A 461373-nucleotide genomic window follows, 5' to 3' on the forward strand; every position below is an offset into this window, starting at 1 on the left:
AGCTGCCCGACGAGCTCTACGAGGGCATGACGGACCACGGCGTCATCAGGGACCGCACCGCCGAGTTCAACTGGACCATCTGGGACCACCTCAAATGGCTGTGCCGCTTTGTCCAGCACGTGGACCAGCAGCCCACGGCGGCCATCGCCGCCGCCCTGCAGGACCCGCTGGAGTTCCACCGCCTGGCTTCCGCCACACCGGACGACCAGCCCGCCATCCGCCGCAGCATCGAGTTCCTCACCTGCCCCAGCTACTTCGAGCCCGTGGTGGCGGACGTGGAGCGGCAGGAGATCCGGGACGCCTTCGCCTCGCTGGTGGGCGGCGCGAAGGGGGATGCCGAAGAGGACGTCACCGCTGACATCCACCGCATCCGCCTGCACCTGGACGAGCAGGCCGGCCAGCGCATCGACTGGTACTCCCGCCAGCTTGTCAGCCAGTGGCGCAAGGTGGGCGACCCCGGCCGGCGGGCGTGGCTGCTGCGCACGCACAGCGACAACACCGAGCTGCTCACCGCCTGGCAGGGCGAGGAGAAGGTGACCCTCGACGTCGAACATCTCCGCCTGCTGGACCCGGGCGTTACCGCAGGGCTGGTCCAGCACGCCGTGGACGAGGACTACAAACACCTCGGCTATGTGGAGCGCGAGGACACCAAGACGGCGGTCTTTGCCTTCCTGACGGTGATGAAGCCGGGGGACCTGGTGCTGTACCAGCACGCGGGCGCGGTGCGGCTGGGTGTGGTGCTGGGAGAGCCCGAACACAACGATGACAACCGGCGGCTGCGCCGCAAGGTCCGCTGGTTCGACGAAGGGCACGCCACCACCAGCCTGCCCCGGCACGTCCAGCGTCAGCTGGCCACGCCCGGAATCGTTGTGGACGTGACCAAAGTGGTGCAGGCGCTGCAGGCCCTGCTGCCCGCAGAAGCGGAAACGGAGCCCGACGGCGACGCTGAAGCGGCCGCCGTCGTACCTCCCGTCCAGGAGGGCTTCCGCCCGCTGACCCGCGAGTTCGCCGACTCGCTGCACATGGAGCTTGAGCCGCTCCAGGAGATCGCCGAACTGCTGGAGGAGAACCGGCAGCTGGTCCTGTATGGGCCGCCGGGCACCGGCAAGACCTACTTGGCCAAGCACCTGGCCGCCGAGCTGGCGGACGACACCACGGATGAGCGCGTCAAACTGGTCCAGTTCCATCCCTCGTACGCGTATGAGGACTTCTTCGAGGGATACCGGCCGGACAAGACGGACGAAGGCCAGGTGTCCTTCAAGCTGGTGGCGGGGCCGCTGCGCCGGCTCGCGGAGGAAGCGGCGAAGCCCGGCAACGAGAAGAAGCCGTACTTCCTGATCATCGATGAGATGAACCGCGCCAACCTGGCCAAGGTGTTCGGTGAACTGTACTTCCTGCTGGAATACCGGGACGACCGGATCTACCTGCAGTACAGCCCGAACGAGCCGTTCACGCTGCCGGACAACCTGTACATCATCGGCACCATGAACACCGCGGACCGCTCCATCGCCATGATGGATGCAGCCATCCGGCGCCGGTTCTCCTTCATCGAGCTGCACCCGCAGACCGAACCCGTGAAGGGATCGCTGCTGCGGTTCCTCCAGGCGCGCCAGCTGGACCTCACGCCCGCGCTGCTGCTGGACGCCCTGAACAGTGCGATTGACGAGTGGGACCGGGACCTGATGATCGGCCCGTCCTACTTCATGAAGCCCGCTGCCCAGACGCCGGCCGGCCTGCGCCGGATCTGGAAGTACGAGCTCATGCCGCTGCTGGAGGAGCACTACCACGGCCAGTTGACCCGCGCGCAGCTTGAGGAGCGTTTCGGGCTGGACCAGCTGCTGGGACGCCTTGCGGGCCGCTGACCCCGGCGCGTCCGTCCGGCACCTGGTGCTGGACGAACTGTCCCGCGGCATCGTGGAGCGGCTGGACCCGGCCAGCGCTTCCTTCCTGAATTCCAGCGGCCTGGCCAAGGCATCACCCATGGGCCTTGGGCTGTACCGGATCGAGCCGGTAGGCAAGGTGGGTTCGGTGCGCACACCCACGGTGCAGCTGGACGTGCGTCCCAAGGACAGGCTGGGGCTGAGCAGGCTCCTGTTCCTGCTCAGCTACGCCGGAGAGCAGGGCTTCCGCCCTGACTCGGTCTCCGCCTTGGAGGACCGGGAGCTGTGGAGCGCGCTGGCGGAGTCGCTGGCGCAGCTGGCCGAGCGGGCCCTGGGCCGCGGCGTGCTGCAGGGCTATCTCACGGTGGACGAATCGCTCCGGACGGTCAAGGGCCGGATCCGGATTTCGGACCAGATCTCCCGGCGTCCCGGCATGCTGGTGCCCCTTGAGGTGTCCTATGACGAGTTCACCGAGGACATTGCCGAGAACCGGATCCTGCGCGCCGCGCTGGAGCGGATGGGCCAGGTGCCGCGCGTCCGCCCCGAGGTGCTGAGCAGGCTGCGCCAGCTCAAGGGAAAGCTCGACGCCGTCACGCGCCTCCCGGCCGGAGCGCCGCTGCCCCGGTGGAAAGCCACCAGGATGAACGTCCGCTACCACGCCGTGCTGCGCCTGGCGGAGCTGATCCTGCGCAACGCCTCCGCGGAAGCGGGCGAAGGCATGCAGCAGACCGCCTCCTTCGTGGTGGACATGTCCCAGGTGTTCGAGGATTTCGTGGGCACGGCGCTGCGGGAGGCAATGGCCGCCTACCCGGGCGAGCTCCGGCTCCGGTTCAACGCACTCCTGAGCGAGGCGGTGCATGACGCCGACAGGCTGTCGGTGCGCCCGGACGCCGTACACCTGCTCGGGGGGCGGCCGGTAGTGGTGTACAACGCCAAGTACACCGCTGCTTCAGATTCCGGCGCTTCCCTGACGGCGGACCACTACCAGATGCTGGCCCACTGCACCGCACTGGCAGTGCCCACCGCCTGGTTGGTCTACGCCGGGGCGGGGGAGATGAAGCTCCGCCGCATCCTCAACACGGATATCGACATCGTGGAATTTCCGCTGGACCTGTCCAGGCCGCCGTCGGAAATCCTCGCGTCCGTCCGGGAACTGGCCCGCCAGTCCTGGGGCGAGGTTGTCCGGCAGGCTGGGCCCACGCCCGCAGGGTTCCCGGGCTGAGCTTGCGAGGTTAGGGTGCGGGTGGGGACGCTCATGGCGCTTCGGTGTGGGGCAAGGAAGGCCATGCCTATCCGGCACGAGGGGCACGTCCAAAAGGACGTGCCCCTCGTGTGTCCCGACGACGTGACGCCGCCGGAGCAGGAATCGGGTGTTGGTCAGGCTGCGTCGCGCAGAACTTCGCGCAGCGCCTCGTACTGTGGCTTCGGGTTGTTGTGCATGTCGTACAGCAGGCCTGCGCCCTGGCCGGTGAACCAGCCCGGGATCCAGGAATTCGCGTCGGACACGCCCCATACCGTGTATGAGTTGCACGCCTCAACGGCGAGACAGTCCTCAAGGGTCTGTGCCCACCAGTCAACCTGCTGGTCGGCCTCGGCAGGGTCCACCGGGGTGTTGGTGTAGGTGCCGTTCGGCTTCTGGGCGACGTAGGTCCGAATATCGACCTCAGTCAACGCGACCTCCAGACCCAGGTCGGCGAATCGCTGCAGGTTGTTGCGCAGGTCAGGGTAGCCGTACTGCGTGTCCAGGTGCCCCTGGAAACCGACACCGTGAATCGGCACACCGTCCGCGAGCAGTTCCTGCACGAAGGCATACGCAGCGTTGCTCTTGGGGCCAGTGAACTCCAGGTTGTAATCGTTGTAGAAGAGCAGCGCATTCGGGTCGGCCTCGTGCGCCCAGCGGAATACGTCGGCGACGTACTGCTCGCCCGGCAGGCCGAGTTCCTCGTATGCCTGGTACCAAACGGTCTCGCGGAAGCTACCCTCGGCGTCGTCGTTGAAGATCTCGTTGACGACGTCCCACTGCTGGATGTCGCCCGCGAAGTGCCCGGCGACTGTCCGGACGTGGTTCTCCAAGATCACGCGCAGCTCTTCGGCGCTGTAATCCCCCGTTGTGAGCCAGGTGGGCAGCTGGTTGTGCCACACGAGCGTGTGCCCCCGTACCACCTGGCCGTTCGCCTCGGCGTTGGCGATCAGCGCCTCCGCCGCGGCCCAGTCGTAAACGCCGGGAGCCGGGTTCAGCGCCTCCCACTTCATCACATTTTCGGCGGTGACGCTGGAGTACTGGGTGTTGACGATGTTGCGGTACTTGCCGTTTTGTTCCAGCAGATCGGCATTCACGGCAACACCGATCTTGATGCCGGCTTCGTCCGCGAGGGCGCGCAGGCTGTTCTCACTGATGACGGACGAGTGCTCTGACGCCTTTGGGTCTGACGGCGGAGCCGGAGCAGCGAAGGCCGTGCTCGGGACGATCACCACAGAGGCCAGCGCCAGGACGCTCGCGAGTAGGGGACGAGTTGTGCGCATAAATACTCCTTTGTACGAGGGGCGTGGCGGGCGGATTAGCTTTCTCCTCCCACCGACCCATAGTTAGCCAGAATAAGTTGCGCCTGTCAACAAATAGTTCCTGAATGTCACGCCCTTCCTCGATTCCTCCGACCGACGGCGGACCGACGCCGCGCGGTGTGGCACCGTTCGACTGGGGAGTTGCTCACGATCGGACGTCCACCCGCTGCGGGGCGCTGGGTCACTACTTGCCAGCCCGTGCTTATCCGTACCAGCGCAAAGGCTGTAATAATGGGAACCGCGAAAATCCGCAGGATTCTGGGCGGCACTGGCAGGTGTTGTCAGCGCGGCCCGGGCGGGCGGTGCTGTCGCCTTTGCCGGGCAGAACGATGAGCTGGATGCCATCGCAGCGGTATTCATCGGCGGTGCGGCGGTCCAGGTCGGAAGAGGAACCGTCACCGGTTTCAACAAGCGCCGTTCCGGGGAGATGAGCGACTACAACGGATTTCGAGAGGCATAGTGTTGACGGCTTCACAGCTGAGGAAGCTGGACGGTACGCGAAGAACCAAGGCGGCGCCGCTCCATAGCACGGACACGATCCGGCGCACCAACTTGTCGTTGATTTTGGGCCTGCTCCACAGGGGAGGACCGCTGTCGCGTGCCGACCTGACGAAGCGGACGGGGTTGAACCGCTCAACTATAGGCGCCCTTGCGGCCGAGCTCGGGGACCTCGGACTTGCCTACGAAACAGAACCGCCTGCCATAGGGCGTGTCGGACGGCCAAGCCCCCTCGTTCATCCCAACGAAAAGGTCGCGGCCTTAGCCATTAATCCAGATGTAGATGCCGTGACCGTCGGGCTTGTGGGCCTCGGCGGTCACGTTCATCGCAGGATTCGGTATGAGGCAGCCACACAGCCTTCCGTAACGGAAACAGTGAACATTAGCCGGGCGATTGTAGAAGGAATGCAGGCCGACCTGGACGCCATGGATCGGATTACAGGCGTTGGGCTTGCTGTTCCCGGACTCGTCAGATCGTCCGACGGCCAGATACTACTGGCACCGCACCTCCAGTGGGCCGATGAGCCCTTGGCGGCCTTTCTTGAGCAAGCCCTGGCCCGTCCGGTGCGTGCCGGGAACGATGCCACTCTGGGTTCGCTCGCCGAAAGTATTTACGGGGCGGCCGTAGGGATCTCGGACGTTGTGTATCTGAACGGAAGCGCCAGCGGCATCGGCGGTGGCGTCATGTCCGGAGCCAGGACTTTGCGGGGTTCTGCAGGTTTTGCCGGCGAGCTTGGACACACTCTGGTGCGAACCAACGGGGAAAAGTGCCATTGCGGAAGGTCCGGGTGTTTGGATGCCGAAGTCCGCCTCGAACGGCTGCTCGCCCCGCTCGGCCTTGCCCGGGCGGATCAGGACGAGCTGGAGCGGGCCATTGCCGAGCCTCCGTCCCGGGAGCTGCAAAAGGAAGTTGAACGGCAGATCGACCTCCTTGCGGTGGCACTGACGAATTTTGTCAACATTTTCAACCCCGAAATGATCGTGCTCGGCGGGTTTCTGGGCGCGATCTTCTCCCTGGACCCGGAGCGCCTTACCTCGGCCGTGGCCCGGGAGACGATCGGGGGACTCGGAGCGGACGTCAAGATTAAAAGGGCGGTTCTCGGGTCCGAATTGCTATTGGTTGGCGCCGCCGAGCTGGCATTTGCCCAGCTTCTCGCTGACCCTGCCGGGACGGCCTAGACCTTCCCTCGAGATACCCGGGGCATCAGGTCAACCGTTGCCGGTCCTTTTTGTCGAAGGCCGGAGGCCTGCGCCCTAGACCGGAACCCGGAATGTGAAGGTGGTCCCCTCGCCGAGGGTGCTGTCCACCCCGATGGTTCCGCCGTGGGCTTCGACGATCGCCTTGCTGATCGGCAGGCCCAGGCCGACGCCGGGGATGCCCGTCCGGCGGACACTGCTGGAGCGGAAGAACTTGGCGAAAACCTCGGACGCGTCCTCGGGGCTCATGCCCATGCCGGTGTCGGTGATCCGGCAGGCCAGGTGCCCGTTCTCCTGCGCCAGGGAGACCAGCACGCTGCCGCCGTCCGGGGAGTACTTGATGGCGTTGGACACCAGGTTGTCCAGGACCTGGGAGATCCTTGCACCGTCAACGTGCGCTTCCAGCCTGTCCGGGGTCCGCGCTTCGAGTTCCACGCCGGCCGCTGCCGCCCGGGGTATGGCCGAGGAAACGCTGGACCGCACCAGCTCGGCGACGTCCACGGCCTCCGGCGTGACGATCAGCTGCCCGTTGCGGCTGGACAGCAGGTCCGAGACAAGGGTCAGGAGCCGCTCGGAGTTCCGCCGGATAATCTCGAGCATCTGCCGCTGCTGCTGCTCCAGCCCGTCGTCGAGCAGGATTTCCACGTAGCCCAGGATGGAGGTCAGCGGCGTCCGGAACTCATGGGACACGCTGGAGACAAAGTCGTCCTTGGCCGCCAGGGCGTTCACCAGGTCCGTCACGTCGCTGAACGCGATCACCGAGCCCACGAACACGCCGTCGTTGTCCTTCATGGCCCGGGCGGTGGTCACGAACGCGCGCTGGCCGCTGCCGGAACCCAGCCACACCAGGTAGTCCGTGAAAGTTTCACCCAGGACGGCGCGGCGTACAGGCCGCTCCTCCACCGGGACCGGCGTCTTCCGGTCCGGCCCGAATACCAGCAGCTGGGACTCATTCGGATCTGCGATGTCCCGGGGCCGGGCCAGCTCGTGGTTGCCGCGCTGCTTGCGGTTCATCAGGATGTCGTGCCCTCCAGCGTCCACCGCAAGGACGCCAAGGTGGACCGTGTCCAGGACGGTGTTCAACAGTGCTTCCTGCCGCTGGCTGGTCCGGAGGTTGGCCTGCAGCTGGGCGTCTTTTTCCTCAAGTTCGCGCTGCTGCCGCATCATGCTGAGGGTCAGGACGCTCACGGACACCCCGATTCCGAGCACAATCACCGGAAGAAGCAAGGAACGCGCCAGGTCCTGCGGCGTAAAGTTTCCCTTCAGCAGCAGCGGAACCCAGATGATGGCCAGCGGCCCCAGGAAGGACAGCCACAACGCCGCCCTGGGGTAGTATCCGGACGCGCACAGCCAGATCACGGGGAATACTGCCAGCAGGCTGATGCCCGCGAGTCCTTCCTGCCCGCCCTGCCGGCCGACGCCGATGGAGACGAAGTCCAGCAGCGGAATGACCAGGAAGCTCGTGTAGGGCAGCCGCTCCCAGGGAACCACGTAGCAAAGGCCCATGATGGCGAGCTGGGAGATCACGAAGGCAACAAAGAGCGGATTGTCCATGGTGCCGGGGAAGAAGGCCCACACCAGGAACACCGTCAACAGCGTGGTGACAAACAGCGGCATCTGGCTCAGCCCCACCCGCTGGGTCAGGCTGTACTCGTGGAAGGGCCGCCGGAAAAACCTCAACTTACCCGAGGCCCACGCCACTGGGTGGCTCATGGCGCGCATACGTACGGGAGCGGGGTGTGTGGAGCCATACCAGCAGGATATCGGCAGCCAGCTATACTTCTGACGTTGGCTGCTGAGGGGGCGCTATGAGTGATGCACGAGTGGGACTGGTCATCGAGGATGACCACGACATCCGGGAACTGGTACGCACCGTCCTGTCACAGGCCGGTTTCGAGGTGAGCGTTGCCAGCAGCGGGGCGGAAGGCGTCCTGATCGCCAAGACCCTCAGCCCGGACGTGATCACCCTGGATCTTGGGTTGCCGGACATTGACGGATTCGAGGTTTCCCGCCAGATCCGCGAGTTCTCCGATGCCTACATCGTGATGCTCACGGCCCGCACCGAGGAACTGGACACCCTGATCGGGCTGGAGTCCGGGGCGGACGACTACCTCACCAAACCCTTCCGGCCCCGGGAATTGCGCGCCCGCATCGCCGCGATGATGCGCCGTCCCCGTTCCGTCGCGGATCCTGCCGACGCCCTGTCCACGGACAGCACAACGGACGGGGGAGCCCACCCCGAGCGCGGGAACTTCAGCCACAACGGGCTGGAGCTGAGCTACGCGTCCAGGACCGTGGTTGTTGACGGCAAGGAAATGAACCTGACCCGCACGGAGTTTGAACTCCTGCACGCGTTGCTGGAAGCGGGACGGACAGTGCGGACCAAATCGGACCTGGTGCGGCGGCTGCGGGACGAGGATTACGACGTCGGCAGTTACATCAGCGAGGCGGACGAACGGTCCGTCGAGGTGCACATGGGCAACCTGCGCAAGAAGCTGGGCGACTCGCCCCAGAAGCCACGCTGGCTGCAGACAGTCCGGGGAGTGGGCTACCGGCTGGCGCCGGAAGCGAACTGAGCCTGCAGGCGGTGCGTCGTTTGCCCGCTGCAGTGGTTGATAGGCCTGAGGAAGGCCACGGCCAACTGGGGCAGGAGGACGGCCACGTCAGCCTTGCGGGCCTCGGTGCGTATTTCCACTTCCAGTTCCGTGGCCAGGCCGGCCAGCCGCTCCGCACCCACCATCTGGCTGGAGGTCTTCAGGCTCAGGACCGCGTCCACTGAACCTTCCAGGTCTCCGGTGGTCAGCGCGAGGCGGAGCCGCCCGATCCGTTGCGGCAAGTACTCGATGAAGTTCCCCACGAAGACCCTGCAGTACCCCTCGTCCTCCTCGAGTTCTTCCCGGAGCCGGTCCAGGACGGATTGGTCCACCAGGGGCCGGGGGGCATCATCGGCGGCGCTCATGGCGGTCCTTTCGGTGGGTGCGGTCCATTCCTGGAGGGGGCATTTATGTGGGGCATGGATGTCACTTCAGGTTAGGTCTGTTGCTTTGGTGGAGAAGGTTTCCCGGCGAGAATTGTGGGTTTCTTGATGGGACTGGATGCCTGCGCCGGGGGAACCATTCCAGTCCGCCGGGGCGGCCTCCGGGGGGGGGGCCAAAGCCCAAAGCGGCGCTGAACACCCTGTGGGGTCAGCGGCGGGTTTCCAGGAACTGCACCAGCTCGGCTTCCAGGGCCGAGCTGTCCTTGAGCTCGCACTCCCACACCGTCAGGACGTCCCAGCCGGCATCCTCCAGCAGCCGGCGCTGGCTGGCGTCCCGGTCTCGGGTCCGTGTGCGTTTGGCAGCCCAGAATTCGGCGTTGGCCTTCGGCGCATGCTGCCCCACCCGGCAGTCATGGAAGTGCCAGAAGCAGCCGTTGATGAAGATGACTTTGCGGCGTCCGGCGAAGACCAGGTCCGGGTTGCCGGGCAGGCGGGTGCTGCCGGAGCGGCCGTGCAGCCGGTACCGGTAGCCCTTGGCATGGAGAAGCCTGCGCACCAGCAGCTCGGGCTTGGTGTTCTTGCCCCGGATCCGGGACATGTTCCAGCTGCGCTGTTCAGGGGTGAGCCTGTCCGCCATGCCCTCAGTCCGCCAGTGCCCTCAGTCCGCCACGCACTCCGTCCAGGAGCTCCTAGATTTCCCGCTCGGGCTGTTCGCCGAACTGGAAGTGCCGGCCGCTGACGGACGTAGGTTCGATTTCCACGTAGAAGTCCTTCAGGGTGGGGACCCAGGTTTTCAGGCCCAGTTCCTCCACGGCCGCCAGTTCCGCGGAGTTGCTGATCACGCGTGCCTTCCCGCGCAGCACCACGGACCAGGCCTCCTCGGAGAGGATGCCGTCCGTTTCGAAGAGGACAGCGGAGTTGATGGTGAGCTGGGCAAGCTTGTTGCCCGGCGCCGTCCTCAGATAGAGCTTCCGGGCGGACGTGACGTAGTTGACCGGGAAGATGTCAGGTTCACCGGCGACCGACACCACGAGCCGTCCGTGCTTGGTGCCCTCCAACAGGCGCCAGGACTGCTCGTCATTGAGTTCCAGTACGGGTTGTCCATCTGCATGTTCAAACATCATGCAGCCATTCTTCTACGTTATGTAGAAATATTCCAGAGGTTTGATGAATTTGCTTCCTGTGACGGGGTGGCCGTTCCGTGCCGGGAACAGGTTGCCCGCCAGGCAAGGGGTGAGACCTGCACTTTCAGGCGGCGCCCGCATTCCGGGCAGTAGCGCGGTGGTTCCAGTTGCAGCCGCACGGTGCACCCCTGGTGGCGGGCGCCGCCTTGGTGAACGTACGACGGCGCGGTGCTGCCGCCGTCGGACGTTTCCTTTCTCAGGGCCTCGCCGCAGAGGGCGCAGAACAGGGCGGCGGCTGGACCCTGTGCGGGGCTGCTCATAGGGTCTTCTGGAGTTCCTTGATGGGCATGTTGAGGTCCACCAGGAGGTTGAGGTCGGCGGTTGCGGGGCGGCCGAGGGTTGTCAGGTAGTTGCCGACGATGACGGCGTTGATGCCGCCCAGGAGTCCCTCGCGGGTGCCCAGGTCGCCCAGGGTGAGCTCCCGGCCGCCGGCGTAGCGCAGGACCGTGCGGGGCATGGCCAGCCGGAAGGCTGCGATGGCTCGGAGGGCGTCCTTGCCGTCCATAATCTGCTGGTTCTCCAGCGGTGTACCCGGGCGGGGGTTGAGGAAGTTCAGCGGGACCTCGTGGGGTTCCAGCGCCGCCAGCTGGGCTGCGAGTTCGGCCCGCTGCTCCAGGGATTCGCCCATGCCGATCAGGGCGCCGCAGCACAGCTCCATTCCGGCCTCCTTGACCATGTTGCAGGTGTCCAGCCGTTCCTCGTAGGTGTGGGTGGTGACCACCTGGGGGAAGTAACTGCGGGCAGTCTCGAGGTTGTGGTTGTAACGGTGGACGCCCCAGCCGGCCAGCTGGTCCACCTGGTGCCGGGTGAGCATGCCCAGGGAGCAGGCGATGTTGATGTCCACCTCCTCGTTGATGCGGCTGATGGCGAACTTGATCTGGTTCATGAGCTTGATGTCCGGCCCGCGGACTGCGGCTACGATGCAGAACTCGGTGGCCCCGGTCGCCGCGGTTTCCTTGGCTGCCTTGACCAGTTCCGGGATGTCCAGCCAGACGCCACGGACCGGGCTGTCAAAGAGCCCGGACTGGCTGCAGAAGTGGCAGTCTTCCGGGCAGCCGCCGGTCTTGATGGAGATGATGCCTTCCACCTCCACGGCCTCTCCGCAGTGCTTGAGGCGGACCTGGTGGGCAAGCTCCAGGGCGGCCGGAACTGCGTCGTCGGGAAGCCGGAGGACCTCCACCAGCTGCAGCTCCGAGAGGCCAACTCCGCCCTCCAGGACCTGCTGCCGGGCGGTCTCGAGGATGGGGTGTTCCACATGAAGCGGGTGCGTCATCATTTCAGTCCTTCGGGTTGGATTAGGTCTCCTTCTGACCGTAATTCTGTCCTTGCCCGCCGTTTTTGTGGCCCGGCAACAATGCAGGGCTTCCGGGTTTGTTTACAGGGGCAGTCAAATGCTTAACGCCGCGGAAACAACCTGGTGACCGGCCCGTCGATCTTGCTGGATAGCGTCGCGTTAGACCCCTTCAGCAAGGAAAGCGACGCACATCATGAGCAACGACAAAGAGACAACGCAACTGCTGGAACCGCCGGCACCGTCAGGCGCCGCCGTCGTCGGAAGCGCTCCGGCAGCGACGGCGGGCAACGCTGCGGCGCTGAGCGCCACCAAGGAAAGCCTCGAGGACTACACCCTGCGGTTCGCGCCGCGCTCCTACCGCAAGTGGAGCGCCGGCGTAGTGGCCACCAGTGCCCTGGGCGGCATTGCCTACCTGGCGGACTTCTCCATCGGCGCGAACATCGGCATCGCGTACGGCACCGTCAACGCCATTTTCGGCATCCTGGTGGCGGCGGTGATCATCTTCGCCACAGGCTTCCCGTTGGCCTATTACGCAGCCCGGTACAACATCGACCTGGACCTCATCACCCGCGGCTCCGGCTTCGGCTACTACGGGTCCGTGGTCACCAACGTCATCTTCGCGACATTCACGTTCATCTTCTTCGCCCTTGAAGGCTCCATCATGGCCCAGGGCCTGGAAGTGGGCCTGGGGATTCCGCAGTGGCTGGGGTACGCCGCATCCACCGTGATCATCATTCCGCTGGTGATCTACGGGATGAACACCCTGGCCAAGCTGCAGGTGTGGACCACCCCGCTGTGGCTGCTCCTGATGGTGGTTCCGGTGGGCTACCTGCTGGTTTCGCACCCGGAGAGCATCAACACCTTCTTCGCCTACACCGGGCAATCTGGCGAGGGCGGGCCCAACCTTGCCTCCGTGATGCTGGCTGCCGGCGTGTGCCTGTCCCTAATGGCCCAGATTGCCGAACAGATCGACTACCTGCGCTTCATGCCGCCCCGCACCGAGGCCAACAAGGGTGCGTGGTGGCGGGCAGTGATCCTTGCCGGGCCGGGCTGGGTGATCTTCGGCGCCATCAAGCAGATCGTCGGGCTGTTCATTGCCATCTACCTGATCGCTACTTTGGATCCGGCTGCCTCCGCCACCGCCAACGAGCCGGTGCACCAGTTCCTGGGCGTCTACCGGGAGATGATGCCGGCCTGGCTGGCCATGACGCTGGCGGTGGTGCTGGTGGTCATCTCGCAGATCAAGATCAATGTCACCAACGCCTACTCCGGCTCGCTGGCATGGACCAACTCCTTCACCCGCATCACCAAGACCTACCCCGGCCGCATGGTCTTCGTGGTGGTCAACCTGGTCATTGCCCTGGTCCTGATGGAAGCCAACATGTTCGACTTCCTCAACACCATCCTCGGGTTCTACGCCAACTGCGCCATGGCGTGGGTGGTAACCGTGGCATCCGACATCGCCATCAACAAGTACCTGCTGAAGATCTCGCCCAAGGTTCCGGAGTTTCGCCGCGGCATGCTGTATGCGGTGAACCCGGTGGGGTTCGTCTCGATGCTCGTTTCCGCGGGGATCTCGATTGCCGTGTTCTTTGGAGCCTTTGGGGCCGCGATCCAGCCGTTCTCGCCCATCTTCGCGGTGGGCCTGGCGCTGGTTCTTCCGCCGGTGCTGGCCCTGGCCACCCGCGGGCGGTACTACCTCCGCCGCACGGACGACGGCATTGACCTGCCCATGTTCGACGCCGATGGGAACCCGAGCGACGCCAAGCTCCTGTGCCACGTGACCGGCATTGAGTTCGAGCGGCCGGACATGGTCCGTTCCGCGAAGGACGCTCCCGACGGCGGCCCGCAGTATGTTTCGTCGCTCGCCTTGTCCACGGACAAGACAGGGGAGTTGGTGCTGCCGCCGCAGAAGTAGCCACTCGACATATCTGTCATAAGGAAAGCCGGTGCTTTTGTGCCGGCTTCCCTTATGACTTTTTCCGTGACCCTTGGTGATGGTAAAACCTTGCCGGGGTAGCTGTGGATAAGTTTGATCGCTGAATTGTGACCTGGGCTACCCTTAAGTCATTGTCCGGAGCAAGCCGTCTTGAAACTACTGGGGGATTAGCGGCCCATGACATCACAGAACCTCCCTACGTCTTGGCGGGCCCGGCCCAGTGCCGCCGCCTTCCTTGTTGCAGCGGCGCTATTGCTTGCCGGTTGTGCTGGTGGCGCTCCCGCAGATCCCGGCACGGCAACTCCTGCGGGTACAGAGTCGGCCAGCCCCAGCCCCAGCCCTTCCTCGACTCCAACGCCGACCGCCGTCTACAAGCCAGCCGACGCATCCGGCCCTGCCCAGAACGTTCCGGTCCCCGTGCTGCCTGAGGTTGCAAAGACGGAGACGAAGGAGGGGCTTGAGGCGTTCGCAAAGTACTGGTTCAGTGTGCTCAGTTACTCCTACGAGACTGGCAAGATTGATGCCTTTGAAAGCGTGGAGCCAGAGTCCTGCGCAGCCTGCCAAAAAGTCAAAGAAGTCATAGTGAACTGGCACTCAGATGGACGATGGCTTGTAGGCGGAAAGCTTACGACTCCAGTCGCAGACACCAATTTCGTAAAGGATCAAGGGGGGAAGTACAAGGTAGCCGTTCAGGTTCACCAAGAGCCGTTGTCCTATATGCGAGCTGATGGGACTACCGCACGAACAGACCCACAGGCGCCCGACCAGGGCAATCTGCTCGTTGTGGCCTATGAGAACGGCGCCTGGTCAGTGGCTGAGCTCGGAAGCATAGTTGGCTAGCCATGTCGGGTTATCGACTGCTCCGTATCATCCTTGCAGCGGCAGTCTTCCTTCTCTTTCTTTCGCATCCCGTTCGTGCGGAGGAAGCTAGCGATCCGGAGTTCGGTGGGGAGTGGAATCCCGGACTGCAATTCAATGGCTTCAAATGGGACTCTGAGGCAAAGGATTTTGTTCGAGCAGATCCAAACGTCCCTAATACAGACCCCAACGAGTACAAGTACGAACTCCAGTGCCACTTGGGCGGTGGTGACTTTGACACGCCTTGCCTCGCGAGGCAGCTTGAGTGCAAAAACGGGCCCGACGGAAAGGAAGGAATTCCTGTCACTTGGCTTTCCAAGCCACGGGGAGTTCCGGGGGCAGTCTGGGCATTCCATTCCGGCCCTACTTGCCTCTACGACGCCCGACCAGAAGACCTGCTGCCTCGGATCGCCGCTGACATCCAGCGGCAATTCCAGAGCCTTCCGGTCGACGCCGGGACAGTGGTGGCCCAACCAAGTCCGCACACGTTGAGGGGTGCCGAGACCAACTTCTACGCGGAGGCGGCTGAACAGCAGTTCGACGTCACCATGTTCGGGCAGCAGGTGCACATCATTGCCACGCCGGTCCAGTACACCTGGAACTACGGGGATGGGACCGTCTTCGGTCCCCAGCCGTCAATGGGCGGACCGCTGCCGCAGGACCGCTGGGGCGAGAAGACCCGGACGAGCCATGCCTACGGAGCCACGGGCGACTTCCAGGTGGTGCTGACCACGTCCTTCCAGGGAACGTACTCTGTCAACGCCGGTCCGGCCCTGCCGATACCGGGCCAGGGCCAGTTCAGCGCTCCACCCCAGACCATCAGCGTGTGGCGCTCGCTCACCAGGAACTACGCCGATGACTGCAACGCCAATCCCCAGGGCCAGGGCTGTCCGGGCGGCCAGCGGTAGGGGCTCAATAAGAGCCACGGCGCCCGGCGAACCTGCTGTGATTCGCATCGCAGCCGGAATAGCCGCCGGTGCTTCCAAGTTGGCAAGGACAGTAGTCTTCAGCCTTCGAAAGGAACTGCGCATGCTGTTTTCCCCCCTCACCCTCGGCGAACTTGAACTCCCCAACCGCCTGGTCATGGCGCCTCTGACGCGGCTCCGCGCAGGTGAGGAAGGCGTCCCCGGTCCGCTCGTCGTCGAGCATTACCGCCAGCGGGCGTCCCTCGGGCTCATTGTCAGCGAAGGAACCTATCCCGCCCCTGCCGGCCGGTCCTACGCCGGCCAGCCCGGCATCGTCACCGAGGAACAGGTGGCCGGCTGGAAGAACGTCACCGACGCCGTCCACGCTGAAGGCGGCCGCATGTTCGCCCAGGTCATGCACGGCGGACGCGTCTCGCACCCGGACATCACCGGCGGCCTTGTACCGGTGGCTCCCAGCGCCGTCGCCATCGAGGGCGAGGTCCGCACCCCGCTCGGCAAGCAGCCCTACCCGGTGCCGCATGCGCTGACCACGGATGAGCTGCCCATGGTGATCCAGGAATTCGTGAATGCTTCGCTCAACGCCATCGAGGCCGGTTTCGACGGCGTGGAACTGCACTCGGCCAACGGATACCTGCTGCACGAATTCCTTGCCCCCAACTCCAACGTCCGCACCGACAGCTACGGCGGCTCGCCGGAGAACCGTGCCAGGTTCGTCATCGAAACCGTGAACGCAGTGGTGGCCGCCATTGGCGCCAACCGCGTCGGCATCCGCATCTCCCCGGAGCACAACGTGCAGGGAATCGCTGAAACTGATGCCGCCGACGTCCGTGCGACGTACGAGGTGCTCGTGGACAGCATCGCCCCGCTCAACCTTGCATACCTGAGCATCCTGCACCACGAGCCGGCAGGGGAACTGGTCCAGGATCTCCGTGCCCGCTTCGGCGGAACCTTCCTGGTGAACACCGGATTCGGCGTGGTCACCACCCGTGATGAGGCCGCGTCCCTGGTGGCGGACGGCCATGCCGACGCTGTGGTGGTGGGCCGTCCTGCCATTGCCAACCCGGACCTTGCCCGCCGCTGGAAGGAAAGCCTCCCGCTGAACGAGCCGGACCCGTCTACGTTCTACGCCGCCGGCGCGGAGGGTTACACGGACTACCCCGCCTACCAGAACTAGGACGGGGTTTAACGACGACGGCGGCACCCGGCTCTGGGTGCCGCCGTCGCTGGCTGCGCGGTGTGCTGTCCCGGCAGCTGGCGCCAGGGGCCATCCGACGACCTCCGGCTCACACTGTTAATCTGGCCCGCCGGACTCCTCAGGGATGCCGGCGGTGATCAGATGCTACTCCAGCGAATGGACTTTCGCTAGGGCCGATTTCCCGGCAAGCGCGTGCCGTTAAAGCACGGCCTCCCGGCCGGTTCCTTCCTTCATCACCAGCTTGCCGTCCTCGATCCAAACCAGCACGCTTTTAGGCTTGCCGCTCACCTTCGTGATCGCCTTCAGCCCCCGATTGGTCACCTCCACGCCCACCTGCGCTCCCTTTGCAGGTAGCTCCACGGACACCTCGTTGGCAATGCCCAGGAGCGGGTTGGTGGACACCCCTAGGTCCCGCCGCGCCTGTTTGCCGTTGACCGTCACAGTGATGTTGGCTTCGTCGAACCCCTCCTGAAAAACGATAAGCAGTTCCCGCATGGTGGCCTCTTCCTCGAGCGTTGGGCGCCTGTGACGGCATTTCCACTACAGCACTTTGCGGGCGGGAGCGGAATACCTCTGCCCGGGGGTGCCGGTGGCCGGCTGCCGCACGGGCAGTGGAGCCGGGGAAGCCGGTAGGGCAAGATGTTCTGGTGACTCAACTGCCGCAAGCCCCGTCCGCCCCGTCCCAGTCCACGACACCGGACGATGCCATCTACTCGCAGATAGCCGCAGAGCTCGGCGTCAAGGCCTGGCAGGTGAAGGCAGCTGTTGAACTGCTCGACGGCGGATCCACCGTGCCGTTCATCGCCCGGTACCGCAAGGAGGCCACCGGGACGCTGGACGACACCCAGCTCCGCGAACTCGACGAACGGCTCCGCTACCTCCGCGAGCTTGCCGACCGCCGTCGTTCGGTGCTCGACGCGATCGAAGCGCAGGGCCAGTTGACTCCTGAGCTGGCCAAGGCCATCCTCGCCGCGGACACGAAATCCCGGCTCGAGGACATCTACCTGCCGTTCAAGTCCAGGCGGCGGACCAAGGCGCAGATCGCGCGGGAAGCCGGCCTTGAGCCCCTTGCCGATGCCCTGCTGAAGCGGCCTGACCTTGACCCGGAACGCGAGGCCGCCAAGTACCTCAACGCGGAGCATGCCATCGCCGACGCCGTTGCGGCGCTGGCCGGGGCACGCGCCATCCTGGTTGAGCGGGTAGCGCAGGACCCCGACCTGGCCGCCACCCTGCGTGAGCGGCTGTGGACGCAGGGCCGCATGGTGTCGCGCGTAAAGAAGGGGAAGGAAAGCGACGGGCAGAAATTTGCCGACTACTTCAAGTTCGCCCAGGCGCCCGCCGGGATGCCTTCCCACCGCGTCCTGGCATTGCTGCGCGGCGAGAAGGACGGCGTCCTCGAGCTGGACCTTGCCGAGGCAGATCCAGCGGACGACGACGCTTTGGCGGCCGCGCGCTCGCGGTACGAATCGGCAGTGGGCAGGTGCCTCGGGGTCGCCGACCGCGGCCGTCCCGCCGACGCGTGGCTGGTCCAGACCGCGCAGGTGGCCTGGCGGTCCCGCCTGCTGTCGCGGCTGACTGCGGATCTCCGCGGCAAGATGTTCGTTGCCGCGGAGGACGAGGCCGTCCGGGTGTTCGCGGCCAACCTGCGCGACGTACTGCTGGCCGCCCCGGCCGGGAACCGGGCCACCCTCGGGCTGGACCCGGGGCTCCGCACCGGCGTCAAAGTGGCCGTGGTGGACGGCACCGGCAAGGTGGTGGCCACCGACACCGTCTACCCGCATGCACCCGCCCGGAAGTGGGACGAAGCACTGGCAACCCTGGTGCGGCTGGCGCGGCAGCACGCCGTCGAACTCATCGCCATTGGAAACGGCACGGCGTCGCGGGAGACGGACAAACTCGCGGCCGAGCTGATCAAGCTGCTGCCGGAGGTGGACCGGAAGCCGCAGAAGCTGGTGGTGTCCGAAGCCGGTGCGTCCGTCTATTCTGCGTCGGCCCTTGCTGCCGCTGAGCTGCCCGGGATGGACGTCTCCCTCCGCGGTGCGGTGTCCATTGCCCGCCGTCTCCAGGACCCGCTTGCGGAGCTGGTGAAAATCGATCCGAAGTCCATCGGTGTGGGCCAGTACCAGCATGACGTGACGGCCTCGAAGCTGGACCGCAGCCTGGACGCCGTGGTGGAGGACTGCGTGAACGCCGTGGGCGTGGACGTGAACACGGCCTCGCCCGCACTGCTCAGCCGCGTGGCCGGCGTCGGGCCCCTGCTGAGCGAAAACATTGTGGCCTACCGGAACGAGCACGGCCCCTTCGCCAAGCGCACCGACCTGAAAAAGGTGCCGCGGCTGGGCGCCAAGGCCTTTGAGCAGTGCGCAGGCTTCCTCCGGATCACCGGGGGAGCGGAGCCGCTGGACGCCTCCAGTGTGCACCCGGAATCCTATGCGGTGGCCCGGAAGATCCTGGTTGCTGCCGGTTCGGCGCCGGCCTCCTCCCTGGACCCGCGCGACTTCGTGGACGATACGTTCGGCCTGCCCACAGTGCAGGACATTCTCTCCGAGCTGGACAAGCCGGGACGGGACCCGCGCCCTGCGTTTGCGGCCGCGACATTCTCGGAGGGAATCGAGAAGATCTCCGACCTCAGGCCCGGGATGGTGCTGGAGGGAACGGTGACGAACGTCGCTGCCTTCGGCGCCTTTGTTGACGTTGGCGTCCACCAGGACGGCCTGGTCCACGTCTCGGCGATGGCGAACCGCTTTGTTTCCGATCCCCGCGAAGTGGTGAAGTCCGGCCAGGTGGTCCGTGTGAAGGTGCTGGAGGCGGATCCTGAGCGGAAGAGGATTTCCCTGACGTTGAGGCTCGACGACGAACCCTCCGTTGGCGGGGCCGGTTCCGGCAGGCCGGGGGCCGGCAGGTCCGGGGGAGGTCAGTCCGGCTCGCCAAAGGCCGGCCCGCAGAAGCCCGGTTCGCAGAAGCCTGGTTCGCAGAAGCCTGGCGCCCAGCAGCCCGGCGCCCGGCCGGAGCCGAAGCGCTCGGGAGCGCAGCCCGCCGTCGGCCGTGCTTCTTCGCCGAAGCCTGCCCCCGTCAACACAGCCATGGCCGAGGCCCTGCGGAAAGCTGGCCTTGGCAAGTAGTCCTGTTGCGGTTGTTCAGGCCAGCGACAGCACGAACGCAAGGACAAACCCGGCCGCGGTGCTCAGCGCGACGGCCGGTCCGCCGTGCTCATAGGCTTCCGGCATTAGGGTGTCTGCGAGGGACGCGATCACCGCGCCTGCTGCGAATGCGAGCGGTACGGAGATGGCCTCGGGGTCGGTGCCGGATAGCGGCCCAGCCCCGACGACGACGGCGATGACCAGCAGGACGGCACAGGCAACCCACAATCCGATGATGCTGCTGGTGGACCGCCCCTGGCTCCGCATGGAGGCTGAACCAACCAGCGCTTCGGGGAAGTTGGAGACAAAGATTGCTGCCAGCAAAGCCAGACCTCCTGTTCCCTCGCCCAAGGAGATTCCCAAGGCAACGTTTTCCGGGACGCCGTCCAGAGTGACCGCGGCCAGCAAGGCCAAACCGGCGGCTCCGCTCGTGGATGCCTTGGTGGCGCGTTTGTCGCTCGCCGCGGCATCGGTGTCCAGCTTCGCACTTCCCTGGAACTCATCCGCGGCCTTGGCATGCTTCTGGTCTCCCGCCTGTGCCCAGCGGTCCAGTACAGCGCTCAAAACCGTGAAGACCACTGCACCCAGCAGCAGCCCGATCGCCGCGCGTACTATGCCCCCGCGTTGGTAAGCGTCCTCGAAGAGTTCAAAAGCCAAAGCTGTGATGAGCGAACCGGCGGCGAAAGCCAGGAGCATGGCCAGAAGCCGTTTGGGAAGTTCGAACCGGACACCGATGAATGCACCCAGTACCAGGGCGCTGGATGCTATGGCGCCAAACCACAGCGACATCATCATCCGGCAAGTATAGGAGCCTGCTGGTTGACGTGGGAATACGTGCTTTGGCTCCGCAGCGCGGGCCGACTTTCGGCAGTGCGGTGTTTCTGCAAAGGTGGGCTTATGACCTATTTTCTGGAGTACACGATTCCTGCCGCGACCGGCGATGCCGAGTTTGAGTTCCCCTACGATGAGATCAACACCGGCACCACCATTCCGCTCTCCGAAACCAACGCGGAGGTGGTGCACACCCCGGAACTTCCGGCCAGGACAGGGATCGTCGGGGCAACCGTGCCGGAGGCAAAGCTTGAAGCGGAGCAGCTCATAACCCACAGCCGTGCCTCCGAAGCTTCCCTTTACTTTGACCCGTCCAACTCGCTGCAGGCTGGCGTGGGCACGCTTGTGGCCACGTTCAGCGAAGGCCGGGGCTGGCAGGACGCCTAAGCCACCGGCGGTTGGCCGAGGCTACCCACCAGCCTCGGCCGCCCGAACTGGGTCCGCACCCCTGGTGAAAACAGGACCGATTCGGGCGGACCGCCCACGCTGATCCCCGCAGACCCAATCAGTTCGTCCTGTAGATGGTCCAGCCTGGCAGAGTACAGCGGCCATGGTTGATGGGTGTTGGGAATGTAGATGCTCCGTCCCCGGAATGCGCCGTGCATGCCAAACCTCGCCGTGAGGAAGACCGATAACGGGTCCTCGACGGCGGGCCCGGACTGGGGTACCACGGCAAAGCTGCTCCGGGCTCCTTGCCTGAAACGCCTGACGGAATAGCCGAGCGTTTCATTGCCCGGCGCCGGCCAGGGCTGGGAAGAGCGGATTCGCGACCACACGTAGGGATGCCGGCCGCCCGCGCCGCCAGGACCACCGGCAGCCGGTCAGCGTCCAGGCTCAGGAAGACCACGCCCCGGGTGCCATCGGGTTCCCTCGAATAGAGGCGCACGTTGACCTCATTGAAGCTCCCCAAGTACGGGATTCCGGGACCGCGTCCGATTCCGGCGTTCGTCATCCGTAAAGCGATAAGACCAACCCACGTACTGCCGTCGAAGAGGTCCGGCTGCACTCCGGGCGGCATGAAACGGGCAGCCTCGTTTTCAGGGATGCGCCAGTGCAGGAATATGGCGTCTCTCCACTGCTGGTCCATGATGCAGGGCGGCGGCAGTTCGGGCGGGGAGGGCCAGAGGTCCGCGGCGTTCGAACGGTGATCCACGTGCGAAGCCTACCGGAGGCCACTGGACGCGACTCTGCCTTTCTAGCTTGCGGGGGCCCCGGCAGGATCGGCGGACTCCCGGGACTCTTTCTGCCACGGCCAGCGCCCGGTGATTTCCAGCTCCAGCGAGAAACTGAGGAATGTCCGGATCAGCACAATGACGGCCAGGACCCCGACGCTTTCGAAGGTCGGGGTGACAGCGACGGTGCGGATGATGTCGGCGGCCACCAGCAGCTCGAGGCCCAGAAGGATGGACCTCCCCAGCAGCTGCCGGTAGGAACGGTACAAGGTCAGCTTCTCCGCGCCGGCGGGCAGTTTGCGGGGCTGGTGGCCGCGCAACGCGAGGGGGATGGAAACAAGCGCCCCGATCACCATCACGGCCACCCCGGCAAAGTCGACAAACTCGCCAACCGTTTCAATGATGTGCCGAAAATCCATGGTCCACGCCTTCCTCTTCGTCCTGGGCCCAAGCAGCCAGCCTAAGCGCAGACGTCGGTGCGCGGCCCCAGGCTAGGGGTGGCGTACCCCCTTGCCGGCGAGGATGTCCCGGTAGCCCTCACGGAACGAGGGAAACGCGAATTCAAATCCCGTGCTGCGCAGCAGTTTGTTCCGGCAGCGCTTATTGCCGCCCCGTGCGGGCCCGGCATCGCCCACTGGCGGCTCCGCCAGCCCCAGCTCCGCGGCCAGGAAGCGCAGCACTGTGCCCAGATCGGCGGGGTCGTTGTCCACGCCCACGTATACGGGGGCCGGTTCGGGAGGCATGGTGGCCAGGTGCACGATGGCGGCAGCAGCGTCGTCGCGGTGGATGCGGTTGGTGTACCTGGCATCGTCCGGTACCACCGCGGTACCGCCGCGGACCTGGTCGATCAGGCGCGTGCGGCCGGGTCCGTAGATGCCGCCCAGCCGGAGGGACGTGGCAGTGGTTGCCGTTCCGCTGAACCTGGACTCCAGCAGCTGCTCCGCCTCCAGCAGGATGCGCCCCGAGAATCCAGCGGGGCGGGGAGGCGTGCTTTCATCCACCCAACCGCCGCCGGCATCGCCGTACACCGCCGTCGAGGAAACGAAAAGCACCCGCTGGGGCCTCACGCCGTCGCGCTCCAAGGCGTCCAGCACGTGGCTGAGGCCGCCAACATAGGCGGACCGGTAGGCCTCTTCCGTCGTCGAGTCGGCAGCCACGGCAATGACGACGGCGGTGGTGTCCGCCGGGACGCGCGGCAGGTCGGGTGCGCCCAGGTCCGCCGCTGCACCTTCGATCGCGGCCGGCAGTTTGGCGGGGGAACGCCGCCAGCCCACCACGTGGTGGCCAAGGGCATGGAACCGCAGCCCGGCCTCGGTCCCCAAATCACCGCAGCCGGCTAACAGGATGGTCATGGGTTACGGCGCCTCCACCGGGAAGAACACCCTGGGGTCTTGGAGCAGGGCGGGGTAGGCAAAAGCGGAGCGGTCGATGATCTCGGTGACAGTGAAATTCCTGCCGAACCTGCCGTCCTCCAGCGTGATGGGCCGGCCCACCACCTGTCCCACCGCAAACTTGTGGCCGTGCTCGAACGGAACGGCCACCGGCGTTTTGCCCGGCAGTGTGGAGAATGCTTCCTCCTGCGCCAGGCGCTTGCGGGTCGGTTTCTTGACCAGCTGCTTGGGCGGTGCCTTCCGGGACTGCCGGGAAGGGCGGCGGGACCCGTCGTCGAGGAAGACAGGGGAGTAGTCGTCGTCGCCAGGAACCGCCTCCGCAGCGGAGCTCCGGTTCACCGGCGGAAGCGCCACTGTGGTCAGTGTCTGGGGATCGACGTCGTGGTGCGGGGAACGGAGGATCCACAGAATGTCGCCTTCCGGCTCCTGCGGGAGGAACTCATGCCTGGGCTCCGGCCAGATGTAGTCCATTTCGGGGATCGCATCCGTGAATACCGGGCTGTAGAACTTCGGCTCCTTGCGCACGAGCTTGGAGCGGTGGCTGAGGTGGAAATCTGCATCCCCAAGCCAAGGCGGAAGCGGAATCTTCGCCGCATAGTCCGGGTGGGCGGCTTGTGGTGCAAATTCGGTGATGTTCGCCCGGGTGTTGTCCGGGTGGCCGCGCTTGGTCCACTCGTCCACCATTGCCAGGCCGTACATGGTCAGGGCCGGCACATAGCCCATCCACATCCGGATCGCCGGGTGGGTCTGCCAGCCGTATCCCGGCAGCACCAGGGAACGGAGTGCCTGCAGCGCCTCGACGCGCTGCTTGCCCAGCCTGGCGGTGTCCAAGGCGGCGGCGCTCTGCTGGAAATCGGGGTACGGGAGGAAGGTTTGCATCCCTTCAGTCTGACGGCACCTGGCGGATGTGCCAATTGCAGTGCCCCGGACCACACACGCAGGCCGGTGGTGTTCACATCGTGGACGCATGCATACGCCGGGGGCCTCCACGCACTAAGATCACCGCAACCACCCCAGCCTTTTGGAAGCCCTCTCATGACATCAACTGTTGAAAAAACCACCGGAAACACCCCAGCCTCCATGCCCCGCTACGGGCAGATGCTCAGCCCGGAAGCAAAGGGCATCCTGGTCCTTGACGAGTTCACCATCGATCCTGCAGCAGCGCGCAAAGAGCAGCACCGCTTCCGCGACGGCGTGGCTGCAGTCGCCCGGACGATGCGCCGGATCGCCGCTCTCCGCATTGTGATCGCGATCGTAGCCATCGGAAACCTGCCGCTGTTCCTGCTCTCCAGCGGCTGGTGGATCTACGCCGTATCGCTCACCCTCGTGGTGGCCGTGCACGCGGCTGTTTCGTGGCTGAACCGCCACGAGCCGCGGCTGAAGCAGCGCTCGGCCCTGGAGTTGCACATGCACCGGGAACGCAGCGTCAACTACCGCAAGGTGCGCGACGCCGTGAAGTACATGATCGACACCCCCGCACGCATGAACGAGCACCTGTACCTGGAACTGCTCGCCGCGAAGCGCGTCGCCCTCAACCTGGCCCATGGCACCGTCGCCCTGCTGGACACCAGCGATGACAAGGCGTGGAAGGTACGGATCGTGCGGGAAATTCCCGCCGCCGGCTGACCGCGCGGCAGTCCCTCCAAGGATTAAGGAACGACGCCGGCACGCCCCTTTTGGGGGCGTGCCGGCGTCGTTTTTGGTCAACGGAATTTGTCTATCGCCGACCTGTCTGTGGTGCCCTTCGGCTGCCGCCTCGCGGTGGCTGGCCCGGCGGCGACAACAGCCGCCAGGCCTGCGCAATCACTATGCGGGGAGCTGGATGACCTGTCCCTCGAATACGAGGTTGGGATCGGCGATGGTGTCCAGGTTGGCATCGGCAAGGTGCTGCCAGCCGCCCTGGACGCCAAGCTTCTCGGCAACAATGCTCAGGGTGTCCCCTGCCTGCAGCGTGTAGGTTTCGCCGCTCAGGGCCACTGCGGTCACGTGCTTGGCTGCCGGCGCCTGGGCAACCGGCGCGCTTTGCGCGGCCTGGACGGGAGCGGCCTGGACAGGCGCCGCCTGCCCGGGAGCGCTCTGGACGGGCGCCGCCTGGACTGCGCCGGTTGCGCCGCCGCTGAGGCCCAGCTGCGCAGCGCAGGACGGCCAGGCACCCCAGCCCTGCGAGGCCTGGACCTGCTCCGCCACGGCGATCTGCTGCTCGCGGCTGGCATCGGCCGCTGAACCCGTGCCCCCATAGGCGGCCCAGGTGGTGGGGCTGAACTGCAGGCCGCCGGAGTAGCCGTTTCCGGTGTTGATGGCCCAGTTGCCGCCGCTCTCACACTGCGCCAGGGCATCCCAGGTGGAGGTGCTGGTGGTGGCATTAGCCGCCGTGGCTGAGAGTGCCAGGCCTGCCGCGGAGATGGCGGCTACAGTGGCTCCGCGGCGCGCGGCAGTACGGAATTTGGTGTTTTTCATGATGGTGATGCTCCCGAAGGCCACCTGCGCTGGTTCCGTCCCCGGAGATCATCGCGCCACTGCCCGCCCCTGACGAATAGAGGTCAATTTCGGTGGCTGCCTGCTGGGCAGTTGTGGTGGAGGCAGCACCGGGCATTCCTGGCCCGCCGGCAGCGGGCATGCTTTTCACGCTAGGACATCACCGGGGCGTTATCAAATCGAGATTTTTCTGGGTGTTAGCTGGTGGTTGCCTGACCGAGCGCAGCGGCCAGGTAGGGAGCGGTGCGGCTGCGGGTGGAGCGGGCGACGGCGGCAGGCGTCCCGGCCGCCATGATCTGCCCGCCCTTGTCCCCTCCTGACGGCCCGAGGTCGATGACCCAGTCGGCTCCGGCAACCACGGCCATGTCGTGCTCAACCACCACCACCGAATTTCCGGCGTCCACCAGGCCGTGGAGCTGGGCCATCAGGAGTTGCACGTCGGCGGGGTGCAGTCCGGTGGTCGGCTCATCCAGGAGGTAGACGCTGTGGCCGCGCTGTGCCCGTTGCAGCTCAGTAGCCAGTTTGATGCGCTGCGCCTCGCCGCCGGAGAGTTCGGTGGCCGGCTGCCCCAGCCGCAAGTAGCCAAGACCCACGTCCTTCAGGCTTGTGAGGCTCCGCGCCGCAGCGGGGATGCCGGCCAGGAATTCGGAGGCGGCGTCCACCGTCAGCGCCAGGACCTCGGCCACATTCAGGCCCCGGTACAGCACCTCAAGCGTTTCCGGGTTGTACCGGGATCCTGCGCACTCAGGGCACGGGCCGTAGCTGCCGGGAAGGAAGAGGAGTTCGACGGCCACAAATCCCTCTCCCTGGCACGTTTCGCAGCGCCCGCCAGCCACGTTGAAGGAGAACCTTCCGGCACCGAAGCCGCGGTCCCTGGCGTGGTCCGTTGCGGCGAACTCCTTTCGGACGGCGTCGAAAAGCCCGGTGTAGGTGGCCAGGTTGGACCGCGGGGTCCGGCCGATGGGCTTCTGGTCCACGGTGACCAGCCGGTCGATGCCGTGGTTGCCCATGACGCTTCCCAGCTCCAGTGGTTCCGCAGGTTCGTCCTGCTCCACCGGGGTTTTGAGACCGGCGGCCACCACCTCGCCCAGGACTTTGCCCACCAGAGTGGACTTGCCGGAGCCGGAAACACCTGTGACTGCCGTGAGCACGCCCAACGGGAACTCTGCGTCCAGTCCCCGCAGGTTGTGCCGGCGGATGTCCGTCAGTTCCAGCCACTCCTTCGGCTCCCTGGCCCGGCTGGTACCGGCACCGCCCGCGGGGACGTGCCCGCCGTCGTCGAACAGGAAAGGCCTGGTGACTGACGCCTCAATCCCGGCGAGGCCGCCGACGGGTCCGCTGTACAGCACTTCGCCGCCGCCCTCGCCGGCGCGCGGGCCCACGTCCACCAACCAGTCGGCCCTGCGCACCACGTCCATGTTGTGTTCCACCACAAATACGGAGTTGCCGGACGATTTCAGCTGCTCCAGCACCTCCAGCAGCGGCTCTGCGTCGGCGGGATGAAGCCCCGCGGAGGGCTCATCAAGCACGTAGATCACGCCGAACAGGCCGGACCGCAGCTGCGTGGCGATCCTGAGCCGCTGCATCTCGCCCGGCGACAGGGTGGGGGTGGCGCGGCCGAGCGCCAGGTAGCCGAGTCCGAGGTCCAGCAGGACAGTGATCCGCTGGAGCAGGTCCCGGGTGATGGCCACCGCTACCTCGTTGGACTCCCCGGAAAGCTGCCTCCGGGAGGCCGTGCCGGCGTCGTCCAATCCAGCGGTGGGACGGACGGCCTCCGCAAGCTCCACCATGGGAAGCCGGTTGAGTTCGGCGATGGTCCTGCCCCCGAAGGTCACAGCCAGGGCCTCCGGCACCAGCCCCGTCCCCGAACAGCGCGGGCACGGCCCGGACTCCATGTAGGCCAGCACTCGCTCGCGCATTGAGGCACTCTGCGAATCGGCCAGCGTGTGGAGGACATAGCTCCTGGCGCTCCAGAACCGCCCCTTGTACGGTTTGGCCACGCGGTCACGCTGCGGAGTCACCTCCACCACCGGCTGCTCCTCCGTGAACAGGATCCAGTCGCGGTGTTTCCTGGGCAGCTTGCGCCAGGGGACGTCGACGTCGTAGCCCAGGTGGGTGAGGATGTCCCGGAGGTTCTTACCCTGCCAGGCGCCGGGCCAGGCCGCGATGGCGCCGTTGCGGATGCTGAGGGACGGGTCCGGGACCATTGAGGATTCGCTGACGGTGTGCGCAATGCCCAGCCCATGGCATTCCCGGCAGGCGCCGGCAGCCGTATTGGGGGAGAAGGCGTCTGAATCCAGCTGGGTGGAGCCTGCCGGGTATGTTCCGGCTCTTGAGAACAGCATGCGCAACGAGTTGGAGAGCGTGGTGACAGTGCCTACGGTTGACCTGCTGCTGGGCGCGCTGCGGCGCTGTTGAAGCGCGACGGCGGGTGGCAGCCCGCTGATCAGTTCCACCTTCGGATTGTGCCCCTGCTGGATGAGGCGGCGCGCGTACGGGGCCACGGATTCGAAGTACCGCCGCTGCGCCTCGGCATAGATGGTGCCGAACGCCAGTGAGGACTTGCCGGAGCCGGAGACGCCGGTGAACGCCACGATTGCGCCGCGCGGCACATCCACATCCACGTTTCTTAGGTTGTTTTCGCGGGCCCCCCGGACCCGGACGAAACCGTCGGCGGAAGCGGCAGGAGCCGGGTACTGCAGGTCATCAGCGTGCTGGGCGTTCTGCATTGGTCCGACTCTAGTGTCGATTCGGGTCCCGGGCATTATCCTGACCCGATGGATAACTTTGCGGGCGGCACCGCCGTGCCTGAAACAGAACCGGACGCAGCTGGCCTGGAGGTTCCGGCCCGGATCCTTCCGGTGGCCGAGCTGCACCTTCACATCGAGGGGACCCTCCAGCCCGAACTGATCTTTGAGCTGGCCGGGCGGAACGGCATCGCCCTCCCGTATTCAGGCCTGGACGAGCTCCGGGAAAAGTACGAATTCACCGACCTGCAGTCATTCCTGGACCTGTACTACGCGAACATGGCCGTCCTGCAGACCGAACAGGACTTCGCCGACATGACCCGGGCCTACCTAGAGCGCGCGGCCGCTGCCGGGGTCCGGCACGCCGAGATCATGATGGACCCGCAGGCCCACCTCTCCCGCGGGATTTCCCTGCAGACCTGCGTCAACGGGGTCGCGTCCGTACTGGCGACATCGCAGGAGGAGTTTGGGGTTTCCACCCTGCTGATTGCCGCCTTCCTGCGGGATCTTTCCGAGGAGTCCGCCCTTGAGGTGCTGGACGGCCTGCTGGCCATGAACGCACCCATCGCCGCCGTCGGCCTGGACTCCGCCGAGGTGGGCAATCCGCCGTCGAAGTTCGAGCGGCTCTATGACAAGGCGCGCGAGGCAGGCCTGCGGCTGACGGCGCACGCGGGCGAGGAGGGACCGCCGTCGTACATCATCGAGGCCCTGGACATCCTGGGCGTGGAGCGCATCGACCACGGCATCCGCTGCATGGAGGATCCGGATCTGGTGGAGCGCCTGGTGGATGCGCGGATCCCGCTTACCGTCTGCCCGCTGTCCAACGTCCGGTTGCGGGCCGTGGACACCCTCGCGGACCATCCGTTGCCGGCCATGCTCGCGGCGGGGCTGAACGTGTCCGTCAACTCGGACGATCCTGCATATTTTGGCGGCTATGTGGACGACAACTTCGCCCAGTTGGCGGCGGTGTTCGAGCTCTCGGATTTCGACAAGGCGCGGCTTGCAGCGAACTCGATCCATTCGTCCTTCGCCTCCGAGGAACGGAAGGCGGAACTGCTGGAGGAGCTGAACAGCGGGGAAGTGGCGGGTCCTTAACGTGTCCCAGCCAACAGCAGCTGATTAATCCCGCTAATATGGAGGCCGCAGGCGTGTCTGGGAAGTGCAATGTCGCACCCATGTCAGCGCTCAAGGGTTGTGCAGTCAGCCCGTTTCCCGAGACCTCAGCCTCACTTGTTGGGACGTCCGCTTAATAGTCGGTCACGACACGCAGTGTTAACCATTTCAAGTCGCGCGATTTAACCGGCAGTTGGCAAGATGCCTAAGACCGATCGCTTTTATAAAGGGGAATCATGGCCAAGTCCACCGCAGAAAACACCTTCCTTCGCCTCAAGACCGTGCTGGATGTCCTGACCGAAGGCGTGTGGTCAGGCGATGCACTGAACGCGGGGCAGGTCCTCGCGGAGGCTACGGCACGCGTGCCGTTCAACGAGCACGAAGCCGAACTGCTCAGCGGCGGGATTCCCCGCGGGCACAAGACGCTCACCTCAGCTACGGCGAAGCTGGTCAAGGCCGGCTGGCTGGTCAAGGGCCGCTCCGGCTGGACCATCACTGACGAAGGCATGCGCGCCACGGTTGCCTTCCCGGACGCCGTTTCCTTCGCCACCGCGCTCGACGCCGGCACTCCGGTGCCTGCCGACGTCCAGGTGCCCACCGCTCCCGAGGGCTTTGTCCGCAGGACCACGGCGGTCCCCGAGGCGGCAGCGCCTGCAGCCGCGGCCGCCGCAGCTGGCGAAACCAAGAAGCCCGCCAAGAAGACCCCCGCGAAGAAGGCCGCTGCCGCCGTGGGCAAGGCAGCCAAGGTGCTCGAGGACGCCGTCGAGCCCGTTGTGAAGGCAGTGCGCAAGGGCAAGGCCCCTGCCAAGGCCACGGACACCGCTGCTCCCGCGGCAGCCGGGCTGTTCGAGGACGCGGATGTCGAGACCCACCCGCAGCCCGAAGCTGTGGCTGTTGCGGGCGACTTCAACACCATCCTGGGCGCTCCGGAGAACTGGGCTCCGCAGTACGACGAAGCGCAGATGGAGTTCGACTTCCTGGACCAGCTCTGGAAGAAGAGTGCGGAACTGCCGGCCGGTTTCTACACCTTCAAGATCGCCCTCAACCGGTCCTGGGACGAGAACTACGGTGCGTTCGGCGCCTTCGACGGCCCCAACCACGAGCTGCACCACGCCGGCGGTCCGGTCACCATCCGGTACAACCACAGTACCCGCGATATCACCATCAACTAACGGGTCGCCCTCCTGCCCAACTAGGTAGCGCCAAGTGTCGTTCTGAACGCTCAAAACGACACTTACTGCTACCTAGTTGGGCGGGGACGGCGCTGACGGAGGGGAGGCACGTTGGCCAGGCACGCAGGTCCGTCATCCGGGGCGCCCGATCCTTCCCGCGGCGCGGCTTCTCCTGGTGGTGCGGCTTCTCCTGGCGGGGCGGCTTCTTCCGGCGCGACGGGTCCAGCTGACGCGGAGGCGGTGCGGCTGACCGCCCGGGTCTTTGGCGTGGTGCAGGGCGTGGGGTTCCGCTACTGGACCATGGGCAAAGCGGAGGAGCTTGGCCTGACCGGCGAGGTGAAGAACCTCGCTGACGGCTCGGTCGCCTTGGTTGCCGAGGGGCCCCAGTGGAAGATCAACGAGCTCCGGACCTGGCTTAACTCAGAGCGCACCCCGGGGCGGGTGGAGCGTGTGGAGGACTCCATTTCCGCCGCTGAGGGCAACTTCCGCGGCTTCCGGGCGCGCTGACCTGTTCCCGGCTTACTCCCGCGGGCTGAGGCCGATAAAGGCACCCAGCTCTTCCAGTGCTGCGGGCTTGTGCGGCATGTAGCTGGTGAGCTCGGGGGAGCGGATAATCACTGCCCTCCATTGCCCGCGTGATACGGCCACATTGATCCGGTTCCTGTTGAGCAGGAATTCTGCTCCCCGCGGTGCCTCGGCCACGGCTGAGCAGGCCATGGACACGAGAACAACGGGTGCTTCCTGGCCCTGGAACTTATCCACGGTTCCCACCCGGACGTCCGGCAGCCCGGCTTCTTCCAGGGATTTCCGGATGAGGTGGACCTGGGCGTTGTAGGCGGCCACCACCAGCAGGTCTTGCTGGTCCAGCGGCCGTGCCTCGCTCTCAGCCCCCGGCTTCCATTTCAGGCCAAGGTGCCGCCGTGCCTGCCGGACCACCTCCGCCGCCTCTTCCTGGGACGCCGTGGTGTTGCCGTTGTGTTCCACAAAAACAGTTTCGACGCCGGGCGGCAGCTCCTCCAGCTTCCGTTGCGATGCCGCTGGGGCGGACTGCAGCTTTCCTTCGTAGCTGAGTGTGGAGACTGCGCGGCACAGGTCCGGATGCATGCGCCAGGTGTCGGCAAGGAAGTAGCCGAGTGCGGCGGGCAGGGTGGCGTGACCGGCGGCCAGCCATCCCAGCGCCGACTCGTAAACGGGTTCCGGGTGCGCACCCTGGGTCACCTGCGGAAGCTGCTGCGGATCGCCGAGCAGGAGCAGCCGCTTGGCTGCCCGGGAAACAGCCAGGGTGTTAGCCAGCGAGAACTGGCCGGCTTCATCGATTACCAGCAGATCCAGGGAACCGGCGGGGACTTCCTTCCCGGTCATGGTCCACGCCGTGCCGCCCACCAGGCAGCCGCCGGAGGCCGCGAGGAGCCGGGCGACGTCGCCTTCCCCGCACGACTTCCAGGGAACGTCGTGCGGGGATGCCAGCTTCTTGGCCACCACCGCGGGGTTGACGCCGCCGGTGGCGATGGCGCAGCAGAGCAGGTTCTCCACCACGTTGTGCGACTGGCCCACCACGCCGATCTTCCAGCCCTCCTTCACCAGCCGGCCGATGACGTGGGCACCGACATAGGTCTTTCCCGTGCCCGGCGGGCCCTGCACGGCGAGGTAGGAATGGTCGAGGTCCCGGAGTGAGGCGGTGATGGCCACGGCGTAGTCCGCGGCGCCCTCGGCGTCATGGGGTACGTCCACCGGCCCTTCCAGGGTGCGGAAGCGCGGCGCCCGCTTGCGCAGGATGTCCAGCCCGGATTGGGCGGGCATGGACGGCAGGGACGCTCCCACGGCAGTGGCGATCTCGGCGATTGCAGCCTCGATGCTCGCGGTGGCCAGCGGCTGGTCCTCTGTCAGTGCCACAGGCAGGTGCGGGTAGGCGGCAACCTTCCCCGACTCGCGCTCAGCGATGGTGATGATGGTGTGTTCCGGGTTGTCAGGGGCCGGGGCAAGCTCGCTGATCCTGGTCCCGAAGGAGTAGGCCCGTGCGCCGGGGGCGGCATCCGGGGCGGCCATGCCGTCCGGCGGCGGTGCATCGTAGAGCCGGCACCAGGTGGAGTCCGCGCGGAAATCGGATCCCTCGGTCATGGTGCCCCGGAGTCGGAGTACCCGGGTGCGCATACGTTCACGGGGTTTGGCCAGGGCCCAGTCGGAGGTGACCTCGGCGGAGGACACCACGAACACGTTCCGTTGGTCAGCCCAGTTCTCGAGCGGAGCTTCCACCCGGTCGAAGTGCTGCCACCAGAACTGCTTGCGTTCCCGGCGGTGGTATCCGGTGGCGGCCGCCACCATCGCGATGGCGCGTTCGTCGTCGGTCCAGGGGCGGTTGTCCGGGAGGCTGGCCAGGTACTCGCGCAGCCTGGCCTCCGCTGGAGTTTCCTCGGGGGCTGCCCGCTGTTCCGGCGCCGGCTGGCCTCCGGTTTCACTCTGGCGCACCGGGGATGCCGCGGGCGCAGCGGCCTGCCCGCCGGGTGTTTCCTGGGCGTCCGCGGCGGCGGCCTGGGCACCGACCTCCAGCAGCCAGTCCCGGAGCCGCAGCGTGGACAGGCAGTCGTACCGGTTGTAGTCCGAAATGGAGGCCAGGACCTTGTCCGCCTCGTCCAGACGGCCCGAATCCCGGGCCGCGCAGTAGGCGGCGTAGGCCACCACGGAGGCCCCGGCGTCTTTCACGTCCCCCGAGCGCAGGTTGCCGCCCATGTAGAGCGGTTCGAGTTTCTTGATGGAGTAGGAGGGCTCGGAAATGCGCAGCGAATGCCGGACGGTGGCGTAAAGGTCCACCAGCAGGCCTTCCCGGAGCCAGCTGTCCACTGTCTCTTCCCCGGCCTGGTGCGCCAGGGAAAGGTTGCGGAGCGCCGTCTTTTCATAGGCCGCGTAGTGGTACACGTGCATGTCCGGATGGCGTGCCCGGCGTTCTTCCACATACGCGAGGAAATCCAGGAAGGCGCGGCGCTCCCCGGACCGGGAGTGCGCCCAGAACGGACGGAACACAGGTTCCCCGTGATGGTCCGGAGCAGGTGCCTCGACCACGCCGAACAGGTACTCGATGCCCCAGGCTCCGGTTGCAGGATCCTGCCAGAGGGGGTCTCCCTCGAAGTCGAAGAAGATGTCCCCGGGGCTGGGCGGCGGGAGTGCGCCGATGGTGTTCCCGGGCAGGACAGTGAACGAGACGGTGTGTGGCTGGCCGTCCTTGGTGAACGTCCGGGAGCCCGCGGCAGCGTCCAGCCCCAGCTGCATGCGCGCCTGCGAGCGGAGCCGTGCGACGGAATTCCGGGCGTCTCCGGCAGGCATGGAGGCTAGTTCCTCGATGGTGGTGACGCCGGCGGCGTGCAGTTTCTTCCGCTGCACCACGGACATCCCCGCCACCATCAGCAGGTCCCGGTGCAGCTGCACCTGCTCGGCGCAGTAATCACACCGGCCGCAGTGGACAATCCCTGGCTGCTGCCACTGGACCGCGCCGTCTGCTTCCCGGTGCTGCCCTGTCAGCTGGCGGAAGCGCCGCCGTCGTTCCCGGAACACCGGCAACAGGTCCGGAAGGGAATGGCTGCTGCGGAGCCAGTCCTCACCTATGCGCGTGCCCAGCACCAGGGTGACCACCGGCGAGGGCTCGAGGCCCATCCCCAGCAGCTGGTCCCCATACGCCGCCAGCTGCAGCAGGGCGCCCACCTTGGCGTGCCGGGCGAGCTTGGTGTCCCAGACCTCGTAGCGGCCGGGAGTTCCGGTGCCTGCGGCCTCGTTGACCAGGAAATCCGCGTAGCCCAGGAACTCACCGTCAAAGAAGGTGGCCTGGAAGACCACGTCCGCCCCGGACCGCAGGGCGAGCTCCGTTTCGGCATGCTTGGCCTGCAGTTCCCCGCGCACGTTCTGGCCGCGGTCAAGGGAGTACACGCCGGCACCCCTGCTGGCATCCCATTCGCCGTACTTGGCAACCAGGCTGGCCAGGACGGTCTGCTCGTGCCGGTCGCCCAGCCTGCCGGCGCGGACCTGCATCTCGTCTGCAGGGAACACCGCCTTCGGGGAACGGCCCAGCTTTTCGTCGAGGATCCGGAGCGTGCGGTATTCACACTCGCTGGCAGCCACAAGGTCACTGGCGGAAAAGACCAGGTCCGGCCGCGCGCCAGCCTCAGCAGCTTCGAGCAAGAACACGGGGCCTCCCCATCGACAGCCGGCCAGGAGGACGGTTCCTCCAGCCTTGGTTTTCACTGCCTCAAACGTAGCAAGGGGCACCGACAATCAAGCTTCATGGGCTGGCTGGCTGCCTTTCCGGGAGGAGAAAATTCAGCGTGGACGCCGGCAGGGCGTAGCAGTACCCTGTCAGTGCGGGCGGCCGCGACGGCTCAAACCCGCAGCGACGGCACCCGTGCAGTCTGCGGGCGTCGGGTCTGGGTCGGCGGGCTGGGGCAACGAGGCGGCCCTTAGGGCTGCCGCAGGATCGTGCCGACGGCAGCTGACAGAACTCGGTTTGTCCCGGAAGAGGTTCCAGCATGACCGTCCACCTTCGCCGTACCGCCATCACCAGCCTTGCCGGCCTGTCCCTCCTTGCGGTGGGCGCCGCCCCGGCGCAGGCAGCCAATGACGCCGCCAGTTGCGTCGGCATCATCGTGTCCACCCAGGCGTCCGCGGGCGTCCTCGACGTGAACTACTTCAAGGACATCGCACGCGAGGATGGGACGCGCAATTTCGGGCAGTTCGTCCAGTTCGGAGCACGGCTGCACAACGGCACCATGGAAGCCTGCCTTCCGTAGTAGCCCTGACGCCCAGTAGCTCCAAGCCAAGGCGGGCGGACGACGGCGGGACCTCCCGGCGTCGCCCGCCTCCTTTGTTGTGGGCTGCTGATTCAGCAATGTAGGTAGCGCCAAGTGTCGTTCTGAGCCCCCAAAACGACACTTGGCGCTACCCAGTTGGGTCAGCCCTCCGCGGCCGCCCGCACCTGGGCTTTGTCATGCTCGGCGTGCGCGGAGCGCAGCAGGTCCATGAACTCGGTTTCGTTACGGATGAGCCGCTTGTACTTCTCCGGCAGCTTGCGGATCTGGTCCTCCTCACGGCACATCGCGGCGAAAATCTTGTCCCGCTCGTTCATGTCCGTCTCGTAGTTGAGGTCCAGGTACTCAACAGCATGCCGCCGGGCCCCGGAAACGGCGTTCTTGGCCTTGCCCTTGGGGCTGAAGATGGACGCCAGGACCGTGACCACCAGGACGCCCAGGATCACGCTCAGGGACACCCCCGTGCTGACCTCCACCACGTTCACGTGCTCGCCGTCGTTGATGAACGGCAGGGTGTTCTCATGCAGCGCGTGCAGGATGAGCTTCACGCCGATGAACCCCAGGATGACGGCCAGGCCGTAGGAGAGGAAGATCAGTCGGTCCAGCAGGCCGTCGATCAGGAAGAACAGCTGCCGCAGGCCCATCAGGGAGAACGCCGTGGCCGTGAACACGATGAACACGTTCTGGGTCAGGCCGAAGATCGCCGGGATGGAGTCCAGCGCAAACAGGATGTCCGTGCCGCCGATCGCCACCATCACCAGGAGCATCGGGGTGAGGACGCGCTTGCCGTCCTGCATGGTGAAGAGCTTGTCGCCGTCGTAGTGTTCCGACGCCGGCAGGAACTTCTTGGCGAGCCGGACCACCAGGCCCTCGGTGTCGTCGTCGTGGCTGTCCGGCTTGAGGAGGTTGCCGGCGGTTATGAGCAGGATCAGCCCGAAGATGTAGAACACCCACGCGAAGCTGTTGATCAGGGCCGCACCCAGGAAAATGAACGCGGTACGGGCGATCAGCGAAAAGACGATGCCGAACAGCAGCACCTTCTGCTGGTCCGCGCGGGGCACCCGGAAGCTCGCCATGATGATGAGGAAGACGAAGAGGTTGTCCACGGACAGTGCCTTCTCCGTGATGTATCCGGCAAAGTATTCGGTGCCCATGGTGGGCCCGCCGAACAGCAGCACGCCGAGCCCAAACAGCAGTGCGATCCCCACATACAGGGCAGACCACACAGCCGCTTCCTTAAGCGAGGGCGTGTGCGCCTTGCGGACGTGGAAAAAGAAATCGAAGACCAGCAGGCCCACGATCCCAATGACGGTCAGCGTCCAGACATAAGAAGGTACTTCCACGCGGCGGGCCTTTCGTTGGAGTCTCTTCCCAGCCTACCCACCTATGCCGGCTTGAGGAGTTCGTGTTCCACCACAGCGGTCCGCGAGAGGGTCTTGTAGCCCTCCTGTTCAAACAGCACGGTCATCACGTCATCCTCGTGCCGCATCACCAGCCCCGGCCCCCACTCCTTGTGGACCACGGCGGACTGGAGCGGGAACCGTTCCTCCGCCTGGCCGCCGGAAGCCGTGCCGCCGTCGTCGTCGTCCCTTGAGTGGAGCGCCGGCCCCTTCGCGGCAGCGTCCGCGCACGCGTCGCAGTTTCCGCACGGTTCAGGCAGGTCCTCGCCGAAGTAGCCCAGCAGGAACTGCCGCCGGCAGCCGTCCGTCTCGGCGTAGCCGCGCATCATGGTGAGCCTGGACTGGTCCACGCGCTGCCGGGCCTCGGCGAGTTCGACGGCGTCCTCCACCAGCGCGGACGGCTTCGCCTTCGAAACCAGGCGGACACCGCGCCTGCCGGAGGTGACGGCGCCGGTCTCCTCCAGCTGGTTCACCAGCGAGGTGATGCGCCGGGCGGGAAAGCCGGTGAGCTCCGCCAAGGACGATTTCGGCGCCGGCGCTCCCGCGGCCTTCAGTACCTTCAATACGGCCAGGAGCGATTCAGGATCCGGGGAGTGCGTTGCGAAGAACTTCCGCAGGCCCAGATCCTCCGACCGGTAGTGCAGCACGGCCGCAGCCGGCTCACCGTCACGCCCGGCCCGGCCGATCTCCTGGTAGTAGGAATCCAGCGACTCGGGAATGTCCGCGTGGACCACGAAGCGCACATTGGGCTTGTCGATTCCCATGCCGAACGCGGTGGTGGCCACCACGACGTCGAGCTGGTCGTCCAGGAACTGCTCGTGGATGCGCTCGCGGTCCCCGGCGGAGCGGCCGGCGTGGTAAGCCTCTGCGCGCAGCCCAGCCTTGGCCAGCTTGGCGGCGTACTTTTCGGTGTCCTTCCGGGTGGCGGCGTAGAGGAGCCCTTGCCCGTCCCGGGCCATCGCCGCCACCTGTTCCACCACGGCCTGGCGCTTACCCTTGTCCTCATGGTGGCGGACCACGTCCAGGCTGATGTTGGGCCGGTCGAAGCCGTGCACCAGGACCAGCGGGTCCTTCATGCCCAGCCGCTCCACGATCTCGTCCCGGACCGGGGGCGAGGCCGTGGCGGTCAGGGCCGCAACGGGAGGATTGCCCAGCCGTTCGCGGACGTTTCCCAGGCTGAGGTAGTCGGGGCGGAAATCGTGGCCCCAGGAGGAGACGCAGTGGGCCTCGTCCACCACGAACAGGGAAATGCCCATGGTGGCAATGCGGTCCACCGTCTTCTGCTTGGCCAGCTGCTCCGGGGCGAGGAACAGGAACGTGGCCTCGCCGGTTTCTACCGCATGCCAGGCGGACTCCACCTCCGCGTCGCTGCGGGAGGAGTTGACGGCGACGGCGGCACCCGCCCCCAAGTCCGAGGCCAGTCCGTCGAGCTGGTCCTCCTGCAGGGCGATGAGCGGGGAAACCACGACGGCGGGGCGCCCGGTCTTGTTGTGGAGGAACTGTGCCGCGACCTGGTAGATCGCAGATTTTCCATAGCCGGTGGGCATCACCGCCAGGACGTCCCGGCCGCCGGCGAGCGCGGCCATGCCGGCCAGCTGGCCGTCCCGCAGCTGGGGGAGGGAAAAGGAGGACGCCGCGAGGGCGGCGAGGGCAAGGTCGTCGGACATCAAAGGCGCTCCGCAGAGTGGTTCCCGCGGCCGCTTGCTTCAGCCGAGGTGACCAGCCTATCGCGGTCGGGACCCGGCGTCGTCCGTTGCCCGCGGCGGCCGCCCGGTCAGCGAGTGGTCGGGGAGCCGTTTTCCTTGACTTCCCGGTTTCCCTGAACAAGTGTGGAAAGTGCCCGGACCTCCCGAACATCCGGAGGGTTGCCGGTACCGGCTGAACGCGAGGAGAACCAGCAGTGACGCGCAAAAACCCCGAAGTCGAAGAGGCTGACGAGTCCGAGATCGAAGTCAGCGGCCATCCGAAGACATGGGCCGCCGGCGTGCCTGGCGTCTACCATTCCATGCAGCCGGCTCTCAAGCACATGGGCCTGGACCGGTCGCGGAAGACCCTGCTGGCGCTGAACCAGAAGGACGGCTTCGACTGCATGAGCTGCGCCTGGCCTGACCCGGGGCACCGCAAGACGTTCGAATTCTGCGAGAACGGTGCCAAGGCAGTGACCTGGGAGGCCACGCCGGTGGTCATAGGGTCCGAGTTCTGGGCCGAACACCCGGTCAGCGAGCTGCGGGAGCGGTCCGAGTACTGGCTTGGCATGCAGGGGCGCCTGACGGAACCCGTGTACAAGCCCGCCGGCGAGGACCACTACCGGCCCGTGGGCTGGGACGAAGCCTTCGGGATCATCGCGGACAAGCTGAAGTCCCTGCCCAGCCCGGACCAGGCAGCCTTTTACACCAGCGGCCGGACCTCCAACGAGGCCGCCTTCCTGTACCAGCTGTTCATCCGCGGCTACGGCACCAACAACCTGCCGGACTGCTCCAATATGTGCCACGAGTCCTCCGGCTGGGCCATGGGCCAGACCATCGGCGTCGGCAAGGCCACGGTCTCCTACGACGACTTCGCCAAGGCCGACCTGATCATCATCATGGGACAGAACCCGGGCACCAACCACCCCCGCATGCTCACCGCCCTCGAGGAGGCAAAGGAGGCCGGCGCCCGGATCGTGGCGATCAACCCGCTGCCTGAGGCCGGGTTGATGCGCTACAAGAACCCGCAAAAGGTGAAGGGGATCATCGGCCACGGCACGGATCTGGCGGACCAGTTCCTGCAGGTGCGGATCGGCGGCGACATGGCGCTGCTGCAGGCCGTGTCCAAGCGCGTCCTGGATGCCGAGGCCGCCCACCCGGGGACGGTGCTGGACCACCAGTTCCTTGAGGAACACTGCGAGGGGCTTGAGGAGCTCCGGGCGCACCTTGCCGAACTGGACGAGGCCGCAGTCCTAGAGGCCACGGGCCTGCGGACCGAGGAAATCGACGAGCTCGCCGCCCGTTACCTCGCCGCGGAGAAAGTGATCATCACCTGGGCCATGGGCATCACGCAGCACAAGAAGGCCGTGGCCACCATCAAGGAGATCATCAACCTCCTGCTGCTGCGCGGCAACATCGGCAAGCCCGGCGCCGGAGCTTCGCCCATCCGCGGGCACAGCAATGTCCAGGGCGACCGGACCATGGGCATCTGGGAACAGATGCCGCCGGCCTTCCTGGACGCCCTGGGCAAGGAATTCAGCTTCGAACCGCCGCGGACGCATGGCGCGGACGCGGTGGAGACCATCCGGCAGATGCGCGACGGCGGGATCAAGGTTTTTATCGCCATGGGCGGCAACTTCGTGGGCGCCATGTCCGACACCAGGGCTGCCGAGGCTGCTATGGAAGGCACCGAGCTGTCCGTGCAGATCTCCACCAAGCTCAACCACTCCCACGCGGTCACAGGCACTGAAGCGTTGATCCTGCCCACGCTCGGACGGACCGAGATCGACCGGCAGGAGTCCGGCCCGCAGTTCGTGTCCGTGGAGGACACTGTCTGCGCCGTCCACGCCTCCCACGGCACGGTTGAACCCGTGGCTCCCGGCCTGCTCTCGGAGGTGGCCATCGTCTGCCAGCTGGCGGAGCGGGTGCTGGGGGACCGGATCGCAGCGGACTGGGCGGGCTTCCAGAAGGACTACGACCTGATCCGCGAGCATATCTCCCACGTGGTGGTGGGCTGCGAGGACTACAACCGGAAGATCAGGCAGGAGGGCGGCTTTGTCCTGCCGAACGGTCCGCGCGACTCCCGCACGTTCCACACGCCCACTGGCAAGGCAATTCTGACCGTTAACGAGCTCGAGCATGTGGAGCGCCCGGCGGGCACCCTGATCCTGCAGAGCATGCGCTCGCACGACCAGTTCAACACGACCATCTACGGCCACAACGACCGCTACCGCGGCATCAAGAAGGGCCGCGAGGTGGTGTTCGTGAATCCGGCGGACCTGGCCGAACTGGGGATAGAAGACGGGCAGCACGTGGACGTGCGGGGTGTCTACGAGGACAACGCGGAGCGGGTCCTACGCAACTACCGGGTGGTGTCCTACCCCTCGGCCCGCGGATGCGCTGCCGCCTACTATCCGGAAGCCAACGTGCTGGTGCCGCTGGAAAGTGTGGCGGAGGGCAGCCAGACGCCCGTCTCCAAGGCCGTGATCGTCAGGCTTGAGCCCGTGGCCGCATTCCGTGAGGAGCCCACGGCCGCGGGATAAGAAGCGGCGCGGCTATTGCGCGGTGTCCGCCCAGCCCTTGCTGGCGGGCCCGCCGTCGTGCCCGTCCTCGCACAGCTGGAAGGCCGTGTCCGCGGCTTTGGCCACCGCGGCAGCTGCGTTATCGCGGTTGCCGGCGCTGCCGGTCCCGGCTTCCAGCCCTGCCGCGTAACCCACCATGAAGGTGGTCACCGGGGCGGCGGCGTGGATGACAGAGTCGGCCGATTTCCGGGCCAGGTCCAGGAGCAGCTCGTGGTCCACCTTCAGGTCCAGAATCTGCAGTGCCTGGGCGAGCCGGTTGCTCCACTGGTCCAGAATCTGGATTTCGTCCTCGTTGGCCGGCATGTCCACTCCTTGGTTTCGCTCGGTGTTGGGTCGCTGGAACGTTCTCCGTGCCGAGACTACAAGGGTTCGGCGCGGAAGTCACCGGGTGTCCGGAACCCCTAATTCCGGTGAGTGGAGATATTAGGAGCCGAACCTCTGGATATGCGGCCATGCCGTGCTTAGACTGGGCGGACCCCCGTCCATTTGGACCCTTTCCGACCCGATATCCCCTGATGTTGAGGCGCCAGGAATGTCGGCCACCGGACGGTGCCCCTGCCCGGGGGAGCATCAACGACCCAAAATCACGGCCGCCCCACCGGGCAGGCCTGACTTCAGGAGAGATAGATGACAGGGAACAAAGCCGTTGCCTACAAAGAGCCGGGCAAGGTTGAACTGATTGACATTGACTACCCCAGTTTTGAACTCAAGGACGGGCCGGGCGTCAACCCAGCGAATGTGGGCCGTCCGGTCAATCACGGAGTGATCCTCAAGACCGTGGCCACCAACATCTGCGGCTCGGACCAGCACATGGTCCGCGGACGCACCACCGCCCCGCCCAACCTGGTGCTGGGGCATGAGATCACCGGTGAAGTGGTGGAGGTGGGCCGCGATGTGGAGTTTATTAAAGTCGGCGACCTCTGTTCGGTGCCGTTCAACATCGCCTGCGGCCGCTGCCGGAACTGCAAGGAGCGCAAGACCGGCATCTGCCTGAACGTGAACCCGGACCGCCCGGGCAGCGCTTATGGGTACGTGGACATGGGCGGCTGGGTGGGCGGCCAGGCGAACTACGTACTGGTGCCGTATGCCGACTGGAACCTGCTGAAGTTCCCGGACAAGGACCAGGCCATGGAGAAGATCATGGACCTGGCCATGCTCTCGGACATCTTCCCCACCGGGTTCCACGGCGCCGTCAGCGCCGGAGTGGGCGTTGGCTCCACGGTCTACGTGGCCGGAGCCGGTCCTGTTGGCCTCGCCGCGGCGACCAGCGCGCATTTGCTGGGTGCCGCCGTCGTGATTGTTGGAGACCTCAACGAGGACAGGCTGGCACGGGCGCGCAGCTTTGGCTGCGAGACGGTGGACCTCACCAAGGGAGGCCCGGCGGAGCAGATCGAACAGATCCTCGGGGTGCCCGAAGTGGACTGCGGCGTGGATGCAGTGGGCTTCGAGGCGCGGGGGCACGGGCACGGAAAGGACGCAGAGGAAGCGCCCGCCACCGTGCTGAACTCGTTGATGGAGATCACCGCAGCCGGCGGTGCGCTGGGCATTCCGGGACTGTACGTGACCGGTGACCCGGGCGGCATCGACGAGGCCGCCAAGAAGGGCGCGCTGAGCCTGAGCCTGGGCACCGGTTGGGCCAAGTCACTGAGCTTCACCACCGGCCAGTGCCCGGTGATGAAGTACAACCGTCAGCTGATGATGGCCATCCTGAACGACAAGGTGAACATCGCCAAGAACGTGAACGCAAAGGCGATCACGCTTGAAGAAGCGCCGCAGGGCTACGCGGAGTTCGACGCGGGTGCAGCAACCAAGTATGTCCTCAACCCGAACGGCTACCTGAGCTGACCCCGGACTGGCGGACGGTGGGGTCACGGCAAGGGATGGGTGCGGGAACAAGCGTCCTTCGGCTGAGGTTAAGCTGAAGTGCACACCGCACAGAAGGAGATCCCCCTTGAGTGACATCACCGTCCGCCACAACCCCGGCCGCGGGCGCTTCGAAATCCTCGACGCCGGCAACGTGATCGGCAAGGCCGTGTACAAGGACTACGACGGCGGCGCCTCGCCGCAGCGGATTTTCTACCATACGGTGATCAACGAGGAGTACGGCGGCCAAGGGCTGGCGGGCCAGCTCGCCACCGCAGCCCTGGATGAGACGGTCAGCGCCGGCGTGGGAATCGTCCCGGTGTGCCCCTACATCAAGAAATTCCTCACCAAGCATCCCGAATACGCGGATCACACGGTGCGCGTTACTCCCGCACACCTGGAGTTCCTGGACGCCGCGCTGGCTGCCCGCACCCGCTGACAAACACCGCACCTGCGCGGTGCAAGTCCACACAGGACTGTCCGGCCGGGACATGGCGCGCCTGCGTGCTTTCAGGGGGCTCCCAACCTTCAATGGTCTAATCAACATCGCATCGCGTGCACTGGGGCCGCATGATGCAGGCCCGGTTGTTGAAGCAGACAGGAGCCCCTATGCCGGTGGACAAGAAGAAGCCTTCCTCCGGGCCGGGCCCCCGTCGGGACCCCCGTCCGGCCCGTCCGGCCCGTCGCGCGGGACGGCGCAGGCTTGCGGTGCTGTTTTGTGCCGTGGCACTGGTGATAGCTGCCACCTTCGTCCTGGCCGTCCAGCGCTCGGTTCCGCCTGAAGGGACGGCGGCCGAACCGGTCCCCGTCGCCGCGCCCGCGGACCCTGTTGCCACGGCCCCGGATTCCCTGCAGGACCGCATCGATTCCCTGCTCGCGGACAAGGCCGGCTACCGGATCGGGGTGGCGTTGGCGGACGTGTCCGGTGATGCGGCGCTGACGTTTGGAGACCAGGCAGCCTTCAACGCGGCCAGCACTGCGAAGATCCTCACGGCAGCGGCCTATTACAGCCTGGTGGAAAAGGGGGAGGCGCGCCTCGACGAACCCCTGGGCGACTATGACGCGGCGTTCCAGCTTCAAGCGATGGTGAACCAGAGCAACAACGATTCCTGGCTTCTCCTGATGGATGCCGTGGGCTATCCCCAGCTGATCGCCTACGCCTCCTCCATCGGGGTCACTTATGATCCCGAGGAAAACCTCCTGACTCCTGCCGACATGGCCCGTGTCCTCAAACAGCTCTACGCCGGGGACCTGCTGAATGCGGAGAACACCGCGGAACTGCTCAGCTTCATGCAGGACACGAACAACGAGGACCTGATCCCTGCGGGCTCCCAGGCCGGGATCGAGGTGTTCCACAAGTACGGGGAGCTCGACGGGCACCTTCACGACGCCGCCGTCCTGGATTACCGAGGCTCATCCTTTGCCCTGGTGATCTACACCGAGAACGCGGAGGGGATGGAAGCCTCAGGGCAGGCCGACACCATCCGCCAACTTACCGGACTGGTTGAGGAAGCGCTGTTCCCGCCGGTGCAGCCCGGGAACCGGGCCGGATAGTTCATCAACTCGCGCAGCCTGCGCCGCGTGCGCGAGACTGTTTCCGTGAGCAACAAACCCCGGACTGCCCTGGCCGTCGCCGGCCTCAGCCTGGGCACGGCGCTGAACCCCCTGAACTCCTCGATGATCGCCGTTGCCCTGGTGGTGCTCCGCGCGGACTTCGGGCTGGACGTCGCCGCCGTCACCTGGGTGGTCACCTCCTTTTACCTCGCGTCTGCCGCGGGCCAGCCCGTGATGGGCAGGCTGGCAGACAGGTTCGGGCCGCGGCGAATGTTCATGCTTGGCATGGCTTTGGTCGCGGTGACATGTGCGCTGGCTCCGTTTGCCCCGAACTTCGCCCTTCTCTGCCTTGCCCGTGCGGTGATGGCGCTCGGAACGGCCACCGCCTATTCCAGCGCAGTGGTGATGGTGGGGGCCATCGCGCATCGGGCAAATGTGGAGCCGGCGCGTCCGCTGGGCAGGCTCCAGATGGCGAACACCTCCGCCGCTGCGGTAGGCCCGGTGATCGGAGGCCTGCTGGTCAGCCTGGTGGGCTGGGAGGCCCTGTTCCTGGTCAACGTCCCGCTGGCGCTGGCCGCGCTGCTGGTCGTCCGGCAGGCGGCACCCAGGGACGAGGCCCGGGAGCGCGGCAGCCTCGCCCAGCTGCTGCGTGACTCGGACATTCCCGGGATTCTCGGGTTCGTGGCCGCCCTGCTGCTGGTGATGATGGCCGCACTGAACGTCCTTCCCGCCTACCGCTGGTGGATGCTGGCCGCCGGAACGGTGCTCGCCGGTCTTTTCGCCTGGCGCGAGCTGCGCTTCAACCGCCCTTTCCTGGACCTGAGGCTGCTGGGGCGCAACAAGCCCCTGATGCTCATCTACCTGGCTTTTGCGGTGTTCAGCAGCGTCTATTACTTTGTCTTTTTCGGCCTTCCCCAGCTCCTGCAGGAAGCCGGCGGCTACGATCCCGGCGTCGTGGGGCTCCTGATGCTGCCGCTCGCGGGCATGTCCGTCCTGGCTACGCCTTGGGCCGTCAGGGCGATGGGAAAGTTCGGTGTGCGGCGGGTGCTGATTGCCGGCGTCGTCCTCCTTACCGTGGCGGCCGCCCTGATGTGGCTGCTGACCGGCACGCTGGTGATCCCGCTGGTGGTGGTGCTGACCGCACTGATGGGCATCCCCTACGGAACGGTGGGCATCGCCACCAACCAGGGCATGTTCGTTTCCATCCGGCCGCAGGAGCGCGGCGTTGCGGCTGGCATCTACCAGACCTGCCGGTACGTCGGCGCCATCACCGCCACCGTGATGATCGGCGTTTTCGCGGGCGGCGGCGTGGACCAGGGAAGCTGGGCCCGGATGGTCCTCGCGATGCTGGTCCTGTGCGCGGTGACGTTCGGCGTGAGCCTGCTGTGGCGGCAGCGGGCGGACTGAGAGTCCGGACCGCCGGGCTTATCGTGGAGATATGGCTTCTCCAAAGGCACAGCTGTACTTGGACATCACGGCGAAAGGCCTGTGCATCCTGGGTGCCGCGCTGATGATCTTCACCCGCGGCGCATGGTTCTACGTGGGCGTGGCCACCGTGGTCCTGGGCGTGCTGTTCATCGGTGCCTCCCTGGTGGCCACCCGCAACCTGCGCGGCCGCAGATGGGACGGAACGCGCCGTACCTGATTCCGGGGGCGAATAGTTCATCGGTTGCTCCGTACCTGCCGTTATGGGGTGCCAAAAGGACAGGTACGGAGCAATCGATTGGGGTTTTCGGCTAGTTCCTCGAAGCCAGCGTCTGGTCCCGGTCCTGGAATACCTCGTCGCCGGGCCCGGTAAAGGCGCGTGAGCGCTGCACCGCCTCCATCGAGCCCGTAAACAGCTGCGACTCCTGGGGGTCGGCCGACGCCCGCGAGCCGTCGCGGCCGGCCGTACCCAGCCCCCGCAGCGGTTGATGGCGGCGGGAGGAGGTGCCGCCGTCGGACGCTGCCTCGGTCCAGCGCTGCTGGGGGAGAGCCTCGGGATGGCCCTGCTGCAGGAAGGTCACCATTGCCTCGCGGATAAGGCACCGCAGGTCGAACAAGGCCGCGCTGTCCGCGGCGCTCACCAGGATCCGGACCCGGACAAATCCGCCGGTGGCGTCGGTGATCTGCAGGATGCCCACGCGCTGGTCCCACAGCTCCGTCCCGGCCAGGACCGTGCGCAGCTCCGCGCGCATGTCCTCCACGGGCGCGCGCCAGTCGAGGTCGAACTCCACCGTGCCCATCACCTCGGACTGCCGGCGGGTCCAGTTCTCGAATGGCGTGGTGGTGAAGTACGTGGAGGGAAGGATGAGGCGGCGGTCGTCCCAGATGTGCACCACCACGTAGGTGAGCGTGATCTCCTCGATCCGGCCCCATTCCTTCTGAACCACCACCACGTCATCCACGCGGATGGCGTCCGTGAAGGCCAGCTGCATCCCGGCGAAGACGTTAACCAGGGAGGTCTGCGCGGCGAGTCCGGCCACGATCGAGATCACGCCGGCGGAGGCCAGCAGCCCGGCGCCGAGGGCCTGGATGGCCGGGAAGGTGAGCATCACCGAGCCGGCGGCGAGCACCACCACCAGCGCAACGCCGATCCGCCGGGCCAGGATCATCTGGGTGCGGAGCCGCCGGGCACGCCGGTTGTCCGCGACGTCCACGCTGTACCTGCCAAGCACCACAGCTTCGATGATCAGCAGCACCGCCACGGCCAGCCAGGCCACGGAACCGATGAGGGCAATCAGCAGCAGATGGTCGACGCCGCCGTGCCAGCTTTCGCCGGCGGCCGTGAGTCCCAGCGCGGCCCGGACGCCGATCAGGCACAGTGCCAGGCGCAGCGGCTGGCGGGCAATCCGGGACGTGGCCTGTAGCTCGGGGCGCTTGCGGTTGAGGCGCAGGACGAGCTTGCGCAGCAGCCAGGACAGGACCAGGCCTGCGGCCACTGCCAGGGTGACGGCAATAAAGGGCATGGCGGGATTGAGTAGGTCTTGCATCCTTTAACCTCTACCAATGTTCGCGTCCGGGGCAGAAATCCGCCGCCAGCCCCGGGCGTGGTGCACAGCACGACGGCGGCTGCCGGACTCCTGCGCGGAAGTGCGGCAGCCGCCGTCGGCCATTATCCGGAAATTAGGCCTGAAGCGAGTAGGCCTTGGGCAGCTTCAGGCCGCGTTCCTCCATGATGGTGCGCAGACGGGTGGGGTAGTCGGTGATGATGCCATCCACGCCCAGGTCCATGAGGCGCTCCATGTCCGCGGTGGTGTTCACGGTCCACGGGATGACGGGCAGGCCCAGCTCGTGGGCTTCGGCGATCATCTGAGGGGTGACGGAGCGGAACGTGGGGGAGATGACGTCATACCCCTGGGCCGCTGCGGCCTTGGCGAGCGAGCCGCCGTAGTTGTCGATGTCGACGCCGCCCAGGTTGGGGCTGGCACCGGGCTGGCCCACGCCCATCCAGGTGTCGCCGCTGGAGAGGGCCACCAGAGTCAGTTCGGGCGCGATGTCCTTGGTGAGGTTCAGGGAGGACCAGTCGAAAGACTGCAGGGTGGTGCGGTCTGCCATGCCGGAAGCCTGGATCTCGGCCACCACGGCGCGGGTGAGGGATTCCATCCCGGGGCCGCCGACCTGGCTTGCCTCCACCTTGGTCTCCACGTTGAAGCGGACCTTCTCGGCGCCTGCGTCGCGGACCAGCTGGTACACGTCCTTGAGCTCGGCGATCCGGTTGCCCTCGATCACGTCCTGCTCCGGGTAGCCGGCCAGCTGCGCGTAGCCGCAGTTGAGCGTCTTGACCTGGGCCAGGGACAGCTCGGCCACGCGGTCGCCCGCGTAGGGGAATTCGGGGTCGCCGGCGGCGGCGGGTGCGGTGTCGATGCACTTGGCGGCCTGGATGGTGTCGTCGTGCCAGACGATCACCTTTCCGTCCTGGGTCAGGTGGGTGTCCAGTTCCAGGGTGGTCACGCCGAGCGCCAGGGAGTTCGTGAACGCTGCGAGGGACTCCTCGGTCCATTCGCCGCGGCCGCCGCGGTGGGACTGCAGGTCGAAAGAGCCGTTGCGCTCGTTCACCTTCAGGGCTGAGGTGGCGGTTCCGGCAGCGTTCGACGACGGCATGCCGGCATCGGTGTCCGGGGCGGCGACGGCGGGGCCCGCCGAGGCGCACGCGGCGGCGATGAGGGCGGCGGCTGCCGCGGACGTCAGGACTTTGCGCATGTGATGGTTCCTCCTGGATGACGGGGCCGGCGGTTCCGCCGGTGACCCGTCAACGCTAGGAGGGGCAGGTTGCGCGCTGGGTGCAGGGAGTTGGAGGGGAGGTTAACAGGGAAAGCTTGGCCCTAGGCGGGGTCCTCCACCTTTTCCGGCACGGGCAGCTCCGCCTGCCGCCCCACCGGACGCGGTTCCAGCCACACCCGTTCGCGCGGTCCGGGCGGGTATGCGTGCTTCTTCCCGGCAAGCGTGATGATCCAGGCTGCCACCACCGGCAGCGCCGCGGCCACGGGCACCAGCAGCGGGCCGCCCACCACCAGCGCCGCGGAACCGTAGAGGGCGCCCACGGTAATGCCCAGCTGGATGGTCAGCACCGTCAGTCCGTTCGCGGCTTCCTGGAACTCGCCTCCTGCCCGCAGGATGGCGGACTGGTTGTAGATGCCGATTGCGCCGAGCCCCGCACCCCAGACCGTCATCAGGACCAGGGCCACGGCGAAGTTGCCCGCGGCGAGGGGGAGGAAGAACATGGAAAGGGCGATCGCCGTCGTCGTCATCAGCAGTGAACGCCGGGGCTTGGAGTCCACGGTGAGGCCCGCGATCCAGATGCCCAGCAGCCCGGAGCCGCCCAGGACGGTGAGTGAGAGGCTGATGGCGTAGTCCGGGAAACCGGCCTCGCGGATGAACGGCGCGATGTAGGTGAACAGCGCGAAGTGGGCCAGGACCAGCAGCGGCCAGGCGACGGCCACCGACTTCACCCCGGGCTGGGCGATGGCCTTGCGCAGTGAGGGGCGGACGGCGTCGGAAATGCGCTGCACCCGCGGCAGCAGGAAGAACGCCAGCACCGTCAGGACCAGCCCGAACCCCGCCAGCACCAGGAACGCCGAACGCCAGCCGAGGAACCCGCCCAACGCCGTGCCCACGGGTGCGCCGATGGCCAGGCCCAGGCTGTTGCCGCTGAAGACAATGGCCAGGGCTTTGCCCACCTTGTCCGCCGGAACCACCCTGGTGACGAACGGGGCCATGGTGGTCCAGAGCAGGCCGTGCGCCAGGCCGCCCACCAGCCGGGCGATCATGGCGGCGGTGAAGTCCGGCGCGAGTCCCACCATGGCGTTGCTGGCGGCGAACGTCAGGACGAGCCCCACCAGCAGCGCGTGCCGGGGAATCTTCCCCAGGAGCCGGGCGGCCGGGACCACCGTCACCACAATGACGGCGGCATAGGCCGCGGCCAGGTAGCCGGCCACCGGCTCGGACACGTTCAGGGCGGTGCTGATCTGAGGCAGCAGCCCGGACGGCAGGAGCTCGGTGGTGATGGCCGTGAAGGCGATGGTGGCCAGGACCACCATCGCGGCATACGGGAAGCGGGCAGGTTCCGGCGCGGGAATGGCGGAAGACATGGGGGAAGGATCCATTCAAGGGGGAGGGGTGGAACGCGGCTCGCTGGCCGGACAATTCCTCCCTTAAATTTACAGGATCGAAGGGTCTGTCACAGATGTGACACGTCGTCCCGCCCCTCCCTCCCCGGCGACTCCCGCTGCCGGCAGTGCGGGGCCGGTTATCGCTTACCGAAGTCGGTGTCCGTGTAGGAGCCCGGCCGAACGGACGCGCCGCCCCGGCAGGTGCAGGTGCCCTGCACGTCGATCCGCACCGCCACAGGCGCGCCGGCGTCGAGGCGCAGGTTCAGTGGTTCGGCATCGTTGGCGGAGATGCGCAGGACTGTTTCTTCGGAGGTGATGGCAGGCATGGCTGTCCTTTCGTGAGGGGTTTGGGCGGGAGTTCGGCCGACGGCGTGGAGCAGGCAGCGCGGGTGGGGAACCTGATGCGGAATCAGCGGGTCACAGGCTCGTGCCTTGCGTGGTGCCGAGAAGGCGTGCGTCGAGCAGGCCTGCAGCGACGGCTGGCGCCAGGCCGGGGGCCAGCGGAAGGCGCGGCACCACCAGGCAGTGCCACAGGTGGTAGATGTCCGCCTTGCCGGACCACACGGTGGAGGTGACATTGCCGTTTTCGTCGAGTTCCTGCTTCCAGGATCCGTGCTCGTAGTCGATGAACCAGTCACGGGCGTGGTCCCAGATCCGCTCATACCAGTCCGCGTACTTCTTTTCGCCGGTGGCAATGTAGAGGGCTGCTGCGCCCCCGATTGCCTCGGCGGGAACCCAGCGGATTCGGGTGGTCACAACCGGCTTCCCTTCCCAGTCCACCGTGTAGACAAATCCCGGATGGCCGTCCGGCTCCCACGCATCGCGGATGGCGGCGTCGAACAGTCCCCGCGCGTCTTCCAGCAGCCAGGCAGGAACGTCCAGTCCGCGGGCCTCCAGCCCTGCGCGGAGGTGGAGGAGCAGGCGGGCCCACTCAACCCAGTGTCCGGGGGTTCCGCCGTAGGCACGGAACTGGCTGGCCCGGTCATCGGTGTTGTACTCCGGCATGGGGTTCCACTCCGGGTCGAAGTGCTCGAACACCCGGTAGTTGTTGTTCCGGGCGAAGTTGTGGATCAGCACCTCGGCGATGTGCAGGGCGCGTTCCAGCCAGCGGTTCTCCCCGGTCACGTCGGCGACGATGAGGTAGGCCTCCACCGAGTGCATGCTGGCGTTGCCGCCCCGGTATGGCTCGGTTTCGGTGAACTCCCGGTTCCATGAGTCGAAGCACATGTTGGCCTCGTGGTCCCAGAATTTCGTGTCGGCTATCCGCAGGGCCTCGTCCAGCAGTTCCCGGGCTCCGGGACGCCCGGCCGCAACGGCACTCGCGGCTGCGAGGAGCACGAACGAGTGCTGGTAGCCGGACTTGGTGTCATTCACCGGCCCGTTTTCGTTGACTTCGGCGTACCAGCCGCCGAACTCCTTATCGTGGAGGACCCCGTTGAGTGCCGCGATGCCGTGGTCCACGAGTGTTGCGGCACCCGGCCGTCCCATGAGGGCGGCGACGGAAAAGCTGTGGACCATCCGGGCGGTGATCCAGAGATGGGTGGGCTTGTCGGCGAACACCTTGCCGTAGTTGTCGAGCCAGCCGAATCCGGTAGGGACCTTGGCTGCCGCGGCGAAGTTGACCAGCCGGTCGGTTTCCGCCTCGAGCCAACGGGCATGTGCGGCACTGTTCAGCCACGTCATTTTGTTTCCTCTCTCTGTTACAAGCGCAAGCGAAGTTGTTGGGGTTACCCGGCGGCGTCGATGACGCCGCGGATGATGGTGGCGGCCGACCCCAGGTAGGCCAGGATGATCAGCAGTATCTGGGCGGCGCGGGCGGGGACGTACTTCGAGGCGACGTCGCCCAGCACCAGCCCGCCCAGGCAGGCCACGCCCACGGCCAGCCACATTCCCCACGGAAGCGCGGGAAATGTGGCGGGCGCGGTCAAGGCTTTGGAGATCAGCGAGAACGCCCCGATGGTGAAAAAGTAGGGCTGCATGGTGGCCGCGAAGGACTTGTGCTGCCACCGGGTGGCGATGGAGTACATGCTGACCGCCGGGCCACCCACTCCGGCCGCCGTGTTCATGAACCCGCTCAGGCCGCCGGCCGTGAAGAGATAGCGCCGGCGAGGTGGGAGGGTGGCGGACTTGAGGACCAGCAGGACCGTCAGCCCGACGGCGAGGATCACCCCGATGCCGATCTCCAGGACCGCCGCCGGGATGAGGCGGATCAGGAACGCCGCGGGGATGATGCCAAGCAGGGCCGACGCCGAGAGCAGCAGGTACCGCTTCCAGTCGATGTCCCGGACCACCCGGAAGATGATGGCCCCCGCCGTCACGGCGCCGCACACGTTCACCAGCACCACGCCTTCCACCGGGCCCAGGAGCAGGACCAGGAAGGGGGCGGCCACCAGGGCGAAGCCCATTCCGGTGATGCGCTGCATCCCGGCTCCCATCACCACGGCGCCCAGCACAAGCCCGGTGGTCAGCACCTAGGGCCTCCAGGCCACGTACTGGACCTCCTCGAACTCTTCGAGGCCCAGGCTTGATCCCTCCCGGCCCAGCCCTGACTGCTTGGCGCCGCCCATGGGCGCGAAGGCCACGGAGGGCAGTGGATCGTTGACGCCCACGATGCCGGCCTCGAGCTGCTCGGGAATGTCCCAGCCACGCTTCGGGCTGCTGCTCCACACGTAGGCGGCAAGGCCCATCTCCGTGGCGTTGGCTTTCCGGATGGCTTCCTCCTCCGAGGAGAAGGTCACGACGCCGGCCGCAGGGCCGAAGACCTCCTCCGTCACCAGGGGTGCGTCATCGGGGACGTCCGCCAGCAGGGTGGGTGCCAGGAAGGAGCCCTGGCCGGGGACGTCGGTGCGCTGGGTGACGCGGCGGGCGCCCCGGTCAAGCGCGTCGTCGATCAGGGCCTGGACCGCTGACACCCGTTCCGCGTCGATGACGGGACCGAGGTCCGGAACCGGTGCCCCGCCGTCGGGAACGCCGTGCCCGATGCTTAGCGCGTCGAAGCGCGCGCCCAGCCTCTGCGCGAACTCCTCCGCGATGCTGTCCTGGACCAGGAAGCGGTTGGCTGCCACGCAGGACTGTCCGGCGTTGCGGAGCCGGCCGAGGACGGCGCCCTCCACGGCGGCATCCAGGTCCGCGTCCTCGAAGACGATGAAGGGCGCGTTTCCGCCCAGCTCCAGCAGCGGCCGGACCACCCGTTCGGAAGCGGAGGCCATGATCTGCCGGCCAACGCCCGTGGAGCCGGTGAAGCTGACGGCCCTGACCGCCGGGTGGGACATCAGGGCTGCGGTGATTTCCCGGGAGGGACCATGGACCAGGTTCACCACGCCGGCGGGGAACCCGGCATCGTGCAGGACCTCGAACAGTCCGGTGGCAGCAAGCGGGGCCTTCTCGGACACCCGGCCCACCACGGTGCAGCCGGCGGCCAGCATCGCGGCGAGCTTCCGGGCCTGGATGGAAACCGGGAAGTTCCAGGGCGTGAGGCTGAGGGCCACGCCGATGGGCTTGCGCGTGCTGATGTGGCGGCGGCCGTGGAGTTCGGGCGGGCTGACGGTGCCCGTGGCGCGGCGCGCTTCCTCCGCGAACCAGCGGAAGTACTCGGCCGAGAAGTCCACTTCCCCCTGTGCTTCGGGGAGCCGTTTGCCTGCCTCGAGCGCCAGGGTGTGGGCGAGCTCCTCGCGGCGTTCTGCCAGGAGGTCGGCGGCGTTGCGGAGCAAATCGGCCCGGTTGCGGACCGTGCTGCGCGACCAGGAACCGAAGGCCTGTGCCGCGGCGTCGGCGGCCTTGGTGGCATCGTCGCCGGTGCCCCAGGCCACCTCGCCCACGGTGCTGCCGTTGCCGGGATCAGTCACGTCCTTGGCGGTTCCGGCGGCGTGCCAGGTGCCGTTGACAAGGTGGCGGGCTGATTTGAGGTTCATGAAGGGTGCCTTTCGTTGGGCTGGGAGGGGGTGGGCACGGCCGGGCGGGGGAGGGCCGCCGTCGTGATCATCCTCATCCCTTGCTGGCGCCTGCGGTGATGCCGGCCACGAAGTAGCGCTGCAGGAAGACGTAGGCAACCACCACGGGCAGGGAGGCCATGATGACGCCGGCGAAGAGCAGCGGGTAGTCGGTCTGGAACTCGCCCTGGAAGCTGAGCAGTGCCAGCGGCAGGGTGCGGTTGCCGGGAGACTGGATGAACAACAGCGGGTACAGCAGTTCGTTCCAGTGGATGACGAAGAGGAAGATGGCGGCCGCGGCGATGGACGGCGCGGACAGCGGCAGGGCGATGGAAACGTAGGTCCGCCAGGGCCCCGTCCCGTCAATCGAGGACGCCTCGTAGAGTTCCTTGGGCAGGGTCCGCATGAACCCGCCCAGGATGAACACGGCGATGGGCAGCGTGGACACGAGGTTCGCCACCACCAGGCCGGCCAGGCTGTCCAGCAGCCCCAGCCGTCCGAAGAGGACATACAGCGGCACCATGTTGGCCTGCGCCGGGATGGCCATGCCCAGCACCAGGAAGCCGAAGATGGCCCAGGACATGAAGCCACGGAGCCGGGAGACGGCGTAACCGGCAAGGCTGGCCAGGAACAGGGTGAGCGGCACCGAGATGGCGGTGACAATCACGCTGTTCATGAAGGACGAGCCAAGGTCCTGGCCGCCGATTACCTCGGCGTAGTTGGCGGGGGAGAGGGACTGCGGCAGGCTGAACGGCCCGGCAAACAGTTCCTGCGTGGACTTGAAGCTGCCGAACCCCACCACGGTCAGCGGAACGATGATGATGACCGCGTAGATCGCGAGGATTCCGCGGCGGGTTATTGACGCGAGCATGCTGTCATTCCCCCTTCGGGGTGAGGCGGAGCAGCCGGCGCTGCAGCCAGGTGACCAGGGCGATCATCGCCATGAAGATGATCGACTGGGCGGCGGCGTAGCCGAACTCCGAGTTGGCAAAGGTGCTGTAGATGCGGGTGGAGAGGATGTCCAGGGACTGCTTGGGCGGGTTGCCCGCGATGCCCAGGATCAGGTCGAAGGCCTTGAACGACTGCACCGTGGTGTACGCCACCACAATGGACGTTGCCGGCGCGACGAACGGCCAGGTGATGGACTTGAACTGCTGCCACCTGTTGGCGCCGTCCATCTCCGCTGCCTCGTACAGTTCCTTGGGGATGGCCTGCAGGCCGGCGATGTACACCACCATCATCTGTCCGGCGTGGAACCACACCTGCGTCACGGCCACCCAGTACAGGGCCTGGGCGTTGTTTCCGAGATACGAGCCCTGGAGGGCATCCAGGCCGACGGTGTCCAGGACGGTGTTCGCCAGCCCGAAGTTGGGATCGTAGATGAACTTCCAGATGAAGGCCACGGACACCGAGGACAGGATGGTGGGGAAAAAGAACAGGGCCCGGAGCAGGACGCTGCCCCGGGAGTTCTTGGTCAGCAGCAGCGCCAGGATCAGCGAGAACAGCGTCTGCGCGATAACCACCAGCAGCACGAACTTCAGGTTGTTGGTCAGGGCGTTGGTGAAGAGCGAGTCGCTGGTGAAGGCCCGGATGAAGTTGTCCAGGCCAACGTAGTTGAACGCCGCCGAGAACCCGTTCCAGTCCGTCACGGCGTACTGGAATGCCTGCAGGGTGGGCATCACCAGGAAGAAGGCGATGACGGCAACCGCGGGGAGCGGGAAGAGGTACAGTGCCGGATTCACCCGGGTGGGCGAGCGGCGGCGCTTTTTCACGGAGTCAGTTTCCGTCCGGCTGTCCGGCGCCTTCCGCGTGGGCGCCGTCCCCGGATGGATGCTCATAGCCGTTCGTCAACAATCTTCTGGGCGGCCTCTGCTGCCTGCTCCGGGCTGGTGCCGGAGATGACGGCGGTGGCGCTGGCTTCCACGGCGTTGCGGACGTCCAGGTTCATGAACTGGAACCGTGCCGCGAGGGCCGTCTTCTTATCCAGCCACGGGCTCAACCGCTTGAGATCCGGGTTGGTGTAGTCCACGTCCTTTACGGCCACGTGCTGCGCTGTCTGGTTGGCGTAGTAGGCGGCGTTCTCCGGCTCGGAGAGGAAGTCGATCCACGCGGCTGCGGCGGCCTGGTTCTTGCTGGCGGAGTTAACGCCCAGGATGAACGTGGCGTTGTAGACACCCTCGTACTTTCCGTTGCCGTCCGAGGTGTTCGGGAACACCAGCTCGATGGGGAACTGGGCGCCCAGGCCCCGCACTGCGGCGATGTGGTACGAACCGGTGGCCAGCATGGCCGCCTTCCCCTGCGAGAACAGGTTCTGCGCAGGTTCCACGGCCGTGCCGGTGGCGTTGGGCTGCAGGTACGGGACCAGGTCCTTGTACTGGTTGAGCATCTTGATGAACCAGTCGTCGGTGACCTTCAGCTTGCCCTGTTCAATCTGGGCGCACATGTCGTCCACGGGCGCGTTGTTGGAGATCATGCAGTTGAACAGCTGCCCGCCGTTGCCAACGTCGCCGCCGGGCCAGGAGAGGGGGATTACTCCCGAGGAGGCGAGCTTTTCGCACATGGCCAGGAAGGAGTCCCAGTCCTTGGGTGCAAGCTCGGCGCCGGCCTTGTCGAAGAGGTCCACGTTGGCCATGGGCATGGGGAACACCACCTGGTACGGCAGGCCCAGCTGGCTCTCCCCGGACTTGCCGGCCGAGAGCAGGCCGTCCTGGTAGTTGCCAACAGCCTTGCTGTCCTTGAGTTCGGTGTAGATGCCGGCGTCGGTGAAGTTCTTGAACTGGGCGCCGCGGAAGGTGGCAAACGCGTCGCCGATGGAGCCGCCGCGCAGTTTCTGCAGGGCCTGGGCGTTGTAGTCGTTGGACGTGGAAATGTCCTGGGCAACCTCCACGCCGCTGTGCATCGCGGCGAAGCGCTTGATCAGTTCATCGAACACCGCCTTGTCCTCGCCGCGCCAGTGGGCAAAGGACACCTTCCCGGTGACGGCTCCGCTGGAGGGTGCAGCAGGGCCGGTGGCGCCGCCGGGCGCGGTGGAACCGCCGGGGCCGGCACATGCTGCCGCGGTGGCTCCGAAGCCCAGGGCGCCCAGGATTGCGATGGCCTGCCTGCGTGAAATCTGACTCACAATAATCTCCTCGTTGAGTGTTTGCTATGCCTTGGTTTTGACTGCGGAAAGGGGATGCCACGGTCACGGCGGTGTGGCTCCCAGGAATGCTTATGCGTTGGTCCGTTGGGCGGAGACGACGTCGTCCACAACGGCGCAGAGGCGCTGCAGCCGCCGGACGGCGTCAGAGGACAGGGATTCGACGACGTCGGGCGTACCGATGCAGGAGGCCCAGACGGCGCGGCCGGAGAGGAAGCCGCTGGCGCCTTCCAGGCAGGCCCACCGCACGGCATCCGGGAAAACGTCCTCGGGGACGCCGGAGGAGAGGACAACCCAGGGCCCGTCAATGGCGTTGGTGAGCTCGGCGCAGGCCGCGCGGACCTCCGCTTCCGGCGCCTGGCCGTGGAAGGGGACTTCGGCCTTGTAGAGGTCGGCACCGAGGCTGCCGAGTTCCTTGGCGGCTGCCAGGATACCGGCGTTCCAGTCAAAGTCGCCGCCGGCCAGGGGCTTGCGGGAGACGGGTTCGATGATGCTGATCAGCCCGGCGGACCGGCAGCTTTCCACGAATTCGCGGACCATCTCCACCCGGCCTTCGGCTGGCTCGTCCGGGCGGTACAGGACCAGGAGCTTCAGGGCCTTCACGCCCAGTGCCTTGTATTTGTGCGGGTCCACCAGGCGGTCGATGGTCACCTCACCCACCAGTTCGCCGTGTGCCGGTTCGAAGTGGTCGGCCGAAGCGATGAGCCCGCAGTTCGAGTCCACCACGCCGGCTTCGATGGCCTGGTCCAGGGCGAACTGCCGGTCGATGAGGATGCCGGAGGCGTACGGGGTAAGGATCCGGGCGGCCTCAAGCTTGAAGTTGCGCAGGTCCTGGTCCGTGACGGGCTGGTCCGTGTGCTCGGCGAACATGTTGCGCATGGCTTCGCGCTGGTCCACGGCGAGCATCGCGAAGGCGCCGGAGGGGCGCTGGAGGGGTGAGAGATCGGTGGGGCTCATGGGCTGCTTCTTTCAGCTGGGAGGTTTGGTGTGCAGGTTCGTTAGGTAAGGGCAGGCGTGATGGCCTGGTGCGGGATGGCGGAGCGGCCGTCCAGGCCTTCGCAGGAGGCGGAGGCGGTACGGCCGGCGAAGACGGCAGCTTCCACGAGGGGGAGGCCGGCTGCGACGGCGGCGAGGATGGCGCCGTGGTACACGTCGCCGGCGCCGAGGGTGGAGACGATGGTGGCGGGTGTTGCCGGGACGTGCACGGCATCGGCGGTGCCGTCCTTGACCCAGGCACCGTCGGAGCCGGCGGTGGCGACGACGGCGGAGGCGCCGTCGTCGACTGCTTTCTGCAGCAGCGCCGCGGGGGAGAGGTCCCCGCCGTACTCTGCGCGGAGCCGCTCGATGGTGGGCACGTAGAGGGCGATTCCCCGGGGGGTGAAGGCGGGGATGGGATTGCCGGCGTCCACGCTGATGTTCATCGTGCGGGGGTTGAAGTCCGGGAGGGACGCGACGGCGTTCCAGCCCAGATGGTCCACATGGACCCAGGCTGCAGATTCCACCAGCTCATGGAAGCGGCTGCCGGCGGGAAAGCTGACCGGCGGGACAGGGCGGGTGACAATGGCCCGGCTTTCCGATGCCTTGCTGACCACGATCACGCTGGCGCCGGTTTTCACGCCGGCGTCCCGGACCACCGCGGACGTATCCACGCCCTCGGCCTGCAGGCCGCTGATGATGCGGTCGCCTTCCTCGTCGGTGCCAAGGACACCTGCGAAGGCGGTGCTGGCTCCTGCCCGCGCTGCTGCCACGGCCGCCGTGGCTGCAGGGCCGCCGCCCGCCGTCGCGAAGTCCGAAGCGACGGTGCGGCTGTCCGCGGCGGGGTAATCCTCCACCAGGGCGATGGAGTCAAGCGTGGCGCATCCTACGAAGAGCAGGGTTCCGGTTGACGGTTGGGGCACGTTCACCTCGTTGTAGTTCCGGCTGGTACTGAAGAAATATACACACGCTATGTTGGAATAACAACACTTTCGGTATAGTTCTGTTTGGGATGCAACGCCACGATCCCCCCAAATACTCAACGTAGAGAAACGGAGCAGCACATGTCATTGCCTTCTGCGGAAACCGTCCGGACTATCCGATACGGCCTCATCGGGGCAGGCCACATGGCCCGCGAACACGTCCGGAACCTCGCCCTGATCCCGGGCAGCCGGATCACCGCAGTGTCCGATCCCACGCCGTCATCCCTTGAGGAGACCGCGGCGGAGATCGGCTACGAAGTGCAGGCTTTCCCTTCCCACCAGGAGCTGCTGGCCGCCGGCCTGGTGGACGCACTGGTGATCGCCAGCCCCAACGACACGCACCTGGGCATCCTGAAGGACATTTTCGCCAGCGGCGCCAACCTCCCTGTGCTGGTGGAGAAGCCGGTGTGCACCACCGCAGAGCAGGCGGATGAACTCGAGGCGCTGGCGGCGGACTACCCGGCACCTGTCTGGGTTGCCATGGAATACCGCTACATGCCGCCGGTCCAGGAAGTCATCCAGGCTGCGCACAACGGCAAGCTCGGGAACGTCTACATGCTGTCCATCGTGGAACACCGGTTCCCGTTCCTCCACAAGGTGGACTCCTGGAACCGCTTTGCGGAGCGGACCGGCGGAACCCTGGTGGAGAAGTGCTGCCACTTCTTCGACCTGATGCGGCTGATCCTGCAGGACGAGCCGGTCCGCGTCTACGCCAGCGGCGGCCATGACGTGAACCACATGGACGAGGTCTACAACGGCCGGGTGTCGGACATGATCGACAACGCCTACGTGATCGTGGACTTCAAGGGCGGCCGCCGCGCCATGCTGGAGCTGTCCATGTTCGCGGAAGGGTCCAAGTTCCAGGAGCGGATTTCCATTGTGGGTGACGCCGCCAAGATCGAGACGCTGATCCCGGTGGCAGCCAACCACTGGATCCCCGGGGACGAGGCCGAGGCCACCGTGGAATTCAGCCCGCGCTCGCCGCTGGGCCCGGAGAAGCACGAGGTTCCGGTGGATGAGGCAGTGCTTGCCGCGGGCGCCCACCACGGTTCCACTTACTACGAGCACCTTGGCTTCCGGAAGGCCATCCTTGGCGAGGGGCCGGTGGAAGTGACGGTTGCGGACGGTTTGCAGTCGGTGCGGATGGGCCTCGCGGCCGAGCGTTCCATCGTTGAAGGACGCCCCGTGGAGCTTACGAATGCCGGTGCCGGGGTACGTCACTAGGTAAGTTGGTGTTGGAATTGCAACACTGCGCCGGGCGGGGGTGCGGCGGGTGGGGCAGAAAGAAGGGGATATGAGCACCGCACGTGAAGAGGCGCCGCTGACGCCACGCCAGCGCACCATCCTGGACGAGCTGGGCCGGCGCGGGTTCATTTCCACCACCGATCTGGCGGAAACCTTCGCCGTCTCGGACATGACAGTGCGCCGGGACACCAGGGTGCTGTCCAAGCTGGGGCTGGTCCGGGTGGTCCATGGCGGGGTCAGCGCCGTTCAGGGGCACGGGCAGAATGCGGACTTCGCGGCCCGTGTCCGGGAGGATGCAGACGGCAAGCTGAGGGTGGCCCGGGCCTGCGTGTCCATGGTGGGCGAGCGGGATGCCATCATCCTGGACGCCGGCACCACCACTTACCAGATCGCGCAGGAACTGCCCTCCACCTTTACGGGCACCATCATCACCCATTCGGCTCCGGCCATCCAGCGCTGCCTGCAGCTGACCTCGGCGCGGACCATCTGCCTTGGCGGTGAACTGCTGCTGGACAGCCAGGCGTTCAACGGTCCCATGACGGTCAGCGCTGCGGCCGGACTGCGCGCCAAGACCGCGTTCATTGGCGTGAGCGGAATCCATGACGAGGCGTTTTACATTGAGCGCGACGTTGAACGCGCTACTAAGATCGCACTCATGAACTCTGCGGAACAGGTGGTAGTGGTGGCAACACACCAGAAGATGCTGCGGTACGCGCTGGCCCGGCTGGCGGCCTTCGACGCTGCTGACGTATTGGTCACGGACGCGCCCCCGCCGCGGGAAATCCAATCGGCCCTGCGTGCGGCGGACGTCAAGCTTGTGGTGGCGGCATGACCGCGCCGCTGCGGGTTTCACTGCCCGACCAGAAACTGGTGGATGCACTCGAGCCGGCTGCCGGCGTCGAATTCTTTGTGTGGGACTTTTCCGGTCCTGCCCCCGCCGGCCGGCTGGACATCGTGGTGCCGCCGTACATGCGCGGGCCTGAGGTGCTGGCGGCGCTGGAGTCCGTGGAGATCGGACTCGTCCAGAGCCAGTCCATCGGGTACGACGGCGTGGCGGAGGTTTTGCCCGCCGGTTGCGTTTTCGCCAACGCGGCAGGGGTGCATGAAACGTCGACGGCGGAACTCGCCCTGGGAATGATGATCGCCAGCCAGCGCGGCATGGCTGACTTCGCCAGGAACCAGGCCACCGGGACCTGGGACAACAGCCAGCGGCCCAGCCTCGCTGACCGCCGGGTGCTGCTGGTGGGCTACGGGGGAGTGGGCAAGGCCATCGAGGCCCGGCTCCTGCCGTTCGAAACGCAGGTGACCCGGATGGCGAGCCGCGAACGGGAGGACGCGGGCGGGAAAATCTTCGGAATCGATTCGCTGTATGAGCAGCTGCCCCTGCACGAGATCGTGGTGGTCAGCGTGCCACTCAGCGAGCAGACGAAGCAGCTGGTGGACGCAAAGTTCCTTGCCGCGATGCCTGACGGGGCGCTGCTGGTGAACGTGGCCCGCGGGCCGGTGGCGGACACGGATGCGCTGCTGGCGGAGACGTCGTCGGGCCGTCTGCGCGCCGCGCTGGACGTGACGGACCCCGAGCCGCTTCCCGCGGACCATCCGCTGTGGACCTCGCCCGGGGTCCTCATTACCCCGCATGTTGGCGGAGCAAGCTCGGCGATGTTCCCGCGGATGGTCCGGCTGGTGAAGCAGCAGATCGGGCTGATGCTCGAGGGTCAAGAGCCGGTCAACGTGGTGCTGGGCGGGGCTTCGCACTAGGGCACGCTATCTCCGGAATTCGATGCGGACGGAGTTGTCGTCCGGGAGGACGATGACCGTCCCGTCCCGCGGCGTCCAGCCGTCGTGCAGGAAGAAGAAGCGTCCGCCGCTCAGCACCAGCAGGCGCAGACCGTCGTACCGGTAGAGCGGGGCGTCCCCGTTGCCCACCTTCACTTCGGTGACAGCGCCGGAGCCGATGCCCAGCGGCTTGGGCGAGTACACCTCCGCCCGGGGCATGAACTGGACACCCCGTTCGTAGTCCACTGCCAGCCGCCGGCCCAGCGCCTGGGCATAGTCGGCGGTGCCCCAGAACAGCAGCAGCGTCACGATGCTCAGGATCAGCGTGGTTTCCACCGCCCGCTGTTCGGCGCTGAGGGATGGCAGCTTGCCGTCCCGGCCCAGGCGGCGTAGGTGGACGCACCAGGTAGCCGCCAGTACGCCCAAGGCCATCAAGTACGGCGAGAAGAGTGCCGTCCGGGTGCGGTCCACCACTGCCAGCACCAGGCTGACGCCGACCACAAGCCCACTGACCAGTGCACCGATTCCGGCGGCCCGGAGGATGACAGCGCGGCCCCGGCCCTCCTCGATCCGTCGGCGCAGCAAGCGGTCCAGCGCCAGCCAGGCAACGCTGGCAGCAAGGATGCAGACCAGCGGCAGGAAGAGGGCGTTGATGCTGATGAGCAGGTAGTCCTGCACCGTGTACCCGAAGAGGCTGACATTGAGGCCCATGTAAGCCGCCTGCGCGTCGGCGCGTGCCCAGCCGAAGTAGAACAGCAGCGCCGTGGCAACCGTGACCGGCGGCCCAATGGCGGAAATGACTCCGACGGCGCGGGACCACGAGGAACGCCCGTCCCCGCCAGCCTCCGCCTCCGTCACGGTACGGCGCCGGTCATGGTGCGGCGCCCGGCGCCTGCGGGCACGTACCCTGGTCCGCGGCGTACTCGAAGGAAGCGGACCCTTGCACTTGCCAGTCTGAATCGGCAATGCTGACCTCGGCCGTAGTGGATTGCACTTCATCCAGTGGCGGTGCCAGGAAGTAGAACTCAAACGGGAAGTTGGTGTCCGTGAAGCTCTGGCGCTGGCTGACCAGTGCCGTGGTGGAGCCAACGTTAACCGAACGGACAGTACCGGCGGGGAGGCCGGTCACGTTCCCGTCCAGGATGATCACATCTCCGACGCAGACCTGGAAGGGCTGGCTGTCGCCCGCCTCGTCCTGCACGGCTTTGAGTTCCGGCACGCAGGCGGTTCCGGGCCTGGGGGCAAGTTCCACGATTGCGTTCGGCTTTTGAATCCGGACGGCGGCGATATTGCTGAGGATCTGCTGCGCGGCTTCAGACCAGCAGTCAGGCGGGGATATCGACAGGGCAGAAATGCCCGCATCCCAGGCAGCCTGGTCACCCTTCAAGCCCAGGCAGAGGGCCCTCGCTGCTTCTTCCACGGTATTGAAGGGCTGGTCGAAGCCAGGAATCGACGCGCAGTTCAAGTCCTTCAAGCGCACGTACCAAATTGGATCTCCCCGTCCTACCGGTCCTATCGGCAGCCAGTCGAGCACCACGGTCTCGGGTGCGGGCGGCTGGGCAGGGGCGGGCGGTCCGGGTGGCTGCGCGGGCGGTTGGCCTGGGGCCGGAGGGGCGGCCGGCGGGGCAGGCGGCTGGTTGGGGGCGGGCGGTCCGGGTGGCTGCGCCGGACCAGGCCCTTGCGGCTGGCGTGGCGCGGGCAGCGGCTGTGGGGCGGGTGCCGGGCCCGGGCCTTGCGGCCGGCTTCGCCCGCTGTCAGAGCCGCTGCCGGAACCGGAGCCTGTACCCTCTGCGTCTGAACCGGCAGAGCCGCGGGATCCGTCCGATCCTTGGCTGGCCTCGGCCGCCGCTTCTTCGGCCGGGCGGTCCGATGGCGATGCGTCCTGCCCGCTCCGGCCAGACGCGGCGGGGCTGCTGGCAGGAGGGTCACTGCGGTCGTCCGTTGCCATGCAGGCAGAGAGAAGCAGCGACAGGATCAGCGACCAGACAAGGGCGATCGGGTGGCGGCGGCTGTAGGAGTGCATCTCGCACCATCACTATCTCTGTTTGCCGAACTTCCAGCCTTGGCTTGGGTGCGGGGATCTCCGCCGGGGAGAGCCCAACTTCCGCAGGGTAGGTGCATACACGGGCATTAAACACGCCCGGCGTTACTGCGCCGTTACTGCCGGGCTTCAGTCCCATATTTCACAGGGCGGGCTGGCGCTTCCTGCGGAAGACAGTCCGCAGATGGTCGCGGAAACCCAGGCTGCTCCTCCTGCTGACCACGACCACGCCGGAGACAGCGGCCAGCAGCACGATGGCACCGCCGGAGGCCACGGCCCAGCGGGCACCGAACTCCGATCCGATCCAGCCCATCAGCGGCGCACCGACGGCGGTGCCGCCCTGGAGGACCGCCAGGTACAGCGCCAGCACGCGCCCGCGGAATTGCGGCTCCACGGAGAGCTGGATGCTGGTGTTGCAGCTGTTCAGGAACGTGATGGACGCCAGTCCGATCGGGACCAGGACGGCAGCGTACAGCCAGAACGACGGCGACACGCTCCCCAGGAGGGTAAAGGCACCGAGTCCCAGCGCACCGCCCAGCAGGAACCGCAGCCGCGGCCCGGCCCTGCGTGCCGCAAGCAGGGCCCCGGCCAGGGTGCCCACCGCCATGATCGAACCAAGAAGCCCGAACTCGCCCGGGCCGGCGCCGAACTCAGTGGTGGCCATCAGCGCGTTGATGATGGGAAAGTTCATTCCGAACGCCCCCAGGATGCCCACCAGGACCATGATCAGCACCAGGTCCGGACGGTTGCGCACATAGCGGACACCTTCCGCCACCTGGTGTTTGCTCCGTGTTGGCCGTGCCGCGGGGGTGAGCTCAGAGGTCCGGATCCGGAAGAGGGAGATGATGACGGCGGCGAAGCTGGCGGCGTTCAGAAGGAAGACCGGTCCCGTGCCCACCCAGGCGATCAGTACTCCGGCGATGGCAGGGCCGGTGAGCCGGGCCGTGTTGAAGGACGCGGAGTTCAGCGCAACGGCGTTGGAGATGTTGTCCTGCCCCACGAGTTCGGACACAAAGGCCTGGCGGGACGGTGCATCGATGGCGCTGGCTATCCCAAGGCAGAGCGCGGCCACATAGGCGTGCCAGAGTTGTGCGGTGCCGGTGACCACCAGGAGCCCGAGCGCCAGCCCGGTCGCACCCATGGCCACCTGCGTCCACAGCAGGATCACCCGTTTGCGGTAGCGGTCCGCCAGCACTCCGCCGTACGGGCCGAGCAACAGCATGGGCAGGAACTGCAGGCCGGTGGTGATGCCGACTGCGGCGCCGGAGTAGTTGGTGAGGACGGTCAGGACCAGCCAGTCCTGGGCCACCCGCTGCATCCAGGTGCCGATGTTGGACACCAGCGCGCCGCTGGCCCAGATCCGGTAGTTGCGGTTTTCCAGCGCGCGGAACATGGCGCTCATCTGCCGCTCATCTCCTGCATGATGTGTGCCGCCCGGCTCAGGACCAGCCGGTCTTCCTCGCTCAGCCCCGCCACTCTCTGGGCAAGCCATGCGGTCCGCTGGTTCCGGGCCTCTTCAAGGACGACCCGGCCGGCGTCGGTGATGTTGATGTGGACCTGGCGGCCGTCGTCGGGGTTTGCCGCCCTGGAGACGAAGCCCATCTCGGCGAGGGCGTTGACGATCCGGGTCATGGACGGGGCCTGAACGTGCTCGCTTTTGGCCAGTTCGCGGAGGGTACTGGGTCCGCTGCCGTTGAGCAACGCCAGGACCGTGTACTGCCCCGGCGTAATGGCATCGCCGGTTGCCTCGACCCGGAGCCGCCGCGAGGTGCGCATCACGGCGGTACGGAGGTCGATGGCAAGGGTGTCGGGGGCGATTTGTTCGGCTGTGGTGCTCTCGTTCTTGGTGGTGGTCACGCTCGCGTTGCGCCTCCTGAAAATGCTTAGCAGTGCTAATTAGTCCTGCTAATAAGTATGCTGCGGTGGGTGGCGCACCGCAAGGCTGTGGGTGGTTGACGTCGGTCACCACGGCGAGGAGCATCTAACCTGCAGGTTTGGCCTGGGGGTTCAGGTTGGTGGCAGGCATGAAGCGGATAGAACGTTTTTCTTGGTGCATCACGGCGCTTGGCGCTGCAGTCCTCCTGGGTGTCGGTGGCTGTTCCGCCGCTCCCGAGCCGCCGCCCGCGCCCGCGTCCCGTCTGAGCCAGCTGAAAAGCGATGTGGAGCAATACCTTCAGGACCGGCTTGCCACCGGCGCCTCCGCCGTCCTGGTTCAAGCCCGTGCCGGCGGGGAAACCTGGTCCGAGGCACATGGGGTGAAGGACCAGGAAACCAGGCAACCGGCGGAGCCAGACGGCGCATTCCACATTGCCAGCGTCACCAAGCCGATGGTGGCGGCGGCAGTGCTGACGCTGGTGGAAGAGGAACGGCTGCAGCTTGACGGGCTGGTGGATGATTACCTTCCCGGGTTCCAGGAGGTGATGAAGCCGCCGCAGCCGGTCTCAGTGCGGATGCTGCTGAACCATACTTCCGGCATGCCGGAGTTCGAAGGGCCGTTGAGCCGTTCAGGTCCCTTGAAGCAGGTTTTTGCTGCCCCCATCACCGGTGAGCAAAGGCTGGCGCTGGCGGGCACGGAGCAGTGGGAAAAACCTCCAGGTTCCGGGTTTGAATACTCCAGCTCGAACTATGTGGCACTGGGTCTGATCATCGAACGGCTGACCGGGCGGAGCCTGTCAGAAGTGCTGAGGAGCCACGTTACGGAACCGCTGGGAATGGATGACACCGTGCTGGCCGGTTCCGCCGCCGCGCCTTCCGGCATGGTCCACGGGTATGCGGTGGTCGACGGCGAAACGATGGACGGTGCCAACGCGGGCTTCCATGCCGGCTCGGCATCCGGCGGCATGATCTCCACCGTCCACGACGTGAACACGTTCTTCTCGGCCCTCATGCAGGGCAGGCTGGTGAACCCCGCGTCGGTGGAAGAGATGCGCGGCTCCGATGCTGAGCCTTTTGGGCTCGGGCTCTTCAAGTGGCAGGACAGCTGTACGGGCGACTTTTACTATGGCCATCTTGGCGGGACGCCGGGCTATGAATCGCTCGCGATGACCAGCGCCGACGGCACCCGGCAGCTTGCCCTGGGGGTGGCGCACTCCGCGGAGCCCCTGGTTCCCGGGAAAACACGGGACAGCACCGCGTTTGAGGACATGGCCACCAAGGCCTTGGACAGCACCTGCTGACGGCACGCCTGGTTAGGCTGTGGCATGGACTATGTTCTTCGCCGGGCCACTCCGGAAGATGCCGAAGCTGTGGTGCTGATGCACACGCTCGCCCACGAGGAGTGCTACCCGCACCTGCTGTCCCCGGCCTTTTTCGCCGCCCGCCGGAAGGCAATCCCGGAACGGGTGGACCGTCGTCGTACATACCTGGACGTCGCTGACCCGCGGATCATCGCCGTGGACGCCAACAACGAGGTTGTGGGACTCGCCGACGCCGGCCCCGGCCGCGACGAGGACAGCCCAGTACCCCTGGAGCTGTACTCGATCTACGTCCTCGGCCGCGCGCAAGGCACGGGGCTGGGGACGGCCCTGCTGCGTGCCGCGGTCGGGGAGTCCCCGGCGTACCTATGGGTGCTGGAGGACAATGTGCGGGCACAGGCCTTCTACCGCCGGCATGGCTTCCTGCCTGACGGCAAGCGCGGCCTGCTTCCACCCGACTGGGAGGAAGTGCCCGAAATCCGGATGGTCCGGCCCGCCCAGGCCGCCGCACGGCCGGCATGACCGCCACGCAAGCTCTTGATGCGGAAGCGGCCTACTGGCTCCCCTTGATCTTCCGCCAGCCACCCGCGCGGTTGGTTTCGATGATGGCCCGGAACATCTCCACCAGGGCCTCCTCATTGATGGGGTCGCCCTCATAGTAGGAAATCATCCTGCCCGTCTTGTTGCCGTGGCCGCCCGTGATGATGTTGTGCGGGTCCGGGGCCAGGCCGCCATCGTACAGGAACACATTGACATGGTCCTTCGCGGCGAGCAGCGCGCAGATGTTGCCCTGCAGCACGAAGTACGGCTGGACTGTGCGCTTGATGGTCTCCTCCACGGCAGGATCGGCAGCATGGGCCAGGTCCCGCACCTTCAGGCAGATCTGCTGCTGCCAAGGCGGGAGTGCGCCGATGTAGTGGTCAACGCGGGGATCCTTCTGGTAGCTCATCCTTGAACTCCTGACGGGTCTGTTACTGGCCGGGCAACGCTCCTATCGTTGGAGCCATGGCTGATACTTTTGCGTCCCTGGTGGAAACATTCAAGAACATCGGCGTCTCCAGGGCCTACGGTTCCCCAATCCAGCTGGGCGGGGAAGAGGTCATTCCCGTCGCACTGGTGTCCTTCGGGTTCGGTGGCGGCTGGGAAGCCGGGCAGGAGGGTGCGTCCGGCGGCGGGGGAGGCGGGATGGTGCTGCCGCTCGGCGTCTACCGGAACGTGGGCGGGCAGGTGGCGTTCCGGCCCAACACCGTAGTGGCGCTGGTGTGCCTGGTGCCCCTGGTCAGCGCGGCGGGTGCCGCCGTCCGGAAGGCGATCCGCGCCGCTAAGTCCTGAGGCGTGCTGCCGCCCCGTCCGGAAGGTACGACGGCGATGCCCGCCGGGCCCCGTCGTCGTGCGTGCTGCGGGTCTACACTGGCCGCATGGGTGACGTTGACGATTCCCTTGCCGCCATGGGTGAACCGGAGCGCGGCTGCCTGCAGCGCGTCATCGCGACGGCGTGGCGCGTGGTCCCGGAGGCCGACCAAGGCCGCAGCTACGGGATGCCCGCGCTGAAGGTGGACGGCAAGCCGCTCATCGGAGTGGTGGCGGCTGCCAAGCACCTGTCCATCTTTCCGTTCTCGCCCGAGGTGGTGGACGCCGTCGCGCCCAAACTGGCGGGCTTCTCGCTGTCCAAGGGGACTGTCCGGTTCACGCCGGACCATCCCGTCCCCGAGGAAGTGGTGGAGGAGATGGTCCGGCTGCGGCTGGCGGAGATCCGGAGGTAGCGCCTAGAGTTGCGCGGGATCCAGGGGCAGGGGAGTGATCGGCTGGTCGTTTGCGGTCAGGTCGATGCCCAGGTCCTTGGCGAACACCAGGCGGGTCTCCTTGTAGATCCCCGCGTGGTTCTCATCCAGCTCGAAGACGCGTGCGCCGCGGAGCCGGTTCCTGTCGGCGCCCGGCAGCCCGTAGGCGCCGAAGCCCGTCCCGGGCGCGTAGCCGAGCTCCACGCCGTAGTAGTTGCCCACGTAGGTGTTGACATGGTCGTGGCCCACAAAGTAGCCGCGGACGTCCCCGCGTTCCAGGAAGGCGTTGAACAGCCCTGAGTTGAAGGGGCCGGGGCACTCGTCCTCGTTCCGTTCGCCCACGATGCCGTGCTTTGCCACCGCACGCTGGTGGTCCGCGTCCGTCCGCGAATCGATGCTGGCGAACCACATGCTGCGGTGCTCGTGCAGGGCGATGTGTCCCCACATCAGGGACGGGATCTTCTTGCCGTACTTCTGCTCGGTGGCGATGGAGAGATTGCGGTACCAGGCCACCTGGTCCATGCGTACCCAGTCCCAGTCCGGGTAGCCCTCGAAGTCCTGCCCGTTGATGGTGTCCGGGGCGTAGCGGCCGGTGTCGATGAGCCAGAGGCCGAAGGCGGGGTCCTTGGATTTTGAGGACTGCACCAGCAGCAGCGAGTTGGATGTGCCGGTGAGGCCGTCTGTCGAGTCGCCGTTGACGTTGAACGGGTAGCTCTGCAGGAACTGCAGCATCTTGGCCTCGGTCATGCCGGTCCGGGCCACCGAGTCCTCATCGTGGTTGCCGAACGTGACGGCCCACGGGATCTGCCGGGTTTCCATCGGCCGGACCACGTGGTTCAGGGCCTGCTTGACCTCCAGCTCCGTGTCGCAGCCGCCGTTGATCACGTCCCCGTTGATCACCACGAAGTCCGGCTTCTCGGCATCCAGGGTGCGGTCCATGAGCTCGATGGTGCGGCGGTCGGTCTGCTCGTCGTCCTGCGTGTCGTTGAACTGGATTACCTTGAACCGGCCGTCCGGGCGGAACGCGAGCGTGGGCTTGGGGGCCTTCGTTCCCGGCACCGCGGTGGCTCCGGTTCCGGCCGCCACCGTCATGCCGAGAGCGCCCAGGGTTCCTGCTGCCGCCAGGGCCGCCCGCCTGCTGAAGTTGGGCTGGTTGATTTTGATGGTCATCGCTGCCTCTCTGCAATTTTGCGGCCGGGTTCCGGCCGTTCGTCACTGTGAGGGTAGGAAGCCCGGGCATCGGGGCGCCTAACGCATGGTGAACGGCACATGGTGGTGGAGGAAACCGGCGCACGGAAGGCAGGCTCCGCCCCTCGCCGGGCAACCCGCCGCACGATATATTCGAGGAGGAATCCCGATCTCAGCTAGAAGACCTTGCCCCGGACTGGCCGGGCTTTGCTTGGTTTACGCATTTCCCAAACATCGCTCTTCCCGGCCAGCCCACGCTGCACCAAGGAGCGTCCCCATGACTAACGCCAAGCCTGTCCTCGTCGTTGGCGGCACGGGCCACCTCGGCGGCAAGGTGGTTGATGAACTGCTGGCCAGGAGCAAAAGTGTCCGCGCCCTGGTCCGCCCCGGATCGGACGCGAGCAAGCTCAAGGCCAAAGGTGCCGAAATTGCCCGCGGCGATATGCTCGACTTTGACTCCCTCATCGCAGCAATGACAGGGGTGGATGCAGTCATCACCACGGCGGCCGGATATACCCGCCGCGACAAACGTGCCCTGGAAATCGACACGGTCGGAAACACCAACCTCGCCATCGCTGCGAGCCGGACCGAGGTCCGGCGTTTCGTCCTTACCAGCATCCTCACATCGGACCAGACGCCAAACGTCCCGCACTTCTGGCACAAGAAGCAGGCGGAGGACAGGCTGGAGCAACTGGGCGTCCCGTTTGTCTCTCTCCGCCCCGGAGCTTTTTTTGACCAGGTCACCCAGTTTGGCGGTGACCCGTTCGAAAAGAAGCGACTCACCTGGTTGGGTACCGCGACCGTCCCCCTGACTTTCGTCCTCACCTCCGACCTCGCCGGTTACCTCGGGGAGGCCGTCGACGCGGACGTCGCCGACGGTGAACGCATCGACATCGGGTGGGACCGGCCAGTCAGCATGCAGGACGTCGCGGGCATCGTTTCGACCATTGCCGGAGAACCGGTCCGTGTGCGCTCAGTGCCGTCACTGCTTATCAACGCCGCGGGCAAAGTGTTGGGGCCCTTCGTTCCGCTGGTCAAGGACATGACGTCCATGCTGGCTTGGTTCGAGACGGGCAAATACGTCGCGGACACGTCGCGCCAGGCTGAAGTGTTCGGACCCGCCCCGACGCCGGAGGATGCGATCGGCCGGTTCGCCAGGAGCCTGGGGCACTAGGACAGCCGGTTCAGCACCGCTGCGCGGCGTGCAGGGGGTCAAAAAAGTACAGGGTGTATCGTGGCTGCTCATCGTCGTCAGGGAGGGACCTGTGAAGACCAACGAACTGCTGCTGGACGCCTTCGGCCGGATCCGCGAGAACGTGGAGTCCACCCTTGAAGGGCTCGACGGCGGGGCGCTGGCCTGGCGGCCCGGCGGCACCGGAAACTCGATTGCCTGGCTGATCTGGCACCTGGGCCGCGTGGAGGATGCGCAGGTGGCCGACGTCGCCGGCGGCGAACAGGTTTGGAAGGCCCAGGACTTCGTGGGCCGCTTCGGGCTTCCGCTGCACCCCCGCGACACCGGCTACGGCCACTCCACCGAACAGGTGGACGCCGTGCAGGCCGGGCCGGAGCTGCTGCTGGAGTACTACGACGCCGTCCACCGGCGGACCGTGGAATTCCTGCAGGGCGTCGCGGACCGGGACCTGGACCGCGTCGTGGATACCCGGTGGGATCCGCCCGTCACACTCGGAGTGCGGCTGGTGAGCACCCTCGCGGACTGCCTCCAGCACGTGGGGCAGGCCGCCTACGCCAAGGGCCTTAAGCCTGCGCCGGGACACTCCAAGACGCGGTAGCAATCCCCTATTTCCGTGGGAACAGTTCGGTTCCATAATGGCCACATAGGCTTCGGGGACCCTCGCGCCAATGACGGCTGGCGGGGCGTTCGAGAGTCCTGGGTGGCTGCGCAGGGCAGGCGGAACCGGCGGCCACGCGGCCCGGACACGGACGTTCCGGGCGGCACCAAGGGGGAGAGCAGCGCCATCAAAGCGAAACACTGCCTAAAGGAATCATCATGCTCAAGGATTTAGCAGCTATGGCCGTCCTTCCTGCAAAGGACATCGCGAGGGCGAAGGAGTTCTACAGCGACAAACTCGGGCTCGAACCGGCGGAGTCGATCGAGAATGACAGCCTGGTGTACCGCTGTGGCAACGGAACGTCCTTCCTGCTGTATCAGACAGAAAATGCGGGGACGGCCAAGAACACCCAGATTGGCTGGGAGACGGACAACCTCGAACGCGAGATGGAGGATCTGAAAGCCCGTGGCGTCAAATTCGAAGACTACGACTTCCCCGGCCTGAAGACGGAGAACGGAATCGCGACCGACTCGTGGGGGAAGGCCGCTTGGTTCCTGGACAGCGAGGGAAACATCCTCAACCTTTCCCAGCGCGCATAACCACGGGTATAAGCCCGCGCGCGCACGGTGCCCGCGCGGGTTTTGCCCAACAGGAGGTGGACTGCATGGGCACCCTGGAATGCTCGGTGTCGATTAAGGCCACGCCTGTGGACGTCTGGAAGACCTATGTTGACCCGTCCCGGCTGCCGGAGTGGCAGACGGGCTCGCCTGTCACCCCGGAAGTCCATGGCAAAGGGGACCAGCCGGGGTCCACATACTCGTCAGGCCGTGGTCCGGGCACTGCCCGGACCACGGTGCTTGCCGCCGTTCCGCCGCGCCGGATCGTCACCAGGACCGTTGCGCGCAAGGAGCTCGCCAACCTGAAGGCCCTCATTGAGCGGGAGGTCCAGGAGCCCCCGGATCAGCCGGTGCCCTGATAACAGTGTGGCCACACGCCGCAGCGATTGTTAAGCGCCGAATCCACCGTGCGACAAGAACCATCAAGCCTTGATCAAAGTTGGCGCAGGTTCTCCCCAGTTTCGGCCGCCTCTGTGGCCCGGGGAATTACGTTTTTGCCATACCAGTTTTGGCTTAGCAAAGGGCCCGGCTTAGTGCCGGGCCTTTTTACGTGGGGGGAAAATGTCGGATTTCGGGGGCTTCATCAGGCCAGCACCATCAACTCCGGTGCGAAAACAACAGCGCAGGCGGCGCGCTTCCATCCTCGCCGCAGCAGGGGTCAGCGCGCTTCTGGTTTTTCCGGCCCTCGCCGGCTGCGGGAGCCCTGCCGGCCTGAAGGCTGCCTCATCGGAAGCCACCACGTCGCCCACCGCCACGGCGGTGAGCGCAACTGCCAAAGCCGCGCCTTCGCCGTCGTCCGCTCCCGCGGGCCAGGAAACGGGCGCACCGCTGGATCCCGAGACCCCGGGCACGCTGGCGCAGGCCGCGGCGGTGGCGGCCCCGAAGACACAGCCCGCTTTCGCTACCAAGGCGATCGACCTTCTGGCCACCCTTCCCATCAAGGGCCGGGCGCCCAAGACGGGCTACGACCGGGCGCTCTTCGGGCAGGCATGGCTGGATGTGGACCGCAATGGCTGTGACACCCGCAATGACATGCTAAAGCGGGACCTCACGCGCATCAGCTACACCAACAGCGTGCCCTGCAAGGTACAGTCGGGGACGCTGGCGGACCCCTACACGGGCACCACCATCAGCTTCCTGCGGGGGAGCGGGACCAGCAGCAAGGTGCAGATCGACCACGTTGTTGCCCTCAGCGACGCGTGGCAGAAGGGCGCCCAGCAGCTCACCACTGAACAGCGGACCGCTTTTGCCAATGATCCGCTGAACCTTCAGTCCACGGACGGCCCCACCAACATGAAAAAGGGCGACGGCGACGCCGCAACCTGGCTGCCGCCGAACAAGGGCTTCCGCTGCGAGTACGTTGCCCGGCAGATTTCCGTGAAGGCGACGTACAGCCTGTGGGTCACCCAGGCGGAGCACGACACGATGGCCAGGATCCTGGCCGACTGTTCGGGCCAGCTGGCGCCCACGAACCAGGAGGCACCTGTCGCCCCAGCGCCGGCTCCCGCGCCGGCCGCCGAACCCGCACCGGTAGTGGCGGCGCCGGCCCCGGTTGCTCCTGCTCCCGTTGCGCCAGCGCCTGCCCCGGCTGTGGTGCCGGCGCCAGCTCCTGTTGCGCCTGCACCTGCGGCCGCCTACTACGCCAACTGTGCCGCGGCCCGGGCCGCCGGTGCCGCGCCGCTCTTTGCCGGGCAGGCAGGCTACCGGGCCGGGCTGGACCGCGATTCCGACGGCGTTGCCTGCGAGTAGCCGCCCAAAATCCCGGGGCCCAGCGCCCCGTCAGCATCACCATCACGAATATTCCTAGGGGGAAAAAATGAAAAAGACACTGACACTAGTTGTGCTGGCAGGGCTAATGCTGACCGGGTGCGGCAGCAAGCAGGCAGCTGTGCAGGCTACAGAGACGGCAACTGCTGTTGCTGCGGTTGCAGAAGCCGTCACGGTTCCGGTGGTTACGGGCCTGACCCTGGATAAGGCAGCGGATCAGTTGGAAGATCTCGGGCTCAAGGTCGAGGCTGTGGACACCATCGACGGCAAGTCGATCATCCTCAAGAAGAACTGGCAGGTGACCTCCCAAGACCCCGCAAACAGTGCAAGCGTGCCGAAGGGCTCCACCGTGCACCTCGGCGCCGCGTCCCTTGAAAAGATTGCGGCGGAGAAGGCTGCAGCAGAGAAAGCCGCAGCAGAGAAGGCTGCCGCTGAACAGGCTGCTGCCGAGAAAGCCGCGGCCGATAAGGCGGCAGCGGACCAGGCCGCCGCGCAACTGGCGGCCGAACAGGCTGCAGCACAGAAGGCGGCGGAGGCAGCAGCTGCGCAGGCTGCACAGCAGGCCGCAAAGCCCGCTCCCGCTCCGGCACCTGCTGCGCCGGCGCCGTCGTCGGTCTACTACGCCAACTGCACTGCTGCCCGGGCGGCAGGAGCAGCACCGGTGTATGCCGGCACGCCGGGTTATGGAAAGCACCTCGACAGGGATGGCGACGGCATCGGGTGTGACAAGTAGGGTCCGAGGGCGACTGGTCGCTAAACAGACCACGGGCTGAACGTGAAGCCGTGGATACCTTCCCATTCGAAGGTATCCACGGCTTTCGTTTGTCAGCGTGTCCGTTGACAGGCCTCTAGCAGCCTTGACGACAGGAGTCTCTAACAAGCGTTTTTGGTCTTATAAATGATGAACCTGAAAGAAACCTGAATATTCCCTAGACATTGGAATAATTCCAGGCTTAGGCTGGGCGCCATTGGGGGGCCAAAGAAAAAATTCAGCTGGAGGCAAAGCATGCCACAACGCAGTAGATCGGTTGTTTTTGCAGCACTAAGTACCCTGGCACTATCCGCAATGGGACTCTCGGGCGCCACCGCCCACCCGGACGGCCAGCACGGCATGGACGAGGGGCATCTCACCGGGACCGGGGAGTTCGGGAAGATTAATCTGGTGGATACTGTCCGCCTGACAAACACCCCTGACCTGATCGCAGATGTGAGTGTCTCGCCGGACGGAAACACCGCCTTCCTTGCCAACTGGGGGGAGCCTGACTGTGCCGGACCGGAAACGGGGGGACAGACCAGCCCGGATGCCGGCGTCTACATCGTGGACATCACGGGCGTGGACCAGGGCTCGGCCGGAGCGGAACCCAAACAGGTGGGATTCATCCCCTCGCACCAGGACTCGCGCCCGGGCGAGGGCCTGCAGGTAGTCAACATCAGCACCGCAAGCTTCACCGGTGAAGTCCTTGTGGTGAACAACGAGGCGTGCGGGAAGAACGGCAAGGGCGGCGTATCCCTCTTCGACGTCACGGACCCGCTCAACCCGAAGAAGCTGTCCGAGAACTTCGGCGACCGCGCCCCGGGCAGCCGGGATTCCAACGAAATCCACAGCGTCTTCGCCTGGGACGCAGGTGACAAGGCCTACGTGGTGATGACCGACAACGAGGAGGCCACCGACGTGGACATCCTCGACATCACCAACCCGCACCGTCCCCGGCTGGTCGCGGAGTATGACCTGAATACGTTCAACGTAGACCAGCCGGAGCTGGGGCTTACCGATTCTTTCCTTCATGACATGGTGGTCAAGGAAATCAACGGCCATTTCATAATGCTGCTTTCCTACTGGGACGGCGGCTACGTGCTCCTGAATGTCGATGATCCTGCCAATGCGGTGTTCCTCGGGGACTCGGAGTTCGCAGCTGTGGACCCCCAGCTGCTTGAATCCCTGGGAGTGTCCCTCACGCCCGAGGGCAACGGGCACCAGGCGGAGTTCACGGCGGACAACCGGTTCATCATCAGCACGGATGAGGACTTCGCCCCGTACCGCACTGACGATTTCAAGATCACCAGCGGGGCCCACCAGGGCACCTACCCCTCGGTGATGGTTTCCGGCGGCCAGGCACCCGCCATCCTGGAGGACCTGACCCTGAATGGGCCCGTGGTGTACGGCGGCTATGCGTGCCCCGACTCCGCAGCTGTCCCCACCCCGGAGAGCATTCCGGGGTACGTGGAATCGCTGACTCCCGGGGAGGAAACCACCCTGGTGCTGCAACGGGGGCCGGTCGGTGACCCCAGTGCCCCGGAAGGGGCGTGTTTCCCGGGGGAGAAGGCGCACGCGGCAGCCCTTGCCGGCTGGGACGCGGTGCTCTTCGTCAACCACCACACGGGTGAGGCTGCTCCGGGTGAGCCATTCTGTGGTTCAGGCGGGTTCGAGGACGAGATCGTTGCGGTCTGCACCACCCACGCTGCATTCCACCGGCTGTTCGACCTGGCACCGCTGGATGCGCCGTGGACCTACCCCGAGAACCTTTCCATCGGCACAGTGGGAGCGGACATTGAAGTGGGGTCGGTCTTCGACGGCTGGGGCTACGTCCACCTCCTGGACGCGGCCACCCTGCAGGAGCTGGACACGTTCGCCATCCCTGAAGCGCACGATCCTGCCCACGCGCTCACTTCCGGGGACCTCAGCGTTCACGAGGTGGCCGTTGACCCGCAGGATCCTTCGCTGGCCTACCTCTCGTACTACTCCGGTGGCCTTCGGGCGGTCCAGATCCAGTGCACGGACCCTGCCGACAACACCACCTGCGAACTGGTGGAAGTCGGCGGCTACCTGGATCCGGCAGGAAACGACTTCTGGGGAGTGGAAACCTTTGTTGGCGAGGACGGCGTGACCTACGTCCTGGGCAGCGACAGGGATAGCGGCCTGTGGATCTTCACGGATCCGTAGACCGGTAGGCAGGTAACAATCGCGGAGGGGGCGTCTGGGCGCCCCCTCCGTCATTTAAGGACAGATCAGTGCGATGACAACTCGCGCATCAGTCCGAGCTGTGCCAGGAACTCCACCTGGTCGAAGTAGAAGTGGTGGGAAGTGATCTCCCCGTCCTCAACCGTGGCGACGTCGCAGCTGTGGACCCTGAGTTCCTTGCCAGTGGGCTGAAGGGTTTCGCCGGACGGCATGCGCAATGGACCGGTGTTGGTTCCGATGACGATGCCTTCATCGATGGCCACGTTGCCGGCCTCGTATCGTCCCGTCTGGTCGTACCGGACGTCGGGCATGGCTTCCCAGAATTCCATCAGGTATCCGGTGATGGCGTCGCGCCCGCGGAGCTCTCCCTTATCGGGGGTGTGGGCCACGGCGTCGGTGGCGTAGCTGCGTGCCAGTGCCTCTTTGTCTTTTGTTTCCATGGCCTTGTTCAGGCGATCCATGACTTCACGTGCCTGTCCCATTGTGGACCTCCAATTTTTGGGCGGCCTCACGGAAGCGGAGGCCGCTTCGTGGGTTTGGCTTCGGCTGCTTGCTGGAGCCAATTTAATTGCACGTCGGCGGCAAGTGGGCTGTCAATGAGCTGGGCTACCCTTCAGAACGGCAGCGCAACCAGGGCTATCAGCGCCGGCACCGTGGCGCCGACGGTGCCGGGGATGCTGTCGCCCTTCCTTGGGTAGTGGCCCTGCATGTCCGCCAGGAACATGGCCGGAGCGGTCAGCACCATGTTCGCGCAGCAGTAGATCACCAGGGTGTAGCCCACCACCACGTAGCCGGTGTTCACGGCCACCACCCCGGCGAGGACTCCCAGGCCGATCACCAGGTTGCGGAACCCGGTGGGGATGGCCCACATCATCACGGCCGGAACGTTCTGCGGCGGGGTGCTCAGGAACTTTTGTGCCCCCGGCCGGTGCATCAGGAAGCTTTCCAGCGGGAACACCGCGATGTAGATGACCGCGGCGAGTACCGCGAAGACCTGGGATACGGCGTTCATAAGGAAAAAAGTACGACGCCGGGACCAGCGGCGGCGATCCCCTCGCCGAGGGTTGCGGGGTGCTGGAGGAACCCCCACTTTAGGGGATTGCGCCGGCACCTGGCGGGCGGATACTGGAGCTATGTGGGAGGAGCGCGCTGAGCGTGCCCGGCGGGAAATCGCCGCCCTGGCCGTCAACGGAATGAGCTTGGCGGACCTCTACGCGTCGGCGCTCGCTGTCGTGCAGCGCACGGTGCCGTTCGAGCAGGGCTGCTGGGCCGGCGTCGACCCCGACTCCCTGGCGATGACGTCCGTGACCAACTGGAAGCCGTGGCCGGTGGGCGAGCGGGGGTACGGGGAGTACTCGGCCCGCTTCGCCGAATGTGAATACACGGGCACGGAACCGAACAACTTCGCCGAGCTGCTGCGCCGCCCGCGGCCCATCGCCCGGATGTCCGACGCCCCGCACCGCGAGGTGGTCCGCAGCGTCCGGATCAACGACCTGCTCAAGCCCCAGGGCCTGGAACACGAACTGCGGGCCGCCTTCCGGGTGGACGAGGCGTGCTGGGGAGTCGGCAGCATTTTCAGGGATGGCGGGCAGGACTTCACGGACAGAGAGGTGGACTTCCTGGGCGCCGTGACCGCCACTCTTGCGGCGGCCACCAGGATCGCTGTCCGCGCCGCGCACCCGCCGGGGCCCGCCGCCGTCGGGCCCGTCATTGTCCTGGCCGGGCTGCACGGCGAGCTGCGCGCGGCCACCTCCGCCGCCGCGGCCTGGCTGGCCGAGGTGGAGGACGCAGCGCCCGGCCGCTTCACCATGACGCTGCACTCGGTGGTGGCGCAGGCCCACGCCTCGAGGTCCGGGACGGCCCGGGCCAGGATGCGCGACGCCGGGAACAGTTGGGTGGTGCTGCAGGCCAGCCGGCTGATCACCGGGGACGACCCCCAGCAGATGGTGGTCACCGTGGAACCCGCCACCACCCACGATGTCGCCACCCTGCTGCTCGCGGCCTACGGGGTCACGGCGCGCGAGCGCGAGGTCTGCCTGGAGGTGCTGTCCGGAAGCCCGACGGCCGTCATCGCCCGGCACCTGTTTATCTCGCCTCATACGGTGCATGACCACCTGAAGTCGCTGTACGAGAAGGTGGGCGTGGGCAGCCGCGGAGAACTGGTGGCCAGGCTTGTGGCATAGAAGGCGGGCAGATGGCGCCTGAGTACACTGGTTGCTGTTAGGGGGAGACCATGCGCACAGGATCTCGACGGGACACGACGTTTCTGCCGCGCTGGGCCCGGACTGCGGTGGCCACCTACTTGTTGGTGACGGTGCTGGCCGTTGGTGCTGCCGCGCTCACCCGTGCCGTGGGCATGGAACCAGGGTTCCACCAGGCGCTCATGCTCGCAGTGATCGTTCTGACGCTGCCGGTCTCGGCGGCCTACTTCGTCATCGGCCTCTTTGATTCCGGGTCCACCGGACCGGGCGGGTTCCGGCTGGGTGCGCTGGGCCTTTTGGAGCTCATCCGCTACCTGGGGTACCTCGGTTTTGCGGCAGTCAACGCAGCTGCATTTCGGTGGCTGGTCCTGGGTCTCCGGAACGGCAGGTCACGGACTCCTTCAGCCCATGCCCGCGGGCCGTCCCGGGAGGTGGTGCTGCCTGCCCACGGGGTCAATTCCAAGATCCGCAACCTCCTGTGGGTGGTGCCCGCGGCGGTCCTGCTGAGTTTGCCGCAGTGGTTCGTGGCAAGCTTTGCCTGGTGCGGAGTCAGCGGCTGCAGCGGCGGCGGCTTCGGAGTGGCGCGCGGCGGCGAGTGGATTGCCGCGAGCCTGAGCGCAGTCAATGGGCTTATCCTCGCTGTGGCCGTTTTCGTAGTCCCCTGGTTTTACCCCACGGGCAGGCGGGTCCTTGTGGCGCTGATCGCCGGGACGCTGTTCGCGCTCTTGGGCGCTGCCGTGACCCACGGATAGTCGCCCGGAGGATCGAAGGAAGTTTCCTGTGGATGCACCGCCCGCAAGCGCGTAGAATTTAGCCGGCTCGGGTGGCTCCGGCCCGGTTCCCACCGAGCCTTTTGAGATGGATTTCATCATGCTGACGTCACTGCTTTGCAAGCTGAATCTGGGGCATCACTGGTTGCTTGAAGAGGAACCGAAGGGGACCTTCCGCCGGCGGTGTACGCGGTGCGGGAAATACGATCGGGATACCCAAACGTGGTCCGGGCACCTGGAGTCAGGGGACCGCCCACCCCAGCATGACAGCAGGAAATACTACTGACGAGGGGCAGCCGGAAGGTGCCGGGCGGGGTCGAACCGGTCGAAGGATGACTCGCCGATCAGGAAAATGCCGCGCTGCGGGATGAAGAAATCGCCCAGGCGGGCCTGGACGCGCAGGGGGTGCGGGGCGCCAAGGTCTTCCCCCTCCAGTGACGCGGTACTCCTGGAGACAAACCACATCCGGCGCGGGTTGGCGCGGAATCCCTGCCGGTTGGGAACGGCGCCCGTCAGTCCCAGCCGTCCCGCCCGCAGGACGGGGCCTGAGGCGGCGCCCATGACCTTGAGGACTGACGTGTTCTCCAGGACGGGGCCCGGCAGGGAGGTCAGGGCCGCCGTCATGGCCCGGGTAACTGGAGTGGACCCCAGTTCCACGTCCCATGCCAGGCCCACATCCCCGCCGACGCGCACGCTGAGGGCGGCGTCGCCCGTCCAGGCGACCTCGATGGGGCACTCAACCGCCGATTCGAGGGCGGCGCCGAAGTAGCGGGCGCAGGAGACCTGGGGCGGGGCGTCGGCGTAGATGGTCCACGAACCGGACGGCCGGCGCAGCCAGACTGACCTGTAGCCGGGCCCAACGCTGGTGACGGGGAAACGGCGCATGGCCAGCACGTGGCCTGAACTGAAGGGCAGTCCCATCACGCCGTACCCGGAAAACCGCTCGTCACCGCCCTGGCCAAGAGTGGCGTTCTGTTCGACGTCGGAGGCCTGCGCCCGGATGCTCTTCATAGCCTCATGCCTCCGCCTCGAATGGTGGCGCCAGTCTACGCCCGGAAGCGGGAACCGGGCGGTCTTCCTCGGCGGTCAGGACGCTTGTATGCTGTGGAACGGAGAGCCGGGAAGCCTGGTCGGCCCGTAGGCAATGCCTGCGGAACGCCCCCGGCGCCGCCTCGGGCGTTCGCGTGACGGACCCGAGGAGCAGACCGCTCATGAAAACAACACAACCTGCCATCGAAACCCGCGGCCTTGCGAAGGACTTTGGCAGGACAAAGGCACTGGACGGCCTCAACCTGAGCGTGGCAGCGGGCGAGGTCCACGGTTTCCTCGGCCCGAACGGCGCAGGCAAATCCACCACGCTGCGGATCCTGCTGGGGCTTATCCGTCCCACGGCGGGCACAGTCCGTGTCTTCGGGCTCGATCCATGGGCCGATCCGGTGGCGGTGCACCGGGACGTTGCCTACGTTCCGGGCGACGTGAGCCTGTGGCCGAACCTCTCGGGCGGCGAGGTCATAGACCTGCTCACCGGTCTACGGGGCGGGGCCGACGAAAGCCTGCGCCGGGACCTGATCGAGGAATTCGAGTTCGACCCGCGGAAGAAGGCCCGGACCTACTCGAGGGGCAACCGGCAGAAGGTTGCCCTGATTGCGGCCTTTGCCCGTCCGGCGCGGTTGTATCTGCTGGACGAGCCGAGCGCCGGCCTGGACCCGGTGATGGATGCCGTGTTTCGCCGCCAGATCGCGCGGGTAACAGGGGATGGTGCCACGGTTTTGCTGTCCAGCCATATCCTCAGTGAGGTGGAGCAGCTGTGTGACCGGTTGACCATCATCCGGTCCGGGGTGGCCGTGGAAACGGGTACCCTGGGTGAACTCCGGCACCTGCAGCGCACGCACTTCCGCGTCATGGGACTGTCCGACGACGCGCGGCTGGCGGCGGTGCCGGGCGCCCACGGGGTGAGGATCGCCGGCGGTACAGCGGAATTCGACGCCGATCCCGCGTACCTGGGTGCCGTGTTGGCGGCCATTGCGGAACCGGGGGTCAGCGGCCTCTCGGTGGCCCCGCCATCATTGGAGTCCCTGTTCCTCCGCCACTACAGCGAAGGCGGCAGCGGGGGAAACAGCACCGGCAGGGGCGGCAGCCAGTCCAGCAGTAACAGCAGCAGCGAGGTGCGGTGATGCGCGGCGTGCTGCGACTGGCCCTGTTCCAGGCCAGGCGGGACAGGTTTGCGTTGCCAGTCTGGATCCTGGGCATCTCGCTGCTTGGCCTTGCCACCTCGGCTGCCGTGGCGACGCAGTTCGGCGACGAGCCATCGCAGGCGGCCATCCTCGCCGTGGCGGCATCAAATCCAGCGTTCCTGTTCCTCCGCGGCCTGCCAGACGGTACCGGCACCGGTGCGGTGGTTTTCTTCTCGGCATACGCCTTCACCGCCGTCCTGGCCGGCCTGATGAGCACATTCCTGGTGGTGCGCCACACCCGCTCCGACGAGGAGCTCGGACGGGCTGAACTCCTGGGTTCCGTCCCGGCACCGCGGGCAGCGTCCCTGGCGGCAACGCTCCTCCTGGGCGCCGCCGCGAACCTGGTGCTGGCCGTGTTCGTTGCCGGCGGATTCATTGCTGCCGGAATTCCTGGTGACGGCGCCATGGGGGCCGGGGCCGCCGTCGGAGCAGTCGGCGCCTTTTTCGTGGGCCTCGCCGCCGTTGCCGCCCAGGTGCTGCCCTCGGGCAGGAGCGCGAACGGGGCCGCGGCAGGCCTCGTGGGCGGGGCGTACCTGCTTCGGGGTGTGGGCGACGCACTGGGAACGCCGGCCGCGGACCTGCTCCATGTGGCAAGTGCCTGGCCGTCGCTCCTGTCGCCCATCGGCTGGGGCCAGCGCTCGCGGCCGTTCACGAGCCCGGATCCGTCCGCATTGTTGGTGCCGCTCGCTGCCGCGGTGGCCCTGGGAGCCGTTTCCTTGGTGATCCGGCGACGGCGGGACGTGGGCGCCAGCGTGCTGCCCCAGCGCAACGGCAGGGAGCGTGCCGGGGTGGGAGGCACATCGTTCGTGGGCCTGGCATGGCGGCTGCAGCGTTCCACGCTGGCCGGCTGGTGCGTTGGGGCGGCGGTACTGGGTGCGGTCGCAGGGGCCCTTGGCCCCCTGGTCTCCGAGGCTGTGTCCGGCGTGGCTCCCATCAGGGAGCTCATTGACCGGCTTGTCCCCGGCGGCCAGGCTGGGCTCATCGACGTGTTCGTAACTGCCCTGCTCGGCATTGCGGGAGTGTTTGCTGCGGCTGCAGGCATTCAGGCGGTGCTCAGGATGCGGGCAGAAGAGGCGGAGGGCAGGGCCGAACTACTGCTTGCCACGCCGGCATCCCGGACCCGCTGGCTCGGCGCGAACGTGTTCATCGCTGCTGTCTCCGCCGTCGGCGTCTCCGCCACGGCAGGCGCCGTTGCCGCCGTCGGCCTTGGCATCTCCAGTACGGCCGGCGGTCCGGCCTGGTCCCTGGTTCCTTCGGCCCTGGCCCACGTTCCCGCAGCGCTCGTGTTCCTGGCAACTGCCGCGGCGGCCGTCGCGCTGGCACCCCGGCTCAGCATCCTCCTGGCATGGGGAATGCTCGCGGCCGGCCTGGTGCTGGGCGAGTTCGGAGAGCTGTTTGGCTTGCCGGTGTGGCTGCAGGACGCGAGTCCGTTCCGGCACTCCTCTGCCATGCCGGTGGAGCCCTTCGACCAGGCCGGGGCGCTGGGCCTGGCCGCCGTTGCCGCGCTGGGGACAGCAGTGGCGGCGTTCTCCCTCCGACGCAGGGACCTCACCTCATGAAACCGGGACTACGCCAGAGGAACAGAAGCACCACATGAAGATCATGCTGCTCACGGCCGGGACACGCGGTGACGTGGAACCCTTCCTTGCCCTCGCCCGTGCCGGCGGTGCGAAGGGACACCAGATCCGGACCGCCATCCCGGACAACTCCGGCGCTGACACCACAGGCCTGGACACAGTCAGCCTGAGGATGGACTTCGCCCAGCTCATCAGTGACCAAGGCGTTTCGCCTGTGGCCGCGGCCAAAGCCTTCCGCGCCGTGATCCGACCGGCAGTCGGCCGGCTTCTGTCCGCTGCCGTGGACCACATCGTTGCCTTCGGCCCTGACGTGGTGGTCTACCACCCGAAGGTCCTCAGTGCACCGGTGGCGGCGCAAAGGCTGGGCGTGCCGTCGGTGCTGGTGGAAACCATTCCCTCGCTGACCGCCACACGTGAGTTCCCTGCCCCGTTCATCACAAGGGCGAGCCTGGGCCCGCTGAACCGGGCCAGCTACCGCCTGGCGAACGCGGCGACGCTGATGTTCAGGCGCGAGATGGCCCAAGCGGTGGAAGGCCTTCCGGCCGGTTCCGCGCCGGCGCCGGTCCGCCGCGCCACCATGATCCCGGTCAGCCCCGAACTGCTGCCCCGGCCTGCAGACTGGCCAGCCACGGTCCACCTCACCGGCCACTGGGCCGGTAATTCCGGACTGGCTCCAGTTGATCCGGAAATGTCGGATTTCATCAACGGCGGCAGCTTTGTTTATGCGGGGTTTGGCTCCATGAAAGCGGGCGACCCGAGGGCACGCGGCCTGGCAATCGTCGAAGCCGCCCGCAGGAACGGCCTGAAGGCACTGGTGGCCGGAGGCTGGGGAGGCATCGAGCTTCCGCCCGCGCTCCGGGCCGGCGATGTCCTGGTCCGGGAGTCGGTAGACCACCAGCTGGTGCTGCCACTGGCCGCTGCAGCGATCCACCATGGCGGGGCGGGTACAGCGCACGCCGCGGTGCGGGCGGGCATTCCCTCCGTGGTGGTGCCGTTCATCGCGGACCAACCATTCTGGGGACACCTCCTGCACCGCCGGGACCTCGGCCCCGAACCGATCCCGTACTGGAAAGTCACTGCCGACCGCCTGACTGATGCCTTGGCCCAGACGGCAAAATACCGGGACCGGGCGGCGCAGGCAGGGGAGCGCGTCCGGCAGGAGGACGGAACCGCCGTAGCGCTAGATGTCCTGGAAGCCTTGCAGCGTAACAGGTGACTGGACCGCGCCTAGGCCGGCCTACCCTTTCGCGGGGGTGACGCGGATGCGGGCAATGCGGAGCCGGTCCATGGCCGTCACGGTCAGCACGTGGCCGGCCACCTCCACCTGGTCGCCCACGCGGGGGAGGCGGCCCAGCCGGTCGATGACGAACCCCGCCACCGTCTCATAGTGCCCTTCCGGCAGTTCAATGCCGGCGGCCGATCCGAACTCCTGCAGGATCAGCCCGCCGTCCACATCCAGCGCCCCGTTGCTCCTGGTGACGCGGTCCTCGGGTTCGGTTCCGGTGTCGTACTCGTCGTAGATCTCGCCCACCAGCTCCTCCACCAGGTCCTCCAGGGTGACGATGCCGTCCGTGCCGCCGTATTCGTCCACCACCAGCGCAATGTGCTGGCCCAGCCTGCGCATCCGGGACAGCGAGGGGAGCACTTTGTTGGTGCCGGGCAGCGGAAGGATCTCCCGCGCGATGTCCCGCACCAGCCCGTCGTCGTACGTCCCCTCGCGGGGCATAAGGTCACGGACGTGGATGAAGCCCAGGACGTCGTCGGGCGTCTTGTCGATGACCGGATACCGTGAAAACGGGCCGTCCCTGACCATGCTGCGGACGGCCGCGATGGTCAGGTTGCCGTCGATGAAGGTCACCTCCGTGCGCGGCCGCATGACTTCCTGCAGCGACCGGTCCCCGGCGCCGAAGACGTCGCTGAGGATGCTCCGGCTGTGTTCCTCCAGCTCCTCGCTCTCGGCCACCATGTCCCACAGTTCCTCGGAGCTGACGCTCTCCTGCCTGGCGTGCGGGTCGCCGCCGAAGAGCCGCACCACGGCGTCCGTGGAGACGGACAGGAGCCAGACGGCGGGCCGCATGATCTGGGAGAGGACGCCCAGCGGCGGGGCCAGGACCTTGGTGAAGCCGACGGCGCTCTGCATGGCCAGGCGTTTGGGCACCAGCTCGCCGAGCACCAGGGACAGGTAGGCCACCAGCAGCGTCATGCCGATGAAGGAGGCGGGCTGGGCCGCGGCGCCGAAGCCGATGCCTTCGAGGAGGGGCTCGACGTCGGGCGCGATGGTGGAGGCGCCGTAGGCGGCAGAGAAGAAGCCGGACAGGGTGACGCCGATCTGGACTGTGGACAGGAAGCGGTTGGGGTTGCCGGCCAGGGCAGCGATCCGGGCACCACGCTTTCCCGACTTTTCCATCCGGCGCACCTGGCTTTCGCGGAGGGACACCAGCGCCATTTCCGTCCCCGCGAACACCCCGCCCAGCAGCACAAAGAAGAGGACCAGCAGGAAATTGAGCAGGGTATCCACGTCCATGTTCCGACACTATCGAATGGGGCGGCGGGGACGGGCGGACTGTGCCAAGGGCAGCTCCTGTAGGATCGAAACACCGCCGGAGGGGCGGCCACAGTTTTGGGGGAAACACGTGAGATCCAAGCCGTTCCGCCGTGCTCTCGGCACGTTCAGCGCTGCCGACGTCGGCGGGGGTGCTTCTGGCGGATGCGTTCGCCTGGCTCGTGCAGCCCGTCCGGGCCGTGGTCCTGCGCGTGGTCAGGGCCAAGAGGTGACGCGGCGCCGTTCCGCCGCACGGACCCTTCTTGCAGGACTGCCCGCTGTAGCCGCGCTCCTGCTGGCTCCCGCCGCCGTCGTTCCTTCGTTTGCCGATGATGCCGCCGTGATTGAGGTGACCGGCCAGCCGCTTGGAGTGGCCGCGGGCGCGGACGGGGCGGTGTATGTCAGTGACTACAACTGGGTGGGCGGCGTCAGCGTCTTCCAGCCGGGGGAGCTGCAGGCTTCCCGCCAGATTAAGGTGGGCCACTTTTCAACGTCTGTTGCGGTGACCCCGGACGGGACGCTGTACGTAGTCCAGACGACAGAGGCCATGCAAACCGAGATCGGCGTGGTGGCGCCCGGGGCCGGCGAAGTTTCCAAGACCATTCCGCTCACCCAGGGCACGCACTGGCTGACGGTAGCGCCGGACGGCTCGCTGTATGTGGCCAGCCCTTCCGAAGGCACGGTGTCCGTGGTTTTGCCTGGCGAGGCCCGGGTTGAGCGCGTGATCGAGGCCGGAAACTATCCGGTGGAAGCTGCCGTAACGGCTGACGGCACTGTCTACGCCACCAACCAGCACGCGGGCACCGTCACTGTTGTTCCGAAGGGCGCTGCTGCCCCCTCGCACACCATCGCGGTGGGGAGGACGTCAGGTCCGCACGGGATTGCGGCGGGTCCCGACGGAACCGTTTACGTGGCAAACGTGCTGTCCAACGACGTGGCCGTCATCGAGCCCGGCGGCACCGCGGTGGCCCGGAAGATCAGGGTGGGCCGCGAGCCGCAGGAAGTGGTGGCCGCGCCGGACGGGACCCTTTATGTGACCAACAGCGCGGACAACACCGTATCGGTGATCCCGCCCGGGGCCGAAGCCGTGGCGGAGACGGTGCCCACCGGGGATGACCCCGGACGCCTGGCGGTCCGGGCCGACGGTTCCGTGGTGGTGGTCAACAGGGGCGGCAGGTCCCTTACCGTGTTCGACGGCGGCTTGACCGGTCCCGCTGGCACGGCACCTGCGCCTGGGGCGAAGGCAGCGGATCCCGGGCCCGGCGCCGAGCCAGGGGAGGTTGCTTCCGGAGGCCTTTCCGCTGGATCGCTTCCTGCGCTTCCTGTGGTTGCCGCAGGGGCCGCCGCCCTGCTGCTTGCAGGCGCGGCCGCGCTCGTCGCCCTGCTGCGGAGGCGCCGGAAGGCTGTGGGGGAGGACCCTGCGCCGGCCTGGCTGTTCGACCAGACCCCCACCGGCTCATGACTCTTCACTATTCATGACCCTGAACTATTCATGAACCTGAACTATTCATGACTCTTGGCTGAGGCCTCCGCATCGCGGGTAACCGCGGGTACCGTGTCCTCATGCAGAAGATATCGATCGATGCCCTGGCCCGTCAGCAGCTCGCAGCGGCCGTGGCTGCCCCCAGCGGGCGGGCGGCGGACACGGCGTTCGGCGGCCACGAGAAGAAACTCCGCCAGACCGTCATGGCCTTCCGCGCCGGCACCCAGCTCAGCGAACACCAGAACCCCGGCGAGGCCACCGTTTACGTCATCAAGGGCTCGGTGTGGCTCAAGTCCGGCGGGGAGGCCTGGCAGGGCAAAGCCGGAGACCTGCTCATTGTTCCGGACGGGCTGCACAGCCTGGAAGCGGACGAGGACTCGGCCGTGCTGTTCACGGTGGTCAAGACCGACCGGTAGCGCCAGGACTTCCCCGGGCCCTAAGGGGCTGATGGACGATGTTCGGATGCAAGGGCCGCGAGGTCGCGGATCAGCTGCCGCACCTCATGCTCCCGGCCACTGGAAGGCGGAGTTTGTACTGCCCGGGGCCCTGCCAAGGGCTTCCTGGGTGGAGCGGGAACGGGAGTCGCCGCTGGCCCGGCCAGGGTGCGTGGTTCCTCTGCCCTGGGCGGAATGCCTGTGCTCATACGCCCCCCTGACGCGATTGGTTCTGCTGCTAGGGACACTCTAGGAACCCGGGCGGCCATCCGGAAGCGCGTTCGCCGGTCGTCGGAACTTATTGTGTCGATCTTGAGCTTTGTTCCATGGTGGCGTATCTGCCCCGTCATGACACACGCCGCGTTCGGACCTTACGGCGGCAGGGGTCGGCGTTATAACGTGATGGCGTGATCGTCCCCGATATTTCCCAGAACGCCGTGGCGGTCGCGGACCACTACGACGAGCTCGATCCGATCTATCGCCGGGTGTGGGGCGAGCATGTCCATCACGGCCTGTGGGAAACGGGTCGCGAGACGGCGGCCGAAGCCGTTGAGGCCCTCGTCCATACGGTCGGAGAACGGCTGCGCCTTAGGCCCGGCGAGTCGTGCGTCGACATTGGCTGCGGCTATGGCTCCACCGCACGGCAGCTCGCGGGGACGCACAGGGTCCGCGTTACCGGCTTCACGATTTCCGCTGGGCAGGCCCGCTACGCTGCCGAGCACCCCGAACCCGACGTGGACATCCAACTCCGCGACTGGCTCTCCAACGGGCTCGCCGATTCCTCAGCCAATGCCGCATGGGCCATCGAGTCGAGTGAGCACATGGTGGACAAGCCCAGGTTCTTCGCCGAGGCGCAGCGCGTGTTGTCGCCCGGCGGACGCTTCGTCATCTGTGCCTGGCTCGCCGAGACCGGTGCCAGCGGTTGGAAGGTTCGCCACCTGCTCGAGCCGATCTGCCGCGAAGGGCGCCTGCCCTCGATGGGCACGCGCGAGGAGTATGAGGCGATGGCAAGGGCTGCGGGCTTTACGGTCACAGGGTATGAGGATGCCAGCCGCAGCGTCGCACGCACATGGACGATCTGCGCCTTTCGACTTGTGAAGGCCTTGCTCGTCGATCCCGAGGCCCGCCGCCTCGCCTTAGGCGCACGTAATCGCAGTTCGTTTCTGGGCATCCCCCGCCTGATCCTGGCCTACCGCACCGGTGCAATGCGCTACGGAATCATCACTTTGTCGAAGCCGGAGGAGCCATGACAGAACAGCAGCCGTACCGGCTCGTCACCCGCTACCCGCACTTCGAGCTGCGACGCTATCCGGAGCACGCGGTGGCAGAAGTGCAGGTCACCGCCACCTTCGACCGCGCCGGCAACGCTGCCTTCCGCCACTTGTTCAACTACATCAGTGGCAGCAACACCGCGCAGCAGAAGCTGGCCATGACGGCCCCGGTCCTCCAGGAACCGGGACCCTCACAGAAGCTGGCCATGACCGCCCCCGTGCTCCAGGGCGGCCCGCTGCCGGGGAGCGACGCACCCGCTGACTTCGTGATCGCCTTTGTGCTTCCGGCAGGCGTGACGGCCGAAACGGCCCCCGTCCCGTCGAATCCCGACGTCAGGATCAGGTCGATGCCAGGATCGCTAACTGGGGTTGTCCGGTTCTCGGGCAGCGGCACGGCGGCAGCCTTTGCCCGGCGCAATGACGGGCTGCAGGCGGCACTCAAGCTTGCGGGGCTGACCCCTGTGGGACCGCCCAGGTTCGCCCGCTTCGACCCACCGTTCAAGCCGTGGTTCCTGCGCCACAACGAGGTGCTCCAGGACGTGGCCGAGAGCTGACAAGGCGATGACAACGGCGGCACCCTCCCGCCGCCGTCGCACGCGTGCACAAACGTACCGCAGATATTGCTAGGCTCTCTAGTAATTAGAGAAACTTGCTATCGAGCAGGTCGGAGCGCCGGGAAGGAAACTTTGGCATGGAGGGCAAAACCCGCAAGGCTCTCGTCAGCCTCCCCATCGTCGTGGTGGTGGGAGCGCTGACCGCCGTCGCCGGAAGCCAGGGCGGGTCCACGCTGGCCGGGGTGCCGGTGTTCGCGCTGGGCGTCGCGGCCGCGTTCGTGATCCAGTGGCTGGTGTTCATTCCCTCCTACCGGGCGCAGACGGAGAAGTTCTACGACCTCACCGGAGCTTTGACCTACATCTCCATCACCGTGCTGCTGGTTCTCCTCAGCCCGGGAGTAGATGCCCGGGGCCTGCTGCTGGCGGCCATGGTGGTGGCGTGGGCGGTGCGCCTGGGCACCTTCCTGTTCCGCCGCGTGACCATGCACGGCAAGGACGACCGCTTCGATGACATCAAGCGCGACTCCATCCGCTTCCTGAACGCATGGACCATCCAGGGCCTGTGGGTGGTGCTGACTGCGGCGCTGGCTTGGGTGGCCATCACCTCGGACCGGAAGGTGGGGCTGGACGGGTTCTTCTGGGCGGGCCTGCTGGTCTGGGCCGCGGGCTTCGGCATTGAGATCGTGGCGGACAGCCAGAAGCGCGCATTCAAGGCGGACCCGGCCAACAGGGGCCGGTTCATCTCCACCGGGCTGTGGTCCAGGTCCCGCCACCCCAACTACTTCGGCGAGATCACCCTCTGGGTGGGCGTGGCCATCATTGCGCTGCCGGTGCTGCAGGGCTGGCAGTGGGCCGCCCTGGTCTCCCCGGTGTTCGTGGCGCTGTTGCTCATCAAGGGCAGCGGCGTGCCGCTCCTGGAGGCCAAGGCGGACGAAAAGTGGGGCGGCCAGCCGGATTACGAAGCGTACAAGCAGAACACGCCCGTGCTCATTCCCAGGGTCCGGTAGCCGCGGGCAAGCAGGACACGGGACGGCGGCACTCCACCAGGATTTCGCCGCTCACCGCGGATTCCCCACCGCTCGGCGCAAGATTCGTACGCTTGCTGATGATTTGCCCCATGATTGCCGGAGGCAAAGGCGCAGGTGGAGCCTTTCGCCTCTGGATCGAACAGAGACCGACGCTGTCGGACAAGCAAGCGTCGGACAAGCGTCGAACAAGCAAGCGTCGAACAAGCAAAGGGAAAATCTATGGGCTGGCTGGACCGAGAACGAACTGTTGCCCCGCCGGGATTCAACCGCTGGCTGGTGCCGCCCGCGGCGCTCGCCGTTCACCTCTGCATCGGGCAGGCCTACGCCACGAGCGTCTACAAAACGGCCCTGGTCAAGCATTTTGGTGCCAGCCTGACCGAGATCGGCGTGATCTTCTCCATCGCGATCGTGATGCTGGGACTGTCCGCCGCGGTCATGGGCACCTGGGTGGACAGGAACGGCCCGCGCAAGGCGATGTTCACCTCGGCCATGTTCTGGGCCGGCGGCTTCCTGGTCGGCTCGCTCGGCATCTTCAGCCACCAGCTGTGGCTGGTCTACCTCGGTTACGGCGTGATCGGCGGCATCGGCCTGGGCATCGGCTACATCTCGCCCGTGTCCACCCTGATCAAGTGGTTCCCGGACCGGCCCGGCCTCGCAACCGGCATGGCCATCATGGGCTTCGGCGGCGGCGCGCTGATCGCCAGCCCCGTCTCCACGGCGCTGCTCAAGATGTACGATCCCAACTCCGGCGCCAAGGACTGGGTGGCCAGCGGTGATGCGGTAGGGAAGCTCTTCCTGACCCTCGCCGTCGTCTACCTCGCGTACATGCTTTTCGGCGCCCTCACCATCAAGGTCCCGGCCGCAGGCTGGAAGCCGGCCGGGTTCGACCCCGCCAAGGTCAAAGCCGCCAAGCTGGTCACCACGGAGAACGTCTCGGCCCGGAACGCCGTGAAGACGCGCCAGTTCTGGCTTCTCTGGATCGCGCTGTTCTGCAACGTCACCGCGGGCATCGGCATCCTGGAGCAGGCCGCCCCCATGATCCAGGACTTCTTCCGCCAGTCCGACGGCGTCTCCCTGGTGAGTGCCGCCGTCGCCGCCGGCTTCGTGGGGCTGCTGTCCATCGGCAACATGGCCGGGCGCTTCGCCTGGTCCGCCACCTCCGACGTCACGGGCCGCAAGCGCATCTACATGGTGTACCTCGGTGTGGGTGCCGTCCTGTACACGGTGCTGGCGCTGGCCGGGTCCAGCACCACGTTCCTCTACGTGGCGCTCGCGTTCGTCATCATTTCCTTCTACGGCGGCGGCTTCGCCACCGTTCCGGCCTACCTGCGGGACCTCTTCGGGACCTACCAGGTGGGGGCCATCCACGGCCGGCTGCTGACCGCCTGGTCCGCCGCCGGGGTGGCCGGTCCGCTGATCGTCAACGCGTTCCTGGACGCACAGGGTAAGCCCGGCCAGCTCGACGCAGCCTCCTACCAGCCGGCCCTGCTGACCATGGTGGCGCTGCTGGTGGTCGGCTTCCTGGCCAACCTGATGGTCAAGCCGGTGGACGCACGATTCCACGAACCCCGCCCCGAGCGCGGACGGGCACACGAACCTGCCATGGAGGCCTGAGATGAGCACTGCACACACCCCCGGCGCGCAGGCGCCCGCCAAAGCATCCCTCGGCAAACTCGCCATCGCCTGGGCGCTGGTGGGCGTGCCGCTGGCCTACGGGATCTACCAGACCTTAACCCGGGTAGCCGCGCTGTTCGGATGAGCGCAGGCGCCAGCCCTGCCCGCACAAGACGCAGCGCAGGGTTGGCGCAGGAGTGCTCAAGAATTTCCCCAGTTCCACCAAAACGGCCCTTTCCAGTACGCGGCGGGCAATAGGCTCTTCCCTGGCGCAAACGCGGCCACGACGCCTTGGCGCCTGAACCTACCATGCACACAAACCCGGGGAACTGCATGTCCGTCTACACGTCCTTGCCTGAAACGATGCCTAAGCGCAGCACCCGCTGGACGGCCGCCGTCGTACTGGCTGCTGTCCTGGCCCTGCTCGCCGGGGGTGCCCCGGCCGCTGCCGACACGCTTGGCAGCTCCACAACTCCGGCGGCCGAGCCTGCCGCCGTTGAAGCGGCCGACCTGCTGGCCACCCTCCCCGTGAAGGGCCGCGCGCCCAAGACGGGGTATGAGCGGGCGCTGTTCGGCCCCACCTGGGCGGACGTGGACCGGAACGGGTGCGACACCCGGAACGACATCCTCCGGCGCGACCTCACTGACATCACCCACACCAGCAGCGTGCCCTGCACGGTCAAGACGGGCATCCTCGCTGACCCGTATACGGGCACCACCATCAGCTTCATCCGCGGCACAACCACCAGCAGCGCCGTGCAGATCGACCATGTGGTGGCACTCAGCGACGCGTGGCAGAAGGGTGCCCAGCAGCTGACCACCGAGCAGCGGACGGCGTTCGCCAATGATCCGCTGAACCTGCAGGCAACGGACGGCCCCACCAACCAGCAAAAGGGCGACGGCGACGCCGCCACCTGGCTGCCGCCGAGCAAGGGCTTCCGGTGCGAGTACGTCGCCCGGCAGGTTTCCGTGAAGGCGCGGTACAGCCTGTGGGTGACGCAGGCCGAGCACGACGCGATCGCGGTCATCCTGGCCGGGTGCCCGGGCCAGCCGGCGCCCGGCGCCGTCGAGTCTTCCGCCCCTGCCGCCGTCTACTACGCCAACTGCGCGGAGGCGGTAGCCGCCGGAGCGGCGCCCCTGTATGCCGGTTCCGCCGGGTACCGTTCAGGCCTGGACGGGGACGGAGACGGGGTGGCCTGCGAGGGGTAGCTGCTGCCCGGACGCTGTCCGGCATCGGCGATTTCCCGGTGGGGGCCGGCGCCTGTCGGTTCAGTCGGCAGCCGCCGGCCTGAAGGTCATGCCGCCGTCGGTGGACACCACAACACCGCCGGCTGCGGCTGCCCAGATCCACGGGCTGCCGTCGGCGCCGTTGGTGGCGGCGACGGCGGAAACTCTTCCGTCAATCCGGCCCTTCCTGGCCCACGTTGCGCCGGCGTCTGACGAGTAGTGGACCGTGCCATCAGGTTCCACCCCAACAGCTTCCTCGGGGTCCGCGAACGCCGCAAATTGGATCACTGGGCCGGTGCCCAGGGGTTTCCACGTTTGGCCGCCGTCCGTGGAGCGCTGGATCCCGTCTTGGGTGGTTGCAAGGACTGTGGTGCCGGAAGGGTGGGAGGCCAGGGCGGCGGGGGCGAAACTTACGGCGGCGGTGTTCCAGGTCTTGCCATCGGGGCTGGTCCTCAGCGTTCCGTCGAATGCCACGATCCCTGCCTGCGTGACGGCCAGGGTATGGAAGTCGGACTGGCCCTGCCTGGAGAGCGGTTCCCAGGTTTTCCCGCCGTCGTCAGACTTGATCAGACCCAGTGGGTTGGGCAGCGGGGAGCCTGGGCCAGGGTGCCCGGAGGCGTAGAAGACGCCGTCGGCGGGGCCCGCGGTGAAGCCCATCAGGTCATTGGTCTCGCCGATTTTGGTGGCGGGGGTGCTGGTCGCGTCGAAGAGGCCGTCGTGGGTGGCCAGGAGTATCTGGCCGCTTTGGCTGCTGACGGCGAGCCCGTGGACGTGGGAGCCCGGCACCGGGCCCTGGGTGGTTGACGATGCAGCCGGCTGGGCCGGACCGGTGGCGGGCGCACAGGCAGCCAGGGCGAAAAGGACGGCCGCGGTGCCAGCCAATAGGGCGTGGCCCCTGGCGGGCCGCGGCGCGGGGGCAGGTGCCGCTGCAGTCATCATGGTGCTCCCTTGCGTTGCGGGCGTTATCCAAAGGCCGGCGAGGCCTTCTGGTTCAAGGCTAGGGAACTTCGCCCTTGCTGTGAAAACCGCGTGGGTAAAGACTGGGGGCAAGAGAGCAGGAGAATAGGGCGGAAGGCGGTGCTGTGGCAGCTGACCATTCCTCCCACCATCCGCCCGTGGCCACCGGCCGCGGGCGCTCGGTTCCGGCAGGGCCTGCTCTGAGGGGCAGGCTGCACGCGCTGTGGCACGCCCTGATGGGGGCGGTGGGCCTGGTCATGGGGCTGTTGCCGCACGTCCTGCACCACATCGGGCTGCTGGCCGGGACGGCGCTGGTCGCGGGGTCGGGCGGTACCGCACTGTTCGGGGTGCTGGGCTTCGTTGCCTCCATTCCCATGCTGGTCCGGCTCCACCGGCGCTTCGGCAGTTGGGTTGCGCCGGCGCTGGGACTCGTGGTGTTTGCCGCCATGTTCTCCCTGTCCGCGTTCGTCATCGGCCCGGCAGTCAGTGGAACCGCGGAGGACGTAAACCCGGGCCCGCTACCCACGGTGGACCATACTGACCACCCAGGCGACGGCCACTGACAACCCATGTTCTGGTGGAAAGCGGGTAGGGTGCCCTTCCCGCCATTGGCGGATCGACGGGCTGGTCTTAGGAGTGTGCCGGACCGCCGAATGACGGACGCCGGCCGGACCGGTAGGCCGATTCGATAACGGCTTCGAGTTCGTCCAGCACCGTGTTGTTTCCCGGGAGAACCACGTGGGCCAGAAATTCGGACTCAAGGGTGGCGATGCCTGCCGCCACAGCACCCAGTTTTGCGTCGATGGCCAGTGCCAGGGCATGCCACGACTTGCGGTTGGCCCGTTCGAGGACTTTTGCGTTTGCCTCGTGAAGCGGGCCGTCGGCAACGTCCCCGCGGATGGTCAGGGCGCCCTCGGACTGCAACAACGGAAGGACAATCCGGAATTGCCGCCCGCCGCCCTTGAAGGCGACGGCGCTCTGGTCACCGCGTTGGGTGAAAAGGATGTCCGTTGCCCCATAATCTCCGAGCGACCGGCTGATGTGTTTCCGGGACGCCTCGCTGGTAAACGAATCGCCCCGGGTATATGGACCCGTCATTCTTCAACTATGCGCCTCCCAGCCTCCCTTTCCTGCATGACAGGTATCTGAGCGGAGCGAATCTGCGCCAGACTGGAGGTCGCACCCCTTACGAAAGCAGATTCCCGTGATTACTCTCCAGCAGGACGCAGACGGCTTCATCCGGATGAACAGGCACTACCCCAACAGCGTCCGGATCAGGATCGCCTTCACCGACGGCAGCACCGGGGAGTTCTCCGGCCTTACCCTCAACAACGCCTACGATGCTGCCCTCGCGGAGTTCCGCGCGAAGAACAACCTGGACGCGCGGGGGTTCTCCAGGACGCCGGCGGGCCGAACGAACTCCGGCAACAAGGTTGATTTCGTTCCGGTGCATCCGGGCATGGGGGAGTAACCAGCTCAATCCTGGGGGACCCTGGACGCGGCATGATTCTCGATTGTGACGGTCCCGGCGTCCCCGTCCACGCTGACCTGCTGCCCGCTGCTGAGCCGCTGCGTGGCAACCCCGGTTCCCAGGACGGCCGGGATGCCGTACTCGCGGGCCACGATGGAGCTGTGGCTGAGCGGGCCGCCGACGTCCGTCACCACGCCGGACGCCATCGCAAACAGGGACGTCCAGGCAGGCGTGGTGATGCGGGCAACCAGCACCTCGCCGGGCTGCATCTGGCCGAAATCCTGGGGGCCCCGCAGGACCCGGGCTGGTGCGGTCACCTTGCCGGAGCTCGCCCCGGCGCCCTTGATCACGTCCCCGGGCTGGTGCTGTGAGCCTGCCGGCATCATGGAGCCGAATGCCTTGTCCATCCAGCGGCGCTCCGGCAGCATCTGCGGGGCGGCGGCCTTCGCCTGGCCCCGCCACAGCATCCTGCGCTCCTCCACGGCAGCGGCGCGGACGGGCCTGCCGGCCCCGGCAATTGCGGCGCCGCCGCGGGACTCCCTATCGGCAAGCCCGAAGTCGACGGCGCTCCCCAGCTCCTGGAACCGTAGCCAGAACACGTCCTCCGGCGCGGCGAGGACACCCGAGTCCACCAGCCGCCGCCCGAGCTCCAGCAGGATCCGCCGCAGCAGCGGCCATGCAAGCCCGACGTCCGCCAGGGCGTCCTCGCGGATCGGCGCGGTCTCCTGCGCCCACCCCAGCAGCCGCCGGAACACGGCCCGGCGGCGCGGCCCCAGCCGGCTGGCCATCTGTTCAGTGAGGGACTCCCGTCGCTCGGTCAGCAGCCGCTGCCGTTCATGCGGGTCTGTGCCCTGCCCGCGCAGGTAAAACTTAACGGTCTCCAGCTGGGCGGAGGGATCGTCAGCGGGCACCGGGCTTGCGAAGTCCAGGTTGTAGACGGCGTGGCCAAAGCGGTCCAGGTGCTCCCTGAATGTGAAGCGCCACTCCTGCCACAGGACGTCGTCCACCCCTGCGGGCGCGGAACCGGTGCGCTGGCACTCGGCGAGTTCCGCCGTCTGCCGTTCCAGCAAAGCCGCTGCCAGGGCGGGATCGCTGCGCGCCCAGCCGGCGAGGTCATACAGCGACTTCTCCGCCCGGATGGGTTCGCTGTCGAATCCCAGGAGGAAGGTCTGGGCGGGCGGATCGCCGTGGCGCCGGAGGACCTTGTCATAGAAAGCCCGGAAGGAGATTTCGCTCACGGTGGCGAGCGGAATGATGGACTGCACGGCGGTGTAATACACGGTGCCGGCGTCCAGGAGGGCCTGAGCCCCCGCCAGCAGTTCCTCCCCGGAGAGCTCCGCCGGCGCCTTCACGGACCAGTCCTTGATCACCCGCTCGTAGCGCGGATGCGAATATTCGCGCCAACCCGCGATGCCCATGTGCCCCTTGCCGCGGGCCAGCGCACCGAGTGCCGTGAACAGCCTGCCCGTCAGCCGCCACATCCCCGAGGTCCGGTAGTAGTAATAGGCGTAGCCGTTGATGGTGGGAAAGTGGAGATCCTCCTCGCGGAGGACGTTCTTGCCCGTCGCTTCCGCCATCAGCGCCCGCAGCGAGCGCGACACAGAACCGTCGATCATGTCGGCAAAGAGCGGGGAAAGCGGGTCCGGCAGCTGTTCCACGATGCTCGCGCGGAAATAGAGGCCCTTCGGATAGGGAAGTGGCCAGGTCTCCGGGGTGTCAGCCGCGGGTTCGGGCAACGCCGTGATGGGCCGGGACTGCAGCAGGAAGAACTTGCCGCCGGCCCGGGCCCACTCGATGTCCTGTGGCGCGCCGAAGTGGTCCGCGATCCGCTTGCCGTAGCTGGCCAGTTCGGCCGCTGCCTGGTCGTCCAGGACGGGCGCACGACGGCGGGCTGCCGCCACCGGCTCCTCCCGGGTTCCGTTCTCCGCGGCGACGGTCATGACGTCCTTGTCGGCTGTCTGCCGCGACACCACGGCGCCCGTTCCGGCCTCGACCACGATGTCATCCGTGGTGACCGTCCCACTGACCACGGCCTCGCCCAGCCCCCACGCGGCGCTGATGACCGCCTGGTCCCGACGCCCGTTCGCGGGGTTGGCGGTGAACATCACCCCCGCGGCCTCGGCCTCCACCATCTGCTGGATCACGACGGCGAGGCGCACCTCCTGCGGCGGCACGCCTTCGCGGGCGCGGTACTTCATGGCGCGTGCCGTCCAGAGGGAGGCCCAGCAGTCGATCACGGCTTTGGCCAGTGCCTCCTCGCCGCGGACGTTCAGGTAGCTTTCCTGCTGCCCGGCGAAACTGGCCGATTCCAGGTCCTCGGCGGTGGCGGAGGAACGGACCGAAACGGCTGTGTCCCCGCCGCCCAGGCGCGTGTAGGCGGCCTTGAGTTCGGCGGCGATTCCGGCCGGCATGGCGCCGTTCCGGAACAGGTCACGGATCCGCTCCGAGGCGGCCTCGTAGTCCTGCGGCGGCGCGTTTGCTGGAAGCGAGGCATGTTCCTGGATCCGCGCGGCGAGGTTGTTCTCGCTGACGAACTCCGAGTACGCGGCGGTGGTCAGGACAAACCCCGGCGGGACTGGCAGCCCGGCCTGGATGAGGCCGCCGAGGCCCACCGCCTTGCCGCCGGCCACGGCCACATCCCCGCGTCCCACAGCTGACAGATCGCTGACGTACGTCATGGCCTGGGCTCCTTGCTGCCCGGCGCCGGCACCTCTGAAGGCCGTTTCCACAGCACGACGGCGAGGACTGCCACCCACAGCAGGAACACCCCGATGCTGATTCTTTCGCCGATACCCAGCACCAGGTTCGGTCCCGGGGCGGCCATGAACGCCACCATGCCCATCACCGCGGACGCGGCCAGCGAGGCGATCGAGTATATCCGCATCCCGCCGCGGAACCCCACCGCCACAAAGCACATCGCGGCGACCATCAGTGCGAGCTGGACGTTGGTGACGAGGATGTGCATCGGTATGGAGGTATCGTCGCCCACCCGCAACGGGTAGAGGGCTCCCATGATGTTCCACAACCCGTACGCGGTGAGCAGCCCGGCGCCGATCCGCAGGGCCCGGTTGCCGGACACGGACAGCCAGGCGCCCACGCCGAAGGCGGTGAACAGCACCGTGTAGAGCCACGTGAACGGGGCAAGGACGTCGCGGCCGGGGGAGCCGACGGCGAACAGTTCGCTCACCATCTGTTCTGTGCGGCGGTAACCCTCCCAGCGGGACGCTGCCACGAAGTCAGTGAAGACCACGTAGAGCAGTGACGACGCCGGCCCGGCAAGCAGGAGGCCTTTGCGCAGCGCGTCACGGCGTGCGCCTTCAAAAGGGACGGCCCGCCTGCGCTGGGGGAGCCGTCGTCTTGCAATGGACATTGTTGGAAAATCCTCAGAGCCCGCGGCCCGGCAAAGGTTCGGTGCGGGGCCCGCGGGCGCCTGCCCCGGCACCTACCTGTTTCAGGGTGCGGCCGTGCAGGGGGAACCGGTAGGGCCGAACGGCCTTGGCCGCACGCCATTAGGTAACAGGGCATATTGACGGCCCGCAGGCGGAGGAATAGTTTCTGCGTTAACGGGGCAGTTCACCCCGTTCCACGGAATCAGGCGCCCGGGCTGGGCCGCTTCTGCGCGGGGCACCCTCCAATCGCCGTGGACTGACGGATGGAATGAAAAGCAGGAGGGAAACGGCCATGCCGAAGTATCTGTTTGAAGCAACGTACGTTGGACAGGGCATCAAGGGGCTGATGCAGGAGGGCGGCACCAAGCGCCGCGATGCTCTGACGGAGGCACTGAAATCCGTAGGAGGCTCGCTGGAGAGCTTCTACTACGCCTTTGGCTACTACGACGTCCTTGGCGTTTTTGAGGCGCCGGATGATGCAAGCGCTGCAGCACTGTCGCTGCTGATCAATTCGACGGGGAACGTCAACGTCCGCCTGAAGCCGCTCCTGACGGTGGAGGACATCGACGAGGCCGCCAAGAAGACGCCGTCCTACCGGGCCCCGGGACAGTAAGGAGGGGCTGGCACGTTGGCGGGCGGCCGCCGTCGTGCATAACGACGGCGGCCGCTGGCTGCGTACGGCAGGGGGTGCCGTGAAAAGCGGTAACGGTTGCGCCATGTGGCGATGCGGGTTGTTAGCATGGTGAGGAGAGACACTGGGGGCTGTCACACATACCGGATCCAGGGCGATGCAGCCCGCCGTGGATGACGTGCTCAATTATTGGGGTGTTTTTCACATGTGGCGTGAGCCAATCAGGCGGCGGACCCGGGAACTCCTGCGGGAGTTCGTAGACCGGGCGGATGAACTCGTACGCACCCAGGAACATGTGGAGGGGCTGCTCGGCGCCGTCGTTTCCCTGACCGAGGACCTGAGCCTGGAAGCTGTGCTGGACCGGGTGGTGCAGTCAGCCTGCGAACTTGTCGGCGCGAGGTACGGAGCCCTGGGTGTCATCGGCGATGACCAGCAGCTCAGCCATTTCATCACGGTGGGCATAGACGACGAAGGCGCCCGGCTCATCGGTGACCTTCCCACCGGGCATGGCGTGCTGGGGCAACTGATCCGCGAACCCAAACCGCTCCGCCTTCATGACCTGGGCGAACACCCCATAACATCCGGTTTCCCGGCCAACCACCCGCCGATGAAGACGTTCCTGGGCGTTCCGGTCCGGGTACGGGATGAAGTCTTCGGGAACCTGTACCTGACGGAAAAGATCGACGGCGTCGATTTCACGGCCGAAGACGAGGACCTCGCCGTTGCGTTGGCCGCTGCCGCCGGCGTGGCCATCCAGAACGCCAGGTTGTTTGAGGACAGCACCAGCCGCCAGCGGTGGCTGGAAGCGGGCATGGAAGTCAGCGACAGCCTGAAGGCCCGCCCACGGTCGGACACCGAGAACCTGGACATGATCGCGGAGCGGGCCCTTCACGCCTCACGGTCGGCGCTGGCGCTCATCGCTTCGGTGGCCGGGGACGGGAGCATACGGTGCCGGACATCGGTGGGGGTCCAGTCGGTGCCCGGCGGGCAGGAGATGCCGCCAGGGTCGGTGCTGGCTGAAGTGCTGGCGACGGGGGAAACCAAGGCATTGGCCGATCCGCTCAAGGTGTTTGACGCGGAGATGGCTGAAAAGCTTGGTCCCGTCCTGGTATCCGCCCTTGGCAACAACAGTGACGGCCACCTCGACAGTGTGTTGATCCTGGCCAGGGCCGCCGGCGGGACACGCTATACGGAGGTGGACGTCGAATCGAGTACGGTGTTCGCCTCCCGGATCGGCCTGACGCTGGACCTGTTGAAGGCGAACCAGCTGCGCGAAGAGCACGCACTGTTCATCGACCGGGAGCGGATCGCGAGGGACCTGCATGACCTGGTCATCCAGCGGCTGTTCGCGGCCGGATTGAACATCCAGGGCCTGCGCCGGTACACCTCGGATCCCTTCTGCAATGAGCGCATCGCGGAAGTTACGGAGGAACTGGACGGCTGCATCCGCCAGCTTCGCGACACCATCTACTCGCTGCAGGCCCGGGGATCAGACCAGGAGCTGCTCAGCGGCCGCGTCCTGCGCGCCGTCCAGGAGGCAGCCAGCGCTGCCGGCTTCCTTCCACGCATCCAGCTCTCCGGCCCCGTTGATGACGCTGTGGGACCGGAGGTGGCTGAAGAGCTGCTGCCGGTGCTGCACGAGAGCGTCAGTAACGCGGTCAGGCACTCGGGGTCGGAAGACATCTATGTCCTGCTCGCCGCGCAGGAGGACGAAGTGGTGCTCACCGTCCGGGACAACGGGCGCGGCTTCAAGGACCCGCAGCGGGTCAGCGGCCTGGACAATATGAGGAAGCGCGCCTCCCGCCTGGGCGGGACCTGCGTCATCGAGAGCGCTCCGGGTGAGGGGACGAGCGTGACCTGGACGGTGCCGACGGCGTAGCCAGCTCGCGGAGCCGCCGGAAGCCCAGTTTCTCCAGCACGGAGGAAACGGAGGCGGCCACCGTCGCCTCGGGCAGCGCCAGCTCCTGTCCGATCTGCTGGTTGGTCAGGCCCCGGGCCATGAACCCGAGCACGTTCCGCTCCTGCATTGTCATGGCCGCCAGCCAGGATGCCGAAGCAGTTGCATAGAGGCTCTCGGCCACCCGTTCCCGGACACCCGGTCCCATCAGTGAACCGCCCGATGCGGCGCTGCGGATGCCGTTGAACAGCTCGCTGTTGTCTCCAATCTGCTTGAGCACGTACCCGGAGGCGCCGGCGAGAACCGCTGCCCGCACAGCGTGCTGCCTGTCCCAGCTGGTGAGCATCAGGCATTTCACCGCGGGTGCAGCCAGGCGGAGGTACCGGCATACCTCTATGCCCGTGCCGTCCGGCAACTGGTCATTCAACAGCACGATGTCCGGCTTCAGGCTGGGAACGAGGCGGGCGGCTTCCGCGGCTGACCCGCTTTCGCCCGCAATCTCGAATCCTTCCTGCTCAAGCAGGTCCCTCAGCCCCTGCCGGACCAGGCCGTGGTCGTTGAGGATGAAGACCCGGACAGGCTGGGCCGGAGACCAATCCATGCCCGTGGGTGTTGCTGGTGTTTCCATGAAAGACGCTTCCATCGGCTCGATGCCCTCCCCGGCCGCCTCTCTTTCCCTGCGGCCGCCCCTTCGAAAGGAACCTCACTACATCGTCCAGCGCGCCGGCGCCTGCCATCAGGGCCAAAAGTCCGGACCTGCCCGTTACCCGCGTGATGAGGAGTACACCACGGCAGAATGCGGTCCGTTCATGCTGCTTTTCGGCTCCGGTCAGGCGGCGTTCGGCTCCGGTCAGGCCGAGTTCGGCTCCGGTGAGGACGCGTTCGGCTCTGCTCAGGCCGAGTTCGGCTCCGGTCAGGCGGCCTTCGGCCGGGACTGTGCGAGGAAGGCCTCCAGTGCTTCGAGGGCCGCGTCCGCGTCGTTGAAGGCCGGGTTGTTATGCGGGTGGAGGCGGTGCAGAAGGCCGCCGTTGTACTGGAGGCGGCGGCGGGCCGTGCCCACGGCGCGGCTGGCATAGGCCACGTTGCCGGAGTGCCGGAGCAGGGGGAGGGTCAGGCCCTGGAGCGAGCCCAGGGCGACGGCGAGGACACTGGCATCCATCTGGTGTCCTGCGGCACGGTGATGCCGCAGCTGTACGGCGAATGCGTCCCAGACTTCCCTTGCTGCAATCCGCGCCACTTCCGTGCGCGCTTCGGCGTCCGGAAGGCCTTTGTCCGTGAGCTGCCCATACAAGCACTCGAGCCGGTCTTCCGGGCGCGAGGTCACGGCGGCATGGAGCGTGAAAATGTCAGCCGGCATGCCGCTCCTTTCAAAGGACCGCCACACCGGTGTCCACGCTGACACCGGGGTGGCGTGCTTTCAGTTCCTCCAGCACGGAACGTATGCGTTCCGCATGGAAAAGCCGCTCCGGCCTCGCAACCTAAGGACCCGGACGGCGCCTTTCCAAGGATGGCAAGCGCTTCCAGCCCAGCCATAGGGCAGAAAGTCCCGGACTTGATCCACCCCGGTTGGCAAACAGTTTGGCAGCACCCTGGCAAGCGGCCGCCGTCGTACATCTTGCCCGGTGGCCGTCGTACATCTTGTCCGGTGCCGCCGTCGTACTTTTACGACGGCGGCACCTGGCTGGGTGCCGTGACCCCTGCCCAGATTTCCGTTCGCCCGCCGTACTCCTTGTGGTTACCTCGGCGGCATAGGTTGAACGCGCCGTCGTTCGTACCGCCATTCACTGCCAAGGAGACCCATGTCCACGAGACGCCCCGCCACCGCTGCCTTCACCGCTGCCGTTCTGGGCAGCCTCGCCGTTGGTTTCGGCGGGACTCCGGCAGCCGCCGAGCCCGCAAAGGACCACGCCGTGGACCTGCGGGTGGCCACCTACAACCTGTCGCTGAACCGGGCAAGCGCGGGCGAGCTCGAGGCTGATCTCAGTACTCCGGACGACCCGCAGGCGCGCACCGTGGCCGAGGTCATCCAGCGGGCCAACCCGGACGTCATCCTGCTCAATGAGTTCGACTACGTGCCCAATACGCGCGCCGCCGATTTGTTCCGCGACAATTACCTGGCGGTGGGGCAGGGCGGGGCCGATCCCGTGGACTACCCGTATGCCTACGTGGCGCCGTCCAACACCGGGATCGCCAGCGGGTTCGACCTCAACAACAACGGCCAGGTGGCGGGCGGCGACGACGCCTTCGGCTTTGGTGTGTTCGAGGGCCAGTACGGTATGGCCATCCTGTCGAAGTATCCCATCGCCACGGAGAATGTGCGGACATTCCAGAACTTCCTGTGGAAGGACATGCCGGGGGCGCTCTTGCCGGACAACCCGGCGACGCCCGAACCGGCGGACTGGTACTCCCCGGAGGAGCTCGGGGTGGTGCGACTGTCCAGCAAGTCGCACTGGGATGTTCCGGTGAAGGTGGGCAGTGAAACGCTGCATGTGCTCGCCTCGCACCCCACGCCGCCCACCTTCGACGGCCCCGAGGACCGGAACGGCCGCCGCAACCACGATGAGATCCGGTTCTGGGCCGACTACGTCACCCCGGGCAAGTCGGCGTACATCGTGGACGATGAGGGCGGGAAACGCGGGCTCCTGCCGAGCGAGCAGTTTGTTATCCTCGGCGACCAGAACGCGGACCCGCTCGACGGGGACTCCGTGGATGCCGCGATCAACCAGCTGCTGGATTCCAAGCAGGTCATCGACCCGCTGCCGGCTTCCGCCGGTGCGGCGGAGGCCGCAGCCTTGCAGGGCGGAGCAAACACCACCCACAAGGGCGACCCCCGCTATGACACGGCAGACTTTTCCGACAAGGCACCCGGAAACCTGCGGGCCGACTACGTGCTGCCTTCACGCAAGATCCGGGTGCTCGATTCCGGCGTGTTCTGGCCCGCTCAGGCCGACCCTCTGTCCCGGCTGACCGGCGCCTACCCGTTCCCGGGTAGCGACCACCGCCTCGTGTGGGCGGACCTGCAGGTGCGCGGCTAACTAACCCGCTACGCGTCCCGCTCCTCCCGCTGGAACGCCCGCACGGCCTCGCTCACGGTTGGGTAGAAGTGTTCGGGGGAGAAGCGGGCGCCCATGCCGTACTGCAGCAGTCTGTCCTTGACCGGACCTTTGAGCTCGGCGAATACCAGGTCCACGCCATGCCGCTCCAGCCATTCGTCCAGCTGCACCAGCTCGTCCAGTGCCGTGGTGTCGATTCCCGTGACGGGCTCTGCCGCCAGCACCACGCGTTCGGTGCCCGGCGGCGTCTGGTCCAGCTTGTTGCGGACGAAGGATCCCAGCAGTGACCCGTTGCCGAAGAACAGCGGCGCGTCGAAGCGCAGGATCAGCAGGCCGGGGACGCGTTCGCCGTCCGGATGGCGGCTTACGTCGTGGTATCCCGGCACCCCGGGGACGTCCACCAGCTCGGCACGGTAGGGGTCCCAGGCCCGCCGCAGGAAGTCCAGGATTGCCAGGCCCACGGCGACGGCGATGCCCGGGAGGACCCCCAGGATGGCGACCCCCAGGAACGCCGCGAGCATCACCAGGGATTCACTGCGGCTCATGCCGATCAGCCGCCGCACGCCGGCGGGGTCGGCCAGTGCCGCGGCCGCCGCGATGACGATTGCGGCGAGGGTGGTGGCCGGCAGGAACTCGGTCACGCCCGGCGCTAAGAGCATGAAACCGAGCACCAGGACCGCGCCGGCAACCCCTGTGAGCTGGGACTTTGCGCCGGCCTGCACGGCCACCGGAGTGCGGGACATGCTGGCAGAGATGGGGAACCCGCCCAGCAGCCCGCTGGCCGCGTTCGCCGCACCCAGGGCTGCCATTTCATGGTTGCCGGACACCCGGCGGTCGCCTGCCGCGGCCAGAGACTGGGACAGCGTTCCGGTATCAACGAAGACGATGAGGGCGATGGCCGCGGCGGCGGGCAGCAGGGCCAGGACGTCGGCCCAGCCGATGCCGCCGAGGGCCGGCGCGGGGAGCCCCTGGGGGAGTGCGCCGGTGACCTTCACGCGCTCCTGCAGTCCCAGCAGGGCCACGGCGATGCAGGACACCACCACCGCGATCAGCACGCCCGGAACCTTCCATTTCAGCCAGCGGGGAACCCAGATGAGCGCCAGTGAGGCCAGGCCCAGCAGCAGCGCCGTCACGTTGGCCTCGCCGGCCAGCACTTTCGGGGTGGCGGCGAGGAGCCTTTCCCAGGGCGTGCCGTCCTCCACGGAGATCCCCAGGAGCGTGGGGAGCTGGGACACGGCCACCAGCAGGGCGATGCCGTTGAGGTAGCCCAGCCGGATGGGCTTGGACAACAGTCCGGTGATGATCCCCAGCCGCAGGGCCGAACCGCACAGCAGGATGGCGCCGATCAGGATGGCCAGGAGGCCCGCCAGAGCCACCGATTTCTGGTCATTGTCAGCGGCCAGCGGAACCAGGGCCGCAACGATCATCGGGGCGAGCGCCGAGTCCGGCCCCAGCACCAGCACCCGCGATGGGCCCACTGCCGCGTAGACAATCAGCGGCACCACCGTCGCGTAGAGGCCGGTCACCGGCGGAAGGCCGGCGGCCTGGGCGTACGCCATGCCCGCGGGGACCAGGATCGCGAAGAGCGCGGCGCCGGCCACCAGATCGTGCCGCAGCCACTCGACCTTGTAGCCGCGCAGGGCCGGCGGGAGCCACCAGGAGGGGGTCTTTCCGGAGCGGCTCATCTTCAGATCATGGCCCACCAGTGCCCCTGCCCGCCATCCAAAGTCGGGCCTCGTGTTCAAGCGTACGACGCCGGCGCGGGGTTCCAGCCGAGGGCGCCTATGGGCGGAGGAGCCTGAGGAAGCGTGGCACCTTTTCCGCGTAGGCCGGGTACGACTGCGGAAACAGTTCGGCGAGGGTGGCCTCTTCCTCCAGGACAAACCGGTGCTCCACCAGCAGCTCGGGCGGCAGCAGCACAAGGGCCCAGGCTGAACCGGCCATGGTTCCCGCGCCGAGTTGAATGAGCCACCAGCCCAGATACATGGGGTGGCGGGTGATGGAGTAGGGCCCTGTGACCACCAGCTCGTCCGGCCGCTCCAGCTCGAAGGGGCCGGATGATCGCCGACGGCGTTCAGCCAGGGCCCACGCATTGAGGCCGACACCGGCGGCCACCACTCCCGCCCCCGCCAGCCTGTGTGCGGACCGCGGGCCGGGCAGCGGCAGGGGACGGAGCCTGGCAAGGAGGAAATCAACGGCCATCGCCACCACCACCGCTGGCGGCAGCGGGAGGTTGTCATAGACCGTCTTCACGCGTCCCGCCAGGGTGCGCAGGGAGCTGACCTCGGCTGCCATGCTTTCAGGGTACGCCGCGCGGGCTGCGGGAGAGTGCTGTGACAACCAACCAAGCCGTCCGCGGAACGGCCCAGAGTATGGCCAGTCCGAGCACCGGCACCAGCGAAACGCCGACGTCCGGGAACTGCCGGATGATCACCGGCAGGTCGGTGTCGAACCGGGCGGGTGCGTAGGCGAGGCACAGCCAAAGGACGAAGGCGTCCAGGGCCAAGGCAGCGGCCGCCCACGCCAGGGGACCCAGGCGCCCAAGGCGCGCAAACCGCCGTCGTACAAGGACTGAAAGTGACACCCACAGGCTCAGCAGCTCCGCCACCAGCAGGCCCAGCGCGACCGCCCAGCTGGACTGCTGAAGCCAGTCCTCGGACACCACGGCGGGGACGGGGGAGTGCCCGTGCAGGATCCGCAGGATGTTCGTGTCGATGGCCTTGAGCCGGGACGTGGCTGCTGTGTCATTGCCGTTGATCACCAGGGCAACACCGAGGCCGGACGCCGGGACCATGGCCAGGTAGGTGTGGCTGTTGCCCCATTCCCCCTGGTGCTCCAGCAGCAGCGGCACGTCCTGGGCAGCAGGGGCCGGGGCAGCGGGACCAGCGGAGTCCACGGCCTCCACCAGCGGCCGTGTGTACCAGCCCATGCCGTAACCCTTCGCCCCGTCCACGGAGGTCCGGGGCTGGAACATCTCCGCCACGCTGCCTGGTTCCAGGATCCGCGCGCCCCCGTACCGGCCGCCGTCGAGCAGTGCCGCCAACTCGCGGCCCAAGTCCTCCGCCGAGGCGTACATGGTGCTGGAGGGCATCCCCGCGGCGGGCGCCGGGACGTCGGTCCGGACCCAGAACGCGCTGAACCAGCGGGAGTAGCCCTCGGCGGCATCGTCCTCCTTGGCGGACGCCGCCGTCGTATGGCTGTGCACCATGCCCAAGGGCCCGAAGACGTGGCGGCGCACGTACTCCCCGAAAGGCTGCTTGCTGACGGCCTGCACCAGCAGGCCCAGCACGTTGTAGTTGGCGCTGGCGTAGTGGAAGCGCTGCCCCGGCTCCGCGGCAAGCGGCGAGCTGGCCAGTGCACGGACCGACTCTTCGAGGGCTTCCGGCTCCTGGTCCAGGGATGCTTCGAAGGCCGTCTCCCTGGAGGACATGCCGCTGGTCTGATGGAGCAGGTGCCGGACTGTGATGTTCGAAGACCGGGGATCGTCCATTGTGAACCAGGGCAGGTAGGTCCGCACCGGTTCATCCAGCCGCAGCCGCCCGGACTCCACCTGCTGCATCACCGCGATGGCCGTCAGCGATTTGCTGGTGGACGCCAGCAGCACCGGCGTCTGCGGAGTCATCGGCCGCCCGGACGGGTCCGCCTTACCGAAAGCTGCGGAGTGCACCTGCCTGCCGTCACGTACGACGGCGATGGCGGCACCGGGAATGCCGAGGGTTTGGAGCTGGTCCCGGAGGAAGGAGTCCACCGCGGTGTAGGCCTGTTTGGGATCGGGGATTTCCGTGGCTGCCTTCGCGGGACTGTTTGCGGCTGTTGCGTGCGCGGCGCCTGGTGCAGGCGGGGCGCCTGGTGCGGGCGGGGCCGCGCGAGCGGCGCCAACGAGGGCCAGCTGGAAGCACACCAGCAGGCAGCACGCCAGCAGGCAGCGCGATGACCAGGACATTGTCCGCATGGCTGCACCTGCTTCGGCTGACAGTCCCTTCACGGTAGGGCCTGGCCAGGCGGAAGACAACGCTGTCCGGCAGCGTGGAACGGATCTACGTCTTCAGCTCGGCGGCGGCGAATGAGACGGTGAAACGGGCGCACCAGATGCTGACCGAGCTGTAGTCGTCCAGCACTGCCCCGGCCGGGATGTCGTAGTTCTGGTCGCCCTTGTTGGCCTTGAGCGCGCCCAGGTCGAGGTATGCGCCGTCATCGAACACATGCCAGCCCGCCAGGCCCTCGATCACCGGGGCATCGGTGAGCCATATCCGGAGGTCGGGACCGTCGGACGTATCAAGGCCTTCGAACCGAAGAATCCGGCTCCCGCCGGGCAGTTCCAGGATCCGCACCGTTCCCGAGCTGGCGTGTTCATGGCTGATAAGTTGGCCTGTTGCCAGTTCACGCGGGAGGGCGGGGGCGGAGGGCGCTGCTGAGGGCGTTGCCGCGGGCCACGCCGGTGCTGGGGCTGGCGGGGCGGCGGCCGGAACATCCTCGATCACGGTCGAACTGGTGAAGATCCGCCAGGGCTGGAACAGGTACAGTCCCACGGCAACCACGATGGCACCAACGAGCAGCACAGCCGGTATGACAACGCGCCTTCTCATACCCCGTCAACGACCGGATCAGGGGCGTCGTTCCGGCCGCGAGGGCCATTCCCATGCATCATCGGAGGGGCCGTCCGGGGTCCGAACGGTTACGTGCCCGATCCCTTCCCGTAAAGCCGGCGCCCCGGCCGTAATTGCCGAGTCGTGGACGGGTAGAGCCTGCGAGCGTAGGATTCCCAGCTACTTGGAATCGTGGTAGGTAGGGTCAGCCGAGGCCGCGCTGCCATGGGCAGTCGATCAACCAAAGCGGGGCCACGGACACAACCTTGGAGGCGCCCAATGTCAGCAGTACCGATCCGCAGAGCATCGCTGTTCGCAACTATTTGGGCTTTCGGTACGACTGCCACTTTCACCGTTTCCGGTTTTGCCTTTCATTTCCCCGGCGCCTTCCCACCCAATAACGGTGACTCCTTCAACGCGGATGGGTTTCTTGGGGCTCTAATCAACGGGATACTGACGGGCGCTGTGATCGGGCTCAGTCAAATGTTCCTGCTGCGGATGGTTGGCATTAGGAGTTGGCGCTGGGCGGCAGGCACCGTCGTCGGGCTGTGGCTCGTTCACACTGTCGGAGACGTTTTCCCTGATGGTACGGCGTTGACACTTATGGCTCTTGTGGGCGGATTCCTGCTTGGTGCCCTGCAGTGGTGGGCCCTCGAGTGGCCGGCAGGACGCGGCCTCCTTTGGCTCGTGGCCACAGCCGTCCCCTGGTCGCTCGGACTGTGGTTAAGCAGCCTATTGGCGGGGACCGACTGGAGAATGGAGCATATCCTGGCTGGTCTGATTTCGGGTGCCCTCACGGGGACAACCACCGCTGTGGCATGGCTCTGGATCCTGAATACCTCGAGATCGAAGGAAACCGGGACTAACGTCGCCGTATCAGGCTGAACCGAGTCCGGCCGTGACGAGTCGTCGGCCCAACCGAACGTGGGAGTGAACGTGGGCGCCGTCCTTCACCATGGCGACGGCGGCGGGAGACACCGGGATGTTCGCACCAAAGAGAACCACGGCCAGAGGGCACGCAAGGACGCAGCACGACGACCAACACCTGGCACATCAACCTGACAAGAACTGGAGCAGCAGCCCTTCCAGCGGGCTGGTTTGTGGTGGACTGGTTTCGGATGGGCTGATCTTCGACCCCCTAGATTTCGAACCCCTAGATTTCGCCGGACTGATTTCCGGGGCACTGATTTTGGGAGCACTGATCTCCGCGGCACTGTTTTCCAGTGGCAGGATGCCCGGCGGCCATTGTGGAGGCTCGCGGTCTGGTTGTTCGGCTTGGTACTGCCGCCCTGTGGGTGAGGTCCAGCCGGGTGGTTCGTCCTTGGTGGCCGAGGTCGGTTCCCAGCCGCTGTTGTGCTTGAGCCGGTGATGTTTTGGGCAGAGCTGTGCCAGGTTGCTGATCCCGGTGGTTCCGCCGTGTTGCCAGGCCTTGAGGTGGTCGGTTTCGTTGTCGAGGGCATTGTTGCTGCAGCCGGGGAAAGCGCATTTGCCATCCCGAAGATGCAGCGCTTTCCTCATGGCTTTGGTGAGTCGGTAACTGGTGCGACCGATCTCCAGTGGTGTTCCGTCGTTGGGATCAAGCAGGACGCGGCGGAACGACCCGGCGCCGTCGGCGAGGAGTTGGCGGGCCATCGAGGCGGGGATGGGGCCGTAGCCGTCGAGCACGGCGGGTTCGCTGGTGAGGCCAAGCAGTGCGAAGAACGGAACGGTCACAAGTACGTCGGCGCGGGGCGTGGGGACCTTAGCGGCATCCATGTCATGGGTGAGGTTGGGCGTGCTTTCGAAGGTGCCGGGCGCGGCGGGGTCCGGTTCTGCCGGTGCCCGGTTGCCCCGGCTGCCGGGATCGTCGCTAAAGCCCAGGTCTGTAGCGGGTTGGTCGGAGCCGACGAGCGTGGCCACGCCGATCATGTCCTCCGGCGCATCGCCCGGGGCGCAACCGGTTCCCGTGGGATCCGTGGCTATTGTGCTGCGGTTGGTGAGGAGCCGGTTGGTGAGGATGTCGGGCCGGAGTTGGGTGAGGGTGCGGGGTTCGCTGGGGCCTTGGAGGCTTCGGGCGGTTGCGGTGAGGTCGTTAAAGATCGCCAGCGCCTGGTTGGCGGGCAGGTACGCAGCGATCCAGGCCATCCCGTCACGGTCCGGCGTGAATTCCACCCGCCGATCGGCCACGCCCTTGCGGTGGCGCTGCTCGATCGACTCCGGGTGATGGCGTTCCCGCCAGCCCCGCACCTTTGCCCGTAACCGGGCCGGCACCATTTCCGAGGCGGGACAACCCCGGGCCGGGTTGGGCGCGTGGGGGTCGAGGAAGTGCGCCACCAGCGCGGCTGCGGCGGCGTGGTCCAAAACTTCCGTTTCGTCGGTAAAAATCCGGGCCTGCTGCCAGGAGAGGCTGCCGGCGGAAAGGGCGTCCATGAGCGGCGGCATTGCACACACCTGCCGGGACTGGGTGACGAACGCGCACGCCGTACCGGAGCTGATGGTGAGGATCCCGGCGATCTCCTCAACGGTGGAGATCTCGGTGTAGGTCCGGTCGTGCAGGGGCGCGTCCGGCGGGGTCATCGCGTGCTGGAGGTCCATCGCCTCGGTGGCGGATCGGGCCTTCCGCGCCGCGGCCTGGGACTCCAGCTTCTTCTCCAACCCCATCCGCTCGAGCCGGATTTCGTACGCCCTTTGCATTACATCGATTCCGTCCCCCGCGGTTCCTGAGGCTCCGGCAGAAGCGAGGGCGGCGTCCTCGGCATCAAGCGCGGCGAGAGCAGCAACGGTGGCGTAGATCGCCTCCACTCCCGTTCCGATTCCCGCGCCGTTTTCCATAGGAATATCGTCTAACGGGGGTACGACATTTTGGCCGGTCGGCACTGGGCGGGGCCAAAGCGGCACACTTGGCAGGACTCGCCTAAGCGGAACACACGCCCGCTCTCTCAAAGTGCGTGCCGCCGTCGTACTTCTTCCAAACAGCAACCGTTGTTGCGCTGGTCCGGCAGTGGCAAGATGGGCGGAGGCGCTGGGCTGCTGCCGGTCAAGGGGTAAGAAGGACGACGGCGAGTGCCCGGCTTGGTGAGCAAGGCGGCGGTGAGCGGGCCATGACACAGCACAGCGGGCGGAAGCGGCGGTTGCAGGTATCCGACGTCAATGTCGTCAATCGCCGCACGCTGCGGAAGGCGCTCGGCGGGACCATCGTGGGCAACACGATGGAGTGGTACGACGTGGGCGTGTTCGGCTATCTCATCACTACCATGGGGCCGGTGTTCCTGCCCGAGGCGGACAGGGCCGTGCAGAACCTGTTCCTGCTGGGGACCTTCGGCGCCACGTTCGTCGCCCGGCCGCTGGGCGGCATCTTCTTCGGCTGGCTGGGCGACAAGATCGGCCGCCAGAAGGTCCTGGCGATGACACTGATGCTGATGGCCGTGGCGACGTTCGCCGTCGGCCTGCTGCCGGGGTACTCCGTGCTGGGCATCTGGGCGGCGGTGCTGCTGGTGGTCCTCAAGCTGGTGCAGGGCTTTTCCACCGGCGGCGAATACTCGGGCGCCACCACGTTCGTCTGCGAGCATTCACCGGACCGCCGCCGGGGCTTCTATGTCAGCTTCCTGGACATGGGCAGCTACCTCGGTTTCGCGGCGGGCGGGCTGGTGGTGTCCCTCCTCCAGTTGGCGCTGGGGCAGGAGCAGATGGAGGCGTGGGGCTGGCGCATTCCGTTCCTGGTGGCCGGTCCGCTGGGTGCCGTGGCCGTGTACTTCCGCATGAAAATCGAGGAGTCAGCCGCCTTCAAGGCCACGCTGGAAGCCGAAGCCGTGGCGGCCAAGCACCCTGAGACAGGGGAGGACCTCCGTCCCGTGGGACCGGTCGGGATCGTGAAGGCGCACTGGCGGCCGATCCTGCTGGCCATGATCCTGGCCGCCGCTGCGAACACTGTGGCCTATGCCCTCACGTCCTACATGCCCACCTACCTCACCACGAACAAGGGGTACAGCGAGGTGGAGGGGACGCTGCTGACCATCCCGGTCCTGGTGGCGATGGCGTTGTGCATCCCGTTCACCGGGCTGCTTTCGGACCGGATCGGCCGCCGTCCCGTGCTGTGGATTGGGGCCTTCAGCACCGTGGTGTTGGCGGTTCCGGCGTTCCTGGCGATCGCCGCGGGGAGCCTCCCTATGACTTTGCTGGGCCTGGCCCTGATCGCCTTCCCGGTGGCGTTTTCGGTGCCGAACCTCGCCTCGGCGCTGCCGGCGCTGTTTCCCACCGAGCACCGCTATTCCGCGATGGGCATCGCCTACAACCTGGCAGTCGCCATCTTCGGCGGAACGGCACCGTTCATCATTGCAGCTCTCATCGGCCTGACCGGCGAGGATATGGCGATCGCGTACTACCTCATGGCCGTGGCCGCCGTCGCCGCGGTGGCCATCTACTTCCTGCCCGAGTCGGCCGGGCGGCACCTGCCCGGGTCCATGCCCAGCGTTGATTCTGTTGAGGCGGCGCGGCACTTGGTGGACACGCAGGACCACAACCCGCTGCTGGATGTGGACACCCTGCCCTTCGAGGAAAGCTTCGAGATCGCGCGGGCGTCGCATAAGAGCGGGCCCGGGAAGCCGACGGTCATATGAGCCCGCCACGTCCCGTCAGGAGCAGCGCCGGGCCCTTCTGTTGACGATCAAAATAGGGGGACCAGCGGCCTATCGACCCTTACCGCCGGAGCGTAAAGTCTTACCACGTCGAAGTAGGGACACGCACGACGGGAGTATTAGGCATGGCTGGTTACGGGATGAAGATGGCAGGTGCTTTCCTGGTCTTTCTTGGCCTCTTGGTTACAGGAATGGCTCCGGGGGCAGCAGCTCCGCCACCAGGAGACAAAGACCCGGTGGGCAATGATGTCTCCTGGCCCCAGTGCGGCAAGACGCTGCCGACCGGACAGGCATTCGCGATCGTAGGCGTGACCGGAGGACTAGCCAACAACACGAACCCTTGCCTCGCCGAGCAACTCTCCTGGGCAAAATCCTCCACGGGGGGAACTTCCCAGCCCAGAGTTGCTTTGTATGTAAACACTGCCAACCCGGGACATGAGGGCTCCTGGTGGCCTTCGTCCAACATCTACGCTAACGCAAACGTCCCGAACCCTTACGGGACGTGCGACTCGAAAGGAGAAGTCGAAGGGCCCGTCGACCTCCCCTGTTCCTACATGTACGGGTATGCCAAGGCGTATGACGACGCCAATATCCGAGGCGTGACGAATCCCGGTACATATTTCTGGTGGCTGGATGTGGAGACGGGCAATAGCTGGCAGACCGACAAGGCCCTGAACCGGGCAACCCTGGAAGGCATGGTGAACCACTTCAAAAGCATCACTGCCGGCAAGAAGGACTCGGACGGCAAGGCAGCCGGTGTCGGGATTTACTCGACGGGAAGTCAATGGGGAACCATTGCCGGGACTGTGCCCTCGAGCAGCCCACTGACTGGATTGCCCAGCTGGCTTGCGGGTGCCAAGACCCTGCGGGGTGCGAAATCGAACTGTTCCCTGCCTGGCTTGACCCCTGGCAGCCCGGTCACCGTGACCCAATATGTATCGGCGGGACTTGATTACGACTACTCCTGCCCGACTCGATGACCGGACGAACCACTGCGTGGTGAACATCGGCGGGGCCAAACGCGTGTTCGATACTCAAACCATGCTGAATTACTTCCGTGAAACACAAGAAGCGCGAATAGCTACTCCCGGGCGGCGTTTCTACAACTACGTTTCTGCAGCGGTGATCCTTATCGTCATGGCACTGGTTTTTGCGGGCCTCGTACCTCTGTGGATTTTTTGGATCGCCTTCCCCATGTCGCTCGTTCTGGACGCCCTTTTGACCCGGAAGTGGGTCAGGGAAGATGCACTCGGAGATTACTGAGCCGCCCAGCGGCAGTAGGCGTGCCGCTGCCTGCCCCGTTGACGTACAGAATCAGCGATTAGACATGCTGGCTCTCGGAATCGGTGCAGGTAATGACGCCGCCATGTCGCTCCGGGACAACACCGGCTGTTGGGTGGGACAGGCGCCCGCCGTGAGGCGGGTACCGTTAGCGAAGGCTGCGGAGGAACGCCGCTGTGTCCGCTGCCACCTGCTCGGGGCATTCCCACAGGACCACGTGCGCCACGCGGGGGTAGACCGTCAGGATCGCCCCGGGTATCCGGGCCGCAAGGATTTCCTGGCCGCTGCGGGGCAGCAGATTGTCCTCGGCGCCGTACAGGATGAGCGTGGACGCGTGGATGGTCCCGGATTCGGTGGGCGGGACGGCTTCGCAGAGCCCGTTCAGGATGCCCTTCCAGGCGTGGGCGGGCATCGTGACTCCGTCGCGGACACGGTCCTCCATGTACCAGCCCGGGACGTCGTGCAGCAGGGGAAACCAGGACAGGGAGTCCCGTACCCAGGCCTCATCCACGGGGTCGGTGAGCGCATCCACCTCGTCGGCGAAGGCGGGCCGTTTCTGCAGGCTGAACGGAGAACCCACCAGCACCAGCGCCGCCACCTTTTCCGGGTGGTCGACGGCGAGCTGCTGGGCCACATAGCCGCCGCTGGAGGAACCAACGACGGCGGCCCGCGGGACGTCCAGTGCGTCCAGGATGGCGGCGGCGTCCTCAGCCTGTTCGGCCAGGGAGTAGCCGCCCACGGGTTTGTCCGCCTCACCCTGCCCCCGGAGGTCCGGTGCGTAGATGCGGAAGCCGGTGAGCAGCGGGATCAGCCGGTCGAAGCTTTTGCGGGATTCACCCCAGGCGTGGAGGAGCAGAACGGGCGGGGCTCCGGCGTCGTCCTGGCCGTTGTCTTTTCTGTTGTCCTGGACGAGGCACGGCACCGTGATGCCGGTGCGGAGGCGGAGGTGCCGGATATCGGCTTCCATGGTTTCAGAGTACGCCGGGCTGCCCGGCGAGTCAGCCTTCGCGTCCGGCCGCCTTATCAACGGCCGCCAGCATGCTCGTGAATGTCGCCGTCAGCATCCTGTCTATCGCCGGTCCTGTCACTTTGCCGAGGGGCCCGCCCCTTGGCACGTAACGGTAATGGAAGGTCATCGCTGTTCCGGCACCTTCCGGCTCGAGGACGAGCCGGGATTCGGCGTGCTTGAACGGCACCAGTGCCGACGGCTCATTCATTGTTGCGATGGCGTGCCGCTCTTCCCACGCCGTCACGGTCTCGACCATGGTGCCCACGGGCGATAGACGGACCCGACGGCGGGCACCCACCCCAGTGGTCTTGCCACCGATGGCCTCCGATGCCTTGAGGCCGTCCCACACCTTTGCCAGGTGCGGGAAGTCCGCCAGCACTGCCCAGATCGAGGCCACGGAGGCCGGGGACTTTCGATGTACGATGAGGTTTCGCTCGGTCATGGCTATGGCTTTCCACCTTCGGTAACGGCTGCGCGCGGTGCGCGGCGCAGCTGCAACAGGTTCCTCGAGTACTCCTCCTGCAAAAAGGATCAGCCATCGCTGCTGTGCCGGGACAGGGTCCAAGGTCCCAACGGCCCGCGCATGGGCCGTACCTACTTGCGAGCGGGGGGTCTTGGTGGAAAGGAATGTCCTAGTTCTCCGGTAGCGGGCCTCGCGGGGCGCTGCTGACGATCCCGCGGTCCAGGGCAAGCGTCGCAGCCTGTGTCCGGGAACTCACGCCGAGCTTGTTGAAAATGTTGCTCACGTGCCGCTGGACAGTTCGCTCGCTGAGGAACAACTCTGCACCAATTGCCCGGTTGGGCATGCCCTGCACGATTAATCTGAGCACCCCGACCTCGCGCGGAGAGAGGCCGTGCTGGCCCGGAATGTCGGAATGCTGGAGCATGCCCTGGACCACCAGCAGGTCGTGACGGGCGCCGAGACTTCTGAAGGCCTGGCGCGCCGCTTCGAGTTCCAGGTCCGCCGCCTCGTCGTCCCCCACACCCCGGTACGCGCTGGCCAGGAGCACGGAGCACTGCGCCGTTTCATAGGGGACGTCCAGGTCCCGCCACAGACCGGCGGCCTCCCGGAGCTGGGGGAGTGCCTTCCGCCACTCATTGCTGGCAAGAGCCAGTTCCCCGAGGGCACGCGCATGGGTGGCCCGCACGCTGTCGGACGCGAAATGCTCCGCGTGGCTGCCCAACTCGGCTGTAGCGGCCTCGGCTTCACCCGCAGCGTCAGCCGCCAGGAGGACGGTCACCGCCGCAGGCAGCAGTTCCACGCGGGCAGCCGGTCCCACGGCCTCGCCAAGCGCACGCCGGATCCCCGCTGCCGCCGCGGGCACGTCTCCGAGGGAGAGCCGGAGCTGGGCGAGCCCCGGCTGGGTGGGGCCTCCGGTGAATGCCGCCGTCCGGTAGGCTGCCTCCGCCTCGGGAAAGTCACCGAAAAGCCGATGCGATTCACCGAGCTCATAGCGCGCATGCCCCATGAAGCGGGATCCTGCGCCCTCGGCCAAGCTCCGGCATGCGTCTTCCAGTTGGGCAAGGGCTGCCGTCCACTTGCCGGCGAGCCGGAGGTGGACCGCGTGGTAGGTCAGGCAGTGACCGTAGAAGGGCCCGCCGAACGGAGGCACCTTCTCGAGCCACGATCCGAGGGCGGCGCTCCATTCCCGAACCCGCGCGACGTCGTGCACCTCCATTTCGCAGGTGCCGATCGCCGCGCAGTAGAGCAGGCTTGTGGTCCGTGGCGTCGTCTCGCCCGCCAGGACGCGGAGCATGCCATCGTCTAGCCAGTCCAGCCCGTCCGTGAACCGGCCGGACAGGACCAGGGCGCGGCCGGTGAGGAGCGCGGAGAAGGCGAGCTGATCGGCGTCGTGCATCCTTGCGGCCCCGTCACGGGCGCGGGCGAGGAGCGTGACGGCGTCGTCATAGGCACCGGCGCCCATCCGGTAGTAAGCCGCGGTGATGAGCAGCCAGCCAGGCTCTTCACCGGCGTCGTCGGGGCCAAGTTCCCGGGCCCGTGCCAGCCAGCCGTTGGCCTGCGCGTCTTCGCCGTTGAGGCGGTAGGCCTGCCACAGCCAGAAAGCGGCGGCGACGGCGGGACGCACCTGGCCGTTCGCGGCCCGCTCCTCGAACGCATGCACCAACGCGGCTATCGCGTCGTCGCGGAGCCCCACGATTTGTGCGCACTCGGCGAAGTACTCGAGATCCTCCACCCCGAGGCCGGCGGGCCCGCCGGCGGCGCGGAATTCGTCGCAGGCCTGCCGCCACGCGTACGACGCGTGGTAGTCCCGGGCGCGCGTGAGGTGATCTCCGTCGTCGGCCATTTCAACCTCCCGATCACTACTATGCATCGCTGGACTGGGCATAACTACCCAGTGCCGGATGCCGAAGCTGGCGCGGTCTGCCGATGCCGGCGTGGTGCGCCGGCGGGATCCTGAAAGTGATCCGCAGGGTGCGGACCACATGGTTCAGGAGGCCATCATGTACGAGCCGTTTGTCTGCTTAAGCACCTACACCGTGCGCGCGGGGTACCTCGATGAAGCCCTCAAGTCCTGCCGCGAGGTGGCCAGCCTGGTGGAGAGCCGTGAGCCCAGGATGCTCGTGTTCCAGTTCTTCGCCGATGAACAGGGCCGGCAGATCACCGTCCTTCAGGTCCATGCCGACGCCGAATCCATGGCCAACCACATGGCCGTGGTCAGCGACCACCTGGCACGGTCCGGGTCGTGGCTGGAGTCGTTCGGCAACACGACCGTCCTGGGCCAGGCGCCGGCGGTCCTCTCGCAGTGGTACCGGGAGGCGGGTGAGGACCTTACAGAGTTCCCGCGGCACATTGCCGGCGTTATCCGGGTCGGGTCGCCGGTTAGCTGAGCGCGTCCAGCCGGGCGCCCTGCCGGGCCTACGACGGCGGCGGGCTGGCAGGGAATTGCCGAGTCCCGTCCGGGGCGCCTGAGTCCACTACAAAGGCTGCGGCCAACGCCATGAAGCCGGTGGCCGTTCTCACGGCCGGTTGGGAACCGGCGTTGACGATGCCCATCTCGTCTTGGGCGTAGCTGGGAAGCGTGCCGTCCACCGTGCGGGTCAGGGAGCGCTTTTCTCCCCGCGCGAGGACCCGCTCGTGCTCGGTCCGGACCTGGTGGTCACGGTCGCGGTTCGTGCCGGACATCAGTCCCCTGTGGGATCCCTTGACAGCAGTCATCAATCCGGCTCCCGTTCCGCCCTAGCCCGCCACCGCCGCCTTCGCAGCCCGGGACGCCTTCATCCACTCGGTCAGCCACGGCGCCCGGACTGCGGAGGTGATCCGGCAGTCGGCCACGAAGGTTCCCTTGGCGCCGGCATCGATCCAGTGTCGAAGCGCGGAGAGGTCCTCCAGCGAACGGATGACCGCAGACTCCGCCCCCAAAGCCCGCGCTATCCCGCTGAAGTCCACCTCCGGGATCAGCATCGGCTTCTCGGTCAGGCCCTGGGTGCCGTACTGGTGGATCTCCGCACCGTAGGCGGCGTCGTTGTAGATCACCACGACGGCGCTGCGGGCGGCGGCAATCAACGATTCGAGGTCGGCCAGGCCCATCAGGAAACCGCCGTCGCCGGAGGCCAGCACCAGGGTGCGGTCGTCCTCCACCGCCCGGGCTGCCCCGACGGCGCTGGCCAGCCCCAGCCCGATGGTCTGGTAGGCGGTCCCCACCATCACCAGGTCCTGCGGCCGCGGGATGTTCCAGTACATGGGCGCCCAGCCGATGAAGTGCCCGCCGTCCTGGACCACCGTGCGGCGCTCGGGCAGCACGGCGTCGAGCGCGCTGGCAAGGGCTCGCGGGTCCAAGCGGCCGTCCGGGGATTCAGTGGAGCCGGGATCGTGCCCCGGCCCGGAGGCCAGGCGCCGGGAAGCTTCAGGACGCCATGCTCCAGCAGCAACGTCACCATCAAGCAAAGACAACAGATGCGAAGCAGCGGCCTTCGCGTCCGCGCTGACGAACAGGTCCACCCTCGGATTCGTCGGCTGCAGCCCGGTGTCGATCTGGATGACCGTGCTGTCCGGGCCCAGCAGGTGCCCGAACCGCATGGTGAACGGGCTCAGGCTCGCCCCGGCCACCAGGACCACGTCGGCCTCGCCCATGAGCCCGGCCGCGGTGTCGGTGCCGAAACCGCCCGCGACGCCCAGGTACCCCTCGCCTTTGAGGAGGTTGAGCGCCAAGGCGGTTCCGGCGGTCAGTGCGCCGAGGCGGTCGGCGAGCTCGCGGAGCTGCGGGCCGGCTCCGGCGAGGTGCGCACCCCGGCCGGCCAGGATCAGCGGCCGTCTTGCCCCCGCCAGGAGGCGGGCAACCTGCCCAAGGCCGCCGTCGACGTCGTCCCTCACCTTTGGCGCCGCCGGCTCCGGAAGCTCCTCGTCCGCAGCCCCGAGCGCCGCGAGGTCGTAGGGGATGGCAAGCACGACGGCGGTGCGCTGGGTCAGTGCGTAGTCCACCGCCTGCCGGGTGATGGCGCCCGCTGCGTCGCGGGTGACGGTGAAGGTGGCCGCGCCGAGGCCGGCGGCGATGGCCGCCTGGTCCACGTCCCAGGGCCGGGGGCCGCTGGTGGGGGCGTCGCCGGTGACCAGTACGACCGGGATCTGCGCCTGGACCGCCTCGGCGACGGCGGTGAGCGCGTTGGTGTAGCCGGGGCCGTAGGTGGTGGTGCCCGCGGCGAGGCGTCCCGACGTGCGGTAGTAGGCGTCGGCCGCGGCGATGGCGGCGCCCTCGTGCCGGACGGGGGTGAAGCGGAGACCCTGCTTTTCCGCGGCGTCCAGGAAGTAGACATTGCCGTTACCCATGACGCCGAAGACGTCACTGACATAGCTGCTGAGAACCTGCGCCACGCGGCCGGACACCGTAAGAGAAGTCATGCAGGCATCGTGTGGCCTGCATCTCACATTCGCAATACCGCTGGATCCTGCTGGGACTTTTGTCAGCCGGAAGCGCGTGAAGTGACAATCTGCCCATTCATGGGCACGCCCTGCGGTCAGTCCGGAGTGCGGGATTCCTGCTCGGACAGCCGGCTGATGAGGCCGTCGTAGCGGGGCGGCATGAGTTCCAGGATGGAGATGGCCGTGCTGGTGCGCTGGACCCCTTCGATTTCCAGGATCTGGTTGGTGATGCGGTAGAGGTCGCCGGTGCCGCGGGCCACCACCTTGGCTACGAGGTCCGCGTCGCCGGTGGTGGCGTGCACCTCGATGACCTCCGGGATCGCCTCGAGCCCGTTCTCCACCGAGCCGGTGCGGGTCTGGCTGATCGAGAGTGAAAGGAAGGCCATCAGGTCGTAGCCCAGCGCGGCGGGGTCCAGCCTGCGGCTGAAGGAGCGGAGCGCGCCGCTGCGCTCCAGGCGCGCAAGGCGGGCGTGGACGGTGTTGCGGGCGACGCCGAGTGTCCGGGAGAGTGCCAGGGCGCTGGCTTCGGGGTCCTTGTCCAGGGCCAGGATGATCCTGCCGTCGAGGGAATCCAAGGTGCGAGAGTTCGCGATGGTCATATTTTCAGCATAGTTGCTAGAAGTTGAGCAGAAGTCCCAATGGCTAGAGCGTATCTTGCAATGTGGTCCGGGTCACTTCCATGATCGGAACCCATGACCAGTAATCAGCTCTTGGCCGGTCCCGAAACGGCGCTGCCCACCCTCCGTGGCGCCGTCGCCGGCCTTCCGTCGTACGTGCCGGGCCGGCGGGGCGCCGGTGCGGACGTCGCCGCCCTCGCCAGCAATGAAAGCCACTATGACCCGCTGCCCGCAGCCGTCACTGCGGTGGCCGAGGCGGCCGGCAGGATGAACCGCTACCCGGACATGGCCGCCGTCGAACTCCGCGAAAGGATCGCCCGGCACCTGGGCGTCTCCTTGGAGGAGGTGGCGGTGGGTCCCGGCAGCGTCGGCGTCCTCCAGCAGATCATCACCGGCCTGTGCGACGCCGGGGATGAAGTGGTCTTCGCGTGGCGCTCCTTCGAGGCCTACCCCATCCTGGTGGAGCTGGCGGGCGCCCGTCCGGTCCGCGTCCCGCTGGACGACGCCGAGGGCCACGACCTGGACGCGATGGCCGCCGCCGTCACCGACCGCACCAAGGTCATCCTGCTCTGCACGCCCAGCAATCCCACCGGCGTGCCGATCAGCCACGACCACGTCGAGGCCTTCCTGGACGCCGTCCGTTCCGACGTCCTGGTGGTGATCGACGAGGCCTACGTGGAGTACGCCGACGCCGGCAGCGGCCCCGACTCCCTGGCGCTCTACCGCCGGTACCCGAACGTGTGCGTCCTGCGGACCTTCTCCAAGGCTTACGGGCTTGCGGGCCTGCGGGTGGGCTACGCAATTACGACGGCGGCCATCGCCGAAGGTTTGCGCCGCACCGCCCTGCCCTTTGCCGTGAGCGCGCTGGCCCAGCAGGCGGCCATCGCGTCGCTGGACGCGGGGGAGGAGATGGCAGCGCGCGTTGCTTTGGTGAAGCAGGAGCGCGCCCGGATGGCCGCGGAGCTGGAGACGCAGGGCTGGAAGCTGCAGCCGAGCCAGGGCAACTTCGTGTGGATCCGCGCGGACGGCGACAGCCTGGCGATGCTGGTGGACGCGTTCGACCGCGCGGACATCCTGGTCCGCGCATACCCGGGCGACGGCGTGCGGATCACCGTGGCCCACCACGCCTCCAATAACCGCGTGCTCCGGGTCCTCGCAGCCCATGCGGCCTCGACAACTTTCTAACCCCAACCCCCAACCCCGTTCCACCTAACAGAGGAATCCCCATGGAACAACAGACAAAGACGTCTGCCCGCGCCCTCGGCGCCGCCCTCAAACCCCGCCAGCTCACCATGATGGGGCTTGGCAGCGCCATCGGCGCGGGCCTCTTCATCGGCTCCGGCGCGGGCATCCAGGCCGCCGGCCCGGCCGTGCTGATCTCCTACCTCGTGGCCGGGACGCTCATCATCCTGGTGATGTGGGCGCTCGGCGAGATGGCCGCCGCCAACCCGGACAGCGGCGCCTTCTCCGTCTATACCGCGAAGGCCTACGGGCCGGTGGCCGGCGCCACGGTGGGCTGGCTCTGGTGGCTGCAGCTGGTGGTGGTCATCGCCGCGGAGGCGCTTGGTGCGGCCGGGCTGCTTGCCACCATATTCCCCGCGCTGCCGGTGTGGCTGATGGCGTTCGTGTTCATCGTGGTGCTGACCGCCGTGAACCTGACCAGCGTGAAGAACTTCGGCGAGTTCGAGTTCTGGTTCGCCCTGCTCAAGGTGGCGGCGATCGTCGGGTTCCTCCTGGTGGGCGCTGCGCTGCTCTTCGGCTGGCTGCCGGGTGTGCAGTCGCCGGGCCTGGCGAACTTCATGGGCGACGGCTTCGCCCCGGGCGGTTTCGGCGGGATCGCAACGGCCCTGTTTGTGGTGGCGTTCGCCTTCGGCGGCACCGAGATCGTGTCCGTCGCGGCAGCCGAGACGGCGGAGCCTGCCCGCAGCGTGAAGAAGGCTGTCCGGACCGTGCTGTGGCGCATCCTGGTGTTCTACATCGGTGCCATCTTCATCATCGCTGCCGTGGTTCCCGTGGGTTCGGCCGGGCTGAAGAGCCCGTTCGCCGCTGTCCTGGAAGCCGCCGGCATGCCCGGTGCCGCAACCGCCATCACCCTGGTTGCTGTCGCCGCACTGCTCTCCGCCCTCAACGCCAACCTCTACGGCGCCTCCCGGATGGCCTTCTCCCTGGCGGAGCGCGGTGAAGCGCCGCGTTGGCTCGCTTCCGTGTCCAACGCGCGGGTTCCCGTGGTCGCTGTCCTGGCCAGCGTTGCCTTCGGTGTTGTCACGGTTGTGCTGGAACTGGTGTTCCCCGAGATGGTCCTTGGCGTCCTGCTCAACATCGTGGGCTCCACCTGCCTGCTGGTGTGGACGTCCGCGCTCCTGGCCCAGCTCGCGCTGCGCCTCCGTGCCGACCGTGATGGGACGGAGCTTCCCCTGCGGATGCCCGGCTTCCCCTGGCTCACGGTGGTTGGCCTGGTCATCCTCGCGGCGATCTTCACGGTGGGCTTCATCGGCGAGGATTCGCGTCCCCAGCTGTTGAGCACCTTTGGACTCGTGGCGCTGCTGGCGGTGGCGAACTGGCTGAACCACCGTGGCGGCCGGAAGGTTGCGGGCCGGATTGAGTCTTCTGACCGTGAAAAGGAGCCGGTCCTCGTCGACTGAACCAGGAGCTGAACCCCGCTGCGGGGTCAGTGTGCGGGAAGGGCGCGTCCGGCTTTGGCCGGGCGCGTCCTTTCGCATGGCAAACACGGCCTTCACCTGCTGCCTGGACCCCGGGCCGCGGCTCCGGGGACTTTGGACTCTACCCCCGAAGCCGTCGCGGACGTCCGATGGAAGCATGACAGCTGGCACCGAACCCCGCACCGCCAGCACCACCGAAGGAGCCTCACATGGAACGGGTCATCGACAAAGTAGCACTGGTCACCGGTGGCGCGCGCGGGATTGGAGCCGCCGTGGCGGCGCGGCTTCATGGCGAAGGGGCGAAGGTGGTCATTGGGGACGTCCTGGACGAGGAGGGTAAGGAGACCGCGCAGCGCATGGGCTCCGGGGCGCTCTACGTCCACCTTGATGTAACCAGTCCGCAGGACTGGGAGGCAGCGGTGGGTGCCGCCGTCGAAACGTTCGGGGGCCTCAATATTCTGGTGAACAATGCGGGCATCGTGAACTTCGCCTCCATCGAGGACTACACCTTGGATCAGTGGAATGCCGTCATCGCCGTCAACCTGACCGGCACCTTCAACGGGATCAAGGCCGCGATCCCGGCCCTGAAGCAGTCCAAGGGCGGGTCAATCATCAACATTTCCTCAATAGCCGGCATTCGCGGCTACGAGCAGATCCCCGGATACACGGCCTCGAAGTTCGGCGTGCGGGGACTGACCAAGAGCGCGGCGCTGGACTTGGGACCCCATGGCATCAGGGTCAACTCGGTCCATCCCGGAGTCATCTCAACCCCGATGACGGCCGACATCGAGTTCGACATGAGCCATGTGGCACTGGGCCGCATAGGTCATCCGGGGGAGGTCGCGGACCTGGTTTTGTACCTGGCTTCCAACGAATCGTCGTTCGTGACCGGAGCCGAATTCGTCATCGATGGTGGTGACACCGCGGGGACGGTCACCCGGCAGGAGCAGCCGTACCCTCCACGCGATACGGCTCGGTAATCGAGGCGAGGCAGTGAAAGGAAAGGACAAATGACCAGCACCGGTCCGTTCGTGATTGTTGTGGGTTTTGACGGTTCCGGACATTCCCAGGCAGCACTGGACTGGGCCATCGATGAGGCACGGCAGCGTAACGGCCAACTCCGCCTCGTCACCGCCTGGAACAAGCCGCCGCTGGCGTGGTATCCGGCTGTTCTGGAAACGGCTGCAGGTGAAATTGCCGCCGAAGAGTCTCCGGAGCAGATCGCGCGGATGGTCCAGGGCGAGGCGCTGAAGGCCGCCGCAGACGGCGGCGTGACCGCTGAAGGTCAGCTCGTTGACACCCATTCACCGGCGTCGGCGATTCTCGACGCTGCCAAAGACGCTGATCTTGTTGTCGTTGGCTCCCGGGGCCACGGGGGATTTCCCGGGCTGCACCTGGGCTCCGTCTCGACTCAGGTGGTCAACCACGCACAATGTCCTGTCCTGGTGGTCCATTCCCAGGCGTGATCCCCTGGTACATGCCTGGCTGAGGCCGTCCCGGAAGCCCTAAATCCACTGGAAATTCGGCTCTTGCGCCACCGGAAAACCAGGCGTAACACTGTTAATACGTTCTTCGAAAGAAGGGCGGGAACGAACAACAGGGGAACCTTGGAACACACCGTGGACCTGGTCCAGGTGGCCTGCCGGTGACGAGGCAGGAAGCACCGGGATTCCCGCAAGTTCGGGAGATGATGTTCGTCATAACGGAATCAAAACAGTCGAAGCCCCTTCAGCATTGCTGGTGGGGCTTCCCCTATGTACTGCCAAACCACGCGGCTACCGGGAGCCTCCGGCGACGGGCTGGTCAGCCCGTTGTCGATCATTTTCCGGGGATCTTCTGCTTTTTCGCGTGCCGAGGGAGAGCGGCATTCGAGTTCTGACCATCGTCACGGGGGACTGGCCAGCGGGCAGCCGTTCTTCAACGACATCAACCCGCGCCGGACCGTGCCGCGCGCCATCATGCTCGTGGCCCTGATCGGCGGCGGCATCTTCGTGGCGGTGTCCTACGTGACCCAGCTGGTGCACCCGGGCGGCGTGTTCGAGGACTCGGCCGCCGCGGCCAGTTCCATCGCGCTGCAGATCGGCGGGCAGCTGTTCGGTGCCGTGTTCCTGGCCGGCCTGGTGGTGGCGCAGTTCGCCTCCGGCCTCGCCGCGCAGGCCAGCGCCTCCCGCCTGCTGTACGCGATGGGCCGCGACTCCGTCCTGCCCAAGGCCGTCTTCGGCCGGCTCAGCGAGAAGTTCCACACCCCGGTCGCGAACCTGGTGATCACCGGCATCGTGGGCCTGATCGCGCTCTTCCTGGACGTGGCCACGTCGACATCGTTCATCAACTTCGGTGCCTTCACCGCCTTCACGCTGGTGAACGCCTCAGTGGTGTTCCACTACGTGCGTCAGCGCCGGGCCGGGCAGCAGCTGAACCCGGTGTCCTACGTGGTGGTCCCGATGATCGGCGCGATCATCTGCGCCTACCTGCTCTCCCAGCTGGACAGCAACGCCATTACGCTGGGGGTGTCCTGGTTGGCGCTAGGAATCGTGGTCCTGGCCCTGATCACACGCGGCTTCAAGGCGGCGCCGCCGGAGATGACGGCCACGGAGAAGGCAACGGTCGAGGCTGCCGCCTGAGCCTGTTTTGTTTGTAGCGTGGTTCTTGTGGCAAGGGAAGGAACACTCGTGAAGATAGCGCTGGGGCAGCTGGAGTCGGGCGCCGACATCCAGGCCAACCTAGCCGCGATCGACCGGTTTGCCGCCGATGCAGCGCGCGACGGCGCCGCGCTGGTCGCCTTCCCGGAGTACGCCACCTACGAGAAGAAGAAGGTGGACGCGACGTTCCCGGCGGTGGCCGAGCCGCTGGACGGCCCCGTTTGTCAGGCACTCGCCGCCACTGCCCGCCGCCACCGCATCGCGCTGGTGGCGGGCGTCGTGGAGACGTCGGACGAGCCGGGCCGGGCGTACAACACTTTGGTCGCGTTCGGGCCCGACGGCGGCCGGCTGGCTTTCTATCGGAAGATCCACCTTTTCGACGCGCAAGGGTTCGGGGAGTCCGAGTTCATCAAGCCGGGCCCGTCCACTGACCCGGTGGTGTTCGAGCACGGGGGAGTGCGGTTTGGGCTGATGACCTGCTACGACCTGCGGTTCCCGGAGCTGGCAAGGTCACTGGCCGACGCCGGCGCGCAGGTCCTGCTGGTCTGCTCGTCCTGGGTGCCGGGCGAGCACAAGACCGAGCAGTGGCTGGCGCTGAACGCGGCGCGCGCCATCGAGAACAGCGTGTACGTGGCGGGCGTGTGCCAGGCGCCGCCGGTATCTGTGGGCCGGAGCGTGCTTGTGGATCCCATGGGTGTTGTCGAGGCTGACCTTGGGCTGGAGCCGGGGGTGCGTTCTGTGGAGGTTTCGATGGAAACGGTGGACCGGGTGCGGGCATCGTTTCCGATGTTCCGGCAGCGACGGTTGTAGGGCCGAGATAACTTGCTGACTGCCGTAAGCGCCGGGGGACGTGGGCCGTACGGTGGCTTCGGAAGTGGTAACTGGACCTCTAGGTCGGGACGTTTTCACATCGCCGCCGTACCACTGATTTCAATTCTTGGGCGTCAGAGCCGGTTCAGCAACTTTTCCTTTTTGCGTTGAACTCATCGTCCGTGAGAATGCCCGCGCCTTGCCGGGAGGCGAGCTTGGAATTTTCCTCTGTGACATCGGGTGTGATGATCGGCGCTTGGTCCGCCGGCGGAGGCTTGGCTGGGGCAGGAACGCAGGCGTAACGCCCGTCCACTAATGGCGGCCTGTTTACCGGGGCTTGAGGTCAACTCCGTCGGTATCGCCTGCGAGTAGCTGCTTCCAGCAGAGGGTGCCTAGGGCTTGGAGCCAGCACGAGAGTCACCCGCATCCTTCCCGCAGCGGCAGTGTTCGATGACGGGTAACGAGAGTACGGGCCGACGCGAACCATGCTGCGTGCCTGGACGATGGTGAGACCTGTCCATGAAGGTGACCTGGGCGTCGGAGCGCAAACCTCCTGCCCAGTGCGGCTTTCGGATCCGAAGACTTGGGTGAGGTTGCTGCGGTTGTGCTTCGACAGGGGGCAACGATGTGTGGTTCTGGAACCTTCACGGGTAGTCTCTCTCGGTGAGGCGAATCAGGCACTGGCTGGAAGGGACGGGGTTTACTTTCGGCCGCGAGCATCTGGCCCTCAACATACTCGCCGGTATTGCCATCATTGGTGTGGCTGTCACCGTCTTCATCAGCAATATTCCGCAGCCAGTCCCAGCCGCAGGGGAACAAGAACCAGATCCTCTTCCATGGCTTTTTGACTTGTGCATTGCCTACCTGAGTGCTTTCCTGTTTCATCTCCTTGTCGTGGCACAGCCGGCACGGCGGAAGGAGAAGGCCCGCTTCCTCACCCTGGCGATGCCTCTGGAAGCAATCGCTTACTCGGGCATGGATATGGTCCGGGACCTTGAACGGGTTGCATCATGCCCTCCGCGCCGGGTCACAGAGGAGCACCTAACCAAAGTGCTGAGGGCTATCAACCACAATGACGACATCACAGCCCACATCGCTTTCAGACTTTCGTTGGCAGCGTCCGCCTACAAGGAGATCGTTCCTTACGCCGCCGACCTGCCTCTGGACCTACAGACAGCCCTTCAAAGGGAGAATCGCACTTCCCTTACGCTCTGGTTCCCACTGGATAAGGCCAGCGTTGATGTGCACACCAGCCTCCAGGACCTGCGGACAGTAGTAACTCAGGACCTCTGGACCGGCGGGAAGTGGGTACACAAGCGAGTAACCCTGGTTGGTTACGCACGGGTTTTCATGGAGTACTACAAGGCTAGCGAGGCAGTACGCACGGCACTAGCGAAATACCAGTCCCAAATTCCCAGGCCGTTAGAGGATGACGGAACCGCGCCCGGACGACTTACGTTCCTTTACGGCAACGAACAGGCGAGTTACTGGACGTACCCGCCAGAGGCGCATAGTGAACTTCTTCCCGGGAAGAACCTAAGCAGGGGGTTGGCACGTGAAGCCCCGTGAAATCGCTGCCCGCATAGCCGAAATGAAGGCTGGGCTGGTCTACTCAGGGATGGGCGGCTTGATCCTATCGATGCGTCCAGATAGGGCTCGAATTCTTGAGCTCTTCGATCTTCCCCCTGACGGCTTCATTCAACACGGGCGCAAGACTGGTCCGATGCATAAGCTCGCCATAGCGCCCTACTTTCACGGTGGCGAGGTTGACGGTTCTACTAACCTCGGAATGATAAAAGTTTGGCCCAATCTGATGATTTTGGAACTGGGTCACCTTCTGGCTGAGGAGGATTACTTTGACAAGCGTCCACTGTTTGAATTTGTCCGCCACGTTCGCAATGCAATAGCTCACGGGGGACGTTTCCACATCAAGGGAAAGTGGTGGAGGGATGCGATATTCGATGGCATTCAACTCTCGAAGGACTACGATGGCAGACTTTTGAAGGACGCTGTGCTTCCCGGAGACATGCTTGCACTGATTGATGCAGTTGAGCTGCAGCTGATGGAGTTGTCTTGAGGGCATCGCGGGAGCAGGCTTATCGTCGCAACTGCCGAACGGATAGATGGGGGGAAGCAACAATGCATAGCTCCGCTACGCATTGTCTGGGATGTGCGCTGTGCATGAGGAACGAGCCCACTGTTAGTGTCATCGACATGACGGTCGCCCACAGTAGAACTACGACAGCCCGAAGTACCGTGGCCAGCGCCTTCACCAGCGTCACGTTCGGCCTCCGGTAACCGCCCTCAAGCAAACTCCCAAGTAATCACCTGGATGCCAGCGCCCAAGCATTTCGGTTGTCTTCGAATGCAGCAGCAGGCGATCCACCTTTTCGACGCGCAGGACTTTGAGGAGTCCACGTTCATCAAGCCGGGGCCGTCCACGGCGCCGTGGTTTTCGATCACGGGGAGTGCGGTTCGGGCTGATGATCTGTTACGACCTTCGGTTTCCGGAACTGGCGAGGTCGCTGGCCGACGCCGGCGCAGGTTCTGCTGGTCTGCTCGTCCTGAGTGCCGGGGGAGCACAAGACGGAGCAGTGGCTGGCACTGAACGCGGCGCGGGCCATTGAAAACAATGTTTACGTAGCGTAGCCGCGGTGTGCCAAGCTCCGCCGGTATCGGTGTGCCGGAGCATGCTGGTGGATCCGATGGGGGTGGTTGAGGCTGACCTCGGATTGTTGCCTGGCGTCCGGGCGGTGGATGTCTTGCTGGAGACGGTGGGCCGGGGTGCGGGAATCGTTCCCGATGTTCCGGCAGCGGCGGCTTTACGGCTGAAGCGGACAGTGTCTCCCCGATGCCTTGACTTCATATCACCAGGAGCCTGTCACCCGACCCTCGGATTCAGCTCCTCGCGCATACACGACAGAGTGGGACCCGGGTAGACACGCTTGTTTTGGTTGAGGCCAGCCATAAGTGCGGAAGTAATATGGATCTCTGTGGGCGTCGGGCGGTGTTGTAAAACGTAGACTTGACATATTTTCGGCTAGGAGAGTAGTCCCACTATCTGGGCGCTGTGGCCGATGGTCAGGATGGGTGGCAATGAGGCAATGTTTTACAGTTGATCTTGTAAAGACGGATCGAAACGGCAACTTGTCCCGTCTGTATAGCGAGGATCTTGTGCCGGTCGCGCACATGCTTCGTTGCTTGCGATTGTTGGATGGTCTTGACAATGATTTCCTCGGAAAAATAATCTGGCTGCCGTTTCCTAAGGATTCCGAGGGGTCCTGGATTTTTTTCCCTCTTGACTTCGCTGTCCTTTCGATATTTCGTCGAGAACCTGAGGTTTTTGTTTTTGGCCAATGGAACCCAGGTATGCCCGAGATGTGGGACAGTCAGTTAGGCTACGGTGCGCTAAAGGTGGTGCGGGTAGTGAGTAGGGAGAAGAGCAGATCCCTCATAGAAGCTTCAAGAGCTTCCAACGAAGGTGTTCTGGAGTTGCCGAAGGAGTTAAGTGATTAGTATCCGTAAAAGACATGCAACCGAGCTTTTTTGGATATTTTTGCTCCCGATCGCCGGGGGAATTTGTGCATTCCTCATGGTTACTCAAGGGGCGTTAAGGCCTTCAAGGGAGGATCTCTCTGCCTTCTTTGGAGTGGCGTTACAGGTCTTGGCAACCGGTCTCGTCGCTTTCGCTTTGATTTCTATGTTCCCAGCGAAAGTAGGCCACATGCTGCTTCGTCCCCTCAGCTTGGGTGCCCTGAGTTGGCTGACGCTCGGTGTAATCGCCTCTATTGCTGGTGCCCTAGATTTGGAACTTGGCCCATTCGGTCCGGTTCTCTTAGCTGCGACCCTCAGTTCCCTGCTCGTGTTTCTTACTATTGTTTTGCGAGTGGCTGTAAAAAACATCAGAAGCCAGAGCCGGGAGGCCGAGATTCAACTCGCTAAAGGACCCTCAACTAAATCTCTTGGCTCTTGAAACAAAGGGGAGCTTAGAGTGAGGTCACTCCTTCTGTAGGGCAAGTGAAGCAGCATCTCGGCCCTTTTGAACCTCTTCGAGTTCTCCGGCTGCGGAAATTACCGCTCCGTGGAGACCTGCCGTGAAGAGTTTCCTAAACTCCTCGGGGTCATCTCGGCTAAAGTGCACCACGAAGTTGCGGTTTATCTTCTCAACCAATGTCTGCGTATTAAACACTGCACACCGAACTTGTTGACGCTCAAAGGGCCAGTCCTGTAGGTCTCTTGAACTAATTAGAGCCGATGCAAAAGGAACTCGAACATGAGCGAATTCCAGCAACTCTTTATATAAATTAAGACGAACTAACTCGTTATTCATGGTAGCGATTGTCTGCTGCCAACTTTCGGTGGCCACGCTCCTTGGACTTCGATTAGTAGCTGCTTCAACGGCCTGCCGTGTGACAGTGTCACTGATTCGATCGACTTCTGTGTAAGCGTAATTCTTCACCCACGCCTGGAGCGCTGTCAGAGAAATATCATGGAGCGGTTCGATGTCCTCGTCTCGACTTTGGGAGGATGCCAGGGCATCGCGGAGCGCATCCTTCAAGTCCAAGGTCCGGCCTTCTGCACGAGCGTCTTGTGCCTCGTGCCGGCTCTTGACGAACTCCTCGCTGGTAGAAACGAGAATGGCCTCCGCCTGCCTCTGATCCACTGGCATAAGGGTTGCGATTGGACGTCCATGCCTAGTAATCACCATAGGCTCACCACCGAGCTCTATCTTGTCGAAGATGTCCCGAGCGTTTCGCTGAAGATCGCGAATGCTAAGCATAGCCATGATAGCCTCCTGTCTGACAAGTGTCTGACATCATAGCAGCATTATCAACTGATCGGCAGTGATGGGGTTTGCGAAGCTGTCTCTCTCGACAGCAAGTGGGCCTGCTTCGGCTCACAAGCTCGAACGCGGTGGTCGGCATCCCCCGTGAAAGGACTCAATGGTTAGGCAATAAAAAGAACCTGCTGCTCGCTCCTATGATATCGCCGCCAGTCATATTGTGGCCTTTGGTGACGGGAACGCATAGCCTGGCCCAGTGCCGAACTTTTATGGGGAAGAGTCAGAAGAGCGGCTGCACGAAGGATTGTACGAAGTTCTCAACACAGATCGGCTCAAGCGCCTACTAGACAGCAAGCCGAACCTGCAGCCGTTTTTTGCAGAAATTGAGGATGAAGACGCTCCAGAAGTCCTCTCCCGTTATGTATCAGATGCTGTTCGGAAAGCCCTCACCGCGGCCAAGCCAACCGACAGGGTCGCCCTAGCAAACCGACTTCTCCACGAGTTGAATGGCGCCGATCCCATTATTTCAGGCCCCACCCAGCTTCAGTCTCTCTATCGACCTGACGCTCTGAAACGCCGGCAGCTGCGCCGACCTACCACCAAGCTCAGCGATTCAGCGCTTCTAACGAACAGCAATGACGAGCCGAATCTGGCCGCGGAGCTCCGGGCAGAAGTGGAGTCGGCAGACAGCGTTGATCTCCTCTGCGCCTTTGTCCGCTGGACCGGGCTGAGGCTTCTGCAGCCGGCCCTTGAACAACTGAAAGAACGCGGAGCGAGGCTCCGGGTTATCACCACCACCTACATGGGGGCCACGGAACGCCGCGCTATCGATGAGCTCGTCACGAGGTATGGGGCCGAGGTGAAGATCAGCTACGAAACCCAGGCCACAAGGCTGCACGCCAAAGCCTGGCTATTCCGTCGCAACACGGGTTTCGACACCGCCTACGTCGGCAGCTCTAATCTGAGCCAGGCTGCACTCCTGGACGGGCTGGAGTGGAACGTCCGGCTCAGTTCGGTCGCAACCCCGGCCCTCCTGCAGAAGTTTGAGGTCACCCTTGACAGCTACTGGGAGCAGCGAGCTTTCCAAAGTTATGACCCGGAGCGTGACGGTGAAAAGCTGGACGCTGCGCTGGAACGCAACGGCGGCCGCCGTACCGCGGCGCCGGACGCCGCCACCGGGCTTGAGGTTCAGCCGTTCCTCCACCAGGAGGAGATGCTGGAGGACCTGGAAGCGGAGCGGCTCAAGGGTTTCAACCACAACCTCCTGGTCGCCGCCACGGGCACCGGCAAAACAGTCATCGCCGCTCTGGACTACAAACGGCTAAGCGAAACTGCCGGCCGCGACCTCAAACTACTCTTCGTCGCCCATCGCCAGGAGATTCTCAAGCAGGCGATGCGCACCTACCGTGACGTCATGCAGGACGGCGCCTTCGGTGAGCTTTACGTGGGGGAGCACAAGCCGCGGGAGTGGAAGCACATCTTCGCGTCCGTCCAGTCGCTGTCTTCCCTCGGCATCGAGCAGCTGGAGCCTGACTTCTTCGACGTCGTCGTCATCGATGAGTTCCACCACGCGATGGCGCCCACGTACCGCCGCCTGGTGGACCATCTGAAACCGCAGCAGCTCCTCGGGCTGACGGCGACCCCGGAACGCGGCGACGGCGTCGACGTCGCCAGGCAGTTCTTCGACGGCCGGACGGCCAGTGAACTGAGGCTCTGGGACGCCCTGGACGCTGACCTGCTGGTGCCCTTCCACTACTTCGGCGTCTCGGACGACGTCGACCTGAGCCAGTTGGAATGGAAGCGCGGCAACTATGACACCACCCAGCTGAGCGCCCTCTACACGGGCAATGACGCCCGCGCCGCCAAGGTGATCCGCGAACTCAGGGACAAGGTCACCAGCACCGACGAGATGCGGGCTATCGGCTTCTGCGTCTCCGTCCAGCATGCCCACTATATGGCCGAGGTGTTCAACCGGGCCGGCATTGCCTCCGTCGCCGTCGACGGGACCACTGACAATGCTGATCGCGAGGAAGCACTCCGGAGCCTGGGGCAGCGGGAGATCAACTGCATCTTCGCCGTCGACCTCTTCAATGAAGGCCTGGACCTTCCGCAGGTGGATACCATCCTGCTGCTCCGGCCCACGCAGAGTGCCACGGTCTTTCTCCAGCAGCTGGGACGCGGGCTGCGCCGGGCCGAGGGCAAGGCGGTGCTGACGGTGCTGGACTTCATCGGCCAGCAGCGCCGTGAGTTCCGTTTTGATCTGCGCTACCGGGCGCTGACCGGCTACGGGCGCAAGGAGCTGGAGAAGGCTGTAGAGGACGAGTTCCCATACCTGCCGTCCGGTTCGCAGATCGTGCTGGACCGGGTGGCGCAGAAGGTGGTGCTGGACAACATCAAGGCGCAGATCCGGTTTAACCGGGCGCAGCTGGTCCGGGACATTGCCTCGTACGCCGAGACCGAGCTGGAGGCCTATCTGGAGCGGTCGGGGAATGACGTTAAGACGATCTACCGTTCCACCAGGGACTCGTGGACCGGTTACCTCCGGCAGGCTGGGCTGATCGAAGGGCTCTCACCCCTGGAGACCGTGTTGCGCGGGAAGATCGAGGAGTTGTCGGACGCGGAGGAAAAGAAGCTGCTGGGCCGTATGGCCGCATTGATTCACGTGGACGACCCGGAACGGGCCGCTGCCTATTCGATGCTGGTTGCTGCCGACGCGCCGCGCTACGCGGAACTGGGCATGCGCGAGCAGGCTTTTGCGCGCATGCTGTTCTACACGATGTGGGATGACGGCGGAGGATTCAAGACCTACGACGACGGCCTGGACCACCTGCGCGGCTACCAGTTTGTGTGCCGCGAGATCCGCCAGGTGATGAAACTGGGAGTGGCGGCATCGAAACATGCGGCGAAGAGCCTCGGCGCAGGGCTGCAGCACATCCCGCTGCTGTCCCATGCCACCTACAGGCGCGAGGAGGTGCTGGCGGCGTTGCAGTACGGGTCACTGGAACAGGGCAAGAACGTCCAGCACCGCGAGGGCGTGGCGTGGTGTCCGGCAACCTCCACGGACGCATTCTTTGTGACGCTGAACAAGGACGACAAGAAGCACTCGGCGACCACGATGTACAAGGACTACGCCATTAGTCCGGAGCTGTTCCACTGGGAATCTCAGAACGCAACGTCAACTACCAGCCCGACGGGACGGCGCTACCTTGACCAAGTTTCCCACGGCTCCAGAATTGTGATTTTCACGAGGGACACCGCGGACGACGAGACCGGGCTGACAGTGCCCTACACGTGCCTTGGACAGGTGGACTACGTACAGCACTCGGGGGAGAAACCGATCGCCATTACCTGGAAGCTGCATCGGGCGATGCCGGCTGACGTTTACGCGACGGCTGCCGCCGTTGCCCTGTGAATGGACCCGCTCATTTGTACCCGAAAGGCTGAGCGGGGCCCAACTGCTGTCACAACTAGCCCACATGGGCCGTAGGCCCGCGACGCGTGGCCACTTTACGGCTTCGCGTTGGATCAATCCATTACGCTGAACTGAGCGAGGTGCGACCGGAACTCGAATGCCCGTCTCCGGTGGCCGCCCAATGCGGCCGAACGCACTTTATCGATGGCAGTAGAAGAGAATGTGATGGTGAGCTCAACCGACATGGTTGACCCGACGACTCCGGACAACGCAGCCCAACCCAACAGGGAAGCTGACGAGCAGGTCCACCACCTTGACGAGGGCTACCTCATCGACTTCCTTTCGGACAAACCGATTAAGGACACTCAGAAGGAGCAGGTCCGGCAGCGGATTGTGCGGGTGCTCTTCCACGAGTATCAAATTGCCCCGGAGGACATGGAGCTCGACTTCGTTATCCAGGTCGAAACCGAGAAAGGCAAGCGCCGTAAAAAGGTCGACATCGCGGTCTTCGCCCCGGGCAGTCAGCACGATGCCGCCAACTTGCGTCGCGTCGTGGTTACCAACAAGGAGCCTAACCGCGGCAAGAACGTTGTTAAGCTGCGTACTTACGACCAGATGAAGTCTGAGATGTCCTTACTCCAGGACCTGCTGGGGGCCGAAGACTACCCCGAGCGTTCCTGGGGCCTGTGGACCGACAACGTGGACTTCTTCTTCATCGAGAAGGAGACCACGCGTTGGGGTGCGGAATTTCACGAGCGTGCTGACTGGCCACTGTCTGACGGCACCGTAGGCAGTGGCCAAGTGGTGTCCGCCCAACAGCTTCGTCGTGCCGAACCGGAGATGCTTAAGACTACCTTCCGGCGTTGCCATAACTATGTTCATGGCAACGAAGGCATGCCGAAGGACGCCGCCTTCTGGCAATTCCTTTTTCTGCTCTTTGCGAAGATGTACGACGAACGCGCTGTCCGGAAATGGAACCCGCGTCGCTTCTACGCCTCCATGACTGAGCCGTACGACGACCAGGGCCGCGCCGCGATCCGGGAGCGAATCACTGACCTTTTTGACGACGTCAAGAAGGAGTACGCCGATTCTGGTCTCTTCAAGGCAAGCGACGAAATCACTCTCTCGGACCGGGCACTCGCCTTTATCGTCTCTGAGTTGTCGCCCTACGATCTCGGCCTGACGGACATTGACGCCAAGGGGCTGGCCTACCAGGAGTTGGTCGGCACCAACCTCCGTGGCGACCGCGGTCAATACTTCACCCCGCGTGGCGCGGTGAAGCTAATGATTGAAATCCTCGACCCGCAGGAGGGCGAAACCGTTCTCGATCCGACGTGCGGCACCGGCGGCTTCCTGCACGCTACCCTCACCCACCTGCACCACAAAATGCAGGATGAAGATGGCACCCGCGGCATCCCCGACTCCCCAGAGCAGGGCGAGCGGTACCGCGACCGACTGCGAAAGTACGCCGACGAACACCTCTTCGGCGCCGACTTCGACCCGTTCCTCGTACGCGCCACCGCAATGAACATCATGACCCTGGCTGATACGCCCGGCAACGTCTTCCACATGGATTCCCTCTCCTTCCCGAGGGGTCACCTCAGCGGCGTTGCGGAGGCGACCAAACGCATCCCCCTGGCTAAGGAAGGCCGGGGCGGGATCGTAGATGTGCTGCTTACCAACCCGCCCTTTGGCGCCGACATCCCAATCAGCGACGAGTCGGTGCTCGGGGACTTCCGCGATGGGGTCGCGAAGTCCTGGTCGCGCAACCGGAACACCGGCGAGCTGCTGGTCAGCGCGAACTTGCCCGGTTCCATGGCACCAGAGCAGCTCTTCGTGCAGCGGGCCATTGAGTGGATCAAACCCGGCGGCCGGCTCGGAATCGTCCTGCCCAACGGGATTTTGTCGAACCCTGGCCCGGCGGATGAGGGCATCAGGCGGTTCATTCTGCAGCAGTGTTGGGTGCTCGCGAGTGTCGAGCTGCCGGTCGAGACCTTCATCGTGGACGCCAACGTCAACATCCTCACAACCTTGCTCTTCCTCAAACGCAAGACGCTTGACGAGAAGATTAGCGAGAGGCTCAACGGGCCCGTCTCCTACCCGGTCTTCATGGCGGTCGCGGAAAAGGTGGGCTTTGACCGGCGAGGAAACGACCTGTATAAACGGTCCCCGAACGGCGATCTCATTATGGAGACCTATGAAGAAACCGAGTACCTCACAATCAAGGATGTACGCCGTACGCGTACCGTCAAGCGCAGCAGGCCCGTCCTCGACAACGATCTGCCTGTAATTGCTCAGAAATACTGGGAGTTTCGCGACCGCCATCCAATTCCGGGCTTCGACCCGCATGAGTCTGTAAGTGCAGACGAGTGAAAATCGCCAGCATCGATAACCCTGTCAGGGCCGATTGGTTTCATGAGCAGGGCCTTCGCCTCGACGCTACTCCTTATCTTTCGGGTGCGCTCGAGGCGCGCAAACGGCTCGAGGCTTTGCCTAACACAGTTCGTCTCGACAGAGTTACCACGGGCATTTTCCATGCAGGGCGGTTTAGCCGCCGCTGGGTCAACAATCCTGAGCATGGAGTACCGTTCTTCTCCAGCACCGACGTCCTGGAAGCGGACTATTCGTACCTCCCGTACATTGCGAGGAGCGCGGCTGAGAAGTTCCCGCGACTGTTGATAGAGCCTGGATGGACACTAGTCACCCGTTCGGGCACTGTCGGCCGCATTGCCTATGCACGCCCCGACGTGGATGGCTTCGCTTGTAGCGAGCACGTCATGCGCGTGGTGCCAGACGAGTCGGAGATCCGTCCCGGCTACCTGAACACCTTCCTCCGAAGCCGCTTCGGCGTGCCGATGATCGTTGCCTCGGCATACGGAGCGATTATTCAGCACATTGAGCCGAATCACCTGATCGATTTGCCGGTGCCGCGGTTTAGCTCTTCCCTGGAGCAGAGAATCCATAATCTGGTCGAGGAGAGCGCGCAACTCCGGGCAGCGTCCCAGGCTGGCCTCGTCGCCGCCACCGAGGATTTTTTCCGGGCCGTCGGACTCCCCGAACTAGTCGATTATCGCTGGCACGACGAAGGGCGGGACCTGGGATTCGACGTCAACCCGTCGCCTTCATCCTTGCGCGCCATGAACTACGCAGGACGCGCGCTGCGCCTAAAGCAAGCGATGGCATCAGTCCCGCACCTAACCCTCGGGGAGATTTGCAGAAATGGCCGGTTGGGAAACGGCCCAATGTTTAAGCGCATTGACAGCGACCTTGGCCACGGCGGAGTTCTTCTAGTGGGCCAGCGGCAGGGTTGGTGGAACCGCCCAGAGGACGGTCGTGTAATCAGCCGCGCCCAGACGCCGGCCGACTGTTTCGTTGCTGATGAGACAGTGATGGTGGGTGCGCAAGGGCTACCAAGCGAAGGTGGTCTCCTCGGCCGGGGAATGATGGTTACCGGACGTTGGCTACCGCACGCGTACAGCCAACACTTCCTCCGTATTGGTTCCGGCCTAGCAGATATTCCCGGTGCCTACCTCTTCGCGCTTTTCCGCAGCGAGGTCTCAATGCGGATTTTTAGGAGCATGCTCGCAGGCTCGGGACCGCAAAGCCTGCACACGACACTCGTTGCTTCGTATCCGATCCCGATCGCTGCCGAATCCGATCGGCAGCGAATCGCCGGTTCTGTTCGGCAAGCGTATCGTGATCGTGACCGAGCCGATGTGATAGAGGATGAAGCGCTGGCTTTGCTGACGCAGGCGATTGAGGGGGCCGAACGCTGATGGCGAGGATCGTTCCGATTGGACCGCCCGTGAACGATGCGGAACGGGCGGTCATCGCTCACCTGCGTGACCACGGGCCGGATGAGTGGACGGTCCTGCATTCGCTGGAGATTCCCGACTCCCGAGGCCGGCTTTTTGAAGTTGATCTGGTAGTCGTGACCCGACACATGGTTTACGTTATCGATGTGAAGGGCACCTTCGGCCGGATCGACGTGCAGGGTTCGCGATGGATGCCAGCGGGACGGTCTCCCTTCCATACGCCGTTGCCAAAGCTGAGAGAGAACGCTAAGCGGCTGAAGAGCCTCCTCGAAGACGCACATCCGCAGCTCTCTCGGGTCTACGTCGATGCAGTTGTTGTGCTCCCGGCGCCCGATGCTCGGCTGGTCGACCGAAATACGCCGCAGCGGGACGCCGCTTCGACGGTCAACCTGCCGCACTTGGTAACGCTGTTGTCCGACGACTCCCGGGTGCCCAGCGGTTCGTTCTCGGTCGACGCGGACATCGAACGTCATCACGAGAAGATTGTGGAGGAGATCAAGCGGATAGGTCAGGTGCCGACCGGACCGCTGCATTTTGGAAATTGGCTGGTGCTGGACACGCTGAGCGAGACCATCCACGCCGACGGCATCGACGTGGTGGGGGAGTACCGTGCGAAGAACGCCAACGCCGTTCAGGGCTCGGGCACGGTGCGGCTCGTGGTGCGGCAGGCCGACTTGTACGCCCCATCATGGGAACGCGAGAAGAAGCAGAAACAGATCGGGATCGCCTATGAGGCGCTCGGCAAGCTGCCGCCGCATCCGGCGATCGTCGGAGTGAAGGACTTTTTTCCCGACCATGAGGACCGTGGGTTCGTCACGGTCTACGACGACATCCCCGGTCATGCCTTGCGGTTGCACTTGGGAGATAATCCGGTCGAGCCACTGACCCGGGATCGGAAGCTGTTGATCCTGCGGCAGGTGCTTGCCGGGCTGTCGCACGCCCAATCCCGCAAGATCGTGCACCGGGCACTCAGCCCGGCGACGATCTTGCTCACCCAAGACGGCAGGGCGATGATCACCGGCTTCGACTACGCCAAGACCGCACAGATGCGCGCCCACACGGTAGCAGTAGATGCCCACGCGGCCGCGGACAATGCCTATCTCGCTCCCGAGGCACTCGAGAACCCGACCAAGATGACAGATAAGGCCGACATCTATGCCCTCGGCGTCATCGGGTTCGAGATGCTCACTGGCCACTTGCCCTTCGGGTCAGTCACTGCGCAGGTCAAAGCCGCAGGTGTGCTTCCGGAGAAGGACTTGGAGCAGGCCGACGTGCCCGCTCCGCTGCGTCACTGGTTCTCCCTGCTATGCGCGGCCAAACCCGAGGACAGGCCGGATGCGCGTGAGGCGATCCGCCGCTTCGACCTCGCCATCGGCGAGGTTAACCGGCCCAAGCGCCGGGTCGTCGCAGGAAGCGGGGAGGAATCATCGACGCCCCCTGCGGCGTCGGAGGCCGGTGACGACGGCAAGCACCGCGAACTGCTGGACTGGCGGAACCTGCCGCGGGACTTCGCGCTTGGCACGAAGTACATCGTGCAGCAGCGACTCGGTAAGCCTGGAGCGAGCGGCGTGGCCTACAAGGTCTTCGACACCATGCGAAACGTCGACCGAGTGATCAAGTTGATCCTGCGCGACGAAGAGGGCACCCGGGAGCGGGCCCGACGTGAGGGCATGGTGTTATCTCGGCTCCAGGATGCGGAGGCGCATCCGAACGTGGTTCGAATGCTCGACGTCGACGTCCTGCCACAGCCGTACTCGTATCCCTTCCTCGTGTTCGAGTTCGTCACCGGGGAGGACCTGGGTGAAGTCATCCGAGGCGGTACGCTCACGCCGAGTGACGTCTTGCGAATCGGCTCGGACGTAGCCGAGGGGCTGAACTACCTGCACAGCCTGGATGTCTGGCACTGTGACATCAAGCCCGGCAACCTGCTGTGGACCGAGGACGGGGTGAAGATCCTCGACTTCGGCATCGCCAAGACGCCCGAGACAACTCAGGGCCACACCGCCAGCACCCCTCGCTACACCCCGCCCGACCTCGACCAACTGCCTGCCGGTGCGTCAGGCTACATCGACCGAGACCTGTACGCGCTCGGGATCACGCTGTACGAGGCGCTCACCAATGCCTACCCGTGGGCCGGTGCCAACACGCCGCGGCCGGCGTTGGCGCCCGCCGATCCGCGCGGGCGCTTCAACATTTCCGGGGTACCGCCTAAATTGGTCGAGACGATCCTCAAGGCTATCGCTCCTGAACGTGGTAGTCGGTTCACTAGCGCCCAGGAGTTCCTTACCTCGCTGATGGCCGCGATCGAGCAAACGAAGGCGAAAATCGCGGAGCCAATGAAGCCCGCTCCAGCCCTGGCGACTGATGACGTCGAAGCCTCGTCAGAGCGCAACCCGTTCGTCGCTTACCTTCAGACGCTTTATAGCCAGAGTAAACGCAGTAATCGCGGTACTCGCGGAATAGATGCTGCCAAAGGACGCGTATATGTGCCCACCGGGTTAGATTTAGCTCTGATGCCGGAAGTCCTCGAAGGTAGGCACTCATTGGTGGTCGTCACTGGTAACGCCGGTGACGGCAAGACCGCATTTCTTGAAAGTCTCGCCGCGACGGCGCGTGAGCGGGGTGCTACCTTCACCTCGGTGCGGGCCAACGGGGCCGACTTTGAGCTTGACGGACGCCGCTTCCACACCAACTACGATGGCAGTCAAGACGAGGACGGGGTCGTAAGCGACGAGGTTCTTTCAGCGTTCTTCGCTCCCTTCGCTGGCGCTGATCAGGTTGGTGAGCTGATCGGGGAGACGCGGCTAATCGCGGTCAACGAGGGCCGCTTGGTCGATTTCCTCAGCCATCACGCCGAGCAGTTCGCAGCTCTCACCCACATCGTCGAGGTGGGGCTTCGTGGTGAGGACGACAATCCGGGGCCAGTGGCGGTGGTTAACCTCAACCTCCGCGATGTAACTGTGCGCTCAGTCGACACGCTTACGGGTGGAGGTCTCAGCGACTCAATCCTCGAACGGATGCTCGACTCGATGGTCCGCCCGGAATTTTGGGCCGACTGTGATGGCTGTGCCCTCGTCGAGGGTTGCTACGCTCGGCAGAACGCGGCCACCATAGCCCATCCCGTCGTGGGGCCGCAGGTCAAGGAGCGCATGCGGCGGGTTTACGAGGTCGCCCAGCTCCGTGGCCGACTGCACATCACCCTACGCGACCTCCGCTCTGCTCTCGCCTACACCCTGACCTCAGGGCGCGACTGTACCGAGATACATGAGCTCTACGAGGCACAGCAGTCCAGCCCGATCCTGGCCAGTCACTACTTCAACGCATACCGAGGGGGTGATGCTGCGACCGAGCGCGACAGGTTACTCATTCAGCTTCGTCACGTCGATGTCGCCCGACCCCCTCAACCGGTGCTCGACAGACGGCTGGCCAACGAAGGCCTACTGGAGCACTACCTGGTAAGTCCCGACGACAGGGTCACTCCAGAGCGAGACCTGCTCCGTGAACTGCACGCCGAAGTTAGTGGCGCCGACAGCAGCCCTGATGACGTCGTCAGATTCGTGTCGGCAGCCCGCCGGTTGTCGTACTTTGAAATGCGTGACCCCGGTGAGGCAATCAAAATGCTGCCCTACGCCTCCGTGCAGGCCTTCCGCGAACTGCTCGACGGAAAGCGGCCAGTGCCGACCGAACTTTTCCTCAGAGCACTAAACCGGAGCGAGGGTGTCGTCTCGACGGAACTTTCAGCCGATGGGCTCGTCATCGGGGTCCGCAATGTCGTACGCGGCACTATTCGCAGCCTGCGCCGGTTTCCGGGTAAGGGGTTCCAAGCCGGACGGATCGGCACCGACACCCACCCGTACCTCGAGACACGACCGACGGCGCTTCGGCTGACCTACACTGATCCAGACCATGCAGGGATCCCATCGGCCGAGCTGCGCATCGGGCTGGATCTCTTCGAGCTGATCGAACGGTTTAGCCGCGGCTATCAGGCCAGCATTGACGATGATCAGGGCTATGCGCTTGCCCTGACGGTCTTCAAAAACCAGCTTGCCGTCGTGCCCTACCAGGCGGTGCTGCTGACCGTTGACGGATCGGCGGTGCACACCGTGCGGCGCGACGACGGCGGCGTGCTCCACCTGATCACCCAAGAGAAGACCGTGCCCGAGACCCAGGAGGCGGAATGGCGCTAGACGGTAAGGACCGCGCCTTTCGATGCGACGCGATCAGCCGTATCGATTACAAGACGCTTACCATGGACCGTGTCCTCACGGCGTTCCTTGCGAGGCTGTGGCACGGTGGCGTCAGCAGCCGGGTCCGACGCGCAACCGACCTGGATGTCGACGCCTACCTGGAGCTGCTGGTAGACGACAAGTTCGGCCGCTTTAACGGGTTCGCTGATAATGAGGACGTCAGCCGCCGTTGGGTTGAGACCCACCTGCTCGATATGGTTAACCGCGGCCGGACAACCGAGGCGGTGGCCGGGCCGCGTCCGCTCCATGGCTTCGCCTACCGGCTGCGAAACTCCGCCCGCTCACGTCCCTACGGTGCAGACGAGCAGCTCTACGAGTTACTCTCGGTCAACGACCTCGCCCTAAACGGCTTGCGGGAGTTCTTTTTCTCTGAAGTAGACCCTGTCACCGGCGAGGCGGCGCCCGGCCCGGACATTGACGTGGAGTCGCAGGCATTGCTCAGTATGGTCGAGGCTGTCCAGGGCAAAGCACAGGATCGCCCGGACAGTTCAGCCCGTCGTGAGCAAAAGCAACTGTGTCGCCAGTCGGGCGAGCTGCTCGGTGAGGACGTGCTGCGACTGCTGCTGCACCGGGAGTTCATGCCGCGGACCGTTCTCGTGGAGCACCTCAAGATTCTATTCTCGTTCCACCTGGCTCTTTACCACCTGCGAATGCTTAAGCTCGTTCCGGCTGCCATACGTAGTGGTGCTGTTGACCACGCCTGCACCAGCGGTCACAAGCGCGGTGAGCAGTGTCGCTTCCAGCCGCATCTCTTCGTGGACGTCGCAGGCTCGGAGCCTGGGCTGCCAGCGGAGTACGCGGCCAAGAGCGCCTCGACCTGGTATGGCCGGCTACCGCAGTTTGTCCGCGGCACATTCGCAGTGCTAAAGCTGGCCGACTTCGCTAAGGATATGCACCGGCAGGGCAAGTTCGCGAGCCCCGGCAGGGAGGACCTGCCGGCCTCCGAAACGATCGCTTTGTTAGATACGAAGTACGAGGCCGACCGCGAAGTCTTCTTTGACATGCGAGTGCGTAGGATACTCGACGACGAGGAGGAGCCGCTTGCTCCCGAGCTGCAGACCATCATGGACCTCGACTTGAGCCGCCTAGACACGTATCTCGAACTGATCATGCACTACCGTGGTGCCTTTCAACGGAAGTATCTGGTCGAGTGCCTGGATTCAATGTTCCTTAAGGGCCGCCCCGGGGAGCTGTTGACCCAGCCCCGGGGCAAGTCCGGTGCACGTCGCTTCGTGCTTGATTCACGACTGTTGGAGGTCCTGTTGCAGGTGTGCCTGGTACAGCCCGACGAATCAGGACGGATGCGAACTCGACCGATGAGGGTGGATGAGATCCTCGAAACACTGCGGACCCGATATGGGCTATACATCGATACCCTCCCTACGGAGGACGGGTTCCATGGCCCGGACGTGCCTGATCAGGCTGCGCTACGAGCTAACACTGCCGCCTTCGTTGACCGGCTCCGCGAGATCGGCTATTACCGGGATATTTCCGACGCCTACCTGACCCAGACCGTCACCCCCCGCTTCACCATTGGAGCTCACCAGGAGAGGAGTCCGCGTTGACGGCTACAGCCTCCGGGCTCGTTGAGCCCACCATCGTTGATGTCCGCAGCGCTCTGGAGGACGTGCTCGTTCCCCACCTGCTCGGGATACTCTCAAGCCGGCAGGCCGGCCACTGCATGCGTGTTACCGAACTCGACGGCGGGCTGAGCGCCCGCCTTGTACACCGGCTCCGTACTGCTACTGTGCCAGGCACTGTGGTGTGCCTGCTGGCCTCCGACGAGAAGGTCGCCATGGGGGACGATACCCTGGTGACAAGCACCCAACTCGTGGAACTTCGCAACCGACCGATCGACGAGACCTCCGGACCGCTGCTTGTCTTCGTGCCCCCGGGATTGCGCGCCAGCGCGGAGGACTCTTTCGGGGTAGCTACCTTCGAGGAGATCGAGGTCGGCAATGCCTACGCTATCCTTCGTAAGGAGCTGATCAGCCGGGTGCCGGCTTCGCTCCGGGATGGGATCAGCCGCCTGGAGCAGGTCCTCGCAAGCAAGAAGGATAATCGCTCCAGCGACCAGGCTTGGGTGCGTTACCTGCTTACCCTCGCCGCCAATGACTACGAGCCCGACGCGGCCGGGGCGGCGATTTACTGCTTCGGCCTGGTGCCCGACCTGGCGCTTTTCACGAAAGTCGCAGATGTACCGGAACGAGTTGGTCGTAACCGTGTCCACGTCGACGACCTCAGCCGCAGCGAGCTCGACGAGCGGCAACGGGTACTCTCCCTCGGACTGTCCGACCCCGACTTCACCTCTCGCCTTGCCCGCTTCGTCGGTAAGATCGGCCTCGAGGACCGCGTTGTTTGGACGCGTCGGATCATCACCGATCGCGACAACCGCATCTTGACTTTCGACAACTGGCCTGCGCCCAGCGAACGCGAACTGCAACTCAAAATCGAGGTCCACGTCATCGGTCTCTCGTTTGTCGGTGACGATCCCGAGCACCTCAGGACGTACCCGGTTTTGGAGACTCTAGCTGGACAGCCGTATCTAGTTGCCGGTCCAACCGGCGCGAAAGACATCGCCGCGACTTTTACCATCGACCCGGTGTTGACCACTGCCGACGGCTTGCTCAAGCTCCGCGTCGAGTTGGTCTCGGAGGACGGTGAACCGACAGGCAAAGCCGTTAACGTAGCGACGGGGGCGCGTCCTAAAAGCAGCTATAAGGGAACCATCCGTAACCTGCGCAAGGCCCAGCTTGACGAGGGCTGGCACCGCCTTATTGTCACACCAATTGCGGAGATGGACCGCCGTATCATCACCGCTCCCACGTCGGGCATGAGTGAGCTCTTTTACGTCGTCAACGCCGATGAGAGCGAGGATCCTCCCGAGACCCGAGCCCAACGGTACGAAAGTCTGACGCACGCCATCCAGAGGCTCGGCTTCGGCCGCCTGGCGGACGGACGCCCTGACAGGGACCTCACTCCTGGGGACGTCTCGTGGGTCAACGGATCACGCAACTCGGCTTTTGCCAGCGCCAACATACACGTAGCCGGTGGCGGCGGGGTCGAGATCAGGCTCTCACGACTGCTGACCCAAATTGAACGCGACACGCTAATCAGCCCGCGGGAGCTCGGCATGTGGCAGCTTGCCCTTGGCCAGGAGGGATCGCCCTCGGCTCCGGTTCGCGACGAGACCCCATGGGTCGATTCTCTCGGGCCGGTGGCAGAACAAGCTTTCGCCGAATTCATTGACGTCCGCGACACCCTGTTCCAGGCGATTGCGGACGCCAGCGCGCCGTATGACGACGAGCCCATCGGTGTCGTCGAGACAACCAACCTCATGCCACTCTCGGCTGAAATCGTTGCTTATGCGGCCAGCTATCAGAGGATGGTCTCAGCTCAGACTGCCCATGCAGCTGAGGTCACGCGGAATGAGCGGGGAGCGGCGCTGCGGGCGCTTGGCGGTCTGCAGCAGATCGATGCCGTCGCAACGCGCTATGTCGACGCGCTCGGTGACTTCCACCAGGTCCTGCTGGTCGGGCCGACGCACCCGTTGCGGTTGCTGTGGTTCTGTGGGTGGAGCGCTCTAGGTGCAGCTTGGCGCGGGGAGCTTGGCGGCCACAACAAGGAGGCCGCCGCCGATGCGGCGGCCAGTTACTTCCACAAGCTTGATTCCCTTGGCTTCCCCTTCGCCGTGCCGCGACAGGACAACCACCACCTGCTTGCCGCGGTCGGCAACCTGACGCCCTTCTGGACAGCAATGGTTCATTCACGGACCGACGACGCGATCGGACTCCTCGGCAAACTGTCCAACGCGCTCGGTATACCGGACACGCTGCGAGCCCCTGGCCGCGTCCAGGCCGCCGTAGTTCTGGCCGACAGAGTGGAACGGTACGTCCGGCAGCATGCCTACATTCGTACCCTGGTTGTCAACGTGATCAACCCAGGCGAGGCGGGACTTATCGTCGAGATGCTCTTGGAGCTCCAACGGCGTTTGACAACCAAGGAACTGACCTACGATCTACGACTATGCACGCCTAACACCGCCATGCCCGGGATCGGCGAGGCCGTCGCCGACCTTACCCGCTCAGATAGCCGGTTCAATAGGGAAGAGGCCGACGCATTTGGCTCCCGCCACGATAGCAACGTGCCCAAGCTGGCCTACTCTATCCGCTCTATAGACGAGTTCGAACAGTGCCCGACCGAGTTCGAAGCTCACCTTACGATCTTTGTGGATGCCTTCTCGGGCGAGGAACACGAGACCGGACCGGTCCAGCACATAGCTCACGCCCCTGCATACGGGCTGATCCAGCAAGCGTTCACAGCCTTCGACGTTGGAGATGACGGGGCCAGCGTCACCTGGCGAAAGAGCCCGGTTTTCGCCCGACCCGCTGCCACGGAAAGCGCTCTGAGCGACCTGCTCGCTGACCTGCCGCACACGCTCGCCCGTGCCGCAGCCAGCGTCGCCACTGATGGCACTGGGACCGGGCACGTGCCCACTGCCACCCTCAACCTCGACGGTCAACAGCGGTCCCTGTTGCATCAGGCTCACGACGTCAGTGACTGGGTGGTCATCATAGACCGGACGCTCGGATTGGAGTACTTCGACCGCACGGCGCAGGGCGGAGGCCGCAACGACTTTGTTATTGATTACGTCGCCGGCAGCGTCGGTCTCGGCCGCCAGGTTTTGGTCAGCTCGCGCAAAGTCGAGGAACTTCGTGGTCTATTGGCACCTGTTATTGTCGATCATGGTATCGCCGTCGACGACCGGCACCTGCAGACTTTCTTCGAGCAACTTCGGCTGCTATCGGGCAGTCTCGCCTTCAAGCTCTCCTCAGCTGCCCGCAACCAGCGAGCCGAGGTGCTGGGACTTGCTCTCGCGAGGCTCTACCTCGACGGCCAGCAGGCCCTGGGTGACCAAATTGTTATTCCCCTCGATGCCCACCAAGACCTTTACGCGGAGACCCGACGTCGAACGGGGGCAGAGAAATCGCTACGACGCACGGACTTAGCGCTATTCTCCTTCGACGCCGTTGCGAGAACCATCACCTGCCGTCTGGTCGAGGTCAAAGCCTATTCAAGGATCCGCAACGTCACCGACCACGAGGGGTTGCAGCGATCAATTATCGAACAGGTTGAGACCTCACAGAGCGTCCTGGCTAGCCAATTCGACCCAAACGCTGCCGACCCCGATCGAGTCGACCGAGCGGTGAAAAACGTTGAGCTCGCTGCGCTGTTGCGGTTCTACCTCGAGCGCTCCGAGCGATACAAGATGGTTCGGCGTTCCGTGAGCACGCATGCTCGTCGATTACTTGAGACACTTGACGACGGATTTAGACTACGCTTTGACCGGATCGGCCTCATATTCGAGCTGTCAGGGGAGAGTAGTGCTCCGGTGATCGTCGACGGTGTGGAGTTCCACCACATTGGGCGGAGCGAGATCGACGAGCTCCTCTCCGCCGTGCCGACCGAGCTCGACCTGCCCCGCGACGTTACCGAACCCTACTCTGTTGTGCTCCCGGATCTTACGCGTTCTCTTCGTGAAGACGCTGCCTTCCGTGCCCCAACGCTGGATGTACTCGAAGACGAGCCGCAGGAAGCTGAATCCGTCTGGGACTCTACAGTGGTTGCGTCTCCTGGTGAGTTAGATCCAAAAGCAGCTGCCCCTGCCGTTCCCGGGGACGTTTACTCACCGCCACCCAGTGGCCTGTCCGGTGAGGCAGTCGAAGGCTCGACACATGTCCCTGTCGATCGTGAGGGCCTTTCTGCTCTCGAAAACCTGTTGGCTGCTTCCTCGTCGCCCGTCAACCCGCCGGTGCTGCTGGGCGTTACGGATAAGACTCCGCAATGGGCAATGCTTGGTGAGGCAGCGGGCGGCCGAAAGACAGGCATCGATCTAGATGAGACCCACACCATCAGCCTTTTCGGTGTTCAAGGCGGGGGCAAGAGTTATACTCTCGGATCCCTTATCGAAGCTGCAATCCTGCCTGCTCCCGGTGTGAATGAACTGCCGCACCCACTGGCTTCTGTCGTTTTCCACTACAGCCGAACACAGGATTACGCGCCCGAGTTTACCTCGATGAAGTACGCGAACGATGTCGAAGGCCAGATCGCGTTACTTCGTGATCGTTACGGCGCTGAGCCCGCTGCACTGGAGGACGTGCTGGTACTGGTCCCGCGGGACCAGCTCGAGGATCGTCGTGAGGAGTTCCCGGATCTGGACGTTCAGCCGCTTTTGTTCGCATCCTCTGAACTGCAAGCCTCGCACTGGCGCTTTCTGCTGGGTGCTGTGGGCAATCAGGCGATGTACATTCGTCAGCTCATGCAGGTACTCAAGGCCAACCGCAACACCCTGAGCTTGACGACCGTGAGGCAGGGTGTTGAGTCCTCCAATATGGCGGATAACCTTAAAGACCTTGCCCGGCAGCGGCTGGACCTTGCAGCAGATTATATCGACGACTCCGTGCGGATTTCAGACTATTTGCGACCAGGACGGCTGATCGTCGTGGATCTCCGTGATGAATTTATAGAGAAAGATGAAAGTCTTGGCCTCTTCGTCGTCCTCATGCAGCTCTTCTCGGAGGCCAAGGCTGACGGCAAGCACTTCAATAAACTAGTGGTGTTTGACGAGGCGCATAAATACATTGATAGCCCCGAGCTGGTCGATGTGCTCGTGGAGTCCGTTCGCGAGATGCGCCATAAGGGTATGAGTATCCTGGTTGCCAGCCAAGACCCGCCTTCTGTGCCCGTATCGCTCATCGAGCTTTCGGACGTGGTCGTGCTTCACAAGATGACGTCACCGGCGTGGCTCAAGCACATCCAGAAGGCCAATGCAGCACTCAACAGCCTTCGACCCGAAAGCCTAGCCCACCTCCAGCCAGGGGAAGCGTATGTCTGGGCAGGTAAGGCCGTGGACCTCGCCTTTACCCGTAATGCGGTGAGGGTTACTTTGCGTCCAAGGGTGACGCGGCACGGCGGCGGTACCAAGACGGCCTCACAGTAGTGATTGCAGTTGTGACCAACTTGATCCTTGCTGAGGAGAAGGACATATCCAGCGCAGGGGTGACGTAGGTGCCCGAATAGTGGTTTCCCCGTACGCATCTTGTGCCCTACCTCCGTTACCAACGGCAAGGCAAATTACCTGGCTGTGGGGAGGGCCCTGGCCTCCACGAGTTGTAGGGTGAACACCCACAGCGGGATGTCCTCGCCAGGCACGTACCAGTCCCGTTCCGGCGTGCGGCGGAAGCCCAGCGACTGATAAAGCCGGTGAACCATTTCCATGAAGGTTTGCACTCGTAATGCGAACGTCAGCGTCACCGCCGCCATCACTGCTCCGGTGGTCTCCGCCGCCCAGACCTGTGCGTGCTCCGCGCCGTGCTCCACGTCATCCCGGACGCTCACGTATGGATGGTCGGCGGCGAAGTAGCCTGCCCGGAGGTAGGCGTCGCGGGTAAAGCGCCGGGCTTAGGGAAGTTCGCCGGCACTGCCCGCCGGAAGATAACAGTCATGATGAAGCGTCCGAGCAGCAGCGGTCCGCTCCACATAATGGCCAGCTGAGCCAGATCCGGGTGAGAGGACGGATCGCCCACAGCATCGGTGCCCACGGCCTTCGCCACGGCAATGCCCGGGTATAGTCCAGCCCGCTCCGCAGTGCCAGGTCCAGGGCGGCGCCGAACGCGTCGCCGGCACCCACGGTGTTCGCCTCTGCCACCTCTACGGAGGGTGCCTTGGCCACCTGCCGACCGTACTTGGACATCGCCGAGCCGTCCCCGCCGTACGTCACGACCACCCGTTTGGCTGACGCCAGTGCCCTAATCAGGGCATACTCGTTCTCGTTGACGAACACCAGGCCGCAGGGAATCCTACTGTTCTCCCGCCGGTGGGTGTCCCAGGATCGGCACAGTACTTGGACAACTTTCGCCTTCCGCGGCTGGCTGAAACGAGGCATCCTCATGGTGGCGGGAAGCGAGTTCGGACGGGCTTAGGTGTGGCCGCTCCGTTCCCGGCACTGTTGTCTACGGCCCCTGAGAACGGCCTCCACTCTTCTGCCTTGGCAGCGATCTAGGGCTGTTCCCTAATCGCCTTGTTGACAGGAGGGCTCCGGCGCCCGTTCTCATTCGATGACGCCCGCTTCAATATGTTGATCTCTTGCTCACTGAGTACGCCTCCGTCCCTTGACGACGCAAGTTTGGCCCGTTCATCCGATAGTCCACGAGTCGTTGGAATGGAGCCACCATTCGCTGCTCAACGCCCTAGCTGAACAAGAGCCAAGCACTTGATATACCGATGAATATCCTCGTCACTACCTTCCCTTGCGCTACCATGTCCTGTGACCGAAAATAAAGATGCTTCCTCGCAACTTCCGCTGACGCAAGTAAGTGAGACTCTCACCGCATCTGCAAGTAGGGGCACGCATGTCATGCCAGTGAGTTTGTTGCCGGAGGGCTTTGTTCCGCCCTCTGCGGCACTTAAGCCTGCAGAGCAAGTGGCAAATCAAACCACTAAGCCAAAGAACTAGGGTTGTTGCCAGGTAGCCTGTGGGCTTCTCTTGCACTGCTTGCCCTAGTTCCTGGTTGGATATTTTTGATCCGACGCGAAAAGTATCTTCGCGGAGCTTCGCGCAGTGGCTTAGGGGAGCTTCTGCAGGTTTCCGCCGTAGGGGTCGGCCTCACGGGAGCGGCGCTGTTACTGTGGGCGTTGTTTGCCGAGCTTCTGGCCCCTTTCGGCTTCGTAAGCTTGGATGAATTGGCTCGGTTAGGTGGCGCTTATATGGCTTCACACCCCCGGCACGTCATATCTACATTTGCTCTTGTTCTGGGCGGAGCGTGCGGCCTGGCCTGGGGGCTCACCAGGCTTGCTTACCGGTCACTTCACGATGCCTATAAGCCAGGTTCGCCATGGGAACAGGCTTTCACCGGCGTAGCAAAAGATGCTACCCTCTGGCTGGGAATCGCCATGAAAGAGGGACCCTTGGTGGAAGGAGTTCTCCACAGCTTCGATATAGGAGAAGCCAGTGAGGGAAATCGCGATATCGTACTTTCGCGGCCCATATACGTCACTGAGAAGGAAAACCGCAGTCTTACAAGTCTTGACCGTTTAGTGGTCTCGTCCGATGAAATTCAATATCTGAGTGTGGTCCACGTTGCAGCGAGCGAGGCGACGAAAGGGACAGCAGGAAAAGCCTGAAATCTCTAAGCCGGTGCTTGTTATCATGGTCTCGCGCGAGTTCGCGCGCTGCCAAGGTATGAGGCTATTTTTCGCCCTGCCTGCGGCAAGTCCCCGAAGGGACTTTTCGTGGCCGGCGGGTCTCACTTCGTAAAGGCCCATTAGATTTATCGGCAGACGGAGAGCGGTGCAGAGATACTGCTGTGAGCAGGCAGGTGGGTATCTTAGTGCCCAACTATTCACGCCCAATGACGTCCAGACAGTCGAAAGAGCCGCCAGTCTTCTGGCGCGACCTTCATAGCTTGGCCTAAGTCTTCCTGCCAACGCGGCCAGTCAACTCGTAGTTCCTCTTCGTATGCGTGCCAGGACTCGTCGAAGCAGCCCTGGCTTACCGCAGCCCTAGCTGTTAGAAAGGCTTCCCAGACGCTTTGCTCATTCCGCAGTGCGGCATGAAAGACGAATGCAAACAGGCCAGCGATCACGTCGTTAATGGGGGCAGAGGTTGAGACTACCGTCTGAGCGCCAGCTTCGATGAAAGCCACGTCCATGGGCACGTTATCGACCAGTTGGCTTGGTCCATAATCTGCCCTACCCGTCGAACAAGCAGAAAGAAAAACTACCGTCGTCCTGGTGCAGTCCGCCTCAAGGAGCACTTCTGATGCCGACAGATAGTCATTGGGATGTGGACCCAAATCCATTCCTACCTGAAAAGATGATGAGCCGGAGTACCCATGACCCGCAAAGTGGACGATAGCGGGCAGCGGCGCGTTCAAGATAACTTCCCTAGGTTTAGATGAGTAGAGTTTGGCCACGATGGATAGCTCGAGCTCTACTTTAGGAAGATATCTATCACCCTTATCTGCGTAGCCGGCGACTAGTACATCTTGATTGTCCTTTTTATCGCTCTTCGGCGAAAGGCTTGAGAGGCTGTGTGTGTAGCTTACTTCCGAAAAACCCATCGCCAACATCGCATCGTGCAGGGGTATGTTATATGCATCCGGTCCGGGATTAATCACGAGTTTATCTATTCCGCTGCTCGCAAGTCCGCTTAGGGAACTCAGCCCGTCACGGTAATAGTTGCTGCATTGGGCGATATCATCGAAATGAACATCTGTATCAATGTCACCAGAGAAATCCAAGGGGTAACAATGAGTCTGGCTGTCGTTGTCCACGTAGGCAACTAAGGCGTTGAGAAATCCGTTCATTTGGAAGAACTGCACATAAGCCCTCCCGTCTCCTAGATTGCTCAGGTCGAGCTCCCGAGAAGATCCTCGCTCAAGTCGGGTGAGTGAGACCCGCAGAAGTTCATAGGCCTCAGTCAGAGTAGACAACCCGAGGGCAACTCCGTGTCGGACATCAAGTGATAGTTCGTGCATCACACGAAGGAACTTAAGATAGCCGCTTGTGATGGGCGAGTTTGGCGCTTCTGCTCTTTCTCGTTGCAGGAACTTCAAATTTTCAAAAAGGTTCTTCTCGATCAAGCTCATTTCGTCTAAATAGTGCAATGTAGTTTTCGGAACAAGGGCCTTGACTGTTGACTGGTTGGATTCGAGGTATCCTTGAATTACGGCTCTGGCCTTGTTTATCAACTCGAAAGGGAGGCGGCTTCCGAAAGCAAAGCAGTACTCAATACCAAATAGGAGATTTAATCGATAGACGTCAATACGTACAATGCCGATTGCAAGTAAAGCCTGCAGCCAATAGAGGCTAACGGTGTCTGACATGTCGTATCTATAACTAATGTGGGCCTTCTCGCCCCGATCGCCGAGTTGGAAAGCAAAGCCGATGGTGAGAATATTCTCATTTTCCTCTCTTAGGAAAAACGCGAGAGACGAAGACTCCTCATAGATTCCATTCAACTCCTCGTTTGACTCGACGGTGATAAACCATCCAGGCACAAATCCACTTGTTGAATGACTGAAGCGTGCACCTCTGTTGCGCACAGAGTCGATAACCCAGTCCGGAACACCTCCAGGCCCGGGGCGCGGCCACCCGCCGGGCTGGCTCAAATAAACGTGATGGTACTGACTTGCAAGCGCAAGCGCTTCATCTTTCCACAGGTCTATATCGTTGTCGGGATAGCAACCTAGTAGCTCCAAAGGCGAAAAAATCGCATAGGCTGCTTCAGGATTGGTCTGAGCGAGGCTAAGCACTGCGTTGAGATGGCTCTCGGCGTAGTCCAGTCCAAAATCTAGATTCTGCGGCAAGGACAAGGAGTTTTCTAAAGCGTCGGGGTGTTCACTGAAGTATGTGAGCACGCCGTGGTCTATGTGTTCTGGATCCAAATTGGCGGTTGTTTGCTTCCTCATCCATATACCAAGCGGAGATGCATAGAACTCTAAGAGGAGCTCGGTTCTAGCCTGCTCAAGATCACGACCAAGGCGGAGCAAAGTCAACCAGGAAGACTCTAAAAGGCTGCTGATACGAGGGTCGAAACCTGAATCGCGCCATTGTGAAATCACGCTTGTGCAAAGTTCAGGCTCTAGGTAGCCTCGGATTTGGATGTCCCCGTCATCGACGCCGTGGATATGACTCAGTCCTATGTGGATCACCGATAATGCTTTTTCGACGGCGGTGAAATCTGACAGTCCCGAGATACTATACGTTTCCACGTCATCGAGGCGGGTTGAGAATAGCTTTTTGGCGACCCATACAAGCCACTGCGTTCGTGCGGCGCTTAGTTGCTCGATGTTAGTGAACGACAATAGTCCTCGCGAAGAAAGGAGTTAGGGGTTACGCAATTGGTGCCGTGGTTCAACAGGGTCTTCCTCACAGCTTAGCTCTCCATTCTGCGGAGGGCTTTCGCTCCTCATAGAAGTAAGCTTACCCACCGTGACTTAGCCGGAAACCGCTGCCACCCTAACCTGTACCGCGTCCCTGAACTTTTGTACCTGCTCCAGCGCCGCCTCGGCCAGCGGCTCCACAAAACTCTGCGAAACCCCGCGGAGCCGGCCGCCCAGGCAGTCCACTTCGATGCCCTCCGAATCGCCCAACTCCTGCAGCGTATTGACCCCGGCGTTGTCACGGACAACGGACCGAACCCGCGCGGTTCGTGGGCCAGGGCAGCCGCGGTGGAGCCGGCGTCGAGCAGGATGTTCTCCCCGGGCTGGACCAGGGACGCCGCCAAGCGGCGATCGCGCGCTTCTGCTCGAACGCCTCGCCGGTACGCTGCCGCAGCGAACGCCTCAGGGTGAGCGCGCAGCCCCATGGCCCCGCCGTAGGTGCGGGCAAGCCGGCCCTGGCCGTTCAGCAGCACCAGGTCGCGGCGGATGGTGGACGAGGTCACCTCGAACCGGGCCGAAAGCTCCTCCACGGAGGCCAGACCGGTGGTCACTGCAAGGTTATAGATCTCCACGCGCCGCGCGTTTGCGCTGAGCATTCCCGGTCTCCTTCCCACAGGGGTGGTAACCCGCTGGTTCGAATGGGGTTCAAAATGCTAAGCCAGCCAGCTCCAGTCGGAACACCCAGAGCAGCACGTCCTCGCCGGGCACGTACCAGTCCCGCTCCGGCACCCTACGGAAGCCCAGCGACTCATAGAGGCGATGCGCCCGTTCCATGAACGTGGCGCTGGTGATGCTGATTGCCTCGATGCCTGGCAGCTGCCGGGCGTGCTCCACGATCTCCCGCACCACGGCCCGGCCCACCCCGCCGCCCTGGTGTGCCGGGTCCACGGCCAGCATCCGGAACTCCAGCTCCCCGTCTTTGGCGATCTCGCTGTACGGCTGGTCGGGGAACGACAGGGTCACTGCCGCGACCACCTTCCCGGCAGTTTCCGCCACCCATACCTGGGCATGCTCGGCGCGGTGCTCCACATCCTCCAGCACGCTCATGTAGGGGTGGTCGGCGGCGAAGTGGCCCGCCCGGAGGTAGGCGTCGCGGGTGATGCGCCGGACCTCCGAAAAGTCCGCAGCCACCGCGCGCCGGAAGGTAACAGTCACTGGCGAGGCGACACTCACGAGGAAGCGCCCCAGGCAGCGGCAACCCGCTCAACATAGTGACCCAGTTGTGCCAAATCCGGCTGCGACGACGGATCGCCCACGGCGTCGGCCCCCACGGCATTGGCAACGGCCAGCGCCCGCGTGTAGTCCAGTCCACTCTGCAGCGCCAGAACCAGGGCCGCGCAGAACGCGTCACCCGCGCCTACGGTGTTCGCCACCGTCACCGCAACGGATGGTGCCTCCGCCACCTTCTTCCCATACTCAAACATCGCCGAGCCGTCCTTGCCGTACGTCACCGCCACCAGCTTCGCCTCAGCGAGGGCCGGGATCAGGGCGTACTCGCTCTCGTTGACGATCACCAGGTCGCACCGCTCCAGCAGCTCGGCCGGCAGGTCCATGGCCGGCGCCGCGTTCAGCACAAAGAAGCCCTGCGCCTTCCGGGCCGCCTCCAGCACCACATTCAGCCCGACCTCGAGCTGGCACAGCACCGTCCCCTCCGGACCGAACTCCACCCCGTCCAGCGAAAGGTGCGAGTTGGCGCCCGGGCACACAACGATCTGGTTCTCGCCGTCGCGGTCCACCACGATCAGCGCCGTCCCGGTCGGCTGGCGGAGAACGGCCACGTCGGAGGTATCAACGCCGGCAGCAGCCAGGGCGTCCAGCATCCGCTGCCCGGACGCGTCCTGGCCCACGGCACCGACCATCCGGGCACCGCCGCCCAAACGCGCCGCAGCCGCCGCCTGGTTGGCGCCCTTGCCGCCGGGCTGCTCGGACAGGACGGCGCCGCCGATGGTTTCGCCCGCGGTCGGAAGCCGCTCTGCGGTGGCGATCAGGTCCAGGTTGATGCTGCCGACCACGGTGACGGCAGGACGTGTTGTGTTCATGGGAAAACTCTCTCAGGGGGGAGGGCCGGAAGCGGCCGGGCTTTCGAAAAAGTGTAGCGCATGGTTGTACTTGTGAGTCATACATGGTTGTATAACAACTCGAATCGCCACGACAGGCGATCCCTTCTGCTCGAACAAAGGAGTTTGATGTGAACACCCCGACCCCCGCCGCAGCCGCACCGCCCGCGGAAGGAGGCGCCGCCGTCGTCATCTCGGACGACGACGCGGCCAAACTCTCGGGCCGCCGCGCCGCCCTGCTGATCTCCACCCTGCTGCTGGGCGTGCTGTCCTTCCAGCTCAACGCCAGCATGGTGACCCCCGCGCTGCCGCAGATCGCCGCGAGCTTCGGCGAAAGCGCGGACAGCGCCGCCCCCGTCCAGTCCATGTTCTTCCTGGCCGGCGCCATCGCCGGGCCCGTGATCGGCCGGTGGAGCGACTTCATCGGCCGCCGCGCCGCGCTGCTGCTGGTCCTGGGCATCATGGGCGCCGGCACCATCCTCTGCATCGCCGCGCCCACCCTGCCGCTGCTGGTCACCGGCCGGTTCCTGCAGGGCGTCTCCAGCGCCGTGTTCGCGCTCGCCTACATCGTGCTCAGCGAGAACCTGCAGGCCAAGGTCTTCGGCACCTCCGTGGGCATCATCGCCGCCATCAACGGGGGAGTGGGCGGCGTGGACGGCTACGTGGGTGGGCTCATGGCCGAGACCCTCGGCTTCCGGTCCATCTTTGTCGTCGTGCTCGTCCTCACCGCTATCGCTGCCGTCTGCATCTTCCGACTGGTGCCCGCCGGACGTCCTGTTGGCGTGCGCGGCGCCATGGACTGGTGGGGCGCCGGCTCCCTCTCGCTGTTCCTGGTGTTCCTGACGTACTTCGTGTCCGACGGGTCGGCCGCCGGCTGGACCTCGCCCACCGCCCTGGCCCTGCTGGCCGGCACCGTTTTGTCTTTTGCGGGATTCTGGTTCATCGAGAAGCGCCGCAGCCACCCGCTCATCGCCGTGCATCATCTGCGCTCCCGCCAGGTGTGGCCGGTCATCGCCACCACCGTCCTCACCCTGGCCGGCATCTTCGCGGTCATCAACTTCACCGTGGTGCTGCTGAGCCAGGATTCCGACGGCGGCTTCGGGTTTTCCGCCTCCATCTCGGCGTTGCTGTTCCTCACCCCGGCCGCGCTGATCGGCGTCTTCGCCGCACCTTTGGCGGGGTGGCTGGCGGACCGGCGCGGGTGGGTGCGTACGTTGCGGCTGGGGACGTCCCTGAGCCTGGTGTGCGCCGTGGTGGCCGCCGTGTTTTCTTCCAGTCCGGTGGCGGTGTTTATTGCCATTGCCTGCCTGGGGATCTTCTACAACGGCTTCTTCCTGACCGCCATCAACGGGCTCTCGGTGCTGCTCTCGCCCAAGGAGGCCCCGGCGGCGCTGCCCGGCATCAACGGCGCGTCGTTCGGGATCGGGGCGAGCCTCGGCGTCGTGCTGGTGGCACCGTTCGCCGCGCAGGCCACGGCCGCCGGGTACGCCACCGCCCTCTGGATCTCGGTGGGCATCACCGCCGCCGCGTTCATTGTCAGCCTCTTCGTCGCCGCCCCCAAGGGCGAGACGGTCTAACCCCTCCATCTGTTGCGAAGGAATCTATTGTGACTGCCCCCGTTTACCTCGACTGCGACACCGGCATCGACGACGCCCTCGCCCTGGCCTACCTGCTCGCCTCACCTCTTGCTTCCGTGGTGGGGATCGGGACGGTGAGCGGGAACGTCAGTGCCGCGGTTGGGGCCCGGAATACTTTGGATCTGCTGTCGTTGGCCGGGGCTGCTTCCGTGCCGGTGGCTGTTGGCGCGCACGATCCCCTGGCTGGCTCCTTTGGCGGCGGGTCGCCGTGGGTGCACGGGGAAAACGGTGTGGGGGAAGTTGTGCTGGCGCCTTCTGCTGCTTCTGTTGCTGCCGAGTCCGCGGCGGAGTTGCTGGTGCGGCTGGCGCGTACCTATCCGGGCACGTTGCGGGTGGTGGCAATCGGGCCGCTGACCAACATTGCCGAGGCATTGCGGCTGGAGCCTGCGCTGCCGTCCCTGGTGGAGTCGGTGACCGTGATGGGCGGGGCCGCGCTGGCGCCGGGGAACATCACTCCGGTGGCCGAGGCGAACATCTGGCACGACCCCGAGGCCGCCGCCCTGGTGCTGGCCGCCGACTGGGACGCGACCCTGGTGCCGCTGGACGTGACCATGGCATCTGTTTTGGAGGAGTCACACCGGCAGGCGCTGTTGGCTTCGCCGGCGCCGATGCCGCGGGCCTTGGGGGAGATGCTGGGCTACTACTTCCGGTTCTACGAGGGCATCTACGGCCGGCCCTGCTCCGCCATGCACGATCCGCTGGCGGCGGCGCTCGCTGTTGGTGCTGTGAAACCTGCCCTGGCACCGATGGTGCGGGCCGCCGTCGACACCTCTGACGGGCCCGGCCGCGGGCAGACCGTGTGCGACATGCGGGGGCTGTACGCGGGGTACCCGGAGGTGAAGGGCGCGCGTTACCGCGTGGTGCTCTCACTGGAGGAGGACTTCGCCCCCCACCTGGTGGAGACGCTGCTGACCCCGTCCCCGGCGGTTGAGCCCATGCCTACACCTGTTGGATAAGTCCAAAACTGCCAGTTCCGCCGGGACCGCGCCAGGGCCATGATTGGAAGTACAGAGCGCTGCGATTTGGATCGGAGGCTGCCATGATCCAGGCCCTGCTGTGCAAGCTGAATGTCCGGCACGAGTGGCATCTCGAACATGCCGAGGACGGGGGCGTGTATCGGCGCTGCCGTCGGTGCGGCAAGGATGACGATCAACGCAGCGAAAGGGGGAAGGGCGACTTCAGCACTTGGATCGGGCTTTCGGGCGGGTGAGCTAATCAGGGCACGGAAAGGGCGGGACGACTGCGCCAGCGTGCTGTCGTCCCGCCGGCTCACCCGCAGAGCGCCGAGGAAGCGCGGAACGCCGAATACCGGGGATCATCGCGTCCCACCAGCTGTCCCAGCGCTTTCACACCCTCCGCGTCCGCGGACCCCATGTCCGTGGACAGCCACCGCACCAGCAGCCCGGCATCCCCACTGGCCCGCACCGCCGAACCGACGGCCAGGTCCAGCTGGTCCCGCAGCAGCTGCACGGCCAGAACGCCGGACCGGCTGAGCAGGGGAGCCGTGTACGCCGCCAGCGCCTCAGCAACGAGGCCCTCCCGCAGTAACCGCAGCACCCGCCCCGAGTCAGAACAGCCTGCCAAGCCTGCAGCAAGCCGGTACGGGTTCGACTCCACCGCATCGCCCAGCATGGACCGGACCCGGAACATCTCCGTCCGGATGGCCTGCGGCGTGCCCGCGTCCCCGTGCAGCTCGTACGCCAATTCGTCGGCGCTCCATCCCTGCGACCGGGAATCCAGCAGCGCCAGGATCTCTGCCCGGCGCAGCGTCACAGGTACCCGGCTGCCGTCGGCAAACACGGCGGCAGGCCGGTCGCCGAGCAACTCCAGCGAAGAAACAGCGGCAACAGTCCGCCGCGCACCCTGCCGGGAGGCACCCAGGGAAGAAGACGCACCCAAGGAGGCGCCGCCGTCGGACGTTCCCAGCAGCGACTCCGCCACCCGGACCGCACACCGCACCATCCGCAGCGTGTCCGCGCTGATGGTGTCCAACGGCCCGGAAACGTCCAGCACGCCAAGCAGCACACCCGTCAAAGGGTCCGTGATGGGCGCCGCCGTGCACGCCCAGTCGTGGTGGGTGCGGACCAGGTGCTCGGCGGAGAACAGCTGCACCGGCCCGCCGGTCACCAGCACCTCGCTGATGGCGTTGGTGCCGATCCCCGCCTCGGACCAGTCCGCCCCTTCGGAGAACTCCAGCCGGTCCGCCCGCCGCAGCGCCTCCCGGCTGCCCACCCGCCACAGGATCTCGCCCCCGGCGTCGGTGAGCACCAGCAGGTGCCGGCCGGAACTGGAATCGTCGGCCAGCAGGTCCTGCAGCGCCGGCATCACCTGCTGCAGCCGGTGCTCCCGCCGCAGCTGGACCACCTCGGACGGATCGTGCACGTGCCGCGGGCTGTGCTGGTCAGGGCTGATGCCCAGCGCCATGGACCGGCGCCACGACTCCGCCAGCGGTGTGGGGATCTCCGGGCGCGGGACACCGGAGATGACCAGCTCGTGCGCCCGGCGCAGGGCACGCGCGTACTTCGCCGGGTCCGAGAACCTCAGGCCGTAGTCCACCGTCTCCTCCTCACCGCCGGCGTCCTTGCCGGCAGTGCCCGTGTAACGCGCTTGTTACCCCCGCCGCGTTCCAATAGTGATGCAGCTCACGCCCGCCCCAGCATACCGCAGGGACACCGGCGGGAGGGGGCCGCCCGGACCACCTGAGGGACCGCACACAAAGGAGTGGAGATGACCGAAACACCCACCGCCGCCGCCCAGGCCTGGCTTGCCAGCCTTGACGGCGCGCTGCAGCGCCGCGACGTGGACGCCGCGCTGGACCTGTTCGAGGACGAAAGCTACTGGCGCGACTTCGTGGCGTTCACGTGGAACCTGAAAACACTGGAAGGCAAGGCGGACATCCGGCACATGCTCGAGGCCACGCTGGACCACGTGCAGCCGGCCAACTGGGCGCTCGCCGAGGACGCCACCGGCAGCGCCGCCGCTGACGGGACCGTGGAGGCCTGGATCACGTTCGAGACCGGCGACGCCCGCGGCTACGGCCACCTCCGGCTGCGGAACGGCAGATGCTGGACGCTGCTCACCACCATGCAGGAGCTGAAGGGCTTCGAGGAGAAGAAGGGCCCGCGCCGCGAGCAGGGCGTGGCACACGAAATCGTCCGCGGCCGCCGCTCCTGGAAGGAACTCAAGGAGGAGCAGGAGGCGCGGCTGGGGTACGAGGAGCAGCCCTACTGCGTGATCATCGGCGGCGGGCAGGGCGGCATCGGCCTCGCGGCGCGGCTGCGGCGGCTGGGCGTGCCCACCATCGTGATCGAGAAGAACCAGAACCCGGGCGACTCCTGGCGCAACCGCTACAGGTCCCTGCACCTGCACGACCCCGTCTGGTACGACCACCTGCCCTACCTGAAGTTCCCGGACGACTGGCCCGTCTTCGCCGCCAAGGACAAGATCGGCGACTGGCTGGAGCACTACACGCGCATCATGGAGCTGAACTACTGGTCCGGCACCGAGTGCGTGGGCGCAGAGTACGACGACGGCACGCAGGAATGGACGGTCAGCGTCCTCCGCAACGGGTCACCAGTGACGTTGCGGCCCAAGCAGCTGGTCTTCGCCCTGGGGGTCTCCGGCTACCCGAACATCCCCACGTTCGACGGTGCCGAGAGCTTCCTGGGGGAGCAGCGGCACTCCTCCCAGCACCCCGGCGGCGGGGACTGGACCGGGAAGAAGGCGGTGGTGATCGGCTCCAACAACTCCGCGCACGATATCTGCGCGGACCTGTGGGAGCACGGCGCCGACGTCACCATGGTGCAGCGCTCCTCCACCCACATTGCCCGCAGCGAATCGCTGATGGACCTGGCCCTGGGGGACCTGTACTCGGAGAAGGCGCTGGCCAACGGCGTCACCACGGAAAAGGCGGACCTGCTGTTCGCGTCCCTTCCGTACCGGATCCTGCCCGAGGCGCAGGTGCCCGTCTACCAGGAGATGGCCCGGCGGGACGCCGAGTTCTACTCGCAGCTGGAGGCTGCCGGGTTTGACCTGGACTTCGGCGTGGACGGGTCCGGCCTGTTCCTGAAGTACCTGCGGCGCGGCTCCGGCTACTACATCGACGTCGGCGCCTCCCAGCTGATCATCGACGGCCGGGTGAAGCTGAAGTCCGGGCAGGTTTCCAAGATCACCGGCAACGCCGTGGTGATGGCGGACGGCACCGAGCTGGAGGCCGACCTGATTGTCTACGCCACCGGGTACGGGTCCATGAACGGCTGGCTGGCGGACCTGGTCTCGCCGGAAATCGCGGACCGGGTGGGCAAATGCTGGGGATACGGCTCAGACACGCCAAAAGACCCTGGCCCTTGGGAGGGGGAGCTGCGCAATATGTGGAAACCAACCAACGTCCCCAACCTCTGGATCCACGGCGGCAACCTGCACCAGAGCCGGCACTACTCCTCCTACCTGGCCCTGCAGCTCAAGGCCCGGATGGAAGGACTCGAGACGCCGGTGTACGAACTGCAGCCCAGCCACCACACCCGCTAAGGAGAGCCCATCATGAAGGCAGCACGCTTCCACGCCCGCAAGGACATCCGCATCGAGGACATCCCGGAGCCGGACCTCCTCGCCGAGACCGTCAAGATCGACGTCGCCTGGTGCGGCATCTGTGGCACCGACCTGCACGAGTACCTGGAGGGCCCCATCTTCGTCCCGGCGCCGGGCCATCCGCACCCGCTGTCCCACGAGGAAGCTCCGGTGACCCTGGGGCACGAATTCTCCGGGACCGTCTCCGAGGTCGGCGAAGGGGTGACGGGCCTCGCGAAGGGGGACAACGTCGTCGTCGAACCCTATTTTGTCTGCGACGAATGCGATTCCTGCAAGGCCGGCAACTACCACCTGTGCCGGCAGATGGGCTTCATCGGGCTGTCCGGCGGCGGGGGAGGGCTGAGCGAGAAGATCGTGGTGGACCAGCGGTGGGTGCACCCCATCGGGGACATTCCGCTGGACGAGGCGGCACTGATCGAGCCGCTGTCCGTGGCCCACCACGCGGTGGCGCGCAGTGGCGTGAAGGCCGGCGACACGGCGCTGGTGGGCGGCTCCGGGCCGATCGGACTGCTTACCGCCGCCGTCCTGAAGGGCATGGGGGTGACCACGATCATCAGCGAGCTCACCCAGGCACGCAAGGAGAAGGCCACCTCCAGCGGCGTGGCCGACCATGTCCTGGACCCGAGCAAGGAGGACGTCCCGGAGCGGGTGCGCGAGTTGACCGGCGGGACGGGGGCCGACGTGGCGTTCGAATGCGCCGGCGTGAACGCGGTGCTGGACACCATGCTCGACGCCGTCCGGCCCGGCGCCGTGGTGGTCAACGTGTCCATCTGGGGCGCGCCAGCCACCGTGGACATGCAGAAACTGGTGCTCAAGGAGATCGACCTGCGCGGCACCATCGCCTACGTCCGCGACCACCCCGCCGTGATCAAGATGGTGCAGGAGGGCAAGGTGGACCTCAAGCCGTTCATCACCGGCCGGATCGCGCTGGAGGACCTGGTGGAACAGGGCTTCGACACCCTGATCAACCACAAGGACACCGCCGTGAAGGTGCTGGTCCACCCGTAGGGGCTGTGGGCAGCCGCGCGTCAGGGGAGCGGGTGCCGTTCGCCCACGCTGACGGAGGACGACGGCGGCAGGTACTCCCGCCGTCGTCGTTCCATCCGTTGCTGCTGGCCCGGTGACGGGATGTTGGCACGCTTGGCGCGGTTGCACCTGGCGCAGGCCGCAACAAAGTTCTGCAGGCTGGTGGAACCGCCCTTGGACCACGGATAGAAGTGGTCCCCGTGCTCGGCCGGGCGCCCGCAGCGGCGGCCGAAGCCGGCTTCCAGCTCGCACAGGCCGGCGGCCCGGACCATCCCTTCACGGCGCTGCTGCCGCGTGAAGCGGCGCACCGGATCCCGGCGGCGGACGTCCCGGCCGGTGATGACGGCGGCCGCAATACCCAGAACGACGGCGGCCACGCCCGGGAGCGCAACCGCGGCGACGACGTTCTCCACCATGCCGCTTAGGACCCCTGCCGCGGCGGACTGGCCCGTTCCGGCAGCCGGTGCCGGCTTCGAGCTGAGCGCGGTCATCACCGCGACAGCGATCCAGATCATCACCGCCGAGTACGCCAGGCGAAGCCCCTGCCGGGTCCAGTAGATACGGCCGAGTTCCGGCATTGATTCCCCCAATTTTCAGTTCGCCGGAAGCCCGCGGTCCCGGATGACTAGGGAATCCTATAGCCCGGACGCCGGGCGGTGTCCCAGGTTTAGCTCAGTTTTTGCCGAGCTTCCGGGTCTCGCGAGGAGCGCAATGCAGTTCCACGGGGAGCAGCATCGAGGCCAGCAGACGGTCACGCTGCTTGTCCACCTTCCGTGGCGAATAGACGCAGGTCACGAACAGGTGCAAGGGTGGACGGGTGGATGCCGATATCAACTTCTATTTCGATCCGGTCTGCCCTTTTGCCTGGATGACCAGCAAGTGGGTGCGCATGGTGCAGGCGCAGCGCGGGTACACCGTGGACTGGCGGTTCATTTCGCTGCGCCAGATCAACGCGGCAGTCGACTATGACGCGCATTTTCCGCCTGAGTACGAGGCCGGACACATGGCCGGCCTCCGGCTTCTGCGCGTGGCGGCCAGGGCCCGTGCTGAGCATGGCCGCGAGTCGATCGCCCGGCTGTATGAGGCATTCGGGACGCACATCTTCGAAACCGCCCCGGACACGGGTAACCTGCCTGACGAGCGCGCGGTGCGTGAGCGGCGCGGGACGCGGGAGTTTGTGGAGCCGATTCTCGCCGAGGCCGGCCTGCCCCTGGCGCTGGCGGAGGCCCTGGATGACGAGTCCTGGGACCGGGAGATCCGGCAGGAGACGGATGAGGCACTGGGGCTGACGGGCAAGGATGTGGGCACGCCCATCATCCACTTTGAGCCGCCAACCGGCGTGGCCTTCTTCGGGCCGGTGATCAGCCGGCTGCCGGACGAAGAGTCCGCCGCCGAGCTGTGGGACCACGTGGTGGGGCTGGCACGCTTCCCCGGTTTCGCGGAGCTCAAGCGCAGCCTGCGCGAGCAGCCGCAGCTACCCGCCTTTGGAGTCACCGCCGGAGCAGTTGGCACGCAGGAGGACTGGCACGGCGGCAGCCGGCGGCAGAAGAAGTGACCCTCAATAAGAAGTGACTCTTAGTAAGGATGGACCCATGAACCAGATCAGCACCCGCCAGTACCAGGAGTCCGTTACCGTGCAGGCGTCTGCCGAGACGGTCTACGACCTGGTCGCCGACATCACCCGGACCGGCGAGTGGAGCCCGGTCTGTACTTCGTGCTGGTGGGACGACGAGGACAGTGCCGGCCAGGTTGGTGCCTGGTTCACGGGGCGCAACGAACTGCCCCACAGGACGTGGGAGACGCGCTCGCAGGTGGTGGCCGCCGAGCGCGGCCGCGAGTTCGCCTGGCTGGTGGGCGGCAAGTTTGTCCGCTGGGGCTTCACCATGGCTCCGGCTGATACCGGGACGATGCTGACCGAGTCGTGGGAATTCCTGCCGGACGGGATAGCCATGTTCAAGGAGAAGTTCGGCGACGACGCCCCCGCCCAGATCGCCGACCGCACTGAGCAGGCGCTGGACGGCATCCCGAAAACGCTCGCGGCAATCAAGCGGATCGCCGAGTCAATCCCTGCATAGCAGGCTGGGGTTCTTTCAAGGCACGACGATGGCACTCGCCCCAATGAGGTCGGCTGCCTGACGCTGTGCCGGCTGCTGGTCAACCCCTCTGGTTCCGTCCGAAGGGGCAGCGCCGGTGGTCAGGAGAATTGGCGTACCCGGGTCCAACCGGGGTCGGGAACGTGTTGGGTGGCTGCGCCGGCGGAACGTGCAGCGGTCTCGATGGCGTGGCGTCCATTCTGGTCATCCGAGTCGGAGTAGTAGTGCAGCAGCCTCTCCCCGGCTGCTGTTTCATGGGCTACCAAAATCCCTCGTCTTCCCAGGGCTGCAGTGACGGCATCCTCAATCGTGCGAAGTCTGTCGAGGGCCTTCGGTGTAGGCAGCCCGTCCTCCCGCTGGTTTTCATACGTAAGGCGTACTTGGGTATGAAGGTCCAGGAGAGGGTGGTCGATCCAGCGCAGCGGCCTACGGGAATTGACTAGCATTCTTTCGCCGGCCGGGGTTGTCCCTTGCAGCAGAACCCATCTATCGGTCCGTGCCTGGGAGGCCATGTGGTTGATGGCCTCCCTAAGATCCGAGGCGGTCGCGGTGGCGGCCTGCCCGCTGGGGATCGCATTGATGGTGCCCACCCACCGTTCCACCCCGTCCTCGCCGAGAATCCAATCGAGGACCAGGAAGGACACCTGCAGGGGCTCGTCGTCCAGCATGTCCACAAAGGCTGGATGAAAAACCTTGATGTCCAGGCACTCCCTGTCCGGGTCCGGGTTTAGCTCGAAACGGATTTCTCCGAGGTGAAGCTGGCGGCCGTTGATGTCGAGGACGTTGTCGAGGACACCGGCCTGCGGCTGCCGGGCCGCGGCGTACTCCCAAGTTTCATCCGAAGCCGGTGCCGCCCGTAGCCACTGTTCTGCAATCCGGCGCAAGCCCGCATCGCCTTCGGAACTGACAACGAGGAGATGGCGGGACACCTGCCCCTGTGCGGTGTCCCAGGCAAGGTCCGGGTGAATGGTTGCGAGCTGCTTGCTCATGGCGTGGGGCAGATTCCCCCACTCGCCGGTTGCCGCAGCAGTACTGAATGCCGTTCTGCCTTCCGCTGCCCACCACTGCCAAAAGCCTGTGATGGGATGCGAGGTAACCGGACTTGCCTTGCGCTTGAAAAACCCCATGTTCTCCCCCCTGCTCGCCGTCGTTATGCCGCCGTGCATGCATTTGCTCCCGGGGCATTTGGTCCTCAGCCTAGATCGCAAGGCTGTGGGGTGCCTACCCTAGACGCGGCGTCTGGCAGGAATGCATCGACTGCATTACGGAAAGGTGGCCCGCCCGGGCTGCGATGAGGCACTTGGCCACGTAGATGGGCCCGTTGCCCGGACCTGGCGAGTGCCGGAGCTTGCGTTTGTTGGACAAGTGGCCTCCGACCCCATTGACGCTGCAAGTGGGGAGGCGTAGAACGGCAACTACGGGCATCCCAAGGGCGGTCATTTGGCAATGAATAATGTCATCGCTTACCTCGACACGTCGACTGTGCATGCCGGTCGGATTGGGGAACTTAGACCCGCAATGGCAGAACTCGCCGCCTTTGTCGAGGCCAACGAGCCGCGAATCATCTTGTACTCCGTGTATTTCACCCCGGACGAATCGACTATGAGCGTCCTCCACGTGCATCCGGACATCGCGTCGCTGGAGCTCCACCTGAAAGTGGCAGGGCCAAAATTTCCGCCGATTGCGCCGTTCATCACCATGGAAACGATCGAGATTTTCGGGCACCCAACTCCGGACGTCACTGCCCAACTGGTGGCCAAAGCGAAGCTACTTGGACACGGAACGGTGATCGTCCGGGAGCTGCACGCCGGTTTTGCGCGGACGCTCCAGAATCTTGCGGGAACCTAAACAGACCCTGGGGGCTTTAGGAACAAGGTATTTTTCGCGGGTTTCGAGGTAGTTGTCCTCATACGTGTAATCGAGCTCCACTAGCGCCGGTGCGGCACCTTGCGGGCGGGTGAGCCGGCGCGGGTGGCGCTGTTGCGCACAACGAGGGTGGGTGCGATTGGCGTACGGTCCACGTCCCGTCCTTCCATCGCACCAAGAAGCACTTCCACGCTCATAAGCGCCAGGGCGTTGAAGTCCTGGCGCACGGTGGTCAGGGGCGGCAGGAAGTAGTCGGACCCTTCGATGTCGTCGAAGCCAACGATGCTGACATCCTCCGGGACGCGGACGCCGCTTTCGGCGAAGGCGCGGATGACCCCCAGGGCGGTGTGGTCGCTGGCGGCGAAGATGGCCTGGGGGACCTTTTTCTCCCGGACGAGCCGGAGGCCGGTTTCGTAGGCCCACTTGGGGCTCCAGTCACCCTTCAGGCACAGCCCGGGCTTGAGCCCGGCGTCACGGAGCGTAGCCTCCCAGCCGCGCTTGCGCACCCGCCCGTCGAACCAGTCCATGGAGCCGGCGAGGTGGGCGATATCCGTGTGGCCAAGGTCGATGAGGTGCTGGGTGGCCAGCCGGGCCCCGAGTTCCTGGTTTTCGGAGTAGGTGAAGACGTTTGGGGTGGATGATGCTCCGGCGGCGATCATCTCCACTGGCACGCGGAAAGAGGCATTCCAGACGGCGGCTGCCATCTCCACCAGAGGGGCAATGACAATGATTCCCCCCACGCCGGTATCGTCCAGGGTGTCCAGGGCTGCCTGCACGGACTCTTCGTCGGGTTTCTCGACACTGATGACGGTTGTGGCGTAGCCCTTCTTGCGGGCGACGTTCTCGAGGGCCATAAGTGTCCCCACCGGGCCGAACCGGGGGGATCCGTCAGACAGGATGCCGATGGACGTCGGCCGGCTGGTGACCAGCGCGGTGGCTGCCCGGTTCCGGCGGTACCCGATGTCCTTGATGACCTGCAGAACCCGCTGGCGCGTTGCAGCGCTCACGTCCGGTGCGTCGTTGAGTACCCGGGAAACTGTGCCGAAAGAGACCCCGGCCACCTGGGCCACATCGTTGATAGTGGGCTTCCGGCGCACCGGGGCGTCCCGTAGCTTCTCGTTCGCCTCGCGGGGAACCGCCATGCCTGCCACGTTCTCTCCTGTCTTGCACCTCCCGGACCGAACCCATGGGTTCCGTGCGTTTTCAATCTTACGACGACCCGATGCCCCAACGGGGCCGGAAGAACCGCTTCCTGTGACCCTTGACACCCTTCTCCGTAAACGTTTACGATGGTGTCCGTAAACGTTCACGGTAATCTCGTAAACGCTTACGGAGGCAGCGCATTCAATGAGGAAAGGAGCGGGATGGCTGACAGCATCGCCTACGCACTCGCGCTCGATCCCAGCACTGGGCTTCGACATGTGGACCAAGCACAGTGGGCACATTTGGAAGAGCTCCTGAGGGATACGGCGCCCAACGATCTTGCAGCCGCTGTCCGCACCTTCGTCTCCGCCGGTTCCTCGGCCGTCGTCGGAATCTTCGATGGCGATCTCCTCTGGGCCAGCCTGGTTGTTTCTGTGGACAACTCCGGCGCACCCCAGTCCGTGTCCACCATTGACGGCCCGATGGCCCAATCGGGCGGGGAAATGGCCAAAGCCGCAGGCGAAGCCGTGCGGTGGGTCCAGGCCCATCAGGGGCCCTGTTCGCTGGGCCTCTTCGTCGACAAGGTGCACGCAGAGGCGCTCCTCAGGGCTTCAGACAAAGCCGCCGCCCTACGCACAGCCTCGGCAGCTGGCGGACTCGTCCTCTCGCCGGTTCCCCCAGCCCTGGCAATAGCGCTCGCCTGATCCACCACAGGCATCCACCCCATCCATCCACCCAAAAGCACTGGAGAACAATGATGATCCGCAGGCTTCCCATCGTGGCCCTGGCCGCAGCCCTGTCACTTTCTGTCGCTTCCTGCAGCAGTTCAACAACGGCCACATCAAACGCCCCCGACGCCGGCGTTTCCGAGAAGGCCCAGCAGGCCCTTGACAAGATCAAGGGGCAGGTCCTGAGCAAGGGCCCCAACGGCGAGACGCCCTCCCCGGCGTCCGTCGCGGACCTGACTCCCGAAGAGATCGCGAAGGTCAAGGGACTCAACGCCAAAGCCGCAATCGTGATGCACTACGGCGGCAACGACTGGGCCAACGCCCAGGTGAACGGGCTCAAGAGCGAATTCGAACAGCTCGGGATCAAGGTCATCGCCACCACCGACGCGAACTTCAAGCCGGACAAGCAGGTCTCGGACATCGAGACCGTCATGACGCAGGATCCGGACATCATCGTTTCCATCCCCACGGACCCCGTGGCCACCGCCTCCGCATACAAGAAGGCCGCCGAAGCGGGAACGAAGCTCGTCTTCATGGACAACATCCCCCAGGGACTGACCGCCGGCAAGGACTACGTCTCCGTTGTTTCCGCTGACAACTATGGCAACGGCGTCGTCTCTGCGCACCAGATGGCCAAGGCGCTTGGTGGCAAGGGCAAGATCGGTCTTGTCTTCCACCAGGCCGACTTCTTCGTCACCAAGCAGCGCTACGACGGCTTCAAGGAAACCATCACCAAGGAATACCCGGACATCAAGATCGTCGAGGAAAAGGGGATCGCCGGTCCGGACTTCGCTGGAGACGCCCAGGCAGCCGCCAACGCCATGCTGAGCAAGTACCCCGACCTGGGCGGCATCTGGGCCGTTTGGGACGTTCCCGCAGAGGGTGTCATGGCTGCCGCCCGTGCCGCCGGCCGCCCGGACCTGAAGATCGCCACGGAGGACCTCGGCAAGAATGTCGCCATCGCACTGGCCAAGGACGAACTCGTCGTCGGCCTCGGAGCGCAGGTTCCGTTCGACCAGGGTGTGACAGAGGCGCGGCTGGCTGCCGGCGCGCTCATCGGCAAGGAAGCACCCGCCTACGTGGCGCTGAGCGCCCTCCCGGTGGACCACTCCAACGTCCTGGAAGCCTGGAAGCAGGTCTACCACGAGGACGCCCCGAAGGACATCCAGGACTCCTACAAGCAGTAGCCAAGACCCGACGGCGCGGGGGCCCCGCCCCCGCGCCACTCCGAAAGGGCAACCATGAACACCGCAGACAATGTCGTCGAAATGCGCTCGATCTCCAAGGGCTTCAACGGCGTTTCCGTGCTGAAGGACGTCAGCTTCGACGTCCGGAAGGGCGAGGTCCACGCACTCGCCGGCGGCAATGGCGCCGGGAAGTCCACGCTCATGAAGATCCTCCAGGGCGTCTACCAGGCAGACGCTGGAGAGATCCTCATAGGCGGGAAGCCGGCCGCCATCAACTCGATCCAGGACGCCAAGGCCGCCGGGATCGGGATGGTCTTCCAGGAATTCAGCCTGGTACCGAGCCTGACCGTTGCACAGAACATCTTCCTCGCTGCCGAACCGCTCGGCAGGGGCGGGCTTATCGACGACCGCACCGCGGTGAAACGGGCCAGGGAGGTCTTCTCCGAGATGGAGGTCGACGTCGACCCCCGCGCGGAGGTCTCCCGGCTCGGCACTGCCTACTGGCAGCTGACCGAGATCGCCAAGGCCCTGGCCCAGAACGCCCAGGTCCTGATCATGGACGAACCCACTGCCAGCCTGGCCCGGCACGAGTCCGAAGCGCTCTTCGAACTGATCGACCGCCTCAAGCAGCGCGGCATCTCGATCATCTACATCTCGCACCGCATGGACGAGGTGTACCGGCTGGCGGACCGGATCACCATCCTCCGCGATGGCCGCCACCTCCTCACCGCGCCTCTGACGGACGTCACTCCCGAGCAGATCGTTGAAGGCATTGTTGGCAAGAAGATCGAAGGCCAGCTTTCCTACCGGGAGCGGGACCACGTGGCCCACGATGGCGCGCCGCTGCTGGAAGTCCGCGGGCTTAACGCCGGGAACCGGGTGCGGGACGTTTCCTTCACGCTCCGCCCCGGCGAAATCCTCGGCCTGGCAGGGCTGATGGGAAGCGGACGCACCGAGCTGGCCCGTGCCCTCTTCGGCATAGACAAAGTGGACAGCGGTGACGTCCTCCTGCGGGGCAAGAAGGTCAACCTTGCCTCTCCACAGCAGGCCATCAACGCCGGCGTCGCCCTCATCCCGGAGGACCGCAGGGCCCAAGGCCTCGTCCTGGAGCACTCCGTCCAAGACAACCTGCTCCTGCCGCTGCTCGGACAGATCCAGCGGGGACCACTCCTTGACGGCGGCAAAGGCAAGGAATTGTCCTCGTCACTGATCAAGAGGTTCGCAGTCAAGGTGGCTCACCCCAACCGTCCGGTGCGGCTCCTCTCGGGCGGCAACCAGCAGAAGGTGGTTATCGCCAAGTGGCTGGGCACCGATCCGGACATCCTGATCCTGGATGAGCCCACGGCCGGCGTCGACATCGGCACCAAAAGCGAAATCCTGGACATGATCCGCGAGCTGGCAAGTGCCGGCAAGGCCGTCATCGTCATCTCCTCCGAGTACCCCGAACTACTCGCGGTCAGCGACCGCGTCCTCGTCCTCAAGGACGGCTCCATCATCCGCGACATTCCCCGCAGCGATATCGCTGACGAGGAATATCTCCAACTTGCAGTCCAGGGAGTCTGAACAGTGAGCAAGGCAAACACCATCGCGCCCCGGGACACCGCGGCCCGCAATTTCGGCACCGTCCTGAAAGAACTCGACTGGCGGCGCTACGTCATCTACATCGGCTTCGTCGTCGTCTTCATCTTCTTCGCCATCCTCCTGCGCGACCAGGGCTTCCTGTCGCCCAACAACCTGCTGAACATCTTCCGGCAGACGGCCACCATCACCGTCATCGCCGTCGGCATGACCTACGTGATCGCATGCGCGGAGATCGACCTGAGCGTCGGATCCGTGGCCGGTCTCTCCAGCGTCTGCACCGCGATGGCGCTGTCCCAGTTTGGCCTGGTCCCCGGGATCCTGGCGGGCCTCGCCGTCGGACTGGTGGTCGGATCCATCAATGGCGCGCTCGTCAGCCTCCTCGGCATCCCGTCCTTCCTGGTGACGCTCGGCATGCTGGGGATAGCGGTCGGCGTCGCCCAATGGATCACCGCCTCGGCACCCCAGCCGATCCTGAACGATACCTTCAACATGCTGTTCGGATCCGGCAACTTCGGCCCCGTTCCGGGGCTGGTGGTCTGGAGCGCCATCTTTGTTGCCATCGGCGCCGTAGTCCTGAACCGCACCCGGTTCGGCCGCCAGGTCCTGGCCACGGGAGGCAACCGCAACGCAGCGGACTTCACCGGCATCAACACCAAGCGCATCAAATTCCAGGTCCTCCTGATCTCGGCCATGGCGGCAAGCGTCGCCGGCATGCTCTACGCCGGCCGCCTCCAGTCCGGCCGGTTCCAGTGGGGATCGGGAGACGAACTCTCCGCAATCGCCGCCGTCATCCTGGGCGGAACCAGCCTCTTCGGCGGGTTCGGCTCCATCATCGGCACCCTCTTCGGCGCCCTGCTGATCGGCCTGATCAACAACGGGCTGATCCTCGCCGGACTCGACAGCAGCCAGCAGCAGGTTGTCCGCGGCGCCATCATCATCCTGGCCGTCGCCATGGCCCGGAAGAAATAGCACACATGATCTTCAACCCTTCTTCGGCTCCTGAAAGGCAGAAGCAATGAAACTCGGTTACTGTTCCATCACCTGGGGCGGCGTGGTGGGCCACGCCCAAGGCGTGACGAGCGTCAAGGACCTCTTTTACCTCACCCACGGTTCCATGAAGGACGCCGTCCAGGACATCGCCTCCGTCGGCTACGAGGGTGTTGAGATGTTCGACGGCAACCTCGCGGAATACGCGGAGAAGCCAGAGGAGCTCAAAGAAATCCTGAGCAGCTCCGGAGTCTCCCTGACAAGCGTGTACACGGGGGCGAACTTCATCTACGCCGACATCCTTCCCGACGAGCTGCACCGGATCCACCGGGCTGCCGAGCTGGCCGCGAACTTCGGAGCTGAACGGCTCGTGGTTGGCGGGGGAGCACGGCGCGCGGCCGGAACCACTGAAGAGGACTACCGCCGCCTCGGCAGCGCCCTGGACAGCGTCACGGACATCGCCGAAAGCTTCGGGCTCTCGGCAAGCTACCATCCACACCTGACCACCATCGTGGAGAGCCCGGAAGAGCTGGACAAGCTCATGCCGCTCACGCGGATCGGGTTCTGCCCCGATACCGCCCATCTTGCGGCTGGCGGAGCAGATCCGGCCGCGGTCATCCGGAAGTACCCCGACAGGATCCGGCACGTCCACCTCAAGGACCTCCGGAAAGACCCATTTTCCTTCCTGCCCCTGGGCCAGGGGGAACTCGACTTCCCGGACATCCTCGCGGCCATCCGGGAGAGCGGCTACGACAGCTGGCTCATGGTCGAACTGGACGGCTACGACGGGGATCCCCGGGAAGCGGCCGAGATCAGCAAGAAGTACCTCGAGCAACTCCTCTGACCATCCAACCCACCAGGGACAGCCAATGCAGGCATGTCCCGCCTTTTCCGAAAGGAACCTGATCCACATGCAGAACCTCAACGTCGGCCTCATCGGAGGCGGCTTCATGGGCAAAGCCCACTCCCTGGCTTATGCCGCCATGCCCATGTTCTTCTGGCCCGCCCCGGCCCTGCCGGTCCGCAAGGTCATCGCTGAAGCCAACCCGGAACTGGCTGCCGAAGCCGCCCGCCGCTTTGGCTTCGAGAACTCCACCTCTGACTGGCGCAGCATTATTGACGACCCGGACATCCACGTCGTAGACATTGCCACGCCCAACCACCTCCACGCCGAAATCGCGATCGCCGCGGCCGAAGCGGGCAAGCACATCATCTGCGAGAAACCGCTGGCGCGTACGGGCGAGGAATCAAAGGCCATGTACGACGCAGTCAAGGACAAGAACATCGTCCACATGGTTGCCTTCAACTACCGCCGGACTCCCGCCGTCGCGCTGGCCAAGAAGTACATTGAGGAAGGCGCCATCGGCCGCATCCTCAGCTTCCGAGGCACCTACCTGCAGGACTGGAGTGCAGACCCCAACTCCCCGCTGTCCTGGCGTTTCCAGAAGTCGATCGCGGGGTCCGGGGCCTTGGGCGACATCGCCACACACGTCATCGACATGGCCCGCTACCTCGTGGGCGAGTTCAGTGCCGTCAATGCCGTCCTCTCCACCTGGATTCCGGAGCGGCCGCTGCAGACCGGCGGAGCCGACGCGCTCGGCACCGTACGGGGCGGGGAGGGCCCCAAGGGTCAGGTCGACGTCGATGACGAGGTCATGACCATGATCCGCTTCGCCAACGGCGCCGTAGGATCCGTGGAAGCGACCCGCAACGCCCACGGCAGGAACAACTACATCACCTTCGAAATCCACGGAACCGAAGGCAGCATCGTCTTCAACTACGAACGACGCGATGAACTGCAGGTGGCTTTCGCCTCCGACCAGGCCGACCGCCGCGGGTTCCGCACCGTCTACACCGGGCCCGCGCACCCCTACGGGGAAGGTCTCTGGCCCATCCCGGCGCTCGGCATCGGCTACGGCGAAACGAAGATCATCGAAGCGCATGACTTCTTCAAGGCCATCGCGGAAGGCGGCAGCGTAAGCCCCAGCTTCGCGGACGGCTACCAGGTCGCCCTGATCGACGACGCGATTGTCGAATCGGCGGCCAAAGAATCTTGGGTTGACGTTCCGCAGATCAGCGCGTGATCTGAGGGGAGGGACGGTGAAGAGCCTTCCCTCCCTTTGCCTGTGGAGGCAGAAGCGCCGGGGGCCGTTCCGGACGTAATGGAGCAGGATCAGCGCACGGGGGCAATCAGGCAGGCGCCGCCGTCGCCCTTCATCTCAAGCCGGTGGTCGCTCCCTCACCTGGTGCAGGGGTGACTGGCCTCTCTTTGAAGGTACGACGGCGGCGCTCGCCTCGGCAGGGTCCGCCGCCTGGCGCCTACCGCACCACGACATGCGGCTAGCCGCCAATTCGCTATTGCGGAGGCTATTCCGCGAGGGGAAAATGGCCTCACTGGCGGGGCTCTATATCCTCGCCGCCGTGGAAATAGGGCTTCGTCGAAGCCCTATTTCCAGGAGGTATCCATGAACGTTAAACGTGCGGCCGCTTCTTCCGCGGCTGCCATATTAGTTGTGCTTTTCGCAGGTGCCGTCCCGGCCTCGGCCGAGATCGCCAATGCACACGCTGCCTGCACCGGACTTGGCATCTCGGACCACGCCGTCGCAGACGGTCCCGGCGCCGTTGCCGCCATCGTCACTGAGATCAAGGCTGCTGCTGACGCCTTTGGTTTCGATAATTCGGGCCAGGTTGTGAGCCGGTTCGCTCACGTCCACGCCGGCACGCACGTCCCAGGTTGCGAGGACGCCATAGGGGAAATTTTGGTGGCAGGGCCATAACCGCTGATTCAGGGATCCTTTTATTCCGGAGGCCTCGCAGGGCAGGGGTGCGTCGGCCGCAGTCGTCCTGCCAGGGGGCCCAGTAATGTCCTTCATGGTGCCGCAGAACAACAAGGCGGTGGTTGCGGGATTACGAGTCGGGCGCGAGCAGCCCAGCCACGACCAGCAAGCTCAGCAGGAGGACGATGATTCCAATTGCGGCTACAACCCAGATCCAACCGGACCTTCCCCTCGGCGCCCGCCAGATCGCAATAACCGCTGCCAAGAGCAGGCCGATGGCCACCGGAATAAATGCCAGCTGACGGGGCTGGGTGTTAAGGGGAAGAAGCCGGTCAGCTCCGTACAAGGCCAAAACGAGGGCAGGAATTCCGAGCCCGAGTGAGACCACCGCGGCAAGGGTATTGAACGCTGATTGGCCGTCAGCCTCCCTCGAGTTTGAGACGCTGGCCGCGGCAGCCATGAGATTCCTGGCCGAACCCGACTCGGCATCCAACTGCTTGCGCATTTCCACGCATTGCCGGACGCCGGCGTCGTGAAGCCGCATCCAGCTGCGGGTGGCAGGCGTGGCAGGCTCGGCCTCGTTGATGATGGAAGGATCCTGCAGGCGCCGATAAGAGTGGTACGCGGTGGAATCCGAGAGGTGCAACCAAAGACCTTCGCGTACCGCTTCCCGGGCTTCATCCGCGGCCCGTCCACAGATAATGCTCAATTCGAGCAGGGACGCGACAATCGGCGTACTGCTCGAGGTGGGGAGGCCCTTGCTGCTGAATTGAGCTAAGCGGTGTTCCAGGTCGTAGCGGATCTCCCTCATGCCAGCCACCGAGTTGCGGGACAGCTCGGCAAGCGCCTTGGCGTGCTTTGCGGCGTGCATCTCTGGGTCAAAAGGGCTTGTCGCTTCAGGCCAGCGCGGCAGGCGTTGTTCAAACGAACGCATTGCATTCTTGGCTGCTTCGCTCTCACGGGACGTTTCCATGTCCAACCGCCGGAATTCGCCTTCTGCCGAGCCTTCCTCCCAGCAGTTGGTAACGAAGGACTGGACTGCGACGTCTTCCCCGCTGCGGACGGCCACAAGGCTGTGGCCGACTATAACCACGCGCCGTCCTTTTTGTCCCGCCACGTGAAGAAGGGGCACCACGCGCAGGATGCAGGGCCCGCCACTTCCGCCGCGCATACCTGCCCTGGCGAATGCCACCATATCTGCATGGAGAAGGACATGGGGCCCGAGCTGCGTCGTAATGGTTGCGGAAGGGGTGGGCGCTACATCAGGGGCGAAGGAAGCCGGCATGGCCCCATCCTAAGGACACCAGCCACGAAACCGGCGCACCGACGTCGCGACCCAAACTCCATCAGGTCTCCATCAAGCCCAAAAACTCGGCGGCGGGTGGGGTCAGGACTGGAACTGCTGCATCACCGAGAGGTGTCCGGCGCGGGCCGAGACCAGGCATTTGGCCAGGTAGAAGGGCCGGTTGCCGTTCCGCACGTACTGCGTCAGGACCAGCACCGGGTCCGAGGGGCGGAGGTCCAGCAGCTTCGCGCGGCTGGGCCCCACCTGGCTGAGGCTGATCTGGCACTCGCCCGGCCCCGCTATCCTGCCCAGCTGTTTGTTGAGCGCGGCAAGCAAGGTGGTGCCGCCGTCGTCCTCTATCTCCAGGGGCTCGGCGGCGCCCTTGCCGAAGCTGACCGGCTGGGCTGTGACGTTCTCCTGGAGGTGGGCGATCGCCTCGCCGTCGCGGATCAGGACCGATTCCCAGAGCCAGCAGTCGGTGCCGGGCTCGACGCCGATGCCGGGGGCGACGAATTCTGAGGCCGCCTGGCGGACCACCTGGGTGCGTTTGACCTCCACCTGCTGGCCGGGGCTGCCGAGGACGTCCTCGAACGGCTGGATGCGCTCGATGCCAATGCGGGGGAGCGTGTCCGAGACGAAGCGCCCGACGCCGCGCCTCGCCCTGATGAGCCCGTCCTCCTCAAGCAGCATGAGGGCTTCGCGGACCACCGTGCGGCTGACCTTCATGTCCGCGCCGAGTTCCGTTTCGGTGGGGATCATGGAGCCGGGCGTGAGGAGGCCGTTGCGGATGGCTTCGGCGATCCGCGAGTACACCGCGACCCGCAGGGGAGCGCCGGGATGGGCGGCCACCGGCTGGGACAGGAACCGGGCGGCGTCCTGGAGCACGTTATGCCTCGCTTGTTTGTAGTTGGTCCGGAAACTCCAGCCTAATCCACGTGTGATGCGTTTGTTGGACAAGCACGTGTTGCTGACGGTGCGGGAGGGCTTCCGTACACTGGGGCCATGGTCTCCCGTATCAGCGAACTGGTCCTCAACTGTGCCGATCCTGAACTCCTGGCGGGGTTCTGGAGCGGGGTCCTCGGCTATGTCGAGCTGGACCGGGAGGACGGCGCCATCGAAATCGGCCCGCCGGACGCCGGGTTCGGCGGCCTGCAGCCGACCATCATCCTGAGCCCGAGCAGCAACCCGCGGAACGGACGCCTCCCGCTGCACATCGACGTCAACCCCGTGGACCGGGACCAGGACGCCGAGCTGGAGCGCCTGCTGGCCCTGGGGGCCCGCCCGGCCGACGTTGGGCAGACCGGCGACGAGCAATGGCACGTCCTGGCCGATCCCGAGGGCAACGAGTTCTGCCTCCTGCGCAGGCGGCTTGGCCCCTGACCTGGGGGCCGTGCTGCACGGGCGGCATGCATCTTGAAGGGAGGAGGAAGCATGAAAGCCTTGGTTTCGGTCTCGCTGGCGGAGTTGCTTGTGCAACTCCTGGCAGCGCGCAGGGCCATCCGTGACCGGATCCCTTACGACACACCCTTCATGAACGGAAAGCCGGAGAACGTCGCGCGCGATATGTGGACTGTTGGCAGCGGGCTCTCGGCACCCTGGCCAGTACTGGCTGCCCACGCGGCAGGCACCGTTCTACTCATGGTTAGGCCCCGGCAGGGGCTCAAACGGGCCATGGGCTGGCTGGGTTCGGTCTACATCCTGGGCATCCTCTGGGAACATGCCAGCCGCGAGTCATTCCAGCACCCGGACCGGGAAACAACCCCACTGATAACCGGGGGTCTCTTCCTGTCTGCCGTGATGGCAACGCTGGGGCTGCGTGGTTCCGCGAAGCTTAGAGACCGCCGGGTCACGACGGCGGGAAGATAGTCCCGCCGTCGTCGTTCCAGCGGCGCCGCCCAGCAGAAGGTCGCCCCGTTCGACTGCTTCTCACGCCGCCCTGAGGCACTTTTGGCCCTACAGATTGTCGGAGGCAAGTGGGATCCTGCAGCATGGCAACTAATCGTCGTCGCTCACGGAGCGCGGGTGCCGGTGGGCTCGGCCCCTTCGGCTTCTTCCTCGCCCTCGCCGCGATCGGGATCCTCATCCAGTACTGGTGGGTCCTTCTCATCATTCTCGGTGCGGTCGGGCTGACCGTGGCAATCGTCCGTTCGGGCAACACCCCTCCGGCCGTAGCCCGCCCGCAAAAGCCGACCCGTCCACCCAAGCCTGGACCAGCCCTGCCCCAGCCCAGCCCTGCCCCCGTCAGCGAAGATCTCGCGGGCCAGACACGCGCCACCAAACGGGCCCGCCACATACAAGGCATGCAGGAATGGGACTACGAGTGGATCCGGTTGACCCACCCGGAAAGGGGCAGCCGGGAACACAGCGAAATCGCCAACGCCCACTTCGCCCAAGGGCGGTCGATCGGAGTCAATTACGAGTGGGCCGGCCTTGATGATTCTGCGCCGGAACCACCCGCCGAGGGTGCCCGCGTGAAGGAGGATCACTCGGTGAAGGGGGAGTCGTCGAACGAGCATGGCGCGAGCGGTTCGGACGACGGCATGTCCCAGGTGCGCGAGGACGCCCCTCGTGTGCCGCCGGCGGAGGGCAAGCACGGTCCCACCTACGGTGCCGGAGGCGGCGCGACGGCCGCCAAGTCCACCCCCTCAAACAGCGGCGACAGGGCGAAAGCCGAGCCAGGGGAGCTTCTCGCCAGCGACCCGCGCGCCATGTGGGCGTGGGCTGAGTATCTTGAAGGGCGGCTCTTCCTGCCTGTCAGCGGCGAGGCTGCACGACAGGTCCTCGACGCGATCCCGCCCGGTGACCATGTCGAGATGTTCGGCGCAGTGGCCATCGGGGCAGGCCTTCTTGGGGGCACGGACACGCTCCCGCAGGAGGCCCGATTCGCTGCGAGGACATTCGACCGCTGGATCCTGCCGTCTCCGGGAGGTTTGGCCGAGATCATTCCCGCGTCCAGTACAAGGCACTATGCGACGGCCAAGCCGGCCGACACAGCCCGCTGGATGGGACAGAGCAACTTCGCACTGGCCGATGGCCGGCACCTGGGGGCCTACTCCGACCGCATACGCGTCGACCGGTTTCACGAGGGAGCTGGTGTGTCCATCCTTAGGCTTCCCGACAGCCCCTTGGCGCCTGCCCCGCCAAGGCCCGGCACAGGAGAAGAGGACGCCCTCATCGCGGACTATGCCAACTCCGTCTCCGAACGGGTCCGCACTGCGAACGCCAACTACGGCAGTCTTGAGGCCTTGACGGCGCTGCGGGAGGCCCACGGGGCTGACAGGTCCAGGAGGGCCGCAAACTACCTGAAGGGCGCCGTCGACGCCGTGAAGCGGCACCCCCGGATCGGAACCGATACTCAGAAGGCCATCGTTAGCCACTTCCGCAATGCCGACCTGAGCGCTGCCTTCTTTTGCCAGGTCTTAAGCCTTCCTTATCCCGGGATCCAACCGCTGACCCACGCCCGGAGAGGCCCTAAAACAGCAGCCGACTTCTACTGACCCGTGTGTGCGAAGGGCCGACGAGGGGCACGGGTGCGGATCTCGTCAGGTTCCCAGGCCGTAACGGAGGCAGTGGGCGGAGCCTTCCGAATTCCGCGGTCATTCCCTCCGGCAGCGCCTCAGACGTGGACCCTCGTGCTAGCAGTCCGACTGCGAGTTGTGCATGCGCGTCTCACCGTTGGTGGTAACGGTCTGGGAACTGTTGCGGCAGGTCTCGCCGTCCTCAGTAAAGGTGCTCGTGCTGTTCATCTTTGTCACCTTCTGGTTCAGCATGTAGTGCGTTTTGTAGTCAAACGTCGACATGGTGCCGTCGTCGTTCTGCACTGTCATCTGATCACGGGAGTTTGTGGTGTAGTACCCCTCTTCGATGACTCGGGCGACGCCGCGGTATTCGTAGGATGCCCCATTGGGGTAGCTGTATTCGACATGTCCCACTTGCGCGGGGTTGCCGGGTGAATCGGAGGGCGGCGCGGCCAGGGCCGGCGACGCCGTAAGGGCGAGGGCCAGGCCAGCGCCGGTGGTGAGGACGAAGCGGGTCATGCGGTTCATTCCGGGGTCCTTCCGTTTCGTGTCGGGCTCCCCAGCGCGCAGTGGATAAATCCTAACGATGGCGTAATTGCTCGTCAACCAGTTATCCGTTGGTGCCGCCCACCTTGGCCACCTCAACGTGTACCCCCGCATCCCGAAACTTCTGCACCTGCCCGGGGTCGGCGCCGTCGTCCGTCACCAGGGTCCACGGCAGCGCGAGCCGTGCCCAGGCGTGGAAGGGCCGCAGCCCGAGCTTGGAGGAGTCCGCCAACACGTAGACTTCCCGGCCCCGGCGGGCCATGAGCTCCTTGAGGCGGGTCTGGGCGTGGTCGGCTTCGCAGATGCCGTCCTCGGCGGTGACGGCGTCGGCGCCCAGGAATACCCGGTCGAAGCTCATCCGCTCCAGCCCAGCCTCGGCCAGCGGTCCCACAAAGCTCTGCGAAACGCTCCGGAGCCGGCCGCCGAGGCAGTCCACAACGATGCCCTCGGAATCGGCCAGCTCCTGCAGTGTGTTGATGCCCGGCGTCGTCACCGCCAACCGATCAAACCCGCGCAATTCGTGGGCAAGGGCACCCGCGGTGGAGCCGGCGTCGAGCAGGATGGACTCTCCGGGCTGGATTACGGACGCGGCCCAGCGGGCGATGGCGTGCTTCTGCTCAAACGCCTCGCCGGTACGCTGCCGCAGCGACGCCTCCGGGTGCGCACGCAGCGCCATCGCCCCGCCATAGGTGCGAGCCAGCCGGCCCTGCGAATTCAGCAGCGCAAGGTCGCGGCGGATCGTGGAGGCGGTCACCTCGAACCGGGCCGAAAGCTCCTCCACGGAGGCCAGGCCGGTGGTCACGGCAAGGTGGTAGATCTCCTCGCGCCGCGCGTTTGCGCTGAGCATTCCCGGTCTCCTTCCCATGGCAGTTGCGGACGGCAACGGCCGGTCAGCAATTCTACGCTGACCGGCCGTTATGCATGCTTTCCCCTAGACGGCCTCGTCACGCGACGGCGCCAGATCCACCGCCTGCCGCAGGGCCTCCAGAAGCGACTCGTGGTCCGCGACGTTCTTGCCCGCGATGTCGAAGGCAGTGCCGTGGTCAACGGATGTGCGAACCACGGGAAGCCCCACGGTGATGTTGACGCCGTTCTCCAGCCCGAGAACCTTCACCGGGCCGTGGCCCTGGTCGTGGTACTGCGCCACGACGAGGTCGAAGTCGCCGCGGCCGGCCAGGAAGAAGAGGGTGTCTGCGGGTAGCGGGCCAAAAGCGTCGATCCCGTCCGCCTGGGCCTTCTCGATGCCCGGCTGGATCTTTTCCGCCTCCTCCCCGTAACCGAACAGGCCGTTCTCGCCTGCGTGCGGGTTGATGGCACACACGGCGATCCGCGGGTTTTCGATGCCGGAGGCCTGCAGCAGTTCATAGCCGCGCTTGATGGTCCGGTAGACCAGGTCGCCGTTGATCTTGGCGATCGCATCGATCAGGCCGATGTGCGTGGTCACGTGGATGACCCGCATCTTGGGGGCGGTCAGCATCATGGAAACTTCCTCGGTGCCGGTCAGTTCGGCGAGGAGTTCGGTGTGGCCAGGGTACTTGTGGCCGGCGGCGTGCAGGGCCGCCTTGTTCAGCGGGCCCGTGCAGATGGCATCCACCTGGCGGTCCATGGCCAGGGCGACGGCTTTCTCGATGAAAAGGAATGAACCGTGGCCGGCAGCGGCCGAGAGCTCACCCCACGCGAGGTCCGCCGGGATGCAGTCGATGTCGAGCACATCGATGGTGCCCTCGCTGAACAAAGCCTCCGACGGTTCCGAGACCCTGCGCAGGGTCAGCGGGCTGGAGACGATGTCCGCGGCAAGCTGCAGCCGGCGGAGGTCGCCGATTACCAGCATGCGGGCCTTCGACCGGAGTTCCGCGTCAGCCAGTGCTTTGACGATGATTTCCGGGCCAATGCCGGCTGCATCGCCCATGGTGATGGCAACAATCGGGCGTCCCATTATTTGATACTCATTTCAGTCGTTGTGCCAGTAAGAAATTGTGTGGTCCGGGCCAGCGTACCGGCGTCCCCGAACGCGCCGGCCTTGGTGACCAGCAGGGGAAGGGGCTCGGGCAGCAGGCTCATCACGACGCCGGGCTCTATCTCGCCGAGGACAGTGAAGCTGCCCGCGCCGAGGGCCTTCAAAACCGCCGTGGCCGTTTCCCCGCCGGTCATGACGAGGGCGTCACAGTGCCCGACGCCCGCCGCGGTGGCGCGGGCCAGGGCCTCTGCCACCACAAGCGCCTGCGACTTGTCCACGACGCCCATCGGGTCCGGCGTCAGCACGACGTCGTTCCGGGTCATCACTTCTGCGACCTCGCGGGAAACGGCTGGCCCCTCCAGCGCGTTGTGGTCCAGCGTGATGTGCTCAGCGCCGGCGGCGACTAGCGCCTCGGTTTGCTGCCGGGCAAGGCTGGAGTAGCTGCCGATCACCGTCAGCGTCCTGCTGACGTGCTTGGGCTGCGCGATCCGCGCAGTTCCTTCTTCGCGTGCCGAGATGTGCGCCGCCAGTCCGCCCGAGCCCACAAGGAGTGCGGGAAAGTCCAGAAGGTCCGAGGCTGCTGCGATGGCTCCCAGGTCCTGGTCCGAGGAGGCATCCAGTACGACGGCGTCAATTCCGCGGGCGTGCACGGCCCGCAGCTGCCGCGCGAGTTCCTCGGGCGTGCGTCCGCGCGCTCCGGCGACGACTTCGGCGGTGAGGCCGCCGGCGGCAAGTGCCTGGGTGACGTCACCCCCGAAGCTTCCACCAGTGTTCTGGAGGCCGTTGACGTGGACGATGCCGCCTTGCGTGGTCCTGCCCGTGCCCGGAAAGGCCGGAGCCACGATGGCCAGAGCCTTGCCGCGGCCCCGGGTGATCCCTGTCAGTGTTGCCGCAACCTCAGCGCCGACATTGCCCCGAAGCAGCGAATCGACCTTCTTGAAGATCCTGCGGTCCTGCTCCAGGGCACGCCCGACGGCGGAGCTGGCGGCAGAGGCCGCCTCCGCCGCCGCCAGGTAGCGGCTTTCGGTGTTGATCGAAAGGATCTTAGCCTCGGGCCACGTGCCGTCGACGTCGAGGATTACAGAACTGCTGTGCGTGGGTCCGTAGGCTGCGGCAGCATCTGCCGCTCCCGTCAGGTCGTCGGCGATGATTGCCCAGCACGGGGTTGAGTCGGTGGTCATACTGCGTGCGCAACCTCAGGTGCTGCTGCGGCTTCCTTCGCCTTGAGGCGCTTGGCGTACCAGGCAACGATGATGGGGCAACCGATGGCGGTCACAACGACAGAAGCGGCAACCAGGACGGTGGCGGGTCCGGCGGCGGGGAGGTATGCAGGATTGGCTGCAGCCACCAGCATGGGGACCGTTGCCGCGTTGCCGGCGGTTGTGGCAGCGGCAAGACCGGCCAGGCCGGTGCCTCCGCTCAGCTTGTCAGCGAAGAAGAGCACAGCGCCGCCGACGATCAGCACGAACAGGCCGAGGGCGATACCCAGCAGGCCTGCGCTGAGCACCTTTTCGAGGTTCAGGCCAAAGCCGAGGGCGAGGGCGAAGAACGGGATAAGAACCGGCGCCGCGGAGGACAGGAACTTACGCATGGCCGGGTCGAGGGTGCCCAGGAGGACTCCAAGGAGCAGGGGGATAATGGCGCCCACCAGGGCCTGCCACGGGAAGGCCGACAGGCCCGCGACGCCCAGCGTCAGCATCGTCAGGAAGGGACCGGATTCAAGCGTCATGACGGAGTAGGCGGCAACGTCCTTCGGCTTACCATACTGGCCCATGAGCGCCATGTACATGCCGCCGTTGGTGTCATTCAGGGCTGCCAGGATGGCCAGGACGGACAAACCTGCAAGGAGCCCGCCCTCGATGGGAAGTTCGCTCATGAACCTGCCGGCAATGACACCGATGATCACCGCGAACAGGACCTTGGCGCCGAAAAGGACGCCGCCCTTCTTCAGGATGTAAGGAGTGGCCTTGATGTCGATGCTTGCACCCATGCAGACGTAGAACACGGCCAGGATCGTGGTGCCGCCGGTGAAGAGAGCGCCCGTGAACGAGCCGAAAAACTTGGCAGAGTCAGGCGCGAAAGTGGCCAGAAGGGCACCGATGAGAAGGGGGATCAGCATCATGCCGCCAGGGACTTTTTCCATGGTGGCCTTGATCGGAACAGACATGCAGCAACCTCATTGTTGTCGGGGGAGAGGGGGATCGAGCCGCCCGGCTTCGACCATGATAAGGATCATAATGAGTAATGCGCGTTTAGCGCAAGCCCATATGCGCGAAACGCGCAAGACTATTTCCTTTCAAGCGCCGTGCCGGCGGCAGGCGCGCTGCCCTTGGCACCGCCCTTGACAGCAACACCGGGCTTGGGGAATATCAGAAGTCCGGTGCGCATTGCTGTCCCTCGCAAGCCGTCTTGCGGTCCGGATTCCCGAAGGGGTTGCCCGATGCGGTCAGCGCTCACTCGTCCCAGATTCTTCCGGAGTGTGGCCGCGACCGCCGCCGCCATTCTGGCGGTCTCTACCGCGGGTTGCACGGGTGCCCCGGAGCAGGGCGGGTCCGCCACGCCTGACGTACGGATCGCTGCCGTCGGCGACATGAACGACGCAGGGAACATTGACCCTGACAGCCCGTCCGGCCGGAACGCTGCTGCGATCACCCGGCTCGTGCAGGACAACGAGATCGACGCGTTCCTGGGTCTCGGCGACTTCCAGTACGACACCGCCTACTGCGACGACTACGTGAACTACTGGGCTACCCTGTGGAGTGGCACGATGCCCAAGTTGTACTGGGTTTCGGCCCCCAACCATGACTGGGAACCCGGCCGCAACGAGGACCTCGACAATTTCATGAACGGCCAGTGCCCGGGGTCTCCGGAGAAGGCTGCGATCAACATGGAGCGTGGACGCATCGGCAACGGGGAGGCGTACTCGAAGGACCTTGGGAACTGGCACTTCGCGTTCCTGTCCTCAGCGCACTGGCGGTACAACCCCGCACAGGCCGGGGCGATGACAAGATGGCTGGACAGGGACCTCGCCGCCGCGAAGGAGGCGGGGAAGCACCTGGCGGTGGTGCACCATGAGCCCTACTTCACGTCGACCACGGCCGAGCACGAGCGGGCTGGCGACCACAAGCCGTGGATCGATGTGATGTGGAAGCACCGGGTCCGCCTGACCCTGTCAGGATCACAGCACAATTACGAGCGGTCATGTCCGGTGAACAATAAGGACAAGTGCGTCGACGACGGGATGACGGCGTTCCAGGTTTCCACGGGCGGGATTGCACTCCGCCCCTTCACCAGTAGTCCGCGCTACATCGAGAAGCGGTTCAGCGACACACACGGATTCCTTCGGCTGACGTTGCATTCTGACGGGTCCTTCGATTGGAACTTCGTTGCAACACGGGGGCCGAGCACGGACTCGGGGACGCGTCCCGCGCCGTAGCTAGATACATCCAGAGCACTAGCTGATGGCGGTCATGACGTTCCAGCCGTCGCCGACGTTGATGCGCCAGCCGAAGAGGCCGTTGCCGGTGCCGGGGTAGGTCCAGAGGGTGCCGTTGGTGTCGCGGGCGGTGAGGTCGGGTTTGCCGTCGCCGGTGAGGTCGCCGGCGGCGCTGATGGCGGTCATGACGTTCCAGCCGTCGCCGACGTTGATGCGCCAGCCGAAGAGGCCGTTGCCGGTACCGGGGTAGGTCCAGAGGGTGCCGTTGGTGTCGCGGGCGGTGAGGTCGGGTTTGCCGTCGCCGGTGAGGTCGCCGGCGGCGCTGATGGCGGTCATGACGTTCCAGCCGTCGCCGACTTTGATGCGCCAGCCGAAGAGGCCGTTGCCGGTGCCGGGGTAGGTCCAGAGGGTGCCGTTGGTGTCGCGGGCGGTGAGGTCGGGTTTGCCGTCGCCGGTGAGGTCGCCGGCGGCGCTGATGGCGGTCATGACGTTCCAGCCGTCGCCGACTTTGATGCGCCAGCCGAAGAGGCCGTTGCCGGTGCCGGGGTAGGTCCAGAGGGTGCCGTTGGTGTCGCGGGCGGTGAGGTCGGGTTTGCCGTCGCCGGTGAGGTCGCCGGCGGCGCTGATGGCGGTCATGACGTTCCAGCCGTCGCCGACTTTGATGCGCCAGCCGAAGAGGCCGTTGCCGGTGCCGGGGTAGGTCCAGAGGGTGCCGTTGGTGTCCCGGGCCAGGAGGTCGGGCAGACCGTCGCCGGTAAAGTCCCGTGCTGCCGCCACAGGAGCAGGGAGCCAGGCCTCACGGCCCGTGTTGAGCAGGCGGTTAGGCGTGCCCGGTGACGCGCCGGTGATAACACCCGGGACGGCGGCTGAGGTTAGCTCCGCGGAAACTCCTGCCGGCGCATGCCCGGGGTTTTGGGACAGGACTACGGCCGCAGCCCCGGCAACGTGCGGGGCGGCCATGGACGTTCCGTTCAAGGTGGCCGTCGCCGTCGTCGAGGTGTGCCCGGCTGACAGGATGCCGACGCCGGGCGCGTAGAGGTCAACGCAGCTGCCGTGGTTCGAGAACCATGCCTGGCGGTCCGAGGAATCGCTGGCTGCCACAGTCAGCGCCTCGGGCACCCGTGCGGGGGACCGGGTGCAGGCATCCACCCCGGTGTTGCCTGCGGCCACGACTGTTGTGACGCCGTCGCTGATGACGCCCCGGACGGCCGCGTCCACCACACTGTTGGCCCCGCTGCCTAGGCTGAGGTTGGCGACGGCGGGTGTCCCCGCGGCGTGATGCGCCGCAATCCAGTCAAGGCCCGCGACGACGTCCGAATCGTAGCCGGAGCCTTCGCAGTCAAGGACGCGAACCGGAACAATGGTCGCGGCCTTCGCCACCCCGAACGTCCTGCCGGCGATGGTTCCGGCAACGTGGGTGCCGTGTCCGTTGCAGTCGCCGCTGCCCAATCCGTCGGCGACGGCGGTCCAGCCCGCCGCGACCCGCCCGCTAAAATCCGTGTGCGCAGCCAGCACTCCGGTATCGATCACATAGGCGTTGACGCCGGCCCCTGAGGACGGCGGCGTGAACGTGCCGGAGAGCGGGAGCGACTGTTGGTCGATCCTGTCCAGCCCCCACGGCGGCGACTGTTGGGTCTCATCCAGCGAAACGGGCGCGTCCACCTCGATGGCCGCGATCCGGGGCGAACGGGCCAGGGCAGCGGCCTGCCCCTTCGTGGCTGTGATAACTGCACCCCGCACCGCGGCGGAGAAGGTTTTTCCCACGGCCACGCCCTGGGACCGCAGGCCCTGGGCTTCGTTGGCGACGTCGGCGCCTGGGGAAAAGCTGACCAGGTACCGTTCTGTGCCGCCCTGGTCGGGCTGGCCGGGCGCCACAGCAGAGGTTGCCGCAGCAGCTGGCAAGGCTGCCGGCAGAACAGCGGCCGCAACCATGAAGGCGCCAAGGGCGCCCAGCAGTCGTTTCGAAGATGGCATGGTTATCTTTCCCCCCTGTGCACTCCGGCTGAGCCCGAAGCCTGTCCCGACGCTGGGTCCCGCCCAGAAAACCGGCCGCTGTGGACCTAGAAAAGTCTACAGGAGCAGTCCGGGCCACGGCCGCTGGCGAGCCGCAGGGGGAATCCCGCAACTCCTTTCAAAGGTTTGCCGGCGTGGCACAGTGGCTTTATGAGCATCGAACAGTGGTGGGCAAAACTGCAGCCATCCACGAAGGAGTGGCTGATCGAGAACAACGGCGACGTGGTCCCGCCGGCGGTGGTGGCAGAGATTGCCCAGGCGGGCGGACCGCCCAGTGACGATTCATGGTGGGCGAGCCAAAGTGAAACCCAGGGGCACTATTTCCCCGACGACGCCATCGACTGGGTCGAGACAACCGCGAACGACGAGGCCGCCGAATAGCACCTTGCGCCTCCTGTGGCGTTCCCCGCCCAGCGGATCCTAACTGGCAGGAGTTCGCGGTGGCGCCCGTCTTCAAAGCGTGGCGGGAATCGGGCGCCCAGGGAAGAGCGTGGAGTATTGCCGCCGGTACATGCGGCGTCCGACCAGCCGGTAGGCAAGCCGGACCGGCAGGGGGATTTCCTTGAACAGTTCCGCCCGGTCCTTGGGCGGATTCGTGGCAAGCACCATGCCGAGGTAGGCCACCATGAACTTCTTGTCGAACTGCTCAATCCCGTGCTGGCCCACCCCTTCCATCTCCTTCTGGTTCATCACCCGGTCCACTACGGGCATCACCTCGGTGACCTCACGGCGGAGGTGCACCTTGAGGACGGATGAGAGGTCCTCGTAGAGGTCGGCGAGTTCCGTGCCCGCCTCGGTGTCCGCCGTTTGCATCCAGCGCAGCCTGACAGGCTCGATGGCCTCAAGCCGCTGCGTGACCTGCTTATGCTGTTCAAGCATCAGGCCCACGTGCAGGGCGCAGGCCGGCGCGCGCTCCGCAATTTGCGGGTACATGAGCAGGTCTTCGCCCTCGTGGTGGACGTGGAGCACCTTGTCGAAGTTCCCGAGCACCTCACCCACGTACGCGGCCCGGCCGGTATCGCCGGGCCTTACGGAACGCACCAGGCCGGGTGCTTCGTCGTAGGCCCACAGGAAAAAGCGGTGGATGCGCCGCATGGCCGCCGTCCCGGTACACAGGACCGGCCCGGACGGAAGTGGAGCCGCGGTCTCGCCGGGCTGCATGGTGAAGAAGTCGGTCATCGGTGGCCCCTAACGGCGCTGAATCGAGACCAGGACCTCTCCCCGGGAGCATCGTATCGCTCGCCTCCGGGCCGCACAATGGCCTGCAGGACGGGTCCCTCGGCTCGCCGGAACTGCCTACCCAATGTGCGTTAGGGGGCGCCGTTGCCTGTAATGCCGCCGTGGCCAGTGCCAGACTTAAAATGACCCGTGGACATTCAAAGAAGGTCTGCCATGACGACCCACAGCCATCGGCCGCGCGGGTGGGCGGCCCGGCATGACGTCCTGCTTTACCTTGTGCTGGCATACGTTATCGCGTGGTCCATCTGGCCGCTGGTCCTGTTGAACCCGGTGAGCAGCCCGCTGGTTCCGTTTGGGCCGGGGCTGGCCGCCGTCCTGGTTGCCGTCACGGCGGGTGGCCGCAGGGAGTTGTTCGGGCTTCTGCGCCAGCTGGGGCGGTGGCGGGTCCATCCGGGATGGTACGGCGTTGCGCTGGGTGTGCCCTTGGCCGTGGCGGGCATCGCCTTTGGGGCTGCCGTCATGGCCGGAGCGCCGGTCCCGCGCTGGGAACCGTCCGATCTTCTGCAGGTTGCCGGCTCCATCGCTGTCACAGTGGTCATCGTGGGGATCTTCGAGGAGCTGGGCTGGCGGGGCTTTCTCCTGCCGCGGCTGCAGCGCGGCCGGAGCGCGCTGGCGGCCGCAGTGTTGGTAGGCCTGGTGTGGCTGCCGTGGCACCTTCCCGAATTCGTGTCGGATCCGGGCCAGCGGCCCCTTGCCCCATTCGCGATCTACATCCTGGGACAGTCGGTGGTGCTCGCCTGGCTCTACAACAGCTCCCACGCAAGCCTGCCGATGGTCATCCTGTTCCACGCCGCCCTCAACAGCTACGCGAGGTTCTTCCTTTCCGAACTGCAGGGAGGCGGCCCATACCTTGTGGCGTGGTACGCCCTGGCCGGCGTGACCGCCGTCCTTGCCCTGGCTGTCACGGCGTATGCCGGCAGCCGCAACCTTGCCAGGAGTGAACTCAAGCCTGTCCACTAGCGCAGCGGGACCTGCCGTTGCGCTGGCGCCGGACCTAAGTCCCTGTTCCGGGAGGCGGTTTAAAGCGTAGGTTGAAGGAGAGTCCCGGAACAGCGGGGCCAGCGCGAGGGGGCATCATGACCAAGCCCAGGGTTTCGGCATTCAGCGTTCTGGGGCTCTGCGCCCTGTTCACGCTCTCAGGCTGTTTCGGCCCTCCGTCCCCGTCGCCCACAGGCAGCGCCTCGTCCCCGGGCTCCTCCGGGACGGCCACGACGACGGCGACCCCCACCTCGCAGGCCAGCGCACCGGTGACTGCATCCCCCACGGCGACAGCGCCGCCGTCGTCCGTTCCAGCGAGTCCGCCGGCGACGGCGGAACCCGCCCCGCCCGGCCTTCCCGAGCAGGTGGCCCCGCTGACGGTCTACTACGTGGCCATCGACGATAACGGCATCTCCGGGCCCAGGATCGGCTGCGGCGACAGCCTTGTTGCCACCACCACCGCACCCGTCCGCTTCACGGACCAGGTGGGCCCCAGCGTCGGCGCGCTGCTGGCGAACAAGAGCCGCGACGTCGGCATGTCGGGGCTGGTGAACGTCCTGTACCAATCGGACCTCCAGTATGTGGGCGGCGAGCTGGACGGCAGCACCATCACCATTTATCTGGAGGGGCAGTTCATGCTCGGCGGCGTGTGCGACATTCCGCGCGCGAAGGCACAGCTGGAGTACACCGCCATGACGGCCGCGGGGGCCACAAGCGCCCGGGTGTTCGTCAATGGACGGCCGATCGACGAGGTGCTCAGCCTCAAGTAGCGCACGGGAGCAGGAACCGAAATGCCCCCGGCAGCAGCGGGAGCTGCGGCCGGGAGCATTTCGTAACCCGAAGGGGCGCCGGTACGTCGTCCGGAAAAGGGTTCAGGCGTGCGCCTTGCTGTGCCCCTTGGTGAGGACCAGGGCGAGGGCCACCATTCCAACGCCGAGCAGCAGGTGCAGGACGTTGTCGAAGCCGTTCAACGGGACGAAGTTGCCGGCCGAATCCTGCGGAACCACCAGGCCGTAGACAAAGAGGACCAGGTAGATGATGCCGCCGTAGAGCAGGAAGGAACGCGCTCCGCCCGCAGTCCGGGCCAGGGCAATGCCGGCTGCGCCGAAGAGCAGGTGGACGATGTTGTGCAGGGCCGAGACCTGGAAGAGGCCCAGCAGCATGGCTTCGGAGTGGTGGCCGGCGAAATGCAGCTGGTCGAAGTTGGCCGTGATGCCCGGCACGAAGCCGAGGACGCCGACCAGCAGGAATACTGCACCCACAGCCAGTGATGCCTTTTGCACGTTGGTGCGGGTTGCCAAGCCTGTGTTCGTGTGAGTTGCCATGGTTTCTCCTGAATGCGATATGCGTCTATGGGTTCAGCTGGAGGTTTTTACCTGCCGGCCCAAAGGGTTACGCCAGCAATTCGGGTCATATCGCATTTCGGATGGGTGCGCACTTAAAAATGATTTATACGAGTGCTCTATCCAGCCACTCATGATGCGAGCAAGATAACCGTATGAAAAAAGCAGCCATCGCCGGTTTCGCGGCGGCAATCATAGGATTCAGTGGAATTACATTTGCGGCCCAGGGCAATGCTGCTGCTGAGCCGTCATTCATCGCGGGCCAGATTATGGTGAAATTCCGCGACGACCGCGCTGCCGCGGGTGCGCTGCGCGGGCACGGCCTCAGCGAGGGCCCTGAAATCGGCAGCACCGGTGCACAGCTGATCAAGGTGCCGGAGGGGCGGGAACTTCAACTTATTGAAGCCCTCAGCCGGAACCCTGTGGTGGAGTATGCCGAGCCGGACAAGATCGTCAGGCCTGCCACAAATGACCAATACTTCCCGGACCAGTACGCCCTGCAAAATGATGGCCAATCGTTCACCAACACCGCCGGCACTGTGACTGTTGACGCGGGAACGCCTGACGCCGACGTGGACGCCGTTGAAGCGTGGAGCGTCACCACCGGGAGTGAGATCGGAGTTGCGGTCCTCGATTCCGGCGTCGCAACCGACAACCCGGACATCAACCCGAAGGTTGTGGCACGGGCAAACTTCACCACTGCACGAAACAATGAGGACAATTACGGCCACGGCACTCACGTCGCCGGCATCGTAGCCGCCATCGGCGGCAACTCCATTGGCGTCGCCGGTGTTTGCCCTGGCTGTAAAATTCTGGCCGGCAAAGTCCTCAGCGACACAGGAATGGGCTCAAGCTCCGGCCTTGCCAACGGCATCAACTGGGCGGTCAACAGTGGCGCGAAGGTCATCAACATGAGCCTCGTCGTGGGAGCATCAACCACTCTTCAAACTGCCGTCAACAATGCCTGGAGCAGGAATGTGGTGCTCGTGGCGGCAGCAGGCAACGGGAGCAGCACGTCCATGATGTACCCGGCCGCCTATACCAACGTCATTGCCGTCGGAGCTACCGACAACACGGATTCCAAAGCCTCGTTCTCAACCTACGGCGCCGATTGGGTGGACGTCGCCGCACCGGGAGTCAGTGTCTACTCCACCTTCCCCAACCACAAGTTCGTGATCGGGAGGCAGAACGGCCGTTCCCAGGGTTATGACATCGGCAGCGGCACCTCAATGGCCGCGCCAATCGTTGCCGCGGTGGCCGCCCTTGCGTGGAAGTCCCATGCAGGCGCCGACAACAACTCAGTCCGCGCAAATGTCGAATCAACAGCCGAGCTGAAGGCTGGCATGGAAACCTGGTGGAAGTACGGCCGCGTGAACGCAGACCTGGCCGTCCGGCAAGGACTTTTGTGAGTGCCGGGGGCGCCGGATTGTTGGGTCCATAGTCCTCTGGACGCCCCCGCCCGGGAGGCTTAATTTGGGAGTAAGCGGATAAAGGAAATCTGATGAAGCGCTTGGTCCTGGGCGTCTGCACGGTGGCCCTGCTGTCCCTGGGGTCAGGACCGGCTGCAGCCGCTCCTCCCAACATCTACCACACGATTTCGAGCACCCACGGTTCGGCAGCGGTGGTGGCCACCGCCGGCTGCGAGCGGACAGAAATCTTCGTCTCCTCAAGCCTGGCCATGTACGCGGGTCAACCGGGTCCGGTGAACAAGCAGGGCCTGACAGGCGTGTTGGTGCGCATTACGGACATCTGTGCGGTGGCGCCCGGCGGGATCGGTACCGCGGCCGGTGGCGGCGCGGTGCTGTTCCAGGCGGATGGCCAGAACATGGCGCCGCTGGTGGTGGATCCCCGGCTGACCAGCGCGTCCGTTGCCACGCAGTTGCCGGGGACGGACGGGGACGGCAACCCGGTGACCATCAGCCTCGCGGCATCGTGGACCGGCACGGGGCCGCTTGAGCATGACACCGGCCATGACCACCAGAACTTCCCGGGCGTGGGCAACGTCAACTCGACCGGCAACAACCTGCGTCGTACTGCCACAGCCACTGTTTCAGTTGCAGTCAACGGACTGACGGCTGCGGGCACCGACACCGAGGCATCCCTGACCCAGGTGAAGTCACGCTGCATCGAAATTGCCCGGCCGGGAGTGGAAGAGTTCTTCCCCTGCTTCGGGTTCCCAGGGTAGCCGGCCAGGCTCCCGCCGAGCGCATGGCTGACCTCAACGTCAAGGAGCGGGGCTTCCTCCACCTGCCGATCGCCACCGCCGCGTCCCAGCCTGCCGAGCAGGTGCTGCAGCACTTGGGCTCCAGCCCGGAGGGGCTGTCCGTCCCGGAAGCGGCTGCCCGGCTCGCTGCCCTCGGGCCCAATGCCGTCCGCACCCACCGCGCCAACATCTGGGCCGTGCTGGGCAGGCAGTTCGCCAGTCCCATCCTGATCCTGCTGATCGTCACGGCCGCCCTGTCCCTCGTCCTGGCCGATGCCACCAACTCTGTGGTGATCGGCGTGATCCTGATGGTCAGCGTGGGGCTTGGCTTCACCAACGAGTTCCGCGCCGAGCGTGCGTCCGAGGCTTTGCACTCCCGGGTCACCCACCGGGCCGTGGTGCTGCGCGGCGGAACCACCAGTGAAGTGGACGTCACCGCCCTGGTGCCTGGCGACGTCGTCCATCTTTCCCTCGGTGCCATCATCCCGGCGGACATCCGGCTGCTGGAGGCCAACGACCTCCTCTGCGACGAGAGCATCCTGACGGGGGAGTCCCTGCCCGCTGCCAAGGACCCTGGGCCGGTGGCGGCCGGCGCGGCCCTGGGAGACCTCGCCTCCTGCGCGTTCATGGGCACCGTCATCCAGTCCGGCGCCGGCACAGGGGTGGTGGTGGCCACGGGCGGCCGCACCGAATTCGGGCGGATAGCGCTGGGCCTGGGCGAGCGGCAGCCGCAGACCGAGTTCCAGCTGGGGCTCAAACGGTTCTCGTTCCTGCTGCTGCAGGTTGCCGTGGTGCTCACCACGCTGATCTTCATCGCCAACCTGCTGCTGCAGCGCCCGCTCATCGAATCGCTGCTGTTCTCCCTGGCCATCGCGGTGGGCATCACGCCCCAGCTGCTCCCCGCCGTCGTCAGCACCAGCCTGGCCATCGGCACCCGCCAGCTGGCGAAGCGGAAGGTGCTGGTGAAGCGGCTGGTCTGCATCGAGGACCTGGGGGACATGGACATCCTCGTCACGGACAAGACCGGGACGCTCACGGAGGGGCGGATCAGCTTCACGGGCGCGCTTCCCGCCGCGCCGGACGTGTCCGACGCCGGCCTGGTCACCTTGGGCCTGCTGGCCACCGAGGCGGACTATACCGAGGCCAAGCTGTCCTCCGCGGGGCAGAACCCGCTGGACGCCGCACTCTGGGACAGCCGCGGCGCGGCGGGGTTTGACCCGGGACGCTTCGAGCGGGTTGACCTGGTGGCGTTCGACCACCGGCGCCGCCGCACCACCGTCCTGGTCCGGGAGGACGGCGGGCCCGCCCGCCTGGTCACCAAAGGCGCGCCGGAGGACGTCCTGGCATTGTGCGGCCCCACTCCGCCTCCGGTGCGGGCCATGCTGGAGGAACAGTTCGACGCCGGTGCGCGGGTTGTGGCGGTGGCCGCGCGCCCGGCTGCCGGGCTGGCCCAGCTCACTCCCGGCGACGAGCGCGGCCTGGCTCTTGCCGGATTCCTGGTATTCCTGGACCGGCCCAAGGCCAACGCCAGGGAATCCCTGGACCGGCTGGAGGAGCTGGGGATCACGGTGAAGATCGCCACCGGGGACAACGCGAAGGTTGCAGAAAAGGTCTGCGCGGACCTGGACGTGAAGTCCGGGGGGACGTTGTCCGGCGCCGATATCGATGCGCTCTCCGACGACGAACTCGCTGCCGCCGCCGGCCGGGCCACCATCTTCGCCCGCGTTTCGCCCGAGCAGAAGGCGAGGATCATCACGCTGCTGCGGCAAAGCGGCGGGTCCGTGGGCTTTATGGGGGACGGCGTCAACGATGCCCTTGCCCTGCACAAGGCGGACATCGGCATTTCCGTTGACAGCGCCACGGACGTGGCCAAGGACGCCGCCGACGTCGTGCTCCTGGACAAGGACCTCGGCGTCCTGGCTGAAGGCGTCCGGGAAGGCCGCCGGATCTTCGCCAACACCATCAAGTACGTGCTGATGGGCACGTCCAGCAACTTCGGCAACATGTTCAGCGCCGCCACGGCATCCGTGGTGCTGAGCTTCCTGCCCATGCTGCCGGGCCAGATCCTGCTCAACAACCTGCTCTACGACACCGGCCAGCTGGCCATCCCGGGGGACCGGGTGGACAAGGAACAGCTGCGCGCGCCGTCCCACTGGAACATCGGGTTCATCCGGCGCTTCATGCTGCTCTTCGGACCCATCAGCTCGCTCTTCGACTTCGCCACCTTCGCCCTGATGCTGGTGGTGTTCGATGCCGTGCCGGGGGAGTTCCGGGCGGGGTGGTTCATCGAATCCATCGCCACCCAGACACTCATCATTTTCGCGATCCGGACCCGGCGCGTGCCGTTCCTGCGCAGCCGCCCTTCCGCCGGGCTGCTCGGGGCATCCCTGGGCGTGGTGGCGTTGGGCATCTTCCTCCCGCTCTCACCGCTGGCAGGGGTGCTGGGCTTCGACCCGCTGCCGGTCCCGTTCTTCCTGGCCCTGCTCGGCATGATCGTGGTCTACCTGGTCCTGGTGGAGTTCGCCAAGCACTGGTTCTTCTCCCGCAGCGCCCAGCTGCTGCCTGCCGGGCCGGTGACCGTCCGCCGTCGTCCGGACACGCACCACCTCTCCCGCCGCGCCTTCCGGTTCAGTGCACCGGTGAGGGTGCGCCCGCTCGAGGTGCGCCGCCGCCGTCGCCGTACTTCCCTTCCGCCCGCTGCTTGATGCCGCGCAGCATCCCCACCTCCATGTAGTGGTGCAGCGGGTCGCCGATGAACATGTCGACGGCGCGGGCCAGCAGCAGCGCGCCGGGCACCTGCCGCACGGCCGACGCGGCAGCCCTGGTCAGCGCAGGGGCGTCGGGCGCGGCGCCCTGGAGCGCGGCACCGATGTACCCCGTTCCCCGGTACCGGACGATGAGGCGGGTGCAGTTGTTGGGGAGGGGCCGCAGCACGAACGTCTCTCCCGCGACGAGGTGCCGGTTGGGCTCGATCTCCGTCACGGTTGCGTAGGCGCCACCGCCGTAGGGCACCTGGTCGCCTACCTTGAGATCCTGCAGTTCCGGGTGGATGCGCGCAGCCGAGTGCTTGCCTTCGACGTACCGGGCACGGACCATGGCCCGTTCCACGAGGTCGTGGCTGTAGAACCCGGCGCGGTAGATCCCCATTTGCACGATCCAGGGCCACACCTGCTCCGGCGGGGCCTCGATGGTGATGGCCCGGGTGCTCTGGAACGCCGGGCGGGGCACCCGGTCATCCCCGGGCAGGGGCTCAACCGCTTCCTCGCCCTGGGTGCCCCACCGCAGCATGGCCGGACGCCACAGGAGGTACGCAAGCTTGAGCACAAATGACCCGGTGAGCACCGCTATTGCCGTGCGGTCTTTCATCCCACAGCCTTCCACCTACTGCCCAGTGGCCACTTCCCAGCAGCGCGCCGTCGCCCAGGTTTCAGCGTGAACCCGGGCGGGCTTCGGCCGACGCCTTGATGCTGGCAAGGAGTTCCGCCTGGCTGCGCTCGGACATCTTGATGACCAGCGAGTCAACCGCGGCCTCCGCCATGTTCCGGGGGACAACATCTGAGCGCATGTGCAGCCGGGTTCCGCCGTTCTCCGGAGCCACCTCCACCTTGAACACCGGACCCAGGGCCGCCTTTGACGTGAAGTACTGGTTTGGGACGAACTCGGTGTACTCGTGCGTCGTCTTAAGGGGGATGCCGAGGACCTTCCACGCAACCTGGAAGGTGGTCCCCACACCCTCCGGCGTGGTTTTCAGGTCGGAGACCTGGACGTCCTGGCCCAGCCAGACCCGAGGATCCTTGACCAGGTCAAAGACCTCCTGCACCGGCGCGGCGATGGTGATCCCATCCGACCAGGTCAGCATCTGGGTGAACTTTTTCTCGCCGGGCTCAGGGGCTGTCTTCTCCCCGGTCTCCAGCAGGCTCTTGATGTTGGCCACCATGCCCTGGACGTCGTTTTCGGTGATCCGGGCGAAGATGGCCTGGACCGGCACCCGGACGACGGGCGCGGGGATGTCCAGGTGCTCCTCGACGGTCAGCTCCGTGCCGCCGTTGGCCGGTTCCAGGGAGAACGTGAGCACAGGTCCCACGGACGCCTTGGAGACGATCTGCTTGTTGGGAACCACCTCCCGGTACTCGTGGGTCACGCCCATGTGGATGCCCCACATGTTGGCAGACCACCGCGCGGAGGTGCCCACGCCGTCGGGCTTGACGTCGAGGTGAGTCACTTCGGACTCGCCGGCATGGCGGTCATCCAGTTCGTGGGGTCGCTCAGGAAGGAGAACACCCTTTCCACCGGGACGTTGATCGTGGTGCTCCGAACGACGTTCTTGCTCATTTCATCTCCTCTCGGGCAGGAGCGTGCATCTCAGCTCCTGGTTCCAGTGCAGTCCCAACGGAGCAACGGAAACAGAGGAAAAGGTCCCAGCAGGCCCGCATGCTTCCGCCGCAGTTACCGGGCCGCTCCCTCCCGCGGGGTGGACCGGATCACCCGGATTACTCCCTGCGAGGACATTAGGACCGGCGGTCCCGGGACTGCACCAGTGTTGCCCACAGGTGCCACAGCATTCCGGCGAAGGTGACCAGGAACGCGGCCAGGGCCAGCCACAGCTCGGTGCGGCCGATCGCAGCGACCAGGGGGAGATGGTCTGCCTGGCCCAGATAGATGCCGGCTACTGCATACATGCCGAGGGGAAAGATGACGCTCCAGAGGCCGGGCTCGAAGGAGAGCGGCACGCGGTGGATCACGTGCCGCCACCACCCTGCGGCAAGGAGCACCGGGAACAGCCACGACGCGAAGGCCCAGAACACTACGGAGGATCCTGCAACGAGTCCCCGCGTCGCATCGACCATGGGCGCCCCGGCCATCTCGACGATCCGCGCCCCGGCGAGGACGCTGATGGCCATGGCGCCCATTGATACGAAGTACTGCGGGCGGAGGTCCTCCGGCCGGATGGGGTAGGTCATGAGCCGCAGCGAAACGAAGATTCCCACCGCGGCGTACAGGATGAGCCCCACTGACCAGGCGACGACGGCGGTCAGCGCCAGGGCGGCGCGCCCGTCCAGCCTGCCATCCCAGACGCACGCCCAGCACGTTGGTCCCGGCAATAAAGGTGAAGAAGCCGAATGCGCGGGCGGGGTCCATGAAATCCCGCCGCATGTCCGCCGGATACCTGGCGAGGCGCACCAGGCTGAGCAGCAGGATCACAGCGTAGGAGGATGCGCAGACCACCAGGAGTGCGGCGGAGAGTGCGTGGAAGCCTTCCAGTTCCAGCCCCACGGAGATGATCCCGCTGGCCATGGTGAGCGCGAAGTACCCGGGCGTGAGGGTCCTGACGGCGTCCAGGACACGGGAACCGAAAGACCTGGGGACACCGATGGCCGTGTTCATGGCACCAAGCTTAGGGCTGCCGGTTCCCGCATTCATGAGCTTCAGGCACCGAAAAAACGGTCCAGCGCCCAGTGCCAGCTGGTCAGTTCCTGCTCCAGCCGAACGGAGGAACCGTGCACGTCATGGCGGAATGCGTCATACAGCTAGACCTCTTCACCGGACAGGCGCCCGAGCGCCGCAGCGGACGGCGACGGCTTGCTGCCCCACACCTCCCGGTGGGCCGGCAGGGTGGCCTCATCCACCAGCGTCCCGCTGGTTGGGGCCGGTGAATGCCTTCATGAACAAGGAGATGGCAGCGGTGCTAAATTCCCGTCCCGCCTAAGCTGCACGTCGCCACTGACAATCACCGGTCAGCCGCGGAGGTCGTCCACGGTTTCTGCCGTGCTGGCATCGTTTTCCGCCTGCTCCCAGTGCCGGCGCAGCAGTTCGGCCAGCCGCTGGGGCTCAATCCGGTGCGGAGGGTCGAAGTGGTGGCGCTTGGGGAACACCTCCAAGTGGAAGTCAGGGAAGAAGACCCTCGCCAGCCGGCTCGCAATCTCGCCATATTCATCCGGGTTGCTCAGTGCGCCCAGGGCGTAGAACACGGGCGGTTGAAAGGCAGCCAAACGTGCCCTGTCCAGGTTGTACGTCCTGAAGGTCCGCAGGAACGCCTTGATCCCTGCGGGCCGCTTGGCCATCCACGGCGGCGGGGGACCCGGTGGCGGCGGCGGAAGGACGACGTCGGGCCTGACTCCCAGCCTCATGAAGGCGGGCATGAACTGCTCGGGCGGAAGAGCATCCAGCGGCTCGTACTGCTTCCAGAGTTCGGCGTGGGCGGGGCTCCAGTCCCAGTTCCCGGCCCAGGCAGGTTCAAGGAGGGCCAGGCTGAGCAGCCTGTCCGGGTGCTTGGCCGCGAAAGCCAGCGCGGCCGCGCCGCCGCCGGAGTAGCCAACAAGGTGGAATGTCTCCCACCCGCGGGCGTCAGCCTCCCGCAGCACGCCCTCGACCTCGGTGTCCAGGCTCCAGCCGGGCGGCGGCTCGTCGTCCGCGTAGAGCTCCAGGTCCTTGGCAACCGCCTGCACGTCGGGCCCCAGGGCTTCAATCAGCGCGCCGTACGCCAGTTCGGCGGGAAGGACGGAGCCCGGAAGCAGGATGACCCGAATCGGTTTCATGGAAAAAACCCTACGCCGGGGCCGGGCGTTGGCAAGGGGGCGTTTCCCGGTGTCAGCTTCCCAGGCCGGTGATGTGCCCGGCCACGAATTTGGCGTCGTCACCCACCAGCGCCAAGGTGGCCGAGGCGTGCCTCGTCAGCCAGGGCAGCCCGACGGCGTACAGGCCGGTGACCTCCGTGACGCCCCGGGAGTGCCGGGGGTAGTCCCACCCGTCCAGCACCGGAATGTCCAGGAAGCTGAAGTCCAGGCCGTATCCGGTGGCCCAGATGACCGATGTGATGCCCTCCGCGTCCAGGTCCAGCCGCGCGCCGGACTCCGCGGGCAGCCAGGCGTCGGCTGTCGGTGTCTCCGGCGGCGGGGCATCAATGCCGGCCGCCGCAATGTAGGCGTCCGCCATCAGCTTCAGGCGCTGGCCGAACCCTGCCTCAACCATCGCCAGGCGTTCGGGGAGGTCGTCGCTGAAGGTGAGGACGCCGTCGTCGGTTCCCTCAAAGCGGCCATGCAGCCGGACGCCGCGGCGGCCCAGTTCCCGCACGCGGATGCTGTGCCCGCCATCGTTCCCGGAAACCAGCGGATTGCACATAAAACGTGCCGCGGGGGAGGGGAGCTGCTCCACCTGGAAACCGTTGATGCCGTACTCAGGGCCGTGGAGGTTGACCTGGAGGATCCAGTGGAAGACGTCCTGGCCGCGGTACCGGCGCGGCGCCTCGGGGCGGCTTGAAACCGCCAGGTGGACTTCACGGCCGGCGGCCAGCAGGTCCTCGGTGATCTGCCCGCCGGATTGGCCGGTGCCCACCACCAGCACTGCGCCGTCCGGCAGCTGCTGCGGGTTGCGGTACCCGTGGCTGTGCAGCTGGAACACATGCGGGGAAAGCCCGGCCGACGCTGCTGGGATGCGCGGCAGCTGGAAGGCACCGTTCGCCAGCACAACCTTCTGTGCCGCGAACCGGCCGCCCGTGGTTTCCACGCTGAATCCGCCGTTGGCCCGGCGCATCCGCGTAACCTCAGTGCCCAAACGCACCGGCGCCGAGATCCGCGGCGCATAATCGCGGAACAGGTCAATGACGGCGTCGCGCGGCAGGAACGCGTCCGGCTCGGGGCCGTCGTAGGTCAGCGCCGGAAGCATGAATGAGAAGTTGGGCGTGTTCAGGTAGAACGAGTCCCACCGGTCCTGCCATGCCCCGCCCAGGTCCTCCCGCCGCTCCAGCACCTGGTGCTCCACGCCGTGCCGGGTAAGCCAGTAGCTCGTGGCCAGGCCGGCCTGCCCGGCCCCGATCACCAGGGTGTTGATGCTCTGTGCCGTGTCCATGGTTTCTCCCGGTGCTCGGGACGGGTGTGAATGTTCGCAGGATATGCCTCCTGCGCCCCCGTGGTAAGTGCTGCTCCAAATCTCCTGTAGTGTTGATCCTGTTGTTGTGTTTATGCAGTTGGTAGTTCAGGCAGTACGCGCGGTCGAAAGTCCGCGTTCTTCTGAAGTAGCGGTTTTGAACACCCCACGCCGGAGGGCCCGAAAGTCGGGATTTTCCCTCTACCTTCACGAAGGACAAAAATAATGGCTACTGGTACCGTCAAATGGTTTAACGCTGAAAAGGGCTTCGGCTTCATTTCCCCCGATGACTCCTCACAGGACGTGTTCGCACACTACTCTGCGATCAACTCCAACGGCTTCCGCTCCCTCGAAGAGAACCAGAAGGTTTCCTTCGACACCGAGCAGGGCCCCAAGGGTCCCCAGGCCACCAACATCCAGGCCCTCTAATTCATTAGGGAATCTGGGGCCTTCGGGTTTCGAATTTTGAAAAAGCAGGGCCGGTCACTGACCGGCCCTGCTTTTGGTTAACCCGGGTGTGCCACCGGAATCCGCCGGAGCCGTTCCCGCCTTTGCACTCCGCATCAGCATTGAGGACAGCGAACCAGAGACCTGGCGCCACCTGTCGGTTCCCGCTGCCCTGACAGTGGAGGAGTTTCATCTCGCCGTGCAGGCGGCCTTCGGCTGGGAGGACCGCCGCTGCCGTGAACGAATGTGCACGGGGCCTGAACGGTGATGCGCCGCCGGTCCAGGCGCGAAAACACTACTGACCAGTAACAACGATGCAAGCGCCCCGGGACCCGGCCGCGGCGCAGGTCTGGGGGATCGGGCTTTATTGGCTGCACGTCCGTGCAGAACCGGCCGCCACTGTCCTGTTTTGCCTAGCATTTGAAGGGCCCCGGGCGGGAACCGGGCCGCAGCGCAGGCTCCGGTTCAGGCCCCGCCCACCCGCTGACTCGCAAACGAAGAGGTTTCCATGTCACTGCTCACAAAGGCACTGTCCCTGGCCGCGGCGGCCGTCCTGGCCGGCTCCCTCACCGCGGCACCCGCGCAGGCGGACGTCGTCGAAATTTCCCCGCCGGGCGCCAACGACTGGTCCTGCAAGCCGTCCGCCGAACACCCCTATCCGGTCATCCTGGTTCCGGGGACCTTTGAAAGCATGGCCAAGAACTGGTCCACCCTCTCGCCGTACCTCAAGAGCGCCGGCTACTGCGTCTTCGCACTCAACTACGGCGAGACGAACGGCGTCTACGCCACCGGGCCGGTGGCCGACTCCGCGCAGGAACTCGCCCCGTTCGTGGACGCGGTCCGCGCAGCCACCGGTGCCAGGAAGGTGGACCTGGTAGGCCACAGCCAGGGCGGCATGATGCCCCGCTACTACATGGGCTTCCTGGGCGGTGCGAAAAACGTCAACCAGCTCGTTGGAATTGCCCCCTCGAACCACGGCACCGAAGGCGTCATCCTTCCTCCGCCGGACGCTGTAGGGGCCCCGGACTTCATGGCCCTGGGCTGTGCTGCCTGCGCCGACCAGCAGGCAGGCTCGCCGTTCATGCAGGAACTCAACTCCATCGGAGACACCGTGGCCGGGCCGTCCTACACCGTGATCTCCACCGTCTACGACGAAGTGGTGATTCCCTACAACAGCCAGTTCCTCTCCGGCCCGGCGCGGCAGGTCACCAACATCACCATCCAGGACAAGTGCCCGGCGGATGTGTTTGAGCACGACCAGACGCCGAACGACCCCGTGGTCCACCAGATAGTTGCCCATGCACTGGGCAGGACTTCCGGGCCGGCGGACCCGGCCTACCAGCCCCGCTGCATCTAGCCCGGAGCCACGAACGCAGGCCCCGCCGGCCCGCTACTTGTCCGGGTTCGGTTCCCGGACGTCCTTTTCGCCGATGTCGGCGGCACCCAGGGCAGCCGCTGCGGTGCTGTGGACCGGTTCGTGTTCGCGGACCCGGATCTCGGGGTGGTGCAGGTCCAGGGCCGGCCGCTCCGAGCGGATCCGAGGCAGCGAGGTGAAGTTGTGCCGCGGCGGCGGGCAGGACGTGGCCCATTCCAGTGAGGCGCCGAAGCCCCACGGATCGTCCACGGTGACCTTCTTCCCGGCCCGCCAGGTGATGTAGACGTTCCAGAAGAACGGGATCAGGGAGGCGCCCAGCAGGAAGGAACTGATGGTGGAGAACTGGTTCATCCAGGTGAAGTTGTCCTCCACGAGGTAGTCCGCGTACCGGCGGGGCATGCCCTCGACGCCCAGCCAGTGCTGGATGAGGAACGTCCCGTGGAAGCCCAGGAGCAGCATCCAGAAGTGGATCTTGCCCAGGCGTTCATTGAGCATGGTGCCGGTGAACTTGGGCCACCAGAAGTAGAACCCGGCGAACATGGCAAACACCACGGTGCCGAACACCACGTAGTGGAAGTGCGCCACCACAAAGTAGGAATCGGACACGTGGAAGTCCAGCGGCGGGGAGGCCAGGATGATGCCGGTCAGGCCGCCGAACAGGAACGTGATCATGAAGCCGATGCTCCAGAGCATCGGAGTCTCGAAGGTCAGCGAGCCGCCCCACATAGTGCCGATCCAGTTGAAGAACTTCACGCCGGTGGGGACCGCGATGAGCATGGTCATGAAGGCGAAGAACGGCAGGAGCACGGCGCCGGTGACGTACATGTGGTGGGCCCACACCGTCATGGAGAGCGCGGCGATGGCGATCGTTGCGTAGACCAGGCCCTTGTACCCGAAGATCGGCTTGCGGCTGAAGACCGGGAAGATCTCCGAGACGATGCCGAAGAACGGCAGCGCGATGATGTACACCTCGGGGTGGCCGAAGAACCAGAACAGGTGCTGCCAGAGGATGGCGCCGCCGTTTTCGGGATCGTAGATGTGGGCTCCGAAGCGGCGGTCTGCGCCGAGGGCGAACAGTGCCGCCGCCAGCGGCGGGAAGGCCATGATGATCAGGATGGCCGTGACCAGGGTGTTCCAGGTGAAGATCGGCATCCGCCACATGGTGAGGCCCGGGGCGCGCATGCAGATGATGGTGGTGATGAAGTTGACGGCACCGAGGATGGTGCCGAAGCCGGACAGTGCCAGGCCAAAGACCCACAGGTCCCCGCCAAGGCCGGGACTGAAGGTTGTATCGGAGAGCGGGGCGTAGGCGAACCAGCCGAACGACGCCGCGCCCTGCGGGGTGATGAAGCCGGAAACGGCGATGGTGGAACCGAACAGGAAGAACCAGAACGCCAGCGCGTTCAGGCGCGGGAACGCGACGTCCGGCGCGCCGATCTGCAATGGCATGATCACGTTCGCGAAGCCCGCGAACAAGGGGGTGGCGAACATCAGCAGCATGATGATGCCGTGCATGGTGAACAGCTGGTTGTACTGCTCCTTGGTCTGCAGGATCTGCATGCCCGGCTCGAACAGTTCGGCCCGGATGAGCAGCGCCATGACCCCGCCCATGCAGAAGAACGCGAAGGACGTGATCAGGTACATGTACCCGATCGTCTTGTGGTCCGTGGTGGTGAGCCAGTTGACCACGATGCTGCCCTTGCGGCGGGGTACCACGGCCGGCGCAGCGGTAGCGGCGAGCCCTTCACCTGAACGTCCGGTCGTGGTCATCGTTCCACCTCGCAGATCTCCTGGATGGCGCTGGAGGCCCCTTGCCTGAGCCCTACTTTGAAGGCTACTCAGGATCGCGGTGTCCGGGAAGTGCTTTGTTGGGCCGCCGGGGCTAGTGCAGCCCCATCGCGTTCCGGACCTCGTCCAAAATGTGGTGCATCCCTGATTCCGCCACCGCGGTGTCCCCGCCTGCCACGGCTGCAGCCACGTCCTCATGCGCCTGCAGCGCCTCGTTCCGAGGCTTGAACGGCATCAGCCCCTGCTGGGTGCGGCTGGTGAGCACCTCCGCCACCATGCCCTCCAGCGCCCGGAACATCTCATTTCCGCAGCTCCGCAGCAACAGTTGGTGGAACTCGATATCGGCCGCCAGGAACCCCTGCAGGTCGCCGGCCTCACCCAGCCGCCGGAGCTCCGCCGCCAGGGCAACGAGCTGTGCGCGTTCCGCTGCACTGGCGCGCCTGGCGGCGCCTGCGGCGGCAATGGGTTCGACGGCGATGCGCAGCTCCGTGAGGCTGCTGTACTGGGCGTCGCGCCGGTCCGAGGCCAGGCGCCAGCGCACCAGTTTGGGATCGAAGACATTCCAGAGCCGGCGCTCCTGCACCACGATGCCCACCCGGCGCCTCGAATAGACCAGGTTCATCGACTCCAGGACCTTCATGGTGTCCCGCGCAACGGTCCGGGAAATTCCGTACTCGTGCTGCAGGCCTTCCAGGGTGAGCCTGCTGCCCGGGGCCAGCTTGGCGGAGGCGATGGCGACGCCGACCGCCTCCAGAACGCGCTCATGCATCGCGGGGGAGGCCCCGCCGTCGTGCGCCTCATCCGCACCCTCAACTGTCGCCGTCGACATCTTTCCGCCTCTCTCCGCGCAGAAGCGCATCTCCAGAATAGCGAACGAAACGCCAAAGATATGACCTGTGACACGCAAAGATAGTATTTATTGTCACCAAAGGTGATACCTTATGGCGTAGCCCACGCAAGAACGGGCACGCAGCGAGCTTCTTCGAAAGCCAAAGACGTCTTCCCCGGAGGTATGAACATGCAGAATCCCCCCACGCATCTTGTGGTCATGGGCGTAGCCGGGTCCGGCAAAACCACCCTTGCGGCCGGCTTGTCCCGCCAGCTGGGCTGGGCCTGCGCCGAGGCGGACGAGTTCCATCCGGCCGCCAACATCGCCAAGATGACAGAGGGCATTCCGCTGCAGGACGAGGACCGCTGGCCCTGGCTCCAGGAAATCCGCGCCTGGATGACCGGCCAGGCCCAGGCCGGCTGCAGCACCGTGATCACCTGCTCGGCACTGAAGAAAAGCTACCGCCAGCTCCTGTCCGAAGCGGAGGGCCGCGTCATCTTCCTCCACCTCGACGGCGGTGCGGACCTGATCAGCGAGCGGATGCAGGGCCGCGAAGGCCACTTCATGCCGCCCGCCCTGCTGCCCAGCCAGCTGGCCACCCTCGAGGCGCTCAGCCAGGAAGAGCTCGACGCCGGCAGTCTCCGCCTCGACATCTCGCAGTCACCCGAACAGCTGGTCGCCGCGGTCGTGCGGGCCCTCAACCTTTCCTCCGGCCAGGCGCCCCGCGCGTCCTGACCGCCCCTGATCCCCAACAAATCCTGCTTCAAAGGAGAACCATGACCATCGAAGGATGGACCCAAACACTGGGCGCAGGCCCGCTGCTGCTCATCGCCGCGGCAGCGATCCTCGTCCTGCTGTTCCTGATCATCAAGCTGCGCATGCACGCCCTGATCGCGCTGATCCTGATCAGCCTCGCCACTGCCTTCGCCACCGGCATCCCCGCCAACCAGGTGGTCCCGGTGCTGATCAACGGCTTCGGCACCACGCTCGGCACGGTGGCACTCCTGGTGGGCCTGGGCGCGATGCTCGGCCGCATCGTGGAAACCAGCGGCGGCGCCAAGGTGCTGGCCGACTACCTCATCGGCGTCTTCGGGGAAAAGCGCGCCCCGTTCGCGCTGGGCCTGGCCTCGCTGATCTTCGGCTTCCCCATCTTCTTTGACGCCGGCCTGGTGGTCATGCTGCCCGTCGTCTTCGCCGTGGCACACCGCCTGGGCGGGGGAGTGCTCCGCTACGGCCTGCCCGCCGCCGGCGCGTTCTCCGTCATGCACATCTTCCTGCCGCCGCACCCGGGTCCGGTGTCCGCGGCGGCATTCTTCGACGCCAACATCGGCCTGGTGACCATCGCCGGCCTCATTGTCGCCATCCCCACCTGGTACGTCACGGCCTACCTGTACGGCCTCTACACCGGCAAGAAGCTGGTCCTGCCCGTGCCGGAAATCCTGGGCCACGCCACCGCCGAAGCCGAGTCCCACCCGCCGCGCTTCCGCACCATCGTGAGCCTGCTGCTCCTGCCGCTGGTCCTGATCTTCATGAACACCGGCCTGAACACCCTGGCGTCCTCCAACGTCCTGCCCGCAGGTGTTAAGAACGAGCAGTGGTACCAGGTCCTGCGCACCCTCGGCGAGACCCCCGTGGCGCTGCTGATCGCCGTGCTTGTGGCCCTGTTCGTGCTGGGCGCCAAGCGGGGCAAGGACGCAGGGGCGCTTGAGAAGCTGCTCGAATCATCCCTGGGGCCTGTCTGCTCGGTCATCCTGATCACCGGCGCCGGCGGCATGTTCGGCGGCGTCCTGCGCACCTCCGGCATCGGCCAGGCCCTGGCCGACGTCCTGGGCGACCTGGGCATTCCGCTCATCCTGGCCGGCTTCCTGATCTCCGCCATCCTCCGCATCGCCCAGGGTTCGGCCACCGTGGCGTTGACCACCACTGCCGGCCTGATCGCTCCCGCTGTCGCACTGGCGGGGCTGAACGGCATGCAGGTGGCCGCCCTGGTGATTGCCGTGGCCGCCGGCTCCGTGGTGGTTTCCCACGTGAACGACTCCGGCTTCTGGCTGGTGGGCCGCTTCTTCGGCATGGACGTCAAGACCACGCTGAAGACCTGGACCGTCATGGAAACCCTTATCGGCGTGATGGGCTTTGCCATCGCCGCCGTAATCTTCCTGGTGGCCGGCCTGGCGGGTTAGCCTGCCCAACTTAAGGCACCCCCCTCCCCAACTAGGTAGCGCCAAGTGTCGTTTTGAACCCCCAAAACGACACTTGGCGCTACTTACTTTTAAGGGGTTGCCCCGAATACCCGACTTTGGCTGTTCTGCCCCCTTGGAAAGGGGTAGCCGAGGGGGTTCAGGTTGGCGACGGACTGCACTACCTTTCTCCTATGGCCATGGGCAAGCAACGGTGCTCTGACCCCCAATAGGAATTTCTACTCAGAAGGAGTGGGAAAGGTCATGAATCAACCAACCAAAATATTCCTAGCCGTCCTCGTTGTGCTGCTGGTAGCTGTGGGCACCACAATCTTTATCACCGAAAACACCAGGAGGAGCAGGGCCGCGGAGTACACCCCGCAGATTAACCCCGCAGATTTCAGCACCCAAATCACCAATAAATACTTCGCCCTTCCGGTCGGCAAGAAGTTGACCTACGAAACCGTTCAACAGGGAAAGGTCACCGAGACGATCGAAATTGAAATCCTGCAGGAGACCAAGATGGTCGAGGGTGTTGAAACGGTGATCTACCTGGACAAGGAATACAAGAACGGGCAGCTTGTGGAGGAAACCCGAGACTATCTGGCGCAGCACAAAAACGGCGACGTGTGGTATTTCGGTGAGGACGTGAACAACTTCTGGAATGGGATTTTGGTTAACCATGCCGGCAGCTTCCTGCACGGGAAGGACGGGGCAAAGGCCGGTATCTGGATGAAGGCGGAGCAGCGCGTGGGTGACTCCTACAAGCAGGAGTTTTATGCGGGTCATGCCGAGGACACGCGGGATACCGTCGCCGTTGGCGAAACTGTCTCCACGAAGTCCGGCACCTACACGGACTGCGTCAAGGTGTACGACTGGACTCCGCTTGAAAAGAATGCGCGGGAGCACAAGTACCACTGCCCCCAAGTCGCTGCCTTGGTGCTTACCGAGGACCTGGAAACAGGCAGTCGGTCAGAACTCGTGAGTGTTGTCCAGCCCTAGCCTTCCAGCGACGGAACGTCCGGCCGGTGCGCCGGCCGGACGTTCCATTGGAACGGGCTTTCGGGCCTAACCGCGAGCCTGCAGCCCCGGAACGCCGTCCTGGATGGCAAACGAGGCCTTCGTTGAAACGGGGGCGCCCGGCGTCGTGACGTAGTCCAGCGTCCGGAAGTCCGCGGTCATCGCCTCGCGGGTGATGCGTGTGTTCACGTAGCCGCGGTTGTCGTTGTAGAACTTCAGGTGCGGGTTCCACGCCATGGTGGGCTCCGTGGTGGATCCGGTGCCGTTTCCGGTGGACGTGATGGACGTGCACACCAGCTCCGAGCCCACCACAGGCGAGGCCGGGTCCTTGTAGTCCACCTTGACGTCGTTCGCCCAGTTGCGGTGCACGTCGCCGGTAAGCACGACGGCGTTGCGCACGTTGGCGTCCACCCAGCCTTGGGTGATGCGACGGCGGGAGGAGGCGTAGCCGTCCCAGCCGTCCATGGAGACGTCGTCGACCTCCAGGGCCTGGGCCCGGTCACGCTCGGCGAAGAACACCTGCTGGCCCAGGATGTCCCAGCGCTGGGTGGAGTTCCTGAACCCGTCCAGCAGCCACTTCTCCTGCTCCGCGCCGGTGATGGTGCGGTTCTCGGCCAGGCGCTCGGCCACGTTCTTCTTCCAGCCGTCGCCGGCGAGCTGGTCGTCACGGTACTGCCGGGTGTCCATCATGTGGAAGTTGGCCAGCTGGCCCCACTGGATGGTCCGGTAGATCTTCATGTCGAACCCGGCCGGAACGGAGGAAGCGCGCAGCGGCATGTTCTCGTAGTACGCCTGGAACGCAGCGGCGCGGCGCTGCCGGAAACGCTCCGTGGTGTCGTTCATCTGGTTGGGGTCGCGGTTCTCGGGGACCTCGTCCGCCCAGTTGTTGTCCACCTCGTGGTCATCCCACACCACAAGCCACGGCGCGATAGCGTGCGCTGCCTGCAGGTCGGCGTCGGACTTGTACTGGGCGTGCCGCTGCCGGTAGCCGGCGAGGCTCACAGTCTCGGGGCCCTGGTGGTCGCGCGGGTTGCCGCCGCCGATCACGTAGCTGTCCTTCTTGTACTCGTACAGGTAGTCACCCAGGTGCAGCACCAGGTCCGGGTGGTCCTCGGCGAGGCGCGTGTAGGCGGTGAAGTAACCGTGCTCGTACTGCGAGCAGCTCGCGAACGCCATGGCCAGGGCCGCGGGCGTCTCGTGCAGCGCCGGGGCGGTGAGCGTGCGGCCGGTTGCGCTGATGTGGCGGCCGCTGCGGAACCGGTAGAAGTATTCGCGGCCCGGCTTCAGGCCCTTCAGCTCCACATGAACTGAGTGGGCGGTTTCGATGCGTGCCTGTTCGACGCCGCGGGCTACTACGGTTCGCATGCCCTCGTCCTCTGCCACCTCCCAGGCCACCGGGACCTGGCGGGCGGGCATGCCGCCCAGGCCGTCCTCGGCCAGGGGGTCCAGCGCCAGGCGGGTCCAGATTACGAAGCCGTCCGGCCACGGTTCGCCCGACGCGATGCCGAGCATAAAGGGATCGGTGCGGAGGCCGGCGTCGTCCGCGGTGGAAGTGGCGACGGCGGCACCTGGCAGGGCGGCGACGAGGCCGGCCCCGAGGCCGGCGGAAATGAGGGATCTGCGCGAGATGTTGTCCATGCGTCCGACCCTAGGGAGCCCGGTTGGACGGTGGTTGTTGCCTGAGTGAAGCATAAGTGAACTGCTGGTCATGGCCGGATTCGGGCCCAGGCTCGCGCTGGAACCGGCCCACTGGCTATTTGCCAGCCGCCCGGGTTTTCGCGGCCTTCGGCTCCTTCGGGGGCAGCCCCGCCACGTACTCGAAGGCCTTGTGGATCCACGCCCTGGCGCGGGCGTCGTCGCCGTCGCCTTCCTCATTCCACATCTCCGGCAGCCCGGTATAGCCGCCCATGGGACGCTCGGCCGGCCCAAACGGGACGGTCCGCTCCGAGCTTTCCAGCTCCTCCCGGTCTTCCGGGGACAGCTTGACGCCGATGGCGGGGCCGAACAGCCCGGCGAACATGTTGCCGTTGACGAACGCGCCCAGGTTCCCGAACATCGGCTTCACCACCACGCCGGGGCCGTCCGGCACCAGGGACCGGAAATGCTCCTTGTCCGCGTCTGACGCTTTGGGCATCTCCATGGCTCTCCCCCTGGGCTGTGATGGCCTGTTTGCTGTAATGGCTGGTCCGTGCAGGATATGCCCTGTTGTCCGCGCCGGGGAACACCCGGCCGCCCGCCGTCGTTGTGCCGGTAGGCAGCGCGCCCAGGCCGGGCGCGGGACTTTCCCCCAACCAAAGGACACCCCTTGACTCCTCGTACCATCGTGATCACCGGCGCCAGCGACGGCATCGGCGCAGCAGCCGCGCGGACGCTGGCCAAGGCAGGGGAGCAGGTGGTCATCGTCGGCCGTTCGGCGGAGAAGACCCGGACCATTGCCAAAGAACTGGACGCAGACTACTTCGTCAGCGACTTCTCCGAACTCGCGCAGGTCCGCACCCTCGCCGCCCAGCTGGAGTCCGACTACCCGCGCATCGATGTCCTGGCCAACAACGCGGGCGGCATCATGGGCAGGCGCACCCTCACGGTGGACGGCAACGAGTCCACGTTCCAGATCAACCACCTGGCGCCGTTCCTGCTCACCACGCTGCTGATGGACACCCTGGTTGCCAGCAACGCCAAGGTCATCAACACCTCCAGCGGAGCCAACAACTTCGGCAAGCTGGACCTATTCGACCTCACCGCCGAACACAGCTACTCCACCAACCGTGCGTACGGCACCGGCAAGCTGGCCAACATTCTCTTCACCTCCGAGCTCCACCGCCGCTTCGGCGACAGGGGTATTACGACGGCGGCATTCCACCCGGGCGTGGTCCGCACCAACTTCGCGGCAGAGTCCACAACACCGTGGCGGCATGTCTACAAGACGCTGCTGAACCGCTTTATGCTGACGCCGGACGAGGGTGCGGACACCCTGCTCTGGCTGGCCAACGGCACGGCGGGCAAGGACTGGATCTCCGGCGCGTACTACTACAAGCGCGCCCTGGCCAAGGCCAACCCCCAGGCCTACGATGCCGGGCTGGCGCAGGGGCTGTGGGAAGCCAGCGAGGAGCTGGTGAAGGCTTCGTCCTAGGGTGGTGCCGGGCCGGAATGTGTATCTTTTGAGCCGCCTTCGCTGCCCGGGCGGCCGCATTCCGGGCCAGGGAACCCTTTCGGCCTCCGTAAGTCACGCAATCTGGTCACCGCGCCTGCTGCACATCTGCTGCCGCCGCCGCGTGTCCGGCCGCGGACAGGCCTGCCACCACACCGTCAATGTCGGCCCCGGGCCGGTTCTGGCTCAGCTTTGCCTTGGCTTCGATCCGGGTGATGACCAGCTCGACGCCCACGATGGCCCGCAACTGCCCGGCGATGTACCGGCCGGGCGCATCATCCACGCCCCAAGGGTGGTCAAAGCCGGCCTCGTGCAGCCCGGTGAGGCGCCGGACCTGCTGATCCAGCCACGCGGGGTCGTCGTGGATTACCAGCCGTCCATACACATGCGCGGTGGTGTAGTTCCACGTGGGGACTACGCGCCCGTGCTCGGCCTTGGACGCGTACCAGGACGGCGAAATGTAGGCGTCCGCACCCTGGATGATGGCCATCGCCTCCCCGACGGCGGGTTGGGACCACTGCGTGTTGTTCCGCGCGAGGTGCCCCTGCAGCGCGCCCTGCTCGCCGGCGTCGGGATCGTAAACGAAGGGCAGGAGCGTGGCGAGGAGGCCCTGCGGCGTCATGGTAACCAGGTTCGCCGAACCCGGGTGGGTGAGCAGGGCCTTGACTGTTTCGGGGCTGGCGGCGAAGTGGGCTGGAACGTACATGCTGCTAATCCTTTGCTGGCTGGAGGACGGGGCTGGAGAGGGCGGACCCGGGGACGGCGGCTGCCTGGGCGGGCGCTGGCCGGAGCCGGACGCGGACCGCAGCGCCAGCGCACAGAATGACAGCCAGGCCGCCGAGGACCGTGGACCAGGTGAGGGCCTCTCCCAGCAGGAGCGCGGCCCAGCAGATGGTGAGCACGGGCTGGATGAGCTGGACCTGGCTGACCCGGGCTATGGGGCCGATGGCCAGTCCTCGGTACCACGCGAAGAAGCCCAGGAACATGCTCACAACGCCCAGGTAGGCGAACGCCGCCCACTGCGCCGGGGTGGCCACCGGAGGCTGCTGGGTTACGGAAACCGCTGCCAGGAAAACCATCAGCGGCGCTGCCATAACCAGCGCCCAGGAGACGGTCTGCCACGCGCCGAGCTCGCGGGCCAGCAGGCCGCCCTCTGCGTAACCTATGGCGGCGGCCGCCACTGACCCAAGGAGCAGCAGGTCCGCCGCATGCAGCTGCCCGAATCCTCCCGACTGCACGGCCGCGAAGCCAATCGCCGCCACCGCACCCGCGCTTGTGGCCAGCCAGAAGGCGCGCTGCGGCCGTTCCCGTCCGCGCAGTACCGCGGCTGTGGCTGTTGCGGCCGGAAGCAGGGCGATGACCACGGCACCATGGCTGGCGGGGGTGCTGGTGAGGGCAAAGGACGTTAGCAGCGGAAAGCCAATGACGACGCCGGCCGCCACCACTGCCAGGCGCAGCCACTGCGTCCCTCGGGGGAGCGGTTGCCTGCTGAGCGCCAGGGCGGACGCCGCCAGAATTGCCGCCAGGACAGCCCTGCCGGAACCGATGAACAGCGGGGACAGGCCTGCCACGGCAATCTTGGTAAAGGGGACGGTCAACGAAAACGCTGCCACGCCAACCAGGCCGAGCCAAAGTCCGGACGGTTGCGGCCGCAGTATCGGTGTGCGCACAGAAGGAGTAGCGCTACTATTGTCTCTCATGAACAACGATAGCAGTTCGCGCATAGTGGCGCATCTGAAATCCTGGCTGTCCGCAGCCGCCCCTGGAGCGAAACTGCCCTCCACACGTACCCTGGTGGCCGAATACCAGGCCAGCCCGGTCACTGTCCAGAAGGCCCTGCAGGCCCTCACGGCCCAAGGCCTGATTGAGAGCCGCCCGGGCGTGGGGACGTTCGTGCGGGCAGCCCGGATGGCGCGCCCGTCCGACTACGGCTGGCAGACGGCGGCACTCCGCTCGCCGCTGGCGGCACTGCCGCCGGCCTCGTCCACCATGCGGGACGTGCCGCTCGGCGCCATCACCTTCCATTCCGGCTACCCTGCCCGCGAGCTGCTGCCCGAGCGGCTGGTGCGGGCAGCCCTTACCCGCGCCGCCCGCGGCGACGCGGCCCTGTCCAGGCCGCCCGCGGCCGGCCTGCCGGAACTGCAATCGTGGTTCGCCCACGAGCTCGCCGCGTCGACGCCGGCCGGAATATCACCGCCGAACCCGAGCGACGTCGTCGTACTCCCCGGCAGCCAGAGCGGGCTGAGCTCCATTTTCAGTGCGCTGGTGGGGAGGGGGCAGCCGTTGCTGATGGAGTCGCCCTCCTACTGGGGCGCCATCCTCGCGGCTGCACAGGCGGGCGTCCGTGTGATCCCGGTGCCCAGTGGTCCCGGAGGGCCGGGTGCCGGGGAGCTTGCCCGCGCCTTTGACGAGTCGGGAGCCCGGGTCTTCTACGCGCAACCCAACTATGCAAACCCAACCGGCGCGCAATGGAGTCCGGAACGCCGCGACGAGGTCCTGGACGTGCTCCGGGCGAAGGGCGCGTTCCTGGTGGAGGACGACTGGGCACATGACTTTGGCATCACCTCCACCCCCGTGCCCGTGGCTTCCCGCGACGATTCCGGGCACGTCATCTACCTGCGCTCGCTGACAAAGAGTGTGTCCACGGCCATCCGGGTGGCAGCCCTCATTGCCCGCGGGCCGGCGCGGGAACGCATCCTTGCGGACCGGGCCGCCGAATCGATGTACGTCAGCGGGCTGCTGCAGGCAGCAGCGCTCGACGTCGTCACGCAGCCAGGGTGGCAGACGCACCTGCGCAGCCTCCGCCACCAGCTTGAATCCCGGAGGGACCTGCTGGTCACCAGCGTGCGTGAGCATGTCCCGCAGGCACACATCGGGCAGGTGCCGAAGGGCGGGCTCAACCTGTGGCTGCGGCTTCCTGACGGGACGGACCTGGCGCGCCTGACACGGGACTGCGAGGCCGACGGCGTCATCATCGCCCCGGGGGACGAGTGGTTTCCGGCTGAACCCGCGGGTCCTTTCATCCGGCTCAACTACTCGGGGACAAATCCGGGCGCCTTCCCTGAAGGCGCCCGGATCATCGGACAGACGCTGGAGCGGAACCTGGGCTAGCAGTCAGCCGGCCAGTGCCGCGCAGACGTCGGTCACTGTGCCGCTGCCGGAGAACATGTCCCCGACTTCCCGTCCCTTGGAGTCAAGGGTCCAGCTGACGTTGCCGGTGGTGAAGAAGACCCCCACAGGATGTCCATTCGCCCGTGGAACGGTGATGAGGTTCGGTCCGGTCGCGGTGACGAACTGGCCGCCACCATCCAGGTATTGGATGTGGGTTACGCCGGCTGCGCCGGTATAGGAGACGGATTCTCCTGATTTGTTTGTGACGGTGACGCTCAAGCCGGGCCAGATCATTTTTTCGCGGTCGCCGGGCAGCCCGATGACTCCGATCTTGCCTTCGGCGCTGAGCACCACCTTGAAGCCCGGGCAGGAGAGTGTGAACGTGCCTTCTATCGGGCCGGGGACGGCCGCGCCAACGGCGGCGGATGCCGGGGCGAGGAGCGCTGCCGCGGCAAGGGCGGCCGGGGCAAACGTGCGCGTCATGGTGGTTTTCATTGGATCTTCCTTTCAGGAGTACCGCATTGGGCAACTAAAGACTGGCTCCGGGGACTTAACGGGTCCTTAATCGGTCGTAAGACTCTGGACCCGCCGCGTGCACGGGAGCATGATGGGGTTGATGCCGCCCCACAGGGCGCATTGAATGGCAGGGCGGGGGCTTGGGGGTCGCTGGTCGAGCGAGTTCCACAGCATCGGGCGTTGCCCGCTTCTGTGGAAGGTCAGTGAGGGGTGCTCGCCGATGAGCGCACTGTGGATCAGGGTCCTGGGTCCCTTGCAAGTGATCGCTGACGGCGCCCAGGTTCCAGTCAGCAGCCGCAACCTGCGTATTGTCCTCGAATGCCTGGCGCTCCGGGCGAACTCGGTGGTCGCAGCCGACTTCCTGGCTGAAGTTATCTGGGACAGCCACCCGCCTGCGCACCCGGGCCCGCAGTTGCAGGTTTACGTTGCAAATCTGAGGAACCTGCTCGAGCCCAACCGTCCAAAGGGCGTTGCCTCGCACCGCCTGGCGAGCAAGCCGGGCGGCTACCTTCTGGCTGCTGCCGACGACGAACTCGACCTGCTGCAGTTCCGCGCCCACGTTGCCGCAGGCGAACGTGCGGTAGAAGCCGGTGAACTTGCCAGCGGGGCAGTCCGCCTGCGCCAGGCCCTGGATTTGTTCGTGCGACCCGCTTTCCCGGACCTTGCCGACGTTGAGTTGCTGGACCCGGACCTCGAAGAGTTGGAGGAAGCCCGGCTGGGTACATACCAGGACCTCTTCGACGTCGAGCTTGCACTAGGCCACCACGCCACCTTGGTGCCCGAGCTGCAGCGGCTGGTATCGCAGCATCCCTTCCGGGAACGCTTGTGGGCGTCCCTGGTGCTCGCCCTGTACCGCTCCGACCGGCAGGCGGACGCCCTCGCCGCCTGCCGGACGGCCCGGAAAACCTTTGCTGCCGAGCTGGGCATTGATCCCGGGGTGCGCCTGCGGGAGCTCGAAGCCCGGGTGCTCCGGCAGGATCCTTCCCTTGCCCCGCCCACCGCTGACAGGCACCAGCGAACAAGGCCGCGGCTCAACAACCTGCCTGCCGCACTCACGCCTTTGGTGGGCCGCGACGCTGAACTGGGGGAGGTCTGCTCGCTTTACCGTTCGGAGGAATGCCGGCTTGTCACGGTCACGGGGGCCGGCGGGGCGGGGAAGACCCGCCTTGCCATGGCTGCGGCCGCCCGCCTGGGGGAACGCATGCCCGACGGCGCGGGCTGGGTGAGTCTGTCCCCGCTCACCCAGGTTGAGCAGGTTCCGGGTGCCATCACGGCGGCACTCGGACTGGAAGCACCAGCAGGCGAAGACCCCTTGAAGATTGCGTCCCAGTTCCTGCAGGCCCGACGCCTGCTCCTGGTCCTGGACAACTTCGAGCACCTGGAAAACGCCTGGCCCGTGGTGCTGGACCTGCTCACCGCAGCCCCTGAACTGCGGATCCTTACCACCAGCCGGAGGCGGCTGGGGTTACGCCCCGAGCACGAGTTTGAGCTTGCGCCGCTTGAACTGCCGCCCCTCGACCCGCCCCTGCCCCCGCAACAGTTGCGGGAGGTGCCCGCAATGAAGCTCCTCCTGAGCCGTGGCACGGCCGTCCGCCCGCACTTCACTGTGGACCCTGGAAACGCAGCGGTGTTAACACGGCTGTGCCACCGCCTGGACGGCCTGCCCTTGGCCATCGAACTGGCAGCCGCCCAACTGCGCCACGTCAGCGAGCACGATCTCCTCGCTGACCTGGAGGTCAGCCTGGCTGCGCTGCGTTCGAACTTCAGGGACCTTCCGGACCGGCAGCGTACCCTCACGGCCACGATGGAATGGAGTTACCGACTACTTGCGGATCGTGAACGCGTGCTCTTGTGCCAGCTCGGTGTTTTCGCCAACGATCCCACAGTGGCAGCGATCGACGCTGTGCGCGGCCCGGTCCTCTCCGGCGCGCCTTCCACCGAAGAACTGCTGACCGCGCTCGCGGACCACAGCCTGCTGCGGCGCTACACCGACCAGGCAGGACGGCGGCGTGTGTCCCTCCTGCAGTCCATCCGTGAGTTTGCCCGTGACAGGCTGGCGCTGTTTCCCGAGGAACCGGACGTGCGCCGCCGGCATGCCGGGCACTATGTTGCCCTGGCCGAGGCCGTTAGCCCGCTGCTGTGGGGCCGGGGCCAGGTGGACGCTTTCCGGACGCTGAGGGCTGATGCACTGGATTTGCGCGCAGCACTGCTATGGGCCGCGGAACCTGGCGGCTCCAAGAACACGGCGCTGGGCCTGGTGGGGCAGCTCTGGCATTACTGGGAGCTGACCGGCGACGTTGCGGAACAGTGCGGGATCGCCCTGAAGCTGCTCGACGGCACGCCTAACGCTCCACCGGCGCTGCAGGCTCCTGCCCTCAGCGGAACGGCCACGCTGTGCTGGATGCTCGGCAACACTGACCAGGCGTTTGGGCTCCATCAACGGGCGCTTCAGGCGTTCCGCGACGCCGGCAACGACCAAGGCGTTGCGTGGTCCACAATGTGCCTGTCGGTGCAGGCTCTGCAGCGTGACGACGCCGCCAACGCCCAGCAACTGGCTACAGGGGTCTTGTCCATGCCACCTGCCACCCCGCGCGCAAGGGTTGGCGCATTAATTACCCTGAGCATACTGGCCTTCTACGCCGGCGATCATGCCCGGGCCCTGGAGTTGCGCCACGCGAGCGTTGAGCTTGCCCGCCCCCTCGGCGATCGATGGTTGCTCGGAATAGCCCTGACCAACTTCGCCGAAAGCACCCAGCAGGCCGGCGACTATGGCGCCGCGGAGCGCCTGCTCATCGAAGCAATCACCGCAGCACTTGAGCTCGACGCGCAGGGCCACGTTGCAGCTTTCCTTGAACACCTTGCCGCTGTCTACGTCAGCCAGCACCGCGTCGAGCGGGCTATTAGGCTGCTGGCAGCCACTGACAGCTACCGCGCTGACCGCGGGCTTCCGCTCTACTCCGCTGAACGGCAACACCTCACATCGATCTTCGACAGGGCGCGCAATGAAGCCGGGCCGATCCGCTTCCGCCTGGCCTGGGAAAGCGGAAGAAGCCTCACCCTAAGGCAGGCGTTCAGCGAGGCGGTGCAGGGCGCACATCACACCGAATCGCCGCCGGGCGCTGCCCTAGGCCCAACAGAGCCGTCCACCCCGGAGAGCGTCGTGGACCCTGCCCCGTGGTCCTGAACCGGGGTAGTGCCCCATGATCCTGGCACCGGGTCCGTGCCCAGCCGGTTCAGTCCTTCTTGTCTCCGGTGTGGTGTTCCTCGGCGTGCGCGGCCTTTTCCCGGGCCTCATGCTGGTGCTGCTCAAGTTTCGCTTCGGCATCCCGGCGCCGGTAGCCGATGGACCGGGCCTGTTCAGGGGTGGGATGCCGGTGCTCCCGTTCCCACGCGTGGTCGTTGACGCCGGTACCGGGGACTTCCTCGTCGTCAGGTTTGTTGGTTTCTTCACCCATACTCAAACCCTGTCACAGTCCCGGCGCCGAGAGTAGGCCTACGCCTCGAGCCGCCCGTAGGTGCTGATCACGTTGCCCTTGCTGGTCCGGGACTCGTCCTGCAGCACCAGCCTGGTGGTGGGGTCGCCGTCCTGGAACAGGCGCCGGCCGGTTCCCGCGATCACCGGGTGGGTCATGAGGGTCAGCGAGTCGAGCAGCCCGGCGAACAGCAGCTGCCGGGTCACCGAAATGCTGCCGCACACCGCGATCTCGCCGCCGTCGCGCTCCTTCAACCCCGCCACGAAGTCCTCCAGCGGCGCGTCCATCAGCCGTGAGTTTTGCCATTCCAGCGGCTCCGCCAGCGTCCGGGACGCGACAAACTTCTCCACCGGGTTGATGAAGGCTGCGAAGTCCTCGTCCACCGACGCGTTGGGCCAGTATGCTGCCCACTCCTGGTAGCTCACCCGGCCCAGCACCACCGTGTCCACGGTTTCCATCATCTTTGTCAGGCCCACCCCCAGCTCGTCGTCGAAGCTGTCGAACTGGAACTTGAAGGGATCGGAAACCACCCCGTCCACGGAGTGGAACAGGCCGGCAGTGACTTTGCGCATGGGGACCTCCAGAAGGGCTTTCGAGCGGACACGGAACACGCTAATGCGCCCTCCCGCCGAGCGGAAGATCCCTGCCGGAATGGACGACGGCGGCCGCGCCAGTTACGTTCATCACTCGCCGCGGCGTCTTGCACGGTTTCGCCGATTCCGGGCCCCATACTTGTGGTGAGCGGCCGTTGCCGCGCCCCCGGCCAGGCAGGAGGAAGTGCATGGAAACCCTGAAAAAAATCGTGACCAACCAGTATTTCCCGGCCGGCGCCGTGCTCACGGCCGTCCTTTTGTTCTGGGCCGTGGGACTCCTGGGCGGGCTGTCCCTCCTGAACAACAACCAGCCGCCCCTGACCACGCTCACGTGGATGCTGTTTGTCTACGTGGCAGCGGTGCTCACCCCGCTTGCCGGGGCCGCCGCCGCCGCCGACCTGATCCGGCGCTGGCGCCGCAACCGCTCCGCCGCAGCAGCCCAGGCAACGTACGATGCTCAGGCAGTCCCGGAGGAAGAGCTTCACGAGGAAGAACCGCAAAAAGGCGACGCCCAAAAGGACGAGGCCCAGTCAGCCGCCCCAACCGCACAGGTGGAACCGGCAGTGGCCGCCGAGCAGGCGGACCCTGCCCGCCCATCGCAGCCGTCGCACGCCGCCAAGGCATCCCAGCCGAAGAAAAGCCCAAAGCAGGCGGGCCGCAAGCAGGCCGCCTAGCTGCGTACCGCCGTCGGCCGCCCTACCGTCCTTCCAGCGTATTGAGGGCTTCCTCGGCATTCTGCAGCGCCTGGTCCAGCCGCCGGGCAGGCTGGGGCAGCGAGAACAGGTACCCCTGCAGCGTGTCGCAGTCCAGTGCCGTGAGGTAGTCAGCCTGCGCCGCAGTTTCCACGCCTTCGGCCGTGACCGTCAGTCCCAGGCTGTGGGCCATATTAATCATGGAGCTGAGGATGGGCAGCCGCTCATTGCCCGTGTGCACCATGGACACAAACGTCTTGTCGATTTTCACCGTGTCCACGGGCAGGTCCTGGAGCCTGCCCAGCGAGGAATAGCCGGTGCCGAAATCGTCCAGGGCCACCCTGGCGCCGGCGTCCCGCAAGGTGCTGAGCTGTTTGATGAGGCTGCAGTCGGCGTCGAAGAAGACGCTCTCGGTGACCTCCAGGACCAGCTGGTAGGCGGCCACGCCTTTGTCCTCCGCGAGCCGCAGGACGGTCTGGGCGAAATCCGGGTCCTGCAGCTGGACGCCTGAGACGTTTACGGCGAGGGAGCGTGACGGGTCCTGGCTCAGCCACGGCGCCAGTTCCGCCATGCCGCCCGCCATCACTTCGGCACCGATCTCGTTGATCAGTCCGGTGCGTTCCGCCAGCGGGATAAAGACCGACGGCGGAACCCGGGTGCCGTCCCTGTCCCACCTTGCCAGCGCTTCGAACGTGACCACCTGCCCCATGCGGTGGGAGACGATGGGCTGGAAATCCACCGAGATCTCGCCCCGGGCCACGGCCAGCTGCAGCCCGCCCTCCATGTGGGTCCGCTGCACCAGGGCCGTCATCATATCCGGGTGGAACCGCAGGAAACGGTTCTTGCCGGCTGCTTTCGCGGCGTACATCGCGATATCGGCCTGGCGCAGCAGCTCGGAGGCGCCCACATTGTCCCGGGCCAGCGACGCGAGCCCCAGGCTGAGGCTGGGCCGCAGGACCGTGCCCTGGATGGTGACCGGGACGTGCAGGCACCGGACGATGCATTCGGCAATGGCGTCGGCATCCGGGCAGGCGGTCAGGAGGACAACGAATTCGTCACCGCCGAGCCGCGCCACGACGTCGGCAGTAGGGGCGCAGCCGCGCAGCCTGCGGGCCACTTCGATGAGCATGTCGTCGCCGGCCTGGTGCCCCAGTATGTCATTGACCTCCTTGAAATCGTCCAGGTCCAGGAGCAGGACGTCCACGGCTTTCAGCCTGGGCTCCTCCAAGGATCCGGCCAGGGCGTCGTTGAACACCGCCCGGTTGGCCAGCCCTGTTAGGGGGTCCTGGAATGCCATCGCGCGCAACTTCTCCGCCTGCGCCGCGAGGTCCATCATGGCCTGGTGGGCCTGCTCCTGGGCCTTCCGGCGCGGGGTTACATCCCGGAAGCTCCACACCCTGCCAACCACGTCATTGCCCACCCGCTGCGGCCGCGAATACCGTTCGAAGGTCCGGCCGTCCGCCAGGTCCACAACATCATGGCTCTCCGCGGAGGGGCTGTCCTCCAGCTCACCGAGCCGGGCACTGAAGGCAACCGGATCCGCGATCTGGGACATGACCAGCTCCATCACCGGGTCCTCGCTCTCGCCCTTCATGAGCTCCGGCGGGATGCCCCACATGCTGAGGAACTGGTCGTTGAACCCGGCCACGCGGCCCTCGGAGCTCATCACCAGGATGCCGTCCGCGGTTGACTCCAGCGTGGCGGTCAGCAGGGACATCGCCTCCCGCAGGTCCGCGTCGGCCGCCTGGCGGTGGGAAGTACCCCGGACGGACAGGAGGAGCAGCGGCCCGGCGGGGACGCCGTCGTCGGATCCCGGAACCAGGGAACCGGCTGCTTCGGCGGGGAACTCCGTCCCGTCGCCGCGGAGCCCATAGATTTCGCGCGGGGGAAGATGCTCCCGGGGCCCGGCAAGGAGCGTTGCGAAAAGCTGCTCCACCTCGCCGCGGAAGCCCTCGGCCAGGAGCATCCGGTGGTCCCGCCCGGCCAGGTCCCCGCTGGCGTATCCGAACATCCTCCCCGCGGCGGCGTTGGCCGTTGTAATGGTGCCATCGCCCGCAATAGCCAAGAGAGCGTCCGGGCTGGCGTCCAGGACTGTGCCGAAGATTTGTGCTGCCGGATTTTTGTTGTGGCTCCAGTAATCAGTCATTGCACCACCCCCCTCGCACATCATAAAGCGCAAGATGCTGAATTGGTGGCGGAACAGCAGGAATGGGCTGCGAGCTGTCCCCCGGCCTGCGCGGGGCCCCATCACCCACCTTCCCAAGCAACGCAAAAAGCGCCGCCCCGGTGGAGGGCAGCGCTTTTTTGTTTGAGGGAATATGTGGGGTTGTTACACCCGGCGGCCGCTGCGGTTGGCGACGGCACCGTAAATCAGGAGCACGATGACTGAACCAAGAATTGCCAGCAGCCAGGTGCGGAGATCGAAGAACTCAGCCAGTCCGCCGCCGAAAATCAGCGAGCCGATCCAGCCGCCCAATAGGGCTCCGACAACGCCGAGGACCAGGGTGACCACCCAGCCTCCGCCTTGGCGGCCAGGCAAGATGGCCTTTGCAATGGCTCCGGCGATCAGGCCCAAAATGAGAAATCCGAGAATACCCATGTTGCCACTCCTTAATCAGTAAGTTGTGCCGGGCCCCCATTTCCGGTTCCATAATTCAATCAGCGTGCTTACTGCTCTGCAAGGGTTTGATTGTCACGGGATGACTGTCAGTTTTCCCGCTTGGATAGGATTGGGTGATCCCGCCACCAACCAAGGAGCTCCGGCATGTGCAGCCAGCAGACCGTCCGGCCGCGTGCCGTCTTCCTCGATATCGACGGCACGTACGCGGACCACGGGCTGGCGCCCGACGCGCATGTGGAGGCAGTCCGGACCGCGCGGCGGCTGGGGCACCTCGTCTTCGTGTGCACCGGCAGGCCGCTGGCCATGGTCCCCGCCCACATCCTTGAGGCCGGTTTTGACGGCACCATCACCGGCGCCGGCGCCCGGGTGGAGCTGGACGGCGAGGTCCTCAAGGACACGCGCTTCGACCAGGACCTGGCCGGCCGCATTGTTGACGCCCTGGATGCCCATGACGTGGCCTACATCCTCGAAGCCCCGGAATCCCTTCACGGACGCACGGGCGTGGACCAGCGGCTGAGGGAGGTGCTTGGGCCCATCTTCGCAGGCCGCCCGCAGCATGACGGGGTCCTGGGCACGGACGTGGACCCCCTCGAGGACATCCTGGGACCCATGCAGTACAGCGACGACCTGCGGGGAACGTCCTACGCCAAGATCTCCTGTTTCGATTCGGCAGTGCCGCTCAAGCAGTTGGTGGACCGGCTTGGTCCGCAGGTGGGTCTGATTCCCAGTTCCCTCTCTGCCCTGGGGGACCGTGCCGGGGAGATCTTCATGGCCGGGACCCACAAGGCGGTGGGCATCCAGGTGGTGGAGGAGCATCTGGGCCTTGACCGGGCAGACATCGTGGCCATCGGCGACAGCGCCAACGACATCGAGATGCTGGAGTACGCCGGGGTGGGGATCGCCGTGGAAGGCGGGCACCCTGCCGTGCTGGCTGTTGCCGACCGGTTCACAGCCGGCCCCGCAGGCAACGGTGTGGCCCTCGCCTTCGCCGAGCTGGGCCTGCTGAGCTAAAGCCGGGGGAGGGCGCCCTCCACAGCTTGCACGTCCGAGTGCCCTGTGCCCAGGCCGCGCACCACCCAGCCATGGGCCTGCCATTCCGCCGCGTCCAGCACGTTGCGCGCGTCCAGCACCACCCGCCGTCGTACGGCCGCACCCGCAACGGCGGGGGACAGCCGCCGGTATTCATCCCACTCCGTGAGCAGCAGGACCAGCTCGGCGCCTTCCAGGGCCCTCCCGGTGGCGGCCTCGAACCGCAGGCGCGGGTAGCGCCGCCAGGCGTGGTTCACCGCCTTTGGATCAGTGACCGTGACGTGAGCCCCCGCCGCGGCGAGCCGGTCCGCCACGTCCAGGGCGGGGGAGTCGCGGATGTCGTCTGTGTCGGGTTTGAAGGAGGCGCCCAGCACGGTGATGGAGCGGCCGGCGACGTTGCCGCCGCAGAGTCCGGCGGCCAGGCTGACTGTGCGTTCGCGCTGGCCCAGGTTGACCGAATCCACCAGCCGCATCCAGTCGTCAACCGCGGTCACGCCCAAGACTGCGGCCTGGGTCCGGAAGCTGCGGATGTCCTTGGGCAGGCAGCCGCCGCCAAAGCCCAGCCCGGCGTGCAGGTACCGGCCGCCGATCCGCGGATCCATGCCCATCGCCTCGCTCAACTCCGCCACGTCCGCGCCCGAGGCGTCGCACAATTCGGCGACGGCATTGATGAAGCTGATTTTGGTGGCCAGGTACGCGTTGGCTGCCGACTTGATGAGCTCTGCCGTGGCGAAGTTGCACACCAGCCGGGGAATCCCGGCCCGGAGGAGCGGTTCGTAGACGGCGTCCAGGGCCGCCGTCACCCCGCGCGGCGCGCCGGGGCCTGCATGGAAGGCAACCGCGCGCCCGCCCTCCACCCCGTACACCAGCCGGTCCGGGACGAGCGAGTCCTTCACCGCGGTTCCCTGCCGGAGGAATTCGGGGTTCCAGCCCAGCAGCACGTCGGGCCGGGCGGCCAGCACGCCGCGGAGCATTTCCACGGTGCCCACGGGGACAGTGGATTTGCCGACGACGACGGCGCCCGCCGCCAGGTGCGGCAGCAGGGCTTCCGTGGCGGAGACCAGGAAGGTGAGGTCGGCGGCGTCGGACGTTTTGTCCTGCGGGGTGCCCACGCACAGGAAGTGCACCTGCGCGCCCTTCGCATCGGCGGCTTTGGTGGAGAAGGTGAGCCTGCCGGTATTCCGGCCGTCCTGCAGCAGCTCGTCCAGCCCGGGTTCGTGGAAGGGGGCCGCGCCGCGCGCCAGCTGCTCCACTTTGCCGGGATCGACGTCGATGCCCACCACGGTGTGGCCCATGGACGCGAGGGTGGCCGCATGCACTGCGCCCAGGTAGCCGCAGCCAATCACGGAGATTTTCACAATGCTGCTCCTTCGGTGCTGCCTGAACCCAGGGAAGCCGGGACTCCGGCAATGACGTCTTCGTAGTGGCGCACCAGCCCGGCGCACAGCGCAGGCCAGGTCCTGTCCTGCACTGAGGCATGTGCTGCGGCGGCGAATGCGCGGCGCTTGGCGTCGTCGCCCATCAGGTCGAGCACCTGGCTGCGCATGGCGGACAGGTCGCCGGGTTCGTAGAGCCATCCCGTCCGGGAGTTCTCCACCAGGTCCAGTGGGCCGCCGCGGCCGGTGGCCACCACCGGCACGCCCGATGCCATGGCCTCCTGGATGGTCTGGCAGAAGGTTTCGAACTCACCCGGGTGGACGAAGAGATCGAAGGACGCCACGGCGCGTGCCAGCTCCTCACCGCCCAGGAACCCGGTGAACACCGCGTCCGGGAGGGCTTCCTCCAACGCCGCGCGCTGCGGCCCGTCGCCCACGATCACAAGCCTGGCGTTGGGGACGCCGGCCAGCGCGGCCAGGTCCTCCACCTGCTTCTCCATCGCGAGCCGGCCCACGTAGCCGATGATCCGCCTGCCGCCGGGGGCCACCTCGGCCCGCCAGCCGTCGTCGCGCTTTTCCGGGGAAAACCTGGCGGTATCCACCCCGCGGCGCCACATGCGCACCCTCGGGATGCCGCGGCCGCGCAACTGGTTCAGCGCGAACGTGGAAGGCACCAGGGTGCGGGAGGCGAGCAGGTGGATGTTCTCCACCCGGTTCCACGCCCAGTTTTCCAGGAACGGAACCCCGTACTTCGCGGCGTAGCTGGGAACCTCGGTCTGGTAGATCGCAACGGTGGGAATGCCCAGCTGGTGGGCCGCCTGCACGGCGCGCCAGCCCAGGACGAACGGCGAGGCCAGGTGGACGACGTCCGGTGCGTAGTCGGCAAGGATTCGCTTGACCCGGTACACACCGCCCATCGCCACGCGGACGTTCGTGTACCCGGCCAGCGGAACCGCCGGCAGCCGGTGGATCTCGGCGCCCTTGACGTGGCCCGGCGCTTCGGCGTCCTGCGCTGAGGGAGCGATGACCAGGACGTCGTCGCCCCGGTCCTGGAGATGGTCCAGCACCCTCAGGATGGAATGGGTGACCCCGTTCATCAGTGGCAGGAATGATTCGGCAACAATTGCGATCCTCACCCCTCCACGATGTGCTGGAGGCTTGAAATGGCGGGGGAGAAAGCGTTACCCGGAGGAAAAGGCTGGGTGAACAGGAACCGCCGTATTTTAAAAAAAAATACTAAGTAGGCTTGGCATTTGATGCTAAGCATGCTTACGGTATGGGGGCAGCTAACGCGAAGCCTCAAGCAGCCGGGGCGGAGGCCAGTGCCGGGATCCCCTGGCGCCGGTACATCCATTTTGTTAGCTAAGCCCAGCGCAACGACACATCCAAGGAGACGTCATGCTCAACCGGGAAAACATTGAAAACCTGCTCACCAAGGGCGGCAACGTCATCGGCTCAGATGGCGGGAAGATCGGCTCCATCGGCCAGCTTTACGCGGACGACGACACCGGCGAGCCCACGTGGGTCACGGTCAAGACCGGCCTCTTTGGCACCTCGCAGTCTTTCGTCCCCGTCGAGGGGGCACACAACCAGGGCGACGACCTGGTGGTTCCCTACAGCAAGGAACACGTCAAGGACGCTCCTCGCGTGGACGTTGACGGCCACCTCACCCCTGAGGAAGAGGACCGCCTCTACACGTACTATGACCGCGGCGCCCGGACGTACTCCGAGTCGCGCGATGAAGTGGACCTCCAAGGTGACGCCGACCTGAACGCCGGCACTCCCACGGCAGGCGTTGACCGCGACTTTGACGGCGACCGTGACCGCGGCACCGTGGGCCACGACACCTCCGGCCCCACCACGGATGACGCCATGACCCGTTCCGAGGAACAGCTCCATGTCGGCACGGAGCGGGAAGCCGCCGGCCGGGCCCGGCTGCGGAAGTACGTCACCACGGAAAACGTCACCAAGACCGTCCCCGTGCAGCGTGAAGAGGTCCGCCTTGAACGCGAGCCCATCACGGATGCCAACAGGGGCGCGGCCCTCAACGGTCCGGACATCAGCGAGGAAGAGCACGAGGTGATCCTGCACGAGGAACGCCCCGTGGTGCAGAAGGAAGCAGTCCCCGTGGAGCGGGTCCGCCTGGACAAGGAAGTGGTCCAGGATGACGTGACGGTGAACGAGGAAGTCCGCAAGGAGCACATTGATGCCGACGGCGTGGATCGGGACGCTCGCCGCTAGGCACTCTGCCGTGAGGCACATGCAGTGCAGAGGCTGACGCGCCGCTGAACGGACCGGCGCGGAGGCAGCAGCACAGCGAACGACGCCGGGAGTCCACTTGGGGGCTCCCGGCGTCGTTGTGCATGCGGAACTTCGCAAAAATGCCGGTGCAGCCCCCGCTCGCGGCGGCGACCGCACCGGCCAGTAGGACGAATATCTTCAGAACTTAGGGTTCTTCTCCCATTCGCGGCTCCTGTTTCCCGGGTTACGGATTCCGGGTTATCTCCTGTCGGCCGCCAGGTTCCTCGAGAACAGCCAGCCGGCAACAATCATCACTGCGCCCAGGGCCAGGTGGGTCCAGTTGTCCAGCATGTTCAGCGACAGGAAGTTGGCCGCAGAATCCACGCCGACAATCAGCCCGAAGACGGCAAGGACGACGTACAGTGCGCCCGCTCCCAGGAGAAAGTTCCGTGCTCCATGTTCAGTGCGGGACATTGCCCAGCCGGTTGCGCCGATGGCCAGCTGCACGATGTTGAGCAGCATGGACACCTGGAACAGCCCCAGGAACATGGCATGTGAAGCCGGTCCGAGGAACATCAGTTCGCTGTATTGGGTGGTGACACCCGGGATGAAGCCCAGGATACCCACCAGCATCAAAACAATTCCCACTCCCATGCCAGCGTTTTGGACGTCTGCCCGGCCAAAGTGAACGCCGTGTGCATGTGGGGATGCGGTAGTCATTCTTTCCCTCCAATCCACTCGTTGTGGACAATTAAAATTTTACGGCGGACCACAGCGAAAAGCGCCGCCGCAGGCACTCCTGAAGTTTCCCCTGATCGGGCTGTTGAGCCTGTCGTTGCAGGCCCGGGCGGGCTGGCCGTGACACCATGGGGCACGATGAAACTGCGTGCTGACCAGACCGGAGACCGTGGCCTTCCCATGCCCTTGTGGCTGCAGGGTGCCCTCGAGACGGCACAGGCAGCCATCATTTCAGCGTTGGTTGTGATTGCGCCGATCATTGCCGTCTGGGCCACCGCGGGCTTCCATGACAGTGCCTTCGATGTCCTGGCCCGGCTGGCCGGACAGTCGTGGCTGCTGGTCCACGGGGTGCCGCTGGAACTCACTGCCGCCGGTCCGAATGCCGCGGCGAACGGGAAGTCCGGTGTCCTCTCGCTCATTCCGCTGGGCCTGACCCTGCTGCCGTTCCTGCTGGCATGGCGGGCCGGACGCCGGCTGGCCCGGGCCTCCTACACGGACCAGCTCTGGCAGGCCCTGCTCGGCTCATGGGTTGTCTACGCCGCTTTCGGCACCGCCACGGGCTTTGTCTGCCGCACGCCCGACGTCGTCATCAACCCTTGGCACGCCATGGTCATACCCCTGATTCCCTACGCGCTGGGCATGGTGGTGGGCGCGCGGCGCGAGGCCGGCTCCTGGAGCCGGCTCATCGGCGTCGACGCGGTGGACTGGATCTCCCGCACCAGCCAGCATTCGCGGTGGGCCGGGTCCTATCTCGGCTCCGCCGCGAAGGCCGGGTTCGTCGCCACCGTTTCCGCGCTAGCCCTGGCGGCGGTGTTGCTTGCCGTAGACCTGTTCATTCACTGGAACCTGGTGGTCGCCGTCTATGAAGCGCTCGACGCCGGCGCCGTCGGAGGGGCGGCCCTGACCATCGCGCAGCTGGGGTTCCTGCCCAACCTCGCGGTCTTCGCCCTGGCCTGGACGTCCGGGGCCGGCTTCGCCATGGGCGCCGGCTCCCAAATGGGCCCGCTGGGGACTGCCGTCGGACCGCTGCCGTCCATCCCGGTGCTGGCCGCCATTCCCTCCGGGCCCCTCGACTACGCCTTTGTTGCCCTGATCGTCCCGGTGCTGGCCGGAGTCCTGGCCGGCTGGTGGTTCCTGCGCGAAGGTGAAAACCACTTTGACGAATGGCTGGCCATCAAGATCCACGCGCGCTGGTTCACGGCCACCCTGTCCACCCTGGCGCTCGGAGTGCTGGCTGGGCTGGCTGCGGGGCTGCTGGCCTTTGGGCTGGCCTGGCTGGCCCGCGGATCGGCCGGCATCGGACGCCTGACGGACATCGGGCCGGACCCGTTCTGGACGGGAGTCTGGCTGGCCGCGGAGGTGGGTGCCGGCGTCGTCATCGGTTACGCAGCCGGACCGTGGCTGGAACGTGAGCACGCGGCAAAGGACCAGGAAATGGAGCTGGTTTCCTAGGCTGCCGGCGTTGCCGGCGCGGCTGTTGCCGCCGTTAGGGGATCTGCTGGGGCAGTGAGTCCTGCAGCTGGATCCGGCAGGCGGACTGGGCCTTGTCGGTGAGCGCACGGCCAACACATGCCTGGTATTCGCGCACTTCGTCGAAGAACACTGCCGTGACCAGGATGAGCAGCACCATGATCGCGGAAACCACCAGCCCGGAAATGGTGCCCACCAGGACCAGTTTGGACTCCTTCAGGCGCACCGCCCGCACCAGCAGGACGATTCCCAGGGCGATGCTGGCAGCCGTCAGGACGCCCGTCAGCCACAGGTATGTGACGTCCAGCTGGTAGACGAAGAAGGCGCCCAGCACCGAGACGACGAACATCCGGAACAGGGTGTGGGTCTTGGCGAGCGAGGCTTTGGCCGCCTCGCTGAGCTGCGGTTTGGTCCGCTGCCGCCCAGCCGGTTCCGGTGTGGTGTTCATGTTTTCCAGCCTACGCGAGCCTGCCCATAAGCTAGTGCCATGCGCATCGTAGTCCTCGTTTCCGGTACCGGGTCCAACCTCCAGGCTGTCATCGATGCGGTCAAGGCAGGGGACCTGGACGTGGAAATCGCTGCCGTAGGGGCGGACCGCCCGGGCACGTACGGCGTGGAGCGGTCAGCTGCCGCCGGCATCCCCACGTTTGTGGTGGACTTCAAGGCGTACCCGGACCGGGCGCACTGGAATGCAGCGCTGACGGAGGCCGTGGCAGGGTTTGAGCCGGACGTGGTGGTTTCCTCGGGGTTCATGCGGATTGTCAGCCCGGAGTTCATTGAAGCTTTTGGCGGGAAATACCTGAACACGCACCCCGCCCTGCTTCCGGCTTTCCCCGGCGCCCATGGCGTACGGGACGCGATGGCCTACGGCGTTAAGGTCACTGGCTGCACGGTGCACTGGGCAGACGCCGGCGTGGACACCGGCCCCATCATCGCCCAGGAAGCCGTGGCCATCGAGGACTCGGACACGGAGGAGACCCTGCACGAACGCATCAAGGTGGTGGAGCGCCGGCTTCTCGTCTCCACCCTGGCCTCCCTGGCTGCGGCCCACCCCTCCTGACTCCTCCCCCCCACCCAACTAGGTAGCGCTAAGTGTCGTTTTGAACCCTCAAAACGACACTTAGCGCTACCTAGTTGGGCATGGGCGGGCAGGCCTGTGGATAACCTCTGCTGCATCCCGCCGCGCCTGCCACGATGGGCGGATGAAGGTACCGAGTCAGTTACCCGACCAGTTGGCGTCCCTCCCTTTTACTTTTCAGGAAGCGGTCGACGCCGGAATCAGCCGGCGGCGGCTGCGTCACCATGGTTTGCTGTGGCCAAGCCGGGGCGTCCGGGTGCCGGATGCGGGCGAAATATCACACCTCGCCCCGCGCATCCGCCCCTACACATTGGTCACCGAGTTTGCCGCCGCTTCGCACGCCTCGGCCTTTCTCCTGTGGGAATTTCCCGGCTTCCTCCCGGGCAGCGATGAGCCACTGCTGCACATCTCGCGGCCGGACACTGCTGCCATCATGCGCCGGCCCGGTGTGAAGGGACACCGCGGGCAGTTTTTCGCTGACGAGATCGTGAATCATGCCGGACTGCTGGTCACGTCGCGGGTGAGGACCTGGTTGGACTGCTCCCGCAAGATGGGCATCGAAGAGCTGACCGTGGTTGCAGACCACTTGCTTCGCATTCCGCGGCCCGACTTCGAAGGCAGATCAGAGCCCTATGCAACCCGGGAGGATCTCGAAGACATGCTTGACCGGCACAAGGGGACTCCCGGTATCAGGAAAGCCCGGGTTGCCCTCGACAGGGCACGGGTGGGGTCCGATTCCGCCCCTGAAACCAGGCTGCGGCTGGCACTGGAGGACGCAAACCTGCCCGAACCATTGCTGAACGTTCCTACTGAACTGGGCGCCGGCGTCGTTCGCCAACCTGACCTGAGTTACCCGGAACAGAAGGTGGCGGTGGAGTACGACGGCGAGGGCCATTCCGAGGCGGTTCAGATCGTCCGCGACATCGCCCGGGAAGAGGATTTCGCCCGTGGAGGCTGGCTGCTCGTGAGGATTTCGAAGCGGCACATGGAGAGGGATGCCCGGCCGGCGGTGGCCAAGGTCCGTTCAGCGCTCCTGAGCCGGGGCTGGTACCCCAACAAAGAAACCTAGGTAGCGCTAAGTGTCGTTACGAGGGCTCAAAACGACACTTGGCGCTACCTAGTTGGGAGGGGAAGGGTTGGGAGGGGAGGCAGGGCTATTCGAGGCGGCGCTGTTTGGTTTCGGGGGAGAAGAACGCCATCCACAGCACGGCCAGCAGCACCAGTCCGCCGGCCAGGGCGAAGGACGTGGCCAGGCCGAGCTCGGGCCAGAAGTAGTTCGCGAAAATGAGCGGGCCAAAGCCGGCCCCCAGCCGCGAGAACGTGGACGCCCAGCCGAAGCCGGTGCCGCGCAGCTCCGTCGGGTAGAGCTCTGATACGTAGGCGTAGAGCACCGGGATGGCCACCTGTACCACAAACCCGAACACAAGCAGCCAGAACACCGCGGCCGTGGGGATGTCCACCACGAACGCCACAATTACCAGGGTCAGCGCGGACAGCGGCCCGGTAATGGCAAGGATCCATTTGCGGCCCACGCGCTCCACCAGCAGGGCGGCCACGATGACGCCGAGAAGCCCGACGGCCGCCATGGACGCTGTGGTGACGAATGCCTTGTACTCGGCAAAGCCGGCCCCAATCAGGATCCGGGGCATCCACGTGAGGGACAGGTAGTAGACCAGAAGGATGCTGAAGAACAGTGCCCACGCTGCCGCCGTGATCTTCCAGTTGAACTGCCACACAGAGCGGAGTTGGGTCCAGGCGCTGCCGGCAGACAACCTGGGCACTTCCTGGGCGTCGGGCAGGCTGTAGGCGCGCGGCTCCGCACCGGTGGCGGCCACCAGCCCGTCAATGACCTTGGCGGCTTCCTCCCGCCTGCCCTTGCGGATCAGGAACAGCGGGGACTCCGGGACGCTGCGCCGGACCCAGAACACCAACAGGGCAGGCAGGACCATCACCAGCATGGTCAGCCGCCAGTCGCCGAAAGCGGCTACCAGCCCGGCGGAGACGAAGCCCGCCAGGGCGGCGCCCACTGGCCACCAGCCGTCCATCGCCGTGAGGACGCGGCCGCGCTGCTTCCGCGGCGTGAACTCGCCCACCAGGGCATAGTCCACGGGGATACAGCCGCCCAGGCCGAATCCGGCCATGAACCGGAACGCGCAGAACCAGATGAAGTCGGGGGAGAAGGCGCCCAGGACGGTGAACAAGGAAAAGATCAGCAGCGTGGCCGTGAAGGCTTTCTTGCGTCCGATGGTGTCCGCGATGGTGCCCCAGACGAACGCGCCCAGCGCCATGCCGATCAGGTTGGACGTGCCCACCCAGGCCACCTCGCCAGGCGTCAGCGCCCAGTGCGTGGAAAGCAAGGGAATCAGGATCCCGTTGAGGGTCACATCCCAGGCGTCGAACATAAAGCCGAGGCCGCCGATCAAAAAGATCCTGCCCTGGACTTTCCATCGCCAGGGCAGTTCCTGGACCACCTGTTCGCCGCTTGGCACAGTGGTGTAAGTATTCATCGCAGCCTCCTGGGAAAACTCTAGCCGGGCCCGCCGGCGTTCACACTCCCGCTGACACGCCGGGCAGCCTCCGCTTCGGGATAAACTGGGCCCTATCCCCACCAACCGCGGCATTGTTCCGCGAGATAAGACGGAGACATTTGTGAGCTTCACGCAGCATGAGCGCGTATCCATTGACCGTGTTCCCATCCGCCGGGCGCTGATCTCGGTTTACGACAAGACAGGTCTGGAGGAGCTCGCCCAGGGCCTGCACGCTGCGGGCGTGAAGCTGGTTTCCACCGGTTCCACGGCCAAGAAGATCGCCGCCGCCGGTATCCCCGTGCAGGAGGTCGAGGAAGTCACCGGCTCCCCGGAGATGCTGGACGGCCGCGTCAAGACGCTGCACCCCCGTGTCCACGGCGGCATCCTGGCCGACCGCCGCGTCCCGGCGCACATGGAGACCCTCACCAAGATGGAGATCGAGCCATTCGACCTGGTGGTGGTGAACCTCTACCCGTTCGTGGAGACCGTCAAGTCCGGCGCAGCCCAGGATGACGTCGTCGAACAGATCGACATCGGAGGCCCCGCCATGGTGCGTTCCGCAGCGAAGAACCACGCCGCCGTCGCCATTGTGGTGGACCCTTCCTTCTACGGGCAGGTGGTCACCGCAGCCGCGGAAGGCGGCTTTGATCTGAAGACACGACGGCGGCTGGCTGCCAAGGCGTTCGCCCACACGGCGTCCTACGACAACGCGGTGGCCACCTGGACCGCCAGCCAGTTCCTGGATGAAGACGGCGACGGCGTCATCGACTGGCCCGCCTACGCAGGCCTTTCGCTGGAGCGTTCGGAGGTGCTGCGCTACGGCGAGAACCCGCACCAGCAGGCTGCGCTGTACGTGGACAAGGCGGCGCCGGTGGGCATCGCCCAGGCGGACCAGCTGCACGGCAAGGCCATGAGCTACAACAACTTCGTGGACGCCGACGCCGCACTCCGCGCCGCCTACGACTTCAGCGAGCCGGCCGTGGCGATCATCAAGCACGCCAACCCGTGCGGCGTGGCCGTCGGTTCCGCAGATGCGGCCGACCCCATCGCCGACGCCCACGCCAAGGCCCACGCCTGCGATCCGGTGTCCGCGTTCGGCGGCGTCATCGCGTCCAACCGCACGGTCACTGCCGGCATGGCGAACACGGTCAAGGACATCTTCACCGAGGTGGTCATCGCCCCGGGCTTCGAGCCGGAGGCCGTGGAGATCCTGTCCAAGAAGAAGAACATTCGCCTGCTCGCCCTGCCTGAGGGCTACGGCCGCTACCCCACGGAGTTCCGCCAGGTGTCCGGCGGCATGCTGGTGCAGGTGGCGGACAAGGTCGATGCCGACGGCGACAACCCCGCCAACTGGACGCTCGCTGCCGGTGAGGCTGCGGACGAGAAGACGCTCGCGGACCTCGCCTTCGCCTGGACCGCCTGCCGCGCCGCCAAGTCCAACGCGATCCTCCTCGCCCAGGACGGCGCCGCCGTGGGCATCGGCATGGGCCAGGTCAACCGACTGGATTCCTGCCGCCTGGCAGTGGAGCGGGCCAACACGCTGGGCGTATCTGTGGACTCGGATGTTGATGGTGCCGGCGGCGCCTCGAACGCCGACGCAACAGGCGCCCCCGAGCGTGCCCGCGGCGCAGTGGCTGCTTCCGACGCCTTCTTCCCGTTTGCCGACGGCCTGCAGATCCTGATCGACGCCGGCGTGCGCGCCGTGGTCCAGCCCGGCGGTTCCGTCCGGGACGAGGAAGTCATCGCAGCAGCCAACGCCGCAGGAATCACCATGTACTTCACCGGAGCCCGCCACTTCTTCCACTAGGGTTCGATGATGGATTAACGACGACGGCGCCCGCCCCCGCGAAGGGCGGTTTCTAGGGGTCGTTGCAACACCTGCTGGTTAGGTGGTTAGTAGTAAATCACGTAAACGCTCGGCTGGGGTCTTCCAGCCGAGCGTTTTGCGTGGGCGGCCGTTGAGTTCCTGGGCGACGTGTTCGAGGTCTTCAGTGCCGTAGGCGGACAGGTCGGTGCCTTTAGGGAAGTACTGGCGCAGTAGCCCGTTGGTGTTTTCATTCGAGCCGCGTTGCCAGGGGCTGGCGGGGTCGCAGAAGTAGACGGGCATGTCGGTGGCCATGGTGAAGGATCGGTGTCCGGCCATTTCGGCGCCTTGGTCCCAGGTCAGTGAGCCGCGCAGGTGCGCTGGAAGGGAACTGATGGTCCGGACGAGGCCGTCACGGACGGTTTCGGCGGTGTGGTCATTTGGCAGGTGGACGAGCATCACGTACCGGGTGGTGCGTTCGACCAGGGTTGCGATGGCGGACTGGTTTAGTGTGCCGGTGATCAGGTCGCCTTCCCAGTGGCCGGGTACGGCGCGGTCCTCGACCTCGGGCGGTCGTTCGGAGATCATGACCATGGGGTCGGCGAAGCGGGAGATGCGCTGTTCGCCGGTGTTATGGGGTTTGCGGCGGGTCCGGCCGGTGCGCAGGGCCGCCTGAATTTCGCGTTTGAGCCCCCCTCTGGCCTGGACGTAGAGGGCTTGATAGATCGTCTCTGGGCACACACGCATCTCCGGCAGTTCGGGGAAATCTTCGACCAGCGTGTGGCTGATCTGCTCTGGAGACCAGCGTAGGAGCAGTTTCTCCTTCACGTAGTTGCTCAGATCCGATTCACCAGCGAGTTTCCCGGTTTTGGGCCGGGCGCGGCGTGAGGCAGCTTGACGTTGCGCCGCATACGGCTGGTAGCCAACACCCGGGTGGCCGTTACGGGCGATTTCCCGGCTAACGGTCGACGGCGATCGCTGCAACACTGCCGCGATTGTACGCAGCGAGGCCCCAGCGGCGTTCAGGTCCCGGATGGTCTCGCGTTCTTGCAGCGACAGAAACCTCGGGTCAATGGCCCGTTCAAGCACCGAGATCGATACCGACCGGGTCTGCTGCCTTTTGCCGGGGACGGCAGGAAGTGTTGAAGAATCCACATCATGGTTGTAGTGCATTCTCTGTCCACCTGGATAAATGCGTCGACCGCCAGATTTCCTCACCCCAAGCTCCCACTCCCGTGCACTGCTGCGGGGAACGCCCAGGGCCTTGACCGCATCGCGCCGGCTCAGTCCTTGGTCCCGTAAGCGCAGGTACTCCACTCGCCTGCGATGACTCACCGGCCGGCTGGAAATGCCCGCCTCGCGGGCCCAGCGGAACGCAGTGTTTACATTCAGGCTGATCTCAGCTGCGGCAACAGTCACGCTCCCTTCCCGCTCGAGAACGGACAAGAACTCACGTTTCTGTTCGGATGTGTATTTGGTTCTGGCTGCCTGGCGGGTTGATGCGGTGTTCCCGGAAGTGAGGCCAGCCCTGCGGAGCCACTGATAGCAGCTGTTCCGGTTCAAACCCAGTTCTGCCGCGGCTGATGTCGCACTTCCGAGTCGGTCAAAAACCTGGAAGAACTCTTCCCTCTGCTGAACAGTCGATCTCGCGTACTTCCGGGACTCCGCTGGAACATCGCTTAAATACGGCACGGTCGTTGCAACTCCCAAAATCTATGGGTGTTGCAACGACCGCTAAAACTCAAGAAGGGGACGGGCGCCGTCGTTGTTCTGCTGGCTTAGTCCTGGTCGGCTGGAGGCGGCCCGGGTTCCGGAAGCCGCAGCTCCCGGGGCCTGGCTTCCGCCATCCGGTGCTCTGTCCAGTACTCGAGGATCTCCTGGTGCGTCTGGTCCAGGTCCGCGTGGCTGACGGAATCGGGGCCGGGAATGTCCTTAGGACGTTGAGGCACTGGCGTAAGCCTTCTGGATGACGGCTCCCCAGTAGGGGCCGTACATCACGGCTGAGCGGCTGTAGCCGTAGCTGTTGACGGAGTTCTGGACGCCGGAAGACGAGGTGCCGATGAACCACGGGCCGCCGGAGGAACCGCCGGTCATGTCGCAAGGGATGCCCTGGGTTCCAAACTGCGGGTTGAAGGGGTCCTTGCTGGCTGTGCCGGTGCAGCTCTTGAGCGTCTCGCCGTTAAAGGGCGCTGCCGCAGGGTAGCCGAAGGACTTGTAAGTGAGGCCGTACGCTTGGTTGAAGGCAACGCCGGACCCGCCCACCACTGCAGTGAGGGTCTGGCCGTTCAACGGGTTCATGACGGCGAAGCCGGTGTCGTAGGCCATGTCACCGTTCTTGCTCCACGCGGTGGGGGAGTAGAGGGCCTTGGCCGTCCACTTGCCGTAGGGGGCAGCGCCGTTCTGGTAGGCCGGGACGAAGACGAAGTTGGTGGCGTTCGCGCCGGGACCCTCGTTCACGCAATGGCCTGCCGTGGAGACGGTGCTCTTGTTGGGCGAGGACACGGCGTTGCCGGAGCAGACGTAGTTTGCGCCGCCCATGGTGAAGAACACCTTGCCAATGTGGCTCACCGGGGTTTCGCTTTGGGCGATCGTGGCCCTGCCCTTGGTGGCTTTGACCTTGGTGTCGTTGCCCTTTTCCACCGTGGCGTCACTCGAGCGGTTGCCCCGTTCAAGTGCTTTGCCGGCGAGGACGTCGCCAGGAATTGCGCTGCGCATCCGGTCAGCCGTCCAGTAATCGGCCACGCCGGTAGTCTCAAGGATCGCACTGGTCACGGAGGGATTCTTGTCATCCTCGGTCGCAGTCGGTGCAGCGGTGGCCCCGCCGGCGGAGGTAAGTGCCAGAACGGCAGCGGCCGAGAGGCTCAGGATGCCGGAAGCCAGAGACCTGGTGCGTGTCATTGTTGTCCTGTCTGAACGGGGAAATGGCCCCCGGAGGGCCTTGACTGACCTTGCGAATTTATCGTCATATGACAGGTATGTAAATAGGAGTGACGTATCATGTACGGCCGTCGGCGTCAGCCGCGGGATGAAAAGCGCGACGGCGGCCTGCCGCCTGGGTGCGTGCCGCCGTCGGACATTCTCCATCGCTGTAATCCTCCGGGTGCCGGGGGTAACTCTGCGGCCCCGGTAGGGTTCAAATCCTTGTCCTCGGGTAAGTTGTAGGTGGTGAAATAGACCGAATTTTTCACAACCAAGCCGACCCACAGGGAGACGCCCGCGCATGTCCAAGATTATCTACACCCACACCGACGAAGCGCCGATGCTGGCTACCTATTCGTTCCTGCCCATCATCGAGGCGTTCGCCTCGACAGCAGGTGTGGAGGTGGAGACCCGCGACATTTCGCTCGCCGGCCGCATCATCGCCGTCTTCGGTGACTACCTGACCCCCGAGCAGCAGATCGGTGACGCCCTTGCTGAACTCGGTGAGCTGGCGAAGACGCCGGAAGCCAACATCATCAAGCTGCCCAACATCAGCGCCTCCATCCCGCAGCTCAAGGCAGCCATCGCCGAACTGCAGGGCCAGGGCTACGCCCTTCCGGATTACCCGGACAACCCTTCCTCGGACGAGGAAACGGCCATCCGCTCGCGGTACGACAAGATCAAGGGTTCCGCCGTGAACCCGGTCCTGCGCGAAGGCAACTCGGACCGCCGTGCACCGCTGTCCGTCAAGAACTACGCACGCCAGAACCCGCACTCCATGGGCCCGTGGACCCCGGACTCCAAGACCAACGTGGCCACCATGGGCCAGGACGACTTCCGCTCCAATGAGAAGTCGGTTGTCATCGAATCCGAGGGCGCCATCGCCATCCAGCTGGTCCGCGAAGACGGCTCCGTAAAGGTCCTCAAGAAGGCATTCCCGGTCCTGGCCGGCGAGGTCATCGACGGAACCGTGATGCGCGCCGCCGCCCTGGACGAGTTCCTGAAGGCACAGGTTGCACGCGCCAAGGAAGAGGGCGTGCTGTTCTCTGCACACCTCAAGGCCACCATGATGAAGGTCTCGGACCCCATCATCTTCGGCCACGTGGTGAAGGCCTACTTCTCCGAGCTCTTTGAGACCTACGGCAAGCAGCTCGCCGCCGCCGGCATCAGCCCGAATAATGGCCTCGCCGCCATCCTGAGCAGCCTGGAGGACCTGCCGGAGGATGTCCGCGAAGGCGTGCAGAACCTGATCAAGAAGGGCCTCGAAGAAGGTCCCGCCCTGGCCATGGTGGACTCGGACAAGGGCATCACCACCCTGAACGTCCCCAGCGACGTCATCGTGGACGCCTCCATGCCCGCCATGATCCGCAGCTCCGGCCACATGTGGGGCCCGGACGGCAAGGAAGCTGACACCCTGGCCGTGCTTCCGGACAGCTCCTACGCCGGCATCTACCAGGTGGTCATCGATGACTGCCGCGCCAACGGCGCCTACGACCCCACCACCATGGGCACCGTTCCGAACGTGGGCCTCATGGCCCAGGCCGCCGAGGAATACGGCAGCCACGACAAGACCTTCGAAATACAGGAAGCCGGCACCGTCCAGATCGTTGACGGCTCCGGGAACGTCCTGATCGAGCACGAGGTCTCTGTCGGCGACATCTGGCGCGCCTGCCAAACCAAGGACCTGCCCATCCGCGACTGGGTCAAGCTGGCCGTCACCCGGGCCCGCGCCTCCCAGACCCCGGCCGTGTTCTGGCTGGACGAGGAACGCGCCCACGACGCCAACCTCATCGCCAAGGTCAACGAGTACCTGAAGGAGCACGACACCGAGGGCCTGGACATCCAGATCATGTCCCCGGTCAAGGCCATCGCCTTCACCCTGGAGCGGATCCGCAAGGGCGAGGACACCATTTCCGTTTCGGGCAACGTCCTCCGTGACTACCTCACGGACCTGTTCCCCATCCTTGAACTGGGTACCAGCGCCAAGATGCTCTCCATTGTTCCGCTGATGAACGGCGGCGGCCTGTTCGAGACCGGCGCCGGCGGATCTGCCCCGAAGCACGTCCAGCAGCTGCTCAAGGAAAACCACCTGCGCTGGGACAGCCTGGGCGAGTTCCTGGCCCTGGCCGTCAGCTTCGAGCACCTGGCCACCACCACGGACAACAAGCGCGCCCAGGTCCTGGCGGACACCCTTGACCGTGCCACCGGCACCTTCCTGCTGGAGAACAAGTCCCCGAGCCGCCGTGCCGGCGAGCTGGACAACCGCGGCAGCCACTACTACCTGGCCCGCTACTGGGCCGAGGAGCTGGCAAAGCAGACGGACGACGCCGACCTGGCCGCCTCCTTCAGCTCCGTCGCCGGAGAGCTTTCCTCCAAGGAGGAAACGATCGTTGGCGAACTGGCCGAGGTGCAGGGCTCGCCGGTGGACATCGGCGGCTACTACCACCCGGACGACGCCAAGGCCTCGGCCGTGATGCGTCCGTCCGCCACCCTGAACAAGGTCCTGGCTACCCTGAGCTAGCCCCGCCTGGAACTGGCGCCACAAGAGGCGGGGCCCCGGAGTTGAACTGTTCAACGTCCGGGGCGCCGCCTCTTTTTCGTCACCTGTTCAGGAACGGGCAGGCGCCCTCTCTGCCGCCTCCGGACCGCCGTCGTCCGCAACGACAAAGGCCGCCGGACTCTCCCTGCCAGCGTGAAGCGTCACCCCGATCCCTGCCGCGACCACCAGCACGATGCCCAGGACGGCGGCCACGCCGGGCAGCTGCCCCAGGACCAGGAATCCAATCACGACGGCGATGGCAGGCTCCAGGCTCATCAGTGTTCCGAATGCGGAGGCCTTCAAGCGGCGCAGCGCGAGCAGTTCGAGGCTGAAGGGGATCACGGGCATCAGCAGCGCCAGGCCAGCGCCCACCAGGAGCAACTGCCAGTCGAGGTGTGCCACTGCTGCCGGCCCTACAAACAGGGTGGTCGCCATCGCGGCCACCGGCATGGAAACTGCCAGTGCCTGGAGGCCGTTTACTTCGTCGCCCGCCCGCTGGGTCAGGAGGATATAGCCCGCCCAGCAGCCGGCGGCGCCGAGGGCAAAGAAGACGCCGGTGAGGTCGGCTGCGCCGTGCCACGGCTCGGTCAGGGCTGCCACCCCGGCGGCGGCAACAAGTGCCCACCAGCGTCCCGCCCTGCGCCCGCGGACGACCGCCACGGAAAGTGGCCCCAGGAACTCCAGGGCGCTGGCGGTGCCGAGCGGGATCCGGACGGCGGCCGCCATGAACATCAGCGTCATGCCCGCCGTGACCAGGCCGAGCAGCACGCACGTGACCAAACCACGGCGGCTGAACCGGGAGCGCCACGGGCGCGTGCAGGCCACCAGGATCAGCGCCGCCCACGTGAGGCGCAGCCATGCCACGCCGTCGGAGCCGAGGCGATCGGACAGTCCCACGGAGGCGGCCAGGCCCAACTGGACACAGCACATGGCGGCTCCGGCCATGGCGGTTCCGGATCGTGCGCCGCTGAGGTGTTGTTGTGGAAATGGCATGGGGCCAGTAGAGCGCACCGCAACCGTCTACGTCCACGTGATAATTCTTCACATATTGTCCGCAAATTATGGACAATAGCTGTATGGAAACGCGACGCCTGGAAGTCCTGCTTGAGCTGGCCCGGCAGGGCTCCATGCGAAACGTTGCAGATTCACTGGGCACCACGACGTCGACCGTCTCCCAGCAGATCGCCGCGCTCGCGCGGGAAACCGGCGCCGCGCTGCTGGAACCTGACGGCCGGCGCGTGCGGCTGACCCCCGCCGGGCGGCGCCTCGCCGATCACGCGGTGACAATCCTGGCCGCGGTGGATGCTGCCACTGCGGAGCTGGACCCGGGTGCTGAGCCTGCGGGAACAGTCAGGGTTGCCGGCTTCGTGACGGCTGTACGCAAGATCCTGATGCCCATCGTCGAGGAGCTTGCCGTCAGCCACCCCGGCATCAAGCTGGAAGTCCGGGAGCACGAGCCTGCAGAGGCCCTCGCGTTGCTTGCCGATGATTCCGTGGACCTGGCCCTGACCTACGACTACAACCTGGCCCCGGACAGCACCGGCGTCGCCTTCGATTCCGTCCACTTGTGGAGCACCCCCTGGAGCCTTGGCGTTCCCGAGGTGGCCGCACCTGTTGCCGGGAGCGCACCCGAAGTCCTCGCGTCCTTCCGCGACCGCGACTGGATCGGGAACTCACGGAACAGGGCGGACGAGGATGTCCTCAGGCTGCTCGCATCGATGGGGGACTTCGAGCCGCGGGTGAGGCACCAAGCGGACAGCCTTGAACTGGTGGAGGACCTCATCCTGGCCGGGATGGGCGTGGGCCTGCTGCCTGCCGACCGGGAACCGCGGGCCGGCGTCGCCCTTGTTCCGTTGAACACCCCCGACGTCCGGCTGCGTGCCTATGCGCGTACGCGGCGCGGCAACAGCACCTGGCCCGCCCTCGCCGCGGTCCTGGGCCAGATCACAGGGAAGGCCGCGGCGCTGCCGGATACCGCTCCCGCCCGCGGGAAGGCCTGAGCACCGCAGCCTCGTGACGGCGCTAAAGGTACTCGCGTCAGTTTCCCTTGCCTTTGCCCGCGTTGTCCCTCTTGCTGTTACTGCCTTCAGGGGCGGGCGCAGGAGCCGGTGCGGGAGTTTCGACGGCCGGGGCGCTGGCCTGGGCAGCCGCTGATTCCTTGGCGATCCGTTCCTCTTCGGCGGCCTTGTCCGCGGCAGCCTTCTGAGCCGCGATGGCCTCATTAAGGTCCGCGCGAACGGCCGTGGCGATCGTGGTGATGCTGCGGCGCCGTTCTTCCGAGATCCTGCCGTCGGCTTGCGCCGCCTCCAGCTCAGCCTCCAGCCCTTCGAGTGCCTTCAGTGCGGCAACGGGATTGTTCTGTGACGAAGCCTGGGTCACCTCAAGCACGCGGGCCTGCAGCTGCCGCGCGGCTTCACGGCGGAGTCCCGAATCCGCTGTGCCACAGCCGGTCAGCAGTCCCGCCGCCAGCAGGACGGCCGAAAATCCCAGCACGGCCTGGCGTCCGCGGCTGGAAAGCGACCTCACGGCTCCACGCTCTTCTGGAGTTCCTCCAGATGCTCACCGAGGACCCCGGTCACCGTGGGATAGGGCACGACGTCGGGCGTGGACTGGGCAGACAAGGTCATCATCACTGCCGCTACGGCGGCCACAACCACTACAAGGGCAAGGATGGCGGCCAGCCAGAACCGTTTGGTCCTGGGCTTAATGTCTTTCGCGCGGTCGCGGTTAAGGGCGTCCACTGGGCGGGCCGGTCCTTGATCCCCGGCATCGGCAGCACCGGGTTCGGCGGCCTCCCGGATCTCCTCCACCGATTCCTCCGCGGTGATGGAGGGAGGGCGGAACGGCATGGCCGGCAGTACCCGAGTGGTTTCGGGCGCAAGTTCCCCGGGCGTTGACGCGGGCGACACCAGAGCCTGGCGCAAGGCAGTCTCGATGTCGGCGGCCGCCGGCCGTTCAAGCGGCTCGATGGCGGTCATGGAGCGGATGAGGTTGGCCCATTCTGACGGCAGGTCCTCGGGAATTTCAGGTGCGCGGTGCAGCCGCGCCACCGCCGATTCCACCGCGCTGCCCGGGTACTCCACGGTGCCCTTGATGCATTCGAGCAGCACAAGGCCCAGCGAATAAATGTCCGTGGACGGAGCGAGGGGCTGGCCCAATGCCTGCTCGGGACTGAGGTAGGCGGCAGTGCCAACCATGGTCCCGGTGGCGGTCAGCCGGGTTGAATCAACAATCCGTGCGATGCCGAAGTCTGTGAGCTTTGGCCGCAGGGGCTCACCGGGGCGTATCTGGACCAGCAGGATGTTGCCGGGCTTGATGTCCCGATGGATGATGCCGAGTCCGTGAACGTAGGCCAAGGCGTCGGCGATACCCGCGCCTATGACGGCCAACTCCTCAAGGGGAACCGTGCTGTGCCGGATCCGGCTCCTGAGGTCCTGGCCCTCCACGAGTTCCATGGTCAGAAACGGGCGGGGTTCGTCCGGTACCCGGGTATCGATCCCGGCGTCGAAAAGTGTGACCAGTCCCGGGTGGTTCAGGGTGGCAAGAAGCTGGATTTCTGCTTCCTGGCGTTTCAGTTCGTCGGCATCCGGTGCCTGCGGTGCGAAAAGCTTAAGTGCTACGTCCCGGCCCAGATTTTCGTCCCGGGCACAGTAGACCGACGACATACCGCCGCGGCCAATAACCTCACCCAACCGATAACGTCCGCCGAGCACTTCATTCTTGATGGAGCTAGGCGATTCCGCCACCATGACCCGTTCCTCCCGGTGCGCTGCGGCACTGTCGTACCTCAAATTATACGGGCGGGTTGGTGGAACCGGGGATCGATGATGCTTTGACAGCCGGGCACACCGACGGTCCGGCTGCGAAAGAGAAGCCTTTCACTGCCGGACCACCGGCCACAAGGACATGTGTGCTGAAGACATGTTGTGTAAGGTCTTGCGTTCGTTCTTGGGGTACCTCCTTTCCTTCAGCCTGCTTGCTGCTGCCGCTTCAGGCGCGTGGCGCAGGCACTGTCAGAGGGGTCGGTATCAGGACACTTTCCGCTTACGGAACATCAGGAGTCCTGCCACCAGAAGCAACAGGGCGAGGGGGACCAGTGACGCGTCCACGCCCGTTTTGGCCAGGGCGGGGGCGCCGCCCTGGGCTGGGGTGCTGCGGGTGCTGGCGCTGCCCGCGGCGGTGTCGACGGCGATTGTGCCGCCAACTGCTGTGGAGCCGGCAGCAGGTGCTGCTGAGACGCCGCCGGCGCCTGAGGTGCCGGCATCAGTTCCGTTGGCCGAACCCTTGCCGGAGCCCGTACCCGTGCCAACGCCGGGGGTGCTGGTTCCGGGATCTACGGTGCCGGTGCCTCCGGTACTGCCATCGGTGCCGGGGTCAGCAGTGCCCGGACTGCCAGTTCCGGGAGTGCTGACGCCGCCCAGTCCAAGGTCGATGCCGAGCCCAACCACTGCATCCAGTCCGCTGGTGGTGCCGTTGGTGCCGGTGTCGGTGCCAAGGTCGACGGCGGCATCCAGGACGGTGCCGAGGCCCGTGTTTGTGCCCCCAGTGCCGGTGGCGCCGAGGCCGAGGCCGACGGTAGCTGCCGCGGCGAGATCGGTGGTGCCGGTGCCAAGGTCGACTGCGGCATCCAGGACGGTGCCGAGGCCAGTGTTTGTGCCCTCAGTGCCGGTGGTTCCGAGCCCGAGGTTGATGACGGCATCCGCAGCGACGGTCAGGTCGGTTGCGGCTGCGTCGTTGCCGTTGGTGGCAGTGGTACCGGTGCCGAGGCCCAGGTCGACGGCGGCTGCCGCGGCGAGGTCGGTGGTGGTGGCGTTGTCGGTGCCCGTGGCGGTTCCGAGGCCGAGGGTTGCGTCGGCGGCTACAACCGCGTCGGCAGTGGTGGTGTCGGTGCCGGTGGTTCCGAGGCCCAGGTCGACGGCGGCTGCCGCGGCGAGGTCGGTGGTGGTGGCGTTGTCGGTGCCCGTGGCGGTTCCGAGGCCGAGGGTTGCGTCGGCGGCTACAACCGCGTCGGCAGTGGTGGTGTCGGTGCCGGTGGTTCCGAGGCCCAGGTCGACGGCGGCTGCCGCGGCGAGGTCGGTGGTGGTGGCGTTGTCGGTGCCCGTGGCGGTTCCGAGGCCGAGGGTTGCGTCGGCGGCTACAACCGCGTCGGCAGTGGTGGTGTCGGTGCCGGTGGCTCCGAGGCCCAGGTCGACGGCGGCTGCCGCGGCGAGGTCGGTGGCGGTGGCGTTGTCGGTGCCCGTGGCGGTTCCGAGGCCGAGGGTTGCGTCGGCGGCTACAACCGCGTCGGCAGTGGTGGTGTCCGTGCCGGTGGCTCCGAGGCCCAGGTCGACGGCGGCTGCCGCGGCGAGGTCGGTGGCGGTGGCGTTATCGGTGCCCGTGGCGGTTCCGAGGCCGAGGGTTGCGTCGGCGGCTACAACCGCGTCGGCAGTGGTGGTCTCGGTGCCGGTGGTTCCGAGGCCCAGGTCGACGGCGGCTGCCGCGGCGAGGTCGGCGGTGGCGCCGTTGTCGGTGCCCGTGGCGGTTCCGACGTTGACCGCTGCGTCCACAGTGGCGGCGGCGGCCGTCGAGTCGGACGGCGTTGAGCCACCCAGCAGGCCCAACGACGTCGAGTCAGCGGCCGCCGCCGAGATGAGGGCAGATGCGGAAAGATCCGATCCGCTGGTGGTGTCCGCGGCGTTCGCCGCGGTGCAGCCGAGGGCCAAAAGCCCGCCGGCAAAGAGGGTGCCAAGCAGCCCCCTGCGAAGGTTCGCACTCATGGTGTTGTCTCCTGAAGAAAGTTGAGGTGTCGGGGTGCTTTGGTCAGCAACCCGCTATAGCCGCGTTCTGCCGCAAAAGGGCAGGCGGGTCTCAACTAGTCAGGACGGGAACCGGGGTCGAATGACACCGGTGCAGGGGCGGGCTCAGTGATATCCCCGGCGCTGACAGCGCCGGGCGATGCAGGGTCAAAATTGAAGGCGCTTAGCCAGGCCGCTGCGCCAGACGAGCCCGCCGAGGGCGCGCTGCTCCCCGTGCCCGAAGCGGGTACGGCAGGAGCCAGGGCGGGGGCTGGCGAGGGGCCCGCCGTCGGCTGCTCCCGCGCCGTGTCTGGCCCGGCAATATACGCCCATGAAGCCGCAGAAGCCTCCGGCAGGGCGGCATCGCCAGGCTCGGCGCCCGAAGCCGCCGCAACAAGCGGAACAGCTGAAGCATTCGCCGTGGGGATGGCTTCGCCGGGTGCGGCGTCCGAACCTGCCGGAACACTTGCGGTGGCTGGACCATCCAGGTCCCCGCCTACCAAGGGCAGCTCGGGAAGGTCAACGTGCAGCGGTGCCGAGCCCGTCACCAGGCCGGAAAAAGGCTGCAGCACAGGTTCAAGCACCGGAAGGGCTTCGGCGACAGGTGGAATTACCGCCTCCGCCACTTCCGCCGTTGCCGCGTCCGCGACGTGCGCAATAGGAATCGAAATGACCGATACCGCCCCGGCCGGGACCACATGGTTCACGACAGGCACCGTCGAGACGATCTGGTCTGCAACCCCTGAGACCTCTCCCACGAGGGGTGTCAGCAGGCCAGGTGAGGAGACCGGTGCAGGCGTGGGCGCCGCGTGTGCCGGAGCCACGGGAACGGGCAGCTTTTCCGTCACCGCTGAAACAGAATTGGTGACGCCCCCCAACAGGGTAGTTGTGTCCGGAAGGGTATCGGCCGAAGCCGTGGATGTGGAAAACGTCAGCCAGGTCAGCGTGGCGGCTCCGGCAAGGAGCGCTGGCCGAAGGGCGCGCCACGGCGAGCGATTACCAGCCATGCGTACCACCCCCAGTACTGATGCATTCGACGATGGCTACAGCCTAAGACCGAATGTTGCAGGAAGTCTAGGGTCTGCTAAAACAACTCGACAAAGTCAAAAACTTCTGGTCGCAGGTATCACAGCAGGGTAGGGACCGGTCATGGGCTTAACAAGCCGATCACAGGCCGGAGTCCGGCTGTTCAGTGCTGGTCGTTCGGATAGCTGACCCCGAGCTGCGCACGTACGCCGTCAAAGAGCCGCATGGTGTTCAGCGTGTCATCCAGGGGCATGACGGGGCTCTCGGTCAGGCCCTGCTGGATGCAGCGGGTCACTTCCCGCAGTTCATAGGCGTAGCCCCGGCCCACCACGTCAAAAGCCTCGGTCCGGCGTTCGTCCCATCCCGTGGACACCGTCAATTCGCCGGGGTTGTTAATCGAGCCCACGCTCTGGAGGAAGCCTAGGCTGCCGGCCACGGTAGCGGTCCGGGGACCGTGCGCCAGCAGTGAGGACGTCAGCTGCACCTGCGCTCCGTGGTTGTACCCCAAGGTGAGGGCGTTCTGGGAGTCCACGCCGTCGTCGTTAATGAAGCCGGTGGCACTCACTGTCTGCGGAAAACCAAGGGTGCCCAATGCCCACAGCAGCGGATAAACCGTAATGTCCAGCAGCGCACCGCCGCCGTCCTGCCTTGCCCACAGCCGGGAGGTGGGGGAGTAGGGGGCGGGGAAGCCAAGGTCCGCGGTCACCCAGTGGACTTCACCGAGCTCACCGGACGCAGCGATCTCGAAGGCCCGCTGCATGCTCGGCAGGAAGCGGCTCCAGACCGCCTCCATCAGGAAAAGCTTGCGGCTCCGGGCAAGGTCGATGAGTTCAGCTGCCTCGCGGGCGTTGATGGTGAAGGCCTTTTCGCACAGGACGTGCTTGCCGGCGTTGAGCGCCGCAAGCACAATCTCGTAGTGCTGCGCATGCGGCGTCGCCACATAGACAACGTCGACTTCCTCATCCGCGAGCAGCCGCTGGTAGCCGGGCACGCCGCCGTCCTCGCCGTAGGCTTTCGTGAAGTCATATGCCACCGCAAAGGCGTCGGCTGTGTCCTGGGCCCGTGAGCTCACGGCATACAGTTCCGCATCCGTGAGCAAAGCCAGGTCCTGGGACACGGAACGGGCAATGCCGCCGGTGGCGATGATTCCCCAGCGGAGGGGAGTTCCGGTGGCGGAACGGGGATCCTGGTCTGGCTGGCTGGACAGCCACGGCTTCGCGATAGGCGCACTCATGGGCCCATCCTCTCATTCCCGGGTTGGCGTGTTCGGCCTTGACCTGCGGAAAGCGACAGGGCGCGGGGGTCTTTGAACTGGTCCCCGAAAGCTGGACTGGCTAAGTAAGAGCCTAAGCCGCAAGGGCCTGAGCACGGTATTGCACCGGGCTCAGGCCCTTGAGCTTTGTTGAGATCCGGTCGTTGTTGTACCAGCGGATGTACTCGTGCAGTGCCGTGGTGAGTGCGTCGGTGTTGAGGAACCGGACACGGTGGAATAGCTCTTCTTTGAGGTGTCCGAAGAAGTTCTCCATTACGGCGTTGTCGTAGCAGTTGGCTTTGCGGGACATCGATTGGATGGCGCCGGCGCTCTTCAGGAGAGTTCGCCAGGAAGCGTGCTGGTACTGAAAGCCTTGGTCCGAATGCACCAGCGGCTGCTGGCCATGATCGAGTCTGCTGAGGGCCTCGCGCAGCGAAGTGTTGGTGAGCTCCAGGTTCGGGGACGAGCTGATGGTGTGGGAAATGATTTGTCGGTCGAAAAGGTCCATGACCGGTGAGAGGTAAAGTTTCCGGTCCCCGACCCGAAACTCGGTTACATCTGTCACCCATTTCCTGTTGGGGCCATCGGCCTCAAACTTCCGATTGAGTATGTTCGGGGCAACCTTCCCCTGGTCACCCTTGTAGGAGCTGTAACGCTTCTTTCGCCGGACTTTGCAGACGAGACGCATCGCATGCATGAGTTTCAGCACGGTCTTCTTGGCGATCGTCCATCCTTGCTTGACCAGCTCTGCATGGATCCGCCTGTGCCCGTACCGGCCATGGTTCTTCTCGAAAATGTCGATGACCTTGGCCTTAATCGCCTCCATGGGGTCGGGAGCTTGGAGACGGGCCTGATGGTAGAAGAATGTGGACCTGGCAAGACCTGTGACCTGAAGCAGTGCCGAGAGGGAAAAGTCAGCCTTGAGAGCGATGAGGGCTTGAACCTTCACCGTCGTTCCTGCGCCCTCAAGGCCCGCAATTTTCCCAGGTAAGCCACCTCGGCCCGCAAACGCTCGTTTTCCCGCCGGAGTCGTTCCAGTTCCGATAGCTCCACTGGTGGCGGGCCGCCGGTCTTACTGGGTCGGCCTTTTGCTTTCGGGCGCAGGGCGTCCGCCCCCTCCCGGCGATATGCGCGAGCCCACGTTTCCAGAAGTTTGGGTGATGACAGGCCAGCTTCTGAAGCGAGATCTTGCGCAGTCTCGCCTGCAGCGAAGCGTTTGACCAGACCGAGCTTGAATTCAAACGAGTATGCGCGTTTTGTCGGCTTAGTCATCAACGCTCCCCGGCCATGGATCTTCCACCGCAGATAAAGACGACGGACCGGCGAGCGGGCGACGCCCAGCAAGTTGGCCGTCGCCGTATCGGCAACGCCCTTCTCAAACCACGTTACAACGACCTCGCGCTGATCCTCCGATAACGAACTAGACGCACGCATAAAACTGCTCCCCGGGAGTCGGAACTGAATTTCTCAGTCCAACTTCCGGGGAGCAGTTCACTTTGGGCAATAGAAAAGCCCGGTCCCCCTTAGAAAGGGGGCCGGGCGTTTTCCGTGAGAAGGTTGCCTACTTGGTGATCGGTTCCAGCACCGGGTCGCCGACGTACGCGGTCTTCACGTTTGCAGAGGTGACGATGACCGGCTCCAGCAGGTAGGCGGGAACAGTCTTGACGCCGTTGTTATAGGAGTCTTTGTCGTTGATTTCCAGTTCCTTGCCGGCCTGGAGGTCCTTCACCATGGTGATGGCGTGCTCAACGAGCTTCCGGGTGTCCTTGTTGATGGTGGAGTACTGCTCGCCAGCCATGATGGACTTCACCGACTCAACCTCGGAGTCCTGGCCGGTAACCACGGGAAGCGGCTTGCCGGCGGCCTTGACGGAGGTCAGGACTGCACGGGCGAGGGTGTCGTTCGGCGACAGGACGCCGTCCAGGGACTCGGTGCCGTAAGAGCCAGTCAAGATCGTATCCATCCGGCGCTGGGCGTTCTCAGCCTTCCAGTCCTGGGTGACAGCCTTCTCAAACGTCGTCTGGCCGGAGAGTACCTTCAGCGTGCCATCGTCGATCTTCGGCTTCAGGACGCTCATTGCGCCGTCGAAGAAGACCTTCGCGTTGGCGTCATCGGGGGACCCTGCCAGGAGCTCAACGTTGTACGGGCCACTGGGCTTCTTGGTCTTCATGCCTTCCAGCAGGGCCTTGCCCTGGAGCTCGCCCACCTTGAAGTTGTCGTAGGCCACGTAGTAGTCCACATTCTCGGTGTTCAGCAGCAGGCGGTCGTAGGCGATGATGGTGGCGCCGGCGTCCTTGGCCTGCTGGAGCTGGGTGCCAAGCTGGGAGCCATCAAGGGCGCCGACAATAACCACCTTGGCGCCTTTGGCAATCATGGCGCTGATCTGGTTCTGCTGCTCGGCGACACCGTTGTTGGCGAACTGCACCGTGGGCTTGAAACCGGCACTGGTCAGCCCATCGTTGAACAGTTTTTCGGCCAGGACCCAGTTCTCGCTGGTCTTCTTGGGAAGTGCGACGCCGATCGCGGAGTCCTGCGCGAAGCCGCCGGTTCCGCCGGTCGAGCCGCCGCCTGAGGTGGATGGCTCGGAACGTCCGCAGCCCGTCAGCGCCAGTGCTGCGATCGCAGCAACTGCTGCTGCTTTTCCTGCTTTGCCAAACATTCGCATTTCTGTGTCCACTTTCTTTTTGGGGTATTGGTTCAGGAAGCTGAAATGCTCAGGCTTCCCTGGAAATGGTTTCTCGGGTGGAGGTGACTTCGTCCGGCTGCAGCGGCGTACCGGTTCCGCTGGACGGCCGGCTGAAGTTCTTCATCATCAAGCCGATGATTGAAGCGCGGCCCTGGGACTTGTTGTACACATCGATGGCCACGGCGACCAGCAGCACCAGGCCCTTGATCATGGACTGCCAGTCGGCGCCAACGCTCAGAAGCTGCAGGCCATTGTTCAGCACGGCCATGACCAGGCCTCCGACGATCGAGCCGATGACGGTGCCGACGCCGCCGGTCACTGCCGCGCCGCCGATGAACACCGCCGCGATGGCGTCAAGTTCCCAGCCGGTGCCGTCCGAGGGGCCCGCAGAGGTTGACCGGGCAACGAAGATCATGCCGGCCAGCCCGGCGATGATGGACATGTTCATCATGACCAGGAAATTGATCTTCTTCGACTTCACGCCGGAGAGTTCCGCCGCGTGGCGGTTGCCGCCGACTGCGTAGACGTGCCGGCCAACCACCGTCTTGGAGGAGACGAAGCCGTAGATCAGCACCATGACGGCGAGGATGAGGCCTGGAACCGGGAAGGAGGTCCCGGGGCGGCCGGTGGCGAACAGGTACGTTGCGTAGAGGATGGCGCCGCAGATGAGAACAAGCTTGAGGATGCTGACCCACGCCTCCGGGACCTCCGCGCCGAGTGCTTTGGCGGTGCGGCGGCGCCGGACATCACTGATAACCACGAACGCGACAGCGGCAAGGCCCAGGAGCAGCGTGAGGTTGTTGAACCCCGTGTCCGGCCCGACTTCGGGCAGATAGCCGGCGCCGATGTACTGGAACTCCCGGGGAACGGGAATCGAGTTGGACTGGCCAACAAACTGTTGCGCACCGCGGAAGATCAGCATGCCCGCAAGGGTCACGATGAACGCCGGGATGCCTACATAGGCGGTCCACCAGCCGTGCCAGGCGCCGATTGCGGCGCCGAGGCCCAGTCCCAGCAGGATGGCCAGGTACCAGGGGAGGCTCCAGTCGCGCATGGCGATGGCCACCACCATGCCTACGAACGCCGCCACCGATCCCACGGACAGGTCGATGTGGCCGGCGATGATGACGAGCACCATGCCGATGGCCAGGATCAGGATGTAGGAGTTGCCGTTGAAGAGGTTGATGACGTTGCCCGGGGTGAGGGTGATGCCGCCCGTAAGCCACTGGAAGAGAACTATCAGAGCCACTAGGGCAAAGATCATCCCGAACTGGCGGGTGTCGCCACCGAAGAGTTTCTTGAGCGCGTTCATTGTTTTCGGTCCTCGTATCTGGAAGGTTCTGGAAGGCTCCAGAGGGTTAGGCGGCTTTTCGGGCGGAAGTCATCAGTTTCATCAGGTTCTCCTGGCTTGCTTCCTCTTTATTGAGGACGCCCGTTATGGCGCCCTCGAAGATGGTGTAGATGCGGTCCGAGAGCCCCAGCAGTTCAGGAAGTTCAGAGGAAATGACGATCACGCCTTTCCCTTGGTTGGCCAGCTGCTGGATGATGCCGTAGATCTCGTATTTGGCCCCGACGTCGATGCCGCGGGTGGGTTCATCGAGGATCAGCAGTTCCGGGTCCGTGAACATCCACTTCGCGAGGACCACCTTCTGCTGGTTTCCACCCGACAGCTTGGCCACCCCTTCCTGGACCGACGGGGCTTTTGTCCGCAGGGATTTCCGGTACTCCTCGGCGACCGCAAACTCCTTGTTCGTGTCCACCACGCTGCGCTTGCTGATCTTCTCCAGGTTGGCTGACACCGTGGTCGTTTTGATGTCGTCCAGCAGGTTCAGGCCAAGGGTTTTGCGGTCTTCAGTGACATAGCCGAGGCCGGCCTCGATGGCCTGGTGGACGCTCTTGAGGGCCACCTCTTTGCCATGCATGTAGATGTGTCCGGAGACGAAGTGGCCGTAGGAGCGGCCGAACACGGAGCGGGCGAGTTCGGTGCGGCCGGCGCCCATGAGCCCCGCGAACCCGACGATCTCGCCGCGGCGGACAAAGAAGCTTGAGTTCTTGCAGACCATCCGGTCCTGGATCTGCGGGTGGGCAACGTTCCAGTCCTTGACCTCGAAGAAGACCTCGCCGATCTTGGGGGTGTGGTCCGGGAACCGGGACTCGAGCGTGCGCCCCACCATGCCCTTGATGATGCGGTCCTCGTCCACGCCGTCAGCCTTCACGTCCAGCGTCTCGATGGACTTGCCGTCACGGATGATGGTGATGGAGTCGGCGATCTGCTCGATCTCATTCAGCTTGTGGGAAATGATGATGCTGGTGATGCCCTTGGCTTTCAGGCCCAGCATCAGGTCCAGCAGGTGCTGGGAATCGGACTCGTTCAGCGCCGCTGTGGGTTCGTCGAGGATGAGGATCTTCACGGACTTGTTCAGCGCCTTGGCGATTTCCACCAGCTGCTGCTTGCCGACGCCGATCTCCTTGATGGGCGTGTCGGGGTCGTCCCGCAGGCCAACCCTGGCCAGCAGGTCCAGGGACCGCAGCCGGGCTTCCGCCCAGTCGATGACGCCGCGCTTGGTGGGTTCGTTGCCCAGGAAGATGTTCTCCATGATGGACAGCTCGGGAATCAGCGCCAGTTCCTGGTGGATGATCACGATGCCGGCGTGTTCGCTGGCCCGGATATCACGAAACTGCTGCACCTGGCCCTGGTAGACGATGTCGCCGTCGTAGCTGCCGTACGGGTAGACGCCCGAGAGCACTTTCATCAGGGTGGACTTCCCGGCGCCGTTTTCGCCGCAGATGGCGTGGATTTCCCCGGCCTTTACCCGCAGGTTCACGTTGTCCAACGCTTTAACGCCCGGGAATTCCTTGGTAATGGACCGCATCTCAAGGATGATCGGTTCCGCTTGCGTGGTCTGGGACGTCATGAGCCCTAACCCTCCAATGCAATGACTTCTTTGTCCGGCCGGCAAAGCGCAGGGCCGTCTGATCCAAAAGTAAACTGGATCACTGCTGTTGTCGTCAAGTCTTTAACGCAAACGGCGGGTAACGAAACGGTCTAGGTTTCGCGGATTCCGGCATGTTGGAACACGAGTGCGGCAGCGCCGAGGGCTTCCGCGCGGTCGCCGAGGGAGGACATGGCCAGTGTTGTTGTCTCGCCAATGACCGGCACGGCATGCCTGACAAGTCCCCGCCTGATGGGGTCCAGGAGGATGTCGCCGAGGCCCGCGAGCGGGCCCCCCACCACAATGACTTCCGGGTTGATCAGGTTGGCCACGTTGCCCAGCGCCCGGCCTACGGCCAGGCCCGCGTCGTCGACCACCCGGAGTGTGGCCGAGTCCCGCGCCAGGGCCTTGCGCACGATGTCTGCGGGCGTCAGTGGCCGGTCTTCACCGCGGCTGAGGAGTTCGATCATGGTTGTGGTGGACGCGATGGTTTCCAGGCAGCCCCGGTTGCCGCAGCGGCACACCAACCCTTGTTCATGGATGGTGGCGTGGCCGATTTCGCCCGTGATTCCCACGTTTCCGTAATAGGGGGCGCCGTTGAGGATGAGGCCCGCACCGATGCCCGAGCCAATCTTGAGGAACAGCAGGTTGCTGACCCCCGAGTGGTGTCCCCAGGTAACCTCGGACCAGGCGCCGAGATTGGCGTCATTGTCCACGAATACGGGGATTTCCAGGGTTTCCTCAAGGTATTGGAGAATGTTGATCCCTACCCATTCGGGCAGGATGGCCCCTTGTGCCACGGTGCCCGTGCGCCGGTCAATGGGCCCGGGGATACCGACGCCGGCGCCCACCACGGCGGTGCGTTCGACGCCGCTTTCCCGCAGCAGTTTCTCCAGCAGGGCCATTGCCGCCCGGACCCCCTCTTCGGCCTGGTGGCCGAGCGGAAGCATCACGGATTCCTCGGCGATCACGTGGTAACTGAGCGAGGCCAGGACCACCCGCAGATGCCGGCGCCCAAAGTCGATTCCGACGGCAACGGCCCCGTTGCTGTTGAGCCTGACGTTCAGTGCGCGGCGGCCGGAACTGGTGGTGGGTTCCGCGGACGCCAGTCCGGAGTCCAGCATGATCTTGACGATGTTGGAAACGGTCGCGGTGGAGAGGCCGGTCTGCCGGGCGAGCTCAGCCTGGGTGGCGGGGCCGACCATCAGCGTTTCGATGATCCGCTGTTGGTTGAGCTGCCGCAGGGCCGATTGGGACCCGGGATTTTTCGGCTTGCTCCTCGTTGAGCGCGTGGTTGCGGACATGCTAAGAAGATTGCCCTACGGGCGGCCTTGTAGTCAAGAAGTTAACGCATGGTTCAGTTTGGGACCATCCTTGGGTGGGTAGGACGATCTGACCCCCGCCGGTCCGCCCGGGGTGCAAACAGACCCCGGGCCGCGGCGGCCGGCTCGCTACGCTGGACGGAGGGCCCACTCGGGCGGCCCCCGACGACGGAAGGTGGAACCAGTGCTGCTGGCAGTCCTGCAGGCGAACTCCGCGGTCCTTGATAACGAGGCAAACTGCCGAACCATCGCAGCCGCCGCCCAGGCCGCGGCGGCCCGTGGCGCGGCAGTCCTGGTGACCCCTGAGCTTTTTCCCGTGGGCTATGCTCCCCGCCGGGTGCGTGCGGAACTGGATCCGTCCCTCCTGCCGGCGCTCCAGGACAGGCTGGCCGCGATCGCGCGGACCAACGGCATCGGACTGGTCTACAGCCTGCCGCGGGTCACCAGCCAAGGGGAGTGGCAGATCAGTGCCACGCTTTTGGATGCCGCGGGTAACAGCCTCCTCAGCTACGGCAAGGTGCACTTGTTCGGCCCGCATGAGCGTGCGGCCTTCAGCCCCGCCCGGGAGCGCCCCGCCGTCGTGGACTTCCATGGAATCCCCACGTCGCTGGTGATCTGCTACGACGTCGAATTTCCCGAGTCCGTGAGGGCCGCGGCCACGGGCGGGGCGGAGCTTCTGCTGGTCCCCACCGCGCTGGCGCACGGCTTCGACGACGTCCCGCAGGTCCTGCTGCGTGCGCGGGCGCTCGAGAGCCAGCTCACCATCGCCTACGCCAACCACTCCGGGGAAGAGGACGGGTGCAAATTCCTGGGCGGCAGCGTGGTTGCCGGGCCCGACGGCGGGCTGCTGGCAGAGGCGCGCGGGGAACCGCAGCTCCTCTATGCCGAGGTGGATCCCGGTGCCGCCGCCCGGGAGCGGCGGGCGGTGCCGTACCTGGATGAACGCCGCCCGGACGTCTACCGGTCCTGGGGCCTCTGAACCGGGCCTCCGAATTGGGGCCTCTGAACCTGGGTCACAGCTACGTGCCGTCCTCCGCAAGGCCGTCCGGTGCAGCGTCATCCGCGTACTGGAGTGCGATCCACAGCTCTGCCCGCGCCTGGGCCTGCCCCAGGTCCATGCCCAGCAACTCCGCCACGGCATTGATCTGCCGTCGCACGCTGTTCCGGTGCAGTCCCAAGTCCTTAGCGGTGGCGTCCCAGCTTCCGTGCGCGGCCAGCCAGGACCGGAGGATCCGGAGCTGCGACGCCCGGCGTTCGCCGCCGAGTTCCAGGATGGGCGCGAGGAGCCGCGCGGCCAGCAGGGCGCCTGCATCGCCGCCCAGCAGGCCGGTGACGGACCACGTCAGCTCCTCTTCCCTGAGGCTCCTTCCGGCATTCAGTACCCGCGGGCGCAGGGCGCTGGCCCGCCGATACGCGGCGGCGAGGCCCGGCAACCCGGTGGGTTCACCCACCACCAGGCGCCAGCCCAGCTGTTCCACCTCGGACAGCAGGGGCTCATCCACCTTCAGCCGTGTCACGGCCGCGAACCCGTAATCGGTGAGCTCCACCATTTTGGTGTCGAAAAGCCTCCGCCATTGGAGCAGCTCCCGTACAGGCCCGTCGGGGGTGGCGGCGGCGGCCTGGGCCCGTACCCCCTGAACCACCCGGACCGGGCCCTGCCTGGTTCCCGAAACGCTTTGGGCCAGCAGGTCCTGAAGGCTGTCCAACCCCCGGCCGCCGCCGGACAGGCTCTCGGGATGCAGGAGCAGGGCTGTGGCCAGCTGGCTGGGCGCCAACGAGCCGCTGGTCCGCTGGCGCACCAGCAGCTCCAGCAGGCCCACCACGGAGGACACCACATTGTTCTGCGCCGGGGTGAGCGGCCTGTCTGTTCCCAGGACCAGGCTGCCGAGGGTGGCGTCCCTGGTGCTCCGGAGCGGGTGCCCGAACACCAGCGCCGTGCCTTCTGGGGTTTCCAACGTTTCCGTCTCGACGCGCGGCCCGCTGCCCATGACGAGCCGCTTGAGCAGCGGCTGGAGCTGGGAAAGGCCGACGGCGGCCCCCGCCCGTGCGCGCACCCGCCCGTCTGCTCCGACAAGGACGGCCCACACAGGCACGCGCTGGATCAGTGCAGCCAGCAGTTCGTGCTCCGGCCGGGCGGAAAGGACCGCCCTCATGAGGTGCCGGTTGGTTTCTGCCAGCTGGCGGAACACCTGCGCGTTGCCGGATTCGAGGAGCTTGGAAAACTCAAGGCCCAAGGCGGCGAAAGGAATGCTGGCCGGTACCTCCACCAAGGTGAGCCCGTGCTGCCGGCAGGCTGCCACCACCTGGTTAGGTACGGTGTCGTAATACGGCTCCAGGCCGAAGCCCAAGGCCGCAACCCCGGCAGCCACGAGCCGCCGCACATACCCATCCGCCCTTGCCGCGGCGTTGCCGCCGCCCTCACGGAAAGGCAGGCCCGCTGTCAGGACAAATTCGCCGTCGAGCAGGTACGGCGTGGGGTCCTCCAGTTCGCTGGGTTCCACCCACCGCAGCGGCGCCTGCCCGTTGCCGGCGTCGTTCACCACCACCACCTCCCGCGGCAGGGCGGCCAGGAACTGATCCAGGGTCACGGCGTCCAGCTGGTCGCGGCGGTCACCGGCGGATGGTGCATTGCGTCTCATGAGTGAAGACTATAGGTCACTTTGCACACCGTTGAGATGCTCCTCACAACCCTACGCTGGGGGAGGGGAAACCAGTTCAACCAATCACCGACACGAACGGACGTCAACGATGACTGTGCCTACACTCACCGGCCGCGCACCGGCCGGCGGCAGCGGAACAAGCAGCCGCCCAACGCTGGCCGCGCAGCTGCTGCGCCGCAAACCCATCGCCCAGATGGTCAGCGAGGCAGCCGGGAACGACGGCGGCCCCCGCCTGGTCCGCAGTTTCGGGGTGCTGCAGCTGACCATGATCTCCGTGGGCGCAACCCTCGGCACCGGCATCCTGGTGATCCTGGGCGAATCCGTTCCGCTGGCCGGGCCCGCCATCTGGATTTCATTCGCGATCGCCGGCCTGGCGGCGCTGCTGTCCGCTGTTTCGTACGCGGAGATGGCCGGCATGGTCCCGGTGGCAGGCTCCAGCTACTCCTACACCTACGCCACCATGGGCGAGGGGATGGCGTGGATCTGCGGCTGGTGCCTGGTGCTGGAGTACGCCGTGTCCGTCGCCGCCGTCGCCGTGGGTGCAGGGCAGTACGTGAACGAAACCCTGGCGGTGTTCGGTACTGTCCTCCTGGATGCGGTGTCGCAGCCACCGGGCGACGGCGGCCTGGTCAACATCCCGGCGATGGTCATCGTGGTGCTCGCCACCATCCTCCTGGTCCGCGGGGCGAAGGAAAGCGCCTGGATCAACACCTCCATTGTGGTGGTGAAGGTGGGCATCCTCCTGTTCTTCTGCGCCGTGGCCTTCACAGCGTTCAACGCCGGGAACTTCGAGCCGCTGCTGCCGATGGGCGCCGCCGGCGTCTCAGCCGCAGCCTCCCGGGTGTTCTTCTCCTACATCGGCTTCGATGCCGCCTCCACCGCAGGCGAGGAGGCCCGCAACCCCAAGCGCGACCTGCCCCGCGCCATCATGCTCTCCATGCTGATCGTCACCACCATCTACGTCCTGGTTGCGGTGGCAGCCATCGGCGCACGGCCCTGGGGCTGGTTCGACGGAACCGAGGCCGCCCTGGTGAAGATCCTCGAGGAAACCACAGGCCAGCCATGGATTGCCCTGGTCTTCGCCGTGGGCGCCGTCCTGGCCATTGCCAGCATCGTCCTCACCGTGCTGTACGGGCAGACCCGCATCCTGATGTCGATGGCCCGCGACGGCCTCATCCCGAAAATCTTCGGACGCGTTTCCCGCCGCACCGGCACCCCCGTGGCCGGCACGCTCCTGGTGGGTGCCGCCGTCGCACTCACCGCCGGGCTTGTGCCGCTCGGCGCGCTCGCGGACGCCACCAGTATCGGCACACTGTTCGCCTTCGCCCTGGTGAACGTCGCCGTGATCTACCTCCGCCGCACCCGGCCGGAGCTGGAGCGGACCTTCCGCGTGCCGCTCTTCCCCCTCACGCCCATCCTCGGGGCCGCGATGTGCGCCTACCTGATGGCCAACCTCGGCACGGACACCTGGGTGGTCTTTGCCCTGTGGATGCTGGTGGGCGTTGCCGCCTACTTCGGCTACGGCCGCCGGAACTCGCGGGTGGCGGCCCTCAGCAACGAGGAATACCGTGGACTTTCCGGACCGCAACTTTCACCACAGCACACCCCCGAACCGTCGAAGGCAGAACTTCCATGACCATCGCGACCGAACTGCCGGCCTCAGACCCCTCCAGCACTACCGCCACCCGGGCCGCCGGCCCTACAGCAGATGGCGCCGCGGCCGGCCCCATCACCATGCTGAACCCGGACTTTCCGTTCAGCTACGACCACTACCTTGCCCACCCGGACGGACTGGGGTCTGTCCCGCCGGAACTGCTGGGGACCGAAGTGGCCGTCATCGGGGCCGGACTCTCCGGCCTGGTCACGGCATACGAACTCATGAAACTGGGGCTGCGGCCCGTGGTTTATGAGGCGGACCAGATCGGCGGGCGCCTCCGCACCGCCTCATTCCCCGCGGCGCCCGGAGTGGTGGCGGACCTCGGCGGCATGCGGTTCCCGGAATCCGGCAAGGCGTTCTACCACTATGTGGACCTGCTGGGCCTGGACACCGAGGAGTTCCCCAACCCGCTGTCCCCGGCAACGTCCAGCACCGTGATCGAGCTGGCCGGCAAGAAACACTATGCCGAAAAGCCCGGCGACCTCCCGCCGTTCTTCAGGGAAGTGGCCGATGCATGGAAGGCCGCCGTGAACGACGGCGCCAAGTTTGTGGAGATGCAGGAAGCCATCCGCGCCCGCGACACGGCCCGGATCAAGGAGCTCTGGAACGACCTGCTGCCGCTGATGGACGAGCAGACCTTCTACGGGTTCATCGCCGCCAGCGACTCCTTTAAGAAAGCGGGGTTCGCGCACCGGGAAGCCTTCGGCCAGGTGGGCTTCGGCACCGGCGGCTGGGACACGGACTTCCCGAACTCCATCCTGGAGATCCTCCGCGTGGTCTACACGGACGCGGACGACCAGCACCGCCTCATCCGTGGGGGAGCCCAGCGGCTGCCCGAGGCACTGTGGCAGCACGCGCCGTCGGGCATGGTGCACTGGCCGGAAGGAACGTCACTTTCCTCGCTGCACGCAGGTTCGCCGCGCGGCGCCGTGGGGAAGATCAGCCGCGATGCCGACGGCAACCTCCGGATCCGCGAACGGTGGGGCCGCGAAGCAACGTACGCCGCAGTGGTGGCCACGTGCCAGTCCTGGCTGCTGTCCACGCGCATCCACACGGAGGAGGCGCTGTTCCCGGCCGAGCTGTGGACCGCGATCGAGCGCTCGCACTACATGCAGTCCTCCAAGACCTTCGTCATGGTGGACCGACCGTTCTGGAAGGACATCGACCCGGACACCGGCAACGAGGTCCTCTCGATGACCCTCACGGACCGGCTCAACCGCGCCACGTACCTGCTGGACAACGGCCCCGACCAGCCCGCCGTCATCCTGCTCTCCTACACCTGGAACGATGACGCGCTGAAGTGGCTGGCGCTGGATGCCGACGAGCGCGTGGAACTGATGCTGCATTCGCTCGAGCAGATCTACCCGGGCGTGGACATCGCCAGCCACATCGTGGGCCAGCCCATCACCGTTTCCTGGGAGGCGGATCCCAACTTCATGGGCGCGTTCAAGGCGAACCTGCCCGGGCATTATCGGTACCAGCAGAGGCTGTTCACGCACTTCAAGCAGGACAAGCTGCCCGAATCCCAGCGGGGCATCTTCCTGGCCGGCGACGACGTGTCCTTCACTGCCGGGTGGGCGGAAGGCGCAGTGACCACCGGCCTCAACGCAGTCTGGGGTGTGGTGAACCATTTGGGCGGCGCGTCGGCCCCGGGCAACCCGGGGCCGGGCGAGCTGCTGGACGCGATCGGGCCAATGCCGCTGGATTAGCTGTGCAGCTCCCGGTGCGCCATGGCCAACTCGACATAGCGCGCCGCATTGGACCGGACGCCGTCGTACTCCTCATCGGTGAGTTCGCGGCGCACCTTGCCCGGGACGCCCGCCACGAGCGAGCGGGGCGGCACCACGGTGCCTTCGAGCACCACGGCGCCGGCCGCCACCAGCGAGCCGGCGCCGATCACCGCGCCGTTAAGGACTGTCGCTCCCATCCCGATCAGGCAGTCGTCCTCCACAGTGCAGCCATGCACGACGGCGGCGTGCCCCACGCTCACGCGTTCGCCCACCGTGCAGGGGAAGCCGGGGTCCGCGTGCAGCACCACGTTGTCCTGCAGGTTGCTGCCGGCGCCCACTGTGATGGCGGCCGTGTCAGCCCGGACGGAAACACCGTAGAAGGCGCTGGAATCCTGGGCGAGGGTGGCGTTGCCGATGATCGACGCGGTCGGAGCGACGAAGGCGGATTCGTGGACAGCCGGGGTGTTTCCGGCGAAAGGGTAAAGAGGAGCCATGCGCCAAGCCTAGGACACCCCTGCGCGCGGCGGCCTGGGTGCCCCAATGTGACTCCCGCACGTTCCCACCCCAACTAGGTAGCGCTAAGTGTCGTTTTGAGGGTCCAAAACGACACTTAGCGCTACTCAGTTGGGGGAGGAGGGGGTGCGCAGGACCAGGAACTGGTAGTGCTGCGTCCAGTGCCCGGCGCCGGGGCCCGACTCGGCACCTGTTCCCTCCGGCCACGTGACAAAGTCCTCGATCCTGCCGTGGCGCCCAAAGACTTCCCGGACCGTGGCGTCGCTGCGGCGGCTGAAAAAGCGGGGCTCGCCGTCGTCGTCCTCAGGGTTCAGCACCTCCTCATCCTCACCGGACCAGAGGCCGACGGCGATCGGCGCGCCAGGCGTGCTGACGCGGACAAGCTCGGCCAGGACGGCATCGATGTCACTGGCAGGGATGTGCAGCAGCGTGCTCATCGTCCACACGGCTGGGAAGGCGCCGTCGGGAAACGGCAGGGCCCGGGCGCTGGCCACCGAGACGTCAAGGCCCCGCCCCCTGGCCCGGCGGACCTGCCCTTCGGCAAGGTCCACCCCTGTGTAGTGGATGCCGGCCTCAACGAACTTCAAGCCGTCAAGTCCGGTCCCCGTCCCGACCTCCAGGACCGAATGCCGCCCCTCGGACTTCAGCAGCGCAATAAAGCGGTCGCGTTGCTCCACGCGGTTGTGCGACGGCGGGTGGTCGGCCCCGGAGGCGGCGCGGCGGTTGTAGAAGTCGGCGAGACGCCGCTCGGCATCCCCGGTGGCCGGTTCCATCCCGCGTTCCCCGTTTCCGTTTGGGGACGGCCGTCAGTTAAAGACGACGGTCCGGTTGCCGTCCAGGAGCACGCGGTGCTCCGCGTGCCACTGCACGGCCTGGACCAGCGTGCGGCCCTCCACGTCCCGGCCCATCTGGACGAACTGCTCCGGCGTCCGGGCATGGTCCACGCGGATGACTTCCTGTTCGATGATGGGGCCCTCATCCAGCGCTGCCGTCACGTAGTGGGCGGTGGCGCCGATGAGCTTAACGCCGCGGGCGTGGGCCTGGTGGTACGGCTTGGCGCCCTTGAAGGACGGCAGGAAGGAGTGGTGGATGTTGATGGCCTTGCCGGTCAGCTCCGTGCAGAGCTCATCGGAGAGGATCTGCATGTAACGGGCCAGGACGGTGAGCTCGATGTCATGCTCGGCCATGATGGCACGGAGCTTGTCCTCCGCCTGGGCCTTGGTGTCCGGGGTGACGGGGATGTAGTGGAACGGGATCCCGTAGAACTGCGCGAGTCCGGCCAGGTCCTGGTGGTTTGAGACGATGGCGGGGATCTCGATGGGCAGCGTCCCGGAACGCTGCTGGAACAGGATGTCGTTGAGGCAGTGGGCGGAGGTGCTGGCCATGACCAAGGTGCGCACCTTCTGGCCCACGGTGTTGAGGCTCCACTGCATCCCGAATGCCTCGGCCACAGGCTCAAGGGCAGCGCGCAGCACAGACTTGGCGGCCGCCGTGGTCACCTCTACCCGCATGAAGAAGTTGCCCGTTGCAGGGCTGCCGTACTGTTGCGAATCCGTAATATTGCAGCCCGCCACCAGCAGGGCGCCGGCCACCGCATGGACGATTCCGGGGCGGTCCGGGCAGGACAGGGTTACTACGTAGGCTTGGTTCAGCTGCTCTTCACTCACGCGTACAAGCCTACCCGCGTGGCACGGCCCTGGTTTGGTACGCTGAGGGGGTCGCAACTGGCGTTGGGTGGCTAACCACCAGGGAGCGGCAATCACGAAGACCACGGATCGTACGCCTGGGCCGAGGGTCATGTCTTGCCGGAATTGGGGCTGCACCCCGTCAGTACCGCAGCGCCATGCCGTGCGCGTTCACGCCCTGTCATCGAGGCGGTGTGAAGGTGCGCCAGCCGGTAGCCTGACCTTAGCAGTGCCCGTATGCCTAGCCAGGAGTTTTTCGTGACTACTACAGCCACCTCAACCACCGCCGTCAGCAACCAGCCGCTGGCTGAGCTTGACCCCGAAATCGCAGCAGTCCTGGACCAGGAACTCGGCCGCCAGCGCGGCACCCTGGAAATGATTGCCTCCGAAAACTTCGCACCCCGCGCCGTGATGGAAGCCCAGGGCTCCGTACTCACCAACAAGTACGCCGAGGGCTACCCGGGCCGCCGCTACTACGGCGGCTGCGAATACGTGGACATTGCCGAGCAGCTGGCCATTGACAGGGTCAAGGCCCTGTTCGGCGCCGAGTACGCCAACGTCCAGCCGCACTCCGGTGCCCAGGCCAACGCCGCTGCCCTCTCCGCCATGATCACCCCCGGCGACAAGATCCTGGGCCTCTCCCTGGCCCACGGCGGCCACCTGACCCACGGCATGAAGCTGAACTTCTCCGGCAAGCTGTACAACGTGGCTGCCTACCAGGTGGAGGAAGACAACTTCCGCATCGACATGGACAAGCTCCGCGAGCAGGCCATCGCCGAGAAGCCCCAGGTCATCATCGCCGGCTGGTCCGCCTACCCGCGCCACCTGGACTTCGCTGCCTTCCGCTCCATCGCGGACGAGGTGGGGGCCCTCCTGTGGACGGACATGGCGCACTTCGCCGGACTGGTTGCCGCCGGACTGCACCCGAGCCCGGTGCCGCACTCCGACGTCGTCACCTCCACGGTGCACAAGACCCTCGCCGGTCCGCGTTCCGGCGTGATCCTGGCCAAGCAGGAGTGGGCCAAGAAGCTCAACTCCAACGTCTTCCCGGGCCAGCAGGGCGGCCCGCTGATGCATGTCATCGCCGCCAAGGCCGTGGCCTTCAAGATTGCCGGCACCCAGGAGTTCAAGGAACGCCAGGAGCGCGTCCTGGAAGGCGCCAAGATCATCGCCGACCGCCTGAACCAGGCCGACGTCGCCGATGCCGGTGTCTCCGTCCTCACGGGCGGCACCGACGTGCACCTGGTCCTCGTTGACCTCCGCAACTCCCAGCTTGACGGCCAGCAGGCGGAGGACCTCCTGCACTCCGTGGGCATCACCGTGAACCGCAACGCCGTTCCGTTCGACCCCCGCCCCCCGATGGTCACTTCCGGCCTCCGCATCGGCACCCCGGCCCTGGCCACCCGCGGCTTCGGCGCCGAGGAATTCACCGAGGTCGCCGAGATCATCGCCACCGCACTGAAGGCCGGCACCGGCGCGGACATCGAGTCCCTGCAGGCCCGCGTGGACAAACTGGCCGCCGACTTCCCGCTGTACCCGCAGCACGAGCAGTGGTGACCCATGACTGAAACCACCCAGACCGCGAAGGTCCTCGACGGCAAGCTTGCCGCCGCCGCCATCAAGGCCGAGCTGGCCGAACGCGTGGCAGCACTCAAGGCCAAGGGCGTCACGCCCGGCATCGCCACCGTCCTTGTGGGCGCGGATCCGGCCTCCCAGCTGTATGTGTCCATGAAGCACAAGCAGTCCGCGGAGATCGGGATGAACTCGATCCAGCGCGAACTTCCGGCCGATGCCACCCAGGCGCAGGTAGAGGCACTCATTGACGAACTCAATGCGGACCCCGCCTGCCACGGCTACATCGTCCAGCTGCCGCTGCCCAAGCACCTGGACACCGATGCGATCCTGGAGCGTATCGACCCTGCCAAGGATGCCGACGGACTGCACCCCACCAACCTTGGCAAGCTGGTGCTCAACGTCAACGGCGAGATCACCTCGCCGCTGCCGTGCACGCCCCGCGGCGTCATCGAGCTCCTGGAGCGCAACGGCTACAGCCTCAAGGGCAAGCATGTTGTGGTGGTGGGCCGCGGCGTCACCATCGGCCGCTCGATCGGCCTGCTGCTCACCCGGCGCGCCGTCAACGCCACGGTGACCCTCACGCACACCGGCACCCAGAACCTCTCTGAGCTGCTCCGGCAGGCAGACGTCATTGTGGGTGCGGCGGGTGCCAAGCACATCGTCAAGGCCTCCGACGTGAAGCCCGGCGCGGCCGTGCTGGACGTCGGCGTCACCCGGGAAACCGATCCCGAGACGGGCAAGAGCCGCGTTTACGGCGACATCGACCCCGCCGCGGCTGAGGTAGCCGGCTGGATTTCACCGAACCCCGGGGGCGTCGGTCCCATGACCGTGGCGCTGCTGATGACCAACGTGGTGGAAGCCGCGGAGCGCCAGGCGGCACAGGACAGCGGCTCGGGAGCCACACACTAGTTCCCCTCGCACACGCCCGACGGCGGCCCGGCACCTTCGCACAAATGGCGCCGTGCCGCCGTCGGACTTTAAGCGCAGAAAGTGGCAGTCCCCTTCCACCTGCCCCGCCCCTCTACTAGTCTGCGGAGGGTGCACAACAAAGCCACCGTGCCGCCGGGAACAGCCGCCGGCACAGCCCAGCCAGCAGCCGGGCCGCGCAACGAAGCCCACCGCACGGTCATTACGGCGGAGAACCTGACCAAGACCTACGGGGACGTGGTTGCCGTGGACGGAATCTCCTTCAGCGTCCCGGCCGGGGAGTCCTTTGGCCTGCTGGGCCCGAACGGCGCCGGCAAATCCACCACCATGAAGATGATCGGCGGAGTCACGCGCCGCACCTCCGGGAACCTTCGCATCCTGGGCCTGGACCCGGACTCGCACGGGCCGGAAGTGCGGGCGCACCTGGGCGTGGTCCCGCAGCAGGACAATCTGGATGAGGAACTCCGGGTCCGCGACAACCTCCTGGTCTACGGCCGTTACTTCGGCCTGCCCATGAGCTACCTGAAGCCGAAGGCCGACGAACTGCTGGAATTCGCGCAGCTGACGGACAAGGCGAAATCCAAGGTGGATGCCCTCTCCGGAGGGATGAAGCGGCGCCTGACCATTGCCCGCTCGCTCATCAACGAACCCCGGATCCTGCTGCTGGACGAGCCCACCACCGGGCTGGACCCGCAGGCCCGGCACATCCTCTGGGACCGCCTGTTCCGGCTCAAGGAGCAGGGCGTCACGCTGATCCTGACCACGCACTACATGGACGAGGCGGAGCAGCTCTGCGACCGCCTGATCGTGGTGGACAAGGGCCGGATCATGGCCGAAGGATCGCCGGCCCAGCTGATCCGTGAGCACTCCACCCGGGAGGTGGTTGAGCTGCGGTTCGGCTCCGAGCGGAACACCACTATCGCCGCGGAACTGGAGGGCATCGGGGAGCGGCTGGAGGTCCTCCCGGACCGCGTGCTGATTTACGCGCACGACGGCGAGTCCGCCCTTGAGCAGGTGGCGTCCCGCGGGCTGCGCCCGCTGACCTCGCTGGTGCGCAGGTCCTCGCTGGAGGACGTGTTCCTGCGGCTCACGGGCCGGAGCCTCGTTGACTGAGGGGGCGTCCGCGGGGGCTTTGCGGGCCCACAGCCCCGAAGTGGCGGCAGCCAAGGCCCGGCGCTGGGGGGCGTTCTATTATGCGGAGCAGGTGCTCCGGGTAATGAAGAGCTACGGCTGGTCAATCCTGATGTACAGCGTCGGCCAGCCCGTGGCCTACCTGTTTGCCATGGGGGTGGGCCTGGCATCGCTGGTGGACAGCGGCGATGCTGCGGCATTCGGCGGCGGGAGCTACCTGGCCTTTATTGCGCCGGCACTGCTCGTCTCTGCCGCCGTTATGACGGCGGCCAATGAATTCACCTTCCCTGTGATGGCCGGGTTCAAGTGGCGCCGGACGTATTACGGCCCGCACGCCTCGCCGCTGACGCCCGGCCAGATCGCGGCCGGACACATCATGGCGGTAACGCTGCGCCTGCTCGTGCAGTCGGCGATCTACTTCGGGGTTGTGGCCCTGTTTGGTGCCGCGCCGTCGGGCTGGGCGTGGGCCGGCATCCTGGCGGCCACCCTGGCCGGGCTGTCCTTCGGGCTGCCGCTGATGGCCTACTCGGCTTCGCTGACGGAGGACAAGGGGCAGTTCGCCCTTGTAATGCGGCTCGTTGTGATGCCGCTGTTCCTGTTCTCCGGCACGTTCTTCCCCTTGGAGACCCTCCCGCTGGCCGTTCGCTGGGTCGGCTGGATTTCGCCGATCTGGCACGGCACCGAACTTGGCCGGGTGCTCAGCTACGGGTACAAGGAGCCGCTGGTCCTCACCCTTGTCCATATTGCGGTCCTGGCGGGCCTGGCGGTACTGGGCTGGATCCTGACGCGTCGCCGGTTCGCGACGAGGATGGCGCAATGAGCCGCGCCGCGGGTGCAGGTACGGCACCGAATGCTGTGGAGCAGGCCAGGACCAGGACCTTCGGCGCCCTGTATTCGCGCAATGCCCGGGCGGTGATCTCGCGGGGACTGAAGGCGACGCTGGGCGGCCACTGGCTGATTATGCTGTCCGGTTTCTTCGAGCCTGTGCTGTTCCTGGTCTCCATGGGCGTCGGCATGGGCGCGCTGGTGGGGGAGGTGGAAGGGCCCGGCGGGGCGCCTGTCAGCTACGCGGCCTACATCGCCCCGGCCCTGCTTGCCGTCTCGGCGATGAACGGAGCGGTGTACGACTCCACCTGGAACGTGTTCTTCAAGATGAACTTCGGAAAGCTGTACCAGGGCATGCTGTACACCTCCCTTGGCCCGCTGGACATCGCCCTGGGCGAGATCTTCCTGGCCCTCCTGCGCGGGATGCTGTACGCCACGGGCTTTACCGCCGTCATGGGGGTCATGGGTCTGATCACCACACCGTGGGCGCTGCTGATGATTCCCGCCTCGGTACTCATCGCCTTCGGCTTCGCCAGCATCGGAATGGGGATCACCAGCTTCATGAAGACGTTCCAGCAGATGGACTGGATCACCTTCCTCATGCTGCCCATGTTCCTGTTCAGCGCCACGTTCTATCCGCTGAGCGTCTACCCGCAGGCCATCCAGTGGTTCATCCAGGCGATGCCGTTGTGGCACGGGGTGGAACTCCTGCGCCAGATCAGCGTGGGCTCGTTCTCGGCCGCGACGCCCGTCCACGTGGGCTACTACCTGGTGATGACCGCCGTCGGCATGCTGCTCACCACGCTCCGCCTGCGCCAGCTCTTCCTGAAGTAGCTCCCACCCAGCCAAGTAGGGGAGGGGCTGTGTTCGCCGGGGGTGGAAGGCGGCGGGAGCACACCGCAGGGTTTGAGAGAATGGGTGCATGCAATCTCTGGGCAGCTCCAAGTCATCCTCCAAACCGGCCAGGGGCGGATTCTCCATGTTCCGCATCAGTGGGCCCGGACTGATGGTCCTGGTCACCGCCTTCATCGTGGCCGTGATCTTCGCGGCCAACCAGAACGACGTCGTGGGCTGGGTAGTTGCCATCATCGCCTTCTTCTGGCTGGCACTTGCGTCCTTTGTGGTCTTCAGCATCCAGAAGGCGGCCAAGAAGGCCGGCGCCAAGCTGAGCGAAGCCCAGAATGCGTTCACCTCCGCTGCAGGGCGCGGCCCCTACGCCGCGGCAGACCAGGGTGGAACCCGGGTTGTGGCCGAGCGAGGCCAGGCTGAGGAAGTCCGCGACCTCAAGCTGGACCACTCCTTCAAGATTGTCCAGGTCCAGGTCCGCGTGGTGGAGGAGGAGCGTGCCAAGGGTGCCGCCGCCAACCAGGACACCATCCACCGGGCCCTGGAAACCATCGAGATTACGGCCACCAACGCCAGGGACATGATCAAGTCCTCGGGCGGCAGTGGAGAGCCGGTCACCGGAACCATCATCGACTAGAGTGGAGCGGGTGAGCTCGGCATTGAACAAGGACCACCTTCGCATCGCATCCGTCAACGTCAACGGCCTCCGGGCTGCGTTCAAGAACGGCATGGCGGCGTGGCTGGAGCCCCGCGAGGTGGACATCCTCTGCCTGCAGGAAGTCCGCGCCCCCGACGCAATCGTGCGCCAGCTGCTGGGCGAAGGCTGGCACATCCTGCACGCGGAAGCTGAAGCCAAAGGCCGCGCCGGCGTCGCCATCGCATCCCGTGAAGAGCCACTGGAAACCCGCAACGGCATCGGCGACGACTACTTCGCCACGGCCGGCCGCTGGGTTGAGGCCGACTTCCGCCTGCGGGACGCGGCCGGACAGCCCGTCCAGCTCACCGTGGCAAGCGCCTACGTCCACTCCGGTGAGGTGGGCACACCGAAGCAGGATGACAAATTCCGGTTCCTGGATGTCATGAGCACCCGGCTCCCGGAGCTGACCAAGCACAGCGACCATGCCCTGGTGGTGGGTGACCTCAACGTGGCCCACACCCCGCTGGACATCCGGAACTCGAAAGGCAACGTCAAGAAGGCGGGCCACCTGCCCGAAGAACGCGCTTACTTCGACAGGTTTTTCGGCGAGGAAATCGGCTGGCACGATGTCCACCGCAACCTGGCAGGACCGGTTGACGGGCCGTACACCTGGTGGTCGCAGCGCGGCAAGGCCTTTGACAATGACACCGGCTGGCGCATCGACTACCACCTGGCCACCCCGGCGCTGGCCGCCTCCGCCATCTCCGCGGTGGTGGACCGGGCGGCGTCATGGGACACCCGCTTCTCCGACCACGCCCCGCTGGTAGTGGATTACCAGCTCTGAGCCCGAAGGTTTCCTCCCAGATGACTAGCCCCACTTCGCCCGCCGCCAAGAAGCGCATCCTCTCCGGCGCCAAGCCCACCGCTGATTCCCTGCACCTGGGCAACTACATCGGTGCCGTCCGCAACTGGGTGGACATGCAGGCTGAGTACGACGCCGTTTTCTTCATCCCGGACCTGCACGCCATTACGGTTGACTTCGATCCGGCCGAGCTTGCCAAACGCACCCGGATCGTTGCCGCGCAGTACATCGCTGCGGGCATCGACCCGGACAAGAGCATCTTCTTCGTTCAGTCCCACGTGCCCGAACATGCACAGTTGGCGTGGGCATTGAACTGCATCACCGGTTTCGGCGAGGCCTCGCGCATGACCCAGTTCAAGGACAAGACCCAGAAGTCCGGTGCTGACGCCGCCACCCTGGGCCTTTTTGCCTATCCCACCCTGATGGCTGCGGACATCCTGCTGTACCAGACGGACCTGGTGCCGGTGGGTGAGGACCAGCGCCAGCACCTGGAGCTCACCCGGAACCTGGCCCAGCGCTTCAACACCCGCTTTGGTCCAACCTTCACCGTCCCGGAGGCGACCATCGTCAAGGAAAGCGCCAAGATCTACGACCTGCAGAACCCCAGCGCCAAGATGTCCAAGACCGGGGAGTCACCCAACGGGGCCATCCAACTGCTGGAGGACCCGAAGATCGCTGCCAAGCGCATCAAATCGGCAGTGACGGACGCCGGAACGGAAATACGGTTCGATACGGAGGAGAAGCCCGGCGTCTCCAACCTGCTCACCATTTACTCTTCCTTGACCGGGAAGACCGTGGCCCAGCTCGAAACTGAATACCAGGGCAAGATGTACGGCCATCTCAAGGTGGACCTTGCGGACGTGGTGGTGGACTTCATTACACCGCTTCGGAACCGCACCAACGAACTGATGGAGGATCCGGCCGAGCTGGACCGCCTGCTCGCCCACGGGGCGGAGCGGGCGCGCGAGATTGCCTCGGTTACGCTCGCCCAGGTTTACGAGCGCATGGGTTTCCTGCCGTCCCTCAGCCTCGCCGGAGTCCACTAGCGCTATGTCGTCCAGCAAAGTCACCGCAAGGGAAGGCACCCGTTCCCCCCGCCGGACGGCGGGGACACCCGCCAACCCCCACGGAGACCCAGCGGACCGTCGCGTTGTCCCGCGTGGCCGCCCGTCCCGTACGGAGGACATCAGCGTGGGCGTCATCCTTGGCTTTCCCGCCGAAATCGCGGAGGAGCTGCAGCGTTGGCGGGCGTCTTTCGGTGATCCCCTGGCCGGCGTGGTTCCGGCCCACATCACGCTGGTAACCACTACCCCTACCAAGGATTGGGAGGCCACCCGCGAGCACGTCCGCGAGGTGGCGCGCCAGCAGAGGCCCTTCAAGGTCACCATCGCCGGAACCGGAACCTTCCGTCCGGTCTCGCCCGTGGTCTTCATCAACGTTGAGGACGGCTTCGAAGACTGCGTCCACCTGCACGAAAAGCTCCAGCAGGGTCCCCTGCACCGCGAGTTGCCGTTTGCCTACCACCCGCACGTCACCATCGCCCACGATGTGCCGCCGGAAAGCCTCGACGAAGCCGAAACGGTGCTGCGGAACTACAGGGCCACCTTCCCCGTGGTTAGCATGGGACTTTACGAGCACGATGCCGACGGCATCTGGCAGCTACGGGAAGAGCTGGACTTTGGGACCCAAACTGACAACGACGGCGGCACCTGACTCACGGACCCCGTCCCGGCACCAGGCGAAACAGACTGAACACCAGCCCCTCCCCACGGATCACGCCCGCCTGAAGCTCGCGGTCATCCAGAAAAGGATGGAGTGGAACAAGGCACGGAGGGCTGGCAAAGGGCCCGTGCCCAGCCTGGTGGCCATGGTCCAGTGGCTTCTGGCCCGCCTTAACGCCCTTCGTCCCATGCGCGCCTTCCGGCACTACACGCTCCAGCACGGTCCGCTGATGAGCGCCGGCATCGGCTTCAACATGTTCTTCTCCATCACCGGCCTCCTCACCACCGGCTTCTCCATTGCCGGCCTGGTACTGCGCGGACAGCCCGCCCTCCTGGACACGATCATCGGCAGTGTTGCCCAAAGTGCGCCGGGCCTCCTCAAGGTAAATGGGGGCGAAGGGCTGGTTGACCCCCAGGACCTGCTGAACCCGGACGGGCTTGGCTGGACAGCCCTGATAGGCGCCGTGGTCACGGTCATCACGTCCCTGGGCTGGATTGCCGGACTTCGGGACGGGCTGCGCGGCGTGCTGGAACTGCCGCCGCTGCTGGTCAACCCCATCCTCCTGAAACTCCGGGATGCGGGCACCCTGGTGCTGCTGGGCGTGGCCCTGGTGATCAGCGCCGGAGCGTCCCTGGTGTTTGGAACCGCCGCCGGCTGGGTCACCGGCTTCCTGCGGCTCGATGACGCTGTTGCCGGCCCGCTCACCACATCGATCAAGATCGCAGTGCCGCTGGTCCTGAACTGGGTAACTGCCCTCATCATGTTTCGGCTGGCGGCCGGCCTGAAACTTTCCCGCCGCGCCCTGCTGGAGGGAACCATCCTGGCTGCGGTGGGCACCACGGTCCTCCAGGTGTTCAGCACCGAACTGCTGGCCGGGGCAGGGCGGAATCCCATCCTGGCGCCGTTCGCCATCATCATCGGCCTGCTGATCTGGTTCAACCTGGTGAGCCAGGCCTACCTGGTTTCAGCCGGCTGGGCGGCCGTCCGGGAGGCGGACCTGCACACCGCCTCCACAGGCCATGACAAGGGCACGTGGGGCGCCCGCCAGGTCCAGCCAGGGAAGGTGCCCGCGCATGCCGATGCCGGTGCCCCGGCTACTGCCCGGCGTCGAGGTATTGGTCGGCCCAGGCAGCAATGATGCGTGCGGCCCGCGCCGCTTGGCCTTTGCCCGTGAGCAGATGGTCGCTGCCTTCGAGGGAGACGAAGTTCCGCGGGTGGCGGGCTGTCTGGAAGATCGTACTGGCGTTTTCGATTCCCACGGTGTTGTCCGTGGGGGAGTGCAATACCATCAGCGGCTTGTGCAGCTGCTTGATGCAGTCCGTCAGGTCCGCTTTTTCCAGGTCCTCCACGAAGTGCTTGCGGATCTCCACCCGCTTCCCGCCGAGGTCCACCTCGGCACTGCCCTCACTCAGGATCTTATCCAGGGCCGCATCGAACACGTGCGCCACGTGCTTCGGCGAGAAGGGCGCCCCAACGGTAGCGACGGCGTCGAGCTCGGGAATCTCCCGTGCGGCAGCCAGGACGGCCGCGCCGCCGAAGGAGTGTCCCACCAGCAGGGAAATCTGCTTCCCCTGGCTCCGCATGAACTCAGCCGCCCTGACCGTGTCCGCCACCTTGTGGCTGAACGAGCCGGCGGACCACTCGCCTGCGGAACCGCCCAGGCCGAGGTTATCGAACCGGAGCATGCCCACGCCGCTGTCCGCCAACGCCTTGCACATCCGGGACGCGGACGGGCTGTCCTTTCCCAGCGTGAAACCGTGCGAGAAAACTCCCCAGCCCTTGACGGGCCCCTCCGGAACATCGATGATTCCCGAGAGCATCTCGCCGGTGGAGCCTTCAAAGCTGACTTTTTCGGAGCGGGACATGGCGTCCCCTTTCTTCTGTGCGCCTAAACCGGGAAACAACGACGGCGCCGTTCCCCCTTAAGTGGGGGACGGCGCCGTCGTCCGCTCAATCCTTTGTCAGATCTTGCGGGAGAGAATGGCCTGCTTGACCTCGGCGATTGCCTGGGTCACCTGGATGCCACGGGGGCATGCTTCGGAGCAGTTGAAGGTGGTGCGGCAGCGCCACACGCCTTCCTTGTCGTTGAGGATCTCCAGGCGCATGTCGCCGGCGTCATCACGGGAATCGAAGATGAAGCGGTGCGCGTTGACGATCGCGGCCGGCCCGAAGTACTGGCCGTCGGTCCAGAAGACCGGGCAGGAGGACGTGCACGCAGCACAGAGGATGCACTTGGTGGTGTCATCGAAACGCTCGCGGTCCTCGGCGGACTGCAGGCGTTCGCGGGTGGGCTCGTGCCCCTTGTTGATGAGGAACGGCATGACCTCGCGGTAGGACTGGAAGAACGGCTCCATGTCCACGATGAGGTCCTTCTCCACCGGCAGGCCCTTGATGGGCTCCACCGTGATGGGCTTGGACGTGTCCAGGTCCTTGAGGAGTGTTTTGCAGGCCAGGCGGTTGCGGCCGTTGATGCGCATGGCATCCGACCCGCACACACCGTGCGCGCAGGAGCGGCGGAAGGAGAGGGTGCCGTCCGTTTCCCATTTGACCTTGTGCAGGGCATCCAGCACACGGTCCGTGCCGTACATGGTCAGGTGGAAGTCGTCCCAGGTGGCTTCCTCGGAAACCTCCGGGTTGTACCGGCGGACGCGCAGGTGCACATCGAACGTGGGGATCTCGCCGCCACCGCCGACGCCGGCAGGCAGTTCGATCTTTGAGGCTGGCTCAGCAAGTTCAGCTGACATCTTAGTACTTCCTCACCATCGGCTCGTAGCGGGTAAAGACGACCGGCTTGGTGGCCAGGCGGATGCCGGCAATTGACTCAGCCGATCCGTCCGCCGGGGCGTGGTCATCCTTGTACGCCATGGAGTGCTTCATGAATTTTTCGTCGTTGCGGTCCGGGAAGTCCTCGCGGAAGTGTCCGCCGCGGGATTCCTCGCGGTAGAGGGCGGCCACGGTCATGACCTTGGCCAGCTCCAGGAGGAAGCCGAGCTCAACGGCCTCGAGCAGGTCAAGGTTGAAGCGCTTGCCCTTGTCCTGGACGTTGATCCGCTTGTACCGCTCCTCGAAGGAAGCGATGTCGCGGAGCACCTGGTTCAGCGTCTCCGCGGTGCGGAACACCTGCATGTTGGCGTCCATGGTGTCCTGGAGTTCCTTGCGGATCACAGCCACTTTTTCGTCGCCGGTGCCGTTGCGGGCAATATCCAGCAGTTCGGTGGTGTAGGCCAGCGGGTTCTCCGGCAGTTCCACAAAATCAGCCGTCTTGGCGTACTCAGCCGCGGCGATGCCGGCGCGCTTGCCGAACACGTTGATGTCCAGCAGCGAGTTGGTGCCCAGGCGGTTCGAGCCGTGGACAGATACGCACGCAACCTCGCCGGCTGCATACAGGCCGGGGACCACGGTGTCGTTGTCCTGCAGGACCTCGGTAGTGATGTTGGTGGGGATGCCGCCCATGGCGTAATGCGCCGTGGGGAACACCGGAACGGGCTCCGTGTAGGGCTCAACGCCGAGGTACGTGCGGGCGAACTCGGTGATGTCCGGAAGCTTGGCGTCAATGTGCGCCGGCTCCAGGTGCGTCAGGTCCAGGAGGACATAGTCCTTGTTCGGGCCGCAGCCGCGGCCTTCGCGGACCTCGTTGGCCATGGAGCGGGCAACAATGTCGCGGGGCGCCAGGTCCTTGATGGTGGGGGCGTAGCGCTCCATGAAGCGCTCACCCTCGGAGTTGCGCAGGATGGCACCTTCGCCGCGGGCCGCCTCGGAGAGGAGGATGCCCAGGCCGGCCAGGCCGGTGGGGTGGAACTGGAAGAACTCCATGTCCTCCAGGGGGATGCCGCGGCGGAAGGCGATGCCCATGCCGTCACCGGTCAAGGTGTGCGCGTTGGAGGTGGTCTTGAAGACCTTGCCGGCGCCGCCGGAGGCGAACACCACGGACTTGGCCTGGAAGACGTGCAGCTCGCCGGAAGCGAGGTCATAGGACACGACGCCGGCAACACGCTTCTGCTTGTAGGGGGTACCGTCCGCGCGGACAGCGTCCTCCTCGACAGTCAGCAGGTCCAGGACATAGTACTCGTTGTAGAACTCGACGTTGTGCTTGACGCAGTTCTGGTACAGGGTCTGCAGGATCATGTGGCCGGTGCGGTCCGCGGCGTAGCAGGCGCGGCGGACGGGGGCCTTGCCGTGGTCGCGGGTGTGCCCGCCGAACCGGCGCTGGTCAATCCGGCCTTCGGGCGTGCGGTTGAACGGCAGGCCCATCTTTTCGAGGTCAAGCACGGCGTCGATGGCTTCCTTGGCCATGACCTCGGCGGCGTCCTGGTCAACCAGGTAGTCGCCGCCCTTAACGGTGTCAAAGGTGTGCCATTCCCAGTTGTCTTCCTCGACGTTGGCAAGGGCCGCACACATGCCACCCTGCGCCGCACCGGTGTGCGAGCGGGTGGGGTAGAGCTTGGTCAGTACTGCTGTGCGGGCGCGCTGACCGGATTCGATCGCGGCGCGCATGCCAGCGCCACCGGCACCGACGATGACGACGTCGTACTTATGGACCTGCATACCAGATGCTCTTTCTCTCAAAATTCGCTATAAAACAACGGGCCGGCGTTGCCTGCGCCGCAAAACAGGGCCCGCGGTTGTACCCGCGGGCCCGGGATGGTGCCGGTGCTAGGCAGGGCAGAATCCGCCAGGCAGGGGCACACCGTCGACGACGGGGCAAGGGTTGAAGGTGAAGATCACCAGGGTGCCCAGGACAATGATGACGACGGTGGCCGAGTAGAGGACCGTCTTCAGCCAGCGGCGGGTCGAGTCCTTTTCGGCGTAGTCGTTGATGATGGTGCGCACGCCGTTGGTTCCGTGCAGCATGGCCAGCCACAGCATTGCGAGGTCCCAGAACTGCCAGAACGGATCGGCCCACTTGCCGGCCACAAAACCGAAGTCGATGGCGTGGATGCCCTCGCCGACCAGGAGGTTCACAAAGAGGTGCCCGAAGATCAGGACCACAAGGACCACGCCGGAGAGCCGCATGAAGAGCCACGCGATCATCTCGAAGTTTCCCTTGCTCCCGCCATGGCGGCGGTACTGCGGGGCGATCCGCCCGCTCATTTGTCCACTACGTGGATTTTCGATGGTTGCACTCATGGCTTAGTGCCCTCCCAGGGCGAGGGACAGGTGGCGGATGGCGAAGGCGACCATGGTGACAAGCCAGAGGGCCAGGACTGCCCACAGCATCTGCCGCTGGTACTTGGCACCCTTCTTCCAGAAGTCAACCGCGATGATCCGCAGGCCGTTAAAGGCGTGGAAGACGATGGCGGCGACAAGGCCGGTCTCGCCCAGGGCCATGAGGGGGTTCTTGTAGGCACCGATCACGGTGGTGTAGGCCTCGGGAGACACGCGCACCAAGGAGGTGTCCAATACGTGGACCAACAAGAAGAAAAAGATCACTACACCGGTAATACGGTGTCCTACCCAAGACCACATGCCTTCACGGCCGCGGTACAAGGTGCCAGCTGGTTTTGTCGGCACTGATAAACCTCCCTGCAACACAGCGGCGCTGGCATGAGATCCACGCGGGGGGAACGCCTGCTGCGAGAGCACTCGTAGCTCAGGCCTAAATCTAGGCTTCGCTGACAGCTTATTCAATTTAGGAGTTCCTTGGTGACCAGCAGTGGCGCGGAACCCACGAAATTTTGAGACAAAGGACACACTCGCCGCGGACCGGCGCCGGGAGCCTGCCATACTGCCGCCCTCCTTGGGCCGAAACCGCCTGACGGAGGGCCCAGGGCCCGTTCCGCTAAAGTAGGCGGTGATGATTACACACAAAGTGACAAGCCCGGCATCACCCCTTGACCGCTTTATCGCGGTGATCCCGGCCGGCGGCGTGGGGACCCGCCTCTGGCCCCTGTCACGCGCCGCAGCTCCCAAGTTCCTTCACGACCTCACCGGCTCGGGCAGCACGCTGCTGCGTGCCACCTACGACCGGCTGCACCCGCTCGCCGGGAGCAAGGTGCTGGTAGTCACCGGGAAGGCCCACAGGGAAGCCGTGTGCCGCCAGCTTCCGGAGGTCGGGGATTCGGATCTCGTCCTCGAATCGGAGCCGAAGGATTCCGCCGCCGCAATCGGCCTTGCCGCGGCGATCCTGCACGAGCGTGACCCGGACACCATCATGGGTTCCTTCGCCGCGGACCAGGTCATCAGCCCGGACAACCTGTTCCAGCAGGCAGTCCGCGAGGCAATCCACACCGCCGCCGCCGGCAAGATCGTGACCATCGGCATCAAGCCCACCCACCCGTCCACCGGGTTCGGTTACATCCGCTCCGGCCAGGCCCTCCACATTGAAGGCGCTCCGAGCGCCCAGGACGTGGTGGAGTTCGTTGAAAAGCCGGACGAGCAGGTAGCACAGCAGTACGTGGACAGCGGCAATTACGTCTGGAACGCGGGCATGTTCGTGGCACCCGTGGCCCTGCTGCTCAAGCACCTGGAAGCCAACCAGCCGGAGCTGTTCCGCGGCCTGCAGGAAATCGCACGGGCCTGGGACACCCCTGAGCGTGACGAGGTCACCGCCCGCGTCTGGCCCACCCTGCCGAAGATCGCCATCGACTACGCGGTGGCCGAGCCTGCCGCAGAAGCCGGGGACGTCGCCGTCGTACCTGGTTCCTTCCGCTGGGATGACGTCGGCGACTTCGCCTCCGTGGGCCGGCTCAACAGTGCCAAGGAGGTTGACGACGTCACGGTGCTGGGGGAAGGCGCGCGCGTCTTCACGGAAAACTCCAGCGGCGTGGTTGTGACCGACACCAAGCGGGTGATCGCCCTGATCGGGATCCAGGACGTGGTCATCGTGGACACGCCGGACGCGCTGCTGGTGACCACCATGGCCAACTCCCAGCGGGTCAAGGCCGCCGTTGACGCCCTCAAGGCCAGCGGCGATACAGACGTCCTCTGATGTAACGCGGCGACCGTGATGGCCGCTAATGCCGCCACCCTCGCTAGAGTGAAGCAGTGCGCAATTACACTACTGAAGCCGAGCCCACCGCCCTGGTGGCTCCGTGGCTCGAGCCGCTCCTGCCGGAACTGATCGACTTCCGCAGGGACCTGCACGCGCACCCGGAACTCTCCTTCAAGGAATTCCGCACCACCGACAAGCTTGCTGAGCGGCTTGAGGCTGCCGGCCTCACCCCCCGCCGCCTGGAGGGGACCGGACTCACCGTAGATGTGGGCGAAGGGCCCATCGCCACCGCCCTGCGCGGCGACATCGACGCCCTGCCCATCATCGAGGAGACCGGCCTGCCGTTCGCCTCGAAGAACCACGGCGTAACCCACGCCTGCGGCCACGACGTCCACACCACCACTATGCTGGGCATCGCCCTGGTGCTGCACCGGATGCACCAGGACGAGCCGCTGGGCGCCACTGTCCGCATCATCTTCCAGCCGGCCGAGGAAACCATGCCCGGCGGCGCCCACTCCTGCATCGAGCAGGGCGTGCTGGACGGCGTGCCGCGGATCCTCGCCCTGCACTGCGATCCCCGGATCGACGTGGGCAAAATCGGGACGCGCATCGGCGCCATCACGTCCGCCTCGGACACCATCCGGATCGAACTTTCCGGCCGCGGCGGCCACACGTCGCGCCCGCACCTGACCGAGGAACTGGTGTTCGCGCTCGCCCAGATTGCGGTGAACGTGCCCGCCGTCCTCTCCCGCCGCGTGGATGTCCGCAGCGGCGTGTCCGTGGTGTGGGGACAGATCTCCGCAGGTTCAGCACCCAATGCGATTCCCGGCACCGGCTACATGGCAGGAACCATGCGGTGCCTGGACCGCGACGCGTGGCATGAAGCCGGAGAGCTCCTTGACGAGGTTGTCCACCAGGTGGCTGCGCCCTACGGCGTGGACGTGCGCCTGGAACACACCAGGGGAGTGCCGCCGGTGGTGAACTCGGAGCATGAGACCGCCATCATCGAGGCGGCTGCCCGCGCCGAAATCGGGGAAAGCGCCGTGGTGCTGACGCCGCAGTCCATGGGCGGGGAGGACTTCGCCTGGTTCCTGGCCGAACTTCCCGGAGCCATGATGCGCCTGGGCACCAAGACGCCCGGCGGCGAGGAATACGACCTCCACCGCGGGGACTACATCGTGGACGAGCGGGCCCTCGGCCTGGGCATCCGGGTTCTTACCGCAGCGGCGCTGCGCACCATCCGCGACCTGTAATCCGAGGGGCGGACGCCGCCGTCGTACCTCCTGCGCGCTTCGAGGGCGGCTGAGGGCACAAGTAAGTTGTGCACAACTTACTTGTGCCCTATGGTTGAACCATGACTGATGCCCCGCGGCTGGACCGCCAGGTTTGCTTCGCGCTCTATTCCGCCTCCAGGGCCGCCACCGCCGTCTACCGTCCGGTCCTTGAGGAACTGGGCCTGACCTATCCGCAGTACCTGGTGATGCTGGTGCTCTGGGAGAACGAACCGCGCGGCGTGAAGGAAATCGGCGAGGAACTCGGTTTGGACTCCGGCACCCTTTCGCCGCTGCTGAAGCGGCTGGAAGCCCTGGGGCTGGTGGAGCGCCGCCGCTCGGGCGAGGATGAACGGCGCGTAGCCATCCACCTGACCACCGCGGGCCGCAGCCTGAGCGGCCCCGCGGCAGCCATCCCGCAGCGGCTGGCGGATGCCGCCGGACTTTCCGCCGCGGAGCTCGAGCAGCTGCGCCGGACGCTCGGCAAGCTCACCGCCGCCCTCCATGCGGCCCACTGACGCATCGTCGACATTTCTCCCACCCCTACAAGGACGGATTTACCGTGAAGACTCTTTACACTGCCCAGGCCCTTGCCTCGGGCGAAGGGCGCGACGGCACCGCGCGCACCAGCGACGGCAAGCTTGACGTCAGCCTCGCCAGCCCCGTGGAGCTCGGCGGAACGGGCCAGGGCACCAACCCGGAGCAGCTCTTCGCCGCCGGCTACGCCGCGTGCTTCCACTCGGCACTCCGACTGGTGGGCCGCAAGGAACGCGCCGACCTGACGGATTCCGCCGTTGCCGCCAAAGTGCACCTGGGCCAGCTGGACGGCGCCGGCCTCGGGCTCGCCGCTGAACTGGAAGTGGCGCTCCCTGCCATGGACCTGGCAGCCGCCGGGGAGCTGGTGGCCAAGGCGCACGAAATCTGCCCCTACTCCAACGCCACCCGCGGCAACATCACCGTTGACATCAAGATCCTGGAGTTCGCCGTATGAGCCTTCCCGCAACCGCCCGCGAAATCCAGCTCGCCTCCCGCCCGGTGGGCCGGCCCGTGCCGGGGAACTTCCGACTGGCTGAAGCGCGGCTGCCCGAACTCCGTGACGGCGAGGTCCTGGTGCGGAACCTGTTCATGTCCGTCGACCCGTACATGCGTGGGCGCATGAATGACGTGAAGTCCTATGCAGCGCCCTTCGCCCTGGATAAAGCGCTCGACGGCGGCGCGGTGGGTGAGGTGGTCGCGTCCCGTTCCGGCGGGCTCAAGGAGGGGGACGTCGTCGTGCATTCCCTTGGGTGGCGCGACTATGCGGTGGTGGACGCGGCCGCCACGAAAACTGTCCGCACGGACCTGGCGCCGGCGTCGGCCTTCCTCGGCGCGCTGGGCATGACCGGACTCACCGCCTACGCAGGGTTGCTCAAAGTAGCCGAGTTCAGCCCGGGAGACGCGGTCTTTGTCTCCGGCGCAGCAGGAGCCGTCGGTTCGCTCGTAGGCCAGATAGCAAAGGCAATGGGAGCCTCCCGCGTCATCGGCTCGGCAGGTTCGCCGGCCAAAGTGGCTCGGCTCCTCGAGCTGGGCTTCGACGCAGCCTTCGATTACCACGACGGGCCCGTACGCGGCCAGCTCGAAAAGGCCGCCGGCCCCGGCGGCATCGACGTCTATTTCGACAACGTGGGCGGCGAGCACCTCGAGGCGGCATTGGCCGTCCTCAACGTGGGCGGGCGCGTGGCAATGTGCGGGGCCATTGCCCAGTACAACTCCACCGAACCGACGCCTGCGCCCCGCAACCTGATGCTGGCCATCGGCAAGCAGCTCACGCTCAAGGGCTTCCTGGTGGGCGGCCAGCGGCAGCATGCCGCGGAGTTCGCGGGAAAGATGGCGGGCTGGCTGGCTGACGGCACCGTCCGCTATGACGAGACGATCGTGGACGGGCTGGAGAACGCCCCGCAGGCGTTCATGGACCTCCTGGACGGGGCGAACACCGGGAAGATGCTGGTCCGCCTTTAGCCAGGTGCCGCCACAACCGGCGGCCCTGAAACACCAGTGGGGGTGCCGCTTGGGGGCGGTGCCCCTACTGGTTGGTAACAACTTGTAAACAATCTTCGGGATAGCCTGCGGCCGTGCTGATGGGACGTGGCGCAGGCCACTAAAGTGGGTGGCATCAGTGCGCTCCGGCGCAGCGCTGCGTGCCCTCAGTGAAAACAGAATTTCAGTGCAGAAACGGACACTCATTGAATTCGAGCCGTAGCGCCACTCTCTTCATCCTGGAGGAAAATTGAAGAACTCACTGCGTGCAGGTTTCAAGCGCGGTTCAGTTGCGGGACTGGCCACGATGGGCGCCACCGCGCTCGTGCTGGCCGGCTGTGGTGCGCCCCCCGAGGCGGGCAGCGGCTCGACAGCCGGGGCCAGCGACTACACCGGCTGCATCGTGTCCGACTCCGGCGGATTCGATGACCAGTCCTTCAACCAGTCCTCCTACGAGGGCCTCAAGAAGGCCGAGAAGGACCTGGGCATCAAGGTCAACCAGGTGGAGTCCAAGACCAACAACGACTTCGAACCCAACCTCCGCGCGATGGTCACCGCAGGGTGCGACCTCACCGTCACTGTGGGCTTCCTGCTGGGCGACGCCACCAAGGCACAGGCCACGGCCAACCCGGACAGCCACTTCGCCATCATCGACTTCGGCTACGCGACGCCCATCAGCAACGTCAAGCCGATCATCTATGACACCGCCCAGGCAGCCTTCCTTGCCGGCTACCTCGCCGCAGGGACCACCAAGACCGGGACGGTTGCCACGTTCGGCGGCATCAAGCTCCCCACCGTCACCATCTTCATGGACGGCTACGCTGACGGCGTGAAGTACTACAACGAAAAGAAGGGCAAGGACGTCAAGCTCCTTGGCTGGAACAAGGAAGCCCAGGACGGCAGCTTCACCGGCGACTTCGAGAAGCAGGACGTCGGCAAGCAGCTGACCCAGAACTTCCTGGACCAGGGCGCGGACATCGTGATGCCCGTGGCCGGTCCGGTCGGCAAGGGCGCGGGCTCCGCCCTCAAGGAAGCCAAGGCCGCCGGCAAGGACGTCAAGCTGATCTGGGTTGACTCCGACGGCTTCCTCACGGCGCCTGACTACAAGGACATCATGCTCTCCTCAGTCATGAAGCAGATGGGCGACGCCGTGGAGGCAGTCGTCAAGGAGGACAAGGAAGGCAAGTTCAGCAACACGCCGTACGTTGGCACCCTGGCCAACGAGGGCGTCCAGCTGGCGCCGTTCCACGACCTCGACTCCCAGGTCCCGGCCGAACTGAAGTCCGAGCTGGACCAGATCAAGAAGGACATCATCGACGGCAAGCTGAAGGTCGAGTCCGCGGCAAGCCCCAAGGCCTGACCCCCGCCTGAGCGCCACCCCCGGCCGGTTACCGACTGGCCGGGCGGTGGCGCTTTTTTGCTGGCTGCCCCTACCGGGCCGCAGCCTGCCTTTCCCATCACTGCACCCACTAGGCTTGGTGCTGCAGCCACATGTCCCGTCCGGTCGATCACCGGACGCATCGAGATTGGTCAGAGTTTTGAAACTTGAACTCAGAGGGATTACTAAACGCTTTGGCACCCTGGTGGCCAACGACCACATCGACGTGGTGGTGGAGCCCGGACAGATCCACTGCCTGCTGGGTGAGAACGGGGCGGGGAAATCCACCCTCATGAATGTGCTGTACGGGCTTTACGAGCCGTCCGAGGGCGAGATCCTTGTTGACGGCAAACCTGTTTCCTTCCGCGGGCCGGGGGACGCCATGGCGGCGGGCATCGGGATGGTGCACCAGCACTTCATGCTGGTCCCTGTCTTCACCGTCGCCGAGAACGTGGCGCTCGGCGCCGAGCCCACCAAGGCGGCCGGCTTCCTCAACCTGGACGAAACGCGCCGCCGGATCAAGGAGATCTCGGACCAGTACGGTTTCGACGTGGACCCGGACGCCCTGGTGGAGGACCTGCCGGTGGGCGTGCAGCAACGCGTGGAAATCATCAAGGCACTGGTCCGCAACGCCAAGGTCCTCATCCTGGACGAACCCACCGCCGTCCTGACACCGCAGGAAACGGACGAGCTGCTGGACATCATGCGCCAGCTCAAGTCCGGCGGAACGTCCATCGTCTTCATTTCCCACAAGCTGCGGGAAGTGAAGGCAGTCTCGGACACCATCACGGTGATCCGCCGCGGCAAAGTGGTTGGCACCGCTGACCCTGCGGCGTCCACTACCGAACTGGCCTCCATGATGGTGGGCCGTGCAGTCAACCTCAAACTGGACAAGGCGCCGGCCCAGCCGAAGGAGAAGACTTTCGAGGTCCGGGACCTCACCGTCATCGCCCCCAACGGCCAGCACGTAGTGGACGGCCTGAGTTTTGAGATAGCCCGGGGCGAGATCCTGGCGATTGCCGGCGTCCAGGGGAATGGCCAGACCGAGCTGACGGAGGCGATCCTGGGCCTGCAGGACCGGGTGCACGGTTCCATCCTGCTGGATGGGCAGGAGCTCGTGGGCCGCAGCGTCAAGGAGGTGCTGAACGCAGGCGTGGGCTTCGTGCCCGAGGACCGCTCCGTTGACGGCCTTATCGGCACTTTTTCGATTGCCGAGAACCTGATTTTGGACCGGTACGATCAAGCCCCCTTTGCCAATGGCATCAGCATGAGCCCGGCCAAGGTGCTGGAAAACGCCAATAGCCGGATCGAGGAATTCGATGTCCGGACCCCTTCAGGAGCCCTTGCTGCCGGAACGCTTTCCGGCGGCAACCAGCAGAAGGTGGTGATGGCCCGCGAACTCTCCCGGCCGCTGCGCCTGTTTATCGCTTCCCAGCCCACCCGTGGCGTGGACGTGGGATCCATCGAATTCCTGCACAAGCGGATCGTGGCTGAACGCGACCACGGAACGCCCGTCATGATCGTCTCCACGGAGCTTGACGAGGTGATGGAACTGGCCGACAGGATTGCCGTGCTCTACAAGGGCAAACTGGTGGGCGTGGTTCCGGCCGGAACCAGCCGAGACGTCCTGGGCCTCATGATGGCCGGCATCCCGCCGGAGGAACATCCCGCGCCAACAGGCAGTGAACACAGTTCCGCCGCCACCACGGCTTCCGCATCCGACGCCGAAGGAGGCGACCATGTCTGACACGCATTCCCCCAAGCACGCCGCCGGCGAGCCCGGCCCCGAAGCGCAGGAGCCCGCCGCGACGGATGACCGGACGGCCGCCGTCGTATCCGTTGATACCGCCGGCGGTGCCATGGGACCTTCCGCAGTTCCCGCCACCGCGCAAAGCGGGAAGATCCCCGGCGGTCCCGATACTGTGCTCCGGAAAATCTTCACCGGCAGCGGCATGGTCTCCGTCCTGGCGGTCCTGCTGGCCCTCATTATCGGCGGGCTGCTCATCGCCAGCACGGACAAGCAGGTGGCCACCACCTCCACATACCTCTTCGCGCGGCCCACCGACTTCCTCTCTGCCGTCTGGAACGCGGCCACGCGGTCCTACGTCGCCTTGTTCCAGGGCTCGGTCTTCAACCCCCGCGGCAACAGCCTTGCGGCCCAATTCGCGCCGTTCATGGAGACCCTCACCATCGCCACCCCGCTCATCACGGCGGGCCTGGGCGTGGCACTGGCCTTCCGCGCCGGGCTGTTCAACATCGGCGCCCAAGGCCAGATCATCGTGGCAGGCATCCTGGCCGCCTGGGTTGGTTTCGCGCTCGACCTGCCGATGGGCCTGCACCTGCTCCTGGTCCTGGTGGCCGGGATCATCGGCGGGGCCTTCTGGGGCGGGCTGGTCGGGCTCCTCAAAGCCCGCACCGGGGCCCACGAGGTCATCCTGACCATCATGTTCAACTACATCGCGCTGTACTTCCTGCGGTACCTGCTGAACACACCGGCGTTCCAGCGGCCGGGGGAGTCGAACCCCATCTCGCCCATCCTGGACCCCACAGCGGTCTACCCGCAGATCTTCGGCACCCAGTACCGGCTCCACCTCGGCTTCCTCCTGGCCATCGCCGCCACCGTCCTGGTTTGGTGGCTCCTGAACCGGTCCACCGTCGGCTTCGAATTCCGCGCAGTTGGGGCAAACCCCAAGGCGGCGCAGACGGCGGGCATCAACGTGTCCCGCTCCACCATCCTGGTGATGGCCCTCGCCGGCGGGCTGGCGGGCATGTCCGGCGTCGCGCAGGTGGCGGGCACCGAGAAGGTCCTCACCGACGGCGTTGCCGCCACCTATGGCTTTGATGCCATCACAGTGGCCCTGCTGGGGCGTTCGACGCCGTGGGGCACCTTCGCTGCCGGCCTGCTGTTCGGCGCCTTCCGCGCGGGGGCAGTCCAGATGCAGATCCAGACCGGCACGCCCATCGACATCGTCCTGGTGGTCCAGTCCCTGATCGTGCTCTTTATCGCAGCACCGCCCCTCGTCAGGGCCGTGTTCGGCCTCAATCCGCAGCGCAGGAAGCCGGCCAAGGCCGCCAAGTCCCGCAAGGCAGCAACCACCGGAGGTGCAGCATGAGCACAACAGTTTCCTCGCCCCGCTCCGGAAAGCCGCAGCCGAAGGACGCCTCAACGAAGGCAGGTTCCGCCGTCTCCACCAAACCCGTCACCTGGCGGACGCCGGCGATGCTCGCGGCCTTCGGCCTGATCGCCCTGGTGTTCTTTGGCCTCATGGCCCCCAACCAGACCGCCAGTTTTGGCATCTCCACCGGGGAGGACTTCTTCCAGCTGCCAGCCCTCGCGGTCAATGCGGCCGCCGGAGGCATCGTGCTGTCCATCCTCCTGCTGGGGCTCGCCGCCTATGCGGTGTACCTCAAGACCAAGGGCATGCCGGCCCCGGGCTGGTTGACGGTGACGTTCATCGTCCTGTTCGTGGCCGCGTTCCTCATCTGGGTGGTGGGCGGCGCCCGCACCCCGAACATCTCCCTGGCGGGCCTCATCGCCGGCTCGGTGACCCTCGCCGTTCCGCTGGTATTCGGATCACTGTCCGGTGTCCTCTGCGAACGGGTGGGCGTGGTCAATATCGCCATCGAAGGCCAGCTGCTGGGCGGCGCCTTCACCGCCGCCATTGTGGCCAGCATGACCCGGAACCCGTTCATCGGCCTGCTGGCGGCCGCTGTGGCCGGCGCGGTGGTATCCATGGTGCTGGCACTGTTCAGCATCAAGTACCTGGTGAACCAAATCATCGTGGGCGTTGTCCTGAATGTGCTGGTTTCGGGCGTGACCGGGTTCCTCTTCAGCACGGTCATGCAGGCGAACAAGGCGCAGTTCAACTCGCCGCCGGGGCTGGACATCATCGAAATTCCCGTCCTGTCCAGCATCCCCGTCATCGGCCCCATCCTCTTCCGGCAGTCCCTGGTGGGCTACCTCATGTACATCGCCGTCCTGGTGGTATGGGTGGGCCTGTTCAAGACGCGCTGGGGCCTCCGGGTGCGGGCCGTCGGCGAACACCCGCAGGCCGCCGACACCCTGGGCATCAACGTGAATGCCACCAGGTTCTGGAACGTCACCCTTGGCGGGGCGGTTGCCGGCATCGGCGGTTCGTTCTTCACCCTGGTGGCGATCGACAGCTTTACCAAAGAGATCTCCGGCGGCCGCGGCTTCATAGCCCTGGCGGCCCTGATCTTCGGCCGGTGGAACCCGATCGGAGCCTTCTTCGCAGCCCTCCTCTTCGGGTTCGCGGACAACCTCCAGAGCATCGTCACGATCATCGGCACACCCGTTCCAAGCCAGTTCATGGCCATGCTTCCGTACCTGGTGACCGTCCTTGCCGTGGCCGGGCTGGTGGGCAGATCCCGGGGGCCGGCGGCCAGCGGCATCCCCTATGTCAAGGGCTGACGGCGTGGACAGCACTACGAGCGCAGGCACGGCACAGGCGATCGACTGGGCCGTGCTGGAAGCCGCCGCCGTCGCCGCCATGCGCCACGCCTACGTTCCCTACTCGAAGTTCCCGGTGGGCGCGGCGGCACTGACCGACGACGGCCGCGTCGTGAGCGGCTGCAATGTTGAGAATGCCAGCTACGGCCTCACCCTCTGCGCCGAGTGCGCACTGGTGGGCAACCTGCACATGACCGGCGGCGGGCTGCTGCGCGCCTTTTACTGCGTGGATGGAAGCGGCAATGTCCTCATGCCCTGCGGCCGCTGCCGCCAGTTGCTGTACGAGTTCCGCGGCCCGGGCATGGAGCTCATGACCACCCAAGGCATCAAGTCCATGGACCAGGTGTTGCCCGACGCCTTCGGTCCCGAACACCTGAAGGAAGCACAGTGACTCACAAGGTGACAGAGACCCGCGCAGTGGACAACATTGCCGAACCGTTCGATGCCGTCGACATCATCCGCATCAAACGGGACAAGGGCACCCTCAGCCCGGAGCAGATCGACTGGACCATCGACGCCTACACCCGCGGCGCCATCGCGGACGAGCAAATGGCAGCCCTGAACATGGCCATCCTGCTCAACGGCATGGACCGCACCGAGATCGCCCGGTGGACGGCCGCCATGATCGCCTCTGGTGAACGGATGGACTTCTCCAGCCTCCGCAGGCCCGACGGCGGCCTGAAGTACACGTCGGACAAGCACTCCACCGGCGGGGTGGGGGACAAGATCACCCTGCCGCTCGCGCCTTTGGTTGCGGTCTTCGGGGTTGCCGTTCCGCAGCTCTCCGGCCGGGGCCTTGGCCACACCGGCGGCACCCTGGACAAGCTCGAATCCATCCCGGGCTGGCGCGCCAACCTTTCCAATGACGAGATCCTGGCCCAGCTCCAGGACGTCGGTGCCGTCATCTGCGCGGCGGGCGCGGGGCTGGCCCCGGCGGACAGGAAGCTTTACGCGCTGCGGGACGTCACCGGCACGGTTGAAGCCATTCCCTTGATTGCCTCCTCCATCATGAGCAAGAAGATTGCGGAGGGGACCGGGTCACTGGTCCTGGACGTCAAGGTGGGCAGTGGCGCGTTCATGAAGGATGAGGCCAGGGCCCGCGAGCTTGCCGAGACCATGGTGGCGCTCGGCAAGGACGCGGGAGTGAACACCGTGGCACTGCTGACCAACATGGACACCCCGCTGGGTCTGACCGCGGGCAACGCCATCGAGGTCGAAGAATCCGTGGAGGTGCTGGCCGGCGGCGGCCCGGAGGACGTGGTGGAGCTGACTGTCAGGCTCGCCGAGGAAATGCTCGCCTCCGCAGGAGTGTCCGGCGCCGATCCGGCCGCCGCCCTCAAGGACGGCCGCGCCATGGACGTCTGGAACCGCATGATCGAGGCCCAGGGCGGCGACCCGCGGGCCAAGCTCCCGGTGGCCCGTGAGTCCGAGGTTGTCTACGCCCCCGCGGACGGGGTGCTCGTGGAACTGGATGCCCTGGCCGTGGGTGTGGCAGCCTGGCGCCTGGGAGCCGGACGTGCCCGCAAGGAGGACGCCGTGCAGGCGGGCGCCGGCGTCCGCATGCATGCCAAGCCCGGCGCCGTGGTCCGGGCCGGTGAGCCCCTGATGACCCTGCTCACTGACACGCCCGAACGGTTCGCGCGGGCCAGGGAGGCGTTGGAGCATGCGGTGGTCATTGCGCCCGAGGGATCCCGGCCCGCGCAGCGGCTGGTCATCGACCGAATAGCATAGTGATCCATGCAGGCCATCAATGACTTCATCCTCGCCGCAGCCGGGCAGCCCTGGGTGTTGGTCCTGGTGCTGGCCTGCTGCGTCATTGACGGCTTCTTTCCGCCCATCCCCAGCGAATCGGTGGTGGTGGGCCTCGCAGCTGTTGCCGCCACCGCCGACGTTCCCAACCCCTGGGTCCTGATGCTGGTGGCGGCGCTGGGGGCCTTTTCGGGGGACAACATCGCCTACCTGATCGGCCGCAGGGTTGGCACCAGGAGATGGGGATGGATGCGGAACTCCCGGATGCAGAGCGCCTTCCGGTGGGCAGGCCGGGAACTGCGGAAGCGCCCGGCCTCGCTCATCCTCGTGGCCAGGTTCGTTCCGATCGGCAGGGTGGCAGTGAACCTCACCGCGGGCTTCACGCATTATCCCCACCTGCGTTTCATCGGCCTCACCGTTCTTTCGGCGACTCTCTGGGCCGGGTACTCCGTGGGGATCGGGCTGTTTTTCGGGCAGTGGTTCGAGGACAACCACCTCTTGGGGGCAGCCATCGCCATTGTGTGCGCCGTGGCCCTGGGGATCGTGGTGGACATGGTCATCAACCGCCTGCGCCGGAGGCCTCCGATGGTGGAGCGGATGAAGGAACCGGAAGCGTAGCTGAAGCGTTGTTCCGTAAAGGCCAGGGCGTAGCGAATCGCGCCTTGGCCGTGGGACACTAAGTAACGATTTCCGCCTTTGGCTGCGTCACCTACGGCTACGCCATTTTGCATAGGAGCAAGACCCGCGTGGAGTTTATTAATGAGGCCGTGCTCCATGCAGCTGGTCAGTGGTGGATTTACCCCATACTGCTCGTGTTCTTTTTCGTTGACGGCTTCGCGATGGTGGTCCCCAGCGAGACCCTGATCGTGGCGCTGGCGGCCTTTTCCCGGCACAGCGGTGAACCCAATCTTTGGATCCTTGGCCTGACGGCCCTGGTGGGGGCCATCGCCGGGGACAACATGGCGTTTATGCTCGGCCGGCGGATCGGCCTTGACCGGTGGAAGTGGATGCGCCGCCCCAAGGTCCAGAAGGCCTTCGGCTGGGCCCGCTACGAGCTGGAAAAACGCGGCGCCGTGCTGATTTTTACCGCCCGCTACATCCCGTGGGGCCGGGTGGCCGTCAACTACGTTGCCGGGAGTACGGGCTTCGCCCACCGCCGTTTCTTCCTGCTGGACGCCTTCGCCTGCATCACCTGGGTGGGCTACTCGATCGGCATCGGCCTGCTGGCCAGTTCCTTCCCCTGGCTCCACCACAACCCGCTGCTCAGCGCGGGCATAGCAGTGGTGTTCGCCATCGTGCTCGGAATCGTCATTGACCACGTCCTGCGCTGGTGGCACAAGCACCTGGCCCGGAACGACGCCGAAGAGGTTGATGAGTGGCTTGACGGCGGTCCTTCCGGCGCCCGGGACCCGGCCAACGGCAGCTCCGCCATCCTCGCTCCCGCGGCCCGGGACGGCAAACCTGCCGCGAATTAGCGGCTGGCTTTGAACTCCTGCCCACCCTAAGGTGGGAACGTGACTGAGCCCATTGTTGACGCTGCCCCTGCCATCGATTTCGACCTGAAGAACCTGCCCAAGGTCTCCCTCCACGACCACCTGGACGGAGGACTGCGTCCGGCCACCATCATCGAGCTGGCCGAAGCCGTTGGCCACACGCTTCCTTCCACCGATCCCGTGGCGCTGGGCGAATGGTTCCGGGAGTCCGCAAACTCCGGTTCGCTGGTCCGCTACCTCGAAACGTTTGACCACACGGTGGCCGTCATGCAGACCCACGAAGGCCTGTACCGGGTGGCCAAGGAGTTCGTAGAGGACCTCGCCGACGACGGCGTGGTGTACGGAGAAGTGCGGTGGGCCCCTGAGCAGCACCTCCAGAAGGGCCTCACGCTGGACCAGGCCGTGGAGGCGGTGCAGGAAGGGCTTGAAGCAGGCGTCGAAGCCGTAGGGGAGAGCGGACGCGAGATCCAGGTGGGCCAGCTCATCACCGCAATGCGCCACGCAGACCGCGGCCAGGAAATCGCCGAGCTCGCCGTCCGCCACCGCAACAAGGGCGCCGTCGGCTTCGACATCGCCGGAGCCGAGGACGGCTTCCTGCCCTCCCGCTTCCGGGACGCCTTCACCTACCTGGCGCAGCAGAACTTCCCGGCCACCGTGCACGCCGGCGAGGCAGCAGGGCTGGAAAGCATCCAGTCCGCCCTGGTGGACGGCCGCGCCCTGCGACTCGGCCACGGCGTCCGGCTTGCCGAGGACATCATGGTGGAGTTCGACGACGACGCAGAGGAGACGATCGGCCTGGTCACCCTGGGCGACCTCTCCAGCTGGATCCGCGACCGCGGCATCGCCCTGGAAATCTGCCCCTCCTCCAACCTCCAGACGGGTGCGATCGCCGGATTCGGCGAGGGCATCGAAAGCCACCCCCTGGACATGCTCTACCAGCTGGGCTTCAACGTCACCATCAACACCGACAACCGGCTGATGAGCGGCGTCACCCTGACGGACGAGTTTGAACTGCTGGTGGAAACCTTCGACTACGACCTCGATGACCTGCTGGAGCTGACCCTCAACGCAGCGGAAGCTGCCTTCCTGCCGCTCGAGGAGAAGGAAGCGCTGGTGGAGTACATCAACGACACCTACGCGAACCTTGGCTGAAACACCCGCGGAGAGACTGGTGACGGTCATAGCGCAACTTCGCGAGCACTGCCCCTGGATGGGTGCCCTGACCCATGCTTCCCTGGTGGAATACCTGCTGGAAGAAGCGTTCGAGGTGGCAGAGACCATCGAGGCCGGCGTGCCCGGGGAGAAGGACTCCGATGCCGAGCTCCAGGGCGAGCTGGGCGACGTCCTGCTCCAGGTGGTGCTGCACGCCCGGCTCGCCGAGGAACGCGGCGCCTTCACGTTCGACGACGTCGCACGCGGCCTGGGTGCCAAGATGGTCCGGCGCAACCCGCACGTGTTCCGCCCTGACGGCTCGCTGCAGGACACCTTTCCCGCCACGGTGCGGGAGATCGTGCAGAAGTGGGATGCCGTGAAGCGGGCGGAGCGTCCGGAGCGGCGGGATCCGTTCGAGGGCATTCCCCAGGCGCTCCCCGCGCTGGCCCGGGCGCAAAAGTCGATCGACCGCGCGGCCAGGGCCGGGGCAGCCTTGCCGCCCACCGCTCCCATTCCCGAAACGGAAGAAGAACTCGGCGAGATGCTGCTTGCCGTCGTAAATTCCGCCCACGCAGGCGGATTCGATGCCGAGCGCGCCCTCCGGGGCGCGGTCCGGCGTTACCAGCAGCGCGTGGCCCCGGCGCAACCACCAGGGGTAGCCGCGCCATCATGACGTCCGGGGGCTGGATAGTTTTCCGTAACCCGCACCACTCTCGACTACGCTGGTCTGTGACGAGTACGTCGAGTCTTTCTGCAAGATCCCCCCGTTAATCGCCCATAAGGAGCAAATTCATGGCGCTTATCGATGCCATCCACGCCCGCGAAATCCTCGATTCCCGCGGCAACCCGACCGTAGAAGTTGAGGTCCTGCTCTCCGACGGCCAGATCGGCCGCGCCGCAGTTCCCTCCGGTGCTTCCACCGGCGAGCACGAGGCTGTTGAACTGCGCGACGGCGACAAGGGCCGTTACCTCGGCAAGGGCGTCCAGAAGGCTGTTGACGCGATCATCGACCAGATCGCTCCGGCCCTGACCGGCTTCGACGCCACCGACCAGCGCAGTATCGACCAGGCCATGCTGGACCTGGACGGCACCCCGAACAAGGGCAAGCTGGGCGCCAACGCCATCCTGGGTGTTTCCCTGGCCGTCGCCAACGCAGCCGCCGCCTCCGCGGACCTGCCCCTCTACAAGTACCTCGGCGGACCGAACGCGCACGTCCTGCCCGTGCCGCTCATGAACATCCTCAACGGCGGCTCCCACGCGGATTCCGACGTCGACATCCAGGAATTCATGGTTGTCCCGCTGGGTGCCGAGACCTTCTCCGAGGGCCTGCGCTGGGGCGTTGAGGTCTACCACGCGCTCAAGTCCGTCCTGAAGGAAAAGGGCCTCGCCACCGGCCTGGGCGACGAAGGCGGCTTCGCGCCGAACCTGCCGTCCAACCGTGCGGCCCTGGATCTGATCCAGGAAGCCATCAAGAACGCCGGCTACACCCCGGGCAAGGACATTGCACTGGCCCTGGACGTTGCCTCCTCCGAGTTCTTCACCGACGGCGCCTACCAGTTCGAAGGCAAGGCCCTGACGTCCGCCGAAATGAGCGCCTACTACGCCGAGCTTGTGGCGGACTACCCGCTGGTCTCCATTGAGGACCCGCTGGACGAGAACGACTGGGACGGCTGGAAGACCCTCACCGATTCCATCGGCGACAAGGTCCAGCTGGTGGGCGACGACCTCTTCGTCACGAACCCGTCCATCCTGCAGCGCGGCATCGACACCAAGACCGCCAACTCGCTGCTGGTGAAGGTCAACCAGATCGGCTCCCTGACCGAAACGCTGGACGCCGTCAGCCTGGCCCAGCGCGCCGGCTACACCACCATCACCTCGCACCGCTCCGGCGAAACCGAGGACACCACCATCGCCGACATCTCGGTGGCCACCAACGCCGGCCAGATCAAGACCGGCGCCCCGGCCCGCTCCGAGCGCGTGGCCAAGTACAACCAGCTGCTGCGCATCGAAGAGGAACTCGACGACGCCGCCCGCTACGCCGGCCGCAGCGCCTTCCCGCGTTTCAAGGGCTAGTAGCCGCGTAAAGCAAACAACGGTGGCTATGGTTGAAAGACCATAGCCACCGTTGCTGTTTCGGCAGCACTTGTTCCAGCCCAGATAGTGGCGGCCCCGGCAGGCTGCGCGTTTCAGGAGTGTCATGGCTACCCGCCGTCCCAAAGTTCCCAAGGTCGCCCCATCACGTTCCACAAAGGAAGCTTCCGGGGGCGCGGACGTCATCCGCGCGGACTTCGGCCCGGGCAAGGACATCAAGGCCGGCGGGGCTGCGGGCCCACAGCCTGGCAGCGCACAACCGGCCAATCCCCCAGCCGGACGCCGGGAACAGGCTTCCCGCAAGGGAACCGAACAGGCAAGCCGCAAGGGGAGCAGCGCCACCGCCGACAAGGCAGGCCCGGCTGGTCCCGCAGACGACGAAGACCAGCAGCCGGTACCGGCCAAGGCCTTCTCCGGCCGGATGCTCGCCCTTGCCGTGGTGATGATTGCCATCACCATCATGCTGGCGCCCACGGTCAAGATCTTCTTCGACAAAAAGGCCGAGATCGACGCGCTGAACGCCGATATCGCTGCCCGCCAGGCGGAAGGCGACATCCTGCGCCAGCAGGTCTCCCGCTGGCAGGACCCCAACTACGTGAAGCAGCAGGCCCGGGACCGCATTAACATGGTTATGCCGGGAGAAACCGGCTACTGGGTCTTCGGCAGCGATCTGCCGGCCGGAGAAACCAGCAGCCAGGCCGGCGCAGCAGCACAAGACCCCGCCGATCTGCCGTGGGTGGATTCCCTGTGGGAGTCCATCACGCGCGCGGCTACAGACTGAACCGCAAAAGGAAGGACGGCCCGCCACAGTGGAACACAACACGGCAGCCGCCCGGGACGAATCCCGCCAACCATCAGCGCACGACCTTGAAGTCCTGAGCCGCCAGTTGGGGCGGCCGGTCCGTGATGTGGTGGAGATTCCTGCCCGCTGCATCTGCGGCAATCCGCTCGTGGCCGCCACGGCTCCCCGGCTCAGCAACGGGACCCCGTTTCCCACCACCTTCTACCTCACGCACCCGGTCATCACCTCGGCGGTGTCGCGGCTCGAGGCCGCAGGCGTCATGAATGAGATGAACGACCAGCTTGCCGGCGATGAAGAGCTGTCCGCAGCCTACCGCGCCGCCCACGAAGATTACCTCGCGGCCCGCAACGCGATCGGGGAGCGGTCCGGCATCGGCGCTGTCCCCGAGATCGACGGAATCTCCGCCGGAGGCATGCCCACGCGCGTCAAATGCCTGCACGTCCTGGTGGGGCACTCCCTGGCCGCGGGGCCCGGCATCAACCCGCTCGGGGACCAGGCGCTGGCCGCCATCAGTGAATGGTGGACGGCGGACAGGTGCTACTGCGACGGCGCCTGGGACACCACGGGTGAGGCACCTTCGAGGGACCTGAGCCGCCACGGGCCGCAGGGCCTGCCGGACATTGTGGGCCGGCCGGCCCCCGTGCGGAAATCCGCCAACACGGCAGGAGCCGCGGAGTGACACGCGTGGCGGCCATCGACTGCGGCACCAATTCCATCCGCCTCCTGATTGCCGACGTTGAACGGACCAACGGCACCGCGTCGCTCAAGGACGTATGGCGGGAAATGCGCGTGGTGCGGCTGGGCCAGGGAGTGGACGCAACGGGCGAGCTGGCACCGGAGGCGCTGGAGCGCACTTTTGCGGCAACAGCTGACTATGCTGCGCTGATCCGCGAACATGGCGCCGCCAAGGTCCGGTTTGTTGCTACCTCAGCCAGCCGCGACGCACGCAACCGGCAGGTCTTCGTGGACGGTATCCGCGACCTGCTTGGCGTGGAACCGGAGGTAATCTCCGGCGACGAGGAAGCCGCACTGTCCTTCGCCGGTGCCAGCAGCGTGCTGCCCATCCTGGACGGACACGAAGTGCTGGTGGTGGACCTGGGCGGCGGCAGCACCGAGTTCGTCCTGGGCACCGCTGCGGGAGTCACCGCCGCGAAGTCCGTGGACATCGGTTGCGTCCGCCTCACGGAACGGCACCTCCAGGACGATCCCCCCACTCCCCAACAGATAGCGGACGCTGAAGCGGACGTGGACGCAGCCATCGCCCGCGCCCGCCGCGACGTGCCGCTGGAACGTGCCACCGCCGTCGTCGGCGTGGCCGGATCCATCACCACCATCACCGCGCACGCGCTGGGACTGGCCGAGTACTCGCCTGATGCAATCCACGGCACTGAACTGCCCCTGGAAACCGTCCGGGAGGCCTCCACCGGCCTCCTGCAAATGACGAGGTCGGAGCGGGCCGCGCTGCCCTACATGCACCCGGGGCGGGTTGACGTGATCGGAGCCGGCGGGCTTGTGTGGCGGCGCATCCTCGAACAGCTGGGGGAGCTGACCGGCGGCCGCGTCGCCACGGCTACCGCCAGTGAGCACGACATCCTCGACGGCATTGCCCTGAGCATCGGCTGAGCGGATGCGGCACTTCATTCCACCGGCAACATCCCCCTTCCGCCGTGCCGCAGCTGCGGTGCTGGCCCTGATCCTGGCTGCCTGCTGCCTGTTTACCGGCCTTCTCGCGGCCCCTGCGGCGCACGCGGATGAGTGGCGGGACAAGCAGTACTGGCTGCCTGAATCGGGCATTACCAAGGCTTGGGAAGTTTCCAAGGGCGCCGGGGTGAAGGTGGCCATCATCGACAGCGGCATTGACGCGCAGCACCCGGACTTGAAGGGCGCAGTGACCGGCGGCTACGACGCCTCCGGCTCGGGCCAGCCGGACGGACAGAAGAGCGTGGGCGTCAAGCCGGAACACGGCACCCTGGTGGCCACCATGCTTGCCGGGCGCGGCCACCAGCCGGCCAGCGCCAGCCCCAGTCCGACGCCGGGCCCCGCCGGCCTGCCCCCGGAGGGAATCGTAGGAGTGGCCCCCGAAGCTGAGCTCCTGTCCGTCTCCACCTGGCTGGGCTCCACCAACCCCTCGGGGAAGAGCGACCAGGACCAGATCCCGGAGGCAGTCCGCTGGGCGGTGGACAACGGGGCAAAGGTCATCAACATCTCGCTCGGCAGCACCACTCCCCAGTGGCCGCAAAGCTGGGATGCGGCGTTCCTTTACGCCGAGCAGAAGGACGTGGTCATCGTTGCGGCCGCCGGGAACCGGGTGGGCGGCAACATCCAGGTGGGGGCTCCGGCCACCATCCCCGGCGTCCTCACGGTGGCCGGCCTGGACCGCAAGGGCGTGGCCAGTGTCGACGCGTCCTCCCAGGGCATCAGTATTGGCGTGGCCGCGCCCGCGGAGAACCTGCTGGGCGGCCTTCCGGGCGGCGGTTACGCCGAATGGGCGGGAACCTCCGGCAGTGCCCCCATCGTTTCCGGCGTGGCGGCACTGATCCGCTCCAAGTGGCCCGCCATGAGCGCCGAGCAGGTGATCAACCGGATTGTGTCAACAGCCAAGGATGCCGGGGCTCCGGGCAAGGATCCGCTGTACGGCTTCGGCGTGCTGAACGCGGAGGCTGCGCTGAAGGAGAACGTTCCGGAAGTCACTGGCAACCCGCTTGGGTCCATCGCGGAATGGATCCGCGTCCACCGCAGGGGAAACCTGGCTTCTCCCGCGCCGCTGCCCACCACCGACGTCCCCAGTGCAGTTCCTACGCTGCCCGAACCCACCGTGCCCGCAGCTGAGGCGCCGTCGAAGCGTGACAGTGCCATCGGCGCCGCCGTCGTGATTGGTTTTGCCCTGCTGTTCGTGGCCATCATCGCGGCCGCCGCGGTCCAGCTGCGCCGGGCGGCCAGGAACCCGGCCCTGCTCCGTGAGGAAGCGGAAACCGGCGTTGTGGAGATGGTGGAACCCAAGGGCAAAACCCAGATTACGGGCCGAACTCCCAGTTAGTGAAGATTTTCACAAACTGCTGTATTCTTAAACCCATGGCAACCACCCCAGAGCTCCAGGACCGTCCCAGGGTACTCGTCGTCGGCGGCGGGTACGTCGGCCTGTACGTAGCACTCAAACTGCAGAAGAAGATCGCGAATGCCGGTGGCATCGTCACCCTCGTGGATCCACTGCCCTACATGACCTACCAGCCCTTCCTCCCCGAGGTAGCCGGCGGCAACATCGAGGCCCGCCACGCTGTGGTCTCCCACCGCAAGCACCTCCAGCAGACCGAACTGATCCAGGGCCGCGTCACCTCGATCGACCACGAGAACCGGACCGCCGTGGTGGCTCCCGCCGACGGCGGGGCACCATTCGAGGTTCCGTACTTCGATGTCGTCCTGGCCGCAGGTGCCATCACCCGCACGTTCCCCATCAAGGGACTCGCGGACAAGGGCATCGGCCTGAAGACCATCGAGGAAGCTGTCGCCCTCCGCAACAAGGTCCTGGAGCGCATCGAACTGGCGTCCACCATGACCGATCCCGCTGCCCGCGCCAAGGCCCTCACCTTCGTGGTGGTGGGCGGCGGCTTCGCCGGCATCGAGTGCATCACCGAGATGGAGGACCTCGCCCGGGCCGCCGTCCGGAACAACCCGCGCATCAAGCAGGAGGAAGTCCGCTTCGTCCTGGTTGAAGCCATGGGCCGGATCATGCCCGAGGTCACCGCCAAGCAGGCCGAATGGGTTGTGGAGCACCTCCGCAGCCGCGGCATCGAGGTGCTCCTGAACACCTCGCTGGACAGCGCTGAAGGCGCCCTCAAGCTCATCAACCTGCCGGACAAGACTCCTGCCCAGGAATTCGAAGCGGACACCCTCGTGTGGACCGCCGGCGTGCAGGCCAACCCCATGGTCCGCTCCACCGACTTCCCGCTTGAGCCCCGCGGCCGCGTCCGCGTCCTCCCGGACCTGCGCATCGCCGGTGACGAAGGCATTATCGACAACGCCTGGGCTGCCGGCGACGTCGCCGCCGTTCCGGACCTCACCGGCAAGGGCCTCCCGGACGGCACCTGCGTCCCCAACGCCCAGCACGCCCTCCGCCAGGCCAAGCGCCTCGCCAAGAACCTGTGGGCCTCCCGCTGGGACAAGCCGCTCAAGGACTACAAGCACAAGAACCTGGGCGCCGTAGCCGGCTTCGGCGAGTGGAAGGGCGTTGCCAACATCAACTTGGTTGGCAGCATCGGCCTCAAGGGCGGACTCGCCTGGCTTGCGCACCGCGGCTACCACGGCCTGGCCATGCCCACGTTCGAGCGCAAGTTCCGTGTGATCCTCAACTGGATCCTCGCCTTCTTCGCAGGCCGCGACACCACGCAGCTGCTGGACCTGGACAACCCGCGCGGCGCCTTCGTGGCAGCAGCCACCCCGGCACCCAGGCCGGCGGCTGCTCCTGCACCCGCTCCGGAGCCCGCACCGGTGTCCACCGGGTCCGGTTCCTCGGCAGCGGCACCAGCCGCTGCCGACGCCAAGGAAGCGGTTGCTGCCAAGGCCAAGTAATGCCTGCGCCGCGCCCTGCTCAGTAGCGTCCGACGGCGGCTGTCCCCTTCGAGGGGGCAGCCGCCGTTTGCGTGTGGCCGGCAGGATGCGTCCGGCGTGCCGGCACTTCCCGCCAACGGCGCGGCCGGACTCCTAGACTGGCACCATGACGGGCGAAAAGAACCTCGAGGCACTGCTGGCCGGGTTGCACCCGGTACAGCGCGACGGCGAGTACGTGTACGTGCTGTGGCCCTACGGCAGGGCACTGGTGGAGGGTATCGAGGCGGCAGTCCGCGAAGCGGAAGGCCTCACGGTGGTGCTGCCCCGGGCGGTAGCGGACAAGGAAGGCCTGTCCTACGACTTCGTGGGGGCGTGGATCACCCTCGAGGTGCATTCCGCACTGGAGGCGGTGGGCCTCACCGCCGCTGTGAGCAAGGCGCTGACCGAAGCCAGGATCAGCTGCAACGTCCTGGCCGGCTTCCACCATGACCACCTGCTGGTGCCGGTCGCGGATGCTCCCCGTGCCCTGGAGGTCCTTGCCGGGCTTTCCGCGCAAAGCCGGCAGGCTCCGACGCAGACACCGCCGGAGCTGGTGCTGCGGGGCGAAACACCGTCGGACCGGGACGCTATCCTGGCCCTCACCGCCGATGCCTTTGCCGTCTCGCCGGTGACGGGGTTGCCCGTGGAGGGCGAGCCGGTGGAAGTACGGGTGCTGCGCGGGCTCTTCGAGTCCGAGGAGTACTTGCCCGAGTTCAGTGTGGTGGCGGTCCAGGACGGTGAGGTGGTGGGCCACGTTATCAGCACCCGGGGCTGGGTGGGCGAGCACCCGCTTCTGGGGCTGGGCCCCCTTGCGGTCACGCCGCGGCTCCAGCGGCACGGGATTGGTTCGGCGCTCATGAAGGAGACCATCGGCCGGGCGAACGCTGCGGGGGAGAGCGGCATCGCCCTCCTGGGCAGCCCCGCGTATTACTCCCGGTTTGGGTTTGTCCCCGCCAGCTCGCTGGGGGTCCTGCCGCCCGAGGAATCGTGGGGAGGCCACTTCCAGCTGCTGCCGCTGGCACTCTGGCCCGGCGGAATCCACGGCACCTTCCGGTACGCAGCACCGTTCTCGCTCGTTTGACGGGATACCATTGACCGGGCGCCCCAGTAGCCCAATTGGCAGAGGCAGCGGACTTAAAATCCGCGTGTTGTGGGTTCGAGTCCCACCTGGGGTACAAGAGCAGGTCCAGGGCCCGGGGAACGGAAGCCGTCCGCACGCAGCGGACGGCTTCCGGCGTTTAATTCCACATATGCAACTACTGTTATAAGGATGTGACCTCAGTCACTTATCTTCCCTGTGTATATGCATTAGCTTGAAAACTAAATCAGGAACACCTGGTTTTTTCGTGTCAAAGGCCGTTCGCACCTTTAGATCGAGGAGCTCGTAAATGACTTTATTCCCCCAGGCGGGAACCCGCGTTGCCAAGCTGACAGCGCTTGGCATCGGCGTTGCCTTCATGGCAACGGCATGCGGCGGTTCGTCCACACCTACGGCAACCGAATCTTCCGCCACCGGATCTGCAGCTGGAATCGCGTGTCCGGCAGTTGAGGGCGGCGGAGGCGCGGCCGCCAGCCAGCCTGCCGAGACCCCTTCCGTGCCGCCGTCAACCGGCACTACTGAATCTCCGCTGCGGATCGGCTCGCTCCTTCCCACCACCGGCTCGCTGGCCTTCCTTGGCCCGCCCGAAATCGCCGGCGTCAACCTCGGCATCGAGGAAGTCAACAAGGCTGGCGGCGTCCTGGGCAAGCCGGTCGAAGTGATCCACCGCGATTCCGGTGACACCAAGACGGACATCGCCACGCAGTCCACGTCCGCGTTGCTGGGCCAGGGCGTCAGCGCCATTATCGGTGCAGCATCCTCGGGCGTATCCAAGACGGTCATCAACCAGATCACCGGCGCGGGCGTTATCCAGTTCTCACCGGCCAACACCTCACCGGACTTCACGACCTGGGATGACAAGGGCCTGTACTGGCGTACAGCGCCGTCCGACGTTCTCCAGGGCAAGGTGCTTGGCAACTACATGGCCACCTGCGGCGCGCAGACTGTGGGCATGATCGTCCTGAACGACGCGTACGGCACCGGGCTGGCCAAGAACATCAAGTCGGCCTTTGAAGCGGCAGGCGGACAGGTTGTGGCGGAGGAACTCTTCAACGAGGGTGACACGCAGTTCAGCAGCCAGGTGGACAAGGTCATCGCGGCAAAGCCCGATGCCATTGCCCTGATCACCTTTGACCAGGCCAAGAGCATCGTCCCGCTGATGACGGGCAAGGGCGTCAAGCCCACGCAGATGTTCCTGGTGGACGGCAACACGTCCGACTACAGCAAGGACTTCCAGCCGGGCACCCTCAAGGGGGCGCGGGGCACCATCCCGGGCACGTTCGCCCAGGAGAACTTCAAGAAGAAGCTGCTGGCCGTCGATCCGGCACTCAAGGACTACAGCTACGCGGGCGAGTCCTATGACGCCGTGAACCTCATCTCGCTGGCAGCCGAGTCGGCGAAGAGCACCAAGGGCGTGGATATTGCGGCCAAGCTCAAGGAAGTCTCCGAGGGCGGCGAGAAGTGCACGTCCTACGCCGCCTGCGTCACGTTGATCAGGGAGGGCAAGGACGCTGACTACGACGGCCAGTCCGGTCCTGTGACCTTCTCGGACGCCGGAGACCCGACGGAAGCCTACATCGGCATCTACGAGTACCAGGATGACAACAAGTACAAGGCAGTCAAGGAAGAGTTCGGCAAGCTCTAACAGCCGTTCCTGACACACAAAGGAGCCCCCGTCCTGTTGGACGGGGGCTCCTTTGTGTGGCGGTGGGAATTACTCGACGGTGTCCGCCAGGGTTCCGAGGTAGAGCTGGATCACCTTCGGATCCTTCATGAGCTCGCGGCCGGTGCCGGTGTAGGCGTCCCGGCCCTGGTCCAGGACGTAGGCGCGGTCGCAGATCTGCAGGCAGCGCCGGGCGTTCTGTTCCACCATGATCACCGAGACGCCTGCGCGGTTGATCTCGTGGACGCGCAGGAAGGTCTCGTCCTGCTTGACGGGGGAGAGGCCTGCGGACGGCTCATCAAGCAGCAGCACGGCAGGATCCATCATCAGGGCGCGGCCCATGGCCACCATCTGGCGTTCGCCGCCGGAGAGCGAGCCGGCACGCTGCGAGCGCCGCTTGGCAAGTTCCGGGAAGAGGCCGGCCACGAAGTCGAACCGTTCGGCGAAATCCTTGGGCCGCTGGAACATGCCCATCTGAAGATTTTCCTCGATGGTCAGCGTGGCGAACACGTTGTTGGTTTGCGGGACGAAGCCCACGCCCCGGCTGACAAGCTTGTTCGCCTTCAGCCCGGTGATGTCCTGGCCGCGGACCACCACCGTGCCCGAATGGATCTTCACCAGGCCGAACATGGCCTTCAGGAGGGTGGACTTGCCGGCACCGTTAGGGCCGATGATGCCAATCAGTTCGCCTTTGCGGGCCTCGATGCTGCAGCCGTTGAGGATGTTCACTCCCGGCAGGTAGCCCGCAACAAGGTCGGTGACCTTGACGACGGACCCGCTGTCACTCACGGGCTGTGCGGCCGGTGCCGCGCTGGTGCTGCTCATTGGCTGTCCTTCCCTGTGTTGCCTGTGTCCGTGCTGCCGTGGCGGCCGTGGGGCCCGTCCGGGCGGTCCTCGTCCGCTTCCTTGGCCACAACGTCGAGCGAGATGATGCCCGCATTTTCGGTTCCGACGATCGATTCCTCGTCCGCCACAAGTTCTGCTGCCAGCTCCTTGAGGCCTTCGGAGTCACCGAGGTCGACGTCGTGGTGTGCGCCCAGGTAGGCGTCGATGACTGCGGGGTTCTTCATCACTTCACCGGGCGGGCCTTCCGCAACAACCTTCCCCTCGGCCATGACCACCACCCAGTCGGCGATGTGGCGGACCATGTGCATGTCGTGTTCCACAAACAGGACGGTCATGCCTTCGGCTTTGAGGTTCTTGATGTGGTCCAGCAGCGACTGGGTGAGGGCCGGGTTCACGCCTGCCATGGGTTCGTCAAGCATCACCAGCTTGGGCCGCACCATGAGGGACCGGGCCATCTCCAGGAGCTTGCGCTGGCCGCCGGAGAGTGACGCCGCGTAGTCGTCCTTTTTGGCGTCGAGCTTGAACTTCTCCAGCAGGACGTTGGCTTCGTCGGTGATCTGTTTCTCCCGCCCGCCCCACATGCCCTTGAACAGCGCTTTGGAAAGCCGTTCGCCGGGCTGGTTGGCAGCGCCGAGGCGCATGTTTTCCATGACGGTCAGCTTGCCCATGACCTTGGTGAGCTGGAAGGTGCGCACCATGCCCATCCGCGCCACCTTGTAGGGGGACACTCCGGCCAGGCTCTTGCCTTCGAACTGCCACTTGCCGGTGTTCGGCGTATCAAAGCCGGTGAGCAGGTTGAAGAGGGTGGTTTTGCCTGCGCCGTTGGGTCCGATCAGCGCCGTGATCTTGTGGCGGGGGATTTCGAGGTACTCGACATCCACGGCGTTGATACCGCCGAAACTGCGCGTCACGTTCTCCGCCACGACGATAGGATCACGCTTCTTGCAGCCGGGTGCTGCTTCACCCGCCGCGATGGGCCGGGTGTCGGTCATGTAGTCCACGCCAGCCTCACTGGCGGCTGCGGGTTCTTCGCTGTGCATGCTCATGCGAACGCCAGCTCCTTCTTGTTTCCAAAGACGCCCTGGGGCCTGAAGATCATCAGCAGCATCAGGGCGACGCCAACCAGGATGTAGCGCAGCTGCCCGGCCTGGACCGTATTCAGCCACGTGATGGCCCCCGACTCGATCAGGCCGTAGAGGATGCCCTGGGTCAGGGACAGGACAACCCAGAAGATCATGGCGCCGATGACCGGTCCGAGCACGGTGCCAAGGCCTCCCAGCAGGAGGCACGTATAGAGGAAGAACGTCAGCTCCGTGCCGTAGTTGGCCGGCTGCACCGCTCCGCGGGGGAGGGTGAAGACCATGCCGGCGAGTGCGCCGAGGACGCCACCGATAATAAGTGCCTGCATCTTGTAGGCATAAACGTTCTTGCCCAGCGAACGGACAGCGTTCTCGTCCTCGCGGATGCCCTTGAGGACGCGTCCCCACGGGCTGCGCATCAGCAGCCATACCAGGGTGCAGCAGAGGGCAACCAGTGCCCAGCCCACCACGCGGATGAAGAAGTCACGGTTGTTCATGCCGAAGTAGGAGCCATCGGGGAACGGGTTCATGGCGTAGAACCCGCCTTCGAAGGCCGCCAGCCCGTTGGCTGATCCAGTCACCGAGGTGAGCTGGTTGGTGGTGACGATGTACCGGACAATTTCCGCCGCTGCGATGGTCACGATGGCGAGGTAGTCTGCCCGGAGCCGCAGGGTGGGAATACCGAGAAGCAGGGCAAAAATCGCCGAGGCAATGATGGCGATCAGCAGTCCCACAAAGAAGGGGACGCCGAAGGTGAGGGTGGAGATTGCGAAGCCGTAGGCTCCCACCGCCATGAAGCCGGCCTGGCCGAAGTTCAGCAGGCCGGAGTAACCGAAGTGTACGGCGAGGCCGAGCGCAGCAAGGGCGTAAGCCGCCGTCGTCGGGCTGAAAATTTCACCGGCAGCGCTGGCAAGAATGAATCCAAAGTCCATGGCTGTCTCCTAACCCACGCGCTCGCGCCGGCCCAGGATTCCCTGCGGCCGGAACAATAGGACAACGATCATGATGAACAGGGCACCTACGTACTTAAGGTCCGCAGCGAGGCCGAACACGGTGGTCAGCTCCACGAAGATGCCTACGATGACGGAACCGATCAGGGCGCCAAAGACCGTACCGAGGCCGCCGAGGGTGACGCCGGCGAAGATCAGCAGGAGGATGGCCGAGCCCATGTCGAAGGTGACGCCTGGACGGTAGTAGGCCCACAGGATCCCGCCCAGGGAGGCCAGCATGCCGCCCGTGATCCAGACGATCCGGATGACGGAGTCGACGTCGATGCCTGAGGCGGCTGCAAGGGCGGGGTTGTCGGCTACTGCACGGGTTGCCTTGCCAAGCCTGGTCTTCAGCAGCACGATGCCGATCAGGGCGATCACCACCGCACTGATTCCGAGGGACCAGAGATTGTTGGGCGAGATGGATACTGGCCCCAGCTGGATTTCGGGGCTCTGCGCGAACGGCAGTTGCTGGGTGGCGCCGCCGAAGTAGAACTGGATGACGTACCGGACAGCGAGGGCAAGGCCGATGCTGACGATCATCATGGGCACCAGGCCGGTGCCGCGCCGGCGCAGTGGCCGCCACAGCCCCCTGTCCTGGGCATATCCGAACAGGCCGCCGCCCAGGAGGGACAGGATGATCGCCAGCCAGAAGGGAAGGCCGACGGCATTGAAGGCAAACACGAGCACTGCACCCAACGTGACCATCTCGCCGTGGGCGAAGTTGGTCAGGCCGGTGGTACCGAAAATCAGGGAAAGACCCACCGAGGCGAGGGCAAGGAGAAGGCCGAAGCTCAGGCCGGCCACGAGGCGGTTGAGCAGGTTTTGGCCGAAGTCCTGTTGCTGCACCACGATGCCCTTGCCGAAGGCGAAGATGACCGACAGGTTCGAGGTCTGGCTGAAGGTGACCTGGCGGGGGTTTTCCTGGCCTTCAGCCAGCTTGATCCCCTCGGGAAGGGTCGATTCGTCCAGCTCAACGGTGTAGGTGCCCTGATCGGGCACCCCGATGTTCCAGGCTCCGTTCGCGGACGACTTGGCCGTACCGGTGAAGCCGTCCTTCTTGGCCGTGATGGTCACATCCGCCAGGGGTGCGCGGGTGTCATCGCGGAGGAATCCACTGATGTTGTTTTGGAATGTCTGGTTCGACGGGGATGGTGTCGGAGACGGGGAAGTGGCCTGCGATGCCGGTGCTGCCACGAGAAGGATCGCCAGGATGGATGCGCTAATGGCTCCCATTAATCTCAGCAACCCGCGGCGTCCTCCGGCCGGCCGGCCTTGGGGTGTACTTCTCAAATTGAAAAACCTCCACTTGGGGGGCGGTCTCGGCTGCGCCATTGCAGCCGCTGCGAACGGATACAGGGATAGGATGGTGCCGTGCCGGCACCCCGCCACATGTGTGAGGTCCGTCACCCTGCTTGGCTTATGCTACAGCGCTGACGGTGCGCGGTATGCCGCGGTTCAGGCGCCGATTGTAGCGATCGGATAACAACTCCGTGGCCGGCGTGGGGGCGGGGAACTTTCAGAGGTGCAATTACGTGAGAATTGGTACCGTAAACCTTAAGGTTTCAACACATCCCCAACGGAGGAATCCAGTAATGGCACTTGGCGGCAACCCGATCTTCAACGGAAAGAACTTCCGTGGAGCCACCCAGGCACCGCCTGTCCCGCAGGCTCCTTACGGACACGCGCCCTACGGCCAGCAGCCGTACGGGCAGGCATCGTACGGCCAGCAGCCGTATGGCCAGCAGCCGTATGGCCAGGCCCCTTACGGCCAGCAGGGCTACGGACAGCAGCCCATGACTGACGAGCAGTTGCGGCAGATGTACAGCCAGCCTGCTGCGGGTCCGGCGGACACCGGCAGGATGACGTTCGACGACGTCATCGTCAAGACGGCTGCCTGCCTGGGCTTTGTTGTGCTGGGTGCGGCTGTCACGTTGACTGTCAGTTTGGGGCTGGCCTCGATGCTGATGATCGTCGGTGCGCTCGGCGGGTTCGTCCTTGCGCTGGTCAACACCTTCAAGAAGCAGCCGTCACCGGCGCTGATCCTTGCCTACGCAGGCCTTGAAGGCCTCTTCCTGGGCGGGCTCACCCGCGTCCTGGACACCATGTACCCGGGAGTGGGGCTCCAGGCTGTCGTCGGCACGCTGTCCGTTTTCGCCGTGACGCTCCTCCTTTTCAAGAGCGGCAAGGTACGCGCCACACCAAAGGCCATGAAGTTCTTCATGATCGCCTTGGTTGGTTACGCACTGTTCTCCGTGGTGAACCTCGTCATGATGATGACGGGCCTGACCACGGAACCCTTCGGGCTGCGAAGCGGCATCATCGGCGTCGTTATCGGCATCCTGGCCATCGGCCTCGCGGCATTCTCACTGGTCATGGACTTCACCAGCATCGAGGAGGGTGTCCGCAGCGGCGCTCCCCAGCGCTTCTCCTGGACGGCCGCATTCGGCCTGACGGTCACGCTGGTATGGCTCTACGTCGAAATCATCCGCCTGCTGGCCATCCTGCGCGGGGACGAATAACGCACCAGGCGGCTGCCGCCGTCGTACGTTCCTAACAGTTGAGGGCCCCACCATCCGGTGGGGCCCTCAACTGTTAACCGCACTCCGGCAGGTGCTAGGCGATGCGCCGGGCCCCGGCCGCGGGTGAGACCGTGAAGATGTCCGGCGCCTTATAGCCGGCATCCGCGAATGCCGTGGCGACGGCGTCACGCACCCTTTGCTCCAGTGCCACGGGAGTGAGTGCGATGGCCGCTCCGCCAAACCCGCCCCCGGTCATCCGGGCACCGATGGCGCCGCCGGCGCGGGATGCATCCACTGCCAGGTCCAGTTCGGGGCAGGAGATCTCAAAGTCGTCCCGCATGGACGCGTGGCTGGCGTCCAGCAGGGGACCGATCGCGGCAGGCCCTTGGTTTGCGAGGAGCTCCACGGTCTGGAGCACGCGGTCGTTTTCCGTGACCACGTGGCGTACGCGGCGGAACGTGACTTCATCCAGGAGGCCGCTGGCTTCCTCCAGGTCGCCCACCTGCACGTCACGGAGCGCCTTGACCCCCAGCACCTCCGCGCCGAGTTCGCAGGATGCGCGCCGGGAGGCGTAACCGCCGTCGGCATGCGAGTGCGAGACCTTGGTGTCGATCACGAGCATCACCAGGTCCGCCGGCCGCGTCTCGAAGGGAACCAGGCGTACGTTCTGGTCCCGGCAGTCCAGGAAGACTGCGTGGCCCTCCGACCCGCGGAGCGAGGCGGACTGGTCCATGATCCCCGTGGGAGCGCCGACAAATTCGTTTTCGGCACGCTGCGTGGCCAGCACCATTTCCTGGGCCTCCAGTCCCGCCCCGGCCAGGTCGTTCAGCGCCGAGATGACAGCACATTCGATCGCGTGGGAGGAGGACAGCCCCGCACCCAGGGGGACGTTTGAGTCCAGCAGCAGGTCAACGCCCGGGACCGTGACGCCACGTTCCTTCAGGGCCCACATCACGCCGAGGGGGTACTTGGTCCATCCTTTGGCTGAGCCCGGCTCCAACGAATCCAGCGTGGTGCTCACCAGGCCCTGGTCGCCGTAGGTGGAGAGAAGGCGCACCGAGGAATCGGGGCGGACCCTGATGGCCACCCGGGCAGTGCGGTCGATGGCGAAGGGCAGGACGAAGCCTTCGTTGTAGTCTGTGTGCTCGCCGATAAGGTTGACCCGCCCCGGGGCCTGCCAGATTCCGTCTGGAGCGCTGCCGAACTCCCGCGAAAACCGTGCCGCCAGGTCCTCGGTCCCGGCAGGTGCGCTCGCGGTCAGGGGATCTGGTGCGGAGTTCAAGCGTGGGCTCCTTCAGGTGCAGCTGCCGGGACAGCGGGGGTCGTGGAAGGCGGAAGGGTCACCGCGCGGAGACGCTCGGCCACGCTTTCCGGGGTGGTGTCATTGATGAAGGCGCCCATGGCCGCCTCCGATCCTGCCAGGTACTTCAGCTTATCGGCCGCCCGCCGGGGGGAGGTCAGCTGGAGGTGGAGGTAGCCGGCGGGCCGCAGCACCGGATCCAGGGGAGCCTGGTGCCAGGCGGAAATGTACGGGGTGGGCGTGGGGTAGAGGCCGTCCACCCGCCGGAGGAGGTCGAGGTAGACGGAAGCGAGTTCGTCCTTCTCCTCACCGCTCAGCGTAGCCAGGTCCGGGACCTGGCGGTGGGGCACCAGGTGGATTTCGAGCGGCCACCGGGCGGCGAAGGGGACATACGCGCTGAAATTCTCCCCTTCCAGGACCATCCTGCTGCCGTCCTCCCGCTCGGAACGCAGCAGGGAGCCGGTGAGGGTGGCGGTGCCGCCCTTCGCATCGTAGAACCTTCGTGCCGCGGCCCCGAGGACGCCTGCGCGCGGGGTGATGTACGGGTAGGCGTAGATCTGGCCGTGGGGGTGGTGGAGTGTTACGCCGATGTCCGCGCCGCGGTTTTCGAATGGGAAGACCTGTTTGATTCCGGGCAGCGCGCTCAGGGCCTCCGTGCGCTGCGCCCAGGCTTCGATGACGGTGCGGGACCGCTCCTCGCCCAGTTCGCTGAAGGATCCGGTGTGTGAGGGGGTGAACGCCACTACCTCACAGCGCCCGTACGCCGGCCCCTTGGTACCCCAGGATGGCTCGTCCGGTATCGGTCCCAGCGCAGGGCCCAGCGAAGGGAAGCGGTTTTCAAACACCACAACGTCGTAGTCTGAGGCCGGAATTTCAGAAGGGTTGCTGGGGGTGGTGGGGCAGATAGGGCACTGGTCCGCAGGCGGGAGGTGGGTGCGGGTCTGCCGGTGCGCCGCGACGGCAACCCATTCGTCCGCCAGCGCGTCGTAGCGGATCTCGCCCGGTTCTCCCCGCGGGGGGAGTCCCCGGTGGTCCGTGGTGAATTCGGCGGAGCGCGGCTTGGGAGTCGCGGCGTCGTCGAAATAAATGAGCTCCCTGCCGTCGGAGAGCCTGGTGCTCGTGATAGCTGTCATGCAAGAAAGTGTGACACGTTCGCTCAAAAAAGAATAGTTAACAACAAAATCTAACATCAGCGGGTGCTGCCGGCAGGGGTCCGGCCGGGGTACGGTGTTGCCCATGACTTCCAGTTCTCCCCATGAATCCAACAGCGCGCCCGCCCTGCGGGGCTGTGCCACCGGCAGGCAGTATGAGCTCCGCCGGGGCGATGCCCTGGCCGTGGTCACCGAGCTTGCCGCCGGCCTGCGGTCTTTCACCAGGGGAGGAACGCTCCTGACCGAGACTTACGGCGACGACCAGATCGCACCGGGCGCCGCAGGCATCACCCTGGCTCCTTGGGCCAACCGCGTCGAGGACGGCAAGTGGTTCCTGAACGGGAAAAAGCAGCAGCTGGACATCACCGAGGTGGCCAGGAATAACGCCAGCCACGGACTGCTGCGCAATTCGGCCTATGCCCTTGTGGACGAGTCGGAGCACTCCGTCACCTTGGAGGCCACCATCTTTCCGCAGCACGGGTACCCCTTCCTGGTGCGGCACCGCGTGCAGTACCAGCTCGGGGAGGACCTGGGGCTGGTGGTCCGCCAAACCCTGCTCAATGATGCCAAGGAGCCCGCGCCCTTCGTCCTGGGCGCCCATCCTTATCTGCGGCTCGGCGATACGCCCGTCGAGGAGCTGGTGCTGACCGTTGCTGCCGGCACGCGCCTGGTTGCCGACGAACGCCTCATTCCGCGCAGCACCGCACCGGTGCAGGGGGATACAGACTTTCGGGCGGGGTTGAACATCGCGGCGCTCGCGGTGGACGTGGCGTTGACGGGCTTGCACTTCGAAGCGGGGAAAGCGCGCCACACGCTCGCGGCAACGGACGGCCGGCAGGTGAGCCTTTGGCAGGACGAAGCATGCCAGTATGTCCACGTCTTCGTCAGCACGGAGTACCCGGGACGCAGCCGGGCGGTGGCCGTTGAACCGATGACCGGGCCGGCCAACGCCTTCAACTCCGGTGATGGCCTGCGCTGGCTGGACCCCGGTGAATCCTTCACCATCGAGTGGGGGATTGACTACACTCCGGGCAGAGAAGGGTAGCGGTTTCCGAATAGGCCGCGGCTGGGGAAGTATTAGGCTATGACGCCAGCAGAGGATGCCGCTACCTCCCCCAGCCCTTCGCCAGGCCGGCAACTGCCTGCCACGAACCAGCCCCTGAGGGTCCTTGCGGACCGTGAACTGGACCGGGACATACCCTACGGCGTGCGGATCGCGGCGTCCTGGGCCTGGCGAGTGGGCCTGATCCTCCTGGTGGGAGGTGCGCTGGTCTGGCTGCTGAGCAGGATCAGCTTCCTGATCATCCCGGTGATGGTGGCTGCCCTGCTGGCGGGACTCCTGAGTCCGGTGGTGGGATGGCTCAAGAAACAGCGGCTGCCGTCCGGGCTGGCTGTTGCCATCACCGTGCTGGGCTTCATCGGCCTGATCGCAGGGTCCCTGGCGTTGGTGGGCAGGCAGTTGGTCGCGGGGTTCGGCGAACTCTGGTCCGAGGCGCTCACCGGCGTCAAGCAGATCCAGGACTGGCTGGCTGACGGGCCGCTCCATGTCACGGCGGACCAGATGGACCAGTACCTGAAGGAGGCCACCGCCGCCCTGCAAAGCAACACCAGCAGCATTGTCAGCGGGGCCCTGTCCTTCGGGAGTACGGCGGGGCACTTTGCCGCCGGCCTCATCCTGGCGCTGTTCATCCTGATTTTCTTCCTGTTGGAGGGGGACCGGATCTGGGCGTTCCTGGTCCGTTTGCTCCCCAGGAAGGCCAGGGCGGCAACGTTCGGGGCCGGGCGCAAGGGCTGGGCATCAATGGTCAGCTACGCACGGATCCAGATGTTTGTTGCGTTCGTTGACGCTGTGGGCATCGGCGTGGGCGCCGCGATCATCGGCGTCCCCCTGGCGCTTCCCTTGAGCGTGCTCGTCTTCATCGGTTCCTTCATCCCGATCGTGGGCGCCCTGGTGACCGGCGCAATCGCAGTCCTCCTTGCCCTGGTGGCGAACGGCCCCATCAATGCCCTGATCATGCTCGGCATCGTGCTGCTCGTCCAGCAGCTGGAAAGCCACATCCTCCAGCCGCTCGTCATGGGCAAGGCCGTCGCCCTGCACCCGGTGGCGGTAATCCTTTCGGTGGCCGCGGGGTCCTACCTTGCCGGCATCCCGGGCGCCCTCTTCTCGGTGCCCATCCTCGCCGTCGCAAACACTGCCATTCGCTACATCGCCGCCAGAACGTGGGAACATGAACAAGTGCCGGCATTGACCGGAGAGCCTTTGACGGCGGGCGCCGGAGTGGACAACACCATCCGGGATGTCCAGCCGCCCGCAGCACTCAAACGCGGCAAGGGCGCCGCCGCCGGCACAACAGCAGAACAACCTGATGCCCCTCCCGCTGCGGATGGGGGCGCCGGGGCCGAATCCAGAGGAGAATAGTCCGTGAACATCCTTGAAACCCTTCCCGTCACGCTGGACGATGTCCTGGAGGCGCAGAAGCTGCTCGACGGGATTATTGCGCGGACACCGGTGGAATCATCCCGCGCCCTTGGGGCCATGGTTGGCGGGGATGTCTACTTCAAGTGCGAAAACCTCCAGCGGGCCGGATCGTTCAAGGTCCGCGGCGCGTACGTGCGCATGGCAAGGCTTTCCCCCGAGGAAAAGAAGCGCGGAGTGGTGGCCGCTTCGGCAGGCAACCACGCCCAGGGAGTAGCCGTTGCGGCCAAGAGCCTGGGCATCAAGGCCCGCATCTACATGCCGCTCGGCGTAGCGCTGCCCAAGCTGGCCGCCACCCGCAGCCACGGCGCCGAAGTAATCCTGCACGGCCACAACGTGGATGAGGCGCTCGCGGAGGCCCAGCGCTACAGCAACGAGACGGGAACCGTTTTTGTCCACCCCTTCGACAACGTGGACGTCGTCGCGGGCCAGGGCACACTCGGCCTGGAAATCCTCGAGCAGGTTCCCACCGTGGACACCATCCTCATGGGCGTCGGCGGCGGCGGGCTCCTGGCCGGGGTCGCCGTCGCCATCAAGGCCAGGGCCAAGGAACTGGGGCGGAACATCCGCATCATCGGGGTGCAGGCCGAAAATGCCGCCGCCTATCCTCCGTCCCTCGCCGCCGATGCCCTGGTGCCCCTGAAGAAGGTCTCCACCATGGCTGACGGCATCGCCGTCGGCCGGCCCGGGCAGCTGCCCTTCAGCATCATCCGTGAACTTGTGGATGATGTGGTGACGGTCAGCGAAGACTCCCTGGCGCGTGCGCTGATCTTCCTGCTGGAGCGGGCCAAGATGGTGGTGGAGCCGGCCGGTGCGGTTGGCGTGGCAGCGCTGATGGACGGCAAGATCGAGAACCCGGGAACCACGGTGGTGGTCCTTTCCGGCGGCAACATCGACCCCATGCTTATGCTCAAGGTCATCCAGCGGGGCCTTTCCGCGGCCGGGCGCTACATGACCGTCCGCATGATGCTCGATGACCGCCCCGGTTCCCTGGCCACCATCGCCAGGATCATCGCGGAGAACGATGCCAACGTCACCGGCCTGGACCACACCCGGGTGGGCGGCTCCATCAGCATGGGGGACGTGTCCATCACGGTGAACCTGGAAACCAAGGGCCACGAGCATGGGGAACAGGTGCTCAGCGCCCTCCGTGCCGAGGGCTTCCAGCCCATTGTGGTGCACTAGGACGCTCCGTGGCCGGACTGACGGGAAACGGAAGCTTCGGGCAGCGGCGGACGGTTGCTGCCCGGGCCAAGGGCGGGCTGCTGGTACTGGGCAGCTTCGTGGTGCTCCTCTTTGTCATCGAACTCTTCAACATGGTGATGCTGCGCTCGCTCAACGCGACGTTCGGACTCCGGCCCAGGAGCGCCGACGGGCTGCTGGACATCTTCACCTTCCCGCTCCTGCACGCGAACCTGAACCATCTCCTCTCCAACAGCCTGCCGCTGATCATCTTCGGTTTCCTGGTGTTCCTCTCGGGCCTCCGGGTATTCCTGACTGCCCTGGCCTTCAGCTGGCTGGGCTCAGGCCTCACCGTTTGGCTGATTGGCGACGGCGGCATCACCGTGGGCGCGTCAGGCCTGGTCTTCGGCCTGTTTGCCTTCCTCCTGGTCCGGGGATTCATTAACCGCAGCTGGCGGCAGATCCTCCTGGCCGTGGTCCTCTTCATGGGATACGGGAGCATCCTGCTGGGGATCCTGCCCATCGTGGCGGGATCGATCTCGTGGCAGGCGCACCTCGGCGGGGCGGCCGGGGGAGTGGTGGCCGCCCTGCTGCTTCGCCGCCGCACCCGGGTCATGGGCCCGCCCTAGGTTCCTGCCGCTTAAAAGCGGAACGCCGGCCGTCCCTTGCGGGGCGGCCGGCGTTTCCTCGAAACAGGACGGCTATGCAGCGTAAGGCTTGGCGGAGAGGATCTCCACCTTGATGTCCTTGCCGTTGGGTGCCACGTAGCTGAGGGTTTCGCCTTCCTTGTGTCCAAGAATGGCGGCCCCCAGGGGCGACTTTTCGCTAAACACGTCAAGATCGGAATCGCCGGCGATTTCGCGGGAACCGAGCAGGAAAGTTTCTTCGTCTCCGGCGATCCTGGCGACGACGATCATGCCGGGCTCCACAATTCCGTCGTCCGCGGGGGCCGCGCCAACGTGGGCGTCGCGGAGCAGCGCTGTCAGCTGGCGGATGCGGGCCTCGATCTTGCCCTGCTCCTCCTTGGCTGCATGGTAGCCGCCGTTCTCCTTGAGGTCACCCTCTTGCCGGGCTGCTTCAATCTTCTGGACGATCTCTGCCCGGCCAGCGCCGGAAAGGTGGTCCAGCTCTGCCTTCAGGCGGTCAAAAGCTTCCTGGGTGAGCCAGGCTGCAGCTGCGCTGTTGGTGGTAGACACGGACTTCTCCTCTAGTGGTCCTACATGCAAAAGACCCCGCCACGGTGGCCACTTGTGGAACAGTAACCAGCTCAGCGGGGTAAAGGTATGCCTCCATTGTAGTCAATCCCTTGGAGTTAACCCAACAAGGAAGCGGTGCACGTCACATACTCCGGCCGTCTTTTCCGGGCCCTGGCTTACGCGCCGGCAGCCCAGCAGCTGTCCACAACGCCGGAGACGGAAAGCGATTCCGTGCGTACGGCCACCCGCTGCGCGACTGTGCGCCCGCCGTCGGCTGTTCCGTTGGCCTGTGCGGGCGGAATGTCCACAACCTTCCACCCCACCACCGCGAACTTGGCATCAAGTGCTTTGACCGCACACTTGACGGCGGTTCCGGGCTCCCGCGTCACCTGGAAGTCGACCTCCGCAAGCGTGGCGTCGGTGGTGCTGTAGCCGATGTCCTTGAACGAGACGTCGGACAGGGACTGGGAGGTGGAAACCCAGGCCAGGAACCCGATTCCTGCGGCCAGCGCCGCCCCGCCGATGGCGCGCCTGGCGCCGGGCTTGAGCGTGCGCTTTTTAGCACCATAGCGATTGGCTAGGCTAGTGTCTGCGGGCGCGGATTGGGCCGGCTGGTCCGGGGAAGTCACCAGACCAGTTTAGTGCCCTTTCCGGGCGGAGGCCTGCTGGCCCCAGCCCCGGGTCAGCCTCCGCCCGCCCAAGTAATCCGTCCAGCGCCCACAGGCAGCAGAAAAGAACAAGGAGCCGTCCTTCGATGACAGCGTCCAGCACCTCACCGGCGCCGCTACGGCTGCTCGCAGTCCACGCCCACCCGGACGATGAGTCCAGCAAGGGCGCTGCGACGATGGCCAAATACGCCGCGTCGGGCGTCGACGTCCTGGTAGCCACGTGCACCGACGGCTCCCGGGGGGACATCCAGAACCCTGCAGTCGAGGGGGAACCGCACCCCAAGCGGGACATGGCAGGCGCCCGGCGCCTGGAAATGGAACGGGCAGCGGCCATCCTGGGCATCAGGCAGCGGTGGCTGGGCTTCGTGGACTCGGGCCTGCCCGAAGGTGACCCGCTTCCGCCCCTTCCCGCCGGGTCGTTCGCCACTCTGCCCCTGCACCACGCTGCGGCACCCCTGGTGCGGCTGGTCCGGTCCTTCAAGCCGCACGTCATCCTCAGCTACGACGAAAACGGCGGGTACCCCCATCCGGACCACATCATGGCCCACCGGGTGGCAGTGGAAGCTTACGAATCCGCCGGTGACGGCTCCCGCTACCCGGACGCAGGTGAGCCCTGGGAACCCAGCAAGCTCTACTACGACAGGGCATTCAGTCCGGAGCGGTTCCGGGCGCTGCATTTTGCCCTGGAGGAGGCCGGCCTCCAGTCTCCGTACGCTGAAAGACTGGCAGCCTGGCTGGAATCGGACGCCGAGGGCCACACTCCGCCTCCCGCCACCCATCCCACCACCACCCAGGTGGACTGCGGGGATTTCTTCGAAGTACGCGACGACGCCCTCCGGGCCCACCGGACCCAGGTGGACCCGCTGGGGTTCTTTTTTGCCGTCTCGCCCGAGATGCAGCGCCGGGCCTGGCCGTGGGAGGACTACTCCCTGATCCACTCCAGGGTTCCCTCGGAGCTCCCCGAGCGCGACCTGTTCGCGGGGCTAAGATAGAAGCAACCGGCAATTTCTATGCCCCGTAGAAGATGCGTCCTATAAAAGAAAACATCCGTAGAAGACACGTCCTGTAGAAGATTGCCGCCTAGAAGAATTGGGCCCGGCGCCTCGCCGTCCCGGCCGCGGCCGCTGCCACCCGCACCACAGAAGGTATACAACCGTGCATTATCTGCTCCTCAGTTTGGCCACCACCCCTACGCCCTTGCCTTCGCCGACGCTGCGTGAGGGGATCTCCGAGGACCAGGTAACCCCGGGGCTGTGGGGGTTCATCATGACGGCCTTCTTCGTCATCGCCACCACCTTGCTGATCGTGGACATGGTGCGCCGCATCCGGAGGGTGCGGTACCGCGCGCAGGCGGAGGAGGAGCGGCTGGCGGCCGCGGCCGCTGCCGACGTGGAGGCGGCGGACGCCGCCGAGCGTGCGTCCGGCGGGCAGGGGCCTGGCACCGTACATGGAACGTCCGACGGCGGGACCGGGCCCGTGCAGGGGGACCAGCGCCACTGACACAGCGGCACCTGCCGCGGCGCGGGTAGCCGCCCCCGGTTCCGCCGGGGGCGGCCGGCTAGCTGAGGACAGCCATGGCTATGGCCGTGAAGTGCGCCGCGAAAGCCACCACGGTCAAGGCGTGGAACAGCTCGTGGAAGCCAAAGTGGTGGTAGCTGATGTTCGGCTTTTTCAGCGCGTAGAACACAGCGCCAGTGATGTACAGGATGCCGCCCACGCAGATGAGGACAGCGGCCGGAATGCTCGCCTGGAAGAACTGCGGCAGGTAGAAGAGTGCGCCGCAGCCCAGGGCGATGTAGATGGGTACGTAGAGCCAGCGCGGGGCATCCGTCCACAGCAGCCGGAACAGTACCCCGAGGATGGCCCCGGACCAGATGACCCACAGCAGGAGGACCGCCTGGGGCGGCTCCAGCAGGGTCCAGGCCAGCGGCGTGTAGCTGCCGGCGATCACCAGCATGATGTTCGTGTGGTCCAGGCGCTTGAGGACGATCTTCACCCGGGGCGACCAGTTGCCGCGATGGTACACCGCGCTCACTCCGAACAGGAGGACGCCCGTGGCCGCGTAAACGGCGGACGTGATTTTTCGGTCCGTCGTGGGGGCAAGCACCACCAATACGATTCCAGCCACCAGGGCGAGCGGCGCGGTGACTGTGTGTATCCACCCCCGCCATTTCGGCTTGATCATCAGGAGCTCGGCCAGCCGGACGGCGGCCTCGTCCACCGCGCTCGTTTCGTGGCCGGCCTTCGCGCTGCTGCTCTCTTTGCGGTGCGGCGTCCGCGGGGCGTCCGGGGTGTCGCTGTTCATGCTCCCAGAATAACCTACGGCGCAGTAAGTTACCGGTGAGTAGGTAGGGCGCTGGAGGGTGTTGCAGCGAACGCCGGCAGGTCCTGGCCGCTTCGGACGGTAGCCTAGGATGTGGCAAGTAGGTAGAGCAAGGAAGTCAGGTGAGTGAGCGCGTGGAGCTGCCCGGGTTCCTCTACGGCTTCTACGAGCGCAGGCTGCTCAAGGACCTTCCCCGCGACCGGATACCCCGCCACATCGGCGTGATGGTGGACGGCAACCGCCGCTGGGCGAAGCAGTTCAATGCGCCAACCAGCCAGGGCCACCAGGCGGGCGCAGACAAGATCCACGAGTTCCTTGGCTGGTGCCAGGAGCTTGGGGTCAAGGTGGTCACCCTGTACATGCTGTCCACGGACAACATGAACAGGTCCAGTGAGGAACTGGACCTGCTTATGGGCATCATCGCCAACACCCTTGACCGCCTGGACGAGGACGCCAACATCTCCGTCCACGCAATGGGCGCGCCGGAGCTCCTTCCGGACTATCTGGCGGAACGGCTCAACAAACTGACCGCGCGGACGCCCGTCAAGGAGAAGATCCACGTCAACGTGGCCGTGGGTTACGGCGGCCGCCGGGAGATCGTCGACGCCGTACGCGAGCTCCTCCACGACGCCGTAGCCCGGGGAGCGGACATCTCCCAACTGGCGGACGACCTCTGCGTGGACGACATTTCCCGGTTCCTTTACACCCGCGGCCAGCCGGACCCGGACCTCGTGATCCGCACGTCGGGTGAGCAGCGGCTCTCCGGCTTCCTGATGTGGCAGAGCGCCTACAGCGAGTTCTACTTCTGTGAGGCCCTGTGGCCCGCATTCCGCAAGGTGGACTTCCTGCGCGCCCTCCGCGATTACGCCGGCCGGCAGCGCCGCTTCGGCTCCTGACATGTCCGGTTAATTACGAGTTCACAGTCCCGCAACAGGAATCGCCACGTAATGGTTGCGGAAATTACTTGGCGTGGATTTACGTTATATCCATCAGCAGGCAAAACCGCCGGCTGATCGGGGAGGCCAGTACATGGAGCGAAACATCGCACCGGTTGTATGGGAGGCCGGACCCGGCCTCGTGGCCGAGCCGCCTCACCAATAACAAATCCGGGCTGGCGCCCGGGGCTGGAGTCGATGTGGCTACTTCTGAACAACTGCCCGAGGTCCTTTTCGACCAGGGAGAGAAAGCTACCTCTCGCGCCATGCGAGCCACCACACAAACCGGTGCGGCAGAAGATGCTGCGGCCGGTTTTGCTGTCTCCGGAAGGGAAGCCACCATTAACACCTTCGTCATTGACACCTCCGTCCTGCTCTCCGACCCCCGTGCGCTGCTCCGCTTTGCGGAACACGAGGTGATTGTGCCGGTGGTGGTCATCACGGAACTCGAAGCTAAACGGCACGATCCGGAACTGGGCTACTTCGCCCGGAAGGCGCTCCGGCTCCTGGACGACCTCCGGGTCAAGCACGGCGGACTCAACCAGCCCATCCCCATCGGTGAGGACGGCGGCTCCCTGATGGTGGAGCTCAACCACATATCCTCGGACGTCCTTCCGCTGGGATTCCGCAGCGGTGACAATGACAGCCGGATCCTCGCAGTGGCGAAGAACCTCGCCAATGAGGGCCGCAACGTCACCGTGGTGTCCAAGGATCTTCCGATGCGCGTCAAGGCCTCCGCCATGGGCCTCACGGCCGACGAATACCGCAACGAGCTGGTGAAGGATTCAGGCTGGACCGGCGTCGCCGAAGTTGAGGTCGGTGAACAGGAGATCTCCACGCTGTACGGCCACGAGCCCGTCTTCATCCCCGCCGCCGCAGAGATGCCGGTCAACACCGGGTTGGTGCTGCTGTCCAACCGCGGTTCCGCGCTGGGCCGGGTGGGCGCAGACAAGCAGGTCCGGCTCGTCAAGGGCGACCGCGACGTGTTCGGGCTCCACGGACGGTCCGCGGAGCAGCGGCTGGCCATCGACATGCTGATGGATCCCGCCGTCGGCATTGTCTCCATCGGCGGCAGGGCAGGCACCGGCAAGTCCGCACTTGCCCTGTGCGCGGGCCTGGAAGCGGTGCTGGAACGCCGCGAGCACCGCAAGGTCATCGTGTTCCGTCCCCTCTACGCCGTGGGCGGCCAGGAACTGGGCTACCTGCCCGGCTCCGAGTCCGAAAAAATGAACCCTTGGGCACAGGCGGTTTTCGACACCCTCGGCGCACTGGTCAGCCAGGAAGTAGTGGAGGAGGTCATGGACCGCGGCATGCTCGAGGTCATGCCCCTCACCCATATCCGCGGACGCTCCCTCCACGACGCCTTCGTGATCGTCGACGAAGCCCAGTCCCTGGAAAAGAACGTCCTGCTCACCGTCATGAGCCGCATGGGCCAGAACTCGAAGATCGTCCTGACCCACGACGTCGCCCAGCGCGACAACCTCCGCGTCGGACGCCACGACGGCATCGCCGCCGTCGTCGAAACCCTGAAAGGACACCCGCTCTTCGGCCACATCACCCTGACCCGCTCCGAACGCTCGCCGATCGCAGCACTGGTGACAGAACTGCTCGAAGGATAAGCCGCCTAAACAAGGGGGCCGTGGCCGGTTTGCCGGGCCACGGCCCTTTCGTGCCTGGCAGTGGCTGGGTTCGTCCGCCCCGAGTCCTTCGCCGTCGCTTGGACACCTCCCGCCGCACCGCTCCGGTCGCTGCGCGACCTGCGTGACGCTCTGGTCGGCGATGCGCTCCTACCCGAAGCACCCGGGCAGGACGTGTGCCAGGGTGAGCCTTGCGGGGGCCAAGGGGCACAAGCCGCGTGGCCCGAACGAACCCAGCCGAGGAAACGGACTCAGGTGGCCTTGAGGAACTTCACTGCTGCTTCGTGGCCTTCTACCCGCAGCTCCCAGTCGGGGCGTTTGAACGTCTCCGGGGTGAGACGGACGTGCTGGACGGTCTCAACCTTGGGGCCCCACGCTTTGCGGGTCACGCCGTTCAGGTCGTAGCCGAGGGAGCGGGAGACGCCGATGGAGGATTCGTTCCAAAGGGCCGCTTCGGACTCGGCTACTTCGGCGCCCAGCCAGTCGAAGGCGTAAAGGACGACGGCGGCACGCATCTCCTTGCCGAGGCCGCGGCCCTGTACGGACTGCTTTAGCCACGACCCGGTGGAGACGGTCTTGAGCGCGGCGAAGTCCTTGGCACCGATGTCCTGGCAGCCGATGAACCCGCCCTCGTGCCAAATGCCGAGCAGCAGGGTCCAGGATTCGGGTGTGAATTCACCGCGGCAGCGCCAGTACCAGCGGGCCATGTTGGGGCCGAGTTCATCGGCAGGAAGTTCGGTCCAAGGGGTGCTGAACGGGTTCAGGCCGGGCTCGTGGATCCGGCTGCGGGCGGCTTCGACGGCCGCCGGGATGTCATCGTCCCGGATGGGGCGGAGTTCAAGGCGTGGTGTGGTCAGCCGCAGGCCGAAAAGCGGCCAGACGTCGTTCAGTGGAATCATCAGCGAAGCCTAGCCGAAGGACGGCAGCCTGGCATGTCACGGTCAGGCTGAGACATCCCAGCTGATGTGGCGGCGGACGTCGGTGAGGTTCATGGACTGGGCAAGGAACAGGTCGTCCAGCATGTATTCGTCGACGGCGATGATCCGCAGCCAGTGCCCGTACTGGTCCGTGTCGGACTCCAGGGAGCGGCTGGAGACGCAGACCCCTGTCCCAAGGTCCACGCGAATCCGGGTACGGCCCGGCAGGCACAGCGGAGCGGCGGGATCCACGGGGTGGTAGGCGGCGGTGGGGGACACAACAGCTTCAAGAGCGGGCCGGCCCTCATGCTCCCGGCGGCCAACCTCGTGGATCTCTACGGCGTTGCTGCCCGGGAACTCAAGGGGCACGGGGGCGTTGCCTGCGAGTTCCACCGGGTCCAGGGCTGCGGAGAAGCGACCGTTGCCGAATCCCGGCTCGCCGTAGGCTGCCTCCGGGCGGCGGCGCACCAGGCCCAGGTCGTCATAGACGGGCGTCACCAGGTGGGGCGGGAGGAGCCACGATTTCCGGGTGGAGCTGGTGTAAAAGCCGTCCTTGGAATCATTGATTCCGGTGGTGCTGTGGAGGACCAGTCCGTCCGGGCTTTCGAGGCGGAGTGCCCCGGGGCGGCGCAGCCACGCGCGGACAAGCGGAGCCGCGGGACTGGGAGCCTCCGCGAAGGGCTCGTCCCAGTATTCAAAGCGCAACGACTGCCACTTCCAGGGGGAGGAGCGGCACAGGTCCCGGAACATCCCTGCGAGGTCTGTGGGGGCAGCACTCCTGTCCGGATCCGGCCGGTGCCGGGATTCCCACGTCGCCATATCCACAGTTTACGCGCGGCCAGTACTGCCGGGGAGCGGAAATCCAGTAGCATCCGAGGGTGATCCAACGACTGGGCGAACTGTGGCAGCACACCCCGCCGGCCTTCTGGCTGGTGCTGGCTGCCTGCGCCTACTTCGCGGTGATGGCCGTGCGGCTCACGGTCATTGACGTCCGCCACCACCTCCTGCCGAACCGGATCGTCTTCCCGTCCTACGCCGTTGCCGGTGTGCTCCTCCTCGCGGCGTCGGCCTTTCCCGGAACCGGTACCGGCGCGGACCCAGGCCCTCCCGGATTCCCCGCGGGCCTCCTGGCGCTTCCGGTGCTCCGGGTGGTGGCGGGAGCCGCCATCCTGTGGCTCTTCTACTTCATCCTCCGGGCGGCCTATCCACCCGGAATGGGATTCGGCGACGTAAAACTTGCAGGAGTCCTGGGCATGTACCTCGGCTACCTCGGCTGGGGCCACCTGTTTGCCGGTACCTTCCTGGCTTTCCTGCTGGGCGGCTTGTGGTCCATCATGCTCCTGGCTGCACGCAGGGGGACGTTGAAGTCCTCCATCCCGTTCGGGCCGTTTATGCTCGCCGGAACTGCTGCGGCCATGCTGCTTCCGGCCTGATCCTGCCCGGCAGTTCGGTAGGCTGGCGGGATGCCAGCGCCTGACTATGTCCTGAAACTCCGTAAGAAAATCGGGAACGATCCCCTCTGGGTCCCGGGGGTCCGCGGCGTGGTGGTGGACGCTTTGGGCCGCGTCCTGCTCGCGCAGCGGGCGGACAACCGTCAATGGGCACTGGTCAGCGGGATGCTGGAGCCCGGGGAGCAGCCGGCACGCGGCCTGGTGCGGGAGATCTTCGAGGAAACGGCGGTGGTGGCCGAACCCGAGCGAGTTGTTTCCGTAGGGGCGGTTGGCCCCTTCACCTACCCGAACGGCGATGTGTGCGAGTTCCTGGACGTGGTGTTCCTCTGCCGCTACGTGTCCGGAACCGCCAGGGTGAACGACGACGAATCCGTTGCCGTCGGCTGGTTCGGCATTGATGAACTGCCTGAGCTCATGGCCGGTCACCTCACCAGCATCCGCCGTGCCCTGGCTCCGGCGGAAGCAGCCCACTTCGAACCCTGAGTCCCGCCGTGCTGGGGACGACGGCGGCCGGTACCTTTCCTGCAAAAGGTACCGGCCGCCGTCGTGCTTTAGCTGGGGTTTGGCTGTTTACTTGGCCTTGTGGGCAGGGGCCGTCATGGTGGTGACGTCCAGTGCCTTGTCCAGATCCGCTTCGGAGACTTGGCCCTCGCCGTCACCGACGAAGCCCAGCTTCTCGGTGGCCTGGCGCACGGTGAGGCCCTCGGCTACGGCCGTCTTGGCGATCTTGGCCGCGTTCTCGTAACCGATGTACTTGTTCAGGGGGGTGACGATGGACGGGGAAGCCTCGGCCAGGAAGCGTGCGCGTTCCACGTTGGCGGTGATGCCGTCGATCATCTTGTCCGCCATGACCCGGCTGGTGTTGGCCAGCAGGCGGATGGATTCCAGCAGGTTGGCGGCCATGACGGGGATGCCGACGTTCAGCTCGAAGGCGCCGTTGGTGCCGGACCAGGCGATGGCGGTGTCGTTGCCGATGACCTGCGCGCAGACCATGATGGACGCCTCGCAGATCACAGGGTTGACCTTGCCGGGCATGATCGAGGATCCGGGCTGCAAGTCCGGGATGGCGATCTCGCCCAGGCCCGTGTTGGGGCCGGAGCCCATCCAGCGGAGGTCGTTGTTGATCTTCATGAAGGAGATGGCGATGTTGCGCAGCTGGCTGGACGCCTCGATCAGGCCGTCGCGGTTGGCCTGCGCCTCGAAGTGGTCGCGGGCCTCGGTGAGCGGAAGCCCGGTGTCCGTTGCCAGCAGTTCGATGACGCGCTCCGGGAAGCCGGCCGGGGTGTTGATGCCGGTGCCCACGGCCGTGCCGCCGAGCGGAACCTCGGCAACGCGGGGGAGCGAGGCGTTGATGCGCTCGATGCCGTAGCGGACCTGCGCGGCGTAGCCGCCGAACTCCTGGCCGAGGGTCACCGGGGTGGCATCCATAAGGTGGGTGCGGCCGGACTTGACCACGTCCTTGAACTCAACAGCCTTGCGCTCCAAGGACTCGGCCAGGTAGCCGAGGGCCGGGATGAGGTCGTTGATCAGCGCGGAGGTGGCAGCTACGTGGACGGACGTGGGGAACACGTCGTTGGAGGACTGCGAGGCGTTGACGTGGTCGTTCGGGTGGACAACCTTGTCGCTGCCGGCGGCCTTGAGGGCACGCGAGGCAAGCTCGGCGATGACCTCGTTGGTGTTCATGTTGGAGGACGTGCCGGAGCCCGTCTGGAAGACGTCGATGGGGAAGTCGCCGTCGTACTTGCCGGCGGCAACCTCATCGGCTGCGCCTGCGATCGCCTTGGCCAGCTCGCCGTCGAGCACACCCAGTTCAGCGTTGGCCTGGGCGGCAGCCTTCTTGACCCGGGCCAGTGCTTCAATGTGCGCACGTTCCAGGGTCTTGCCGGAAATGGGGAAGTTCTCCACTGCCCGCTGCGTCTGCGCGCGGTACAGTGCGTTCACGGGGACGCGGACTTCGCCCATCGTGTCATGTTCAATGCGGAACTCTTCAGTGGAAGTCATGGGGCTAGCTTAGGACGCACGGGCGCCGCATCGAAAACCGTGAACTGCTTGCTACGAGCCCCCGGGCCACGGGAGTTTTGCGGAGTTCCTAGTGCTCACCGATTCCGGAAACAAGGTTTGCGCGGCCTTCGGCAAGGCTGTACGAAAGGCCGATCACCGCGGTCCGGCCGGAGCCGATTGCGTCGGAAATCACACGGGAGCTGTCCACGAGGCGCTGCGAGGTCTGCTTGACGTGCTCCACCACCATGTCGTTGACCTCGGTTTCGTCGTTGCGCAGGGAAGTGAGGACCGACGGGGTGATCCGCTCCACCAGGTCCCGGATGAAGCCTGCCGGCATCTCACCGGTTTCCACCGCGGACTTCGTGGCGCTGACGGCGCCGCAGCTGTCGTGCCCCAGGATCACGATCAAGGGCACCCCCAGCACTGCCACGCTGTACTCCAGCGACCCCAGGACGGCGTCGTCAATGACCTGGCCGGCCGTCCTGACGACGAAGACGTCGCCAAGCCCCACGTCGAAGATGATCTCGGCGGCCAGCCGCGAATCGGAGCAGCCAAAGATCACGGCGAAGGGGTGCTGGTTCTCCACGAGGGAGGACCGCCGTGAGGCGTCCTGGTTGGGATGGGAGGTCTCGCCGTTGACGAAGCGTTCGTTTCCTTCGCGCAGACGGCGCCAGGCGAGTGCGGGAGTCAGATAGGTAGCCACGCGCCTACCTTACGGGGCGGCGGCGGCGGAGGGTGAAACTGTGACAGCCGGGTTGCTTTCCAGGGCCACGACGACGGCGTCCGCCAGGGCGGCGAACTCGTCCAGTGGGGCCTCCCCGGACAGGACAACGGTAGTGCCGCGGTAATCCAGCACCAGGGACTTTTCGCCCTTTCCGGTGTCCCGAAGCTGCCAGTCCTGCCCGCCGGCGTTCCGGGAGCCGGTGACGGGTGCGTTCATGGTTTGCTGCAGGAGCCAGGTGGGATTGGCGCTCCGGGTCTGGACCAGGCCGATGAAGGACTCCTTGGGCGTCAGGTAGCCGACTTCCCACGTGGGGACACCACTTCCGGTTCCGGCTTCCCACCGGGCGTAGTTCGGCCGGAAAGCGTTGCCGGTATCCGGCGCCACCGGTGTGAATCCCGCCACATCAGTGGCGTTCCGCGCGCTGGCCGCCACGTCGATGTTCGGGCGGTAGCCGTCGCTCTTGGGGAGCGGATTCATGAGGATGATGGGGAGGAACGCGGCAATGCTCACCACCAAGGCGATGACCATGCCAAGCACCGAGGCGTTGGCGCGTTTGGCGGCTGCGGCCGGAATGACGGGCTTAACCTGCCCCTGCCCTGCCGTGGCGCCGGATCCGCTGCTGCCTCCGGATCCGTGCGGCTCGGGAGTGGGAGTGGTCTTTTCCTGCATGTCATTCACCCCTCTATAGTCGCCCATGCCGGCAGCCAACTTCCATTTGGCCGCCGTCGGCCCGCTGGATCGGCCTGCTGGCACATTGCGCCGTTGCGTCATCCGCCGCCGGGCAGGCGGTGCCGCGACTATGATCGGTATCAGAGGAATCACCGCCCTGCTGCACCGGCTGGGTGGGTTCAATGATCGCCACTCGAAGAAGAGGTTCACGTGTCACCAGCGTCCATGACCCAGAAGTACTCCACGCTCTCCCCGTCCCTTGCAGTGGGCAACGATGAGCCGGACCGCAACCTTGCCCTCGAGCTTGTCCGCGTGACCGAAGCCGCTGCCATTGCCGGCGGCCACTGGGTTGGCTTCGGAGACAAGAACAAGGCCGACGGCGCCGCCGTCGACGCCATGCGCTCCTTCCTGCAGACCGTCCACTTCAATGGCGTTGTGGTCATCGGCGAAGGCGAAAAAGACGAAGCCCCCATGCTGTTCAACGGCGAACGCGTTGGCGACGGTACCGGCCCCGAATGCGACGTCGCCGTTGACCCCATCGACGGCACCAGGCTGACCGCGCTGGGCATCAACAACGCCCTGGCCGTCCTTGCCGTCGCCGAGCGAGGTTCCATGTTCGACCCCTCCGCCGTGTTCTACATGGAGAAGCTGGTCACCGGGCCGGAAGCCGCGGACATGGTGGACCTCCGCCTCCCGGTCAAGCAGAACCTGCACCTGATCGCCAAGGCCAAGGGCGTCAAGGTCAACCAGCTCAACGTCATGATCCTTGACCGCGACCGCCACAAGCCGCTGGTGGAGGAAATCCGCGAGGCAGGCGCGCGCACGAAGTTCATCATGGACGGCGACGTTGCAGGCGCCATCGCCGCTGCCCGGTCCGGCACCGGCGTTGACGCGCTGATGGGCATTGGCGGCACCCCCGAAGGCATCGTTGCGGCCTGCGCCATCAAGTCCCTCGGCGGCGTGATCCAGGGCCGGCTCTGGCCCACCAGCGACGAAGAGAAGCAGAAGGCCATCGACGCCGGCCACGACCTTGATCGGGTCCTGTCCACCAACGACCTCGTCTCCAGCGACAACTGCTACTTCGCGGCCACCGGCATCACCGACGGCGACCTGCTCAAGGGCGTGCGGTACTCCAAGGACAGGGTCCTCACGCAGTCCATCGTGATGCGTTCCAAGTCCGGCACCATCCGTTTCGTGGACGGCGAGCACCGCGCCGACAAGTGGGAAGGGTACGCCCGCAAGAGCTGACGTCCAGCCCGGCCCCGCCCGGAGAGCCCGGAGTGCACAGCGCACTCCGGGCTCTCCCGTTAAGGCGTTGGTATAGGGTTGAAGCCATGATTCCTGCTGTTGTGCCCTGTACTGACCGCGCCCTCTGGGATGACCACGTTGACCGGTTCCAGGGACATCCGCAACAGCTCTGGGGGTGGGGCGAGACCAAGGCAATGCACGGCTGGTCCGTGGACCGGGTGCTCATCAATGACGGCGGAAACACCATTGGCTGCGCACAGCTGCTGGTCCGGCGCCTGCCCCTTCCGTTCCGTGCGCTGGTGTACATTCCCCGTGGCCCCATGTGTGCGCCGGAGAATGCCCAAGCGGTCCTCAACAGCCTGGCCGGGCATGCCGCCGCCCGCCACCGCGGAGTGGCCCTGAGCATCGAACCTGACTGGGACCAGGATTCCGTCTTCGCCGGTGCTGTGGCGGCCGCAGGCTTCCGGCCCTCCAGCAATACGGTGCTGATCCCGCGGACCCTGATCCTTGACCTCACCCGGACTGATGACGAACTCATGGCGGACATGTCCAAGTCCACCCGCGCCAACATCCGCAAGGCCATGCGCAGCGACGTGGAGTTCCGCAAGGTGAAGAACGACGCGGAGCTTGAGCAGGTGCTGGCGATCTACCACGAGACGGCGGAGCGTGCCGGATTCGGGATCCACGAGGACCAGTACTACCGGGACATCTTCAGGAACATGGGGGACGGCTCGCCAATCATCGGGGCGTTCGACGGCGAGCAGCTGCTGGCGTTCGTCTGGCTCGCCAGGAGCGCCTCCACCGCCTTCGAGCTCTACGGCGGCGTTTCCGCCGAGGGGCAGAAGCAGCGGGTCAACTACGGCGTGAAGTGGGCGGCGCTGCAGGCAATGCGGGAGGACGGCTGCTCCCGCTACGACTTTAACGGCCTGCTCAACGACGGCATCTCGGACTTCAAGAAGCAGTTCGCCAAGCACGAGAACATGCTCCTGGGCACCTGGGAGAAGCCGCTCTCGCCGTTCTACCCCGCCTATGCCCAGGCCATGCCGCTGGCGCGCCGCGGGCTGCAGACCGGCCGGCGGCTGCTGAAGGCTGCTGCCGGCAAGGCCCGCCCCATGCTCCGGAAGCTGCGCCCGGGCAGCTAACGCAGCCGGTCGCAACGCGCAGCCAGCCAAGATAAAGGGCGACGGCGTCACCCGAGTGGGGTGCCGCCGTCGCCCTTTACTGTTGCTGGCGGAGCCGCTAGCTGCGGGCGGAGGACGGCGAAAGGCCCGTGGTCACGGCGAAAGCAAGCGCAGGCTCAGTGCTCCCGGCCACCGGGTGGACGTTGACCGGAGCCTCGGCGGCGGCCAGGAAGGCGCTGCCGCCGCGGGAGAGCTGCAGGTCGCCCTTGGGCGAATCCAGGTAAATGTCCCCGGCCACGACTATCACCACTGCCGCGCCGGACTGTGCCAGCGGAACGGGTCCCGCGTCGGGTGGGAGCACGATGCGCTGCAGCTGGAATTCCTCGAACGGCGGGCGGAACAGCTCCTGGTCCAGGACTGTCCTTTCGGCAGCGAGCATGGGCACGGCGACGGGCTGGAAGTCAACGGTCCGCAGGAGTTCGGGCACATCCACGAACTTGGGCGTGAGGCCACCGCGCAGGACGTTGTCCGAGGATGCCATCACCTCAACGCCCAGGCCGTGCAGGTACGCGTGGACGTTGCCGGCTGGCAGGTAGACCGCCTCACCCGGTGCCAGCGAGATGCGGTTCAGCAGCAGGGAGATCAGGACCCCGGGATCGCCGGGGTACTTTTCATTCAGGCTGATCACCGTATTGAGCTCGGCCTCATACGGGGCAAGGGGCGCCCCGGAGAGGAGCGCCGCCACCACCAGCGCCGTATCATCAGCCACGGACTGGCCGCCGCTGATCAGGCGCTCGAAGGCCTTGCGCAGGCCCGCGCCCTCGTCGCCTGACTGGAGGTCCGCAAGCAGGGCATTGACCAGCGCGGGCGCCTCGCCCTCCACCGAGCCGAAGGCGGCGGCCACGTGGTGCAGGATCTCCACCGTCCGGGCTGCCGGACGGAAACCGCACAGTGCCTCAAACGGCGTCAGGGCGAGAATCATCTCCGGCTTGTGGTTGTCGTCCCGGTAGTTCCGGTTGGCAGCGTCCGGGGCGAGGCCCTGGGCGTTTTCCCGCGCAAAGCCCGCCCTCGCCTGTTCAAGGCTCGGATGGACCTGCAGGGACAGCGGCTGGGCTGCAGCCAGGATCTTGGCCAGGAACGGCAGCCGCGGACCGAAGCGGGCAACGGAGTCCGCCCCCAGGAAATGTTCCGGATCGCGCGCGATCAGGGCGTCCAGGGCCGTGGTCGCCGAGCCGTCCTCAGGGACGCTGGCGACCGAGGGCGAATCGGGGTGCGCGCCGATCCATAGTTCAGCTTCGGGGCCGCCGGACTCCGGGCGCCCCAGCAAGGCGGCGATGGCCGTCGTCGAACCCCAGGCGTAGTCCCGCAGGACGTTGTGAATCTGGTACAAAAACCGTTCCGTTCCTTCGTGGGTTGCTAGAGCGGGGCGCACTGGCCGTTGGTGGCCACCAGCTGGCGGATGGCCTCTTCATCGCCATTGCGCTTGAGCTGGTTCAGCAGCTCTGCGGTGATCGGCTCACCGTCGGGCGTTGTGGTCACCGGCGTGAAGTCCGACGGCGAGGGCTGCGGCGCTGTACTGCTGCCGGCCAGCAGGGCGGCGGGGGAGGCCCCGGCGGCCTGGATGCGCCCGGCACCCGCCTTCGGGACGGCGATGGCGTCGTCGGGAGTTCCTGCTGACTGGGCGCCCCGGGCGGAGGCCGATGCCAGCAGCTGGTCCACGCGCTGATGGATCTGGTCGAAGTCCGGAACCGTGGAGAAGGAGGCGTCGAAGTCGGGCGGTCCGATGGTCAGCCGCTTGACGTCGTGGCCCCTCGCCTTGATGGCAAGGTCCACGAAGCTGCCCAGCTGCGCGGAGGAGATGTTCGATTCCACCACCTTGGTCCCCGCGTTGGCGATGTCCTCGAACTTGGCCAGCAGCGTGGTGGGATCCAGCTGCTTCAGCATGGCCTGCTGCACGCACTGCTGGCGCTGGATCCGGGAGTAGTCATCCACGTACTCGCGGGACCGGCCGTACCACAGCGCCTGGTTGCCGTCGAGCGTCTGCTCGCCTGCCGGGATCCAGCCGAGCGGCATGCCGTGGGTCTGGCTGAAATCGTCGAAATAACCGCTCATGGGTACCCAGCCGCCGGCCTTGATCCTGATCCCGCCCATGGCGTCGATGAGCGACGAGAATCCCTGCATGTCCACCAGGACATAGGCCTGGATTTCCATGCCGAGGGTTCCGGAAACCGCCTCCATGGTGGCCTGCGCGCCGGGATCGGCCACTCCGGGGTAGAGGTCCGCGTGCTCATTGGTGACTTCCGTGTTGATCGCGTTGATCAGGCACTCGTCGCCGCAGTCGTAGCCGTCAGGGTAGATGGACCGCATGGGCGAGTCCTCGCTGAACTGTGCGTTCTGCAGGTTGCGCGGGACGGAAATGATGGCAGTCTGCCCGGTTTCTGCGTCCACGCTCAGCACGGACAGGCTGTCCGGGCGCCGTCCGGTGCGGTCTTCACCGGCGTCACCGCCCATCATCAGGAAGTTGTAGCGCCCGTCCACAGGATCGATCGCGGGTCCGGACGAGAAAATGCTGCCGATGGCATTGCGGCTGACGTTGAGCAGGTACGCCGCATAGCCGAGCGAGCCGCTGCCCAGCACCATCGCCAGGACCAGGGCAACGACGACGGCGGGCCGGACCGATGGTGCCAGCAGTACGGGCCGGATCAGCCGCAGGGTGTTGATGAACAGCGCTGCCCAGCCGATGGCCAGGGCAACCAGCAGGATCACGATCGCCAGGGAAGCGAAGGGGTTGGCAATGATGTTGACCAGCAGGGTCCGGTTGAGCAGCAGCAGGAGCACGGTGAGGGCCAGCACCGCCCAGACACAGAGCGTCACGGTCAGTGCGGCGCGGCCCAGCTTGCGGTCGCCGGCCACGATTTGGGCGCTGCCCGGGACCAGGAGGGTCAGGAGGATAAGCACAAAAGCCCGCTTGGTGCGGACGGGCGGGGAAGCGCTGACCGGGTACCGGACGGGGTCCGTCATTGCGCCGGGAGCAGACTGCTGCAGCTTGCTGCTGGACATACGCGCCGCCTAGCGGCTGCCCCGCAGGGCGCCGTTGCCTTCAGCGAAGACCTCGCTGACCTTTTGCCGCAGGTTCGCGCCCTTGCGGGTAGCGACGGCGTTGAGGTCCGCGGCGAAGTCAAGCAGGTCTGCTCGAAGCGACGCCGCAAGCTCGTCCGTGCCGGCTGCCAGCATCCGCACGGCCAGGAGTCCGGCGTTGCGTGCCCCGGCGATGGAAACGGTGGCCACTGGAACCCCGGCCGGCATCTGGACGATGGACAGCAATGAATCCATGCCGTCCAGGGTTTTCAGGGGAACGGGCACGCCGATGACCGGGAGCGGGGTAACGCTGGCCAGCATGCCCGGCAGGTGGGCCGCACCGCCGGCGCCGGCGATGATGACCCGCAAACCCCGCTCATGGGCAGTCTGCCCGTAGCGGATCATTTCCGTCGGCATCCGGTGGGCGGACACGACGTCGGCCTCGAACGGAATGCCGAACTCCGCCAGCGCGTCGGCAGCGGCTTCCATGACAGGCCAGTCCGAGTCGGACCCCATGACCAGGCCCACCAGGGGCGCTGTCTCCGAAGCGGTGGCTGGGGTGGCTTGGGCGCTCATGCGTTCTCCTCGAAAGTGCTGGGCGTTTCCTCCGCCGCTACCCGCCCATCGCGGATGATGCTGGCCACCATGGTGGCACGGCGGCGGACAGACTCAACGTCAGCGGTTGATGAACCCACCAGGTTCACGTGGCCGATCTTCCGGCCAGGCCGGACGGACTTGCCGTAGCAGTGCACCTTCGCGGCAGGTTCGCTGGCAAGCGCCAGCGGATAGGCCGAAAACAGGTCCTGGTTCTCACCGCCCAGGAAGTTCTTCATCACCACCACCGGCGCGAGGATGTCGGTTGCGCCCAGGGGAAGGTTGAGGACCGCGCGGAGGTGCTGCTCGAACTGGCTTGTCACGGAGCCGTCCTGCGTCCAGTGCCCGGTGTTGTGGGGGCGCATGGCGAGCTCGTTGATCAGGAACCCCGCCCCCGTGCCGGGAGTCTCGAAGAGCTCGACGGCCAACACGCCGGTCACCCCCAGCTCGCCGGCAATGCGCAGGGCGGCGTCTTCCGCTGCCGCGGCAACCTCCACGGGGATGTCCAGGGCGGGCGCTATGACCTCGTCACAGACGCCGTCCACCTGGATGGTGTGCACCACTGGCCAGGCCCGGGCTTCGCCGTCCGGCGTCCGTGCAACCAACGCAGACAGCTCACGCGTAAACTCGACCTTTGCCTCGGCGAGGAGGGGACTCATCGCATCAAACCATTCCCCTGTGTCCGCAGCCTCCTCCGCTGAGCCAACAATGCGGACGCCCTTGCCGTCGTACCCGCCCCGCGGCATCTTCAGGACAACCGGCCAGCCGGTCCGCTCCCCGAAGCCGACCAGTTCGGCGACATCCTCCACGGAGGCCCAGGCGGGGTTGGGAAGTTCCAGCCTGTCGATGGCTGCACGCATCACCAGCTTGTCCTGGGCATTGACGAGCGCATCGGGTCCGGGCTGGATGTTGACGCCGGCGTCCTGCAGGGCACGAAGGTGGGCTGTTGGGACGTGCTCATGGTCAAAGGTCATGACGTCCAGGCCTTCAGCGAAGTCCAGGAGTGTCTGCAGGTCCTTGTAGTCACCCACGGGCGAGGAGGGCACTGCCGAAACAGCGGAGACATCATCACCTTCGGCCAGGACGCGGAGTTCAAAGCCGAGTGCGGTAGCGGCCGGGGCCATCATGCGGGCAAGCTGGCCGCCGCCCACCACGCCTATTACTGGAAAAGTCACATTGGCCAGCCTACCGAAGACAGCCCGGTATCCCACGTTCCTGTCCCCGGCGGGTAAGAGTGTTTCGGCCGCCGCCAGCCCCCGGCGCAGGTTAGGGAGGCTGCCACGCAGGTTTGGGGGCTAAAATGGGCGTCTGGCCCGATGGCCCACATTTCAGACAGCCATGGAGGGCCATGTTTACCGCACTTGCAGACCGTACCCGGGGACTCGCGTCCCTTTTTTGGCGTGAAGTAGCCAAATTCGGAGCTGTGGGCGGTGTTGCGTTCGTCATCGACAACGGCCTCACCTACTACCTTATGCACGGGCCCATGACCGACAGCGAGGCGAAGGCCCGGTTTGTCGGTGCCTCGGTGGCCACGGTCTTCTCCTGGATCGCCAACCGGCTCTGGACCTTCCGGCACCGGCGGCAGGCCAATGTGCTCCGGGAATTCCTGATGTTCGTCCTCATCAACGGCATCGGCATCGGCATCTCCACCGGCTTCACCGCCCTCGCCAAGTACGGGATGGGCGTGACGGACAAGAACATGCTGTTCTTCGCGGGAGTGGTGGGCATCCTGGTGGCCACTGTTGTCCGTTTCTTCGCCTACCGGTTCCTGGTGTTCAACCAGGAACTGGACCAGGAGCCGGAGTTCTCCCACGACCACGAGCTCATCGAGCTGCACCACCACCACAAAGAGCACGCCGTCGCCGGCGAGCGGGACGCCTCGGCCGAACGGGAAACCTCGGCCGAAGGCCAGGGCAAGGCCTAGCCGTACCGGCCTGGCCGGCAGCTGGGTCAGCTGCCGTGGATGCGTTCTGCTGTGAGCAGTTTTTCCGTCAGCTGTACGTCCGGATGGGTGACCACCACCGAGCCATCGCGCCGCCAGGCGCCGAGGGCGTTGGCCAGGGCTGCCTCAAGGCCGTTCCCGGCAGGAATGTGCAGCCGCACGCCCTCGTCATGGGGCACCGCGAAGCCGTCGAGCAGGTCCTGGTGAAGGTGGCGCCGGCCGTCGCTGGCCACAATCGCGCAACCTGAAGGATCAGCTTCGGCGTGGGCCATGAACACGTCCCCGTGAGAGCGGACGTCCGCTGCATAATCGATGTACCCGGCGCCCAGCTCACCCGGCCAGCGCATGGCCAGTGCCGGCAGCGCAACGGCGACGACGGCGTCGTACTTCCCTTCAACTGTTTCCGGATCAGCGGTGACGAGGTAATCCGCCGTGCTGCCGTCAAGCACGGTCTGCAGCCCGAGCTGCCACGCGGCAAGTGCCCAGACCATGGATTTCCAGTGCGCCGGCAGTTCCAGGCGAAGGCGCATGCCGGGAGCGGCGTCCAGTTCGTCCTGGAGCAGGTTGCTGGTCTTGGCAACCCAGTTGTCCAGCACCCTGCCGGATAACTCAACCCGTTCATCGCCGGGGCCGTACCAAGTGAGGCGCGGGGCGGTGGAGTTGCCTGAACGAAGGGTTGCCATGAGGTCAGCTGCCGGATTGGTCATGGCTACATCCTGCCACCGGGGACGGTCCTTGGACACGGTTCCCCGGCTCCGCAGCCCAACGCACCACCTTGCGGCAAAAACCTGGACGTGACATATCTCACATTAGATACTCAGCCTGCTTGCTATTTCCTGCCGCTCCGGGTACTTTGCCCGCAATTGGCGGAAATCCCGGGGTTCGGGACCCCTGGTCCGCGGTTCGGGAGGGGAGCGCTGCGCGCCCGTAATAAATTAGCGGGCGTGGCGTACGCCTTGTTCATCATCCACAGTGATTATTATCCGGCAGCGGCTTGACTCGCCCAAGTTACACACGTGTAATTAGATAACTAAAGGCAACTGCGTAAATGCCGGCACACAACCGAGTGCCACGTATCCAGGCAGGGGCTGCAACATCAGGAGGGTCGCCATGGGGCAAGCAGAGCGTATCCAGGAAGATGCCGTCGTGGCCGGCCAGGCTACGGCAAGATACCGCGCCCGGGGGGTGCCGAGCGACTGGTACGTCGACCCGGCCGATCCCCATGCCGCCGAGCGGTACAACAGGAACGCGGGGGGCGTCCTGGAAGACCAGGCCACTGCCTTCCTCGCCGCGCATGAGGCCCTGCTGGACGGCGGCGCCGAGCCGGAGGATGAACTCGACCCTCCCATGGAGCTTGCCGCGGCAGGCTCCACCCAGCCAGTATGGATCGGGCTGCCCTTCCAGCAGGACTTCGACGACGAAGGCGAGCTGGGCTGGCAAACAGACGCCCTGTGCGCCCAGACTGACCCCGAGGCATTCTTCCCCGAAAAGGGCGGCTCCACCCGCGACGCGAAAAAGGTGTGCGGGGCCTGCAACGTGCGTTCGCAGTGCCTGGAGTACGCCTTGGCAAACGACGAGCGGTTTGGCATCTGGGGAGGCCTTTCCGAGCGCGAGCGCCGGCGGCTTAGGAAGCGAGCAATCTAATTCACCAGGATGTCCATGTCACTGCCGTTGTGGTTGCCCACAACGGCAGTGCCTACCTGCCCAGAACCCTCTCAGCCCTGGCGGAGCAGACCCGGCCCGTGGACTACGCCATTGGCGTCGACACCGGCTCCCGGGACGACTCCAAGGCCCTCCTCCAGCGGGCCCTGGGCGCGGCCCACGTGGTCAGCCAGCAGCGGGGAAAAGGCGGCATGGGGGCCGCGGTGCTGGCCGGCCTGGCCGAACTGGCGCCGTGGCGCGGAGGCACCGCTGGCGGCAAAGCTGAATGGATCTGGCTGCTCCATGACGATGCAGCGCCCGCCCCGCAAGCACTCGCCGAGCTGCTCAGCGCCGTCGAACGCGCGCCCTCGGTCACCGTTGCCGGCTGCAAGCAGCTGGACTGGGACGCCGGACGCAAGCTGATCGACGTCGGGCTTTCCACCAGCCGGTGGGCCGAGAGGCTCACCCTGATCGACGCTGACGAACTGGACCAGGGGCAGTACGACGGACGCAGCGACACCTTTGCCGTGAACTCAGCCGGCATGCTGATCCGCCGCGACATCTGGGAACAGCTGGGCGGGTTTGATCCTGCCCTTCCCGGCAGCGGCGACGACGTCGACTTCTGCTGGCGCAACCGGCTGGCAGGGCACCGTGTTGTGGTGGTGCCCTCGGCCAGGATGTTCCATGTTGCACACCGGCCGCAGGCACTGGGCAACGCCGCGGCCGCCCGGAAAGCCCAGGTCCATCTGCGCCTGAAGCACTCACCGCTGTGGATGGTCCCCGTCCACGGTGCCGGGGCACTCCTGGGCAGCCTGTTCAAGCTGGTGCTCAGCATCCTGGTAAAGGATCCCGGCCACGGATTGTCCCAGCTGGTTGCCACCTGCGCCGCCCTCGGCAGGCCCCGCGCAGTGGCCAAGGCCCGCCGGAGCGCCCGCCGGACACGCCGGATCCGCCGGTCCGTGATCCGCAAGCTCCAAACCCCCAGGCGCGAAGTCTGGAGCCACCGCCGGTCGCTGATGGAAGCGCTCGGCTCGGACAATTCACCCACCGACGAGCTTGAACAGGATCCGCTGGCCCACCAGCCCACGGGGGACGCGTCGGACGACTTCGCGGCACTAGCCACCTCAAAACGCGGCTGGGTGGGCAACGGAGCCCTGGCCACTGTCATCATCGCCTCCGTTGCATCCCTGCTTGCCCTTACGGGACTTTTCCGCGCCGACGCCGTCTCCGGCGGCGCCCTCATTCCCGTTTCCCGCAACCTCGGGGATCTGTGGCACCACGCCTCAAGCTGGTGGATCACGCTCGGCGCAGGGTTGCCCGGGCGCGGAGACCCGTTTGGATACGTCCTGTGGATCCTGGGCGTACTCGGCGGAGGCGACGCCAACCCTGCCATCGCCTGGCTCCTGCTGCTCGCAACTCCGCTGTCCGGGCTGACGGCATGGTTCGCTGCGGGCGGGCTGACGGTCCGCCGCCGGCTGCGGCTGGCCGCGGCAGTCTTTTGGGCTGCCGCCCCAGCCCTCCAGGTGGCGCTTAACCAGGGCCGGGCCGGTGCCCTGGTTGCCCACATCATGCTTCCTTTACTGGTCCTTGCGCTGCTGCGCGCCACCGGCTCGGCTGTAGGGCACGGCCGTTTCACCCTGCCTGCCCCTGCCGACAGGCGCCTTGGCGACAGGCCGCCGGTCAGGCCAGGCATCAACGGCACGCCCTCCTGGACGGCTGCCGCGGCCGCGGGCCTTGCGCTGGCGGTTGTTGTTGCATCAGCACCGTCGCTCCTGGTCCCGGCCGCCGCGGTCATCGTGCTCTGCGGCCTCCTGCTTGGCCGCCGCGGCCGCACGGTCTGGTGGGCCCTGCTGCCCACCGCAGCCCTGTTCATTCCCTTCGGCGTGTCCGTGCTCGACAGGCCGAGGGCGTTGCTGGCTGATCCTGGCCCCCCGCTGGCTTTTGACGCCGCCCCTTTGTGGCAGCAGCTGCTGGGCCAGCCGTTGCAGTTCGATCCGCTGGGCGGCCTGGCGGGCCTTCCCTACTTCACCGGCGGCGCTTTTCCCTCGGCCTTGCTGCTTGCACTGCTTGTGGCCGTCCCGGTACTGGCCCTGGCCGTTGCCGGGCTGCTGCTCCCGGGACACCGAGCCAAAACAGTCAGGTCTTTCTGGGCGGCGGGCGTCATTGCGCTGGCCTGCGGCTGGCTGGCCGGCCACGTGGCCACCGGGCTGAACGCGCAGACCCTGGTGACCCCCTTCACGGGCCCCGCCGTCTCCGCCGCGGCCTTCGCACTCCTGGCCGCAGGCATCCTGGGAGCCGAGCAACTCCTGGCCATCACCGACAAGGCCGTGGCCGGCACCACCAAGCACAAGACGGCCCTGCGGGCAATTGCTGCCGTCAGCATGGTCCTGCTGCTGGCCGGGCCCCTGGCCGGGATGGCGGCATGGTCGGCGCAGAACCTGCTTCGTCCTGCCAGTGCCGCCGGGACGGCCCAGGCGGACGCCGGCACCACGGAAACCGGCGTTGCCCACGCCGCAGATGCGCTGGGAACCCCCCGCCTGGTGGAGCCCGCCAACCCGCGGACCCTCCCGGCCACCGCCATCGACCGGGGAACCGGTCCGGAGCAGACCCGCACCCTGCTGATCAGTACGCGGGACAACGGCACTTTTGATGCAACCTTGATGCGGGGCGCCGGCACCACCTTGGACAGTTTCTCGGCCATTGCGTCCGCACGGAACATCATCGGCGCGCCGGGGGCAGAATCGGTACGCGACGACGATGACGTCGCCGCTGCAGTCCGACGCGTGGTGGCCACCCTTGTTGCCGGCCAGGGCGTGGACCCGCGGAACGACCTCGAACAGCTGGGCGTCGGGTTCCTCGTGCTCCGGTCGGCGGACACCGCGGCGCAACTGACAGCCAGCAGGATGGACGCCGTACCCGGACTTGTGGCCGTGGGCCAGACGGACGTGGGATGGCTCTGGCGGATCTCGCCGCTGAACCAGCCGGTACTGCAAGCTGCGGATGTTGCCCACCGGGTACGGATCGTGGACGCAAGCGGTGCTGCCATTGGACTGATTCCCTCCGGCTACACCGATGTCGACGCTCCTGTGGACGCCGGCCCGGAAGGGCGCCTCGTGGTCCTGGCGGAACGCGCGGACCCGGGCTGGAGCGCCTGGATCGACGGACGCAGGCTCACGGCAACCACCTCCGGCTGGGCCCAGGCCTTCACGCTCCCCGCCTCCGGAGGGCACCTGACCATCCGCTATGAGAACCCCTGGGCGCTGTGGACGGCCATTGCGCAGGTCACGGTGATTGGCCTGACGGTCTTGCTCGCCATCCCGATGCCCGCCCGGAGGGCACGGACCGGCCTTTCACGGGACGAGGGCTCCCTGCGTAAGGAACACCAGAATGCATGAGCACACCACGTCCGCTGAAGCTCCGGAAGCCGCCGGCCGTGCGCAGGGCGCCACTGGCGCCGAACACACCTCGGACAATGACCAGCCGGCTCCCCAGCGTGTTTCAACCCCAAGCCGCAAAGCGGCACTGGTGGGCTTCGCCTCGGCCGCAGTGATCCTTGCCGCAGCAGGGGCCGTGGTGGCGGGTGGATCGCTCCTGCCACAGGCGGATTCCAGCCGCGCGGTGGCCGCCCCGGCAGTAGCTGTCCCTGCCGGGACAAGCCTGGGTGTCTGCCCGGGCCCGGCCCGGCTGCTGGAAGGCACCGAGGCAGGAACGGATCCCCAATTCAGCCCGGTGTCAGCTACGGCCGCCACCGCTGTCACGGGCGCTGTCCTCGGCTCGGCGGGGGTGCTGCCCGCCAGCCGGCTGTCCCAGCTTGACGGCACAACCGCCGTCGAAATCTCAAAGGAACCCGGCCAGGCCGGACCTGCCGGCCCCGCCCAGGAACTCCTCGCCGGAGTGGTGGCCGCGCGCCCGGTAACGCAGGCCACCGTACTCAGCGCGGATGCCCTGGCAAACCAGAAAGCCTCTGCCGCAGCGGCGATGAAGTTCACTGCCACGGACGGAGACCTCCAGGGCACCGCAGCATCCAACTGCCAGCAGCCCTCCAACGACCAATGGCTTGCAGGGGCCACCACAACCGTGGGCCGTGCCTCCGTCCTGGTGCTGACGAATGCCTCCACCACGCCGGCAACCGTAAGCCTGGAACTCTTCGGCGCCCAAGGGCAGATCCAGGCACCCGGCAGCCGCGGCCTGCTGGTCGCCCCGGGCACCTCCCGATCCGTGGTCCTGGCCGGCCTGGCGCCAGGGGAGCCGCAGCTCAGCGTCCATGTCCGCAGCGCCGGCGGCCCTGTCGCGGCCGTGATCCAGCAGGGCGTCCTGCGCGGACTCACCCCCGGGGGAGTGGACTTCATTGGGCCGGGAGCGGCTCCCGCGGTGCGCCAGGTGATGACGGGCGTGGACATCCAGGACCCCGCAGGGGTGGCCCAGCTGACCGGGAAGCCAGGATATGAGGACGCCGGTCCGGCGCTCCAGCTGACGGTTCCGGGCCCGTCGGACGCAGTGGTGGAGGTCAAGCTCTACGGCCGCGACGGCCAAAAAGCGCTGCCCTCCGGCGGCGTCATCACGGCAAAGGCCGGCGCCGTCACGGAAGTTTCGCTCGCGGGCGTTCCCGCCGGGCAGTACACGGTGGCGGCGACTTCGGATGTCTCGTTTGTCGCCGCGGCGCGGACCACCCGCGGGCTCCAGGAGGACCAGCCGTCAGACGTAGCCTGGGCAGCGTCCGGAGTGCGGCTGGGCAGCCAGCATGTGGTTCCGGTTCCCCAGGGCGGCAACAGCATCCTGGTCTTCGGTGCCCTGGACGCGAGGGCAACGATCACCTATTCCGCCATCACCTCGGACGGGAAAGTCCGCGCCCCGTCCTCCGCCGATATCGCGGGCGGAACCACGTCTTCCATTGCTGTGCCGGCCAAGGTCGAGGACGCTGATGTGGTGGGCTATGTGGTTTCCGCCTCCGGCGATGCCGCCTACGGCGCGGTGCTGGTCCAGCAGGACGGCAGGAACGACGTCTCAACCTTGGCGTTCCTCGCCGCAGCCGCCGGCCAGGAAACAGTGCCCGTGACGCTCAGCCACTAGGCTGGGCGGACTGCTGCTGCGGCCGGATCAGTACCGGCGGCGGTAAACCGGGTCCAGTGTCTCCGGAGCCACTCCGAGCATTTCCGCGGTGTGCTCCACCACGACGTCGTGGATCAGGTCCTGGAGCTCTTCCGGGCCGGGGCTCGCCTGTTCCACCACGCGCCGGTACACCGTAATCATGGGTCCTTCCCCGCCGGCGGCGGGAGTGTAGGAGCCCATGGGCACGGGCGACGGGTTGGCCGCCAGCTGCTCCAGGTCCGGTGGGATCTCATCGACGCCGAAGCGGACCCCATCCAGCGTCTTGCCCCAGATGTCGTGAAGCCGTTGGGCGGAATCCATCACCATGTCATCAAAGCGGTCCGAGCGGGTCCGGTAGCCGGGATGGGTTGGGAGCACCACTTCCCCGCGGAGGCCGCGCCCGTGGCGGTTGCGGCGGCGCATGGCGAAGCTTTTGCCCGAGGAGCCGGCGGCCGAATCCCTGCGGGCATCCGGGTCAGCCAACCGGACCGTAAAACCTGATTTCTGGTTCGATGACTGCATACATCGACTGTAAACCCGGGGGAACATTTACGCGATACATTCCCCACACGGCAGGCACGCGTCGGCCCGGGGCGGCAATGCGCTGTTTTGGTGGTGGCACGGAGTAGTCTGGGATGTCGTGGGAGCTATCCGTCAGTGTTCAAGATCTGCCTGCCGCCAGTCAGCGGTGGCTACCCTGACGTACGTCTACGCAGACTCCACCGCAGTCCTCGGTCCGCTCGCCACCTACGCCGAGCCGCATTGTTACGATTTGTGCGAGCAGCATGCCGGCTCCCTGACCGTCCCGCGGGGCTGGGAGGTGCTGCGGCTGGCCATGCCGTCCACCCCCCAGCAGCCCGGCCCGGACGACCTGCTCGCCCTTGCCAATGCCGTCCGGGATGCTGCTGCCCTGCCCAACCAGGCGAAGCAGCCGCCGGTGCAGCGCGGCCCCCATTCAGCCCTTGAAGCGCCGGCCGGCGCCGAAGGCACCCGCAGGGGACACTTGCGCGTCCTGCGTGAACCCTCCTGACAGCCATGTGACGGTAGGCTGGAAGCTGCACATTAGTCCGCTACCGGCGCGAGCGCGCCCGCCAGGGAGCACCAAGAAATGCCCAAGATCAGTCCCGAACTGCTGTCCGTCCTGCGTTGTCCCGTGACCGGTTCGCCCCTGGTGCAGGAAGGCGAGGAACTGGTTGCCGCCGTCGCTGCGGAATCCGGGATCAAACCCCGCTATCCCATCGAGGACGGCATCCCGCTGCTCCTGCCCCCCGAGTTGCTGGCAGCAGCCTCCGCGGCAGGATCCGACCAACATGACCCAGCCTCCGGCACGAATTAAGGACCATCCATGACTTTTGACTACAAAGTTGCCGACATTTCCCTGGCGGAAGCCGGCCGCCACCAGATCCGCCTTGCCGAGCACGAGATGCCCGGGCTCATGTCGCTGCGCAAGGAGTTTGGCCCCACGCAGCCGCTGAAGGGCGCGCGGATTGCAGGATCGCTGCACATGACAGTGCAGACGGCCGTGTTGATTGAAACCCTCACCGCCCTGGGCGCGGAGGTCCGCTGGGCTTCCTGCAACATCTTCTCCACCCAGGACGAAGCCGCTGCCGCCGTGGTGGTTGGCAAGGGCACCGTGGAGGACCCCCAGGGTGTGCCGGTGTTCGCCTGGAAGGGCGAAACCCTCGAGGAGTACTGGTGGACCGCCGAACAGATCCTCACCTGGCCGGGCGCCGAGTCCAATCCTGAGCTGGGACCCAACATGATCCTGGACGACGGCGGCGACGCCACCATGCTCGTCCACAAGGGTGTGGAGTTCGAGGCAGTGGGCAACGTGCCGTCCGCCGATCCCACCGATTCCGAAGAATACGGAATCTTCCTTGAGGTCCTCCGCCGCTCCCTCGAAGCGGACCCGAAGAAGTGGACCCGGACTGCCGCCACGATCAAGGGCGTCAGCGAGGAAACCACCACGGGCGTCCACCGCCTGTACCAGCTGGCCGAGCAGGGCAAACTGCTGTTCCCGGCCATCAATGTCAACGACTCCGTCACCAAGAGCAAGTTCGACAACAAGTACGGGATCCGCCACTCCCTCCCGGACGGCATCAACCGAGCCACGGACGTGCTCATGGGCGGCAAGGTCGCCGTCGTCTGCGGCTACGGCGACGTCGGCAAGGGCGCAGCGGAAGCGCTGCGCGGCCAGGGTTCGCGTGTCATCGTCACCGAAATCGATCCCATCTGCGCGCTGCAGGCCGCGATGGATGGCTACCAGGTGGCCAAGCTGGAGTCGGTCCTTGCCCAGGGCGACATCTTCATCACCACCACGGGCAACAAGGACGTCATCATGGCCGAGCACATGGCGGGCATGAAGAACAAGGCTATTGTGGGCAACATCGGCCACTTCGACAACGAGATCGACATGGCCGGGCTTGCGAAGGTGCCCGGCATCAAGAAGGTCGAAATCAAGCCGCAGGTCCACGAATGGGTTTTCGAGGAGGACCCTGCCACAGGCGAGGCCAGCCGGTCCATCATCGTCCTTTCCGAAGGCAGGCTCCTGAACCTGGGCAACGCCACCGGCCACCCGTCCTTCGTCATGAGCAACTCGTTCGCCAACCAGACCATTGCGCAGATCGAGCTGTGGACCAAGAAGGACCAGCCCGAGGGCGAACGCGAATACGAAAACCAGGTTTACGTGCTGCCCAAGGTCCTGGACGAAAAGGTGGCCCGCCTGCACCTGGATGCCCTGGGTGTTGAGCTGACCGAGCTGAGCAAGGACCAGGCCGAATACCTGGACATTGACGTCGCCGGCCCCTACAAGCCCGAGCATTATCGTTACTAAGAAGTAAAGCGCCCGGGTGCCCAGCGCGCCCGGGCCGTTACTTTCTGCGCCTAGGATCAACATATGGAGCCCGAAGTCCAGTCCCGCCGTCCGGGAACCCTCAAGAGAATCCTCCTCGTGGTGGCCGTATGCGTCCTCGCCGCCATGGGCGGCGTTTTCGCGGCGGTTGCGCCGGGCATTGCCCGCGGTGCCATCGAATCCGAGGCCGGATCCGCCGTCAGGACCTCCCCGGGCATCGCCGCGCCCGTTGTTCCTCCCGTCAAGTCCGTCGCCGCGCCGGCCGACGGCGCGAAGCAGGTGAACCCGGCAGCCCCGGTATCGCTGAAGGTCACCAACGGCACCATCGAGCGGGTCACCCTCACCAGTACTTCGGGTGAAATCGTCGAGGGCCGCATCGACGCCGAGGGCACCGGCTGGTCCGCGTCCGGACCGCTCAAATTCAACACCGACTACAGCTATACGTACGTCGTCAAGGACGGGGCAGGGCGCGAAACAAGCACAACGCAGTCCTTCAGCACCGTATCCAGCACGCATGAGGCGGACGCCGCCATCTACCCGCTTGATGGCATGAAGGTCGGTGTCGGGCAGCCGCTGCAGGTCATCTTCAGCGAGCCCGTGGTCAACCGCGACGCCGTGGAAAAGGCCATCGCCATCACCAGCAGTGCCGGCCAGGTTGGTGCGTTCCACTGGTACAGCGACACCATGGTCCGGTACCGGCCAGAGAACTTCTGGGCCGCCAACTCCACCATCAGCATGGACATGAAGCTCTTCGGGGTGGACTTGGGCAACGGCCAGATTGCCAACTTCAACAAGAAGGTCAACGTCTCCATCGGCGACAAGAAGGTGGCGGTTGCCGACGCCGCCGCCCACACCTTCACGCTGAGCGTCAACGACCAGGTGGTCAAGACCCTGCCAGTGAGCATGGGGGACAAGCGCTTCCCGTCAGCCCGTGGCTACGGCGTGCTGATGGAAAAGAAACGCTTTGACCACTTCCGGGCCTCAAGCATCGGCCTGAAGCCCGACGATCCGGCCTACTACGGCGACGTAGACGTGGAATACACCATCCGCCTCACCCTCAGCGGCGCCTACATCCACCAGGCCCTGCCGTCGGCGTTCCCCTTCATTGGGAACGCGAACGTCTCCCACGGCTGCATCGGTTTCGCTCCCGACGGCGCTGCCTGGGTCTTCGACAACATGGGCACCGGGGATGTAGTGCAGATCGTGAACACAGAGGGCGACTACGCCGCCCACGACGACGGGTTCGGAGACTGGAACATTCCGTGGAGTGAGTACGACAACTAGCGGTCAGCTGCCGAATGGCAGCCGCTGCAGCCGCTCGCCCGTCTCGGTGTTCCGCCGGCGCGACTGCGCCAGCCGGGTCAGCTCCCGGTTGCGGCGTTCAGCGACGACGGCGGCAAGGTAGTCGTCCGGCCCGGTCCCGGGCGGCGGGGGCGGAGCCACGTGGGCGGACAGTTCCGTGGCGATGGACGCGGCCATTTCCGAACGGGACAGGGGAGCCATCCTCCCGGCCTGCCGGAGGAACTGCGTGGCCCGGCGCGCGGCCGCATCGGGAATCCTTCCAATATCAGCAGCGGCAGCCCACCCCTTCAGCCGTGGCGGAACGAAGACCGGAACCGGCTGCTCCACCGGGACGCGCGTACGGACCGCGTAGGTTCCGGCCATCAGGTCACCGAGCCGGCGCGACTTGTCGTTGAAGAGCGCAACAGTCAGCGCAATCCCGCCGAAGGTCAGGTAGATCTCCAGGAATCCGGTCAGCCCGCGGATTACCGCATGCCGGAAACGGATGGCCCCGCCGTCCTCCCGGACCACCCGGAGGCCGGTGGCCAGCTTCCCCAGTGACAGGCCGCGGCTCAGCGTTTCAACAGCCACCGGAACAATCACCAGGCAAAAGACCACGCCCACCAGGGCCAGGGCGCGCGCGGCCGCCTGGTCCAGGTCCTCACCGGCAGCCGCCAAACCAAACAGGATCGCCACCAGCAGGATGGCGTTGAAGGCAACATCAAGGAGCAGGCCAAGGGCACGGGCAGCAAAGGAGGCCGGCCGCAGTTCCAGCACCACGGCCTCGCCGGTGACAATCGAACTCACAGATCTTTCCCGTTCCTCCAGGCTTCCGGTGTGGTCGCTCACAGTCTAGTGCGGTGGCGCTAGGCTGGTCCCGTGGATATTGACGCCTTCTCCGCCGTCAACGCGGACAAGTGGGCACGGCTGCACCAGCTTGCCTCCAAGGGCAGGCTCAGCGGCCGCGAGGCTGATGAACTGCTGACCCTGTACCAGTCCACGTCCGCGCACCTGTCCCTGATCCGCTCGGTTGCGCCCGAAAGCGGGCTCTCCGCCTCGCTGTCCGCCACCCTTGCGCAGGCCAGGACGCGCTTCACCGGTGCCCGGTCCAACCCCATGGCGGACCTGGCGCGGTTTTTCGTGGTGGCTCTTCCGGCCGCGTTCTACCGGTTGACCTGGCTGACGCTTGCCTGCGGCACGGCGTTCACCCTCATCGGTGCGGCGTATGCCCTGTGGATCGGCACGTCCCCGGAAGCGCTGCGGGCAGTAGCCTCGGAGGCGGCGGCGCGGCAGTACGTCGAGGAAGACTTCATCAATTACTATTCCGAGAACCCCGCTGCGTCCTTCGCAGGCGCCGTATGGACCAACAACGCCTGGATCAGTGCCCAGGCTGTGGCCCTGGGGATCACGGGCTTCTGGGTTCCGATGATCCTGTTCGGCAACGCCCAGGGCGTGGGAATTGCCGCCGGGATTTTTGCGGCTGCCGGCAAGAGCGACGTTTTCTTCAGCTACATCCTGCCGCACGGACTGATGGAACTCACGGCGGTCTTCATCGCCTGCGCCGCCGGCCTCCGGATCTTCTGGGCAATGGTTTCGCCAGGCCCGCGTACCAGGGGGAGGGCGGTGGCCGAGGAAGGCCGGTCCCTGATCACCGTGGCACTGGGCCTGGTGCTGGTGCTGTTCGTCTCCGGCCTGGTGGAAGGATTCGTCACCCCCAGCGCGTTGCCCGTGTGGGCCAAGATCGCCATCGGCGCCGCAGTCCTGGCCGCGTACTGGTTCTACGTGCTGAGGTGGGGCAGGCCGGCTTACCTGGCCGGAGAACGCGGGGACCTGCGGCGTGAGGACGCGGGCTACCAGGAAATCGCTGCCTGAATCGTTGTAATCCGTCCGGGGTGGTTCCTCGCCCAGCAGAAGGCGCGGACGGTAGGCTCGTCAACAGATAAAGCGCGCCTGCTGACCCCTGCCCGGCGCGGACATTCGACGGAAGTGACCTGCTGTGAAAGACGAAACACCGGCCCGCGCCAAAAGCCCGGAGCCGCAGCCGGAACCCCTCCTGGATACCTCCGGGGACTCCGACGAGCCCGCGTTTTCCTGGCTGACACCCGGCAGCGGTTCCACCGCAGCCGGCGGTTCCGGCACAACCTCCGGGTCCTCGGCCGCTCCAGCCACCGCAGCCCCTGCCTCATCCACGGCTGACCGTTCCGCCGCTGCTTCCGCCACCACTGGCACGAAGGGCGCTGGCCCTGCCAGCGATGAAGAGGCGAAGCCAAGCGTTCCGGAGGGGACCGGCCGTCCGGAGACCAGGGCGGACAGGAAAGCAGCCGAAGCCGCCGCCGGCCCCGACGGCGAGGACGGTTCGCCGGTCTTCAGGGAGCCCCTGGCCACGTCCGCGCTGCAGGTCCGGCCGCCGGAGGAAGAGGTGGAGCGGCGCAACGCCCAGCGGGAGAGTGCCGCGAACGCCAAACCGGTGGCACCGCGCGTCATGCAGGTGCTGCTCGCCATCTTCTTCCCGGTGATCCTGCTGATCCTGGCTGTCCGGGCGGTGACCAGCCCGCTGTTCCTGTGGGTGGAATACAACCGCCCCGGATTCCCCGGCGACGGGTACGGCTTCAGCGCGGATGACCGGATGACCTACGGCTCCTATGCCGTGGATTACCTCAGCAACTGGTCCGGCCCCCGTTACCTGGGCGACCTGGTGCACCGGGGCGGAGACAAGCTGTTCAAGGACGGCGAGGTCAGCCACATGGCGGACGTCAAGCTGGTGATCCTGTCAACCTTCGGCGCGGGCGTCCTGCTGCTCCTGGTGGGTCTTATTGCCGTCCTTTACCTGCGCAAGCGAAGCATCGGGGGAGTCCGGCGGGGCCTGTTCGCCGGTTCCATCGTCACCCTGGTCCTGATCCTGGGCCTGGGGACGCTGGCGTTCCTGGGCTGGCAGCAGTTCTTTACCGAGTTCCACCGGATCTTCTTCGCCGACGGCACCTGGACCTTCAGCATGGATGACACCCTGATCCGGCTCTTCCCGGGCCAGTTCTGGATCGATGCCGGGATGGTGATCGCCGCCCTGGTGCTGCTGACGGCGCTCGTGACGCTCATCCTCACCTGGCCCACCCGCCGCAGGCGCGGCCTGGTGAAGGACGAACCGGCTCCCGCCCCAAGCCAGGAGTAACCAATCCAGGAGTAACGAGGCCCCGAGCAACCATGGCCGAGTAACCAGGCCAGGCCGGCGGTCCGGCCAGCTGGCTCCACCGCAGCCTGGCCGAAACCGGGGGTTCAGGCGTACAGCTTCGCGATCTCGTCGCCGTAGTCACGCACGACGGCGGCACGCTTCAGTTTGAGCGAAGGGGTCAGGTGTCCCGACTCCATGGTGAACTGGGCGTCAAGGAGCCTGAAGCTCCGGATGGACTCGGCTTTGGACACCAGCAGGTTGGCCTGGTCCACCGCACCCTGGACCGCCGCGACGACGTCCGGGTCCTTGACCGCGTCGCCGGCGGCCAGGGCGGGCAGGCCCAGTTCGGAGCGCCAGTTGTCCAGGCCCTCAGGGTCGAGGGTGACCAGCGCCGACACAAAGGGCTTCCCGTCGCCGACCACCACGGCATGGGCCACCAGCGGGTGTGAACGGATCTTTTCCTCGAGCGGACCCGGCGCCACGTTCTTGCCGCCCGCAGTGACCAGCAGGTCCTTCTTGCGGCCCGTGACGGTGAGGAACCCCTCCGGATCCAGTTCCCCGAGGTCGCCGGTCCGGAAAAACCCGTCAACAAAAGCCTCGGCGTTCGCGGCCCGGTTGGCGTGGTAGCCCTTGAAGACGCCGATCCCCTTGACCAGGATCTCACCGTCTTCCGCCACCCGGATGGTGGTGCCGGGGATGGGTATCCCCACCGAGCCCACCCGGGTCCGCGACGGTGTGTTGGCCGTGCACGGCGCCGTGGTTTCGGTCAGCCCGTAGCCTTCCAGCACCGGGATCCCTGCGCCGCGGAAGAAGTGGGCGTCCTCGAGGGCCAACGGACTGGCGCCGGATACCGTGTACCCCACCTGCCCGCCGAGGGCCTGGCGAAGGCGCGGATACAGCAGCCGGTCAAAGATTCCATGGCGGATCCGGCAGAGCAGCCCGGGTCCGCTGCCCTTCCCGCGGTTGCGCTTATCCTCTTCCTGGGAGAACTCGATGGCCGCGGCAGAGGCGGCCCGGAAGAGTCCGGCCTTGCCCGCGAGGGCCGCCTTGTGCGCGGCGGTGGCCCTGACTTTTTCGAAGATCCGGGGGACCACCAGCAGGAAAGTGGGCCGGAACGTGCCCAGGTCCTCAAGGAGCTGGGCGGCTCCCGGGGTATGGCCCAGGGTGGCGCCGGCGGCCAGGCACACTACCTGCACCGCGCGGGCCAGGACATGGGCCAGCGGCAGGAACATCAGGGTACGGGCCTGGTCCTGCAGCAGCAGCTCCGGAAGGAACGCCACGATGTTCTTCGCCACCAGCGCGAAGTTTCCATGCGTAATCTCGCACCCCTTGGGATTTCCCGTGGTGCCCGACGTGTACACCAGGGACGCGACGTCGTCCAGCCCGGCGCGGCTGCGGTGCCGCTCAAGCTCCGCGTCCGTAACCCCGGTGCCGGCAGCGGCGAGGCTGGCAAGGTCCGGTGCCTCGCCGTCGTAATCCATCCGCACCACGTTGACCAGCCGGTCCCTCAGCAGGAAGGACCCCTCCAGTACGCCGGTGACCAGGTCCACTGTGGCCCGGTCCCCGGCAAACACGCGGCGCACGCCGGCATCCTGGATGATCCACTCCACCTGGCGCGCGGAGGACGTCTCATAGATGGGCACTGTCACGCCGCCCGCGAACCAAATGGCGAAGTCGACCAGGGTCCATTCGTAGGAGGTGGGGGACATCACGGCCACGGCGTCGCCCGGTTCGATGCCGCCGGCGATCAGGCCCTTGGCCAGGGCGCTGACATCCTGCAGGAACTTGTGGGCAGTGACGTCCACCCAGCCGTTGGGCCCCTTCCTGCGGTACAGGGCATGGGCGGGGTTGGCCGCATGCTGCTCCAGCAGCAGGTCGGTCACGTTGCTGGCGGCGTCAAGCTCAACCAGCAGTTCGGTGCTCGCTTCTCTCACAGCAGGTCTCCGTTTCCGCTGCCACGCCGCGGCAGCGGCTCCGTCGGGGGTCTGATGCCATCCTGCCCTAGATCCAGGACGGCATCCACATCCGGACTTTCCAGTCCTCGTAGGGGATGACTTCGGCAGTCCAGATGGGGTAGAAGAAGGCTGACAGGAGGACGGCGGCGGCCACAAAAAGGGCAACCAGGTACAGGCCCGAGCGGCGGCGCCAGGGCGGGTCAGCGGCTTTGCCCAGGACGAGCCCCAGGCAGTACGCCAGAGCCAGGATGAGGAACGGTTCAAAGGACACCGCATAGAAGTAGAACATGGTCCGTTCGGGGTACAGGAACCACGGCAGGTATCCCGCGGCCACACCGGCGAGCACCGCCCCGGCGCGCCAGTCCCGGCGTCCGGCCCACCAGAACAGCACGACCACCAGGGATATCGCTGCACCCCACCAGATCAGGGGGTTTCCGACGGAGAGGATCGCAGAGGTGCATTTTTCCACTGCGCAGCCGGGCGTTCCTTGTTGCGGCGATTCGTAAAAGAACGACGTCGGCCTGCCGAGTACCAGCCAGCTCCAGGCGGATGCCTCATACGGGTGCTCCGAGCCGAGGCCCTGGTGGAACGTATAGGCCTCCTGGTGGTAGTGGGCCAGCGAACGGACAGAGTCCGGCAGCCAGCCCCACTCGGCGGAGGGGTTGGTCTCCGCCCACCGGCGGAAGTAGGCGTTGTCGGACCGGAACCAGCCGGTCCAGGCCGCCGCGTAGACCACGCCGGCCACCGGAACCATGCCCACGAACGCCGGGATACCGTCCTTGATGAGGCCGCCGCTGATCCAGCCGCGGATGCCTGCCACGCGCCGGGCGCTCAGGTCCCAGAGGACGGTAAGGAGTCCAAACCCGGCCAGGAAAAACAGGCCGGACCATTTGGTCCCAACGGCGAGCCCCAGGCAGACTCCTGCTGCCACCCGCCACCAGCGGACGCCCAGCCAAGGCCCGGAGAGCAGGTGGGCGGCGGTGGGGCGGCCGCCGTTTCCTGCGGCAGCCCGGGCCAGCCGGACCGCGAGCCGGCGCCGGCCGTCATCCCGGTCAAGCAGCAGGGCGCCAAACGCGGCGAGCACCCAGAACATCAGGAAGATGTCCAGCAGCGAGGTCCGGGACATCACCAGGTGGTGGCCGTCGACGGCCAGCAGAAGTCCCGCGGCGCCCGCCAGGGGGAGGGACCGGAACAGCTTCAGGGCGATCAGGGACAGCAGCAAGATAGACAGCGTTCCGGTCAGTGCGGCCGAGAAGCGCCAGCCAAAGGGGTTGTCCGGGCCGAAGAGCCACATCCCCGCGGTGATCATCCACTTGCCCACGGGCGGATGGACCACGTACTCGGGGGTCTCCAGCAGCACTCCCGGGTTTCCGGCGTTGAACGCATCGTTGGCCTTGTCCGGCCAGCTTCGTTCGTAGCCGCTGACCAGGTAGGAGTACGCGTCCTTCACATAGTACGTTTCGTCAAAGACCAGCTTGGGCGGGGCGTCAAGCCGGACAAACCGCAGGATTCCGCCGGCAAGGGCGGTCAGGACGGGAACCAGCAGGAGCCACAGCCGCAGCGACGGCGGATAGTCGCGCCATGTCTGGGCGCTTCCCAGGAGCCTGGCCGTGAGGGCTTCCACCGTGAACGCCTCGGCGGGGCGGCTGACCCACGGCCGCTTCGCGGTACTCCCCGGACTGCCCGGCGTCGTCCCTGTTCCACTGCCCGGTGCTGCGGGGGCGGCGTGTCCGGTCCCGCCCGGCCGCGTCGAGGTCTGCGTCACGAGCCCCATGCTACCGTTTGCGGCTGGCGGTCCCCCGCAGCAGTAGGCTGGTGGCGTGGACCCTAACCCCAGCACCCCTCCAGAATCCGGCCCGGCAACTGCAGGGCGCATCGTGCTTGCCGCTACTCCAATCGGTAACACCGGGGATGCTTCCGCAAGGCTGGTGGAGCTGCTGGGAACCGCTGACATCGTGGCCGCCGAGGACACCCGCCGCCTGCACCGCCTGGTCCAGAGCCTGGGCGTGACCGTGGCCGGACGCGTTATCAGCTACCACGAACACAATGAAGCTGCGAAGACCGCCGAACTGCTGGACCAGGTCCGGGCAGGGAGCACCCTGGTGATGGTTACCGACGCCGGCATGCCCTCGGTGTCAGACCCCGGGTTCCGGCTGGTGCAAGGTGCCGTGGCGGCGGGGCTCACGGTCACCGCCGTCCCTGGACCCTCAGCAGTCCTGACCGCCCTGGCGCTGTCCGGCCTGCCCACGGACCGCTTCTGCTTTGAAGGCTTCCTTCCGCGGAAGGCCGGGGAGAGGGCGTCGCGCCTGGCGGACCTTGCCGGGGAGCAACGGACCATGGTGTTCTTCGAGGCACCGCACCGGCTGGAGGCAATGCTCAGGGCACTGCGGGAACGGTTTGGGCCGGACCGGCCCGTTGCGGTGTGCCGCGAACTGACCAAAACGTATGAAGAAGTCATCCGTGGCACCCTCGGTGAACTTTTGGCCTGGGCGGAAAGCACTGAGATCAGGGGAGAGATCGCCGTTGTCCTTGGCGGGGCGCCCGAGCAGGCGGCAGGCACGCCGGAGGACCATGTGGCAGCGGTGAACGAACTCGTGGCCCAGGGCATCCGGCTCAAGGAGGCCGTGGCAGCCGTTGCGGAGGACGTCCGCGTGAGCAAAAGGGAGCTCTATTCGGCGGTGCTGGCGGCCCGCTGAGGTCCCCGCACGGGCGGCTGCCGGCTGTGCAGCTGCACAGCACCAGCGCGGCCCGGCAGTGCGCAACGGCGTAGACCAGCGTGAAGCCGCCGCAGTAGTCTGGCAGTAATCCAGCCTGTATGGCCCCGGTCACTCCGGCCGCTGCCGAAGGGCTGCACCAACCCTACTGACGAGGGAGTCATCGTGACTGTCACTGCACAGCCGGCCGTTTCCGCAGACCGCGAAAGCGCCCTTCTGGCCTCTGTCCCCACTGGCCTGCTCATCAACGGCGAATGGCGCGACGCCGTCTCCGGGAAGACCTTCGACGTCGAAGATCCCGCCACGGGGAAAGTGCTGCTGAGCCTCGCCGACGCCGGACCCGAGGACGGTGCCGCAGCCCTGGACGCCGCCGCAGCCGCGCAGGAGTCGTGGGCCAAGGTTCCTCCCCGCGAGCGGGGCGAAATCCTCCGGCGGGCCTTCGAACTGGTGACCGCGCGCGCCGAGGACTTCGCGCTGCTGATGACCATGGAAATGGGCAAGCCGCTGGCCGAAGCCCGCGGCGAGGTCACTTACGGCGCCGAGTTCCTGCGCTGGTTCTCGGAGGAAGCCGTCCGTGCCTTCGGCCGCTACTCCGTGTCTCCGGATGGCAAGTCGCGCCTGCTGGTGACCAAGAAGCCGGTGGGACCCTGCCTGCTGATCACGCCCTGGAACTTCCCGCTGGCCATGGCCACCCGCAAGATCGCCCCTGCCGTCGCCGCCGGCTGCACCATGGTCCTCAAGTCGGCGAACCTCACCCCGCTGACCTCCCAGTTGTTCGCCGCCGTCATGATGGAAGCGGGCCTGCCGGCCGGCGTCCTGAATGTCATCCCCACCTCAACGGCAGGTGCCACTACCGGGCCGCTGATCAAGGACTCCCGGCTGCGGAAACTCTCGTTCACCGGGTCCACGGAGGTGGGCCGCCGGCTTCTCGCCGACGCCTCCGGAACAGTCCTCCGCACCTCCATGGAGCTTGGCGGCAACGCACCCTTCATTGTCTTCGAGGACGCAGACCTGGATGCCGCCGTCGCAGGGGCGATGCTCGCCAAGCTGCGCAACATGGGCGAGGCCTGCACGGCAGCGAACCGCTTTATCGTGCACGAGTCCATCGCCGCCGGGTTCGCGGAAAAATTCGCGGCGAAGATGAAGGAAATGACCACCGCCCGCGGCACCGAGCCAGAGTCCAAGGTGGGCCCGCTGATCGACGCCAAGAGCCGGGACAAGGTCCATGAACTCGTCTCCGACGCCGTTGCCTCCGGCGCCAAGGCCGTCCTGGGCGGCGGGCCCGTGGAGGGTCCGGGCTACTTCTACCAGCCCACCATCCTTTCCGGTGTCGCCGAAGGCACGCGCATCCTTTCAGAGGAGATCTTCGGCCCCGTGGCACCGATCATCACGTTCAGCAGCGAGGATGACGCCGTCCGCCTGGCCAACAACACCGAATACGGCCTGGTGGCTTACGTCTTCACCAAGGACCTGAACCGCGGCATCCGGATGGGTGAGCGGCTCGAGACCGGCATGCTGGGCCTGAACGCCGGCGTCATCTCGAACGCCGCTGCCCCGTTCGGCGGGGTCAAGCAGTCCGGCCTGGGGCGTGAAGGCGGCCTTGAAGGCATCGAGGAGTACCTCTACACGCAGTACATCGGAATCGCCGACCCCTACGCCGGCTAACGCCCTCCACTGGTAGCGGGTCAGCCCCCGCTTCGCCGGTGGACGCCGTCGTGCGGTCCTTGCCTGGAATGAACAGGCCAGGAGCGCGCGGCGGCTTTTGCCGTCTTGGCCAGGACGCGGCCTGTGGCGCGGAACGGGGCGGTGAGAAAGCGCCCCAGCGCGTGCATGACCGACGGCGGGATCCACGCCGCCTGCAGCCGCCGCCTGAACGGGGCGTTGGCGCGCAGTGTTTCTTCCACGGCCGCCACCTCGGCCGCTATGGTTGCCCCGCCACGGGCGACGCTGGACTTTGCACCGCCGGCTTCCTGTTCAGGGACGGGGCGGGGCGGGCGGCCGTAGCTGTGGCGTTCGAAGTCTTCCGTGAGCGCAACGGCTGCCTGGTGCGCGGGCCGGTCCAGGCCTTCCGGGTCGCCCAGCAGTGTGCCGCGGAGCCGCGCCGAATAGGCCCGGGGTGTCTCGCTGGCGCCGGGTCGCAGCCCGTAGTCTGTGCCGAGGTCCAGCAATTCGCGCCATCCCAGGGGCACAGCCTTGCCCGGGTCCTGGGGCCGGAGCCGCCTTGCCCGGATGCCCGCCCGCACCAGCCGGGGGGCGGCCACAAGGAGCACCGCTCCCAGGAGGCCGCCGGCGCCCAGCAGCCACGGCAGGAGCAGGAAGCCAGTATCGGTGCTTCCGCCGCCACCGCCCGGGGCGGGCAGCGGGGCGGCGCTCGGCGCGGGAAGGGGAGTGGGAGTGGCGCCCGGGATCAGGTCCTGGTTGTTGTCCAGTGCGTCGGGGGCCGCAGAGACCGATGATTCCGTAGCGTACTCGGGAACCACACCGCGGGAAGGCGTGGGCTCGAAGGGCACCCAGCCGAGCCCCTGGAAGTAAAGTTCCGGCCAGGCGTGGGCATCGCGTGCGTCCACCTCATATTCCGGCAGTGCTCCCTGCCCGGCCACGGTCACGGTGGCGCCGGTGAGCCTGCCGGGGGCGTACCCTACGGCGATCCGGCTGGGGATCCCTTCCAGCCTTGCCATGACGGCCATGGCGGACGCGTAATGGATGCAGTATCCGCTCTTCTGCTGCAGGAAGTCAGCCAGCACCGAGAGCCCGTTGCCGTCGTAGCCGCCCTGCACCGGAGACTGCAGGGAGTAGGTGAACTCGGCCGAGCGCAGGTACTTCTGGATTGCCATCGCCTTCTGGTAGGGCGTGCCTGTCCCGGCCACGGCATCTGCAGTGGTGCGGACGATCTGGGGAACGTTGCCCGGGATCCGGGTAAAGTCCTCCGGGATGCCCTGGACGGCTGCCGAGGATTGCGCCAGGAGCCCGGCCGTCAGTTTCGGCACGGAGGACGTGACCAGGTACTCCTGCCTCCGTGACGTTGTGGTGTCGGACCCCTTGATGCTCAAGGTGGCCGGGTCCCAGGTCCACCGGCCGCTAAGCCCGCGGACCGTTTCGGGGGCATAGGGCGCAGGAAGGTAGGGGCTGTTGAAGCTGCCGGCGTCGATGGCCGTGACCAGCCGGAGCTGTTCGTCGGCAAGGACCGGATAACCGGGGTCGATCCGGCCGCCCATCGGCAGGCGGGAGGCGTCACGGTCGTCCGGGCCCCAGGAGTCGCCGTCGAAATTGTCCACGGTGACGGAGCGAAGGTACAGCGGCATGGATGCATTGGTGGCGTAGGTGATCCGTCCGCTTCCGTCAGGGGTGCGCAGGCTGTTGCCCAGCGTGATCATGGGGTTCAGCCCGGTTGACGTGCCCCACGGATTGAGGCGGGACCCCTGCGGAAAGGTGCCCTGGTCAAAGCCGGGAATGGCTAGGGGCACCACCAGGGTCGCAGCGAGTGCAACGGACCCGGTGAGCAGGGCGCGCCGCAGGTGTCCCGGGCTCCGGGAAGCATCGGTCTGGAACCGGGCGTCGGGGGCGAAATACTGGCTGCAGCCAAGGATCATCAGGTATCCGGCCACTGTGGCGGCGAATCCCCACAAGCCCACGCTCTGCGGCTTGATCATCGCAGGCACCACGAGGATGGCCAGCAGCCCCACCCCTGTAGCAGCCGGCATGCCGAGCGGCAGCGCAAGGGCATCCACCAGGATGACCGCCAGGCCCAGGACCGCGCAGACAACCATGACTATGCCTACGTTTGGTGCCACAGGGGCGGTCTCGGACAGGACGGTCTCGCTGGCGCGCCGGATCAGGCGGTCCAGTTCGCCAAAGCTGCCCCCGGTGGGGAAAACCCCGGCGAAGCTCGAACTGCGGAAAAAGGTCAGCGTCAGGATGGCACCCAGGGAGAGGAAACCGCCTGCCGTCACCAGCAGTGGCTGGGCGCGCAGGGACCGGAGGGCAGCCAGGGTGAAGCTGACCACCAGGACGGTGGTCAGTACGGGCCAGTACCAGCCCCAGCCCCGAAGCACTCCATTCAGCGAGAGAGCGGCGCCGCAGACGGCCAGGGCAATAGCACCGGCCATGGCCCAGGGATAAGCGCCAACGCGGGGCCGTACGGCGGGCTCTTCCCCCTGGGTCCCGGACGGCCGTCCCGTTCCATGCTTGCGGGCCGGTGCCATGGTCACAGGGCCACCCCCGTCCCGCGGCGAACGTCCGTGGTCGGGGCGGGTATGGCCAGTTCCTGGTCGAACTGGCTCCACGCCGCCGCAACAGGAACCGAGGGGGCAATGGCTACAGCCCGCCAGCCTCCCTGGCGAAGCACCTCCAGGACGTCCGCATACTCTGCCGGCTTTTCGGTGGCGATGATGGCAAAAGCATTGGTGGCATAGCCCGCCGCCGGGGCCAGGGCAAGGGCCTCCATGCGCGAAATGGATCCCAGGACCGCGATCACGGGACCCCGCATACGGTGCGCGGACAGCTTGTCCATGAGGACGTCGTCGAAGGCTTCCGGCCCCGGGTCATGGGAGGTGCGGTCGCCGTTGGCCGCCTTGCCCGCCCAGCCGCGAAGGACATCGTCGCGGCGGGCGTGGTGGGATCCGGTCAGGTGGATGGCGGCAAGGCTTTCCCCGATGGACTGGAGCCCGGCACCACCGCTGTACTCCTCCGCCTCAGGTTCGGGGGCGGACGGCGAGTGCAGGAAGGCCGGCCCGCCCGCGGTGTCCAGCAGGCGCAGGGCGTAGTTTCGCTCCGCCAGGTGCGCACTGATCGACATGACCGCCACGACGCTCCATTCAAAGGCCGCGCTGCTGGCCACCGGATGCCCGTCCGGGCCCTCCTGCCCGGCAGGACCTGCACCGGAGCCGCCGGAGAATGCACCGTGCCGGTGGTCCATGATGATGGTTGCTTCGGGAGTGGTGACCGACTCCTCCTGCCGCACCATGAGGTCACCATGGCGTGCAGTGGCGGCCCAGTGCACCCGCCGCATCGGGTCCCCGTGCCGGTACTCGCGGGTCATGACGTCGTCGTCGCTGGGATTGGCCCGGATCCGGGTGGCCGTGATGCCGTCGTTGCCCCGGGCACCGGCCAGCCCCGTCAAGGGAAGCACGACGGCGGCGGGCGTCACGGTGAGGACGTCGCCGTCGTCTATCGCCTGGCGATGCAGCGATAGGCCGAACGGGTCCGTGAACTCCGCCGTGACCGGGCCAATGAGGAACTGTCCGCGCCGGGCTGACCGCAAGTGGTACTCGTACCGGCTGATGCCGCCGGTGGCGGACCGGGAAGGGAACCGGAAGGCAGGCGACTCGCCCAGGCGGGCCGGCAGCCGCTCCTCCATGGTGGCCCTGCCGCTGCCGGTTCCCGTCCTTGCCACCGCGAGCCGCACGGTTGTGGACGCGGACGTTTCCACGGGGGAGGGGTTGAACTCGCGGTACACCTTGAACCGGGGCTTCACCAGCCGGATTCCGGCCAGGGAAACCAGGGGAAGGACAATGAGGAGCACGCTCAAGGTCAGCAGGTCCCGGCGGCCCATGATGTACGCGGCCCCGAGGGCAATGCCGCCGGCGCAGATCATGCCCCAGCCGCGTGTGGTGAAGAGGTGCCGGGGCACCCGGTCCAGCAGCGCCATGGCAGCCGCCTAGTGGTTCCTGCCCAGGCCGGTGACCGGGGCAGCCGTCCTGCCGGCGGACCCGGGAGCCCTGGTGCCGGCTCCCGCGGTCCCGGGCGTGACGGGAAGGCGGGACAGGATCCCCCTCAGGACACTGTGTGGGGTTTCGCCGGCGCCCGCAGCCTTGCGGTCCAGGATGATCCGGTGTGCCAGGACGGCTTCGGCGACGTGGACGACGTCGTCCGGCAGGACGAAGTCGCGCCCGTCGAGGGCTGCGGTGGCCTTCGCCGCGCGCAGCAGCTGCAGCATGGACCGGGGGCTGGCGCCCAGCCGCAGCAGTGGGCTTTCCCTGGTGGCCCTGCCCACGGACACGGTGTACTCCTTGACCGCCTGGGACACGTAAACCTGCTGGACGGTGGTGACCATGGCGGCCACCTCTGCGGCGGTGACAACGGCAGAGACCTTGGCCAGGGGGGAGGTGGCCTGGTGCGTTTCGAGCATCTCGATCTCGGCGTCCTTGTCCGGGTATCCCATGGAGATCCTGGCCATGAAACGGTCCCGCTGGGCCTCCGGCAGCGGGTAGGTCCCTTCCATTTCGATGGGGTTCTGGGTGGCGACCACCATAAACGGCTCGTCGAGCCGGTACGAGTTGCCGTCCACCGTCACCTGGTGCTCTTCCATGCATTCGAGCAGCGCGGACTGGGTTTTGGCCGAGGCGCGGTTGATTTCGTCGCCGATGACTATGTTGGCGAAGACAGCGCCCGGGCGGAACTCAAACTGCCGGGTGGACTGGTTGTAGATGGACACACCCGTCACGTCGGACGGCAGCAGGTCCGGGGTGAACTGGATCCGGTTGACGGTGCAGTCGATGGTGCGCGCCAGCGTCTTGGCGAGGAGTGTTTTACCCACCCCAGGGACATCCTCCAGCAGGAGGTGCCCCTGGGCCAGCAGCACGGTCAGCGCCAGTTTGGCGGCGTCGGATTTCCCATCGATGACAGTGTTAACGGACGTGAGGATGCGCTGGCTCGCCGCGTGGAAGGAAGCAGCGTCCATGGCTGCGGGGCGGTGGCCGTTCAAATGGCTGACGGGGTCCGCGATGCCCGCCAGGTTCCGGTTCACAGCGCTCACATCGTTGGCAATGCGTCGGTGGGGTTCCATCGGCAACCTTTCAGCCCGGGTTCACCTGGACGGGACAGCAAGCCTGCCTTCGCCCGTCGGGTGGGCGTTCGCATGTCTTCGTACCAGACTACTAACACAACTGCCACGGCAGACAGAGAGTTCCGACAAATATGCGGCACCATCCGCGGCTAGGCTGGACGGATGTGCACTTCGCTTCCTCCCGCCGCCTACCAGGACCCTGCAACGGCAGGCGCACCGGAACCGGGGAGTTCGCGGCAAAAGGCGTTTCCGCCAGCCCCGGAACCCCTGCCGGTGCCCGTTATGGACAACCACACCCACCTTGACTTCCCGGATGGACACGCCCCTGTCGGGGTGAAGGCGGCGATGGATGCGGCCGCGGCTGTGGGCGTCCAGGGGGCAGTGCAGGTGGGCTGCGACCTTGAATCGTCCCGCTTCACTGTCCGGGCGGTGGACCTGGACGAACGGCTGCTGGGGGCGGTGGCGCTGCATCCCAACGACGCCCCCCGCTACGCCGCCCGGGGCCAACTGGAAGAAGCGCTCGCAGAGATTGAGCAGCTCGCCTCCCACCCCCGCATCCGGGCGATCGGGGAGACCGGACTCGATTTTTACCGCACCGAGGGGGAGGGGCTGGCGCATCAGCGGTACTCCTTCCGGCGCCATATCGACATCGCCAAGCGCCTGGACCTCACGCTCCAGATCCACGACCGGGACGCGCATGACGACGTCGTCCAGGTACTAAGGGAAGAAGGCGCACCCGGGCGGGTGGTCTTCCACTGTTTCTCCGGTGATGAAGGGCTGGCGAGGATCTGCAACGAGGAAGGGTGGTGGATGTCCTTCGCAGGTACGTTGACCTTCCGGAACGCGGCGAATCTACGCCGGGCCCTCGCCGCTGCGGACCCCGGCCTGGTCCTGGTGGAAACCGATGCGCCGTTCCTTACGCCGCATCCCCACCGCGGGAGGCCGAACGCCAGTTACATGGTCCCTTACACGGTCCGGGCCATGGCCGAATTGACAGGAACAGACCTTGCGGAGCTGTGCGCCGTAATCGGGGAAAATACCGTGCGGGCATACGGAACTTGGGACTAAGCCGACGTTGGCCAGGCGTTACCATCTAGATACCCGGTATGCAGAATTGTTGGCTGGTTTATAACGCTACGGTTACAGTGGACAAATATTAGCCGGGGTCGGGGAAGGCCAGCGGGTAATTCACTTCTTTCTGCAGCAGGCTGCCGGGCGTTGCCCCGGCCTGCGCGTTGAGCGGAGTTTTTGGCGGTGCAACGGTGCCCGGACTGCCCTTCACGGCGGTACCGGGCATTTTATTGCGCGTTTCCCCGTGCCCGGATGGACCTAAAGTTACGGGCAATCGTGATCAAGTTCTTTACGTCGGACGGCAAGTTCAGCTTCGTCAAGGTTGGCGCGCAACTGCTGGTGCTCTGCGCACTGGTGGTGGGCCTAGTAGCCTTCGTCGGCAATAACAAGACCATCACACTCAATGTTGACGGCAAGGTCTCGTCCGTGCAGACGTTCGGCGGAACGGTTGGCCAGGTGGTCAAGAGCGCCAATCTGGAACTCAACCCTGCGGACCGTGTGTCCCCTGCCGTCGATGCGTCGGTCCAGAACGGCACGGTCATCAACGTCAACAAGGCCAAAGAAGTCAAGGTGAGCCTCGATGGCGCCGAGAAAACGGTGAACACCACGGCCCAGGACGTCGCGGGCCTGGTCACTGAACTTGGTGTGGCCAGTGCGTCCTCGGTTTCCGTCCCCAAGGATGCCCAGCTTTCCGTTGCCGGATCCTACGTTTCCATCTCCACCCCCAAGAGCGTCAGCATTGTTGCCGACGGCAAGGTGGACACTGCCACCACCACCGCCGGCACCGTGGGCAAGGTCCTCGAAGATGCCGGCCTGACACTTGGTGCCAACGACCGCACCTCGCAGCCGGCCAACGCGCACGTGGTGAACAACATGGTGATCAAGGTCTCCCGCGTGGACAACAGCCAGACCGCGGTGACCAGCGAGGCCGTCCCCTTCGAGACGGTTGCCAGTGAGAGCGCTGAACTGCTTAAGGGCGAAAAGGAAGTTACCCAGAAGGGTGCCGCCGGCAAGCTGGAGAAGACCTTCAAGCTGGTCATGGTGGACGGCCGCGAAGCCTCCCGCACCCTGGTGTCGGAGACTGTTTCGGTCCAGCCCGTGGCTGAGAAGGTCACCGTGGGCACCAAGCCCAAGCCCGTTGCGCAGGCTGGCCCCGCAGCCGCAGGAACCAACACCGGCGCAGCTGCTCCGGCAATGATGAACGAAGCCATGTGGGACAAGATTGCCCAGTGCGAGTCCGGTGGAAACTGGAGCATCAACAGCGGCAACGGCTACTACGGCGGCCTGCAGTTCGACATCCGGACCTGGATTGGCTCCGGCGGCGGCGCGTACGCCCCCAACGCCAGCCTGGCCACCAAGGCCCAGCAGATCGACATCGCCAACCGCGTCTACGCCCAGCGCGGCCTGCAGCCCTGGGGTTGCGGCTGGGCTGCCACCAGCTGACCAACGTCTTTGCCCGCCCGCCAGGGCGCTGCGGCCGGTCCCGGATACGCGGGCCCGGCCGCAGCCGTTTAACCGGGCGGCTTTCGGGTCAGATTCCTCCGGCCCGGTTTCTCGTTGGCAGTTTCTCCGTGCCTGCTTCGCCCTGCCTGTTTCGCCCTGGTTGTTCTCCCGGCGGGGCCCGATATGCCGCGCGGGATAGGATACCTAGGTGACTGAACCGATCCCCGCGCCCGCACCGCTGTTCGGTGCATCCGACATTCGCCGGCTCGCGGAGGAGATCGGCGTCCGCCCCACCAAGACCCTCGGCCAGAACTTCGTCATCGACGGCAACACCATCCGCAGGATCGTCGCCGCCGCGGACGTGCGCCCGGACGAGACCGTGCTGGAGGTGGGACCGGGACTGGGATCCCTGACCCTCGGACTGCTCGATGCCGCGGCCTCGGTGGTGGCAGTTGAAATTGACCCGGTGCTCGCCGCCAAACTGCCGGAAACAGTTAAGGAGTGGCGCCCGGCCGCCGCGGGGTCCTTCCACCTTGTGCACGCCGATGCCATGAAGGTCACGGAGCTGCCGGTGCAGCCCACCGCGCTGGTGGCCAACCTGCCGTATAACGTCGCCGTTCCTGTGGTGCTGCACCTCCTCCAGCACTTCCCCAGCCTCCAGCACGGGCTGGTGATGGTCCAGGACGAGGTTGCGGACCGGCTGGCCGCAGGCCCGGGTTCCAAAACCTACGGTGTTCCGTCGGTCAAGGCCGCCTGGTACAGCCAGATGCGCAAAGCCGGAGTGATCGGCATGAACGTTTTCTGGCCGGCCCCCAAAATCCATTCGGGTCTGGTGGCCTTCACCCGGCGCGAGCCCCCGGTCACCACAGCCACCAGGGAACAGGTCTTCGCCGTGGTGGACGCCGCCTTCGCCCAGCGGCGCAAGACCTTGAGGGCCGCCCTGGCCGGTTGGGCCGGCGGGGCGCCGGAAGCAGAGCGCTGCCTCGTCGCGGCCGGCGTCGACCCCACCGCCAGGGGCGAGGTCATCGGCATCGAAGCCTTCGCGAAAATCGCGGAAGCCAAGCAGGCGCTGGCATGAGCGCCCTGGCGGGACGGTTCGCTGCCAGGACTGTCCGCGTCAAAGCCCCCGGGAAGGTGAACGTCTCACTGGAAGTGGGGCCGCTGCGTCCGGACGGCTACCACTCGGTCGCCAGCGTCTACCTGGCGGTTTCCCTCTACGAGGAAGTGGCCGCCACCAGCACGGAGGCGCCCGGGATTACCATCAGCCTCAGCCCCGCCAGCACGGTGGACCTGGATGCCGCAGACATCCCGCTCGACGGAAGCAACCTTGCCCACAAGGCAGCCGCGATCATGGCGGACGTCTCCGAGCACACCACCGGAGTCCACCTGGAAATCACCAAGCGCGTGCCTGTGGCCGGAGGCATGGGCGGCGGATCGGCCGATGCTGCCGCAACCCTGCTGGCATGCGACGCCCTCTGGAACAGTGGGCTGTCCCGGGAAGAGCTGGCGCACCTGGCAGCCGAGCTGGGTGCCGACGTCCCCTTTTCCCTCCTCGGCGGCACAGCCGTTGGCCTGGGCGTTGGCGACGAGCTCTCGCCGGCGCTGGCCAAAGCGCAGACCCACTGGGTTTTAGTAACCGCAGACTACGGACTCCCCACGCCCGAGGTGTACCGAACCCTTGACCGCCTCCGGGAAGCGGCCGGCATCAACGCCGCCGAACCCACCGGGGTGGACCCGAAGATCCTTACCGCCTTGCGCGGGGGTGACGCCGAAGCGCTGAGCCGCGTCCTGGTCAACGACCTTCAGAGGGCGTCCATTGAACTGGCGCCCGCCCTGCGCGATACGCTGGGTATCGGAGAATCGCACGGAGCTATTGCGGGCATCGTCTCCGGATCGGGGCCAACGGTGGCCCTGCTGGCTGATGATTCGGTGGCCGCTGAAGGCCTGGCCACGGATCTGCGGCACTACGGCTTGACGGCCCTCGCCGTCCACGGCCCGGTCCCGGGGGCGCGCATCATTTCCGACACCCTCCTCTAAAACTCCAGTCTTTACCTGAAGCAGAAAGCAGTTCCTTTTGGCACACCTTCTTGGCGGCGAGAACCTCACGGTCTCCTACGCAACCCGAACCGTCCTTGACGGCATCACCCTGGGGCTCGAAGAGGGTGACAGGATCGGCATGGTGGGGCGCAACGGCGATGGTAAATCCACCCTGATGCGGTTGCTGGCCTTGCGCTCCACTCCGGATTCGGGCCGCGTCACCAAGCGCGGCGACGTCAACGTGGGCTACCTGGACCAAAGCGACGTGCTCGACGGCGACCTGACGGTAGGCGCGGCGATCGTGGGGGACCAGGCGGATTACGAGTGGGCGAGGAATCCGCAGATCCGCGAGATCATGGGCGGGCTGGTGTCCGACGTCGATTGGCATGCCAACGTCCACGCGCTCTCCGGCGGCCAGAAGCGGCGAGTGGCGCTGGCCAAGCTGCTGATCGAGGACCACGACGTCATCATGCTGGACGAGCCCACTAACCACCTGGACGTGGAGGGTGTGGCCTGGCTTTCGCGCCACCTGAAGACGCGCTGGCGGGCCAACCAGGGCGCCTTCCTGGTGGTGACCCACGACCGGTGGTTCCTCGACGAAGTCTGCAATAAGACCTGGGAAGTCCACGACGGGATCGTTGACCCCTTTGAAGGCGGTTATGCCGCATACGTGCTGGCCCGTGCCGAGCGGGACCGTATGGCGTCGGTTGTTGAGGGCAAGCGCCAGCAACTGGTGAAGAAGGAACTCGCCTGGCTCCGCCGCGGTGCACCGGCGCGGACGGCAAAGCCGAAGTTCAGGATCGAGGCCGCCAACGCCCTCATCGCCGACGTGCCTGAGCCCCGGGACTCCATGGCCCTCAGCAAGATGGCCACGGCGCGCCAGGGCAAGGACGTGCTGGACCTGGAGAATGTTTCCCTCGACTTCCAGGGCGCCGACGACGGGCGGAAGCTCTTCGACAACATCACCCTGCGCCTTGCCCCCGGCGAACGCCTGGGGCTGGTGGGCGTCAACGGTGCCGGCAAGACCACGCTCCTGAAGCTCCTCAACGGTGAGATCACGCCGGACGCCGGCAAGGTCAAGCGGGGCAAGACCGTGGTTACCGCTGTCCTGACCCAGGAGGTCAAGGAACTCGACGACGTCAAGGACCTCCGCGTCATCGAAGTGATTGAGCGGGAGAAGCGGTCCTTCAACGTGGGCGGCAAGGAATTCAGTGCCGGCCAGCTGGTGGAACAGCTGGGCTTCACCAACGAGAAGCAGTGGACCCCGGTCAAGGACCTGTCCGGTGGCGAACGCCGCCGGCTCCAGCTCCTCCGGCTGCTGGTTGGCGAACCCAACGTGCTGATGCTGGACGAACCCACCAACGACCTTGACACCGACACCCTCGCCGCCGTCGAGGACGTCCTGGACGGCTGGCCCGGAACGCTGGTGGTGGTCAGCCATGACCGCTACCTGCTGGAAAGGGTCACCGACCACCAGATGGCACTCCTCGGCGACGGCAAGCTCCGCGGCCTGCCCGGCGGCGTGGACCAGTACCTCGAGCTGCGCGAATCAGCGCTGGCCGGATCCACCGTCACCGGCGGCGGCAACCCCGCCACCAGCGCCGGCAGCAGCCCCGCAGCCCCCGCCGGCGCCTCAGAAGCAGAGAAGCGCGACGCGCGGAAGGCCCTCAACAGGATCGAACGGCAGATCAAGAAGCTGGACCAGCTGGAAAAGAAGCTTCACGACGACATGGTCAAGAGCACGGAGAAGTCCGACTTCGACGCCCTGGCAGAACAGAACAAGCAGCTCAAGGACCTGGCCGACGAAAAGGACGCCCTGGAACTCGAATGGCTGGAGTCCTCGGAACTCCTGGGCGACTGACCCTCACAAGCGGGGAAGGGGGTTATCCGGCAGCATGCGTCAGAGGCGAGGAACGAGCCAGCATGCAGAGGATGACCCCCTTCGCCGCGGACGGAACCACGGCGAGGCCTAGAGTTCAGACTGCAGTTCCGGGTCCTTTTTGAGGCCGGTCAGGCCGTTCCAGGCGAGGTTGACCAGGTGGGCGGCCACCGTGTGCTTGTCGGGCTGGCGGGAGTCCTGCCACCATTGGCCGGTCATGGCCACCATGCCAACGAGCATTTGGGCGTACATGGCGCCGTCCCGCGCGCTGAAGCCGCGGCGGTCGAACTCGTCGGAGAGGATGTGCTCCACCTTCGCGGTCACGTGCGAGAGCAGCGTGGAGAAGGCGCCTTCCGGCTGCGACGGCGGCGCGTCCCGCATCAGGATCCGGAAGCCTTCCGTGCGCTCCTCGATGTAGGTGAGCAGGGCCAGGGCGGCACGTTCCACCAGGACGCGCGGCTTCGCTTCCTCGGTAAGGGCAGCGTTGATCGAGTCCAGGAGGAGCCGGAACTCGTGGTCCACCACCTGGGTGTACAGGCCCTCCTTGGAGCCGAAGTGTTCGTAGATGACAGGTTTGGACACTCCGGCGCAGGCCGCAATTTCTTCGATGGTGGTGCCGTCGAGCCCCCGGACAGCGAAGAGGCCGCGTCCGACGTCGATCAGCTGGCTCCGCCGCTGAAGTCCGGTCATCCGTCTCCGCGGGGGGTTGTTGCTCACCGTTCCATCATGCACTAAGCGTTCCCGGCGGAATTCGCGGCGCTCGGGCCGCACCGGGAAAGCGGAGGGGCGGGACGGGAACGGGGGATGAACGGTCCGTGTCGCGCGGCGCCCCGAACCCGTGGCAAAATAACTACTTGTGCCCGGCCGCGCGCCAGGGCATGGTCCGCTCTGGTGTAATGGCAGCACCCCGGCCTTTGGAGCCGTGGAGTATAGGTTCGAATCCTATGGGCGGAACTGCTGTGCGAGGAGCGTTCAGTAGGATGACATACGGTGCCGCCCGCAAATCTGGCCGGATACCGTAAGCGCCAAGCGTAACCAAGCAAGGAGAGCCCGTACGTGATCCCCGAGAATACCGGCCCGGCCGCAGTAATCGTCCTGGCGGCAGGCGCCGGTACGCGGATGAAGTCGCGTACCCCCAAGATCCTCCATGAGATCGGCGGCCGGTCCATGGTGGGCCACGCCTTGCTGGCCGCCCGCAGCGTCAACCCCAGGCAGCTGGCCATCGTGGTCCGCCACGAACGCGACCTGGTGGCACGCCACGTCGCCGAACTGGACCCTGCGGCCCTGATCGTGGACCAGGACGACATTCCCGGTACGGGCCGGGCAGTGGAAGTGGCCCTGCAGGCCCTGGACGCGGAAGAGGACCTTACGGGCACCGTGGTGGTCACCTACGGCGACGTGCCCCTGCTCTCCGGCGAACTGCTCGCGGAACTGGTTGCCACGCACCAGCGCGAGGCCAACGCCGTGACTGTGCTGACCGCCGATCTTGACGATGCCACCGGCTACGGCCGGATCCTTCGCGGTGAGGACGGCACCGTCACGGGCATCCGGGAGCACAAGGACGCTTCCGACGCCGAACGCCTGATCCGTGAGGTCAACTCCGGCATTTATGCCTTTGACGCCGCCGTACTCCGGGACGCACTCACCCACGTCACCACCGACAACTCGCAGGGCGAGAAATACCTCACTGATGTGCTCGGACTCGCACGGAAGGCAGGCGGCCGCGTTGCCGCCGTCGTCACCGCGGACCGCTGGCAGGTGGAAGGCGCCAACGACCGCGTCCAGCTTTCCGCCCTCGGCGCAGAACTGAACCGCCGCACCGTTGAGGCCTGGATGCGCGCCGGCGTCACGGTAGTGGACCCCGCCACCACCTGGATCGACTCGTCCGTAACCCTGGACGAGGACGTCCGGATCCTTCCCAACACCCAACTGCACGGCGACACCACCGTGGCGAGGGACGCCGTCGTCGGCCCCGACACCACCCTGACGGATGTCGCCATCGGCGAGGGCGCAAAGGTCACCCGCACCCACGGATCCGGCGCCATCATCGGTGCGGGCGCCGCCGTCGGGCCCTTCACCTACCTGCGTCCGGGCACTGTCCTGGGGGATACCGGCAAGATCGGTGCCTTCTACGAAACCAAGAACGTGACCATTGGGCGCGGCTCCAAGCTGTCACACCTCGGATATGCCGGCGATGCCGAAATCGGCGAGGACACCAACATCGGCTGCGGCAACATCACGGCAAATTACGACGGCGAGAAGAAGCACCGAACGGTCATCGGCTCGGGTGTCCGGACAGGTTCCAACACGGTGTTCGTTGCCCCGGTCACCGTGGGGGACGGGGCCTACAGCGGCGCCGGCGCCGTGATCCGCAAGGACGTGCCGGCGGGAGCGCTCGCGGTGACCGTTGCCGTCCAGCGCAATGCCGAGGGATGGGTCGCGGCCAACCGCCCGGGGACCCGCTCCGCTGAACTGGCCCAGGCGGCCACCACAGATTCCTCAAGTACCCCGGCACCTACAGAAGAGGGCAAGTAACCATGAGCGAAATTACGGCGCGCGGCGAGAAGAAACTGGTGCTCGCAACCGGCCGGGCCCACCCGGAGCTGGCCAAGGAGATCGCCAAGGAACTGGGTACGGACCTGTTGCCGGTGGACGCCTATGACTTCGCCAACGGTGAGATCTATGTACGTGCCGGTGAAAGCGTCCGCGGCACGGACGCCTTCGTCATCCAGGCCCATCCCGCGCCGCTGAACAATTGGCTGATGGAACAGCTGATCATGATTGATTCGCTGAAGCGTGCCTCCGCCAAGCGGATCACGGTGGTGTCGCCGTTCTACCCTTACGCCCGCCAGGACAAGAAGGGCCGGGGCCGGGAGCCCATCTCCGCCCGCCTTGTGGCTGACCTGTACAAGACCGCCGGCGCGGACCGCATCATGAGCGTGGACCTGCACACCTCGCAGATCCAGGGTTTCTTCGACGGCCCGGTGGACCACCTCATGGCCATCCCGCTCCTCGCTGACTACATCCGCACCCGGGTTGCCGCCGAAAACGTCACCGTCGTTTCCCCGGACACCGGACGCGTCCGGGTCGCGGAGCAGTGGGCCGAGCGCCTGGGCGGGGCGCCGCTCGCCTTTGTGCACAAGAGCCGCGACCTGACCGTGCCGAACCAGGCTGTATCCAAGACCGTGGTGGGCCAGATCGAGGGGCGCACCTGCGTCCTGATCGACGACATGATCGACACCGGCGGGACCATTTCGGGCGCCGTGCAGGTGCTGAAAAACGCAGGGGCCAAGGATGTCATCATCGCCGCAACCCACGCCGTCTTCTCCGATCCCGCCGCCAAGCGCCTCTCCGAGTCCGGCGCCCGCGAAGTGGTAGTCACCAACACCCTGCCGCTCACCGCGTCCCAGCGGTTCCCCCAGCTGACGGTGCTTTCCATCGCCCCGCTGATCGCGCGCGCCGTGCGGGAAGTGTTCGACGACGGTTCAGTCACCAGCCTTTTTGACGGCAACGCCTGACACTCCGCTTGGCCGGCGCCGGGCCCGTTTTCAGGAAACGGGCCCGGCGCTGGTAAGCTGTTCAGCGATACCTTGGCGAGGGAGAGCACCGGTAACCGTATGGACGGGAACCCGTTGCAGGTCTCCGTTATCGACTGGGTCTGAATCTCCCTTCTAGGATGGGCCGGCTCCGGCCGCCCGGCGTTGAAGGTCGCAACAGACCTCCGCCCTTGCTGAACACCGTTTAGGATTCAAGGAGATTTCCATGTCTGAGCAGAAGCTCGCAGCAGAACTGCGCACCGAATTCGGCAAGGGCTACGCCCGCCGCGCCCGGATGGCCAACCTCATCCCCGCCGTCATCTACGGCCACGGCGCAGAGCCCGTCCACGTCACGCTTCCGGCCAAGGCCACCACGCTGGCAGTCCGCACCCCCAACGCCCTGCTGTCCCTGGACATCAACGGCGAAGGCCACCTGGCCCTGGTGAAGGACGTCCAGCGCGATCCCATCAAGCAGATCATCGAGCACATCGACCTCCTGACCGTCCGCAAGGGCGAGAAGGTCACCGTTGACGTTCCCGTACACGTAGCCGGCGAAACCGCCCCGGGCACCGTGCACAACCTGGAGCTGACCGTGGTGTCCCTCGAGGCCGAGGCAACCCACCTGCCCGAGGCCGTTGAGGTCAGCATCGAAGGCCGTGGCGCCGGCGAGCACATCCACGCTTCGGACCTGGTGCTGCCCAAGGGCTCCGTCCTGCTGACCGACGCCGAGGCGCTCGTGGTGAACATCTCCGAGGCCATCGAAGCCCCCGAGGAAGAAGCCGGCGAAGCTGAAGGCGCTTCCGCGGCCGCTCCCGAAGCCACCGAGGAAGCCGCAGCCGAGTAATCAGCCGCATTCCCTGCCAATGGCCGGACTCCCGCGGGGTCCGGCCATTGGCATGTCCACTGCCCGTTGCGTCTACTGCCCGTTGCGGCGCCGAGCCCGGCGGGACACCCACCTAGGATTGACTCATGACTGATAGCTGGCTGATTGTCGGCCTCGGAAACCCCGGAGCCCAGTACCAGGGCAACCGGCACAACGTCGGCCAGATGGTTCTTGACGAACTTGCCGGCCGGATGGGTGCCGGCTTCAAAAGCCACAAGGCCCGCGCCCAGGTCCTCGAAGGGCGCCTTGGCATCGGCGGACCGCGCCTCGTGCTGGCCAAGCCGATGAGCTACATGAACGTTTCCGGCGGCCCCGTAGCGGCCCTGGCAAACTTCTACGGCATCACCCCGGACCATGTGGTGGCGGTCCACGACGAGATCGACATCCCCTTTAATACTGTCAAGCTCAAGATCGGCGGGGGAGAAGGCGGCCACAACGGGCTGCGGGACATCTCCAAGGCCCTGGCCACCAAGGACTACCTCCGCGTCAGGGTGGGGGTGGGGCGGCCGCCCGGACGCATGGATACCGCCGATTATGTCCTCCGCGACTTCGGCACTGCCGAGCTCAAGGAACTGCCCTTCCTCCTCGATGATGCAGCTGACGCGGTGGAAGCGCTGGTGCGTGACGGCCTCACGGCGGCGCAGCAGAAGTTCCACCCCGCGAAGTCCGGGAGCCAGTAACGCGTCACTCCAGTAACTCAATTACTCCATCAACTTGAAATCTCCGGTAACTTTGCAAACTTAAGGCCTTTGGCCCTGTCTCCTTGTCTCTGGGGCGGGGTAGTCTTCTACCTATGCGGGGGAGCGATGGGGCTACATCCCGCTAGAGCGGGATGTAGGGGAAAAGTTCATGTCAATCGAGCCACTCAGCTGGGGACGTGGGTCAACACCTCACCACGTCGGGCTGAACACAGACACCTCCGAGAGGCGGGAGGGTAAGCTTTGGTCTGCCCCTGCCCGCGGCGCCAACCTTGAGACAGTCCGCACGGCCCTGACCAGCGCAGATTCCCTTGGGGTGGTGATCACCGGCGGCCGCGGCGTGGGAAAGTCCTCCCTGGCACGTGCCGCCGTGATGGACCTCGGTCCCGACGTGTGGTCGCTGCAGCTCCGCAGCGGACCCGCGGGCTCCACCACGCCCTACGGCTGCCTTTCCTTCCTCCTGGCGAGACTTCCGCAGGCCTACATGGGCTCACCCACGGCCATCCTCCGGGGCATTACATCCCTGATCCGCAGTGATGCGGCCGGCCGGCCCTGCGTCATCACCTTGGATACCTCCGGCAGCATTGACGACATGAGCGCCGGAGTGCTGCTCAACGTGCTGCTGACGGGCACGGCAAAAATCATTGCTGTGGCCCCCAAGATCAGCGATCTTCCCGCCGATTTCCATTGGCTGCTCACGGACCACCGGCTGACCGAAGTCCGGCTGAGCAACCTCAATGAACTGCAGACCCGCCAGGTCCTGTTGTCCCTGCTGGGACACCGAGTCTCGGCATCCCTGGTCAGCACCTACCACCACATGGTGGGCGGCAACCCGTTGCTGCTGAAGGCGCTCGTCACCGAACAGCAGCTGTCCGGGAACCTGGTGCTCTCCGATTCGGTCTGGACACTGCGGGACAAAGTGGTGCTGGACGGCGCGGCCAGCCTTGACGACATCGTCCGGTCCAGGTGGTCCAGGGAAACGCCGGAAACCCGGGAAGTCATTGAAATGCTTTCCTGCGCCCGCAAGGTTGAGCTGTCCAGGCTGACGGCCATCTATCGGGCCGAAGTGGTGGCCGACATGGAAGACGGCGGCTTGCTGGAGATCGACCAGTCAGACCACCGCTGGGTTTCGTTGCGCGAAAAATACATCGGTGACGTGGTGCGCACATGGCTGAGCATTGCCCGCCGCAGGGAACTGCGGAGCATGCTCCTGGCGGGTTTGGAACCTGATCCTGCCGCCATGACCGTGGAGGAGCTGATGGCCTTCGCGGCGTGGACGCACGAATGCGAGGCGGACTTGAATCCCGCCCTGGCACTGGCGGCGGCTGAAGCGGCAGTCCAGCTGTTCGATCCGCGGTTTGCCCTGACGTACGCCGAAATGCTTCAGCGGACGGACCGGGAATGGACGGCCGGCCAGCGGCAGAAAGCCGCCGCATACCTGCAACTGGACATGCCGGTCCAGGCCATGGCCGCACTTGACGACATCTCGCAACCGGAACTGGAAAGCCTTGGCGTCGAAGAATATGCGGACGTCATAGCCGCCAAGTCGCACGTGATGATGCGGCTCCCGGAGGCTGCAGGCAAGGTGCCGGACCTGCTCGGCGAAGCCAGGCAAAGGCTGGACAGGGCCCCCAACAGCGGTGCGTGGCCGGACCCTGCGGCCGCGGCGGCGAACCGGGTGGCCCTGAGCGGGTTCGAATACCGCGCCTTCGTGGGCGATTACGCTGCCATCATCCCGGACCTTGAAAAGGCTGCGGACCCTGCGCTGAACCCGGACACCGGCTACCGGATGAATTCGGCCATCCTGCTGATGACCGCACTCGCCATGACCGGACGCGAGATGGACGCCCTCAGCCTCATGCGCCAGCTCGGCGGCCAGATCAGCGATGCCTCCCATATTGTCGGCCTGCGGGAACGCTACACCAGGGAGGCCTACCTGGTGTTGCTGACGGCGGGTCAGTGGCGGCGTTGCATCGACCTCCTGGGTCCGCAGGCCACGGAGGAGCCGCACAGCCTTCCCTTCCGCAGCGCAGCAACCGAACTGGCAGCGGGCATCGCCTACGTCTATTCGGGCCGGGGCATGGCTGCCCTCGACCCCCTGATCTCCGCCGCTGCGCAGCTGGAGCTTCAGCCGGTCCAGGCGGCCCTCCGTTGCGCGTACGCGGCCACTGCACTGGCCCACGCCCAGACCGGAAACGCAGCCCAGGCGCGCAAGTACCTGGCCAAACTGCAAAGGACGCCGGGAAAGTCCAGCTTCATCACCGACAGCATCGTTGAGTTCTGCTCGCTCCTGGCGGGCCGCTGGCTGGGCGATCCGGACGCAGTAACCAGCCTCAAGCGGTGCGCCCGGCAGGACATGGACGCCGGGCGCTTTACCCTGGCCGGAATCAACCTGCTCGCTGCCACCGTGAACGGCAGTGATGCCGACTTCCGCCTGCTCGAGGACCTTGCCGGCCACCGCCAGGGCCCGCTCGCGGAGGTTTCCCGGCTGATCGCTGTGGGAAGCAGGACGAAGGACGCCAGGACCCTCCTTTCAGGTGGCGAATTGGCCGCCACCCTCGAACTGGATGCCGTGGAGGCGCGGTGCATGGCCCTGGCCGTGGACTTTGCACGCCAGGACGGCGACTCACTCACCGCACGGACCGCACAGGCCCGGCTGGACATCCTCGCCGCCACGGTCTCGAACCTGCCCATCGTGCCCAGCAGCGGAAGCCCGTTGCTGACCAGCAGGGAACGCCAGATTGCCCGGCTGGCCGGCCGGGGTGCCTCCAACCGCGACATCGCCCTGGAGATGGGCGTCTCGGTCCGTACCGTGGAAGGCCACCTTTACCAGGTCTTCACGAAACTCGGTGTAACTTCCAGGGGTGATCTGACTGGACTCGTCTAACGGCCATAAGCCTGCCACCGCGCACCGGCTCCTCACCGGACGGCGGGAGCCGCTGGAACGGATCTGCACCATAGTCCGGAACCACTCCAGCCAGGCGGTTTTTGTCATGGCAGGGCCGGGCATAGGGAAGTCATCCCTGACGGAGGGGATCGCGGAACGCTTCGGCGGTGACCTGAACGTTCTGCAGCTGCACGGCAGTTCTGCCCTTGCTGCCGTGCCGTTCGGCGTCCTTACTCCCTATACCGGCGAGCTGACTGCGGAGGAGTCAGTGTCTCCGGTTGCCGTCCTGCGGTCCATGTGGAGTTATTTCGAAAAACTGAAGACCGGAAACGGAGCACCTGTCCTGCTCCTGGTGGATGACGCGCATTACCTGGACGAGGCTTCGGCCGGCGTGGTGGCGGACCTGATTTCGGCCGGCTGGGCAACAGTGGTTGCCGCTGCCAGGCCGCGGCCGGGCCTTCCGCAGCCGCTGGACCAGCTCTGGTACGACGGCCTTGCCGAACGCGTGGACCTGCGTCCGCTGAACCGTGAACAAATCGAGGAAGTCCTGGACCACGTCCTTGACGGGACTGTGCCGGACGCCACCGTGGACGCCGTCTGGAGCGCCTCCGGCGGCAACCCCCGGATCCTGGACGCACTGCTCCATGATGCTGCAGAAGCCGGGATACTGGCCAAGCGGAACGGAATCTGGGTCCTGCTGGGTCCGTTGCCCACGGACGGTGTCCGGCTCACGGCAGTTGTGACAAAAGACCACCTCCGGCGCCGGCCGGAGGAACAGGAAGCCCTGAAATTCATTGCGCTTGGCGGGCCGGTGGGCCGGAAGGTCATCGAGGACATTTGCGGGGCGCCGGTGGTCCGCTCGCTGCTGGACCAGCAGATGGTGGTCGAGAACTCGGGCGTTCCCGCTGAACTGACCGTCTGGAACGGCCTGTTCGCGGAGGCCATCAGAAACACCATCTCGGTTTCCCGCAGCCTGCAGCTCCTGGAAAAAATCCGGGAGCACAAGGACCCCGCCACACTGCGCGGCGAAGGCCGGCTGCGGTCCGTGGAATGGGCCCTCGAGTGTGGCCTGCGGGTGCCCGACGCCGAGATGCTGGACGCCGCGCGCGAGGCATTGACCCGTTTCCGGAACCACAGCGCCCGCGCCATCGCTGCCAAGGTGCAGGACCCGGAGTTCCTGCCGCTTGCCCGTGCCATCCAAGCGCGCGCCCTGTACAACGAGGCCTCGTATCCCGAGGCTGCGGCCCTGCTTGACTCCTGCTGGCAGCAGCTGGCAGGCCACCCCGAGGGCCCTTCCGTCCTGCTCCTGAGGGCTGCTGCCCATCAGGCGACGGGCCGCCCCCTTGCCGTCCTGGCAGAGGAAATGGGGGAACAACACCCCGATCCGGCGGAGGCAGCTGCGGGGTGGCGGGAGGAGCTTCTCCAGCTGCTGCAGCTCGGTGCGGACCTGGATGCGGAGGCACTGCGCGGCCGCGTGGCAGACCTCAGGAACCGCAGCTCCACCGAGGTAGAGGCGCCGGTTGCCAGGGTTGTGGGAGAGGCCGTCCTGGCACACGCCCTGGCCGCAGCTGGTAAGGCTGCCGAAGGACTTGAGGCCGCACTGTTCGCGGCCTCGGACCTGCGGCCGCTGGAAGGGAGGCTCTTTTTCTTTTCGGAGTACGTCCTGGGCCGGCTGGTTGCCGATTACCTTGCCATGGGGGAGTGGGAATCCGCAGAGCGTGAGCTCGAAAGCTACGCTGCAGGCCATGCGCACTCGGCCGCCACCTTCAACGGCAGCCTGCAGGTGCTTCGCGGCTATTCCATGCTGCGGCAGGGCCGGATGGAACGGGCGTACCAGCTGCTGCTGCCGGCGGTCGAAGCGCTGCGGCTGAACGATCCGCTCCAGCTGTTCCGTTTCGGGTCTGCGCTGGGTTTCTATGTTGCGGCGCGGCTGGGGGACACTGCCCAGGGCAAGCGGCTCGAACAGGACTACAAGGACGCCGTGGCAGGCGCGCCCGCCCACGATTTTGTTGCCCGCGCCTACGTTGCCGCCGCATCAGAGTACCTGTCACGGGACGGCAAGGGCCTGGCTGCACTGCACACGCTCATGACGACCAATGAGGCCTCTACAAGGGCGGGTACGCTGCTGGAGCTCCTCGGACTCGGCTGGGACCTGGGGGACCCCTCGGTGATCCCCATGGTGCAGACCGCAGCGCAAGGCGTGGAAGGCCGTTGGGCAGCCGCGATGCTGAAACTGGCCACGGACTGGCAAGCCGCCGACGGGGATGCGTTGATGGATACCGCGGCCGCGCTGGAGGAATCCGGCTTCGTCAACCTCGCCCGTGAGGCCTACGCCCGCGCCAGCACCGTGCTGGAACAGTCAGGGGAGCGCCGCCGGTCCAGGCAGGCCGTCGCCCAGCGCGAAAAGTGTGACCACGAACTCGGCGAGCGGTTCCGGGAGGGCCGTTTCATTGCCGCGACCCCGGCCGTCCAGCTCACCCGCCGCGAACAGGACATTGTCGAGCTCGCCGTGCAGGGCCTCACGGACCGGGAGATCGCCCAGCGGCTCATGGTGTCCGTCCGCACAGTTGAGGGACACCTGTACCGCACCTACGTGAAACTTGGTGTACGCAGCCGGGATGAGCTCGACGCAGCACTCCCCAAGTAGCCAAGTAGCGGTACAAAAAACACCGGCCCCGGCGCCGTCGCGGCACAGCCGCACTTTGCCCTGCCCGCTGCCGCCTGATGCACAGGGCACCGGCCGCCGTCGCACATCACCCGCCCGGGTATCAGCCGGGCGGTCCCGGTAGTACCTGGTCCGAGAATTCGAGTACTGCCTACTCGTGTACGTCCCGCCGCCGCAGTATTTACTTAAGGAAGCAAAGGACGCGGCGAACAAAAGCCGCAGAGAATGCCGAAAGCAGTACAAGGCTCCTCAAGTTTCCGGTCCCCGTGACCGGGCCAGACGGGGCCGGCGGCGTCAGAGTCTTCTGAGACCGAGACTCTCCCCCCAGCCGTCGCCGGCCCTCCATTCCGCGGGCTGAAGCCCGGAGCGGCTGTGGCGGCTGCCCTTCCCGGGCGGCCGCCACAGCCGTGCTGTGGGACAATTGAGTGTCATCCATTGGCATCTCAAGGAGTTAGTTTTGGCCGTAGTATCAACGCCAGCCACACTGGAACGCGCCTTGCCGGCCATGGACGATGCAGAGGTTCTCCGCATCCGCAATGACTTTCCGGTCCTGCACCAGCTGGTCAACGGCAAGCCGCTCGTTTACCTCGACTCCGGCGCCACGTCGCAGAACCCCCTGAGCGTCATCGAAGCGGAACAGGAATTCTACGAACAGCGCAACGCGGCCGTGCACCGGGGTGCGCACCACCTTGCCGTCGAGGCCACCGAGGCCTTCGAAGATGCCCGGCAGACCATCGCGGACTTTATCGGCGCTGACTACGCGGAGACTGTCTGGACGTCAAACGCCACCGAGGGCCTCAACCTGCTCAGCTACGCCTTGTCCAACGCCGGGTTATGGGCCGCCCAGGGCAGGGGCGACGCCAGGCTCAAGGAGCTGGCCCTGAACCCGGGCGATGAAATCGTGGTCACCGAGATGGAGCACCACGCCAACCTGATCCCGTGGCAGGAACTGGCCTTCCGTACCGGCGCCACCCTGCGGTACATCCCCATCGACGACGCCGGCCACCTCCGCATGGATGCGGCCGCGGAGATCATCGGCGCCCGGACCCGGGTGCTGGCGTTCACCCACGCGTCGAATGTCCTGGGCACCATCAACCCGGTCGCCGACCTCGTGGCCCTTGCCAGGCGGGCCGGCGCCCTGGTGGTCCTGGACGCCTGCCAGTCCGCCCCGCACCTGGCCCTGGACGTCAAGGCCCTGGACGTCGACTTTGCCGTGTTCTCCGGCCACAAGATGCTCGCCCCCACCGGGATCGGGGTGCTGTACGGCAAGCAGGATCTGCTGGATGTCCTGCCGCCCTTCCTGACGGGCGGCTCCATGATCACCACCGTGACGATGGAACGGGCCGAGTACCTGCCGGCACCACAGCGCTTCGAAGCCGGAACGCAGCGGATCTCCCAGGCCGTGGCGCTGGCGGCTGCAGCCAACTACCTGACGGAAACCGGGCTGGACCGGATCCACCAGTGGGAAGCCGGGCTCGGCCAGCGCATGGTCACCGGGCTGGAGTCCCTTCCCGGAATCCGGGTCCTGGGCCCCGCCGCGGGCCAGGAACGCATCGGACTGGCTGCCTTCGACGTCGAAGGGGTCCATGCCCATGACGTGGGCCAGTTCCTGGACTCGCGGGGAATCGCCGTCCGCGTTGGCCACCACTGCGCGCAGCCCCTGCACCGCAGGCTGGGCCTTACCGCCACCACCAGGGCCAGCGCCTACCTCTACAACACGACGGACGACGTCGACCAATTCCTGGATGCCGTAGCCGGCGTGCGGGCTTATTTCCGCGCTTAGCGGGGAAACCGAAGGACACCCATGAGCCTTGACCAGCTGTACCAGCAGATCATCCTGGACCATTCGAAGGCCCGTCACGGCAGCGGACTTGCCGGAACAGCGGCCCCCGAAGGCGCTTCCACCGGCCAGTCGCACCAGCTCAACCCGGTGTGCGGCGACGAGGTCACCGTGAGGCTCGCCGTGGCTGACGGAAGAGTGGCCCAGGTTTCGTGGGACGGGGCAGGATGCTCCATCTCCATGGCATCCGCCTCCGTGCTCAGCGAAATGGCTGAGGGAATGACCGTGGCGGAGTTGCACGAAGTGATTGACAGCTTCCGTGAGGTTTTGCGCTCCCGGGGAAAGGTCCCGGCGGATCCGGAGCTGCTGGGGGATGCCGCCGCGTTTGAGGGCGTGGCCCGCTACGCGGCGCGGGTCAAATGCGCAATGATTTCCTGGGTTGCGGCGGAGGACGCGCTCAATCAGGCCGCCTGAACCAGGCCTGCCATCGCGCGGGTGCCCGGGCGAAAAAGAGGAAGGCCCCCGTCCCGGCGGGACGGGGGCCTTCCTTTTGCAGTTCCCTAGCTGGCCAGCGCCATGATGCCGATCACGGCGGTGGCCGCGCCCAGCACCATGGAGACGCCCACCAGGACCACGTGGACCGTGAGGAACTTCGTCGCCTTGCCGGCGGAGTCCCTGGCACGCGGATCCTTCATGACCCGGCGCAGGAACTGCGGCCAGACCACAAGGGACCACACCCCCGCAATGACCAGGACCAGTGAGGCGAAGACGGGCAGTTCCATGGACTAGTGGCTTTCCAGCCAGGCCTGGGCCTGCTGGGCCTGCAGGTTAAGGGCCTTGGCCACCATCGGCTCGGCGGCGTCGGCAATCTTTCCGCCGAGGAACGGCACAGAAGACGAAACCGCACCTTCGAGCTCTACGCGCGTCCCGCCGTCGGCCGCTACCAGCCGCTGCACAGCGGTGACGTCCACCGGTGCGCCGGCGATCTTCAAGGAGATGTTGCTCTGGCGGGACCCGTCCGCTGCGGGGGCGTCCCAGTTTTCCACCTGCGTCACCTTCAGGGACTCACCCACGAACTTCCGGGCGATCTCGGGGAGGCGGGTGGTGGGAAGGGTCCGCACGGACGTGGCGCTGAAGGCTCCGGCAACATCTCCGTCCACGGTGAATGACTCCAGCGAACCGCCCACCAACTGGCTGACGTGGCGCTGGAAGTCCTCGTTCACCAGCACGGCTGCGACGCTGTCGACGGAGTGGGGAAGGGTGGTGTTTGCACTCAAGGCCATGGGTCCTCCTGGGACATGGGGGTCGGATTAGGCTCCAAACATCCTACGGGGTCCTTGCCGCGCGCTCCGCATCCGCGATCTCCTGTGCCGCGCTGGTGATGTTCCTGGCCATGGCGGGAAAGATCAGGCTGTGGAACGGGAGGACCGCCAGCCAGTACAGCCTGCCGCTCAGTCCTTTGGGAAAGAAGATGGCCCGCTGCCGGTAGCGGCTGCCGTTCCCGTCGGGCTCCACGGAGAGCTCCAGCCAGGCCCTGCCCGGCGCACGCATTTCCGCGCGGAGCCGCAGCAGCCTGCCGCGGTCGATCCGTTCAACACGCCACCAGTCCACCACCTCCCCGGCCGCAAGGGTGTGGGGATGCCGCCTGCCGCGCAGCAGCCCGGCGCCCCCTGTCAGCTTGTCCAGCCAGCCGCGTACCTGCCATGCCAGGGGCAGGGAATACCAGCCGTTCCGGCCGCCGATGCCCTCGATGACCGTCCACACCTTCGCGGGGTCCACATCGCCGTGGAACGTCCGCTCGTCGATGTACACCTTGTGGCCGGCCCACTCGGGGTCGCTGGGCAGGGGATCGGATGCGGCGCCGGCATTGGCCCAGGTGGTTTCCACCTGCCCGTCACGTTCCTTGCCGAGCGCAAGTGCGACGGCGGTGCGATAGCCGGTCAGGCCGCCGTCGGGCTGCGGGATGTACTGGTCGATGTCGTGTTCGTCGGACACGGCGTCGTGCTGCAGGGACTGGACCAGCGGCATGGCCATGGACAACGGGATTGGCGTGGTGAGGGCAACCCACATGCCGGCGAGCTTGGGCGCGGGAATGGGCAGCGCCAGCACCGGGCGGTAGGGCAGGCCTGCCTCGGCCGCGTACTCCTGCATCATCCCGGCGTAGGTGAGGACCTGGCGGCAGCCCACGTCGAACGTGCGGTTGAGCGGGCCGGCCAAGGAGGCAGCGGAGACCAGGTAGTACAGGACATCGCGCACGGCGATAGCCTCGATCCGGTTCCGGACCCAGCTGGGCGCCGGCATCAGGGGGAGTGTTTCGGCGAGGTGGCGGATCATCTCGAAGGACGCCGAACCGGAGCCGATGACCACGCCGGCCTGGAATACGACGGCGTCCACCGGACTGTCCAGGAACACCTGTCCCACGGCCTCCCTTGAGCGCATGTGGGTGGACAGCTCCACGCCCGCCGGGTGGAGCCCGCCGAGGTAGACGATCCTGGCGACTCCTGCCGCAGCCGCGGCGTCCGCTGCGATGCGTGCCATCGCCTGTTCTTTCGCCTCGAACCCCGCCCCGGCCGCCATCGAGTGCACCAGGTAGTACAGCACGTCGACACCGGCCAGCGCCTGGCGGAGGGCGCCGTCGTCGTCGAGGCTGCTTTCCACAACGTCCACCCGGTCCCGCCAGGGCACACCGGCGATCTTGTCCGGTGAGCGCACCAGGACCTTGACCGCATGGCCGGCCTCCAGGAGCTTGGGCACCAGCCGGCCGCCGATGTAGCCGGTAGCACCGGTGACCAGGACGGTTCTGGATGTTCGCGTGGTGTTGCCGGGTTCGGTCATGCTGACTCCTTTTTGTCCATAGGCCATTCGGAGTGGCTCGCCGTTTGGACGGCCCGTTCTTCCGGGCGGGTTGTTTTCTTGCCCGTTGGCCGGAGGTCCCGCCCTGCCAGCCTAGCCCTGGGGCGGCTCGTATTGTCGCTCCTGCGCGGTAGGCTGGGTTTACCCGGGATTCGAAGAGAATTTCGGGTTTTCGCGTTGCCTGCCTTTCGTTGCACACCACAGGAGCTTTCTGCCATGAGCCTTCCCGGCCCGTCCGCCGCCGGCACATCCGGCGCTAGCGCATCCAAAACCGCCCCGTCGCTGGACGGACTGCGCAGCGCCCTCGCCGCGGACCAGACCTTCGCCCGCGTCCGCGCCGAGGCGGCACGCGGGTTCGAGGTCCGGGGCCAGGACTACCAGATCAGTGCGCCCGCCGGGCTCCGCCCGCTTCTGCTTGCCGAGATGGCGGACGGCCTGGCTGCCGCCGCAGGCGAAGGGCACGACGACGGCATGCCGGGTGTGGTGTTGGCCGTCACCGCAACCGGCCGCGAGGCCGAGGACCTGACAGCGGCGCTTCGGGCGTACCTTCCGGCCGGCTGCGTCGCCGAATTCCCCAGCTGGGAAACTCTCCCGCACGAACGCCTTTCGCCGCGCTCGGACACCGTGGGCCGCCGCCTCTCCGTGCTGCGCCGCCTGGCGCATCCGGAAAGTTCGACGGCGGGACCGCTGCGCGTAGTGGTTGCGCCGGTCCGCGCCGTGGTCCAGCCCCTGGTGGCCGGCCTGGGCGAGCTGGTCCCGGTCACGCTGAAAGTGGGCCAGGAGAAACCCTTCACTGAGGTGGTCCGAAGCCTGGCGGACGCCGCCTACGCCCGCGTGGACATGGTGACGCACCGCGGCGAGTTCGCCGTCCGCGGCGGAATCATCGATGTTTTCCCGCCCACCGAGGACCACCCGATCAGGGTGGAGTTCTTCGGTGACGAGGTCGACCAGATGCGCTGGTTCGCGGTGGCAGACCAGCGCTCGCTGTCCTCGCCAGGGCTGCACCACCCCACCGAACTGCATGCGCCGCCGTGCCGGGAAATCCTCATCACCCCGTCCGTCATGTCCCGCGCCGCCACGCTGAAGGCACAGCTTCCGGCCGCTGCCGACATGCTGGAAAAGATTGCGGGCGGCATTGCCGTGGAGGGCATGGAATCCCTGGCGCCGGTGCTGGTGGACTCCATGGTCCCGTTGGTGGAGCAGCTGCCCGCCGGCTCCATTTCGGTGGTCATCGAGCCGGAGAAGGTCCGCACCCGCGCCCATGACCTCGCTGCCACGAACGAGGAATTCCTGGAGGCCGCCTGGTCCACAGCGTCCGACGGCGGGACCGCGCCGCTGGACCTCACGTCGCAGGCCAGCGCTGCGCTCCATTCCGCCAGTTTCCGCTCCCTCACGGAAACCCGCAGCTCCTCCCTTGGCCATGGCGTCTCCTGGTGGTCCATCACATCCCTGGCACAGGACGAGGAACTGCTGCCGGACATCGACGTCCTGAACCTGCACGCACGCGAACCCAGGGGCTACCAGGGCGATGTGGCCGAGATGATGGAGTTCATCGGTTCGCACGTCCGGGACCAGTGGCGGATCGTCGTCGCCACCGAAGGACCCGGACCTGCCCAGCGCCTGGCGGAGCTGTTCCACGAAAACGATATCCCGTGCGCCCGCGTGGACAGCCTGGACCACGAACCCCAGGCGGGCATCATCGAGGTGACCACTGCCGCCGTCGGACGCGGTTTTGTCCTGGACGGCCTCAAACTTGGGCTGCTCACTGAAGCCGATCTCCTGGGCAGGACCTCTGCGGGGTCCACCAAGGACATGCGGCGGATGCCCTCGAAGCGCCGCAACGCGGTGGACCCGCTGCAGCTCGTGGCCGGTGACCACGTGGTCCATGAGCAGCACGGCATCGGCAAGTTCGTGGAGCTGATCCAGCGCAAGGTGGCCGGCGGTGGTGATGGTGTCCGGGAATACCTGGTCCTGGAGTATGCACCGTCAAAGCGCGGCGCGCCCGGGGACCGGCTGTTCGTTCCCACGGACCAGTTGGACCAGGTGACGCGCTATGTGGGCGGCGACACCCCGGTGCTGAGCAAGATGGGCGGCGCGGACTGGGCCAGCACCAAGTCCAAAGCACGCAAGGCCGTCAAGGAGATCGCCGGTGAGTTGATCCGCCTCTACTCGGCGCGGATGGCGTCGCGCGGCCATGCCTTCGCGCCGGACACCCCCTGGCAGCGCGAGCTCGAGGAAGCCTTCCCGTACGTGGAGACTCCGGACCAGCTCACCACCATCAACGAGGTCAAGGCGGACATGGAGCGGGAAATCCCCATGGACCGGCTGGTCTCCGGCGACGTGGGCTACGGCAAAACCGAGATCGCCGTGCGCGCCGCGTTCAAGGCCGTGCAGGACGGCAAGCAGGTGGCCGTGCTCGTGCCCACCACGCTGCTGGCCCAGCAGCACTATGAGACGTTCACTGAACGGTTCTCCGGTTTCCCCCTGCGAGTGAAGCCGCTCTCCCGTTTCCAGGCGTCCAAGGAAGCCAAGGAGACGGCGGAGGGCGTCAAGAACGGCACCGTGGACGTGGTGATCGGCACGCACAGGCTGCTGTCGAAGGACTTCGAGTTCAAGGACCTGGGCCTGGTGATCGTGGACGAGGAGCAGCGCTTCGGTGTGGAGCACAAGGAGGCGCTGAAGAAAATGCGCACCAATGTGGACGTGCTGGCCATGAGCGCAACCCCCATCCCTCGAACCCTGGAGATGTCCCTGACAGGAATCCGGGAGACGTCCACCCTGGCCACCCCGCCGGAGGAGCGGCACCCGGTCCTGACCTATGTTGGCCCCTACACGGACAAGCAGACCTCCGCCGCCATCCGCCGCGAGCTGATGCGCGAAGGCCAGGTCTTCTTTGTGCACAACCGGGTGTCCACCATCGAGCGCACCGCTGCGAAAATCCGCGAACTGGTGCCCGAGGCCCGCGTGGAGGTGGCACACGGCAAGATGTCCGAGAGCCGCCTGGAACAGATCATCGTGGACTTCTGGGAGAAGCGCTTTGACGTGCTGGTGTGCACCACCATCATCGAAACCGGCCTGGATATTTCCAACGCCAACACGTTGATCGTGGACGGCGCGGATAAGTACGGCCTGTCCCAGCTGCACCAGCTCCGCGGGCGCGTGGGCCGCGGGCGTGAGCGCGCGTACGCCTACTTCCTGTACCCCTCGGAGAAGCCCTTGGGCGAGGTGGCGCTGGAACGGCTGAAGGCCGTGGCCACGCACAACGAGCTCGGTGCCGGAATGCAGCTGGCCATGAAGGACCTGGAAATCCGCGGAGCAGGCAACCTGCTGGGCGGTGAGCAGTCCGGCCACATCCAGGGCGTCGGCTTCGACCTCTACATCCGCCTGGTGGGCGAGGCCGTGGCTGACTTCCGCGGTGAGGCGGAGGAGAAGGCCGCGGAGATGAAGATCGAACTGCCCGTCAACGCGCACCTTCCGCACGACTACGTGCCAGGGGAGCGGCTCCGCCTGGAGGCCTACCGGAAACTCGCGTCCGCGCTGACGAACGAGGCCATCGACGAGGTGTTGGCGGAACTGGTGGACAGGTACGGCGAGCCGCCGCTGCCGGCCCAGAACCTGGTGTCCGTGGCCCGCTTCCGGGTGGGTGCCCGCGAAGCGGGGCTGTCCGATGTCGCCCTGCAAGGCAACTTCATCAAGTTCTCGCCGGCCACCCTTCCCGAATCCAAGGTGATGCGCCTGAACCGGCTGTACCCGGGATCCCAGTCCAAGCCTGCCCTCGACGCCGTGCTGATCCCCAAGCCGAAGACCGCAAGGATCGGCGGCCGGGACCTGCAGGACGCGGAGATCCTGGAGTGGGCCAACGGGGTGATCCGGAACATCTTCTCGGACCAGCCGGTTTCTGTTTCGCCCGCCGGGAGCTAGCACTTGATGGGAGGACACCACGCCGCGTCGGGAGCCGCGGCGTGGGTAGCTATTGCCTCGACCGGGCCATACACGCTTGGCTGGTACCCGCTGGACGCCATGGGCATCCTGATCGGCGGGATGGCGACGGCGGGAACCGCCCTGGTGTGCGACTGGGACCACCGGCACAGCACCGTGGCGAATTCCCTGCCGCCGCTGTCCAACGTGATCGCCGTCGGGATTGAGAATGCCAGCGGCGGGCATCGCCAGGGCACGCATTCCGTCCTCGGGGCAGCTTTCTTTGTCCTGCTGGCTACGCTGGCGGGGCAATTCCAGGTGCAGACGGACTGGGGGCTGCTGTCCGTGGGGGCCGGGCTGCTGTGCATGTTCATGATCAACATCGCGGCCAAGGCCCTGAAGCTCTTTCCGAAGGCGGGCTTCATCAGCAACTGGATTTTTGCGCTGACCATGGCCGGCCTGGTCACGTGGTTCGCCCCGGACCAGTGGACCTGGCTCCCGGTTTCGATGCTGACCGGCGTGGTGGTCCACATCGTGGGGGACTTGATCACCACGGGCGGCGTGCCGCTGCTGTGGCCGCTGGTGGTCAGGCCGCCCAAACCCCTGCGGCGGATCCCGCTGCTGCGCCAGGTCTGGCGGCCCAACGGTGCATTGTCCCTCCCGTTGCTGGGCCGGGCGGGGTCAAAACGCGAATGGCTGGTCCTGATCCCGGTGAGCGCCTACGCCATGGTGGGAATGTGCGTGGCCGGCTGGTCCATAGCGCACAGCCACTGGGGCCGCGCGGCAGACGCCGCGCTGGCCTGGGCCCGGCTCTGGCTGTAGCCCGGGCGGTACCCGGGCCGGAGAAACGACGGAACCCCCGGACGGTGTCCAGGGGTTCCGTGGTGCCCAAGTAGGTAGCGGCAAGTGTCGTTTTGGAGCGTCAAAACGACACTTAGCGCTACCTGGTTGGGGTGGGCTAGTGCTCGCCGGCGGAGTCGGAGCGTCCCAGGACGGTCTGCGGAATCCAGAAGGCCAGGGCGAACAGCACGATGCAGACAGCCATCGGCCAGGGGTTGTCCAGCGTGAGGAAGGAAAGCGAGTACACGGCACCAAAGAACAGGGCGATGCAGACCACGAACAGGAGGATGCTGGTCCCGAGCTTGTTCTCATTCTGGGGAGTCTGCAGCGTGCCCTGCTGTGCTCCGCGGCCGGAATCCGTGCCGTCGTTGGACGCCGTAATCTTGCTGGACATTAATTCCTCCTCGGCCCCGCGGGGCTCAATCTGTGTGCCGCGTCCGGTTTCCCTCAGTACGCGGATGAACCCTGTTCACCCTTGACAATGGCAATTCCGGAGCTGGCACCAATACGTGTTGCACCTGCTGCAATCATAGCCTGCGCGTCTGCAAGGGACCGCACTCCGCCGGAGGCCTTGACGCCCAAACCAGGGCCCACAGTCTTGCGCATCAGGGCGATGTCCTCCACCGTCGCGCCACCGCCATTGAACCCCGTTGAGGTCTTCACGAAGTCTGCGCCTGCCTCCACTGCTGCCTCGCAGGCGATGACCTTCTGGCTGTCGGTGAGCAACGCGGTCTCGATGATGACCTTCAGGATGGCCCCGCTGGCGTGGACCGCCTCCGCCACCGAGGCGATGTCCTCGACAAGCGCCCCTTTGTCCCCGGCCCGGGCGGCGGCGATGCTGATGACCATGTCCACTTCGTCCGCACCGTCCAACACTGCGCCACGGGCTTCGAAGGTCTTGACGTCGGTGGGGGTGGCACCCAGCGGGAACCCCACCACTGAGCAGGTCAGGACGCCGGATCCCTTGAGGGCCTTCTTCACCGTTTTGACCCAGATGGGGTTGACGCAGACGGACTTGAAGCCGTATTCCGCGGCTTCCGCGCAGACCTTGAGGACGTCAGCCTCGCTTGCCTCCGGCTTCAGCAGCGTGTGGTCGATGAAGGACGCTATGCTGCCTGAACCTGCGGCGCCGGTGGCTGCTGCCTGAACGGAAGGGGTGGCTTCGTTGCTCATGATGGTCCTCTCCAAGGGCCTGTGGGCCGGGCGTTGTAACGCCCTCGACTCGTTTCGGAACCATCTTGCCACAGCCGCACGGAGCCGCCGGCGCAGGTCACCAGGACGCGCAGCCCCGGCAGCCTGGCGGGCAGTCAGGCCGCGGCTGGAAGCGTAACTGGAGCGGAGGCCGTCAGCAGCTGGGTGGCGCAGGCGCCCGCAGCAGAAGCTGCGGCCACCAGCAGGCCCAGCCGGACGCCGTCGAACGCTGCGGCGTCGCCGATGGCCCAGATGCCCGGTACGGAGGTCCGGAAGTCCTGGCTGATGACGATCCCGCCGGTGGCCGCTGTCTCCAGGCCCGCACTGGCGGCGAGGTCGTCCCGGGATTCGCGTTCCTCGGCCAGGACCACCAGGTCGCCGTACATGCTGCTGCCGTCCTCGAAAACCACACCGGAGGCGGCAAAGCCCGTCGTTGAAGGGGCAGGGATCACGGAGGCTGGGCGGGCCGTCGTACGGATGGGGCGCACGCCGCGGGCCCGGAGAACGGCCTCCGCCTGGCCAGCCGCGGCACCGGTGCCCACCAGGATTCCCAGCGGACGCCGGCCCAGCTCCCTGGCCACCTGGCTGACGGCCTCGCCGACCCGGGCGGCGTCGTCGATGGTGGAGTAGCTCAGGCACTGGCCTGCGCCCTGGACGGGGCTGGCCACCGGTGCCGAGCCGGTGGCGATGACCAGCTGGTCGTACGCAAATTCCAGGCCGTCCGCCGTGGCTACTGTACGGTTCACGGCGTCGATGTGGCTGGCTGGCTGCCCGAACCGGACGGAAACCTGGGGCAGCATGGCCAGCTCCAGCAGTTCGGCCGGCGTGTCGTCCCGGTTGCTCAGGACCGTGATGGTGCCGGTGAAACGGGCGCGGTCAAGCTGGCTGACCAGTGCCTGGGCAGCTGGGCCGGCCCCTGCAATGACGATGCGGGTGGTGGCGGCGGCGGTGGAGGTGGAGGGTGCCGGAGCGGACATGTGCTGGCCCTTTCGCTGGCGGCCGGAAGCGGCCGGAACTTCGTGGTGGAACCCAGCGTAGGCCCGCGCCTTTTCCGGGGTGTTTCCCCGCAGTTGCTGTTTATCAGGGCCGTGTTCGCCAGTGTTTACCGGCCGGTAACAGAACCAGTGACCTGCCTCTCATCCGCGCGCGCAGCGGACACATTTGCCCGCCGCCGCGCAGCTGGAGCAGTACAACTAGACGCGGATCCGGTACCCGCGCTTCACCACGGTCTCCACGAGCCGCCCGTCCGGCAGGGACGAGCGGAGCCGGCTCACGGTCATGTCCAGTGCGTGGACGGACCCGCGCAGTTCCAGCAGGTCGGACAGCGATTCGCGGGACAGGACCGCGCCGCCCGCACCGAGCAGGGCGCGCAGGAGCAGCAGGGGAGCGGGCGCCAGTTCCACCACCTGGCCGTCGATGCGGAGGCTGCGGCCGCGCAGTTCGATGCTGCCGGACCTGGTGTCCAGCCGCCGGACGTGGTTCAGGGCGAGGTGCTCGCACACCAGCCGGATCAGGGCGCCCATCCGGAAGCGTTCCGGGATCAGCGGGGTCACGCCGGCATCCAGCAGCGGCTGCGCCGTGACCGGGCCCACCACGGCAGTGGTGACGTTCGTCTTCAGGCTGTCGATTAGTTGCTTGTACACGCCCATCTCGTGGGCAGTGCTCCACAGGGCATCGACGGCGGGCGCGCTGGTGAAGGTGAGGACATCCAGGTTTCCGCTGCACGCAGCTTCAATGAGCCGGGGAAGCCGGTCCTCGCCGTCGGGCTTGACCCAGCGGTAGGGCGTGACTGTCAGGACGGTGGCGCCGGACATCCGCAGGCGCTCCAGCTGCCGCACGTCGGTGTAGCCGTGCAGCTGCACGGCCACGGTCTTGCCCCGGACGCCCTCGGCCAGCAGCATGTCCACCAGTGTTGCGGTGGTTTCGTCGCTGCTGATTCCGACGTCGGCAAGGCCGGCCGCGCGCACGGCGCCGCGGGCTTTGGGCCCACGCACGAACATCCGGCAGGCGCCCAGGGTGTCCAGCAGCTGCTCGCCGATCCCGAAGGAATCCGCTGCCTCGCACCACCGGCGCATGCCGTAGGCGGTGGTGGCAATGCAGAGGTCAGGCCTGGCGGCGATGATGGCCTTGGTGTCCTCGATGAGCCGCATGTCCTCCTGCACGGGGGCGATCTTCAGCGCGGGGGCGTGCAGTACTTCGGCGCCGCGGCGCTCCAGGGCCTCGATGAGGTCGCTGGAGCGGCGGTCCGAGGTTACGCCGATGCGGAAGCCCTCCAGGGGCGACTCGGCGGTGTCCGGTGCTTCTTCAGCCCTTTGTTCGACCTGCGGTGTTTCGGCCGGTGCAAGTGCAGTCATGGGGGTCAATCCTTTCATGAACCGAGCAGCGAGGCCGCCAGCCTGTCCAGGTCGGCGGCGGCCTCGGCATGCCCGCGGTTGGCCTCAGCCACCCGAACCACCTCGCCGATGACAAGCACGGCGGGGTTGCTGCACCCGGCGGCTGCCGCGGTGATGGTGCCAAGATCGGCGATGGTGGTGCGCTGGCCGGGGCGGTAGCCGCGTTCGACGACGGCCATGGGCATGTCAGCGCGCATTCCCGCCCTGCGCAGTCCAGCGGCCAGCTGGTGGAGGGTTCCGATGCCCATCAGCACCACGATGGTCCCGCCCAGTCCGGCCAGGTGCTTGTGCTCCTTTTCGGTCAGCGGGGCGTGGCCGGAAACCACGGTGAACATGTGGCTGACTTCGCGGTGGGTCACCGGGATCCCGGCAGCGGCCGGGACGGAGATGGCGCTGGTGACGCCCGAGATGACGCGGACCTTGACGCCGGCGGCAACGCAGGCGGCAACTTCCTCGCCCCCGCGGCCGAACACGTAGGGGTCCCCGCCCTTGAGGCGGACCACGTTGTTGCCGGCGAGGGCACTTTCCACCATGAGCTTCTCAATGTCCCCTTGGCTTACTTTGTGGTGGCCGGGCTTCTTGCCGACGTCCACCAGCTCTGCCGAGGTCATGGACGGCAGCTCCTGGTACGGGGCCAGCCGGTCATAGAAGACGACGTCGGCATCGCGCAGTGCTTTGATGGCAGCGACGGTGAGCAGCTCGGTGGTTCCGGGTCCGCCGCCCACCAGGGTGACATGGCCGGCAGGGCCGGCGGCTGGCTCAGCCGCCACCGGGATGCCGGTGGTGCGGCACCGGTCCAGCAGGGACTCCCAGCCGGGCTGTCCGTCGTCGACCGCTGCCACCAGGAAGGGGCGTTCGGGCAGCGGGCCATCATGTCCTGCCCCCTGGGGGGTGCTGAGGCGGTAGACGACGGCGCCCGCGGCTTCGTAACGGCGTACGGCCTGCCGGGCGGCGTGGTCGGAGCCGGTAACCAGTACTTCCCGTCCGGTGAGATCAATGCTGAGCTGCATGCCTATACCTCGTTCCTGATGGGTTCCGGCGTGCCCGGCCGGACTGGAATGGAAGCGCCGATCAGGACTTTGCCTTTTTCTTCGGGCGTGGCGGGGCGCATCTGGCCGCGCTCGTCCGGGACGAAGGTGATGGAGTCGTCCTTCTGGTCGGGCGCGTTGACGAAGGAGCGGAACCGGCGCAGTCGCTCGGGGTCCTTGAGGGTGTCTGCCCATTCGTCGATGTAGGTGTCCACGTGCTTGGCCATGGCAGCTTCGAGGTCCGCGGCGATGCCCAGGGTGTCCTTGACCACCACGTCCTCGACGTGCTTGATGCCGCCGTCGAGCTCTTCCTGCCAGCGCGCGGTGCGCTGGAGGCGGTCCGCGGTGCGAATGTAGTACATGAAGTAGCGGTCGATGTACTTGATCAGCGTTTCGTCGTCCAGGTCCTTGGCCAGCAGCTGGGCGTGGGCCGGGGTGGCGCCGCCGTTGCCGCCGACGTACAGGTTCCAGCCGTCCGCGGTGGCGATGACGCCGACGTCCTTGCCGCGGGCCTCGGCGCATTCACGGGCGCAGCCGGAGACGCCCATCTTGAGCTTGTGCGGGCTGCGGAGGCCGCGGTAGCGCAGTTCCAGCTGGATGGCCATGGCTACCGAGTCCTGGACGCCGAACCGGCACCAGGTGGATCCGACGCAGGACTTCACGGTGCGCAGGCTCTTGCCGTAGGCCTGGCCGGATTCGAAGCCGGCGTCCACCAGTTCCTTCCAGATTTCGGGGAGCTGCTCCAGGCGGGCGCCGAACATGTCGATCCGCTGGCCACCGGTGATCTTGGTGTACAGGTTGTACTTCTCGGCCACGGCCGCGATGACGCCGAGCTTCTTGGGGGTGATTTCGCCGCCGGCGATGCGGGGGACCACCGAGTAGGTGCCGTCCTTCTGCATGTTGGCCAGGGCGCGGTCGTTGGTGTCCTGCAGGGTGCCGCGGCCGGCGTCCAGGACGTAGGCACTGTTCTGGCTGGCCAGGATGTTGGCGATGGTGGGCTTGCAGATGTCGCAGCCTGCGCCGGTGCCGTACTTGGCCATGATCTCCTCGAAGGAGGTCAGTTCCAGGACGCGGATGGCGTCGAACAGTTCCTGGCGGGACAGTTCGATGTGCTCGCAGAGGGCCTTGGAGACCTCGACGCCGGACTTGGTCAGTTCGGTTTCCAGCAGTTTCTTCAGCATCGGCACGCAGGAACCGCACTGGGTCCCGGCGCGGGTGCAGCCCTTCAGCTCGCCCAGTTCCTGGACCGGCGCGTTGCCTTCACAGGCGCCGCAGCCGTTGATCGTGTCCCGGATGGTTCCGGCGGTGACGTTGTTGCAGGAGCAGAGGGTGGCGTCGTCGGGCAGTTCGGTCTCGGGGGCCTCACCGCCGCCGGCGGCACTGAGGAAAGCGCCGGGCTCGGCGGGAAGTTCGCGGCCCAGCAGGGGGCGCAGGCTCATGTACGGTGAGGCGTCGCCGACGAAGATGCCGCCCAGGAGGGTCTTGGCGTCGTCGGTGGTGACGATCTTCTGGTACACGCCGCGCGCCGGGTCCGCGTAGACAATCTCAATGGCGTGCTCGGTCTTGGCGAAGGCGTCCCCAAAGCTGGCAACGTCCACGCCCGAGAGCTTCAGCTTGGTGGCGGTGTCGAAGCCGGGGAAGGTGGCGTCCCCGCCGTGGAGGCGGTCGGCCACGATCTCCGCCATGGTGTTGGCGGGGGCCACCAGGCCCAGGCACATTCCGCCGTAGTTGGCCACTTCACCGATGGCCCAGATGCCCGGCACTTCGGTTTCGCAGTAGTCGTTGATGACCACGCCGCCGCGGGGACCCAGGCTGAACACCTGTTCCTCGCCCTCGGCGGCGCGGAAGAGTTCGTCGCGGGGCCGGACGCCGATGGCCACAATGACCATGTCCGCGTCGATGATGCGGCCGTCTGCCATGAGGACGCCGGTGACCTGGCCGTCGTCATCCGAGAGAACCTCGGACGGGAACACACCGCCGTGCACCTCGAAGCCCTTGGCCTTGATGAGCCTCCCCATGGCCTGGCCGGCGCCCTCGTCCAGCTGGGTGGCCATCAGCCACTGCGAACCGTCGATGACGATCGGGTTGGCGCCCAGCTGCTCGGTGCCGGCGGCGGACTCGAGGCCCAGGAGCCCGCCCCCGATGGTGACGGCGTTGACCTTGCGGCCCAGCTTCTCCTTCAGCCCGGCAATGGCCTCGTTGATGGCCCACACGTCTTCGAGGGTGCGGTAGACGTGCGTCTTGTCCGCGCCGGGGATGGGAAGGCGGGCGGCATTGGAACCGGTGGCCACCACCAGTTCGTCATATTCGAAGACGTGGCCGGCCGCAGTTTCCACGCTCTTGGCTTCGGCGTTGATCTTGACGACGCGCTCGCCGGTCTTGAGCTCCAGGGAAGGATGCTCCCACATGGACGCCGTCCCCAGCGTCAGGTCGACGTCCTTATCTGTCAGGGCCTTGGACAGGGCAACGCGGTCGTAGGGGAGGTGGGCTTCCTCAGTGAGGACCGTGACATGCCAGCCATTGAGGCCACGGGCATGCATTGCGTCCGCAAAACGGTGGGCCGCGGGGCCGCCGCCGGCGACGACGATGCGGCGCGGAGTCTCTGTGCTTGAAGTCTGTTCGGTCACTGATGGGCCTTTCGCATGGGCCGCAGGCAGTTTTCCTGCAGCCTTCTCTGACGAGCTGTCCATCCAGACTAGGGAGACGCAGTTTCGCTTCAGTTTCCCAATTGTTTCGCCAACTTAACTTCTGCATCACGAACGCATTTCCGGCCGGGTTAGGTGTCTTTTACGCGCTGGACACATTCAGCGCATGCCGCTGAAACACCCGGAGCCTAGCGTGGAACACGGCCGCAGAGGTGGCTGCTGAGAAGGATTACACGCAGAGGGAGAGGAACCGGACATGACGGCAACACTGGAACTTGGGGCATTTGAAGCCGGCCTGGACGAGGCCGTATCCGGCTGGCACACAGTCTGCCGGGTGGACGACCTGGAGCTTGCCTGGGGTGAAGCCGCCCTGGTCGCTGGACGCCAGGTGGCCCTCTTCCGCACCGGCGCCAATGAGGTTTTCGCCGTGGCCCATGAGGACCCTGCAACCGGTGCGCATGTCATGGCACGCGGAATCCTGGGATCACGGGGTGCCCGTCCCACCATCGCTTCGCCGCTCCACAAAGAGGTCTACGACCTCGAAACCGGGGAATGCTTCAGCAGCCCGGACCTGAGCCTTGCCACGTTCCGGACCCGCATTGCAGGCGGCGTCATCGAGATCGAGCTGTAGCAGGGGCTAGAGCCCCAGGGCTTCGCTGACGTCGCGGAGCACCTCGTCCAGCGCCGCCCGCGCCGCCTGCCGGGCAGCCGGCAGTTCGGCCGCGGAGCCCACGTGGTGGATTACCTCGAGGTAGCACTTGAGCTTGGGCTCGGTGCCGCTGGGCCGGATAATCACCCTGGTGAGGTTGCGGGTGACGTACAGCAGGCCGTCAGTAGGCGGAAGCCCGTCGCTGCCCTCGGCAAGATCTGCGTAAACCTCGACTGCGGACGACCCGAACGTCTCCGGCGGGGAAACCCTCAGCCGGTTCATCATGGCGTCCAGGAGCCCGAGGTCTGCAACCCTGATGCTGAGCTGGTCGCTGGCGTGCAGGCCGTGCTGCAGGTAGAGCTCGTCCAAGGTGTCAAAGACGGATTTACCGTCAGCTTTGGCCGCCGCGGCGAGTTCCGCAATCAGGAGGGCAGCGGAAATGCCGTCCTTGTCCCGCACCAGGTCCGGCGCCACGCAGTAGCCCAGCGCCTCCTCGTAGCCGTACACCAGTCCGGGAACCCGGGAAATCCACTTGAACCCGGTCAGGGTCTCCTGGTGGGCGTATCCGGCGGCAGCGGCGATGCGGGCCAGCAGCCTTGAGGACACAATCGAATTCGCGAACACTCCCTTGGCGCCCTCGTCAGTGCCGCCGTCGTCCGTGCTCCCGCGTGCGGCAAGCCGCGCGGCGATGTGCGCGCCAAGCAGCGCACCCACTTCGTCCCCGCGGAGCATCCGCCACGCGCCGGTGTCCGGGTCCTTTGCCGCAACGGCGGCCCTGTCGGCGTCGGGATCATTGGCGATCACGATGTCCGCGGCCTGCCGCTCAGCGGCTTCCAGTGCCAGGTCCAGCGCCCCGGGCTCTTCCGGGTTCGGGAAGCTGACCGTGGGGAAGTCCGGGTCCGGCTCGGCTTGTTCCGCCACCAGCGTGATGTCCGTGAAACCTGCCGCGTTCAGCACGGCCAGTGCAGTCCCGCCGCCCACGCCGTGCAGGGGGGTCAGGACGATGCGCAGGTCGCGGGCAGGGAAGTGTTCCGGCAGGGCAAGCGCGGCGGTGTCCCGTTCGTAGTCCGACGCAAGGGAGCCGTCCAGGACGGTCCAGCCGGAGGGGGCCAGGGTGATGGATTCCAGCGGGCCCACGGCGTTGATCCGGGCCGCGATCTCAGCATCATAGGGGGCCACGATCTGGGCGCCGTTGCCGCTGTCCGTGACGGCGTGGCGGCCCAGGTACACCTTGTAGCCGTTGTCCTGCGGAGGGTTGTGGCTGGCTGTCACCATGACCCCGCCGTCGCACTCCAGCGCCCGGACGGCGTAGGCCAGCAGGGGCGTGGGCAGCGCCGCCGGCATCAGGAAGGTCTCGATCCCGGCGGCCGTGAAGACAGCGGCCGTTTCTTCCGCGAAGATGTCCGAGTTGTAGCGGGCGTCATAGCCGACGACGGCGCGCGGCCGCGTTCCCGGCGAGGCGTCGCCCACCGCCGAGAGCAGGAAGTCCGCCAGGCCGGCAGCAGCGCGGCGCACCACCACCCGGTTCATCCGGTTGGGGCCCGGACCCAGGGCGGCGCGGAGTCCCGCCGTTCCGAACTGCAGCGTGCCGCGGAAGCTGTCCGCCAGTTCCTGGCGTGCGGCGGGGACGCCGTTGTCAACGAGTTGGACGAGTTCCAGGAGGGAAGCCGACGTGACGGGATCCGGGTCTTGGGCAGCCCATTCGCGGGCTTCATTGAGCAGGCGGAAATCGGCATCGGAAGACGTCATGGGCATAAACCTATCGTCATTGGGCGCCGAAGCTGTGCCGCCTCCCGCGGAAAGCGGAAAATTCACCGAAGCGGTGCCCCGCCTTAGAGCCGGGCGATGATTTCGGCGAGCAGCTTGGAAATCCGGGGCCCTGCCGCCTGTCCGGACTCGATGACTTCCTGGTGGCTCAGGGGCTGGGGGCTAATCCCGGCGGCAAGGTTGGTGACCAGTGAGATTCCGAACACCTCCATCCCGGCGTGCCGCCCGGCGATGGCCTCCAGCGCCGTGGACATGCCCACCAGGTCCGCGCCGATGCGCTTGGCATACTGCACCTCGGCAGGAGTCTCGTAGTGCGGGCCGGGGAACTGGGCGTAGACGCCTTCCTCCAGGGTGGCGTCCACTTCACGGGCCAGGCCGCGGATCCGGGCCGAATAAAGATCTGTCAGGTCCACAAATGTGGCGCCCTCCAGCGGCGAGGCGGCGGTGAGGTTGATGTGATCTTTGATGAGCACCGGGGTTCCGGGGGTCCAGTTTTCCTGCAGCCCGCCGCAGCCGTTGGTGAGCACCAGGGTCTTGCAGCCAGCCGCCGCTGCTGCGCGGATGCCGTGCACCACCGCGCGTACGCCTTTGCCCTCGTAGTAGTGCGTCCTGGCGCCCAGGACCAGGGCCCTCTTGCCGCCCTTGGTCAGCACCGAGCGGATGGTGCCCACGTGGCCTTCCACCGCAGGAGCGTGGAAGCCGGGAACCTCCTCCGCGGACAGCGTGGCGGTGGTCTCGCCGATCAGGTCCGCTGCTTCGGCCCAGCCGGAGCCGAGCACCAGGGCGACGTCGTGGCTGTCCACGCCGGTTTCCTCGGCGATGTAGTCAGCGGCAGCATGGGCGGCCGCGAAGGGATCAGTGTTCAGGAAGTCAGTTGTACTCACTGGTACAAGCTATCCTGCCGCCCGTGGTGCCGCCCACCTTCGCGCGGATTGCCGAGAGACCGTTTTCTTTGGCGGTGCGGGGGAGTTGCAGGACAATGGTTGATTGTGACTACGCATCCAGATTTCAGTTCGCCCCGGATCGCAATCCTGGGAGGTGGTCCCGGCGGATACGAAGCCGCCATGGTTGCCGCCTCGCTCGGGGCGCAGGTCACCATCATCGAGCGGGCCGGGCTGGGCGGATCGGCCGTGCTGACCGACGTCGTCCCGTCAAAGACGCTGATCGCCACCGCCGACCTCATGACGCGCGTCGGCGAGGCGGGCGAGCTGGGAGTGAAGTTCGATGTCGACGGCGGCGACTTTGTCCCGGTAATGCGCGCGGACCTCAAGCACATCAACGACCGGCTGCTGAACCTGGCGCGCAGCCAGTCGAAGGACATCCATGACGGCCTGGAGCACCAGGGCGTGCGGATCCTTGCAGGGTCAGGCAAGTTGGTGGACGACCACACCATCGAGGTCCTCACGGCGGAGGGCACCGAAACAGTCGAAGCGGACACCATCCTGCTGGCCGTGGGTGCCCACCCGCGCGAGCTTGCCACCGCCCGGCCGGATGGCGAGCGGATCCTCAACTGGACGCAGATCTACGACCTCGACGAACTCCCCGAGGAACTGATTGTGGTGGGTTCGGGCGTCACCGGGGCTGAGTTTGCTTCTGCCTACAACGGGCTGGGGTCCAAGGTGACCCTGATTTCCAGCCGTGACCGCGTGCTTCCCGGGTCCGACGTGGATGCGGCAGTGGTGCTGGAGGAAGTGTTCGAGCGCCGCGGCGTCCGCGTCCTGTCCCGATCCCGCGCCGAGAGCGTCGAACGGACGGACGACGGCGTGCTGGTCACCCTCAGCGACGGGTCCACGGTCACCGGCAGCCACTGCCTGCTGTGCCTGGGCTCCATCCCCAACACGGCCGGGATCGGCCTTGAGGAGGCCGGAGTGGCGCTCAGTGAGAGCGGCCATATCAAGGTCGACGGCGTTTCGCGCACCTCCGCCCCCAACATCTACGCTGCAGGCGACTGCACCGGCGTGCTCCCGCTTGCCTCCGTAGCCGCGATGCAGGGGCGCATTGCGGTGGCGCACTTCATGGGCGACACCGTCACCCCGCTTAAGCTGCACCAGGTGGCCTCCAACATCTTCACCTCGCCCGAAATTGCCAACGTAGGGGTTTCCGAGGCCGAGATCGACTCCGGCAAGTACCAGGGCGACGTCATCAAGCTCTCGCTGCGCAGCAACGCCCGCGCCAAGATGCGCAACCACCGGGACGGCTTCGTCAAGATCTTCGCCCGCAAGGGCTCGGGCACCGTCATCGGCGGTGTGGTGGTGGGCCCGAACGCGTCCGAACTGATCTTCCCTATCTCCATCGCGGTGAAGCAGAAGCTGCACGTTGACGACGTCGCCAGCACGTTTACTGTCTACCCTTCCCTGAGTGGATCGATCTCAGAAGCGGCGCGGCGCCTGCACGTCCACATGTAAGGGCCGAAAGTCCCCCTGGAGGGGTGCGCCCCGTTGCTACACTCTGCACATGATCGGGCTTCCCTTCGCGGGAAACGGGCTGGTACATGCCGGCTTCGTCGGGCTGGGAATCCTCGCAGCCCTGCTGTTCTACGCCTATGAGAAGCGCCGCCGCGGCCTGTCCGATCCCCGGCTGTGGCCTATTGCCGGTTTCGCCGTAGCTTTCGGGGCCATTGGTTCCAGGGTGCTCACGTGGGATTTGTCGCGGCAGGTTTCCCTTGCGGATTGGTGGGGCAACGGTGACCGCAGTATCCTTGCCGGCCTTGTGGGCGCCTGGCTTGGCGTCCTCCTCGGCAAACGGCTGACCGGGTACCGGGGGAAGACCGGTGACCTGCTGGCGCCTGCGGTGGCCTTGTCGCTGGTCATCGGCCGCGTCGGCTGCCTCCTTACCGAACTGCCAGGCACTCCGACCGGGGGAGCCTGGGGGATAATCCTCACCCCGGCGCAGGCCGGAGTGGTCGGCGGGCAGGCCGGAGTGGGACTCCATCCGTCCTTTGCCTACGAGATTGCCTTCCACCTTGTGGCGTTTGCGGCAATGTGGCGTTACCGGGACAGCCTGCCACGTCCTGGCGACCTTTTCATCTGCTTTGTGGCCTCCTATGCCCTGTTCCGGTTCGGTGTCGAATTCGTCCGCGGCAACGAGGTGCTCTGGCTGGGGATGAGCCGCCCCCAGTTGTTCCTCCTGGCGGTCCTCCCCCTGCTGTTCTGGCGGACGCTGCGGGTATTCGGGAAACCATTGCGCCCGACGTTGGAGGGGACAGCCGCATGAGCGAGGAACCAAGGCGGGGCTCCATGGCGCTCGGGATCCTGTTAGGGACGCCGGCCCTTTATGCCCTCTATTTCGGGACAACAAGTGGAATCGCTCCGGACCAGGGCTACAAGACCTTCCTCGCCGGGCCAGCAGCATTCGTACCGATCGCACTGTACGTGGCGGTTGCCGTCCTGCTGGCGGTCCGGCCTCGCACGTCGCGGCTGGGGGCGGGGCTGCTCATTGGCCTGGGGATCTTCACCCTGCTCGGCGGCGGGATCTGCGTGGGCAGCCTGGCGCGGATGAGGGCCTGAGATGGGCCGGGGAGAACTCCCGCAACAACCGCGTGGCGGCCACTTGGGACTCGGAACCGTCGTCGGCGCATTGTTGCTCTATGTCCTCTATTTATGGACAACGGTTGGCGTCGGTCCGCCCTATGCATGGTCCAACAGCCTCTTCGCTGGGCCTGCTGCTTTCGTACCGCTCGCCGTCTACCTGGGGCTGGCCATTGTTCTGGCGGTGGACCCCCGGACGTCCCGCTGGGGCGCAGGGCTACTGATCGGTTTGGGGATCTTCACGCTGCTCGGCGGGGGACTGTGCGTGGCTGGCCTTGTGCAGGCCGGAATCTGAAGGGGGAAATTTCCATGACTCTCCGAGAGCTGCCCGGACCGGGCCAGCCCCTGCGCGGCGACCGGATCCACCGGTACGTCACCGCATTTTGTCCGCATTGCCACGAGGCGAACCCCCCGCTCGCCCAGGTGCGGCGCCTCTCCGGCGCGCTGCTGATCCGCGATGACCGGGTATGGCTGGAACGCGGCTGCCCCGAGCACGGACTCGTCAGCACGTTGTACGACGAGTCGCCGGAAATCCTGCGCTACCTCGAGAAGTGGCAGGCGCCCACCAAGCAACACATCCCGGACCAGGCCGGCAATTACCGCCAGGTGCCGGAGGCGTATGCTTACGGCCTTCCGGCAATGCAGACGCAGCACACGTGCATCCTCCTCCAGGACATCATCGAGCACTGCAACCTGCGCTGCCCCACCTGCTTCACGGCATCCGGCCCGCAGCTGCAGGGGGTCGCACCGCTGGACCAGGTGCTGGCGAACGTCGACACCCGGCTTTCCCGTGAGAATGGGCGCCTGGACGTGCTGATGCTGTCCGGCGGGGAGCCGACGCTCTACCCCCAGCTCGCTGAACTGCTGGACGAGCTGGTTGCGCGGCCGATTGTCCGGATCATGGTGAACAGCAACGGCATGCTGATCGCCACCGATGATGGGCTGCTCTCGCTGCTGGCCAGGCACCGGGACCGCGTGGAGGTGTACCTCCAGTACGACGGCCCGTCCAAGGAAGCCTCGATCCACCACCGGGGCGGTGACCTGACGCGCTTCAAAGACGCAGCGATCGCACGCCTCTCCGAAGCCGGGGTCTTCACCACCCTGACCATGACGGCAACGCTCGGCGTCAACGACGGTGAGGTCGGTGCGGTGGTCATGCGCGCCTTGGAGACGCCGTTCGTTGGAGGAGTCGCGCTGCAGCCCGTCTTTGGTTCAGGACGCGGCCACGGCATCGACCCCACGGACCGGCTCACGCACACGGGCGTCCTCCAGAGGCTGGAGGCGCAAACCAACGGTGTAGTTTCCTGGCACGACCTGACGGCGCTCCCGTGCTCGCATCCGCACTGCGCGTCCGTGGGATACATGCTGAAGGACGATTCGGGAACATGGCGGTCCCTCGCGGCCCTCATCGGTCATGACCAACTGCTGGCATGGCTGGAGCTGCATCCCGACAGCATTGCCAACCGGATAGCGGACAGCGCAGTCCCTCTTGAACTGCGCAGCCTCATGAAGTCTTCGCTTCTCGACCTGCTCAGCGAGCAGTCCTCGCTGTCGCACCCGCGGACTGCCGACCTTTGGAAAAACATCTGCACCCAGTGCGATCTTGGCATCGGGACGCTGACCACGCTGGCCGCCGGCAAGCTTCCGGGCCAGCAGCAACGGCTCCGCCGGCTCCTCGCGGAGCGGGTAACCAGGATCATGGTGAAACCGTTTATGGATATGTCCACCATGATCGAAGAACGGCTCACCCAGTGCTGTGTCCACGTGGGAACCAAGAGCGACGCCGGTGACCACCAGTGCGCTCCCTTCTGCGCGGTCCAGGCATGGCCGGCCCTGGCGGGGCAGCGGATGAGTACAGCGACGGGCCGCCAGCTTCTCCCTGTCCGCCAGGTTTAAGGAGGAAATGATGAGCTCTGCATCGGATGCCAAGCGCATTGCAGCGGGAGCACTGCCGTCGGAGCTCATGGCTGCCGGTAAGGCCCGGCACCCGTCCCGCGGGGGCGCCGACCCCGACGGACAGCCCACGGCACCGTTTGATCCGCTGCGGCTGTGCATCTTCGCCACGATCGCCCTGCTCGGCTGGGTGGCGGGTCCGGCGGCGCTGACGGTGTTCGCAGCGATCGGGTTCGCCGGCTACTGGAAGGCCCGCCGGAATGGCCTCACGAGGTCAAACTGCTACCTTCGAGACACCAGGCTGGTGCTGGCTTACCTGGGCCTCCTGCTCGGGGCCGGGCTCTGGGGCATTTACGCTGTGGCGGCCGGGTTCCTGGGCCGTTGACGCTGGGCACCTACGTGGCATCAAATCTTCGGTATCAACACATCAAGCAGTACGAAAGGTTAGGTAACAGCCATGACAACAGCACTCGTGAGGCCACGCCGCGGCAAGATTATTGGCGGTGTCTGCGCAGCCCTGGCAGCCCGCTTTGGACTCCCGAAATTCCTGGTCCGGCTGGGCTTCGTCATCTTTGGGCTGGTGGGGGTGGGCGAACTGGCCTACATCGTGCTGTGGATCATCATCCCCAAGGAACCGGTGTAGCCAGTCCACGCATTGCGTGTGGCCGGCCCCGGTGGGCCGGGGCTGGCCATCATCGACTACGGCGCAGGCGGCGGGAATGCCTCCGGGTAGGGGAAATTGTGGCCATTGCACAGGATGCCCGGGGCTTCGCCGTGGGCCTTCATATCGGCAGGACTGATGTCGGGGCTCTTTATGATCTGGCCGTAGGACTGGACGCGTCCGCCCTCAACCGGGTCATTGGGTACGTCGTTTAGTCCCGAGAAAGAGCAGATGGAATTCGCGTGGTCAGTACCTCTTTCCACCTGCCCTTGGGCAAAGGCGGGAGCGGTGTTCAGGCCGATCAGCGCCACGCTACAGGCCGCGGCTCCGAGAAAGGACTTTATGCGCATGGCATTCCTCAATTCCTAGAAGTTCCATCGTTTTGGGGCCAGGTCCATGCCGGACAGGCCGGCCCCTGCCGGGAAGACTATGACTAGCGTGGAGCGGGCGGTAGGTGGGCCGGGCCTTTGTGTGGAAACCCGCAGGAGGTCTGCGGGTCCGTCCCGCACGGGGACGTTGTGCCCTAGTGCTCCACTGCGCCCTGCACGCACAGTGGAGCATGGCTAAGATCTATATTCCCTACGGCAGCCTTGAAGGGCAGACAGCCCAGATCGCGGAGTACATCGCGGACGTCATCCGGGCCCACGGGCACGAAGCCGAAACGGCGGACCTCAAGCACAACGCGCGCAGCCTCCCGGACGGGCAGGACGGCATCATTGTGGCGGCATCGGTGCATATGGGCAAGCACGAGGGCTTTGTTGCCGACTTCGTCCGCGAAAACCGCACAGAACTCGAGCAGGTGCCCTCCGCCCTGGTCTCGGTCAGCCTGGCCGCCCACGGGGACGCAGCCAACGCCGAAAGCCAAGTGGCGCAGTTCGAGGAGGAAACCGGCTGGCATCCCAAGCACGTGGCCATGTTCGGCGGGGCGCTGCTGTACACCCACTACAACTTCCTCAAGCGCCAGCTGATGAAGAAGATCGTCAAGGACCAGGGCTCCCCGGACCTGGACACGTCCCGCGACTACATCTACACCGAGTGGGACGGCGTCAAGCACTTCACGGAGGACTTCCTGGCCAGGCTGGCCAGCCCGGCAAACCCCTCATAGCGGCTGGGGGAACCTCAGTCACCGGGCCGGAGTTCAGGCGGCCGGAACCGCCTGGAAGTGTTTTTCGATGAGTCCCTTGATGTCCTCGTGGCAGCCTCCGCAACCCGTGCCGGCACGGGTTGCCTTGGACACTTCGGCCACGGTGGAGCAGCCTTCCGCTACCGCATCCTGGATGGCGGTTCCGCTGACGCCGGCGCACCGGCACACCGTCCCCTGGGGATCGGCGGCGCCGGCACCCGGCAGCTGGTCGGGGCCGTCCAGGCGAAGGAGGAGGGACCGGTCTGCCGGCAGTTCGGCGCTGCGTTCGAACAGCCCCACGAGCTCGGCGGCGGTCCGGGGCATTCCCACGGCCACAAGGCCTTCCAGGACGCCGCCGCGGGTGGTCATCTTCACGTAGCGGCCATGTTCCGGATCAGCCCACTGGGCAACGTGGAGCCGCGGCCGCCCGTTCACGGCACCGGCGGACAGGGCGTCCTCGTCCCATGGCTCGGCAGAATTGTCGCCGGCCACGGCCATGTTCATGCCGCGCGCCTTCAGGACGATGACGCCTGGCTGCTCCGCAGGCAGCGTCGGCAGGAGTTCGGCTTCCTCCGGGGTGCCCGCTGCCAGGAGCGTCAGGTATTCGGCCAGCCACTCGGCCTGCCGCCAGCCCGGACCCACCAGCCCTGAGGGTCCTTTGGCGTTGCGGCAGGACGGGCAGCCCGGGTCCGGGCAGCGCACCTCTGCGCAGTCACCAATGGCGAAGATGTGCGGCTCGTGGTGGGCGCGGAGCTTGTGGTCCACCAGGATTCCGGCGGACGTGGAGAGCCCGCAGCCCTCGGCCAGCTCCGTGCGGGGACGGACGCCGCAGGACAGCACCAGGAGGTCGCCGTCAATCGCGGAGCCGTCGTCCAGCAGCAAAGCCGAGAAACCGCCGTCGGGCGCGTTGTGTTCCACGCCGGTGGAACGGGCGTTGCCGGCCATCCGCACGCCGCAGCGGCGGAGGCTGGCGGCCAGGACCGCGCCACCGCCGCGGTCGATGTTGCGGCCCAGCGGGTGCGGGCCGTTATGGACCACAGTGACGGTGGCGCCCTCTTCGGCCGCCGCCAGGGCCGTCTCCAGGCCCAGCACGCCGCCGCCCAGGACCACCACCCGCTTGCCGCCCTCCACTGCCTGCCGCAGCACGCCAGCGTCACGCAGGTCACGCAGCGCCGTGACGCCTGGCGGAAGGACCGGGTGGGTGGGGTCCGGGTTGATGCCGGTGAGGTTGGGAATCACCGGGCGTGAGCCGGTGGCAAAGACCAGCCGGTCGTAGTGGACGGCGGCGCCGTCGGAGAGGATGACCTGCTGCCGGGCCCGGTCCACCCTGCGGACGCGGAGGCCGAGACGGACGTCCACCCCGTCGCCGGCCAAGGCCGGGGCGTCGGACAGTGCCAGGGCCTCGGCCGTGGTCCGGCCCACTCCGAGGTCGGCCACCAGCACGCGGTTGTACGCCGCTTCCGCTTCCTCGCCCACCACGGTCAGGGTTGCCCGGCCGGTGCGGACCGCGGGCAGGAGTTCGTCCACCAGCCGGGCGGCCACCGGGCCGAATCCCACAATGACAATCTGCTCGCTCATGAGGCCTCCGTCGTTTGCAGCATGTTGGTGGGGAGGGGAACGGCCACGGGCCGGACCCACACGGTGTTGAATTTGAATTCGGGCATCCCGGAGATGGGGTCCGTGGCGGCCTCCGTGAGGCGGTTGGCGCTCTCCAGCTCGGGGAAGTGGAAGGGCAGGAAGACCGTCTCAGGGCGGATGGCGTTGCTGAGCTGGGCACGGCACACCACCTCGCCGCGCTCGTTGGCCACCGAAACGAGTGCGCCCTCGGTGATGCCCATGGATGCCGCGGCTGCCGGGTGGATCTGCGCGGCCGCCTCCGGCTGCGCTGCCAGCAGCTCAGGCACCCGACGGGTCTGTGCGCCGGACTGGTAGTGCTCCAGGAGGCGGCCGGTGATCAGGGTCATGGTTTTGGCAGCCGGGTCAGGGGACGCGGCAGGAGTACGACGGCGGCGCGGCGTCACCGGGACCATCACGGCTTTGCCGTCCGCATGCGCGAAAGCGTCCTGGAACAGTCGCGGCGTCCCGGTGCTGCCGGCGGGGTACGGCCAGTAGGCGGCTTCACCGCGGTCCAGCATGGCGTAGTCGATGCCCGAGTAGTCGGCCAGCCCGCCGGCGGAGGCCAGGCGGAGTTCCTCGAAGACGGCTTCGGGGTCTTCGCTGTACGTGGACGGTGCGTTCAGGGCCTCGGCCAGCCGCGCCATGATCCAGAGTTCGCTGCGGGCGCCCGGCGGGGGAGCCAGGGCACGGCGGCGGCGAAGCACCCGCCCTTCGAGGTTGGTCAGGGTGCCTTCCTCTTCCGCCCACTGGAGTACCGGGAGGATGAGGTCCGCCTCGGCCGCGGTCTCGGACATAAAGAAGTCGCAGACCATCAGGAAGTCGAGGCTGCGGAGCCCCTGGATCACAGCGTTCGCATCGGGGGAAGCCACGGCGATATTGGAGGCGTGGACGAAAAGGCAACGGACGCCGTCGGGCTGTCCCAGCGATTGCAGCAGCTGGACGGCCGGCAGGCCGGGACCGGGGATCAACTCCTCGGGGACGCCCCAGACACCGGCAACATGGGCGCGCGCGGCGGGGTCCGTGATCTTGCGGTAGCCGGGGAGCTGGTCCGCCTTCTGGCCGTGCTCGCGGCCGCCCTGGCCGTTGCCCTGGCCGGTGAGGGTGCCATAGCCGCTGCGGGCGGAGCCGGGCAGGCCCAGCAGGAGGCTCAGGTTGATGGCAGCCGTCGCGGTATCGGTGCCGTCCACATGCTGCTCCACACCCCGGCCCGTGAGGATGTAGCTGCCACCCTCGCGGGCCCCTGCAGCGAGCCGGCGGGCTGTTTCCCGGATGAGTTCGGCCGGGACGCCGGTGAGGGACTGGACACGTTCGGGCCAGAAGGAGTTGACGCTGCGGGCTACGGCGCCGTAGCCGGAGGTGCGTTCTTCGAGGTAGGAAGTGTCCACCAGGTTCTCGTGGATGACCACGTGGGAGATGCCCAGGAGGAGGGCCAGGTCGGTGCCCGGCAGGGGCTGGAGGTGGAGGCCTCCGCCGTCGGCCGTGAAAGCAGCCGTGGCGGACCGGCGCGGATCGACGACAATCAGCCCGCCGGCGTCGCGCGTTCCCTTAAGGTGCTGCACAAAGGGAGGCATGGTCTCGGCCACATTGGAACCCAGCATCAAAATGGTGCTGGCGCTGTCCAATGATTCCAGCGGGAACGGCAGGCCGCGGTCAACACCGAAGGCCCGCATCCCGGCAGCCGCGGCGGAGGACATGCAGAAGCGGCCGTTGTAGTCGATCCTGGACGTGCCCAGGGCGAGCCGGGCGAACTTCCCCAGCATGTAGGCCTTTTCGTTGGTGAGGCCACCGCCACCGAAAACGCCGACGGCGTCCGCCCCGTAGCGTGCGCGGGCATCCTTCACGGCGGCGACCACAAGGTCCAGGGCGTGGTCCCAGCTGATGGGCCGGTGGACGCCGTCCGGGCCTTTCAACAGGGGTTCGGTGATCCGGCCGGCGTGGTTCAGGAGGCTGGGGGAGGTCCAGCCTTTGCGGCACAGGCCGCCGCGGTTGGTGGGGAAGTCCCGGCCCTGGACTTCGAGGGGCGCCCCAAGGGCGGGAGAAGCCGTTGTCCGGGTGTCCAGGACAGGCGGTGCAGGCACGGGGACTGGCCCCGGCTGGGAAGCCGGGGCCAGGCCCGATGGAGACGTGAGCGTCATGGCGCACTGCAGGGCGCAGTAAGGGCAGTGCGTGTCGGCGCTTGTGGTCATGTTAGACGTGTCCCATCGCATTTCGGTTGGCGTTGCGGATGTAGCAGGCCCAGCAGACAACCAGCATCAGGACGTACGCCCCGACGAAGCCGTAGAAGGCGGGGGTGTAGGAGCCGCTGGCGGAGTTCGACGCGTTCAGCACCTGGGGGATCACGAAGCCGCCGTAGGCGCCGATGGCCGAAATGAGGCCAAGTGCCGAGGACGCCAGGCGCTGGGTGGCTACGGAGTTGGCGCCGTTGCGTGCCGCCCGGCTGGAGGTGGCGAAGATGACCGGGATCATCCGGTAGGTGGCGCCGTTTCCAAAGCCGCTGGCAGTGAAGAGCATCAGGAAGAGGACCAGGAAGAGCCAGAAGTTCTTCAGCGGCAGGGTCCAGATCATGGTCAGGGTGATCACGGCCATGGAGGCGAAGGCCGCGATGGTCATGCGGGCGCCGCCCATCCGGTCAGCCATCCGTCCGCCGTAGGGCCGGGCCAGGGAACCCACCAGCGGACCGAGGAACGCGAGGGACAGTGCCACCGTGCCCACTCCAATGGAGGAGAAGGCCGGGAAGTAGTCCTTGATGAGCTTGGGGAAGACGCCGGCGAATCCGATGAAGGAACCGAAGGTGCCGATGTACAGCAGTGCCATGATCCACAGGTGCGGTTCCTTGAGCGCTGCGATAGAACCGGCCACGTCACCCTTGGCGCTGGTGAGGTTGTCCATGTATTTGAAGGCGCCGAATGCGGCGATCAGGATGAAGGGGACCCACATCCAGCCGGCCATGGGCAGGTTGACGCTGCCGACGGCGAGCAGGGTGATCACAATCGGGACGGCGAGCTGTGCCACGGCGGCACCCATGTTGCCGCCCGCGGCGTTCAGGCCCAGGGCCCAGCCCTTTTCGCGGGCCGGGTAGAAGAACGTGATGTTGGCCATCGAGCTGGCAAAGTTGCCTCCGCCGAAGCCAGCCAGGGCTGCCACGAGCAGCATGACGCCGAACGGGGTTTCCGGGTTGGCCACGCAGAGCCCGAGGCCGATGGCGGGGATCAGGAGCAGCAGGGCGGACACGATGGTCCAGTTGCGGCCCCCGAAGCGGGGAACCATGAAGGTGTAGGGGATGCGGAGGGTTGCGCCCACCAGGCTGGGCATGGAGATGAGCCAGAAAATCTCGGAGGTGGAGAAGTTGAAGCCGACTGCGGGCAGCTGGACCACCACGATGGACCAGAGCTGCCATACGACGAAGCCGAGGAACTCGGCGAAGATGGACCAGTTGAGGTTGCGGCGGGCAATGGAGCGGCCTGCGGTTTCCCACTGCTCCTTGTTCTCGGCATCCCAGTTGGCGATCCAGCGGCCGGGGCGGAATTCAAGGGCGGGGGAGTCTGTGGTGCGGGTGGTGCCGGGCTGTGCGCTGGCGGCTGCGGGACCTTGCACGTCGAGGTCAAGGGAATTGCCGGTGCCGGCATCAGCGGTGCGATCAACAGTCACGGTGTACCTCCTTCGGGGGATGTTGTTCCTCCAAGGTAGGGATGCCGCGTTTCACGGACCGACGATGTTTGTTAACGCGCTGTGACATTTGCCTATCGACGGCCGGGGCCTGCCGTTAGGCCCGGTGAGGCCGACGTGGGGCGGCAGAAATGGGACGAATCGCACATGTCCGCATGCTGGACCTTTTGTCCATTGACTGGACCGCGGGAACTAATATTGAACTCTAAATATTTCGACCCGGCGCGCGACTGCTGCGTCCGGACGGTTCTCACGAAAGCGTTTACCTATGTCATCCACCGAAACCTCCACGGTGCCCGGATCCCCGCAGCCGGTGAACTCCCGGGGCCGCGTGATCGTAGCCAGCCTGATCGGCACCACAGTCGAGTTCTACGACTTCTACGTCTACGCCACGGCCGCGGTGCTCGTCTTCCCGCAGCTGTTCTTCCCCAACCAGAACGAAACAACCCAGCTCCTGAGCTCCTTTGCGGTGTTCGGTGTGGCGTTTGTGGCCCGTCCGCTCGGCTCAATCGTCTTTGGCCACTTCGGCGACAAGTTTGGCCGCAAGGGCACGCTGGTGGCATCCCTGCTGACCATGGGTATTGCCACCTTCCTCATCGGCTGCCTGCCCACCGCACTGGTTCCGGGCTGGGCCTTCTGGGCTCCGGCCCTGCTGGTGGTCATGCGCTTCGCCCAAGGCCTGGCCCTGGGCGGTGAATGGAGCGGCGCTGCACTCCTGGCCACCGAGAATGCGCCCGCGAACAAGCGCGCCATCTACGGCACCTTCCCGCAGCTGGGCGCCCCCATCGGCTTCATCATCGCCAACGTGATCTTCCTGGTGTTCAGCTACTCACTCTCCCCGGCCGATTTCCAGGCCTGGGGCTGGCGCGTTCCGTTCCTGTTGAGCGCCGTGATGGTGATCATCGGCCTGTACGTCCGCCTCAAGCTGATCGAAACCCCGGCCTTCACCAAGGTGATCGAGTCCAACGAGGTGGCCAAGCTGCCGCTGGGCCGGGTGTTCAAGACCAGCTGGCGCCAGCTCATCCTGGGTACCTTCATCATGCTCGCCACGTACGTGCTGTTCTACTTGATGACCACCTTCACCCTGACCTACGGCACCCGCCCGGCCAGCCTGGAGGCTGCAAAGGCTGCGGCTGAAAAGGCCGGCAAGCCCATGACGGAAGCGGCCGCCGCCGCCTTCGTGCCAGGCCTGGGCTACACCCGCAACGACTTCCTGTGGATGCTGATCGCCGGCGTCGTCTTCTTCGGCATCTTTACCCTGGTCTCCGGCCCGCTGGCCGAGAAGTACGGCCGCCGCAAGATGCTCCTGGCCGTTACCGGCGGCATCTTCGTCTTCGGCCTGCTGTTCGTCCCGCTGTTCAGCGGCGGTTTCATTGGCACCATGGCGCTGCTGGTGATCGGCTTCTCCCTGATGGGCCTGACGTTCGGGCCCATGGGTGCGCTGCTGCCCGAACTGTTCCCGACGAACGTCCGGTACACCGGCTCAGCCGTCAGCTACAACTTCTCCAGCATCCTCGGCGCGGCGGTGGCACCCTTCATCGCCGTCGCGCTGTGGGAACTGGCGGACGGCAGCCCGGTCCTGGTGGGCGTCTACCTGACGGCCATGGCGGTCCTGACCCTCATTGCCCTGTTCGTGAGCAAGGAAACCCGCGACCTGGACTACGAGAACAACGTGGCCTGACGGATCCTGTGCATTCCGGCCCAGTTAGTGGCTGAAGTGCCCGGCATGATTCCCATAACTTCGGGGATCGTGCCGGGCACTTTTCTGTGGGTGCGGGAGTAACCGGGCAGGAACGCACGACGGCGGGCTGCCGCAGCTCAGCGGGCGTAGCGGGCAACGAAGTTGCGCAGGATTTTCATGGGTTCGGTGGCAGTGAACTGCCGGGCGTCCGCCATCAGCTGTTCGGCGGACTCGGGCGGGAAATAGCCGGCATGCCGGTAGATGTCGATGCGCGTGCAGAGGCCTTCGGCGTCCAGCTCCGGGTGGAACTGCGTGGCGTAGAGGTTTCCCCGGATCCGGAACATGTGCACCGGGCAGGCAGCGGACCGGGCCAGCAGGACGGCATGCGCCGGCAGGACTGTGCACGCCTCCTTGTGGCCGGTGAAAGCCGTAAAGGTTGGTGACAGTCCCTGCAGCAACGGGTCCTCGCGTCCGGCGTCCGTCAGCTCGATCTCAACCCCGCCCAAGGGCTCGCCGTAGGTCCTGTCGATCACGGCGCCCTGGTGCCTTCCCAGGGTGCCCACGCCGTAGCAGGCGCCCAGGAATGGGAAGTCCCGCGCCACCAACTCGTCCAGGAGCCCTGAGAGTTCGCGCTCCACCCGGTGCTGGACGGCGGATTTCTGTTCCGGCGGGTCGCTGGAGGTGAAGGGGCTGCCGCCTACGATCACGCCCGAATAGTTGGAAAGGTCCAGGTCCGGCAGCGGCGCAGCTTCCAGGCGTACCCTTCGCAGCTCATGCGGCTCGAGTCCGCCGTACCGAAGGTAGGCGGCGTACTCGTCCTCGGCGGCGGCATCCTCCGCCCGGGAGGCAAGGAGCAGGAAAGGCAGCATCTGCTAAGTGTGCAGGTTTGCGGGCCGGCCTGCCAGCCGGCCCTGATTAGCCGGCAGGCTGGGTGAGGGAGCGGCGTGACTGCGGCCGGGCGGCGGGATCCGCGTGCCGGTGCACGAGCTTCCAGTAGCCTTCCTCGCGCCGGAATATGCTGGTGACCCGGAGCGCGAACTCCTCCAGCGGGGCACCGTCCAGGCGTGCCCGGAAGTGTTCCGTCTCCACCAGGTAGGCGGTGTCCCGGGCGGTGTAGGACGAGATGGTGTCGAATCCGAGCATTTGGCCGTCCTGGAACTGCCGGGCAGCCTGGTCCAGCCGGGCCTCCACCTGCGCCCAGCCGCGGGCTATCCCGCCGAACGGGTTGGCCAGGGTGACGTCGTCGAGCTGCGAATAGAGCTCCTTGATGGGGCCCGGGTTGCCCTGCGTGATTTCGGGGACGGCAAGGTGGTAGCGGTCCACCTCTTCCTGGAAACTGGGTGCCAGCATTGGTTTCCTCCGCCGCTTAGTCTTCGATGATGGCGATGACGGCCCCGGCGGACACTGTCTTACCGGAGGATGCCTGGAGCCCGATGATGGTTCCGGAGCGGTGCGCGGTCAGCGGCTGCTCCATCTTCATCGCCTCGAGGACCACCACCAGGTCTCCCTCGGCCACAACGTCCCCGTTGGCGACGGCGACCTTCACGATGGTGCCCTGCATGGGGGAGGTGAGGGCGTTGCCGGTGGCAGCGGCGGGGCCGCCGGAGCGTGAACGCTTCTTCGATTTGGCGGGCTTGGCTGCCGTTGCCGCGCCTCCCGTTCCCAGGGAACCGAGGGAGGCGGGCAGGACCACCTCGAGCCGCTTGCCGCCCACTTCCACCACCACGCGCTGGCGCTCTTCGGCGCCGTCCGTCCCGGCAGCGCCGTCGGGCGTCCAGGCCGGAAGGTTGTTGACGAACTCGGTTTCAATCCAGCGGGTGTGGACCTTGAAGGGTCCCTCGGCCGGGGCGAAAGCCGGATCCGAAACCACTGCGAGGTCGAACGGGATGACGGTAGGGATGCCCTCAACCACCATCTCCTCGAGTGCACGCCGGGAGCGCTGCAGTGCCTGGGTGCGGGTGGCGCCGGTGACGATCAGCTTGGAGAGCATGGAGTCGAAGTTGCCGCTGATCTCGTCGCCCTGTTCGATGCCCGAGTCGATCCGTACGCCGGGGCCCGTGGGGTTCTTCAGGACACGGATGGTCCCGGGTGCGGGCATGAAGTTCCGGCCCGGATCCTCGCCGGTGATGCGGAACTCGATGGAGTGCCCCCGGACTTCGGGGTCGCCGTAGCCCAGCTCTTCGCCGCGGGCCAGGCGGAACTGCTCGCGCACGAGGTCGATGCCGGTGACTTCCTCGGAGACGCAGTGCTCCACCTGCAGCCGGGTGTTGACCTCGAGGAAGGAGATGGTGCCGTCCTGGCCCACCAGGAATTCACAGGTGCCGGCGCCCAGGTAGCCGGCCTCCTTGAGGATGGCTTTGGAGGATTCGTAGAGGCGCCGGTTCTGCTCCTCCGTGAGGAACGGGGCAGGCGCTTCCTCCACCAGTTTCTGGTTGCGGCGCTGCAGTGAGCAGTCGCGGGTGGAGACGACCACGACGTTGCCGTGGGCGTCCGCCAGGCACTGGGTTTCAACATGCCGGGGGGCGTCCAGGAAGCGCTCGATGAAGCACTCCCCGCGGCCGAAGGCGGCGGTGGCTTCGCGAACGGCGGATTCAAACAGTTCGGGGATTTCCTCGCGGGTGCGGGCAACCTTGATGCCGCGGCCGCCGCCGCCGAAGGCGGCCTTGATGGCCACGGGCAGGCCGTACTGGTCCACGAAGTGGAGGATTTCCTCGGCGGATTCCACCGGATCGGCGGTGCCGGGAACCTGGGGAGCGCCTACCTTCTCGGCGATGTGCCGGGCCTGCACCTTGTCGCCCAGTGCGGAGATGGCTTCCGGGGAGGGCCCGATCCACGTGATGCCGGCGTCGATGACGCGGGCAGCGAACTGCGCGTTTTCGGCCAGGAAGCCGTAGCCGGGATGGATGGCGTCGGCGCCGGACTGGCGGGCGGCGTCGATGATCTTGTCCATCACCAGGTAGGACTCGGCGGCCGTGTTCCCGCCCAGGGCATAGGCCTCGTCAGCGAGGCGGACGTGCAGGGCATCGCGGTCCGGGTCCGCGTAAACCGCCACGGAGGCAATGCCTTCGTCACGGGCGGCGCGGATGATGCGGACGGCGATTTCACCGCGGTTGGCGATCAGCACCTTTGTGAGGGTCGACTGCGTGGATCCTGCGGACTGCTCCAAATTTGCTGACAAGGCGTCTCCTTCTTTCCTTCAGGGAGCCTAGCGCGGTTTTGGAGGTTCCGCCGATATTACTTGCGGAATCCGCGTGTAAACGGGCCAGCCTTTGTAGGGAAGCTACAAGACGTTGCGAAATGCGGCACTTTTGCCTCCGTGCGCCGCAGGCCCGGTCACGCGGGCCAGAGGTCGGTGATGCGCACGTTTGCCGAGGCCAGCAGGTCCCGGAGCGTGGATATGGAGAGCCCGACGACGGTGTGCGGGTCGCCGTCGACCTTGCGGATGAACGCTCCGCCCAGGCCGTCGATGGTGAAGGACCCGGCGCAGTGCAGCGGTTCGCCGGTGGCGATGTAGGCATCGATCTCGGCCGGTTCCATCTCCAGGAAGGAGACCGTGGCTGAGGCGACAGTCCCCAAAGTGGCGCCGGAACCCTGTTCCCCGCCGCCGTCGTCGTCCGGATCCGTGTCCCGGCAGTCCACCAGCCAGTGGCCCGTGTGCAGCACCCCTGTGTTGCCGCTCATGCGGAGCATGCGCTCACGGGCCACTTCGGCGGTGTACGGCTTGCCGTGTGCCTCGCCGTCGAACTCGAACACGGAGTCGCACCCGAGGACCAGCGACCCTTCCGCTTCCGGGAGGGCGGCCACAGCTTCCGCCTTTGCCCGCGCAAGCAGCAGCGCGGTGTCATGGGGGTCGGTAACGCCGTACCGGGCCTGGACTGCGTCCTCATCCACGTCCGAGACCAGGACTGTGTGGCGGATGCCGGCCTCGGCCAGGAGCTTGGTGCGGGCGGGGGACTGGGAAGCGAGAATCAGGCTGGGCACAGTTTCAGCCTAGTGGACCAGTTCCCCGGACGCCGGTGCTGCCTCGGCCCGGTTGAGCTTGGCGCCCTCCACGTCCACGTCCGGCAGCATCCGGTCCAGCCAGCGGGGGAGCCACCAGGACTTTTCGCCCAGCAGGAACATCACGGCCGGAACGATGGTCATCCGCACCACGAAGGCGTCCAGGAGCACGCCGAACGCCATGGCGAAGCCAAGCGGGCGCACCATGGTGAGGTGGCTGAAGATGAATCCGGCGAAGACGCTGACCATGATGATCGCGGCGGCGGTGACCACGGCGGCAGCGTGGCTGAAGCCCACCCGGACTGCCTCCTTGGCCGATGAGCCGTGCATGTAGGCCTCGCGCATTCCGGAGGCGATGAACACCTGGTAGTCCATGGCCAGGCCGAACAGCACGCCGATCAGGATGATGGGCAGGAAGCTCAGCACGGCGCCGGGATTGGCGACGTCGAAGACCCCACCCAGCCAGCCCCACTGGTACACGGCCACCACGGCGCCGAAAGCCGCGGCGAGGGAGAGCAGGAATCCGCCGGTTGCCAACAGCGGCACCACGATGGAGCGGAACACAAGCAGGAGCAGGACAAGGGAAAGTCCGACGACGATGGCCAGGTAGGGCGGCAGGGCATCGCCGAGTTTCGTGGAGACGTCCACGTTGCCGGCGGTCTGGCCCGTCAGTCCCATTGCCACGCCATACTCGGACTGGATTTCGCCGTTCAGCCCGCGAAGCTCCGACACCACCTGGACGGTACTGGCGCTCGCCGGGCCTTCCTCGGGGATGACCTGGAAGACAGCGGTGCGGCGGTCCTCGCTGAGCGCGACGGGCACGGCGGCCACCACGTTATCCACGGCGCGGAGCTTGTCAGCGACGTCAAACTGCAGCGCCTGCGCCTGGGCCTCGTCCAGGTTGGCGGGGAATTCACCCACGGCCACGATGGGGCCGGTGACGCCTTCGCCGAAGCTGCGCGCGGTCAAGTCGTAGGCCTGGTAGGCCTCGGAGTCCACCGGCTCCGAGCCGCCGTCTGGCAGGGCAAGCTGCAGCTGGGTGGCCGGAAGCGCGAGGGTGCCGAGGACGAGCACCCCGGCCGCCAGCGCAAGCACCGGGTGCCGGGTGACGAGGCCGCCCCAGCCATGCGTGCTGCGCTCGCGGTCCTTTGCCTCATCGGCCGACTCATGGCCGGGCTCGGCGTTGTGCGCCTCCGCCTTGGCCCAGGCCCGCCGGGAAATGACGCGCCGGCCGATCAGGGACAGCATGGCCGGAGTCAGGGTAATGGCCACCAGGACCGCCACGGCCACGGTTCCCGCCGCGGCCAGGCCCATGACCGCGAGGAACGGCAGCCCGGGCACTACCAGCGCTGCCAGGGCGATAATCACGGTCAGGCCAGCGAAAACCACCGCATTGCCGGACGTGCCGGTAGCCCGGGCCACCGATTCCTCCGGGTCCATTCCGGCGAGCAGCTGCGTCCGGTGCCGGTTGACGATGAACAGGGAATAGTCGATGCCCACGGCCAGTCCCAGCATCAGGGCCAGCATGGGTGAAATGGAGCTCATGTCGAAGAGGCCGGACAGCGCGAACGTGATGCCGACCCCCACACCGACTCCCACGATGGCCATCAGCAGCGGCAGGCCGGCGGCAACCAGGGTGCCCAGCATCAGGATCAGGACCAGCGCGGCGACGGCGATGCCGATGACCTCGGCGGCGCCAAAGAGTTCGGAGATATCCTCGGTGATTTCCTTGCTCGCGTAGGCTGTGACGCCGGCGGCGGAAGTTTCATGGGCGATGTCCTGGACCTGCTGGCGGACCTCCGGGCTGAGGCCGTTGATGGAGGTGTTGAACTGCACCTGGGCCACGGCGGCTTGGTTGTCTTCGGAGACGAAGCGGATCGCGGACGATGCCTCTGCCTGGCGCTTGCCCAGCTCGAGCTTTGCCTTGCCGGCTTCCAGCTCCCGGGTGCCGGCGTCGAGCCGGGCCTGTCCTTCGGCCAGGGCGGCCTTCTGCTGGCCGAGCTGGGCTTCGATCAGGGCGGCAGGGGCGCCCGCCGCAGTGAGCTGCTGTTCTGCCGCGGCCAGCTGTGCCTGGCCGGCTTCAAGCTGGACGCGGGAGGCGTCCAGCTGTGCCTGGCCCGCGGCAAGCTGCTGTTCGCCGTCGGTGATGGCCTTGCCGGCCTGGTCCACCTGGGCCTGGGTGGCGAAGGGGTCCACGGTGCCGCGGACATCCTGCACGGTCTTCAGCTTCTCCAGGGCATCCGAGACGGCGGCCCGGCTCCCGGCGGTGAAACCGCCGTCGGGCGCTTCAAAGACGATGGTGGCGGTGCCGCCGGATGCCGAGGGAAGCTCTTCCTTCAGCTTGTCCGCGATCCGCTGTGTCTCGGTGCCGGGGATCTGGAAGTTGTTGGACAGCGTGCCGTGGAAGGCGGCGGCTGAGCCGCCCACGGCAACCAGGGCGGCGAGCCAGAGCGAGATGACCAGCCAGCGCCGGCGGTAGGAGAATTTGCCCAGGCGGTACAGGAACAGTGCCATGCGAGGAAACCGATCTGATCAGGAGGAACGGGAGGCTGAAGGTGCGGGGGCAGGGGTGGTGCCCGTGGTGAAGCCGGAGCCAAGCAGCGCCATGGCGTCGATCAGCAGCTGCCGCAGTTCGGCAAGGGAGGCCGGCGAGAGGTCCGCGCCGCGGCGGGCAAACCAGACCTCCATTGCCGCCTTGCCGCAGGAGATGACGGAACCGGCAAAGGCCCGGAGGTACAGCTCATTCCCGGCGTCCGGTGTTGCGGCAGCCCGGCTGCGGGCCACTGCGGTGATCTGTTCCCGGCAATGGTCCCAGGCTTCAAGTTCGGAGTGGGACATGAGTGTGCTCTGCTGGGTCAGGGTAAAGAGTTCGGCCAGCGGGGCCACGGTCATGGGGTCCGCCAGGGCCATCAGTGCCTCCTGCGCCGACTTCAGGACGGGCTCCTCCGCGGGCCGGAGTTTGAACTGCTGGATGGCGGTGTCCAGGAAGCCGTGCGTGATGGAAGCCAGCGCGGCATCGGTGCTGCCGAAGTAGTTGAAGAAGGTCCGGCGGGAGATTCCGGCGGCGTCCGCGATGTCCTCCACCGTGAAGTTGCCGGGACCCGCGCTGCGCAGGAGGCCGAGTGCGGCGTCGGTAATGGCCTGGCGGGTGGCCGCCTTGTTCAGCTCGCGGCGGGACAGTGCGGCCGGCGGCGGGACGGAGGTTCCCGGATGGGCGGAATCGGCGGAGACGGTCACGCATTTACACTATGTGCAACTTTGCACTCTGAGCAAGTTGCTTTCACAGGAGAATGAAAGGTTCCGAACAGCCTTCCCATGACTTGGTGCCCAATTCTGGAACTGTCCCGAAAGGGCGAATCATCAGCAGCCGTCACCTGACGGCGGATCCAGGAGACAAGTAATGTCACGCACAAAGAAGATGACCCTCGGCCTGTCAGCTGCGGCGCTGGTCCTTGGCGCCGGTATCGGAGTTGCCGGCATGGCCTCCGCCACCACAACCCCCACTCCCACACCCAGTGCCAGCTCCAGCGCGTCCGCGGACGGGAGCACCGGCACCGCCCCCGGCGGAGGCATGGGCAAGCACGGCGGCCGGGGCGGCGAGCGGGGCGTGGCCCAGGCTTCCGCGCTCGCGGAGAAGCTCGGCGTAGACGAGGCCAAGGTGACGGAGGCGCTCCAGGCCTTCCGCGAAGCCAACAGGCCCACCACCCCGCCGGCGGAGGGGGAGAAGCCGGACGCCGCCGCACGTGACGCCGCCCTGGCCAAGTCGCTTGCCGAGTCGCTGGGCATCGAGGAGTCCAAGGTCACCGCCGCGCTGGAGGAGCTCCGCACCGAGAGGCAGGCTGCGAAGGCTGCCGCCCTCAAGACCCGGCTGGACCAGGCCGTCACCGAAGGAAAGCTGACGCAGGCCGAGGCCGACGCCGTCACCAAGGCGGTGGAGAACGGCGTGATCGGCGGCGGCGGTCACTGACGCCAGCCCCGCCGGACGGCGCCTGACTGTAGGACGGCATCGAACACAGGAAAGTCCCCGGGAACTTTTCCCGGGGACTTCCCTGTGTGGTGCGCTGGGTGGGCGGGGGCCCTTAGGCCTTCGCGTCCGCCAGTTCACGCGATGCGGTATCCGTGGAGGTCCCGTCGGAAGGGGCAGTGGTGCCGGCGTTGGCAGCATCGACGTCGACAGTATCGTCCACGAAGGGCGTGCCGTTACGGGGAGCGTTGTACAGCTGCTCGTCGAGGATGCCCTGGCGCTTGGCCACGATGGTGGGGACCAGTGCCTGGCCTGCCACGTTCACGGCGGTGCGGCCCATGTCCAGGATGGGATCGATCGCCAGGAGGAGTCCGACGCCGGCCAGCGGCAGTCCCAGCGTGGACAGCGTCAGGGTGAGCATCACCACGGCGCCGGTGGTTCCGGCGGTGGCGGCGGACCCCAGGACGGACACCAGGGCGATCAGCAGGTACTGGCTGAAGTCCAGCTGGATGCCGAAGAACTGGGCCACGAAGATCGCCGAGATTGCAGGGTAGATGGCCGCGCAGCCGTCCATCTTGGTGGTGGCGCCCAGCGGGACGGCGAAGGAGGCGTAGGCGCGGGGGACGCCCAGGCTGCGTTCGGTGACGCGCTGGGTCAGCGGCAGCGTTCCCACGGAGGAGCGGGAAACGAAGGCCAGCTGCACGGCGGGCCACACGCCGGAGAAGTACTGCTTGACGGAGAGGCCGTGGGTGCGGACCAGGATGGGGTAGACAGCGAAGAGCACCAGGGCGAGGCCCACGTAGATGGCGAAGGTGAACTTGCCGAGGGACCCGATGGTGTCCCAGCCGTACACCGCCACGGCGTTGCCGATCAGGCCCACGGTGCCCAGCGGTGCGATGCGGATGATCCACCAGAGCACCTTCTGGATGACGGCCAGGGCGGAGGCGTTCAGGTTCAGGAACGGCTCGGCAGCCTTGCCCACCTTGAGGGCGGCAACACCGACGGCGATGGCAATCACCAGGATCTGGAGCACGTTGAAGCTGACGGAGGTGGTGACCGCGCCGGACTCGGCGACGGTGGAGCTGGCGCCCAGTCCCAGGAAGTTCTTGGGGAACAGGCCCACCAGGAACGCCCACCAGTCACCGGACTTGCCGGAGTACTTGGCTTCCCCGGTGATGCCCGTGTTGGCGCCGGGCTGCAGGAGGACGCCCAGCCCGATGCCGATCAGCACGGCGATCAGGGAGGTGATGGCGAACCAAAGGAGCGTGTTCCAGGCCAGCTTCGCGGCGTTGGACACCTGGCGGAGGTTGGAGATGGAGCTGACAACCGCGGTGAAGATCAGGGGTACGACGGCGGTCTGCAGCAGGGATACATAGCTGGAGCCGATGGTCTGCAGCGTGGCGCCAAGGCCGTTGGGGCTGGCCTTGGTGCTGCCGGTGTACTTGGCCAGCAGGCCGAGGCCCAGGCCCACGATGAGGGCGGCAATGATCTGGACGCCGAACGAGCCGGCCCACTTGGGCAGCTGGAAGCCGGTCTTCCCCGCGGGGGATGGGGTGCTTGTCTGAGTGCTCACCTGAACACGCTAAAGCCACCCCGCATACCACGTCGAAAGAACATTGAGAAATATTACGCGCCTCCAGTTTCATGCAGACCCAAACAACCCCGAGAAACCAAGGGTCCCAGCCGGCTATGTTACTTATTCCCGGCCAAGGTGTGCTTAATGTCTCGCAGATAGCGGCCGCGGAGCTGGCATATCAGAGCAGTGCCCGCCGGAGGGTGTCCAGTCCGACAGAGCCGACATTGAGTGCGTTTGTGTGGAACTCTTTGAGGTCGAAGCCGGGCCGGGACTCGAGTTCGGCGCGGATCTGTTCCCAGAGGCGCTGGCCTACCTTGTAGGAGGGTGCCTGGCCGGGCCAGCCCAGGTAGCGGGTGAACTCGAATTTCAGCTGGCCTTCGCTGATGGGCAGGTTCTGTTTCAGGAATTGGTAGCCCTTGTCCGCGGTCCAGGTGCCGGAGCCCCAGCGTTCGGGGACCTCGAGTTCAAGGTGGACGCCGATGTCGAACACGACGCGGGCGGCGCGCATCCGCTGCATGTCCAGCATGCCCATGTGGTCGCCGGGATCGTCCAGGTAGCCAAGTTCCTGCATCAGCTTCTCGGCGTACAGTGCCCAGCCTTCGCCGTGGCCGGAGGTCCAGCACACGTTGCGCCGCCACTTGTTCAGCAGTTCCCGGCGGTAGGTGGCGGTGGCCACCTGGAGGTGGTGGCCGGGGACGCCCTCATGGTAGACGGTGGTGGTCTCGGCCCAGGTGGTGAAGGTGTCCTCGCCGGCGGGGACGGACCACCACATGCGGCCCGGGCGGCTGAAATCGTCGGACGGGCCGGTGTAGTAGATGCCTCCTTCGTCCGTGGGGGCGATGAGGCATTCGAGCTTCTTCATGACGTCGGGGATGTCGAAATGGACGCCGGCAAGCTCGGCCACCGCTTTGTCGGACAGTTCCTGCATCCACTCCCGCAGGGCTTCCTTTCCCTTCAGCTGGCGGGCGGGGTCGTTGTTCAGGATTTCCTTGGCCTCGGCGATCGTGGCGCCGGCCTTGATGGTGTGGGCTACCTGTTCCTGCTGGGCGATAAGCCGGTCAAGTTCCTCCACGCCCCAGGCGTAGGTTTCCTCCAGGTCCACGGTGGCCCCGAGGAAGGAGCGGGAGGCCAGGGCGTAGCGGGACCGTCCCACGGCATCCTTCTCGGGCGCGGCGGGGAGCAGCTCTGTGCGGAGGAAGCCGGCCAGTCCGGCGTAGGCGCTGCGGGCGGCGGCAGCACCGGCGTCGAGCTCTTCCTGGAGGGCGGCAGGCAGGGGGCCGGCGGCGGTGGCTGCTCCGGCAGCCAGCTTCGCGAAGAACCCGTCCTCCGCGGCGTACTTGGTGACCTGCTCAATGACGGTGTTCACTTGGCGGGCGGCGGCGACCCGGCCGGCGTCCTTCGCCTCCCGCAGGGATTCGGTGTAGCCGCTGATGGCGCCCGGAACATTGTGGGCGCGGCCGGCAATGTGCTGCCAGTCCTGCTCCGTCTCCGTGGGCATGAGGTCGAAGATCGCACGGATGTCCTGCGCAGGGGACGCAATATTGTTCAGGTCCGCGTAATCCCAGCCGGACGCGTGGATCAGCAGCTGCAGGCCCAGCCGCTCCCGCATGGCGTCCAGCGTGACGGAGTCAACGTCGTCCTCCGGTTCGAGGCCTTCGAGGTCGGTCAGGGCCTTCCGTGCTGCCTCGGCGAATCCGGCAATGCCGGCGGGGGAAAAGTCCTGGTATTCGGTTTCGTGGCCGGGAACGCCAAGGGTGGTGGCGAAGGACGGATTGAGCCTGATGAGCGTCTCGGTGTAGTCATCTGCGACGGCGTCGATGCGGGTATGCGGGCGGGCGGCAGGAGAAGTGTCTGTAGTCACATCACGAGACTAATCGCCCGGCTGCGAAAGATCAGTCCTTTTCAGCCGCGGCTTCGTTTCCACGCTCCGGGGCCGGGGGTGGGGTCCAGCCTGAGCTGCTGGCGGCGGACCCAGTGCCGCACCGGCGGCTTGTCCGCGTCCGCCTGTTCGGCGCCGCCCAGGGAAAGTACGACGGCGGTCAGCGCCGCCAGTTCCTCGGCGGTCGGCTGCCCTTTGACGACGGACAGCAGGGGTTCGGCGGGTGCCTGGATCTCTTCGGGCTGGCGGGTGGGGATCACAGCGGGATGTTCCCATGCTTCTTGGCGGGGAGGCTGGCACGCTTGTCGCGCAGGGCACGCAGGCCCTTGATGATCTGCAGCCGGGTCTCGGACGGGGCGATGACGGCGTCGACGTAGCCGAGCTCCGCTGCCCGGTAGGGGTTGAGGAGCTCTTCCTCGTACTGCCGGATGACTTCGGCGCGCCGTGCCTCGACGTCGCCGCCGGCCTCGGCAACTGCAGCGAGGTCGCGGCGGTACAGGATGTTGACGGCGCCTTGGGCGCCCATCACGCCGATCTGGGCGGTGGGCCAGGCCAGGTTGAGGTCGGCGCCGAGTTTCTTCGAACCCATCACGATGTAGGCTCCGCCGTAGGCCTTGCGGGTGATCACGGTGAGCTTGGGAACGGTTGCCTCAGCGTAGGCGTAGAGGAGTTTGGCGCCGCGCCGGATGATGCCCTGGAATTCCTGGTCCTTGCCGGGCAGGAAGCCGGGAACGTCCACCAGCGTGATGATGGGGATGTTGAACGCGTCGCAGTGGCGCACGAACCGGGCAGCCTTCTCCGAGGCGGCAATGTCCAGGGTGCCGGCGAACTGCAGGGGCTGGTTGGCGACGATGCCCACCGTGTGGCCCTCCACCCGGCCGTAGCCGATCATCACGTTCGGCGCGTAGAGGGCCTGCATCTCCAGGAAGTGGCCGTCGTCCACGATCTGCTCAACCACGGTACGCATGTCGTAGGGCTGGTTGGCGGAATCGGGGACCAGCGCGTCCAGGGCGAGGTCGTCGTCGTCGAGCTCCAATTCCTGCGTGTGCTCCAGGACGGGCGCCTCCGAAAGGTTGTTGGACGGCAGGAAGTCCAGCAGCTCGCGGACGAACTCGATGGCGTCCGCCTCGTCGGAGGCCAGGTAGGTGGAGGTGCCCGTGGTGGCGTTGTGCTGCCGGGCTCCACCGAGGGTCTCCATGTCCACGTCCTCGCCGGTGACCGTCTTGATGACGTCCGGTCCGGTGATGAACATGTGGGAGGTCTTGTCCACCATCACCACGTAGTCGGTGAGCGCGGGGGAGTACGCGGCGCCACCGGCCGACGGGCCCATGATGAGCGAAATCTGGGGGACCACGCCGGAGGCATGGACGTTGTTGCGGAAGATGTCCGCGAACATGGCCAGGGAGGCAACGCCTTCCTGGATGCGTGCTCCGCCGCCGTCCAGGATGCCCACGACGGGGCAGCCGTTGCGCAGCGCAAACTCCTGCACCTTGACGATCTTTTCGCCGTTGACCTGGCTGAGGGAGCCGCCGTAGACCGAGAAATCCTGGCTGTACACGGCCACGAGGCGCCCGTCCACGGTGCCGTAACCGGAAACCAGGCCATCGCCGAGCGGTTTCTTCTTTTCCATGCCGAACGCGGTGGAGCGGTGTACGGCAAGGGCGTCGAACTCGACGAAGGAGTCTTCGTCCAGGAGGAGGGCGATGCGCTCGCGGGCGGTGTTCTTGCCGCGCGCATGCTGTTTCTCGATGGCTTCAGGGCCGGAGGGCTGTTCTGCACGTGCCTGGCGGTCGCGGAAATCGGCGATCTTTCCCGCTGTCGTTGTCAGATCGTGGCTCATCAAGTGTCTCCGGCTCTGTAGCAGATTGATTCTGTGGTGCTGTGAATGCTGCGGGCTGTGGCGCTGTGGATTAAGTAGCTTCCACACAAAAGGCGAACCCTGCTGGCAAGTCTAGTGACGCTTCCGGCGGCGGCGGCTGTAGGGAACCTACAATTTTCTGCGCCGCCATCAGCAGCAGCCCGATGTTACTTGCCGGTAACTTAGTTGGGTTACAGTGGTGCCATGACTTCGAGCAATGACGCTTCCCCTGTCTCCGGCGGACCCTACCAGGCTGCCGGTTCACTCCAGGGAAGGACCATCCTTATCTCCGGCGGGAGCAGGGGGATCGGCCTGGCAATCGCACTGCGCGCGGCGCGGGACGGCGCCAACATCGTGCTGATGGCCAAGACGGGGGAGCCGCACCCCAAGCTGGCCGGGACTGTCCATACAGCCGCCCAGGAACTGGTGGAGGCGGGCGGACAGGCGCTTCCCCTCGTGGGTGACGTGCGCAATGACGACGACGTGGCGCGGGCCGTGGCGGCTGCCGTGGAGCGGTTCGGCGGTATCGATGCCGTCATCAACAACGCTTCCGCAATTGATCTTTCCCGGACCGATGACGTGGACATGAAAAAGTACGACCTCATGCAGGACATCAATGTCCGCGGCACGTTCCTGATGTCCAAGCTGGCGCTCCCGGCACTCCGGGCCTCGGACCAGGGCCACATCCTCACGCTCTCGCCGCCGCTGAACCTCGATCCCCGGTGGGCCGGGAAGCACCTGGCCTACACGATGGCAAAGTATGGGATGAGCCTTACCACCCTCGGCCTTGCAGAGGAGCTGAAAGCCGACGGCATCCGGGTGAATTCGCTGTGGCCGCGCACCCTCATCGATACCGCCGCCATCAGGAACATGCCGCACGGGGACACGATCGTCCAGGCGGCCCGGGGAGCGGAGATCATGGCGGACGCAGCCCATGCCGTGCTGACGGGCTGCAACCTCACGGACGGCGGCCGGCCAAGCGGCAATTTCTACACGGATGAAGAGGTGCTCACGGCAGCGGGGGTCACTGACTTCCGCCCGTACAGCCTTGGTGCTCCCGAAGACCAGCTGGTGCCGGACATTTTCCTGTAGCCCCCGCCGTCGTCCGCCAGGGTTCCGGCGGGCCTGCTCAACGGGCAGCCAGGGCCTGGCGGTGTCGGTAGAGTTTAGCTATGGATGACGCACATGCCCCCGGCACGCCACTGGACCGGAGGGCCCTCGCGGACCAGGACTTTCTGTCCGCGGCCGGCATCCCGCGGCTCGAGGTGGTTGACTCCACCGGTTCCACCAACGCCGATCTCCTCCGGTCTGTCACCGTGGAGCCTGCGGCGTGGCCGGACATGTCCGTGCTGACCGCGGAGTACCAGACGGCGGCCCGAGGCCGCCTGGACAGGCGCTGGGAGGCGCCGCCCCTGAGCTCCGTCTCCGTTTCCGTTGTCCTGCGGCCGGCGAACGCCGAAGGAAGGCCGCTTCCCACCCAGAGCTATTCCTGGCTGTCCCTCATCGGCGCCCTGGCGCTGCGGGAAACCCTGCTGGAAACCGCCGGCCTGCCCGCAGAGTTGAAATGGCCCAACGACGTCCTGGTGCGCGGAAAGAAGATCGCGGGAATCCTGGCGCAGCTGGGTCCGATGGGGGACGGCTCCGTGCCTCCTGTCATCCTGGGAACCGGCCTGAACGTCACCCTGCAGGAGGCCGAACTCCCGGTCCCCACGGCCACCTCCGTGGTGCTGGAATCGCCGCGCACTGCGGACCGGACGGAACTGCTGAAGAGCTACCTGCTTCACTTTGCCGTGCTCTACCGGGGTTTCTGCAACGCCGACGGCGACCCGGCGGCGGGCCTGGCAGGCGGCCAGTCACTGCATAAGCGCGTGGAAGGCGTTATGACCACCCTCGGCAAGCAGGTGCGGGCGCAGTTGCCGGGCGACCACGAAATCATCGGCCACGCATCCCGCCTCGACGAGTACGGATCGCTGCTGGTGGTGGACCGGGAGTCCAGGGAGCACGTGGTGACGGCCGGTGACGTGGTGCATCTGCGTCCGTGGAATTCCCCGGACGCTTCCGGCCAGGGCGGTTATGCGTAAAGACCTCGTTCCGGGCGAGCAGGTGATTGTCACCACCCGCCCGCAGCCGAGGAAGCTGGCCGGGGCAGCCGCAGCCTTCATCTTTTCACCGGCACTAGCCGCGTTCGCTTCCGCCTGGGCCACGCGCGGGGAAGCGGCAAGGCTCATTCCAGCCCTGGCTCCGCGGTGGACCCCGTGGCTGGTGGCCGGCTTAGTCCTGGCGGTGGCGGGGGTCTGGCTGGGTTACTGCCTGCCGCGGCTGCTGCGCTGGCAGGGCACCAGGTACACGCTCACCAGCCGGCGGCTTGTTGCCCGCTCCGGCATCCTGCGGCGGCGGGACCAGCAGGTGAACCTTGCTTCGGTGCGCAACCTGACTGTCCACGAATCGGTACTTCAGCGCCTGTTGCGTTCCGGGAATATATCCTTGGAAACCGGGTATCAGGGCGTGGTGACATTCCAGGACGTGCCGGAGGTTGCCAGGTTCCGGGACTTCATCCTTGATGCCATTGAGGAATTGCCCGACGAACGTGACGGCCAAGCCGGCGGAACCATGGATGGTCCAGCCGGAGCATTGCCATGGGAGCTGAGAGAAGGTGGACGGGATGAACGATGAGGACCAGCAGGAGAGCGTGGACTCCATCACAGCCCCGCCAGCTATCGATTCCCACCCCGCCACCGGCACGATGTCCGCCGAGCGGCTTGCAATGAAGGCCCTGGAGGCCCGGCTGCTGGGCGGCGAACGCAAGCTCCGGCGCCGTGAAGTCGCCGCCGGAGCCGGGTTGTCGCTGCTGTCCGCGCGCAAACTGTGGCGTGCCCTCGGTTTCCCCAACTTCGGCGATGAGGACGTGGCGTTCACCGAACGCGACCAGGAGGCACTCTCCACAGTGGTGGACCTTGTCCGCTCGGGGAAGCTGACTGAGGAGGCCGCCATCTCCATCACCCGTTCCATCGGGCAGATGACGGACCGGATGGTGGTGTGGCAGATCGAAGCCCTCGTGGAAGACATGGTCCACGAACAGGGCGTCACCGACGCCGTAGCCCGCAAGCGCCTGGTCAACGAACTTCCCGGTCTGGTGGATGCGCTCGAGGAAATCCTGGTCTACTCCTGGCGGCGCCAGCTCAATGCAGGCGTCCAGCGGCTCGCCGTCCGGGCCGAAGCAGGCCTGCAGGCCAGCGAAGAGGGCCGGGAGGGCGACGAAGACGATGCGCCGCTGCCGCTTGCCCGTGCCGTAGGTTTCGCTGACCTGGTTTCGTACACCAGCCTGTCCCGCCGGATGAACGAGAAAACACTGGCCCGGCTGGTCCAGCGCTTCGAAAACAAGTGCGCGGAGATTATTTCCGTGGGCGGCGGCCGGCTGGTGAAGACCGTCGGCGACGAAGTTCTCTACATCGCCGAAACTCCTGCCGCCGGCGCCGAGATCTCACTGGCCCTGGCGCAGGCCTTCACCGAGGACGAGATCCTTCCCGAAGCGCGGGTGGCCATGGTGTGGGGAAGGATTTTGTCCAGGCTCGGTGACATCTATGGACCCACCGTAAACCTGGCCGCGCGCCTCACCACCCTTGCGGATCCGGGCACCGTGCTGGTGGACTCAATGACCGCCTCGGCCCTGGAACACGATGAACGTTTCGTGCTGGAGCCACAGCCGCCCGAAAACGTCCGCGGCTTCGGCGAAATCCGCCCCGTCCGGCTGGGGCGCGGGCTGGGCAAGGGCCTGGTGGTGGACTAGCAGGGACGCCGTGCACGCGGAGGACCTTCGCGGGCAAACAGTTTATCCAGTTGTTGGTCTATCACGGTACAGTTGGTGCGGCGGCAATGCTGAACCTCTGGTGTGGGTAGGGCTCCCCATCGCGGCAGGAAGCGCCGGTAGGTAAGCTTGCCACCGGACAAACGCTGCCTCGCCCGGGTCCCTGCGCCCGGGCCCGGCGTGCCAACAATGTCAGGTCTCTGTTGCTCCCACCGGGGGCGGCGAAAAATCAAGGGCCGGGTAGCACCCCTGGCCTGTCAGCTGCCTGCGGCAGCGGTAAGTCGGGGGATAGTAACGCTGTGACAACTCTGCTGGGGAAGCTGGGACTGAAAAGGCGCCATAAAAAACTCGTCACGGGCACTGCCTTCAGTGCCGCCGTCGCTGTCCTGGTCACCGGTGCCGTGCTGTATCCGGGGTTCAAGACCACCGAGGTGGAGCTGAACGACGGCGGCGTGTGGGTGGTGTCCAAGTCCAAGAATGCGGTGGGCCGGCTGAATTATCCCTCCCGTGTCCTTGATGGGGCGGTGACGCCTGCGTCCACAACGTTCGACATCCTGCAGGACGCCGGTGATGTCTTTGTTGATGACGAGACGGGTTCAACGCTGAACCAGGTCTCGCCAGCGAACATGCGGCTGGGCGGGGACAAGCAGCTGCCCGGGTCCGCGGACGTCAGTTTTGGTTCCGAGGTCATTTCCGTGACGGACGCGGCGTCGGGCAAGGTGTGGGCGGTGTCTCCGTCCACTATTAACGGTTTTGACGAGGAAGCGTCCGAGCCGGTGATGGTGGGTTCGGAGGGGATTGTCTCGGCGGTTGGGGATGATGACCGGATCTATTCCGCGGACCCCAAGTCCGGTGCCGTGACGGTAACGGAGGTTGACGCCAGTGGCGGGGTGGTTTCATCCGAGTCGGAGACCTGGGCGGAGCTGAAGGGTTCGGGGGATCTCCAGATCACGGTGGTGGGGGACAAACCCGTGGTCCTGGACGCCGCTGCCGGGAGGCTGTTCCTGCCGGGCGGGAAACACGTTCAGCTGGAGAATGCCCGGGAGGCGAAGCTGCAGCAGGGCGGTCCGGGCAGCAGCTTTGTGGCCGTTTCCACACAGAAGGCGCTGCTGAAGCAGCCGTTGGATGGTTCCGCGGCGAAGGCGGTGGCGTTCGACGGCGAGGGTGTGCCGGCTGCCCCCGTCCAGTTGGGCGGGTGCGTCCATGCGGCGTGGTCCGGGGCGAACAAGTATGTGCGGGACTGCGTCAATGACGGTGATGACAAGAACGTGGACGTGCCCAAGGCCAGTGCCTCGCCGTCGTATGTTTTTCGGGTGAACCGGGACCTGGTGGTCCTGAATGACGTGAACTCGGGCAATGTGTGGCTGGTGAACCAGAACATGCAGCTGGTCAACAACTGGGACGACGTCATCCCGCCCAAGAACGAGTCCGACGAGCAGGACCAGGAATCCGCGGACAACAACACCGTCAATATCCTGCCGGACCGCACCAAGCCCAACCGTCCGCCGGAAACCAAGCCCGACGCCGTCGGCGTGCGGCCTGGCCGCACTACCATCCTCAGTGTCCTGGACAACGATTCGGACCCCGACGGCGATGTCCTCACTGCCGCCGTCGGCAATTCCGGACCCCAGGCCGGCAGCCTTGAGAACATCTACGGCGGCACGGCTTTCCAGGTCTCCGTTCCGGCCGGCGCGAAGCCCGGGACGGAAACGTTCAGCTACAGCGCTTCCGACGGCCGCGGCCTTTCCGCAACCGGGCAGGTCACGCTGACTGTGGTGGCCCCCGAGGAGAACAAGCCGCCCCAGTTCAAGCGCGGCGACAACACCACCATGCTCGTGGAACAGGGCAAAACCGTCAGCCAGAACATCCTCACGGACTGGATCGACCCCGACGGCGACGACCTGGTCCTCCTCGACGCCAAGGCCGACAACGACCAGGACCAGGTCAAGGTCCGCCGCGACGGCCTGCTGACCTTCCAGGACTCCGGCGCGACAGCCGGCAAGAAGGCCGTGGAGGTGACCATCTGGGACGGCCGGACCACTGTCACCGGAAAAGTGGTGGTCAACGTCCAGCCCCCCGGAGCCCTCGCACCGGTAGTCAATGCCGACCATGTCACGGCCGTGGTGGGGCAGGACCTCGTCATCTCGCCCCTCAAGAACGACGTCGATCCCAACGGCGGCGCCCTCCGGCTGGCCCAGGTGGAAGCCAGCGGCCCGGCAGAGCTGGGGCCCGTGACCGACGGCGGCACCTTCACGTTCCGGAGCACCACCCCCGGTCCTGTCTACCTCACGTACATTGCCAGCAACGGGCCGCAAAGCAGCCAGGGGCTGATCCGCGTCGACGTCGAATCCGGGGATGAAACCGGCGATCCCGTGGCCGTCCATGACGTAGCGCTCATGCCAACCGGCGGAAGCGTGCTGGTGGACCCGCTGGCCAATGATTCCGACCCCTCCGGAGGAGTCCTGGTGCTGCAGTCAGTGAAGCTGCCGGAAAACTCCACGGCGTCGGTGAGCGTGATCAACCACAGCGTCCTGCGGATCACCGACATCCTGGGTACCAAGGACCCGATCCTCTTCGAATACACCATGTCCAACGGCAAGAAGTCGGCCACCGGCAGCGTCTCGGTAGTGCCCGTCCCGGCCCCCGCGGTCCTGGAAGCACCCCAGCCCAAGCCCGACGAAGTGAACGTCCGGGTCAACGACGTCGTCACCATCCCCGTGCTCGAGAACGACACCCACCCGCAGGGCCAGGAACTCACTGTGGACCCGGTCCTGCCGCAGGGTGTTGATCCGGTGGACGGCAAGGGCTTCGTCTCGGAAAACACGCTCCGGTTCATTGCCGGACCGCAGCCCAAGACCGTCCGGGCGATCTATAACGCCGTGGATCCGCAGGGCCAAAAGAGTGCCGCCGCGGTGACCATCCACATCCTTCCGCTGGAGGGGGCCGAGAACTCACGCCCGCAGCCGCGCAATCTGACGGCGCGCGTCGTGGCCGCGGGCACGGTCCGGATTCCGGTGCCGCTCGGCGGCATCGATCCCGACGGCGACTCCGTCCAGCTGACCGGCATCGACAGCACGCCCGCCATGGGCATGGCCACCGTGGGCAGCAACTTCATCGACTTCACCGCTGCCGGTGACGGCGCCGGAACAGACACGTTCCGCTACAAAGTGGTGGACCGGCAGGGCGCCGTCAACACCGGCACCGTCACCGTGGGCATCGCACCCCGCGGCGACGTCAACCAGAAGCCCACCCCCGTGGACGACGAGGTAAGGGTCCGCCCGGGCCGCCAGATCGCCGTCGACGCCGCCGGCAACGACACCGATCCCGATGGCGACCTCATCCGCATCCTCACCGATGGCATCGAGGCCGACGCCGCGCTGCAGGCCACCGTGAGCAAAACCAGCGGCCGCATTATCCTGCTGGCGCCCGCGGAAGCCGGGACCGTCAATGTGCGCTACACCATCGCCGATGACCGGGACGCTTCCGCCCAGGCCGCCATCCGTGTGGTGGTGGACAACGAGGTTCCGCTCAAGGCGCCCATCGCCCGTGACGACAGGGTGACGTCCGCCCAGACCATGGGGAAAACCGCTGTTGACGTCCCCGTCCTGAAGAACGATGAGGATCCGGACGGCGTGGGAGAGAACCTCAAGATCAGCACCGAAGCCACCACCGCCCGGCCAGGGACAGACGGCACCATGATCGTGGACCTCACAGAGCAGCCCCAGCTCATCCCCTACACCGTGGAGGACGTGGACGGACAGCAGTCGACGGCGGTGATCTGGGTACCGGGACTCGGCCAGCAGGTGCCCACCCTGGCCAAGGACGAAGTGCTGGAGGTTGTTGCCGGCCAGTCCGTGGACGTTGGCCTGGATGAGTGGGTCAAGGTCCGGGAGGGCCGCTCGCCGCGGCTCACCCAGGTAGACCGCATCAAGCTCATTGGTGCCGACGGCAGCAACCCCGTGACCGGCGACGGCACGGGGCTCAAGTACACCGCCGGCGCGGACTATGTGGGACCGGGCTCGCTGACCTTCGAGGTGACCGACGGAACCGGCCCGGACGATCCGGCCGGCCTGAAGTCCACCCTCAGCATCCGCACCAAGGTGCTGCCGGATCCGAACAAGAACAACCCTCCGGAACTGCTGGGCGCAAACCTGGACGTGCCCAAGGGCGACTCCGCCAGCACCGACCTGGGCAAGCTGACCGCGGACCCGGACCGGGACGACGTCGACAAGATGAAGTACGAGCTGGTGGGAGGCGCACCGGCAGGCTTCAACGCAAGCATCGACGGCAGGACCCTCAAGGTTTCCGCGGCCGACTCAAGCGGCGCCGGGACCACGGCCGCCGTCCAGGTCAAAGCTACGGATCCCCACGGGCTCGAAGCCACGGCCACCTACCAGCTGAGGGTGACTGCCTCGAACCGGCCGAAGCCAGTGGCCAACGACGACGTGCAGGACAATGTTGCCGCCGGTAAGCCCGTGACGGTCAACGTGCTCGCCAACGACGCCAACCCCTTCCCGGAAAGTGCGCTGAAGATTATCGCGGCGGCAGCCGAAACCGGCAGCGGCAACGTGGACGTAAACGGTGATTCCATAACGGTCACACCGGCCCCGGGGTTCACCGGCACCATGGTGGTGTCCTACACGGTGGCCGACAAGACGGGCGATGACTCCCGCAATGCCACGGCCCGGATCCGGCTCACCGTCAAGGACAAACCCCAGACTCCCACCACCCCGCAGGCCCAGAGTGTTGGCGACCAGACGGCGCTGCTGAACTGGACGGCGCCGGCAGACCGCGGCTCGGCGATCACCAAGTACACCGTGTACGGAGAAGGCGGGTTCCGGCAGGACTGCCCGGCCAACACCTGCACCCTCAACGGACTGGCCAACAACACGAAGTACCACTTCCAGGTCACGGCCACGAACGAGTTTGGCGAGTCGGACCGCTCGCCTGCGTCGGCCGAAGTGCGTCCGGATGTGAAGCCCGATACCCCGTTGGCACCATCGCTGAAGTTCGGCGACAAGGAGTTGTCCATCAACTGGACCGCACCGGCCAGCAAGGGCTCCCCGGTGAAGTCCTACGACCTGGAAATTTCGCCGCCTCCCGCCGGCCAGAACGCACAGATCCAGGGACTGACGTCCGTCAGCTACGTCTGGAAGGGCCTGCAGAACGGCGTGTCCTACAAGGTGCGGGTCCTGGCCCGCAATGACGCCAAGGAACCGTCCGAATGGAGCCCGTACTCGGCAGCCGAGGTGCCGGCTGGAGTTCCGGCCACACCCGCGGCACCGTCTGCTGCGCAGGCGGGTTCAGTGGGTTCACAGAGCCAGCTGAAGGTGAGTTGGACTGCGCCGAGCAACAATGGCGACGCCGTCTCGGCCTACACCCTGACCACCCTCCGCGGCGGAGCCGCGGTGTCCACCCAGCAGGTGGCCGGCACCTCGCAGAACGTGACGGTGGACAACTCGGAAACCAACTACACCTTCACGGTATCTGCCACCAACAAGGCGGGCACCAGCGGGACGAGTCCCCAGTCGGCGGCCATCCGGGCTGCCGGGAAGCCCGGCCAGGTCAGCGGCGGAACGGTGGCGGACACAGGGAACAGCGGGCAGCTCAAGGTCACCTTCACGCCCCTGACGGAAGCCCAGCGCAACGGTTCCACGGCGAGCGAGATCGCCTACTCCTACCGCGCTTCGAACGGCCAGGCCGGGCCCATCAATGCCCCCGGCGGCAACATCAACGGGCTTCCCAACGGCCAGGACATCACTATCAACATCATTGCCACGTCCACCAAGAACAATGTGTCCGGCGACGCCAAGGCCATCGGGAGCGGGAACCCGTACGGCCCGGCCAACGCGCCCAACGTTAACGGCGGCACCTCACCGAAGGGCGATGGCCAGGTCCATTGGACCTGGAACAACCCCAACACCAACGGCCGCCCGCTTAACCACTACGAGGTCAGCATGGACGGCGGCGGCTGGCAGAACGTCGGGAAGGCGACCAGCTTCGACGCCGGCGCCGGCGGATGGAGCCAGAGCCACAGGTTGCGCGTCCGTGCCGTGACCGTGGTGGACGGCGCCATTGGCGGACCTGCGACGTCCACCTCCGGCGCCGATCCGACGCCTCCTCCGGCGCCCACCAAGGTCCGGGTGGAAGCTTCGACCGTCAACAGCTGCCCCGGAAAGCCGGGAGTTCCGGACAGATACAGCAACGTCAACGGAGATGCCCGTTGCGGTTCCAGCGACGCGAACTGGGTTTCCTTCTCGGACGGCTGGATCGACAGCGCCTGCTGGATGAACATCTACGGTTCACCCGAATCCGATCCGGGCTATTACAAGTGGTACCGCATGGATGGCGGCCCCTGGCCCGGCTGGTACGTCAAGCGCGCAACCATCGATATCAGCGGGCCGGACGTTCCCCGATGCTGACCGTCCAAGCACGCCCGCCAGTTCCGCCCCGCCCAGCCAGCAGCTTCAACACCAGCAGCTTCAACAAAGGACTTACATCATGACCATGACCACCGAGCAGGCCGCGTGGTTTGCAGGCACCTTCGAAAAACTCGTTGCTAATGTGGGGCAGGCCGTCCTGGGCAAGGAGCACGTCATCCGGCTGACCTTCACCGCCATGCTCGCCGAAGGCCATGTGCTCTTCGAGGACGCTCCCGGCACCGGCAAGACCTCCCTCGCCCGCGCCCTGGCCGCCACCGTGCAGGGATCCAACAACCGGATCCAGTTCACCCCGGACCTGCTGCCGTCGGATGTCACCGGTGTGACCATCTACGACCAGAAGACGCAGAAGTTCGAGTTCCACAAGGGCCCTATCTTCAACAACATCGTCCTGGCCGATGAAATCAACCGCGCCTCGCCGAAGACCCAGTCGGCGCTGCTGGAGGTCATGGAGGAATCCCGGGTCACGGTTGACGGCGTCACCTACGAGGCCGGACGCCCGTTCATGGTGATGGCCACGCAGAACCCCATCGAGCAGGCAGGCACCTACCGCCTGCCGGAGGCTCAGCTGGACCGCTTCCTGATCAAGACCTCCATCGGCTACCCGGACCACGCCTCCACGGTCCGGCTGCTGGGCGGCTCCAACCTGAAGGACCGGTCCCAGGAACTCTCCGCCGTCATCACCACCCAGGCCGTCGCCGACATGGCTGACCTGGCCGCCACGGTGCATGTGGACACCGCCGTGCTCGAATACATCTCGCGGCTCTGCGAGGAGACCCGCACTGCCCCCGAGACCCGGCTGGGCGTCTCGGTGCGCGGGGCCCTGGCCATGGTCCGGGCAGCAAAGGTCTGGGCGGCCGGGCAGGGGCGGAACTTCGTCCTCCCGGATGACATCAAGGAACTTGCCCCCGTGGTGTGGACCCACCGGTTCGTCATGGATCCGGAAGCGGAGTTCTCCGGAGCCACGGCGGAAGCTGTCCTGGTGCGGATCCTGGCGGACGTCGCAGCTCCCCAGCAGCGCGCCAGCGCCTGACGGTCCGGCACGGACCCCACCACTTCCACGCAACAACGAAGGCACACATATGTCCACCGGCACCCCGTTGACCCGGCTCGCGGAGCGTCTCAAGCGACCCTTCCACAGGGACGGCCGGCCTACGCAGCTGCACCCGTCGGCCGTCTGGGCCGAGGCGCGGAACACTGGAGCCATGGCGCTGGCGCCAGCCTGGCGTACAGCCCGGACTGCCTGGCTGAAGTACCCCCGGCCCGTGCTGTCCATCGTCAGCGTCCTGGGCTGGTCCGTTTTGGCTGCCGCCATCCTCCTTTGGACCGCCGGGCAGGCGTTCGGCTGGCAGGAGGCAAAGGCGGCGGCAATCGCGGCCTTCGTGATGTTCGTGATCGCCGTGGCTTTCGTCCTGGGCCGTTCGTCCTACGGAGTGGTCCTGGACCTCGCCCGCACCCGGGTGGCGGTGGGGGACAGCGCCGTAGGCAGCATCGCCGTGTCCAATACCTCTGCCAGGCCCCTGCTGCCGGCAGCGCTGGAACTTCCGGTGGGCAGCGTCACTGCGGTATTCCACCTGCCCCGCATGAAGCCGCAGCAGGTCCACGAGGACCTCTTCACCATCCCCACCGCACGCCGTGCAGTGATCGTCGTGGGACCCGTCCGGTCGGTCCGAGCCGACCCGCTGCACCTGCTGCGCCGGCAGGTCCTGTGGACAGAGCCGGAAGACTTGTTCGTCCATCCGCGCACGGTGGCCCTGGCCGGCTCGGCCGCAGGCTTCATCCGCGACCTGGAAGGAATGCCCACCACGGACCTGTCCAGCGCGGACGTCTCCTTCCACGCGCTCCGCGACTACGTGCCGGGGGACGACCGCCGGCACATCCACTGGAAAACCACCGCGCGGACCAACAAGCTCATGGTGCGCCAGTTCGAGGAAACACGCCGCGCCCACCTGGCCATCTCGCTGTCCATCAACACCGACGAGTACGCCTCGGAAGGCGAATTCGAAATGGCCATCTCCGCAGCCGCATCGATCGGCCGACAGGCCATCCGCGAGCAGCGTGAGCTGGACGTCCTCACCCAGAAAGGCCCCCTGCGCTGTGAAACCGGGCGGAACATGCTCGATGACATGACCCGGATTGTGGGTTCTCCCATGCGTCGCACCGCCGTCGACCTCGCCAGGACCCTGGCGGACACCGTCCCCAACGCCTCCGTGGTCTTCTTCGTGGTGGGCAGCAACGTCACTGCCACCCAGTTGCGCTCCGCGGCCGCATCCGTGCCGCCGGGCGTCCGCAGCCTCGCGGTCCGGGTGGAAGCCGGCGCCTCGCCTGGCCGCGCGAACATCGCCGACCTCACGGTGCTGACGCTCGGCGACCTGGACGATCTTGCCATAGTACTGAGAAAGGCCGCAGCATGACCTCCACGGAAGGCATGCGCCCGCGCAGCACGCGTCCCCGGGCCACGCGCCCACGCAGTGGACCGCGTGGCACCAACCGTGGCGGGCCCGGCAGCAACCGCAACCAGGCCGCCTCCGGCTTCGCCGACGGGCAGCCGTCCTGGCACTTCCTCCTGGACGCCGCTGCCCTGACGGTGCTGCTGGGGCTGGGCCTGCTCGGCTTCGGCCTCAGCTTCGGCGGCGACCCGTACTACCTGTTCTCCGGCTTCGGCGGCATCCTCCTGGGCCTGGCCATCGGCGCGCTCAACGCACACCTGCGGCTCGGACTGCTCATCACCACCGCAATCGTCCTCGGCGCGTACCTGGTCCTGGGCACGGTGCTGGCTGTGCCCGACGCCGCCGTCGCGGGTTTTGTCCCCACCCTGGATTCCCTCCGGACCCTGCTCCTGGGGGTCGTGTTCGCCTGGAAGGACATGCTGACCGTCGGAGTTCCCGTGGGCACGGCAGGCGGGGTGCTGATCGTTCCGTTCCTGAGCTCCCTGGTCACCGCCCTGGCAGCCGGTGTCCTGACGTGGCGCCTTCGAAGCCCCTACTTTCCGCTCCTGCCGGTGCTGGTCCTGTTCGTTACCGGAATCGCCTTCAGCACCAACGCCGCCTTCCTCACCCTCGAGCGCGGTATTGGACTTACGGTCCTGGGCATCGCCTGGGCGACCTTCCGCCGGGATGCCCTCAGGAAGAACTCCACGCGAAAGGTGGCCGTCAACAATCCGCAGACGGACACCGCCACCGCGCAGCGGGCGAAGGTCCGCAGGTTGGGAATGGCCGCCGGCGTCATCGCCGTCAGCGTGGCCGTTACGGCGCTGTCCGCCCCGCTGGTCACCGCGGGCAATGAGCGCAAAGTGCTCCGGAACGTCGTGGTCCCGCCGTTCGACCCCAAGGACTACATCACGCCGCTGGCCAGTTTCCGTACGTTCGTCAAGGACAAGAAGGACGACACCCTGTTTGTGGTCAAGGGCCTGCCGCGCGACGGCCGGGTCCGGCTGGGGGCCCTTGACGCCTTCAACGGCACCAACTACACCATGGATCCCAACGGCTCGGGCAACTTCAGCAAGGTAGGGGATACCGAGTCCATTAACACCCTCGCAGACACCTCCGGAGTGGTCCCCACCAACGACTACTCCCTCGGCATCAGCATCGAGGACTACCAGGGCTTCTTCGTGCCCGGTGGCCGGAAAACCACGGGGCTGAGCTTTGATGACAGCGCCTCGGCCGCGGCGTCCGGCCTCTACTTCAACTCCGGCACGGATACCGCCGTCACCACCAGCGGGCTCTCCCGCGGCGATTCCTACAAGGTCCAGGTTTCGGATCCGATGAAGCTGGAACACGGGCAGCTGGCGCAATACGACTTCGCGAAACTGTCCCTGCCCGACGCCGCGGAAGTGCCCCCGGTGGTGGGGTCGCAGGCCAATGACCTCTCCACTGACGCGCCCACCGCCATCGACCGGGTCCGCCAGATCGAGGCCCATTTCCAGAAGACCGGGGCGTTCAGCAACGGACTGGTCAGCGAAGGCCAGCTCCCCAGCGTGTCCGGCCACGGGTCAGCCCGGATCAGGAACCTCCTCACGGCAAAGCAGATGCTGGGCGACGACGAGCAGTACGCGGTGGCCATGTCCCTGATGCTCCGCCACCTGGGCATCCCGTCGCGCGTGGTGATGGGCTTCTACCCTGAGCCCACCAGTCCTGAAAACGGAGCGGGTGAAGTCAAGATCACCGGCAAGGACGTTCACGCCTGGGTGGAAGTGGCCTTTGAACGGGTGGGCTGGGTGAGCTTCGATCCGACGCCGCCCAAGGACAACATTCCCATCCCGCCCGATCCGGAAAACAAGTCCAAGCCCAAGCCGCAGGTGCTGCAGCCGCCGCCCCCGCCGCAGGAACCCGCGGATCTTCCGCCGGACTCGTCGCCGGATGCGCTGGATGCGGACCAGAAGAAGGACAACCCGTGGCTCTTCTGGGGTGCCCTGCTGGGTGCGCTGGGCATCGTCCTGATCCCGCTGTCCGTCCTTGCGCTGCCGCTGCTGCTGATCGTCCTTTTGAAATCACGACGCCGGAAGTCACGGTTCAGCGAAGGCCACACTGCGCAGCGCGTGGGAGGCGGCTGGAACGAGGTGGTCAGCCTCGCCACGGACATGGGGGCGGCCGTGGACACCCGCGCCACCCGCCGCGAAAGCGCCGCTGTCCTGGCCGAGGCGTTTCCAGCCGCGGGCGGAACCACCACGATGCTGGCCCGCCGGGCGGATGCATCCATCTTCGGTGCCGGCCAGCCCACCGAGGACGAGGTGCGGGAGTACTGGACGATCGTGGACAGCTCGCTGAAGGAGATGACCTCAACGGCAGGTTTCTGGCAGCGGCAGCAGGCGAGGTTCTCCCCGCGGTCGCTGCTTGCTGACGCGCGCAATGCCCTGACCCGCCGCAACCCCCTGGCGCAGCGGGGCCGGCTGGCTTTGCCGGCCCTGCCGGCTCTCAAGCCGGCCGCCCGCCGTCGTCCTGGCATGGGAGGGGAAGGCTCCGCAGACCCTGCACCCCAGGCTGCGCCGGTGCCGGCGCCGCCAGTGCAGGAGCCGCCAGCGCCGGAACCGCCAAGGCAAGGACCTCAGGCGCCGTGACCGCGGAACTGCAACCGTGCCCCCGCTGCCGGCGGTCCATCCGGGCGGGCGCGGCCTTTTGCACCTCCTGCGGCGCGCCCCTTTCCAACAGGGCGGCGCGCAGCAGCCGCAACCTGCACACCGGCGCCACGGGCAGCGATGCGCCGGCGGTGGCTGTGACTGCCCACCACGCGGCGATTCCCGGTACTATCCCGGTAGTACAAAGCCCTCCGGCGACTCAGGCCGCGGGGTTCGCAAACGCAGGCACCGGGTGGGGGAGCGCCGGCGGTTCCACCGCTCAGACGGGGGCCGTCCCAGGGGGAGGAACGGGAATGGCAGTGAACCTTCAGCTTGTCCCGGCCACGGCCGGCAAGCGGCTTGGTGCTGCCGTCATTGACTGGCTGCCGCCGCTGGCAGTCCTGGTGCTGACGCTCGCCGTCGGTTTTGCCGGGATCACCCGCACCCGCAACGGCCAGTACATCACCTATGACACCGGGTCCCTGGTGCTGTTCGGCGGCATTGGGCTGGGCCTGACGCTGGTGTACCTGTTCGTGGTCATGGGCATTGAAGCGAGGACGGGCAAAACGCCCGGCAACCTGCTGATGGGCATCCGCAGCGCTGACAACGACGGCTACGCGCCCGGCGCCGGGGCAGTCTTCCTCCGGGGACTCATCACCGGTGCCGGCATCCTGGTTGCGCTGCTGGCGGCGGTCCTGGTGGTGGTGTTCCAATGGTTCGGTCCGGCCCTGTTCATCCTCGCGCCCCTGCTCATTGCCGGTTCCGCCTGGGCCGTGCTGGTGGTGGTATCCAACACATGGGACAGGAACGGGCGCCTGCGCGGCTGGCACGACAAAGCGGCCAAAGCCCTCGTGTTCGATGTGAAGGCCGGGCGCGATCCCATCGCCACCGGCGGTATCCAGGGCCCCTACAGCTTTGCTCCGCTGGACCTGCCGCCCGTGCAGCAGGTGCTCTCCCCGGTGGCCGGCGCTGCCCCGGCTTCCCCGCCCCTGCACACGGATGCCCGGCCCGTGCAGGCCCCGCCCGCGCATGCCCCGCCTGTGCATGCCCCGCCTGTGCAGGCCCCGCCTGCGCATGCCCGGCCTGTGCAGGCCCCGCCTGTGCAGACGTCGCCGTCGCAGACCATGCCCTACACCGCGCCTGCGTCCTTCGCACCGCCCTCCCTCACGCCGCCGCCGGCGGCTGCCGCAGGTGCCGCCGTGGTGGCCGGCAGCAGGCAGGGCGGGCAGCACCACGTGGACGACGACGTCGAACGCACCCAGGTGCGCCCGGGCGCAGGCGGGCCCGTGCCTGTCGCCGTCCTCCGGATCCGCATGGACGACGGCCGCGACTTCCAGCTGGACCGCAGTGTCCTGGTGGGCCGTAATCCCGTGGGCCAGTCCGGTGAACAGCATGCCCAACTCCTTGCCGTCGACGACCCCGGCCGTTCCATCTCCAAAACCCACCTCCACCTGCTGACCGACGGCGCCGGGATTTGGGTGACGGACAGGAACTCCACGAATGGCAGCGCCGTGACCACCCCCAACGGTGCCAGGACGCCGCTGGCACCGGGTGTCCCCACTTTTGTTACGCCCGGATCCAGTGTCCACTTCGGAGACCGGACCTTTTACCTAGGACAGGCATGAACCAACAGCCCGCCAGCGTTCCCTCCACCGTCAAGCCGGGCCCCAGCCTGAGCTACGGCTATGGCACGGATCGGGGGCTCCGCCGGGAGCTGAACGAAGATTCCTTCCTTGCTTCCGATCCTGTGTTCGCCGTGGCGGACGGGATGGGCGGCCACGAAGCAGGTGAAGTGGCCAGCGGCATGTGCGTCCGGGCCCTGGCAGGCATGCCGCAGCTCGCCACGGGTGAACGCAGCATCACCGCTGCGGTCCTCCAGCAGTACCTGCTCCGGGCGGACTATTCCATCCGGGAGGCTACGGGCGCCAGGGCAGGGACCACCCTGACCGGTGCAGTGGTGGTGGAACAACTTGGCCTGCCCTACTGGCTGGTCATGAACATCGGCGATTCCCGCACGTACCGCCTCAGCCAGGGACGGTTTGAGCAGATCAGCGTGGACCACTCCGAAGTGCAGGAACTGGTGGATGCGGGCGAGATCACCGCCGAGCAGGCCACGGTCCATCCACGCCGCCACGTTGTCACCCGCGCCCTGGGCACCGGGGACGAGACCGAGGCCGACTACTGGCTGCTCCCCGTGGAGGAAGGCGACCGGGTCCTGGTCTGCTCGGATGGCCTGACCGGCGAAGTGGCCGACGAGGACATCCTGCGCATCCTCAGCACGGCGGGCAACCCGCAGGACGCCGCCGACGCCCTGATCCAGGCTGCGCTGCGGAACGGGGGAAGCGACAACATCACGGTGATTGTGGTTGATGCCCGGAACGTCCTGAACGATGCCGGCGCCGCCACCACCGCACCGCGGCACGATCCGGACGCAGAAGACGCAGACACGCTGCCCCGCTCGCCCGGGAGCCAGGCGGTGACCCAGCCCTTGCCGCAGCAGGATAACGGCGCTTCGACGCACGAGAGCGGGGAAAGCCCACGATGACCGGCACCAGCTACGTTCCGGGCAGCTGGCTGGGCATCCTCCGCTCGCGCACCGCCGTCCTCCTCGGTCCGGACACGCCGCCGGCCACGGCGGGCGCTGTGTGGGAACTCCTCGGAAGCAAACCGGCCGTCCACGAAGTACTCCACGCCGTCACCGGCAGTTCCGGCGGCTCACTCACGCGGATCCCGCCATTCGCCATCCTCGATTTTTCGGGTCCCTTGCGGGTGTTCCTCCGCGGCGACCTCGACCTCGCCGTGGAACTCCCGGACGGCCGGGTGGAACTGGACGGACGGGATGTCACCACCTGGAACGAGCGCCGGTTTGCCCTGCCTGGCGGCTGCCGGATCACCGTCCCGGGGGCCGGTTCCGCATATCCGCCGGAGCTGCCGCTGGGGGAGGGCGTGGTCCTGCTGCAGTCGCTGGCCCTCGGGCTGGGCCCGGCCCAAGCCCAACTGGCGTCCGCACCGGCCGCAGTGGCGGTCGATTCGGCAGGCGTCGTTGATATCAGCGAGGCCGCGCCCGGTGCCGACGAGCTGCGCGGGACAACCATTGTGCCGGAGCCGGAAGCACGCGGGACAACCATCGTGCCGGAACCGGAACCGGAACCGGAACCGGAAGCCTCAGCCGAGACGGTCCTCGCCGTGCCCGACGACGAGGCGCCCGTCCATATGAACGACGGTGCGCATGGCGCCGGGCACGACGATGACGGCCACGTATCCCCAGCAGGCGCCGGTTCCGGGATGGCGGCGGTCGCAGGCATACAGCGGTCCACCGAAACCGCTGAAGCCCGGCCGGCAGACGCGGCAACGGCGGCGAGCGACCAGACCAGCTCCTACGACCACCTGTGGGAGCGGACGGTCATGCGCAGCATCGAAGACGCCGCAGTCCGCGAGGACACAGATGATGCCGGCGCCGGCACACCCGCGGGCAACGGCGCTGCCCCCGCCGGGACTCACGAAGCGGTTGCGGAGGCGGAGGAACACATCGCGATCCCACTCCCCACGCCTGCCGGCGTAGATGCGAAGGAAGCGACGGCGGCCCCGTCCGCCGTCGAACAGGTGCCCGGAACACGCGCGCCGGGGGTGCAGGCGCCCGGAATACACGCGCCTGGAATACCCGCGCCCGGTGTGCCGCCAGCCGGGGTGCTCATCGATTCCGTGCCGTGGAAAAAGGGCACCGGCACCAGCACCACCATCCCAGGAACGGCCGGCGCCGCCGATGCCGCGCCGGCGCCTGCACCCGCGCCTGTCCCGGTAGCTGCGGCCATCCCCGTGTCCCTGCCTGGAAACGTGGCGTTCGACAACGACCATGACGGACAGACGGTCATGAAGGGCAGCATCGGGGCCCCGCAGGCGCAACCCGCCCCGGCTGCGGTTGCAGACCCACACAGTGGGCCCACCGTCCTGGCCCGGGTCTGCAGCCAGGGCCACGCGAATCCGCCCACGCGCGCACAGTGCGCCGCCTGCGGGGCGGGGCTTCATCCGGACGCGGTGCAGGTGCCCCGGCCCCGGCTGGGACGCGTGCGCCTCTCCACCGGTGACCTGCTGGACCTTGACCAGTCCTTGGTCATTGGCAGGCAGCCGTCCGTCTCTCGGGTCCAGGGCGGCATCATGCCCCGGCTGGTCCAGGTGCCGAGCCCTGAGGGCGACATTTCCAGGTCCCACGTGGAGGTCCGGCTGGAGGGCTGGCACGTCATGCTCTGCGACCTCAAAGCCACAAACGGCACCGTCCTGGTGCGCGAAGGCCAGCCGCCCCGCCGCCTGGCGCAGAACGAAATGGCCATCCTGCTGGACGGGGACATCGCTGAGCTTGGCGACAATATCTCGCTGCGTTTTGAGGAGATTCCTTGAGTTCCAAACGGCCTGTAGCGCCGCCGCCCCGCATCCAGGGGTTTACGTATATCAGCCTGCTCGGTTCCGGCGGTTTTTCCGACGTCTACCTGTATGAACAGGACAGGCCCCGCCGCAAGGTGGCCGTCAAGGTGCTGCTCTCGGACCTGAGGACGGAAGGCGCCCGCCGGCGGTTCGAATCCGAAGCCAACCTCATGGCCCAGCTGTCCTCGCACCCCTACATCGTCACCATCTTTGAAGCGGAAGTAACCGACGACGGGCACTCCTACCTGGCCATGGAGTACTGCTCACGGCCCAGCCTGGACGTCCGGTACCGCCGCCAGCGGTTCAGCGTGGACGAGGTCCTGGCCGTGGGCATCCAGGTGGCGTCCGCCGTCGAGACCGCCCATCGCGCCGGAATCGCCCACCGCGACATCAAGCCCGCCAACATCCTGGTGACGGACTACAACCGCCCTGCCTTGACCGACTTTGGCATCTCCGGCACCCTCGCCGGGGACGCCGATGACGACTCCGGCATGTCTATCCCGTGGTCCCCGCCCGAACAGTTCACCGACGGCCAAGTGGACGGTGTGATGGTGGATGTGTGGGCCCTCGGAGCCACGCTCTACACCCTCCTGGCCGGTCGCTCACCGTTTGTCCTGCCCGGAGCGGACAACTCGCAGCGTGAGCTGATCAACCGGATTAGCAATACGCCGCTGCCGCGGCTGGGCCGCGCGGACGTCCCCGAGTCCCTGGAACTGGCGCTCTCGACGGCGATGGCCAAGTCGCCGCGGTCCCGCTATTCCTCCGCGCACGCCTTCGCCCTGGCCCTGCAGCGCATCCAGGCGGAACTCAACCTCTCCGTCACGCCCTTTGAAGTGCTGGAGGAGCCGCACCACGAGGACAGCCAGCCGGACGACGGCGTCGAGGAGACGCGGGTGCGGAGCATCGCGGCAATCGATCCGGAGCGGACGGGCAGCGCGCCCACCTTCCCCGCACGCACTTGGCCCCAAGCCGGTACTGGGCAGGGCGGTGGCGGGCAGGGCGTTGGCGGGCAAGCTCGCGCAGCGGACGCCCCGCCGTCGCTGTATACGCCCGCGCCCGCCTCCGCGGCGCAGGCGGCGCAGCAGCCGCAGGACTGGGCGCATGCCACCGTGCTGCGGGGTGCCGCCGGCGGCGCGCCCATGACCCACGATGACGGAACGGTGTCCCCGAACCGGCTTCGCGGGGACGCTGACGCAGCCGACACGACCATCCACCGGCCAGCAAGGCGGGACGAACCTGCTGCCGACTCTGTGCCCGCCACGGACCACGGAAAACGCAACCTGTGGCTGGCAATCTCGGGCGGCACCCTGCTGGCCCTTGCCGCGGCGGTGGGACTGGTGGTGGCCAACGCCTCGCCCAACAAACCGCAGGCCGTGGAAACCCAGCAGGCCAGCAAGCCGCCGGCCGACGCCCTGGACAACGGGACGGTGCCGGATGTGGAAGGCCTCACGGGAACAGTATCCGGCGACGGCAACGCGTCCTTCACGTGGCTGAACCCGCAGCCCAAAGAGGGTGACACGTACAAATGGCGGGTGTACAGCATCGGGGGCGGCGGCGAATACCAGGCCGTCGCGCAGCCACCGGTCCGTGTCACGGCGAATCCGTCCGGCGAGACCTGCATCCAGGTGATGATCGTGCGCTCGGACGGAGCGTTCTCGCCGCTGGAAGAAGGCTCGATCGCCTGCGCCGGCACATGACCGCGGAAAGCCCTGCAACCAGCTCCGCAACAAGCTCAGTTTTGCCCAACGAGGAGGCACAGAACATGGGGGATCTAGCAATAGATTTCTGTGGTGAATGGTACGAGCCGTCGGACGAGGACGTCTTCAACATCGGTCGCGAAGGCGACCTTGAAGTCGACGACAACCCTTATCTTCACCGGCAGTTCCTGCAGGTGGCCCGCTATGACGGGATCTGGTGGCTCAGTAACGTGGGAAGCATGCTCTCGGCCACGGTGGCCGACGCCGGTGGAGGGATGCAGGCCTGGCTGTCACCGGGAGCCCGGATCCCGCTGGTCTTCAGCCACACGAACATCATCTTCACGGCTGGGCCCACCACCTACGAGTTTGCCGTGCACCTCAGGACTCCGTCCTTCCGCCAGGAGGCGCGCGAGGGCGACAGCAACGGCGACACCACCATCGGCCCCGTAGTGTTCACCGACTCCCAGAAGGCCCTCATCGTGGCGCTCGCGGAACCCATGCTCCGGCGGGAAGGGACCGGCTTCAGCGCCATTCCCTCCTCGGCCGCGGCTGCCAAAACTCTGGGATGGGCGCTGACCCGCTTTAACCGGAAGCTCGACAATGTGTGCGACAAGCTGGACCGCGTGGGCGTGGCTGGACTGCGGGGCGGCGGCGGCAAACTTGCCACCAACCGCCGCGCCCGGCTGGTGGAGCACGCCGTCACCTCACACCTCGTGACCCCGGATGACCTGCACCTGCTGGAGAAGATGAGGGGCGTGGACGAGGGATGAGGATCCGCCTGACCCTCCGCCGGGACCCTGCCGAAACAAAGGACCTGGCCGTCACCGTGGACGGCCTGGCCACCGTGGCCGATACCGCCGCCATGCTCTGGGCCGCGGATCCGGGGCGCAAGGGCACCCCGGTTCCGGACAACCTTTCCCTGCGCATCGAAGAGGCCTTCGTGGGTGCAGGCCTGAGCGGGAACATGCTCACCCGCACGGACAACCTCCTTGAGTCCGGGCTGCGGCCCGGCTCCGTGGTGTCCCTGGCCCAGGTGAGCGCGCAGTTCGACGTGCAGGGTGCCAGCCGCGGCCCTGCGGCCGCCACCCTCCGCGTCCTTTCGGGGCCCGACGCCGGCAGCGAGTTTTCGCTGCCCGTCGGTACCAGCTACATCGGCCGGGACCGGGACGTGGACATCCGCCTCTCGGACCCCCTGACGTCCAAGCGCCATGCCCGCATCACGGTGGGCGACGGCGTGGAAATCGTGGACACCAATTCCGCCAACGGGCTGCTGATGGACGGGTTCCCCGTCACCCGTGCCACCCTGAACTCCTCGGACACGGTCACCCTGGGGGACACCACCGTGACTGTGGTGCCGCTGGGGCACAACCAGGCGGCAGCACCGTCGTCGCCCTTGGTGAACTTCAACCGCTCACCACGCGTGGTTCCCCGCTTCGAGGAACCCAAACGCGTGCTCCCGGCCGGACCCAAGCGTCCCGAGGACCACCCGTTCCCGTACATCATGATGATCGCCCCGCTGCTGATGGGGGCGGTGATCTTCGCCGCCACCGGCAACGCGCTCTCCGTGCTGTTCATGATGATGATGCCGCTCTTCATCGTGGGCCACTACGTGGACCAGAAAATGCGGAGCAGGGGCCAGCAGAAGGAACAGCTCAAGCACTTCCGCGCCGCCATGGCCTCCTTCAGGCAGGACCTCACGGAACTGCAGCAGGTTGAACGTGCCGTCCGGCTGCAGGAAGCGCCCTCGGTCAGCGACACCGTGGACGCCATCTACAAGCTCGGTCCGCTGCTGTGGACCCACCGTCCGGAGCACACAGGATTCCTGGGCCTCAGGTTCGGCCTGGGAACGTCCCCGTCGCGGGTCCTGCTGGAGGAACCGTCGAGCAACGACACCGAGGCGCAGTACGCGCAGGAGATCCGGGACTGCCTGAAGCAGTTCCGCGACATCGAAGGCGTCCCCGTGGTTTCCCAGCTGCGCACCTCCGGGTCCCTGGGTGTTGCAGGTGCCCGCGGCCTGGTGGACGACGTCGCCCGGGGCATGGTGCTGCAGCTCGTGGGGCTCCACTCGCCCGCGGAAGTTGTCCTCGCGGCCATCACCTCCGCGCAGTCCCGGGAACGCTGGAACTGGCTGCAGTGGTTGCCGCACGTGGGTTCGGGGCACAGCCCCCTTGCCGGTGACCACCTGGCCGCCGGATCGGCGGGCGGGTCCTCCCTGCTGGCCCGGCTCGAGGACCTGCTCGACGCCAGGGAAGCCGCCGCCAAGCGCTCCGGCCCGGACCTTCGCCCCGGGCTGGACCCGGCTAAGCACGATGTTGACCAGCCTGTGCTGCCGGCGGTCCTGGTGATCGTGGAAGACGACGCCCCGGTGGACCGTGGCCGGCTCACGCGCCTTGCCGAGCGGGGCCCGGACTCCGGCGTCCACGTGGTCTGGGTGGCCACCGACATCCAGTCCCTCCCCGCAGCCTGTCGGGACTTCATGGTGGTGGACGGCGAGCACGGCACCACCACCGGGCAGGTCCGGCTCGGCAGGCACACGTACCCCGTCAGCTGCGAAAGCGTCGACGCGGAACTGGCTGCCCAGCTTGCCCGGATGCTGGCGCCCGTCATGGACGTGGGCAAACCCGTGAACGACGATTCCGACCTTCCGCGGGCCGTCTCCTACGCCACCCTGATCGGCAAGGACTTCCTGGACAACCCGCAGGCCGTGGCCGAACGTTGGACGGAAAACAACTCCGTGCACGCCAGCGCCGTGGCCAACCGCAAGGACAACGGCACCCTCCGGGCCCTGGTGGGTTCCAAAGGCATTGAGCCGCTGTACCTGGACCTGAAAAACGAGGGCCCCCACGCCCTGGTAGGCGGCACGACGGGCGCCGGCAAGTCGGAATTCCTGCAGTCCTGGGTGATGGGCATGGCGGCCGCCTACAGCCCGGACCGGGTCAGCTTCCTGTTCGTGGACTACAAGGGCGGGGCCGCGTTCGCCGACTGCATCAACCTGCCCCACACCGTGGGCCTGGTCACCGACCTTTCACCGCACCTGGTCCGGCGTGCCCTCACCTCGCTGCGGGCTGAACTCCACTACCGTGAGCACCTGCTGAACCGGAAGAAGGCCAAGGACCTGCTGGCCCTGCAGCGGGAGGCAGACCCGGACGCGCCGCCCTACCTGGTGATCGTCGTCGATGAATTCGCCGCGCTGGCCAATGAGGTTCCCGAATTCGTCGACGGGGTGGTGGACGTTGCAGCCCGCGGTCGGTCGCTGGGGCTGCACCTGATCCTGGCCACCCAGCGCCCGGCCGGCGTCATCAAGGACAGCCTGCGCGCCAACACCAATCTTCGGGTTGCCCTGCGGATGGCCGATGAGGACGACGCCACGGACATCCTCGGCGTTCCCGACGCCGCCTACTTCGATCCGGCCATCCCCGGCCGCGGTGCGGCCAAGACCGGCCCGGGCCGGATCCAGGGTTTCCAAACCGGCTACGCTGGCGGCTGGACTACGGAGAAACCGCAGCGGCCCCAGATCGACGTCGTGGAAATGGCGTTCGGCTCCGGCCCCAGCTGGGAGGCCCCGGCGCCGGAGAAACCCGAAGCGGCCGCGCCCGCCGGCCCCAACGACATCGCCAGGATGACCTCCACCATCGTCCGGGCAGCGGACGCCCTGTCCATCAACGCCCCGCGCAAGCCGTGGCTGGACGAACTCGCCAAGACCTACGACTTCTCCAGGCTGCCCAACCCCCGCACCGACGAACAGCTGCTCCTGGGAGTGGCCGACGATCCCGCCCGCCAGGCCCAGCCCACCGTGTTCTACGAACCGGACAAGGACGGCAACATGGCCATCTACGGCACCGGCGGCTCCGGAAAATCTGCTGCGCTGCGCGGCATCGCCATTGCCGCGGCCGTGACGCCCCGCGGCGGGCCGGTCCACGTCTACGGGATCGACTGCGGCTCCTCCGGGCTGAGCATGCTGGAAGAGCTGCCCCACGTGGGCGAGGTCATCAACGGCGACGACGTTGAACGTGTTGGGCGGTTGCTGCGCCTGCTGAGGGACATCGCCGAGCAGCGGTCGGCACGGTTTGCCGAGGTCCGCGCGTCCACCATTGTGGAGTACCGCAAACTGGCGGACAGGCCCGATGAAAAGCGCATCTTTGTGCTGGTGGACGGAATGTCCGCCTTCCGGGAGGCCTACGAACACAGCAGGCTGTCCGCGCTGTGGGACATCTTTCTCCAGCTGGCCACGGACGGGCGCACCCTGGGCATCCACCTTGTGGTGACCGGGGACCGGCCCAACGCCGTTCCCGCCTCCCTGCTCGCGTCCATCCAGCGCCGCCTGGTGCTCCGCCTGTCCTCCGAGGACGACTACATTTCCATGGATGTGCCCCGGGACGTCCTCACCGCTGCCTCGCCGCCCGGGCGGGGACTGCTGGACGGGCTCGAAGTCCAGCTGGCAGTCCTTGGCGGCAACTCCAACCTGGCGCTGCAGGCCCGTGAAGTGCACAAGCTCAGCGAAGCCATGCTCCGGCAGGGGCTGGATGCCGCACCCGGCATCGAAAGGCTTCCGGACCAGGTGGACCTGGATGTCCTGCCAGCCGGCAGCCCGGGACTTCCGGTCATTGGCGTTGACGACGAAACGCTGCGGCCCGCCGAGATCATGGCCAGGGGCCCGCTGCTCCTGGCCGGTCCTCCGGGTGCGGGCCGCACCGTTGCTTTGGTGACGCTCGCCTACGCCCTGCGGCGCTCCAACCCGGACACCGAGATGATCTACCTGGGTGCCCGGCGCTCCGCCGTCGCCTCGCTGCCCATCTGGAACCGGTCCGTGGTGGGTGCGGACGACCTCGCGGAGGTCGTGGAGGACCTGGTTGAACATTCGTCCGGCAACCCCGGGTCCCTGGCCTTCTTCATTGAGGGCCTGACAGAGTTCACGGACACGCTGGCCGAATCGGGCGTTGGGCAGCTGGTGGCGGTGTCCATCAAGGCCGACCAGTGGGTGGTGGGGGAGTCCGAAACCTCCACCTGGTCCTCGGCATGGTCCCTTGCGCAGCCCTTCAAATCCGGCCGGCGTGGACTCCTGCTGAACCCGGGGGACATCGAAGGGGACAGCCTGCTCAACACCTCCCTGGGCCGCGTCAGCCCGGACTTCGTCCCTGGCCGCGGCTACGTGGTGGGCCGCGGCAAGGCACGGAAGATCCAGGTGGCACTGCCCCCGGAAAACAGGGACTGACGCCCGGGCAGAACGGGGGCCGCAGATCCCGGTGATTTGCGGCCCCCAATGAGGTGTAGAAGACTACCGGGGACACCAGAAAGCCGCGGCGGGGGGACCGCGCGCATCGAAAGGTAGTGCATGACCCCGTCCGCACCAGTACTCCGCTACGTCCCGGCAACCGCAGCAGCAGCTGTCCTGGCCGCCACCTTGTGTTTCTTCCCGGACGGCCCGGCAAGCGCTGATTCCACGGAACCAACCCCGGCCGCCACAACATCTCCGGACCAATGCTTCCTGCTGCTGTGTGAGCCCCAAACCGCTGCTGATCCAAAACCCGGCGAGCCCGCACGGACCCAGAAACCAAGGGAACCGCAGAGCCCGCCGGCCCCGCCCGCTGATCCTGTGCCGGCGCCTCCGCAGCAGCCCGCCCCGCCCGTGGAGACACCCGCCGGGACTGTTCCAGCGCCGGGCGCGCCCCTGGCAGAACCGGAAGAACCAACCTCCGAACCCACCGTTTCCAGCGCCACGGAATCGGCAGTTTCCCCGCCGCCCACCGGCGCATCCAGCGGGCACGACTGGAACAAGCCCGTCACCAAGTCCGCCACGGCCACCCGGGTGGCGGCAGTAGCACCCGCAGACGGCGACGGCGGGCCCGCGCTCCTGCCGATTATCGCTGGCACCCTGTTGCTGGGCGTGGCCGCGGCCGCCTTCGCCTGGTGGGGCAGGAACCGCTTCAGGACGCACTGACAGGACCACTGAGCCATGGCCCCGTCTCGGCTAGATGGCAAGATAGGTCTGTGAGTACAGGACCAGGCCCCGCAGAACAGATCGCCACCCGCACCACGGAACCCGTCGAGCCGGAGGCTGTCCCGTCCGACTCCGTCCGCGGGGAGTACGAGGACCTGGTGGACCTGGTCAGGAAGTACCGGTTCGCGTACTACCAGGAAGACGCCCCGCTGGTCTCCGATGCCGAATTCGATGAGCTCTTCCGCCGCCTGGAGGAGATTGAGGCGCTCCACCCCGAACTCGTGGCCAACGATTCGCCCACGCAGGAGGTGGGCGGGGAAGTGTCCGCCGCATTCGCAGCCGTGGAGCACCTGCAGCGGATGTACAGCCTCGAGGACGTCTTTTCCCTCGAAGAACTCGAAGCCTGGCTCACTAAAGCGGCAGCCGGCATCGAGAAACTGGGTAACGGAACCCTGCCCGCAGCCTGGCTGACCGAGCTTAAGATCGACGGCCTGGCGGTCAACCTCCTGTACCGCGACGGAAAGCTGGTCCGCGCCGCCACCCGCGGCGATGGAACCACCGGTGAGGACATCACCCACAACGTCCTGACCATCAAGGAAATCCCGCAGGAGCTCCAGGGCAGCGGGTTTCCGGCAGAGATGGAAGTCCGGGGCGAGGTCTTCATCCCGTCCAAGGAATTCGCCGAGTTCAACGAGGCACTCATTGAAGCGGGCAAGGCGCCCTTGGCGAACCCCCGCAACGCAGCAGCAGGCTCCCTGCGGCAGAAGGACCCGGCAGAAACGGCCAAGCGCCCGCTGAAGATGTTCGTGCACGGCATCGGTGCACGGGAGGGCCTCGAGGCCCGCAGCCAGTCCGAAACCTATGACCTGCTGAAGGGGTGGGGCCTTCCCGTCAGCCCCTATTCCGAGGTGCTGGGCAGCCTGGACGAGGTCCTGGAATTCATCAAGCGGTACGGGGACAAACGCCACAAGCTGCTGCACGAGATCGACGGCATCGTCATCAAGGTGGATGACTTCGCCACCCAGCGGGCGCTCGGTTACACCACCAGGGTGCCGCGGTGGGCTGTCGCCTACAAGTACCCGCCTGAGGAAGTGCACACCAAACTGCTGGACATCCAGGTCAACGTGGGCCGCACCGGCCGCGTGACGCCCTTTGGCCTCATGGAGCCGGTCAAAGTGGCGGGCTCGACAGTGGAGATGGCCACCCTCCACAACCAGGACGTGGTGAAGGCCAAAGGCGTGAAAATCGGCGATATCGTGGTGCTGCGCAAGGCCGGCGATGTCATCCCGGAGATCGTGGGCCCCGTCCTTGCCCTCCGGGACCAGCAGGACCCTCCGGTCCGGGATTTCGTGATGCCCACCGAATGCCCCTCCTGCGGCACCCCGCTGGCCCCGGCCAAGGAGGGCGACGTGGACATCCGGTGCCCCAACGCCAAGTCCTGTCCGTCCCAGCTGCGGGAGCGGGTGTTCCACCTGGCCGGCCGCGGAGCCTTCGACATCGAGGCCCTTGGCTGGGAGGCGGCCATCGCACTGACCCAGCCGGCCGAACCCGAGGTTCCTCCGCTCACCTCGGAAGCTGCGCTGTTCGACCTCACCCCCGAGGACCTGGCCGGCGTCCGGATCCGGCGCGAGAAACGGTCAAAGGGCGTCCCCACCGGGGAATACGAACTTGTGCCCTACTTCTACAGCAAGGGCACGGCGAAGACCCCGTCCAAGCCAACGGCCACCACCGAGAAGCTCTTCAAGGAACTGGACAAGGCCAAGGCCCAGCCGCTGTGGCGGGTGCTGGTGGCCCTGTCCATCCGGCACGTCGGGCCGCGGGCCTCGCGCGCGTTGGCGACGGCGTTCGGCAGCATGGACGCCATCCGCCAGGCGTCCGAGGAAGACCTGGCACATGTTGACGGCGTAGGCCCCACCATCGCCGCAGCGCTGAAGGAATGGTTCGCTGAGGACTGGCACCGGGAGATCGTTGACCGCTGGGCAGCCGCCGGGGTCCGGATGGAGGACGAACGCGACGAGTCCATGCCGCGGACCCTGGAAGGACTGACCGTGGTTGTCACCGGGTCCCTGCCGAACTTCAGCCGCGACGAGGCCAAGGAAGCCATCCTGGTCAGGGGAGGCAAGGCGGCAGGTTCGGTGTCCAAGAACACCAGCTACCTGGTGGCCGGCGAAAGCGCCGGCACCAAACTGGACAAGGCCGAGCAGCTCGGCGTTCCCGTGCTGGACGAGGACGGCTTCCGCCGGCTCCTGGCCGGCGGCCCCGCCGCCCTGGAAGGAAGCGCCGACTCATGACCAGCCCCACGGAACTGCTGGAGATCGCCAAGGCGGCCGCGGCCGCGGGCGCCCGGGTCCTGGCCGGCAGGAACGCCAAGGAACTGCAGGCCAGCAACAAGGGCGACGCCGGCGACTGGGTCACCGCGTTCGACGTCGCCGCTGAGCACGCGGTGCGGGACGTCATCTCGGCAGCACGGCCGCGGGACAGCATCACCGGTGAGGAGCATGGAACCACCCGGCCGCAAGCACCCAGCGGTTACCGCTGGTCCATCGACCCGCTGGACGGCACCACCAACTTCATCCGCAACATCGTCTACTACGCCACGTCGGTGGCGGTGGCGGATGCCGACGGCGTCTGGCTGGCCGGCGTCGTCAACGCCCCGGCGCTGGGCCGCACCTACTACGCCGCCAGAGGCCACGGCGCCTGGCTTGAGGAAGGCGGCAGGGTCACCCGGCTGGACGGGCCCGTTCCCGGCCGGAAGGGGCAGATCCTTGCCACGGGCTTCAGCTACGATCCCGCCGTCCGCGCCGAGCAGGCTGCCTTCCTCGCCGAACTGCTGGACGGTTTCGCGGATGTCCGGCGGCTGGGGTCCGCGGCCCTGGACCTGTGCCTCGTTGCGGACGGCACCCATGACGCCTATGGAGAGCGCGGCCTCAACGAGCACGACTTCTCCGCCGGGGCGCTGATCGCGGAAGAGGCCGGCTGCTGGGTCCGGCGGCCCCGCCTTGCCAGCCCGCTGGAGGGTGGCCCCACGGACGGGGACCGGCTGGACGCCTGGACCTGCGCCGGCGGCCTGGAGCTCTCCGGCAAGTTTCCGCTCTGATAGTTCGGTCACGGAAGCTGCCGTTTCGCCGGGGGTTACCGGGCAGTACCACTACCATTGACGGGTGCAGCCGCAGATAACAGTCCGTCCCGCCGTCGCAACAGATTACGACGCCGTTGCCCGCATCACGCGTGATTCCTACCTTGCGGCGGGCTACTTCGAGGACGCCAACCACCCGTACATGCGCAAGGTCCAGGACGTTGCGCTGCGGGCCGGAAGCGCCACCATCTGGGTGGCCGAGCGGGACGGCGAGGTGGTCGGTTCGGTGACGCTGGCCCGTGCAGGGGAACCGTACGCGGACATCGCGCTGGAGGATGAGCTGGAGTTCCGGATGCTGGTGGTGGACCCGGCGGTGCAGCGCAGCGGTGCCGGCAAGGCCATGGTGGCGGCCATCATCGAGTACGCCCGGTCGCTTCCCGGCATCAGGGCCGTTGCCCTGACCACGGGAGCAACCTGGGAGAGCGCCCACGGCCTGTACCGCAAGACAGGCTTCAGCCGGGTCCCGGAGCGTGACTGGCTGGTCCCCGGAACTGACATAAAACTGCTGGTTTACCGGCTGGACCTGTAGCGGCCCTACAGTGGTGCCGACCCACTCCAGTTTTGAAAGGCACCACCATGCGCAAGACCTTCGGCACCGGCTCCGTCTGGGAGCAGACCCTCGGCTATTCCCGGGCCGTCCAGGTGGACAACACCCTCTACATCTCAGCCACCGCTGCCAGCGGCGAGGACGGGATCGTGGGCGAGGACTTCTACACCCAGACCCAGTACATCCTCCAGAAGCTCGGCAAAGTCCTGGCCGACGCCGGCTTCAGCTTCGAGGACGTGGTCCAGTCCAAGCTGTACCTCACGGACATCAGCAAGTGGGAAGACGCAGGCCGGGCCCACGGCGAGGTTTTCGGCGACATCCGCCCCACGCTGTCCCTGGTGCACGTCCTGCCGTTCCTGGACCCCAGGATGCTCGTGGAAATCGAGCTTGTGGCGCAGAAGGCCAGCTAGCAGCGAGCGGGTTTTTAGGACGTTGCCGGCAGGCCGTAGCGGTGCTCCGGCCTGCCCGTGGTCCCGTAGCGCAGCTGGATGTCCACGGCGCCGTCGTCCGCCAGGGAGGACAGGTACCGCTGGGCGGTGGCGCGCGAGACGCCCACCCGGCCGGCCACCTCCGCTGCCGAATACTGCTCCCCGGGCACCAGCGATTCCAGCACCGCTGCCTCCGTGGCCGAACGCGGTTTTGACGACGGCGTGACATCGCCCGGGATCAGGGCCCGCTTGGCACGCTCCACAGCGTCCTGGTCCAGCGCCCCGGGCTGCGCCAGCAGGCGCCGGTACCGGGCATAGGACCGCAGCTGGCGGGACAGGGCTTCGGACGTGAACGGCTTCAGCAGGTAGCCCAGGGCTCCGCGGCGGAACGCCGTCCGGACGGAGTCGGCATCGGAGGCCGCGCTCAGCATGATGGTGTCCACGTCCAGCTGCTGGAGCAGGTCCAGGCCGGAGGCATCCGGCAGGTAGACGTCCAGCAGCACAAGGTCCGGCCGCAGGCTGTGGATGGACTGCAGGGCCAGCGACGCCGTGCCCACCGGGGCCAGCGCCAGGAATCCTGCCACGGAATCCACATATGCCGCGTGCAGCTTGGCCACATGGAAGTCGTCGTCAACGATCAGCACCCGAAAGTCTTCAGGCATTGGTGTCCTTTCCGGTTGCCCCCGTGATGTTCCTGCCGGCCCGTCCCGCGGTTGTTCGCGGCAGCGTGGCCATGAAGACTGCCCCGGGTCCACCTGTGGTGCCCGGATCCAGCAGTTTGACGTCCCCGCCGCGGCGCCGGGCCAGCTGCCGCGCCAGGGCCAGCCCAAACCCCTGGCCGCCGCCGCGGCCGTTCCGGGCCAGCGGCCCGGACGCCGTGCTGAACCCTTCGGCGAAGAAGGCCTCCGGGTCCGTTCCCTCCGCCAGCCCGTCACCCGAGTCGGCGACGACGATGTGCAGCGTGCCGCCGTCGTCGTCCGGCTCGTCCAGCACCTCCAGCTCAACCCAGCGGTCCGCCGAGGAGCCGGCCACCGCAGCGTTGACCGCGTTGTCGATCAGGTTGCCCAGTACGGTGGTGACGTCCTGGGGTTCTGCAACCTGACCGCGGACCAGGGTCTCCGGGCCGATCCGCAGGGCCACGCCCCGCTCGTCCGCCTCCACGCCCTTGGCCCCCACGAACGCCTGGAGGTAGGGGTCCTGGAGCAGTTCCGCCTGGTCCACCGGGAACTTCAACGGGCCGGTGGCAGCCAGCCGGGCCAGGTACTCGCGGGCCTGCTGGTGCTGGCCGATGCTCATGAATCCGGCGATGGTGTGCAGCTGGTTGGCGAACTCATGGCGCTGGGCCCGCAATGCGGTGGACATGGTTCCCACGGCGTCCAGCTGCCGGGTGAGCTGCTGCAGCTCGGTGCGGTCCCGCAGCATCACCACCCAGCCCAGGTCCTCCCGCCGGTGCAGGGCCTTGCGGGCGTTGGCCACCAGCACCCGCCCGCCGGCCACCAGTTCCAGGGCCTCCGGGCCGGGACGTTTCGTTCCGTCGGACCCTGGCCGGGTCAGCGACTTCAGCTGGTCCGGAACCGGCGCCTCGTCCCAGCGGCTTCCGGCGAGGTCCGGCAACCCCAGCAGCCGCTGCGCCGCGGTGTTGAACACGCTGATCCGGCCGTCGGCCGAAACGCCAATGACGCCGTCGTCCACGCCTTCGAGCACGGCCACCTGGTCGTGGA

Annotated in this window: 398 protein-coding genes, 2 tRNA genes and 6 pseudogenes (2 of these 406 running past the window's edge); 228 read left to right on the top strand and 178 right to left on the bottom strand. The window is 66.2% G+C overall.

Features of this window, described 5'->3' with window-relative positions; genetic code table 11:
* A protein-coding gene (locus KTR40_RS04265; RefSeq protein WP_228405363.1) for an McrB family protein crosses the window boundary here: on the top strand, positions 1 to 1862 show its 3' portion. Its footprint begins 370 nt before the window's first position; the window shows 1862 of its 2232 coding nt (coding positions 371-2232); its start codon lies beyond the left edge, outside the window; the stop codon is at positions 1860 to 1862.
* Positions 1849 to 3102, top strand: coding sequence for an McrC family protein (locus tag KTR40_RS04270; RefSeq protein WP_228406026.1), 1254 nt, complete (start codon positions 1849 to 1851; stop codon positions 3100 to 3102). The genes KTR40_RS04265 and KTR40_RS04270 overlap by 14 nt, the downstream gene beginning before the upstream one ends.
* Before the next feature lie 155 nt (positions 3103 to 3257).
* Here the strand turns inward: KTR40_RS04270 and KTR40_RS04275 are convergent, their stop codons facing one another.
* Complete coding sequence (locus KTR40_RS04275; RefSeq protein WP_228405364.1) at positions 3258 to 4403, bottom strand: endo-1,4-beta-xylanase; 1146 nt, start codon at positions 4401 to 4403, stop codon at positions 3258 to 3260.
* A gap of 292 nt (positions 4404 to 4695) precedes the next feature.
* Here KTR40_RS04275 and KTR40_RS04280 point away from each other — a divergent pair.
* Both KTR40_RS04280 and KTR40_RS04285 read left to right on the top strand, forming a co-directional pair.
* Positions 4696 to 4845 (top strand): annotated as a pseudogene (locus tag KTR40_RS04280) (sugar ABC transporter permease); the annotation flags it as partial.
* Between the two features lie 398 nt (positions 4846 to 5243).
* The gene (locus KTR40_RS04285; RefSeq protein WP_255708866.1) at positions 5244 to 6119 is read left to right on the top strand and encodes an ROK family protein; all 876 of its coding nucleotides are present in this window, start codon (positions 5244 to 5246) and stop codon (positions 6117 to 6119) included.
* A gap of 75 nt (positions 6120 to 6194) precedes the next feature.
* On the opposite strand, the gene KTR40_RS04290 is transcribed toward KTR40_RS04285, so the two are convergent.
* The gene (locus KTR40_RS04290; protein ID WP_228405366.1) at positions 6195 to 7850 is read right to left on the bottom strand and encodes a cell wall metabolism sensor histidine kinase WalK; all 1656 of its coding nucleotides are present in this window, start codon (positions 7848 to 7850) and stop codon (positions 6195 to 6197) included.
* Between the two features lie 95 nt (positions 7851 to 7945).
* Between KTR40_RS04290 and KTR40_RS04295 the strand changes: the two genes are divergently transcribed.
* Positions 7946 to 8713: a response regulator transcription factor gene (locus tag KTR40_RS04295; RefSeq protein WP_228405367.1), complete on the top strand. Its 768-nt coding sequence runs from the start codon at positions 7946 to 7948 to the stop codon at positions 8711 to 8713.
* On the opposite strand, the gene KTR40_RS04300 is transcribed toward KTR40_RS04295, so the two are convergent.
* The 4 genes from KTR40_RS04300 to bioB all read right to left on the bottom strand — a co-directional run bounded on the left by KTR40_RS04300 (position 8686) and on the right by bioB (position 11571).
* A complete protein-coding gene (locus tag KTR40_RS04300) occupies positions 8686 to 9096 on the bottom strand; it encodes an Hpt domain-containing protein (protein ID WP_228405368.1) in 411 nt (136 codons plus the stop codon). The two genes, KTR40_RS04295 and KTR40_RS04300, sit on opposite strands and share 28 nt — an antisense overlap.
* Before the next feature lie 226 nt (positions 9097 to 9322).
* A complete protein-coding gene (locus KTR40_RS04305) occupies positions 9323 to 9751 on the bottom strand; it encodes a very short patch repair endonuclease (RefSeq protein WP_228405369.1) in 429 nt (142 codons plus the stop codon).
* 52 nt (positions 9752 to 9803) lie between these two features.
* Entirely contained in the window at positions 9804 to 10238 is a 435-nt protein-coding gene (locus KTR40_RS04310) for a pyridoxamine 5'-phosphate oxidase family protein (RefSeq protein WP_139028207.1), read from the bottom strand.
* Between the two features lie 316 nt (positions 10239 to 10554).
* Positions 10555 to 11571, bottom strand: coding sequence for a biotin synthase BioB (gene bioB / locus KTR40_RS04315; RefSeq protein WP_228405370.1), 1017 nt, complete (start codon positions 11569 to 11571; stop codon positions 10555 to 10557).
* Positions 11572 to 11785: 214 nt separating this feature from the next.
* Between bioB and KTR40_RS04320 the strand changes: the two genes are divergently transcribed.
* The 4 genes from KTR40_RS04320 to KTR40_RS04335 all read left to right on the top strand — a co-directional run bounded on the left by KTR40_RS04320 (position 11786) and on the right by KTR40_RS04335 (position 16489).
* The gene (locus tag KTR40_RS04320) at positions 11786 to 13510 is read left to right on the top strand and encodes a cytosine permease (RefSeq protein WP_228405371.1); all 1725 of its coding nucleotides are present in this window, start codon (positions 11786 to 11788) and stop codon (positions 13508 to 13510) included.
* A gap of 438 nt (positions 13511 to 13948) precedes the next feature.
* Positions 13949 to 14371 carry a DUF6318 family protein gene (locus tag KTR40_RS18990; RefSeq protein ID WP_255708547.1) on the top strand — a complete coding sequence of 141 codons (423 nt, stop codon included), beginning with the start codon at positions 13949 to 13951 and terminating at the stop codon, positions 14369 to 14371.
* A 482-nt stretch (positions 14372 to 14853) separates the two neighbouring features.
* Entirely contained in the window at positions 14854 to 15297 is a 444-nt protein-coding gene (locus tag KTR40_RS04330) for a hypothetical protein (protein ID WP_228405373.1), read from the top strand.
* Between the two features lie 121 nt (positions 15298 to 15418).
* Positions 15419 to 16489, top strand: a complete 1071-nt coding sequence (locus KTR40_RS04335) for an alkene reductase (protein ID WP_139028212.1) — start codon at positions 15419 to 15421, stop codon at positions 16487 to 16489.
* Positions 16490 to 16708: 219 nt separating this feature from the next.
* Here the strand turns inward: KTR40_RS04335 and KTR40_RS04340 are convergent, their stop codons facing one another.
* Complete coding sequence (locus tag KTR40_RS04340; RefSeq protein ID WP_139028213.1) at positions 16709 to 17005, bottom strand: hypothetical protein; 297 nt, start codon at positions 17003 to 17005, stop codon at positions 16709 to 16711.
* Between the two features lie 152 nt (positions 17006 to 17157).
* Between KTR40_RS04340 and KTR40_RS04345 the strand changes: the two genes are divergently transcribed.
* On the top strand, positions 17158 to 19632 hold the full coding sequence (locus KTR40_RS04345) for a Tex family protein (protein WP_228405374.1): 2475 nt from the start codon (positions 17158 to 17160) through the stop codon (positions 19630 to 19632).
* 15 nt (positions 19633 to 19647) lie between these two features.
* On the opposite strand, the gene KTR40_RS04350 is transcribed toward KTR40_RS04345, so the two are convergent.
* The gene (locus tag KTR40_RS04350; protein WP_228405375.1) at positions 19648 to 20445 is read right to left on the bottom strand and encodes a ZIP family metal transporter; all 798 of its coding nucleotides are present in this window, start codon (positions 20443 to 20445) and stop codon (positions 19648 to 19650) included.
* Between the two features lie 102 nt (positions 20446 to 20547).
* On the opposite strand from KTR40_RS04350, the gene KTR40_RS04355 reads away from it, so the two are divergent.
* Positions 20548 to 20868 carry a hypothetical protein gene (locus KTR40_RS04355; protein ID WP_139028216.1) on the top strand — a complete coding sequence of 107 codons (321 nt, stop codon included), beginning with the start codon at positions 20548 to 20550 and terminating at the stop codon, positions 20866 to 20868.
* On the opposite strand, the pseudogene KTR40_RS04360 reads toward KTR40_RS04355, so the two are convergent.
* The 4 genes and pseudogenes from KTR40_RS04360 to KTR40_RS04375 form a co-directional block, all read right to left on the bottom strand.
* Positions 20865 to 21568: pseudogene (locus KTR40_RS04360) on the bottom strand (YqjF family protein). The gene KTR40_RS04355 and the pseudogene KTR40_RS04360 sit on opposite strands and share 4 nt — an antisense overlap.
* 108 nt (positions 21569 to 21676) lie before the next feature.
* Positions 21677 to 22072 (bottom strand): DUF1622 domain-containing protein, encoded by a 396-nt coding sequence (locus KTR40_RS04365; protein ID WP_139028217.1) that lies wholly within the window; start codon positions 22070 to 22072, stop codon positions 21677 to 21679.
* A gap of 72 nt (positions 22073 to 22144) precedes the next feature.
* Positions 22145 to 23005, bottom strand: a complete 861-nt coding sequence (locus KTR40_RS04370) for an SDR family oxidoreductase (RefSeq protein ID WP_228405376.1) — start codon at positions 23003 to 23005, stop codon at positions 22145 to 22147.
* Positions 23006 to 23008: 3 nt separating this feature from the next.
* Positions 23009 to 23923, bottom strand: a complete 915-nt coding sequence (locus KTR40_RS04375) for an MSMEG_6728 family protein (RefSeq protein ID WP_228405377.1) — start codon at positions 23921 to 23923, stop codon at positions 23009 to 23011.
* 156 nt (positions 23924 to 24079) lie between these two features.
* Between KTR40_RS04375 and KTR40_RS04380 the strand changes: the two genes are divergently transcribed.
* Positions 24080 to 24670 (top strand): hypothetical protein, encoded by a 591-nt coding sequence (locus KTR40_RS04380; protein WP_139028220.1) that lies wholly within the window; start codon positions 24080 to 24082, stop codon positions 24668 to 24670.
* 180 nt (positions 24671 to 24850) lie between these two features.
* On the opposite strand, the gene KTR40_RS04385 is transcribed toward KTR40_RS04380, so the two are convergent.
* Both KTR40_RS04385 and KTR40_RS04390 read right to left on the bottom strand, forming a co-directional pair.
* Positions 24851 to 25501: a transglycosylase family protein gene (locus tag KTR40_RS04385; RefSeq protein WP_139028221.1), complete on the bottom strand. Its 651-nt coding sequence runs from the start codon at positions 25499 to 25501 to the stop codon at positions 24851 to 24853.
* Positions 25502 to 25716: 215 nt separating this feature from the next.
* Entirely contained in the window at positions 25717 to 28248 is a 2532-nt protein-coding gene (locus KTR40_RS04390; RefSeq protein ID WP_228405378.1) for an excinuclease ABC subunit UvrA, read from the bottom strand.
* 48 nt (positions 28249 to 28296) lie between these two features.
* On the opposite strand from KTR40_RS04390, the gene KTR40_RS04395 reads away from it, so the two are divergent.
* From KTR40_RS04395 to KTR40_RS04405, 3 genes are all read left to right on the top strand, one after another.
* A complete protein-coding gene (locus KTR40_RS04395) occupies positions 28297 to 29361 on the top strand; it encodes an adenosine deaminase (protein ID WP_228405379.1) in 1065 nt (354 codons plus the stop codon).
* 254 nt (positions 29362 to 29615) lie between these two features.
* A complete protein-coding gene (locus tag KTR40_RS04400) occupies positions 29616 to 30551 on the top strand; it encodes a glycosidase (RefSeq protein WP_139028223.1) in 936 nt (311 codons plus the stop codon).
* Positions 30552 to 30791: 240 nt separating this feature from the next.
* Positions 30792 to 31058 carry an acylphosphatase gene (locus tag KTR40_RS04405; protein ID WP_228405380.1) on the top strand — a complete coding sequence of 89 codons (267 nt, stop codon included), beginning with the start codon at positions 30792 to 30794 and terminating at the stop codon, positions 31056 to 31058.
* A 12-nt stretch (positions 31059 to 31070) separates the two neighbouring features.
* On the opposite strand, the gene KTR40_RS04410 is transcribed toward KTR40_RS04405, so the two are convergent.
* The gene (locus KTR40_RS04410) at positions 31071 to 34724 is read right to left on the bottom strand and encodes a TM0106 family RecB-like putative nuclease (RefSeq protein WP_228405381.1); all 3654 of its coding nucleotides are present in this window, start codon (positions 34722 to 34724) and stop codon (positions 31071 to 31073) included.
* 338 nt (positions 34725 to 35062) lie between these two features.
* On the opposite strand from KTR40_RS04410, the gene KTR40_RS04415 reads away from it, so the two are divergent.
* Complete coding sequence (locus KTR40_RS04415; protein ID WP_228405382.1) at positions 35063 to 35323, top strand: hypothetical protein; 261 nt, start codon at positions 35063 to 35065, stop codon at positions 35321 to 35323.
* A 161-nt stretch (positions 35324 to 35484) separates the two neighbouring features.
* On the opposite strand, the gene KTR40_RS04420 is transcribed toward KTR40_RS04415, so the two are convergent.
* Both KTR40_RS04420 and KTR40_RS04425 read right to left on the bottom strand, forming a co-directional pair.
* A complete protein-coding gene (locus KTR40_RS04420) occupies positions 35485 to 36684 on the bottom strand; it encodes a TerC family protein (RefSeq protein ID WP_139028226.1) in 1200 nt (399 codons plus the stop codon).
* Positions 36685 to 36725: 41 nt separating this feature from the next.
* The gene (locus tag KTR40_RS04425) at positions 36726 to 38408 is read right to left on the bottom strand and encodes an ATP-dependent DNA helicase RecQ (RefSeq protein WP_228405383.1); all 1683 of its coding nucleotides are present in this window, start codon (positions 38406 to 38408) and stop codon (positions 36726 to 36728) included.
* 233 nt (positions 38409 to 38641) lie between these two features.
* Between KTR40_RS04425 and KTR40_RS04430 the strand changes: the two genes are divergently transcribed.
* Positions 38642 to 40969 carry an FdhF/YdeP family oxidoreductase gene (locus tag KTR40_RS04430; RefSeq protein WP_228405384.1) on the top strand — a complete coding sequence of 776 codons (2328 nt, stop codon included), beginning with the start codon at positions 38642 to 38644 and terminating at the stop codon, positions 40967 to 40969.
* 12 nt (positions 40970 to 40981) lie between these two features.
* Here the strand turns inward: KTR40_RS04430 and KTR40_RS04435 are convergent, their stop codons facing one another.
* Positions 40982 to 41311 (bottom strand): DUF6457 domain-containing protein, encoded by a 330-nt coding sequence (locus KTR40_RS04435; RefSeq protein ID WP_139028229.1) that lies wholly within the window; start codon positions 41309 to 41311, stop codon positions 40982 to 40984.
* 324 nt (positions 41312 to 41635) lie between these two features.
* Between KTR40_RS04435 and fdhA the strand changes: the two genes are divergently transcribed.
* The 5 genes from fdhA (at position 41636) to KTR40_RS04460 (ending at position 46070) form a co-directional block, all read left to right on the top strand.
* Positions 41636 to 42853, top strand: coding sequence for a formaldehyde dehydrogenase, glutathione-independent (gene fdhA, locus KTR40_RS04440; RefSeq protein ID WP_228405385.1), 1218 nt, complete (start codon positions 41636 to 41638; stop codon positions 42851 to 42853).
* A 106-nt stretch (positions 42854 to 42959) separates the two neighbouring features.
* Positions 42960 to 43310 carry a GNAT family N-acetyltransferase gene (locus KTR40_RS04445; RefSeq protein WP_228405386.1) on the top strand — a complete coding sequence of 117 codons (351 nt, stop codon included), beginning with the start codon at positions 42960 to 42962 and terminating at the stop codon, positions 43308 to 43310.
* A gap of 170 nt (positions 43311 to 43480) precedes the next feature.
* Complete coding sequence (locus KTR40_RS04450) at positions 43481 to 44425, top strand: serine hydrolase (RefSeq protein WP_228405387.1); 945 nt, start codon at positions 43481 to 43483, stop codon at positions 44423 to 44425.
* Between the two features lie 45 nt (positions 44426 to 44470).
* Complete coding sequence (locus KTR40_RS04455; RefSeq protein WP_228405388.1) at positions 44471 to 45832, top strand: MFS transporter; 1362 nt, start codon at positions 44471 to 44473, stop codon at positions 45830 to 45832.
* 31 nt (positions 45833 to 45863) lie between these two features.
* Positions 45864 to 46070, top strand: a complete 207-nt coding sequence (locus KTR40_RS04460; RefSeq protein WP_228405389.1) for a hypothetical protein — start codon at positions 45864 to 45866, stop codon at positions 46068 to 46070.
* Positions 46071 to 46161: 91 nt separating this feature from the next.
* Here the strand turns inward: KTR40_RS04460 and KTR40_RS04465 are convergent, their stop codons facing one another.
* From KTR40_RS04465 to KTR40_RS04520, 12 genes are all read right to left on the bottom strand, one after another.
* The gene (locus KTR40_RS04465; protein ID WP_228405390.1) at positions 46162 to 47397 is read right to left on the bottom strand and encodes a mechanosensitive ion channel family protein; all 1236 of its coding nucleotides are present in this window, start codon (positions 47395 to 47397) and stop codon (positions 46162 to 46164) included.
* 133 nt (positions 47398 to 47530) lie between these two features.
* A complete protein-coding gene (locus tag KTR40_RS04470; RefSeq protein WP_228405391.1) occupies positions 47531 to 48607 on the bottom strand; it encodes a glycerophosphodiester phosphodiesterase family protein in 1077 nt (358 codons plus the stop codon).
* Positions 48608 to 48729: 122 nt separating this feature from the next.
* Positions 48730 to 49995 (bottom strand): MFS transporter, encoded by a 1266-nt coding sequence (locus KTR40_RS04475; protein WP_139028246.1) that lies wholly within the window; start codon positions 49993 to 49995, stop codon positions 48730 to 48732.
* 158 nt (positions 49996 to 50153) lie between these two features.
* Positions 50154 to 50342: a hypothetical protein gene (locus KTR40_RS04480; protein WP_228405392.1), complete on the bottom strand. Its 189-nt coding sequence runs from the start codon at positions 50340 to 50342 to the stop codon at positions 50154 to 50156.
* A gap of 91 nt (positions 50343 to 50433) precedes the next feature.
* Positions 50434 to 51699, bottom strand: coding sequence for an AGE family epimerase/isomerase (locus KTR40_RS04485; protein ID WP_228405393.1), 1266 nt, complete (start codon positions 51697 to 51699; stop codon positions 50434 to 50436).
* Positions 51700 to 51743: 44 nt separating this feature from the next.
* Positions 51744 to 52487 (bottom strand): sulfite exporter TauE/SafE family protein, encoded by a 744-nt coding sequence (locus KTR40_RS04490; protein WP_139028249.1) that lies wholly within the window; start codon positions 52485 to 52487, stop codon positions 51744 to 51746.
* On the bottom strand, positions 52488 to 53927 hold the full coding sequence (locus KTR40_RS04495; protein ID WP_139028250.1) for an NAD-dependent succinate-semialdehyde dehydrogenase: 1440 nt from the start codon (positions 53925 to 53927) through the stop codon (positions 52488 to 52490).
* Positions 53928 to 54000: 73 nt separating this feature from the next.
* Positions 54001 to 54816: a carbohydrate ABC transporter permease gene (locus KTR40_RS04500; RefSeq protein WP_013600069.1), complete on the bottom strand. Its 816-nt coding sequence runs from the start codon at positions 54814 to 54816 to the stop codon at positions 54001 to 54003.
* 4 nt (positions 54817 to 54820) lie between these two features.
* Entirely contained in the window at positions 54821 to 55717 is an 897-nt protein-coding gene (locus KTR40_RS04505) for a carbohydrate ABC transporter permease (protein WP_228405394.1), read from the bottom strand.
* 62 nt (positions 55718 to 55779) lie between these two features.
* Positions 55780 to 57066: an ABC transporter substrate-binding protein gene (locus tag KTR40_RS04510; protein WP_139028253.1), complete on the bottom strand. Its 1287-nt coding sequence runs from the start codon at positions 57064 to 57066 to the stop codon at positions 55780 to 55782.
* Positions 57067 to 57156: 90 nt separating this feature from the next.
* Positions 57157 to 58041, bottom strand: coding sequence for an aldolase (locus tag KTR40_RS04515; protein ID WP_139028254.1), 885 nt, complete (start codon positions 58039 to 58041; stop codon positions 57157 to 57159).
* A 41-nt stretch (positions 58042 to 58082) separates the two neighbouring features.
* Positions 58083 to 58982 (bottom strand): carbohydrate kinase family protein, encoded by a 900-nt coding sequence (locus KTR40_RS04520; protein ID WP_228405395.1) that lies wholly within the window; start codon positions 58980 to 58982, stop codon positions 58083 to 58085.
* A gap of 141 nt (positions 58983 to 59123) precedes the next feature.
* On the opposite strand from KTR40_RS04520, the gene KTR40_RS04525 reads away from it, so the two are divergent.
* The 3 genes from KTR40_RS04525 (at position 59124) to KTR40_RS04535 (ending at position 62045) form a co-directional block, all read left to right on the top strand.
* Positions 59124 to 60266, top strand: a complete 1143-nt coding sequence (locus KTR40_RS04525; RefSeq protein ID WP_228405396.1) for a Gfo/Idh/MocA family protein — start codon at positions 59124 to 59126, stop codon at positions 60264 to 60266.
* Positions 60267 to 60336: 70 nt separating this feature from the next.
* Positions 60337 to 61119: a DeoR/GlpR family DNA-binding transcription regulator gene (locus tag KTR40_RS04530; protein ID WP_139028257.1), complete on the top strand. Its 783-nt coding sequence runs from the start codon at positions 60337 to 60339 to the stop codon at positions 61117 to 61119.
* Positions 61116 to 62045, top strand: a complete 930-nt coding sequence (locus KTR40_RS04535) for a 2-hydroxyacid dehydrogenase (protein WP_228405397.1) — start codon at positions 61116 to 61118, stop codon at positions 62043 to 62045. Before KTR40_RS04530 ends, KTR40_RS04535 begins: the two co-directional genes overlap by 4 nt.
* A 6-nt stretch (positions 62046 to 62051) precedes the next feature.
* Here KTR40_RS04535 and KTR40_RS04540 read toward each other — a convergent pair whose 3' ends face one another.
* From KTR40_RS04540 to KTR40_RS04555, 4 genes are all read right to left on the bottom strand, one after another.
* Positions 62052 to 62921: a hypothetical protein gene (locus KTR40_RS04540; RefSeq protein ID WP_228405398.1), complete on the bottom strand. Its 870-nt coding sequence runs from the start codon at positions 62919 to 62921 to the stop codon at positions 62052 to 62054.
* 13 nt (positions 62922 to 62934) lie between these two features.
* Entirely contained in the window at positions 62935 to 63537 is a 603-nt protein-coding gene (locus KTR40_RS04545) for a hypothetical protein (protein WP_228405399.1), read from the bottom strand.
* A 709-nt stretch (positions 63538 to 64246) separates the two neighbouring features.
* The gene (locus tag KTR40_RS04550; protein WP_139028261.1) at positions 64247 to 65506 is read right to left on the bottom strand and encodes an MFS transporter; all 1260 of its coding nucleotides are present in this window, start codon (positions 65504 to 65506) and stop codon (positions 64247 to 64249) included.
* Positions 65503 to 65961, bottom strand: coding sequence for a MarR family winged helix-turn-helix transcriptional regulator (locus tag KTR40_RS04555; protein WP_228405400.1), 459 nt, complete (start codon positions 65959 to 65961; stop codon positions 65503 to 65505). The genes KTR40_RS04550 and KTR40_RS04555 overlap by 4 nt, the downstream gene beginning before the upstream one ends.
* A gap of 302 nt (positions 65962 to 66263) precedes the next feature.
* Between KTR40_RS04555 and KTR40_RS04560 the strand changes: the two genes are divergently transcribed.
* Both KTR40_RS04560 and KTR40_RS04565 read left to right on the top strand, forming a co-directional pair.
* Positions 66264 to 67280, top strand: coding sequence for a serine hydrolase (locus tag KTR40_RS04560; protein ID WP_228405401.1), 1017 nt, complete (start codon positions 66264 to 66266; stop codon positions 67278 to 67280).
* Between the two features lie 24 nt (positions 67281 to 67304).
* A complete protein-coding gene (locus KTR40_RS04565) occupies positions 67305 to 67820 on the top strand; it encodes a GNAT family N-acetyltransferase (protein WP_228405402.1) in 516 nt (171 codons plus the stop codon).
* 31 nt (positions 67821 to 67851) lie between these two features.
* Here KTR40_RS04565 and KTR40_RS04570 read toward each other — a convergent pair whose 3' ends face one another.
* Positions 67852 to 68247, bottom strand: coding sequence for a DUF1801 domain-containing protein (locus tag KTR40_RS04570; RefSeq protein ID WP_228405403.1), 396 nt, complete (start codon positions 68245 to 68247; stop codon positions 67852 to 67854).
* Positions 68248 to 68303: 56 nt separating this feature from the next.
* Here KTR40_RS04570 and KTR40_RS04575 point away from each other — a divergent pair, with 56 nt between their 5' ends.
* Together KTR40_RS04575 and KTR40_RS04580 are read left to right on the top strand one after the other, a co-directional pair.
* Positions 68304 to 68630 (top strand): hypothetical protein, encoded by a 327-nt coding sequence (locus KTR40_RS04575; protein WP_139028266.1) that lies wholly within the window; start codon positions 68304 to 68306, stop codon positions 68628 to 68630.
* Between the two features lie 86 nt (positions 68631 to 68716).
* Positions 68717 to 69061: an iron chaperone gene (locus tag KTR40_RS04580; protein WP_228405404.1), complete on the top strand. Its 345-nt coding sequence runs from the start codon at positions 68717 to 68719 to the stop codon at positions 69059 to 69061.
* Positions 69062 to 69064: 3 nt separating this feature from the next.
* Here the strand turns inward: KTR40_RS04580 and KTR40_RS04585 are convergent, their stop codons facing one another.
* Positions 69065 to 70249, bottom strand: coding sequence for a metallophosphoesterase family protein (locus KTR40_RS04585; RefSeq protein WP_228405405.1), 1185 nt, complete (start codon positions 70247 to 70249; stop codon positions 69065 to 69067).
* Positions 70250 to 70544: 295 nt separating this feature from the next.
* Here KTR40_RS04585 and KTR40_RS04590 point away from each other — a divergent pair, with 295 nt between their 5' ends.
* From KTR40_RS04590 to KTR40_RS04620, 7 genes are all read left to right on the top strand, one after another.
* Positions 70545 to 71441, top strand: coding sequence for an SDR family oxidoreductase (locus KTR40_RS04590; RefSeq protein WP_228405406.1), 897 nt, complete (start codon positions 70545 to 70547; stop codon positions 71439 to 71441).
* A 91-nt stretch (positions 71442 to 71532) separates the two neighbouring features.
* The gene (locus KTR40_RS04595) at positions 71533 to 72057 is read left to right on the top strand and encodes a DinB family protein (protein WP_228405407.1); all 525 of its coding nucleotides are present in this window, start codon (positions 71533 to 71535) and stop codon (positions 72055 to 72057) included.
* A 218-nt stretch (positions 72058 to 72275) separates the two neighbouring features.
* Complete coding sequence (locus tag KTR40_RS04600) at positions 72276 to 72656, top strand: VOC family protein (protein WP_139028271.1); 381 nt, start codon at positions 72276 to 72278, stop codon at positions 72654 to 72656.
* A 65-nt stretch (positions 72657 to 72721) separates the two neighbouring features.
* Complete coding sequence (locus KTR40_RS04605) at positions 72722 to 73033, top strand: SRPBCC family protein (RefSeq protein ID WP_228405408.1); 312 nt, start codon at positions 72722 to 72724, stop codon at positions 73031 to 73033.
* 247 nt (positions 73034 to 73280) lie between these two features.
* Positions 73281 to 74423, top strand: coding sequence for a DUF1524 domain-containing protein (locus KTR40_RS04610; RefSeq protein ID WP_228405409.1), 1143 nt, complete (start codon positions 73281 to 73283; stop codon positions 74421 to 74423).
* Positions 74424 to 74490: 67 nt separating this feature from the next.
* Complete coding sequence (locus tag KTR40_RS04615; RefSeq protein WP_228405410.1) at positions 74491 to 75174, top strand: excalibur calcium-binding domain-containing protein; 684 nt, start codon at positions 74491 to 74493, stop codon at positions 75172 to 75174.
* A gap of 333 nt (positions 75175 to 75507) precedes the next feature.
* Positions 75508 to 77382 (top strand): LVIVD repeat-containing protein, encoded by a 1875-nt coding sequence (locus KTR40_RS04620; RefSeq protein WP_228405411.1) that lies wholly within the window; start codon positions 75508 to 75510, stop codon positions 77380 to 77382.
* A gap of 65 nt (positions 77383 to 77447) precedes the next feature.
* On the opposite strand, the gene KTR40_RS04625 is transcribed toward KTR40_RS04620, so the two are convergent.
* Entirely contained in the window at positions 77448 to 77882 is a 435-nt protein-coding gene (locus KTR40_RS04625; protein WP_139028275.1) for an ester cyclase, read from the bottom strand.
* A 131-nt stretch (positions 77883 to 78013) separates the two neighbouring features.
* A complete protein-coding gene (locus KTR40_RS04630) occupies positions 78014 to 78412 on the bottom strand; it encodes a DUF1304 domain-containing protein (RefSeq protein ID WP_228405412.1) in 399 nt (132 codons plus the stop codon).
* Positions 78413 to 78533: 121 nt separating this feature from the next.
* Here KTR40_RS04630 and KTR40_RS04635 point away from each other — a divergent pair, with 121 nt between their 5' ends.
* Together KTR40_RS04635 and KTR40_RS04640 are read left to right on the top strand one after the other, a co-directional pair.
* Positions 78534 to 79583: a helix-turn-helix transcriptional regulator gene (locus tag KTR40_RS04635; RefSeq protein ID WP_228405413.1), complete on the top strand. Its 1050-nt coding sequence runs from the start codon at positions 78534 to 78536 to the stop codon at positions 79581 to 79583.
* Positions 79584 to 79633: 50 nt separating this feature from the next.
* The gene (locus KTR40_RS04640; RefSeq protein WP_228405414.1) at positions 79634 to 80353 is read left to right on the top strand and encodes a hypothetical protein; all 720 of its coding nucleotides are present in this window, start codon (positions 79634 to 79636) and stop codon (positions 80351 to 80353) included.
* A gap of 297 nt (positions 80354 to 80650) precedes the next feature.
* Here KTR40_RS04640 and KTR40_RS04645 read toward each other — a convergent pair whose 3' ends face one another.
* Complete coding sequence (locus tag KTR40_RS04645; protein WP_228405415.1) at positions 80651 to 81382, bottom strand: hypothetical protein; 732 nt, start codon at positions 81380 to 81382, stop codon at positions 80651 to 80653.
* A 200-nt stretch (positions 81383 to 81582) separates the two neighbouring features.
* Between KTR40_RS04645 and KTR40_RS04650 the strand changes: the two genes are divergently transcribed.
* From KTR40_RS04650 to KTR40_RS04660, 3 genes are read left to right on the top strand one after another with little or no spacing between them, the layout of a single operon-like run.
* Positions 81583 to 82545, top strand: a complete 963-nt coding sequence (locus tag KTR40_RS04650; RefSeq protein WP_228405416.1) for an ABC transporter ATP-binding protein — start codon at positions 81583 to 81585, stop codon at positions 82543 to 82545.
* The gene (locus KTR40_RS04655; protein WP_228405417.1) at positions 82545 to 84164 is read left to right on the top strand and encodes an ABC transporter permease; all 1620 of its coding nucleotides are present in this window, start codon (positions 82545 to 82547) and stop codon (positions 84162 to 84164) included. The genes KTR40_RS04650 and KTR40_RS04655 overlap by 1 nt, the downstream gene beginning before the upstream one ends.
* A gap of 34 nt (positions 84165 to 84198) precedes the next feature.
* The gene (locus KTR40_RS04660) at positions 84199 to 85398 is read left to right on the top strand and encodes a glycosyltransferase (protein WP_228405418.1); all 1200 of its coding nucleotides are present in this window, start codon (positions 84199 to 84201) and stop codon (positions 85396 to 85398) included.
* A gap of 21 nt (positions 85399 to 85419) precedes the next feature.
* On the opposite strand, the gene KTR40_RS04665 is transcribed toward KTR40_RS04660, so the two are convergent.
* On the bottom strand, positions 85420 to 86706 hold the full coding sequence (locus KTR40_RS04665; RefSeq protein WP_228405419.1) for a hemolysin family protein: 1287 nt from the start codon (positions 86704 to 86706) through the stop codon (positions 85420 to 85422).
* Positions 86707 to 86953: 247 nt separating this feature from the next.
* Here KTR40_RS04665 and KTR40_RS04670 point away from each other — a divergent pair, with 247 nt between their 5' ends.
* The 8 genes from KTR40_RS04670 to KTR40_RS04705 all read left to right on the top strand — a co-directional run bounded on the left by KTR40_RS04670 (position 86954) and on the right by KTR40_RS04705 (position 94317).
* Positions 86954 to 88186, top strand: a complete 1233-nt coding sequence (locus tag KTR40_RS04670) for a hypothetical protein (protein WP_228405420.1) — start codon at positions 86954 to 86956, stop codon at positions 88184 to 88186.
* A 101-nt stretch (positions 88187 to 88287) separates the two neighbouring features.
* Positions 88288 to 88623: a cupin domain-containing protein gene (locus tag KTR40_RS04675; RefSeq protein WP_139028285.1), complete on the top strand. Its 336-nt coding sequence runs from the start codon at positions 88288 to 88290 to the stop codon at positions 88621 to 88623.
* A gap of 425 nt (positions 88624 to 89048) precedes the next feature.
* A complete protein-coding gene (locus tag KTR40_RS04680) occupies positions 89049 to 89891 on the top strand; it encodes a class I SAM-dependent methyltransferase (RefSeq protein WP_228405421.1) in 843 nt (280 codons plus the stop codon).
* Complete coding sequence (locus tag KTR40_RS04685; RefSeq protein WP_228405422.1) at positions 89888 to 90466, top strand: heme-binding protein; 579 nt, start codon at positions 89888 to 89890, stop codon at positions 90464 to 90466. Before KTR40_RS04680 ends, KTR40_RS04685 begins: the two co-directional genes overlap by 4 nt.
* A 137-nt stretch (positions 90467 to 90603) precedes the next feature.
* Entirely contained in the window at positions 90604 to 91473 is an 870-nt protein-coding gene (locus KTR40_RS04690) for a DUF1295 domain-containing protein (RefSeq protein ID WP_228405423.1), read from the top strand.
* Positions 91474 to 91713: 240 nt separating this feature from the next.
* A complete protein-coding gene (locus KTR40_RS04695; RefSeq protein ID WP_228405424.1) occupies positions 91714 to 93108 on the top strand; it encodes an OFA family MFS transporter in 1395 nt (464 codons plus the stop codon).
* 1 nt (position 93109) lies between these two features.
* A complete protein-coding gene (locus KTR40_RS04700) occupies positions 93110 to 93253 on the top strand; it encodes a hypothetical protein (protein WP_171058930.1) in 144 nt (47 codons plus the stop codon).
* A gap of 218 nt (positions 93254 to 93471) precedes the next feature.
* Positions 93472 to 94317, top strand: a complete 846-nt coding sequence (locus tag KTR40_RS04705; protein ID WP_370633165.1) for a DUF1524 domain-containing protein — start codon at positions 93472 to 93474, stop codon at positions 94315 to 94317.
* Positions 94318 to 94377: 60 nt separating this feature from the next.
* Here KTR40_RS04705 and KTR40_RS04710 read toward each other — a convergent pair whose 3' ends face one another.
* Positions 94378 to 95274 carry a F510_1955 family glycosylhydrolase gene (locus tag KTR40_RS04710; protein ID WP_228405426.1) on the bottom strand — a complete coding sequence of 299 codons (897 nt, stop codon included), beginning with the start codon at positions 95272 to 95274 and terminating at the stop codon, positions 94378 to 94380.
* 143 nt (positions 95275 to 95417) lie between these two features.
* Here KTR40_RS04710 and KTR40_RS04715 point away from each other — a divergent pair, with 143 nt between their 5' ends.
* Positions 95418 to 95855, top strand: coding sequence for a hypothetical protein (locus KTR40_RS04715; RefSeq protein ID WP_228405427.1), 438 nt, complete (start codon positions 95418 to 95420; stop codon positions 95853 to 95855).
* A gap of 67 nt (positions 95856 to 95922) precedes the next feature.
* On the opposite strand, the gene KTR40_RS04720 is transcribed toward KTR40_RS04715, so the two are convergent.
* A complete protein-coding gene (locus KTR40_RS04720) occupies positions 95923 to 96390 on the bottom strand; it encodes a hypothetical protein (RefSeq protein ID WP_139028291.1) in 468 nt (155 codons plus the stop codon).
* Between the two features lie 106 nt (positions 96391 to 96496).
* Here KTR40_RS04720 and KTR40_RS04725 point away from each other — a divergent pair, with 106 nt between their 5' ends.
* Complete coding sequence (locus tag KTR40_RS04725; protein WP_139028292.1) at positions 96497 to 96763, top strand: hypothetical protein; 267 nt, start codon at positions 96497 to 96499, stop codon at positions 96761 to 96763.
* A 5-nt stretch (positions 96764 to 96768) separates the two neighbouring features.
* On the opposite strand, the gene KTR40_RS04730 is transcribed toward KTR40_RS04725, so the two are convergent.
* Both KTR40_RS04730 and KTR40_RS04735 read right to left on the bottom strand, forming a co-directional pair.
* Positions 96769 to 99441: a PEP/pyruvate-binding domain-containing protein gene (locus KTR40_RS04730; RefSeq protein ID WP_228405428.1), complete on the bottom strand. Its 2673-nt coding sequence runs from the start codon at positions 99439 to 99441 to the stop codon at positions 96769 to 96771.
* Positions 99438 to 100133 carry a DUF998 domain-containing protein gene (locus tag KTR40_RS04735; protein WP_228405429.1) on the bottom strand — a complete coding sequence of 232 codons (696 nt, stop codon included), beginning with the start codon at positions 100131 to 100133 and terminating at the stop codon, positions 99438 to 99440. Before KTR40_RS04735 ends, KTR40_RS04730 begins: the two co-directional genes overlap by 4 nt.
* A gap of 311 nt (positions 100134 to 100444) precedes the next feature.
* Between KTR40_RS04735 and KTR40_RS04740 the strand changes: the two genes are divergently transcribed.
* Both KTR40_RS04740 and KTR40_RS04745 read left to right on the top strand, forming a co-directional pair.
* Complete coding sequence (locus KTR40_RS04740) at positions 100445 to 100765, top strand: GYD domain-containing protein (protein ID WP_139031023.1); 321 nt, start codon at positions 100445 to 100447, stop codon at positions 100763 to 100765.
* Between the two features lie 223 nt (positions 100766 to 100988).
* Positions 100989 to 102662, top strand: a complete 1674-nt coding sequence (locus KTR40_RS04745; RefSeq protein ID WP_228405430.1) for a GAF domain-containing sensor histidine kinase — start codon at positions 100989 to 100991, stop codon at positions 102660 to 102662.
* Here KTR40_RS04745 and KTR40_RS04750 read toward each other — a convergent pair.
* Complete coding sequence (locus tag KTR40_RS04750; RefSeq protein ID WP_228405431.1) at positions 102604 to 103308, bottom strand: response regulator transcription factor; 705 nt, start codon at positions 103306 to 103308, stop codon at positions 102604 to 102606. The genes KTR40_RS04745 and KTR40_RS04750 overlap by 59 nt on opposite strands.
* Before the next feature lie 285 nt (positions 103309 to 103593).
* Positions 103594 to 104037 (bottom strand): hypothetical protein, encoded by a 444-nt coding sequence (locus tag KTR40_RS04755; RefSeq protein WP_228405432.1) that lies wholly within the window; start codon positions 104035 to 104037, stop codon positions 103594 to 103596.
* A gap of 442 nt (positions 104038 to 104479) precedes the next feature.
* On the opposite strand from KTR40_RS04755, the gene KTR40_RS04760 reads away from it, so the two are divergent.
* Positions 104480 to 105715, top strand: coding sequence for an endonuclease/exonuclease/phosphatase family protein (locus tag KTR40_RS04760; RefSeq protein WP_228405433.1), 1236 nt, complete (start codon positions 104480 to 104482; stop codon positions 105713 to 105715).
* Positions 105716 to 105723: 8 nt separating this feature from the next.
* Here KTR40_RS04760 and KTR40_RS04765 read toward each other — a convergent pair whose 3' ends face one another.
* From KTR40_RS04765 to KTR40_RS04780, 4 genes are all read right to left on the bottom strand, one after another.
* Positions 105724 to 107418, bottom strand: a complete 1695-nt coding sequence (locus KTR40_RS04765; RefSeq protein ID WP_228405434.1) for a SulP family inorganic anion transporter — start codon at positions 107416 to 107418, stop codon at positions 105724 to 105726.
* 97 nt (positions 107419 to 107515) lie between these two features.
* Positions 107516 to 108028 (bottom strand): isoprenylcysteine carboxylmethyltransferase family protein, encoded by a 513-nt coding sequence (locus KTR40_RS04770; protein WP_228405435.1) that lies wholly within the window; start codon positions 108026 to 108028, stop codon positions 107516 to 107518.
* A 4-nt stretch (positions 108029 to 108032) separates the two neighbouring features.
* On the bottom strand, positions 108033 to 109718 hold the full coding sequence (locus KTR40_RS04775; protein ID WP_228405436.1) for a serine hydrolase: 1686 nt from the start codon (positions 109716 to 109718) through the stop codon (positions 108033 to 108035).
* Between the two features lie 52 nt (positions 109719 to 109770).
* Positions 109771 to 110292: a DM13 domain-containing protein gene (locus KTR40_RS04780; protein WP_228405437.1), complete on the bottom strand. Its 522-nt coding sequence runs from the start codon at positions 110290 to 110292 to the stop codon at positions 109771 to 109773.
* 306 nt (positions 110293 to 110598) lie between these two features.
* Here KTR40_RS04780 and KTR40_RS04785 point away from each other — a divergent pair, with 306 nt between their 5' ends.
* Both KTR40_RS04785 and KTR40_RS19090 read left to right on the top strand, forming a co-directional pair.
* Positions 110599 to 111204 (top strand): hypothetical protein, encoded by a 606-nt coding sequence (locus KTR40_RS04785; RefSeq protein WP_228405438.1) that lies wholly within the window; start codon positions 110599 to 110601, stop codon positions 111202 to 111204.
* 213 nt (positions 111205 to 111417) lie between these two features.
* Entirely contained in the window at positions 111418 to 111618 is a 201-nt protein-coding gene (locus KTR40_RS19090) for a pentapeptide repeat-containing protein (RefSeq protein WP_370633187.1), read from the top strand.
* Here KTR40_RS19090 and KTR40_RS04790 read toward each other — a convergent pair.
* Positions 111541 to 113130: pseudogene (locus KTR40_RS04790) on the bottom strand (DUF222 domain-containing protein); the annotation flags it as partial. The gene KTR40_RS19090 and the pseudogene KTR40_RS04790 sit on opposite strands and share 78 nt — an antisense overlap.
* A 269-nt stretch (positions 113131 to 113399) precedes the next feature.
* On the opposite strand from KTR40_RS04790, the gene KTR40_RS04795 reads away from it, so the two are divergent.
* The 3 genes from KTR40_RS04795 (at position 113400) to KTR40_RS04805 (ending at position 116195) form a co-directional block, all read left to right on the top strand.
* The gene (locus KTR40_RS04795) at positions 113400 to 114914 is read left to right on the top strand and encodes an MFS transporter (protein ID WP_228405440.1); all 1515 of its coding nucleotides are present in this window, start codon (positions 113400 to 113402) and stop codon (positions 114912 to 114914) included.
* Between the two features lie 143 nt (positions 114915 to 115057).
* Positions 115058 to 115912 (top strand): hypothetical protein, encoded by an 855-nt coding sequence (locus tag KTR40_RS04800; protein WP_228405441.1) that lies wholly within the window; start codon positions 115058 to 115060, stop codon positions 115910 to 115912.
* A 16-nt stretch (positions 115913 to 115928) separates the two neighbouring features.
* Positions 115929 to 116195 carry a hypothetical protein gene (locus tag KTR40_RS04805; protein WP_228405442.1) on the top strand — a complete coding sequence of 89 codons (267 nt, stop codon included), beginning with the start codon at positions 115929 to 115931 and terminating at the stop codon, positions 116193 to 116195.
* Between the two features lie 166 nt (positions 116196 to 116361).
* Here KTR40_RS04805 and KTR40_RS04810 read toward each other — a convergent pair whose 3' ends face one another.
* The 3 genes from KTR40_RS04810 to KTR40_RS04820 form a co-directional block, all read right to left on the bottom strand.
* Positions 116362 to 117180 carry an alpha/beta fold hydrolase gene (locus KTR40_RS04810; protein ID WP_228405443.1) on the bottom strand — a complete coding sequence of 273 codons (819 nt, stop codon included), beginning with the start codon at positions 117178 to 117180 and terminating at the stop codon, positions 116362 to 116364.
* A 31-nt stretch (positions 117181 to 117211) separates the two neighbouring features.
* A complete protein-coding gene (locus KTR40_RS04815) occupies positions 117212 to 117664 on the bottom strand; it encodes an SRPBCC family protein (RefSeq protein WP_228405444.1) in 453 nt (150 codons plus the stop codon).
* Between the two features lie 190 nt (positions 117665 to 117854).
* Positions 117855 to 119528 (bottom strand): response regulator transcription factor, encoded by a 1674-nt coding sequence (locus tag KTR40_RS04820; protein ID WP_228405445.1) that lies wholly within the window; start codon positions 119526 to 119528, stop codon positions 117855 to 117857.
* Positions 119529 to 119586: 58 nt separating this feature from the next.
* Between KTR40_RS04820 and KTR40_RS04825 the strand changes: the two genes are divergently transcribed.
* On the top strand, positions 119587 to 120072 hold the full coding sequence (locus KTR40_RS04825; RefSeq protein WP_228405446.1) for a hypothetical protein: 486 nt from the start codon (positions 119587 to 119589) through the stop codon (positions 120070 to 120072).
* A gap of 28 nt (positions 120073 to 120100) precedes the next feature.
* Here the strand turns inward: KTR40_RS04825 and KTR40_RS04830 are convergent, their stop codons facing one another.
* The 3 genes from KTR40_RS04830 to KTR40_RS04840 form a co-directional block, all read right to left on the bottom strand.
* Positions 120101 to 120400 (bottom strand): hypothetical protein, encoded by a 300-nt coding sequence (locus tag KTR40_RS04830; RefSeq protein ID WP_228405447.1) that lies wholly within the window; start codon positions 120398 to 120400, stop codon positions 120101 to 120103.
* Between the two features lie 21 nt (positions 120401 to 120421).
* Positions 120422 to 122080, bottom strand: a complete 1659-nt coding sequence (locus tag KTR40_RS04835) for a thiamine pyrophosphate-binding protein (protein ID WP_228405448.1) — start codon at positions 122078 to 122080, stop codon at positions 120422 to 120424.
* A gap of 116 nt (positions 122081 to 122196) precedes the next feature.
* Positions 122197 to 122700, bottom strand: coding sequence for an Lrp/AsnC family transcriptional regulator (locus KTR40_RS04840; protein ID WP_228405449.1), 504 nt, complete (start codon positions 122698 to 122700; stop codon positions 122197 to 122199).
* Positions 122701 to 122793: 93 nt separating this feature from the next.
* Between KTR40_RS04840 and hisC the strand changes: the two genes are divergently transcribed.
* The 10 genes from hisC to KTR40_RS04890 all read left to right on the top strand — a co-directional run bounded on the left by hisC (position 122794) and on the right by KTR40_RS04890 (position 132800).
* Positions 122794 to 123903 (top strand): histidinol-phosphate transaminase, encoded by a 1110-nt coding sequence (hisC, locus tag KTR40_RS04845; protein WP_228405450.1) that lies wholly within the window; start codon positions 122794 to 122796, stop codon positions 123901 to 123903.
* Between the two features lie 41 nt (positions 123904 to 123944).
* Positions 123945 to 125360, top strand: coding sequence for an amino acid permease (locus KTR40_RS04850; RefSeq protein WP_228405451.1), 1416 nt, complete (start codon positions 123945 to 123947; stop codon positions 125358 to 125360).
* A gap of 227 nt (positions 125361 to 125587) precedes the next feature.
* A complete protein-coding gene (locus tag KTR40_RS04855) occupies positions 125588 to 126358 on the top strand; it encodes a glucose 1-dehydrogenase (RefSeq protein WP_228405452.1) in 771 nt (256 codons plus the stop codon).
* 30 nt (positions 126359 to 126388) lie between these two features.
* Positions 126389 to 126844: a universal stress protein gene (locus KTR40_RS04860; RefSeq protein WP_139028330.1), complete on the top strand. Its 456-nt coding sequence runs from the start codon at positions 126389 to 126391 to the stop codon at positions 126842 to 126844.
* Positions 126845 to 127132: 288 nt separating this feature from the next.
* Complete coding sequence (locus KTR40_RS04865; RefSeq protein WP_228405453.1) at positions 127133 to 127999, top strand: APC family permease; 867 nt, start codon at positions 127133 to 127135, stop codon at positions 127997 to 127999.
* Positions 128000 to 128047: 48 nt separating this feature from the next.
* Entirely contained in the window at positions 128048 to 128827 is a 780-nt protein-coding gene (locus tag KTR40_RS04870) for a carbon-nitrogen hydrolase family protein (RefSeq protein WP_228405454.1), read from the top strand.
* A 663-nt stretch (positions 128828 to 129490) separates the two neighbouring features.
* Positions 129491 to 130396: a hypothetical protein gene (locus KTR40_RS04875; RefSeq protein WP_228405455.1), complete on the top strand. Its 906-nt coding sequence runs from the start codon at positions 129491 to 129493 to the stop codon at positions 130394 to 130396.
* Positions 130383 to 130904: a hypothetical protein gene (locus KTR40_RS04880; RefSeq protein WP_228405456.1), complete on the top strand. Its 522-nt coding sequence runs from the start codon at positions 130383 to 130385 to the stop codon at positions 130902 to 130904. The genes KTR40_RS04875 and KTR40_RS04880 overlap by 14 nt, the downstream gene beginning before the upstream one ends.
* Before the next feature lie 391 nt (positions 130905 to 131295).
* Entirely contained in the window at positions 131296 to 131454 is a 159-nt protein-coding gene (locus KTR40_RS04885) for a hypothetical protein (protein WP_370633166.1), read from the top strand.
* 881 nt (positions 131455 to 132335) lie between these two features.
* Positions 132336 to 132800: a hypothetical protein gene (locus KTR40_RS04890; protein ID WP_228405458.1), complete on the top strand. Its 465-nt coding sequence runs from the start codon at positions 132336 to 132338 to the stop codon at positions 132798 to 132800.
* A 24-nt stretch (positions 132801 to 132824) separates the two neighbouring features.
* On the opposite strand, the gene KTR40_RS04895 is transcribed toward KTR40_RS04890, so the two are convergent.
* The gene (locus KTR40_RS04895) at positions 132825 to 133613 is read right to left on the bottom strand and encodes a type II toxin-antitoxin system Phd/YefM family antitoxin (RefSeq protein ID WP_228405459.1); all 789 of its coding nucleotides are present in this window, start codon (positions 133611 to 133613) and stop codon (positions 132825 to 132827) included.
* A gap of 289 nt (positions 133614 to 133902) precedes the next feature.
* On the opposite strand from KTR40_RS04895, the gene KTR40_RS04900 reads away from it, so the two are divergent.
* The 6 genes from KTR40_RS04900 to KTR40_RS04925 all read left to right on the top strand — a co-directional run bounded on the left by KTR40_RS04900 (position 133903) and on the right by KTR40_RS04925 (position 152084).
* Positions 133903 to 137022, top strand: a complete 3120-nt coding sequence (locus tag KTR40_RS04900; protein WP_370633188.1) for a DUF3427 domain-containing protein — start codon at positions 133903 to 133905, stop codon at positions 137020 to 137022.
* Positions 137023 to 137250: 228 nt separating this feature from the next.
* The gene (locus KTR40_RS04905; protein ID WP_228405461.1) at positions 137251 to 139395 is read left to right on the top strand and encodes an N-6 DNA methylase; all 2145 of its coding nucleotides are present in this window, start codon (positions 137251 to 137253) and stop codon (positions 139393 to 139395) included.
* Positions 139392 to 140798 (top strand): hypothetical protein, encoded by a 1407-nt coding sequence (locus KTR40_RS04910; protein WP_228405462.1) that lies wholly within the window; start codon positions 139392 to 139394, stop codon positions 140796 to 140798. Before KTR40_RS04905 ends, KTR40_RS04910 begins: the two co-directional genes overlap by 4 nt.
* Before the next feature lie 29 nt (positions 140799 to 140827).
* The gene (locus KTR40_RS04915; protein WP_228405463.1) at positions 140828 to 145024 is read left to right on the top strand and encodes a serine/threonine protein kinase; all 4197 of its coding nucleotides are present in this window, start codon (positions 140828 to 140830) and stop codon (positions 145022 to 145024) included.
* Positions 145015 to 146649 carry a hypothetical protein gene (locus KTR40_RS04920; RefSeq protein ID WP_228405464.1) on the top strand — a complete coding sequence of 545 codons (1635 nt, stop codon included), beginning with the start codon at positions 145015 to 145017 and terminating at the stop codon, positions 146647 to 146649. Before KTR40_RS04915 ends, KTR40_RS04920 begins: the two co-directional genes overlap by 10 nt.
* Positions 146646 to 152084, top strand: a complete 5439-nt coding sequence (locus KTR40_RS04925) for an ATP-binding protein (protein ID WP_228405465.1) — start codon at positions 146646 to 146648, stop codon at positions 152082 to 152084. The genes KTR40_RS04920 and KTR40_RS04925 overlap by 4 nt, the downstream gene beginning before the upstream one ends.
* Before the next feature lie 134 nt (positions 152085 to 152218).
* Here KTR40_RS04925 and KTR40_RS04930 read toward each other — a convergent pair whose 3' ends face one another.
* Positions 152219 to 152482: a hypothetical protein gene (locus tag KTR40_RS04930; protein ID WP_228405466.1), complete on the bottom strand. Its 264-nt coding sequence runs from the start codon at positions 152480 to 152482 to the stop codon at positions 152219 to 152221.
* Between the two features lie 103 nt (positions 152483 to 152585).
* A complete protein-coding gene (locus KTR40_RS04935; protein WP_228405467.1) occupies positions 152586 to 152927 on the bottom strand; it encodes a PfkB family carbohydrate kinase in 342 nt (113 codons plus the stop codon).
* A 737-nt stretch (positions 152928 to 153664) separates the two neighbouring features.
* Here KTR40_RS04935 and KTR40_RS04940 point away from each other — a divergent pair.
* Positions 153665 to 154267 (top strand): DUF6338 family protein, encoded by a 603-nt coding sequence (locus tag KTR40_RS04940; protein WP_255708566.1) that lies wholly within the window; start codon positions 153665 to 153667, stop codon positions 154265 to 154267.
* Between the two features lie 218 nt (positions 154268 to 154485).
* On the opposite strand, the gene KTR40_RS04945 is transcribed toward KTR40_RS04940, so the two are convergent.
* From KTR40_RS04945 to KTR40_RS04960, 4 genes and pseudogenes are all read right to left on the bottom strand, one after another.
* Positions 154486 to 156951 (bottom strand): CHAT domain-containing protein, encoded by a 2466-nt coding sequence (locus tag KTR40_RS04945; protein WP_228405468.1) that lies wholly within the window; start codon positions 156949 to 156951, stop codon positions 154486 to 154488.
* Positions 156952 to 157134: 183 nt separating this feature from the next.
* Positions 157135 to 157625, bottom strand: a pseudogene (locus KTR40_RS04950) (DeoR/GlpR family DNA-binding transcription regulator); the annotation flags it as partial.
* A gap of 49 nt (positions 157626 to 157674) precedes the next feature.
* Positions 157675 to 158184: a GNAT family N-acetyltransferase gene (locus KTR40_RS04955; RefSeq protein ID WP_228405469.1), complete on the bottom strand. Its 510-nt coding sequence runs from the start codon at positions 158182 to 158184 to the stop codon at positions 157675 to 157677.
* A 14-nt stretch (positions 158185 to 158198) separates the two neighbouring features.
* Entirely contained in the window at positions 158199 to 159068 is an 870-nt protein-coding gene (locus KTR40_RS04960; protein ID WP_228405470.1) for a ribokinase, read from the bottom strand.
* Positions 159069 to 159217: 149 nt separating this feature from the next.
* Here KTR40_RS04960 and KTR40_RS04965 point away from each other — a divergent pair, with 149 nt between their 5' ends.
* The 3 genes from KTR40_RS04965 to KTR40_RS04975 all read left to right on the top strand — a co-directional run bounded on the left by KTR40_RS04965 (position 159218) and on the right by KTR40_RS04975 (position 161933).
* The gene (locus tag KTR40_RS04965; RefSeq protein WP_370633167.1) at positions 159218 to 160663 is read left to right on the top strand and encodes an MFS transporter; all 1446 of its coding nucleotides are present in this window, start codon (positions 159218 to 159220) and stop codon (positions 160661 to 160663) included.
* Between the two features lie 29 nt (positions 160664 to 160692).
* On the top strand, positions 160693 to 161679 hold the full coding sequence (locus KTR40_RS04970; RefSeq protein ID WP_228405471.1) for a nucleoside hydrolase: 987 nt from the start codon (positions 160693 to 160695) through the stop codon (positions 161677 to 161679).
* Between the two features lie 83 nt (positions 161680 to 161762).
* A complete protein-coding gene (locus KTR40_RS04975; protein WP_228405472.1) occupies positions 161763 to 161933 on the top strand; it encodes a hypothetical protein in 171 nt (56 codons plus the stop codon).
* Positions 161934 to 161992: 59 nt separating this feature from the next.
* On the opposite strand, the gene KTR40_RS04980 is transcribed toward KTR40_RS04975, so the two are convergent.
* Positions 161993 to 163279 carry a GAF domain-containing protein gene (locus KTR40_RS04980; protein ID WP_228405473.1) on the bottom strand — a complete coding sequence of 429 codons (1287 nt, stop codon included), beginning with the start codon at positions 163277 to 163279 and terminating at the stop codon, positions 161993 to 161995.
* Between the two features lie 171 nt (positions 163280 to 163450).
* Between KTR40_RS04980 and KTR40_RS04985 the strand changes: the two genes are divergently transcribed.
* Together KTR40_RS04985 and KTR40_RS04990 are read left to right on the top strand one after the other, a co-directional pair.
* Positions 163451 to 165250, top strand: coding sequence for an NAD(P)/FAD-dependent oxidoreductase (locus KTR40_RS04985; RefSeq protein ID WP_228405474.1), 1800 nt, complete (start codon positions 163451 to 163453; stop codon positions 165248 to 165250).
* Between the two features lie 12 nt (positions 165251 to 165262).
* On the top strand, positions 165263 to 166318 hold the full coding sequence (locus KTR40_RS04990) for a 2,3-butanediol dehydrogenase (protein WP_228405475.1): 1056 nt from the start codon (positions 165263 to 165265) through the stop codon (positions 166316 to 166318).
* 20 nt (positions 166319 to 166338) lie between these two features.
* Here the strand turns inward: KTR40_RS04990 and KTR40_RS04995 are convergent, their stop codons facing one another.
* Positions 166339 to 166914, bottom strand: coding sequence for an HNH endonuclease (locus tag KTR40_RS04995; RefSeq protein ID WP_228405476.1), 576 nt, complete (start codon positions 166912 to 166914; stop codon positions 166339 to 166341).
* 239 nt (positions 166915 to 167153) lie between these two features.
* Between KTR40_RS04995 and KTR40_RS05000 the strand changes: the two genes are divergently transcribed.
* Together KTR40_RS05000 and KTR40_RS05005 are read left to right on the top strand one after the other, a co-directional pair.
* Positions 167154 to 167891 carry a hypothetical protein gene (locus KTR40_RS05000; protein ID WP_228405477.1) on the top strand — a complete coding sequence of 246 codons (738 nt, stop codon included), beginning with the start codon at positions 167154 to 167156 and terminating at the stop codon, positions 167889 to 167891.
* Positions 167892 to 167928: 37 nt separating this feature from the next.
* A complete protein-coding gene (locus KTR40_RS05005; protein ID WP_228405478.1) occupies positions 167929 to 168411 on the top strand; it encodes an SRPBCC family protein in 483 nt (160 codons plus the stop codon).
* A gap of 119 nt (positions 168412 to 168530) precedes the next feature.
* Here the strand turns inward: KTR40_RS05005 and KTR40_RS05010 are convergent, their stop codons facing one another.
* Positions 168531 to 169418: a DUF695 domain-containing protein gene (locus KTR40_RS05010; RefSeq protein WP_171058940.1), complete on the bottom strand. Its 888-nt coding sequence runs from the start codon at positions 169416 to 169418 to the stop codon at positions 168531 to 168533.
* Positions 169419 to 169947: 529 nt separating this feature from the next.
* Between KTR40_RS05010 and KTR40_RS05015 the strand changes: the two genes are divergently transcribed.
* Positions 169948 to 170277, top strand: coding sequence for a hypothetical protein (locus KTR40_RS05015; RefSeq protein WP_228405479.1), 330 nt, complete (start codon positions 169948 to 169950; stop codon positions 170275 to 170277).
* Positions 170278 to 170357: 80 nt separating this feature from the next.
* Here the strand turns inward: KTR40_RS05015 and KTR40_RS05020 are convergent, their stop codons facing one another.
* The gene (locus tag KTR40_RS05020; protein ID WP_228406032.1) at positions 170358 to 171437 is read right to left on the bottom strand and encodes a LacI family DNA-binding transcriptional regulator; all 1080 of its coding nucleotides are present in this window, start codon (positions 171435 to 171437) and stop codon (positions 170358 to 170360) included.
* 222 nt (positions 171438 to 171659) lie between these two features.
* Between KTR40_RS05020 and KTR40_RS05025 the strand changes: the two genes are divergently transcribed.
* From KTR40_RS05025 to KTR40_RS05055, 7 genes are all read left to right on the top strand, one after another.
* Positions 171660 to 172142: a hypothetical protein gene (locus KTR40_RS05025; protein ID WP_228405480.1), complete on the top strand. Its 483-nt coding sequence runs from the start codon at positions 171660 to 171662 to the stop codon at positions 172140 to 172142.
* 50 nt (positions 172143 to 172192) lie between these two features.
* Positions 172193 to 173353: a substrate-binding domain-containing protein gene (locus KTR40_RS05030; protein WP_228405481.1), complete on the top strand. Its 1161-nt coding sequence runs from the start codon at positions 172193 to 172195 to the stop codon at positions 173351 to 173353.
* Between the two features lie 54 nt (positions 173354 to 173407).
* On the top strand, positions 173408 to 174916 hold the full coding sequence (locus KTR40_RS05035; protein ID WP_139028379.1) for a sugar ABC transporter ATP-binding protein: 1509 nt from the start codon (positions 173408 to 173410) through the stop codon (positions 174914 to 174916).
* Positions 174917 to 174919: 3 nt separating this feature from the next.
* Positions 174920 to 175903, top strand: coding sequence for an ABC transporter permease (locus tag KTR40_RS05040; RefSeq protein ID WP_013600194.1), 984 nt, complete (start codon positions 174920 to 174922; stop codon positions 175901 to 175903).
* Between the two features lie 46 nt (positions 175904 to 175949).
* The gene (locus KTR40_RS05045; RefSeq protein WP_228405482.1) at positions 175950 to 176765 is read left to right on the top strand and encodes a sugar phosphate isomerase/epimerase; all 816 of its coding nucleotides are present in this window, start codon (positions 175950 to 175952) and stop codon (positions 176763 to 176765) included.
* 67 nt (positions 176766 to 176832) lie between these two features.
* Positions 176833 to 178005, top strand: coding sequence for a Gfo/Idh/MocA family protein (locus KTR40_RS05050; RefSeq protein WP_120691883.1), 1173 nt, complete (start codon positions 176833 to 176835; stop codon positions 178003 to 178005).
* A 429-nt stretch (positions 178006 to 178434) separates the two neighbouring features.
* The gene (locus KTR40_RS05055) at positions 178435 to 178698 is read left to right on the top strand and encodes a hypothetical protein (protein ID WP_228405483.1); all 264 of its coding nucleotides are present in this window, start codon (positions 178435 to 178437) and stop codon (positions 178696 to 178698) included.
* Between the two features lie 130 nt (positions 178699 to 178828).
* Here KTR40_RS05055 and KTR40_RS05060 read toward each other — a convergent pair whose 3' ends face one another.
* The gene (locus KTR40_RS05060) at positions 178829 to 179791 is read right to left on the bottom strand and encodes a hypothetical protein (protein WP_228405484.1); all 963 of its coding nucleotides are present in this window, start codon (positions 179789 to 179791) and stop codon (positions 178829 to 178831) included.
* A gap of 294 nt (positions 179792 to 180085) precedes the next feature.
* Positions 180086 to 180868, bottom strand: a complete 783-nt coding sequence (locus KTR40_RS05065; protein WP_228405485.1) for a GntR family transcriptional regulator — start codon at positions 180866 to 180868, stop codon at positions 180086 to 180088.
* A gap of 117 nt (positions 180869 to 180985) precedes the next feature.
* Between KTR40_RS05065 and KTR40_RS05070 the strand changes: the two genes are divergently transcribed.
* The 3 genes from KTR40_RS05070 (at position 180986) to KTR40_RS05080 (ending at position 183480) form a co-directional block, all read left to right on the top strand.
* On the top strand, positions 180986 to 181363 hold the full coding sequence (locus KTR40_RS05070) for a VOC family protein (RefSeq protein WP_139028390.1): 378 nt from the start codon (positions 180986 to 180988) through the stop codon (positions 181361 to 181363).
* 51 nt (positions 181364 to 181414) lie between these two features.
* Positions 181415 to 181849 (top strand): hypothetical protein, encoded by a 435-nt coding sequence (locus KTR40_RS05075; protein WP_228405486.1) that lies wholly within the window; start codon positions 181415 to 181417, stop codon positions 181847 to 181849.
* A 122-nt stretch (positions 181850 to 181971) separates the two neighbouring features.
* Complete coding sequence (locus KTR40_RS05080) at positions 181972 to 183480, top strand: hypothetical protein (protein WP_228405487.1); 1509 nt, start codon at positions 181972 to 181974, stop codon at positions 183478 to 183480.
* A 138-nt stretch (positions 183481 to 183618) separates the two neighbouring features.
* On the opposite strand, the gene KTR40_RS05085 is transcribed toward KTR40_RS05080, so the two are convergent.
* The 5 genes from KTR40_RS05085 to KTR40_RS05105 form a co-directional block, all read right to left on the bottom strand.
* Positions 183619 to 184029, bottom strand: a complete 411-nt coding sequence (locus tag KTR40_RS05085) for a hypothetical protein (RefSeq protein ID WP_228405488.1) — start codon at positions 184027 to 184029, stop codon at positions 183619 to 183621.
* Positions 184030 to 184111: 82 nt separating this feature from the next.
* Complete coding sequence (locus KTR40_RS05090; RefSeq protein ID WP_228405489.1) at positions 184112 to 184894, bottom strand: DeoR/GlpR family DNA-binding transcription regulator; 783 nt, start codon at positions 184892 to 184894, stop codon at positions 184112 to 184114.
* A gap of 84 nt (positions 184895 to 184978) precedes the next feature.
* The gene (pdxA, locus tag KTR40_RS05095; RefSeq protein WP_228405490.1) at positions 184979 to 185983 is read right to left on the bottom strand and encodes a 4-hydroxythreonine-4-phosphate dehydrogenase PdxA; all 1005 of its coding nucleotides are present in this window, start codon (positions 185981 to 185983) and stop codon (positions 184979 to 184981) included.
* Positions 185983 to 187185, bottom strand: a complete 1203-nt coding sequence (locus tag KTR40_RS05100; RefSeq protein WP_228405491.1) for a four-carbon acid sugar kinase family protein — start codon at positions 187183 to 187185, stop codon at positions 185983 to 185985. Before KTR40_RS05100 ends, pdxA begins: the two co-directional genes overlap by 1 nt.
* On the bottom strand, positions 187182 to 188171 hold the full coding sequence (locus KTR40_RS05105) for a 2-keto-3-deoxygluconate permease (RefSeq protein WP_228405492.1): 990 nt from the start codon (positions 188169 to 188171) through the stop codon (positions 187182 to 187184). Before KTR40_RS05105 ends, KTR40_RS05100 begins: the two co-directional genes overlap by 4 nt.
* 312 nt (positions 188172 to 188483) lie before the next feature.
* Between KTR40_RS05105 and KTR40_RS05110 the strand changes: the two genes are divergently transcribed.
* Positions 188484 to 189440 carry a hypothetical protein gene (locus KTR40_RS05110; protein WP_228405493.1) on the top strand — a complete coding sequence of 319 codons (957 nt, stop codon included), beginning with the start codon at positions 188484 to 188486 and terminating at the stop codon, positions 189438 to 189440.
* A gap of 18 nt (positions 189441 to 189458) precedes the next feature.
* On the opposite strand, the gene KTR40_RS05115 is transcribed toward KTR40_RS05110, so the two are convergent.
* Entirely contained in the window at positions 189459 to 191414 is a 1956-nt protein-coding gene (locus KTR40_RS05115) for a S8 family serine peptidase (RefSeq protein WP_228405494.1), read from the bottom strand.
* 189 nt (positions 191415 to 191603) lie between these two features.
* Between KTR40_RS05115 and KTR40_RS05120 the strand changes: the two genes are divergently transcribed.
* Positions 191604 to 191834 (top strand): hypothetical protein, encoded by a 231-nt coding sequence (locus tag KTR40_RS05120; RefSeq protein WP_139028398.1) that lies wholly within the window; start codon positions 191604 to 191606, stop codon positions 191832 to 191834.
* A 72-nt stretch (positions 191835 to 191906) separates the two neighbouring features.
* Here the strand turns inward: KTR40_RS05120 and KTR40_RS05125 are convergent, their stop codons facing one another.
* Positions 191907 to 192632, bottom strand: a complete 726-nt coding sequence (locus KTR40_RS05125; protein ID WP_228405495.1) for a hemerythrin domain-containing protein — start codon at positions 192630 to 192632, stop codon at positions 191907 to 191909.
* 213 nt (positions 192633 to 192845) lie between these two features.
* Here KTR40_RS05125 and KTR40_RS05130 point away from each other — a divergent pair, with 213 nt between their 5' ends.
* Complete coding sequence (locus tag KTR40_RS05130; protein WP_228405496.1) at positions 192846 to 193652, top strand: CPBP family intramembrane glutamic endopeptidase; 807 nt, start codon at positions 192846 to 192848, stop codon at positions 193650 to 193652.
* A gap of 116 nt (positions 193653 to 193768) precedes the next feature.
* Complete coding sequence (locus KTR40_RS05135) at positions 193769 to 194440, top strand: hypothetical protein (protein ID WP_228405497.1); 672 nt, start codon at positions 193769 to 193771, stop codon at positions 194438 to 194440.
* A gap of 102 nt (positions 194441 to 194542) precedes the next feature.
* Here the strand turns inward: KTR40_RS05135 and KTR40_RS05140 are convergent, their stop codons facing one another.
* Positions 194543 to 194995, bottom strand: a complete 453-nt coding sequence (locus KTR40_RS05140) for a DUF4383 domain-containing protein (RefSeq protein WP_139028401.1) — start codon at positions 194993 to 194995, stop codon at positions 194543 to 194545.
* Positions 194996 to 195168: 173 nt separating this feature from the next.
* On the opposite strand from KTR40_RS05140, the gene KTR40_RS05145 reads away from it, so the two are divergent.
* The 3 genes from KTR40_RS05145 to mgtA all read left to right on the top strand — a co-directional run bounded on the left by KTR40_RS05145 (position 195169) and on the right by mgtA (position 199921).
* Entirely contained in the window at positions 195169 to 196422 is a 1254-nt protein-coding gene (locus KTR40_RS05145) for a S8 family serine peptidase (protein ID WP_228405498.1), read from the top strand.
* Between the two features lie 92 nt (positions 196423 to 196514).
* Positions 196515 to 197198, top strand: coding sequence for a hypothetical protein (locus KTR40_RS05150; RefSeq protein WP_228405499.1), 684 nt, complete (start codon positions 196515 to 196517; stop codon positions 197196 to 197198).
* A gap of 23 nt (positions 197199 to 197221) precedes the next feature.
* Positions 197222 to 199921 carry a magnesium-translocating P-type ATPase gene (mgtA, locus tag KTR40_RS05155; protein WP_228405500.1) on the top strand — a complete coding sequence of 900 codons (2700 nt, stop codon included), beginning with the start codon at positions 197222 to 197224 and terminating at the stop codon, positions 199919 to 199921.
* Here the strand turns inward: mgtA and KTR40_RS05160 are convergent.
* From KTR40_RS05160 to KTR40_RS05190, 7 genes and pseudogenes are all read right to left on the bottom strand, one after another.
* The gene (locus tag KTR40_RS05160) at positions 199845 to 200582 is read right to left on the bottom strand and encodes a hypothetical protein (RefSeq protein WP_228405501.1); all 738 of its coding nucleotides are present in this window, start codon (positions 200580 to 200582) and stop codon (positions 199845 to 199847) included. The genes mgtA and KTR40_RS05160 overlap by 77 nt on opposite strands.
* Before the next feature lie 61 nt (positions 200583 to 200643).
* Positions 200644 to 201438: an SRPBCC family protein gene (locus KTR40_RS05165; protein ID WP_228405502.1), complete on the bottom strand. Its 795-nt coding sequence runs from the start codon at positions 201436 to 201438 to the stop codon at positions 200644 to 200646.
* The gene (locus KTR40_RS05170; RefSeq protein ID WP_228405503.1) at positions 201435 to 201548 is read right to left on the bottom strand and encodes an SRPBCC family protein; all 114 of its coding nucleotides are present in this window, start codon (positions 201546 to 201548) and stop codon (positions 201435 to 201437) included. The genes KTR40_RS05165 and KTR40_RS05170 overlap by 4 nt, the downstream gene beginning before the upstream one ends.
* Before the next feature lie 176 nt (positions 201549 to 201724).
* Entirely contained in the window at positions 201725 to 202318 is a 594-nt protein-coding gene (locus KTR40_RS05175) for a tellurite resistance/C4-dicarboxylate transporter family protein (RefSeq protein WP_228405504.1), read from the bottom strand.
* Between the two features lie 43 nt (positions 202319 to 202361).
* Positions 202362 to 202637 (bottom strand): annotated as a pseudogene (locus KTR40_RS19095) (hypothetical protein); the annotation flags it as partial.
* A gap of 314 nt (positions 202638 to 202951) precedes the next feature.
* A complete protein-coding gene (locus KTR40_RS05185; protein WP_228405505.1) occupies positions 202952 to 203752 on the bottom strand; it encodes an alpha/beta fold hydrolase in 801 nt (266 codons plus the stop codon).
* A 52-nt stretch (positions 203753 to 203804) separates the two neighbouring features.
* Positions 203805 to 205061 carry an NAD(P)/FAD-dependent oxidoreductase gene (locus KTR40_RS05190; RefSeq protein ID WP_228405506.1) on the bottom strand — a complete coding sequence of 419 codons (1257 nt, stop codon included), beginning with the start codon at positions 205059 to 205061 and terminating at the stop codon, positions 203805 to 203807.
* A gap of 243 nt (positions 205062 to 205304) precedes the next feature.
* Between KTR40_RS05190 and KTR40_RS05195 the strand changes: the two genes are divergently transcribed.
* From KTR40_RS05195 to KTR40_RS05200, 3 genes are all read left to right on the top strand, one after another.
* Entirely contained in the window at positions 205305 to 205508 is a 204-nt protein-coding gene (locus tag KTR40_RS05195) for a cold-shock protein (protein ID WP_009372930.1), read from the top strand.
* 88 nt (positions 205509 to 205596) lie between these two features.
* Positions 205597 to 205794, top strand: coding sequence for a hypothetical protein (locus tag KTR40_RS19100; protein ID WP_370633170.1), 198 nt, complete (start codon positions 205597 to 205599; stop codon positions 205792 to 205794).
* Between the two features lie 240 nt (positions 205795 to 206034).
* Positions 206035 to 206883: a triacylglycerol lipase gene (locus KTR40_RS05200; RefSeq protein WP_228405507.1), complete on the top strand. Its 849-nt coding sequence runs from the start codon at positions 206035 to 206037 to the stop codon at positions 206881 to 206883.
* Positions 206884 to 206916: 33 nt separating this feature from the next.
* Here KTR40_RS05200 and ctaD read toward each other — a convergent pair whose 3' ends face one another.
* Positions 206917 to 208671, bottom strand: coding sequence for a cytochrome c oxidase subunit I (gene ctaD, locus KTR40_RS05205; protein WP_139028410.1), 1755 nt, complete (start codon positions 208669 to 208671; stop codon positions 206917 to 206919).
* Positions 208672 to 208783: 112 nt separating this feature from the next.
* Positions 208784 to 209518, bottom strand: a complete 735-nt coding sequence (locus KTR40_RS05210) for a FadR/GntR family transcriptional regulator (RefSeq protein WP_228405508.1) — start codon at positions 209516 to 209518, stop codon at positions 208784 to 208786.
* Between the two features lie 189 nt (positions 209519 to 209707).
* Between KTR40_RS05210 and KTR40_RS05215 the strand changes: the two genes are divergently transcribed.
* From KTR40_RS05215 to KTR40_RS05225, 3 genes are all read left to right on the top strand, one after another.
* Positions 209708 to 210253: a gluconokinase gene (locus KTR40_RS05215; RefSeq protein WP_139028412.1), complete on the top strand. Its 546-nt coding sequence runs from the start codon at positions 209708 to 209710 to the stop codon at positions 210251 to 210253.
* Positions 210254 to 210294: 41 nt separating this feature from the next.
* Positions 210295 to 211698 (top strand): GntP family permease, encoded by a 1404-nt coding sequence (locus KTR40_RS05220; protein ID WP_139028413.1) that lies wholly within the window; start codon positions 210295 to 210297, stop codon positions 211696 to 211698.
* A gap of 261 nt (positions 211699 to 211959) precedes the next feature.
* Positions 211960 to 212697, top strand: coding sequence for a hypothetical protein (locus tag KTR40_RS05225; protein ID WP_139028414.1), 738 nt, complete (start codon positions 211960 to 211962; stop codon positions 212695 to 212697).
* Between the two features lie 66 nt (positions 212698 to 212763).
* On the opposite strand, the gene KTR40_RS05230 is transcribed toward KTR40_RS05225, so the two are convergent.
* Together KTR40_RS05230 and KTR40_RS05235 are read right to left on the bottom strand one after the other, a co-directional pair.
* Positions 212764 to 214353, bottom strand: coding sequence for an alkaline phosphatase (locus tag KTR40_RS05230; protein ID WP_139028415.1), 1590 nt, complete (start codon positions 214351 to 214353; stop codon positions 212764 to 212766).
* Positions 214354 to 214468: 115 nt separating this feature from the next.
* Positions 214469 to 214855, bottom strand: coding sequence for a TfoX/Sxy family protein (locus KTR40_RS05235; protein WP_228405509.1), 387 nt, complete (start codon positions 214853 to 214855; stop codon positions 214469 to 214471).
* 165 nt (positions 214856 to 215020) lie between these two features.
* On the opposite strand from KTR40_RS05235, the gene KTR40_RS05240 reads away from it, so the two are divergent.
* Complete coding sequence (locus tag KTR40_RS05240) at positions 215021 to 215845, top strand: SDR family NAD(P)-dependent oxidoreductase (protein WP_228405510.1); 825 nt, start codon at positions 215021 to 215023, stop codon at positions 215843 to 215845.
* Positions 215846 to 215951: 106 nt separating this feature from the next.
* Here KTR40_RS05240 and KTR40_RS05245 read toward each other — a convergent pair whose 3' ends face one another.
* Both KTR40_RS05245 and KTR40_RS05250 read right to left on the bottom strand, forming a co-directional pair.
* Entirely contained in the window at positions 215952 to 216569 is a 618-nt protein-coding gene (locus KTR40_RS05245; RefSeq protein ID WP_228405511.1) for an FMN-binding negative transcriptional regulator, read from the bottom strand.
* Between the two features lie 4 nt (positions 216570 to 216573).
* Positions 216574 to 217563 carry a DMT family transporter gene (locus KTR40_RS05250; RefSeq protein ID WP_370633171.1) on the bottom strand — a complete coding sequence of 330 codons (990 nt, stop codon included), beginning with the start codon at positions 217561 to 217563 and terminating at the stop codon, positions 216574 to 216576.
* Here KTR40_RS05250 and KTR40_RS05255 point away from each other — a divergent pair.
* Entirely contained in the window at positions 217562 to 218974 is a 1413-nt protein-coding gene (locus KTR40_RS05255; protein WP_228405512.1) for a PLP-dependent aminotransferase family protein, read from the top strand. The genes KTR40_RS05250 and KTR40_RS05255 overlap by 2 nt on opposite strands.
* A 3-nt stretch (positions 218975 to 218977) precedes the next feature.
* Here KTR40_RS05255 and KTR40_RS05260 read toward each other — a convergent pair whose 3' ends face one another.
* Positions 218978 to 219469: a hypothetical protein gene (locus tag KTR40_RS05260; RefSeq protein ID WP_228405513.1), complete on the bottom strand. Its 492-nt coding sequence runs from the start codon at positions 219467 to 219469 to the stop codon at positions 218978 to 218980.
* Positions 219470 to 219710: 241 nt separating this feature from the next.
* On the opposite strand from KTR40_RS05260, the gene KTR40_RS05265 reads away from it, so the two are divergent.
* Entirely contained in the window at positions 219711 to 222674 is a 2964-nt protein-coding gene (locus tag KTR40_RS05265) for a BTAD domain-containing putative transcriptional regulator (RefSeq protein WP_228405514.1), read from the top strand.
* A 49-nt stretch (positions 222675 to 222723) separates the two neighbouring features.
* Here the strand turns inward: KTR40_RS05265 and KTR40_RS05270 are convergent, their stop codons facing one another.
* The gene (locus KTR40_RS05270; protein WP_139028423.1) at positions 222724 to 222945 is read right to left on the bottom strand and encodes a hypothetical protein; all 222 of its coding nucleotides are present in this window, start codon (positions 222943 to 222945) and stop codon (positions 222724 to 222726) included.
* 38 nt (positions 222946 to 222983) lie between these two features.
* Positions 222984 to 223535 carry a dihydrofolate reductase family protein gene (locus KTR40_RS05275; protein WP_228405515.1) on the bottom strand — a complete coding sequence of 184 codons (552 nt, stop codon included), beginning with the start codon at positions 223533 to 223535 and terminating at the stop codon, positions 222984 to 222986.
* A gap of 209 nt (positions 223536 to 223744) precedes the next feature.
* Between KTR40_RS05275 and KTR40_RS05280 the strand changes: the two genes are divergently transcribed.
* Positions 223745 to 224230 (top strand): hypothetical protein, encoded by a 486-nt coding sequence (locus KTR40_RS05280; RefSeq protein WP_228405516.1) that lies wholly within the window; start codon positions 223745 to 223747, stop codon positions 224228 to 224230.
* 22 nt (positions 224231 to 224252) lie between these two features.
* Here the strand turns inward: KTR40_RS05280 and KTR40_RS05285 are convergent, their stop codons facing one another.
* Complete coding sequence (locus tag KTR40_RS05285; protein WP_228405517.1) at positions 224253 to 226394, bottom strand: bifunctional diguanylate cyclase/phosphodiesterase; 2142 nt, start codon at positions 226392 to 226394, stop codon at positions 224253 to 224255.
* Positions 226395 to 226577: 183 nt separating this feature from the next.
* Positions 226578 to 226847 carry a GlsB/YeaQ/YmgE family stress response membrane protein gene (locus tag KTR40_RS05290; RefSeq protein WP_139028427.1) on the bottom strand — a complete coding sequence of 90 codons (270 nt, stop codon included), beginning with the start codon at positions 226845 to 226847 and terminating at the stop codon, positions 226578 to 226580.
* Positions 226848 to 227012: 165 nt separating this feature from the next.
* Here KTR40_RS05290 and KTR40_RS05295 point away from each other — a divergent pair, with 165 nt between their 5' ends.
* Positions 227013 to 227879 (top strand): HAD family hydrolase, encoded by an 867-nt coding sequence (locus KTR40_RS05295; protein ID WP_139028428.1) that lies wholly within the window; start codon positions 227013 to 227015, stop codon positions 227877 to 227879.
* Here KTR40_RS05295 and KTR40_RS05300 read toward each other — a convergent pair.
* Positions 227876 to 229255: a UDP-glucose/GDP-mannose dehydrogenase family protein gene (locus KTR40_RS05300; RefSeq protein WP_228405518.1), complete on the bottom strand. Its 1380-nt coding sequence runs from the start codon at positions 229253 to 229255 to the stop codon at positions 227876 to 227878. The genes KTR40_RS05295 and KTR40_RS05300 overlap by 4 nt on opposite strands.
* A complete protein-coding gene (locus KTR40_RS05305; protein WP_228405519.1) occupies positions 229252 to 230409 on the bottom strand; it encodes a glycosyltransferase family 1 protein in 1158 nt (385 codons plus the stop codon). Before KTR40_RS05305 ends, KTR40_RS05300 begins: the two co-directional genes overlap by 4 nt.
* A 262-nt stretch (positions 230410 to 230671) precedes the next feature.
* On the opposite strand from KTR40_RS05305, the gene KTR40_RS05310 reads away from it, so the two are divergent.
* Positions 230672 to 231514 carry a YsnF/AvaK domain-containing protein gene (locus KTR40_RS05310; protein WP_139028430.1) on the top strand — a complete coding sequence of 281 codons (843 nt, stop codon included), beginning with the start codon at positions 230672 to 230674 and terminating at the stop codon, positions 231512 to 231514.
* Between the two features lie 258 nt (positions 231515 to 231772).
* Here KTR40_RS05310 and KTR40_RS05315 read toward each other — a convergent pair whose 3' ends face one another.
* A complete protein-coding gene (locus KTR40_RS05315) occupies positions 231773 to 232234 on the bottom strand; it encodes a DUF4383 domain-containing protein (RefSeq protein ID WP_139028431.1) in 462 nt (153 codons plus the stop codon).
* A 156-nt stretch (positions 232235 to 232390) separates the two neighbouring features.
* Here KTR40_RS05315 and KTR40_RS05320 point away from each other — a divergent pair, with 156 nt between their 5' ends.
* Positions 232391 to 233704 (top strand): DUF6350 family protein, encoded by a 1314-nt coding sequence (locus KTR40_RS05320; RefSeq protein ID WP_228405520.1) that lies wholly within the window; start codon positions 232391 to 232393, stop codon positions 233702 to 233704.
* A 34-nt stretch (positions 233705 to 233738) separates the two neighbouring features.
* Here the strand turns inward: KTR40_RS05320 and KTR40_RS05325 are convergent, their stop codons facing one another.
* Complete coding sequence (locus KTR40_RS05325) at positions 233739 to 234170, bottom strand: hypothetical protein (protein ID WP_139028433.1); 432 nt, start codon at positions 234168 to 234170, stop codon at positions 233739 to 233741.
* 39 nt (positions 234171 to 234209) lie between these two features.
* Between KTR40_RS05325 and purN the strand changes: the two genes are divergently transcribed.
* Together purN and KTR40_RS05335 are read left to right on the top strand one after the other, a co-directional pair.
* Entirely contained in the window at positions 234210 to 234782 is a 573-nt protein-coding gene (gene purN / locus KTR40_RS05330; protein ID WP_139028434.1) for a phosphoribosylglycinamide formyltransferase, read from the top strand.
* Positions 234783 to 234924: 142 nt separating this feature from the next.
* Positions 234925 to 235869 carry an endonuclease domain-containing protein gene (locus KTR40_RS05335; protein ID WP_228405521.1) on the top strand — a complete coding sequence of 315 codons (945 nt, stop codon included), beginning with the start codon at positions 234925 to 234927 and terminating at the stop codon, positions 235867 to 235869.
* Positions 235870 to 235954: 85 nt separating this feature from the next.
* On the opposite strand, the gene KTR40_RS05340 is transcribed toward KTR40_RS05335, so the two are convergent.
* On the bottom strand, positions 235955 to 237307 hold the full coding sequence (locus KTR40_RS05340) for an MFS transporter (RefSeq protein ID WP_139028436.1): 1353 nt from the start codon (positions 237305 to 237307) through the stop codon (positions 235955 to 235957).
* 142 nt (positions 237308 to 237449) lie between these two features.
* Here KTR40_RS05340 and purH point away from each other — a divergent pair, with 142 nt between their 5' ends.
* Positions 237450 to 239135 carry a bifunctional phosphoribosylaminoimidazolecarboxamide formyltransferase/IMP cyclohydrolase gene (gene purH, locus KTR40_RS05345; RefSeq protein ID WP_228405522.1) on the top strand — a complete coding sequence of 562 codons (1686 nt, stop codon included), beginning with the start codon at positions 237450 to 237452 and terminating at the stop codon, positions 239133 to 239135.
* A gap of 78 nt (positions 239136 to 239213) precedes the next feature.
* Here the strand turns inward: purH and KTR40_RS05350 are convergent, their stop codons facing one another.
* The 3 genes from KTR40_RS05350 to KTR40_RS05360 all read right to left on the bottom strand — a co-directional run bounded on the left by KTR40_RS05350 (position 239214) and on the right by KTR40_RS05360 (position 242030).
* A complete protein-coding gene (locus KTR40_RS05350) occupies positions 239214 to 240419 on the bottom strand; it encodes an IS30 family transposase (protein ID WP_228406035.1) in 1206 nt (401 codons plus the stop codon).
* Between the two features lie 491 nt (positions 240420 to 240910).
* Positions 240911 to 241081 carry a hypothetical protein gene (locus KTR40_RS05355; protein ID WP_228405523.1) on the bottom strand — a complete coding sequence of 57 codons (171 nt, stop codon included), beginning with the start codon at positions 241079 to 241081 and terminating at the stop codon, positions 240911 to 240913.
* Positions 241065 to 242030, bottom strand: coding sequence for a serine protease (locus KTR40_RS05360; RefSeq protein WP_228405524.1), 966 nt, complete (start codon positions 242028 to 242030; stop codon positions 241065 to 241067). Before KTR40_RS05360 ends, KTR40_RS05355 begins: the two co-directional genes overlap by 17 nt.
* A 322-nt stretch (positions 242031 to 242352) precedes the next feature.
* Here KTR40_RS05360 and KTR40_RS05365 point away from each other — a divergent pair, with 322 nt between their 5' ends.
* Complete coding sequence (locus KTR40_RS05365; RefSeq protein WP_228405525.1) at positions 242353 to 244572, top strand: NADP-dependent isocitrate dehydrogenase; 2220 nt, start codon at positions 242353 to 242355, stop codon at positions 244570 to 244572.
* An 87-nt stretch (positions 244573 to 244659) separates the two neighbouring features.
* Here the strand turns inward: KTR40_RS05365 and KTR40_RS05370 are convergent, their stop codons facing one another.
* Positions 244660 to 245583: a DMT family transporter gene (locus KTR40_RS05370; protein WP_228405526.1), complete on the bottom strand. Its 924-nt coding sequence runs from the start codon at positions 245581 to 245583 to the stop codon at positions 244660 to 244662.
* 83 nt (positions 245584 to 245666) lie between these two features.
* Between KTR40_RS05370 and KTR40_RS05375 the strand changes: the two genes are divergently transcribed.
* Entirely contained in the window at positions 245667 to 246590 is a 924-nt protein-coding gene (locus KTR40_RS05375; RefSeq protein WP_139028452.1) for a LysR family transcriptional regulator, read from the top strand.
* A 37-nt stretch (positions 246591 to 246627) separates the two neighbouring features.
* Here the strand turns inward: KTR40_RS05375 and KTR40_RS05380 are convergent, their stop codons facing one another.
* The 10 genes and pseudogenes from KTR40_RS05380 to KTR40_RS05430 all read right to left on the bottom strand — a co-directional run bounded on the left by KTR40_RS05380 (position 246628) and on the right by KTR40_RS05430 (position 259565).
* Entirely contained in the window at positions 246628 to 247116 is a 489-nt protein-coding gene (locus KTR40_RS05380; protein WP_228405527.1) for a hypothetical protein, read from the bottom strand.
* Complete coding sequence (locus tag KTR40_RS05385) at positions 247113 to 248339, bottom strand: serine/threonine-protein kinase (protein ID WP_228405528.1); 1227 nt, start codon at positions 248337 to 248339, stop codon at positions 247113 to 247115. Before KTR40_RS05385 ends, KTR40_RS05380 begins: the two co-directional genes overlap by 4 nt.
* 279 nt (positions 248340 to 248618) lie before the next feature.
* Positions 248619 to 250346 (bottom strand): hypothetical protein, encoded by a 1728-nt coding sequence (locus tag KTR40_RS05390; protein ID WP_228406247.1) that lies wholly within the window; start codon positions 250344 to 250346, stop codon positions 248619 to 248621.
* Between the two features lie 95 nt (positions 250347 to 250441).
* Entirely contained in the window at positions 250442 to 251371 is a 930-nt protein-coding gene (locus tag KTR40_RS05395; RefSeq protein WP_228405529.1) for a hypothetical protein, read from the bottom strand.
* Between the two features lie 182 nt (positions 251372 to 251553).
* Positions 251554 to 252624 carry a Gfo/Idh/MocA family protein gene (locus tag KTR40_RS05400; protein WP_228405530.1) on the bottom strand — a complete coding sequence of 357 codons (1071 nt, stop codon included), beginning with the start codon at positions 252622 to 252624 and terminating at the stop codon, positions 251554 to 251556.
* A gap of 112 nt (positions 252625 to 252736) precedes the next feature.
* A pseudogene (locus KTR40_RS05405) lies at positions 252737 to 254021 on the bottom strand (IS3 family transposase).
* A 182-nt stretch (positions 254022 to 254203) separates the two neighbouring features.
* Complete coding sequence (locus tag KTR40_RS05415) at positions 254204 to 255307, bottom strand: sugar-binding protein (RefSeq protein ID WP_228405533.1); 1104 nt, start codon at positions 255305 to 255307, stop codon at positions 254204 to 254206.
* A 49-nt stretch (positions 255308 to 255356) separates the two neighbouring features.
* Positions 255357 to 256640, bottom strand: coding sequence for a multiple monosaccharide ABC transporter permease (gene mmsB, locus KTR40_RS05420; RefSeq protein ID WP_139028459.1), 1284 nt, complete (start codon positions 256638 to 256640; stop codon positions 255357 to 255359).
* 46 nt (positions 256641 to 256686) lie between these two features.
* Positions 256687 to 258243, bottom strand: coding sequence for a multiple monosaccharide ABC transporter ATP-binding protein (gene mmsA / locus KTR40_RS05425; protein WP_228405534.1), 1557 nt, complete (start codon positions 258241 to 258243; stop codon positions 256687 to 256689).
* Between the two features lie 131 nt (positions 258244 to 258374).
* The gene (locus KTR40_RS05430) at positions 258375 to 259565 is read right to left on the bottom strand and encodes an ROK family transcriptional regulator (RefSeq protein WP_139028461.1); all 1191 of its coding nucleotides are present in this window, start codon (positions 259563 to 259565) and stop codon (positions 258375 to 258377) included.
* 202 nt (positions 259566 to 259767) lie between these two features.
* On the opposite strand from KTR40_RS05430, the gene KTR40_RS05435 reads away from it, so the two are divergent.
* Positions 259768 to 260562, top strand: coding sequence for a nitrilase-related carbon-nitrogen hydrolase (locus KTR40_RS05435; protein ID WP_139028462.1), 795 nt, complete (start codon positions 259768 to 259770; stop codon positions 260560 to 260562).
* A 40-nt stretch (positions 260563 to 260602) separates the two neighbouring features.
* Here the strand turns inward: KTR40_RS05435 and KTR40_RS05440 are convergent, their stop codons facing one another.
* Positions 260603 to 262222 carry a PucR family transcriptional regulator gene (locus KTR40_RS05440; RefSeq protein ID WP_228405535.1) on the bottom strand — a complete coding sequence of 540 codons (1620 nt, stop codon included), beginning with the start codon at positions 262220 to 262222 and terminating at the stop codon, positions 260603 to 260605.
* Positions 262223 to 262331: 109 nt separating this feature from the next.
* Between KTR40_RS05440 and KTR40_RS05445 the strand changes: the two genes are divergently transcribed.
* Positions 262332 to 263879, top strand: a complete 1548-nt coding sequence (locus tag KTR40_RS05445) for an amino acid permease (protein ID WP_228405536.1) — start codon at positions 262332 to 262334, stop codon at positions 263877 to 263879.
* Entirely contained in the window at positions 263876 to 265609 is a 1734-nt protein-coding gene (locus tag KTR40_RS05450; RefSeq protein WP_228405537.1) for an NAD(P)/FAD-dependent oxidoreductase, read from the top strand. The genes KTR40_RS05445 and KTR40_RS05450 overlap by 4 nt, the downstream gene beginning before the upstream one ends.
* Here KTR40_RS05450 and KTR40_RS05455 read toward each other — a convergent pair.
* The 3 genes from KTR40_RS05455 to purU form a co-directional block, all read right to left on the bottom strand.
* Entirely contained in the window at positions 265606 to 266124 is a 519-nt protein-coding gene (locus KTR40_RS05455; RefSeq protein ID WP_139028465.1) for a gamma carbonic anhydrase family protein, read from the bottom strand. The two genes, KTR40_RS05450 and KTR40_RS05455, sit on opposite strands and share 4 nt — an antisense overlap.
* A gap of 126 nt (positions 266125 to 266250) precedes the next feature.
* Positions 266251 to 266916, bottom strand: coding sequence for a class I SAM-dependent methyltransferase (locus KTR40_RS05460; RefSeq protein WP_228405538.1), 666 nt, complete (start codon positions 266914 to 266916; stop codon positions 266251 to 266253).
* Positions 266917 to 266949: 33 nt separating this feature from the next.
* Positions 266950 to 267810 (bottom strand): formyltetrahydrofolate deformylase, encoded by an 861-nt coding sequence (gene purU, locus KTR40_RS05465; RefSeq protein WP_139028467.1) that lies wholly within the window; start codon positions 267808 to 267810, stop codon positions 266950 to 266952.
* Between the two features lie 276 nt (positions 267811 to 268086).
* Here purU and glyA point away from each other — a divergent pair, with 276 nt between their 5' ends.
* From glyA to KTR40_RS05515, 10 genes are all read left to right on the top strand, one after another.
* Positions 268087 to 269385 carry a serine hydroxymethyltransferase gene (gene glyA, locus KTR40_RS05470; protein WP_139028468.1) on the top strand — a complete coding sequence of 433 codons (1299 nt, stop codon included), beginning with the start codon at positions 268087 to 268089 and terminating at the stop codon, positions 269383 to 269385.
* A gap of 3 nt (positions 269386 to 269388) precedes the next feature.
* Positions 269389 to 270312 carry a bifunctional methylenetetrahydrofolate dehydrogenase/methenyltetrahydrofolate cyclohydrolase gene (locus tag KTR40_RS05475; RefSeq protein ID WP_228405539.1) on the top strand — a complete coding sequence of 308 codons (924 nt, stop codon included), beginning with the start codon at positions 269389 to 269391 and terminating at the stop codon, positions 270310 to 270312.
* Between the two features lie 129 nt (positions 270313 to 270441).
* A complete protein-coding gene (locus tag KTR40_RS05480) occupies positions 270442 to 271443 on the top strand; it encodes an ABC transporter ATP-binding protein (protein ID WP_370633172.1) in 1002 nt (333 codons plus the stop codon).
* Positions 271436 to 272281 (top strand): ABC transporter permease, encoded by an 846-nt coding sequence (locus tag KTR40_RS05485; protein ID WP_228405540.1) that lies wholly within the window; start codon positions 271436 to 271438, stop codon positions 272279 to 272281. Before KTR40_RS05480 ends, KTR40_RS05485 begins: the two co-directional genes overlap by 8 nt.
* On the top strand, positions 272278 to 273120 hold the full coding sequence (locus KTR40_RS05490) for an ABC transporter permease (RefSeq protein ID WP_228405541.1): 843 nt from the start codon (positions 272278 to 272280) through the stop codon (positions 273118 to 273120). The genes KTR40_RS05485 and KTR40_RS05490 overlap by 4 nt, the downstream gene beginning before the upstream one ends.
* Positions 273121 to 273208: 88 nt before the next feature.
* Positions 273209 to 273769: a hypothetical protein gene (locus tag KTR40_RS05495; protein ID WP_228405542.1), complete on the top strand. Its 561-nt coding sequence runs from the start codon at positions 273209 to 273211 to the stop codon at positions 273767 to 273769.
* 10 nt (positions 273770 to 273779) lie between these two features.
* Entirely contained in the window at positions 273780 to 274613 is an 834-nt protein-coding gene (locus tag KTR40_RS05500) for an exodeoxyribonuclease III (protein WP_139028473.1), read from the top strand.
* A gap of 20 nt (positions 274614 to 274633) precedes the next feature.
* A complete protein-coding gene (trpS, locus tag KTR40_RS05505) occupies positions 274634 to 275677 on the top strand; it encodes a tryptophan--tRNA ligase (RefSeq protein ID WP_228405543.1) in 1044 nt (347 codons plus the stop codon).
* A 4-nt stretch (positions 275678 to 275681) separates the two neighbouring features.
* Entirely contained in the window at positions 275682 to 276344 is a 663-nt protein-coding gene (locus tag KTR40_RS05510) for a 2'-5' RNA ligase family protein (RefSeq protein ID WP_228405544.1), read from the top strand.
* A gap of 154 nt (positions 276345 to 276498) precedes the next feature.
* A complete protein-coding gene (locus KTR40_RS05515) occupies positions 276499 to 277491 on the top strand; it encodes a YihY/virulence factor BrkB family protein (protein WP_228405545.1) in 993 nt (330 codons plus the stop codon).
* Here the strand turns inward: KTR40_RS05515 and KTR40_RS05520 are convergent.
* The 5 genes from KTR40_RS05520 to sdhC form a co-directional block, all read right to left on the bottom strand.
* Entirely contained in the window at positions 277448 to 278218 is a 771-nt protein-coding gene (locus KTR40_RS05520; RefSeq protein ID WP_139028475.1) for a S9 family peptidase, read from the bottom strand. The genes KTR40_RS05515 and KTR40_RS05520 overlap by 44 nt on opposite strands.
* A 96-nt stretch (positions 278219 to 278314) precedes the next feature.
* Positions 278315 to 279097, bottom strand: coding sequence for a succinate dehydrogenase iron-sulfur subunit (locus KTR40_RS05525; protein WP_139028476.1), 783 nt, complete (start codon positions 279095 to 279097; stop codon positions 278315 to 278317).
* A 1-nt stretch (position 279098) separates the two neighbouring features.
* On the bottom strand, positions 279099 to 280898 hold the full coding sequence (gene sdhA / locus KTR40_RS05530) for a succinate dehydrogenase flavoprotein subunit (protein WP_139028477.1): 1800 nt from the start codon (positions 280896 to 280898) through the stop codon (positions 279099 to 279101).
* Positions 280899 to 281006: 108 nt separating this feature from the next.
* The gene (locus KTR40_RS05535) at positions 281007 to 281480 is read right to left on the bottom strand and encodes a succinate dehydrogenase hydrophobic membrane anchor subunit (protein ID WP_139028478.1); all 474 of its coding nucleotides are present in this window, start codon (positions 281478 to 281480) and stop codon (positions 281007 to 281009) included.
* 3 nt (positions 281481 to 281483) lie between these two features.
* Complete coding sequence (gene sdhC, locus KTR40_RS05540; protein WP_240793632.1) at positions 281484 to 281819, bottom strand: succinate dehydrogenase, cytochrome b556 subunit; 336 nt, start codon at positions 281817 to 281819, stop codon at positions 281484 to 281486.
* A 328-nt stretch (positions 281820 to 282147) separates the two neighbouring features.
* On the opposite strand from sdhC, the gene KTR40_RS05545 reads away from it, so the two are divergent.
* From KTR40_RS05545 to KTR40_RS05660, 24 genes are all read left to right on the top strand, one after another.
* A complete protein-coding gene (locus KTR40_RS05545; protein WP_228405546.1) occupies positions 282148 to 283281 on the top strand; it encodes a mannose-1-phosphate guanylyltransferase in 1134 nt (377 codons plus the stop codon).
* A 56-nt stretch (positions 283282 to 283337) separates the two neighbouring features.
* Positions 283338 to 284537 (top strand): amidohydrolase, encoded by a 1200-nt coding sequence (locus KTR40_RS05550; RefSeq protein WP_228405547.1) that lies wholly within the window; start codon positions 283338 to 283340, stop codon positions 284535 to 284537.
* Positions 284538 to 284638: 101 nt separating this feature from the next.
* On the top strand, positions 284639 to 285073 hold the full coding sequence (locus tag KTR40_RS05555; RefSeq protein WP_228405548.1) for a MarR family winged helix-turn-helix transcriptional regulator: 435 nt from the start codon (positions 284639 to 284641) through the stop codon (positions 285071 to 285073).
* A 44-nt stretch (positions 285074 to 285117) separates the two neighbouring features.
* A complete protein-coding gene (locus KTR40_RS05560) occupies positions 285118 to 285546 on the top strand; it encodes an organic hydroperoxide resistance protein (protein ID WP_228405549.1) in 429 nt (142 codons plus the stop codon).
* On the top strand, positions 285543 to 286553 hold the full coding sequence (locus KTR40_RS05565; protein ID WP_228405550.1) for an NADP-dependent oxidoreductase: 1011 nt from the start codon (positions 285543 to 285545) through the stop codon (positions 286551 to 286553). The genes KTR40_RS05560 and KTR40_RS05565 overlap by 4 nt, the downstream gene beginning before the upstream one ends.
* A 268-nt stretch (positions 286554 to 286821) precedes the next feature.
* Positions 286822 to 287931, top strand: a complete 1110-nt coding sequence (locus KTR40_RS05570; protein ID WP_228405551.1) for a BMP family protein — start codon at positions 286822 to 286824, stop codon at positions 287929 to 287931.
* 178 nt (positions 287932 to 288109) lie between these two features.
* Positions 288110 to 289696, top strand: coding sequence for an ABC transporter ATP-binding protein (locus KTR40_RS05575; RefSeq protein WP_228405552.1), 1587 nt, complete (start codon positions 288110 to 288112; stop codon positions 289694 to 289696).
* Complete coding sequence (locus KTR40_RS05580) at positions 289689 to 291062, top strand: ABC transporter permease (RefSeq protein WP_228405553.1); 1374 nt, start codon at positions 289689 to 289691, stop codon at positions 291060 to 291062. Before KTR40_RS05575 ends, KTR40_RS05580 begins: the two co-directional genes overlap by 8 nt.
* Positions 291059 to 292381: an ABC transporter permease gene (locus KTR40_RS05585; protein ID WP_228405554.1), complete on the top strand. Its 1323-nt coding sequence runs from the start codon at positions 291059 to 291061 to the stop codon at positions 292379 to 292381. The genes KTR40_RS05580 and KTR40_RS05585 overlap by 4 nt, the downstream gene beginning before the upstream one ends.
* Complete coding sequence (locus KTR40_RS05590) at positions 292368 to 292811, top strand: cytidine deaminase (protein ID WP_370633173.1); 444 nt, start codon at positions 292368 to 292370, stop codon at positions 292809 to 292811. The genes KTR40_RS05585 and KTR40_RS05590 overlap by 14 nt, the downstream gene beginning before the upstream one ends.
* Entirely contained in the window at positions 292808 to 294151 is a 1344-nt protein-coding gene (locus KTR40_RS05595; RefSeq protein ID WP_228405556.1) for a thymidine phosphorylase, read from the top strand. The genes KTR40_RS05590 and KTR40_RS05595 overlap by 4 nt, the downstream gene beginning before the upstream one ends.
* Before the next feature lie 6 nt (positions 294152 to 294157).
* Entirely contained in the window at positions 294158 to 294787 is a 630-nt protein-coding gene (locus tag KTR40_RS05600) for a DedA family protein (protein WP_228405557.1), read from the top strand.
* A gap of 128 nt (positions 294788 to 294915) precedes the next feature.
* The gene (locus KTR40_RS05605) at positions 294916 to 295644 is read left to right on the top strand and encodes a DedA family protein (protein ID WP_228405558.1); all 729 of its coding nucleotides are present in this window, start codon (positions 294916 to 294918) and stop codon (positions 295642 to 295644) included.
* Positions 295645 to 295683: 39 nt separating this feature from the next.
* On the top strand, positions 295684 to 296814 hold the full coding sequence (locus KTR40_RS05610) for an adenosine deaminase (RefSeq protein WP_228405559.1): 1131 nt from the start codon (positions 295684 to 295686) through the stop codon (positions 296812 to 296814).
* Positions 296815 to 296872: 58 nt separating this feature from the next.
* The gene (locus KTR40_RS05615; protein WP_139028780.1) at positions 296873 to 297487 is read left to right on the top strand and encodes a MazG nucleotide pyrophosphohydrolase domain-containing protein; all 615 of its coding nucleotides are present in this window, start codon (positions 296873 to 296875) and stop codon (positions 297485 to 297487) included.
* Between the two features lie 119 nt (positions 297488 to 297606).
* Complete coding sequence (gene eno, locus KTR40_RS05620) at positions 297607 to 298887, top strand: phosphopyruvate hydratase (RefSeq protein WP_139028492.1); 1281 nt, start codon at positions 297607 to 297609, stop codon at positions 298885 to 298887.
* 124 nt (positions 298888 to 299011) lie between these two features.
* The gene (locus tag KTR40_RS05625; protein WP_228405560.1) at positions 299012 to 299686 is read left to right on the top strand and encodes a septum formation initiator family protein; all 675 of its coding nucleotides are present in this window, start codon (positions 299012 to 299014) and stop codon (positions 299684 to 299686) included.
* Positions 299687 to 299714: 28 nt separating this feature from the next.
* Positions 299715 to 300386 carry a DUF501 domain-containing protein gene (locus KTR40_RS05630; RefSeq protein ID WP_228405561.1) on the top strand — a complete coding sequence of 224 codons (672 nt, stop codon included), beginning with the start codon at positions 299715 to 299717 and terminating at the stop codon, positions 300384 to 300386.
* Positions 300383 to 301330, top strand: coding sequence for a Ppx/GppA phosphatase family protein (locus KTR40_RS05635; RefSeq protein WP_228405562.1), 948 nt, complete (start codon positions 300383 to 300385; stop codon positions 301328 to 301330). The genes KTR40_RS05630 and KTR40_RS05635 overlap by 4 nt, the downstream gene beginning before the upstream one ends.
* A gap of 4 nt (positions 301331 to 301334) precedes the next feature.
* Positions 301335 to 302744, top strand: a complete 1410-nt coding sequence (locus tag KTR40_RS05640; RefSeq protein ID WP_139028496.1) for a S8 family serine peptidase — start codon at positions 301335 to 301337, stop codon at positions 302742 to 302744.
* A 35-nt stretch (positions 302745 to 302779) separates the two neighbouring features.
* Complete coding sequence (locus KTR40_RS05645) at positions 302780 to 304273, top strand: NAD(P)/FAD-dependent oxidoreductase (RefSeq protein WP_139028497.1); 1494 nt, start codon at positions 302780 to 302782, stop codon at positions 304271 to 304273.
* 145 nt (positions 304274 to 304418) lie between these two features.
* Positions 304419 to 305372 carry an N-acetyltransferase gene (locus KTR40_RS05650; RefSeq protein ID WP_139028498.1) on the top strand — a complete coding sequence of 318 codons (954 nt, stop codon included), beginning with the start codon at positions 304419 to 304421 and terminating at the stop codon, positions 305370 to 305372.
* A 20-nt stretch (positions 305373 to 305392) separates the two neighbouring features.
* Positions 305393 to 305466 (top strand) — tRNA-Leu (locus KTR40_RS05655).
* A gap of 213 nt (positions 305467 to 305679) precedes the next feature.
* The gene (locus KTR40_RS05660; RefSeq protein ID WP_139028499.1) at positions 305680 to 307035 is read left to right on the top strand and encodes an ABC transporter substrate-binding protein; all 1356 of its coding nucleotides are present in this window, start codon (positions 305680 to 305682) and stop codon (positions 307033 to 307035) included.
* Positions 307036 to 307104: 69 nt separating this feature from the next.
* Here the strand turns inward: KTR40_RS05660 and KTR40_RS05665 are convergent, their stop codons facing one another.
* Genes KTR40_RS05665 through KTR40_RS05680 form a run of 4 tightly spaced genes read right to left on the bottom strand, consistent with a single transcriptional unit; the run spans position 307105 to position 311203 of the window.
* Positions 307105 to 307878, bottom strand: a complete 774-nt coding sequence (locus tag KTR40_RS05665; RefSeq protein ID WP_139028500.1) for an ABC transporter ATP-binding protein — start codon at positions 307876 to 307878, stop codon at positions 307105 to 307107.
* Positions 307875 to 308945, bottom strand: a complete 1071-nt coding sequence (locus tag KTR40_RS05670) for an ABC transporter ATP-binding protein (protein ID WP_139028501.1) — start codon at positions 308943 to 308945, stop codon at positions 307875 to 307877. Before KTR40_RS05670 ends, KTR40_RS05665 begins: the two co-directional genes overlap by 4 nt.
* Positions 308942 to 309910, bottom strand: a complete 969-nt coding sequence (locus KTR40_RS05675; protein WP_139028502.1) for a branched-chain amino acid ABC transporter permease — start codon at positions 309908 to 309910, stop codon at positions 308942 to 308944. Before KTR40_RS05675 ends, KTR40_RS05670 begins: the two co-directional genes overlap by 4 nt.
* Before the next feature lie 9 nt (positions 309911 to 309919).
* Positions 309920 to 311203: a branched-chain amino acid ABC transporter permease gene (locus KTR40_RS05680; protein ID WP_139028503.1), complete on the bottom strand. Its 1284-nt coding sequence runs from the start codon at positions 311201 to 311203 to the stop codon at positions 309920 to 309922.
* A gap of 359 nt (positions 311204 to 311562) precedes the next feature.
* On the opposite strand from KTR40_RS05680, the gene KTR40_RS05685 reads away from it, so the two are divergent.
* Positions 311563 to 312489: a Bax inhibitor-1/YccA family protein gene (locus KTR40_RS05685; protein WP_228405563.1), complete on the top strand. Its 927-nt coding sequence runs from the start codon at positions 311563 to 311565 to the stop codon at positions 312487 to 312489.
* Positions 312490 to 312583: 94 nt separating this feature from the next.
* On the opposite strand, the gene galK is transcribed toward KTR40_RS05685, so the two are convergent.
* Positions 312584 to 313771 carry a galactokinase gene (galK, locus tag KTR40_RS05690; protein WP_228405564.1) on the bottom strand — a complete coding sequence of 396 codons (1188 nt, stop codon included), beginning with the start codon at positions 313769 to 313771 and terminating at the stop codon, positions 312584 to 312586.
* Positions 313768 to 314922 (bottom strand): galactose-1-phosphate uridylyltransferase, encoded by a 1155-nt coding sequence (gene galT / locus KTR40_RS05695; protein ID WP_228405565.1) that lies wholly within the window; start codon positions 314920 to 314922, stop codon positions 313768 to 313770. Before galT ends, galK begins: the two co-directional genes overlap by 4 nt.
* A 103-nt stretch (positions 314923 to 315025) precedes the next feature.
* Here galT and KTR40_RS05700 point away from each other — a divergent pair, with 103 nt between their 5' ends.
* The 4 genes from KTR40_RS05700 to KTR40_RS05715 are packed head-to-tail and all read left to right on the top strand — an operon-like array spanning position 315026 to position 319227.
* Positions 315026 to 315985, top strand: coding sequence for an aldose 1-epimerase family protein (locus KTR40_RS05700; RefSeq protein ID WP_228405566.1), 960 nt, complete (start codon positions 315026 to 315028; stop codon positions 315983 to 315985).
* A gap of 39 nt (positions 315986 to 316024) precedes the next feature.
* Positions 316025 to 317359, top strand: a complete 1335-nt coding sequence (locus KTR40_RS05705; protein WP_171058948.1) for an AI-2E family transporter — start codon at positions 316025 to 316027, stop codon at positions 317357 to 317359.
* 3 nt (positions 317360 to 317362) lie between these two features.
* Entirely contained in the window at positions 317363 to 318601 is a 1239-nt protein-coding gene (gene ilvA / locus KTR40_RS05710) for a threonine ammonia-lyase (RefSeq protein ID WP_228405567.1), read from the top strand.
* 8 nt (positions 318602 to 318609) lie between these two features.
* Complete coding sequence (locus tag KTR40_RS05715; protein ID WP_139028509.1) at positions 318610 to 319227, top strand: rhomboid family intramembrane serine protease; 618 nt, start codon at positions 318610 to 318612, stop codon at positions 319225 to 319227.
* A gap of 72 nt (positions 319228 to 319299) precedes the next feature.
* On the opposite strand, the gene greA is transcribed toward KTR40_RS05715, so the two are convergent.
* Both greA and KTR40_RS05725 read right to left on the bottom strand, forming a co-directional pair.
* Complete coding sequence (gene greA, locus KTR40_RS05720) at positions 319300 to 319794, bottom strand: transcription elongation factor GreA (RefSeq protein WP_104997209.1); 495 nt, start codon at positions 319792 to 319794, stop codon at positions 319300 to 319302.
* 176 nt (positions 319795 to 319970) lie between these two features.
* Entirely contained in the window at positions 319971 to 320423 is a 453-nt protein-coding gene (locus tag KTR40_RS05725; RefSeq protein ID WP_139028510.1) for a DUF4307 domain-containing protein, read from the bottom strand.
* A 125-nt stretch (positions 320424 to 320548) separates the two neighbouring features.
* Here KTR40_RS05725 and mca point away from each other — a divergent pair, with 125 nt between their 5' ends.
* Together mca and KTR40_RS05735 are read left to right on the top strand one after the other, a co-directional pair.
* Complete coding sequence (mca, locus tag KTR40_RS05730) at positions 320549 to 321454, top strand: mycothiol conjugate amidase Mca (RefSeq protein ID WP_139028511.1); 906 nt, start codon at positions 320549 to 320551, stop codon at positions 321452 to 321454.
* Between the two features lie 163 nt (positions 321455 to 321617).
* Entirely contained in the window at positions 321618 to 321962 is a 345-nt protein-coding gene (locus tag KTR40_RS05735; RefSeq protein WP_228405568.1) for a hypothetical protein, read from the top strand.
* A 58-nt stretch (positions 321963 to 322020) separates the two neighbouring features.
* Here the strand turns inward: KTR40_RS05735 and KTR40_RS05740 are convergent, their stop codons facing one another.
* On the bottom strand, positions 322021 to 322767 hold the full coding sequence (locus KTR40_RS05740) for a hemolysin III family protein (RefSeq protein ID WP_370633174.1): 747 nt from the start codon (positions 322765 to 322767) through the stop codon (positions 322021 to 322023).
* A 152-nt stretch (positions 322768 to 322919) separates the two neighbouring features.
* Here KTR40_RS05740 and KTR40_RS05745 point away from each other — a divergent pair, with 152 nt between their 5' ends.
* Together KTR40_RS05745 and KTR40_RS05750 are read left to right on the top strand one after the other, a co-directional pair.
* Positions 322920 to 323681 (top strand): isoprenyl transferase, encoded by a 762-nt coding sequence (locus KTR40_RS05745; protein WP_139028783.1) that lies wholly within the window; start codon positions 322920 to 322922, stop codon positions 323679 to 323681.
* Between the two features lie 239 nt (positions 323682 to 323920).
* Complete coding sequence (locus KTR40_RS05750) at positions 323921 to 325339, top strand: PhoH family protein (protein WP_228405569.1); 1419 nt, start codon at positions 323921 to 323923, stop codon at positions 325337 to 325339.
* Positions 325340 to 325608: 269 nt separating this feature from the next.
* Here the strand turns inward: KTR40_RS05750 and KTR40_RS05755 are convergent, their stop codons facing one another.
* Both KTR40_RS05755 and KTR40_RS05760 read right to left on the bottom strand, forming a co-directional pair.
* Positions 325609 to 326256, bottom strand: a complete 648-nt coding sequence (locus KTR40_RS05755; protein ID WP_228405570.1) for a GNAT family N-acetyltransferase — start codon at positions 326254 to 326256, stop codon at positions 325609 to 325611.
* Between the two features lie 42 nt (positions 326257 to 326298).
* On the bottom strand, positions 326299 to 327093 hold the full coding sequence (locus KTR40_RS05760; RefSeq protein ID WP_228405571.1) for a hypothetical protein: 795 nt from the start codon (positions 327091 to 327093) through the stop codon (positions 326299 to 326301).
* Positions 327094 to 327152: 59 nt separating this feature from the next.
* Between KTR40_RS05760 and KTR40_RS05765 the strand changes: the two genes are divergently transcribed.
* Positions 327153 to 327707 (top strand): A24 family peptidase, encoded by a 555-nt coding sequence (locus KTR40_RS05765; RefSeq protein WP_228405572.1) that lies wholly within the window; start codon positions 327153 to 327155, stop codon positions 327705 to 327707.
* Positions 327708 to 327737: 30 nt separating this feature from the next.
* Positions 327738 to 328208 (top strand): NUDIX domain-containing protein, encoded by a 471-nt coding sequence (locus KTR40_RS05770; protein ID WP_139028517.1) that lies wholly within the window; start codon positions 327738 to 327740, stop codon positions 328206 to 328208.
* An 87-nt stretch (positions 328209 to 328295) separates the two neighbouring features.
* Here the strand turns inward: KTR40_RS05770 and KTR40_RS05775 are convergent, their stop codons facing one another.
* The 3 genes from KTR40_RS05775 to KTR40_RS05785 all read right to left on the bottom strand — a co-directional run bounded on the left by KTR40_RS05775 (position 328296) and on the right by KTR40_RS05785 (position 331119).
* Positions 328296 to 329726 carry a class II fumarate hydratase gene (locus tag KTR40_RS05775; RefSeq protein WP_139028518.1) on the bottom strand — a complete coding sequence of 477 codons (1431 nt, stop codon included), beginning with the start codon at positions 329724 to 329726 and terminating at the stop codon, positions 328296 to 328298.
* Between the two features lie 88 nt (positions 329727 to 329814).
* Positions 329815 to 330429, bottom strand: coding sequence for a carbonic anhydrase (locus KTR40_RS05780; RefSeq protein WP_139028519.1), 615 nt, complete (start codon positions 330427 to 330429; stop codon positions 329815 to 329817).
* Between the two features lie 9 nt (positions 330430 to 330438).
* Complete coding sequence (locus tag KTR40_RS05785) at positions 330439 to 331119, bottom strand: DUF4245 domain-containing protein (RefSeq protein WP_228406039.1); 681 nt, start codon at positions 331117 to 331119, stop codon at positions 330439 to 330441.
* 225 nt (positions 331120 to 331344) lie between these two features.
* Here KTR40_RS05785 and glpX point away from each other — a divergent pair, with 225 nt between their 5' ends.
* Positions 331345 to 332367: a class II fructose-bisphosphatase gene (gene glpX / locus KTR40_RS05790; RefSeq protein WP_171058962.1), complete on the top strand. Its 1023-nt coding sequence runs from the start codon at positions 331345 to 331347 to the stop codon at positions 332365 to 332367.
* An 86-nt stretch (positions 332368 to 332453) separates the two neighbouring features.
* Positions 332454 to 333509 (top strand): peptidoglycan bridge formation glycyltransferase FemA/FemB family protein, encoded by a 1056-nt coding sequence (locus KTR40_RS05795; protein WP_228405573.1) that lies wholly within the window; start codon positions 332454 to 332456, stop codon positions 333507 to 333509.
* A 97-nt stretch (positions 333510 to 333606) separates the two neighbouring features.
* Here KTR40_RS05795 and manA read toward each other — a convergent pair whose 3' ends face one another.
* Genes manA through KTR40_RS05815 form a run of 4 tightly spaced genes read right to left on the bottom strand, consistent with a single transcriptional unit; the run spans position 333607 to position 338287 of the window.
* On the bottom strand, positions 333607 to 334878 hold the full coding sequence (gene manA, locus KTR40_RS05800) for a mannose-6-phosphate isomerase, class I (protein WP_228405574.1): 1272 nt from the start codon (positions 334876 to 334878) through the stop codon (positions 333607 to 333609).
* A gap of 26 nt (positions 334879 to 334904) precedes the next feature.
* Entirely contained in the window at positions 334905 to 336548 is a 1644-nt protein-coding gene (locus tag KTR40_RS05805; protein ID WP_228405575.1) for an LCP family protein, read from the bottom strand.
* Positions 336549 to 336557: 9 nt separating this feature from the next.
* Positions 336558 to 337142, bottom strand: a complete 585-nt coding sequence (purE, locus tag KTR40_RS05810) for a 5-(carboxyamino)imidazole ribonucleotide mutase (protein ID WP_139028524.1) — start codon at positions 337140 to 337142, stop codon at positions 336558 to 336560.
* Complete coding sequence (locus KTR40_RS05815; RefSeq protein ID WP_255708868.1) at positions 337139 to 338287, bottom strand: 5-(carboxyamino)imidazole ribonucleotide synthase; 1149 nt, start codon at positions 338285 to 338287, stop codon at positions 337139 to 337141. Before KTR40_RS05815 ends, purE begins: the two co-directional genes overlap by 4 nt.
* 221 nt (positions 338288 to 338508) lie before the next feature.
* Between KTR40_RS05815 and KTR40_RS05820 the strand changes: the two genes are divergently transcribed.
* Positions 338509 to 339084: a GtrA family protein gene (locus KTR40_RS05820; protein WP_228405577.1), complete on the top strand. Its 576-nt coding sequence runs from the start codon at positions 338509 to 338511 to the stop codon at positions 339082 to 339084.
* 26 nt (positions 339085 to 339110) lie between these two features.
* On the opposite strand, the gene KTR40_RS05825 is transcribed toward KTR40_RS05820, so the two are convergent.
* Positions 339111 to 339809 (bottom strand): TIGR03089 family protein, encoded by a 699-nt coding sequence (locus KTR40_RS05825; RefSeq protein ID WP_139028527.1) that lies wholly within the window; start codon positions 339807 to 339809, stop codon positions 339111 to 339113.
* 403 nt (positions 339810 to 340212) lie between these two features.
* Between KTR40_RS05825 and KTR40_RS19000 the strand changes: the two genes are divergently transcribed.
* From KTR40_RS19000 to KTR40_RS05840, 3 genes are read left to right on the top strand one after another with little or no spacing between them, the layout of a single operon-like run.
* Positions 340213 to 340746: a WhiB family transcriptional regulator gene (locus tag KTR40_RS19000; RefSeq protein WP_139028528.1), complete on the top strand. Its 534-nt coding sequence runs from the start codon at positions 340213 to 340215 to the stop codon at positions 340744 to 340746.
* Positions 340747 to 340775: 29 nt separating this feature from the next.
* Positions 340776 to 344138, top strand: a complete 3363-nt coding sequence (locus tag KTR40_RS05835; protein WP_228405578.1) for a glycosyltransferase family 2 protein — start codon at positions 340776 to 340778, stop codon at positions 344136 to 344138.
* Positions 344131 to 345813 carry a DUF5719 family protein gene (locus KTR40_RS05840; RefSeq protein ID WP_228405579.1) on the top strand — a complete coding sequence of 561 codons (1683 nt, stop codon included), beginning with the start codon at positions 344131 to 344133 and terminating at the stop codon, positions 345811 to 345813. Before KTR40_RS05835 ends, KTR40_RS05840 begins: the two co-directional genes overlap by 8 nt.
* Before the next feature lie 27 nt (positions 345814 to 345840).
* On the opposite strand, the gene KTR40_RS05845 is transcribed toward KTR40_RS05840, so the two are convergent.
* The gene (locus KTR40_RS05845) at positions 345841 to 346353 is read right to left on the bottom strand and encodes a metallopeptidase family protein (RefSeq protein ID WP_228405580.1); all 513 of its coding nucleotides are present in this window, start codon (positions 346351 to 346353) and stop codon (positions 345841 to 345843) included.
* A gap of 118 nt (positions 346354 to 346471) precedes the next feature.
* Between KTR40_RS05845 and KTR40_RS05850 the strand changes: the two genes are divergently transcribed.
* The 4 genes from KTR40_RS05850 to KTR40_RS05865 all read left to right on the top strand — a co-directional run bounded on the left by KTR40_RS05850 (position 346472) and on the right by KTR40_RS05865 (position 349966).
* Positions 346472 to 346861 (top strand): DUF3499 domain-containing protein, encoded by a 390-nt coding sequence (locus tag KTR40_RS05850; protein ID WP_139028532.1) that lies wholly within the window; start codon positions 346472 to 346474, stop codon positions 346859 to 346861.
* Positions 346862 to 346939: 78 nt separating this feature from the next.
* Positions 346940 to 347167, top strand: a complete 228-nt coding sequence (locus tag KTR40_RS05855) for a Trm112 family protein (protein WP_139028533.1) — start codon at positions 346940 to 346942, stop codon at positions 347165 to 347167.
* A 9-nt stretch (positions 347168 to 347176) separates the two neighbouring features.
* Entirely contained in the window at positions 347177 to 348664 is a 1488-nt protein-coding gene (gene ahcY / locus KTR40_RS05860) for an adenosylhomocysteinase (RefSeq protein WP_228405581.1), read from the top strand.
* A gap of 63 nt (positions 348665 to 348727) precedes the next feature.
* Positions 348728 to 349966 (top strand): Ig-like domain-containing protein, encoded by a 1239-nt coding sequence (locus KTR40_RS05865; protein ID WP_228405582.1) that lies wholly within the window; start codon positions 348728 to 348730, stop codon positions 349964 to 349966.
* Between the two features lie 3 nt (positions 349967 to 349969).
* Here the strand turns inward: KTR40_RS05865 and KTR40_RS05870 are convergent, their stop codons facing one another.
* Positions 349970 to 350770, bottom strand: a complete 801-nt coding sequence (locus tag KTR40_RS05870; RefSeq protein ID WP_139028536.1) for an RDD family protein — start codon at positions 350768 to 350770, stop codon at positions 349970 to 349972.
* Between the two features lie 72 nt (positions 350771 to 350842).
* Here KTR40_RS05870 and KTR40_RS05875 point away from each other — a divergent pair, with 72 nt between their 5' ends.
* Positions 350843 to 351835 (top strand): stage II sporulation protein M, encoded by a 993-nt coding sequence (locus KTR40_RS05875; RefSeq protein ID WP_228405583.1) that lies wholly within the window; start codon positions 350843 to 350845, stop codon positions 351833 to 351835.
* A 124-nt stretch (positions 351836 to 351959) separates the two neighbouring features.
* Positions 351960 to 353129, top strand: coding sequence for a TIGR01906 family membrane protein (locus tag KTR40_RS05880; RefSeq protein ID WP_228405584.1), 1170 nt, complete (start codon positions 351960 to 351962; stop codon positions 353127 to 353129).
* 104 nt (positions 353130 to 353233) lie between these two features.
* Here the strand turns inward: KTR40_RS05880 and KTR40_RS05885 are convergent, their stop codons facing one another.
* A complete protein-coding gene (locus tag KTR40_RS05885) occupies positions 353234 to 355063 on the bottom strand; it encodes a long-chain fatty acid--CoA ligase (protein WP_228405585.1) in 1830 nt (609 codons plus the stop codon).
* A gap of 67 nt (positions 355064 to 355130) precedes the next feature.
* Positions 355131 to 356858, bottom strand: coding sequence for a dolichyl-phosphate-mannose--protein mannosyltransferase (locus KTR40_RS05890; RefSeq protein WP_228405586.1), 1728 nt, complete (start codon positions 356856 to 356858; stop codon positions 355131 to 355133).
* 46 nt (positions 356859 to 356904) lie between these two features.
* On the opposite strand from KTR40_RS05890, the gene rsmI reads away from it, so the two are divergent.
* Together rsmI and KTR40_RS05900 are read left to right on the top strand one after the other, a co-directional pair.
* Positions 356905 to 357780: a 16S rRNA (cytidine(1402)-2'-O)-methyltransferase gene (gene rsmI / locus KTR40_RS05895; protein ID WP_228405587.1), complete on the top strand. Its 876-nt coding sequence runs from the start codon at positions 356905 to 356907 to the stop codon at positions 357778 to 357780.
* Between the two features lie 183 nt (positions 357781 to 357963).
* Complete coding sequence (locus KTR40_RS05900) at positions 357964 to 359463, top strand: NAD-dependent succinate-semialdehyde dehydrogenase (RefSeq protein WP_139028541.1); 1500 nt, start codon at positions 357964 to 357966, stop codon at positions 359461 to 359463.
* Positions 359464 to 359483: 20 nt separating this feature from the next.
* On the opposite strand, the gene KTR40_RS05905 is transcribed toward KTR40_RS05900, so the two are convergent.
* The 3 genes from KTR40_RS05905 to KTR40_RS05915 are packed head-to-tail and all read right to left on the bottom strand — an operon-like array spanning position 359484 to position 364582.
* Positions 359484 to 362006 carry a DUF3488 and transglutaminase-like domain-containing protein gene (locus KTR40_RS05905; RefSeq protein ID WP_228405588.1) on the bottom strand — a complete coding sequence of 841 codons (2523 nt, stop codon included), beginning with the start codon at positions 362004 to 362006 and terminating at the stop codon, positions 359484 to 359486.
* The gene (locus KTR40_RS05910; protein WP_228405589.1) at positions 362003 to 363445 is read right to left on the bottom strand and encodes a DUF58 domain-containing protein; all 1443 of its coding nucleotides are present in this window, start codon (positions 363443 to 363445) and stop codon (positions 362003 to 362005) included. The genes KTR40_RS05905 and KTR40_RS05910 overlap by 4 nt, the downstream gene beginning before the upstream one ends.
* Positions 363446 to 363454: 9 nt before the next feature.
* Positions 363455 to 364582, bottom strand: a complete 1128-nt coding sequence (locus KTR40_RS05915) for a MoxR family ATPase (RefSeq protein WP_139028544.1) — start codon at positions 364580 to 364582, stop codon at positions 363455 to 363457.
* Positions 364583 to 364744: 162 nt separating this feature from the next.
* Here KTR40_RS05915 and KTR40_RS05920 point away from each other — a divergent pair, with 162 nt between their 5' ends.
* The 5 genes from KTR40_RS05920 (at position 364745) to KTR40_RS05940 (ending at position 370994) form a co-directional block, all read left to right on the top strand.
* Entirely contained in the window at positions 364745 to 365650 is a 906-nt protein-coding gene (locus tag KTR40_RS05920; RefSeq protein ID WP_228405590.1) for a TatD family hydrolase, read from the top strand.
* Positions 365651 to 365905: 255 nt separating this feature from the next.
* Positions 365906 to 367096, top strand: coding sequence for a resuscitation-promoting factor (locus KTR40_RS05925; protein ID WP_171058952.1), 1191 nt, complete (start codon positions 365906 to 365908; stop codon positions 367094 to 367096).
* Between the two features lie 208 nt (positions 367097 to 367304).
* Positions 367305 to 368174, top strand: coding sequence for a 16S rRNA (adenine(1518)-N(6)/adenine(1519)-N(6))-dimethyltransferase RsmA (gene rsmA, locus KTR40_RS05930; protein WP_139028546.1), 870 nt, complete (start codon positions 367305 to 367307; stop codon positions 368172 to 368174).
* Complete coding sequence (locus KTR40_RS05935) at positions 368171 to 369133, top strand: 4-(cytidine 5'-diphospho)-2-C-methyl-D-erythritol kinase (protein ID WP_228405591.1); 963 nt, start codon at positions 368171 to 368173, stop codon at positions 369131 to 369133. Before rsmA ends, KTR40_RS05935 begins: the two co-directional genes overlap by 4 nt.
* Before the next feature lie 37 nt (positions 369134 to 369170).
* Positions 369171 to 370994 carry an ABC-F family ATP-binding cassette domain-containing protein gene (locus tag KTR40_RS05940; RefSeq protein ID WP_228405592.1) on the top strand — a complete coding sequence of 608 codons (1824 nt, stop codon included), beginning with the start codon at positions 369171 to 369173 and terminating at the stop codon, positions 370992 to 370994.
* 108 nt (positions 370995 to 371102) lie between these two features.
* Here the strand turns inward: KTR40_RS05940 and KTR40_RS05945 are convergent, their stop codons facing one another.
* On the bottom strand, positions 371103 to 371729 hold the full coding sequence (locus KTR40_RS05945) for a TetR/AcrR family transcriptional regulator (protein WP_139028549.1): 627 nt from the start codon (positions 371727 to 371729) through the stop codon (positions 371103 to 371105).
* 165 nt (positions 371730 to 371894) lie between these two features.
* Here KTR40_RS05945 and KTR40_RS05950 point away from each other — a divergent pair.
* From KTR40_RS05950 to sufU, 9 genes are all read left to right on the top strand, one after another.
* A tRNA-Gln gene (locus tag KTR40_RS05950) sits at positions 371895 to 371966 on the top strand.
* A gap of 102 nt (positions 371967 to 372068) precedes the next feature.
* Positions 372069 to 373547, top strand: a complete 1479-nt coding sequence (gene glmU, locus KTR40_RS05955; RefSeq protein WP_139028550.1) for a bifunctional UDP-N-acetylglucosamine diphosphorylase/glucosamine-1-phosphate N-acetyltransferase GlmU — start codon at positions 372069 to 372071, stop codon at positions 373545 to 373547.
* 2 nt (positions 373548 to 373549) lie between these two features.
* On the top strand, positions 373550 to 374530 hold the full coding sequence (locus tag KTR40_RS05960; RefSeq protein WP_139028551.1) for a ribose-phosphate diphosphokinase: 981 nt from the start codon (positions 373550 to 373552) through the stop codon (positions 374528 to 374530).
* A 244-nt stretch (positions 374531 to 374774) separates the two neighbouring features.
* Complete coding sequence (locus KTR40_RS05965) at positions 374775 to 375392, top strand: 50S ribosomal protein L25/general stress protein Ctc (protein WP_139028552.1); 618 nt, start codon at positions 374775 to 374777, stop codon at positions 375390 to 375392.
* A gap of 125 nt (positions 375393 to 375517) precedes the next feature.
* Entirely contained in the window at positions 375518 to 376111 is a 594-nt protein-coding gene (gene pth / locus KTR40_RS05970) for an aminoacyl-tRNA hydrolase (RefSeq protein ID WP_139028553.1), read from the top strand.
* Positions 376112 to 376280: 169 nt separating this feature from the next.
* Complete coding sequence (locus KTR40_RS05975) at positions 376281 to 379016, top strand: LuxR family transcriptional regulator (RefSeq protein WP_228405593.1); 2736 nt, start codon at positions 376281 to 376283, stop codon at positions 379014 to 379016.
* Positions 379017 to 379122: 106 nt separating this feature from the next.
* The gene (locus tag KTR40_RS05980) at positions 379123 to 381663 is read left to right on the top strand and encodes a LuxR C-terminal-related transcriptional regulator (RefSeq protein WP_228405594.1); all 2541 of its coding nucleotides are present in this window, start codon (positions 379123 to 379125) and stop codon (positions 381661 to 381663) included.
* Between the two features lie 475 nt (positions 381664 to 382138).
* Positions 382139 to 383464, top strand: coding sequence for a SufS family cysteine desulfurase (locus KTR40_RS05985; RefSeq protein WP_139028556.1), 1326 nt, complete (start codon positions 382139 to 382141; stop codon positions 383462 to 383464).
* 21 nt (positions 383465 to 383485) lie between these two features.
* Positions 383486 to 383935: a Fe-S cluster assembly sulfur transfer protein SufU gene (gene sufU / locus KTR40_RS05990; protein ID WP_139028557.1), complete on the top strand. Its 450-nt coding sequence runs from the start codon at positions 383486 to 383488 to the stop codon at positions 383933 to 383935.
* 86 nt (positions 383936 to 384021) lie between these two features.
* Here sufU and KTR40_RS05995 read toward each other — a convergent pair whose 3' ends face one another.
* From KTR40_RS05995 to KTR40_RS06005, 3 genes are read right to left on the bottom strand one after another with little or no spacing between them, the layout of a single operon-like run.
* Positions 384022 to 384243, bottom strand: a complete 222-nt coding sequence (locus KTR40_RS05995) for an SCO4848 family membrane protein (RefSeq protein ID WP_228405595.1) — start codon at positions 384241 to 384243, stop codon at positions 384022 to 384024.
* 3 nt (positions 384244 to 384246) lie between these two features.
* Entirely contained in the window at positions 384247 to 384744 is a 498-nt protein-coding gene (locus KTR40_RS06000) for a DUF2505 domain-containing protein (protein WP_139028559.1), read from the bottom strand.
* 43 nt (positions 384745 to 384787) lie between these two features.
* Complete coding sequence (locus tag KTR40_RS06005; protein WP_228405596.1) at positions 384788 to 386296, bottom strand: SDR family oxidoreductase; 1509 nt, start codon at positions 386294 to 386296, stop codon at positions 384788 to 384790.
* A gap of 234 nt (positions 386297 to 386530) precedes the next feature.
* Between KTR40_RS06005 and mfd the strand changes: the two genes are divergently transcribed.
* Together mfd and KTR40_RS06015 are read left to right on the top strand one after the other, a co-directional pair.
* Entirely contained in the window at positions 386531 to 390235 is a 3705-nt protein-coding gene (mfd, locus tag KTR40_RS06010) for a transcription-repair coupling factor (protein ID WP_228405597.1), read from the top strand.
* Between the two features lie 6 nt (positions 390236 to 390241).
* Positions 390242 to 391054 (top strand): metal-dependent hydrolase, encoded by an 813-nt coding sequence (locus tag KTR40_RS06015; RefSeq protein ID WP_228405598.1) that lies wholly within the window; start codon positions 390242 to 390244, stop codon positions 391052 to 391054.
* Positions 391055 to 391190: 136 nt separating this feature from the next.
* On the opposite strand, the gene KTR40_RS06020 is transcribed toward KTR40_RS06015, so the two are convergent.
* The 6 genes from KTR40_RS06020 to nirB form a co-directional block, all read right to left on the bottom strand.
* Complete coding sequence (locus tag KTR40_RS06020) at positions 391191 to 391466, bottom strand: hypothetical protein (protein WP_139028562.1); 276 nt, start codon at positions 391464 to 391466, stop codon at positions 391191 to 391193.
* 53 nt (positions 391467 to 391519) lie between these two features.
* Complete coding sequence (gene deoC / locus KTR40_RS06025; protein WP_139028563.1) at positions 391520 to 392245, bottom strand: deoxyribose-phosphate aldolase; 726 nt, start codon at positions 392243 to 392245, stop codon at positions 391520 to 391522.
* A 134-nt stretch (positions 392246 to 392379) separates the two neighbouring features.
* Entirely contained in the window at positions 392380 to 393240 is an 861-nt protein-coding gene (locus KTR40_RS06030; RefSeq protein ID WP_228405599.1) for an FAD-dependent oxidoreductase, read from the bottom strand.
* Between the two features lie 216 nt (positions 393241 to 393456).
* Complete coding sequence (locus KTR40_RS06035) at positions 393457 to 394617, bottom strand: uroporphyrinogen-III synthase (RefSeq protein WP_139028565.1); 1161 nt, start codon at positions 394615 to 394617, stop codon at positions 393457 to 393459.
* 14 nt (positions 394618 to 394631) lie between these two features.
* Positions 394632 to 395666, bottom strand: a complete 1035-nt coding sequence (gene cobA, locus KTR40_RS06040) for a uroporphyrinogen-III C-methyltransferase (RefSeq protein ID WP_139028566.1) — start codon at positions 395664 to 395666, stop codon at positions 394632 to 394634.
* A gap of 2 nt (positions 395667 to 395668) precedes the next feature.
* Positions 395669 to 398311 carry a nitrite reductase large subunit NirB gene (gene nirB, locus KTR40_RS06045; RefSeq protein ID WP_228405600.1) on the bottom strand — a complete coding sequence of 881 codons (2643 nt, stop codon included), beginning with the start codon at positions 398309 to 398311 and terminating at the stop codon, positions 395669 to 395671.
* Positions 398312 to 398585: 274 nt separating this feature from the next.
* Here nirB and nirD point away from each other — a divergent pair, with 274 nt between their 5' ends.
* On the top strand, positions 398586 to 398960 hold the full coding sequence (gene nirD / locus KTR40_RS06050) for a nitrite reductase small subunit NirD (protein WP_228405601.1): 375 nt from the start codon (positions 398586 to 398588) through the stop codon (positions 398958 to 398960).
* Between the two features lie 6 nt (positions 398961 to 398966).
* On the opposite strand, the gene KTR40_RS06055 is transcribed toward nirD, so the two are convergent.
* Both KTR40_RS06055 and KTR40_RS06060 read right to left on the bottom strand, forming a co-directional pair.
* On the bottom strand, positions 398967 to 400727 hold the full coding sequence (locus tag KTR40_RS06055; RefSeq protein ID WP_171058954.1) for a phospho-sugar mutase: 1761 nt from the start codon (positions 400725 to 400727) through the stop codon (positions 398967 to 398969).
* An 83-nt stretch (positions 400728 to 400810) separates the two neighbouring features.
* Positions 400811 to 401629 (bottom strand): purine-nucleoside phosphorylase, encoded by an 819-nt coding sequence (locus tag KTR40_RS06060; protein ID WP_228405602.1) that lies wholly within the window; start codon positions 401627 to 401629, stop codon positions 400811 to 400813.
* Between the two features lie 105 nt (positions 401630 to 401734).
* Here KTR40_RS06060 and KTR40_RS06065 point away from each other — a divergent pair, with 105 nt between their 5' ends.
* From KTR40_RS06065 to KTR40_RS06095, 7 genes are all read left to right on the top strand, one after another.
* Positions 401735 to 403150 (top strand): NAD(P)H-quinone dehydrogenase, encoded by a 1416-nt coding sequence (locus KTR40_RS06065; RefSeq protein ID WP_139028571.1) that lies wholly within the window; start codon positions 401735 to 401737, stop codon positions 403148 to 403150.
* 49 nt (positions 403151 to 403199) lie between these two features.
* Positions 403200 to 403958 carry a prolipoprotein diacylglyceryl transferase gene (locus KTR40_RS06070; RefSeq protein ID WP_139028572.1) on the top strand — a complete coding sequence of 253 codons (759 nt, stop codon included), beginning with the start codon at positions 403200 to 403202 and terminating at the stop codon, positions 403956 to 403958.
* Positions 403955 to 404251: a hypothetical protein gene (locus KTR40_RS06075; RefSeq protein WP_228405603.1), complete on the top strand. Its 297-nt coding sequence runs from the start codon at positions 403955 to 403957 to the stop codon at positions 404249 to 404251. Before KTR40_RS06070 ends, KTR40_RS06075 begins: the two co-directional genes overlap by 4 nt.
* A gap of 43 nt (positions 404252 to 404294) precedes the next feature.
* Positions 404295 to 404567, top strand: coding sequence for a hypothetical protein (locus tag KTR40_RS06080; protein ID WP_228405604.1), 273 nt, complete (start codon positions 404295 to 404297; stop codon positions 404565 to 404567).
* A 14-nt stretch (positions 404568 to 404581) separates the two neighbouring features.
* Complete coding sequence (locus tag KTR40_RS06085; RefSeq protein WP_228405605.1) at positions 404582 to 406168, top strand: radical SAM protein; 1587 nt, start codon at positions 404582 to 404584, stop codon at positions 406166 to 406168.
* 10 nt (positions 406169 to 406178) lie between these two features.
* Positions 406179 to 406550, top strand: coding sequence for a hypothetical protein (locus KTR40_RS06090; RefSeq protein ID WP_228405606.1), 372 nt, complete (start codon positions 406179 to 406181; stop codon positions 406548 to 406550).
* Between the two features lie 72 nt (positions 406551 to 406622).
* Positions 406623 to 406808 carry a PspC domain-containing protein gene (locus tag KTR40_RS06095; protein ID WP_139028577.1) on the top strand — a complete coding sequence of 62 codons (186 nt, stop codon included), beginning with the start codon at positions 406623 to 406625 and terminating at the stop codon, positions 406806 to 406808.
* Between the two features lie 56 nt (positions 406809 to 406864).
* Here KTR40_RS06095 and KTR40_RS06100 read toward each other — a convergent pair whose 3' ends face one another.
* A complete protein-coding gene (locus KTR40_RS06100; RefSeq protein ID WP_228405607.1) occupies positions 406865 to 407176 on the bottom strand; it encodes a hypothetical protein in 312 nt (103 codons plus the stop codon).
* 209 nt (positions 407177 to 407385) lie between these two features.
* Here KTR40_RS06100 and KTR40_RS06105 point away from each other — a divergent pair, with 209 nt between their 5' ends.
* Positions 407386 to 407931, top strand: coding sequence for a flavodoxin domain-containing protein (locus KTR40_RS06105; RefSeq protein ID WP_228405608.1), 546 nt, complete (start codon positions 407386 to 407388; stop codon positions 407929 to 407931).
* A gap of 33 nt (positions 407932 to 407964) precedes the next feature.
* Here KTR40_RS06105 and KTR40_RS06110 read toward each other — a convergent pair whose 3' ends face one another.
* The 3 genes from KTR40_RS06110 to KTR40_RS06120 are packed head-to-tail and all read right to left on the bottom strand — an operon-like array spanning position 407965 to position 413214.
* A complete protein-coding gene (locus tag KTR40_RS06110) occupies positions 407965 to 409527 on the bottom strand; it encodes an FAD-dependent oxidoreductase (RefSeq protein ID WP_228405609.1) in 1563 nt (520 codons plus the stop codon).
* Positions 409524 to 411752, bottom strand: coding sequence for a molybdopterin oxidoreductase family protein (locus tag KTR40_RS06115; protein ID WP_228405610.1), 2229 nt, complete (start codon positions 411750 to 411752; stop codon positions 409524 to 409526). Before KTR40_RS06115 ends, KTR40_RS06110 begins: the two co-directional genes overlap by 4 nt.
* Before the next feature lies 1 nt (position 411753).
* Positions 411754 to 413214, bottom strand: coding sequence for an MFS transporter (locus tag KTR40_RS06120; protein ID WP_228405611.1), 1461 nt, complete (start codon positions 413212 to 413214; stop codon positions 411754 to 411756).
* A gap of 286 nt (positions 413215 to 413500) precedes the next feature.
* Between KTR40_RS06120 and KTR40_RS06125 the strand changes: the two genes are divergently transcribed.
* A complete protein-coding gene (locus KTR40_RS06125) occupies positions 413501 to 414913 on the top strand; it encodes an MFS transporter (protein ID WP_228405612.1) in 1413 nt (470 codons plus the stop codon).
* A 137-nt stretch (positions 414914 to 415050) separates the two neighbouring features.
* Here the strand turns inward: KTR40_RS06125 and KTR40_RS06130 are convergent, their stop codons facing one another.
* From KTR40_RS06130 to KTR40_RS06155, 6 genes are all read right to left on the bottom strand, one after another.
* Positions 415051 to 415782: a glutamine amidotransferase gene (locus KTR40_RS06130; RefSeq protein WP_228405613.1), complete on the bottom strand. Its 732-nt coding sequence runs from the start codon at positions 415780 to 415782 to the stop codon at positions 415051 to 415053.
* A gap of 46 nt (positions 415783 to 415828) precedes the next feature.
* Positions 415829 to 416263: a nuclear transport factor 2 family protein gene (locus KTR40_RS06135; protein WP_120692120.1), complete on the bottom strand. Its 435-nt coding sequence runs from the start codon at positions 416261 to 416263 to the stop codon at positions 415829 to 415831.
* A 16-nt stretch (positions 416264 to 416279) separates the two neighbouring features.
* The gene (locus KTR40_RS06140) at positions 416280 to 418091 is read right to left on the bottom strand and encodes a biotin carboxylase N-terminal domain-containing protein (protein WP_228405614.1); all 1812 of its coding nucleotides are present in this window, start codon (positions 418089 to 418091) and stop codon (positions 416280 to 416282) included.
* Between the two features lie 155 nt (positions 418092 to 418246).
* The gene (locus KTR40_RS06145; protein WP_228405615.1) at positions 418247 to 418894 is read right to left on the bottom strand and encodes a nucleoside triphosphate pyrophosphatase; all 648 of its coding nucleotides are present in this window, start codon (positions 418892 to 418894) and stop codon (positions 418247 to 418249) included.
* 9 nt (positions 418895 to 418903) lie between these two features.
* Positions 418904 to 421426: an MMPL family transporter gene (locus tag KTR40_RS06150; RefSeq protein WP_228405616.1), complete on the bottom strand. Its 2523-nt coding sequence runs from the start codon at positions 421424 to 421426 to the stop codon at positions 418904 to 418906.
* 18 nt (positions 421427 to 421444) lie between these two features.
* Positions 421445 to 422149, bottom strand: a complete 705-nt coding sequence (locus KTR40_RS06155) for a TetR/AcrR family transcriptional regulator (protein ID WP_139028588.1) — start codon at positions 422147 to 422149, stop codon at positions 421445 to 421447.
* Between the two features lie 163 nt (positions 422150 to 422312).
* On the opposite strand from KTR40_RS06155, the gene KTR40_RS06160 reads away from it, so the two are divergent.
* Positions 422313 to 422879: a hypothetical protein gene (locus KTR40_RS06160; RefSeq protein ID WP_228405617.1), complete on the top strand. Its 567-nt coding sequence runs from the start codon at positions 422313 to 422315 to the stop codon at positions 422877 to 422879.
* Between the two features lie 112 nt (positions 422880 to 422991).
* On the opposite strand, the gene KTR40_RS06165 is transcribed toward KTR40_RS06160, so the two are convergent.
* The 4 genes from KTR40_RS06165 to KTR40_RS06180 all read right to left on the bottom strand — a co-directional run bounded on the left by KTR40_RS06165 (position 422992) and on the right by KTR40_RS06180 (position 428171).
* Positions 422992 to 424449 carry a dicarboxylate/amino acid:cation symporter gene (locus KTR40_RS06165; RefSeq protein ID WP_228405618.1) on the bottom strand — a complete coding sequence of 486 codons (1458 nt, stop codon included), beginning with the start codon at positions 424447 to 424449 and terminating at the stop codon, positions 422992 to 422994.
* Positions 424450 to 424630: 181 nt separating this feature from the next.
* A complete protein-coding gene (locus KTR40_RS06170; protein WP_139028591.1) occupies positions 424631 to 426313 on the bottom strand; it encodes a DUF885 domain-containing protein in 1683 nt (560 codons plus the stop codon).
* A gap of 41 nt (positions 426314 to 426354) precedes the next feature.
* Positions 426355 to 426591, bottom strand: a complete 237-nt coding sequence (locus tag KTR40_RS06175; RefSeq protein WP_139028592.1) for an acyl-CoA carboxylase subunit epsilon — start codon at positions 426589 to 426591, stop codon at positions 426355 to 426357.
* Positions 426588 to 428171 carry an acyl-CoA carboxylase subunit beta gene (locus KTR40_RS06180; protein WP_228405619.1) on the bottom strand — a complete coding sequence of 528 codons (1584 nt, stop codon included), beginning with the start codon at positions 428169 to 428171 and terminating at the stop codon, positions 426588 to 426590. Before KTR40_RS06180 ends, KTR40_RS06175 begins: the two co-directional genes overlap by 4 nt.
* A gap of 222 nt (positions 428172 to 428393) precedes the next feature.
* Here KTR40_RS06180 and KTR40_RS06185 point away from each other — a divergent pair, with 222 nt between their 5' ends.
* The 19 genes from KTR40_RS06185 (at position 428394) to KTR40_RS06275 (ending at position 459634) form a co-directional block, all read left to right on the top strand.
* The gene (locus KTR40_RS06185; RefSeq protein ID WP_139028594.1) at positions 428394 to 429281 is read left to right on the top strand and encodes an NAD(P)-dependent oxidoreductase; all 888 of its coding nucleotides are present in this window, start codon (positions 428394 to 428396) and stop codon (positions 429279 to 429281) included.
* An 80-nt stretch (positions 429282 to 429361) separates the two neighbouring features.
* Positions 429362 to 430270 (top strand): biotin--[acetyl-CoA-carboxylase] ligase, encoded by a 909-nt coding sequence (locus KTR40_RS06190; protein ID WP_228405620.1) that lies wholly within the window; start codon positions 429362 to 429364, stop codon positions 430268 to 430270.
* A complete protein-coding gene (locus KTR40_RS06195) occupies positions 430263 to 430862 on the top strand; it encodes a PH domain-containing protein (RefSeq protein WP_139028596.1) in 600 nt (199 codons plus the stop codon). Before KTR40_RS06190 ends, KTR40_RS06195 begins: the two co-directional genes overlap by 8 nt.
* Positions 430852 to 431976 (top strand): adenylate/guanylate cyclase domain-containing protein, encoded by a 1125-nt coding sequence (locus KTR40_RS06200; protein ID WP_228405621.1) that lies wholly within the window; start codon positions 430852 to 430854, stop codon positions 431974 to 431976. The genes KTR40_RS06195 and KTR40_RS06200 overlap by 11 nt, the downstream gene beginning before the upstream one ends.
* Before the next feature lie 317 nt (positions 431977 to 432293).
* The gene (locus KTR40_RS06205; RefSeq protein WP_228405622.1) at positions 432294 to 438416 is read left to right on the top strand and encodes an Ig-like domain-containing protein; all 6123 of its coding nucleotides are present in this window, start codon (positions 432294 to 432296) and stop codon (positions 438414 to 438416) included.
* 79 nt (positions 438417 to 438495) lie between these two features.
* On the top strand, positions 438496 to 439467 hold the full coding sequence (locus tag KTR40_RS06210) for a MoxR family ATPase (RefSeq protein WP_139028599.1): 972 nt from the start codon (positions 438496 to 438498) through the stop codon (positions 439465 to 439467).
* Positions 439468 to 439516: 49 nt separating this feature from the next.
* The gene (locus KTR40_RS06215; protein ID WP_228405623.1) at positions 439517 to 440848 is read left to right on the top strand and encodes a DUF58 domain-containing protein; all 1332 of its coding nucleotides are present in this window, start codon (positions 439517 to 439519) and stop codon (positions 440846 to 440848) included.
* Positions 440845 to 443490: a transglutaminase domain-containing protein gene (locus KTR40_RS06220; protein ID WP_228405624.1), complete on the top strand. Its 2646-nt coding sequence runs from the start codon at positions 440845 to 440847 to the stop codon at positions 443488 to 443490. The genes KTR40_RS06215 and KTR40_RS06220 overlap by 4 nt, the downstream gene beginning before the upstream one ends.
* Positions 443487 to 445112, top strand: coding sequence for an RDD family protein (locus KTR40_RS06225; RefSeq protein WP_228405625.1), 1626 nt, complete (start codon positions 443487 to 443489; stop codon positions 445110 to 445112). The genes KTR40_RS06220 and KTR40_RS06225 overlap by 4 nt, the downstream gene beginning before the upstream one ends.
* Entirely contained in the window at positions 445109 to 446032 is a 924-nt protein-coding gene (locus KTR40_RS06230) for a PP2C family serine/threonine-protein phosphatase (protein ID WP_139028602.1), read from the top strand. Before KTR40_RS06225 ends, KTR40_RS06230 begins: the two co-directional genes overlap by 4 nt.
* The gene (locus KTR40_RS06235) at positions 446029 to 447882 is read left to right on the top strand and encodes an FHA domain-containing protein (protein WP_228405626.1); all 1854 of its coding nucleotides are present in this window, start codon (positions 446029 to 446031) and stop codon (positions 447880 to 447882) included. The genes KTR40_RS06230 and KTR40_RS06235 overlap by 4 nt, the downstream gene beginning before the upstream one ends.
* Positions 447879 to 449603 (top strand): serine/threonine-protein kinase, encoded by a 1725-nt coding sequence (locus KTR40_RS06240; protein WP_228405627.1) that lies wholly within the window; start codon positions 447879 to 447881, stop codon positions 449601 to 449603. The genes KTR40_RS06235 and KTR40_RS06240 overlap by 4 nt, the downstream gene beginning before the upstream one ends.
* Positions 449604 to 449668: 65 nt before the next feature.
* Positions 449669 to 450373 (top strand): hypothetical protein, encoded by a 705-nt coding sequence (locus tag KTR40_RS06245; RefSeq protein WP_139028605.1) that lies wholly within the window; start codon positions 449669 to 449671, stop codon positions 450371 to 450373.
* Positions 450370 to 454815, top strand: a complete 4446-nt coding sequence (locus KTR40_RS06250) for an FtsK/SpoIIIE domain-containing protein (RefSeq protein ID WP_228405628.1) — start codon at positions 450370 to 450372, stop codon at positions 454813 to 454815. Before KTR40_RS06245 ends, KTR40_RS06250 begins: the two co-directional genes overlap by 4 nt.
* Before the next feature lie 120 nt (positions 454816 to 454935).
* On the top strand, positions 454936 to 455541 hold the full coding sequence (locus KTR40_RS06255; RefSeq protein ID WP_228406248.1) for a hypothetical protein: 606 nt from the start codon (positions 454936 to 454938) through the stop codon (positions 455539 to 455541).
* Positions 455542 to 455621: 80 nt separating this feature from the next.
* The gene (gene ligA, locus KTR40_RS06260; protein ID WP_228406041.1) at positions 455622 to 457832 is read left to right on the top strand and encodes an NAD-dependent DNA ligase LigA; all 2211 of its coding nucleotides are present in this window, start codon (positions 455622 to 455624) and stop codon (positions 457830 to 457832) included.
* Entirely contained in the window at positions 457829 to 458638 is an 810-nt protein-coding gene (locus KTR40_RS06265) for an inositol monophosphatase family protein (RefSeq protein ID WP_228405629.1), read from the top strand. The genes ligA and KTR40_RS06265 overlap by 4 nt, the downstream gene beginning before the upstream one ends.
* Before the next feature lie 64 nt (positions 458639 to 458702).
* Positions 458703 to 459206 carry a GNAT family N-acetyltransferase gene (locus KTR40_RS06270; RefSeq protein ID WP_139028610.1) on the top strand — a complete coding sequence of 168 codons (504 nt, stop codon included), beginning with the start codon at positions 458703 to 458705 and terminating at the stop codon, positions 459204 to 459206.
* 47 nt (positions 459207 to 459253) lie between these two features.
* The gene (locus tag KTR40_RS06275; protein ID WP_228405630.1) at positions 459254 to 459634 is read left to right on the top strand and encodes a RidA family protein; all 381 of its coding nucleotides are present in this window, start codon (positions 459254 to 459256) and stop codon (positions 459632 to 459634) included.
* A gap of 14 nt (positions 459635 to 459648) precedes the next feature.
* On the opposite strand, the gene KTR40_RS06280 is transcribed toward KTR40_RS06275, so the two are convergent.
* Positions 459649 to 460314, bottom strand: a complete 666-nt coding sequence (locus KTR40_RS06280; RefSeq protein ID WP_228405631.1) for a response regulator — start codon at positions 460312 to 460314, stop codon at positions 459649 to 459651.
* On the bottom strand, positions 460307 to 461373 hold the 3' portion of the coding sequence (locus KTR40_RS06285; protein ID WP_228405632.1) for an ATP-binding protein. Its footprint extends 679 nt past the window's final position; 1067 of the gene's 1746 nt are visible here — the last part of the coding sequence; the start codon falls outside the window, past its right edge; the stop codon is at positions 460307 to 460309. Before KTR40_RS06285 ends, KTR40_RS06280 begins: the two co-directional genes overlap by 8 nt.

The sequence above is a fragment of the Pseudarthrobacter sp. L1SW genome, from assembly GCF_020809045.1.
In the GTDB taxonomy this organism is placed as follows: Bacteria; Actinomycetota; Actinomycetes; order Actinomycetales; family Micrococcaceae; genus Arthrobacter.

Bases quoted from the DNA above. Each gene is read 5' to 3' on its own strand.
- KTR40_RS05555 (WP_228405548.1), top strand. From the start codon at position 284,639: ATGACTGATGCCCCGCGGCTGGACCGCCAGGTTTGCTTCGCGCTCTAT.
- KTR40_RS05415 (WP_228405533.1), bottom strand. From the start codon at position 255,307: ATGCGAATGTTTGGCAAAGCAGGAAAAGCAGCAGCAGTTGCTGCGATC.
- KTR40_RS04750 (WP_228405431.1), bottom strand. From the start codon at position 103,308: ATGGAAACACCAGCAACACCCACGGGCATGGATTGGTCTCCGGCCCAG.
- KTR40_RS04860 (WP_139028330.1), top strand. From the start codon at position 126,389: ATGACCAGCACCGGTCCGTTCGTGATTGTTGTGGGTTTTGACGGTTCC.
- KTR40_RS05370 (WP_228405526.1), bottom strand. From the start codon at position 245,583: ATGCCATTTCCACAACAACACCTCAGCGGCGCACGATCCGGAACCGCC.
- mfd (WP_228405597.1), top strand. From the start codon at position 386,531: ATGAGCCTTCCCGGCCCGTCCGCCGCCGGCACATCCGGCGCTAGCGCA.
- KTR40_RS05190 (WP_228405506.1), bottom strand. From the start codon at position 205,061: ATGGACACGGCACAGAGCATCAACACCCTGGTGATCGGGGCCGGGCAG.
- KTR40_RS04960 (WP_228405470.1), bottom strand. From the start codon at position 159,068: ATGAACACAACACGTCCTGCCGTCACCGTGGTCGGCAGCATCAACCTG.
- KTR40_RS06275 (WP_228405630.1), top strand. From the start codon at position 459,254: ATGCGCAAGACCTTCGGCACCGGCTCCGTCTGGGAGCAGACCCTCGGC.
- purE (WP_139028524.1), bottom strand. From the start codon at position 337,142: ATGAGCGCCCAAGCCACCCCAGCCACCGCTTCGGAGACAGCGCCCCTG.
- KTR40_RS05130 (WP_228405496.1), top strand. From the start codon at position 192,846: ATGACGACCCACAGCCATCGGCCGCGCGGGTGGGCGGCCCGGCATGAC.
- KTR40_RS04515 (WP_139028254.1), bottom strand. From the start codon at position 58,041: ATGAGCCCCACCGATCTCTCACCCCTCCAGCGCCCCTCCGGCGCCTTC.
- KTR40_RS04480 (WP_228405392.1), bottom strand. From the start codon at position 50,342: ATGCCTGCCATCACCTCCGAAGAAACAGTCCTGCGCATCTCCGCCAAC.
- KTR40_RS05975 (WP_228405593.1), top strand. From the start codon at position 376,281: ATGTCAATCGAGCCACTCAGCTGGGGACGTGGGTCAACACCTCACCAC.
- KTR40_RS04795 (WP_228405440.1), top strand. From the start codon at position 113,400: ATGACACAGCACAGCGGGCGGAAGCGGCGGTTGCAGGTATCCGACGTC.
- KTR40_RS06220 (WP_228405624.1), top strand. From the start codon at position 440,845: ATGACCTCCACGGAAGGCATGCGCCCGCGCAGCACGCGTCCCCGGGCC.
- KTR40_RS05340 (WP_139028436.1), bottom strand. From the start codon at position 237,307: ATGAATACTTACACCACTGTGCCAAGCGGCGAACAGGTGGTCCAGGAA.
- KTR40_RS05020 (WP_228406032.1), bottom strand. From the start codon at position 171,437: ATGGCGGTTCCCCGCGAGGCGAACGAGAAGCTACGGGACGCCCCGGTG.
- KTR40_RS05820 (WP_228405577.1), top strand. From the start codon at position 338,509: ATGTTTACCGCACTTGCAGACCGTACCCGGGGACTCGCGTCCCTTTTT.
- KTR40_RS04630 (WP_228405412.1), bottom strand. From the start codon at position 78,412: ATGAACGCCGTATCCCAGGTCTTCGCGGTACTCGCCGCGGTCATCTAC.
- KTR40_RS05025 (WP_228405480.1), top strand. From the start codon at position 171,660: ATGGCTGACAGCATCGCCTACGCACTCGCGCTCGATCCCAGCACTGGG.
- KTR40_RS05760 (WP_228405571.1), bottom strand. From the start codon at position 327,093: ATGGCGACGTGGGAATCCCGGCACCGGCCGGATCCGGACAGGAGTGCT.
- KTR40_RS06125 (WP_228405612.1), top strand. From the start codon at position 413,501: ATGTCATCCACCGAAACCTCCACGGTGCCCGGATCCCCGCAGCCGGTG.
- KTR40_RS05115 (WP_228405494.1), bottom strand. From the start codon at position 191,414: ATGCCATCTTCGAAACGACTGCTGGGCGCCCTTGGCGCCTTCATGGTT.
- KTR40_RS04730 (WP_228405428.1), bottom strand. From the start codon at position 99,441: ATGACGTACGTCAGCGATCTGTCAGCTGTGGGACGCGGGGATGTGGCC.
- KTR40_RS04530 (WP_139028257.1), top strand. From the start codon at position 60,337: ATGAGCACCGCACGTGAAGAGGCGCCGCTGACGCCACGCCAGCGCACC.
- KTR40_RS05450 (WP_228405537.1), top strand. From the start codon at position 263,876: ATGACCATCGCGACCGAACTGCCGGCCTCAGACCCCTCCAGCACTACC.
- KTR40_RS06185 (WP_139028594.1), top strand. From the start codon at position 428,394: ATGACTTCGAGCAATGACGCTTCCCCTGTCTCCGGCGGACCCTACCAG.
- KTR40_RS05140 (WP_139028401.1), bottom strand. From the start codon at position 194,995: ATGGCAACTCACACGAACACAGGCTTGGCAACCCGCACCAACGTGCAA.
- KTR40_RS04395 (WP_228405379.1), top strand. From the start codon at position 28,297: ATGGATAACTTTGCGGGCGGCACCGCCGTGCCTGAAACAGAACCGGAC.
- KTR40_RS05770 (WP_139028517.1), top strand. From the start codon at position 327,738: ATGCCAGCGCCTGACTATGTCCTGAAACTCCGTAAGAAAATCGGGAAC.
- KTR40_RS05050 (WP_120691883.1), top strand. From the start codon at position 176,833: ATGCAGAACCTCAACGTCGGCCTCATCGGAGGCGGCTTCATGGGCAAA.
- KTR40_RS04785 (WP_228405438.1), top strand. From the start codon at position 110,599: ATGTCAGCAGTACCGATCCGCAGAGCATCGCTGTTCGCAACTATTTGG.
- KTR40_RS04525 (WP_228405396.1), top strand. From the start codon at position 59,124: ATGTCATTGCCTTCTGCGGAAACCGTCCGGACTATCCGATACGGCCTC.
- KTR40_RS04770 (WP_228405435.1), bottom strand. From the start codon at position 108,028: ATGGCAGCCGAGGTCAGCTCCCTGCGCACCCTGGCGGGACGCGTGAAG.
- KTR40_RS06230 (WP_139028602.1), top strand. From the start codon at position 445,109: ATGAACCAACAGCCCGCCAGCGTTCCCTCCACCGTCAAGCCGGGCCCC.
- KTR40_RS05430 (WP_139028461.1), bottom strand. From the start codon at position 259,565: ATGTCCGCAACCACGCGCTCAACGAGGAGCAAGCCGAAAAATCCCGGG.
- KTR40_RS04760 (WP_228405433.1), top strand. From the start codon at position 104,480: ATGTCCACGAGACGCCCCGCCACCGCTGCCTTCACCGCTGCCGTTCTG.
- KTR40_RS05270 (WP_139028423.1), bottom strand. From the start codon at position 222,945: ATGGGTGAAGAAACCAACAAACCTGACGACGAGGAAGTCCCCGGTACC.
- KTR40_RS05070 (WP_139028390.1), top strand. From the start codon at position 180,986: ATGGTCTCCCGTATCAGCGAACTGGTCCTCAACTGTGCCGATCCTGAA.
- KTR40_RS06210 (WP_139028599.1), top strand. From the start codon at position 438,496: ATGACCATGACCACCGAGCAGGCCGCGTGGTTTGCAGGCACCTTCGAA.
- KTR40_RS04990 (WP_228405475.1), top strand. From the start codon at position 165,263: ATGAAGGCAGCACGCTTCCACGCCCGCAAGGACATCCGCATCGAGGAC.
- KTR40_RS06190 (WP_228405620.1), top strand. From the start codon at position 429,362: ATGGATGACGCACATGCCCCCGGCACGCCACTGGACCGGAGGGCCCTC.
- KTR40_RS05855 (WP_139028533.1), top strand. From the start codon at position 346,940: ATGCCCAAGATCAGTCCCGAACTGCTGTCCGTCCTGCGTTGTCCCGTG.
- KTR40_RS05080 (WP_228405487.1), top strand. From the start codon at position 181,972: ATGGCAACTAATCGTCGTCGCTCACGGAGCGCGGGTGCCGGTGGGCTC.
- KTR40_RS05335 (WP_228405521.1), top strand. From the start codon at position 234,925: ATGAAGGTACCGAGTCAGTTACCCGACCAGTTGGCGTCCCTCCCTTTT.
- KTR40_RS06255 (WP_228406248.1), top strand. From the start codon at position 454,936: ATGACCCCGTCCGCACCAGTACTCCGCTACGTCCCGGCAACCGCAGCA.
- KTR40_RS05005 (WP_228405478.1), top strand. From the start codon at position 167,929: ATGAACCAGATCAGCACCCGCCAGTACCAGGAGTCCGTTACCGTGCAG.
- KTR40_RS05665 (WP_139028500.1), bottom strand. From the start codon at position 307,878: ATGAGCAGCACCAGCGCGGCACCGGCCGCACAGCCCGTGAGTGACAGC.
- KTR40_RS06250 (WP_228405628.1), top strand. From the start codon at position 450,370: ATGAGGATCCGCCTGACCCTCCGCCGGGACCCTGCCGAAACAAAGGAC.
- KTR40_RS04695 (WP_228405424.1), top strand. From the start codon at position 91,714: ATGGGCTGGCTGGACCGAGAACGAACTGTTGCCCCGCCGGGATTCAAC.
- KTR40_RS05535 (WP_139028478.1), bottom strand. From the start codon at position 281,480: ATGAGTGCAACCATCGAAAATCCACGTAGTGGACAAATGAGCGGGCGG.
- KTR40_RS04485 (WP_228405393.1), bottom strand. From the start codon at position 51,699: ATGACGTGGCTGAACAGTGCCGCACATGCCCGTTGGCTCGAGGCGGAA.
- KTR40_RS06015 (WP_228405598.1), top strand. From the start codon at position 390,242: ATGGGAGGACACCACGCCGCGTCGGGAGCCGCGGCGTGGGTAGCTATT.
- KTR40_RS06135 (WP_120692120.1), bottom strand. From the start codon at position 416,263: ATGCTGGCACCCAGTTTCCAGGAAGAGGTGGACCGCTACCACCTTGCC.
- KTR40_RS05090 (WP_228405489.1), bottom strand. From the start codon at position 184,894: ATGCTCAGCGCAAACGCGCGGCGCGAGGAGATCTACCACCTTGCCGTG.
- KTR40_RS06215 (WP_228405623.1), top strand. From the start codon at position 439,517: ATGTCCACCGGCACCCCGTTGACCCGGCTCGCGGAGCGTCTCAAGCGA.
- KTR40_RS05600 (WP_228405557.1), top strand. From the start codon at position 294,158: ATGCAGGCCATCAATGACTTCATCCTCGCCGCAGCCGGGCAGCCCTGG.
- KTR40_RS05515 (WP_228405545.1), top strand. From the start codon at position 276,499: ATGGTCCAGTGGCTTCTGGCCCGCCTTAACGCCCTTCGTCCCATGCGC.
- KTR40_RS05640 (WP_139028496.1), top strand. From the start codon at position 301,335: ATGCGGCACTTCATTCCACCGGCAACATCCCCCTTCCGCCGTGCCGCA.
- KTR40_RS04740 (WP_139031023.1), top strand. From the start codon at position 100,445: ATGCCGAAGTATCTGTTTGAAGCAACGTACGTTGGACAGGGCATCAAG.
- KTR40_RS05925 (WP_171058952.1), top strand. From the start codon at position 365,906: ATGGACCTAAAGTTACGGGCAATCGTGATCAAGTTCTTTACGTCGGAC.
- KTR40_RS06200 (WP_228405621.1), top strand. From the start codon at position 430,852: ATGAACGATGAGGACCAGCAGGAGAGCGTGGACTCCATCACAGCCCCG.
- KTR40_RS05215 (WP_139028412.1), top strand. From the start codon at position 209,708: ATGCAGAATCCCCCCACGCATCTTGTGGTCATGGGCGTAGCCGGGTCC.
- KTR40_RS04620 (WP_228405411.1), top strand. From the start codon at position 75,508: ATGGGACTCTCGGGCGCCACCGCCCACCCGGACGGCCAGCACGGCATG.
- KTR40_RS05030 (WP_228405481.1), top strand. From the start codon at position 172,193: ATGATGATCCGCAGGCTTCCCATCGTGGCCCTGGCCGCAGCCCTGTCA.
- KTR40_RS05245 (WP_228405511.1), bottom strand. From the start codon at position 216,569: ATGTACGTTCCAGCCCACTTCGCCGCCAGCCCCGAAACAGTCAAGGCC.
- KTR40_RS04735 (WP_228405429.1), bottom strand. From the start codon at position 100,133: ATGTCCATTGCAAGACGACGGCTCCCCCAGCGCAGGCGGGCCGTCCCT.
- KTR40_RS04570 (WP_228405403.1), bottom strand. From the start codon at position 68,247: ATGAGCTACCAGAAGGATCCCCGCGTTGACCACTACATCGGCGCACTC.
- KTR40_RS04375 (WP_228405377.1), bottom strand. From the start codon at position 23,923: ATGCAAACCTTCCTCCCGTACCCCGATTTCCAGCAGAGCGCCGCCGCC.
- KTR40_RS05445 (WP_228405536.1), top strand. From the start codon at position 262,332: ATGACTGTGCCTACACTCACCGGCCGCGCACCGGCCGGCGGCAGCGGA.
- KTR40_RS05890 (WP_228405586.1), bottom strand. From the start codon at position 356,858: ATGGGGCTCGTGACGCAGACCTCGACGCGGCCGGGCGGGACCGGACAC.
- KTR40_RS05395 (WP_228405529.1), bottom strand. From the start codon at position 251,371: ATGGCTGGTAATCGCTCGCCGTGGCGCGCCCTTCGGCCAGCGCTCCTT.
- KTR40_RS04390 (WP_228405378.1), bottom strand. From the start codon at position 28,248: ATGCAGAACGCCCAGCACGCTGATGACCTGCAGTACCCGGCTCCTGCC.
- KTR40_RS05085 (WP_228405488.1), bottom strand. From the start codon at position 184,029: ATGAACCGCATGACCCGCTTCGTCCTCACCACCGGCGCTGGCCTGGCC.
- KTR40_RS06150 (WP_228405616.1), bottom strand. From the start codon at position 421,426: ATGGCACTGTTCCTGTACCGCCTGGGCAAATTCTCCTACCGCCGGCGC.
- KTR40_RS04310 (WP_139028207.1), bottom strand. From the start codon at position 10,238: ATGATGTTTGAACATGCAGATGGACAACCCGTACTGGAACTCAATGAC.
- KTR40_RS05275 (WP_228405515.1), bottom strand. From the start codon at position 223,535: ATGCGCAAAGTCACTGCCGGCCTGTTCCACTCCGTGGACGGGGTGGTT.
- KTR40_RS04800 (WP_228405441.1), top strand. From the start codon at position 115,058: ATGGCTGGTTACGGGATGAAGATGGCAGGTGCTTTCCTGGTCTTTCTT.
- KTR40_RS06115 (WP_228405610.1), bottom strand. From the start codon at position 411,752: ATGACCACAAGCGCCGACACGCACTGCCCTTACTGCGCCCTGCAGTGC.
- KTR40_RS04705 (WP_370633165.1), top strand. From the start codon at position 93,472: ATGCCTAAGCGCAGCACCCGCTGGACGGCCGCCGTCGTACTGGCTGCT.
- KTR40_RS05645 (WP_139028497.1), top strand. From the start codon at position 302,780: ATGGCAACCACCCCAGAGCTCCAGGACCGTCCCAGGGTACTCGTCGTC.
- KTR40_RS04655 (WP_228405417.1), top strand. From the start codon at position 82,545: ATGCGCGGCGTGCTGCGACTGGCCCTGTTCCAGGCCAGGCGGGACAGG.
- KTR40_RS04675 (WP_139028285.1), top strand. From the start codon at position 88,288: ATGCAGAAGATATCGATCGATGCCCTGGCCCGTCAGCAGCTCGCAGCG.
- KTR40_RS05310 (WP_139028430.1), top strand. From the start codon at position 230,672: ATGCTCAACCGGGAAAACATTGAAAACCTGCTCACCAAGGGCGGCAAC.
- KTR40_RS04535 (WP_228405397.1), top strand. From the start codon at position 61,116: ATGACCGCGCCGCTGCGGGTTTCACTGCCCGACCAGAAACTGGTGGAT.
- glpX (WP_171058962.1), top strand. From the start codon at position 331,345: ATGACCCAGAAGTACTCCACGCTCTCCCCGTCCCTTGCAGTGGGCAAC.
- KTR40_RS06085 (WP_228405605.1), top strand. From the start codon at position 404,582: ATGACTCTCCGAGAGCTGCCCGGACCGGGCCAGCCCCTGCGCGGCGAC.
- KTR40_RS05495 (WP_228405542.1), top strand. From the start codon at position 273,209: ATGCAATCTCTGGGCAGCTCCAAGTCATCCTCCAAACCGGCCAGGGGC.
- trpS (WP_228405543.1), top strand. From the start codon at position 274,634: ATGACTAGCCCCACTTCGCCCGCCGCCAAGAAGCGCATCCTCTCCGGC.
- KTR40_RS04710 (WP_228405426.1), bottom strand. From the start codon at position 95,274: ATGATGACTGCAGCGGCACCTGCCCCCGCGCCGCGGCCCGCCAGGGGC.
- KTR40_RS05360 (WP_228405524.1), bottom strand. From the start codon at position 242,030: ATGACACGCACCAGGTCTCTGGCTTCCGGCATCCTGAGCCTCTCGGCC.
- sdhA (WP_139028477.1), bottom strand. From the start codon at position 280,898: ATGCAGGTCCATAAGTACGACGTCGTCATCGTCGGTGCCGGTGGCGCT.
- KTR40_RS05145 (WP_228405498.1), top strand. From the start codon at position 195,169: ATGAAAAAAGCAGCCATCGCCGGTTTCGCGGCGGCAATCATAGGATTC.
- KTR40_RS05455 (WP_139028465.1), bottom strand. From the start codon at position 266,124: ATGGCTCCTCTTTACCCTTTCGCCGGAAACACCCCGGCTGTCCACGAA.
- KTR40_RS04685 (WP_228405422.1), top strand. From the start codon at position 89,888: ATGACAGAACAGCAGCCGTACCGGCTCGTCACCCGCTACCCGCACTTC.
- KTR40_RS05650 (WP_139028498.1), top strand. From the start codon at position 304,419: ATGACGGGCGAAAAGAACCTCGAGGCACTGCTGGCCGGGTTGCACCCG.
- KTR40_RS05965 (WP_139028552.1), top strand. From the start codon at position 374,775: ATGTCTGAGCAGAAGCTCGCAGCAGAACTGCGCACCGAATTCGGCAAG.
- KTR40_RS04605 (WP_228405408.1), top strand. From the start codon at position 72,722: ATGGGCACCCTGGAATGCTCGGTGTCGATTAAGGCCACGCCTGTGGAC.
- KTR40_RS06180 (WP_228405619.1), bottom strand. From the start codon at position 428,171: ATGAGCCACGATCTGACAACGACAGCGGGAAAGATCGCCGATTTCCGC.
- KTR40_RS04500 (WP_013600069.1), bottom strand. From the start codon at position 54,816: ATGCTCGCGTCAATAACCCGCCGCGGAATCCTCGCGATCTACGCGGTC.
- KTR40_RS04815 (WP_228405444.1), bottom strand. From the start codon at position 117,664: ATGACCGAGCGAAACCTCATCGTACATCGAAAGTCCCCGGCCTCCGTG.
- KTR40_RS05100 (WP_228405491.1), bottom strand. From the start codon at position 187,185: ATGACCACCGACTCAACCCCGTGCTGGGCAATCATCGCCGACGACCTG.
- KTR40_RS06035 (WP_139028565.1), bottom strand. From the start codon at position 394,617: ATGACTGCACTTGCACCGGCCGAAACACCGCAGGTCGAACAAAGGGCT.
- KTR40_RS04365 (WP_139028217.1), bottom strand. From the start codon at position 22,072: ATGGATTTTCGGCACATCATTGAAACGGTTGGCGAGTTTGTCGACTTT.
- KTR40_RS05265 (WP_228405514.1), top strand. From the start codon at position 219,711: ATGAGCGCACTGTGGATCAGGGTCCTGGGTCCCTTGCAAGTGATCGCT.
- KTR40_RS04745 (WP_228405430.1), top strand. From the start codon at position 100,989: ATGTGGCGTGAGCCAATCAGGCGGCGGACCCGGGAACTCCTGCGGGAG.
- KTR40_RS05125 (WP_228405495.1), bottom strand. From the start codon at position 192,632: ATGACCGACTTCTTCACCATGCAGCCCGGCGAGACCGCGGCTCCACTT.
- KTR40_RS05785 (WP_228406039.1), bottom strand. From the start codon at position 331,119: ATGCAGGAAAAGACCACTCCCACTCCCGAGCCGCACGGATCCGGAGGC.
- cobA (WP_139028566.1), bottom strand. From the start codon at position 395,666: ATGCAGCTCAGCATTGATCTCACCGGACGGGAAGTACTGGTTACCGGC.
- KTR40_RS04565 (WP_228405402.1), top strand. From the start codon at position 67,305: ATGGACTATGTTCTTCGCCGGGCCACTCCGGAAGATGCCGAAGCTGTG.
- KTR40_RS04465 (WP_228405390.1), bottom strand. From the start codon at position 47,397: ATGCAAGACCTACTCAATCCCGCCATGCCCTTTATTGCCGTCACCCTG.
- KTR40_RS04305 (WP_228405369.1), bottom strand. From the start codon at position 9,751: ATGGCGGACAGGCTCACCCCTGAACAGCGCAGCTGGAACATGTCCCGG.
- KTR40_RS04335 (WP_139028212.1), top strand. From the start codon at position 15,419: ATGCTGTTTTCCCCCCTCACCCTCGGCGAACTTGAACTCCCCAACCGC.
- KTR40_RS05705 (WP_171058948.1), top strand. From the start codon at position 316,025: ATGACGCCAGCAGAGGATGCCGCTACCTCCCCCAGCCCTTCGCCAGGC.
- KTR40_RS04825 (WP_228405446.1), top strand. From the start codon at position 119,587: ATGCCGAAGCTGGCGCGGTCTGCCGATGCCGGCGTGGTGCGCCGGCGG.
- KTR40_RS04575 (WP_139028266.1), top strand. From the start codon at position 68,304: ATGGCTGATACTTTTGCGTCCCTGGTGGAAACATTCAAGAACATCGGC.
- KTR40_RS05225 (WP_139028414.1), top strand. From the start codon at position 211,960: ATGAATCAACCAACCAAAATATTCCTAGCCGTCCTCGTTGTGCTGCTG.
- KTR40_RS04450 (WP_228405387.1), top strand. From the start codon at position 43,481: ATGCCGGTGGACAAGAAGAAGCCTTCCTCCGGGCCGGGCCCCCGTCGG.
- KTR40_RS06235 (WP_228405626.1), top strand. From the start codon at position 446,029: ATGACCGGCACCAGCTACGTTCCGGGCAGCTGGCTGGGCATCCTCCGC.
- pth (WP_139028553.1), top strand. From the start codon at position 375,518: ATGACTGATAGCTGGCTGATTGTCGGCCTCGGAAACCCCGGAGCCCAG.
- KTR40_RS04320 (WP_228405371.1), top strand. From the start codon at position 11,786: ATGAGCAACGACAAAGAGACAACGCAACTGCTGGAACCGCCGGCACCG.
- pdxA (WP_228405490.1), bottom strand. From the start codon at position 185,983: ATGGGACGCCCGATTGTTGCCATCACCATGGGCGATGCAGCCGGCATT.
- KTR40_RS05195 (WP_009372930.1), top strand. From the start codon at position 205,305: ATGGCTACTGGTACCGTCAAATGGTTTAACGCTGAAAAGGGCTTCGGC.
- KTR40_RS05580 (WP_228405553.1), top strand. From the start codon at position 289,689: ATGTCTGACACGCATTCCCCCAAGCACGCCGCCGGCGAGCCCGGCCCC.
- KTR40_RS05280 (WP_228405516.1), top strand. From the start codon at position 223,745: ATGGAAACCCTGAAAAAAATCGTGACCAACCAGTATTTCCCGGCCGGC.
- KTR40_RS04660 (WP_228405418.1), top strand. From the start codon at position 84,199: ATGAAGATCATGCTGCTCACGGCCGGGACACGCGGTGACGTGGAACCC.
- KTR40_RS04755 (WP_228405432.1), bottom strand. From the start codon at position 104,037: ATGCCGGCTGACATTTTCACGCTCCATGCCGCCGTGACCTCGCGCCCG.
- KTR40_RS06020 (WP_139028562.1), bottom strand. From the start codon at position 391,466: ATGTCCAGCAAGATTACGGCGTCCAACGACGGCACGGATTCCGGCCGC.
- KTR40_RS04300 (WP_228405368.1), bottom strand. From the start codon at position 9,096: ATGAGCGCCGCCGATGATGCCCCCCGGCCCCTGGTGGACCAATCCGTC.
- KTR40_RS04690 (WP_228405423.1), top strand. From the start codon at position 90,604: ATGGAGGGCAAAACCCGCAAGGCTCTCGTCAGCCTCCCCATCGTCGTG.
- KTR40_RS05805 (WP_228405575.1), bottom strand. From the start codon at position 336,548: ATGTCCAGCAGCAAGCTGCAGCAGTCTGCTCCCGGCGCAATGACGGAC.
- KTR40_RS04645 (WP_228405415.1), bottom strand. From the start codon at position 81,382: ATGAAGAGCATCCGGGCGCAGGCCTCCGACGTCGAACAGAACGCCACT.
- KTR40_RS06095 (WP_139028577.1), top strand. From the start codon at position 406,623: ATGACAACAGCACTCGTGAGGCCACGCCGCGGCAAGATTATTGGCGGT.
- nirD (WP_228405601.1), top strand. From the start codon at position 398,586: ATGACGGCAACACTGGAACTTGGGGCATTTGAAGCCGGCCTGGACGAG.
- mgtA (WP_228405500.1), top strand. From the start codon at position 197,222: ATGGCTGACCTCAACGTCAAGGAGCGGGGCTTCCTCCACCTGCCGATC.
- KTR40_RS05185 (WP_228405505.1), bottom strand. From the start codon at position 203,752: ATGAAACCGATTCGGGTCATCCTGCTTCCGGGCTCCGTCCTTCCCGCC.
- KTR40_RS04275 (WP_228405364.1), bottom strand. From the start codon at position 4,403: ATGCGCACAACTCGTCCCCTACTCGCGAGCGTCCTGGCGCTGGCCTCT.
- KTR40_RS04415 (WP_228405382.1), top strand. From the start codon at position 35,063: ATGACCGTCCACCTTCGCCGTACCGCCATCACCAGCCTTGCCGGCCTG.
- KTR40_RS04840 (WP_228405449.1), bottom strand. From the start codon at position 122,700: ATGACCATCGCGAACTCTCGCACCTTGGATTCCCTCGACGGCAGGATC.
- KTR40_RS05170 (WP_228405503.1), bottom strand. From the start codon at position 201,548: ATGAGCAAGAACGTCGTTCGGAGCACCACGATCAACGTCCCGGTGGAA.
- ctaD (WP_139028410.1), bottom strand. From the start codon at position 208,671: ATGACCACGACCGGACGTTCAGGTGAAGGGCTCGCCGCTACCGCTGCG.
- KTR40_RS05105 (WP_228405492.1), bottom strand. From the start codon at position 188,171: ATGTCTGTTCCGATCAAGGCCACCATGGAAAAAGTCCCTGGCGGCATG.
- KTR40_RS05865 (WP_228405582.1), top strand. From the start codon at position 348,728: ATGGAGCCCGAAGTCCAGTCCCGCCGTCCGGGAACCCTCAAGAGAATC.
- KTR40_RS05565 (WP_228405550.1), top strand. From the start codon at position 285,543: ATGAGCCTTCCCGCAACCGCCCGCGAAATCCAGCTCGCCTCCCGCCCG.
- KTR40_RS04975 (WP_228405472.1), top strand. From the start codon at position 161,763: ATGATCCAGGCCCTGCTGTGCAAGCTGAATGTCCGGCACGAGTGGCAT.
- KTR40_RS05035 (WP_139028379.1), top strand. From the start codon at position 173,408: ATGAACACCGCAGACAATGTCGTCGAAATGCGCTCGATCTCCAAGGGC.
- KTR40_RS05045 (WP_228405482.1), top strand. From the start codon at position 175,950: ATGAAACTCGGTTACTGTTCCATCACCTGGGGCGGCGTGGTGGGCCAC.
- KTR40_RS04835 (WP_228405448.1), bottom strand. From the start codon at position 122,080: ATGACTTCTCTTACGGTGTCCGGCCGCGTGGCGCAGGTTCTCAGCAGC.
- KTR40_RS05960 (WP_139028551.1), top strand. From the start codon at position 373,550: ATGAGCGAAATTACGGCGCGCGGCGAGAAGAAACTGGTGCTCGCAACC.
- KTR40_RS04820 (WP_228405445.1), bottom strand. From the start codon at position 119,528: ATGGCCGACGACGGAGATCACCTCACGCGCGCCCGGGACTACCACGCG.
- KTR40_RS05375 (WP_139028452.1), top strand. From the start codon at position 245,667: ATGGAAACGCGACGCCTGGAAGTCCTGCTTGAGCTGGCCCGGCAGGGC.
- KTR40_RS05510 (WP_228405544.1), top strand. From the start codon at position 275,682: ATGTCGTCCAGCAAAGTCACCGCAAGGGAAGGCACCCGTTCCCCCCGC.
- KTR40_RS05615 (WP_139028780.1), top strand. From the start codon at position 296,873: ATGGGTGCCCTGACCCATGCTTCCCTGGTGGAATACCTGCTGGAAGAA.
- mmsA (WP_228405534.1), bottom strand. From the start codon at position 258,243: ATGACGTCCCAGACCACGCAAGCGGAACCGATCATCCTTGAGATGCGG.
- KTR40_RS05120 (WP_139028398.1), top strand. From the start codon at position 191,604: ATGAGCATCGAACAGTGGTGGGCAAAACTGCAGCCATCCACGAAGGAG.
- KTR40_RS06195 (WP_139028596.1), top strand. From the start codon at position 430,263: ATGCGTAAAGACCTCGTTCCGGGCGAGCAGGTGATTGTCACCACCCGC.
- KTR40_RS05320 (WP_228405520.1), top strand. From the start codon at position 232,391: ATGAAACTGCGTGCTGACCAGACCGGAGACCGTGGCCTTCCCATGCCC.
- KTR40_RS04350 (WP_228405375.1), bottom strand. From the start codon at position 20,445: ATGATGATGTCGCTGTGGTTTGGCGCCATAGCATCCAGCGCCCTGGTA.
- KTR40_RS06110 (WP_228405609.1), bottom strand. From the start codon at position 409,527: ATGAGCGAGCAGATTGTCATTGTGGGATTCGGCCCGGTGGCCGCCCGG.
- KTR40_RS04810 (WP_228405443.1), bottom strand. From the start codon at position 117,180: ATGGAAGCCGATATCCGGCACCTCCGCCTCCGCACCGGCATCACGGTG.
- KTR40_RS04650 (WP_228405416.1), top strand. From the start codon at position 81,583: ATGAAAACAACACAACCTGCCATCGAAACCCGCGGCCTTGCGAAGGAC.
- KTR40_RS05840 (WP_228405579.1), top strand. From the start codon at position 344,131: ATGCATGAGCACACCACGTCCGCTGAAGCTCCGGAAGCCGCCGGCCGT.
- KTR40_RS05915 (WP_139028544.1), bottom strand. From the start codon at position 364,582: ATGGAACCCCACCGACGCATTGCCAACGATGTGAGCGCTGTGAACCGG.
- KTR40_RS05295 (WP_139028428.1), top strand. From the start codon at position 227,013: ATGTGCAGCCAGCAGACCGTCCGGCCGCGTGCCGTCTTCCTCGATATC.
- KTR40_RS05490 (WP_228405541.1), top strand. From the start codon at position 272,278: ATGAGCCGCGCCGCGGGTGCAGGTACGGCACCGAATGCTGTGGAGCAG.
- KTR40_RS04475 (WP_139028246.1), bottom strand. From the start codon at position 49,995: ATGTCTTCCGCCATTCCCGCGCCGGAACCTGCCCGCTTCCCGTATGCC.
- KTR40_RS05910 (WP_228405589.1), bottom strand. From the start codon at position 363,445: ATGGCGCTGCTGGACCGGGTGCCCCGGCACCTCTTCACCACACGCGGC.
- KTR40_RS04850 (WP_228405451.1), top strand. From the start codon at position 123,945: ATGGAACAACAGACAAAGACGTCTGCCCGCGCCCTCGGCGCCGCCCTC.
- KTR40_RS05520 (WP_139028475.1), bottom strand. From the start codon at position 278,218: ATGTCCCGCTCCGAAAAAGTCAGCTTTGAAGGCTCCACCGGCGAGATG.
- KTR40_RS05200 (WP_228405507.1), top strand. From the start codon at position 206,035: ATGTCACTGCTCACAAAGGCACTGTCCCTGGCCGCGGCGGCCGTCCTG.
- KTR40_RS04550 (WP_139028261.1), bottom strand. From the start codon at position 65,506: ATGAGCGCCATGTTCCGCGCGCTGGAAAACCGCAACTACCGGATCTGG.
- KTR40_RS06100 (WP_228405607.1), bottom strand. From the start codon at position 407,176: ATGCGCATAAAGTCCTTTCTCGGAGCCGCGGCCTGTAGCGTGGCGCTG.
- KTR40_RS04625 (WP_139028275.1), bottom strand. From the start codon at position 77,882: ATGGGACAGGCACGTGAAGTCATGGATCGCCTGAACAAGGCCATGGAA.
- mca (WP_139028511.1), top strand. From the start codon at position 320,549: ATGACAGCGTCCAGCACCTCACCGGCGCCGCTACGGCTGCTCGCAGTC.
- eno (WP_139028492.1), top strand. From the start codon at position 297,607: ATGGCGCTTATCGATGCCATCCACGCCCGCGAAATCCTCGATTCCCGC.
- KTR40_RS05685 (WP_228405563.1), top strand. From the start codon at position 311,563: ATGGCACTTGGCGGCAACCCGATCTTCAACGGAAAGAACTTCCGTGGA.
- KTR40_RS04355 (WP_139028216.1), top strand. From the start codon at position 20,548: ATGACCTATTTTCTGGAGTACACGATTCCTGCCGCGACCGGCGATGCC.
- KTR40_RS05625 (WP_228405560.1), top strand. From the start codon at position 299,012: ATGGCTACCCGCCGTCCCAAAGTTCCCAAGGTCGCCCCATCACGTTCC.
- KTR40_RS04640 (WP_228405414.1), top strand. From the start codon at position 79,634: ATGCGCACAGGATCTCGACGGGACACGACGTTTCTGCCGCGCTGGGCC.
- KTR40_RS05365 (WP_228405525.1), top strand. From the start codon at position 242,353: ATGTCCAAGATTATCTACACCCACACCGACGAAGCGCCGATGCTGGCT.
- KTR40_RS04585 (WP_228405405.1), bottom strand. From the start codon at position 70,249: ATGACCATCAAAATCAACCAGCCCAACTTCAGCAGGCGGGCGGCCCTG.
- KTR40_RS05590 (WP_370633173.1), top strand. From the start codon at position 292,368: ATGTCAAGGGCTGACGGCGTGGACAGCACTACGAGCGCAGGCACGGCA.
- KTR40_RS05775 (WP_139028518.1), bottom strand. From the start codon at position 329,726: ATGACTTCCACTGAAGAGTTCCGCATTGAACATGACACGATGGGCGAA.
- deoC (WP_139028563.1), bottom strand. From the start codon at position 392,245: ATGAGCAACGAAGCCACCCCTTCCGTTCAGGCAGCAGCCACCGGCGCC.
- KTR40_RS04895 (WP_228405459.1), bottom strand. From the start codon at position 133,613: ATGGCTATGCTTAGCATTCGCGATCTTCAGCGAAACGCTCGGGACATC.
- KTR40_RS04600 (WP_139028271.1), top strand. From the start codon at position 72,276: ATGCTCAAGGATTTAGCAGCTATGGCCGTCCTTCCTGCAAAGGACATC.
- KTR40_RS05935 (WP_228405591.1), top strand. From the start codon at position 368,171: ATGAGCGCCCTGGCGGGACGGTTCGCTGCCAGGACTGTCCGCGTCAAA.
- KTR40_RS05010 (WP_171058940.1), bottom strand. From the start codon at position 169,418: ATGAGCAAGCAGCTCGCAACCATTCACCCGGACCTTGCCTGGGACACC.
- KTR40_RS06130 (WP_228405613.1), bottom strand. From the start codon at position 415,782: ATGCTGCCTTTCCTGCTCCTTGCCTCCCGGGCGGAGGATGCCGCCGCC.
- purN (WP_139028434.1), top strand. From the start codon at position 234,210: ATGCGCATCGTAGTCCTCGTTTCCGGTACCGGGTCCAACCTCCAGGCT.
- KTR40_RS04995 (WP_228405476.1), bottom strand. From the start codon at position 166,914: ATGCCGGAACTCGGCCGTATCTACTGGACCCGGCAGGGGCTTCGCCTG.
- KTR40_RS05290 (WP_139028427.1), bottom strand. From the start codon at position 226,847: ATGGGTATTCTCGGATTTCTCATTTTGGGCCTGATCGCCGGAGCCATT.
- KTR40_RS04865 (WP_228405453.1), top strand. From the start codon at position 127,133: ATGTACTGCCAAACCACGCGGCTACCGGGAGCCTCCGGCGACGGGCTG.
- KTR40_RS05160 (WP_228405501.1), bottom strand. From the start codon at position 200,582: ATGAAAGACCGCACGGCAATAGCGGTGCTCACCGGGTCATTTGTGCTC.
- hisC (WP_228405450.1), top strand. From the start codon at position 122,794: ATGACCAGTAATCAGCTCTTGGCCGGTCCCGAAACGGCGCTGCCCACC.
- KTR40_RS05525 (WP_139028476.1), bottom strand. From the start codon at position 279,097: ATGTCAGCTGAACTTGCTGAGCCAGCCTCAAAGATCGAACTGCCTGCC.
- KTR40_RS05325 (WP_139028433.1), bottom strand. From the start codon at position 234,170: ATGAACACCACACCGGAACCGGCTGGGCGGCAGCGGACCAAACCGCAG.
- KTR40_RS05815 (WP_255708868.1), bottom strand. From the start codon at position 338,287: ATGATGGCCCCGGCCGCTACCGCACTCGGCTTTGAACTCCGCGTCCTG.
- KTR40_RS04290 (WP_228405366.1), bottom strand. From the start codon at position 7,850: ATGAGCCACCCAGTGGCGTGGGCCTCGGGTAAGTTGAGGTTTTTCCGG.
- KTR40_RS05700 (WP_228405566.1), top strand. From the start codon at position 315,026: ATGACTTCCAGTTCTCCCCATGAATCCAACAGCGCGCCCGCCCTGCGG.
- KTR40_RS05385 (WP_228405528.1), bottom strand. From the start codon at position 248,339: ATGGTGGCGGAATCGCCTAGCTCCATCAAGAATGAAGTGCTCGGCGGA.
- KTR40_RS04495 (WP_139028250.1), bottom strand. From the start codon at position 53,927: ATGAACCTCAAATCAGCCCGCCACCTTGTCAACGGCACCTGGCACGCC.
- KTR40_RS05460 (WP_228405538.1), bottom strand. From the start codon at position 266,916: ATGGAACCGGCCACCGGGGATGCCGAGCGGCGTCTCGCCGACTTCTAC.
- KTR40_RS04460 (WP_228405389.1), top strand. From the start codon at position 45,864: ATGGCTTCTCCAAAGGCACAGCTGTACTTGGACATCACGGCGAAAGGC.
- KTR40_RS05390 (WP_228406247.1), bottom strand. From the start codon at position 250,346: ATGAGTGCGAACCTTCGCAGGGGGCTGCTTGGCACCCTCTTTGCCGGC.
- KTR40_RS06265 (WP_228405629.1), top strand. From the start codon at position 457,829: ATGACCAGCCCCACGGAACTGCTGGAGATCGCCAAGGCGGCCGCGGCC.
- KTR40_RS04425 (WP_228405383.1), bottom strand. From the start codon at position 38,408: ATGTCCGACGACCTTGCCCTCGCCGCCCTCGCGGCGTCCTCCTTTTCC.
- KTR40_RS05475 (WP_228405539.1), top strand. From the start codon at position 269,389: ATGACTGAAACCACCCAGACCGCGAAGGTCCTCGACGGCAAGCTTGCC.
- KTR40_RS04400 (WP_139028223.1), top strand. From the start codon at position 29,616: ATGGCCAAGTCCACCGCAGAAAACACCTTCCTTCGCCTCAAGACCGTG.
- KTR40_RS05675 (WP_139028502.1), bottom strand. From the start codon at position 309,910: ATGGACTTTGGATTCATTCTTGCCAGCGCTGCCGGTGAAATTTTCAGC.
- KTR40_RS06280 (WP_228405631.1), bottom strand. From the start codon at position 460,314: ATGCCTGAAGACTTTCGGGTGCTGATCGTTGACGACGACTTCCATGTG.
- KTR40_RS05400 (WP_228405530.1), bottom strand. From the start codon at position 252,624: ATGAGTGCGCCTATCGCGAAGCCGTGGCTGTCCAGCCAGCCAGACCAG.
- KTR40_RS05660 (WP_139028499.1), top strand. From the start codon at position 305,680: ATGACTTTATTCCCCCAGGCGGGAACCCGCGTTGCCAAGCTGACAGCG.
- KTR40_RS05285 (WP_228405517.1), bottom strand. From the start codon at position 226,394: ATGACTGATTACTGGAGCCACAACAAAAATCCGGCAGCACAAATCTTC.
- KTR40_RS05670 (WP_139028501.1), bottom strand. From the start codon at position 308,945: ATGAGCATGCACAGCGAAGAACCCGCAGCCGCCAGTGAGGCTGGCGTG.
- KTR40_RS05680 (WP_139028503.1), bottom strand. From the start codon at position 311,203: ATGGGAGCCATTAGCGCATCCATCCTGGCGATCCTTCTCGTGGCAGCA.
- KTR40_RS05250 (WP_370633171.1), bottom strand. From the start codon at position 217,563: ATGAGAGACAATAGTAGCGCTACTCCTTCTGTGCGCACACCGATACTG.
- KTR40_RS04985 (WP_228405474.1), top strand. From the start codon at position 163,451: ATGACCGAAACACCCACCGCCGCCGCCCAGGCCTGGCTTGCCAGCCTT.
- KTR40_RS04920 (WP_228405464.1), top strand. From the start codon at position 145,015: ATGGCGCTAGACGGTAAGGACCGCGCCTTTCGATGCGACGCGATCAGC.
- KTR40_RS04665 (WP_228405419.1), bottom strand. From the start codon at position 86,706: ATGGACGTGGATACCCTGCTCAATTTCCTGCTGGTCCTCTTCTTTGTG.
- KTR40_RS04855 (WP_228405452.1), top strand. From the start codon at position 125,588: ATGGAACGGGTCATCGACAAAGTAGCACTGGTCACCGGTGGCGCGCGC.
- sufU (WP_139028557.1), top strand. From the start codon at position 383,486: ATGAGCCTTGACCAGCTGTACCAGCAGATCATCCTGGACCATTCGAAG.
- KTR40_RS06090 (WP_228405606.1), top strand. From the start codon at position 406,179: ATGAGCTCTGCATCGGATGCCAAGCGCATTGCAGCGGGAGCACTGCCG.
- KTR40_RS05075 (WP_228405486.1), top strand. From the start codon at position 181,415: ATGAAAGCCTTGGTTTCGGTCTCGCTGGCGGAGTTGCTTGTGCAACTC.
- KTR40_RS05920 (WP_228405590.1), top strand. From the start codon at position 364,745: ATGTGCACTTCGCTTCCTCCCGCCGCCTACCAGGACCCTGCAACGGCA.
- KTR40_RS05545 (WP_228405546.1), top strand. From the start codon at position 282,148: ATGATTACACACAAAGTGACAAGCCCGGCATCACCCCTTGACCGCTTT.
- KTR40_RS05825 (WP_139028527.1), bottom strand. From the start codon at position 339,809: ATGACCAATCCGGCAGCTGACCTCATGGCAACCCTTCGTTCAGGCAAC.
- KTR40_RS05740 (WP_370633174.1), bottom strand. From the start codon at position 322,767: ATGAACAGCGACACCCCGGACGCCCCGCGGACGCCGCACCGCAAAGAG.
- KTR40_RS06245 (WP_139028605.1), top strand. From the start codon at position 449,669: ATGGGGGATCTAGCAATAGATTTCTGTGGTGAATGGTACGAGCCGTCG.
- bioB (WP_228405370.1), bottom strand. From the start codon at position 11,571: ATGACGCACCCGCTTCATGTGGAACACCCCATCCTCGAGACCGCCCGG.
- KTR40_RS19000 (WP_139028528.1), top strand. From the start codon at position 340,213: ATGGGGCAAGCAGAGCGTATCCAGGAAGATGCCGTCGTGGCCGGCCAG.
- KTR40_RS04830 (WP_228405447.1), bottom strand. From the start codon at position 120,400: ATGACTGCTGTCAAGGGATCCCACAGGGGACTGATGTCCGGCACGAAC.
- KTR40_RS05845 (WP_228405580.1), bottom strand. From the start codon at position 346,353: ATGCAGTCATCGAACCAGAAATCAGGTTTTACGGTCCGGTTGGCTGAC.
- KTR40_RS05220 (WP_139028413.1), top strand. From the start codon at position 210,295: ATGACCATCGAAGGATGGACCCAAACACTGGGCGCAGGCCCGCTGCTG.
- KTR40_RS05235 (WP_228405509.1), bottom strand. From the start codon at position 214,855: ATGGAGATGCCCAAAGCGTCAGACGCGGACAAGGAGCATTTCCGGTCC.
- KTR40_RS04385 (WP_139028221.1), bottom strand. From the start codon at position 25,501: ATGAAAAACACCAAATTCCGTACTGCCGCGCGCCGCGGAGCCACTGTA.
- KTR40_RS06070 (WP_139028572.1), top strand. From the start codon at position 403,200: ATGATCGGGCTTCCCTTCGCGGGAAACGGGCTGGTACATGCCGGCTTC.
- KTR40_RS04720 (WP_139028291.1), bottom strand. From the start codon at position 96,390: ATGACGGGTCCATATACCCGGGGCGATTCGTTTACCAGCGAGGCGTCC.
- KTR40_RS05315 (WP_139028431.1), bottom strand. From the start codon at position 232,234: ATGACTACCGCATCCCCACATGCACACGGCGTTCACTTTGGCCGGGCA.
- KTR40_RS05795 (WP_228405573.1), top strand. From the start codon at position 332,454: ATGATTCCTGCTGTTGTGCCCTGTACTGACCGCGCCCTCTGGGATGAC.
- KTR40_RS06055 (WP_171058954.1), bottom strand. From the start codon at position 400,727: ATGACGTCTTCCGATGCCGATTTCCGCCTGCTCAATGAAGCCCGCGAA.
- fdhA (WP_228405385.1), top strand. From the start codon at position 41,636: ATGACAGGGAACAAAGCCGTTGCCTACAAAGAGCCGGGCAAGGTTGAA.
- KTR40_RS06160 (WP_228405617.1), top strand. From the start codon at position 422,313: ATGTCACGCACAAAGAAGATGACCCTCGGCCTGTCAGCTGCGGCGCTG.
- KTR40_RS04295 (WP_228405367.1), top strand. From the start codon at position 7,946: ATGAGTGATGCACGAGTGGGACTGGTCATCGAGGATGACCACGACATC.
- KTR40_RS05015 (WP_228405479.1), top strand. From the start codon at position 169,948: ATGGCAGAACTCGCCGCCTTTGTCGAGGCCAACGAGCCGCGAATCATC.
- KTR40_RS05135 (WP_228405497.1), top strand. From the start codon at position 193,769: ATGACCAAGCCCAGGGTTTCGGCATTCAGCGTTCTGGGGCTCTGCGCC.
- mmsB (WP_139028459.1), bottom strand. From the start codon at position 256,640: ATGAACGCGCTCAAGAAACTCTTCGGTGGCGACACCCGCCAGTTCGGG.
- KTR40_RS04635 (WP_228405413.1), top strand. From the start codon at position 78,534: ATGTGGGAGGAGCGCGCTGAGCGTGCCCGGCGGGAAATCGCCGCCCTG.
- KTR40_RS04700 (WP_171058930.1), top strand. From the start codon at position 93,110: ATGAGCACTGCACACACCCCCGGCGCGCAGGCGCCCGCCAAAGCATCC.
- KTR40_RS05980 (WP_228405594.1), top strand. From the start codon at position 379,123: ATGGCAGGGCCGGGCATAGGGAAGTCATCCCTGACGGAGGGGATCGCG.
- KTR40_RS05255 (WP_228405512.1), top strand. From the start codon at position 217,562: ATGAACAACGATAGCAGTTCGCGCATAGTGGCGCATCTGAAATCCTGG.
- KTR40_RS04435 (WP_139028229.1), bottom strand. From the start codon at position 41,311: ATGCCGGCCAACGAGGACGAAATCCAGATTCTGGACCAGTGGAGCAAC.
- KTR40_RS04765 (WP_228405434.1), bottom strand. From the start codon at position 107,418: ATGAGCCGCTCCGGAAAGACCCCCTCCTGGTGGCTCCCGCCGGCCCTG.
- KTR40_RS05755 (WP_228405570.1), bottom strand. From the start codon at position 326,256: ATGATTCCACTGAACGACGTCTGGCCGCTTTTCGGCCTGCGGCTGACC.
- KTR40_RS05230 (WP_139028415.1), bottom strand. From the start codon at position 214,353: ATGGACAACATCTCGCGCAGATCCCTCATTTCCGCCGGCCTCGGGGCC.
- KTR40_RS05995 (WP_228405595.1), bottom strand. From the start codon at position 384,243: ATGGAACTGCCCGTCTTCGCCTCACTGGTCCTGGTCATTGCGGGGGTG.
- KTR40_RS04470 (WP_228405391.1), bottom strand. From the start codon at position 48,607: ATGCGCAAAGTCCTGACGTCCGCGGCAGCCGCCGCCCTCATCGCCGCC.
- KTR40_RS05585 (WP_228405554.1), top strand. From the start codon at position 291,059: ATGAGCACAACAGTTTCCTCGCCCCGCTCCGGAAAGCCGCAGCCGAAG.
- KTR40_RS05260 (WP_228405513.1), bottom strand. From the start codon at position 219,469: ATGAAAACCACCATGACGCGCACGTTTGCCCCGGCCGCCCTTGCCGCG.
- KTR40_RS06075 (WP_228405603.1), top strand. From the start codon at position 403,955: ATGAGCGAGGAACCAAGGCGGGGCTCCATGGCGCTCGGGATCCTGTTA.
- KTR40_RS04615 (WP_228405410.1), top strand. From the start codon at position 74,491: ATGAAAAAGACACTGACACTAGTTGTGCTGGCAGGGCTAATGCTGACC.
- KTR40_RS04340 (WP_139028213.1), bottom strand. From the start codon at position 17,005: ATGCGGGAACTGCTTATCGTTTTTCAGGAGGGGTTCGACGAAGCCAAC.
- KTR40_RS04590 (WP_228405406.1), top strand. From the start codon at position 70,545: ATGACTAACGCCAAGCCTGTCCTCGTCGTTGGCGGCACGGGCCACCTC.
- KTR40_RS05440 (WP_228405535.1), bottom strand. From the start codon at position 262,222: ATGAGACGCAATGCACCATCCGCCGGTGACCGCCGCGACCAGCTGGAC.
- KTR40_RS06105 (WP_228405608.1), top strand. From the start codon at position 407,386: ATGGCTAAGATCTATATTCCCTACGGCAGCCTTGAAGGGCAGACAGCC.
- ahcY (WP_228405581.1), top strand. From the start codon at position 347,177: ATGACTTTTGACTACAAAGTTGCCGACATTTCCCTGGCGGAAGCCGGC.
- sdhC (WP_240793632.1), bottom strand. From the start codon at position 281,819: ATGTGGTCTTGGGTAGGACACCGTATTACCGGTGTAGTGATCTTTTTC.
- KTR40_RS06000 (WP_139028559.1), bottom strand. From the start codon at position 384,744: ATGGCCTTGAGTGCAAACACCACCCTTCCCCACTCCGTCGACAGCGTC.
- KTR40_RS06005 (WP_228405596.1), bottom strand. From the start codon at position 386,296: ATGACCGAACCCGGCAACACCACGCGAACATCCAGAACCGTCCTGGTC.
- galT (WP_228405565.1), bottom strand. From the start codon at position 314,922: ATGACAGCTATCACGAGCACCAGGCTCTCCGACGGCAGGGAGCTCATT.
- KTR40_RS05210 (WP_228405508.1), bottom strand. From the start codon at position 209,518: ATGTCGACGGCGACAGTTGAGGGTGCGGATGAGGCGCACGACGGCGGG.
- KTR40_RS04380 (WP_139028220.1), top strand. From the start codon at position 24,080: ATGACATCAACTGTTGAAAAAACCACCGGAAACACCCCAGCCTCCATG.
- KTR40_RS04580 (WP_228405404.1), top strand. From the start codon at position 68,717: ATGGGTGACGTTGACGATTCCCTTGCCGCCATGGGTGAACCGGAGCGC.
- KTR40_RS05150 (WP_228405499.1), top strand. From the start codon at position 196,515: ATGAAGCGCTTGGTCCTGGGCGTCTGCACGGTGGCCCTGCTGTCCCTG.
- KTR40_RS06030 (WP_228405599.1), bottom strand. From the start codon at position 393,240: ATGTCCGCTCCGGCACCCTCCACCTCCACCGCCGCCGCCACCACCCGC.
- KTR40_RS04370 (WP_228405376.1), bottom strand. From the start codon at position 23,005: ATGACCATCCTGTTAGCCGGCTGCGGTGATTTGGGGACCGAGGCCGGG.